419 protein-coding genes, 16 tRNA genes, 1 rRNA gene, 3 pseudogenes and 1 riboswitch are annotated in these 461,373 nt (G+C 54.0%); of the genes and pseudogenes, 334 read left to right on the top strand and 105 right to left on the bottom strand.

The features are described 5' to 3' along the window. The 23 genes from HRQ63_RS11250 to HRQ63_RS11360 form a co-directional block, all read left to right on the top strand. Nucleotides 1-123: ribosomal RNA gene (locus HRQ63_RS11250) — 23S ribosomal RNA — on the top strand; the annotation flags it as partial. A gap of 211 nt (nt 124-334) precedes the next feature. Beyond that, nucleotides 335-410: transfer RNA gene (locus tag HRQ63_RS11255), tRNA-Asn, on the top strand. Nucleotides 411-413: 3 nt separating this feature from the next. Beyond that, nucleotides 414-504 (top strand) — tRNA-Ser (locus HRQ63_RS11260). A gap of 16 nt (nt 505-520) precedes the next feature. Continuing rightward, a tRNA-Glu gene (locus tag HRQ63_RS11265) sits at nt 521-592 on the top strand. 84 nt (nt 593-676) lie between these two features. Next, nucleotides 677-752: transfer RNA gene (locus HRQ63_RS11270), tRNA-Val, on the top strand. Between the two features lie 19 nt (nt 753-771). Next, nucleotides 772-845, top strand: a tRNA-Met gene (locus HRQ63_RS11275). Between the two features lie 19 nt (nt 846-864). Next, nucleotides 865-940 (top strand) — tRNA-Asp (locus HRQ63_RS11280). A 52-nt stretch (nt 941-992) separates the two neighbouring features. Then, nucleotides 993-1,068: transfer RNA gene (locus HRQ63_RS11285), tRNA-Phe, on the top strand. Between the two features lie 35 nt (nt 1,069-1,103). Further along, nucleotides 1,104-1,179 (top strand) — tRNA-Thr (locus HRQ63_RS11290). A 12-nt stretch (nt 1,180-1,191) separates the two neighbouring features. Further along, a tRNA-Tyr gene (locus HRQ63_RS11295) sits at nt 1,192-1,276 on the top strand. A gap of 5 nt (nt 1,277-1,281) precedes the next feature. After that, nucleotides 1,282-1,355: transfer RNA gene (locus tag HRQ63_RS11300), tRNA-Trp, on the top strand. A 41-nt stretch (nt 1,356-1,396) separates the two neighbouring features. Further along, nucleotides 1,397-1,469, top strand: a tRNA-His gene (locus HRQ63_RS11305). Nucleotides 1,470-1,479: 10 nt separating this feature from the next. Further along, nucleotides 1,480-1,554, top strand: a tRNA-Gln gene (locus HRQ63_RS11310). 19 nt (nt 1,555-1,573) lie between these two features. Then, nucleotides 1,574-1,648 (top strand) — tRNA-Gly (locus tag HRQ63_RS11315). A gap of 10 nt (nt 1,649-1,658) precedes the next feature. Further along, nucleotides 1,659-1,732 (top strand) — tRNA-Cys (locus HRQ63_RS11320). A 30-nt stretch (nt 1,733-1,762) separates the two neighbouring features. Further along, nucleotides 1,763-1,839 (top strand) — tRNA-Arg (locus tag HRQ63_RS11325). A gap of 16 nt (nt 1,840-1,855) precedes the next feature. Next, nucleotides 1,856-1,936 (top strand) — tRNA-Leu (locus HRQ63_RS11330). Between the two features lie 112 nt (nt 1,937-2,048). Continuing rightward, nucleotides 2,049-2,708 carry a GntR family transcriptional regulator gene (locus tag HRQ63_RS11335; protein ID WP_172243530.1) on the top strand — a complete coding sequence of 220 codons (660 nt, stop codon included), beginning with the start codon at nt 2,049-2,051 and terminating at the stop codon, nt 2,706-2,708. Nucleotides 2,709-2,790: 82 nt separating this feature from the next. Next, complete coding sequence (locus HRQ63_RS11340; RefSeq protein WP_216673923.1) at nt 2,791-3,180, top strand: LytTR family DNA-binding domain-containing protein; 390 nt, start codon at nt 2,791-2,793, stop codon at nt 3,178-3,180. A 14-nt stretch (nt 3,181-3,194) separates the two neighbouring features. Further along, nucleotides 3,195-3,623, top strand: a complete 429-nt coding sequence (locus HRQ63_RS11345; RefSeq protein WP_172243533.1) for a DUF3021 family protein — start codon at nt 3,195-3,197, stop codon at nt 3,621-3,623. Between the two features lie 138 nt (nt 3,624-3,761). Next, nucleotides 3,762-5,072, top strand: coding sequence for an alpha/beta hydrolase family protein (locus HRQ63_RS11350; protein WP_172243536.1), 1,311 nt, complete (start codon nt 3,762-3,764; stop codon nt 5,070-5,072). Between the two features lie 76 nt (nt 5,073-5,148). Continuing rightward, nucleotides 5,149-6,210, top strand: coding sequence for a mannonate dehydratase (locus tag HRQ63_RS11355; protein WP_172243539.1), 1,062 nt, complete (start codon nt 5,149-5,151; stop codon nt 6,208-6,210). A 21-nt stretch (nt 6,211-6,231) separates the two neighbouring features. Then, complete coding sequence (locus HRQ63_RS11360; protein ID WP_172243542.1) at nt 6,232-7,095, top strand: SDR family oxidoreductase; 864 nt, start codon at nt 6,232-6,234, stop codon at nt 7,093-7,095. Between the two features lie 157 nt (nt 7,096-7,252). Here the strand turns inward: HRQ63_RS11360 and HRQ63_RS11365 are convergent, their stop codons facing one another. Then, a complete protein-coding gene (locus HRQ63_RS11365) occupies nt 7,253-8,155 on the bottom strand; it encodes an AraC family transcriptional regulator (protein ID WP_308809919.1) in 903 nt (300 codons plus the stop codon). A 183-nt stretch (nt 8,156-8,338) separates the two neighbouring features. On the opposite strand from HRQ63_RS11365, the gene HRQ63_RS11370 reads away from it, so the two are divergent. The 4 genes from HRQ63_RS11370 to HRQ63_RS11385 all read left to right on the top strand — a co-directional run bounded on the left by HRQ63_RS11370 (nt 8,339) and on the right by HRQ63_RS11385 (nt 12,641). After that, complete coding sequence (locus HRQ63_RS11370; RefSeq protein WP_172243545.1) at nt 8,339-9,526, top strand: Gfo/Idh/MocA family protein; 1,188 nt, start codon at nt 8,339-8,341, stop codon at nt 9,524-9,526. 71 nt (nt 9,527-9,597) lie between these two features. Further along, nucleotides 9,598-10,377 carry a sugar phosphate isomerase/epimerase family protein gene (locus HRQ63_RS11375; RefSeq protein WP_172243548.1) on the top strand — a complete coding sequence of 260 codons (780 nt, stop codon included), beginning with the start codon at nt 9,598-9,600 and terminating at the stop codon, nt 10,375-10,377. A gap of 73 nt (nt 10,378-10,450) precedes the next feature. Continuing rightward, a complete protein-coding gene (locus HRQ63_RS11380) occupies nt 10,451-11,566 on the top strand; it encodes a Gfo/Idh/MocA family protein (RefSeq protein WP_172243551.1) in 1,116 nt (371 codons plus the stop codon). Between the two features lie 52 nt (nt 11,567-11,618). After that, nucleotides 11,619-12,641 carry a Gfo/Idh/MocA family protein gene (locus HRQ63_RS11385; RefSeq protein WP_172243554.1) on the top strand — a complete coding sequence of 341 codons (1,023 nt, stop codon included), beginning with the start codon at nt 11,619-11,621 and terminating at the stop codon, nt 12,639-12,641. Between the two features lie 264 nt (nt 12,642-12,905). Here HRQ63_RS11385 and mprF read toward each other — a convergent pair whose 3' ends face one another. Next, complete coding sequence (gene mprF, locus HRQ63_RS11390; protein WP_172243557.1) at nt 12,906-15,731, bottom strand: bifunctional lysylphosphatidylglycerol flippase/synthetase MprF; 2,826 nt, start codon at nt 15,729-15,731, stop codon at nt 12,906-12,908. Between the two features lie 365 nt (nt 15,732-16,096). Between mprF and HRQ63_RS11395 the strand changes: the two genes are divergently transcribed. The 14 genes from HRQ63_RS11395 to HRQ63_RS11460 all read left to right on the top strand — a co-directional run bounded on the left by HRQ63_RS11395 (nt 16,097) and on the right by HRQ63_RS11460 (nt 30,234). Further along, nucleotides 16,097-16,411 carry a hypothetical protein gene (locus HRQ63_RS11395; RefSeq protein WP_172243560.1) on the top strand — a complete coding sequence of 105 codons (315 nt, stop codon included), beginning with the start codon at nt 16,097-16,099 and terminating at the stop codon, nt 16,409-16,411. Nucleotides 16,412-16,488: 77 nt separating this feature from the next. Continuing rightward, on the top strand, nt 16,489-17,160 hold the full coding sequence (locus HRQ63_RS11400) for a PspA/IM30 family protein (RefSeq protein ID WP_037291305.1): 672 nt from the start codon (nt 16,489-16,491) through the stop codon (nt 17,158-17,160). Between the two features lie 6 nt (nt 17,161-17,166). Further along, nucleotides 17,167-17,697 carry a PspC domain-containing protein gene (locus HRQ63_RS11405; RefSeq protein ID WP_172243563.1) on the top strand — a complete coding sequence of 177 codons (531 nt, stop codon included), beginning with the start codon at nt 17,167-17,169 and terminating at the stop codon, nt 17,695-17,697. Between the two features lies 1 nt (nt 17,698). Continuing rightward, nucleotides 17,699-18,421, top strand: a complete 723-nt coding sequence (locus HRQ63_RS11410) for a PspA/IM30 family protein (protein WP_037291299.1) — start codon at nt 17,699-17,701, stop codon at nt 18,419-18,421. 152 nt (nt 18,422-18,573) lie between these two features. After that, complete coding sequence (liaF, locus tag HRQ63_RS11415; protein WP_172243566.1) at nt 18,574-19,221, top strand: cell wall-active antibiotics response protein LiaF; 648 nt, start codon at nt 18,574-18,576, stop codon at nt 19,219-19,221. Between the two features lie 34 nt (nt 19,222-19,255). Beyond that, complete coding sequence (locus tag HRQ63_RS11420) at nt 19,256-20,323, top strand: sensor histidine kinase (RefSeq protein WP_172243569.1); 1,068 nt, start codon at nt 19,256-19,258, stop codon at nt 20,321-20,323. Nucleotides 20,324-20,325: 2 nt separating this feature from the next. Next, a complete protein-coding gene (locus HRQ63_RS11425; protein ID WP_172243572.1) occupies nt 20,326-20,976 on the top strand; it encodes a response regulator in 651 nt (216 codons plus the stop codon). 209 nt (nt 20,977-21,185) lie between these two features. Further along, a complete protein-coding gene (locus HRQ63_RS11430; RefSeq protein ID WP_172243575.1) occupies nt 21,186-22,961 on the top strand; it encodes a sugar-binding protein in 1,776 nt (591 codons plus the stop codon). 248 nt (nt 22,962-23,209) lie between these two features. Then, nucleotides 23,210-24,766, top strand: a complete 1,557-nt coding sequence (gene zwf, locus HRQ63_RS11435) for a glucose-6-phosphate dehydrogenase (protein ID WP_172243578.1) — start codon at nt 23,210-23,212, stop codon at nt 24,764-24,766. Between the two features lie 304 nt (nt 24,767-25,070). Further along, the gene (locus HRQ63_RS11440; RefSeq protein WP_172243581.1) at nt 25,071-26,258 is read left to right on the top strand and encodes an alpha/beta hydrolase family protein; all 1,188 of its coding nucleotides are present in this window, start codon (nt 25,071-25,073) and stop codon (nt 26,256-26,258) included. A 27-nt stretch (nt 26,259-26,285) separates the two neighbouring features. Next, on the top strand, nt 26,286-26,693 hold the full coding sequence (locus HRQ63_RS11445) for a MerR family transcriptional regulator (protein ID WP_172243584.1): 408 nt from the start codon (nt 26,286-26,288) through the stop codon (nt 26,691-26,693). 128 nt (nt 26,694-26,821) lie between these two features. Continuing rightward, nucleotides 26,822-28,405 carry a peptide chain release factor 3 gene (locus HRQ63_RS11450; protein WP_172243587.1) on the top strand — a complete coding sequence of 528 codons (1,584 nt, stop codon included), beginning with the start codon at nt 26,822-26,824 and terminating at the stop codon, nt 28,403-28,405. Between the two features lie 23 nt (nt 28,406-28,428). Beyond that, the gene (locus HRQ63_RS11455) at nt 28,429-29,103 is read left to right on the top strand and encodes a potassium channel family protein (protein ID WP_172243590.1); all 675 of its coding nucleotides are present in this window, start codon (nt 28,429-28,431) and stop codon (nt 29,101-29,103) included. A 336-nt stretch (nt 29,104-29,439) separates the two neighbouring features. Further along, nucleotides 29,440-30,234: a TrmH family RNA methyltransferase gene (locus HRQ63_RS11460; protein ID WP_172243593.1), complete on the top strand. Its 795-nt coding sequence runs from the start codon at nt 29,440-29,442 to the stop codon at nt 30,232-30,234. A gap of 108 nt (nt 30,235-30,342) precedes the next feature. Here the strand turns inward: HRQ63_RS11460 and HRQ63_RS11465 are convergent, their stop codons facing one another. The 5 genes from HRQ63_RS11465 to HRQ63_RS11485 form a co-directional block, all read right to left on the bottom strand. Beyond that, nucleotides 30,343-31,467, bottom strand: a complete 1,125-nt coding sequence (locus HRQ63_RS11465; protein WP_172243596.1) for an NADH-dependent flavin oxidoreductase — start codon at nt 31,465-31,467, stop codon at nt 30,343-30,345. Nucleotides 31,468-31,511: 44 nt separating this feature from the next. Next, nucleotides 31,512-32,942, bottom strand: a complete 1,431-nt coding sequence (locus HRQ63_RS11470) for an MDR family MFS transporter (RefSeq protein WP_172243599.1) — start codon at nt 32,940-32,942, stop codon at nt 31,512-31,514. A 227-nt stretch (nt 32,943-33,169) separates the two neighbouring features. After that, entirely contained in the window at nt 33,170-34,030 is an 861-nt protein-coding gene (locus HRQ63_RS11475) for a sugar phosphate isomerase/epimerase family protein (RefSeq protein ID WP_172243602.1), read from the bottom strand. A gap of 81 nt (nt 34,031-34,111) precedes the next feature. Then, the gene (locus tag HRQ63_RS11480; protein ID WP_172243605.1) at nt 34,112-35,008 is read right to left on the bottom strand and encodes a sugar phosphate isomerase/epimerase family protein; all 897 of its coding nucleotides are present in this window, start codon (nt 35,006-35,008) and stop codon (nt 34,112-34,114) included. A gap of 23 nt (nt 35,009-35,031) precedes the next feature. Further along, the gene (locus HRQ63_RS11485) at nt 35,032-36,093 is read right to left on the bottom strand and encodes a Gfo/Idh/MocA family protein (protein WP_172243608.1); all 1,062 of its coding nucleotides are present in this window, start codon (nt 36,091-36,093) and stop codon (nt 35,032-35,034) included. A gap of 113 nt (nt 36,094-36,206) precedes the next feature. Between HRQ63_RS11485 and HRQ63_RS11490 the strand changes: the two genes are divergently transcribed. Further along, a complete protein-coding gene (locus HRQ63_RS11490) occupies nt 36,207-37,067 on the top strand; it encodes a helix-turn-helix transcriptional regulator (protein ID WP_172243611.1) in 861 nt (286 codons plus the stop codon). Nucleotides 37,068-37,203: 136 nt separating this feature from the next. Continuing rightward, entirely contained in the window at nt 37,204-38,091 is an 888-nt protein-coding gene (locus HRQ63_RS11495; RefSeq protein WP_244966296.1) for a YutD family protein, read from the top strand. A gap of 339 nt (nt 38,092-38,430) precedes the next feature. On the opposite strand, the gene HRQ63_RS11500 is transcribed toward HRQ63_RS11495, so the two are convergent. Next, nucleotides 38,431-39,231, bottom strand: coding sequence for an NAD kinase (locus HRQ63_RS11500; RefSeq protein ID WP_037291271.1), 801 nt, complete (start codon nt 39,229-39,231; stop codon nt 38,431-38,433). Nucleotides 39,232-39,813: 582 nt separating this feature from the next. Between HRQ63_RS11500 and HRQ63_RS11505 the strand changes: the two genes are divergently transcribed. From HRQ63_RS11505 to HRQ63_RS11545, 10 genes are all read left to right on the top strand, one after another. Next, nucleotides 39,814-40,191 carry a globin domain-containing protein gene (locus tag HRQ63_RS11505; RefSeq protein WP_172245014.1) on the top strand — a complete coding sequence of 126 codons (378 nt, stop codon included), beginning with the start codon at nt 39,814-39,816 and terminating at the stop codon, nt 40,189-40,191. Between the two features lie 123 nt (nt 40,192-40,314). Continuing rightward, a complete protein-coding gene (locus HRQ63_RS11510) occupies nt 40,315-41,016 on the top strand; it encodes a DUF2225 domain-containing protein (RefSeq protein WP_172243614.1) in 702 nt (233 codons plus the stop codon). Between the two features lie 577 nt (nt 41,017-41,593). After that, nucleotides 41,594-41,896: a transposase gene (locus tag HRQ63_RS25730; RefSeq protein WP_229714165.1), complete on the top strand. Its 303-nt coding sequence runs from the start codon at nt 41,594-41,596 to the stop codon at nt 41,894-41,896. A gap of 11 nt (nt 41,897-41,907) precedes the next feature. Next, nucleotides 41,908-42,765 carry an IS3 family transposase gene (locus tag HRQ63_RS11515; protein ID WP_229714189.1) on the top strand — a complete coding sequence of 286 codons (858 nt, stop codon included), beginning with the start codon at nt 41,908-41,910 and terminating at the stop codon, nt 42,763-42,765. Between the two features lie 645 nt (nt 42,766-43,410). Beyond that, nucleotides 43,411-44,352 (top strand): AraC family transcriptional regulator, encoded by a 942-nt coding sequence (locus HRQ63_RS11520; protein WP_172243616.1) that lies wholly within the window; start codon nt 43,411-43,413, stop codon nt 44,350-44,352. Between the two features lie 90 nt (nt 44,353-44,442). Then, nucleotides 44,443-45,399 carry an ABC transporter permease gene (locus HRQ63_RS11525; RefSeq protein ID WP_172243618.1) on the top strand — a complete coding sequence of 319 codons (957 nt, stop codon included), beginning with the start codon at nt 44,443-44,445 and terminating at the stop codon, nt 45,397-45,399. 49 nt (nt 45,400-45,448) lie between these two features. After that, nucleotides 45,449-46,342, top strand: a complete 894-nt coding sequence (locus HRQ63_RS11530) for a carbohydrate ABC transporter permease (RefSeq protein ID WP_172243620.1) — start codon at nt 45,449-45,451, stop codon at nt 46,340-46,342. Nucleotides 46,343-46,367: 25 nt separating this feature from the next. Next, complete coding sequence (locus HRQ63_RS11535) at nt 46,368-48,029, top strand: extracellular solute-binding protein (RefSeq protein WP_172243622.1); 1,662 nt, start codon at nt 46,368-46,370, stop codon at nt 48,027-48,029. A gap of 152 nt (nt 48,030-48,181) precedes the next feature. Next, complete coding sequence (locus HRQ63_RS11540) at nt 48,182-49,159, top strand: N-acetylglucosamine kinase (RefSeq protein ID WP_172243624.1); 978 nt, start codon at nt 48,182-48,184, stop codon at nt 49,157-49,159. Continuing rightward, nucleotides 49,156-50,475 carry a 6-phospho-beta-glucosidase gene (locus HRQ63_RS11545; protein ID WP_172243626.1) on the top strand — a complete coding sequence of 440 codons (1,320 nt, stop codon included), beginning with the start codon at nt 49,156-49,158 and terminating at the stop codon, nt 50,473-50,475. Before HRQ63_RS11540 ends, HRQ63_RS11545 begins: the two co-directional genes overlap by 4 nt. A gap of 477 nt (nt 50,476-50,952) precedes the next feature. Here HRQ63_RS11545 and HRQ63_RS11550 read toward each other — a convergent pair whose 3' ends face one another. Continuing rightward, the gene (locus tag HRQ63_RS11550; protein ID WP_037291250.1) at nt 50,953-51,183 is read right to left on the bottom strand and encodes a hypothetical protein; all 231 of its coding nucleotides are present in this window, start codon (nt 51,181-51,183) and stop codon (nt 50,953-50,955) included. Between the two features lie 3 nt (nt 51,184-51,186). Further along, entirely contained in the window at nt 51,187-51,372 is a 186-nt protein-coding gene (locus HRQ63_RS11555; RefSeq protein ID WP_037291248.1) for a YycC family protein, read from the bottom strand. A gap of 159 nt (nt 51,373-51,531) precedes the next feature. Here HRQ63_RS11555 and HRQ63_RS11560 point away from each other — a divergent pair, with 159 nt between their 5' ends. The 3 genes from HRQ63_RS11560 (at nt 51,532) to trpS (ending at nt 55,624) form a co-directional block, all read left to right on the top strand. Continuing rightward, the gene (locus HRQ63_RS11560) at nt 51,532-53,334 is read left to right on the top strand and encodes a M3 family oligoendopeptidase (RefSeq protein ID WP_172243628.1); all 1,803 of its coding nucleotides are present in this window, start codon (nt 51,532-51,534) and stop codon (nt 53,332-53,334) included. A 299-nt stretch (nt 53,335-53,633) separates the two neighbouring features. Further along, nucleotides 53,634-54,041, top strand: a complete 408-nt coding sequence (locus tag HRQ63_RS11565) for an O-methyltransferase (protein WP_172243630.1) — start codon at nt 53,634-53,636, stop codon at nt 54,039-54,041. A 596-nt stretch (nt 54,042-54,637) separates the two neighbouring features. Next, the gene (gene trpS / locus HRQ63_RS11570; protein ID WP_172243633.1) at nt 54,638-55,624 is read left to right on the top strand and encodes a tryptophan--tRNA ligase; all 987 of its coding nucleotides are present in this window, start codon (nt 54,638-54,640) and stop codon (nt 55,622-55,624) included. Between the two features lie 129 nt (nt 55,625-55,753). On the opposite strand, the gene HRQ63_RS11575 is transcribed toward trpS, so the two are convergent. Continuing rightward, nucleotides 55,754-55,951 (bottom strand): hypothetical protein, encoded by a 198-nt coding sequence (locus HRQ63_RS11575; RefSeq protein WP_172243636.1) that lies wholly within the window; start codon nt 55,949-55,951, stop codon nt 55,754-55,756. A gap of 310 nt (nt 55,952-56,261) precedes the next feature. Between HRQ63_RS11575 and cyoE the strand changes: the two genes are divergently transcribed. Beyond that, a complete protein-coding gene (gene cyoE / locus HRQ63_RS11580) occupies nt 56,262-57,197 on the top strand; it encodes a heme o synthase (RefSeq protein WP_371873221.1) in 936 nt (311 codons plus the stop codon). Between the two features lie 198 nt (nt 57,198-57,395). On the opposite strand, the pseudogene HRQ63_RS11585 reads toward cyoE, so the two are convergent. Further along, nucleotides 57,396-57,725, bottom strand: a pseudogene (locus tag HRQ63_RS11585) (toprim domain-containing protein); the annotation flags it as partial. Nucleotides 57,726-57,895: 170 nt separating this feature from the next. Here HRQ63_RS11585 and HRQ63_RS11590 point away from each other — a divergent pair. The 18 genes from HRQ63_RS11590 to HRQ63_RS11675 all read left to right on the top strand — a co-directional run bounded on the left by HRQ63_RS11590 (nt 57,896) and on the right by HRQ63_RS11675 (nt 80,242). Next, on the top strand, nt 57,896-58,372 hold the full coding sequence (locus tag HRQ63_RS11590) for an ATPase (protein ID WP_229714166.1): 477 nt from the start codon (nt 57,896-57,898) through the stop codon (nt 58,370-58,372). Nucleotides 58,373-58,445: 73 nt separating this feature from the next. Beyond that, nucleotides 58,446-59,573 carry a transglutaminase domain-containing protein gene (locus HRQ63_RS11595; RefSeq protein ID WP_172243645.1) on the top strand — a complete coding sequence of 376 codons (1,128 nt, stop codon included), beginning with the start codon at nt 58,446-58,448 and terminating at the stop codon, nt 59,571-59,573. A 45-nt stretch (nt 59,574-59,618) separates the two neighbouring features. Further along, nucleotides 59,619-61,700 (top strand): peptidoglycan D,D-transpeptidase FtsI family protein, encoded by a 2,082-nt coding sequence (locus HRQ63_RS11600; RefSeq protein WP_172243648.1) that lies wholly within the window; start codon nt 59,619-59,621, stop codon nt 61,698-61,700. A 148-nt stretch (nt 61,701-61,848) separates the two neighbouring features. After that, complete coding sequence (locus tag HRQ63_RS11605) at nt 61,849-63,888, top strand: peptidoglycan D,D-transpeptidase FtsI family protein (protein ID WP_172243651.1); 2,040 nt, start codon at nt 61,849-61,851, stop codon at nt 63,886-63,888. 214 nt (nt 63,889-64,102) lie between these two features. Beyond that, nucleotides 64,103-65,053 carry a metal ABC transporter solute-binding protein, Zn/Mn family gene (locus HRQ63_RS11610; RefSeq protein ID WP_280529308.1) on the top strand — a complete coding sequence of 317 codons (951 nt, stop codon included), beginning with the start codon at nt 64,103-64,105 and terminating at the stop codon, nt 65,051-65,053. A 33-nt stretch (nt 65,054-65,086) separates the two neighbouring features. Next, nucleotides 65,087-65,860, top strand: coding sequence for a metal ABC transporter ATP-binding protein (locus HRQ63_RS11615; protein ID WP_172243654.1), 774 nt, complete (start codon nt 65,087-65,089; stop codon nt 65,858-65,860). 64 nt (nt 65,861-65,924) lie between these two features. Beyond that, nucleotides 65,925-66,869, top strand: coding sequence for a metal ABC transporter permease (locus tag HRQ63_RS11620; protein ID WP_172243657.1), 945 nt, complete (start codon nt 65,925-65,927; stop codon nt 66,867-66,869). After that, entirely contained in the window at nt 66,866-67,744 is an 879-nt protein-coding gene (locus HRQ63_RS11625; RefSeq protein WP_280529309.1) for a metal ABC transporter permease, read from the top strand. The genes HRQ63_RS11620 and HRQ63_RS11625 overlap by 4 nt, the downstream gene beginning before the upstream one ends. A gap of 676 nt (nt 67,745-68,420) precedes the next feature. Further along, complete coding sequence (locus HRQ63_RS11630) at nt 68,421-69,395, top strand: Gfo/Idh/MocA family protein (RefSeq protein ID WP_172243660.1); 975 nt, start codon at nt 68,421-68,423, stop codon at nt 69,393-69,395. Between the two features lie 165 nt (nt 69,396-69,560). Further along, entirely contained in the window at nt 69,561-70,391 is an 831-nt protein-coding gene (locus HRQ63_RS11635; protein ID WP_172243663.1) for an HAD family hydrolase, read from the top strand. Between the two features lie 50 nt (nt 70,392-70,441). After that, nucleotides 70,442-70,921 (top strand): DUF456 domain-containing protein, encoded by a 480-nt coding sequence (locus tag HRQ63_RS11640; protein WP_172245030.1) that lies wholly within the window; start codon nt 70,442-70,444, stop codon nt 70,919-70,921. A 45-nt stretch (nt 70,922-70,966) separates the two neighbouring features. Next, nucleotides 70,967-72,580: a putative polysaccharide biosynthesis protein gene (locus HRQ63_RS11645; protein ID WP_172243666.1), complete on the top strand. Its 1,614-nt coding sequence runs from the start codon at nt 70,967-70,969 to the stop codon at nt 72,578-72,580. 598 nt (nt 72,581-73,178) lie between these two features. After that, nucleotides 73,179-75,215, top strand: coding sequence for a methyl-accepting chemotaxis protein (locus HRQ63_RS11650; protein ID WP_172243669.1), 2,037 nt, complete (start codon nt 73,179-73,181; stop codon nt 75,213-75,215). A 52-nt stretch (nt 75,216-75,267) separates the two neighbouring features. Next, nucleotides 75,268-75,618 carry a thioredoxin family protein gene (locus HRQ63_RS11655; RefSeq protein WP_172243672.1) on the top strand — a complete coding sequence of 117 codons (351 nt, stop codon included), beginning with the start codon at nt 75,268-75,270 and terminating at the stop codon, nt 75,616-75,618. Nucleotides 75,619-75,973: 355 nt separating this feature from the next. Next, nucleotides 75,974-76,879, top strand: coding sequence for a COX15/CtaA family protein (locus HRQ63_RS11660; RefSeq protein ID WP_172243675.1), 906 nt, complete (start codon nt 75,974-75,976; stop codon nt 76,877-76,879). A gap of 340 nt (nt 76,880-77,219) precedes the next feature. Further along, a riboswitch (SAM riboswitch) is annotated at nt 77,220-77,358 on the top strand. Between the two features lie 219 nt (nt 77,359-77,577). Then, nucleotides 77,578-78,597 (top strand): methionine ABC transporter ATP-binding protein, encoded by a 1,020-nt coding sequence (locus HRQ63_RS11665; RefSeq protein ID WP_172243678.1) that lies wholly within the window; start codon nt 77,578-77,580, stop codon nt 78,595-78,597. After that, nucleotides 78,594-79,265: a methionine ABC transporter permease gene (locus HRQ63_RS11670; protein WP_037291206.1), complete on the top strand. Its 672-nt coding sequence runs from the start codon at nt 78,594-78,596 to the stop codon at nt 79,263-79,265. Before HRQ63_RS11665 ends, HRQ63_RS11670 begins: the two co-directional genes overlap by 4 nt. 122 nt (nt 79,266-79,387) lie before the next feature. Further along, on the top strand, nt 79,388-80,242 hold the full coding sequence (locus HRQ63_RS11675) for a MetQ/NlpA family ABC transporter substrate-binding protein (protein ID WP_172243681.1): 855 nt from the start codon (nt 79,388-79,390) through the stop codon (nt 80,240-80,242). Nucleotides 80,243-80,421: 179 nt separating this feature from the next. Here the strand turns inward: HRQ63_RS11675 and HRQ63_RS11680 are convergent, their stop codons facing one another. After that, complete coding sequence (locus tag HRQ63_RS11680) at nt 80,422-80,667, bottom strand: NifU family protein (protein ID WP_172243684.1); 246 nt, start codon at nt 80,665-80,667, stop codon at nt 80,422-80,424. 204 nt (nt 80,668-80,871) lie between these two features. Between HRQ63_RS11680 and HRQ63_RS11685 the strand changes: the two genes are divergently transcribed. The 4 genes from HRQ63_RS11685 to HRQ63_RS11700 all read left to right on the top strand — a co-directional run bounded on the left by HRQ63_RS11685 (nt 80,872) and on the right by HRQ63_RS11700 (nt 82,348). Beyond that, nucleotides 80,872-81,129 carry a YuzB family protein gene (locus tag HRQ63_RS11685; RefSeq protein ID WP_172243687.1) on the top strand — a complete coding sequence of 86 codons (258 nt, stop codon included), beginning with the start codon at nt 80,872-80,874 and terminating at the stop codon, nt 81,127-81,129. Between the two features lie 162 nt (nt 81,130-81,291). After that, on the top strand, nt 81,292-81,549 hold the full coding sequence (locus HRQ63_RS11690) for an RNA polymerase sigma factor (RefSeq protein ID WP_172243690.1): 258 nt from the start codon (nt 81,292-81,294) through the stop codon (nt 81,547-81,549). Nucleotides 81,550-81,616: 67 nt separating this feature from the next. After that, nucleotides 81,617-82,084 (top strand): hypothetical protein, encoded by a 468-nt coding sequence (locus HRQ63_RS11695; RefSeq protein ID WP_172243693.1) that lies wholly within the window; start codon nt 81,617-81,619, stop codon nt 82,082-82,084. 81 nt (nt 82,085-82,165) lie between these two features. Next, entirely contained in the window at nt 82,166-82,348 is a 183-nt protein-coding gene (locus tag HRQ63_RS11700; protein ID WP_172243696.1) for a hypothetical protein, read from the top strand. A gap of 314 nt (nt 82,349-82,662) precedes the next feature. Here the strand turns inward: HRQ63_RS11700 and HRQ63_RS11705 are convergent, their stop codons facing one another. Further along, nucleotides 82,663-83,727, bottom strand: coding sequence for an NAD(P)/FAD-dependent oxidoreductase (locus HRQ63_RS11705; RefSeq protein WP_172243699.1), 1,065 nt, complete (start codon nt 83,725-83,727; stop codon nt 82,663-82,665). Between the two features lie 161 nt (nt 83,728-83,888). Next, a complete protein-coding gene (gene mqnE, locus HRQ63_RS11710) occupies nt 83,889-84,995 on the bottom strand; it encodes an aminofutalosine synthase MqnE (RefSeq protein WP_172243702.1) in 1,107 nt (368 codons plus the stop codon). Nucleotides 84,996-85,417: 422 nt separating this feature from the next. On the opposite strand from mqnE, the gene HRQ63_RS11715 reads away from it, so the two are divergent. Both HRQ63_RS11715 and hprK read left to right on the top strand, forming a co-directional pair. Then, nucleotides 85,418-85,780, top strand: a complete 363-nt coding sequence (locus HRQ63_RS11715) for a HesB/IscA family protein (protein WP_172243705.1) — start codon at nt 85,418-85,420, stop codon at nt 85,778-85,780. Between the two features lie 235 nt (nt 85,781-86,015). Further along, nucleotides 86,016-86,933 carry an HPr(Ser) kinase/phosphatase gene (gene hprK, locus HRQ63_RS11720; RefSeq protein ID WP_172243708.1) on the top strand — a complete coding sequence of 306 codons (918 nt, stop codon included), beginning with the start codon at nt 86,016-86,018 and terminating at the stop codon, nt 86,931-86,933. A 920-nt stretch (nt 86,934-87,853) separates the two neighbouring features. Here hprK and HRQ63_RS11725 read toward each other — a convergent pair. The 7 genes from HRQ63_RS11725 to HRQ63_RS11755 form a co-directional block, all read right to left on the bottom strand. Beyond that, nucleotides 87,854-88,648: an ABC transporter ATP-binding protein gene (locus HRQ63_RS11725; protein WP_037291176.1), complete on the bottom strand. Its 795-nt coding sequence runs from the start codon at nt 88,646-88,648 to the stop codon at nt 87,854-87,856. Next, nucleotides 88,648-89,571, bottom strand: coding sequence for an ABC transporter permease (locus tag HRQ63_RS11730; RefSeq protein ID WP_172243711.1), 924 nt, complete (start codon nt 89,569-89,571; stop codon nt 88,648-88,650). Before HRQ63_RS11730 ends, HRQ63_RS11725 begins: the two co-directional genes overlap by 1 nt. 274 nt (nt 89,572-89,845) lie before the next feature. Then, nucleotides 89,846-90,883 (bottom strand): ABC transporter substrate-binding protein, encoded by a 1,038-nt coding sequence (locus HRQ63_RS11735; RefSeq protein ID WP_172243714.1) that lies wholly within the window; start codon nt 90,881-90,883, stop codon nt 89,846-89,848. 319 nt (nt 90,884-91,202) lie between these two features. Next, a complete protein-coding gene (locus HRQ63_RS11740) occupies nt 91,203-91,523 on the bottom strand; it encodes a hypothetical protein (RefSeq protein ID WP_172243717.1) in 321 nt (106 codons plus the stop codon). A gap of 97 nt (nt 91,524-91,620) precedes the next feature. Beyond that, a complete protein-coding gene (locus HRQ63_RS11745) occupies nt 91,621-92,310 on the bottom strand; it encodes a TraX family protein (RefSeq protein ID WP_172243720.1) in 690 nt (229 codons plus the stop codon). Nucleotides 92,311-92,334: 24 nt separating this feature from the next. Continuing rightward, the gene (locus tag HRQ63_RS11750) at nt 92,335-92,535 is read right to left on the bottom strand and encodes a hypothetical protein (RefSeq protein WP_172243723.1); all 201 of its coding nucleotides are present in this window, start codon (nt 92,533-92,535) and stop codon (nt 92,335-92,337) included. A 392-nt stretch (nt 92,536-92,927) separates the two neighbouring features. Beyond that, on the bottom strand, nt 92,928-93,929 hold the full coding sequence (locus tag HRQ63_RS11755) for an NAD(P)/FAD-dependent oxidoreductase (RefSeq protein ID WP_172243727.1): 1,002 nt from the start codon (nt 93,927-93,929) through the stop codon (nt 92,928-92,930). Nucleotides 93,930-94,378: 449 nt separating this feature from the next. Here HRQ63_RS11755 and HRQ63_RS11760 point away from each other — a divergent pair, with 449 nt between their 5' ends. Together HRQ63_RS11760 and HRQ63_RS26365 are read left to right on the top strand one after the other, a co-directional pair. Continuing rightward, the gene (locus HRQ63_RS11760) at nt 94,379-95,569 is read left to right on the top strand and encodes an NAD(P)/FAD-dependent oxidoreductase (RefSeq protein ID WP_172243730.1); all 1,191 of its coding nucleotides are present in this window, start codon (nt 94,379-94,381) and stop codon (nt 95,567-95,569) included. A gap of 246 nt (nt 95,570-95,815) precedes the next feature. Continuing rightward, nucleotides 95,816-95,944 (top strand): annotated as a pseudogene (locus HRQ63_RS26365) (HAMP domain-containing sensor histidine kinase); the annotation flags it as partial. A gap of 559 nt (nt 95,945-96,503) precedes the next feature. On the opposite strand, the gene hemQ reads toward HRQ63_RS26365, so the two are convergent. Continuing rightward, nucleotides 96,504-97,250: a hydrogen peroxide-dependent heme synthase gene (hemQ, locus tag HRQ63_RS11765; protein ID WP_172243733.1), complete on the bottom strand. Its 747-nt coding sequence runs from the start codon at nt 97,248-97,250 to the stop codon at nt 96,504-96,506. Nucleotides 97,251-97,660: 410 nt separating this feature from the next. On the opposite strand from hemQ, the gene HRQ63_RS11770 reads away from it, so the two are divergent. The 12 genes from HRQ63_RS11770 (at nt 97,661) to HRQ63_RS11825 (ending at nt 110,755) form a co-directional block, all read left to right on the top strand. Continuing rightward, the gene (locus HRQ63_RS11770) at nt 97,661-99,169 is read left to right on the top strand and encodes a replication initiation and membrane attachment family protein (protein ID WP_172243736.1); all 1,509 of its coding nucleotides are present in this window, start codon (nt 97,661-97,663) and stop codon (nt 99,167-99,169) included. A 53-nt stretch (nt 99,170-99,222) separates the two neighbouring features. Beyond that, a complete protein-coding gene (gene dnaI, locus HRQ63_RS11775; RefSeq protein WP_172243739.1) occupies nt 99,223-100,170 on the top strand; it encodes a primosomal protein DnaI in 948 nt (315 codons plus the stop codon). A gap of 213 nt (nt 100,171-100,383) precedes the next feature. After that, a complete protein-coding gene (trxA, locus tag HRQ63_RS11780; RefSeq protein ID WP_037291158.1) occupies nt 100,384-100,704 on the top strand; it encodes a thioredoxin in 321 nt (106 codons plus the stop codon). A 503-nt stretch (nt 100,705-101,207) separates the two neighbouring features. Then, the gene (gene uvrC / locus HRQ63_RS11785; RefSeq protein WP_172243742.1) at nt 101,208-103,304 is read left to right on the top strand and encodes an excinuclease ABC subunit UvrC; all 2,097 of its coding nucleotides are present in this window, start codon (nt 101,208-101,210) and stop codon (nt 103,302-103,304) included. Between the two features lie 291 nt (nt 103,305-103,595). Further along, a complete protein-coding gene (locus HRQ63_RS11790) occupies nt 103,596-104,252 on the top strand; it encodes an adenine nucleotide alpha hydrolase family protein (RefSeq protein ID WP_172243745.1) in 657 nt (218 codons plus the stop codon). A 34-nt stretch (nt 104,253-104,286) separates the two neighbouring features. Then, on the top strand, nt 104,287-107,151 hold the full coding sequence (locus HRQ63_RS11795; protein ID WP_172243748.1) for a Na+/H+ antiporter subunit A: 2,865 nt from the start codon (nt 104,287-104,289) through the stop codon (nt 107,149-107,151). 1 nt (nt 107,152) lies between these two features. Beyond that, entirely contained in the window at nt 107,153-107,500 is a 348-nt protein-coding gene (locus HRQ63_RS11800) for a Na(+)/H(+) antiporter subunit C (RefSeq protein WP_172243751.1), read from the top strand. Next, nucleotides 107,497-109,035, top strand: coding sequence for a Na+/H+ antiporter subunit D (locus HRQ63_RS11805; RefSeq protein ID WP_172243754.1), 1,539 nt, complete (start codon nt 107,497-107,499; stop codon nt 109,033-109,035). Before HRQ63_RS11800 ends, HRQ63_RS11805 begins: the two co-directional genes overlap by 4 nt. Before the next feature lie 6 nt (nt 109,036-109,041). After that, on the top strand, nt 109,042-109,521 hold the full coding sequence (locus HRQ63_RS11810) for a Na+/H+ antiporter subunit E (RefSeq protein WP_037291152.1): 480 nt from the start codon (nt 109,042-109,044) through the stop codon (nt 109,519-109,521). Further along, entirely contained in the window at nt 109,518-109,802 is a 285-nt protein-coding gene (locus HRQ63_RS11815; RefSeq protein WP_037291151.1) for a Na(+)/H(+) antiporter subunit F1, read from the top strand. Before HRQ63_RS11810 ends, HRQ63_RS11815 begins: the two co-directional genes overlap by 4 nt. Then, nucleotides 109,786-110,184, top strand: coding sequence for a monovalent cation/H(+) antiporter subunit G (mnhG, locus tag HRQ63_RS11820; protein WP_172243757.1), 399 nt, complete (start codon nt 109,786-109,788; stop codon nt 110,182-110,184). Before HRQ63_RS11815 ends, mnhG begins: the two co-directional genes overlap by 17 nt. Nucleotides 110,185-110,299: 115 nt before the next feature. Then, on the top strand, nt 110,300-110,755 hold the full coding sequence (locus HRQ63_RS11825; RefSeq protein WP_172243760.1) for a hypothetical protein: 456 nt from the start codon (nt 110,300-110,302) through the stop codon (nt 110,753-110,755). Between the two features lie 354 nt (nt 110,756-111,109). On the opposite strand, the gene HRQ63_RS11830 is transcribed toward HRQ63_RS11825, so the two are convergent. Next, nucleotides 111,110-113,056, bottom strand: coding sequence for a type II CAAX endopeptidase family protein (locus HRQ63_RS11830; RefSeq protein WP_172243763.1), 1,947 nt, complete (start codon nt 113,054-113,056; stop codon nt 111,110-111,112). A gap of 214 nt (nt 113,057-113,270) precedes the next feature. On the opposite strand from HRQ63_RS11830, the gene HRQ63_RS11835 reads away from it, so the two are divergent. The 7 genes from HRQ63_RS11835 to HRQ63_RS11865 all read left to right on the top strand — a co-directional run bounded on the left by HRQ63_RS11835 (nt 113,271) and on the right by HRQ63_RS11865 (nt 121,253). Beyond that, nucleotides 113,271-114,611 (top strand): TrkH family potassium uptake protein, encoded by a 1,341-nt coding sequence (locus HRQ63_RS11835; RefSeq protein ID WP_172243766.1) that lies wholly within the window; start codon nt 113,271-113,273, stop codon nt 114,609-114,611. A gap of 15 nt (nt 114,612-114,626) precedes the next feature. Then, entirely contained in the window at nt 114,627-115,301 is a 675-nt protein-coding gene (locus HRQ63_RS11840) for a potassium channel family protein (protein WP_172243769.1), read from the top strand. Nucleotides 115,302-115,914: 613 nt separating this feature from the next. Continuing rightward, the gene (locus tag HRQ63_RS11845; RefSeq protein ID WP_172243772.1) at nt 115,915-116,586 is read left to right on the top strand and encodes a succinate dehydrogenase cytochrome b558 subunit; all 672 of its coding nucleotides are present in this window, start codon (nt 115,915-115,917) and stop codon (nt 116,584-116,586) included. A 17-nt stretch (nt 116,587-116,603) separates the two neighbouring features. Then, the gene (gene sdhA, locus HRQ63_RS11850) at nt 116,604-118,346 is read left to right on the top strand and encodes a succinate dehydrogenase flavoprotein subunit (protein WP_172243775.1); all 1,743 of its coding nucleotides are present in this window, start codon (nt 116,604-116,606) and stop codon (nt 118,344-118,346) included. A gap of 426 nt (nt 118,347-118,772) precedes the next feature. Beyond that, nucleotides 118,773-119,561: a succinate dehydrogenase iron-sulfur subunit gene (gene sdhB / locus HRQ63_RS11855; protein WP_172243778.1), complete on the top strand. Its 789-nt coding sequence runs from the start codon at nt 118,773-118,775 to the stop codon at nt 119,559-119,561. A gap of 263 nt (nt 119,562-119,824) precedes the next feature. Further along, nucleotides 119,825-120,631: an AAC(3) family N-acetyltransferase gene (locus tag HRQ63_RS11860; RefSeq protein WP_172243781.1), complete on the top strand. Its 807-nt coding sequence runs from the start codon at nt 119,825-119,827 to the stop codon at nt 120,629-120,631. 28 nt (nt 120,632-120,659) lie between these two features. Further along, nucleotides 120,660-121,253, top strand: coding sequence for a GNAT family N-acetyltransferase (locus tag HRQ63_RS11865; protein ID WP_172243784.1), 594 nt, complete (start codon nt 120,660-120,662; stop codon nt 121,251-121,253). A gap of 830 nt (nt 121,254-122,083) precedes the next feature. On the opposite strand, the gene HRQ63_RS11870 is transcribed toward HRQ63_RS11865, so the two are convergent. From HRQ63_RS11870 to HRQ63_RS11900, 7 genes are all read right to left on the bottom strand, one after another. Continuing rightward, nucleotides 122,084-122,974, bottom strand: coding sequence for a carbohydrate ABC transporter permease (locus HRQ63_RS11870; protein WP_172243787.1), 891 nt, complete (start codon nt 122,972-122,974; stop codon nt 122,084-122,086). 27 nt (nt 122,975-123,001) lie between these two features. Beyond that, nucleotides 123,002-123,892 carry an ABC transporter permease gene (locus tag HRQ63_RS11875; RefSeq protein WP_172243790.1) on the bottom strand — a complete coding sequence of 297 codons (891 nt, stop codon included), beginning with the start codon at nt 123,890-123,892 and terminating at the stop codon, nt 123,002-123,004. Between the two features lie 221 nt (nt 123,893-124,113). Further along, on the bottom strand, nt 124,114-125,826 hold the full coding sequence (locus HRQ63_RS11880; RefSeq protein ID WP_172243792.1) for an extracellular solute-binding protein: 1,713 nt from the start codon (nt 125,824-125,826) through the stop codon (nt 124,114-124,116). A gap of 353 nt (nt 125,827-126,179) precedes the next feature. After that, the gene (locus tag HRQ63_RS11885) at nt 126,180-127,625 is read right to left on the bottom strand and encodes a response regulator (RefSeq protein WP_172243794.1); all 1,446 of its coding nucleotides are present in this window, start codon (nt 127,623-127,625) and stop codon (nt 126,180-126,182) included. Then, entirely contained in the window at nt 127,600-129,393 is a 1,794-nt protein-coding gene (locus HRQ63_RS11890) for a sensor histidine kinase (RefSeq protein WP_172243796.1), read from the bottom strand. Before HRQ63_RS11890 ends, HRQ63_RS11885 begins: the two co-directional genes overlap by 26 nt. Before the next feature lie 204 nt (nt 129,394-129,597). Beyond that, a complete protein-coding gene (locus HRQ63_RS11895; RefSeq protein WP_172243798.1) occupies nt 129,598-130,407 on the bottom strand; it encodes a histidinol-phosphatase in 810 nt (269 codons plus the stop codon). Nucleotides 130,408-130,446: 39 nt separating this feature from the next. Beyond that, on the bottom strand, nt 130,447-131,349 hold the full coding sequence (locus tag HRQ63_RS11900) for a LysR family transcriptional regulator (RefSeq protein WP_172243800.1): 903 nt from the start codon (nt 131,347-131,349) through the stop codon (nt 130,447-130,449). Nucleotides 131,350-131,885: 536 nt separating this feature from the next. Here HRQ63_RS11900 and HRQ63_RS11905 point away from each other — a divergent pair. From HRQ63_RS11905 to HRQ63_RS11945, 9 genes are all read left to right on the top strand, one after another. Next, nucleotides 131,886-132,344, top strand: coding sequence for a chemotaxis protein CheX (locus tag HRQ63_RS11905; protein ID WP_037291136.1), 459 nt, complete (start codon nt 131,886-131,888; stop codon nt 132,342-132,344). Between the two features lie 51 nt (nt 132,345-132,395). Continuing rightward, nucleotides 132,396-133,172 (top strand): SDR family NAD(P)-dependent oxidoreductase, encoded by a 777-nt coding sequence (locus HRQ63_RS11910; protein ID WP_172243802.1) that lies wholly within the window; start codon nt 132,396-132,398, stop codon nt 133,170-133,172. Nucleotides 133,173-133,369: 197 nt separating this feature from the next. Continuing rightward, nucleotides 133,370-133,666, top strand: coding sequence for a hypothetical protein (locus HRQ63_RS11915; protein ID WP_172243804.1), 297 nt, complete (start codon nt 133,370-133,372; stop codon nt 133,664-133,666). A gap of 181 nt (nt 133,667-133,847) precedes the next feature. Beyond that, a complete protein-coding gene (locus HRQ63_RS11920; protein ID WP_229714167.1) occupies nt 133,848-134,324 on the top strand; it encodes a MerR family transcriptional regulator in 477 nt (158 codons plus the stop codon). Next, nucleotides 134,321-135,556, top strand: a complete 1,236-nt coding sequence (locus tag HRQ63_RS11925; RefSeq protein ID WP_172243805.1) for an MFS transporter — start codon at nt 134,321-134,323, stop codon at nt 135,554-135,556. Before HRQ63_RS11920 ends, HRQ63_RS11925 begins: the two co-directional genes overlap by 4 nt. Nucleotides 135,557-135,589: 33 nt before the next feature. Continuing rightward, nucleotides 135,590-136,009: a universal stress protein gene (locus HRQ63_RS11930; RefSeq protein ID WP_172243806.1), complete on the top strand. Its 420-nt coding sequence runs from the start codon at nt 135,590-135,592 to the stop codon at nt 136,007-136,009. Nucleotides 136,010-136,435: 426 nt separating this feature from the next. After that, nucleotides 136,436-137,920, top strand: a complete 1,485-nt coding sequence (locus HRQ63_RS11935) for a DEAD/DEAH box helicase (protein WP_172243807.1) — start codon at nt 136,436-136,438, stop codon at nt 137,918-137,920. Between the two features lie 66 nt (nt 137,921-137,986). Then, a complete protein-coding gene (locus HRQ63_RS11940; RefSeq protein ID WP_172243808.1) occupies nt 137,987-138,748 on the top strand; it encodes an ABC transporter ATP-binding protein in 762 nt (253 codons plus the stop codon). Next, the gene (locus tag HRQ63_RS11945; protein WP_172243809.1) at nt 138,745-140,058 is read left to right on the top strand and encodes an ABC transporter permease; all 1,314 of its coding nucleotides are present in this window, start codon (nt 138,745-138,747) and stop codon (nt 140,056-140,058) included. Before HRQ63_RS11940 ends, HRQ63_RS11945 begins: the two co-directional genes overlap by 4 nt. 143 nt (nt 140,059-140,201) lie before the next feature. On the opposite strand, the gene HRQ63_RS11950 is transcribed toward HRQ63_RS11945, so the two are convergent. After that, nucleotides 140,202-141,365 carry an MFS transporter gene (locus HRQ63_RS11950; protein WP_172243810.1) on the bottom strand — a complete coding sequence of 388 codons (1,164 nt, stop codon included), beginning with the start codon at nt 141,363-141,365 and terminating at the stop codon, nt 140,202-140,204. Nucleotides 141,366-141,505: 140 nt separating this feature from the next. On the opposite strand from HRQ63_RS11950, the gene HRQ63_RS11955 reads away from it, so the two are divergent. Beyond that, a complete protein-coding gene (locus tag HRQ63_RS11955; protein WP_172243811.1) occupies nt 141,506-142,117 on the top strand; it encodes a TetR/AcrR family transcriptional regulator in 612 nt (203 codons plus the stop codon). A gap of 140 nt (nt 142,118-142,257) precedes the next feature. Here HRQ63_RS11955 and HRQ63_RS11960 read toward each other — a convergent pair whose 3' ends face one another. Beyond that, nucleotides 142,258-143,568 carry an aminotransferase class I/II-fold pyridoxal phosphate-dependent enzyme gene (locus HRQ63_RS11960; protein WP_172243812.1) on the bottom strand — a complete coding sequence of 437 codons (1,311 nt, stop codon included), beginning with the start codon at nt 143,566-143,568 and terminating at the stop codon, nt 142,258-142,260. 617 nt (nt 143,569-144,185) lie between these two features. Here HRQ63_RS11960 and HRQ63_RS11965 point away from each other — a divergent pair. Beyond that, the gene (locus HRQ63_RS11965; RefSeq protein WP_172243813.1) at nt 144,186-144,668 is read left to right on the top strand and encodes a YfbM family protein; all 483 of its coding nucleotides are present in this window, start codon (nt 144,186-144,188) and stop codon (nt 144,666-144,668) included. A gap of 43 nt (nt 144,669-144,711) precedes the next feature. Then, entirely contained in the window at nt 144,712-145,680 is a 969-nt protein-coding gene (locus HRQ63_RS11970) for an ADP-ribosylglycohydrolase family protein (RefSeq protein ID WP_172243814.1), read from the top strand. Nucleotides 145,681-145,891: 211 nt separating this feature from the next. On the opposite strand, the gene HRQ63_RS11975 is transcribed toward HRQ63_RS11970, so the two are convergent. The 4 genes from HRQ63_RS11975 to HRQ63_RS11990 all read right to left on the bottom strand — a co-directional run bounded on the left by HRQ63_RS11975 (nt 145,892) and on the right by HRQ63_RS11990 (nt 150,377). Continuing rightward, on the bottom strand, nt 145,892-146,170 hold the full coding sequence (locus HRQ63_RS11975; RefSeq protein WP_172243815.1) for a hypothetical protein: 279 nt from the start codon (nt 146,168-146,170) through the stop codon (nt 145,892-145,894). Beyond that, complete coding sequence (locus tag HRQ63_RS11980; RefSeq protein ID WP_172243816.1) at nt 146,167-147,282, bottom strand: undecaprenyldiphospho-muramoylpentapeptide beta-N-acetylglucosaminyltransferase; 1,116 nt, start codon at nt 147,280-147,282, stop codon at nt 146,167-146,169. Before HRQ63_RS11980 ends, HRQ63_RS11975 begins: the two co-directional genes overlap by 4 nt. A 576-nt stretch (nt 147,283-147,858) precedes the next feature. Beyond that, nucleotides 147,859-149,070, bottom strand: coding sequence for a PQQ-dependent sugar dehydrogenase (locus HRQ63_RS11985; protein WP_172243817.1), 1,212 nt, complete (start codon nt 149,068-149,070; stop codon nt 147,859-147,861). An 86-nt stretch (nt 149,071-149,156) separates the two neighbouring features. After that, nucleotides 149,157-150,377, bottom strand: coding sequence for a PQQ-dependent sugar dehydrogenase (locus HRQ63_RS11990; protein WP_229714168.1), 1,221 nt, complete (start codon nt 150,375-150,377; stop codon nt 149,157-149,159). A gap of 307 nt (nt 150,378-150,684) precedes the next feature. Here HRQ63_RS11990 and HRQ63_RS11995 point away from each other — a divergent pair, with 307 nt between their 5' ends. Continuing rightward, nucleotides 150,685-151,551, top strand: a complete 867-nt coding sequence (locus tag HRQ63_RS11995; RefSeq protein WP_172243818.1) for an MBL fold metallo-hydrolase — start codon at nt 150,685-150,687, stop codon at nt 151,549-151,551. A gap of 189 nt (nt 151,552-151,740) precedes the next feature. Here the strand turns inward: HRQ63_RS11995 and HRQ63_RS12000 are convergent, their stop codons facing one another. The 3 genes from HRQ63_RS12000 to HRQ63_RS26175 all read right to left on the bottom strand — a co-directional run bounded on the left by HRQ63_RS12000 (nt 151,741) and on the right by HRQ63_RS26175 (nt 155,562). After that, on the bottom strand, nt 151,741-154,140 hold the full coding sequence (locus HRQ63_RS12000; RefSeq protein ID WP_172243819.1) for an outer membrane protein assembly factor BamB family protein: 2,400 nt from the start codon (nt 154,138-154,140) through the stop codon (nt 151,741-151,743). Nucleotides 154,141-154,260: 120 nt separating this feature from the next. After that, on the bottom strand, nt 154,261-155,253 hold the full coding sequence (locus HRQ63_RS12005; RefSeq protein WP_172243821.1) for an N-acetylglucosamine kinase: 993 nt from the start codon (nt 155,251-155,253) through the stop codon (nt 154,261-154,263). A 177-nt stretch (nt 155,254-155,430) separates the two neighbouring features. Continuing rightward, complete coding sequence (locus HRQ63_RS26175; RefSeq protein ID WP_268239458.1) at nt 155,431-155,562, bottom strand: hypothetical protein; 132 nt, start codon at nt 155,560-155,562, stop codon at nt 155,431-155,433. A 151-nt stretch (nt 155,563-155,713) separates the two neighbouring features. Between HRQ63_RS26175 and HRQ63_RS12015 the strand changes: the two genes are divergently transcribed. Together HRQ63_RS12015 and HRQ63_RS12020 are read left to right on the top strand one after the other, a co-directional pair. After that, entirely contained in the window at nt 155,714-156,403 is a 690-nt protein-coding gene (locus HRQ63_RS12015; RefSeq protein ID WP_172243823.1) for a MarR family winged helix-turn-helix transcriptional regulator, read from the top strand. Between the two features lie 73 nt (nt 156,404-156,476). Next, nucleotides 156,477-157,262 (top strand): helix-turn-helix domain-containing protein, encoded by a 786-nt coding sequence (locus tag HRQ63_RS12020; RefSeq protein ID WP_172243825.1) that lies wholly within the window; start codon nt 156,477-156,479, stop codon nt 157,260-157,262. Between the two features lie 497 nt (nt 157,263-157,759). On the opposite strand, the gene HRQ63_RS12025 is transcribed toward HRQ63_RS12020, so the two are convergent. The 3 genes from HRQ63_RS12025 to HRQ63_RS12035 are packed head-to-tail and all read right to left on the bottom strand — an operon-like array spanning nt 157,760 to nt 161,051. After that, nucleotides 157,760-158,728, bottom strand: a complete 969-nt coding sequence (locus HRQ63_RS12025) for a DUF1861 family protein (protein WP_216673924.1) — start codon at nt 158,726-158,728, stop codon at nt 157,760-157,762. After that, nucleotides 158,728-159,876 carry a glycosyltransferase gene (locus HRQ63_RS12030; protein WP_172243827.1) on the bottom strand — a complete coding sequence of 383 codons (1,149 nt, stop codon included), beginning with the start codon at nt 159,874-159,876 and terminating at the stop codon, nt 158,728-158,730. Before HRQ63_RS12030 ends, HRQ63_RS12025 begins: the two co-directional genes overlap by 1 nt. Next, nucleotides 159,873-161,051, bottom strand: coding sequence for a glycosyltransferase family 4 protein (locus HRQ63_RS12035; protein ID WP_172243829.1), 1,179 nt, complete (start codon nt 161,049-161,051; stop codon nt 159,873-159,875). The genes HRQ63_RS12030 and HRQ63_RS12035 overlap by 4 nt, the downstream gene beginning before the upstream one ends. Nucleotides 161,052-161,358: 307 nt before the next feature. Here HRQ63_RS12035 and HRQ63_RS12040 point away from each other — a divergent pair, with 307 nt between their 5' ends. The 10 genes from HRQ63_RS12040 (at nt 161,359) to HRQ63_RS12085 (ending at nt 175,461) form a co-directional block, all read left to right on the top strand. Then, nucleotides 161,359-162,327 carry an SDR family NAD(P)-dependent oxidoreductase gene (locus HRQ63_RS12040; protein WP_229714169.1) on the top strand — a complete coding sequence of 323 codons (969 nt, stop codon included), beginning with the start codon at nt 161,359-161,361 and terminating at the stop codon, nt 162,325-162,327. A 357-nt stretch (nt 162,328-162,684) separates the two neighbouring features. Then, nucleotides 162,685-163,296, top strand: a complete 612-nt coding sequence (locus HRQ63_RS12045) for an ECF transporter S component (protein ID WP_172243831.1) — start codon at nt 162,685-162,687, stop codon at nt 163,294-163,296. A 44-nt stretch (nt 163,297-163,340) separates the two neighbouring features. After that, complete coding sequence (locus HRQ63_RS12050) at nt 163,341-165,077, top strand: ABC transporter ATP-binding protein (RefSeq protein ID WP_216673925.1); 1,737 nt, start codon at nt 163,341-163,343, stop codon at nt 165,075-165,077. Next, nucleotides 165,074-165,871, top strand: a complete 798-nt coding sequence (locus tag HRQ63_RS12055; RefSeq protein WP_172243833.1) for an energy-coupling factor transporter transmembrane component T family protein — start codon at nt 165,074-165,076, stop codon at nt 165,869-165,871. The genes HRQ63_RS12050 and HRQ63_RS12055 overlap by 4 nt, the downstream gene beginning before the upstream one ends. A gap of 513 nt (nt 165,872-166,384) precedes the next feature. Further along, the gene (locus HRQ63_RS12060; RefSeq protein ID WP_172243836.1) at nt 166,385-167,527 is read left to right on the top strand and encodes a glucose-1-phosphate adenylyltransferase; all 1,143 of its coding nucleotides are present in this window, start codon (nt 166,385-166,387) and stop codon (nt 167,525-167,527) included. 279 nt (nt 167,528-167,806) lie between these two features. Beyond that, nucleotides 167,807-168,910 carry a glucose-1-phosphate adenylyltransferase subunit GlgD gene (gene glgD, locus HRQ63_RS12065; RefSeq protein WP_172243839.1) on the top strand — a complete coding sequence of 368 codons (1,104 nt, stop codon included), beginning with the start codon at nt 167,807-167,809 and terminating at the stop codon, nt 168,908-168,910. Between the two features lie 271 nt (nt 168,911-169,181). After that, nucleotides 169,182-171,644, top strand: a complete 2,463-nt coding sequence (locus HRQ63_RS12070; RefSeq protein ID WP_172243842.1) for a glycogen/starch/alpha-glucan phosphorylase — start codon at nt 169,182-169,184, stop codon at nt 171,642-171,644. Between the two features lie 518 nt (nt 171,645-172,162). Continuing rightward, nucleotides 172,163-172,684 carry a GNAT family N-acetyltransferase gene (locus tag HRQ63_RS12075; protein WP_172243845.1) on the top strand — a complete coding sequence of 174 codons (522 nt, stop codon included), beginning with the start codon at nt 172,163-172,165 and terminating at the stop codon, nt 172,682-172,684. 21 nt (nt 172,685-172,705) lie between these two features. Continuing rightward, nucleotides 172,706-173,887, top strand: coding sequence for a GGDEF domain-containing protein (locus HRQ63_RS12080; RefSeq protein WP_172243848.1), 1,182 nt, complete (start codon nt 172,706-172,708; stop codon nt 173,885-173,887). A gap of 152 nt (nt 173,888-174,039) precedes the next feature. After that, a complete protein-coding gene (locus tag HRQ63_RS12085; protein WP_172243851.1) occupies nt 174,040-175,461 on the top strand; it encodes an MATE family efflux transporter in 1,422 nt (473 codons plus the stop codon). Between the two features lie 136 nt (nt 175,462-175,597). On the opposite strand, the gene HRQ63_RS12090 is transcribed toward HRQ63_RS12085, so the two are convergent. Together HRQ63_RS12090 and HRQ63_RS12095 are read right to left on the bottom strand one after the other, a co-directional pair. Beyond that, nucleotides 175,598-176,143, bottom strand: coding sequence for a hypothetical protein (locus HRQ63_RS12090; protein WP_172243854.1), 546 nt, complete (start codon nt 176,141-176,143; stop codon nt 175,598-175,600). A gap of 105 nt (nt 176,144-176,248) precedes the next feature. After that, nucleotides 176,249-177,706 carry an alpha-L-fucosidase gene (locus HRQ63_RS12095; RefSeq protein ID WP_172243857.1) on the bottom strand — a complete coding sequence of 486 codons (1,458 nt, stop codon included), beginning with the start codon at nt 177,704-177,706 and terminating at the stop codon, nt 176,249-176,251. 247 nt (nt 177,707-177,953) lie between these two features. Here HRQ63_RS12095 and HRQ63_RS12100 point away from each other — a divergent pair, with 247 nt between their 5' ends. The 8 genes from HRQ63_RS12100 (at nt 177,954) to HRQ63_RS12135 (ending at nt 186,187) form a co-directional block, all read left to right on the top strand. Continuing rightward, a complete protein-coding gene (locus tag HRQ63_RS12100; protein WP_172243860.1) occupies nt 177,954-178,787 on the top strand; it encodes an AraC family transcriptional regulator in 834 nt (277 codons plus the stop codon). A gap of 162 nt (nt 178,788-178,949) precedes the next feature. Continuing rightward, entirely contained in the window at nt 178,950-179,600 is a 651-nt protein-coding gene (locus HRQ63_RS12105; protein ID WP_172243863.1) for a ThuA domain-containing protein, read from the top strand. 32 nt (nt 179,601-179,632) lie between these two features. After that, the gene (locus HRQ63_RS12110) at nt 179,633-180,622 is read left to right on the top strand and encodes a Rossmann-fold NAD(P)-binding domain-containing protein (protein WP_172243866.1); all 990 of its coding nucleotides are present in this window, start codon (nt 179,633-179,635) and stop codon (nt 180,620-180,622) included. A 159-nt stretch (nt 180,623-180,781) separates the two neighbouring features. Further along, nucleotides 180,782-181,534 carry an SDR family NAD(P)-dependent oxidoreductase gene (locus HRQ63_RS12115; protein WP_172243868.1) on the top strand — a complete coding sequence of 251 codons (753 nt, stop codon included), beginning with the start codon at nt 180,782-180,784 and terminating at the stop codon, nt 181,532-181,534. Between the two features lie 146 nt (nt 181,535-181,680). Continuing rightward, entirely contained in the window at nt 181,681-182,382 is a 702-nt protein-coding gene (locus tag HRQ63_RS12120) for a response regulator transcription factor (protein WP_172243870.1), read from the top strand. Nucleotides 182,383-182,454: 72 nt separating this feature from the next. Continuing rightward, entirely contained in the window at nt 182,455-183,525 is a 1,071-nt protein-coding gene (locus HRQ63_RS12125; protein ID WP_229714170.1) for a sensor histidine kinase, read from the top strand. A gap of 187 nt (nt 183,526-183,712) precedes the next feature. Beyond that, nucleotides 183,713-184,252: a hypothetical protein gene (locus HRQ63_RS12130; RefSeq protein ID WP_172243873.1), complete on the top strand. Its 540-nt coding sequence runs from the start codon at nt 183,713-183,715 to the stop codon at nt 184,250-184,252. 9 nt (nt 184,253-184,261) lie between these two features. After that, nucleotides 184,262-186,187 carry a transglycosylase domain-containing protein gene (locus HRQ63_RS12135; RefSeq protein WP_229714171.1) on the top strand — a complete coding sequence of 642 codons (1,926 nt, stop codon included), beginning with the start codon at nt 184,262-184,264 and terminating at the stop codon, nt 186,185-186,187. A gap of 133 nt (nt 186,188-186,320) precedes the next feature. On the opposite strand, the gene manA is transcribed toward HRQ63_RS12135, so the two are convergent. Both manA and HRQ63_RS12145 read right to left on the bottom strand, forming a co-directional pair. Beyond that, on the bottom strand, nt 186,321-187,280 hold the full coding sequence (manA, locus tag HRQ63_RS12140; protein ID WP_172243875.1) for a mannose-6-phosphate isomerase, class I: 960 nt from the start codon (nt 187,278-187,280) through the stop codon (nt 186,321-186,323). 135 nt (nt 187,281-187,415) lie between these two features. Continuing rightward, nucleotides 187,416-188,318 (bottom strand): ROK family protein, encoded by a 903-nt coding sequence (locus HRQ63_RS12145; RefSeq protein ID WP_037291097.1) that lies wholly within the window; start codon nt 188,316-188,318, stop codon nt 187,416-187,418. Between the two features lie 129 nt (nt 188,319-188,447). Here HRQ63_RS12145 and HRQ63_RS12150 point away from each other — a divergent pair, with 129 nt between their 5' ends. Together HRQ63_RS12150 and HRQ63_RS12155 are read left to right on the top strand one after the other, a co-directional pair. Then, nucleotides 188,448-189,518, top strand: a complete 1,071-nt coding sequence (locus HRQ63_RS12150; protein WP_172243877.1) for a LacI family DNA-binding transcriptional regulator — start codon at nt 188,448-188,450, stop codon at nt 189,516-189,518. A 208-nt stretch (nt 189,519-189,726) separates the two neighbouring features. Beyond that, nucleotides 189,727-190,200 (top strand): copper amine oxidase N-terminal domain-containing protein, encoded by a 474-nt coding sequence (locus tag HRQ63_RS12155; protein WP_037291094.1) that lies wholly within the window; start codon nt 189,727-189,729, stop codon nt 190,198-190,200. Nucleotides 190,201-190,270: 70 nt separating this feature from the next. Here the strand turns inward: HRQ63_RS12155 and HRQ63_RS12160 are convergent, their stop codons facing one another. The 4 genes from HRQ63_RS12160 to HRQ63_RS12175 form a co-directional block, all read right to left on the bottom strand. After that, complete coding sequence (locus HRQ63_RS12160) at nt 190,271-190,747, bottom strand: hypothetical protein (protein WP_172243879.1); 477 nt, start codon at nt 190,745-190,747, stop codon at nt 190,271-190,273. A gap of 473 nt (nt 190,748-191,220) precedes the next feature. Beyond that, nucleotides 191,221-193,158, bottom strand: a complete 1,938-nt coding sequence (locus tag HRQ63_RS12165; RefSeq protein ID WP_172243881.1) for a beta-glucoside-specific PTS transporter subunit IIABC — start codon at nt 193,156-193,158, stop codon at nt 191,221-191,223. 329 nt (nt 193,159-193,487) lie between these two features. After that, nucleotides 193,488-194,318: a BglG family transcription antiterminator LicT gene (gene licT / locus HRQ63_RS12170; RefSeq protein WP_172243883.1), complete on the bottom strand. Its 831-nt coding sequence runs from the start codon at nt 194,316-194,318 to the stop codon at nt 193,488-193,490. A 307-nt stretch (nt 194,319-194,625) separates the two neighbouring features. Beyond that, a complete protein-coding gene (locus HRQ63_RS12175) occupies nt 194,626-196,245 on the bottom strand; it encodes a serine hydrolase domain-containing protein (protein WP_172243885.1) in 1,620 nt (539 codons plus the stop codon). 341 nt (nt 196,246-196,586) lie between these two features. Between HRQ63_RS12175 and HRQ63_RS12180 the strand changes: the two genes are divergently transcribed. The 9 genes from HRQ63_RS12180 (at nt 196,587) to HRQ63_RS12220 (ending at nt 206,277) form a co-directional block, all read left to right on the top strand. After that, nucleotides 196,587-196,868, top strand: coding sequence for a hypothetical protein (locus HRQ63_RS12180; RefSeq protein ID WP_172243887.1), 282 nt, complete (start codon nt 196,587-196,589; stop codon nt 196,866-196,868). 209 nt (nt 196,869-197,077) lie between these two features. Further along, the gene (locus HRQ63_RS12185) at nt 197,078-197,347 is read left to right on the top strand and encodes a hypothetical protein (protein ID WP_172243890.1); all 270 of its coding nucleotides are present in this window, start codon (nt 197,078-197,080) and stop codon (nt 197,345-197,347) included. A gap of 146 nt (nt 197,348-197,493) precedes the next feature. Next, complete coding sequence (locus HRQ63_RS12190) at nt 197,494-197,700, top strand: hypothetical protein (RefSeq protein ID WP_172243893.1); 207 nt, start codon at nt 197,494-197,496, stop codon at nt 197,698-197,700. Between the two features lie 168 nt (nt 197,701-197,868). Beyond that, nucleotides 197,869-198,843: an oxidoreductase gene (locus tag HRQ63_RS12195; RefSeq protein WP_172243904.1), complete on the top strand. Its 975-nt coding sequence runs from the start codon at nt 197,869-197,871 to the stop codon at nt 198,841-198,843. A gap of 117 nt (nt 198,844-198,960) precedes the next feature. After that, entirely contained in the window at nt 198,961-199,998 is a 1,038-nt protein-coding gene (locus tag HRQ63_RS12200) for a LacI family DNA-binding transcriptional regulator (protein ID WP_172243907.1), read from the top strand. Between the two features lie 500 nt (nt 199,999-200,498). Next, nucleotides 200,499-201,761: an ABC transporter substrate-binding protein gene (locus tag HRQ63_RS12205; protein ID WP_172243910.1), complete on the top strand. Its 1,263-nt coding sequence runs from the start codon at nt 200,499-200,501 to the stop codon at nt 201,759-201,761. 70 nt (nt 201,762-201,831) lie between these two features. Beyond that, nucleotides 201,832-202,719, top strand: coding sequence for a carbohydrate ABC transporter permease (locus tag HRQ63_RS12210; RefSeq protein WP_037291081.1), 888 nt, complete (start codon nt 201,832-201,834; stop codon nt 202,717-202,719). A gap of 3 nt (nt 202,720-202,722) precedes the next feature. Further along, nucleotides 202,723-203,562 (top strand): carbohydrate ABC transporter permease, encoded by an 840-nt coding sequence (locus HRQ63_RS12215; RefSeq protein ID WP_172243912.1) that lies wholly within the window; start codon nt 202,723-202,725, stop codon nt 203,560-203,562. Between the two features lie 33 nt (nt 203,563-203,595). Further along, nucleotides 203,596-206,277: a glycoside hydrolase family 2 protein gene (locus tag HRQ63_RS12220; RefSeq protein ID WP_172243914.1), complete on the top strand. Its 2,682-nt coding sequence runs from the start codon at nt 203,596-203,598 to the stop codon at nt 206,275-206,277. 98 nt (nt 206,278-206,375) lie between these two features. Here HRQ63_RS12220 and HRQ63_RS12225 read toward each other — a convergent pair whose 3' ends face one another. Then, on the bottom strand, nt 206,376-207,299 hold the full coding sequence (locus tag HRQ63_RS12225) for a LysR family transcriptional regulator (RefSeq protein ID WP_172243916.1): 924 nt from the start codon (nt 207,297-207,299) through the stop codon (nt 206,376-206,378). 126 nt (nt 207,300-207,425) lie between these two features. Here HRQ63_RS12225 and HRQ63_RS12230 point away from each other — a divergent pair, with 126 nt between their 5' ends. The 16 genes from HRQ63_RS12230 to HRQ63_RS12305 all read left to right on the top strand — a co-directional run bounded on the left by HRQ63_RS12230 (nt 207,426) and on the right by HRQ63_RS12305 (nt 230,244). Then, on the top strand, nt 207,426-208,220 hold the full coding sequence (locus tag HRQ63_RS12230) for an alpha/beta fold hydrolase (RefSeq protein WP_172243918.1): 795 nt from the start codon (nt 207,426-207,428) through the stop codon (nt 208,218-208,220). A gap of 173 nt (nt 208,221-208,393) precedes the next feature. Then, complete coding sequence (locus HRQ63_RS12235) at nt 208,394-210,130, top strand: SulP family inorganic anion transporter (RefSeq protein ID WP_172243920.1); 1,737 nt, start codon at nt 208,394-208,396, stop codon at nt 210,128-210,130. 87 nt (nt 210,131-210,217) lie between these two features. After that, the gene (locus HRQ63_RS12240; RefSeq protein WP_172243922.1) at nt 210,218-211,213 is read left to right on the top strand and encodes an SMI1/KNR4 family protein; all 996 of its coding nucleotides are present in this window, start codon (nt 210,218-210,220) and stop codon (nt 211,211-211,213) included. Between the two features lie 188 nt (nt 211,214-211,401). After that, nucleotides 211,402-213,138: a glycoside hydrolase family 13 protein gene (locus HRQ63_RS12245; protein ID WP_172243924.1), complete on the top strand. Its 1,737-nt coding sequence runs from the start codon at nt 211,402-211,404 to the stop codon at nt 213,136-213,138. Nucleotides 213,139-213,355: 217 nt separating this feature from the next. Continuing rightward, the gene (locus HRQ63_RS12250) at nt 213,356-214,876 is read left to right on the top strand and encodes a beta-N-acetylhexosaminidase (RefSeq protein ID WP_172243926.1); all 1,521 of its coding nucleotides are present in this window, start codon (nt 213,356-213,358) and stop codon (nt 214,874-214,876) included. 168 nt (nt 214,877-215,044) lie between these two features. After that, nucleotides 215,045-215,764: a response regulator transcription factor gene (locus tag HRQ63_RS12255; protein ID WP_172243929.1), complete on the top strand. Its 720-nt coding sequence runs from the start codon at nt 215,045-215,047 to the stop codon at nt 215,762-215,764. Further along, nucleotides 215,761-216,795 carry a sensor histidine kinase gene (locus HRQ63_RS12260; protein ID WP_172243932.1) on the top strand — a complete coding sequence of 345 codons (1,035 nt, stop codon included), beginning with the start codon at nt 215,761-215,763 and terminating at the stop codon, nt 216,793-216,795. Before HRQ63_RS12255 ends, HRQ63_RS12260 begins: the two co-directional genes overlap by 4 nt. 68 nt (nt 216,796-216,863) lie before the next feature. After that, a complete protein-coding gene (locus tag HRQ63_RS12265; protein ID WP_172243935.1) occupies nt 216,864-217,634 on the top strand; it encodes an ABC transporter ATP-binding protein in 771 nt (256 codons plus the stop codon). Further along, entirely contained in the window at nt 217,609-219,546 is a 1,938-nt protein-coding gene (locus tag HRQ63_RS12270) for an FtsX-like permease family protein (RefSeq protein ID WP_172243938.1), read from the top strand. Before HRQ63_RS12265 ends, HRQ63_RS12270 begins: the two co-directional genes overlap by 26 nt. Nucleotides 219,547-219,659: 113 nt before the next feature. Further along, complete coding sequence (locus tag HRQ63_RS12275) at nt 219,660-220,637, top strand: hypothetical protein (protein ID WP_172243941.1); 978 nt, start codon at nt 219,660-219,662, stop codon at nt 220,635-220,637. Between the two features lie 180 nt (nt 220,638-220,817). Continuing rightward, nucleotides 220,818-221,846, top strand: coding sequence for an ABC transporter substrate-binding protein (locus tag HRQ63_RS12280; protein ID WP_172243944.1), 1,029 nt, complete (start codon nt 220,818-220,820; stop codon nt 221,844-221,846). A gap of 199 nt (nt 221,847-222,045) precedes the next feature. Continuing rightward, a complete protein-coding gene (locus HRQ63_RS12285; RefSeq protein WP_172243947.1) occupies nt 222,046-223,770 on the top strand; it encodes a helix-turn-helix domain-containing protein in 1,725 nt (574 codons plus the stop codon). Nucleotides 223,771-224,062: 292 nt separating this feature from the next. Further along, nucleotides 224,063-225,043, top strand: coding sequence for an ABC transporter permease (locus tag HRQ63_RS12290; protein ID WP_172243950.1), 981 nt, complete (start codon nt 224,063-224,065; stop codon nt 225,041-225,043). Nucleotides 225,044-225,081: 38 nt separating this feature from the next. Then, nucleotides 225,082-225,960 carry a carbohydrate ABC transporter permease gene (locus tag HRQ63_RS12295; protein WP_172243953.1) on the top strand — a complete coding sequence of 293 codons (879 nt, stop codon included), beginning with the start codon at nt 225,082-225,084 and terminating at the stop codon, nt 225,958-225,960. A 34-nt stretch (nt 225,961-225,994) separates the two neighbouring features. Then, complete coding sequence (locus HRQ63_RS12300; RefSeq protein WP_229714172.1) at nt 225,995-227,512, top strand: extracellular solute-binding protein; 1,518 nt, start codon at nt 225,995-225,997, stop codon at nt 227,510-227,512. A gap of 233 nt (nt 227,513-227,745) precedes the next feature. Continuing rightward, on the top strand, nt 227,746-230,244 hold the full coding sequence (locus HRQ63_RS12305; protein WP_172243956.1) for an AraC family transcriptional regulator: 2,499 nt from the start codon (nt 227,746-227,748) through the stop codon (nt 230,242-230,244). Nucleotides 230,245-230,407: 163 nt separating this feature from the next. Here the strand turns inward: HRQ63_RS12305 and HRQ63_RS12310 are convergent, their stop codons facing one another. Continuing rightward, nucleotides 230,408-231,373, bottom strand: coding sequence for an ArsR/SmtB family transcription factor (locus HRQ63_RS12310; RefSeq protein WP_172243959.1), 966 nt, complete (start codon nt 231,371-231,373; stop codon nt 230,408-230,410). A gap of 409 nt (nt 231,374-231,782) precedes the next feature. On the opposite strand from HRQ63_RS12310, the gene HRQ63_RS12315 reads away from it, so the two are divergent. The 9 genes and pseudogenes from HRQ63_RS12315 (at nt 231,783) to HRQ63_RS25910 (ending at nt 242,591) form a co-directional block, all read left to right on the top strand. Then, on the top strand, nt 231,783-233,564 hold the full coding sequence (locus HRQ63_RS12315) for a glycoside hydrolase family 2 protein (RefSeq protein ID WP_172243962.1): 1,782 nt from the start codon (nt 231,783-231,785) through the stop codon (nt 233,562-233,564). 505 nt (nt 233,565-234,069) lie between these two features. Next, nucleotides 234,070-234,447 carry a hypothetical protein gene (locus HRQ63_RS12320; RefSeq protein ID WP_172243965.1) on the top strand — a complete coding sequence of 126 codons (378 nt, stop codon included), beginning with the start codon at nt 234,070-234,072 and terminating at the stop codon, nt 234,445-234,447. Between the two features lie 68 nt (nt 234,448-234,515). Then, entirely contained in the window at nt 234,516-236,576 is a 2,061-nt protein-coding gene (locus HRQ63_RS12325) for a hypothetical protein (protein WP_172243968.1), read from the top strand. A 29-nt stretch (nt 236,577-236,605) separates the two neighbouring features. After that, on the top strand, nt 236,606-237,463 hold the full coding sequence (locus HRQ63_RS12330) for an ABC transporter ATP-binding protein (RefSeq protein ID WP_172243971.1): 858 nt from the start codon (nt 236,606-236,608) through the stop codon (nt 237,461-237,463). Further along, nucleotides 237,460-238,104, top strand: coding sequence for a hypothetical protein (locus HRQ63_RS12335; protein ID WP_172243974.1), 645 nt, complete (start codon nt 237,460-237,462; stop codon nt 238,102-238,104). Before HRQ63_RS12330 ends, HRQ63_RS12335 begins: the two co-directional genes overlap by 4 nt. A gap of 269 nt (nt 238,105-238,373) precedes the next feature. Continuing rightward, entirely contained in the window at nt 238,374-238,790 is a 417-nt protein-coding gene (locus HRQ63_RS12340) for a tetratricopeptide repeat protein (protein ID WP_229714173.1), read from the top strand. A 29-nt stretch (nt 238,791-238,819) separates the two neighbouring features. Next, nucleotides 238,820-240,586 (top strand): amidase family protein, encoded by a 1,767-nt coding sequence (locus HRQ63_RS12345; protein ID WP_229714174.1) that lies wholly within the window; start codon nt 238,820-238,822, stop codon nt 240,584-240,586. A gap of 235 nt (nt 240,587-240,821) precedes the next feature. Beyond that, nucleotides 240,822-241,196 (top strand): annotated as a pseudogene (locus HRQ63_RS25905) (GNAT family N-acetyltransferase); the annotation flags it as partial. 567 nt (nt 241,197-241,763) lie between these two features. Continuing rightward, complete coding sequence (locus HRQ63_RS25910; protein WP_229714192.1) at nt 241,764-242,591, top strand: protein kinase domain-containing protein; 828 nt, start codon at nt 241,764-241,766, stop codon at nt 242,589-242,591. A gap of 104 nt (nt 242,592-242,695) precedes the next feature. Here the strand turns inward: HRQ63_RS25910 and HRQ63_RS12355 are convergent, their stop codons facing one another. Further along, nucleotides 242,696-243,130 (bottom strand): RrF2 family transcriptional regulator, encoded by a 435-nt coding sequence (locus tag HRQ63_RS12355; RefSeq protein WP_172243980.1) that lies wholly within the window; start codon nt 243,128-243,130, stop codon nt 242,696-242,698. 290 nt (nt 243,131-243,420) lie between these two features. On the opposite strand from HRQ63_RS12355, the gene HRQ63_RS12360 reads away from it, so the two are divergent. Then, complete coding sequence (locus HRQ63_RS12360) at nt 243,421-243,834, top strand: GNAT family N-acetyltransferase (RefSeq protein ID WP_172243983.1); 414 nt, start codon at nt 243,421-243,423, stop codon at nt 243,832-243,834. A gap of 316 nt (nt 243,835-244,150) precedes the next feature. On the opposite strand, the gene HRQ63_RS12365 is transcribed toward HRQ63_RS12360, so the two are convergent. Beyond that, nucleotides 244,151-245,362 (bottom strand): CynX/NimT family MFS transporter, encoded by a 1,212-nt coding sequence (locus tag HRQ63_RS12365; RefSeq protein ID WP_172243986.1) that lies wholly within the window; start codon nt 245,360-245,362, stop codon nt 244,151-244,153. A gap of 7 nt (nt 245,363-245,369) precedes the next feature. Next, nucleotides 245,370-246,083 carry a FadR/GntR family transcriptional regulator gene (locus tag HRQ63_RS12370; protein WP_172243989.1) on the bottom strand — a complete coding sequence of 238 codons (714 nt, stop codon included), beginning with the start codon at nt 246,081-246,083 and terminating at the stop codon, nt 245,370-245,372. 370 nt (nt 246,084-246,453) lie between these two features. Between HRQ63_RS12370 and HRQ63_RS12375 the strand changes: the two genes are divergently transcribed. Beyond that, nucleotides 246,454-247,419: a cation diffusion facilitator family transporter gene (locus HRQ63_RS12375; protein WP_172243992.1), complete on the top strand. Its 966-nt coding sequence runs from the start codon at nt 246,454-246,456 to the stop codon at nt 247,417-247,419. A 113-nt stretch (nt 247,420-247,532) separates the two neighbouring features. On the opposite strand, the gene HRQ63_RS12380 is transcribed toward HRQ63_RS12375, so the two are convergent. Further along, a complete protein-coding gene (locus HRQ63_RS12380; protein WP_172243995.1) occupies nt 247,533-248,495 on the bottom strand; it encodes a DMT family transporter in 963 nt (320 codons plus the stop codon). Nucleotides 248,496-248,632: 137 nt separating this feature from the next. On the opposite strand from HRQ63_RS12380, the gene HRQ63_RS12385 reads away from it, so the two are divergent. Then, on the top strand, nt 248,633-250,024 hold the full coding sequence (locus HRQ63_RS12385) for an aminotransferase-like domain-containing protein (RefSeq protein WP_172243998.1): 1,392 nt from the start codon (nt 248,633-248,635) through the stop codon (nt 250,022-250,024). 19 nt (nt 250,025-250,043) lie between these two features. Beyond that, nucleotides 250,044-252,089: a Na+/H+ antiporter gene (locus tag HRQ63_RS12390; RefSeq protein WP_172244001.1), complete on the top strand. Its 2,046-nt coding sequence runs from the start codon at nt 250,044-250,046 to the stop codon at nt 252,087-252,089. A 404-nt stretch (nt 252,090-252,493) separates the two neighbouring features. On the opposite strand, the gene cydC is transcribed toward HRQ63_RS12390, so the two are convergent. The 5 genes from cydC to HRQ63_RS12415 form a co-directional block, all read right to left on the bottom strand. Then, on the bottom strand, nt 252,494-254,257 hold the full coding sequence (gene cydC, locus HRQ63_RS12395) for a thiol reductant ABC exporter subunit CydC (protein ID WP_172244004.1): 1,764 nt from the start codon (nt 254,255-254,257) through the stop codon (nt 252,494-252,496). Further along, nucleotides 254,254-256,074, bottom strand: coding sequence for a thiol reductant ABC exporter subunit CydD (gene cydD, locus HRQ63_RS12400; protein ID WP_172245048.1), 1,821 nt, complete (start codon nt 256,072-256,074; stop codon nt 254,254-254,256). Before cydD ends, cydC begins: the two co-directional genes overlap by 4 nt. Nucleotides 256,075-256,149: 75 nt before the next feature. Then, the gene (locus HRQ63_RS12405; RefSeq protein WP_172244007.1) at nt 256,150-257,163 is read right to left on the bottom strand and encodes a cytochrome d ubiquinol oxidase subunit II; all 1,014 of its coding nucleotides are present in this window, start codon (nt 257,161-257,163) and stop codon (nt 256,150-256,152) included. Beyond that, nucleotides 257,160-258,530, bottom strand: coding sequence for a cytochrome ubiquinol oxidase subunit I (locus tag HRQ63_RS12410; protein WP_172244010.1), 1,371 nt, complete (start codon nt 258,528-258,530; stop codon nt 257,160-257,162). The genes HRQ63_RS12405 and HRQ63_RS12410 overlap by 4 nt, the downstream gene beginning before the upstream one ends. Before the next feature lie 872 nt (nt 258,531-259,402). Next, the gene (locus HRQ63_RS12415) at nt 259,403-261,415 is read right to left on the bottom strand and encodes a S9 family peptidase (protein WP_172244013.1); all 2,013 of its coding nucleotides are present in this window, start codon (nt 261,413-261,415) and stop codon (nt 259,403-259,405) included. Nucleotides 261,416-261,661: 246 nt separating this feature from the next. Between HRQ63_RS12415 and HRQ63_RS12420 the strand changes: the two genes are divergently transcribed. After that, on the top strand, nt 261,662-262,429 hold the full coding sequence (locus tag HRQ63_RS12420) for a hypothetical protein (RefSeq protein WP_172244016.1): 768 nt from the start codon (nt 261,662-261,664) through the stop codon (nt 262,427-262,429). 151 nt (nt 262,430-262,580) lie between these two features. Here HRQ63_RS12420 and HRQ63_RS12425 read toward each other — a convergent pair whose 3' ends face one another. The 6 genes from HRQ63_RS12425 to HRQ63_RS12450 all read right to left on the bottom strand — a co-directional run bounded on the left by HRQ63_RS12425 (nt 262,581) and on the right by HRQ63_RS12450 (nt 267,586). Next, a complete protein-coding gene (locus HRQ63_RS12425; protein ID WP_172244019.1) occupies nt 262,581-263,765 on the bottom strand; it encodes a phosphotransferase enzyme family protein in 1,185 nt (394 codons plus the stop codon). A gap of 81 nt (nt 263,766-263,846) precedes the next feature. Then, nucleotides 263,847-264,665, bottom strand: a complete 819-nt coding sequence (locus tag HRQ63_RS12430) for an AAC(3) family N-acetyltransferase (RefSeq protein ID WP_172244022.1) — start codon at nt 264,663-264,665, stop codon at nt 263,847-263,849. Beyond that, on the bottom strand, nt 264,662-265,228 hold the full coding sequence (locus tag HRQ63_RS12435) for a GNAT family N-acetyltransferase (RefSeq protein ID WP_229714175.1): 567 nt from the start codon (nt 265,226-265,228) through the stop codon (nt 264,662-264,664). Before HRQ63_RS12435 ends, HRQ63_RS12430 begins: the two co-directional genes overlap by 4 nt. Before the next feature lie 62 nt (nt 265,229-265,290). Beyond that, nucleotides 265,291-266,025 carry a GNAT family N-acetyltransferase gene (locus HRQ63_RS12440; protein WP_172244025.1) on the bottom strand — a complete coding sequence of 245 codons (735 nt, stop codon included), beginning with the start codon at nt 266,023-266,025 and terminating at the stop codon, nt 265,291-265,293. Between the two features lie 93 nt (nt 266,026-266,118). Further along, nucleotides 266,119-266,469: a GNAT family N-acetyltransferase gene (locus HRQ63_RS12445; RefSeq protein WP_172244028.1), complete on the bottom strand. Its 351-nt coding sequence runs from the start codon at nt 266,467-266,469 to the stop codon at nt 266,119-266,121. A 160-nt stretch (nt 266,470-266,629) separates the two neighbouring features. Then, nucleotides 266,630-267,586, bottom strand: a complete 957-nt coding sequence (locus tag HRQ63_RS12450) for a GNAT family N-acetyltransferase (protein WP_172244031.1) — start codon at nt 267,584-267,586, stop codon at nt 266,630-266,632. A 213-nt stretch (nt 267,587-267,799) separates the two neighbouring features. On the opposite strand from HRQ63_RS12450, the gene HRQ63_RS12455 reads away from it, so the two are divergent. From HRQ63_RS12455 to HRQ63_RS12480, 6 genes are all read left to right on the top strand, one after another. Beyond that, a complete protein-coding gene (locus tag HRQ63_RS12455) occupies nt 267,800-268,792 on the top strand; it encodes an AraC family transcriptional regulator (RefSeq protein WP_172244034.1) in 993 nt (330 codons plus the stop codon). Between the two features lie 97 nt (nt 268,793-268,889). Continuing rightward, nucleotides 268,890-269,333: a DUF6376 family protein gene (locus tag HRQ63_RS12460; protein WP_172244037.1), complete on the top strand. Its 444-nt coding sequence runs from the start codon at nt 268,890-268,892 to the stop codon at nt 269,331-269,333. A 303-nt stretch (nt 269,334-269,636) separates the two neighbouring features. Next, nucleotides 269,637-270,347 (top strand): type 1 glutamine amidotransferase, encoded by a 711-nt coding sequence (locus HRQ63_RS12465; RefSeq protein WP_172244040.1) that lies wholly within the window; start codon nt 269,637-269,639, stop codon nt 270,345-270,347. Between the two features lie 271 nt (nt 270,348-270,618). Beyond that, nucleotides 270,619-271,887 carry an MFS transporter gene (locus HRQ63_RS12470; protein ID WP_172244043.1) on the top strand — a complete coding sequence of 423 codons (1,269 nt, stop codon included), beginning with the start codon at nt 270,619-270,621 and terminating at the stop codon, nt 271,885-271,887. A 164-nt stretch (nt 271,888-272,051) separates the two neighbouring features. Further along, nucleotides 272,052-272,624 (top strand): imm11 family protein, encoded by a 573-nt coding sequence (locus HRQ63_RS12475; protein WP_172244046.1) that lies wholly within the window; start codon nt 272,052-272,054, stop codon nt 272,622-272,624. Nucleotides 272,625-272,821: 197 nt separating this feature from the next. Further along, the gene (locus tag HRQ63_RS12480; protein WP_172244049.1) at nt 272,822-273,622 is read left to right on the top strand and encodes a formate/nitrite transporter family protein; all 801 of its coding nucleotides are present in this window, start codon (nt 272,822-272,824) and stop codon (nt 273,620-273,622) included. A 311-nt stretch (nt 273,623-273,933) separates the two neighbouring features. Here the strand turns inward: HRQ63_RS12480 and HRQ63_RS12485 are convergent, their stop codons facing one another. Continuing rightward, entirely contained in the window at nt 273,934-276,258 is a 2,325-nt protein-coding gene (locus tag HRQ63_RS12485; protein WP_172244052.1) for a S8 family serine peptidase, read from the bottom strand. Between the two features lie 285 nt (nt 276,259-276,543). On the opposite strand from HRQ63_RS12485, the gene iolE reads away from it, so the two are divergent. Both iolE and iolG read left to right on the top strand, forming a co-directional pair. Then, nucleotides 276,544-277,443, top strand: coding sequence for a myo-inosose-2 dehydratase (gene iolE / locus HRQ63_RS12490; protein ID WP_172244055.1), 900 nt, complete (start codon nt 276,544-276,546; stop codon nt 277,441-277,443). Nucleotides 277,444-277,486: 43 nt separating this feature from the next. Continuing rightward, a complete protein-coding gene (gene iolG / locus HRQ63_RS12495) occupies nt 277,487-278,518 on the top strand; it encodes a bifunctional inositol 2-dehydrogenase/D-chiro-inositol 1-dehydrogenase (RefSeq protein ID WP_172244058.1) in 1,032 nt (343 codons plus the stop codon). Nucleotides 278,519-279,005: 487 nt separating this feature from the next. Here iolG and HRQ63_RS12500 read toward each other — a convergent pair whose 3' ends face one another. Next, nucleotides 279,006-279,755, bottom strand: coding sequence for a DeoR/GlpR family DNA-binding transcription regulator (locus HRQ63_RS12500; RefSeq protein ID WP_172244061.1), 750 nt, complete (start codon nt 279,753-279,755; stop codon nt 279,006-279,008). A gap of 202 nt (nt 279,756-279,957) precedes the next feature. Between HRQ63_RS12500 and iolA the strand changes: the two genes are divergently transcribed. The 4 genes from iolA (at nt 279,958) to iolD (ending at nt 285,322) form a co-directional block, all read left to right on the top strand. After that, nucleotides 279,958-281,433: a methylmalonate-semialdehyde dehydrogenase gene (iolA, locus tag HRQ63_RS12505; RefSeq protein ID WP_172245052.1), complete on the top strand. Its 1,476-nt coding sequence runs from the start codon at nt 279,958-279,960 to the stop codon at nt 281,431-281,433. An 85-nt stretch (nt 281,434-281,518) separates the two neighbouring features. Further along, a complete protein-coding gene (iolB, locus tag HRQ63_RS12510; RefSeq protein WP_172245054.1) occupies nt 281,519-282,301 on the top strand; it encodes a 5-deoxy-glucuronate isomerase in 783 nt (260 codons plus the stop codon). Between the two features lie 20 nt (nt 282,302-282,321). Beyond that, entirely contained in the window at nt 282,322-283,308 is a 987-nt protein-coding gene (iolC, locus tag HRQ63_RS12515; protein ID WP_172244064.1) for a 5-dehydro-2-deoxygluconokinase, read from the top strand. A gap of 100 nt (nt 283,309-283,408) precedes the next feature. Continuing rightward, on the top strand, nt 283,409-285,322 hold the full coding sequence (iolD, locus tag HRQ63_RS12520; RefSeq protein WP_172244067.1) for a 3D-(3,5/4)-trihydroxycyclohexane-1,2-dione acylhydrolase (decyclizing): 1,914 nt from the start codon (nt 283,409-283,411) through the stop codon (nt 285,320-285,322). 171 nt (nt 285,323-285,493) lie between these two features. On the opposite strand, the gene HRQ63_RS12525 is transcribed toward iolD, so the two are convergent. Then, nucleotides 285,494-286,246 carry a DeoR/GlpR family DNA-binding transcription regulator gene (locus HRQ63_RS12525; RefSeq protein WP_172244070.1) on the bottom strand — a complete coding sequence of 251 codons (753 nt, stop codon included), beginning with the start codon at nt 286,244-286,246 and terminating at the stop codon, nt 285,494-285,496. Nucleotides 286,247-286,388: 142 nt separating this feature from the next. On the opposite strand from HRQ63_RS12525, the gene HRQ63_RS12530 reads away from it, so the two are divergent. From HRQ63_RS12530 to HRQ63_RS12550, 5 genes are all read left to right on the top strand, one after another. Then, nucleotides 286,389-287,495 (top strand): leucine-rich repeat domain-containing protein, encoded by a 1,107-nt coding sequence (locus tag HRQ63_RS12530; RefSeq protein ID WP_229714193.1) that lies wholly within the window; start codon nt 286,389-286,391, stop codon nt 287,493-287,495. Further along, entirely contained in the window at nt 287,492-288,520 is a 1,029-nt protein-coding gene (locus HRQ63_RS12535; RefSeq protein WP_172244076.1) for a leucine-rich repeat domain-containing protein, read from the top strand. Before HRQ63_RS12530 ends, HRQ63_RS12535 begins: the two co-directional genes overlap by 4 nt. A 103-nt stretch (nt 288,521-288,623) precedes the next feature. Then, on the top strand, nt 288,624-288,968 hold the full coding sequence (locus HRQ63_RS12540) for a hypothetical protein (RefSeq protein WP_172244079.1): 345 nt from the start codon (nt 288,624-288,626) through the stop codon (nt 288,966-288,968). Then, a complete protein-coding gene (locus tag HRQ63_RS12545) occupies nt 288,911-289,960 on the top strand; it encodes an arsenic resistance protein (protein ID WP_172244082.1) in 1,050 nt (349 codons plus the stop codon). Before HRQ63_RS12540 ends, HRQ63_RS12545 begins: the two co-directional genes overlap by 58 nt. Further along, a complete protein-coding gene (locus HRQ63_RS12550) occupies nt 289,957-290,577 on the top strand; it encodes a hypothetical protein (RefSeq protein WP_172244085.1) in 621 nt (206 codons plus the stop codon). The genes HRQ63_RS12545 and HRQ63_RS12550 overlap by 4 nt, the downstream gene beginning before the upstream one ends. A gap of 103 nt (nt 290,578-290,680) precedes the next feature. Here HRQ63_RS12550 and HRQ63_RS26275 read toward each other — a convergent pair whose 3' ends face one another. Together HRQ63_RS26275 and ytxJ are read right to left on the bottom strand one after the other, a co-directional pair. Continuing rightward, nucleotides 290,681-291,202 carry an MGMT family protein gene (locus HRQ63_RS26275; RefSeq protein ID WP_308809920.1) on the bottom strand — a complete coding sequence of 174 codons (522 nt, stop codon included), beginning with the start codon at nt 291,200-291,202 and terminating at the stop codon, nt 290,681-290,683. 44 nt (nt 291,203-291,246) lie between these two features. Next, a complete protein-coding gene (gene ytxJ / locus HRQ63_RS12560) occupies nt 291,247-291,606 on the bottom strand; it encodes a bacillithiol system redox-active protein YtxJ (protein ID WP_172244088.1) in 360 nt (119 codons plus the stop codon). A gap of 307 nt (nt 291,607-291,913) precedes the next feature. On the opposite strand from ytxJ, the gene HRQ63_RS12565 reads away from it, so the two are divergent. The 12 genes from HRQ63_RS12565 to HRQ63_RS12620 all read left to right on the top strand — a co-directional run bounded on the left by HRQ63_RS12565 (nt 291,914) and on the right by HRQ63_RS12620 (nt 302,244). Further along, a complete protein-coding gene (locus HRQ63_RS12565; protein ID WP_172244091.1) occupies nt 291,914-292,801 on the top strand; it encodes an S-layer homology domain-containing protein in 888 nt (295 codons plus the stop codon). A gap of 82 nt (nt 292,802-292,883) precedes the next feature. Then, nucleotides 292,884-293,267 carry a cupin domain-containing protein gene (locus HRQ63_RS12570; protein WP_172244094.1) on the top strand — a complete coding sequence of 128 codons (384 nt, stop codon included), beginning with the start codon at nt 292,884-292,886 and terminating at the stop codon, nt 293,265-293,267. Between the two features lie 395 nt (nt 293,268-293,662). After that, nucleotides 293,663-294,820 carry a YhgE/Pip domain-containing protein gene (locus HRQ63_RS12575; protein ID WP_172244098.1) on the top strand — a complete coding sequence of 386 codons (1,158 nt, stop codon included), beginning with the start codon at nt 293,663-293,665 and terminating at the stop codon, nt 294,818-294,820. 88 nt (nt 294,821-294,908) lie between these two features. Continuing rightward, a complete protein-coding gene (locus HRQ63_RS12580; RefSeq protein ID WP_172244100.1) occupies nt 294,909-295,577 on the top strand; it encodes a TetR family transcriptional regulator in 669 nt (222 codons plus the stop codon). Continuing rightward, a complete protein-coding gene (locus tag HRQ63_RS12585) occupies nt 295,577-296,176 on the top strand; it encodes a restriction endonuclease (RefSeq protein WP_172245058.1) in 600 nt (199 codons plus the stop codon). Before HRQ63_RS12580 ends, HRQ63_RS12585 begins: the two co-directional genes overlap by 1 nt. A 269-nt stretch (nt 296,177-296,445) precedes the next feature. Beyond that, complete coding sequence (locus tag HRQ63_RS12590) at nt 296,446-297,627, top strand: ABC transporter ATP-binding protein (protein WP_172244102.1); 1,182 nt, start codon at nt 296,446-296,448, stop codon at nt 297,625-297,627. Beyond that, nucleotides 297,624-298,337 carry an ABC transporter permease gene (locus tag HRQ63_RS12595; RefSeq protein ID WP_172244105.1) on the top strand — a complete coding sequence of 238 codons (714 nt, stop codon included), beginning with the start codon at nt 297,624-297,626 and terminating at the stop codon, nt 298,335-298,337. The genes HRQ63_RS12590 and HRQ63_RS12595 overlap by 4 nt, the downstream gene beginning before the upstream one ends. Nucleotides 298,338-298,340: 3 nt before the next feature. Continuing rightward, a complete protein-coding gene (locus tag HRQ63_RS12600) occupies nt 298,341-299,744 on the top strand; it encodes a GldG family protein (RefSeq protein ID WP_172244108.1) in 1,404 nt (467 codons plus the stop codon). Continuing rightward, nucleotides 299,741-300,694 carry a DUF4340 domain-containing protein gene (locus HRQ63_RS12605; protein ID WP_172244111.1) on the top strand — a complete coding sequence of 318 codons (954 nt, stop codon included), beginning with the start codon at nt 299,741-299,743 and terminating at the stop codon, nt 300,692-300,694. The genes HRQ63_RS12600 and HRQ63_RS12605 overlap by 4 nt, the downstream gene beginning before the upstream one ends. A 197-nt stretch (nt 300,695-300,891) precedes the next feature. Then, nucleotides 300,892-301,635, top strand: coding sequence for a sulfite exporter TauE/SafE family protein (locus tag HRQ63_RS12610; RefSeq protein ID WP_172244114.1), 744 nt, complete (start codon nt 300,892-300,894; stop codon nt 301,633-301,635). 34 nt (nt 301,636-301,669) lie between these two features. Beyond that, nucleotides 301,670-301,933 carry a hypothetical protein gene (locus HRQ63_RS25735; protein WP_188525547.1) on the top strand — a complete coding sequence of 88 codons (264 nt, stop codon included), beginning with the start codon at nt 301,670-301,672 and terminating at the stop codon, nt 301,931-301,933. 149 nt (nt 301,934-302,082) lie between these two features. Continuing rightward, the gene (locus HRQ63_RS12620; protein WP_172244117.1) at nt 302,083-302,244 is read left to right on the top strand and encodes a hypothetical protein; all 162 of its coding nucleotides are present in this window, start codon (nt 302,083-302,085) and stop codon (nt 302,242-302,244) included. Between the two features lie 71 nt (nt 302,245-302,315). Here HRQ63_RS12620 and HRQ63_RS12625 read toward each other — a convergent pair whose 3' ends face one another. Continuing rightward, nucleotides 302,316-303,134: a class I SAM-dependent methyltransferase gene (locus HRQ63_RS12625; RefSeq protein WP_172244120.1), complete on the bottom strand. Its 819-nt coding sequence runs from the start codon at nt 303,132-303,134 to the stop codon at nt 302,316-302,318. 248 nt (nt 303,135-303,382) lie between these two features. Between HRQ63_RS12625 and HRQ63_RS12630 the strand changes: the two genes are divergently transcribed. The 24 genes from HRQ63_RS12630 (at nt 303,383) to HRQ63_RS12745 (ending at nt 324,719) form a co-directional block, all read left to right on the top strand. Beyond that, nucleotides 303,383-303,952, top strand: a complete 570-nt coding sequence (locus HRQ63_RS12630; protein WP_172244123.1) for a hypothetical protein — start codon at nt 303,383-303,385, stop codon at nt 303,950-303,952. Next, complete coding sequence (locus tag HRQ63_RS12635) at nt 303,949-304,383, top strand: hypothetical protein (protein ID WP_172244126.1); 435 nt, start codon at nt 303,949-303,951, stop codon at nt 304,381-304,383. Before HRQ63_RS12630 ends, HRQ63_RS12635 begins: the two co-directional genes overlap by 4 nt. A gap of 10 nt (nt 304,384-304,393) precedes the next feature. Beyond that, a complete protein-coding gene (locus tag HRQ63_RS12640; protein WP_172244129.1) occupies nt 304,394-304,936 on the top strand; it encodes an AAA family ATPase in 543 nt (180 codons plus the stop codon). Nucleotides 304,937-304,976: 40 nt separating this feature from the next. Next, the gene (locus HRQ63_RS12645; RefSeq protein ID WP_172244132.1) at nt 304,977-305,357 is read left to right on the top strand and encodes a hypothetical protein; all 381 of its coding nucleotides are present in this window, start codon (nt 304,977-304,979) and stop codon (nt 305,355-305,357) included. A gap of 27 nt (nt 305,358-305,384) precedes the next feature. Further along, entirely contained in the window at nt 305,385-305,789 is a 405-nt protein-coding gene (locus HRQ63_RS12650) for a hypothetical protein (RefSeq protein WP_172244135.1), read from the top strand. A 30-nt stretch (nt 305,790-305,819) separates the two neighbouring features. Continuing rightward, nucleotides 305,820-306,455 (top strand): class I SAM-dependent methyltransferase, encoded by a 636-nt coding sequence (locus HRQ63_RS12655; RefSeq protein ID WP_172244138.1) that lies wholly within the window; start codon nt 305,820-305,822, stop codon nt 306,453-306,455. A 51-nt stretch (nt 306,456-306,506) separates the two neighbouring features. After that, entirely contained in the window at nt 306,507-306,896 is a 390-nt protein-coding gene (locus HRQ63_RS12660) for a hypothetical protein (RefSeq protein ID WP_172244141.1), read from the top strand. A 55-nt stretch (nt 306,897-306,951) separates the two neighbouring features. Beyond that, entirely contained in the window at nt 306,952-307,689 is a 738-nt protein-coding gene (locus tag HRQ63_RS12665; protein WP_172244144.1) for a hypothetical protein, read from the top strand. 257 nt (nt 307,690-307,946) lie between these two features. Next, on the top strand, nt 307,947-309,650 hold the full coding sequence (locus HRQ63_RS12670) for a response regulator transcription factor (protein ID WP_172244147.1): 1,704 nt from the start codon (nt 307,947-307,949) through the stop codon (nt 309,648-309,650). A gap of 12 nt (nt 309,651-309,662) precedes the next feature. Beyond that, on the top strand, nt 309,663-311,468 hold the full coding sequence (locus tag HRQ63_RS12675) for a sensor histidine kinase (RefSeq protein ID WP_172244150.1): 1,806 nt from the start codon (nt 309,663-309,665) through the stop codon (nt 311,466-311,468). Nucleotides 311,469-311,971: 503 nt separating this feature from the next. Further along, nucleotides 311,972-313,288: an ABC transporter substrate-binding protein gene (locus tag HRQ63_RS12680; RefSeq protein ID WP_172244153.1), complete on the top strand. Its 1,317-nt coding sequence runs from the start codon at nt 311,972-311,974 to the stop codon at nt 313,286-313,288. 298 nt (nt 313,289-313,586) lie between these two features. Further along, complete coding sequence (locus tag HRQ63_RS12685; RefSeq protein ID WP_172244156.1) at nt 313,587-314,522, top strand: carbohydrate ABC transporter permease; 936 nt, start codon at nt 313,587-313,589, stop codon at nt 314,520-314,522. After that, on the top strand, nt 314,515-315,339 hold the full coding sequence (locus HRQ63_RS12690; protein WP_172244159.1) for a carbohydrate ABC transporter permease: 825 nt from the start codon (nt 314,515-314,517) through the stop codon (nt 315,337-315,339). The genes HRQ63_RS12685 and HRQ63_RS12690 overlap by 8 nt, the downstream gene beginning before the upstream one ends. Nucleotides 315,340-315,827: 488 nt before the next feature. Then, nucleotides 315,828-316,022: a hypothetical protein gene (locus HRQ63_RS12695; RefSeq protein WP_037290976.1), complete on the top strand. Its 195-nt coding sequence runs from the start codon at nt 315,828-315,830 to the stop codon at nt 316,020-316,022. Between the two features lie 13 nt (nt 316,023-316,035). Next, nucleotides 316,036-316,353: a spore coat protein gene (locus tag HRQ63_RS12700; protein ID WP_172244162.1), complete on the top strand. Its 318-nt coding sequence runs from the start codon at nt 316,036-316,038 to the stop codon at nt 316,351-316,353. Nucleotides 316,354-316,430: 77 nt separating this feature from the next. Then, nucleotides 316,431-317,075 (top strand): hypothetical protein, encoded by a 645-nt coding sequence (locus tag HRQ63_RS12705; RefSeq protein WP_172244165.1) that lies wholly within the window; start codon nt 316,431-316,433, stop codon nt 317,073-317,075. Between the two features lie 176 nt (nt 317,076-317,251). Further along, nucleotides 317,252-317,728: a hypothetical protein gene (locus HRQ63_RS12710; protein ID WP_229714176.1), complete on the top strand. Its 477-nt coding sequence runs from the start codon at nt 317,252-317,254 to the stop codon at nt 317,726-317,728. Then, on the top strand, nt 317,725-318,882 hold the full coding sequence (locus tag HRQ63_RS12715) for a CehA/McbA family metallohydrolase (protein WP_172244168.1): 1,158 nt from the start codon (nt 317,725-317,727) through the stop codon (nt 318,880-318,882). The genes HRQ63_RS12710 and HRQ63_RS12715 overlap by 4 nt, the downstream gene beginning before the upstream one ends. Continuing rightward, nucleotides 318,882-319,634, top strand: a complete 753-nt coding sequence (locus tag HRQ63_RS12720; protein ID WP_172244171.1) for a glycerophosphodiester phosphodiesterase — start codon at nt 318,882-318,884, stop codon at nt 319,632-319,634. The genes HRQ63_RS12715 and HRQ63_RS12720 overlap by 1 nt, the downstream gene beginning before the upstream one ends. Continuing rightward, complete coding sequence (locus HRQ63_RS12725; RefSeq protein ID WP_172244174.1) at nt 319,619-320,770, top strand: LacI family DNA-binding transcriptional regulator; 1,152 nt, start codon at nt 319,619-319,621, stop codon at nt 320,768-320,770. Before HRQ63_RS12720 ends, HRQ63_RS12725 begins: the two co-directional genes overlap by 16 nt. Continuing rightward, nucleotides 320,746-321,570 carry an ABC transporter permease gene (locus tag HRQ63_RS12730; RefSeq protein WP_172244177.1) on the top strand — a complete coding sequence of 275 codons (825 nt, stop codon included), beginning with the start codon at nt 320,746-320,748 and terminating at the stop codon, nt 321,568-321,570. Before HRQ63_RS12725 ends, HRQ63_RS12730 begins: the two co-directional genes overlap by 25 nt. Before the next feature lie 25 nt (nt 321,571-321,595). Continuing rightward, nucleotides 321,596-322,642 (top strand): ABC transporter ATP-binding protein, encoded by a 1,047-nt coding sequence (locus HRQ63_RS12735; RefSeq protein ID WP_172244180.1) that lies wholly within the window; start codon nt 321,596-321,598, stop codon nt 322,640-322,642. Between the two features lie 14 nt (nt 322,643-322,656). Further along, entirely contained in the window at nt 322,657-323,832 is a 1,176-nt protein-coding gene (locus tag HRQ63_RS12740; protein WP_172244183.1) for an extracellular solute-binding protein, read from the top strand. Nucleotides 323,833-323,879: 47 nt separating this feature from the next. Continuing rightward, complete coding sequence (locus HRQ63_RS12745; protein WP_172244186.1) at nt 323,880-324,719, top strand: ABC transporter permease; 840 nt, start codon at nt 323,880-323,882, stop codon at nt 324,717-324,719. Nucleotides 324,720-325,052: 333 nt separating this feature from the next. Here the strand turns inward: HRQ63_RS12745 and HRQ63_RS12750 are convergent, their stop codons facing one another. Beyond that, nucleotides 325,053-326,081, bottom strand: a complete 1,029-nt coding sequence (locus tag HRQ63_RS12750) for a helix-turn-helix transcriptional regulator (RefSeq protein ID WP_172244189.1) — start codon at nt 326,079-326,081, stop codon at nt 325,053-325,055. A 141-nt stretch (nt 326,082-326,222) separates the two neighbouring features. On the opposite strand from HRQ63_RS12750, the gene HRQ63_RS12755 reads away from it, so the two are divergent. Further along, a complete protein-coding gene (locus tag HRQ63_RS12755; RefSeq protein WP_172245062.1) occupies nt 326,223-326,711 on the top strand; it encodes a VOC family protein in 489 nt (162 codons plus the stop codon). Nucleotides 326,712-326,993: 282 nt separating this feature from the next. Here HRQ63_RS12755 and nagA read toward each other — a convergent pair whose 3' ends face one another. From nagA to HRQ63_RS12770, 3 genes are read right to left on the bottom strand one after another with little or no spacing between them, the layout of a single operon-like run. Further along, entirely contained in the window at nt 326,994-328,388 is a 1,395-nt protein-coding gene (gene nagA, locus HRQ63_RS12760; RefSeq protein WP_172244192.1) for an N-acetylglucosamine-6-phosphate deacetylase, read from the bottom strand. Further along, complete coding sequence (nagB, locus tag HRQ63_RS12765; protein WP_172244195.1) at nt 328,385-329,110, bottom strand: glucosamine-6-phosphate deaminase; 726 nt, start codon at nt 329,108-329,110, stop codon at nt 328,385-328,387. The genes nagA and nagB overlap by 4 nt, the downstream gene beginning before the upstream one ends. A gap of 2 nt (nt 329,111-329,112) precedes the next feature. Then, nucleotides 329,113-329,973 (bottom strand): MurR/RpiR family transcriptional regulator, encoded by an 861-nt coding sequence (locus HRQ63_RS12770; protein WP_172244198.1) that lies wholly within the window; start codon nt 329,971-329,973, stop codon nt 329,113-329,115. A gap of 223 nt (nt 329,974-330,196) precedes the next feature. Here HRQ63_RS12770 and HRQ63_RS12775 point away from each other — a divergent pair, with 223 nt between their 5' ends. The 8 genes from HRQ63_RS12775 (at nt 330,197) to HRQ63_RS12810 (ending at nt 344,278) form a co-directional block, all read left to right on the top strand. After that, a complete protein-coding gene (locus HRQ63_RS12775) occupies nt 330,197-330,793 on the top strand; it encodes a YdeI/OmpD-associated family protein (protein ID WP_172244201.1) in 597 nt (198 codons plus the stop codon). Nucleotides 330,794-330,949: 156 nt separating this feature from the next. After that, nucleotides 330,950-332,986 carry a glutaminase family protein gene (locus tag HRQ63_RS12780; protein WP_483407256.1) on the top strand — a complete coding sequence of 679 codons (2,037 nt, stop codon included), beginning with the start codon at nt 330,950-330,952 and terminating at the stop codon, nt 332,984-332,986. A 166-nt stretch (nt 332,987-333,152) separates the two neighbouring features. Next, nucleotides 333,153-335,186, top strand: coding sequence for a GxGYxYP domain-containing protein (locus HRQ63_RS12785; RefSeq protein ID WP_172244207.1), 2,034 nt, complete (start codon nt 333,153-333,155; stop codon nt 335,184-335,186). Nucleotides 335,187-335,790: 604 nt separating this feature from the next. After that, on the top strand, nt 335,791-336,966 hold the full coding sequence (locus tag HRQ63_RS12790) for a GntR family transcriptional regulator (RefSeq protein ID WP_172244210.1): 1,176 nt from the start codon (nt 335,791-335,793) through the stop codon (nt 336,964-336,966). A gap of 359 nt (nt 336,967-337,325) precedes the next feature. Continuing rightward, nucleotides 337,326-338,327: a carbohydrate ABC transporter permease gene (locus tag HRQ63_RS12795; RefSeq protein WP_188525548.1), complete on the top strand. Its 1,002-nt coding sequence runs from the start codon at nt 337,326-337,328 to the stop codon at nt 338,325-338,327. Between the two features lie 2 nt (nt 338,328-338,329). Then, complete coding sequence (locus HRQ63_RS12800) at nt 338,330-339,250, top strand: carbohydrate ABC transporter permease (RefSeq protein ID WP_229714177.1); 921 nt, start codon at nt 338,330-338,332, stop codon at nt 339,248-339,250. 144 nt (nt 339,251-339,394) lie between these two features. Next, nucleotides 339,395-340,810: an extracellular solute-binding protein gene (locus HRQ63_RS12805; protein WP_172244230.1), complete on the top strand. Its 1,416-nt coding sequence runs from the start codon at nt 339,395-339,397 to the stop codon at nt 340,808-340,810. A 357-nt stretch (nt 340,811-341,167) separates the two neighbouring features. After that, nucleotides 341,168-344,278, top strand: a complete 3,111-nt coding sequence (locus HRQ63_RS12810) for an alpha-mannosidase (protein ID WP_172244233.1) — start codon at nt 341,168-341,170, stop codon at nt 344,276-344,278. A 145-nt stretch (nt 344,279-344,423) separates the two neighbouring features. Here the strand turns inward: HRQ63_RS12810 and HRQ63_RS12815 are convergent, their stop codons facing one another. Continuing rightward, nucleotides 344,424-345,176 (bottom strand): alpha/beta hydrolase, encoded by a 753-nt coding sequence (locus HRQ63_RS12815; protein ID WP_172244236.1) that lies wholly within the window; start codon nt 345,174-345,176, stop codon nt 344,424-344,426. Nucleotides 345,177-345,379: 203 nt separating this feature from the next. On the opposite strand from HRQ63_RS12815, the gene HRQ63_RS12820 reads away from it, so the two are divergent. From HRQ63_RS12820 to HRQ63_RS12830, 3 genes are all read left to right on the top strand, one after another. After that, a complete protein-coding gene (locus HRQ63_RS12820) occupies nt 345,380-345,727 on the top strand; it encodes a DUF3817 domain-containing protein (RefSeq protein WP_172244239.1) in 348 nt (115 codons plus the stop codon). 299 nt (nt 345,728-346,026) lie between these two features. Continuing rightward, entirely contained in the window at nt 346,027-347,181 is a 1,155-nt protein-coding gene (locus HRQ63_RS12825) for a tyrosine-type recombinase/integrase (protein WP_172244242.1), read from the top strand. Between the two features lie 128 nt (nt 347,182-347,309). Then, the gene (locus HRQ63_RS12830; protein ID WP_172244245.1) at nt 347,310-347,792 is read left to right on the top strand and encodes a hypothetical protein; all 483 of its coding nucleotides are present in this window, start codon (nt 347,310-347,312) and stop codon (nt 347,790-347,792) included. A gap of 588 nt (nt 347,793-348,380) precedes the next feature. Here HRQ63_RS12830 and HRQ63_RS12835 read toward each other — a convergent pair. The 3 genes from HRQ63_RS12835 to HRQ63_RS12845 form a co-directional block, all read right to left on the bottom strand. Beyond that, nucleotides 348,381-348,788, bottom strand: coding sequence for a hypothetical protein (locus HRQ63_RS12835; protein ID WP_172244248.1), 408 nt, complete (start codon nt 348,786-348,788; stop codon nt 348,381-348,383). 503 nt (nt 348,789-349,291) lie between these two features. Then, nucleotides 349,292-349,801, bottom strand: coding sequence for a type II toxin-antitoxin system HicB family antitoxin (locus HRQ63_RS12840; protein WP_172244251.1), 510 nt, complete (start codon nt 349,799-349,801; stop codon nt 349,292-349,294). A gap of 22 nt (nt 349,802-349,823) precedes the next feature. Beyond that, nucleotides 349,824-350,081: a type II toxin-antitoxin system HicA family toxin gene (locus HRQ63_RS12845; RefSeq protein ID WP_172244254.1), complete on the bottom strand. Its 258-nt coding sequence runs from the start codon at nt 350,079-350,081 to the stop codon at nt 349,824-349,826. Nucleotides 350,082-350,575: 494 nt separating this feature from the next. Between HRQ63_RS12845 and HRQ63_RS12850 the strand changes: the two genes are divergently transcribed. From HRQ63_RS12850 to HRQ63_RS12955, 22 genes are all read left to right on the top strand, one after another. Beyond that, complete coding sequence (locus HRQ63_RS12850; protein ID WP_172244257.1) at nt 350,576-350,749, top strand: DUF2281 domain-containing protein; 174 nt, start codon at nt 350,576-350,578, stop codon at nt 350,747-350,749. A 12-nt stretch (nt 350,750-350,761) separates the two neighbouring features. Next, nucleotides 350,762-351,124, top strand: a complete 363-nt coding sequence (locus HRQ63_RS12855) for a type II toxin-antitoxin system death-on-curing family toxin (protein WP_216673927.1) — start codon at nt 350,762-350,764, stop codon at nt 351,122-351,124. Between the two features lie 734 nt (nt 351,125-351,858). Next, complete coding sequence (locus HRQ63_RS12860; protein ID WP_172244260.1) at nt 351,859-352,791, top strand: aminoglycoside phosphotransferase family protein; 933 nt, start codon at nt 351,859-351,861, stop codon at nt 352,789-352,791. Nucleotides 352,792-353,012: 221 nt separating this feature from the next. Beyond that, nucleotides 353,013-353,927: a phosphotransferase gene (locus HRQ63_RS12865; RefSeq protein ID WP_172244263.1), complete on the top strand. Its 915-nt coding sequence runs from the start codon at nt 353,013-353,015 to the stop codon at nt 353,925-353,927. Nucleotides 353,928-354,048: 121 nt separating this feature from the next. Further along, nucleotides 354,049-354,486: a DUF4362 domain-containing protein gene (locus HRQ63_RS12870; RefSeq protein ID WP_172244266.1), complete on the top strand. Its 438-nt coding sequence runs from the start codon at nt 354,049-354,051 to the stop codon at nt 354,484-354,486. A gap of 194 nt (nt 354,487-354,680) precedes the next feature. Further along, nucleotides 354,681-355,778: a hypothetical protein gene (locus HRQ63_RS12875; RefSeq protein WP_172244269.1), complete on the top strand. Its 1,098-nt coding sequence runs from the start codon at nt 354,681-354,683 to the stop codon at nt 355,776-355,778. Between the two features lie 187 nt (nt 355,779-355,965). Next, a complete protein-coding gene (locus tag HRQ63_RS12880) occupies nt 355,966-357,024 on the top strand; it encodes an ABC transporter substrate-binding protein (protein WP_172244272.1) in 1,059 nt (352 codons plus the stop codon). Nucleotide 357,025: 1 nt separating this feature from the next. After that, the gene (locus HRQ63_RS12885) at nt 357,026-357,799 is read left to right on the top strand and encodes a ferric iron reductase (protein WP_172244275.1); all 774 of its coding nucleotides are present in this window, start codon (nt 357,026-357,028) and stop codon (nt 357,797-357,799) included. 37 nt (nt 357,800-357,836) lie between these two features. Then, the gene (locus HRQ63_RS12890) at nt 357,837-359,564 is read left to right on the top strand and encodes a helix-turn-helix domain-containing protein (protein ID WP_172244278.1); all 1,728 of its coding nucleotides are present in this window, start codon (nt 357,837-357,839) and stop codon (nt 359,562-359,564) included. 166 nt (nt 359,565-359,730) lie between these two features. Then, nucleotides 359,731-359,916: a hypothetical protein gene (locus tag HRQ63_RS12895; protein ID WP_172244281.1), complete on the top strand. Its 186-nt coding sequence runs from the start codon at nt 359,731-359,733 to the stop codon at nt 359,914-359,916. Between the two features lie 23 nt (nt 359,917-359,939). After that, nucleotides 359,940-360,266: a hypothetical protein gene (locus HRQ63_RS12900; protein ID WP_172244284.1), complete on the top strand. Its 327-nt coding sequence runs from the start codon at nt 359,940-359,942 to the stop codon at nt 360,264-360,266. A gap of 58 nt (nt 360,267-360,324) precedes the next feature. After that, the gene (locus tag HRQ63_RS12905) at nt 360,325-360,864 is read left to right on the top strand and encodes a DUF4303 domain-containing protein (RefSeq protein ID WP_172244287.1); all 540 of its coding nucleotides are present in this window, start codon (nt 360,325-360,327) and stop codon (nt 360,862-360,864) included. 9 nt (nt 360,865-360,873) lie between these two features. Then, a complete protein-coding gene (locus tag HRQ63_RS25915) occupies nt 360,874-361,227 on the top strand; it encodes an SMI1/KNR4 family protein (protein ID WP_229714178.1) in 354 nt (117 codons plus the stop codon). A 283-nt stretch (nt 361,228-361,510) separates the two neighbouring features. Continuing rightward, a complete protein-coding gene (locus HRQ63_RS12915; RefSeq protein ID WP_172245068.1) occupies nt 361,511-362,371 on the top strand; it encodes an RCC1 domain-containing protein in 861 nt (286 codons plus the stop codon). A gap of 1 nt (nt 362,372) precedes the next feature. Then, nucleotides 362,373-363,041: an SDR family oxidoreductase gene (locus tag HRQ63_RS12920; RefSeq protein ID WP_172244289.1), complete on the top strand. Its 669-nt coding sequence runs from the start codon at nt 362,373-362,375 to the stop codon at nt 363,039-363,041. Nucleotides 363,042-363,148: 107 nt separating this feature from the next. Continuing rightward, nucleotides 363,149-363,454: a hypothetical protein gene (locus HRQ63_RS12925; protein ID WP_229714179.1), complete on the top strand. Its 306-nt coding sequence runs from the start codon at nt 363,149-363,151 to the stop codon at nt 363,452-363,454. 53 nt (nt 363,455-363,507) lie between these two features. Then, entirely contained in the window at nt 363,508-364,137 is a 630-nt protein-coding gene (locus HRQ63_RS12930) for a transglutaminase-like domain-containing protein (protein ID WP_172244293.1), read from the top strand. A 212-nt stretch (nt 364,138-364,349) separates the two neighbouring features. Then, nucleotides 364,350-364,718 carry a ribosomal-processing cysteine protease Prp gene (locus tag HRQ63_RS12935; RefSeq protein ID WP_172244295.1) on the top strand — a complete coding sequence of 123 codons (369 nt, stop codon included), beginning with the start codon at nt 364,350-364,352 and terminating at the stop codon, nt 364,716-364,718. A gap of 16 nt (nt 364,719-364,734) precedes the next feature. After that, a complete protein-coding gene (locus HRQ63_RS12940; RefSeq protein ID WP_172244297.1) occupies nt 364,735-365,568 on the top strand; it encodes an alpha/beta fold hydrolase in 834 nt (277 codons plus the stop codon). Nucleotides 365,569-365,607: 39 nt separating this feature from the next. Continuing rightward, nucleotides 365,608-366,246, top strand: a complete 639-nt coding sequence (locus tag HRQ63_RS12945; protein ID WP_216673928.1) for a dihydrofolate reductase family protein — start codon at nt 365,608-365,610, stop codon at nt 366,244-366,246. Nucleotides 366,247-366,331: 85 nt separating this feature from the next. Then, nucleotides 366,332-366,679, top strand: coding sequence for a hypothetical protein (locus HRQ63_RS12950; RefSeq protein WP_172244299.1), 348 nt, complete (start codon nt 366,332-366,334; stop codon nt 366,677-366,679). 36 nt (nt 366,680-366,715) lie between these two features. Beyond that, nucleotides 366,716-366,886: a hypothetical protein gene (locus HRQ63_RS12955; RefSeq protein ID WP_172244301.1), complete on the top strand. Its 171-nt coding sequence runs from the start codon at nt 366,716-366,718 to the stop codon at nt 366,884-366,886. Nucleotides 366,887-366,904: 18 nt separating this feature from the next. Here HRQ63_RS12955 and HRQ63_RS12960 read toward each other — a convergent pair whose 3' ends face one another. Together HRQ63_RS12960 and HRQ63_RS12965 are read right to left on the bottom strand one after the other, a co-directional pair. Then, a complete protein-coding gene (locus HRQ63_RS12960; RefSeq protein ID WP_172244303.1) occupies nt 366,905-367,666 on the bottom strand; it encodes an SDR family oxidoreductase in 762 nt (253 codons plus the stop codon). Beyond that, nucleotides 367,663-368,073, bottom strand: a complete 411-nt coding sequence (locus tag HRQ63_RS12965) for a MerR family transcriptional regulator (protein WP_172244305.1) — start codon at nt 368,071-368,073, stop codon at nt 367,663-367,665. The genes HRQ63_RS12960 and HRQ63_RS12965 overlap by 4 nt, the downstream gene beginning before the upstream one ends. Nucleotides 368,074-368,230: 157 nt before the next feature. On the opposite strand from HRQ63_RS12965, the gene HRQ63_RS12970 reads away from it, so the two are divergent. Together HRQ63_RS12970 and HRQ63_RS12975 are read left to right on the top strand one after the other, a co-directional pair. Continuing rightward, complete coding sequence (locus HRQ63_RS12970; RefSeq protein WP_172244307.1) at nt 368,231-368,689, top strand: DinB family protein; 459 nt, start codon at nt 368,231-368,233, stop codon at nt 368,687-368,689. A 322-nt stretch (nt 368,690-369,011) separates the two neighbouring features. Next, nucleotides 369,012-369,659 (top strand): FusB/FusC family EF-G-binding protein, encoded by a 648-nt coding sequence (locus HRQ63_RS12975; RefSeq protein ID WP_172244309.1) that lies wholly within the window; start codon nt 369,012-369,014, stop codon nt 369,657-369,659. A gap of 203 nt (nt 369,660-369,862) precedes the next feature. Here the strand turns inward: HRQ63_RS12975 and HRQ63_RS12980 are convergent, their stop codons facing one another. Then, nucleotides 369,863-370,906 carry a YheC/YheD family protein gene (locus HRQ63_RS12980; protein WP_172244311.1) on the bottom strand — a complete coding sequence of 348 codons (1,044 nt, stop codon included), beginning with the start codon at nt 370,904-370,906 and terminating at the stop codon, nt 369,863-369,865. Nucleotides 370,907-371,035: 129 nt separating this feature from the next. Between HRQ63_RS12980 and HRQ63_RS12985 the strand changes: the two genes are divergently transcribed. The 5 genes from HRQ63_RS12985 (at nt 371,036) to HRQ63_RS13005 (ending at nt 373,207) form a co-directional block, all read left to right on the top strand. Continuing rightward, nucleotides 371,036-371,242 carry a hypothetical protein gene (locus HRQ63_RS12985; protein WP_172244313.1) on the top strand — a complete coding sequence of 69 codons (207 nt, stop codon included), beginning with the start codon at nt 371,036-371,038 and terminating at the stop codon, nt 371,240-371,242. Between the two features lie 5 nt (nt 371,243-371,247). Continuing rightward, a complete protein-coding gene (locus HRQ63_RS12990) occupies nt 371,248-371,436 on the top strand; it encodes a hypothetical protein (RefSeq protein ID WP_172244315.1) in 189 nt (62 codons plus the stop codon). Between the two features lie 369 nt (nt 371,437-371,805). Next, a complete protein-coding gene (locus tag HRQ63_RS12995) occupies nt 371,806-372,276 on the top strand; it encodes a cupin domain-containing protein (RefSeq protein ID WP_172244317.1) in 471 nt (156 codons plus the stop codon). Continuing rightward, complete coding sequence (locus HRQ63_RS13000) at nt 372,273-372,632, top strand: hypothetical protein (RefSeq protein WP_172244319.1); 360 nt, start codon at nt 372,273-372,275, stop codon at nt 372,630-372,632. The genes HRQ63_RS12995 and HRQ63_RS13000 overlap by 4 nt, the downstream gene beginning before the upstream one ends. A gap of 29 nt (nt 372,633-372,661) precedes the next feature. Next, complete coding sequence (locus HRQ63_RS13005) at nt 372,662-373,207, top strand: AAA family ATPase (protein WP_172244321.1); 546 nt, start codon at nt 372,662-372,664, stop codon at nt 373,205-373,207. Between the two features lie 8 nt (nt 373,208-373,215). On the opposite strand, the gene HRQ63_RS13010 is transcribed toward HRQ63_RS13005, so the two are convergent. Continuing rightward, on the bottom strand, nt 373,216-373,692 hold the full coding sequence (locus tag HRQ63_RS13010; RefSeq protein WP_172244323.1) for a GNAT family N-acetyltransferase: 477 nt from the start codon (nt 373,690-373,692) through the stop codon (nt 373,216-373,218). A 95-nt stretch (nt 373,693-373,787) separates the two neighbouring features. On the opposite strand from HRQ63_RS13010, the gene HRQ63_RS13015 reads away from it, so the two are divergent. Next, nucleotides 373,788-374,450, top strand: coding sequence for a cysteine peptidase family C39 domain-containing protein (locus tag HRQ63_RS13015; RefSeq protein ID WP_172244325.1), 663 nt, complete (start codon nt 373,788-373,790; stop codon nt 374,448-374,450). A gap of 6 nt (nt 374,451-374,456) precedes the next feature. On the opposite strand, the gene HRQ63_RS13020 is transcribed toward HRQ63_RS13015, so the two are convergent. Further along, entirely contained in the window at nt 374,457-375,368 is a 912-nt protein-coding gene (locus tag HRQ63_RS13020; RefSeq protein ID WP_172244327.1) for a LysR family transcriptional regulator, read from the bottom strand. Between the two features lie 132 nt (nt 375,369-375,500). Between HRQ63_RS13020 and HRQ63_RS13025 the strand changes: the two genes are divergently transcribed. The 12 genes from HRQ63_RS13025 (at nt 375,501) to HRQ63_RS13080 (ending at nt 385,671) form a co-directional block, all read left to right on the top strand. Beyond that, nucleotides 375,501-376,367, top strand: a complete 867-nt coding sequence (locus HRQ63_RS13025; protein WP_172244329.1) for an alpha/beta fold hydrolase — start codon at nt 375,501-375,503, stop codon at nt 376,365-376,367. Nucleotides 376,368-376,387: 20 nt separating this feature from the next. Next, on the top strand, nt 376,388-377,053 hold the full coding sequence (locus HRQ63_RS13030) for a DUF3885 domain-containing protein (RefSeq protein WP_229714194.1): 666 nt from the start codon (nt 376,388-376,390) through the stop codon (nt 377,051-377,053). Nucleotides 377,054-377,128: 75 nt separating this feature from the next. Then, nucleotides 377,129-377,950, top strand: coding sequence for an SRPBCC domain-containing protein (locus tag HRQ63_RS13035; RefSeq protein WP_229714180.1), 822 nt, complete (start codon nt 377,129-377,131; stop codon nt 377,948-377,950). A gap of 145 nt (nt 377,951-378,095) precedes the next feature. Continuing rightward, a complete protein-coding gene (locus HRQ63_RS13040) occupies nt 378,096-378,437 on the top strand; it encodes a hypothetical protein (RefSeq protein WP_172244333.1) in 342 nt (113 codons plus the stop codon). Between the two features lie 348 nt (nt 378,438-378,785). Continuing rightward, a complete protein-coding gene (locus HRQ63_RS13045) occupies nt 378,786-380,993 on the top strand; it encodes an alpha-galactosidase (protein ID WP_172244335.1) in 2,208 nt (735 codons plus the stop codon). A 678-nt stretch (nt 380,994-381,671) separates the two neighbouring features. Continuing rightward, entirely contained in the window at nt 381,672-382,142 is a 471-nt protein-coding gene (locus HRQ63_RS13050; protein ID WP_172244337.1) for a hypothetical protein, read from the top strand. A 35-nt stretch (nt 382,143-382,177) separates the two neighbouring features. Next, on the top strand, nt 382,178-382,726 hold the full coding sequence (locus HRQ63_RS13055) for a GrpB family protein (protein ID WP_172244339.1): 549 nt from the start codon (nt 382,178-382,180) through the stop codon (nt 382,724-382,726). Between the two features lie 78 nt (nt 382,727-382,804). Further along, complete coding sequence (locus HRQ63_RS13060) at nt 382,805-383,077, top strand: hypothetical protein (RefSeq protein ID WP_172244341.1); 273 nt, start codon at nt 382,805-382,807, stop codon at nt 383,075-383,077. Between the two features lie 145 nt (nt 383,078-383,222). Further along, complete coding sequence (locus tag HRQ63_RS13065) at nt 383,223-383,975, top strand: hypothetical protein (protein ID WP_172244343.1); 753 nt, start codon at nt 383,223-383,225, stop codon at nt 383,973-383,975. Nucleotides 383,976-384,003: 28 nt separating this feature from the next. After that, nucleotides 384,004-384,360 (top strand): glyoxalase superfamily protein, encoded by a 357-nt coding sequence (locus HRQ63_RS13070; RefSeq protein ID WP_172244345.1) that lies wholly within the window; start codon nt 384,004-384,006, stop codon nt 384,358-384,360. Between the two features lie 41 nt (nt 384,361-384,401). Then, nucleotides 384,402-384,962: an ATP-binding protein gene (locus HRQ63_RS13075; RefSeq protein WP_172244347.1), complete on the top strand. Its 561-nt coding sequence runs from the start codon at nt 384,402-384,404 to the stop codon at nt 384,960-384,962. 220 nt (nt 384,963-385,182) lie between these two features. Continuing rightward, nucleotides 385,183-385,671 carry a cysteine hydrolase family protein gene (locus HRQ63_RS13080; protein WP_172244349.1) on the top strand — a complete coding sequence of 163 codons (489 nt, stop codon included), beginning with the start codon at nt 385,183-385,185 and terminating at the stop codon, nt 385,669-385,671. Between the two features lie 13 nt (nt 385,672-385,684). Here HRQ63_RS13080 and HRQ63_RS13085 read toward each other — a convergent pair whose 3' ends face one another. Beyond that, nucleotides 385,685-386,551: an AraC family transcriptional regulator gene (locus HRQ63_RS13085; RefSeq protein ID WP_172244351.1), complete on the bottom strand. Its 867-nt coding sequence runs from the start codon at nt 386,549-386,551 to the stop codon at nt 385,685-385,687. Between the two features lie 205 nt (nt 386,552-386,756). Here HRQ63_RS13085 and HRQ63_RS13090 point away from each other — a divergent pair, with 205 nt between their 5' ends. The 3 genes from HRQ63_RS13090 (at nt 386,757) to HRQ63_RS13100 (ending at nt 390,577) form a co-directional block, all read left to right on the top strand. Beyond that, nucleotides 386,757-389,471 (top strand): glycoside hydrolase family 78 protein, encoded by a 2,715-nt coding sequence (locus HRQ63_RS13090; RefSeq protein WP_172244353.1) that lies wholly within the window; start codon nt 386,757-386,759, stop codon nt 389,469-389,471. A gap of 139 nt (nt 389,472-389,610) precedes the next feature. Further along, a complete protein-coding gene (locus HRQ63_RS13095) occupies nt 389,611-390,036 on the top strand; it encodes a VOC family protein (RefSeq protein WP_172244355.1) in 426 nt (141 codons plus the stop codon). 4 nt (nt 390,037-390,040) lie between these two features. Then, nucleotides 390,041-390,577 (top strand): hypothetical protein, encoded by a 537-nt coding sequence (locus HRQ63_RS13100; RefSeq protein ID WP_172244357.1) that lies wholly within the window; start codon nt 390,041-390,043, stop codon nt 390,575-390,577. A 15-nt stretch (nt 390,578-390,592) separates the two neighbouring features. Here HRQ63_RS13100 and HRQ63_RS13105 read toward each other — a convergent pair whose 3' ends face one another. Further along, nucleotides 390,593-392,443, bottom strand: coding sequence for a helix-turn-helix domain-containing protein (locus HRQ63_RS13105; RefSeq protein WP_172244359.1), 1,851 nt, complete (start codon nt 392,441-392,443; stop codon nt 390,593-390,595). Between the two features lie 317 nt (nt 392,444-392,760). On the opposite strand from HRQ63_RS13105, the gene HRQ63_RS13110 reads away from it, so the two are divergent. The 8 genes from HRQ63_RS13110 to HRQ63_RS13145 all read left to right on the top strand — a co-directional run bounded on the left by HRQ63_RS13110 (nt 392,761) and on the right by HRQ63_RS13145 (nt 399,334). Continuing rightward, nucleotides 392,761-393,768 carry an ABC transporter substrate-binding protein gene (locus tag HRQ63_RS13110; RefSeq protein WP_172244361.1) on the top strand — a complete coding sequence of 336 codons (1,008 nt, stop codon included), beginning with the start codon at nt 392,761-392,763 and terminating at the stop codon, nt 393,766-393,768. A gap of 128 nt (nt 393,769-393,896) precedes the next feature. Further along, nucleotides 393,897-394,382, top strand: coding sequence for an 8-oxo-dGTP diphosphatase (locus tag HRQ63_RS13115; protein ID WP_172244363.1), 486 nt, complete (start codon nt 393,897-393,899; stop codon nt 394,380-394,382). A gap of 29 nt (nt 394,383-394,411) precedes the next feature. Further along, a complete protein-coding gene (locus HRQ63_RS13120) occupies nt 394,412-394,864 on the top strand; it encodes an NUDIX hydrolase (RefSeq protein ID WP_172244365.1) in 453 nt (150 codons plus the stop codon). Nucleotides 394,865-394,900: 36 nt separating this feature from the next. Further along, nucleotides 394,901-395,266 (top strand): hypothetical protein, encoded by a 366-nt coding sequence (locus HRQ63_RS13125; protein WP_172244367.1) that lies wholly within the window; start codon nt 394,901-394,903, stop codon nt 395,264-395,266. Nucleotides 395,267-395,325: 59 nt separating this feature from the next. Beyond that, nucleotides 395,326-396,270 carry a GNAT family N-acetyltransferase gene (locus HRQ63_RS13130; protein WP_172244369.1) on the top strand — a complete coding sequence of 315 codons (945 nt, stop codon included), beginning with the start codon at nt 395,326-395,328 and terminating at the stop codon, nt 396,268-396,270. A gap of 197 nt (nt 396,271-396,467) precedes the next feature. Continuing rightward, nucleotides 396,468-398,738, top strand: a complete 2,271-nt coding sequence (locus tag HRQ63_RS13135; RefSeq protein ID WP_172244371.1) for a 5'-nucleotidase C-terminal domain-containing protein — start codon at nt 396,468-396,470, stop codon at nt 398,736-398,738. Between the two features lie 153 nt (nt 398,739-398,891). Next, a complete protein-coding gene (locus HRQ63_RS13140) occupies nt 398,892-399,065 on the top strand; it encodes a hypothetical protein (RefSeq protein ID WP_172243527.1) in 174 nt (57 codons plus the stop codon). Beyond that, a complete protein-coding gene (locus tag HRQ63_RS13145; protein WP_037290876.1) occupies nt 399,020-399,334 on the top strand; it encodes a hypothetical protein in 315 nt (104 codons plus the stop codon). The genes HRQ63_RS13140 and HRQ63_RS13145 overlap by 46 nt, the downstream gene beginning before the upstream one ends. A gap of 179 nt (nt 399,335-399,513) precedes the next feature. Here the strand turns inward: HRQ63_RS13145 and HRQ63_RS13150 are convergent, their stop codons facing one another. Next, nucleotides 399,514-400,062 (bottom strand): shikimate kinase, encoded by a 549-nt coding sequence (locus HRQ63_RS13150; RefSeq protein ID WP_172244373.1) that lies wholly within the window; start codon nt 400,060-400,062, stop codon nt 399,514-399,516. Nucleotides 400,063-400,172: 110 nt separating this feature from the next. Here HRQ63_RS13150 and HRQ63_RS13155 point away from each other — a divergent pair, with 110 nt between their 5' ends. Beyond that, on the top strand, nt 400,173-400,346 hold the full coding sequence (locus tag HRQ63_RS13155; RefSeq protein WP_172244375.1) for a hypothetical protein: 174 nt from the start codon (nt 400,173-400,175) through the stop codon (nt 400,344-400,346). After that, nucleotides 400,347-400,736, top strand: a complete 390-nt coding sequence (locus HRQ63_RS13160) for a RidA family protein (protein WP_172244377.1) — start codon at nt 400,347-400,349, stop codon at nt 400,734-400,736. A gap of 17 nt (nt 400,737-400,753) precedes the next feature. On the opposite strand, the gene HRQ63_RS13165 is transcribed toward HRQ63_RS13160, so the two are convergent. Together HRQ63_RS13165 and HRQ63_RS13170 are read right to left on the bottom strand one after the other, a co-directional pair. Continuing rightward, on the bottom strand, nt 400,754-401,413 hold the full coding sequence (locus tag HRQ63_RS13165) for a hypothetical protein (protein WP_172244379.1): 660 nt from the start codon (nt 401,411-401,413) through the stop codon (nt 400,754-400,756). Between the two features lie 201 nt (nt 401,414-401,614). Then, the gene (locus HRQ63_RS13170) at nt 401,615-403,834 is read right to left on the bottom strand and encodes a bifunctional alpha,alpha-trehalose-phosphate synthase (UDP-forming)/trehalose-phosphatase (protein ID WP_172244381.1); all 2,220 of its coding nucleotides are present in this window, start codon (nt 403,832-403,834) and stop codon (nt 401,615-401,617) included. A gap of 248 nt (nt 403,835-404,082) precedes the next feature. On the opposite strand from HRQ63_RS13170, the gene HRQ63_RS13175 reads away from it, so the two are divergent. Further along, nucleotides 404,083-404,679 carry a hypothetical protein gene (locus HRQ63_RS13175; protein WP_172244383.1) on the top strand — a complete coding sequence of 199 codons (597 nt, stop codon included), beginning with the start codon at nt 404,083-404,085 and terminating at the stop codon, nt 404,677-404,679. A 26-nt stretch (nt 404,680-404,705) separates the two neighbouring features. Then, complete coding sequence (locus tag HRQ63_RS13180; RefSeq protein ID WP_172244385.1) at nt 404,706-405,209, top strand: GNAT family N-acetyltransferase; 504 nt, start codon at nt 404,706-404,708, stop codon at nt 405,207-405,209. A 265-nt stretch (nt 405,210-405,474) separates the two neighbouring features. On the opposite strand, the gene HRQ63_RS13185 is transcribed toward HRQ63_RS13180, so the two are convergent. Both HRQ63_RS13185 and HRQ63_RS13190 read right to left on the bottom strand, forming a co-directional pair. Beyond that, entirely contained in the window at nt 405,475-405,957 is a 483-nt protein-coding gene (locus HRQ63_RS13185; protein ID WP_172244387.1) for a nucleoside deaminase, read from the bottom strand. Continuing rightward, nucleotides 405,954-406,835, bottom strand: coding sequence for an EamA family transporter (locus HRQ63_RS13190; protein ID WP_172244389.1), 882 nt, complete (start codon nt 406,833-406,835; stop codon nt 405,954-405,956). The genes HRQ63_RS13185 and HRQ63_RS13190 overlap by 4 nt, the downstream gene beginning before the upstream one ends. 322 nt (nt 406,836-407,157) lie before the next feature. Between HRQ63_RS13190 and HRQ63_RS13195 the strand changes: the two genes are divergently transcribed. The 3 genes from HRQ63_RS13195 to HRQ63_RS13205 all read left to right on the top strand — a co-directional run bounded on the left by HRQ63_RS13195 (nt 407,158) and on the right by HRQ63_RS13205 (nt 408,404). Then, nucleotides 407,158-407,589: a hypothetical protein gene (locus tag HRQ63_RS13195; protein ID WP_172244391.1), complete on the top strand. Its 432-nt coding sequence runs from the start codon at nt 407,158-407,160 to the stop codon at nt 407,587-407,589. Nucleotides 407,590-407,629: 40 nt separating this feature from the next. Beyond that, on the top strand, nt 407,630-407,953 hold the full coding sequence (locus HRQ63_RS25920; RefSeq protein WP_229714181.1) for a DUF3024 domain-containing protein: 324 nt from the start codon (nt 407,630-407,632) through the stop codon (nt 407,951-407,953). Nucleotides 407,954-408,029: 76 nt separating this feature from the next. Continuing rightward, nucleotides 408,030-408,404, top strand: a complete 375-nt coding sequence (locus tag HRQ63_RS13205) for a hypothetical protein (protein ID WP_172244393.1) — start codon at nt 408,030-408,032, stop codon at nt 408,402-408,404. Nucleotides 408,405-408,697: 293 nt separating this feature from the next. Here HRQ63_RS13205 and HRQ63_RS13210 read toward each other — a convergent pair whose 3' ends face one another. Next, nucleotides 408,698-409,258: a GbsR/MarR family transcriptional regulator gene (locus tag HRQ63_RS13210; RefSeq protein WP_229714182.1), complete on the bottom strand. Its 561-nt coding sequence runs from the start codon at nt 409,256-409,258 to the stop codon at nt 408,698-408,700. Nucleotides 409,259-409,467: 209 nt separating this feature from the next. On the opposite strand from HRQ63_RS13210, the gene HRQ63_RS13215 reads away from it, so the two are divergent. The 15 genes from HRQ63_RS13215 (at nt 409,468) to HRQ63_RS13285 (ending at nt 424,382) form a co-directional block, all read left to right on the top strand. After that, nucleotides 409,468-410,346, top strand: coding sequence for a carbohydrate ABC transporter permease (locus tag HRQ63_RS13215; protein WP_172244395.1), 879 nt, complete (start codon nt 409,468-409,470; stop codon nt 410,344-410,346). Further along, nucleotides 410,343-411,266 (top strand): carbohydrate ABC transporter permease, encoded by a 924-nt coding sequence (locus tag HRQ63_RS13220; protein WP_172244397.1) that lies wholly within the window; start codon nt 410,343-410,345, stop codon nt 411,264-411,266. The genes HRQ63_RS13215 and HRQ63_RS13220 overlap by 4 nt, the downstream gene beginning before the upstream one ends. 134 nt (nt 411,267-411,400) lie before the next feature. Next, nucleotides 411,401-412,732 (top strand): ABC transporter substrate-binding protein, encoded by a 1,332-nt coding sequence (locus HRQ63_RS13225; RefSeq protein WP_172245078.1) that lies wholly within the window; start codon nt 411,401-411,403, stop codon nt 412,730-412,732. Nucleotides 412,733-412,840: 108 nt separating this feature from the next. Beyond that, nucleotides 412,841-413,614, top strand: coding sequence for an HAD family hydrolase (locus tag HRQ63_RS13230; protein WP_172244399.1), 774 nt, complete (start codon nt 412,841-412,843; stop codon nt 413,612-413,614). Next, nucleotides 413,611-413,946, top strand: coding sequence for a DMT family transporter (locus HRQ63_RS13235; RefSeq protein WP_308809922.1), 336 nt, complete (start codon nt 413,611-413,613; stop codon nt 413,944-413,946). Before HRQ63_RS13230 ends, HRQ63_RS13235 begins: the two co-directional genes overlap by 4 nt. 76 nt (nt 413,947-414,022) lie before the next feature. After that, the gene (locus HRQ63_RS13240) at nt 414,023-415,162 is read left to right on the top strand and encodes a metallophosphoesterase family protein (RefSeq protein ID WP_172244402.1); all 1,140 of its coding nucleotides are present in this window, start codon (nt 414,023-414,025) and stop codon (nt 415,160-415,162) included. A gap of 298 nt (nt 415,163-415,460) precedes the next feature. Beyond that, complete coding sequence (locus HRQ63_RS13245) at nt 415,461-416,453, top strand: bifunctional GNAT family N-acetyltransferase/NUDIX hydrolase (RefSeq protein ID WP_172244404.1); 993 nt, start codon at nt 415,461-415,463, stop codon at nt 416,451-416,453. Between the two features lie 52 nt (nt 416,454-416,505). Beyond that, nucleotides 416,506-416,853, top strand: a complete 348-nt coding sequence (locus tag HRQ63_RS13250) for a hypothetical protein (protein ID WP_172244406.1) — start codon at nt 416,506-416,508, stop codon at nt 416,851-416,853. Between the two features lie 2 nt (nt 416,854-416,855). Continuing rightward, nucleotides 416,856-417,662 carry a DUF429 domain-containing protein gene (locus HRQ63_RS13255; RefSeq protein WP_172244408.1) on the top strand — a complete coding sequence of 269 codons (807 nt, stop codon included), beginning with the start codon at nt 416,856-416,858 and terminating at the stop codon, nt 417,660-417,662. 139 nt (nt 417,663-417,801) lie between these two features. Continuing rightward, the gene (locus HRQ63_RS13260; protein WP_172244410.1) at nt 417,802-418,542 is read left to right on the top strand and encodes a class I SAM-dependent methyltransferase; all 741 of its coding nucleotides are present in this window, start codon (nt 417,802-417,804) and stop codon (nt 418,540-418,542) included. A gap of 70 nt (nt 418,543-418,612) precedes the next feature. Then, complete coding sequence (locus HRQ63_RS13265; protein ID WP_172244412.1) at nt 418,613-419,845, top strand: ATP-binding protein; 1,233 nt, start codon at nt 418,613-418,615, stop codon at nt 419,843-419,845. Nucleotides 419,846-419,850: 5 nt separating this feature from the next. Continuing rightward, nucleotides 419,851-420,858 (top strand): MBL fold metallo-hydrolase, encoded by a 1,008-nt coding sequence (locus tag HRQ63_RS13270; RefSeq protein ID WP_229714183.1) that lies wholly within the window; start codon nt 419,851-419,853, stop codon nt 420,856-420,858. A gap of 459 nt (nt 420,859-421,317) precedes the next feature. Then, nucleotides 421,318-423,045 (top strand): copper amine oxidase N-terminal domain-containing protein, encoded by a 1,728-nt coding sequence (locus HRQ63_RS13275; RefSeq protein ID WP_172244414.1) that lies wholly within the window; start codon nt 421,318-421,320, stop codon nt 423,043-423,045. A gap of 206 nt (nt 423,046-423,251) precedes the next feature. After that, complete coding sequence (locus HRQ63_RS13280; protein ID WP_172244416.1) at nt 423,252-423,404, top strand: hypothetical protein; 153 nt, start codon at nt 423,252-423,254, stop codon at nt 423,402-423,404. 207 nt (nt 423,405-423,611) lie between these two features. Further along, the gene (locus tag HRQ63_RS13285; protein ID WP_172244418.1) at nt 423,612-424,382 is read left to right on the top strand and encodes an enhanced serine sensitivity protein SseB C-terminal domain-containing protein; all 771 of its coding nucleotides are present in this window, start codon (nt 423,612-423,614) and stop codon (nt 424,380-424,382) included. Nucleotides 424,383-424,428: 46 nt separating this feature from the next. On the opposite strand, the gene HRQ63_RS13290 is transcribed toward HRQ63_RS13285, so the two are convergent. Then, nucleotides 424,429-424,986, bottom strand: coding sequence for a phosphatidylglycerophosphatase A family protein (locus tag HRQ63_RS13290; RefSeq protein ID WP_371873222.1), 558 nt, complete (start codon nt 424,984-424,986; stop codon nt 424,429-424,431). A gap of 245 nt (nt 424,987-425,231) precedes the next feature. Between HRQ63_RS13290 and rph the strand changes: the two genes are divergently transcribed. Next, nucleotides 425,232-425,990 (top strand): ribonuclease PH, encoded by a 759-nt coding sequence (gene rph / locus HRQ63_RS13295; protein WP_172244420.1) that lies wholly within the window; start codon nt 425,232-425,234, stop codon nt 425,988-425,990. Continuing rightward, nucleotides 425,987-426,622: an XTP/dITP diphosphatase gene (locus HRQ63_RS13300; protein ID WP_229714184.1), complete on the top strand. Its 636-nt coding sequence runs from the start codon at nt 425,987-425,989 to the stop codon at nt 426,620-426,622. Before rph ends, HRQ63_RS13300 begins: the two co-directional genes overlap by 4 nt. 560 nt (nt 426,623-427,182) lie before the next feature. Here the strand turns inward: HRQ63_RS13300 and HRQ63_RS13305 are convergent. Next, nucleotides 427,183-429,003, bottom strand: a complete 1,821-nt coding sequence (locus HRQ63_RS13305; RefSeq protein ID WP_172244422.1) for a flagellar assembly protein A — start codon at nt 429,001-429,003, stop codon at nt 427,183-427,185. Nucleotides 429,004-429,386: 383 nt separating this feature from the next. Between HRQ63_RS13305 and HRQ63_RS13310 the strand changes: the two genes are divergently transcribed. Further along, nucleotides 429,387-430,538, top strand: a complete 1,152-nt coding sequence (locus tag HRQ63_RS13310; protein ID WP_172244424.1) for a hypothetical protein — start codon at nt 429,387-429,389, stop codon at nt 430,536-430,538. Continuing rightward, nucleotides 430,535-431,614, top strand: coding sequence for a M23 family metallopeptidase (locus tag HRQ63_RS13315; RefSeq protein ID WP_172244426.1), 1,080 nt, complete (start codon nt 430,535-430,537; stop codon nt 431,612-431,614). The genes HRQ63_RS13310 and HRQ63_RS13315 overlap by 4 nt, the downstream gene beginning before the upstream one ends. A 133-nt stretch (nt 431,615-431,747) precedes the next feature. Here the strand turns inward: HRQ63_RS13315 and HRQ63_RS13320 are convergent, their stop codons facing one another. The 6 genes from HRQ63_RS13320 to HRQ63_RS13345 form a co-directional block, all read right to left on the bottom strand. Beyond that, nucleotides 431,748-433,310 (bottom strand): methyl-accepting chemotaxis protein, encoded by a 1,563-nt coding sequence (locus tag HRQ63_RS13320; protein ID WP_172244428.1) that lies wholly within the window; start codon nt 433,308-433,310, stop codon nt 431,748-431,750. A 173-nt stretch (nt 433,311-433,483) separates the two neighbouring features. Further along, on the bottom strand, nt 433,484-434,464 hold the full coding sequence (locus tag HRQ63_RS13325) for a Gfo/Idh/MocA family protein (protein ID WP_172244430.1): 981 nt from the start codon (nt 434,462-434,464) through the stop codon (nt 433,484-433,486). Nucleotides 434,465-434,521: 57 nt separating this feature from the next. After that, a complete protein-coding gene (locus HRQ63_RS13330; protein ID WP_172244432.1) occupies nt 434,522-435,610 on the bottom strand; it encodes a YsnF/AvaK domain-containing protein in 1,089 nt (362 codons plus the stop codon). Between the two features lie 139 nt (nt 435,611-435,749). Next, complete coding sequence (locus HRQ63_RS13335; RefSeq protein ID WP_172244434.1) at nt 435,750-436,865, bottom strand: YsnF/AvaK domain-containing protein; 1,116 nt, start codon at nt 436,863-436,865, stop codon at nt 435,750-435,752. Nucleotides 436,866-437,116: 251 nt separating this feature from the next. Next, entirely contained in the window at nt 437,117-438,727 is a 1,611-nt protein-coding gene (locus tag HRQ63_RS13340) for a gamma-glutamyltransferase family protein (protein ID WP_172244436.1), read from the bottom strand. Nucleotides 438,728-438,910: 183 nt separating this feature from the next. After that, nucleotides 438,911-440,005 (bottom strand): AI-2E family transporter, encoded by a 1,095-nt coding sequence (locus HRQ63_RS13345; protein WP_172244438.1) that lies wholly within the window; start codon nt 440,003-440,005, stop codon nt 438,911-438,913. Between the two features lie 389 nt (nt 440,006-440,394). Between HRQ63_RS13345 and HRQ63_RS13350 the strand changes: the two genes are divergently transcribed. The 14 genes from HRQ63_RS13350 to HRQ63_RS13415 all read left to right on the top strand — a co-directional run bounded on the left by HRQ63_RS13350 (nt 440,395) and on the right by HRQ63_RS13415 (nt 458,460). After that, a complete protein-coding gene (locus HRQ63_RS13350; protein WP_172244440.1) occupies nt 440,395-441,234 on the top strand; it encodes an amino acid ABC transporter substrate-binding protein in 840 nt (279 codons plus the stop codon). Nucleotides 441,235-441,437: 203 nt separating this feature from the next. Then, nucleotides 441,438-442,106, top strand: coding sequence for an amino acid ABC transporter permease (locus HRQ63_RS13355; protein WP_172244442.1), 669 nt, complete (start codon nt 441,438-441,440; stop codon nt 442,104-442,106). A gap of 24 nt (nt 442,107-442,130) precedes the next feature. Continuing rightward, nucleotides 442,131-442,880 carry an amino acid ABC transporter ATP-binding protein gene (locus tag HRQ63_RS13360; RefSeq protein WP_172244444.1) on the top strand — a complete coding sequence of 250 codons (750 nt, stop codon included), beginning with the start codon at nt 442,131-442,133 and terminating at the stop codon, nt 442,878-442,880. A 157-nt stretch (nt 442,881-443,037) separates the two neighbouring features. Continuing rightward, nucleotides 443,038-444,771 carry a methyl-accepting chemotaxis protein gene (locus tag HRQ63_RS13365; RefSeq protein WP_172244446.1) on the top strand — a complete coding sequence of 578 codons (1,734 nt, stop codon included), beginning with the start codon at nt 443,038-443,040 and terminating at the stop codon, nt 444,769-444,771. Between the two features lie 165 nt (nt 444,772-444,936). Then, entirely contained in the window at nt 444,937-446,706 is a 1,770-nt protein-coding gene (locus tag HRQ63_RS13370; protein ID WP_172244448.1) for a sensor histidine kinase, read from the top strand. A gap of 27 nt (nt 446,707-446,733) precedes the next feature. Further along, nucleotides 446,734-448,392 (top strand): response regulator transcription factor, encoded by a 1,659-nt coding sequence (locus tag HRQ63_RS13375; protein WP_172244450.1) that lies wholly within the window; start codon nt 446,734-446,736, stop codon nt 448,390-448,392. A 603-nt stretch (nt 448,393-448,995) separates the two neighbouring features. Then, entirely contained in the window at nt 448,996-450,684 is a 1,689-nt protein-coding gene (locus tag HRQ63_RS13380) for a type 2 periplasmic-binding domain-containing protein (protein WP_172244460.1), read from the top strand. A gap of 185 nt (nt 450,685-450,869) precedes the next feature. Next, nucleotides 450,870-451,760 carry an ABC transporter permease gene (locus HRQ63_RS13385; RefSeq protein ID WP_172244462.1) on the top strand — a complete coding sequence of 297 codons (891 nt, stop codon included), beginning with the start codon at nt 450,870-450,872 and terminating at the stop codon, nt 451,758-451,760. Nucleotides 451,761-451,811: 51 nt separating this feature from the next. Beyond that, nucleotides 451,812-452,690, top strand: coding sequence for a carbohydrate ABC transporter permease (locus tag HRQ63_RS13390; RefSeq protein ID WP_172244464.1), 879 nt, complete (start codon nt 451,812-451,814; stop codon nt 452,688-452,690). Between the two features lie 55 nt (nt 452,691-452,745). Next, entirely contained in the window at nt 452,746-453,087 is a 342-nt protein-coding gene (locus HRQ63_RS13395) for a hypothetical protein (protein WP_172244466.1), read from the top strand. 245 nt (nt 453,088-453,332) lie between these two features. Beyond that, nucleotides 453,333-455,399: a beta-galactosidase gene (locus HRQ63_RS13400; protein WP_443096431.1), complete on the top strand. Its 2,067-nt coding sequence runs from the start codon at nt 453,333-453,335 to the stop codon at nt 455,397-455,399. 290 nt (nt 455,400-455,689) lie between these two features. Beyond that, on the top strand, nt 455,690-456,616 hold the full coding sequence (locus HRQ63_RS13405; protein WP_172244468.1) for an NADP-dependent oxidoreductase: 927 nt from the start codon (nt 455,690-455,692) through the stop codon (nt 456,614-456,616). 348 nt (nt 456,617-456,964) lie between these two features. Further along, complete coding sequence (locus tag HRQ63_RS13410) at nt 456,965-457,207, top strand: hypothetical protein (RefSeq protein WP_172244470.1); 243 nt, start codon at nt 456,965-456,967, stop codon at nt 457,205-457,207. 380 nt (nt 457,208-457,587) lie between these two features. Further along, complete coding sequence (locus HRQ63_RS13415) at nt 457,588-458,460, top strand: CHAD domain-containing protein (protein WP_172244472.1); 873 nt, start codon at nt 457,588-457,590, stop codon at nt 458,458-458,460. Nucleotides 458,461-458,651: 191 nt separating this feature from the next. Here HRQ63_RS13415 and HRQ63_RS13420 read toward each other — a convergent pair whose 3' ends face one another. Then, nucleotides 458,652-459,311: an S-layer homology domain-containing protein gene (locus tag HRQ63_RS13420; RefSeq protein ID WP_216673930.1), complete on the bottom strand. Its 660-nt coding sequence runs from the start codon at nt 459,309-459,311 to the stop codon at nt 458,652-458,654. 214 nt (nt 459,312-459,525) lie between these two features. Continuing rightward, complete coding sequence (locus tag HRQ63_RS13425; protein ID WP_172244474.1) at nt 459,526-460,944, bottom strand: aldehyde dehydrogenase; 1,419 nt, start codon at nt 460,942-460,944, stop codon at nt 459,526-459,528. Nucleotides 460,945-461,373: the final 429 nt, after the last annotated feature.

Below are 461,373 nucleotides of genomic sequence, written 5' to 3' on the forward strand. Positions count from 1 at the left end.
TCAAGATGAGATTTCCCACTTAATTGGTAAGACCCCTTGAAGACGACGAGGTTGATAGGCTGGAGGTGGACGCGCAGCAATGTGTGGAGCTGACCAGTACTAATCGGTCGAGGGCTTATCCAACGTTTTCGTGAAGAAAACAACTTCGAACAGACGCGAAGAGATCGTTTCGGATCCGGTTTTCAAGGTGCAAGCCTTGTACGATAGCTTAGTATTCTAAGCTGTTTAGCGAAATATTTGAATCTGAGCGACTTTTGGATTCCCCATCTTGAGGATATTTTATCCGAAAGAAGGAACCAAGTCGGAGCGAAGAGGCAAATATAGAGCGTTTTGTTCCCTGATAGCTCAGTTGGTAGAGCACTCGACTGTTAATCGAGTTGTCACAGGTTCGAGTCCTGTTCGGGGAGCCATATGGAGAGGTGTCCGAGTGGCCGAAGGAGCACGATTGGAAATCGTGTAGGCGTCTAAAGCGTCTCGAGGGTTCGAATCCCTCTCTCTCCGCCATCAAGATTTACAGTAAGGCCCGTTGGTCAAGGGGTTAAGACACCTCCCTTTCACGGAGGTAACAGGGGTTCGAATCCCCTACGGGTCATTCTTCTTCTAAAGAAGAAAAAAGCATGAAAAAACATTTGACATAAGCCTGCTAACCTGATATAATAGTAAGCGTATGTGAAATGGAGGCTTAGCTCAGCTGGGAGAGCATCTGCCTTACAAGCAGAGGGTCGGGGGTTCGATCCCCTCAGCCTCCACCATATTGTTTTAACACTCTGACGCGGGGTGGAGCAGCTCGGTAGCTCGTCGGGCTCATAACCCGAAGGTCGCAGGTTCAAATCCTGCCCCCGCAATTGCTTCACCTTATGGCCTGGAACCGTGGTGTAGGGGTTAACATGCCTGCCTGTCACGCAGGAGATCGCGGGTTCAAATCCCGTCGGTTCCGCCATTTTCATTCTTCTGCAAGTGCTCTTGATTGGGGCTCTGAGGAAAAACTGCTAGGCTCGGTAGCTCAGTCGGTAGAGCAAAGGACTGAAAATCCTTGTGTCGGCGGTTCGATTCCGTCCCGAGCCACCATCAAAAACTTCATACTTTTCACAATCAATTAATAAGCCGGTGTAGCTCAATTGGTAGAGCAACTGACTTGTAATCAGTAGGTTGGGGGTTCAAGTCCTCTCGCCGGCACCATTTTTTGACTGTGGAGGCTTAGCGAAGTGGCCAAACGCAGCAGACTGTAAATCTGTTCTCTCTGAGTTCGGTGGTTCGAATCCATCAGCCTCCACCAGTTATAGGGGCATAGTTTAAAGGTAGAACAGCGGTCTCCAAAACCGTTAGTGTGGGTTCAATTCCTGCTGCCCCTGCCATAGAAATTCATAATTAACCCAAAGATTCATCTTGCAACATGGCGGTCGTGGCGAAGGGGTTAACGCATCGGACTGTGACTCCGACATTCGCGGGTTCAATTCCCGTCGATCGCCCTTTATTTTTTGGGGGTTAGCCAAGCGGTAAGGCAACGGACTTTGACTCCGTCACGCATAGGTTCAAATCCTATACCCCCAGCCATATAACTTCAAAGTTTTAAGCGGACGTGGCTCAGCGGTAGAGCATCGCCTTGCCAAGGCGAGGGTCGCGGGTTCGATTCCCGTCGTCCGCTCCATTTTTATTTCGGCGCCATAGCCAAGTGGTAAGGCACAGCTCTGCAAAAGCTCTACCCCCAGTTCGAATCTGGGTGGCGCCTCCAGTTTATTTTCTTGCTTCATTGAAATACTTTGCGCCCTTAGCTCAGCTGGATAGAGCGTTTGACTACGAATCAAAAGGCCAGGAGTTCGAATCTCTTAGGGCGCGCCATATTTACTTTGGATGTGCCGGTGTGGCGGAATGGCAGACGCGCTCGACTCAAAATCGAGTGGGGAGACCCGTGAAGGTTCGAGTCCTTTCACCGGTATAAGAGAAAGCGGCTTTGCAAGATTACTTTAACAGTGATCTTGCAAAGCCGTTTTTGTTTATGCAAAAATAAGCGAATGATACGAAGACAATGAACGGAAGGTGGATTCGGAATGTTAAGCGGTACGAACAGGCTGCCGGGCGAAAACGGGAAAGACTATGCTTATCGAGTAATCAGGCAAAATATTATGAATTTGACGCTGGAGCCGGGAAAAGCAATCAGCGAGATTGATCTGGCCGAGGCGCTTCAGCTTTCCCGCACGCCGGTGCGCGAAGTCATGTCCAGGCTTAAAGAAGAATATTTGGTTGACGTGATTCCGCAGGTCGGTACCTATATATCTAAGATTGTTCCTCAATTGATTGACGAAGCTGTGTTTATGCGCTTTTCTTTGGAAAAAGAAGTGCTGCTGCTGGCCTGCAAGCAGTTCTCGCAAGAAGATTTACTGGCTCTTCGACATAATGTGGAGAAGCAGGAAAGCCTGCAACAGCGTCAGGGTGCAGCTTCGCAGTTTCACGAACTGGATAACGAATTTCACGCGCTGCTATTCCGAGGATGCGGCAAAGAGCATGTCTGGGATTCGATCACTCGTTTAAGCACGCATTACAATCGCATGAGACTGATGTTTGAAATCGAACACGACTTTACCCGGGCTGTAGAGCAGCATCGAAGCCTGATCGAGCTTATAGCCGAGCAGAGAGTGGACGACATCGAATCAGCGGTATATCGTCATATCATCGAACCTATGAGCCGCTGGACAGAGCTACAGGTCTAATCAGTTTTCATTTCGGTTTTCGAGGGTGGTTTTTATTAAAATTTCGATTGAAGTTATCGGTCCGGAACAAGAAGAAGAGATTTTGATCCGTTGCCATGCGGTGGACGACGAGACCCACGAGCTGGTCAGCCAATTGAAAGCCCGGGAGCTCATCGTATTGGGTTATCGCGAAGACCGGATCAGCCGAATTAAATTAAGCGATCTTTACTATTTCGAAGCGGTCGACGGAAAAGTATTCGCATACGGTGAAAATAGCGTGCATGAGGTCAAACAAAAGCTGTACGAGCTGGAGGAGCTTTGCAAAGGTAACCCTTATTTTCGCGCTTCAAAGTCTACCCTTTTAAATATCGCCAAGATTGTTAGCGTGCATCCTTCGATCAGCGGTCGTTTTCAGGCCTTGTTGGAGAACGGAGAAAAGGTGGTCATATCGAGACAGTATGTACCCGTGCTTAAACAAAGGCTCGGGTTATGAAAAGGAGGACGTCCATGAAAGTTTCCGAGCTGACGAAAGAAATTCTGAGAAGTTTTTTAATCATCTTTGCCTCGATCATGATCATCATCACCGTGCTGCGGCAAATTTACGTACCCGATGCAAGCTTTGAATTACAGGCAATCTTTACGATTATGGCTTTTTCTTTTGTAGGGGCTTTGACCGGGATTATTTTATATACGCCTCATGCCGCGAGTGAAAGAAAAATGCGGATCCGGGTCATCGTCCATTTTTTCGTGCTTGAAGTGCTTCTGGTTTCTTTGGCACTTCTGCTTAATTTGGTTCAAAGCATGTTCGCGATCTTGTTGCTGGTTGTACAGATCGCGGTTGTATACCTCATCGTTCGTTTGTTATCTTATCGGAATGACCAAAAGGAAGCTCAACAGATCAACGACAGACTCCGAATGTTTAAAAATAAGCCATGACATAGAGTGAAGCAGAGCTTTCGGATGATTTTTTGCAACTTATCGTCTCTCAGCTACAGCTTATTGCTTATCCGTATACATCGCTTCCGCCGTTTTTTATGATGAATGCATAAAAAGCCGGAGGAGCTGGGAAGTCTTATGGAATTATTCATACTTGGAGTTGCACTAACGATCGAGCTGACCCTTGCCGTGTATGCCCTGATCACTCGAAATAACCGCAGCAGGATCAAAAGTTGGACAAGAATTTCCATGTTTTTAGGATTTGCTGTGCTGGTCGTAAGCAAGGTGATCGTGTGGCATGCCGCTTGGGGATTGTTTGCAGGCTTGCTGTTGATCTTGGCTGTAAAAGAAATCGTCATTCTGCTGCGTAAACGTATATCCGCTTACCCTCGCAACGTTTTTTCTGCACTGCTAAAATCCGTTCTATTAGCCTTTGCCGTGTTTGTTACGCTTATTCCTGTTTTGCTTTTTCCGCAGCACAGATCGCCTCAAGCGACCGGACCTTATCCCGTGAACACGGCTACCTATACGTACATCGACCTCGATCGTACCGAAGAATTCGCGGATGAAGAAAAGCAGCGGTCGGTTAACGTGGAATTCTGGTATCCCGAGCTTGCGAACGCGAACGATACATATCCGTTATTGGTTTTCTCGCACGGAGCCTTCGGTATTAAAACAAGCAATGATTCGACTTTCACCGAGCTCGCAAGTCACGGTTATGTGGTAGTTTCGATCGATCATCCCTACCACTCGTTTTATACCGTTTCCGATAGCGGAGAAGTCGTGACGATCAACCCGCAATATATGCGAGAAGTTAATGAAGCTAATCGAGAAGGCGCGTATTCGCTCGAAGAATTTTTCGAACTTACGCAAAAATGGATCAAATTACGAACCGACGATATGAATTTCGTGATCGATACGGTTTTGGAACAGGCCGAGCAAAAATCAGATCCGATCTACGGACGTATCGATACGCAAAAAATAGGGGTGTTCGGTCATTCCATGGGCGGTGCGGCAAGCGTAGGGTTAAGTCGCGAACGTTACGATATCGGTGCTGCGGTCAATATAGACGCTCCGTTTTTCAGCGAGATCCGATATGATCCGGCTGCCGATGATCTAGTCGCTAAGTCCGAACCTTATACGATTCCTCTTCTAAACGTGTATTCGGATGATGTGTGGGTACAGCTTGACAACAGTTCGGCGTATGTCGCGAATCGGATTTCGAATCCTGCTTTCGCAGATGCGTATACCGTTCATTTTGAAGGAGCCAAGCATTTAAGTCTGACCGATCTGCCGTTGTATTCGCCTTTCCTCGCTAATATGCTGCAGGGCGGCCGGGCGGATATCGATAAATATACAGTGATCGAGACTCAAAATGAATTGATCCTTCAGTTTTTCGATTACGCATTAAAACAACAAGGACCATTCGATCCTCGAAAGACTTATTGAACATGCAAATCTTGCATCGTTCATACTGGCATGCTAGTATGCCAGTATGAACATTAAAACAAAGGAGTGAGGCCGAATGGAAATGACGTTTCGTTGGTACGGCGAAGACGATCCGGTCAAGCTGGAGTATATCGCGCAGATTCCGGGCATGAAAGGGATTGTCAGTGCCATTTACGACGTGTCTGTCGGAGAGGTTTGGCCGCTGGACAAGATTCAGGCTTTGAAGGAACGAGTAGAAGGCGTAGGGCTTAAGCTGTCCGTGATTGAGAGCGTTCCCGTGCATGAGGATATCAAACTGGGTCTGCCGACGCGCGATCGGTATATCGAGAACTATGCGCAGACGCTGAGCAACCTGGGGCAGGCCGGGATTCCGGTGGTTTGCTATAATTTCATGCCGGTATTCGACTGGACGCGCTCCGATCTGGAATTCGAGCTGCCGGACGGTTCGACCACGCTGATCTACGAAGAAGAGATTATCCGCCGGATGGACCCGAAGCTCGGCGAGTTGGCTTTGCCCGGCTGGGATACGTCTTACGGGGAAGGCGGACTGGGTCATATCCTGGAGCAGTATGAGCAGGTCGGCGAAGAGCAGCTGTGGGAGCATCTGGCTTACTTTATCCAACGCGTTATTCCGGCCGCGGCCGAGAGCGGGATCAAAATGGCGATTCATCCGGATGATCCGCCTTGGCCGATCTTCGGTCTGCCGCGCATCATCACCAACAAAGAAAATTTGGAACGCTTCCTGAACCTGAACGACTCGCCGTATCACGGATTGACGTTATGCTCGGGCTCGCTCGGCTGCGATCCTAACAATGATTTTGTCGATATGGTCCGATACTTCGGCGGAGTGCGGGATCGGGTGCATTTTGCTCATCTGCGCAACGTGAAGATTACCGGGGAAAAGTCGTTCCGCGAATCGGGGCATCTGTCGGAATGGGGTTCGCTGGACTTTTACGAGATCGTCAAAGCCTATACCGATTACGGCTTCGACGGCCCGTTCCGTTCCGACCACGGGCGCATGATCTGGGGCGAAACCGGTCGTGCGGGGTATGGATTGTACGACAGGGCGTTGGGCGCGGTGTATATCAACGGACTTGCGGAAGCAACGAAAAAAGCCAAAGCGTCCGCGGATTTTTGATAGGACAAAGGAGGAGGAAGGATGGCAAAGCTGCCGTTTAACATCGATTTGAACGGAAAAGTAGCGGTCGTCACCGGAGGAACGGGCGTGCTGTGTTCGGGCTTCGCGGATGCGTTGGCGGAGTGCGGAGCATCCGTGGCCGTGTTGAGCCGTAACCAAGGCGAAGCGGAGGCCAAGGCAGCGGAAGTCATTGCGCGCGGGGGAAAGGCCATCGGCGTGGCAGCGGACGTTCTGGACAAAGCGGCGCTGAAACAGGCACACGAGCGTATACGGAGCGAGCTGGGTCCTTGCGATATTTTGATCAACGGAGCCGGCGGCAACCATCCGCAGGCGACGACGACCGGGGAGTACTGGATGCCTTCGGAGTCTGAGGATAAAAGCGGCGGCGCCGAGCGAAGCTTTTTCGATCTGGACACGGAAGGATTAAAGTTCGTCATGGACGTGAATTTCCTCGGTACGCTGCTGCCTTGTCAGGAGTTTGCTGCCGATATGGTCGGACGCGAGGGTTCGACGATCGTCAATATTTCTTCGATGAACGCGTACACGCCTCTGACCAAGATTCCGGCATACAGCGGTGCCAAAGCGGCGGTCAGCAACTTCACCCAGTGGTTGGCCGTCTATTTTTCCAAAGCGGGCATACGGGTCAACGCGATCGCGCCCGGCTTTTTCCTGACTGCGCAAAACGAGAAGCTGCTCAAAAACGAAGACGGTACCCTGACGGAGCGTTCGGCGAAAATTCTGAACAGCACGCCTATGGGGCGTTTCGGCGAAGCCCGCGAGCTGGTCGGGACGCTGCTGTACCTGGTGAGCGAGGAAGCGTCTGGATTCGTGAACGGCGTGGTCATCCCGGTAGACGGAGCTTTTTCCGCGTATTCGGGGGTATAAACGACCAAGACAAGAATGAGACAGAAGCAGCAAAGGAACCCGCGACCGTTATCGGTATCGCGGGTTCTTGGCGTGACGACAAACAGTGCCGGGGAAGGCGCGCGAACGAATTCTACTCGCATCTTTAGCGTTGACCAGGTACTCGCTGACTGCTGCTCTATCTCGTACTATTGCGATAAGCGCTGGGAGAGACTCCGGTCGCTTTTTTGAAGGTGCGGGAAAAGTGGGCGGCGTCCATGCCGACGCGTTCCGCGATCGAAGAAATTCCGGTATCGGTCGACGTCAGCAGTCTGCGAGCCAGCTGTATTCGTTTTTGCTGGACGTAATTCATCGGGGTGATGCCCATTTGTTTTTTAAAATAAGGAATAAAATAATTCGGATGCAGGTGGACCAGTTCGGCCAGCGTTTCGATCTCCAGCGTTTCGGCAAGCCGTTCGTCGACGTAGTGCAGCACGCGTGCCAGCTTTTCCCGTTCGCTGCCCTGCATGAATCGGTCCATGAAACCGGTATGTTCCCCTTTTTCCAGACAGTAGGCCAGAAGTTGAAGCAGGCAGGCTTTGACGCGCAGAGCGGCAAAAGGGCCGGGACGTTCGGATTGTTCGATCATTTCAACAAATAAGGCTTCGATCTTTGCGGGTTCGGTCACGTCCGTGATCTGGAAGGCAGAGCCTGCTTGAAAAAGCGGCCAATCGCCGATGCGGGCGTCGAAGTGGCAGAAATAGCGGGAATACGGATGCTCGGGCGGAGTAAAGCGCGTTTGGACGGCTCCTGCCGGCATAATGAACAACTGACCGGCATGCGGTTCGTAACGAACGCCGTCCAGCGTCACCGCGCCTTCGCCTTCCGTTACGTAATACAGGCGGTTGAACGACGGCTTTTCCTCGGGCGCGTTCCAACCGTAATACCCGGCGCGATAAAAAGCATGGGAAACGTGGACGGTCAGGTTTTCCATCAGACGGTCGGCCGTGTCGATATGAAAAGAAGACGGAGCCTGGCGCGGAGAAGCCGGCTTCGAATCGGGCATGTCGGAACGATGAACGTTCGCACGTTTTTTTTGCATGTTTGACCCTCGCTTTTCGTAAACGTTCTTTATTCGCAGTATACACCTATTTGGCGAAAACACCTTAGTTTTAGACAAAAAGTTCTTAATCCTATTCATGTCTTTCGGCAGGGAGGTGAGGTATTCTCTACATGTATGAAGCCCGGGCGCGTTATCGAAGCCCGCAAGCGACGGAGGGATACAATGGAGACGAATACAGGGAAAAAAGTACGTTTCGGTATCATCGGAATCGGCAATATGGGAAGCTCGCACGCCAAAAGCCTGATCGACAACATCGCGGGGGCGACGTTGACGGCGGTCAGCGACGTGCGTCAAGAACGCCTGGACTGGGCGGCGGGGGCGCTGCCGGAGCAGGTGAAGCGTTACGCCGATCCCAAAGAGCTGATGCGGTCGGGAGAAGTGGATGCCGTGCTGATCGCGACGCCGCACTACGATCACCCGACTTTAGCTATGGAAGCGTTTCAATACGGACTGCACGTGCTGATCGAAAAGCCGGCGGGCGTATACACGAAAGCCGTGCGGCAGATGAACGAAGCGGCCGCCAAAGCGGCGGAATCGGGTCTGGTATTCGGCATCATGTACAATCAACGCACGAATCCGCTGTACCGCAAGCTGCGGGATTTGATCCTATCCGGCGAACTGGGCGAGATCCGGCGGACGAATTGGATCATCACCAACTGGTACCGTTCGCAGAGCTATTACGATTCCGGCGGTTGGCGCGCGACTTGGGAAGGCGAAGGCGGCGGCGTGCTGCTGAATCAGGACCCGCATCAGCTTGATCTGTGGCAGTGGACGACGGGCATGATGCCGAAGCGGATACGCGCTTTTTGCAGCTTCGGGAAAACGCGCAATATCGAGGTGGAAGACGACGTGACCGCTTACGTGGAATACGAGAACGGGGCGACGGGCCTGTTCGTGACGACGGTGGGCGAAGCGCCGGGCACCAACCGGTTCGAGATTTCGGGCGACAACGGGAAGATCGTGGTCGAAGACGACAAGCTGACCTTTTGGAGATTGCGCACGCCGGAACCGGAATTCAACGCGACGTACAAAGGCGGATTCGGGCAGCCGGAATGCTGGAAATGCGAGATCCCGGTCGAAAACGGAAGCGGCGGGCAGCACGAAGGCATTTTGCGCAACTTCACGAATGCCGTTTTGCATCGGGAGCCGTTGATCGCGCCGGGCAAAGAAGGCATTCACGGACTAATGCTGTCGAACGCGATGCATCTGTCGAGCTGGACGGACGGTTGGGTAGAGCTTCCGATCGACGAAGAAGCCTATTTGGAAAAGCTGAATGAACGAATCAAGCAGTCGACGTTCGTGAAAAAGACGGGCACGGAAGCGACGCTCAACGTATCGGGAACGCATTGAGCGCTGACGCACGACTGACGCACCGGGCGGATAGTGTAAGCTGACAACGAAAACGGGGAGGCGGAAAAAAGATGAAAAGATCGACGATCGCGGCGCAGATGTATACGTTTCGCGAGCAGGCGAAAGACGAGAAGGGATTGGCGGACACGTTTTCCAAATTGAAAAAGATGGGTTATGACGCGGTTCAAGTATCGGGGATCGGGCCGATCGAACCGCGCAAGGTCAAAGAACTGGCGATCCAAAACGATCTGACCATCTGCGCGACGCATATTCCGTATGATCGGTTGAAAGATGACCTGGACGCGGTGATCGAGCAGCATAAGCTGTGGGATTGCAAGTATGTGGGCCTGGGCATGGCGCCGGAGACATTTCGCGAAAGCGCCGACAGCTATCGGGCGTTCGCGCGGGAAGCTTCGGAGATCGGACGTAAGTTGAAGCAGCAGGATCTGCAATTCGTTTACCACAATCACCAATTGGAGTTCGAAAAATACGACGGGCGCACGGCGATGGATATTCTGCTGGAAGAAAGCGATCCGGAAGCCTTCGGCTTCGAGCTGGACATGTACTGGGTGCAGGCGGGCGGCGGCGATCCGGCGCAGTGGGCGCACAAGGTGAAAGGGCGGATGCAGGTCGTGCACCTGAAAGACATGGAGATCGTGGACGGACAGGCCGTTTTCGCGGAAGTGGGTCACGGCAATATGAACATCCCGGCGATCATCGAAGCGTGTCGAGCAACAAATGTGGAATGGTACGTGGTGGAGCAGGACGTGTGCCGCCGCGATCCGTTCGAAAGCGCCAAAATGAGCCTGGACTATCTGCACGGGCTGCTTCAACGGGAGAAGACGCTGTAGGGCTTTGCAAGGCGATGTTGGGCAGAGGCGAAGCGCGGAAGCGTGAAAAGAAGATGGGAGGATGGATAGCGGCATGGGACGAAGCGACGGAATGAATTACGCGCCGAAGCACGAAGCGAAGCCTGTTGTAGGACCGGGAGAATTCATATTCGCGGCGGCGGCGCTCGATCACGGGCATATTTACGGGATGTGCAACGGACTGACGGAAGCGGGCGGTACGGTCAAGTGGGTGTACGATCCGGACGAAGCCAAGGTCGAGACGTTTATTTCGATGTTCCCGGGCGCAAAAGCAGCGGGTTCGCTGGAAGAGATCTTGGCCGATCCGGAAGTGAAATTGGTCGCTTCGGCGGCGATTCCGGCCAAGCGGGGACCGCTCGGCGTCCAAGTGATGGAGAGCGGCAAAGACTATTTCACGGATAAGGCGCCGTTCACCACGCTGGCGCAGCTTGACGAAGCGGAAGAGTGCGCGGCGCGCACGAGCCGCAAATACATGGTGTATTACAGCGAGCGGCTGCATGTGGAAAGCGCGGTGTACGCGGATCAATTGATTCGGCAGGGCGCGATCGGCCGGGTCGTGCAAGTCATGGGCACCGGGCCGCATCGGCTGAATGCGGCGGGGCGGCCGGATTGGTTTTTCCGGCGCGACGATTACGGCGGCATCCTGTGCGATATCGGCAGCCATCAGATCGAGCAGTTCCTGCATTATGCAGGCTGCAAAAGCGCGAAGGTGCTGCACAGTAAAGTGGGCAATTACCATAGCCCGGAGTATCCCGAACTGGAAGATTTCGGCGACGCGACGCTAGTCGGGGATAACGGAGCGACGCAGTATTTCCGCGTCGATTGGCTGACGCCCGCCGGACTCGGCACCTGGGGCGACGGCCGGACCGTGATCCTGGGCACGGAAGGGTATATCGAGCTGCGCAAGTATACGGACGTGGCGAGATCCGATTCGGGCGACCACGTGTTTTGGGTCGATCGGGAAGGCGAGCATTACGAGCAGGTATCCGGCAAGGTCGGCTGCCCGTTCTTCGGGCAGCTGATCCTGGACTGCCTGAATCGGACCGAGAACGCGATGACGCAGGAGCATGCTTTCACGGCGGCACGGCTTTGTCTGGAGGCGCAGGACCAGGCGCTTAATACGACGCCGGATACGCTGCGCAAGCCTGCGGCGGAAGGACGGGGTTTTTAAGCTTTAATGTCAAGAAGGGTAAAGCTTAAGTTCAAGACGGAAGGTGCGACTTATGGGGAAAATAGGTGCGGCCGTCATCGGCTGCGGAACGATCTTCGCTCAGCATGCTCGGGTTCTGAACGAGATGGAGGAAGCAGAGCTGCGTCTTGTCGTGGACAGCGACCCGGAGAAAGCTCGCCGGGAAGCCGAGATTTACGGCTGCGAAGCCGGAAGCGACTACAGTGACGTTTTGCGGCGTCCGGATATTCAAGTCGTGCATGTCTGCACGCCGCATCATCTGCATGCGCCGATGATCGAAGAGCTGCTCGCGGCGGGCAAGCATGTACTGACGGAGAAGCCCGTAGCGCATACGCCGGAAGCGGCAGCATCGGTTCGGGCTGCCGCGGCCAAAAGCAGCGCTCAACTGGGCGTCGTTTTTCAAAATCGGTACAACGAAAGTTCCAGGCTCATTCATGAACGGATTCAATCCGGTCAATTGGGTCGGCTGCTCTGCTTGAAAGGCATGGTGACCTGGTCCCGACCGCCGGAATATTATACGGATAGTTCCTGGCGCGGCCGTTGGGAGACGGAGGGCGGAGGAGTGCTGATCAACCAAACGATCCATACGTTGGATTTACTGCAGTGGTTCGCGGGCGGCGATGTGCGGCGCATTACGGGCAGCGTAACGACGGACGCATTGGGCGACGTGATCGAAGTAGAGGATACGGCGCATGCCTGCATCGATTTTTCCGGCGGCGCGCGGGCTTTATTTTACGGAACCAATGCGTATCTGACGAACAGTCCGGTCGAATTGGAATTGATTTTCGAACGAGGTACGCTTCTTCAACGCCGCGATTGCGTGTTCCTGCTGCAAGATGGCGAAGAGACTGAATTATGCCACCCTTCGCAGACGGCTACCGGCGCCAAATCGTATTGGGGAGTGAGTCATGGGCTGTTGATCCGGGACTTTTACCGACATATCCAGGAAGGACAGCACTTCTGGATTGATGCTGAGGAAGGCAGCCGGGCATTAAGTCTCGTTCATGGTATTTATGAGGCATCGCGCAGCAAGGGGACTGTGGTACCCGTGCGATAATACCAATGATGCATGAGCGATTGAACCCGGGGAGCATCTCTATGGGAATGTGCGCGAACAAATAAAAGCAGCGCTTTACAGGGAAGAATCCCGTAAAGCGCTGCTTTTTTTATTGTGCTTAAATGTCGGCGATTGCGGGAAAGTGGAAGCATGCCTGGGAAGAATTCGACAAAACCAACTCCGAGGCGTGCACGCTCTAGCCAAAAAACCACTTCGAACCCGTACGGGCTTGAAGTGGCTTTATGCAAGAAGGATTGTCAGATCTTAGTCTGTGCCTTCGCGATTGGAAGAAGGTGCCGACTTGCTTTCCGTTTGGCTGCCGCCCACCGGCATGGATTCGCCGATTTCCAACGTGTCCAGGTTGTGGTCGCGGCTTTTCGGTTTGCGGGATACCAGCACGACCAGATCGACGAGCAGAACCGGAAGCGAGACGGAGGCCGGGTAAGCCAAGTAGCGGGACTGCCATTCCGGGAAAAACTTTTCCTTATAACGGCGCAGTCCTTCGAATCCGTAGAAATGACCTCCGTAACGGAAGACCAGATTGGCCAGCTTCTCTTCGCGCAGCGAACTGCGGCTTTTGCCTACGCTTGAGAGCGGGGCCATCCCAAGATTGAATGTTTGATAACCTTGCTCCTGGGCCCACTCGATTAATCGCGCGAAAAGCAGGTCCATCGTTCCGTTCGGCGTATTCGGCAAATGACGCATCAGATCGACGGAAATGGTGCGTCCTCCGTCATAAGCCGGGGCCAGCGTCGCGAAGGCAACGATTCGGCCTTCCGGATCGCGAAGCAGCGCGAGCGGCGAACGTTGAATGTACGACTCGTCGAACCAACCGAGCGAGAAGCCTTTTTCCTTGCGGTCGCCCAGCCAGATCGTCGAGATTTCGCGCAATTCTTCAATCAATGCGGAATCGTAAGGAGACGAATCAACCGAGAAGATATAGCCGTCCCGCTCGAAGCGGTTTTTCGCCGTGCGGAATGCCGTCATCTTTTTGCCCGAGAACGTGAAAGTTTCCAGATTGATCAAGGCTTCCTCGCCGAGTTTGAAGAAACGGTAGCCCTTCTCATGGTAGATCGACAGATAATCCGGCGATGCTTGATAGAACACGACGGCCAAGGCATATCGATCCGAGAACGCTTGAAATTCCTCGATGGCATCGCCGATCAGTTTTTTCGGTCCGAGCGGATCGCCGAGAACGACGAGTTTATCGCGCGAACGGGAATACGGAATCAATACTTTTCCGTCCTGAGCCCAGTAGAACTGCTTGTCGCCGAGATAAAGCATGTGGGTAAGCAGGTTGCCTTCTTCTTTTTGCAAAAAGTCGTCCAAACGCTTCAATTCGTCCCCGCACGGCAGATCGGCTTCTTGGCGTTTCGGGCGAAGCAGCACTAGAATCGAGAACAAAATCCAGGCGCCGACGATTCCGCTGACCGCCATCGCGCCGTATTCGCTCGGCTGCATGATCCATTCCGGACGGAATCCGGCAGGCAGATTATGCAGGAAGCGGGGACGGGACGAAGTGCCGATCAGGTAATACAGTCCGGCCAATACTAACGTGAATCCGAACCAGATCCAGATTCTTTTGCGGGATAATGTGGCGCCGGAACGGTAAAAGCGGGCGCGGGAGATCCATAACAACAGTGCTACGGTCAACAGTACCAACGCTTCTTCGTAGTCGAAAGCTTTGAAGAAGGTAAAGATCGCGCCGGCGACGAGCAGAAGCGACGTCAACCGATGCGCGCGGCGCAAACGAAGCGAGATCCCGCTTGACAAGATAATCAGCATAAAGCCGATCACGACCGAGATTTGCTGCGACAGCTTCATGATCGGCGTCGACAGGAATCGGGCCATGAAGTGTACGCGATCCAGCAGGCCCGGCGTCGCCGCCGACAGCAGCAGGATCAGGCCGCAGACGAGCACCAGCTTGCCGAGCGCCCATATGCCCATATCGCTCAGGAATCCGAACTGTCCGGGCCAATTCCAGAAACGCTGCCAGTAAGCCGCCACGCCCGCGTTTTGCCGGTCGAGCTCTTCAGGGTCCGCCTTGGAAAGAGCGCCCGGCAAAGCATCCGATCCGGACTCGCCGGCCGCCGTTTCTTTCCGGATTGCTTTACGGCGGCCCGGAAGAAGTTCGAAGGCGGTCATGACCAGCGCCATCAGCCACGGAATAATGAAATAAAAGACGCGGAACAGCACGATGGTCGCAAGCGCCGTCTCCGGCTTGACGCCTGCCAATTGCAATCCGAGCAGCGCCGTGATGTCGAAGGCTCCGATTCCGCCCGGCGCGAAGCTGACGATGCCGGCGATGGCCGCTACGCTGTAAATGGCGAGCGCTTGGCCCAGCGGCATGCCGTGCAGGAATTTGGAGCAGATCAACCAGAAGGTCAGACCCGCGAAAAACCATTCCAATACGGAAGCCATGACCGAGCTTCCGATAATGCTCCACGGAAGCCGCGTCCCTTGGCCTTCCTTGTGGAAATGCTTGGCGAACAGCTTGGAGCGCTGCATGATCAAAAAGATCGGCAGATAAAGAGCCATGCCCCATACCGCGTAGATCAACCAACGATGCTCCGTCAGCATGGAGCCGATCGGCAGTATCCCGACAATGCCTGCCCATCCCAGCACGGAAAGGCCCGTCACCATCGTCGGGGACAAGAACACGATGGCCGGCGTGATCTGCCCCAGCGTAATGCCGCTGTTGCGGTACAGCAAAGCGCGAACGCCCGCACCGGTAAAGCCGGCAAATCCCAGGAAGTTATTGAAGGTATTGGAGATCCAACCATAGCGGAACGCGGCCCACTTGGTCACGTTCAGCCGAAAATGACGACAAATCAGGAAATCGTAAGTGCTCATGACGGATACCGCCACAAGCGAGAGCGCCAAGATCTGCACGATGTCCCAGGATGGCATGGATCGAATATCGAACAGGATCCGGGAGAAATTCAGTTTGCGAAGTTCGCCTTCGCTTTGAAAATAGACGAAGGCGATCACGGCGACCGGAATCAGCAGCCGAACGATCTTCATCCGATAAAGGAAAGCGAACAATCGCAGGATTTGCAGTCGTTCCAGTAAAGCTTTCGTACGATTCATGAATTCACCTACAATTTTAGAAGGAATTAAACTCATACAGTTATTTCCATCGGTATACGTTCAATAAATCTTAACATGAAAACCCCTTTTTTCGAACCGAACATCTTTGTAACCTTTTCTAAAGCACGGGAACAAAGAAGCTCTTCCTTAATATATCGACTGTACGCCGACTATACAATGAAGCTTCGCGCAGAAGGCTTCCCTGCCTTTTACCCCGTTCCGACTTTCTATACGCTCCAAGGTCCAGATAGACCCCCGCCTCAGGTCCAGGTTCAAAAACCGCCCGCAGGCCGTGTTGCGAAAAGGCGGGAACCTCTAGAATAAAGGCATAAGGAAATTGATTCAGGAAAGGCGGTGAAAAGTTAATGAGAAGCATGAAACTTAATATCCCGGCTATCGTACTTGTGGTACTGGGAGCGCTGATTCTGTTCGGAAAGTTCGGAAGCTTCGTAGGACTCTTGTTCGCAGCCGCGATCTTCGCGCTCGGTTATTACGGAGTCAAGACAGGGAAAACATTTCTGGGCTGGTCGCTGTTAATCGTCGGAGGATTGATGCTGCTGTCGAAATTGTCTTGGCTGATCGGCCCGCTGCTCGGGATCGCGTTGATCGCGGCAGGTATCTTCTGGATCGTCAGCAAGCGCAATGAACGCATGAACGGCCGACGCGGCTTCGGAGGCTAACCTCCGAAAACCGGATCGGAAGTTCCCGGAAACATCTTGCATCAACGCAAACCATGCGGAGGAGGGAGAAACGCCGAATGAGCATGTTCAAAAGAATGAGAGACATTACACTGGCCACTCTTAACGATAAGCTTGAAGAAAGCCAAGACCCGGTGCGGATCATTGATCAGTTCCTGGTGGAGACAAGACAGGAGATCGGCGAGGTACAGCGCTTGTACGATCAATGCGCGCACCACAGCAAGCAGCTCCGTCAGCAGGTCGACCATGCAACGTCCATGCGCGAGAAGCGCGAGGAGCAAGCCGTGCTGGCGCTTAAGGCGGACGAGGAATCGATCGCGAAGCTGGCCTTGCAGGAAAAAATGCTGTACGAGGAAAAGGAACGTCAGTATCTGGAACTGTGGGAGCAAAGCCAAGATACGCTCAAAGAACTGGGCGAGCAGCTCAATGTACTTAGAAACGAATATCAGACCGTTTATAACAAACGACAATATTACTACGCCCGGATGGAGACGCTTCGTTTGCAGCAGCGCCTGAACCGCCGCACCGGCGGTTACAACTCGGACGTACCGAAAATGTTCGACCGGCTGGACGACCAAATGTCCTCGATCGAATACGAAACTTACAGCCTGCGCGATATCCGGAAGCTGGGTCAGGAGGCCTCGAGACAGATCGGCGAAGTCGGCAATCTGCTTGAAGAGGAAATGGCCCGCCTGAAGGAAAAATTGAAACGGGGCGAAGGAAAGGAGTAAGCGAGGATGCAAAGATTGTACCGCTCGACCCAGGACCGAATGCTCACCGGACTCTGCGGCGGAATCGCGCACGAATTCGGCGTGAATCCCACGCTGCTCCGTATTCTGTTCCTTGTCGCCATCCCGCTGACCAGCGGAGCGATGCTGCCGATCTACTTTATCGCTTCGCTCGTGATTCCGAAGGAACCGACGCCGCCGTACTACCCGTACGGACCCGACGCGTACGGCCGCGATGCTTATCGCGACCCGTATCGTCCGGATAACGCCTATGAACGCGAGCCTCACGGTTCGCGCTTCAACGGACCTCATGACCCGCGTTCGCCGAGACCGCTGGGCCAGGAACGGGAGTTTGAACGTCCTTTTCCTCCGAATCGTCCGCAACCCGCTCGCGCCAATCTGCAAAAGCGCGATATGCCGGATTCCGGAATCGACGCCATGATGGAAGACATCGAAAAGAAAGCACTCAAAAAAGAAGTCGAAGAACTGAAAAGCAAGCTTTCCAAATACGAAAACGAGAACCAGAAAGGGGATTTATAAAATGGGAGTATTCAAAAGACTGCGCGATATGACGAAGGCATCGGTAAATGAAATGTTGGATAAGGTTGAAGATCCGGTAGTCATGCTCAACCAATACCTGCGCGACATGGAAGAGGAGATTCACCAGGCCGAAGTGACGGTAGCGAAGCAAATGGCGAACGAACGCCGCATGAAGCAGCGTCTGGAAGAAGCGTTCCGCATGTCCGATCAACGCGAATCGCAAGCGACGGCAGCGCTGACCAACAATCAGGAGGAAGCGGCACGCAAGCTGCTGGAAGAGAAAATCTACTTCGACCAAAGAATCACGGAGTACCAAGACCTGCACGGCCAAGCCGAAGTTCAAGTCTCTGACCTGATGCGTCAGCTGCACGAGATGAAAGACGAGTTCTACCAAATGCGCAACAAGCGCAACGAACTCGTTGCCCGCGCTCAAATGGCGAAAGCCAAAAAGCAAATGGCACAGGTCAATCCGGTCTACGCGATCGACAAAGGCAGCTCTTCGTCGGGCTTCCGCCGGATGGAAGAAAAAATCATGCAAATGGAAGCCGAAGCCGATGTTCTGCGCACGCCTTACGGCGGTGGCGGCCTGAACCGCACATCCGCTTACATCAGCCCTGTCGACGCGCAAAAGCAGCTTCAGGTCGATGAGCAACTGAACGCACTGAAGAACAAGCTGAACGGCGGCCAAAGCGCTCCTTCCCTGACAAAAGGCGACGAGCAGTAAGAACGGCAGCGGCGGCCGGAATAGCCACACAGCCGGCCGGAGTTGTGATAGAATAAAGCGAATGATAAGCAAAAGCGAAGAAGCCATGCGGTACGAATGCGTACCGTTATGGCTTTTGCTACGCTTGGGAACACGGCAGGAGGAGGAGCGACATGCAAACTCGGAAAAAAACATGGGCGATCGTATTGATCGTCGTAGGCGCAATCATGTTGCTTGGCAAGTGGGTTACCCCGCTCTCGATGGTCGCTCTCCTCGTGCTGTGTTACGGTATTTATACGATGAGAGCCAATCGGGTGTCGTTCGGTTATAAGTGTCTCGCCGTAGGCGCCGGGCTGCTGCTGCTCGACCATATCATTCTCGTGCTCGGCGGCATTCTGATCTCGGTCGGCGTCTTTTACGCCCGAGCCAGAGAACTGCATAGAGGCCGCGAATACGTACGGCGTCAGGAATTTGTTTCGCAGTTGAACCGCGAACGCGAGCCTTGGGTTCCCGAACCGATCAGTCTGTGGAACTTGTTCGGCGACGTCAACTGCGATTTCTCGCTGGCGCTGCCGACCGAGCCGGATACGGTGATTCATTTGCAGGGCGTGATCTGCGATGCCGACCTGACCTTCCCGGAGGAATACGGAGTAGAATTGGATATCTTCGTGGGTTATGGCAAAGTGAGTTTCGAAGGGAAAGCGCACAGCGGAATGTTGAACAAATTCGTCTGGCGTTCGCCGGGCTATGCGTATAGCGAGCAGAAGGTCAGAGTCGTTATGGCCTATGCCGCAGGCGATGTGAATATTCGGATTAATTAGCAGCTTCAGGCGAACGGGGAGACGGTGAGCAAGCATGGCGAATGAACCGAAGAAAATTCGAAAATCGAATACGATCGTGCGGGGAATCGGTTCGGGGATGCTGCTGTCGCTGATCGTGCTGCTGTCGGCGATGTACGTGTTGTACTCGTATGGACTGTTGAACGTACCGGACGCATGGCCGCTCAAGATCCGCGCGGGGTTAACCGTGCTTACCGTCTGCATTGCCGTCGGTGCGTTATATGGGCTTTATCGCGCCATGCAAAGCAAGATTCAGTTCGACCGGATTCAAGATACATTGCTGCTGTGGGAAAAAGGAAATCCTGCACGCACGGCCTGGCCGGCCGGCGGCGAGTTGGACGGTCTGGCGGAACAGTTGGACCGCGTCGGCAAAAAGTGGGAAGAGCAGGTCAGCTCGCTTCAGCGCTTGTCGACGCATAACGCGCAATTGGCGGAGCAGGCTCGGGTGTCGGCCATCGTGGAGGAGCGGCAGCGTCTTGCGCGCGAATTGCACGATGCGGTGTCGCAGCAGTTGTTCGCGATCTCGATGACGGCAACGGCGGTGGGGCGTACGTTCGAAAAAGATTTGGCGCGGGCAAGGCGCCAGGTTGAGCTGATCGAGGAAATGGCGTCGGTCGCGCAGTCGGAAATGCGGGCGCTTTTGCTGCATCTTCGTCCCGTTTATTTGGAAGGCAAACCGCTATATCAAGGATTGAGCGAGTTGGTGCGCGAGATTCAGGCGAAGGTTCCGATGGAGATCACGCTCGATATGGATGCCGGACTCGAATTGGTCAAAGGCATCGAAAACCATCTGTTCCGTATCGTGCAGGAAGCTTTATCGAACACGCTGCGCCACTCGAAAGCGGACAAGATGGAAATCATGATCGTCCGCCGGAGCGATGCATTGCGAATGTCGCTGAAGGATAACGGCGTAGGCTTCGAGCTGGACGAGAAAAAGCAGGCGTCTTACGGCTTGTCGCTGATGCAGGAACGGGTCAGCGAGATCGGCGGTTCGATTCGTTACATAACCGCACCCGGCAAAGGGACGCGTATCGAACTGAACGTGCCGTTGGTAGACGGAGGACAAAGAGGGAGCGAGGAATAGTCATGGAATTGGAACAACAGATTACCGTGCTGCTCGTCGACGACCATGAGATGGTCCGCATCGGGCTGGCTGCCGTGCTCGATACCGAAGACGGAATCGAGGTTGTCGGCGAGGCGAGCGGCGGCGAAGAAGGCGTACGGATGGCGCAGCAGTACAACCCGGATGTCGTGCTTATGGACCTCGTGATGGACGGCATGGACGGAATCGAAGCGACGCGCGAGGTATTGAAAAATTGTCCGGACTGCAAAGTGATCGTGCTGACGAGTTATTTGGATGACGAGAAAATGTATCCGGTCATCGAAGCCGGAGCGTTCAGTTATCTGCTGAAAACGTCTCGGGCAAACGAGGTGGCCGACGCGATTCGTGCGGCTGTCCGCGGACAGTCCGTGCTCGAATCGCAGGTCGCCGCCAAAATGATGGATCGTTTCCGTACTCCTCCGCCTGCCAGGGCGCTGCACGATGATCTCACGGATCGGGAAATGGAAGTGCTTCGTTACGTGGCTCAAGGCAAGTCGAATCAGGAAATCGCGGACGAACTGGTGATCGGCATCAAGACGGTCAAGTTCCATGTGACGAACCTGTTGTCCAAGCTGGAAGTGGAAGACCGGACGCAAGCCGCCATTTACGCGTATAAAAACGGATTGGCCCAATAAAAACCGAGCATTCGTTCACACCCGACATAGACCGCACGGAGCATAAATCCGATGCGGTTTTTTTATTGATGCATCGATGTTGGCTCGGAATATCGGTGTTTCGAATTTTTACTGAATAACACATTATGTCATTCTGATCGAACGGCAAGCTTTGCGGATTATAATTTGTAAGCGCTTAAATATAAAGATCCGAAAGGGGAGATTGTGTCATGTTCATCACGAAAAAGAGAAGGCACGTCCTAACCTGTCTGCTGATGTCTTCCGTTCTTGCTGTGCCTGCTGCCGTATCGTTCCCGTCTTCCGCCGTTCAAGCGTCGTCGCGCGTTGTCTCGATTGCCGATTACGGAGCTGTACCCGATGATGGAATCGATGATCTGAATGCGATTCGCCAAGCGGTAGCTGCCGCCAAGGCTTCGAACAAAAACGTGTACGTGCCGGCGGGAACTTTTTTCTATGACGATGCGATCGTTCTGGATGGAGTGGATATGGTTGGCGAAGGCGAAATCTCTGTGCTGCATAGCACGAACCAGCAGCGCCAGGCTGTTCAGTTGGCCGGAAACGGCAGCGGGTTGAGCCAGGTGAAGCTTACGACTGTTCCGGTGACTACGCGTTTATCCACGTCCGTGTCGGCACGGGTTCATATTATGCCTGGGGCGGCAGACTTTACGATTGCGGATACGTTCATCGTGGGTGGTTCGTCGGCGGGCATTATCGGATACGGCATAAACGGAGCGATTGTTCGCAACGATGTTCGCGATACGCTGGCTGACGGTATTCATATGACGGGCGGATCGGCAAACATTCGCATCGAGGAGAATACGGTGCGCGATACGGGAGACGACATGATCGCCGTCGTATCCTATGAGAAAAACGGGACTTGGGTCAACAATGTGAAGATCGCGAATAACGATGTAGCCGGTGGTCATGCGCGCGGCATCACGGTATCGGGCGGTACGAACATTTCCATCGAACGAAACAGGATTGCGGATACAGGCGGAGCGGGCGTATTCATCGCGTCGGAAGGCAGCTACCAGACGTACGAGGTGCGCAATCTTCAAGTCGTGCGCAACACGATCCTGCGCGACAGCCGCAATGCGGCCATTCCGGAAAAAGGAGGAATTCGCCTTCAGGCGACTTATAAAGAACCGAGTATCGTGAACGCGACTTTTGAGCAAAATACGATTACGGACTCGGCGGACAGCGGGATTCTGATTCTGGGTTCGGCGAGCATTCAGGCGTTCTTTGCCCGCAACGAGATCGTCAACCCGACCAATCACGGTATGCATATTTTGAAAACGGTGATCGGGCAGTTGAATTTTTCGGGCAACAAGGTTCAGGGAGCAGGCGGCTTCCCGTTCTATAATCAGTCTCAGGCGCAGGTGTTCAGCGATGTGACGAACTCGGCGCCGCCGGGAGGCGGGGAAGAGGACGATTATGTGGCAGCAAGAGGCACGCCGCGCATCGATGGGTTCGTCGATGACGTGTGGAGCAATGCGACGCCGCTTGCGCTCAACGTGGATGCGAACGGCACGACGGGGACGGTGAGAATCGCTTGGGATGACAACGCGCTGTATTACTTGTTCGAAATGACGGATGCGACCCCGAACGCGCTGGCCTCAGACGAGCATAACGATTCGGTCGAGGTGTGGGTAGACGAGTTGAACGCGAAGAACGGCACGCGGACCGTGGGGGATTATCAGCTGCGCGTCGGCTATGACGGAGCGCTTTCTTCGGCCGTGCGAGGATTTAATCTTTCCAACGTAACGAAGGCCGTGATGCAACGCGAGAGCGGCTATACGGCAGAGTTCGCGGTTCCTTATACGGCACTTGTTCCGCAGGCGGGCGACGTGATCGGATTCAACGCCAGCGCGAACGACGATTCCAACGGGGACGGGCGGCGCGATACGTATTTAAGCTGGGTGGACAAAAACCTTCCGTACTGGGCGGATACGCGAGTATACGGCGAAGTAACGCTGGAAAATTGAAAACGCTATCCTGAATTTTTCGCAAGGTCGGCTTGATTTAGCCGGCCTTTTTGTGTACCTTTTTGGTGTACGCAAATATTAATGAAACCTTCATCTTAGATCAACATAAATGATAATCAATACGATAGCATCAATTTGAGAGATATGATAGAATGACATCACATCTTTCTTTTTCCGCACTAACGCGGAGAATTGAGAGTCAGGCATAACAATTCGTTACTATACTAATACAGGAAGAATGGGGAGCTATGACGGACAATCAAAATCTTGAAGCATTGAAAGCACCGGGCGCGGTCTTTTTCATCTTCGGGGCTACCGGAGACCTGGCCCGTCGTAAGTTGTTCCCGGCCATTTTCAGCTTGTACCGGGAAGGCAAATTGGCGGAGGACTTTGCAGTAGTCGGAGTGGCTAGACGCCCCCGCACGAACGATGAGTTCCGCGACGACGTATTCCGCTCGATTCAGGAATTCGGACGGTACAAATCTTCCGACCAGGAGAAGTGGAACACGTTTGCGGAACACTTCGAATATAAATCCCTCGACATCAATAACGTGGCGGGATTCCAAGAACTCAAAGAACAGACGGAAGCGATCGAGTCCAAATTCTCGATTCCCGGCAACCGCCTTTTCTATCTGGCGCTTGCGCCGGAACTGTTCGGCAGCGTTTCGCTCAATCTGCGCGAAGGCGGCATGCTGGATAGCGAAGGTTGGCACCGTCTCGTGATCGAGAAGCCGTTCGGCTACGACCTCAAGTCGGCCGAGAAGCTGAACGAAGAACTGGGCCATGTGTTCCAGGAAGACGAGATCTACCGGATCGACCACTATCTCGGCAAAGAGATGGTGCAGAACATCGAGACGATTCGTTTCTCGAACATGTTCTTCGAGTCGCTCTGGAACAACAAATACATCGCGAACGTGCAAATCACGCTCGGCGAGACGGTCGGCGTCGAAGAGCGCGGCGGCTACTATGATCATGCGGGCGCGCTGCGCGATATGGGTCAAAACCATATTCTCCAGCTGCTTACCATGATCGCCATGGAACCGCCTAGCCGCCTGCTGGCCGAAGACATTCGCGACGAGAAGGTCAAAGTGCTGCGTTCGCTGCATCATTTCGCCGACTCCGACGAAGTCCGAGCCAATGTCGTGCGCGGCCAATATACGGCCGGACAAAGCAACGGCAAAGACCTTCCGGGCTACCGCGAAGAAGACAAAGTCGATCCGAACTCGAACACCGAGACGTTTTTCGCGGCTCGCGTATCCGTGGATAACTTCCGTTGGGCCGGCGTGCCGTTCTATATTCGGACAGGCAAGCGCCTGCCGGTGAAGACGACCGAAGTCGTGATCGAATTCAAAAAGATGCCGGGCAACATCTACCTCGGACAAAAGCATGATCTCCAGCCTAACCTGTTGGTGATCCGCGTCAATCCGATGGAAGGCATCTACTTCAAGATCAACGCGAAGAAACCGGGTTCGGAATCGGAAATCGCGCAAGTGGCGATGGAATTCTGCCAAAGCTGCCTGGTGGGCATCAACTCGCCGGAAGCTTACGAGCGCCTGATCCACGACGCGGCGAAAGGCGATTCCACGTACTTCACGCGTTGGGACGAAGTGGCTTCGGCTTGGGCTTTCGTGGACAAGATCGATGCGGCATGGAAAGAAAATCCGGCCGACGTCAGCACGTATCCGGCAGGAAGCTGGGGACCGGACGCGGCGCACGAACTGCTTGCGCGCGACGGGTTCCACTGGTGGCCGGTTAACGGACAAGAAGAAGACAATGTCATTTGGGTAGCGGCTTCGAGCAACTAATCCAAAGGCAACGATAGCCATAAACTGTAAAGCCGCTGCATCGTCGAACTTTCCGACGGTGCAGCGGCTTTTTTATTTTTTTTACGCAGACGAGGATATTCAAGCTTGACCTTGAAGGATACTTCAACCCTTATGCTGAGGATAGAATATTCAAAGCGAAGGAGAGCGTTCGATCATTAAAACAAGCACAAAGTGGAGAATAGTCGGCGGAGCGGCGGGAATTGCGGCAGCCGCTTATATCTATCGGTCGAAAAAGGAAGGTCTCAGCCCGAATCCGATGCGACGCTTGTTTCCGGTTTTCACGATGCCTGAACCGACGGGGACTTATGCGATCGGCACCTTCGAAGCGCATCTCACTGATGAGCGTCGCAATGAAACAAAGCGCGGTACGGCTCCGGAGGCAGAAGCAGTCCGTGAAATTCCGATTACGGTCTGGTATCCGGCGGAACTTCCAAGTCAACAAGACAATGAGGCGGAAAATTACCCGGATTCGCTGGGAGAGTGTATTTCGCTGGTGTTCGGCCTGCCGAAAGGATTGTTCCGACATGTGTCGCGGGTGAAAACGCATATGTTCAAAAATGCTAGAGTCGCGAAAGAGCGTTCGAGTTATCCGGTATTGTTGTTCTCTCCGGGGATTCGCTCGACGCGTTATCAGAGCCTCACTCTTGTCGAAGAGCTGGCTAGCCAAGGCTATATCGTCATCGGAATGGACCATCCGTATACATCGGCACGGGTGACCTTGAAGGATGGAAGCCGCGCTGAATACTTGCATGAACCGGAGTTTGCACAGTCGCGCGAATTGTATGATTATAATGTGAAAGAGGTCGCGGTACGCGCATTGGATGCTCGTTTTGTACGGGATACGTTGGAAGAATGGAATCAGCCGTCTTCGGGTCATGCCTTGTCGGGTCGGATGGATCTGAATCGGGTCGGGATTCTGGGCCATTCCTACGGCGGAGCGACTGCTGCGGAAACATTGGCGACGGATGAACGTTTTGCTGCCGCGCTCAGTCTGGAAGGCGGATTCTGGGGCAAGGTGTCGCATAAGCCGCTGGAGCGTCCGTTTATGTATCTGTTCACGGGCGGAACGGCGCAGAGCTTGAATCCGGACGCGTCGAAAAAAGAAGCCGTCTTTTTCGAGGAATGGCAAGAAGACGCGGATCGGGTGATGCGGGCGAGCCGAAGCGACGCGCTATTTGCGACGGTGGAGCCTTTTTACCACCAGAGCTTTACCGATATTTCGCTGGTGTCCCCGAAGCTGTTCGCCAAGCAAGTCTCGCCGGAGCGGACGATCGAGATTACGCGTTCGTATGCGACTGCTTTTTTTGATCGGTATCTAAAAGGGATGAAGTCCGATCTGCTTGGGCAGGATGTCGCGGCATTTCCCGAAGTTCGTTATCGGCCTGAATATACGCGCATGGGCGATACGGCGCTAACCGGCGGATATCTGGACGGGAATGCGACGCCGAATGCGGAAGCCGCATCACGATAGCAGCGACAAAGTGAAGGAGGGCGCCCGATGAAGAAGATGACCCGCGGACAGCTGGCCAAGCAGACGGGGCTGACAACGGCGGCGATACGCTTTTACGAGGATGAGGGTCTGCTGCCGCAGCCCGAACGGAGCGAAAGCGGATACCGGCTTTACGGCGATGAGTATCTGACGATGATCAAATTTATTCAGGATACGAAAGCGCTCGGTTACCCGCTATCCCGAATCGGCGATACGCTGCGCAAGCTGAGCGGCGGGCCGGAGCTGGCCGTGGACGCGATCCGGGAACTGGTGCGCGGGCAGATAATCGGGATTGAGCGCCAAGAGCGTCATTTGGCTGAAGTGAAGCTAAATCTGAGCCGCCTGTTGACCGAATACGACGACGAAGCGGTACGGGAATATATGCGTTCGTTTCGGCGGGAGCCGGAAGCAGATTAGACGGAGGCGCGCCTGCCTGAAAAGAATTGCGTTTCCATAAGGATTCGATGCAGATTCTCCCCTTGCCGAAGCGCTAATTATGGTACAATATAGGGATGAATACGTACGATACAGAAGGGAACGTGAACATGAGCCAAACCCAAGATAAAGTTTTGCGCGAGGAAGTCGAGAAACGCAGAACTTTTGCCATTATATCTCACCCGGATGCCGGGAAAACGACGCTGACGGAGAAGCTGCTGCTCTTCGGCGGCGCTATTCGTCTGGCCGGAACGGTCAAGGCCCGCAAAGCCAGCAAGCACGCGACGAGCGACTGGATGGAGATCGAGAAACAGCGGGGCATCTCGGTTACGTCGTCGGTCATGCAATTCGATTACAACGGCCACCGCATCAACATTCTGGATACGCCGGGTCACCAAGACTTCAGTGAAGACACGTACCGGACGCTGACGGCAGCCGACAGCGCGGTCATGCTGATCGACGTCGCGAAGGGCGTCGAGGCCCAGACGATCAAGCTGTTCCAAGTGTGCGCGAAGCGCGGCATTCCGATCTTTACTTTTATCAACAAACTCGACCGCGAAGGCCGCAGCCCGTTCGACCTGATGGAAGAACTCGAACAGGTACTGGGCATTCGCGCCGTTCCGATGAACTGGCCGATCGGCATGGGACGCGAGCTGAACGGCATTTACGACCGGATGAAAAATCAGGTCGAGCTGTTCCAGGGCGACGACCATTCGCAAATTAAAGTCCAAAAAGTCGAAGACTATCGCGATCCGGTCATCTCCGAGATGGCGGGCGAGTACCATGCGAACCAACTGGCGGAAGAACTGGAACTGCTGGACGTGGCGGGCGACCCGTTCGATTACGAAAAGGTCAAGCGCGGCGAGCTTACGCCTCTGTTCTTCGGCAGCGCGATCAACAACTTCGGCCTGCAAACGTTCTTGGAAAACTTCCTGGAGCTTGCGCCGAAACCGGCACCGCGCAAAAGCACGGAAGGCGAGATCGAACCGGTACGCGAGAAGTTCAGCGGCTACGTGTTCAAGATTCAAGCCAACATGAACCCGGCGCACCGCGACCGTATCGCGTTCCTGCGTATCGTGTCCGGCAAGTTCGAGCGCGGCATGAGCGTCAAGCACGTACGCGTCGGCAAAGACATCAAGCTGGCCCAACCTCAGCAGTTCTTGGCCCAAGACCGCGATATCGTCGAAACGGCGTACGCGGGCGATATTATCGGTTTGTTCGACCCGGGCATTTTCCGGATCGGCGATTCGCTCGTGGAAGGCCAGAACTTCGAATTCGAAGAATTGCCGACGTTCTCGCCGGAGATTTTCGCTAAAGTCACGGCCAAAAACGCGCTCAAGCACAAGCAGTACCAAAAAGGGATCGACCAACTGACCGAGGAAGGCACGATTCAAGTCTTCCGTACGGTCAGCTTCGACGATACGATTCTCGGCGTAGTCGGGCAGCTGCAATTCGAGGTCTTCGAGTATCGGATGAAAAACGAGTACGGCGTGGACGTTCAGCTTCAGCGCCAATCGTTCCAGTTTGCCCGTTGGATCGTCGCGCCGGAGATCGACCCTTCGAAATTCCGGATCAATTCGACGCTGGTAAAGGACAAGAAAGGCAACTACGTCGCGCTGTTCGAGAACGAATACGCGATGCGCACGGCCATCGACAAAAACCCGGACGCCCAGTTCCTGGAGATGGCACCCTGATTTTCAAGGAGGCCTGACGAAGGATGGGAAGAAGGAAGAAGCAGTACGCGATCATCGGAATGGGCCGCTTCGGTTCGAGTATCGCCAAGACGCTCAGTCAAATGGGCTTCGACGTGCTTGCGATCGACGCGAGCCAGGAGCGGACGCAGGAAATTTCGAATATGGTGACGCACGCGGTATCGGCGGACACGACGGATGAAGAAGCGCTGCAAGCGCTCGGTATTCGCAACTTCGACGTCGTAGTGGTGGCGATCGGGCAGGATATTCAAGCGAGCATCCTGACCACGTTGATTTTGAAAGAAATGAACGTGCCGACCATTATCGCCAAAGCGCAAAACGAGCTGCACGGCAAAGTACTGAGCAAGATCGGCGCGGACAAGGTCGTGTTCCCGGAGCGGGATATGGGGACGCGCGTCGCGCACAATCTGACGTCGCCGAACATTCTCGATTATATCGAACTGTCGGGCGATTACAGTATTTTCGAAATGCTGGTCCCTGCGAAAATGGTCGGGCGGAATCTGATCGAGCTGAATTTGCGGCAAAAGTACGGCTGCAACGTGATTGCCGTGCGCCGCGGCAGCAAGATGAATATTTCTCCCGATCCGCACGGACGGCTGTGGGAAGGCGACGTGCTGGTGATCGTGGGCGAGCGGGACGATCTGGTTCGCCTCGAAATCTCATTCGATAAGCACGGATGAGTGGAAACAGGTGCTGAAATCCTGTGCGATTATAAAGAAGCTTTAGAGCGCTGCGGGAGAAATTCGTTCAAGATGCTGTCTCACTCGGAAAACTGGAATGAAATTTCAATGGAAGTTTTCCGAATTCAAAGGCATCTTTCACTGAATTTCTCCCTCCGCTGGAAGCTGGCTTTAAAAGAGGGTTTTCTGCACCGTTAAAGGGTGTAGGGAAAAAGAATAAAGATTGCCTATCAGAAGCGCAAATAGTCATAAAAGCATAAAGCAGATAAAGGTATCGCTTCGGCGGTGCCTTTATCTTTTGGAAGATATCATTTTAAAGAAGCGGAGGTTGGAAGAATGGGACATGCGCAGATCGAATCGACGGCGAACGCTCGGGTGAAAGAATGGGCGAGTTTGCTGGAGAAAAAGCATCGCGATCGGCAGGGGAAGTATATCGTCGAAGGCGTGCATTTGGTGCAGGAGGCTCTGAGGTCGGCTGACGTAGAGTGCGTGGCTTATGATGCGGCGCTCGGAGTGCCTGCGGAGTTGAAGGAAGATGCGCAGGCCGCCGGGCAGGGAGAGTGGGTCGCGGTGTCGGCGGCGATCGTGGCGAAGTGTACGGAAGCGCGGACGCCTCAGCCGGTGTTTGCGGTGGTGCGGAAGTCGGCGGCGAAGATCGGGGACATTTTGCTTGCGGAGAATGCGCTTGTCGCGGTGTTGGACGGCGTGCAGGACCCGGGGAATGTAGGGACGATCATCCGGGCGGCGGACGCGGCGGGAGCTACTGGCGTGCTGATCGGGCGCGGGAGCGCGGATATTTATAACCCGAAGACGGTACGCTCGACGATGGGATCGCTGTTTCATCTGCCGATCGTGGAAGGCGATCTGACGGAACTGCTGCCGCAGGCGCGCGAAGCGTCGGCAAAGATCGTCAGTACGAGCCTTCAAGCGAAGCAGAACTGCTACGAGGCAGATTACCGCGGCGCGACCTGGTTCGTGTTCGGAAGCGAAGGCAGCGGCGTCTCGCCGGAGGTAGAGGCCTTCGTGGACGAAGCGATCATTATTCCGATGCCGGGGCAGGCAGAATCGCTCAACGTGGCGATGGCGGCTTCGGTGCTGCTGTTCGAGGCGGTGCGGCAGCGGTTGGCGTAGCTTCCCGTTTCCCGAATTCATGCATTCTCCTCAAATCTGCAAAAAAAGAAACTGCCGTTCTTCGCGAACGGCAGTTTTTTTGAATGATCCGGAAGATCAGGCTCTCATTCAGACAATAGGGAACCAACCCGGGGTACTGTTCATGATCGTTTTCCACATGGGGGCGGGAATAACCAAAGATTCTTGGTCGTCTTTAGTTAACGTAAGCACAATATCCGATTCCTTGCCTTCTTGTACCTTTTTCACCCAATCCGGATCGACAATGAGCTGTCTGCCGAGCGCAACCAGAGGAACCCCGATCTCGTAAGCGTTCAGCGCATCTTCCGCCGTGCGAATAGCGCCGACGCCGATCAGAGGCACTCTTCCGTCAAGCTTATCCAAGATGACGGCCATTCTCGAACGGTTTCGTTCCTTTCCGCTGCGGGGGTGCGACGAGTAATCCATTAGCGAAATATGGAGATAATCAAGTTCCCGCTGCGCGAGAGCCTCGATCAATTCAAGGGTATCCGGCATCGTAATGCCCGGCGACTCCGCTTCTTCGGGAGAGAACCGGTAGCCGACCGCGAAATTTTCTTTTCCGTGCTCGTCGACCACGCGGATTACTTCGTCCACGACAGCCAACGGAAAGGCCATGCGCTTCGTCAAACTTCCGCCCCACTGATCGTCGCGGTTATTGGTGTGCGGCGAAAAGAATTGTTGGAACAAATAGCCGTTTGCTCCGTGAATCTCGATGCCGTCATATCCCGCTTCAATGGCTCTTCGCGTCGCTTCTCCGAAGTCTTTAACGATCGAAACGATCTCCGTATGCGTCAAGGGCCGCGGAATCACGGAAGGGTTTTGAGCATTCGGCACATTTCCTGCACTAACGACGTCGCCTTCGGGGACCAGTTCCGCGGGGCATTCCCGTCCTCCGTGGTACAACTGCAAAATTGCTTTTGTACCTCGGCCTTGTATAGCGGACGCCAACCGCTGCAGACTGGGAATCATGTCGTCGCGATCGGCTGCGAATTCACCGTGAAACCCTTTGCCGTTGGGCGTAACATACACGCAGGCTGTAATGACCAGCCCGACTTGGCCGGAGCGACGTTCATAATAACGCAGCTCTTCTTCCGAAACCGAGCCGTCAGGGTGGGAAGACCAGTTTGTCATGGGAGCCATAACGATCCGATTCGGAATTTGAAGTCCGCTGCGAAACGTAAAAGGTTGGAACAAGGGATTGAAGATCGGATTCATTGTTTTTCCTCCTGAATTTAAAATGGGTAGGAATCTCTGACGGTTTAACTATTCGATACATGGACCCGTTTGATAAAGAACGAGCAGACGAAGCCGATTGCCGCGATAAAAATCGCGATCGTAAAGACGTTTGCAATCCCTGTCGCGGCAGCCAAAGATTCGATATTCGGTTCGTTTGCAGAGTCTTTGAGATATTCATTCATTCCCAGCGTCATGATGCTGACGGCAACCGCCGTTCCGATCGCTCCGGCTAACTGCTGAATCGTATTCATGATGGCACTGCCGTGCGAATAAAGCTGCGGCGGCAGTTGGTTGAGTCCGTTGGCCTGCGAAGGCATCCATACCATGGCGATCCCGATCATCAAAAAGGAGTGAAGGATCATAATCTGAAGCAAGGCGGTATTCACCGTAATTCCGGAGAGGAGCCATAATACGGCCACGATCATCGCCATCCCGATCGGAACGACCCACTTGGGACCGTATTTATCGAATATTTTTCCCATGATGGGCAGCATGACGGCATTGACGATTCCGCCCGGCAGCATAGCGAGTCCCGCTTCGAAAGCATTCAACCCGAGTCCTCGGATCAAAAACATCGGCAGCATGATAGTAGCGCTGAGCATGACCATCAAATTCAAAAAGATCATAATGGAGCCGACGGTGAACATTTTATATGTAAATGCCCTCAAGTCCATCATCGGCTCCCCCAAGCTCAACTGCCGTTTGACAAAAAAGAACAGCGAGCAAACGCCGACGACGATAGAAATAAGCACGGTAGGTGAATTCAGTCCGTTTTCATGTTCTCCCGCGCTGCTGAAGCCGAATACGATTCCGCCGAATCCGAGCGTTGAAAAGAACAGGGAAAGCAGATCCAACTTGGGCTTGGTCAAAGTCGAAAAATTTTTCAGATGTCGCAGTCCAATCAGCAAAGCGACGAGCAGGACGGGAAGAGTAATGATAAAAATCCAATTCCATCCCAATCTCTCGAGCAGCAGGCCCGAAATCGTAGGTCCGATCGCGGGGGCAACGACCAAGACCAATCCGATTAAGCCGTACGCTCCGCCCCTTTTTGCCGGAGGGATGATCATAAGCACTGTGCTGTACATCAGCGGAAGCATGACGGCGACCCCGGCGGCTTGAATGACGCGGGCAATCAGCAGCAAACTGAAGCCGGGAGAGAAAATAGCAATCAACGTACCCGCGATCGAAAGGGCCAGTGAAGCGGTGAAAAGCTGCCGCATCGTAAAACGCTGCAGCAGCAGACCCGTTACGGGAAGCAAGATTCCCAGCGTCAACAAGTATCCTGTCGTCAACCATTGTCCGGCTGCATTGGAGATCCGAAATAAGTCGATCAGATCGCTCAAAGCGATATTGAGTGCCGTTTCGTTGAACATTCCTACAAATCCGCTCAACAACAATGCGGCCATGATCGGAATGACTTTATAGTTTGGCTTGTTTTCTGCATGCTGCGACATTTCGCATCTCCATCCTGCTTTGAAATTTACGATTTTTATCAAGGACTTCAAGGATTAGTTTTATCTATGATTGTTCCAAAAAAATTTAAGGATCCCGCAAAACTCAGATGTACTCCTTTCTTTTAAAATGGACTACGGTTATCTATAATATCTTCGTAATATGTTCTTGTCAACGTCATAGCAAAAAACGACCTTATCCGAAAAGCATGGAAAAGGTCGCAAATCATTTAGCTCTCGTCCCAAATCCGTCGTACATTCTCAAAAGCAATCCGCGTCCCCGTCAAGCAGTCTTCCATGCCTTCATACTCGATCGAAAGGAAGCCGTCGTAGCCGGAAGATTTGACCAAACTGATGATCTCGACTAAATCCAGATCGCCTTGTCCGGCAATCGCGCCGCGCAGGTAACTGCCGCCGGCGCTGCGGAACCAGCCTTCGCCGGGGTTGCGGCGAGCCGGACGGATGTAGAAGTCTTTGATATGCACCATGGAGGCGTACGGCAGATTATTGGCAACGGCGGCGAGCGGGTTTTCGTCCACGCAGACGAAATTGCCGACATCGAGCGTGGTTTTGAAATTGTGACGGTCTACGGCATGAACTAACGTCTGCACGCGATCACTGGCCTGGATGTAATAGCCGTGATTTTCGACGCTTGTCGTGATGCCGTAGCCTGCCGCATGATCGGCAATCCGGCGGCAGGCCGCAGCAAGTCGTTCCAGGTCTTCATTAAAACGCAGGATAGAGGTGTCTTCGCGCGATGCCACGTCATGGCGCATCAGCTTGATGCCGAGCCGGGCCGCGCGATCGACTTCGGCGATGACGCGCTTGATCTCCGCTTCATAACTTTCCTCATTGTCGGTAATGAAGTTTGCGCCGATTGCGTAGTTGGACAGCATAAGCGACCGTTTTGCCGCACGTTCGACCAGGCGTTTCTCCAGATCTGGGTCTTCGATGAAGTCGAACCCGAGCCCCGGTACGATCTCGATATGCGCGGCGCCGAGTTCGGCGGCCCAGTCGAGCGCTTCTTCGATCGTCATTCGTCCTTGGTGCATGGCTTGATACAAACTATATGAACTGATGCCGAGTTTCATAAATCGACGTGCTCCCTTCTGATTGGAAAAGATACGCTTGTTTGGATCGGATATTGAGTTCAATAGGCGTCATCGAAGCGGCTAGCCGCGATACTTTTGGATAAAACGAACTGCTCCCGCAATGTCCGCGGCCGGATCGTGTCCGACTTCGCGTTCGATCGTCAGATAACCTGTGTATCCGATCTCCTGCAGCGCCCGGAAATAAGCGTCGAAGTCCACGTCGCCTTCACCGGGAGGAAGTTCGATAAAGTCCGCTTCCGCGCCTCCCGAGGCCATGTCGGCAATCGCGGAGTGGTCCATTTTCTCATAACCCAGATAGCCGTAGACCTGCTTGGGATCCACGATGCGCAGGCGGCGTCCGTCTTTCACATGCGTGTGCACGATATAATCTTTGAGCAGGTGCACGCCTTGTACCGGATCGTCGCCCGTAACCATGACCATGTTGGCCGGGTCGAAGTTGACGGAGACGCCGTTGGTGCCCAGCGTGTCGAGGAAGCTTTTCAGATGGGCGGCAGGTTCGGGACCCGTTTCGATGGCAAAATAAGCATTCAAGCTGCTGGCGTAACGACTTAATTCTTCGCAAGCTTGGTGCATGGCGGCGTAGATCGGACCGTTGCGGTCTTCCGGCACGATGCCGATATGCGTCGTGACGACGTTGGTACCGAGTTCGAGCGCCAAATCCAGAATGCGTTTGGACTTCTCGATTTTTTCCGGGTTGACCGAAGCATCCTGGAAGCCGTGACCCGCCAGATCGCCGCACAGCGCGGAGATTTCCAGTCCGATGCCGTCGATCAGGCTGCGCAGCTCGCGGCGTTTGGCGCCGATCAGCACGTCGGGGTCCATCTCGCCGGATACCGCATAGATTTGGACGCCGTCCGCGCCGACTTCTTTTGCTTTTTTGAGTCCTTCCGTCACGCCGATGCCGAAACTGTCGACGATCACGCCGATTTTATTGGTCAGGTGCAGGTTGGTTGTCATGGTAGTTCCTCCTTTTATAAAAGTTAATCCAGTCGAATCTCGCGGCCTTCGGCTGCGGATTGGTAGATCGCGTTCAAGATCCGAATCATCTCCACGCCGTCTTCCACCGGACACAGATTCTCGGCTTCGCTCCGGCAGAGCTGCACGAAATGGTTGATCTCGCGCTTGAAGCTGTCGACGAAGTCGAAGCCCGGCGTAGTGAGCTGCGGATCGACGTTCAAGATGGTATTGTGACGTTCGGTCGCGATCGCGAGCGCCGGCTCGATCTCCGCGCCGCCGCGTTCGCCGAATACCGCCACTTGAGCCGACTCTTTGCGGGCATGCAGGGAGAAGCTGACGTCGACCGCAAGCGAAGCGCCGTTTTCGAACCTGATCAGCGCGTTTGCCATGTCTTCGACCGTATTGACGGAAGGATCGAAATCGGCGGCTTGGTAGTAAGCGTAGTTCTCCACATTAGAGCGGTTGCCCAGCTTGCGGTAGGTATTCCCGCTGACGGAGACGACTTTCGGCTTGCCCATCAGGTACCAGCACAAATCGATCACATGAACGCCGATATCGATCAACGGGCCGCCGCCCGAACGTTCGACATCCGCGAACCAACCGCCCGGATTGCCGAGACGGCGGATCAGGCTGGCTTTCGCGTAATACAGCTCGCCCAGATCGCCCGCGTCGATAAAACGCTTCAGCACTTCGATATTGGCGGCGTGACGGCGGACGTAGCCGACTTGCAGGATGAGGCCTGTTTCTTCGACGGCTTTTTGCACGGCAAGGGCTTCGTCGACCGTTTTGCATAAAGGCTTTTCGCACAGTACATGCTTGCCGGCGTGCAGGGCGGCGATACTGATCTCGGCGTGCGAGTTGTTCCAAGTGCAGATGCTGACGGCATGGATGTTGGGATCCGCGAGCAGTTCTTTGTAATCGTCATAGATGCCGGGAATTTCATACTTGGAGGCGGTTTGACGGGCACGTTCCGGGTTCAGATCGCATACGGCGACCAGCTTGACCTGCGGATTGGCGGCATAAGCTTGAAGATGAGAGTCGGAGATGGAACCGCAGCCGATTAAACCGATGTGTACTTTTTCCATAATCAGGTTCATCCTTTCCTTGGCGTCCCAAGACGATATGTTATATTTGTTCATAGGCAAGTCCAATAATACGTTTAATTTAGCACAGCGGGTAAAAGGAGAGAATGTTCAGAATGTCAAAATATATGGACTATACGATCAGCCGCAGCCCGATTCGCGTACTGACTCCTTCGGTCGATCCGGCTCGTCTGCGCATCAAATCGGCAACCATCATGAACGCGGGACATTTGCCGGGAAGAACGATGTTCAGGGAGCGGGCGACGTTTCGTTATTGGGCGATCGTGCTGATCACCGGCGGAAGCGGGCAATACCGCGTCGACGGCGGGGAAATTCAAACGGTGCGGGCCGGATCGTGGTTTTTCTTGTATCCGGGTGCTGTGTTCGATTATGGACCGCATGCCGGCGAACAGTGGGACGAATATTATTTCACGGCTTCCGGCACGCGGATCGAGGAATGGCGCAATCATTGGCTGCCTGACGCGAGGCGGGTGCATGAATGGCGAATGAACGAAATGCTGCTGCAGCGGATGGAAAACATGCTCAGGCTGATCGACAGCGGCACCCCGGATAATTTGGATCGCGCGGCGCTGCATCTGGAAAGCTTTTTATACGAGCTGGTGTCGGGCGAGGACGGGGCGGAAGACGGGCGGAGAGAACGCTTGGCGCAGCGCATCATCGAGGATATTCAGACGCTGCTGCATCTGCCGCCGACGGTAGGAGAAATAGCGGCCCGGCATCATATTTCGGTCTCGACGCTGCGCCGGATCGTGCATGATTACACCGGGCATCCTTTTAACGAGTTCGTGCATCGGCTGCGTACCGCGGAAGCGCGAAACGTTTTATTGAATACCGACATGAGCGTTAAGGAGATCGGGGAACGACTGGGGTATAAAGACATGTTTTATTTTTCCCGCGTGTTCAAAAGGATCACCGGCGTGTCTCCGAGAGAGTATCGCAGCCGGATCGGACCTTAAGAAAAGCGCGCCGTAAAGGCGTTTATCCGCAAGTCGTTATTGGTTTTTTTTGCATGCACCGTTATAATGGGTGTAGCTTCTCTTGATAAACCATATAGAGAATTTGAACAGCGCGTGTTTCGGCAGGGAGGGGAATTTGTTGTTTCAAATCGGCGGTAAAGTCTACGAAGTCATGATCAATCACAAAAACGGCTGGAATGCGGAAGCGTTCCGCGGCCGCTACAGCGAGATTCTGGAGCGTTACGATTATATCATCGGAGATTGGGGCTATAATCAGCTGCGGCTTAAGGGCATGTACCACGACGGGCAGTCCAAGATCGCGAAAGAATCCCAGTTCTCTTTTACGACCGACTATATTACGGAGCATTGCAACTTCGGCTGCGCCTACTTCGTTCTTCGCAAGGTGAAGGACATGAAGGACGTCAAAGACCCGGAGGAAGCGGCCCAGTACCAGGATCTCGGCGAGATCAAGGAGCCGGTTCGCGAATATCGCGTGACGAACAAGAACAAGGATAAAGACAAGGATGCGGCCAAGGACAAAAGCGAGCATCCGGCGGCGAAAGACCGCAAGGAACATCGCGGACGCGGCGGCGACCGGGATTCCAAACATCCGCGCGGCGAACGCGCGCAAGATGCGAACGACAACGACACCAAAGAAAAATCGCAGGGACACCCGGGCAAGAAACAATCCAACCGGGGCGAGCGTCCGAACCGCGACCATCAAAACCGCGAGCGCGATAAGGATAAGACAAAAGGTTCCGGCGGCGAACAGCATCCGCGCAACCGCAAGCGCGAAGATCGGGGCGGGGAACAACGGTCAGCCGCGGAGAACCGTTCGGGCTCGGAAAAAAGTTCGAACGGCGAAGGTCGCCCGAATGCGGAAAACCGTCCGAACGGAGAAAATCGTTCGGGACTGCGTCTGGGCGGCGGCGAGCGTTCGAATCGCGAACAAACCGCTTCGGCTCAACCTCAACGGGTTCAACCGACAGCGGCCGATCCGGCAGCGAATCAGCGCACGGAGTAACGTTGAATAACGGATGATACGAAATCGCACAGTGCCGCACAGGAAAAAATCCGTTTTGTATACACGGTAGATCGCGGCACGCTAGTGTAAAAAAACGCAAAAAAGCGGCTCCCAAAAGGGGCCGCTTCTTTACTTATCAAAAAATCCAACGTAACTGGAAGCGAGAAGGCGGAGAGAAAAATTCAGTGAAAGACGCCTTTGAACTTGGAAAACTTCCACTAAAAATTTCAATCGACTTTTCCAAGTGAGACAGCGAATTGTGAAGCATTTCGAAGAAATGCACTTCGGAAGCCTATGCTGGCAATTTTTCTCGCAGTCTTCTCGCTTCCCACGCACACCCTACCCCAAGAAAGCTTCCCGCACCCGATTCCAGAACGGAAACGGACGATAGCGGGCAAAGCTGATCTTTTGGCTCGATACGCGGCAGCGAACCGACACCAAATCATCAATAGTGAGATAACGGTGGTCCATCGTAAGAATCAGGCGCTGTTCCTTACGCGAATAAATGTCGCAATGATGATGCTTCGGGAGCACGAGAGGCGAGCCCAGCGTACGGAAGACCCGATTGTTGATCGAAGCGATCTCGGCAATCTGAAGCGCTTCGAGCGTCGGGTGCATGATCGCTCCGCCGAGGCCCCGGTTGTAGGCCGTGCTGCCCGACGGAGTCGAAACGCAGATGCCATCGCCTCGGAACATCTCGAACACTTCGTCGTTGATATCGATCTGCACCACCATAGTCGCTTCGGCGCCTTTGATAGCAAATTCGTTTAACACGGTATGGATGGAGGTGCCGGATTTGCGTTCGATCTCAAGCTCCAATAGTGGATACTTGACGATCTTCGGCCCTAGTCCGCCTTCGCCTGCACCCGACATGAATTCGATAAGTTTGGGCAGGTCTTCCGCTTTCCAGTCGGCGTAAAATCCGAGATGTCCGGTATGGACGCCGACGAACGCGATCTCCGGAATCCGGTCGATGAACGAATGGAACGCATGCAGCATAGTCCCGTCGCCGCCGATGGAAATCACGATCTCCGGCGACTCGGAATCCATCTCGAACCCTTTTTCGGCTGCGAGTTTATGAAATTGTTGGCTGAGGTCGATCGACAGTTGGTCGCCGCGGTCCAGTACATAATATTTCAACGATTGAACGCTCCTTTGCTCGGAGTTTTGCTTTACGGTCTGCATGGGCTAACGATGCCTTTTACCGTTCATTTTAACATGTCAGGCGCAACAGGGCGCACAAAACTTTTTTTTGTAAATTTTATCCTTGATCTTAGAGAAAGCGGTTGCAAAATGGCTTTATTTTTTGATGATCTATGATAGAATAAAAAAACCAAACTTTACTGCTTATCTCGGTCTTTTGACGGATGACATGTTTTCGATATCGACATTTGTCCTTACATTTCATACGGACGGAGTGGTCACATGAGTATCGTAACGGCTATTATGGTATGTGCTTTTGTCTACGTGATCCGCATTTCTCTCGACCATCCGGGGGAAGAGGAATGGAGCGGGTATTAAAGTCTCGGGTAGTCGAAGCCACCGTGGATTCCGGGGGACGGATGCACGGGCACGATTCAAGCGTCGGGCGCGGACCTGACGCTTTTTTGTTTTTCCGTTCAAACTGCGTATAAAGACGGGGCTGAAACGGCCGTTGGTTTGCTATAATATAAAGGTATACAAATTGCCACTACGAACAAAAAGGGGAAGCGGGTAATGAGCATGGATTCCGGACTGACCATCTATCAGCAGCTCGGCGAATCAGACGGGCTGCGCAGCATCATTGAGACTTTTTACGGGAACGTCGTGCGCGAGCCGCTTTTGGCTCCGTTGTTCCCTGAAGATATGGGACCCGTCATGGAAAAGCAGCAGCAGTTCCTGACGCAATTTTTCGGCGGCCCGCCGCTTTTTTCCGAGCAGCACGGCCATCCGATGATGCGGGCACGGCATATGCGTTTTCCGGTGACGAATGAGCGTGCGGATGCCTGGTTGGCCTGCATGAATGCGTCGCTGCAGGAAAACGGCGTAGAGGACGAGCTTCGCGAATTCGTTATTGCCCGATTGAAAGGTCCGGCTTATCATTTCGTCAATACCCCTTAATCGGGAGTATGAAGCGCGGTCTGCATCACTGTGACGACTCATTCCAAGCGAAAATGGTGCACGACCCCTGCTGTTTCTGCCGCTCCGTCTCATTTATGAACTTAGAAAGAAGGGCTTGCGATTATGGAAATCGATCCGCTGTTTCAAATTACGACCGCCTGCGTGTGCTGTGAACAGACGTTTCAAACGAGCCGCGTGCGGCCGAGTTTCAAACAGACGATCCGGCGCGATTCGGACTTTTGCGCGCATTATAAAAATGAAAATCCGGACTTCTACGTCGTTCGCGTTTGCCCGCATTGCGGTTTTGCTTTCACCGAAAACTCGGCTGCCAAGCTGACGCCCGATCAACGGAAGCTGTTCGAAGAAAAGGTCGGAGCGACGGCGAAAAAGAAAAATTATGAAGGCAAGCGCACGTTGGAAGCCGCTTTGGAGACGTACAAGCTGGCGTTGATCTGCGCTCAGGTGATCCAGGACAAAGAACGGATCATCGCGAGCCTGCTGCATCATATCGCCTGGCTGTATCGCTATGCAGGCAACGAGGAACAGGAGATGCGTTTTATCGGATTTGCGCGCGATTCGTATGTTCGGGTATACGAGACGGAAGCCGCGGGTCCGAACGACGCGCGATTGATGTTTCTGATCGGCGAGCTGTGCCGCAGGTTGGAAGAATTCAATGAGGCCGTACGCTGGTTCTCGCGCGTCATTCATGATCAGCGGATTATGGACGCAGGCATGATCCGGGCTTCGCGCGAGCAGTGGGCGACGCTGCGCGAGGATATGTTGGCGCGTAAAATGGAGCTGCCGTCGGAGATGCAGCAGTCTTAGGTGTTGGTTTGGGCGCGGGGTTTCGACGGGGAGACGCTGCGGGGCGGTGAGGCCTGCGATCGCTGTTGCCCCCTGGCTTCCTTTGATTGGAGTAGGAAGGTGGGAAGCCGGGGGACAAAGGCGATGTTCCGCTTCCGCTCCACGGTCTTCGGCTCTCACCGCCCCTCCGCTCTGCTGCATCGCGAACGGGGCTTCAAAGCTTAAGAGCAAGACTGCTGCCTCTCCTACTTATGGGGAGAAGGGCGGGAGGGCAAGGCCGGCATGAATGTTGCCGGCCTTTTTGTAGTTTGCGGCGGGGACGGGCGCCGTCTTGTTGGGCGGCTGCATCCGGGTGAACAATAAGGGGATAGGGATAGAGATAGAGATAGAGATAGAGATAGAGATAGGGAATTCGAAGGCAATTGGGGCAAGTGCAGGTGCAAGGGCAAGGGAAGTGAAAAGCAAGTACAGGTGCGGTCTTTGGGCGAATCATTTTGAGCGGGTTTGAACTTTAACGGATTGTAGTGCATCTAGAATAAAAAGTGGACACACCCTTAAGGGACCCGAGATAATAAGGGCAAAGAAAGAGGTGGGATCCGTGACCCAACAACGTCAACATTACAACGAAGAGTTCAAGAAGAAAGCCGTCAAGTATGTGCAGGAGCAAACGAAGACGCTGCCCGAGATCGCCGAGGAGATGCAGATTCCGGTGGGTACGCTCAAGAACTGGATGACGCAATACCGGTCGTTCGAGAATGAACCCGTCGTCACTGCAAATGCCGAAAAGCTCCGCGAAATGGAAGCCAAGCTTAAAGCTTCCGAGCGAGAAAAGAAAGACTTGGAAGAGGAGCTCGCCATCCTAAAAAAGGCGCTTCACATCTTCAGCAAAGAAAAGAACTGAGATTTGCGTTCATCGAAGCTCATCGCTCCGAGTTTCGAATCGAGAAGATGTGCACCGTCCTTCAAGTCGCCCGGAGCGGTTTTTACGCGTGGCGTTCTCGCCGACAAAGTGCGCAGAAGCAGCGTAAAGGTCAGGTGCAGCAGCAGATCATCGTTCTTTTCCACGACCACTGCTCGCGATACGGCAGTCCCAAAATGACGAAGTTGCTTCACCGTCGTGGCGTTCGAATTTCGAGCCGAACCGTGAGTCTCTACATGCGCGAGCTCGGACTTCGTTCGTGCGTCAGTCGCAAGTTTCGAGTCCAAACGACCGATTCTGCCCACCCCTCGCCCATTGTGCCGAATGTGCTAAACCAGAATTTTGTGGCGAACGCGCCTAACGAAAAATGGGTGGCCGACGTGACGTATATTCCTTGTCGACAAGGCCGGTTATATCTGGCGAGTGTCATGGATTTGTACACGCGCGAAATCGTAGGTTGGTGTTTGCGTGACCGCATGACCCAAGATCTCGTTGTGGAGGCGTTACAAATCGCTTACCAGGCGAAGAAACCGAAGCCCGGACTCCTCCACCACTCGGACCGAGGGTCGCAATATGCCTCCAAAACGTACCGCAAGCAGCTTGAACGCTACGAGATGACCGCCAGTATGAGTCGAAAAGGAAACTGTTATGACAACGCCGTTATTGAGGCCTTTCACAGTGTATTAAAGAAAGAATTGGTGTACGTGACTCGGTTCCAAACGCATGCCCAAGCTTACGACGAGCTATACACGTATCTCGAATTTTTCTACAACCGCAAACGAATGCACAGCGCGCTGGACTATCTTTCTCCGGCTCAGTTTGCGGCACGCTGGCGTCAACATTCGGCTTGAACCGGTCACTTAAAGAGCTGTCCATTTTCTTGACATAGGTACATGCGATCCGTTAGCGGTTTCTGGATTGAGCTTTCAGCTTTTATTTATTTTCTTTTATTCGTTGCTCTTTTACGAGTGGTTATTTTGCTCATTCTTCGAGACGTGCGCCTTTTATCTAGGCGCGCGTCTTTTTTTCTTTTTCGAAAAGCACTGCCAATAAAATAACTCGCATGAAAAGCCGTCAACTTTACAGAGAGTCTGTTTTTTCTCCCTTCCCCAAGTCCCCATAAGGACTTGCAGGAAAAGGCTTAGGGCGCAGGAGGAGTTCGTTAAGGTAAAGACTTTCGGAGAAAGTCACTTCGGAAGCATAAGTTACTTTGTAGTCGGGAAGCTTCCATGTATGTACAATCCGGCTTCCCGAATGCAACACGCGACCTGAAGCCTTTCGAAGAAAGGCACATCGTAAGCATAAGCTAAAGAACTCCCCCGGAGCCCGCCCCCACCTTTTCCCGCATGTGACTTATGTTGACGCATAACCTTCGCCGCTCTAAGATAGTGCTGTACATCATCAAAAGAGGCTTTTTCAGAATAAATCAGTAAGATACAGCAAGTTTTGTTGAAAATACAGGAAAAAATCAGCAAATAGCGAAACGGAGGATTTCAATGACAGGGATCGGAAGCGAAGACAAAGCGAAAGAGAAAGTGGTGTTTTCACGGGAATATCCGATTCATCTTTCGGATACGATCGGCGTGACGACGCAGTATCAGAGGCTGCATTCGCACGACGCGCTGGAAATCAACATGATCAAAGCGGGCACGGGCTACTACATCATCAACGGCGTCACCCACGATTTTCAGCCGGGAGATATTGTGCTGATCGACTCCGCCGCGCTGCATTGTGCCTATGAGCGTGAAGGATTGGTCATGCAGGTCATCACGTTCGACGCGGCTTGGTTTATCGGCAACCAGCGTTCCGACCCCGGTGTTCTAAGTCCTTTCAAAGAAATGGGCGTTTATTTTACGCACATCCTCGACCGCGATAACCCTCATCTGCCTGCGCTCCGCGAGCTGCTGTTAGCCATTCAAGAAGAACATGTGGCGGCGCGGCCTTCCTACGTTTCCGTCGTTTACGCGTACATGCTGCAATTTTTCGTACAGGTCAACCGCTATTTCCGTCAAGAGAACGTTCAGCAGCATACGGGGAGCGTGTCCCATGCCCAGCTTGAGAAGATGCGCTTGGTTATTCGGGAAATGGAGGATCGTTACGCGCATGCCTGGACGTTGGAAGAACTCGCGGCGCTGGCATATTTAAGCCCTTCGCGCTTCAGCGATATTTTCCGGCGCACGGTCGGCGTGTCGCCGCTCATGTATCTGATTCAGATCCGCTTGGAGCATGCTTACCAGCTGCTGGAAACGTCTGATCTGAAGATCGTGGATATCGCCATGGAATGCGGGTTCCGCACGTTGTCCAACTTCAATCGGCTGTTCAAAAGACACGTCGGAACCGAACCTCGGCATATTCGCAGCAAGGCTCATGTATGCGGCAGTAAGATAGTACCGGTTTATGATCGTTTTGGCGGAGTAGAAGGGCGCTCGCCTGAGTAAGATTGAGTCAGGAAAAGTAACTTGAAAGGTGACTCCTACTTACACCTTGCATGAAAATCGTACAAGAAGCGTATCGGAAAGGAGGTTCGCATGCAAAACACCACCCATCGCGTGTCGATTGAAAAAACCAAAGCCAAGCCGTCGCTGCTCAAGCGTTTCGGCAGGCAGTGGGATCTTCAACTGATGGTGCTGCCGCCGCTGCTGTTCATCTTCGTATTCAGCTATATTCCGATGTACGGGGTGCTGATGGCGTTTCAGGACTACAGCTTGTTCGAAGGCTTCGCAGGCAGTCCTTGGGTCGGCTTCAAGCACTTCGAGATGTTCTTCGGCGCACCGGAGTTCTGGACGGTTATTCGCAACACGGTCGTCATCAGTCTGCTGAAGCTGCTTATCGGGTTCCCGGCTCCGATCATTTTGGCGCTGCTGCTGAACGAAGTGAGGAACCGGGTGTTCAAAAAGGTCGTGCAAACGATCAGCTACCTGCCGCACTTCCTGTCGTGGGTCATCGTGTCGGGCTTCGTGATGTCGATGCTGTCCACGGAAAACGGGAGCGTCAACATGCTGCTGCAAAACCTGAATCTGATCAAAGAACCCATCAATTTCCTTTCCCTGCCGGAGTATTTCTGGACGATTCTCGTCACGACGGGCGTTTGGAAAGAAATCGGCTTCGCCTCCATCGTGTACCTCGCGGCGATCGCGGGCGTCGATCCGCATATGCACGAAGCTGCGGCGATGGACGGTGCGGGCAAGCTGCGCCAGATTTTTTCCATCACGCTGCCCGCGATCATGCCTGTCGTCATCGTGTTCCTGATTCTGGCGATCGGCAACCTGCTCAGCGCCGGATTCGAAGACATCCTGCTGCTCGGCTCCAACCCCGTGCTGCGCGACGTGGGCGACGTACTCGATACATACGTGTACCGAACCGGTATTCAAAACAACCGTTACTCGTACGCGACGGCGGCCGGATTGTTCAAGTCCCTGCTCGGCGTGCTGCTGCTGGTAGGCGCGAACTACGCGGCGCGTAAGTCGGGCAACAGCCTTTGGTAGATTATAAGCCTACGCAGCCTGCGCTCAGCCCAAAAGGAGGCCCAAACTCATGAAACAATCCGCAGGTGACCGCACGCTTCTCTTTATCGTTTACGCGCTCCTCGCGCTCATGGCTTTCTTCTCGTTTTACCCGTTCTGGAACGCGGCCGTGATCTCGTTCAACAACGGAACCGACACGATGCGCGGCGGCATCACGTTTTGGCCCCGGTCGTTCACGCTGGAAAATTACGCCGTGGTGTTCGAGGACAGCCGACTCATTAACGGATTCGTCATCTCGGTGCTGCGCACGGTGATCGGCACGCTGCTGTCGATCGGCGCGACCGCGATTTTCGCCTACGGCATGAGCAAGTCCGAATTGATCGGGCGAAAAGGGTACATGGTTTTTTGCATCATTACGATGTATTTCAGCGGCGGATTGATTCCGACGTTCCTGCTGATCCGTTCGCTCGACCTGTTCAACAGCTTTTGGGTCATGGTCATTCCGGGGCTCATCAGCGTATGGAACATGATCATTTTCCGAACCTTTTTCAAAGGCATTCCGGCAGGGCTCGAAGAATCGGCGAAAATCGACGGCTGCTCCAACTGGGGCGTGCTATTCCGGATCGTGCTTCCGCTGTCGGGTCCGGTTATCGCGACGCTGTCCCTTTTTACCGCGGTGTATCACTGGAATGACTGGTTTACGCCGAGCATCTACATCAGCAACGCCGATCTGCTTCCGATTCAGACCAAGCTTCAGCAGATCCTGAATTCCAATATCATGAGCGAGCAGATGGCCCAGATGGATTCGGCGGCTCAAGGACGGATGGGGCGGATGAAAGCCGTCACAACCAAGTCGCTCTCGATGGCCACCATGATGGTCGCGACGATTCCCATTTTATGCGTGTATCCTTTCCTGCAAAAATATTTCGTTAAAGGCGTGCTGGTCGGTTCACTTAAGGAATAGGCAAAGCGACGAAGGGGGCAAAGTGATGAAAAACGGGAAAAAAGCTTTCGGTTTCGGGTCGGCGCTGCTGGCGTTGACGTTGGCAATGACGGGGTGCACGGGCGGAGGCGGTTCGTCAACCGTGTCCGGCGAGGCCAAAGGAGGAGAAGGCGGCACGGCGGAAGCGGCGGGCAATGCTTACGTGCTGGGCGAGCAGCCGTTGGAGTTTTCCTTCTACGGCCACTACGACTGGTACACGATGCCGAACTGGGGCGAAGACAAAGCGTCGGAGTGGATCGAAGCCAACAAAAAGGTCAACGTCGTGCCGATCAGCTCGGGCGGCAACGCCAAGCAAAAGCTGAGCACGATGATCGTGTCGGGCGAACTGCCGGACGTGATCTGGACGGAGCGCGGAGCCGACGTGGAATCGCTGCGCAAAGCCGGGGCGCTCGTGCCGTTCGACGACTACTTGGACAAATATCCGAATCTGAAAAAGTGGGCCGGCCAGGAAACGATCGACATGCTGCGTTCCGAAGACGGCAAGCTGTATCAATTCCCGAACTGGTACACGACGCAGCCGAACGGCAACGCGGGCTATCTGGTGAATAAAAAAATCTACAACGACCTCGGCGCGCCTTCTCTCGAAACGACGGACGATCTGTACGATTATCTGGTGCAGGTCAAAGACAAGTACCCGGACGTCGTGCCGCTCGAAGTCGGACAATCCGCGGGCGGCGTGGATATCATGACGTCGGCTTTTGCGGAAAATCGTCCGTACCAGTACAGCTCGCTCAGCATGAAGGCGATTCCGTCGGGCGATACGCTGACCTCCGTGTTCACGGACGACGTGTTCCGCGAGACGCTGGTGTACGCCAACCGCCTGTACCGCGAAAAGCTGATGAGCCAGGACGCGTTTACCCAACCGCTGGAGCAGGTGGAGCAGAAGATCATTACCGGCAAAGCGGCGGTCTACGTGGCATCGAGCCCGACCGAATTCGGCGCGATCGGCAACTCTATTTTGAGCGAAGAAGATCCGGAAGCGGGCTATATCATGGTCTGGCCGGTGCATAAAGAAGGCTTGGACAAAAACAAGATTTTCCCGGGCACGTACAACCAGCTCGGCTGGAACGTCAGCGTGATCACCAAGTCGGCGAAAGACCCGGAAGCGATCTTCGCGTTTCTCGATTGGCTCACCGGGCCGGAAGGCCAGCGGATCAGCATGTGGGGACCGGAAGGGCTGTATTGGGACGGCGTCGACGAAGAGGAAGCGCCGAAGTTCACGGAGGCGTTCACGACCGATACCAAAGGACGCGACGAGCTGATGAACTCCACGGTCAATCTGCAATGGGTCGGCAATACCGTATACGTGGACAATTCCAAAATGAAGTTCGAATCGACGCTGCCGGAGGACAAAAAAAGCTGGGAAACCAAATGGCAGTCCGAGATCACGTGGAAAACGCAGTACGATACGACGGAATTCGTCAACTTGAACCCGGCCGGCGACAGCAGCGAAGGCATCATCGAGCAGAGCGTCGGAGAGATCTACGAAAAAGCCAAAGCGCAGGCCATTCTGAATGCGGGCAGCGAAGAGGAAGTGCTGGCGATTCTGGATCAAGCGGAAAAAGACGCCCAGCAGGTCGGTTACGCGCAGCTGCTGGAGTATAAAACGCAGAAGTGGAAAGAGAATCTTGAAAAGCTCGGACGGTAAAGAGTGCATAAAAATCGCGCGGCAAACGAATGAAAAGCACAAAATGCCGGGAATCATCGCGGGGCCGGTTGGGAGCAACCGGTTCCCGATCGGCCCTGTCCGGCATGGATGCTTTGACGATTCACCGCTGCGAATCGGAGAGGAGCAAGCTTTTGAACTATTATCTGGGCGTTGACGGCGGAGGAAGCAAAACGCTGGTCGTCCTTTGCGATGAGTCGGGCCGCATCGTGGGACGGGCAGCAAGCGGCTGCGGGAATCATCAGTTGGGCGTCGAGCTTGCGCAGCGCAATATTCGGGCAGCCGTAGACGAAGCTTTGCAGCAAGCGGGTATCGGCAAAGATCAGGTGGCGCGGTCGGTGTTCGGATTGGCGGGAGCGGATCGCGAAGCGGATTTTCGGATTCTGAGGCCGATGATCGCGGAGCTGGATATGGGCGACCACGAGATCGTGTGCGACACGGTCATCGGTCTTCGGGCCGGGACGAGGCAGGCTCACGGCGTCGTCGTGATCTGCGGATCGGGAACGAACTGCTACGGAATCAATCGGCAGGGGGAAGAACTTCAGGTAGGCGGATTCGGTTACGCGTTCGGCGATTTCGGCGGCGGTTCGGATTTGGCGGTCGAGGTGTTCCGCTCGGTCATTCGCGCCTGGGAGGGACGGGAAGCGTCCACGCTGCTGTCGGAACCTGCGCTGCGGATGCTGGCGATGGCTTCGGAAGAAGAAATGTTCCACCATTACCTGGATCACGAGCGGCGTATTCCGAGGGATCTGGCAAAGCTGCTGTTCGAAGTAGCCGAACGCGACGAGACGGCGCAAACGATCCTGGCCAGGCAGGGCAGAGAGCTGGGTAAGGCCGCCGGAGCGGTGATTCGCAAACTCCGGATGGAAAACGATGTGTTCGATCTCGTGATGGCCGGAAGCATTTTGACGCGCGGCGACAGCCGGTACATCCTGCCTCATCTGGATGCGCAGATTCGGGAGTTGGCCCCGGGGTGCGAACCGACGATTCTGACGTTGGAGCCGGTCGCGGGTGCTTTGTTCATGGCGATCGGTCGGGAGGACGGCGTGGACGAAGAGGTGTACGACCGGATCTATCATCAATTAAGCGTAAAGGCGGCGAGCGTATCATGAGCAAAAAGTTGAAAATCGCGGTCATCGGAGGCGGTTCCTCGTATACGCCCGAACTGATCGAAGGATTTATTTTAAACTATGCGACCTTCCCCGTGACGGAGATCGTGTTGGTCGATATCGAACCGGGACTTCGCAAGCTCAGCATCGTCGGTAAACTGGCCCAGCGCATGGTCGCGAAATCCGGCCTGCCGATCGAGGTCAAGCTGACGCTGGACCGGCGCTCGGCGTTGGCCGATGCCGATTTCGTTTCCACGCAGATGCGGGTCGGGATGCTTCAAGCGCGCGGCCGGGACGAGAGTATTCCGCTCAAATACGGCATGATCGGGCAGGAAACGACCGGGCCCGGCGGCATGATGAAAGCGCTGCGTACCATCCCCGTGCTGCTGGACGTGGCGCGTGACATGGAAGAACTGTGCCCCGACGCTTGGCTGCTCAACTTCACCAATCCCGCGGGCATGGTAACGGAAGCGATCAACAAGCATTCGCGCATCAAAACGATCGGTTTGTGCAATTCCCCGATCGCCGCGTACAAATGGTTGTCGAAACTGTACGACGTACCGGCCGAGCGCATTTATTGCGAGTTCGCGGGACTTAACCATCTGCATTACATCAGCCGGATCGAGATCGACGGGCAATCGAAGCTGGAAGAATTGCTGGACAACCGGGACGGTTACTCCGCGAAAAACGTCCCGCAGTACGAGTGGAACGGCGCGCTGCTGCGCACGTTGAAGTCCGTCCCGTCGTATTACCTGAAATATTTCTACCTGCACCGCGAGCTTCTGGCCGAGCAGCAGGAGGCCGCGGCGAAAGGCGAGACCCGGGCGGAAACCGTACAGCGATTGGAAGACGAATTGTTCGAACTGTACGAAGACGTCAACTTGGCCGAAAAGCCGAAGCAGCTCGAACAGCGCGGCGGCGCTTACTACTCCGAAGCGGCCGTGAAGCTGATGAATTCCCTCTACAACGACAAAGGCGATATCCAGACGCTGAACATCGCCAACAACGGCAACCTCGACTTCCTGCCCGACGACGCCTGCATCGAAGTGAATTGCAAAGTATTGAAGACCGGCCCCGTGCCGATTCCGGTACAGATCGTTCCGGAAGCCGCCAAAGGCTTGATCCATGCGGTAAAAACGTACGAGCAGCTCGCGATTCAGGCAGCCGTAACCGGAAGCCGGGAGCTTGCGCTGACCGCGTTGGCACATCATCCGTTGGTGCCTTCGGTAAACGACGCGGAAAAGATGCTGGACGAGATGCTGGAGCGGAACAAGGATTACTTGGCACGATTTTTCCCGAACGAGGTAGCCTTGAGCTAACAAGTAGAGAAGCGGAAACGAACAAAAACATTTTCCGTTTACTAAGGTTTGTCGCATGGCCTTTTCGTCAACGTAGCAATGTTTACATGCAACAACTTACCGACTTGCTTTGGTTTACGTTTCCCGCCCTATCCCGATTTCCCAATTGTTAAAAACAAAAAAGACCTTCGAAGCGGAAACGGCTTCGAAGGTCTTTGCTTTTTCCTCTTAAACCCAAAAACACGGGCGTTAAGCCTCGTGTTTGCTCGCCCTTGAAAGTGCAACGCAGCTGGGAGGGAGAAGGCGGAGAGAGAAATTCAGTGAAAAACGCCTTTGAACCCGGAAAAATTCCTCTTTATATTCAATCAACTTTTCCGGGTGAGACAGCGTTTTAAAGCATTTCGAAGAAATGCACTTCGGAAGCTTATGCTGACAATTTCTCTCGGAGCCTTCTCCCTCCCCCGCTCCAAACTTTCAACCCGGGCGAAAGCAAAACGGTCACTTCACAACCGTGTCCGTCATCAAATAATCGTCATCGCAGTCCAGCACCGTCAACCGCCCGTGACAGCAAGGAAATACCGTCAGCCGTTTTTTCCCCGTTTGAATATCCGGAATCTCCGACGGTTTGATCGGCAGCAGAACGTTCTCCGCGCCACAAAACGGACACTTCGGAACGGTCAAATCGCCCATCATGCGGTCGTACGGCAGTGCTTTTTCAAAAGGAATCATCGATTACTTATTCCCTTCGGTATCGTCTTCAGGCTTGGCATTTGCCGCTTCGGCCGCTTCCTTTTTCGCCAGCTCGGCCATTCGTTGCATCAGGATATTTTGCGGCATATGCATCAAATGTTCGATCGGAACATTCAATTGTTTGGAAAGCTTGATCGCCGTGTCCGGCGAGATTTGCAGAGGTCTCATTTCTTGTTCCCTCCCGTGTTAGATTTGGCTTCATGAGACGTTTTCGCTATAGTTAATACTGTACCATGAGGCCCTGTTAAACACCATACAGCGCACATGAACGGAACGTGTCGGAATGTATGCTGCGACTATTTTCAAGACGAAAGGTGCGAATGGAAAATGAGCAACCGCTTGAGACAAACATGGGATTTGGAAAGTATTTTTCCGGGAGGATCAGCTTCGGGCGAATTTGATGATTTTCTGCAAAAACTGGCGGCAGACGTCGATACGCTTGCTGCGCAAATCGGAAGTTTGAGCCCGCCTGCGAGCGTGGAGCAGACCGAAGCTTTTGACTCCGTCTTCGAAAACGTTCAAAGTGCTTCGGCGCGTTTTCGTCAGGCGGGCGCTTTCGTGTCGTGTTTGAGCGCGCAGGATCAGAATGACCAGAAAGCAGGCCAACTGTCGGCACGCGTAGGTTCGATCCGCGCCCGTTGGCAAAGTGTCGTCGCTACGTTCGATAGTATCCTGCAAAACACGGAAGACGCGGTTTGGGAAGCTTGGATGACGCGGGACTCGGTTGCTCCGATCTCGTTCAACCTCAGCGAAAGCCGTTCCCAAGCCCGCGACAAAATGACGCCGGAACTGGAAAGTTTGGCGCTTTCGTTGTCGGTTGACGGATACCAGGGGTGGAGCAGCTTCTATAATACGATCGTTCGCCATGTACGCGTGAAGTTCGAAGAAAACGGCGAGACCCGTCTGCTGTCCGCGGCGCAAGCGGCGAATAAGCTGGGCTCTTCCGATCCGAAGCAGCGCGAAGAGACGGGACGCAATTGGGAGCAGGCTTGGACGGATGTAGAGGATTATTGCGCGGATACGCTGAACCATCTGGCCGGGTTCCGGTTGTCTTTATATGAAAAGCGCGGATGGGACAATGTGCTGCGCGAGCCGCTGGAAATCAACCGGATGTCGGATCAGACACTCGACACGATGTGGCAGGTGATCACGGCCAACAAGTCGATCTTCGTCGAGTATTTGAATCGTAAAGCGCGTCTGCTCGGCACGGAAAAGCTGGGCTGGCACGACGTCGATGCGCCGATCGGCGAGTCGGAATCGAAGATCCATTATGATGATGCCGCCGATCTGATCGTGGAACAATTCCGCAGCTTCAGCCCGCGCATGGCCGATTTTGCCCAGCGCGCGTTCGACAACCATTGGATCGAAGCGGAAGACCGTGCAGGCAAGCGTCCGGGCGGATTCTGCACAGCCCTTCCGCTGACCAAGCAGACCCGTATTTTCATGACTTATAGCGGCACGGCGTCCAACGTCTCCACGCTGGCTCATGAGCTGGGACATGGATATCATCAGCACGTCATGGACGAGCTGCCAACCTTCAGTCAACGTTACGCGATGAACGTGGCCGAGACGGCTTCGACCTTTGCCGAGATGATCGTCGCCGATTCGTTGGTTAAAAAGGCAGCGACGGAGGAAGAACGCATCGTGCTGCTCGAGGATAAGATTCAGCGCAGCGTTGCCTTCTTCATGAACATCCATGCGCGCTTCCTGTTCGAGACGCGCTTTTACGAGAAACGCCGTTCCGGCCTGCTGACGCCTCAAGACTTGAGCGCGCTGATGGTCGAAGCGCAGGAAGAAGCCTTCTGCGGCGCGCTGGACGACTACCACCCGCATTTCTGGGCATCCAAGCTTCACTTTTACAATACGGGAGTTCCGTTCTACAACTTCCCTTATACGTTCGGTTATTTGTTCAGTGCAGGGATCTATGCGCAAGCACAGCGCGAAGGACAAAGCTTTGCCGACAAATACGATGCGCTGCTGCTCGATACCGGCCGTATGACCGTAGAGGAATTGGCTTCGAAGCATTTGGGCGTCGATCTGACAAAACCGGACTTTTGGCAGGCTGCGGTGGATATGAGCGTGGCTGACGTCCGATCTTTCCTGGATATGACCGCATCGAAAGTTGGATAATCGGAAAATAAGATACTGAGAAGTTAATGAAATCAATTTGAAAATCCTGAAGTACACTTTGGATAGTTAAAAAGTGAAACTCGAAAAAAGGCGAGCAGAAGTCGAATCTGCTCGTCTTTTGTTTTTTTATGACTTAAAAATGGTGGTTATTTGCATTTAAATAGTTATATTTGCCCAATTCTTTCGGTCTGTATTGGAGGTGGGAATTCATCCATTTATAATGAGACTTAAGCGCTACATACCGGTATAAAAGGCTGAACATTGCACGTATTTAGGTGTTACTTATGAGGGGGACTAGCATGTTTGTCGTTAATGAATATTCGCTTCCCAGACAGCTTGATATCGTATTCAAGGAACTAAGCGAAGAATTGTCGGGACTTGAAGCGGGTACATTGTTCATCCAGATCCGCAATAATGTCGTCGGTAAATTCGGCATTCGCCATACGCCGCTTGCGGGACGCGACGGTCACGTCGAAGGTCCGGAGTGCGGATTGAACGAACAACAGATTCGTACTTTCCGCAATATGGCGATCGAGTCGCTCAATTACAAGAAAAACTGGACGCATGGCGAGATCAATTATGATTTTGCGATCCGCAAAGCCGCGATCGTGGTCGATGCCCAGTTCGAGTCGAACTACAATATGGCCAGCAGCATGATCCGCTATCCAAAGCCTGCTTACAAGGAAGCCCGTTCCGAGCTTTCTTGACCTGAACAGATTTGGGAAAGATGCGTACTTCCGGAAAGGGAGCCGGATGCGCATCGGCAATCCGGGCATGAACGCGAACGCCGAAGGGGATGAATGTCCGCTTCGGTAGGTTTGCGTCCATGCCCTGATACTCTGTACCAGATAAAGGTAAGGTTACGCTCGTCCGAAACGCACTAGAACCATGTGCATTTCGGCCAAACGTAAACCTGCTATTTGAGGGGTTACAGAGTACTGATAGATTGACAAAGACTTTCCGCGACTTGTATGATGGGGAACAAACAAGTCGAACAACGCAATGATGGGGACAAGTAAACAGGAGCGGGATTTTGCAGAAAGCTGGCGGTCGATGCAAGCCAGTGAAGACCGCCCTGGCGAATGGACCCCGGAGTGCCAGGCTGAACCGGACGTTTACGTTCCGAAATAGGCAGGCCGGACCTCGCTTCCCGTTATCGGAGCGGTTAAGATCGGTTGCAGCAGCTTTTCTCGACCGATGAATAAGGGTGGCACCACGGCTCACGTCCCTTGCGGACGGGGCCTTTTTGCGTTTTTCGGCTTTGATTCAAGCTTTAAATGAAGAAACGGAGGCATTCAATCTTATGAAAAAGGTATTATCCGGCATCCAGCCAAGCGGTCAACTGACGATCGGCAACTACATCGGCGCCATCAAAAATTTCGTTGCGCTTCAGCATGATCATGAATGTTTCTTCTCGGTGGTCGATTTGCATGCGATTACCGTTCCCCAAGATCCCGCGGCACTGCGCGAACAGTCGGAATCGGTTGCTACGCTGTATGCGGCGGCAGGCATCGATCCGGAAAAGTCGAACATCTTCATGCAGTCCCACGTGCGTCAGCATGCCGAGCTGGGCTGGTTGATGACGACGCTGACCGGGATAGGCGAATTGGAACGCATGACCCAGTTCAAAGACAAATCGGACGGCAAAAGCTCGGTCGGAGCCGGCCTGTTCGTCTATCCGTCGCTGATGGCGGCCGATATTTTGTTGTATCAGGCGGATCTTGTGCCGGTCGGCGAAGATCAGAAGCAGCATTTGGAGTTGACTCGCGATCTGGCCGGACGCTTCAACGCCCGGTACGGCGATTTCTTCACCGTGCCGGAGCCGTATATTCCGAAGGTCGGCGCACGCGTGATGGGTCTTGACGATGCTTCGAAAAAAATGAGCAAAAGCAACGCGAACGCGGGCAGCTACATCGCTCTGCTGGATCCGCCGGACGTGATTCGCAAAAAACTGAACCGCGCAACGACCGACTCGGGCGGCGAGGTTCGTTACGATCCTGCCGAAAAACCGGAAGTCAGCAATCTAATGGGCATCTACGCGGAGTGCACGGGAATGACGCTGGATCAAGTTCAAGCGCATTTCGAAGGCAAAATGTACGGCGCGTTCAAAAAAGAACTGGGCGAAGCCGTCGTTTCCGTTCTGGAACCTTTGCAGCAGCGTTATCATCAAATTCGCGAATCCGGGGAAATCACGCGTATTCTGGCCAAAGGCGCAGAGCGCGCGGAAGCCGTAGCGGAAGAAACCATGAAGGGCGTACGCGATCGCATGGGCTTTTTGCCGAAATCGTAATGCCGAAGAACTTCTATTATAAATGCAGGGATTGAAATCGGACGTAACGATAAAAAGCAGCTTTGCCGATAGTAATGGCAAAGCTGCTTTTCGATGTGCATGCGTGACGAGATTGGGATCGCTTTCAAATCATTGGGCGGAGTTCGGGGGAACATTGCCTGTTTTACGCTGAATGCGAACCTTCGTGATAAAGCCCCAACCGATATTCAAAACCGCGATCAGACCGACACCCAGTGCCAGCCAGGCGTTTTCGTTAATGAGGATCGCGCTCAGCGTAACCAAGGCCATCGAAGATACCGCAAACCATAGGGCAAGACCTTTATTCATCGGATAACCTCCGTTTTTCTTTTCAGTATACCTTATTTCGTTAACAAAAATCCAAAATTTCTTCCTGAAGCTGTACCCGTTTTCCGAAAAAATTCCACATCTTTTTTTGCGAAAGCCCTGAAAAACTCATGAAATTGTCAAATTATCGAACTTGTTTGAGGAATCGTTGGCAATCGGAAAGGCCTTTGATATGATAAATTTCATAGCGATACCTTTTCTCGGCTTAGTTGAAGTCGATTCTAGCCATTATCGTATACACCCTAATATGCCGCATGAATGGAAAAATGCGGATCGGAACGCAAAAGGAGGCATTAAACGCGTGAGCAAACCATTGAATTATGCAGCCTCGGAAGCCTCTCCCGTATCGGAATCCGCAGAGACGCGGGTGACCTGGAGAGACTTTTTAACGTTGGCAAAGCCGGGCATTCTCCGCTCGAACCTGTTCGTGACACTGGCCGGATTCTGGCTGGCTTCGAGATGGAACATCGACTGGCTGAACTTGCTCGCCACATTGGCCGGAACGATGCTGATCGTCGGCGCATCGGGCGTATTCAACAACTATCTCGACCGCGAGATGGATACCAAGATGGAGCGTACGAAGAACCGGGCGCTGCCGACCGGCAAGATTGCCCCGAGCGTCGTTCTGACGTACGGGATTGTGCTAGGCGTGCTCGGCCTGGCTATTCTGTTTGCATTCTGCGGAGTGCTGACCGGAATTTGCGGAGCGATCGGCATGTTCGCTTACGTCGTGCTCTACACGATGTGGTTGAAACGGACCTCCACGTGGAGCACGTCGCTCGGAGGAATCTCCGGCGCGATGCCGCCGGTTATCGGTTATGTGGCCGTAACGAATACGATCGACATGGGCGCGGTTCTGTTGTTCCTCTGGATGTTCCTGTGGCAGCCGCCGCATTTCTGGGCACTCGGCATTCGCCGCGTCGAAGAATATCGCGCAGCGGGCTTCCCGATTCTCCCGGTCGTCAAAGGCATTCGCCGCACGCAATGGCAAATGCTGCCTTATATCGTGCTGCTGCTGCCCGTGCCGATTCTGATGTACGCCTACGGCTACGTGGGCATGATCTTCACCGTAGCTTCGATCGCGATCACGGTACTGTGGTTGTTCTTCGCCGTTAAAGGACTGGCGAAGGGTCAAGATCCGGATGCTTGGGGCAAAAAAGTCTTCATGTATTCGATCTATTATATGATGGTTACCTTCTTGTTGATGATTATCGATACGGCACATTGAGCTGCGGTATCGGGCAAGCCGTCGTTCGTCTCCTTTTCGGGACGGGCGACGGCTTTGTTTTTGTCTATGCGGCAGCGCGGCGATAGGCGATAAACGGAAGATGCGGACGCCGATTCACTGCGAGCGCTTCGCGCGTCCGTCCAAGACGGCGCGCCGGCTCTCTTTTTCGGATTCGGACTGGGCACGCAGCATTTCTTCGGGATATAAAATAAACGCGTCCAAGTCCGTTTTTTCCAACTGCTGTACCACGTATTCGTCCGGCGTGCCTTCGACACCCGCGTAACCGCGTCTGGTGTAGATATGATCCGCATCCGGGAAAAGATCGGACAATAAGGCGCGAATTTTTCTGCCCGACGAGTCGTTGTCCAAAAAAAGATAAACCTCGTCGTCTTTGGCTTCCTTATATAAAGACTCCAGCCTTGCCGAATTCGGCGTGCCGAACGTGCAAAGGATTCGAACCTCATCGTCCAAAACACGACGCAGTTTGCTTCGATCGTTTTTGCCTTCCACGATCACGGTAATCGACATATGCGACTCGCCTCCTGGGATCCGTAACGGGATTTTTTAACTAAGTGTACTTGGGCGGGGCCTGGATTGCAAAAGAGGTCGCAACAATGCCGCGAAAGCTGACAGAGGGCCTTTTTTTCCTGTATAATTGAAAAGCGCGCAGAATGCCGGAAACGAGGGGGGCGGCCTGCATGCAAATGAACGCGAAGAACGGAGGAACTGTCCTGTTGAATACGGAAGTGTGGATCGAATTCGTCAGGCAAAATTGGCTGATTCTTCTGATTGCGCTGGTAGCCGTGCTGCTGGTTATAAACGTAGTCAAAACGATGATAAAATGGGCGATCGCGATCGTCATTGTCGTGGCGCTGATTGTATACAGTGGCGTATCGCTTGATCAAATTCAGAATACGGTAACCGGTGTAAAGGACGAAGCGGTGGCAAAGCTTCAAGGCGAAGCACTGAGAATGTTGAAAGACGAAGCGGCGGAGGCAACGTTCAAGCGTGGAGAAGACGGTTCTTTCGTCGTGCAGACGACAAGCCTGAAGCTTGAAGGCAAGCCGAATGCCAAGGCCGTCGAAGTGACGTACCGCGGCGTACCGCTCGGCCAATGGGAACGCGGGGAGCAAGTGAATGCGCTCATTCGCGCCGCGCAGGCCCGGAGCAAGTAAAAGGCATGAACGTATGGCCTGAAAAGCAGGGAAGTTCGCTAATAGCAGCGTCCAATATTCGGGAGGTGGGAAAATGCCGAGCATGGACGTGGTAAGTCTGGCGTTACTGGCGGTATTGATGTTGTCCGTTCTTCGCGGCGCTTTCCTGGGGACGCGCCGGACGGCAGCCGGACTCGGTTCGATGTTCAGTCGCCTGCTGCTCCGCGTACTAGGAATTCTGGCCGCTTTGTTTTTGGCTGGCTGGATCTCGCCTTATGCAAACGATTGGGCGGAACGCACGATAAACGCCATGCCTTCCGGAGAACTTCCGCAATGGAAGTCGGCCGGATACGCGCTGCTTGGATTTTTTACGAACTTTGCCTTGCTGCGCATCGCGCTTTTGTTCCTGCTGATCTATCCGGTTTGCGTACTGGCGTTGTCGCTGCTCGCGAGATGGCGGGTGCCGATGGAAGAAACGCCGAAGAAAAAAAGCAAACGACGCAAAAGCGGAGCTTTCGCGGATCGAATCGGCGGAGCCGGATTGGGCCTGATTGCCGGAGCATGGAGAAGCGTGCTGCTGCTCGCGTTATTGTTCGTCGTTTCCTCGATCTGGCCGGGCAGTCCGCTCAGCCGATACGCGGAGACGTCTCCGGCTTATCGCTATACGGCGCAAACGGTATTTCAACCGGCGGCGGGCGAATGGATCACCCGGAAGCTGCCCGTGCTCACGGCATCCGCAACGGCGGAGTTGGACGGCATTCTTCGGCAAAAGTACGATGCGATCGACCGGAATATTCCGGCGGACATCGCTCGGACAGCCAAGAAAGTCGCGGGATCGGGCAGCGATAGGGAGCAGGCGGAGAAGCTGTACGATTGGGTCGGAAGCCGGATTCAATACGATTACGACAAGGTCGATCATTATGAGAACAAAGGCATTTGGAACGAACAAACGCCGCGCGACACCTACGATGCGCGGCGCGGAGTCTGCATCGACTATGCACGTTTGTATGCCGTCATGGCCCGATCGGTCGGGCTGCAAGTCCGCGTGGTGACAGGGCTCGGCGCAGACGGGCAGGGAGGCTACGGATCCCACGCATGGAACGAAGTATACGACGCCGGAGAAGACCGCTGGATCGAACTCGATCCGACCTGGGCGTCCGGAGGAGACTGGTTCGACCGCGAGGATTTTGCCGATACCCATATCAAGCAGAGCGTGTTGTAAGCATGCTCTCGTCAGTTTCAGAAGGAACATCAAGAGGAGGCGCCCATGAAAGTCCAGGATAAAGAAAAAGAAAACGAAATGCGCCGTCAGCGAAGCTTCGGAATCCGGCTTAATTTATTTTTCTTCAGCGTATTCGCTATTTTCTCCGTTATCATTGTACGAACAGCGATGCTTCAGTTCGTCGAAGGGCCGGAACTGAAAGAAGAAGCGGTCAGCCGCGTGACTCGGGACATTCCGATGCAGCCGATTCGGGGAAATATATTGTCCCAGGAAGGCATTCCGATCGCTTATTCCAAGCCGACGCAGACTTTATACGCGACGCCGCTTAAAAATTACGCGAACAATAACGAGAAGGGCCTGGAAAACCGTCCGGAACTCAAAAAAGTAGTGAATCAGATCTTGGCCAAATTCCAGGAACTCAATCCTTCCGGCGAGCAGCCCACGCTTGAAGAAATGTTGAGCCGGGATCGCCTGGACTTGGAAAATATCAAGCACTACGGCTATACGCCGCGCAAGATCAAAACCGATTTGAACGAAGCGGAAATCGCTTATTTCAAAGAGCACAAAAACGAATTCAAAGGCGTTTTGACGCTTGACGTCGTCGAAGAGACGACTCGGGAATATGATCAAGATTCGGTGGCCGTCCAAACGGTCGGTTATTTGTCCAAGTTCAAAAGCGTGCGCGAAAACAAAAATTTCAGTTTCTATCAGGATATTTATAAAAATCAGGCATCTGCCGATCCTTCGCTTCAATACCAGGAAGAAGAAATCGTCGGTTATTACGGACTCGAACAGCAATACCAGGAATATCTGCGCGGAAAAAACGGATATAAACGGATCGAGATCACGCCGCAGAGCATGGCCAAAGAAGGCGGAACCGAAGAAATCGTTGCGCCGAAAAAAGGCAATGACGTCTGGATGAACATCAATAAATCCGTGCAGACTGCCACGGAAAAGGCGATTGCCGACCAAATTCAAGTGTTGCAACGTGAACATCCTTACGTGTCGACAGGCTTTGCCGTAGCGATGGAAGTCGACACGGGTAACGTAGTCGCGATGGCGAGCATGCCGGACTTCGATGCCAACGTATATAAAACAGGCAGTGTATCGGCCCAAGACTTCCAGCAGATTCAAAACTTGTATATCAACGGAACGATTCGAGCTAAAGCGCCTGACGATCAGCGCAATAAGGCAGAATCCGTCGTTTATATGGGCTCGACAATCAAACCGTTGTCGGTATTGATCGGCTTGCAGGAAGGATTGTTTTCGCCTTCCGAGGGGTATATGGACGTCGGTAATACAAAGCTCGGGGACTTTGACAAAAAAGGTATATCCAATGCCGGAAGACATTATCTCGGCTGGATCGGTCCTAGGGAAGCGATTGAAAAATCGTCCAATACGTTCATGATCGATATGGTAGGCAAAAGACTTTTAAACAAATACGGAGGCGCGACAGCCATAGACGTCTGGGACAAGCATATGAAAGAATTTGGTCTGGGCGTTGAAACGCAAATCGATTTGCCTGGAGAGCAATCGGGCTTGACCGATTATACCAATAAAAATGAAAGTGCATTAACGCGTATGGCTTATGCCTCTTTCGGTCAACAGGGAAAATACACAACGATGCAGCTCGCCCAATTCACGGTTATGCTCGCTAATCGCGGCGAAAGATTGGAACCGCACTTGGTCAACAAGATCACGGATTCCACAGGAGAGGTCGTCAAGAAATTTGATCGCAAGGTCCTCGACAAAGTTGATTTTAAGTCGGAATACTGGGATTTGATTCAAAAGGGCATGAATACGGAGTTGAAAGGAACCTTTGATGATTTCCCTTACGATTTTGCTCGTAAAACGGGTACCTCCACTCAGCAAATTCGTAACCAACAAATCGATAACGGCGTGTTCATCGCCTACGCTCCGCGCCAGAATCCTAAACTTGCCGTAGCGGTCGTCGTGCCGGAAGGCGGGTTCGGTTCGCAAAGCGCGGCGCCGATCGCGCGCAAAATCTTCGATGCGTACGATTACGAATTCGGTCTGGACGGCGTGCCGAAAAAAACGCAGCAGCAGTTGAACGAAGACGGAACGCCGATCGAAGAAACAGACGGCGCAGCCGTGCAAAATCCTTAGTTCAAGTCCGTAACGAAAACCGCGGTCGAAACGTTCAATTAGTAGTGATCATTACTAATCCGTGCAAGGGAAACAAATTCGGTACCGACGGAAAGACGCTCTGTCGATAGGGCGTCTTTTCCGTTAACGGTTCATCGAGGAGGCCAAGATGAAGATTTTATCAAAAGAAGAACGGGACGATCATCGCAAGCGCAAAAGTTTCGGCGTGCGGATGAGCCTGTTCTTTTTCGTAGTGTTTGTCGTCTTTGCGGTCATTATTATACGAACTGCGGCTTTGCAGTTCGTGGAAGCGCCGAAGATTCAGGCAGAAGCCGAAGAGCGTGCCAGCCAGGATATTCCGATGAAGCCGGTGCGCGGAACGATTTTTGCGGCGGGCGGGGAGAAGCTGGCTTATTCGGAACCGACGCAGACGCTGTACCTGACATTCGAACAGGATTTCAGCAAAGGCGAAGGATTGAAAAATCGGCCGAAGCTCGATGCCGCGCTGAAAGAAATTTTGGCTACTCTTAACGAAAAAGGCAATCCTGACGTTCCCAATCCGACGATGGAGGAGTTTGTCGACCAGGACCTATTAGATTTGGAAAACAAAAACAGCTACGGTTACTCGGCAAGACCGGCCAAAACCGGATTGAGCGACGATGAAATCGCGTACTTCAAAGAAAATAAACATAAGTACGCCGGAATTTTGTCGTTCGAAGTCGTAGAAGAAACGCTTCGACGTTACGACTCGGATACCGTGGCCGTCCAAACGATCGGGTACGTGAAAAAGTTCGACTCGGTCAGCGGCGAAAACAGCAAAATCGATTTTTATAAAGACATCGCCGCCGGACTCAAAACGCAAACCGATAAAGGCGAGATTTACAGCCGCACCGAAAACGTCGGTTATTTCGGATTGGAGCAGCAGTTTCAAACCCAGCTTCGCGGCAAAAACGGATATCGCAAAATCGGGGTCACGGCGCAAAACACGGCTCAAGGAACCGAGGAAGTCGTACCCCCGGTCAAAGGCAACAATGTTTGGACGACCATTAACAAGACGGTTCAAATGGATACGGAAGACGCGATGAGCAAGCAGTTGGCGAAGCTTCCCAATTCGATCTCCGCTTCGGCGGTCGCGATGGAAATCGATACCGGTAACGTGGTCGCCATGGCGAACATGCCCGATTTCGATCCCAATGTATACCGTACCGGATCGATCAGTACGGCGAATTACGATGCAATCGAGTATTATTACTTGAACGGAGCCATCCGCTCCAAGCCCACCAACGATACCGGCAAAAAAGCGGAATCCGTCGTCTATCTCGGTTCGACGATCAAGCCGTTAAGCGTATTGGTAGGCCTTCAAGAAGGATTGATTACGCTCAACACGGAATACAACGACGTCGGTATTGCAGAATACGGCAAAGGCAAAGACAAAATCCGTAACTCGGGCAGCCATGCTTACGGATTGTTGAATCCTGTTACTGCGATCATGCATTCGTCCAATACATTCATGGTTAAAAAGATCGGCGAAGCGCTGTATCTTCGCGACGGTATAGAATCACTGAACATTTGGGACAAACATATGAAAGAATTCGGTCTTGGCGTGCCGACAGGGATTGAGTTGCCGGGAGAGTGGGCAGGGGGAATCGATTATTTAAATGAAAAAGACGGAAGTACGTTGTCTCGGATGGCTTATGCATCTTTTGGTCAGAAAGGCAAATATACTACCATTCAGCTTGCTCAATATACGGCGATGTTGGCGAATCACGGTTCGCGCATCCAACCGCGCCTGGTTGATAAAATTACCGATTCCGACGGAGAAACGGTGGATACTCCGCCGACGAAAGTGCTCAATAAAGTCGATTTGCCCGAGCAATATTGGAATGCGGTCAACGACGGCATGAGAACAAAAGTGGATGACTCGTTCGGCGACTTTGCTTACAAAGATAATTTCGCTCGCAAAACAGGAACGTCGACGCAAGATTTGAACGGTAAGCAAGTAGACAACGGCGTATTCATCGCCTATGCTCCGCGCGACAATCCGAAACTTGCTGTTGCGGTCATGGTACCGGAAGGCGGTTTCGGTTCCGAAAGCGCGGCGCCGATCGCGAGAGCGATTTTCGATTCGTACGATAAAGTATACGGTCTGGACGGCACGCCGAAAGCGGAAGAAAACGCGGAAGGAGAAACGTCAGCGGACGGCGAATAACAGTTTGATAGGCAGCCTGCTTCCTTCGGGAAGCAGGTTTTTTTCGCATTTTTATCATTCGTATCATAGAAAACTTGCGTTTTGCCTTTTTTTATTTTAAAATTTGCCCTAAGGAAACATTGTTAGTGAAGACAAATAAAAAGTCTTGAATAAAACAATTTAGCATGTGGAAAAGTTTACACAGAAAAATCGGAGTTTTACGAAGGAGGAAAGCATGGACGACGGCAAAAGAAAAGTTAACGCATGGTGGGGAGTGCTTCCCTTGCTTCTGGGTATGCTGCTGCTGGCGGGATGCTCCGGCAGCGGAAACGCCCAAGGCATCAGCGAAGACGGTAAGCTGCTGGTCACGGCCACGACGGGCATGATCGGCGACGCGGCGAGAGAAATCGGCGGCGAGCACGTCGAAGTGACGACCTTGATGGGACCCGGCGTGGACCCTCACCTGTTCAAAGCGTCGCAGGGCGATATTCGCAAGCTGGACCGGGCGGCGGTCGTTTTTTACGGAGGACTGCATCTGGAAGGGAATATGGAGCGCGTCCTCGTCAAAATGGCTGCGCAGAAGACCGTCGTCGCGGTAACGGACGACATGCCGAGAGACCGCCTGATCGGCTCGGCAGACACAGGCGAGTTCGATCCGCACGTCTGGTTCGACGTCGATCTGTGGACCGTCGCGGCGGAGACGGTTCGGGATACCCTGATCGAGAAAGATCCGGCCAATGCCGAGGCTTATCGGGAGCAGGGCGAACGTTACTTAAACGAGCTGAAAGAACTGGACACCTATGTGCGCGAGCGTATGCTCGAGATTCCGGAGGAAGGTCGGGTACTCGTAACGGCTCATGATGCGTTCGGCTACTTCGGTCGGGCGTATGAAGTCGAAGTCGTCGGGTTGCAGGGCATCAGCACGGCAGCCGAGTTCGGCGCCAGGGACGTCAGCGCGCTGCGCGACTATCTGGTCGAACGCAATATCAAAGCGGTCTTCGTCGAATCCAGCCTTCCCGCGCGCTCCATGCAGGCGATCGTCGCCGGAGCGGCGCAGCAAGGCCACGACGTGACCATAGGCGGAGAACTGTTCTCCGACGCGATGGGCGAGCCAGGAACAGAGGAAGGCACGTATATCGGAATGATTCGGCATAATGCGGATACCATTGCGGAAGCGTTGAAATAAAATTCAAGCGGATCGAGACAAGGAGGAACGAACATGAAAAAGGAATCCACGGCGGTTGCACCGCTCACAGTGTCGGGCATTACGGTCGCTTATCAGCGAAAAGCGGTGGTCGAAGACGTGAGCTTCACGCTTCCGGAGGGCAAACTGGTCGCGCTGATCGGACCGAACGGCGCAGGCAAATCCACGCTGCTCAAAGCCGTGCTGGGCTTGGTGCCTTCGATCTCCGGTTCGGTGGCGATCTACGGGGATACGTATAAAAAAATGCGCAGCCGCGTCGGTTACGTTCCGCAGCGCGAATCGGTCGATTGGGATTTTCCGACGGATGCGCTCGATGTGGTCATGATGGGGCGTTACGGCCATCTGGGTTGGATCAAGCGCCCCGGGCGCAAAGAAAAAGACTTGGCGATGGGCACGCTCGATAAAGTCGGAATGGCGGATTTCGCCAGACGGCAGATCAGCCAGCTGTCCGGCGGCCAGCAGCAGCGGGTGTTTCTGGCTCGCGCGCTGGTGCAGGAAGCGGATCTGTATTTCATGGATGAACCGTTCGCAGGCGTCGATGCCGCGACGGAGAAGGCCATCATCGCGCTGCTCGGCGAATTGAAGCGGGCAGGCAAAACCGTTCTGGTCGTCCATCATGATCTGTCTACGGTCGAGGAATATTTTGATCATGTGCTTTTGTTGAATAAAAAACTGATCGCGGCCGGTCCGGTAGAGACGACGTTCACGCCGGAGCTGCTGCACGAAACGTACGGCGGCAAACTGGCGATCGTCAGCTCGAACGGCCGGGAAGCGTTGGTCAAACAATGACGGCGCGGCAAAAGAGTCCGATATCCGAAACAGGCAAACTTCGACGAGTAAGGGGGAAACAACGATGCTCGATTGGCTGATTTCGCTGTGGAGCGATCCGAACACGCGCTGGATTCTGATGGGCTGTACGCTGCTGGGATTGGGCAGCGGAGTCATTGGCAGCTTTACCTTTTTGCGCCGGGAAAGTTTGCTCGGCGATACGTTGGCGCACGCGGCGCTGCCGGGCGTCTGTATCGCCTTTATGCTGCATGAAGTAAAATCGGCGTCGCTTTTCCTCATAGGCGCGCTGGTCGCGGGCATCGCCGCCGTCTTCTGCGTCAGCGCGATCACGCGCTGGACGAAGATCAAATCCGACGCCGCGATGGGCATCGTGCTGACGTTCTTTTTCGGCGTCGGAACGGTCATGCTGACCCATATCCAACATAGCGGCAGCGGCAGCCAAAGCGGCCTGGACAAATATCTGTTCGGCCAAGCCGCCGCCATGGTGACGAGCGACGTTTATATCCTGATGGGGGTATCGGTACTATTGGTTGTAGCCGCTATGCTGCTCTTCAAAGAGTTCAAGCTGATCAGCTTCGATCCGGGCTTCGCCCGCGGCATCGGCCTGCCGGTCGGATTATTGGAACATGCGATGCTAATTCTGACCACGGTCGCCGTCGCGGCCGGAATCCAGGCCGTCGGCGTCGTACTCGTGGCGGCACTGCTGATCACGCCTGCCGCAGCTGCCCGTTACTGGACGGACCGCCTGCCGGTCATGCTGGCCTATGCCGGATTGTTCGGGGCGCTTAGCGGAGCTTCCGGCGCTGCGATCAGCACGCTCGGCGAAGGCATTCCGACCGGGCCCGTAACGGTGCTTGCGGCTACGTTGTTATTCGTGCTGTCGCTGCTGCTGGCTCCCGGACGCGGCCTCTTGTCCAAAGCGCTGCGGCACCGCAATCTCAAAGCCGACTATGCCCGCTCTGCCGAGCGAAGCGCATTGAACGCTGCCGAAGGAGGCTCGCAAAAATGATGGATTTTTGGATTATACTGACCGCCGTGCTGGTTGCGAGCGCCTGCTCGATTCTCGGCTGTTTCTTGATTCTTCGCCGCATGGCGTTGGTAGGCGACGCGATCAGCCACGCCGTGCTGCCGGGAATCGCGATCGCGTTCCTCATGAGCGGCACGCGCGACTCCATGTGGATGCTGCTCGGCGCGACGGCTTTCGGTCTGCTGACCGTGTTTTTGATCCAAACGCTGCAAACGTCCGGCCTGCAATCCGACGCGTCGATCGGCATCGTGTTCACGGCATTGTTCGCGGTCGGCGTGCTGCTGATCAGCTTGAACGCCCAACATATCGACCTTGATCTGGACTGCGTGCTGTTCGGCGAGATCGCCTACGTGCCTTGGGACACCTGGACGCTCGGCGGCACCGACATGGGGCCGAGGGCCGTCTGGATGTTGGGCATTACGCTAACGGTCATTTTGCTGCTGCTCGGACTCTTTTATAAACAATTCAAAATCTGCGCATTCGACCCGGCCATGGCCGTCGCCTGCGGAATTCCGGTCCTGCTGTTCCATTACCTGCTGATGGGCATGGTATCGATGACTGCCGTTTCTTCGTTCGAAAGCGTAGGCGCGATCCTCGTCGTAGGCATGCTGATCATCCCGGCCGCGACCGCCTACCTGCTGACCAATCGCCTCGGCGTCATGATCGGACTCAGCGTGGCCGTAGGCATCGTATCCGCTGTAGCCGGATATCTGATCTCGTACGCGCTCGATGCTTCCATCGCAGGCTGCATCGTATCCGTAGCCGGCATCCTGTTCATCCTGGCTCTGATCTTGGCTCCGAAAAACGGCCTGATCGCCCGCTTCGCCCGCAGACGCAACATCGCTCAAGTCGTGTAAGCGAAAAGGTTCGATTGTGTATGAATCGAAGTGGTCCTCGAAAGTCACTTCGGCGGGGGAAGCGAGAAGACTGCGAAAGAAATTGCCAGCATAGGCTTCCGAAGTGCATTTCTTCGAAATGCTTCACAATCCGCTGTCTCACTTGGAAAACTGGATTTAAATTTAAGTGGTTGTTTTCCAAGTTCAAAGGCGTTTTTCACTGAATTTTTCTCTCCGTCTTCTCGCTTCCAGCTACGTTAGGCTTTCTTGATACTCTTGCGCTCTTTCTTTTGAAAGAGCGCTTTTGCGTATCCAAAATGTATTAAAAATGTGATTCGATATTATGTTTGTAAATATCGATTTTTGAATATTCTCATTCATTACACCCACCCTACTATTTTTGTACGGGAAGCCCAGGCGGAGGGAGAAATTCAGTGAAATACAGGATTTCAAAGAAAACCTGCGGTAACATTCAGCGCTATGTTGACGCCTTTGAACTCGGAAAGATTCCACTAAAATTTTAATCGGCTTTTCCGAGTGAGACAGCGTCCTGAACGAATTCCTCCCGCAGCCGTCCAAGCTTCCCCAACGAATAGTGTTTCCCACCTTCAACGAGTGGATTTTTAAGGAAACCTCATGGTAATCTAGTAAGGAGAAGCGCCGGATCGGACGGCGGACAGAATAGGGGATGAAAGACATGACGCTGAGAATCGGAATCGTCGGCACGGGTTGGTTCGCGGGGAAACATGCGGATTTGCTTGCGGCGACGGAAGACGTGGAGATCGCGGGGATCGTCGGCAGCAGCAAAAACAAGGGGGACGTATTCGGTATCCGCTACGACGCGCCCGGATATGAAAGCGTATCCGACATGGCGGACGAGCAGGTGCTCGATGCGGTTTATATTTGCGTACCTCCTATGGCGCATGGGGAGATCGAGCGCGAATTGATCGGCCGGGGCATTCCTTTCCTCGTTGAAAAGCCTCTGGGCACGGATGCCGAGCTGCCGCAGGACGTTCTCGGCTTCATGCGCTTGAAATCACCGGATCTGATCACGTCCGTCGGCTACCATTTCCGTTATCAGGATAACGTGGAGCGTCTGCGCGAAGCGCTGCATCCGGGCCGGATCGGTATCGCGACGGGCATGTGGATGGGCGATATGCCGCAGGCCGAATGGTGGCGCAGACAGGAGAAATCCGGCGGCCAGTTTATCGAGCAGACGACGCATATCGTGGATCTGCTGCGCCATCTGGCGGGAGAAGTCGAAGAAGTCCATGCCGTATACGCGAGCCGTTTCCCGGAAGAAGAATGGGAGCAGACCAACGTGCACGACATCGGAACCGTCACGTTGAAGCTGAAAACGGGCGCCGTCGCGAATATTTCCAACACCTGCGTGCTGCCTCCGGGCGTCGGCAAAGCCGGGCTGTCCTTTTACACGCGCGAAGGGTTATGGGAGTGGACGTCGGGCCATTTGAAGGTGACGAAGGTGAATGAAGAAAGCGTGTTCGCGGAAGAAAGCGATCCTTACGAAAAGCAGACCAAAGCCTTCCTGCACGCGCTGCGCACCGGCGATACGTCCGGCATTCTGTCGGATTATGCGGACGCTTGCAAAACGCAGGAAGTGACGTTTGCCGCTCTGCAATCCGCGCTATCCGGCCGAAGCATCAAGCTGTAACGCAAACGCCGTCCCGGAATCGTTCCGAGCCTTCTTTCGGCAAGACCGAGAGAGGGCTTTTTTGTATGCCGATCATGACCCGGGCAAGCTGCCTCGCATACATTGGAGCAGACGGGGTAATATGATAGAATGGCGAGAGTGAACACGTTTGGAAAGGGGTAAAACATGACACGTTACGATTATAAGCTGCTTGCGCTCGATATGGACGGGACGCTGCTGAATGACGACCATCAGGTATCGGAGGAAACGGCCAAATGGATTCGTCGCGCGATCAAGGAAGGCTTCCACGTTTGCTTGTCGACCGGCCGGGCGGCGATGCACGCGCTGCCGTACGCGGTCGAACTCGGGCTTGAGACGCCTATGGTGACGGTCAACGGAAGCGAAGTATGGAAAGCGCCGCATGAATTGCATTTTCGCGCACTGATGGATGTGGAATTGATCCGCAAGATGCACGCGCTGGCGGAAGAGTACGGCGTCTGGTTCTGGGCCTACACGACGGAACGGCTGTACAATCGGGATCACTGGCCGGAAAATCTGGAAGAGCAGGAGTGGCTGAAGTTCGGCTATAACACGAAAGACCATGATGTGCTGCACCATATTCTGCTGCGGCTTCAGGATATGGGCGGCCTTCAGATCACCAATTCGTCGATGGACAACCTGGAAATCAACCCGGGCGGCATCTCCAAAGCCAGCGGGATTCAGCAGGTGTGCGATTTGCTCGGCATTACGATGGAGCAGGTTATCGCGGTCGGCGACAGTCTGAACGATATCGCCGCGATCCAAGCGGCAGGGCTCGGCGTCGCGATGGGCAATGCCCAGGAAGCGGTCAAGGAGCTTGCGGATATTACCGTAGCCGGCAACAACGAAGACGGCATCGTGCAGGTGATACGGGAATACATGCTGGACGGCATGCAATTCGACGACGCCGAAAACGAAGCAGCGGGGCCGAAAGCGGCTGCATCGTCCGCGCGTCCGGAGGACAATCCTTCGGCGTAAACGTTGAGCGTTTAAACGAAATATCATAGGAGGGCCTGCGAATGGTCGCATTGGACATTTTGGGTTGGGTACTGGTCGTCGCGCTGTTTATCGTCGGTATGGCGGGATTGATTTTTCCGATCCTGCCGGGCGCGGTCGCGATTTATTTCGCCTTTTTCGTGTATGGCTGGTTCTTTTCGTTCAGCGAGCTTACCGTCTGGTTCTGGATCATTCAGACCGTCATCTTCGTCGCGTTGATCGTGGCGGATTACGTGGTAAGCGCCTGGGGGACCAAAAAGTTCGGCGGCTCGAAGCTGTCGATTCAGCTCAGTACCGTGGGCTTGATTCTCGGACCTTTCGTCATTCCGGCATTCGGTCTGATCCTCGGCCCGTTTATCGGCGCGGTGATCGGGGAGCTGATTCACGGATCGAATTTCAAGCAATCGTTAAAAGCGGGCTGGGGCGCATTGGTCGGCCTGCTCAGCAGCACGCTCGTGAAAGGCATTTTACAGGTCGTCATGATCGTCGTCTTCATTATATGGATCGTATAGGAAAGCCGCTCGCGGCTTTTTACGGGGGAAAGAAGGGAACAGGTTTTGTCCAAAAAGGAATCGTTTATTAAAGGGACGCTCATCCTGGCGGCGGCAGCTCTCGTCGCCAGGGTGTTGGGTCTCGTTCAGCGCGTTCCGCTGGAGCATATGCTCGGAGACATCGGCAACGCGTCGTTCACCGCCGCCAACACCGTTTATTTGATGCTGCTGACCGTGGCGACGGCGGGTATTCCGAGTACGCTGAGCAAAATGATCTCGGAACGGTACGCGTTGGATCGGCCGGAGGAAGCGGGACGCATCTATTACGCGGCGCTGCTGTTCTCCGGGATGATGGGCGTCGTGATCACGCTTGCCGTGTACATTTTCGCGCCTTGGTATACCCGGATGATTCAACTGCCGGAAGCGGCTCCCGCCATTCGGGCGTTGGCGCCGGCGTTGATTCTGTTTCCGACCATCGCGATGATGCGCGGCTACTTCCAAGGGCGCAACATGATGGCCGTAGGCGGCGTATCGCAAATCGTCGAACAAATCGCGCGCGTATTCACGGCGATTCTGCTGGCTTACATTTTGCTGCAATTGGGCAAGCCCGGCCAGACGATCGCGGCCGGCGCTTCGTTCGGAGGCGTGCTCGGCAGTCTGGGCGCGTTCGCGATCATGCTGATGGCTTCGGTCAAATTGTCCAAAAACGAGCAAAAAAAAGGCAGAAAGCTCATCAACCGTCATGATCAAACGATTCCGCTCAGTCGGATCTACGGCGATATTTTCAAGCTGTCGATTCCGATCGTGTTGTCTGCGCTGGCCGTGCCGGCGATCAACTTTATCGATACGACCATCGTCAAGCCGCTGCTGGTCGGTCAGATCGGCGACGCGTTGGCAACCACGCAGCTCGGTATTCTCGGCAGCCGCGCGCAAAGCGTAGCCGGCATCCCGCCGATTCTCGCGATCGCGCTGAGCACGTCGCTCATTCCGATCATCTCGGCCGCGTTCGCCCGCAAAGACGAAACCCATTTGCAGCAGCAAATCACGCTGGCGATGCGGATCGCGACGCTGACCGGAATGCCGATGGTATTGGCTCTGGGCTTCGCCGCTTACTCGGTTAACGGTCTGCTGTTCAGTACGCTGTACGGTGCGGGAATCATCGCGGTGCTGACGCTGGGCACCATTTTCCAAATCACGATGATGGTCAGCAACTCGATGCTGCTCGGCATGAATTTGGCCCGGCGCTCGATGGTCCACGTCGGCATCGGGATCGTCGTCAAACTGATCGGCAGTCTGGCGTTGGCCCCGGTGTTCGGCATCTACGGAATCGTCGGCATGACCGGCGTCTGTTTCCTGGTCATCACGATGCTGAATCTGCGCACGCTGCGCGGGATCGTGTCATTCTCGGTCCTGGGCAAGCGTTGGCCTGCATTTATCGTGACTTGCATCATTATCTCGGCAGCAAGCTTCGGTCTGAGCGAAATGGGCAGCTGGATGACGGAGTTCATGCATCCGCGCGTAGCCTTCTTTATCGCTTGCGCTGCCGTCGGCGTGATCGTCCCTGCCATTTATCTGCTGCTGCTGGTTATCCTTCGGGTTATCCGTCGCGATGAGCTGGGTACTTACCCGCGCCTGCTGCAAAAGATTCTTCGCCCGTTGATGCGTCTGCAGCGTGCTTGATTTTTCCGATAAGAAGAAACAAAGAGCCTTTCCTTGACGGGAAGGCTCCAAAGTCCAAAGTGTCGAGAAAACCTAACGTAGCTGGAAGCGAGAAGACGAGAGAGAAATTCAGTGAAGGAGCGATAGCGTTCGCCTTTGAAATCGGGAAAATCCCGCTACAATTCAATACTTTTTCCTGATTTCAACACGCGACCGGAACGAATTTCTCTCGGAGTCTTCTCGTTTCCCGCACCAGCGTGACTTTTTCGACAGACCTCAGCCTTCCCTTGACGGGAAGGCTCTTTTGTTGCGCTTACAATTGAAACCAACCGATGCGCTTATTCATTTTTGCATAAGGGTATCCGATATAGGGAGTCGGGGGACAGGTACGAATTGCCTAAGAAATAACAAAAGTCGCAATCATGCATGTCCGGAGGAGAGCGTTTCAAATAAGGGTTTGTCAACTCTTAATCCGAGGAGTGCGTTTTCCTGAGACTTCGTACACGCTTTAAGTACGAAATCTTAGGGGAGCGTAATCTTACTTTTAGCGTTGACAAGATACTAACTTGCGGTCAACGGACAATGGGGGTCCCGAAGTACCGAAGAATGGAGAAAAATTATGTTCACACTGAAAACGAAAGTGCTTCTGGTCGTCGTGGCGGTCTGCATCCTGATCTCCGCGCCGCTTGCGTCGGTGGCCTTGTTCCATCTCAACAAAGAAGCGACGGAAGGCGTGCATGCGGAGCTTAGAGGCACGGTTCGCGAAGCGGCTTCCGAAGTCGACGGATGGATCGCGACACAGTCCAAAGTCGTCGAGACGCTGGGAAAAGTACTTCAGGATACGGTAACGCCGCTGCAAAATATTACGCTGGAACATCTTCAAGCCTACCAGCTTCCGAGTAACCAAGCGGATATCGCCACGATTTATTTCGGACTTGAGGACGGTACATACATCGACGGGGCCGGTTTTATTCCCGATGCTTCATTCGATGCGCGCAAACGTCCGTGGTACGAGGCGGCCAAAGCCGCGAATGCGCTGACGGTGAGTGATGCTTATGTCACCCAGGCCGGCGTGCAGTCGATCTATATCGCGGTGCCGCTGCAAAATTCGGCAGGCGTTTTCCAGGGCGCGATTTCCGAAAATATTGCCTTGACTTCGATTAAAAACAAAGTCGACGCGTTGAAAACGGAAGACTCCTTCACCTTCCTGATGGATGGGAGCGGAGCCGTATTGGCCCATCCCGACGAAGCGCTGCTCAATACGCCGTTGGTTGACCAAGCCGACTACAAGTCCGTTTTTTCAACGATGACAGGCAGTGACGGCGGGCTGGCCGAATATACGTATAAAGGCGACACCCAACTTCTTTATTTCGAAAAGCTGACGGACACGGGGTGGATCGTCGCCACATCCGTTTCCAAAGCAGCGGCTTTTGCCGAATACAACAAGCTGCAAAACTTCTTCCTGATCTTCACCGTAGGGCTGCTCTTGATTCTGGCGGTATTGGCTTATCTGCTGGCTTACCGGACCATTCGCCCGCTGATCGGCATGAAGGACAGCGCTTCGAAGCTGGCTTCCGGCGATATGACGGTACGCGTACCGGTCAAAGGAAAAGACGAAATCGCCCAACTGGGCAATTCGTTCAACGAAATGTCTTCTTCCCTGAACGGTCTGATCATGCAGGTCGATCAGTCGGCCCGCGAAGTTCAGGCGTCCTCGCAAGCGATGTCGCGCGATGCTTCGGGCAGTAACGATATCGCGCGTCAGGTGTCGCTCGTGATCGGCGAAATCGCCCGGGGAGCGGCCGATCAGGCGGAATCCATTCAAGCGGGGGCAGAACGCGTATCGGACATCAACAATACGATTCAGCAAATCTACGCGCAGACGGATCAGGCGCGCTCGGCCGCGGACGAGGCAAGCGAAGCCATGAGCAGCGGCGAGAAAGCCTTTGCCCGCCAGACCGAATTGTCCGAATCGGGGCGGGAATCGACGGATCGCGTGGAAGCGGCCAACCGCTTGCTGCTCGGCAAAATCGAAGAAATTTCGATCATTACCGAAAGCATCCAGACCATCTCCGCACAGACTAATCTGTTGGCGCTGAATGCTTCGATCGAAGCCGCGCGGGCAGGCGATCACGGCAAAGGCTTCGCGGTCGTCGCGTCGGAAGTTCGGCGCTTGGCGGAACAGGCTTCGGCTTCGGCCGTCGAGATCAAAGACCTGTTGGGCGAGTTGAACCAGGCCGGGCGGCAAAGTACGGAAGAGCTGGGGCTGTTCCGCAACAACAGCGATTCGCAAACGGAGTCGATGCGCGAGACGTCCGATTCGTTCGATCGCATTCGAGGTTCTGTGGATGTCATTGTGCGCGGCATCGCTTCGATCGGCGATTCCATGCAGATGCTGCAATCCGGAGCGAATCAAGTGTCGGACGTGATGTCGGGCCTTGCGGCGGTAGCCGAGCAAAGCGCGGCCTCGACCGAAGAAGCGGCGGCTTCGACGACGGAACAATCCGAGACGATCAGCGGGATTTCCGTCGCTTCCGAAGCATTGATGCGTCATGCGGACCGCTTGCTGCTGGAAATCAGCCGGTTCCATACCGAAAAAAATGCCGAAAAGGCGCTACCTGAGGAATCGGATGATTCTGCGGCCGGATTGATGTAAAATAGAGTATCGGTAACGATATCCGAACTTGAAACCGAAGGAGAGATCGAATATGGAACAAATTCGCACGAAAGCCGATTTTGATCGGGAAATCGCAGGCCCGGGCCTGACGGTAGCCGTATTCCGCGCCGATTGGTGCGGCGACTGCCACTTCATCGATCCGTTCATGCCGGAGGTTGAAGAACAGCGCAAAGACCAAGTGAAGCTGATTCAGATCGACGTGGAGGAAGTGGAAGAGGTCAGCCGCGAGCTGAACATTCTAGGCATCCCGAGCTTCGTCGCTTTCTCCGAAGGCAAAGAGCTGGTTCGCTTCGTGAATAAGGCGCGCAAATCGCGTGCCGAGATCGAGACTTTTCTGGATCGCGCTGCAGAGGTGCATAGTCAACTCGCTGCTCGTCAATAAGCGCTGACAGAACGGATCTTGCGGAGTCTTGCCGACTCTCGATTCGCGATTTGCGTTCGAGTCCATCGTCAACCTGCATCGGCTTGAGGCAAGTCGCAAGCCTGTTTTACAGCAAAGAATCCCGCTTCGGTTTTGTGCCGCAGCGGGATTCTTTGCGTGAATCTGTGAATAAAATCATACAAAAGACGCCTATTCGCCGATAAATATGTTTTTGATTTGAACATTTTTTGTCACAAACGAGATTCTTAACCCCGACGCATTTCCGGTATAATGAGAGGAAAAGGCATTTCGAAGTCCGCCGCGCGAGCGTCGGCAAGGATGCCGTCCACTACTTTTGAAATCGGCGGTGAGACTTTTGCAATATAAAGTGTTGAAATGGCTGAGCTACGCGTCTTGCGTGATCATGCTGCTCGTCTCGTTCAACGGCGTAGTCGTAACGAGAACAGGCTCAGGCTTGGAGTGTGGACGCGAATTCCCGCTCTGTCACGGCAAATTCGTTCCGGGCACGACCATCGGTTCGTTGATCGAGTACACGCACCGCTTGACGGCGGGAATCGCGGGGTTGCTGGCGTTAATCACGCTGATCGCGTTCCTGGTTTGGGCACGCAAACGCCGCGACTTCCAAATCTATGCGGCCATCATGGCTTTCTTTGTCGTCGTGCAAGCGATCATGGGCGCGCTGGCGGTCGTATTTTCCCAATCGCCTCCGATCATGGCGCTGCACTTCGGCTTCGCGTTGATCGCGTTCGCGAGCGCGCTGGTGCTGGCGCTATCCGTCCGAAGGGCCGGCAGCCTCGAACGGTATCAAGCGCCTCCGGCCGAGCATCGGGTAAGCAAGCGTACGCGCAACCTGACGATTTTCTCGGCAGCGTTCACCTATGCGGTCGTATACACGGGAGCGTTGGTCAGTCATACGGAGCTCGCGAAAATGTCGGTCGTCCTGCATATCGCTTCGGCCGTGCTGCTGCTGTTCGTCTTGATGGTCGGGCATATGGCGATCCGCAATTACGGCCATATCCGCGATATCCGCAAGCTCGGCATCATCGTCGTCGTATTGATGATCGCGCTGCCGCTTAGCGGCGTGCTCAACCTGGTCGCGCTCGGCAGCGAGTATTACATGTTCGCTCCGATGCTGCATACGTTGATCACGGATTTCTTGTTCGCGTTCCTCTGCTTCCTGAGCATTCGCACATGGGAACTCAGCCGGGTACCGGCAGGCGAAGAAGCATCCGTATCCGTGAAAAAGACAGTGCAAGCGTAAGGTTTGACATGTGTTTCGGACGTCTGTGCAGGGTGGATGAGCGGAGGCTCAAAAGCTTCGTTCGTCCGCTGCATTCGAACGCACATCGGAGTCGACGGAAGTTGGGGGCCTTGCGAAAGGCTCCTTTTCTTCTTCATGCGGAGGCGTTGCGGCCTTGTCCTCAATAGGCAGACAAGCATCCGTTGATGACGATCAGGGAAAAGCGGAAAAAAGGTTATGAAAATTTTCAGGCTAAACCTTTACAAACCGTGTCAAACTGAATATACTGAGTGAAGGATTTAGGTTTGACGCTTTGCACTTTTCGTAATACCAAGCTTTCCAATTAGATATCTCAGATTTTTTCTTATCGAGAGAGGCGGAGGGACAGGCCCGATGAAGCCCGGCAACCGATCCTGTACACGAACGTCGCAAGCAGACGTCGCGTCAGGGTGTCATGGTGCTAATTCCTACAGAATCAAAATGGTTCTGGCAGATGAGAAGGTGACTGTACGCATACGATGCGAGCCCTTTTTGTCTAACCAAAAAGGGCTCTTTTTGATTTCAACCAAAGATGAACGGAAAGACCGGGCGAACCGAAGCGGGGAAAAGAGCTTTCGACGTGCACGCGATTAACTGATGGCTTTAAAGCATCAACGCGGAGCACGGGAGGGGCATATCGGAAACAACCGCTTCGGTGGCCGAGTAGGAGGAACAACGCAGTGATTACCATCAAAAACCTGGTTAAAACATACGGAACAGGCACCAAAGCCACGACCGCGCTGAGCGGTATCGATCTCGAGATCGCCAAAGGCGAAATTTTCGGCATCATCGGCCATTCCGGCGCAGGCAAGAGCACGCTGATCCGATGCATCAATATGCTGGAGCGGCCGACGAGCGGCGAGATTTTGATCGGCAAGACCGACATGACGCGGCTCGGAAAAAACCAGCTTCAGCAGCAGCGCCGCCGCATCGGCATGATTTTTCAACACTTCAATCTGCTGTCTTCGGCCACGGTATACGAAAACATCGCTTTTCCGCTCCGGCTCGTTCGAACGCCGAAAGCGGAGGTTGATCGTAAAGTCAATGAGATGCTGGAGCTGGTCGGTCTGGCCGAACATGCGAAAAAGCACCCTGCGCAATTATCCGGCGGACAGAAGCAGCGCGTGGGCATTGCCCGGGCGCTCGCTACCGACCCCGACGTTCTGCTCTGCGACGAAGCGACATCGGCACTCGATCCGCAGACGACGGATTCCATCCTTCGTTTGCTGCTCGACATCAACCGCAAGCTGGGGCTGACCATTGTGCTGATCACGCACGAGATGCATGTCATCCAGAGCATATGCGACAAAGTGGCAGTCATTCAGGGCGGCGTGATCGTGGAAGAAGGACCGGTTATCGACGTGTTCTTGAAGCCCAAGCAGCCGGTCACGCGGGACTTCATCAATCGGGAATCGGAGAACGCGGAAGCGCTCGACGAAGCCATTCGCGCAACGAACGCCGCATCGTCGCGCACGGTCAAAGTAACGTTCATCGGAGAGCTGACCTACCAGTCGATCCTGTCGCAGACGGTCAAGGAGACGGGCGTGGACTTCGCGATTCTGCAGGGCACGATTTCGCGAATCAAGGAGACGCCTTACGGCCAATTGGTCGTCCGGTTCGAAGGCGATTCGGCCGATATTCGCCGAACGCTGGAACGATTGACGCAGCAGCGGCTTGAAGTGGAGGAACTCGAAGCATGAACAGGGAACTTGATTTTTCACAGGTGAATTGGGCGGAGTTTGGCAAAGCGACCAATGCAACGCTGCAAATGCTGGGCTACTCCAGCTTGTTTACATTAATTTTGGGTCTTCCCATTGGAATTATATTGTTCCTGACCGCACGTTCATCGTCGGTAGGAGCGCGCAGCGTTTACGCGGTCTTGGCTTTTGTCGTCAACCTGCTGCGTTCCGTACCGTTTATCATCCTGATTATCGCGCTGCTGCCGTTCACCAAGTTCATCGTGGACACGCAGATCGGGGTACGCGGGATGATCCCGCCGCTCGTGATCGGCGCCGCGCCGTTCTTCGCACGTCTGGTGGAAACCTCGCTGCGCGAGGTGGATCGGGGCGTGATCGAAGCCGCTCAAGCGATGGGGGCTTCGACAAGGCAGATCGTATTCCGGGTCATTTTGCCTGAATCCTTGCCGGGCCTGATCGCGGGCTTTACCATTACCATCATTACGCTGATTTCCTACACGGCCATGTCCGGTCTGGTGGGCGGCGGCGGTCTCGGTCAACTGGCGGTCAGCTACGGCTATAACCGTTACGAGACGGCGGTCATGTTGGTGGCGCTGGTCATTATCGTCATCATGGTCCAGATCATTCAGATGGTCGGCGATCGACTGGTCAAGCATTTTACCCGTAAGTAGTCTTGAAAAAGCAGCATCATCGTTCATCGGTATCCGGCCGTGCGGATCGCCACAGGCGACCGACACGGCTCCACATACAACATAGGCTGATCAAGCCATACACAAACAAAGGGGCGAACAACATGAAAAAATGGACTTTCGCAGTACTCACAATGGCACTCGTACTTCTGCTGGCCGCATGCGGCAACAGCAGCTCGACGTCGAACACGGCTGCGACCGGATCGACAGATACAGGCACGACGGAGACGGCAGCCGAACCGGTAACGCTTAAAGTCGGCGCTTCGCCAAATCCGCACGCACAAATTCTGGAGCACATCAAACCTGCGCTGGAAGCTGAAGGCGTAAACCTGGAAATCGTTGAATTCACGGACTACATCCTGCCGAACACCCAGCTGAACGAAAAAGAACTGGACGCGAATTTCTTCCAACACCAACCTTACCTGGATGACCAAAACTCCAAACAAGGCACGGATCTGGTAGGCGTAGCCAAAGTACACGTTGAACCGTTCGGCGCGTATTCCAAAAAGATCACTTCGATCGACGAATTGCAAGACGGTGCAACAGTCGCAATTCCGAATGACCCGACTAACGGCGGCCGCGCGCTGCTGCTGCTTGAAAAACAAGGTCTGATCAAGCTGAAAGCAGACGCCGGAATCACGGCAACCGTAGGCGATATCGAAGAAAATTCGAAAAACCTGGAATTCATCGAGATCGAAGCCGCGGCTCTTCCTCGCCAACTGGACGAAGTCGACTTGGCGCTGATCAACACGAACTATGCACTGGAAGCGGGCCTGGTACCGACTGAAGACGCTCTGTTCATCGAAGACGCGGATTCCCCGTATGCGAACCTGCTCGTTACCCGTCAAGACAACAAAGATTCCGACGCGATCAAAAAACTGGTTGCGGCTCTGACTTCCGACGACACGAAAAAGTTCATCGAAGACGAATACAAAGGTTCGATCGTTCCTGCGTTCTAAGAACCCGCGAACGTGATCGACATCTTGCATAACGAAGCCCTGTATCCCGCTTTGCGGGATACAGGGCTTTTTGCTTTTTTAAAAAAGTCCGGCAGCATGCCTAGGATATTTGAATCGGCTGAATGAGCATACGAAAAAACGGCGTCCGCCGAAGCGAACACCGTTTGATTTAAGCAGTCTTAGAAGACTTGAATAACTTCGTTAACGCCTTCGACTTCTTCGAACAGCGCGCGCTCGATACCGGCTTTCAGCGTGATTGTGGAACTTGGGCAGCTGCCGCAAGCGCCAACCAGCTTCAGCTTCACGATGCCGTCTTCAACGTCTACCAATTCAACGTCTCCGCCGTCGCGTTGCAGGAAAGGACGCAGCTTGTCCAGCACGTCGGATACCTCGTCATACATTTCAAGTTGTGCATTTTCACTCATTATAGTCAGCTCCTCTCAAATGTTTGAAGCGTACAGTCGGAACGGCTTAACCACTTCGGAGATCATTTTTGCAAAACGATGAAAGCATAAATCAAATTTTGCAAAAGTCTCTCTTGTATTATAATATAAATGGATCTAAATTTAAAGAACCATTACACGTTTACCGTCATGCGGCTGAGAATAAATAAGAATAGGTGAGAAAACATGATCAGACCCATTATCGAGTTCTGCGCCAGCAACATGCATCACGGCACGCAGGAACTTTTCAATAAGCTGGATACCAATCCCGAGTACGACGTGATCGAATACGGCTGCCTCGGCAACTGCACGGAATGCGACTACGGCCCCTACGCGATGGTGAACGGCGATGTCGTCGAAGCCGACACGATCGAAGCACTGGAAAAAGCGATCGACGCCAAAATGAACGAAGAAGATCCGTGGGCTTCGTTGGACTTGGATTGAGACACCGCTTCGATCAAGGGTATTACGGTTTGAACGAAGAAAAAGTTCCGTCAACGCGATTTTGCGTATGAACGGAACTTTTTTCTTATTTATTTTCTGAAAAAATGAACGAAAACTGCGCTGGAGACCAATACATAGAGAAAGAAGAGAGGAGGGTCAACGTTGAACCCGAACGATCACGTTCATCTGGTCAAATGCACATTGGAAGGAAGCGCTGAGGCTTATAGCGACTTGTACGAGCAAACATCAGGAGATGTTTACAAACTCATCCGCTTTCTGTTGAGAAATGCCGAGGATGCCAAAGACGTGACGCAGGAGACGTATTTGCAAGCTTACCGAAGTCTGCATCGTTTCGATCAAAGCCGAGAGTTTCGACGCTGGTACCTTGTCAACGCTACAAGTAAGGTTACGCCCGAATGAAACGCACCTAAAGCGTGTACCTTTCATTCGAACGTAATCCTCTGATTAAGAGTTGATAAGGTACTAGTTGACCGGCATAGCGCTGCGGCAAGTCAACGCGCATCGTCGACGTCGCGTATTGCAGTGGAAAAAAGTGGCCTCGGCGGCTCGTCAAGAAAAAGTGCGGGAAGAAGATTTCGCGGGCGCGCTTGTGGATCAGCTTAGCGACGGCGGATGGGCAGCTCGAATCGCCGCACTCGCTGCAGCTGTCATGTTAATCCTGCCCGTGGGGTCCTATGCCGGCTATCAGTATCTGGCGGACTCTATTTACGGAGCGTCGGGCAACGGTATCGCTTTCCGGGGAGATTTGTCGGAGTATGAGCATTTGGAGGACAAACTGAGATCCGCGCAAGCGCAGCTTTCCGCAACCGACTATGCTCGACTCGAAGAATTGATCCGTCAAGTCGCCGCGCTTCAAGCCTCCGTTGATGAAGCCGGGGGTCAAAATGCGATGAGCGCCGAACAGATTCAACAGTTGAAGAGCCTGGAGCAGTAGCTCGCAGAGATCAGTACCGAAAGCGCCGCGCCGAAAGATCCAGATCAAGTCGTCACCGAAGAAGAGTTCTGGAATCCGATTTTGATCGAAGCCCGAAAATCGTTTATGCCAAATGAGTATGAAGAAGTTGAACGTTTAATCGTGCTCATGCGTTCTTATGATTCCGGAGCCGAAGAAGCCACATCCATTCAAGCCGATCAAACCTTAGATGAATTAAATGCTTATTTAGAAAAAATCGGTCATGAAATCAAAGTTGGATTTTAACGAATAGAAAAAGAAAGATATCTTTTGTAAACAGAAAAGGTAGTTATCCCGCTAACAAAAAAGAAGCCGTACTCGGTCGGAGTACGGCTTCTTAAGGTGGTGAAATTCGTTCGATGTTTGAGAGATGCCCTGGCGCAGGGGAATTTCATGTAGAAGCGCCAGCGTTCGCCTTTGTTTTCAGGAAATCTCCATTATAGAATCGAATCCAATTTCCTGAAAGCAACACGCGATCGAAATGAAAGTTCCCCGCAGCTTTCGGCTCCTCCCGAACTTCGAGCAATCGGATTTTACCGGCTGCGAGAAGCCGATCCCCTCTAACCGAGGTTGTGCTTCGACATCCATAATACGCCGCTTTTCAACAGACGCGGCACGCGCCCCGTAATCGACGTATCGCCGATCACGTTCAAGCCGAAGCCGGCTTTTTGGCCGAGCGAGCCCAGCATGCCTTTGAGTTTGATCGGCTTGAGCTTAGGCGTCTCGTTTTTCCAGAATGCCAGCAGCACATGCGCGATCTGTTCGCCCTGCGCTTCGGCAGCTTGAGCGCTCGGCGCAAACTGGAGGCTGGCACAGTCGCCGCAGACGAAAATATCCGGGTGGTCGGGCACCTGCGAATATTCGTTGACCACGACGCGACCCGAACGGTCTTTGGTCACGTTAAGCTTTTGCACCACTTCGACGGGTTGAATTCCTGCGGTCCAGACCACGGCATCGGAATGCATCAGTTCGTCGCCGTTATAGAGAGCATCCTGTTCGACGCGGCTGATCGACACTTTATGGCAGACCTCGACGTCGTGCTTTTTGAACCATTCCTGCACGTAACGCGAAATCCGAGGCTGGTAAGAAGACAGTAGACGGTCGCCGCGGTCCAACAGCGTGATCCGAAGATCATGCCGGCTTTCGCGCAGCTCCGCCGCCAACTCGATGCCGCTCAGTCCGCCGCCTACGATATGCACGTGCGCCGACGGCTTCATGCTGCTCAGCTTGTCGTTGGTACGACGCGAAGCATGCAAAGACTGGATGCTGTACGTAAATTCTTCCGCGCCCGGAACGCCGTGATAGTTATCCGTGCAGCCCAGCGCAATAACAAGCTGGTCGTACGGAACCGGTTCGTCATTTTGCAGCAGAACCTGTTTGTTTTGAATATCGATCTCTTCCACCGTACCGAAATGCTTGGTCATGCGCGGATGGTCGGGGAACGAGATGCGCAGATGGTGGTCGGATACCGTTCCGGCCGCCAACGCGTAGTATTCCGTTTTCAGTCCCATGAAAGGCAAACGGTCGATCAAAGTCACATTCACGTCGGAAGGAAGCTTTTCGAGAAGTCCGTCCAAGATGGTCAGGCCGCCGTAGCCACCGCCGAGAATAACGAGATTTTTCATGTGCAGGTCTCCTTGTGAATGAAATAGTGGAAAAGACGGAGCCGGCAGCGGTTTTCGACGAATGAGGGCGGCCGACTTCGAATTTGATCCGGAATCTTGAGCGAACGTCTCTCCAAACTCCAGCTTGAACTCGGACGCTTACCGGTCTATGATCTGTACGATTATTCGTGAACCTCAATCTCGTTGTAGAACGTGTCGCGTTCCACCGGAATGCGGCCGGCTCCTTTGATGAGCCAAATCAATTCTTTGCGCGTCAATCCTTCCGGAGTAACGGCGCCCGCCGCGTGGCTGATCCGTTCTTTTACAATCGTGCCGTGAGCATCCGACGCGCCGAACGTAAGCGCCATCTGCGTAAGCTGCGTGCCGATGTTGATGAAGTACGCTTTGACGTGGTCGATGTTGTCGAGCATCAGACGGCTAATCGCGATCGTCTTCAAATCTTCATAGGCCGAGTTGCGGCGCATGATGCTGGCGTTGCGGTTTTTCGGCTGCATGGACAGCGGAATGAAGACCATGAATCCGTTAGTCTCGTCTTGAAGCTCGCGGATTTGGATCATATGGTTGATACGGTCTTCGTAACTTTCGATCGAACCGTACAGCATCGTCGTGTGCGTGCGCATACCCAGCTTGTGGGCCGTGCGGTGCACTTCGAGGTAGCGATCCACGTTAGCCTTGTTTACGCGCATTTTTTTACGATACTCGTCGGACAGAATTTCCGCGCCGCCGCCTGTCAAAGATTGAAGGCCTGCTGCTTGAAGCGCTTTGAGTACATCTTCAATGGACATGCCGCTGATGCGCGTAAAGAAGTCGATTTCCGCTGCGGTATAAGCTTTGATCGTGACTTCCGGGAAATGCTTGTTCAGCGCGGCCAGCGAATCCACGTAATACTGGAACGGTACATGGTTGTTGTGACCGCCTACGATATGGAATTCGCGTACGCCCGGCGTGATGTTTTCCTCGACGTAACGAACCATTTCGTCGCCGCTCAGCGTATACGAACCTTCTTCGCCCTGGTCTTTGCGGAAGTTGCAGAATGCGCAGTGGGCTTCGCAGACGTTGGTGAAGTACAAACTCATGTTTTCGATAAAATAGACTTTTTTGCCGTTCTTGCGCAGATTGGCCTCGTTCGCCAACTGGCCGATCGTCAAAATATCCTCGCTCTGATATAAATAAACACCGTCTTCCAAGCTCAAACGTTGTCCGTTGTGGACCTTTTCCGCGATTTCCGCCATGCGCTTATCCGTTGTCGGATTGATGATTGTGGACATTAGTGTGAACCTCCTCGTTGATCCCGAGGCGGCGCGGATCGCGCCGAACGGGCGGGTCCGGGTCGAACCGGAAAAATTGGACTACCGACAAAAGCAAAGCCGCTTTATGCGGCAGCTATCTGGCCAAAACGCAGCTGCGTTTTGAAAAAGGTGTGAAAAAAGTTACATCGAGCGGCCTGTCTTTGTCTAATATCGGCATTTTTGCCCCGCTCTTTTTGTCGAAATTTCGAAAATTTAAAAGGTCATTCCTTCCCATTATAAACCTAGTCGCGGAACGGGGCAATACGAGTTTAATATGTAAAAGTAACCATAATTGAATTTTGTGCATGAAACGGATTATCCGGAAGAAGGCCGCCTAAATGCTTGAGTCACGGGGTATAGAGGCGTATAATGCAGAGAGAAAGCGCAAAGGAGGAAAAACCATGATCGAAATCACGGAAGCGGCCGCTTCGCGCATTAAAGACATGCTGGAGCAGCAGGAGGCGCCGGGCATGTTTCTTCGACTGGGCGTAGCCAGCGGCGGTTGCAGCGGTTTTTCGTACGCGATGGGCTTTGACAATGAAGAGTCCGATGCGGACGACGTATATATGAACGTAGCGGATATCAAGGTAGTCGTATCCAAAGACGATCTGAAATATCTGAACGGTTTGCAAGTGGACTTCGAAGAATCCGGCATGAGCGGAGGCTTTACGATCTTCAATCCCAACGCTGTTGCGACTTGCGGCTGCGGATCTTCGTTCCGTACGCGGGAAGAAGACGAAGTGCTGGCGCAGCCTTGCGATTGATCGCTTGCAGTTGATTGGACAAAGCTTTCGGCTTGGATGCCATTTCCGGGCTGGAAGCTTTTTTTATAGGCCGGATTGCCGGCCGTTTATTTTGCTGCGCGGCATTTTGTGAATTGCGGCGCAATCTTCGACAACAACTGAGCAGCGGATTGTCCCGACCTTTCGAGACAAGCTGTTCGGGAAAGAACTCGCCCGGCGCACCGGGTTTATTTTACGATTTAAGGAGGAGTACCGCATGAAGTCGGTTTCCGTAGAAAGCATTGTCAAAGCGTTCAAGTTGGAGGTTTTGTCGGGAGCAGAGCGTCTGGATCGCGAAATCACCCGTTCCAAAGCCCACCGTCCCGGATTAGAATTCGTCGGCTACTTCGATTATTTTCCGATGAATCGGGTTCAGGTGCTGGGACGCAAAGAGATTACATATTTGCTCCAGCAAACGGTAGAGGAACGCAGGCTGCATATCGGCAATATCGTCAAATACCATCCGCCGTGCTTTATCGTGACGACGGGGCAGCAGGAAATTCCTTTTCTCGAAATGTACTGCGATCAGGAAGGCATTCCGCTGCTGCGTACGCAGGACAAGACGACGGAATTCATTACGAAGCTGGACGGTTATTTGTTAAAAGCGTTGGCGCCGGAGATGTCCATTCACGGCGTGTGCATCAACGTCTCGGGCATCGGGGTTCTTTTGCGGGGGCGTTCGGGGATCGGGAAAAGCGAAACGGCGCATACGCTGATCGGCCGCGGGCATCGTTTCGTGGCGGACGACGTGGTCGTGCTCAAAAAGCTCGGTCCGGCCACGCTGCTGGGGACGCATAATACGATCACCCGCGAGTTTTTGGCACTGCGGAGCATCGGATTGATTAACGTGGTGCGGCAGTACGGGCGAACGGCGTTCCAGGACGAGACGCGTATCGTCCTGGACATCGAGCTGACACCGTGGGACGATAAGGCGCTCAACAATGATCTGGAGGTCGCGGACCAGTTCACGGAATATTTGGGCGTCAAAATCCCGCACATCGAGATCCAGCTTCAGCCGGGGCGGGATACGTCGGGACTGATCGAGGCTGCGGCGAATAATTGGTATTTGAAGCAGTTGGGGTATAGTGCGGCGGAGGAGTTCATGGGGCGGTTGGAGGACGAGATGCCTTCTTGAGCGGGGCGACGAGCGGATTCTGCCTGGACGCTCAAGCTCGTTTTCCTTCGGAAAGCCGAAAGTCGCTTCCATGCAGAATCCGCTCGTCTGGCGGCGCGTCCTCCTGTGTGGGGAAAAGAGAAGAAAAGGGCTAAATCAAGGCATTTAAAGTCAAAAGATCGAAAAGCAATTTAGAAAAGCTGCCCTTCGCGGATGCGATATGGGCAGCTTTTTAGGTTTGTAGCGATCAGTTATACCGACTAAGTTGTATGCAGTGCAAGATTATGAGGCGGGAAAAGGGAGTTTAACAGGCCAAGTTGTAGAATATGCAGTGTTTTGGGTTGGATTAGCTTTTAAAAGGATGATATGGGGCCTGAATGTTGCAGATCTTGCAAGTTGGCGAAGAAAAATGTGCTTTTTGTGAGCAAAATGTTGCATATTCTACAGGGTGTTTGGATAGACTGTAATGAGTTTGATGGTGCTTGTTTAGCGCGTGTACGCAAACTCAACCACGTGCATCTTTTGCTGCCTTTTCGCCCTCGGCGGCGTCACTTTCCCTCGACGTGCCCCGGCACGCCTTCAGAAAAGTTCCTTGCAGAGAACGAAATTTCAGCAAAATCTGCTTTCGTCGGAGTTTTCGTACACGCCCTAATTTGAAGGTCACATTGCTTAAAAGGCCACGTGACCTTTTCAATATTGCCGTAAGAGTGAGCTGCGTTGTCGAATCGGCAATGTAGAGGGTTCGCCGGGTGTAAGTTTGTTTGATTTTTCGCTTTTACGTTGAGTTGTATTTAACGTAAGTCTGAAAACTGGTCGATTTGGAGCTGCACGTTGCTGAAAAAGCAATCTAAATCAGGGGGCACGGGCCGTATACGTACGCAGTTGAAAAGATGTTCGAGCGCTGGGGAAAATTGGGTTGCGATTGCCGCTTATTATGCCCCTTAGCCCAATAAAGTCCGATCATCCGCCATCTTTTTGCCGCTGATGCGTTCGAATTCGGTCATCAGGCGTTCGACGGTCAGGTGCTGTTTGTCGGCTTCGCCGATGTCGAGGATGATGCGGCCTTTGTCCATCATGACGAGGCGGTTGCCCAGGCGGATGGCTTGTTCCATGTTGTGCGTGACCATCAACGTCGTCAGGTTCATGTCGCGGACGATCTCGTCGGTCAGCGACGTGATCAGTTCGGCGCGCGACGGATCGAGTGCGGCGGTATGTTCGTCGAGCAGCAGGATCTGAGGGCGGGTGAACGTCGCCATCAGCAGACTGAGAGCTTGGCGTTCGCCGCCGGACAGCAGGCCGACTTTGGCGTTCAGGCGGTTTTCCAGGCCGATGCCGAGGCGGCTCAGTTCGGCTTGGAAGATTTTGCGCCGGGCGCTGCTGACGCCGAACGAGAAGCCGCGGCGTTTGCCGCGCAGATAAGCCATCGCCAGATTTTCTTCGATGGTCATGCGCGGCGCGGTGCCGGCCATCGGGTCTTGGAACACGCGGCCGATCCAGCGGCTGCGGCGGTGTTCGGGCAGCGCGGTGACGGAACGGTCGCCGATGACGATATCGCCCGTATCGGGCTTCATCACGCCGGAGATCATGTTCATCAGCGTCGATTTGCCTGCGCCGTTGCTGCCGATCACGGTGACGAAGTCGCCGGGATTCAGCTGCAGCTCGATGCCGATCAACGCGATTTTTTCATCGATCGTGCCGGAGTTGAACAGTTTGGATACGTTCGATACATGCAGCATCAGCGTTCGCCTCCCGGAGTGGTTTCGAGCGATTTGAGCAGCTCGGCCGAACGTTTTTTGGCAGCTCCGCGCTGTTTAAGCGCACTGCGTACTGTCGGGAATACGAGCGCAATGATGACGATAACAGCGGTGATCAGTTTCAGGTCGGACGTCTCGAAGCCTTTGATTTGAAGGGCCAGCGAGATGACGATCCGGTAGACAATAGAGCCCAGCACGACGGCCAGCGTGGCGCGGAAGACGGTTTTGGCGCCGAACAGCGCTTCGCCGATGATGACGGAAGCCAAGCCGATCACGATCATGCCGATCCCGGACGTCGCGTCCGCGAACGACGATTGCTGCGCGATCAGTGCGCCGGACAGGGCGACGAGACCGTTCGACAGGCTGATGCCCAGAATCGTCGTGTTGTCCGTGTTTGCGCCGAAGCTGCGAATCATGCGTTTGTTATCGCCGGTCGCGCGCAGCGACAAGCCCAGATCCGTTTTCATGAAAGCATCCAGAGCGAACTTGAAGAGCAGCACGACCACGATCATGAACGGAATCGGCGGAAATACGCTGAGCACGGTGTTTTCGCCCATGATCGACACGTTCGGCATGCCGAGGATCCGCAGATTGATCGAATAGAGTGCGATCATCATCAGAATCCCGGATAAGAGACCGTTGATTTTTCCTTTCGTATGAAGCAGCCCCGTACAAGCGCCGGCGAGCATGCCTGCCAGGATCGCGGTCAGCGACGCGAGCCAAGGCGACGCGCCGTGCGAGATCATGACGGCTGCGGTGGCTGCGCCTGTAGTGAAGCTTCCGTCAACCGTGAGATCGGGAAAGTCGAGAATGCGGAAGGTGATGTAGACGCCAAGCGCCATCAGGGCGTACAGCAGACCCAGATAGACGGCGCCGGGCAGCGAGCCGACGAAATTTTCGAACATAAGTGACGCCTCCTGTGTCAAAAGGGATCGCACATGGTCTCGACCGGATCTACGCTTCGCGCCCGATTGAATGTACAGGCATGAACGTGATCGTCGGGCGAGGCAACGTAACGGGTTAACGGATATTGAGGGAAAACAAAACGGGATGAAGCACACGCTCATCCCGTTTCTTTTCGCTTCATGCGTGCTGCGTTCGTTGATCATGAAGCGTGCGCCGTGACATTGCTTTACCGTCGGAACCTGATCGGTGCAGCAATGACGGCTGCGATGCGGTTTATTGAATGATATTGTTTTCCTGGTCCTGTACTTTGCCTTTCATCTCGTCGGTCACTTCGATGCCTTGAGCTTCGGCGGCTTTGAGGTTCAGGATCAAGTCCAGTTTTTCTTGCATGGCGACAGGGAGGTCGGCCGGTTTTTTGCCGTCTTTCAAAATTTGAACCGCCATTTCGCCTGCTTGGTAGCCGTGATCATAGTACTTGAAGCCGACGGTTGCGAATGCGCCTTTTTCTACCGTGTCGCGATCGCTGGAGAAGAACGGAAGCTTGTTGTCGTTCGCGATCTTGATGATCGTATCGACAGCGCTGACCACCGTATTGTCTAGCGTGATATAGAGGGCGTCCACTTTGCCTACGAGCGACTGGGCCGCCTGTTGGACTTCGGACGTGTTGGTCACGGCTGCTTTGACTAGCGTGATGCCGTGCGCGCCCAATTCTTCCTCTGCACGATCCGCCATGACGACGGCATTCGGTTCGCCTTCATTCAAAACGAGTCCCACCGTTTTTACGTTCGGCAGTTCTTCGGCGATGAAATCGGCCAACTGCTTGATCGCTTCAGGGTTGGTATCGGATGCACCCGTCACATTGGCGCCCGGCTGCTCCATGCTGGCTACGATCTTGGCGCTGACGGGGTCGGTTACGGCCGCGAACACGACCGGAGTTTCTTTGACCTGCGCGGCGACGGCTTGAGCGGAAGGCGTCGCAATAGCGAAGACGAGATCGTTATTGGCACCTGCCAACTTTTGCGCGATCGACAGGTTGTTCGTCGAATCGCCTTGGGCATTATTGTAATCCAGCGTCAGATTTTCGCCTTCGACGATGCCGGCATCTTTAAGCGCCGCGACAAAGCCTTCGCGAGTCGCGTCGAGCGACGGATGTTCCACGATCTGCGAGATCGCGATTTTGTACGTTTTGGCATCGGAATTACTTGCGCTGTCGCCGCCGTCAGTCCCTGTAGACGAGCTGTTTTGGCTGCAGCCGGCCAGAGCGGCGAGCGATAGTGTCAGAACAAGCGGAAGCCATTTCTTTTTCAACATATGTTAGAACCCCTCTCTCTGAATGATGCAAGTATGCCGCACGCGACGGAAACTGAAATGTCGGCGCGCGAGCGATACGAAACATAGTGCCGAGTCTGGATCATTTAATAAGAAACCGCGAAACCGCATTGTAGCTTTCGTGCGAGAAAGTGACAAAGCATGTAAGGACAAAAAACAAGCTGGCGAATGTTTTCCCCTATCTTACGTTGAGTTTTTACCGGCAGTCAATCCACAATCGCATCTTTTCTCAAATAAAAAAAGTTCGTTCCCGAAATCGACTTCGATTTCAACGGAACGAACCTCTTTTCGGCCATGCCGGTCAAATGCGACGCAAGCCGCCCGACATTCCTGCTCCATAACGGTCGACCATGCTGACAAGCAGCAGGACGGCCGCTACCCAATGACCGAACATGCCTACAACCGGGACGGATACGAGCAAACAAGTGACGATCCCTGCTGCCGATCCGTAAAACGATTGCCGGTGCTGCAACGACAACAAGAGGGTGACAGCGTGCAAAGCGAACATGACCACGGAAATGCCCCAACCGCTTCCCATGACTACCATACCGCCCAACAGTGGAAGACCGAGCATAAGCTCGAACAGGCCGCTGATTCCTTTGAACGTGCGTGCGAGCACCATATGATACTCCCCCAGATTCCTTATGTGTTTAAAAGACAAGACATGGTATACTACCCAGCTGCAGAGGAAGTGAATCATGAAGGCTTCATATCGGACCTTATCCGTACGTTAACCGCGATAAAAACTCATCCCATGTGAGGCCTTTCATCTGCCAGGAAACCAGCGCGATCAAGGCGAGGTGAGCCGGATAGAAGAATCGCCACAACCATCGCGGCAGGCGGACTTCCGTTTTCGCGTTCGGCACGGTTGCTTGAATGCCGGCGATGAAGAGCGTCGTCACGATGCTGAAAAATTGGATTTCTCCGCGGAAAAAGAACACGTAAAACAGATTCAAAGCCAAATGACCTCCGACCATTGCCCAGGCATTCGTCATGTAACGGTAAATCAACACCAGCAGAACCCCGTAGATCGCGTAATCGAAGCCCAACGCTTCCATCGGCCAATAAGCGAGGAGCAGCAGAAGCAGGGCAACCGTCCACCGCAGCCAAGTCCGGCCTTTGAAATAATCGATAGCCATGACGATCAACAGCGAGACGAACAATGTGCCGATAACATTGACGCCGGTCGTGGTAAAGGCAAACGAAAACGGAATCTGCGACAGAAGCGCAAGGCCGAACAATCTTGAAGCATAGCGTTTTTTGCTGCGCGTCCGGTGATATCCGACCACCAACAGGTAGCAGTAGATCGGGAAAGCGATCCGTCCGATAATACGCATCCAAAGCTGATCCTGGAAAAAAACGGCTCCCAAATGATCGATCAGCATCGTAATCATGGCAATCAACTGCATGTCGCCTTCACGCTCCTTGGTCCGCTATAAGAATTTGTCCTGAACGCTCCACCAAGTCAACGTCAAGCAGACGATAAGGAAGACGGTGAACGCAATAACGGGGCCGAAGCGCTTTTCTTTCCAAAATTTAATGCCGAGCATCACCATAAACGCGGCGATCATCAAAAGGATGACGACTTCCGCGATCGAGATGACCCAGTATAAACCGCTCGCGAATTTTTCCACGGGGGTTCCTCCTTGTCAATAAATAGAAACAGATGCCGATGCGCAAAAAAGCGCATCAAGTACCAAGACCGCGCACACTTCGTATCGAATGCGGTCGAAATACGAGTAAGAAATGAGATTTGTCACGTTTCGCTCTCATCATACCATGTTGAATACGTATCCGTACAAGCGATAACGCTGTGTATAAAGTTATCCCCAAATCCACAGCGTCATAACAGGCTTACAAGCTTGTTATACCCACATTATACACAAGTTGCACACAGAAAACGGGGGATAAGATAGGGTTTTCAACCCGGCAAAAAGCCCGTTATACCGGGCGCTGACGCGTCGGAGTGCATAACGGGCTTATATACGGGCAGTTTATGTCGATTCTGTGGATAATTTCGGAAATCTTAACGCTTCATGTTGCTGCTATGGCCCGGCGACAATTTCGCTTCCGGATCAAAGTAGACTTTGGCGTTATTCACGGCCGTCGGCGCTTCGCCGAATCCGACCGCGATCAGCTTCAGCTTGCCCGGGTAAGTCGTGACGTCCCCGGCGGCGAAGATGCCCGGAATGTTCGTTTCCATGCGGGTATCGACGACGATCGAATTGCTTTGGATCTCGATACCCCATTCGGAGATGGGGCCGAGCGAAGAGACAAATCCGAAGTTGACGATTACGTCGTCCACTTCGATTTCCTGCGTTTCGCCGGTTTTTACATGGGAAAGGACGACGCGCTCGATGCGTTCTTCGCCCACCAGCTCCGTGATTTCCGTCGGCGTCACGACATTCACTTTGGACGCCATCAGGTTCTCGACGCTGTGTTCGTGGGCGCGGAACTTGTCGCGACGGTGGATCAGCGTGACTTCCTCGGCGATCGGCTCCAACATAAGCGCCCAGTCGACCGCGGAGTCGCCGCCGCCGCTCAGCAGGACTTTGCGGCCCGCGAATTTGCTCAGGTCGCTGATGAAATAATGCAAGTTGACGCCTTCGAAGCGTTCGGCGCCTTCAAGCGTCAGGCGGCGCGGTTCAAATGCTCCTACGCCCGCCGTGATGATCACGGACTTGGCGTAGTGTACGCCTTTGTCGGTCGTGACTTTGAAGCGTCGTTCGTCTTCTTTGTCGACCGCGATTACTTTTTCTTCGAGACAGATTTCTTGCTCGAAATGATTCATTTGCTCAACAAGCTGGTTAACCAATTCCTGTGCGGTTATTTTCGGGAAACCGGCTACGTCGTAGATGTATTTTTCGGGATAAAGGGCAGCCAACTGTCCGCCAAGCTGAGGCATGCTCTCGATCAGCTTTACGGATGCTTGACGCATTCCCCCGTAAAAAGCAGCAAATAGTCCGGCCGGACCGCCGCCGATGATTAGTATATCAGCGATATTTTCGCCGTTGTGGATCTCTGTCACTTGATAAGCACCTCCGAAGGTATCAATCATCATGAATCTATCTCAATGATTTTGTTTCTCAATTCCCATCTATTATAAACTCGTTTTTTACCGGATTGCAAAGCGAATTCCCGGCTTTTTTCTTTGTCCGGACACTTGAGGCTGGCGGTTTTGGCTTACGCACCGTGCAAGTTCCGTGTCAATGCGTGCAAAAGGCACGGTATTTCCGGCTCTCTGACAACTATGAATATTTTTTGTCTGTTCTGCGTCCAAATTTCAAATTTTGTTTTGTAATATGCGCGGGAAAAGCGTACAATGTATGTGATAAAAGTCGCAGTCAAGATGCGGACGGGATAAGCAACCAATAGGGAGAGTTCTCTCCGTTTTTGTGTAAGATTTCACATGAGGCTCAAACCTTTTAGAGGTTATCCCATAAATGACTATCGAATCGAAAAGGGGTAAGGAAAACAATGAACAGCATTCCCAAAATCGTAATTCTGGGCGCCGGATACGCCGGTATCCTCACAGCTCAAAACCTGCAAAAGAAGCTCAAAAACAACGAAGCCGACGTTACGTTGGTTAACCGTCACGACTATCACTACTTCACGACGGAACTGCATATGCCGGCAGCCGGCACGCAGCCGGACACGAAGACTTACGAGAAAATCTCGAACCTGATCGACGAATTCAAGATCGATCTGGTGAAGTCGAACGTAACGGCAATCAAGCCGGAAGAGCGTCAAGTCGTGCTGGAAGACGGCACGCTGTCGTACGACTACCTGGTTATCGCCCTGGGCGGCGACCCGGAAACATTCGGCATCCCGGGCATGAAAGAACATGCCTTCTCGATCCGCAGCATCAACTCCGTGCGCGCGATCCGCGAGCACATCGAGACTCAATTCAAAGAATTCAAAAAAGACGGCGACGAAACCCGTCTGAACTTCGTGGTCGGCGGCGCCGGCTTCACGGGTATCGAATTCGTAGGCGAATTGGCGAACCGTTTGCCTGAACTGGCGAAACAATACGGCGTGGATCCTTCGAAGGTAGGTCTGTTCAACGTCGAAGCGGCTCCTTCCGCTCTGCCAGGTTTCGATCCTGAGCTGGTTACTTACGCAATGGATACGTTGACGAAAAAAGGCGTAACATTCCGTATCGGCGTACCGGTTAAAGCTTGCGACGAAAACGGCGTAACCGTAGGCGAAGGCGAGCGTATCGAAGCGAAAACAGTGGTATGGACCGGCGGTATCCGCGGTAACCACCTGATCGAAGACGCCGGATTCGAAGCCATGCGCGGACGCGTCAAAGTCGACGAGTTCCTCAAAGCTCCGGGTCACGAAAATGTCTTCATCATCGGCGACGGTTCGCTTATGATCGGACCTGAAGGCCGTCCGTACCCTCCGACTGCGCAAATCGCCATGCAACAAGGCGAGCGCGTTGCGAAAAACCTGATCGCGACCATTCGCGGTCAACAAACCGAGAAATTCGCATTCAGCAACAAAGGTACTGTCGCTTCCCTGGGTAAAGGCGAAGCCGTAGCCGTTGTCGCGGGCAAGAAAATTAAAGGCTGGCCGGCAGCTCAACTGAAAAAAGTGGTTGATGCTCGTTACCTGTTCATCATCGGCGGCATGGGTCTCGTGCTGAAAAAAGGCCGTTTCCTGTAAGCACACGTTGTTATGAGAAAGATTTCGCGTCGGGCAACCGACTGAAATATTTCGATAAAGCTTGATATAAAAGGCTGTCTTCGCCCCGTGCAAACGGGATGCGCGGACAGCCTTTTTTTGTATCGTCGCGATCTGAACGTCGTGTTTTGCTCCATGCTTGGACGAATCTTGGAAAATGCCCGTTATGCTGAGCAGCTATTTTCGAAAATGCGGGTATGAAGTGCTTCTGGCAGCGAAAAAGAAGCCGACACCCACTTCGGCTTGGGCTTATACCTCTGCCGACTGCTGTGCGAAAAACACGGCGGAGCCTTGAGCGTGGGCAATGCGCAGTCCGGTGGAGCCGAAGTAACAGCCAGATTCGGAAGTTATACGTAATTAGTTTTTATATAAGGCAGGTCAACGTCGAATAGTACCTGACTCTCGTGAAAGTTGACGATTCGCACACATTTCGGCTAAACGCCATTCCCGATTCGACAGCCGTCAGCAAGGGCGCATCGAATCCCGCGCACAGCGCCCCCGAGCGATTGCGCAGCCATCGCTCGCTCTATATACCCTTCCCGCCCCGGCAGCAGGCGGGAAAAAGCGAAGCGCCCCGGACGATTACAGTCCGGGGCGCTTCGGCTCTATCTTTAAGTATGCGTACGTGCCCAGCGTTCCTGCGGGAGGCGAAGTGTTCGAGTGCAGAGCCTGCTTATGCTTCCGATGCTAGTTTTCTTGCGAAAACTTTTAAGCGTTCGCCTCTGTCCTCGGGAAATTCCCATATAAAAATCCAATCCAAATTTCCCGAGGACAGGAAGCGACGAAACCGAACACTTCGCCGGACGCACGCTCCCCATTTTTCACAACGCACGCAGCAAAAAGAGCGCCCGCCAGCGCGAACCTACAGTCGCCCTAAGCAAACGCCCTTCCTGAACCTTTTTCCCGCCTGCCGCCGTTAAACCTTCAACATCTCCACGGCCTTGTCCCAATCCAACAAATTCCCGACGTAAAAAGCCCCGAATTCCCCGTACCGGGCGCTGACTTCGTCGAATCTCATTTCATAAATCAGCTTCTTGAACTGCAAAGCGTCGTCCGAGAACAGCGTAACGCCCCATTCCCAATCGTCAAAGCCGACCGAGCCGGAAATGATTTGCTTCACTTTGCCCGCATAGCCGCGTCCGATCATGCCGTGGCTGCGCATCATCGATTTGCGGTCGTCCATCGACAGCATGTACCAGTTGTCGTTCAGATCGCGCTTTTTGTTCATCGGATAGAAGCAGATATGGGCCGATTTCGGCAGTTCCGGTTTCAGGCGGGCGATGATCTGAGGATTCTGCATCGGATCTTCGCCTTCTTTGCTCAGGTAGTTGCTCAACTCCACGACGCTCACGTAGGAGTATTCCTTTTTCGTGAACTTGGCGAAGTCGGTCTTGTTGAATTCCGTCTCCAGTTTGTTCAAGTCGTCCAGCGTTTCGCGCAGGTACATGAACACGAAATCGGCTTTTTGCCCCACGATCGAATAAACTGCCGTACTGCCTTTTCCCGCTTCGGCCGTTACGGAGAACTCTTTCATGAACTCTTCCAAGTCTTCCATTGCTCCGGCACGTTCTTCCTGGTCGGCCGCTTTCCACAGCGTCCAGTCGATCGAACGGAAATCATGCAGGCAATACCAGCCTTCAAGCGTCAGCGTAGCTTCATTCATGAATCGTATCACTCCCAAATCAGATTGTATGTTGGAGATTTTCACAAACCGTGCTGCAAAAATCCATTTGTATAGATGCCGAATAGGCGCTTCCGGGAACTCCCATTTTCCATTGTATCGCAATTGAGAAGGGAAGGGCAATTCGCTCCGCAAAAAATCCCCTCTATTGAAAAGTACGGTCGATTGCCTACTCATCCGTAAGAAAATAAGCATTCCGAAGCCCGAACGCATCTGAATGAGCGGCTACTTCGTATTCCTCGAAATTTGGGTCCTTTCCGCCCTTTCATGCAGAAAGAATTGTGGTAAAATGGAGGGGCTCCGAAGAACCTGTCCACAGCCAAGGGCGCGTTCCGAGGAGCACATCTATTTTTACGCGCAATTTTGCAAGGACAAGAGGGGGACATCCGCCGATGCGCATGAAGAGTTTGTTACACTACACGGAACATCACCGTTATTATACGTATCGCGATTTCAGCCTAAGCAATCTGGACGAACGTATGTTGACCCTGATTTATCAGCCGATGGTCGGGACGTCAGCTATCGCTTTATACCGCCTGCTTACCCAGCACCTGCCTTCCGAGCAGACCGGGTACTCCAAACCGGAGCCGCAGCGCGGATTATTTTTGACACTCGGCATCGAACCGAACGATCGGGGACGTACGGTGATGGTCGAGAACGCATCGAAACTGGAGGCTGTGGGGCTGCTTCAGACGCATCGTCTGTACGTGCCGGAGCAGGACCAGTACATGTACGAATACGAGCTTCAGCAGCCGCTTCCGCCGTCCGACTTTTTCGCGACTCAGCATCTGACTTTGCTGCTGCGCGACCGGATCGGCAAGTTCGCGGTATTGGCGCTGCAGGAGCGTTTTTGGAGCGGGGAGCCGGAGGAGTTCGGAGAACTCGGGCGCGCCGCCAAAGAAAATATCTCGCAGCCGTTTTACGAGATTTTCGAGCTGAACACCCATGTCATCGACTATGAATTGGAGCAGGCGTTATCCGAAGCCACGCCTGCCCGGCGCCAAAGCAAAAACATGCCGGTCGAAGATCCGCTGTTCGATTATTCCGATGTGATCCTGCATTTCCCGCGCGGCGCGCGCAACCGTCAGTTCGTCGAAGGACTACGGCATAATCGGGAGCAGATGGGCATGATCAACCACGTGGCCCGCAAATTCGACCTGAACGTCGAAGATATCGTACGTTTGTTGGACGAAGAGGGCATTTTCTCGAACGACGGCGAACTGATGCTCGACAATCTTCAGAATCGCGCCAACCTGACTTTCCGGCAAACGGCAAAGCGCACCGAAGAACGCCAGGTTCGCGCCGCTCGCGTCATTCGCCCGGAAGAACCGGAAACCGCTAACGACATGCCCGTGGAACACGCCGTGGAGATGGAGTATTACCTCGAAGTTCCGGCGCAGTTCCAATCGAAATGCGATATCCATCAATATAATATGCTGCTTCGCAACGAGCCTTACACGGGGCTGCTGCGAAACTTTTTCCCGGGAACCGTTCCGGGTCCGTGGCTCGATATGTTCAGCAAGATCGATCTGAGCTACAAATTGCCCGGCGAAGTCATCAACGTGCTGATCCATTACCTCGTCACTTTGCTCGGCAAAGACGGCGACCAACGCATCAGCCGCAACTTCGTCGATTCGATCGCTTCCAATATGCTGCTGCGGCAGATCGATACGTACGAGAAAGCGGTCCGGTACATTCGCGATCAAAACAATCCGAAGCGCCAAGCCGCGCCGCAAAACGGTTCCCGGGCCCGCGCTCAAGGCAAAGCCGCCCGAGGCAAGCCGGAGCTGCCGATCGTGCAAAACACGCCGGTTCAAACTGCCGTCAGCGACGAGGAGTTTGCCGAATACGTGCGTTTGGCCGAGCAAAGAAAAGCGAGCAAAAACGCGCCGCGCAGCTAATAATATCTTGTCGACTGCTGCTTTTTAAAAATCAGAAAGGAGGTTAAAGGAAAATGGACTCGATCGGTGATGTACTCAAGCAAATGGGCGGATCGCGTATTCGACAGCGGACCGAAGATTTGAAAACGAAGATTTTGAACGAACCGGAAGTTCGCCAACTGAGGCTGCGTTATCCGGAGTTGGCCGAGCAGGAATTGACTCGCAATCTCAGTCGGCTATACGAATTCGTGAAGGAAAAAAAACATTGCGATAATTGCCCGGGGCTGGAGAATTGTCCGAATGATTTTCAAGGTCATTACACAAAGTTGAGCATCGACGATGTGAATGGTCAACTGCGGATTCGGGATTACAAAGCACCCTGCAACTTGCAGCTTGCGCATGAGCGCGATAAGCAAATCAGCAGCCGTATCCGCAGCTTTTACGTGGACGAGCGCGCTTTGCAGGAAGGCTATGACGACGTCGAGATCATGCGCAAAGATCCGGTACGTTCGTCGGCGGTGATGCAGGTTTTCGATTATATCGATCAAGCAAAAGCTTCCGGACTTCAGAAAAAAGGGCTGTATCTGCAAGGGCCGTTCGGTACGGGCAAGACATTCCTGATGTGCTATCTGCTGCATGAGTTGGCCAAGGAAGGCCATTCCGGCGTGATCGTCTACATGCCGGATTTCGTGGAAGACGTCAAATCCATGATCCAGGACGGGGAAAAGCTTCGAGATACGATCGAATTAATGAAAAATACGGATCTTTTGATCTTTGACGATATCGGCGCGGAAAATATGGGACCCTGGGTTCGTGACCATGTGCTCGGCTCCATATTGAATCATCGCATGAATCGAAAACCTACTTTCTACACCTCCAATTATTCCTTATCCGATTTGGGCAAACATTTGAGTTTCACCAATAAGGATGGAGAAGAAGCGTATAAGGGAGAACGTTTGATGAACCGTATTCAGCCTTTCGTGGAAACCATCCATGTGCTGGGCGAAAATAAACGGGGATGAAGCATGCCTTCCGGAGAGTGCTTTCTTCATGAAATCTTCACTTACAAAAGGTTAGATGTTTATAAAAACATACAATTATTTGTTTCGAGAACGGGAAATACGTGTTATAATTGACAGGTAGACAAGCGCAAGTTATCTTTAACTAGGCGATTTGCGGTGTACACACATACACCATATATAAATTTTGCAGCATACCTTAAGGAGGAATTTTCCGTGGCTATTGTAAATGTATCCGACCAAACATTCGGAACCGAAGTGGAAGCTGGCGAAGGAACCGTTCTGGTTGACTTCTGGGCACCATGGTGCGGACCTTGTAAAATGCTCGCTCCGATCCTTGACGAGCTGGACGGCGAAGTTGGCGCGAACGTGAAAATCGCGAAAGTCAACGTCGACGAAAACCCTGAAACGGCTTCCCGTTTCGGAGTTATGAGCATCCCGACGATGATCTTCTTCAAGGACGGACAACCGGTCGACAAACTGATCGGCGTAAACTCCAAAGAAGCGCTGAAAGGCGTACTGTCCAAACACGAGTAATCTCAACGTTATGCCCGATGCTGCTCCATTCGAGCCAATCGGACATAACTAAGCAGAACCCCCGGCAATCCGCCGGGGGTTTTTGTTGTCGTTTCTCTTTTCATTTCCTGCTCACTTTCGCGTTCATATCGAAGAGAGCGAGCAGGGAGAGCGCATGTTCGTCTTTTCGTGTCATGCAGACATTTTTGGCGTATAATAAAAGAAAGTCATTCCAAACCGTCGAGAAAGTTAAACGTGACTGGAAGCGAGAAGACGGAGAGAGAAATTCAGTGTAGGAGCGATAGCGTTCGCCTTTGAAATCGGGAAGCAACCTTATAAAACTTCGATCAGCTTCCTGATTTCAACACGCGACCTGAAGCATTTCGAAGAAATGCACTTCGGAAGCCTATGCTGGCAATTTCTCTCGCAGTCTTCTCGCACTTCCCGCTCCCACGTAACTTGATCGACAACCACTCACCCAGAGAAAGTCAGACATCGAAGCAAACAGGGAGGTCGAACACAGATTGGATACGCACCTCGAAACCATTCAGGAACAAGAAAAAGCATTGGCGCATATTCGGGATAAACTGGCGCTGCTGCCGGAACTTCCGGGCTGTTACCTGATGAAAAATAGAGAAGGCACCATCATTTACGTCGGCAAGGCCAAGATTTTGAAAAACCGCGTGCGTTCTTACTTTACGGGCAGTCACGAAGGCAAAACGCAGCGGCTCGTTATCGATATTCGCGACTTCGAATACATCGTCACGTCGAGCAACATGGAAGCGCTGATCCTGGAGTGCAACCTGATCAAGCTGCACCAACCGCGATATAACGTGCTGCTCAAGGACGACAAGACGTTTCCTTATATTAAAATCACCAATGAAAAGCACCCGAAGCTGGAAGTCACGCGGCGGGTGCTGAAAGACAAAGCGCGCTATTTCGGCCCTTATCCGAACGCTTACGCCGCCCAGCAAACCAAAAAGCTGCTCGACCGCATGTACCCGCTGCGCAAATGCGGCGTCATGCCGAAAGAAGTCTGCTTATATTACCATATGGGCCAATGCCTGGCGCCGTGCGTCAAAGACATCGAAAAAGAGCAGTACGACGGAATTCGCGACGAAATCGCCCGTTTTCTCGGCGGCAGCCACGAAGAAATCAAAAAGGAACTGCGCCGGAAAATGGAAGAAGCCGCCGAAGACCTGTACTTCGAGCGCGCCAAAGAATTGCGTGACCAGATTCTGAATATCGAAGCGGTCATGGAAAAGCAGAAGATCAACGCCACGGATAAAAAAGACCGCGACGTATTCGGCTATTCGGTCGACAAAGGCTGGATGTGCGTGCAGATCCTGTACATCCGCCAAGGCAAAATGATCGAGCGCCATGCGTCGAGCTTTCCGTTTTACGGCGAAGCCTACGCGGATTTCCTGTCTTACGTGACGCAGTACTACAGCGATAATCCTGCATTGCCGCAGGAGATTTTGCTTCCGGCGAATGAAGAAGGTGCCGCAGTCGCAATCGAAGGCGAAGTGCGGTCGCAGCAAGCCGCTTCGCGCGCCGATATCATGGCTGCGAACGAAGCCGCCGACGCGGACGGAGACGACGGCGATGATGAAGCGCAAAGCGAGCAGGGGTCGAATTCGCAGCAAGAAACCCGCTACGGCGAAGCGACCGCGGAAATGCCGCTGGTCGCGGAATCAGCGACGGAATACGCGGCAGATTCGAATAAAGGAGCGGAAAACGCGTCCGAATCCGGCGCTTCCGGATCAGGCGATTTGAACGGCGCCGCTGCGCTCCAGCAATGGCTGAACGTAAAGGCTCTGGTGCCAAAGCGCGGCTCGAAGCGCAAAATGGTCGAGATGGCCAGCGAAAATGCGCGCGTCTCGCTGGAAGAGAAGTTCCGCTTGATCGAGCGGAACGAAGAACGCACCAGCGGTGCGGCAGATCGTCTTGGCCATGCCTTGGGCTTCGACAGTCTGCACCGCGTGGAGGCGTTCGACAACTCGAATATCCAGGGCACGAACCCGGTATCCGCGATGGTCGTCTTCCTCGACGGCAAGCCGGCCAAGCAGGAGTACCGCAAATACAAAGTCCGTACGGTTAAAGGCGCGGACGATTACGCCACGATGCGCGAGGTCATTCGCCGCCGCTACGAGCGCGTGCTCAAAGAAAATCTGCCGATGCCGGACCTGGTCCTGGTCGACGGCGGCAAAGGCCAAATTTCCGTCGCGATCGACGTGCTGGAAAACGAATTGGGCCTCAGCGTTCCCGTTGCCGGCCTGGTCAAAGACTCCAAGCACCGGACGGCGCAGCTGATGAGCGGTGATCCGCCCGAAGTTGTGCCGTTGGCGCGGGATAGCGAAGAATTCTATCTGCTTCAGCGCATCCAGGACGAAGTTCACCGCTTCGCGATTTCGTTCCACCGCGAACAGCGCGCCAAGTCTATGGTGACGTCGAAGCTCGATTCGATTCCGGGCATCGGCGAGAAGCGCCGCCAAACGCTGCTCAAGCATTTCGGATCGCTCAAAAAAATCCGCGAAGCTTCGGTCGAGGATTTCCGCCCGCTGTCGATCGGAGACAAGTTGGCGCGCCAGATTCTCGATGCGTTGAAAGACGAAGCTTAACAAATTGATTTTCGGAAAATCAAACAAGACTCATTATTTACCGTTCATGCGCACTGAAACGAAGCGGATTGAACGTAGTTTTTCGGTATATTGCAGCCTTTACTTTCTTGAATGCTCCCGATATAATAGGGCATAACTGTATATGATTTACCCGGAGGAGCCTGCCAACAGCGGGCTCTTTCTGTGTTTTTTTAAGGGTTTGACTGCGGAGTTCAAATCGTGTTCGGCTTGATGCTGAACGTGAATTCCGCATTTTTCATGCCTACTTTTAGATAAACGGAGGGATCGGGTTTGGAAAAAGAGAGACATCAGGAAAGCATTTTGGTCTGCGTGCATTACGGCCCGCACGGCCAGCGGCTGATTCAGCGGGGAAGTCGATTGGCGTCGCTGCTCGGCGCGCCGCTGAGAGTCATGACAGTCGAACCTGCGCGCCAGGAAACGTACAGTTCCGAAAAAGAAAAATACTTATCCGGTTGGCGCAAGCAAACCGAAGAATCCGGCGGCGACTTTCTCGTTCGAAAATGCGGCAGCGGGCAAAAAACGGCTGACATTATTGCCGATGCGGCGAAGGAAGCAGGCGTAACCCAGATCATTATCGGTCGTGCAAGCCAGTCGTTCTGGCATGAGATTACGCACGGCGACTTCGTGGACGATCTGCTGGACCGAATAGGCGCGATCGATTTGCATATCGTGGCGGTCCAGCGCTATCCGGAACTGCTGGAAGAAACGCACGAAAAAGGATTTTACGCTTCGTTAGTACCGGAAGGCGGGAAGTACGTTCTGGCAGGAGATTACGATGAAGACGCGGGCGAAAACATGGACGGCGCCATCAAAGGCTTGTTTTTCCGGGAATTGGATACCGACTTCGATAGCGGCCTGTTCAAGATCGTGAAAAACGGGCAGGCCGAATATTTGAAAATCGTACAAGGGGAATGGATCAAAAAATGATCGATTCTGGATTGGAAAGGAGGGGCGCTTACACGTGCTGCATATTGCTATTCTGATTCCGTTTCTGTGGGCGGCTCTGATTCCGCTTATGCGCGTATTGCCACGTATTCATCCCGGTTGGGCTGTACTGCCCGCGCCTGGGGCTTTATTCATTTATTTTCTGAGCCGTATTCCGCAATCGGCGGCCGGCGAAAGTCTATTTACGACCGTGCCGTGGATGCCGGATCTCGGCATTGATCTGTCGCTCGTGTTGGATGGCTGGAGTTTGCTGTTCGCCCTGCTGATCACGGGCATCGGCACGCTTGTCGTGTGGTATTCGATGTTTTACATGGGCAAAAATTCGGAATCCATCCGTCAGTTCTATCTTTACCTATTGATGTTCATGGGTGCTATGCTGGGCGTCGTGCTTTCCGATAACCTGATGGTGCTGTATGCGTTCTGGGAACTGACAAGCATCGCGTCGTTCCTGTTGATTGCCTTCTGGTACCGCCGGGAGCGTTCCCGTTACGGCGCTTTGAAATCAATGTTGATTACCGTATTCGGCGGCCTTGCGATGTTTGCCGGTTTCAATCTGCTGTATCTGATGACCGGCACGTACAGTATCCGCGAGATTGCGGCGCAGGCTGCTTCTCTCCCGGAGCATTCGCTGTTCCTGCCGGCGATGATCTTGGTTCTGCTCGGCGCGTTCACCAAATCGGCCCAGTTCCCGTTCCATATCTGGCTGCCCGACGCGATGGAAGCGCCGACGCCCGTCAGCGCCTATCTGCATTCGGCCACGATGGTGAAGGCCGGCCTGTATCTGGTTGCTCGGATGAGCCCGGTATTCGCCGGAGATTCCGCATGGTTCTGGACGGTATCGCTCGTCGGATTGGTTACGCTGCTTTACGGGTCGTTTAAAGCCATCCGTCAAACGGATCTCAAAGCACTGCTCGCTTATTCCACGATCAGTCAGCTCGGTCTGATCATGAGCTTGCTCGGCGTAGGTTCGGCGGCCGCGTTTTTCGATGACCCGGCGCAGATTGCGTTGTTCGGGCTCGCGACGACGGCGGCAGTGTTCCATCTGATCAACCACGCCGTATTCAAAGGCTCGCTGTTTATGGTCGTGGGTATCGTTGACCATGAAACGGGAACTCGCGATCTTCGCAGATTGGGCGGCTTGATCAAGCTGATGCCTGTCACGTTCGCGGTTGCCTTGATCGGTTCGTTTTCGATGGCGGGTCTGCCTCCGTTCAGCGGATTTTTGAGCAAAGAAATGTTCTTTACCGCGATGGTGAATATTCGGGAATTCGACGCGGCAAATGTCGGCTCATGGATGCTGCTGCTTCCGATTATAGCCTGGATCGCCAGCGTATTCACGTTCGTCTACAGCATGATTTTGGTATTCAAGACGTTCGGCGGCAAGGCCATGAATAATAAGCTCGACAAGCTTCCGCACGAAGCCTCGGCGGGATTGCTGGCTTCGCCTGTATTGCTCGTTTCTCTGGCTTTCGTATTCGCATTCATTCCGAACGCGCTGGGCCGTACTTTGATCGATCCGGCGGTCGCGGCTGTTCGCGGAGGTGTCTTGAGCCCGGCGGATGCGCATGTATCGATTCATTTCTGGCATGGTTGGACGACGGAATTATGGATGACGATCGGAGTTGTCCTGCTCGGTTCGGCACTGTATATGACGTATGGCCGATTGAAGATGCTGGATCGCGAATGGAGCGGTCGTGACACGCTGAATCGGCTGTATAACGGTCTGCTGAACGTGCTGGAAAACGGCGGTCGGCGTTTTACGGATTTATACATGACCGGCTCGGTTCGCCTTTATTTGATTTATATTTTCCTATTCCTGATCGCGGCGGTCGGCGGAACGTTAATTTTCTCGCCCGGTATTTCGCTCGGAATGGAAAACTACGCACCGATCACGTTTTATGAAGTTGCGCTGGTAGTTGTCATGTTGGGCGCGGCGGCAGCCGTACCGTTTGCGAAATCGCGCGTTAACGCCATTTTGTTCACCGGCGCGGCCGGATACATGGTGACGGCGTTGTTCCTGATCTTCCGCGCGCCGGATCTTGCATTGACGCAGATGATCGTGGAGACGGTATCCGTTATTTTGTTCCTGCTCTGCTTCAAATTCTTGCCTAAGCTGAAACGAGAGAAGGAGAAGCACGTTTTCAAATGGACGAATCTGCTTGTAGCCGCAGGCGTCGGGATTACCGTGACGCTTGTCGCGATGGCTTCGATGGGCAGCAGCCCGTTCGAACCGATCTCGAATTACTTCTTGAACGAAAGCTACGAATCGGCAGGCGGCAAAAACGTCGTCAACGTTATACTTGTCGACTTCCGGGGCTTTGATACATTGTTCGAAATCATGGTGCTGGGCATCGCTTCGCTCGGCATTTACGGATTGATCAAGCTTGGCGTTCGCACGACCCCGGAACAAGGCGCGAAGTCGACAAAGCCAGCTTCACAGCCGCACGCAAGTTTCCCGCTTCGTTCCAACGACGTCATCTTGCGCACCATGTCGCGGGTAATCGTGCTGATCATCATTTCATTTTCGCTTTATCTGTTCTTCGCCGGGCATAACAATCCGGGCGGAGGGTTCATCGCGGCGCTCATGACGGCGGCGGCATTGATTTTGCTGGCAGTCTCGTTCGGCATGGATACGGTGCGCCGCGTCATTCGCATCGATTATCGAATCTTGACGGCCATCGGTTTGAGTATCGCGATTTTAACGGCAGCCGGTTCGTTCGTTTTCGGCGCTCCGTTTCTCAGCCATGCTTTCGGCCATTTCGAACTGCCGATTCTGGGCGATACGGAGCTGGCTACGGCGGTGCTGTTCGACCTCGGCGTGTACTTGGCCGTCGTCGGCGTCGTCATGAATATTATTTTCACGATAAAGGGGGAGGACTGAGATGGAATGGATCATGGCGGTAGCGATCGGCGCTTTATTCATGATCGGCGTCTACCTGATTTTGACCAAAAGCTTACTGCGCGTTATCTTGGGCACCTCGCTCTTGACGCACGGCGTCCATCTGCTGCTGCTGACGATGGCCGGCCTGAAGCGAGGTGCGGCGCCGATTCTCGGCAGCGGAAGCGAGTCGTATGTCGATCCCCTGCCGCAAGCCTTGATTTTGACGTCGATCGTGATCAGTTTTGGCGTGACCGCTTTATTTTTCGTTCTCGCTTACCGGGCTTACCAGACCAGAGGAACGGATGAAATCGACGGTATGGACGCTGAAGGCAAGGAGGCGGACTCTTGAACAATTTGCTTGTGCTGCCGGTTCTTTTGCCTATGGTCATCGCGGTATTTTTAATGTTTTTCCGTAAAAAAGTCGTTCTGCAGCGCGTAGTCGGTTTGGTCGGCGGTATCGCCAACGTTCTGATTGCGGGCGCCGTCGTGCTTCGGGTTCGATCCGAAGGGATTCAGACGCTGCAGCTCGGCGGCTGGGAGCCGCCTTACGGCATCGTATTCGTGGCTGATATGTTCGCGGCTTTGCTTGTTCTGGCGGCCTCGATCACGGGACTTGCGGTGCTGATCTATTCGTTTGCGAGCATCGGCCGCGAGAGGGAAGAGCATTACTACTATACGTTCTTCCATTTCCTGCTCGTCGGGGTATACGGTTCGTTCATGACGGGAGATATCTTTAACCTGTTCGTATTTTTCGAAGTCATGCTGATTTCGTCTTATGCACTGATTACTTTGGGCGGAGATAAAAAACAGCTTCGCGAAGCGCCGAAGTACTTGCTCGTCAATATTTTGTCGTCCACGCTGTTCGTCGCTTCGGTCGCGTATCTGTACGCAGCCGTCGGCACGCTGAATATGGCGCATTTGTCGCAGCGGATCACGGAAGCGGGACAAGGCGGCGTATTGAATGTGATCGCCGTCCTGTTCCTGATCGTTTTTTCGCTCAAGGCCGGCCTGTTTCTGTTCTTCTGGCTGCCTGGAGCCTACGGAGCGCCGCCGTTCGCTGTACGCGCCTCATTCGGGGCGCTGCTGACCAAAGTCGGTTTATACGCGATCGTCCGCACGTTTACGCTGATCTTCCCCGGTGATCCTTCGTTCACGCACGGCTGGATCGCGGGCATGGCTGCGGCAACGATGATTTTGGGCGGAATCGGTGCCGTCGCTTATCGCGATATTCCGCGCATTTTGAACTATAATGTGCTGATCGGCGTCGGATTCGTGGCGTTCGGCTTGTCGGCATCGACCCGCGATGCGTTGGACGGCGTCGTATTCTACATGCTGCACGATATTTTATCCAAAGGTTTGCTGTTCGTCCTCGGCGGCATGCTGATTGCGGCCGCCAAAACGGATCGGCTCGACGGGATGGGCGGATTGATCCGTCGCCGTCCGGGTCTTGGCTGGATGTTCTTTATTTTGGCGCTGGCTTTGACCGGAATTCCGCCGTTGAGCGGCTTTGCGGGCAAGGTGTTGATCGTGCGCGGCGGCCTCGAAGAAGGGATGCTGGCGCTGTCTCTGGTCGCTCTCGCTTCCAGTCTATTGACGCTGTACTCGTTGGTTAAAATTTTCCGGGAAGCCTTCTGGGGAACGGAACCGGAAGTGCAGCAGGAAGACGAAGCGGTTCGGCGGCAAAAAAGCAAAAAGACAAGCAAAGCGGCTAACATGAAAAGCACTTCCGGTGCAGCGTTGGCGAACGTCTCGGCCGTCGTGCTGCTCTTGTTCGTGATCGGTATCGGCCTGGCAAGCAACGGCGTCTATGCTTTCGCTTCGCAAGCGGGCGAAACGTTGGCGAATCCGATCCTTTACATTGAAGCCGTGCTGAAAGGAGAGTAGATCAATATGCCTTTTCAAATTTTGCTGAACCTGATGATCGCATTGGTGTGGATGGCGCTGAACGGCAATTGGTCGGCCTCCGGTTTTATTGTCGGCTATGTATTGGGAATCGGGGTCCTATATGTCGTGCGCAAGTTCCGTCCGGAACCTTTTTACATGACGAAGGTATGGGCGGTGCTTAAGCTGGTCATCCTGCTGCTTCGCGAACTGCTCGTTTCCAGCTTTGAGGTCATGGGTCATATTTTGCGGCCGAAGCTGGATATGCATCCGGGGATCTTCGAATATCGGACGGAATTAAGCTCGGATTGGGAAGTGACCATTCTGTCTTGTCTGATCTGTCTGACGCCGGGAACGTTGACGCTCGAAGTATCGGACGATAACCGGACATTGTACATCCATGCGCTCGATATTTCCGATGTCGGCGAAATGTCCGATAAGATTCGCGCAACGTTCGAAAAAGCGATTATGGAGGTGACCCGTTCATGACCACCGTATTTTTAAGCATCGCGCTCGCCGTTTTGGCACTCGCGGTTCTCGGCTGCGCGTATCGGCTGATCGTCGGTCCGAGCCGTTCCGACCGGATCGCGGCGCTGGATACGATCGGGATCAATCTGCTCGCCATGATCGCGGTATTTTGCATGCTGCTCGATACGCAGGCGCTGACGGAGATCATTCTCGTCATTGGGATTCTGACGTTTATCGGCACGACGGTCATGGCGAGATATATCGAAAGAGGGAGCGTGATCGAAGATGGCGACGATCGTTGAGTGGATCGCGATCGTATTGGCTTTGGCCGGTGCGGTGTTTTGCGCGATCAGCGCTTTCGGATTGATTCGTTTGCCGGACGTGTACCTGCGCTCGCACGCCGCTACCAAAAGCGCGGCATTAGGCGTGCTGTTCGTTCTCGTCGGCGCTTTTGTTTACTTTTGGGTCGTTGACGGGGACGTCAATATCAAGCTGCTGCTGGCGATCGTGTTCGTGTTCCTGACTTCTCCGGTAGCGGGGCATCTGAACGGCCGCGCGGCTTATCGTTCCGGCGTGAAGCTGTGGAAAGGCAGCGTTCGGGACGATTTTAAAGAGGTATTGGAGAAAAAAGGCGCGACGGCGCCGAAGTCCGTACAGCAGCCGGAACCGCCCCGAAAGCCTTAGAGCAAGTCATGCTTTCCTGCAAGTGAGCAACAGCCTTTGATCGTTTTGTTTGAGGCTGCCCCTAACCTTCATTCCTTTTCTAGCGTTTATGGGATAAGGGACAGGGGGAATCGAATTGCGAAACGAACATAAAGACCGGTCATACGCGCCGTTGCTGCTGGCTTCGGTCGCGGTCAGCATCATACTCAGTTGGTTCGGACTGGTGTTGGATTTCTGGCGGTGGTTAGAGCCGGAGTATCATACAGAGTCGCTTGAAACGGGTTTTGGAGCTTTCGTGGCGGTCGTGCTTCTCGGCGGTCTTGCGATCGTTATTCATTTGGTTCTGCACGGGCTGCTGCTGCCGTTTATCGCATCCAAAAAATATCGGCTTCCGTTGCCTAAAGAATTGGTGTCGCATCGCAGGGGATATGCGTTGATTTGCGCAGCGGCAGGATTAATCGGTGCTGCTGCCGTAGGATTTCGGACGCATCTTCCCTTGCTTGCCACGCTGCCTTTTGCGGGGAATGTGCTGGTGTATGCGTTTTGGATGACACTGATCGGAGCACGAACGCGCCGAATGATCGGAGAGTAAATCGGAGATCGCAAAAGCAAAAAGGCACGTAACGGATCTCCTATCCGTTACATGCCTTTTTTGCGTTGTTTTGCTGTAACGAATGGTAGCGACGCTTAGCCGTTAAAATGCGGACTGCTTGATTTTTAACGCTAAGGCTAAGGGTCGTCTCGGTCCGTTACGCTTGATGGCGTTCCGTTGTAACGCGTAGTGTAGACTTGGGCCGACATGCACGATACCGATCTATCCTGCCGATTCGTCCAATCCATAAAAAAAGACTGAAGCCCCGCGAACAGGGTTTCAGTCTTTTTAAGTCTTTTTTGCCGTTATCTGATGCGCGACAAGTCGATCCTGACGTTTGTCGGACGCGATCGTCTATTCGCGGGGTTTATCGTCTTCGCGTCGATCTCCCGGGAGCGGCGGATTCGACAGGTCCGATTCTCGGAACAAGCCGCTTCCCGGAGCGCGCTCCTCGGCCGGGGTTCGGTTCTGCGCGTCCGATTCAGGATACGACTCTGCCTTCGGTTTCGGAGCAAGCGGGGCCGAAGGCGGCGGTTGTACGACCGGAGGCTTCTCGATATGCGGCTCCCCAACAATAGGCTTTTCGGGAGTGGTTTCCGGCGAAACGGAACGCGGATTTTGCGTAATCTCCTCGCTGCGAGTGCCGTTTCCTCCGTCATCCGGTCGCGTCTTGTCTTTTCCGTATATCAGATAAATGACAAACGCGACGATCGCCGGCATCACGATCGACACGATTCCGACCGCGATATACGTAGGCGTGCCCATGAAGATCAGGCTGAGTCCCATGAGGATGCTGTCGAACACGACGTGCGCGAACATCGCCGTAATGTAGCCGTAACGCAGGAAGATAAAGCTGAACAGCAGGCCCAGGAACAGCAGCTCGATCGGCCGCGTGATGACCGGGTAGATCGGATACAGCGTATGGCCGAGCGCCCAGATCAGGGAAGTGATCACGCTGGCCGCGATGGTGCTGCGCACGATTTTCTTGACCATCGGGATACCGAACAGGCGATAGATGGCTTCCTCGGAAATCCCGGCCATCCAGGCGAGAATCGGGAACAGCCACGGGTACATCATGTTGTATGTGGACTGCGAATCGTCGGTGGTCGAGAAGACGCCGAGCGCATGCTCCAGGATAAAGAAGATGACGGCCTGTACGGCAAGCAAAATGATCGCCCACAGATAACCGGTCTTGAGCGATTCCCAGACATGGCGTCCGTAGTTTGGTTCGCCGCGTCTCGCCCACATGTTTTTGCCCTGGCTGCGCCACATGGCGTCGCCGGCCACGAAGCAGAAGTACAGGGAAGCCGCCATGAAGAAGCCCATGATGATCTGCAAAACAATCGTAACAATGAAGATAACATCCGAGTAACTGCTGCCTTCGAAGAAAGGACGCATGTTCCATACGGAGAAGACCGAAACGACATAGTAGAAGAGTGACAGAAAAATACCGCGCGTAAACGAAGCGTATTTTTTCAGCACGAAAGCGTAGACGATCGCCAACACGCCGAGTACGAACGTCAGCAGCATATAGCCGCCGTAGGTCATGATATTCGCCCAGCCCGTTTGTTCGTCGATATAGCCGGTGTACGAAGACGGAGGGCTGAAGCTCGAACGGATCGAAGCGACCTCGTCGCCTTCGAAAGTGACGTTGACGTTCAGAGCACTCTCGCCGATCTTGGCAGAAGAGGATGTGTAGCGCAGACCGTTTTCGTTATCCGTGGATAAACGCTCCAGTTCAAAAGTATCCAATCCCAATTCCTGTATAAGAGACTGAGCGAGCTGCTCTTTGTCTTCTTGCAGCAGCGTCTGATCTTCCAGCGTACCCGGCGGAATATCGGCTTCGGTCAGCTGCGCGGCGTAAGAAGAAGGCAGGCTGTTAAAAGCAACGACTTTGCCCGTTTGCCCGCCGACGTCGACAGATAGCGTTCGGGGGTCGCCGTTTGCTTCATAATGATAGACGACGCGGAACATTTCATAAGGGAAGTTGTTTACGTATGTATCATCGTACTCGGCTACCAAGCCTTCGCGCGACAAATAGCCGTATAGATCCGAATCGCTATGATAGCTGACGGAAGCGTCGCCGAGCGGATCGTCGATCGCCAGCTTCGAGGAAGCAAAGTCGGCCGCGATGGTTTGGGCTTGTTCCTCGCTGATCAAAGAATAAGGCTCCTGCTGCGTCATATTGCTTTGGAACAGCGTCGTGAAATTGAAAAGGAAATAGATGACCAAGGCGATCGCTGCGACCAGGCCGAGTTTCTTATAATTGACGTTCAAAATGCGTTGTTGCGGGTCAGTCATGATTGTCCTCCTTGCCGGATTTGGTATTCCTCTTTCTAAAATACCATATTCCGAAAGTCCGATACCACAAAGCGCATGAATTGCGGGCGTTTGCCGACTCAAATCGTTATTGTGGTTGCCGAGGGGGTGCGGATATAATAGAACGATATGAAATAGTACTTTGCCAAGCAGTGTTGACATGGTACTTGCGAGAGAAAGGGGAGACGCGCACAATATGGCCATGGCGGTTCCCAAAATGAGATTCGCTCCGCCGCAGATTTTGGCTATGGGTTATGCGGTTATGGTGTTGATCGGCACGCTGTTACTGATGCTGCCGATTTCCAATACGACGGGGCGGCCGTTGCCGTTGATCGATGCTTTTTTTACGGCAACTTCGGCAGTATGCGTGACGGGACTTGTGGTTGTGGACACAGGCACGTTTTTTAGCACATTCGGTCAAGTGGTCATTCTGGTTTTGATTCAGATCGGCGGACTCGGGTTCATGACGATGGCGACCTTGTTCGCGCTCGTTTTTCAGCGGCGGATTTCGCTGCGCGACCGTCTGCTGCTGCAAGAAGCAATGAACCAAGGGTCGGTTGAAGGGATTGTCAGGCTGATCCGCCGCGTGTTGTATTACTCGTTAGCGATCGAAGCAGCCGGAGCGTTATTGTTCGCTGCGCGCTTGGCCTTTGATATGCCGTTCGGCCGGGCGCTGTATTACGGGATTTTTCATTCTGTTTCCTTTTTCAACAATGCAGGCTTCGATATTTTCGGGGATTTTCGCAGTTTGACGGATTATGCGGATGACCCGATCATGAATCTGACGGCTATGGCGCTGATCGTACTCGGCGGTTTGGGTTTTATCGTATTGTCTGATTTGGCCGATTTCCGGAGTAAAAAAAAGTTGTCGATGCACTCGAAAGTAGTTCTGGCCACGACGGGGTTTCTGATTTTGCTCGGATTCGTCGTGATTTTGATCTTCGAGTGGAGCAATACCGGCACGTTGGGGCGCTTCGGTTGGAACGGAAAGTTTTGGAGCGCGATGCTTCAATCCGTCACGCCGCGAACCGCGGGCATCAACTCGGTCGATCTGACCGCTTTGCATCATTCGACGCAGTTCATGCTGCTGATTTTGATGTTTATCGGCGCTTCGCCGGGATCGACGGGCGGCGGCATCAAAACGACGACGTTCGCGGTTACGATCGGCGCGATGATCGCGATGATGCGCGGCCGGGAAGATGTCGTCTTTTTCCGTCAAAGATTGGCGCGCGAACGTATTCTTAAAGCGCTGACGATCATTTTGCTGGCGCTTGCTTTGGTTATTGCGGTGTCGATGATACTGTCAGCTACCGAAGACCACGATTTTATCGTGATTCTGTTCGAAACGACTTCCGCGTTCGGTACGGTCGGGCTTTCGCTTGGACTTACGCCCGAGCTGTCGACGTTCGGCAAAGTGATGATCGCGCTGACCATGTTCGCCGGACGGGTCGGTCTGTTGACGCTCGTCTACGCGCTTAAACCGAAGAAAAGCACGGAGAAATTCCGGTATCCCGAAGGCAAGATCATTATTGGTTAAGGCGGTGCATGTATAGTGGGTACACAACAATTCGTGGTAGTCGGTTTAGGGCGTTTCGGCATGAGCCTGGGCATGGAACTGATCGAGCTCGGTTACGAGGTCATGGGCGTCGATCGCAGCGAGGAAGTCGTGGAAGAGGTGGGAGACCGTTTCACGTACGCGTCGGTCGCCGACGCTACGGACGAGGAAATGCTGCGTTCGCTCGGCATCCGGAACTTCGACTGCGGAATCGTGGCCATCGGCGAAAATATGCAGACCAGCATCCTGGCCGCGATCCTGCTTAAAGAGCTGGGCGTGAAAAAAGTGGTTGCCAAAGCGATTACGGTGCTGCACGGTCGGGCGTTGGAAAAGATCGGCGTCGACCAAGTGATTTTCCCCGAACGCGACATGGGCATCCGGGTGGCGCATCAGCTTGTGACTCCGAACCTGTTGGATTATATCAAGCTGTCGGATGATTATTCGATCGTGGAGATGCTTGTGCCGAGCTGTCTCAACTCGCGTACGATTGCCGACCTGAATTCGCGCACGCGTTTCGGCTGCACCATCGTCGCCTTGCGGACGGAAGCGGGCGTGACGATTGCGCCGACGGCGCTGGATCAGATGCACCAAGGGGATATTATGGTGATCGCCGGTCCGAATGATCGGATCGAACAGTTTGAACGCGAAGTGGTGAACGTGGAAGAATCTTAAGCAGGCGGCGGGGAAACCGGCAGGCGTCCGCAAACTTCGGAACCCATTGAAGTTGCGGACCTGGCGCGATCTCCCCGTCTTCTTTTTTATCATTTTGAAAAAGATTGAATGCGAATGAAACGGCTCAAATTCCGGCCAGCGCAAGCAAGCAAAAATAAGCAGGCAAGCGAGGGGCTTTTTTGAAAAAAGTGTCGATTTGGTGAACACACTAATTTTGGAAGCGTTTCCTTGTGAATAAAGGCATGAACACTGCTGCAATGCGCTTCAGCACTCGATTCAAAGCAGTCAAGCCCGTTTAAATGGTTGTTGATAAGTTAACCTTTATGCACGCTTACATATACTATGCAGGAATTTTTTGTTTTCAAAAAGTCGCCATATCGGTTCCATTCTCTGAAATTTTGGAGTAACATAAAAGAGAAGCTGCTTTGTTCACAAAATTGTAAAGGGTTCATACCCCCGGCTTTTTTGCAGGCTTCTGCATGCGGGCCGGCAAAGCGGAAAATTTCGTTATGGGATTTATGAAAACGTTCTAAAACGGACATTTTTGCGGCATGAAGGACTTGATTCCGACGGGCAGCGGAATGTCGAATGATGAAAGGGGACGGTTCGGCAGATGAAAGGTTACTACGCCAGAAAGGTGCACTCGTTACTGGGGCTTGTTCCGCTCAGCTTATTCCTCATCGAGCACGCGATCACGAACTACGCGGCTTTTGATGGCGGGCAGGAAGGCTTCCGCGACGCGGTGCGCACACTCAACGATCTACCACTTGTTTTCTTCCTTGAACTGTTCGCGATCTGGCTTCCGCTGCTCTTTCACGGCGTGTACGGACTTTATATCGCGTATCAGGCGCAGCCTAACCTGGGACACTTCAAGACGGAGCGCAACTGGCGTTTCGTATTGCAGCGGGTGAGCGGCGTGATCGCTTTCGTCTTCATCATCTGGCACGTGTACACGACACGTTTTCAGATCACGTTGGGCAATACCACTCACGACGAACTCGGCGGCTTCATGCATAACATAGTCACGCAGCCAGGATTTTTCATCTTCTTCCTGGTCGGCGTTATCGCGACGACGTTCCACTTCGCCAATGGCGTATGGGCGTTCCTCGTCAGTTGGGGAATCACTGTCGGGCCTCGGGCTCAGCGTATTTCTTCCTACGCCTGCATGGGTCTGTTCCTGATCGTGACGACTCTGTTCATGCTGTCGCTGTTTGCATTCCGCGGCGAAGAATTCGCCGATACGGCCAGCGTCATTACCACGACACTCCAAACACTGATTGGTTAAGGGGGACTTAAGCAGACATGGCAAAATCCGGACTTATTATCGTCGGCGGCGGGCTCGCGGGCCTTATGGCGACCGTCAAAGCAGCCGAAGCCGGCGTTCCTGTACAGTTATTCTCCCTGGTTCCCGTTAAACGTTCGCACTCCGTGTGCGCGCAAGGCGGCATCAACGGAGCGGTTAATACGAAAGGCGAAGGCGATTCGCCTTGGATTCACTTCGACGACACGGTTTACGGCGGAGACTTCCTCGCCAATCAGCCTCCGGTCAAAGCCATGTGCGAAGCCGCTCCCGGCATTATCCACTTGATGGACCGGATGGGCGTCATGTTCAACCGTACGCCGGAAGGCCTGCTCGACTTCCGCCGCTTCGGCGGCACCAAGTTCCACCGCACGGCATTCGCGGGCGCGACCACGGGGCAGCAGCTCTTGTACGCGCTTGACGAACAAGTCCGCCGTTACGAAGCTGCGGGTCTCGTGACCAAATACGAGAACTGGGAATTCCTTGGCGCGGTACTGGACGACGAAGGTGTCTGCCGCGGCGTCAGCTCGCAGGATCTGAAGACGATGGAAATCAAGACGTTCGTAGCCGACGCGGTCATCCTGGCGACGGGCGGACCCGGCATCATTTTCGGCAAAACGACCAACTCGGTCATCAACACCGGTACCGCGGCCAGCGCCGTGTACCAGCAGGGCGTTCATTACGCGAACGGCGAATTCATTCAGATTCACCCGACGGCGATTCCGGGCGACGACAAACTGCGGCTGATGTCCGAATCGGCACGCGGCGAAGGCGGCCGGATCTGGACGTACAAAGACGGTAAGCCTTGGTACTTCCTGGAAGAGAAATATCCGTCGTACGGCAACCTCGTACCGCGCGATATCGCGACCCGGGAAATCTTCAACGTCTGCGTCGACCAGAAACTCGGCATTAACGGCGAGAACATGGTTTACCTGGATCTCTCGCATAAAGACCCGAAAGAACTCGACGTCAAACTCGGCGGCATCATCGAGATTTACGAGAAGTTCATGGGCGACGATCCGCGCAAGATTCCGATGAAAATCTTCCCGGCAGTCCATTATTCGATGGGCGGCATGTGGGTCGACTATAACCAAATGACGAATATCCCCGGTTTGTTCGCAGCCGGCGAATGCGAATATCAATACCACGGCGCGAACCGCCTCGGCGCGAACTCGCTCGTTTCCGCGATCTACGGCGGCATGGTGGCCGGACCGAAAGCGGTCGAGTACATCAAAGGCCTCAAAAAATCCGCAGCCGATCTGTCCAGCACGCTCTTCGAACGCGAGACGGCCAAGCATACGGCCCGCTACAACGAACTGATGGGCATGGACGGCACGGAAAACGCTTATGTGCTGCACCGCGAACTCGGCGAGTGGATGACCGACAATATGACGGTCGTTCGTTACAACGACAAGCTGGAGCAGACGATCGGCAAGATCAAGGAACTGAAGCAGCGCTACAAAAAGATCAACATGATCGACACGGCCAAATGGAACAACTCCAGCGTCGCGTTCACGCGCCAGTTCTGGAACATGCTTGAGCTGTCCGAAGCGATGACCAAAGGCGCTCTCCTACGCGACGAAAGCCGCGGCGCCCACTACAAGCCGGACTTCCCGATGCGCAACGACGAGGACTTCCTGAAGACCACGAAAGCCGAATGGACGGCGGACGGTCCGAAGATCACTTATGATCCTGTCGACGTCTCGCTGATCCCGCCTCGCGTTCGCGACTATTCGAAAGATTGAGGGTTGAAAGTCCTGTTCGGGAGAGAAGCTTAAGAACTGTGCTGCGGGAGAAATTCGTTCCGGTCGCGTGTTGAAATCGGGAAGCTGATCGAAGTTTTATGAGGTTGCTTCCCGATTTCAAAGGCGAACACTATCGTTCCTGCACTGAATTTCTCCCTCCGCACAGTCGCTTCGCTCCTTATAGGAGCTTTCTGGGTGATAGTTAATTATAAAGCGCTTCATAAGAAGCGCTAACGTCTAATACAGTGTAAAGCGCACTCATGAAAAGTGCGTTCTTCTCGAACTGGAACTTTTAAAAAATCACAGTGATCGCGTCATTGAACTATGACGCGGAACCTCTTTTAACCCGATAAAAAGATTGAACGGATAGGTCATGCTTTTGAAAGAACAAGACCTCGCCGTAAAATGAATGGGGGAGAACAGACGATGGCGGAAACAACAACTGCACCGAACGCAGCTCAGAATACAGCCAGACGAGTCAAATTCATCATTACCCGTCAGGACACGCCGGAGACCAAGCCTTACACCGAAGAGTTCGATCTCCCTTACCGTCCGGGGATGAACGTCATCAGCGCCTTGATGGAGATCCAGCGCAACCCGGTCAATGCGGGCGGCGGAGCGACAGCGCCTGTATGTTGGGAGTCGAACTGTCTCGAAGAAGTATGCGGCGCTTGTTCGATGGTCATCAACGGCAAACCGCGCCAAGCCTGCTCGGCGCTTGTCGATCAGTTGGAGCAGCCGGTTCGGATTGCACCGATGTCCACGTTCCCGGTCGTTCGCGACCTGGTCATTGACCGCAGCCGGATGTTTAACGCGTTGAAAAAAGTCAAAGCGTGGATTCCGATCGACGGTACGTACGATCTGGGCGCAGGCCCTCGCATGCCGGAGAAAAAGCGCCAGTGGGCATATGAATTGTCCAAGTGCATGACTTGCGGCGTCTGCCTGCAAGCCTGCCCGAACGTCAATGACAAGACCGATTTCATCGGTCCGGCCGCGCTGTCGCAGGTCCGTCTGTTCAATGCTCACCCGACGGGCGAGATGAACGCCGACGACCGTCTGGACATGCTGATGGAAGGATCGGACGGAATCGAAGGCTGCGGCAACTCGCAGAACTGCGTACGCGCTTGCCCGAAAGGCATTCCGCTGACGACATCCATCGCCGATCTGAACAAACAGACGACCAAGCGCATGTTCAAGCGTTGGTTCGCCCAGTAAGCTTTTGCGCGAAAGAAGCTTTTCGACTTGCATATCGATCCGAGCAGCCCGGCAACGAGCTGCTCGGATTTTTGCGTACGTTCGTTTGCGCCAAAAGCTTTTTGCGGGAACATTTCATGTTACACTTAAAGAACACTTTCCTGCGCGGCGGGGATGAAATTCAACGTGCAGTCCGCATGATTGAGAACGTGTTCGATTCGATGCGGATGCTCGGCTGCGCAAGTCCAACGATTTTTGCAATCCGAAGGAGCAGAGAAACAATAATGAAACAACTTATTACGGAAAGACCCCATACAAGGAGTTCGATTGCCGAACAAGCCCGAGTAATCGGCGTGCAGCCCGGCTCCGTGCTGTTGGTGCATTCCTCCCTCAAAGCTATAGGCGGATGGATCGCAGGCGGAGCGGAGGCCGTCGTGCTGGGTCTGGAAGATGCGATCGGCGAAGAAGGGACGCTCGTGATGCCGACGCAATCGTCCGAACTGACCGATCCGGCGATTTGGATGAATCCGCCGCTTGATCCGCGTTGGTGGGATTTGGTGAGGGACGAGATGCCTGTCTACGATCCGGACATGACACTGACTACGGGGATGGGAGCGATTCCCGAGACGTTTCGCAAACAGCGCGGGACGATTCGCAGCAGTCACCCGCATCTGTCTTTTGCCGCACGCGGACCTCAAGCTGCCGGAGTGACAGATAATCATTCGCTGGGCTACGGGCTGGGAGAGGGCTCGCCGCTCGCGCGCCTATACGAGCGGGATGCTTGGGTTCTGATGCTGGGGACCGGATACGGCACGAATACGTCTTTCCATCTGGCAGAGTATCGTGCGAACTATAGGGGGAAAAAAGAGCTGCGTCCCAAGGCGAAAGTGATAGGCGGAAACGGGCCGGAGTGGGTATCCTTCGGCGATATCAATTTCGATTCGGATGATTTTGAACGGATGGGAGCCGACTTCGAGACCGAACGGAGCACTTCCGTTTCGCGCGGAAAAATCGGCCAGGCGGAATGTCGTCTGATTCGCCAGCGCGTGCTGGTGGATTACGCCGTACGCTGGCTAGAGTTGTACCGCTAACGAATAATGATGAGGGGAGAACAAAGACATGGCGGACAAAGAGAGAATTTCCGGTAACCTGCCGAGCTGGTTGCCGATTCGAACGGAGCGTCTGGAATTGCGGATCTTGACGCATGAAGATATTCGCAAATGGAGCCGCACGGCTGACGATACCGAGGTGAACCGTTATCTGGCGTCAGCCGGACGGACTTTCGGTGTCGGCAACCCGGATCGCATGTACCGACAAATCGAAGAATCCTACCGCAGCTTGAGCGCGCTTCATCTGGGTATCTTTTTGCACGGCGGCGAAGAAATTATCGGCTTATGTTCGTTCCAACGTTGGGACGCCCGAGGCGGCAAAGCAGAACTGGGCTTCGCCCTGTCGCACGAATATTGGGGCAAAGGCTACGCCACCGAAGCCGCAGCCGCCCTGGCTGACTTCGGCTTTGAGCATCTGGAACTGGAGCGCATTCAAGCCCGCTGTTTCGTCAAAAACGCAGCTTCGCTGCGCGTCTTGGCGAAGATCGGCATGGAACGCCAACACCGCCCCGAATTCGGCTTCGGCGTCAAACGCCGCGACGACGAACTGGGTGTTGTCGTATTCACCCTAACGCCCGAAAAGCTCAAAGAGAACCAAGCCTGATTTCCCGATTAGCTTGAAGCTTTTTGAAACGGCAGAAACGCTTTTTTACCAAAAAACTGGATTTGTTACACAAATGAAATATAAGCGACATTTTTCTCTAACATGCATGGGGTATAAATAAGACATGACCCCCTTTTGAAATAGAAGTGATTGGACCCGGACAACCGTCCGGGTCACTTTTTTTGTGTCAGGGCTGCTTTCAAGCCTTAATTTTGCTGTCCTTCTAATCAATCTTTCACATACAAAAAAGCTGCCCCAAAGTCACTCTTACGACTGGGGCAGCTTCTTTTATGGAAGCATCTAATATCCATTGTTGCATATAAGCATAAATTTAAGCTCATCATCAATAAAAAGTCGCCATTCCTGCGAATAAGCAACAATTCCCCGCCGATTCCCACCAAATGCTCCAAACCGTCAAAAATTATTGCTTTTCCGCAACAATCGGTACTTAAACCGCCAATCCAGCTTATAAAGCCTAAAGTTACATGCAACAACCCAAATCACTTCATGCCATGACCGTCTTGATTCCAAAGTTGAAGGCGACGAACCACAGGTTCGATTCGCACGCAAACCAACTACTGAATGCGTTCAAAATGCCAAGTCAGTCAACAGCTATGTGACAACATCATCATCCGCCTTGCATTTATCTTTCTCTATTCCTATACCTAGGAATAGAGAAAGCCCTTCGCGACAGAAGTTACGCGGCGGAGGGAGAAATTCAGGTCAATACGCCTTTGAACGCGGAAAGCCAGAGGCTTTCCAAGTGAGACAGCGTCTTGACCGAATTTCTCCCGCAGCCCCCCAGCTTCTTTCCCGAACAGGACGTCCGGTTATTCCTTCACCGACCCTAACGTGATCCCGTGAATGAAATACCGCTGCAAAAACGGATACACCACCATGATCGGCAGCATCGCGATAAAGATCTTCGCCGCGTCCAGCGTCCGGTTGGACAGTTCCGATAACCGCCGGTACTGGTCTTCGCTCATCGTCGCCGGATCGACCGAGACGACCAACTGCTGAATATACGTTTGGAGCGGATAATACTGCTCCCGCGTCATAAAGATCAGGCCGTACAGGAACTCGTTCCAGTGATACACGATACTGAATAGCGTAATCGTCGCCAGCACCGGCACGGCAAGCGGCAGATAGATGCGGAATAACGAATACCACGGCCCCGCTCCGTCGACCAACGCCGCTTCATCCAGCTCTTTAGGCAAATTGCGGAAAAAGTTAACGGTCAAAATCACGTTAAACACCAGCGTCTGCGCGCCTCCTACCAATACGAGCGCCCAGACGCTGTTCAGCATGCCGAGACCTTTTACCGTCAGATACAGAGGGATCAAGCCGCCGTTGAACAGCATGCAGAACACCAGAATCCACATCAGCACGCCTCGGGCTTTGAACTGCCGATCGGTGCGCGAGAGCGGGTAGGCCATCAGCAGCACGACGACGAAATTCAACGCCGCGCCGAGCGCTACCCGCTGAATCGAGATCCAGAACGAGCCGAAAAATTGCGTGTCTTTTAAAATTTGCGTGTACGCGTTGAAATTGAATCCGACCGGCCATAACCACACTTGTCCCGCCGCCGCAGCAGAGTTGGAGCTGAGCGACAGGGCGAGGGTATACCAGATCGGTAAAATACAGGTTAACGTGATTCCGATCAGCACGACCAGAATCGCGATATCCGTCAGGCGCGAACCCCATGTTCGATCCCGGATCATAGACGTACCTCCTGCTCTGAAATAGCTTTAGAATATGCGATAGTTGATCAGCCGATAAGCCAGGAAATAAGAGACGCTGATCAAAATAAAACCAATCAGCGATTTGAGCAATCCGACCGCCGTCGCAAGTTCATACTGCAAGTTCAACAGACCCGTGCGATATACCCATGTATCGATAATATCTCCGGTAGAATACACGAGCGGATTATACAAGTTGAAAATCTGATCGAAGCCCGCGTTCAGCACGTTGCCGAGGCTGAGTACGGCGAGCAGCACGGCGGTCGTGCGGATACCGGGCAGGGTGATGTGCCACAGGCTTTTCCAACGTCCGGCTCCGTCCATGCCCGCGGCTTCGTATAGCGCCGGATTGATGCCCGTGAGCGCCGCCAGATAGATGATCGTGTTGAAGCCGAACTCTTTCCACACGTCGCTGCCGACGACGAGCCACGGGAACAGCTCTGCCTGAGCGAAAAACAAGGTAGGCTTGAAGCCGAACATTGCTCCCAGTTGATTCACCGGACCATTGTAGGAGAAGAGGTCGAGAATAATCCCGCCGAGAATAACCCAGGACAGAAAGTGCGGCAGATAGACGACGGTTTGAATCCAGCGCTTGACCACGAGCTTGCGCAGTTCGTTGAGCATGAGCGCGAACACCAACGGCACGACCAGATGCGCAATAATTTTCAGAACGGCGATGATCAGAGTGTTAAAAAAAACTTCCCGCGTATCTTTGAGCACGAACATGTAGCGAAAATGCTCCAGGCCCGCCCATTCGGAATGGAAAATGCCTTTGCCCGGATTGAAGTATTGAAAAGCGATCGCGATCCCGAACATCGGCACGATGCTGAACACGATCAGCCATAAGTAACCGGGAAGCAGCATGAGATAATAGTGCTTGTCGAAGCTTTTGATCCGCATGGACTCAACTCCTTTCTGAAACGAAAACGCCTGCCTCTGCCTGACCGAACAAGATGCAACGAAGAGGGCGGGCAGAACGTCAGTGCAGGCACGAACGGCATGAAAAACGGAACGGTTTTCGGCGCAAGATGAACATGAACGCGGACAAGCGGCTTCCGCTTTCGGATCTGCTCGATTCAGCGTGCCCGATAAGCCGCGCCGCATGTCCGGTTCGCATCAAGCTATTGTTGAATCGCTTCCGCCACTTCATTCGTGATCTGCTCGCCGCCTTGGCGCTTCCAGTCTTCGACGAACTGGTCAAAGCTCTCCACCGGAGCGACGCCCATGACGATCTTCAGGAACATTTCGTCTTCCATCTTTTTGAGGTTGACCCAACGGCTTTCCATCAGCGGCGTCTGCTCGTAGATCAGGCTGTTGATTCGCTCCATCTCCGTATCGACGATGGGGTTGCCGCCGACCATGATCGAGTAAGCGCGCGTCCAGGCGCCCCAATCGGCGTCCGGCGTCCAGGTTCCGATGCTCCAATCGTCATACGGCTCCTGCTTGATCTTGGTGATGTTCTCCAGATCGGACGGGAGCAGCTTGTACGGACGGTCGTTGACGTAATCTTCTTTCGTTTTGGTGCCGGCCAGCACTTCTTTGATCGCTTTGTTGGTGAATTCGATTTCGTCCGAAGGGGCGAACACGACGCGCAGCGGATAGAAGCCCGGACCGCCTTTGCTCGGGTCGAACGTGTTTTCCATCTCGTTTTTAAACAAATTGTTCAGCATTTTCATCGGGACTTCCGGGTTGGCGTAATCTTTGCGCACGACCACGAACTCGGTCGAAGGCGTCGCGGCGTGCGGACGGAAAGCGCCGTCGGCATCCAACGGAAGCGCATAGGCTTGCCAGTCGGCTTCCGGATCGTTTTTGACCGCGTTGGTCAGCGGACCGTAACCCATCCACCACGGAGCGAAAAAGATACCGGACTTGCCGTTGATGATCGGCTCGTCGGACGCTTCGCGCACCGCCATTTCCGGATCGATCAAGCCTTGCGCATACAGGTCGCGCAGGCCGGATAACGCTTCTTTGGTCTCCGGCAGGGTAGAGCCGTATACGGGCTTGCCGCTGCCGTCGTCGAGCCAATAGCCCGGGAAAGCGCCGTAAGCCGAGAAAATGGCGTCGAAGCCGTAGAGATTGTTTTTGGACTCCAGGAAGTTGGCGTACATCTTGCCGTCGCCGCTTTGCGGGCCGGAGATCCCGATCGTATCGGCGCTTCCGTTGCCGTCCGGGTCTTCTTCGACGAAAGCGCGCGCGACCGTCGCCAGCTCTTCCATGCTTTTCGGCGGTTCGAGCCCCAATTTGTCCAGCCAATCCTGGCGAATCCACATGATATGTATGCCGTCGGCATCGGCTTGCACGCCGGGGATCGCATACATCTTGCCGTCGAACGTGACCGACTTGAGGGCGGCGCCGTCCGTTTTATCGATAATGTCTTTGATTTCCGGAGACGCATACCGTTCATAGACTTGCGTCAGATCGGCCAATTGCCCGGCGGCGACCATTTGACGCAGTTCCACGGCATTGACGACCATCGCGTCGGGCAGATCGTTGCTGGCGATCGCCAAGCTGATCTTTTGCCGCATGTTGGCTGCCGAAGCGGTGAACGCATGCTCGACTTTGATATTCAAAGCTTCTTCGATCTGTCTCGTGTACTGATTGTCGAGCGGGGTGTCTCCTGCCGGCAAATCTTTATCCGTCGGGTCCACCTGCATGCCGATGCTGATCGTCATCGGTTCTTCGTAACTTCCGTACGGATCGGCGGGTTCGGTGCTTTGGGTTTGTTCTTCCTCGGTTGTCGGCTCCGTAGCCGTCTCCGAACCGCTGCTGCAAGCCCCAAGTGCCAACACTGCCGAGAGTGCGACCACGCAAGCTGCTTTGACCTTTCTTTTCATGACATTCCCCTCTTTTCTATAGGGCGTGTATGCAAACTCAACGACGTGCATCTTGACCTGCCTTTTCGTTCTCTGCTGGATTCGTACCTAAAGCGTGTACGATTCCAGCGACGCTTCGTCACAATTTCTTGACGTGCCCCGGCACGCCTTCGAAATTGTTCCTTGCATAGATCGAAAATTCAGATCAATCTGCTTTCCTCGGAGTTTGCGTACACGCCCTAGCAGATAGATGATTCAGCTATAATCTAACACGAAGAAACCGCTTTCATGGATAGAAAGCGGTCTGCGAAACGGTAAGGTAAATGTGCGAAGTTTTCGGCGCGATCCGGAGTTTCGGACAAATCACCCCCTGATCAGCGGACATTTGTCTCTTCGAACACATGCTGCTGCCGATATTCGCTCGGAAGCAGGCCGGTTTGCTCGCGGAAAATGCGGCTGAAATACTTTTCGTCGGCATATCCGGTACGCTCGGCTACCCATTGCACGGTTTTGCGCGTCTCGACCAGCAGCGAACAGGCCCGATTTATTCGCTGCTGCCGTACATACTCGTTGAACGTAACGCCCATGATATCGCGGAAGCATTGGCTGAAATAGCTGCGGCTCATATTGACCTCGTGCGCGATTCGTCCGGCTTGCAGCGGTTCGGACAGACGTTCCCGGACGAGGGCCGCGGCTTGGGTTACGCTGGCTTGCACCTCGCTCGAATAAGGCTGCACGCCGAGAGCGAACCGAAGCTGATCCCGCATTCGATGCAGCTCCTGTACGGTCTCGAACCACGAATCGGCCGCTTGCGGGATTACTAGGCGTTTACCCGTTGCCGCTTCACAGATCGCATTCCAGGCATAGGTCCAGCCGAGCACCTCCCCGTGCAGCCGTTGCGGAGACAATCGAAGTTCCGCCAAGTCGCTCAACAAAGCTTCGAATTCGCCCGTTTCATGTACCCAATCGGGTTTGAAGCCGCGTCTGCGCAGCTCCGCCAATGTCCGCTGCGCAAGTTCTCCCTCGGTGCTTCCCGCTGCGGTGTCGGCTTTTTGCTGCGTCTGACGGGACAGATCCAGATCGTACAGATGCAAATCCGGCTGTCTGGCATAAAACCATTCACCCGTCACGTAGTCCGCCAGCCGTGCGCTAATTTCGGCTTTGGTTTTTCCTTGAAGTCCATGCAGGCGAAGAATGGCGCTATTTTCCGGGCAACTCGGCGCCCCGTTCAGCAGAGCCTCCAGCTTCCGGGCTTCCGTCGGATCTTCGGCGAGCCACGCCGGCAATTCCGGAGCTGCCCAAAAATCGGGTTCGCGCAGAGCAGGGGATAGACGTTGCAGCATGGCTCGGATCTCTGCGTCGGATGAAGCAGGAGCCATCCACGCATATCCTTGGTCCGCGGAAGAGGAATGAACGACGGCAGAGCTTTCTTTGCGACGCTCGCTTGCGATCCGCGAACAAATTCGCTCCAGCACTTCTTCGAAACGTTCTTCCTCCAATTGGACTTTGGCAATATAATCGATCGCTCCCAGGCGAAGCGCTTCTTGAATATACGAAAAGTCCTGATGCAGCGTCAGCACGACAATAAACATGCGCGGATAGCGAACCCGTACTTCGCGCATCAGTTCCAATCCCGACATCACGGGCATCGCCAGATCGGTCAGCAGTACATCCGCTTCCTGCGTCTCCAGAAACTCCAACGCCTTTTCCCCGTTACGGGCTTCGCCTACTACTTGAAAGCCGAATTCCGCCCAAGGCATGGCCGAAATCAACCCGCGTCTTACCAGTTTGTCGTCATCCACGATCAGCACGTTCAGCATCTGTCGATCCCTCCTCATAGGGTAGTAATAGACGTACCGTTGTTCCCTGACCGGGCGTACTTTCCAAAAGCAGTTTGGCTCGACCTTCGTAATGCGAGCCGATCATGCGTTTCACGTAATTCATGCCGATCCCCATCCCGACTTTTTCGTGAGCGGAGGTCTGTTCATGCAGAAGGCGTTGGATTTCGGCTTCGGAGATTCCGCCGCCGTTGTCGCGAATCGCCAACTCGATAAAACCGTTTTCGCGGCGGACATCGACTTGGATATGCCCTTCGTCGTCGAGTCCGTGGTACAAGGCATTTTCCACAAGCGGTTGTAAAATGAAACGGGGAACCGGAACGTCCAGCACTTTGTCTTCGACCCGGATGCGTACGTCGAAATCGAAATCGTAGCGAATCTGCTGAAGAATCAAATACTGGCGCAGCGAGTCCACTTCTTCCCGGATCGTCGACACCTGGCCGAGCTTGCCGAGATTGTAGTAGAGCAGCCGGTTGAGGGAAACGAGCAGTTTGTCGATTTCTTTTTGCCCGTGAATGACTGCCAGCCAATGCGCCGTATCCAGCGTGTTCATCAGGAAGTGCGGGTTGATTTGATACAGCAGCTTTTCCACTTCCAGATCCGCGCGCCGCTTTTCTTTTTGCTCCACTTCATGGATGAGTGCGGCGATTTGGTGCTTCATATGATGAAACTGCTGCTGCAAATCCTGAAATTCGGGAATGCGCGTCGGCGGCGACGGTTTATCGAATCGGCTTCGCGCTACGTTGTGCATATCGCGGTTAAACTGATTCAACGGTTTGTATACCATTTTCCACAGCAACCCTGCCGTCGATAACCCCACTGCGAGAAAAAGGAGCAGCAGCATCGTCATGATCTGAAGCCAACGCCTTTTCTCCGCTTCGTAATCGCTTTTCGGAATCAGGGAAACGATGCTCCATCCTTGATTGCTTGTGCCTTTGAACCAATAATAATTGCCTTCCAACCCCGAATTCGGTATTGCTTGACCGCTTTCCCCTATAGAAGCGCTAGTCGGGCGAAAAGAGCTATTCTCGGCGAAAACGTCAGGCAGTTCGGTATACGCGATCCGTTGGTCGTTATCGAGAATCAAGTGCGAGGAGGTCTTGACGATATTATCGCTGTCGAGAATGTTCTGGGTCAGTTTGAAACCGGATTCAATATACACGTAGACTTGGCCGCGTCCCGGCAGGCTGACCTCCCGTAACGCAGACAGCACGTACTGATCGTTGAAACGGTCCTTGCTGACATGCGGCCCGTAATACGAAATCCCGTAATAGGCGGCGAGCAGCGGCAGTTTGTCCGGATCGAAATGATCCCGCGGTCCGGCATTGGCAAAACGCATCCGGTCTTCGTCGGCAAAATAATAAGCAACGAAACCGGTGGACGGGTTGGTAAACGTGATCAGGTTAAGCTCGCTTTGAATCTCTTCGATCAGCGAGGCCCGGTCGTACGCGCGTTCTGCTGATAGATACTGCTCCAGCAATTTGCCGACGCTGCCCGGATAGGCGAGCTGCTGCGAGACGTGATTCAAGTTGCTGATCGTATTTTCGAGCGAGAGCTGCATTTGATGCAGATTGCTTTGGACGCCCGAGTTCAGATTGTCGCTCAAAATGACGGAAATGGTGCGGTTGGACACGAATGTCGTAATGGCAAAAGGAATGACGATGCCCGATGCGAAAATGAGCAGGATGCGCTTCTTCAACGTAAGGCGTTCCGGCCGCGGCAGGCGCATGCGGCGGAGCCAGTTTTTCATGCCTTCACCTTCCTTGCCGTAGAATCACTCAAATTGTAACCGATACCACAGTGCCGCGCAATTTGAAAAAGCAGGCAAAAATCAAAAAAAGACCGCGTCGTCGCGCAAAGGCAACAACGGATCTTTCGGTATTCGCGGAGCGAAACGATTCGGTTCGTGAATAACGGATCGACGACATGCCGCACTGCGCGCTGCCGAGATCTTTTACAGCGGAACCGGCACCGGTTTGCGTTCTTTGACATAAATCCATTCCTTGAATCCGATATCCCGCAGCTTGTTCGCCACGGCATCGAAATCTTCGCCGACGCGGGAAGGCTTATGCGCATCCGAGCCGAACGAGATGGACACGCCGTAATGCAGCGCGCGCTCCAAAACGGCGTCGGACGGATACCAGCCGCCGCACAATTTGGTCCCGCCGGACGTATTGACTTCGATGGCAAGCCCCGACTCGCCGATCGTTCGGAGCGCCGAGTCGATCGCATCATCGGCCGGAATATCGACGAATGCCGGATAGTAGCCTTTCATCGCGTCGATATGGCCGAGAATCTGGAACATGCCGCTGCGCGCCGAAGCTTCGATCAGGCGGTAATATTCCTTTTTCGCCTCGATCATTTGCTCCGCCGGAATGCCTGCCCAGCGATTGCGGTCGAAGATGCTTTTGCCGCTGCTGACATGAACCGAGCCGATCACGTAGTCGAACGGATAGCGTTCAATCGCTTCGCGGTAAGGGCGCTCGTGGTCGATAAAATAATCCGATTCGATGCCGAGCAGCACGTCGATTTTGCCCGCGTATTCCTTTTTCAATTGGAGCACTTCATCGATGTAAGCCCCAAGTTCCAGCCGCGACATCGTAATCGACGGGGCGGGGTGGTCGAGCGGGCTGAACAGATGCGGCATATGGTCGGATATCCCGATGACGGAAAGACCTTCCTTGATAGCGGCCTCGATATAGTCGCGAATATCGCCGTCCGCATGTCCGCAGCGATAGTGATGGGTATGAAGATCGAACTTCATGGACGGAACCTCCTTTTTGCATGCAATCCAATAAGCGCGTTACTCGGAGCCGATAAATTGCGTTTCCGGCATGCCTTTCAGATCGGCGAGGAATTGGCGCATGGCCGAGTTGATGTATTTGCCCGAACGATAGATGACGCCGACCGGATGGCTGGTCTCGAACTCTTTGACCGGCAATCGGATCAGGGAGCCTTGGCGCACCTCTCTCGAGGTCGACAGCTTGGAGATCACGGCGGCGCCGAGGTTAAGTTCGACCATGCGCTTCACTTCTTCGCTGCTGGACAGCTCCATGGCGATCTGCGGCGCGATGCCGTGTTCCTTGAATACCTGCTCGACGAAGCGCCGTCCGACCGTATCCGGGGACAGCATGATAATCGGGACTTCTTTGAGGTCTTCCAGGCGAATTTTATCCTTGCGGGCCAATTCGTTCTGGGGAGAGACGACAAGTTCGAACGTATCGTAGTAAAGGACGGACGTCTCCAGATCGGGATTGCGTTCGATCAGATAGCCGATGCCGATATCGACGGAGCCGTTTTCGACCAGACTGTAGATTTGCGAAGAAGGCATCGACTGGATACTGGTCTGGATCAGCGGGAACTGGTTCTGGAAATAAGATAGCACGCGCGGCAAAATCTGAATGGCGATTGACGTCGTCGTGCCGAGCATGATGTGGCCCTGCGGCGTTTCTTCGAGATCGGTAATCTTTTGTTTCAATTCCTCGACGACGGCGAGAATGCGTTCGGCATGCTCGAGAAAGACCAATCCGCGATCGGTCAGCGTGACGGGCTGGCTGCGATCGACCAGAACGGCTTTGAATTCGTCTTCAAGGCTTTTGATCTGCGCGGAAACGGCGGGTTGTGTAAGATTGAGCAGTTCCCCGGCTTTGCGGAAACTCATCGTTTTCGAGATTGTGACGAGCGTCTCCAACTGACTCATATTCATAAAACTTCTCCTCCCACCGCGTATTGATTCCTTAAATTATAGGTGCAAAATGAAAAGAAAAGCAATGTGAAAACGAATAATATTAAGGAAGAAAAAAATCGGGATTTTTGTGCGCCCTGCACAATCGTTGAACGATCGGACAAACAGGCCGGCGGCGGAAAAAGAAAAAACCCCCTTCTTAAGTCGTGATTTTTTCGGAAATGGGTCTTTAGCTGTAAAAAAAAGGCCTTTCGTTGGCGATAAAAGAAGAAGCCGGATTTTTTCAGAATTCGACGCGGATCGAACAAACGAGCCTACTTTGTTCGGTGCGTTTTCGAATCTTTTTACGTCTCTCTTTATTGTCGAAAAAGGTCGATATGTTATATGTTTCGTCGGATGTTCATCTTAAAATATTCATTTAAAATGAGATGCTTTATTTTTCTGTCTCGCGTATAATTGGGATAACCTAGAATGGGACTAAAGGTTAATGAGTTGGAAGTCCCAATTATCCGATATACGTGATTCCAAAAACCTAAGCAGTAGGGAGCGAACAAGTTATGAAAGCGGAGGTAATCAACCCGTTTTTGGAATCGGCCAAGCTGGTGCTCCAGCAGGTCATTCAGATTTCCCCGTCGACGGGAACGCTTGCGGTCAAAAGCGTAAAACCGATCGACGACCATATCTGGATCCAAATCGGCATGACCGGACAACTGACAGGCAATATTATTTTCGGTTTGCACGAGCAGGTCGCGATGCGGATCGTATCCGCCATGATGGGCGGCTTCACGATTACGGAACTGGATGAGATGGGCCGAAGCGCGATTTCGGAGCTGGGCAACATGATTAGCGGCAATGCGGGGATTTTGCTGTCGAATCAAGGCGTAACCGTGGATATCACGCCTCCGAACGTGGTACACGGACAAGAATTTACGGGAACCATGCCGGATAAGGCACTGACCATTCCGCTGCTGATGGACGGGATCGGCGAGCTGGATATTCAAGTCCTGATCTCGTAAACTGAACAGGCGAGCTTATGAAAGTCCAGAAGCTCTGAAGGAGCATTCGCCTTGACGTTAACGAACAAAATTGTATGGATCACGGGCGCTTCGAGCGGGATCGGGGCGCTTATCGCGCGTTTGGTCTCGGAACGCGGAGGGATTCCGGTCCTGACCGCGCGTTCGGAAAACAAATTGTGCGAAGCCGCGAATGCCGTGCCCGGGAAGCACGGTATTGTGGTTCTTGACGTCGGCGCCGAGGAATCGGTGCAAGCTGCCGCGCAAAGCATCATCGCGGAGTACGGCCGAATCGATATTTTGGTCAACAACGCGGGCTACGGCTTGTTCGAGAGCGTCGAAGATATGGACATGCTGGATTACGAAGGCATTATGAACGTCAATTATTTCGGCGTTGTCCGTTGTACGAAGGCCGTGCTTCCGCATATGCGTCTTGCCGGAAGCGGACAGGTTCTGACGGTGGCTTCCATGGCCGGCAAATTCGCTACGGCGAAATCGGCCGGGTACGCAGCATCCAAGCACGCGGTATTGGGCTTTATGAATTCGCTGCGCCAGGAGCTGCGCGGGAGCGGGATTGCCGTATCTTCGATGAATCCGGGACCGATCGACACGCCGTTTTTCGAGACGGCCGATCCGGACGGCACGTATGTCCAAAGCGTCAATCGCTTCATTTTACCGCCTGAAAAGGTGGCTCGCGAGATTGTGCGCATGATGGAGACGCGCAAGGCCGAGATCGATCTTCCGCGATATTTCGGCTTGGCTGTCCGATTGTACGCGCTGATGCCGCGGACGGCGGACAAGCTGGCGGGTCGTTTTCTCAATTTAAAGTAAGTCGAAATCCGATGCACCCGTGCAGAGTCTTGCTCAATCGTTACGAATCCGGGGGGACGAATTGCGAGCCGGCTTGAGACGATGCCGCGGGAGCCCTGCGAAAAATTCTTTCTTTACGAAGAAGGACGTTTTCGCAGGGCTTTTTTTGTGTTAAAAAATAAGGGAAGAATAAGCACGGATGCAAGGGGGAGAACGGGATGGCCTGGATCGCTTCGCAAGCTTATTATCAAGTGCAGCGCGAAGTCAGCGAAGGACAGCAGCGTTGCAGCGTGTCAGACCGCCGGATTGACCTGTATCATGATCGGATCACCACGCATCGCCGGGAATTCGAACTGGGACACGTATTCGATATTTCTTACCGCCGAATAGGCGGAGGCATCGGAATGCTCTACCTGCACACGAGCATCGGCGTGTTTTCTTATACGGTAAATACCGATCCGATGCCGTTTATTGCCTGCTTTAAATCGATGCCGGGCGAAAAGGCTTCCGAATGAACCGATTTCATTGCAATATTAAATGTTTATTTTAGGCTGCATCCGCGCTTTTGCGTAGATGCAGCCTTTACTTTTTATCAGTAAAGTCGTTTGAAGATCAAATCTAACGTTGACGTTAACGTTATTATGATGTAATATACATATGTAAAAGTTGTTATATTAAAAAGGAGGGCGTTACATCGTGTTCAAAATCGACGAAGTCGCCCGGGAGACGGGACTTACCAAACGGACGATTCGCTATTACGAAGAAATCGGACTGATGCCCGCCCCGGAACGCAGCGAGGGCGGAACGCGTCAGTATACGCAAGCGCATATCGAGCATTTGCAGCGCGTCATCTCGGCACGCGACGTACTGGGGTTTTCGCTGCAAGAGATTCAGGAATATATGGGCTATGCGCAGGCATTGACGGGACAGCGCGAACTGTATCCGCAGATCCGCGAGCCCGAGCGTCAATTGGAGAAGCTGCGCGAAATGGACGGTACGTTGGAAGCCCAGCTTCGCGCCCTGGACGAGAAAGTCGGTAAAATTTTGGCGATGAAGCAGGAGCTGGAACAGTTCCGTAATCGCGTAAACGCCGGGATTGCCAGACTGGAACACGAACATCTGCAAAACGAACATCAACCTGAAACCAAAATCACGGAGGGGAAAAACTCATGAAAAGCGAAACGCCGATACATGCCAACACACTGCCTCCCGAGGGAAAATCCCTGAAGGAAGGCGGTTTTTTATCGCAGCCGAAAGCGGTCTGGGCCGTCATGTTTGCCTGCATTATCTCGTTTATGGGCATCGGACTGGTCGATCCGATCCTGCCGGCGATTGCCACGCAATTGGACGCATCGCCGAGCCAAGTGTCGCTGCTGTTCACCAGTTATAACTTCGTCACCGGCGTCGCGATGCTGATCACGGGGTTCGTTTCGAGCCGGATCGGGGTTAAAAAGACGCTGCTCAGCGGCATTTTACTCACCGTCGTATTCGCGGCGTTGGCCGGTTCGTCGGATACCATCGCTCAGATCGTCGGTTTCCGCGGCGGTTGGGGACTTGGGAACGCGTTGTTCATCGCAACGGCACTATCGGCGATTGTGGGACTTTCAACGTCGGGCACGGCGAAAGCGATTATTTTATATGAAGCCGCACTGGGCCTCGGGATCGCGGTCGGCCCGCTGCTGGGCGGAGAGCTTGGCTCGATTTCGTGGAGAGGACCTTTCTTCGGCGTCAGCGTGTTGATGGCTCTTGCCTTTGTGGCCGTCACTGTGCTGCTGCCGAAGATTCCGAAACCGAAAACGACCAGCAAATTATCCGATCCGTTTAAAGCGCTGGCGTTTCCGTCACTGATGACGCTCGGCATCGTGGCTTTCCTGTACAACTTCGGCTTTTTCACCTTGATGGCGTATTCGCCTTACGTGATGGAACTGGACGAGCACGGACTGGGGTACGTGTTCTTCGGTTGGGGTCTGCTGCTCGCGATTACTTCCGTATTCGTGGCTCCGCGCATTCAAAGCCGTTTCGGTACCGTTCGTTCAATGGCGGTGATGCTGACGCTGTTCGCGATCGACCTGCTGGCGATGGCGATCGGCACGGTGATGGGCAGTCCGACTACCGTTATCGTCTGCGTCATCGTTGCCGGTGCGTTCCTCGGTATCAATAATACGCTGATCACCACGGCGGTCATGGAGTCGGCTCCGGTCGAACGTTCCACCGCATCCGCGGCTTACAGCTTCGTTCGGTTTATGGGCGGCGCGGTGTCTCCGTTCCTGGCCGGCAAACTGGCGGAATGGTTCAGCGCGGAAATGCCGTTTTACTTCGGTGCGGCGATGGTGGTTATCGGGGTTGTCGCATTGCTGCTGAGACGTCGCCATCTGTCGCATATCGATGCGGCGATCAGTCATTAAGACTCAACCTTTTACAGAGAGGAAGCGGGAAAAATGAAGCATATCGTAGCAGCCATAGACGGTTCGGCAGGTTCGGTACGGGCTTTGGAAGAAGCGATTAAGCTGGGGATGTCTTTGGCTGAATCTCCGAAAGTGACGGCATTGCATATTGATTCGTTCGTGTCGATGAATGAGCCGCCGTTCGGCGTCGACCCGGACGAGCGGATCGAGGCAGAGGGATTGGCACTGTTGCAGTCGGCCGGGGAGAAGCTTGCGGCTTCGGGGCTTGCTTACGGGACAGCCGTGCGAAAAGGAGATGCGGCGCGCGGGATTTGCGAGTTCGCCCGCAGCGAGAGCGCGGATCTGATCGTGATCGGCACGCGCGGGCATGGCCTGGCGGCCGAACTGCTGCTGGGCAGCGTAAGCCACAAAGTCATTCAGCACGCGCCGTGTCCGGTGATGACGATTCGATAAGCAGGACAGGCGGGATGTAACTCTGTAAGGAAAGTTGTAAAAAGTACAAGATTATCTTTTTAAAAGTGCCAATCTGCGAGCCTAAGTTGCAGAATATGCATCATTTTTCGAAATAAGAGGTTTGCAAGGGCGCATTATTGCTGATTTTGTTGCAAAAACTACAACTTGAGCCTACTCAGTATCGTTTTACGCATAAAATGTTGTACAAACTGCAAGATTGCAAGATTGCAAGTCTGTAGCTTGATCAAGCATCCTTTCCCTTCAATAGGCGAAAGGGTGCTTTTTGGCGTTGCAGTCTGGTATGCTTAGAACAGTATGAGAATCTTGTATTTCTATTTGCATTTGGGAGCCCCTATAATAAAAGAAGTTATCTCAATCTTAGGCATTCACGCCACGAACGATTACATCTAAAGGTGGAACAAAGAAATGACAAAAGAAATCGAACAATTCACGCAGCTCGGGATCGGCGAAGCGCTGACGGCTGCATTGCTTGAATACGGAATCGACAAGCCGAGTCCGATCCAGGCGGAAGCGATTCCGCCTATCCTGGAAGGGCGCGACGTACTGGCCCAATCCCAGACGGGGACGGGCAAAACGCTCAGTTATCTGCTGCCTTTGCTTCAAAAGATCGATGCGGAGAAAAAAGAAAGCCAAGTGCTCGTCATCGCGCCGACGCAGGAATTGGCGATGCAAATCGTGCGCGAAGGCGAAAAGTACGGCGCTCCGCTCGGCATCGGCACGATCGGTCTGATCGGCGGCGCTTCGGCCGCTCGGCAGATCGAAAAGCTGCGCCAGCGTCCGCATCTGGTCGTCGGCACGCCGGGACGCCTGCGCGAGCTGTTGTCCACGCGCAAGCTGAAGCTGCATGAAGTGCGCACCATCGTGCTCGACGAAGCCGATCAAATTTTCCAAATGGGCGGAGCCGACGATGTGCGCGGACTGCTCAAGGGAGCGCTTCGCGATCGTCAGCTGATCTTCCTGTCCGCGACGCTGGGGCAAGACGTTCGCGGATTGGCGGATCGCGAGATGCGCGATCCGGTCGATGTCGGCATCGAACCGGAACAAAAGCTGGCGAAGTTGACGCAGCATCTGTATTTCGTGTGCCAAGAACGCGATCGGATCGATACGCTGCGCCGCGTCGTGCGGCATTACAATCCGCAGCGCGTCATCGTATTCGTCAACCAGACGGAAACGATCGCCGAAGTGGAAGCCAAGCTGAACCACCTGGGACTTGAAGCGCGCACGCTGTACGGCGATTCGGACAAAGTCACTCGGGCGACGGTGCTGTCGCAGTTCCGCTCCGGCAAGTTCCGATTGCTCGTCGCAACCGACGTTGCCGCGCGCGGCTTGGACATTCCGGGACTGGAACTGGTCGTGCATCTCGATCCGGCAGCGGATTCGGAGCATTACGTTCACCGTGCGGGCCGCACCGGTCGCATGGGACGCAAAGGCTTGTCCGTGTCGATCGTGACCGACCGCCAAGCATTCATCATGCGCAAATTCTCGCGCGAGCTGGATACGCAAATCGTAGAGCGCGCGTTGTACGAAGGTGCCGTGCTGTCGCCGGAAGAAGCGGACGAGCGCCGTTCGGGGGCGTCCCGCCGGACTCCGAAAAAACCGGCTAATCCTTCGTCGAACGGACGGAACATATCGGTTAAAGGCAGCGCCGCTGTGAACGAGTCAGGTCAAAATCGTACTTCGAGCTTTGACAGCGGTACTTCGGATAGCGCTCACGGGGAGGCGCCGAAACGTTCGGCCGCTCCAGGAACCGGTAGCCGCGCAAATACGGGCAAGCCTTCCGCTCCGGCTGGTCGCGGACCCAAGAGCGGCAAAAAGCAGCCGAACAAAGACAAAGGCGCACCGAAATGGCTGAAAGATAAACGGTCCGCGCAGGACCCTTCTCAACAATAAGATCGGATGAATGGCGAGGCTCGCGCGAGTTCGAGCATTAGATAGACGCAGAAGAGGTGAAGGAGTATGAGTGAACAAGCCATCCTGAAGGTAGGAAGGCTGACCGGCGGTTATAGCGTGAACAAGCCGGTCCTGCACGATGTCGATTTTGAAGTCGCTCCGGGCGAGATGGTCGGCTTGATCGGTCTGAACGGCGCGGGCAAAAGTACGACGATGAAGCACATTCTGGGCCTGATGTCCCCGCGGGAAGGCGAGGTTCGAATCGGCGGCTCGCTGCTTAAAGACGACCCGGGGAGTTATCGCGCTTCGCTCGCTTTCGTGCCCGAGTCTCCGGTATTGTACGAGGAATTGACGGTACGCGAGCATCTGGAGTTTACGGCTCGCGCGTATGGCGTCGATCATGCCGTATTCGAAGAACGGGCGGAACGGCTGCTGAAGCTTTTTTACATGAAGGACAAGGAGCATAGCCTTTCTTCGCATCTCTCCAAAGGGATGAAGCAGAAGGTCATGATCATGTGCGCCTTCATCGCGCGTCCGCCGCTGTACGTGATCGACGAGCCGTTCCTCGGCCTCGATCCGCTCGGCATCCGCGATCTGCTGGAATACATGGTCGAGGTCAACCGCGAAGGGGCTTCGATTCTGCTCAGCTCGCATATCTTGTCCACGATCGAGAACTACTGCAATCGCTTCGTGATTTTGCATAAAGGCCGCATTATCGTGCAGGGAACGTTGGAAGATATTCGAGCGGCAGCAAACATGCCCGGCGCTTCTCTCGAAGACATGTTCGACCGATTGGTTCGGGCCGAGGGCGCGGGAGGCATTCAATGACCGGCCGCACGGAAAACGGCGAAAACGGACGTCCGATCGTGTCCGGCCTTCCGTGGGCGCCCGGAACGATCGCTCCGATGACGGCCGAAGGCATGACGGCGATGCGGGGAAAAAGGCGTTCGGTTTTCCTGGGCCGCATCCTGCCTTACATGCCGTATATCATTCAAAGCGGACTTGCCGTATCGGTCCTGCTGTTGTTGATCCTGTTCTCGGCGTGGTACACGTCGATCCTGCAGGATATGCCGGCAGGCTTTCCGATCCAATGGATTCTGCCTATCCTGATTTTCCCGCTGGCGGCTTGGAGCAGCTTCCGGACCTATCTGCAATCGGCGGATACGGTCTTCCTGCTGCCGCTTGAAACGCAAATGAAGGCGTACTTTGCCCCGGCTTGGCGCGCAGGCGTTACGGGCAAGCTGCTTCTGGCATGGCTCGTGCTGCTCGTGGCTTGGCCGATCTATATCCGCGTGCTGCCGGACGATCATGCGAATTTGTGGGCGAGTTTGCTGCTGGTACTCGGGTTGAAACTGCTGTTCGCCTACGGTGCTTGGCAGGAACATCGGATGGTTTCCGCCCGTCAATCCGACGTCTATCGGCTGCTGCGCTGGGTGTTATCCGTCGCAATCGTATTCGCTTGGTTTTGGCTGCCGCTATTTTGGTCCGTTATCGCAATCGTCGTCCTCGCGGCGCTCTATGCGCTTGCGCTGCGTTTCCCGCCCAAGCATCGCGTACCTTGGGAACGTCTGATCGCGGTCGAAAAAGCACAAGCAGGCCGCGCGATGCGGATGCTCGGCTGGTTCGTGGACGTGCCCACGCAGGACCCTCGCGTCTATCGTCGCAGTCTGTTGTCGGGCGTGGGACGGTCGATCCCGTGGAAACCGGAGGAAGCGTATCGCTTCCTGCTGACGCGTTCGTTTATTCGCGGCGATATGCTCGGAATGGCGGCTCGATTGGCGGTCGTCGGGTTCGTTCTCCAACTGCTCGCCCGAGAATCCTGGTTGGGCGTTGCTTTGCTGCTGCTGTTCACCTTCATGATCGGGATGCAGCTTAACGGACTGCGCCGCACTCATGCGGATTCGCTCTGGCTCGGGCTTTACCCGATTCCCGAGGATTCGCGCGTACGCGCCGGCCTGCATCTCATGATTCGCGTTCTGTTCATTGCTTCGGCGTTCATGTGGCTGCCGTTCCTGCTTACGCTGCCGTCCGATCCGCTGCTTGCGGTCGGAGCACTGGCTGCGGCTTGGGTACTGTGCTTCCTGCTGCACAATTCCGCCGGGCGGAAGTGGCGCAAGCTGGAGGGGGAAGACGAGTAATAGATCCGAGCAACCTGAAAATCCGGACAGCTGGCTGTCCGGATTTTTTGTGTGCAAAGAAAACGATGATATCGACAGCCTGAACTTCATTGTCGAATGAAGCTGCGGCTATAATCGGAGGAGTAACCGATCAACATCCCCGATTATCGGAATCCGTGTTTTTTGGCACTTCCTGCAACAAATAAAGCGACCAGCGATAAAGCTAACATGACCCAGCTGAACGATGCAGCTCCCCATTGGTTCAAAAGAACGCCTCCTACCATTCCTCCAAGGGCAATAGCCAGATTCCAAACGGTTGTATTGATCGGCATGACGAGATCCACGCCTTGTTCGCCCGCAGCTTGAGCAAGCGCGGTCTGGAGCAGGGTAGCGGCACCGCCGAACGTAAGACCCCACAAGGCAACAGAACCGAAGACGACGATCATGTGCCCGCTCCACAAACCTAATATAAGAGAAATCAAGGAAAATCCTGCGAGGCTCGCGAGAACCAGCATGCGCAAGCGCCGATCAATAAACATGCCCGTAATCCAAATGCCCACCAATGCCATCAGACCGAATATAAGCAGGATGAGCCCGACCTGGGATTCCAAACCGACATCGGCGAGAAAAGGAGCGATGTATGTATACAAAATATTATGAGACAACATCCAAGCCAAAACGACAGTCAAAATGGGAATGATGCCTGGGGTGAACAGGACTTGCTTGACGGAGACGCGCTTATCCGCCGGCTGCCCCGGATAATCCGGTACTTTCCAAAGTATCCAGAAAATCAGTATAAAGGCCAGCAGCGACATCAGCCAGAACACCGAGCGCCAGCCCATGAATGAACCCAGCAGCGTACCTGCCGGAACACCGAACGATAAAGCAATCGGCGTTCCGATCATAGCCACGGCCATCCCTCTTCCTTTCAGATGCTCAGGTACCATGCGTAATGCGTAACCGCCGATCTGACCCCAGGAAACACCCGCAGCGACGCCGGCGAAGAAACGGGCGAAAAGCGTCAGCGCATAGTTTGACGAAAGAGCAGTAACGGTGTTAAAGATCAGAAAACCGAAAATAGACAGAAGCAAAAGCGGACGCCGGCGCCAGCTCTTTGTCAGTACGGCTACGGGTATGGCGGCAACCAGCGACCCGACCGCATAAAAAGTGACCAGTTGTCCCGCGCTCGACTCGGAAATTCGCAGCCCTTCTTTGATTTGCGGCAGCAATCCCGCAGGAAGCGTTTCGGTCATAATGGCTATAAAACCCGCCATAGCCAGGGCAAGCAAACCGAACCACGGAAAACGACGAGCAGATAGATGCGACATTCGTACAGCTCCTTTGAGATCATATCGAATAATTAATCGACTTTTGGATCGATCATTCCTTATATTATTCAGAGCAGCCGCTCTTGTCAATGATTTATGGATCGATTAGTATATAATTAAGAAAAGGGAGGGAATCTCTAATGGCAAGAACGGGACGTCCGCGCATTTTCGATCGGGATGAAGCTGTATTACAGGCGATGCTTCTTTTTTGGGAGCAAGGATTCGAGGCTACTTCATTGCTTCAGCTTCGAGCAGTCATGGGGGATATTTCGGCAGCCAGCTTTTATGCGGCTTTTGAATCCAAAGAAGCGCTGTACAAAGAAGTCGTGGAACGATATATGAATACGTTCGGACGCGTGACGAAAAGTTTTTCGGATCTTGCGCTTTCGCCGAAAGAAGCGATTGAAACTACATTGAGAAGTACCGCGAAAATGCAAACAGACAGCGCGCATCCGTCCGGTTGTTTAATCGTGCTGTCGGCTACTACGTGTTCTTCCAAAAATAATCATATCCGCGACATTGCCGCCGAGAAAAGAAAGCTGACTCGCAATCGCCTGCAGGATTGCATCCGGCGTGCCGTGGATATAGGCGAACTCCCTGCTTCCACGGATATAGACATGCTAACCACCGTATTCGATACTTTTATGCAAGGCATCTCTACACAGGCTCGGGACGGCGTTCCTTTTGAAACGATCGATCAGGCAATCACGAAATTCATGGAAATCTGGAATCTTGTTCGACAGTCGGCCTGACCTGATTCGGGAACGTCCTAAGGCGTACTTTGTTTTCTTCGCAAGTCCATAAAGCAAAAAAAAGGCTGTTGAGAAATTCTCAACAGCCTTGTGGGGCATAAATCCGAATATTCAATTTGAACGCTTAACGTCAAAGATTTTTACTCGCTTTTAGCCGCTTGCAGTTCTTTCGCGCCTTTATACACGAGACTGAACAAATCTTCCAAGTTCTCTTCCGCGATACAGGAGAAAGCAATACGCAGGTCGGTCTCGCCCAGCGCGATCGTGCCGACGCCGTATTCGCGCAGCAGATGCTGGCGAAGCTGTTCGGCTGGAATGCCTTCGTTCAGCTTCAGGCACATGAAGTAACCGGAGTTGAACGGGTAATAGGTCCAGACGCCTTCGTATTTGCCGCCGTCGAGCAGGTCTTTGACCTTATTGGCGCGGCCTTTCATGATCAGGAATTTCTCATGCTTCTGCGCTTCGAACTCCGACGCTTTCAGCGCTTCCAACACGAACGTCTGCGACGGGTGCGGTCCGCTGGAGATCGTCGCGCGGATGATGCCCATCGTCTTCTGCTCCAGACCGGCCAGTATATCGGCGTTATCCGAAGCGAAGGTGATAAAGCCTACGCGGAAGCCCCAGACAAACTCTTCTTTCGTCGCGCCGTCGATCTTGACCGGCAGAATGCGCGGGTGCAGGCCGGCAAGCTTGCCGAACAGCGACTCGTGCAGCGAATCCTCGAAAAACAGCCCGAAGTAAGCATCATCGCTCACGACAACGAGGTTGATGCCGGCGTCCGCCGCTTCCAGCAGAACCTTGATGATCTGGTCGCCTTCTTCGACGCTCGGCGTGTAGCCGGTCGGATTGTTCGGGAAGTTGAGCGGCACGATCGCTTTGCCCGCTTCTTTTTGCTCCAGCAGCGCTTTGCGGAACGCTTCGGCATTGAATTTCATGTCCGCGGTGAACAGTTCGTAATTGACGATCTTCGCGCCGCGACGGATGCCGAAAGTCAATTCGTAGTTCTCCCAGTTTTTGTCCGGATAAACGACCGCGTCACCCGCATCGGCAAACAAATCGGCTACGATGCTGAGACCGTGCGTCAGCGCATTGGTCGCGATCGGATTGCCGAACGATTTGCCTTCGAGCGAAGGGTTCTCGCGAATCATTTTCTCGCGCCATGCGGATCGAAGCTCAGGCTTGCCCGCAGGAGGAGCGTAGCCGTACAGGTCCTTTGGATTGTAAGCCGACAGTTTATCCTGAATCACGTTCAAGTGCATCGGTCCGCCGTTCTCGGTCGCGATGCCGATCGTGGCGTTATATTTCTTGGCGTGCGCCGTCGCCTCGGCGGACTGGCTCAAAATGCCTTCCTTCGGGAAATAGATCTCCCGGCCGAGTCCCGACAACATGTCGTGGACATGCGCGTTTCCCGCTTTGATCTTCTCGTTCCATTGTTCAGCCATTGGGTTCATTGCGCGTCTTCATCCTTCCAAACAGAATTGCGTCAATTATAGCATCCTCACATTGTGACGTCACGGAAAATACCCGGATTTTTTAAGGGTTTTCAATCGGATGGCCACTTTTTTTGCCGAAATCGTTTCATCTTGTCCTTCTCTTGCGAACGGTTGACATTTCCGAATGATTTTGATTCCATGTCAACTATTTGTGCGGAAAGGGACGGGATGCGAGAATGAGGGTTTAATCGGAAAAGGATCAGCCGTTTAGGTTCCGATCGAGCCCTTTGGCGAAGTCTGCGATGGACGGACACGATTCAAGCGAATCGCTTAGCGTGTACAAAAACATGTACAATAAGGATTGAAGTTCAAACTTACATAAGATGCACGAGATCCGGACGGTTATTTGTTTAAAGGTGGCAAGGAATAACTCGACCTTAGCCGCTCCTGGCACGGATTGCATGATTTGATCTGTGAAGGCGCATTGACAGGGAAGGGGCCTTTGTTCAATGCGTTAATGGGCGGGGGTCCTCTGGAACATGCGGAAGAGTTAGTGCGTTCGCTGACCGCGCGGTTCAACCCTCGGCGAAGGGATGTTGCTGTATTCATTTCAGATCACAAGGAGGTTGTTCAAGATGGGGATGATCGGTTATTTGAAAAGGGTACCGGCGGAGCTGTTGGCCGCGTTGATCCAAAAAACGGCGACGTTGGACGAGTACGTATTCGGTGACGAAGCCGGAGACGAATTGGATCTCGACAAAGCTTGGCACGGCCTGCATTATCTGCTGTGCGGGGATGCTTTCGGAGGAGAAGAACCGCTCTACAACGCGCTTATGGGCGGCCAGCCGATTAACGAAGAAGAAACGGAAGACATTATCGTTCGTTATCTGACGCCTGATCAAGTGCGCGAAGTTTCTCGAGCGCTGGAAGCCCTCGACGACGATGCGTTGAAAAAAGGCTTCGCGCCCGACGATATGAACGAAGCGGGCGTTTATCCGGCGCCGGATTGGAACGACGCGGGCGAGTTGGATTATTTGCTGGACTATTACGGGCCGATGAAAGCCTACTACCGCCAAGCGGCGGAAAACGGCGAAGGCATGTTAATCTACGTCTCGTAAGCAACTTGAGCCGAACAAGGAAGTTTCGGGAACAGGAGGAGAAATGAGCTATTCGAATAAAGGAAACGTAACGCCCGGTCGCTTGCACGGCGCGCTGCTGGGACTAACCGTAGCCGATGCGCTGGGCGTTCCGGTCGAGTTTCGATCAAGAAGCGCTTTGGATCGTGACCCGGTCACGGACATGTTCGGCTATGGTACCTATAACCAGCCGCCGGGCACGTGGTCGGACGACAGCACGATGACCTGGTGCACGGTGGAAAGCCTGGCTTTGCAGGGCGAGTGCGATACCGAAGACATGGCAGGGCGCTTTGTACGTTGGCTGACGCACGGGTATATGACGCCGTACAATGAGCTATTCGATATCGGCAACGCGACGCGCGAAGCGCTGGAACGCTACCGGACCGAAGCTGTCTGGGCCAAATTCGCGGGACTCACGCATGAACATTCCAACGGCAACGGCTCGCTAATGCGCATTTTGCCGATGGCTTTTTATGCACGGAATCTGGAAACCGCGGAACGCGAACGTCTCGTGAACGAAGTCTCGTCCATCACGCACAGACACCCTCGCTCTCTGCTGGCCTGCCAGATCTATGTGGAAATGGCGATTCAGCTATTGGAAGGACAGTCTGCGGAACAAGCTTATCAAGCAACCGCCGCAGCGATCAATGAACGCCACGCCGGACACGCCGAGCTGGCAGCATTCGAGCGCGTGCTGAACGGCGAATTAGCCGCGTTGAAAAGAGACGGAATCCGCTCAAGCGGCTACGTCGTCGATACGCTGGAAGCCGCCGTATGGTGCCTGCTTACCACCGACAGCTACCGCGAAGCCGCCTTGACAGCCGTCAATCTGGGCGAAGACACCGATACCACCGCAGCCGTAGTCGGCGGCCTTGCGGGCATCTTGTACGGCGAATCTTCCATCCCGCCCGAATGGCTATCCCGGATCGCAAAGCTGGACGAACTGCGCGAGCTGGTGTCCAAGTTTGAGGCGGTATTGCTGAAGCAAACTTAGGGACAGGATCAGGGCATAGAGAAGAACGAAAATCGCCCAATATGCAGACTTGCTTTTAAACAGACTTGATAGCTCGCGGCACATCCAGTTACGTCATAGTCATTCCTGCGTATAAGCAATAATTCTGCCCTTAAAAGCCTAAAACGCCCTTTTCAATCGCGAATTGTTGCTTTTTAGCAACAATGATCTCGATTCCAAGCTCGATCCCTAATTATTCTTGCTTTTTCGCAACAATCGAACAATATGCACCCAAAGCGCTTGATCGATCTTGAAAAAATTCAAAAAAGCTGTCCCAAGATATACTTTGGGACAGCCTTTTTTTAGGTTTTTTTCCCTTCCCCAAACTGATCGCGAACGTGCGCACCAGCGGAGGGAGAAATTCAGTGAAAGACGCCTTTGAACGAGGAAAGCTGAAAGCTTTCTTCGTGAGACAGCGGCTTGAACGAATTTCTCCCGAAGCGCCGCCACGCACCCGCAGCGCATCATTCACCCCGCCACCTTCGCGATCTCCCGGAGCAACAGCTTCAACGGATCTCCTTCCTCTGCCGTCCGCATCCGCGCAATATACCGATTCCGCTTACTGTACAATTCCTCAAGCTTGATCACAAAGCGCTCGTCGTCCCAATGCTCTTCGTCGATCGTCTCGGCATAACCGGCGCGGACAAAAGAGTCGGCGTTCAAAATCTGATCGCCGCGGCTTTGTTTCCGTCCAAGCGGACATAGCAGCATCGGTTTTCCAAGTGCCAGATATTCGAAGATCGCGTTAGACCCGGCTCGGCTGAATACGATATCGGCTGCCGCCAAAATATCGGCCATGCCTTCGTTCGCGTATTCGAACTGCCGATATCCGTTCCGGTCCGCCAGCGAATCGTCGAGCCCCTTTTTCCCGCAAAGATGCACGATATCGAAGCGCTCCAACAGCGTATCCAAATTCCGCCGCAAATTCGCATTCAGCGCACGCGAGCCCAGACTTCCGCCGGCGGCTAGCAGTACAGGCTTTTCTCCGTCGAATCCAAGCAGCTCCAGACCGCGGGAGGCTTCGCCCTCTTTCAATTCGGGACGCACGACAGAGCCGATTTGCACCGCTTTGCCGCTTTTGACCGCGGAAGCCGTTTCCGGGAAAGTGGTACACAGCGCGGCCGCGAACGGAAGGGCAAGTTTGTTTGCCAAGCCGGGGGAGTAGTCGGATTCATGAATCAGCGCAGGCACGCGGTTCATCCATGCGCCAAGCACGACCGGAACCGAGACGAACCCGCCTTTGGAAAAGACGACGGACGGCTTCAATCGACGAATCAATCGGCCGGATTGACCGACTCCTTTTAAAATGCGGAACGGATCGGAGAAATTTTGCAGCGAAAAATAACGGCGCAGCTTACCCGTCGCGATCGCATGGTAGGAAACGCCGGGCAGCCCTTCGACTAATTCTTTTTCGATGCCTGTCTCCGATCCGATATAATCGATCGCCCAACCTTGCTGTCGCAGTTCGGGAATAAGCGCCAAGTTGACCGCGACGTGTCCGGCCGAACCGCCTCCGGTCAGCACGATTCGTTTGGAAGTTTCAGCGGCCTGGGCGGATGTATAAGGTTGTGAATGAGAAATCATAATTTGAAAATCTCCTTTGATGGAAACGGTGAATTCGGCGGACAAGGCAAATAGCTGCCACCGCACGTAAGCTCTATTGTACGACCGGAACGCGGAAAAACCAAGAGGCCGAGCAGAAAACGAAATGCGCGAAAACCCGCTGCATACACGTGCTTGCAGCGGGTATCGTTCGAATAAAGATACGGTCGGATTCGAAAGAAAGCTTCCGCCGAACGCGTCCGGCACCTAGATTCGCGGAGAACGGATGCGTAAGGCTGCCAAAAGCTGCAATACTTTGCGCAAAATGTTGCGGCTCGCCATCATTTTCGGCCATAGCAGCGGTTTAGACGAAAAAATGTTGCGAACGTCCATCATTTTGCGTCAGTTTCCTACCAATCGTCGGAAAAAGCGTAAAATTGATGGATGTCTGCAACATTTCAGTTTGAATCTGCTCGTCTAACGAAAAATGCGGGAAATCCGCAACATTTTCTTTCCGCTGCGATCAATCGACACTTTTTGCCGAATCGTTTACTGTCTGATTTACTTGTTTGTCGCTTTTGGCCAACGTTTCGACGATTTCAGGCTGCCGTTCGCGTTTTATTTCAAAATCAGCAGCCGATCGTCGTCCGCGCCCGGCGTACCGCCCGACGTGTTGTTGGTCAGGACGTAGATTTTGCCGTCATGCACCGCGACATCGCGGATACGACCTTCGCCCGTTAATACATCGGTCATCGTTTTGGCGATCGGGTCGAATTGTTTCAGGCTTTGACCGGCCAAGGTCGCGACCAAAATCTTGTTATCCGGCGTTGCGGCGATCCCGGAAGGCGCGATGGCCTGCGGGCCGGCGACGTAATAAGGCGAAATGAGTCCCGGTGCGGTCTGGGTCCCCTGAATGGTCGGCCAGCCGTAGTTGCCGCCCGGCGTGATGACGTTGATTTCGTCCAATCCCGTCGTGTCCGTGCCGCCGCCCGGGATCGGAGCGCCGCTCGGGCCGTGATCGGAGGCATACAGCGTGCCGCTGGATGTCCACGCTAACCCTTGAGAATTGCGCAGTCCGTAGGCGTATACATAGGAATTTTTAAACGGATTGTCTTTCGGAACCATGCCGCTCGTCGTCATGCGCAGCACCTTGCCGCCGTAACTGGAGAGGTCCTGCGACAGCTCGCGTTGGTTCGCGTCTCCGGAAGTGCTGTAGAGCATGCCGTCGGGTCCGATCGCGAGACGTCCGCCTTCGTGAATCCGTCCGCCCGGGATGCCGGACAGCAGCTCTTTTTGTTCGCGCCAAACGCCGTTTACCAGCTTGACTTTGACGATGCGGTTCAGCGCTTTTCCTTTTTCCTCGTAGGCATGATAGACGTACGCGTATTTGTTTTTCGCAAAATTGTCGTCGAGCACGAATCCGGTCAGTCCGGCTTCGCCGACGACGCGCAGCGTCTTTTTGGTACGAAGCTCCTGAACCGTTTGCTTGCCGTTTTTCACTTCGACGATGCCGCCGCCGCGCTGCGTAATGTAGACCGTGTCTCCGGCAAACTGCATCGACCACGGCACTTTCAGCTTCGTGGCCGCGACATCGTATCCGCCCTGCAGCGAGTCGGTCAGCGAAGCCGCGGCGATGCGTACCGGAACGGCTTCGGCAGCGGATGCCGTCGATCCTCCCGATCCGGCAGCCAGCAGTTTGGGGCCTTCCCAAGACGATTCGGTCTGTTGAACGGCGGTTTGTTCGTCTTCGCGCTGCTCTGACGCATAGATCGAGATCGGTACGGCCAAAAGTAACGCGACGGTTATTGCTTTTGTTTTCGAGGTTGGCATGGTGATTCCCCTCCTTCTTTTTCCATTTTTACCCGGTCAGTCCAACCTTAATCGGTTTCGGAGCAGAAAGGAGTTTTTTTTATACACTATCGGAGAATAAGCAGTTTATCATCGTCTTCGGCAGGCGAACCGCGCCCGTCCGTATTGTTGGTCAGAATATAGATTTCGCCTTCCTTCACGGCCACGTCCCGAATACGTCCGACGCCGCTCAGAATTTCCGTCATTTCGCCGGAAGCCGGATCGAACGCCGTCAGGCTTTCTCCCCGCAAGTTCGCAACCAGCAGTTTGCCGTCCGGCGTCGCCGCGATGCCCGAAGGCGCGATCGCCGTTTCCCCGGTGTGATACAGAGGAGGAGTGAATCCGTCTCCCGTTTCGTCGCCCATGACGTCCGGCCAGCCGTAATTCGCACCCGCCCGAATTTCGTTCATTTCGTCATGTCCGCCGGGATTGCCGCTCGGACCGTGCTCGGAAGCGTACATCGTGCCGTCTTCGAGCCAGGCGATGCCCTGCGAGTTGCGGTGGCCGTACGAGTAAACGTAAGAGCCTGCGATCGGATTATCTTCCGGGATTTCGCCTTCCGCGGTCATGCGCAAAATTTTCCCGGCAACGCTACCGACATTCTGCGACGAACTCTCGTCCTGCGCGTCCCCGGTCGTGACGTACAGCATGCCGTCCGGCCCTATCGCGATCCGTCCGCCGTCATGCACGCGCGCGCCCGGTATATCGTCCAGCAGCACGGCCGTTTCGCTCCAGCTCGCGCCGTCCGCGGCTTCTTCGATCCGGATCACCCGATTGCGAATACCGTCGCCTTCTCCGTACGTGTGATACGCATACGCGATGCGCGACTGTTCAAAATCGCGATCCAAAGCGAAACCCAGCAGTCCGCCTTCTCCTTCTTCCAATACTTCCGGGTTCAACGCGATCGGCTGCTCGACCTGTTCGCCGTTTTCAAGCTTGACGATCGAACCGCCGCGCAGCGTCATATAAACGGTGTCGCCGTCGAATTGAATCTCCCACGGCGTATCCAAGTTGTCCGTTACCGTCTCTACTTCTCCCGTCAGCCCGTCCGTGATGCCGGATTCATCGCTTATCGCGGCATTTTCTTCAGCGTCCGCGTCCGTCGATTCTTCGGCAGGCGTTTCTTTGAGCGTATCGTCAACGGATTCATTTCCGGCATTCGGCGTTTGTACAGGAGACTGGGCATCCGGCACGGCTCCCGCAGGAGCGCCGGTTTGACCGGAGCAGGCGGCAAGAGAGAACGCAAGCAGCGGCGCGGCCAGCATTTTTCTATTCCAGATTGTCGTCAAAGAGTCTTCCTCCTTTTGGATATTCGGATATGGTGCTTTCTGTTCGAGCTGAGAAGGCACGTCTTAGGTGTTTTTTACCCGACAAAGGCGTTACCAACCGACTATCCTTTTTTAAAAGGGTTCACTGTGTCGAGACAGTCTGACGCGACTTTCGAAGGCGGCCTGAATCTTTTTTCAAAAGGATTTTTCAGCAATTTTTTCCGGGGATCATTGGTGTTGCGGCTTGGCAATGGTAAAATAAAGCCGAGCGTTTTTTAAACAGAACGCTGAAGTTTTTCTTCAAATTGCTTGTTGGAGGTTGAACGTAATGCCTGAATTTGAACGTATCAGTGAACATATTTATATGATGCATGCCGAGCATGATACGGATCGTCCGATGTTGGCCGCAGTGGTCGGACATAGCCGGACGCTGTTGATCGACGGAGGCAACTCTTCGGCGCACGCGGCTGCTTTTCGTGACTACTTGGAAAAAGAAGGCGTGCGCCCGCCCGACGTGATGGTGCTGACGCATCATCACTGGGACCACTCTTTCGGTCTGGCCGAGTGGAGTCTGCCGACGATCGCCCAGAAAAAGACGGCCGAAATTCTGCGCGGGTTCGCGGAATTGGAATGGAACGCCGATACGGTAGGCCGATTGGTTGCCGAAAGCGTGATCAGCGAGCGTACGAAAAACGATATGCTGGCCGAATACGGAGGAGACTTGACCCGGATCCGCGTCGAAGAACCGAATATCGTGTTCGAACGCTTTATCGACGTGCATCTGGGCGGGCTGACGTGCGAAATTCGTTACGTGGGCGGCGATCATGCGGAAGATTCGTGCGTCGTATACGTGAAGGAAGAAGGGACGCTGTTCCTCGGCGACGCGCTCGCGCAGTCCGTCTACGGCGGTCCGATGAAATATACGACGGGCAAGTTCCTTGCGCTGCTCGATACCGTGTTCGCCTACGGCGCGAATGTGCTGGTCGAGTCGCACGGACGTCCGGTTTCGCGCGAGGAATTTTACGGCGACGTGCGCCGGTACGAGCTGCTGGCCCGTCAGGTGCTTCGGCACGGACGGAACCCGGAAGCGGTCGAAACCGATTTGCGCAGCGAACTGGGCTTAGCCGAGAACGAGGCGCTGCCGGAAGATTTGGCCGAAGCGATTGGATATTTCATGAATGGGTTGGAGAAATAAAATCGAATGATCGTATGGGAAAAGGCCGTGCCGGATCGCGTTATCGCGACGCCGGGCACGGCTTTTTTGCTGCGTATAGGCGTACGCGGGAACCCGGCGCGCCGTGAGGCGCCGGGCTCCGCGTGAGCGAACGGAGGGGCGTGCGGTTTCAAGCGTTCGAACTCGATTCCTGCCCACGTTGCTTGGCGCTCAACGGGGCTGAGCGGGATACCAAGCCGCGTTTTCCGCTGCGCGAACAGCAGGAGTGACTGCCGCCGCGCCCCGACCGGAAGCAACGGCTTCGTCCAGCACTGCCGTCAACTTCTCGACATCCAATACGGCCAAAGCGCGCGATGCCGATCCGATATACAGCTTGCCGTCCTTTTCGTTCAGCAGAGATTGGAGGGAAAGACGCTCCTGCGTTTCGGGAAAGCCGAAGCGCAGTCCGTCGATCCGACCGAGCTGCCTTCCCGTCTTTTTGTCGAACGCCAGCAGATCCCTATCGTAAGGAATCAGCAGGTAATCGCCGATCCGGGCGAAAGGACCGACGCCGAATCGGAATTCCAAGTTGGGATATATCCCGTTGGTTCGGGCTTCCCATAGAGTAACGCCGGTCTTCAAATCAACCGCGGCCGGAATCCGGTTAATGACGGCGTACAGGGTATCGCCGTCTACCAAGCCGCTTTGCATCAGATCCGAACGGGTCCACAGCACGTCACCGGAAGAGGCCTCGATCAACGAAGTCTCATAATCGCGGACGTACGGATTGCGAAGGTTTCGCGTATCGGTTTCGCGTTGAACCAGCAGGTAGCCGCCTAGGTCTTCCACTTCGTCGTTTTCTTCCGCAGCGTAACGGGCTAACGTTTGACCGCTGATCGTATCGATCTTCCGCCAGCCTTCGCCGTCGAATTTGATCCAGCGCGTCCCGTCGGTTTCGGTTAACGCCGGCGAGGCGTCGGGATCATAAACAAGCGACTCGCCTGCATCGATCCGACCTTTATCCGAAGCGACGTTCCAAATATTTTCTCCGGTAAGCGGGTCAAGAGCTTGTAAAGTCCCGCCTTGGGACAGCAGCACATAAGGCTCGTCCGAGCCGCGATTGACCAGATCGTAAGGAGGGCTGACCTGCTTTTTCCATCTTTTTTTGCCTGTTTGTTCATCGAGGGCGATCAGTACGCCGTCGTCACCGCGTTTGGTCGCATCACTCAGCAGCAGGATCGAATCGCCTGCGGCATAGGCGGACGGCCTAACCAGGCCCGGCCAGTCGTACGTCCACAGCACTTTGCCGTCGCTTAGGCGTAAATGAGCCAACGTTCCTTCGTTTTGCCCGTCGCCCGTTGCGCCGTAGCCGTTAATCGTTACGCCGTCACCTGTCGAATCCGGCAAGAAACCGAATCCGGAATGGCCGGCGTCGTATTTCCAGCGAATGCTGCCGTCTTTCCGATCCATGGCATACAGCAGGGAACTGTAGTGAAAGCCGCTGAACCCTTCGTCATCGCTGTACGCAAGCAGGGTACCGTCGTTGGCGTAAACCGAATACGCGTAGTTTGTATCCACCCGGGTGCGCCAATCGAAATCGACGGACAACGAAGGAAGAATCGGCAGTTTTTGATACAACGTATCGAAATCCGCCTCCTCCAGCCAGGCGGATTGGAGAAGCTGTTGATCGTATGAGGTCAACGGCAGAACCCAGTTCAGTCCGACCAAGCGGCCTTGCTCGGAGATATGCACCAGCAGATGCGCGCCCGGAAGCTCGTACCGCCATTCCGTGCCGCCGTTTGTCCAATGATACCGACCGTCTTCGCCCACACCATCGGGGTACCGCATCGGCGCGTCCATGACGGAAAAAGGTTCGCCCAGCAGGCTGCGCACCGTTTCCGATTCAAGGCCCGCCTGCAGTTGTCCGTCCAACGCGGCACGGATCGCGTCGATCGATAAATCGGAATCGGCAGCGAGCAAGCCTCCTTCGAGAGCGGCGGACTCCATGACGTCGTTCGCATTCAACCACAGCAGCATTGCACGGGAATCGTTTTCGCCGCTAGTTCGGCCGAAATCAGGCGAGACGCCGTACCAATCGCCGAAGCGCAGCATCGAGATCAACGGAGCGCCGTCATAGCTCCATGTCGCTTCGCTGTCAGGCGATGCATGAAGCTTGGCTGTCGGAGAAGGGGACAATCGCACGGCAGGCAAGGTTTCGATTCGATCGGATTCGGATTCGGCGTACCAGGTCGGAACCCAGCCGCTGTCTCCGTTTTGTTTGACGCGCAGCCAATCGCCTTCGCGTTCTAACACCTTTACCTCGCTGTCTTCCGCCCAATAATCGTAAGCGATCAGATTGCGCCAGTTTGCGGCCGCGGCCGGTCGATGACGAAGAATAGGGGCGGATGCTTGCAGATCGGCTGTTTCGATCACGGTTGGGGTTTGAAGAGTTGCAGGGTCTGCCGATGCCGCATTCGAACTGTCGGGTGTTGTTGTAGAATCGGGAGCGGCGGCTTGGGCGAAATGGCCCGAGTTTCGGTCGCCCGGAATCGGTGAAACGATCAGCAGTCCGGCGACGAGCAGGGCGACCGTAAAGCGCCGGAACTTTTTTTCGGGATGTATGATGTGCATGAGGCAACCTCCGCATCGAATAGGAATGTATGTGCAAACCGCGAATATGGTGAAAGTTGACGAGTTTGCGCATTCTATCCGGAATGATCGACTCCAAAGCCGAACTGGTTCGTATCGAAATCAGAGACGGGCGTGCGGACTGCTTTCCAGCGCTTCGGCCATGCTGTCTCCGAAAGACAATCCCAGCGATTCGTAAGCAATCAGCACCGCGCCCGCGGCCGGCGTCAAACGAGGCTCCGTCCAGACAAAACGCCGGCCGGGCTGCGCGCACGCCAACTCTTGCAGGCCGTTCAGGAAATAATCGCTGCCGGCTACGCTGCCGGTTTGCGAGATCGGAATATCCGGTCCCGCGAAAAAGGAGGCGAGCAGATCGGCTCCGACGCCGATTTGCCGCAAGGCATCTTCGCATACGCGTACGGCAATCGGCGAACCGGCTTCGGCTTCCCGGGTGACGATAGGCGCGAACAATCCGAACAAGCGGTCTCGCCGCTCGCGATCCAGGCTGAAGCTCCGGCTGGCGGCCTCGGTCAAATCGCGCAGGCTGGGCGTACGGAAAAAGCGCAGCATATCGCGGACAAGCACGCCGTCATCGGGAGTTTCCCGTCCCGCAAGCACGTCGTAGACGGCCTGATAAGCCAGAAAGCGCGCGGCGCTGGCCGCATAGTGGCCGAAATCGTAATTCCGCAGCCATTTCCCGTGCTCGGTATGGGCCAACAGAATCGACCCCGTGCCGGAAGCGACCAAAATGCCCGAACCGCCCGCCAGCGCGCCTCGATGTGCAATAACGGCATCGTTCACGACTCGGCTCGGGCAGGAAAGCCCAAAACCTGCGGCCAGCCGTTCTGCCCAAGATTTGTCTGATTCATTGTCGAGACCTACAATTCCTATAGCCAGAAAAACAACATCTTCCGGCTCGCAAGCGGCTTCTTGGATCGCTTCGCGCATTAGAGCCGCGAGCGGTTCCGTCTCCGTACGCTTGCGAGGGAGTTCGTCCGTTTCTTTTTTGATAAACGCCCGTACTCGTCCGGCAAGATCGGCGATCATGATCCGTACATTCGTTCCGCCCATATCGACACCCGCAACGACGGAGTCGGCATTGATTTTTTCCAGCATGAAAAGCCTCCTCAAAGATGGATGAATATACGTTTTAATGATTCGAATTGTAACTGCTCGCTCTGGATTCATCAAATTTCAACCGTTAATCTCGTTTGGCTGAACCCGTCTGCATGAACGAATTTGAATGTTGATCTTTTGCATGCATTTCGAAAAAGCCGGGATGGTGCAGAATGCTTACCATTCGCTTCGCGCTAAAATCAAGCCGGCAAGCGGCACGCCCTGTTCCTCGACGAAAACAGTAAAGCGAATATCGCGGCAGGATTGAAGCTGTTGCTCGGTTGTAACGTCCAGCAGTCGGAATTGCATGACATGACCTTCTTTCTGATATAATGGGAATGGATGTTTGGAAGAGCTGTCGGACTGATCGATATTCGAATGGGTTCGAAATGAAGTTATTATATCTCAGTATCGTTTATACAGGGAGAGTCGTATTTCGCTGATGAAGGAGGTCTGCGTCGTGAAAGAAGTGCTTCGAGAAGTCGAGGCGATTGCGCGCTGTTCGGAAGCGATCAGCAGCATCGAATTCAAGCATCTTAAGCTGTCGCGCGGGCTGCATTTGTATTTGACGTTCGTTTGCGAGAATCCAGGCGAACCTGCCGGAACGGTGCCTGATCGCCTGAAAGTCAAGCGCGCCGCGGCTTCGCGCGCGCTGCGAAAGCTGGAAGACGAAGGGCTGATCGTGCTGCGGGAAGCTCCGAACCTGCGCAAAGACAAGCGAGTCTATCCGACAGAAACGGGCAAGTCGGCTTACTTGTTCATTCAAGACGAAGGCGAATATTCGGATGAGTCTTCGCTGCGCGGACTATCCCCGGAGGAGACGGCTCAACTTCTGGATATGCTGTATCGGGTCAGGCTTAACGTGGAAAAAGATTGGCGCTTTGTCCAAAAAGGCGGTCGTCGTCCCTATATTCACGATTACTATAATCGCTTGATTGCTGCCGAAGCCCGGGAACAAGAGCTTGATGAACAGCTTTGCGATGCAAGGCCGGCGCAGGAAAGCAAAGAGTCGAACGAGACCTTTTCCGATCCGAAAGCGAATACGGAAACGGCCCGCCAAGTCTCGCTCTGGACCTATGAGGAGAGTGCGGAGCAGGACGCGAAACGGAATTCGGAAAACAAATCGTTCGCAGACCGGGAAGTCGAGTGATTTTGCATCCTTTATGTACGCCTACCGCGGATATACATCCCACCATTTTATATACAGAAAGGAGCGGGTGCCGTTGTTGAACGTGCCGCCGTCCTCTTTTATCCTGACGCCCTATGTTGCGAAAATCGCTTGCGAACCGGGCTGGAAATGGCAAAAACGTGAGCAGCCGCTTCAGAACTATGACCTGTTCTACGTATGGAGCGGGGAGGGGAGGCTGCTGCTGAACGACGAACCGCACGAGATCGGGAAAGGGAGCTGCTTCCTGTTCCGGCCGGGCGATCATACCAGCGCGACGCATAATCCGCAGAAGCCGCTTGTGCTGACTTATATCCACTTTAACATCGAAGGCGAAACATCCGAGATTCCGCGTGCTTATCGCGTGCTCGGAGAAACGGTCGACTTCGAATATTTGTTGTCCCGTTATGTTCGTCTGTTCCTGAGCGAGACGTACGGGGCGGACGAAGAAGCCAAGCTGCTGCTGAAGCAAATGATGATCCAATTGCTGCGCGGCGACCGCGAAGAACCGGCGGAACGCCGCGGCAGCAATCATTTGTACGAGGTGGTGCAGGAGGCGGCCAATTACGTTCGTCAGCATCCGAGCCTGGCTCACCGGGTGGAGGATCTGGCAGCGCGTGCCGGGTTGTCGCCGAGATATTTTTCCGCCAAGTTCAAGGAGTTGGTCGGAGCATCCGTGCAATCGTACATCATTCGCATGCGGATCGAGCGCGCGCAGCATCTGCTCGGCCATGCCGGAATGAACGTGACGGAGGTCGCCGAAGCGCTCGGGTATCGCGATATCTTTTTCTTCAGCCGTCAATTCAAGCAATATACGGGCAAAAGTCCTTCGGAAATTCGCTGAAACCCTATACGAATTCGTTTAAAATTTTTCATTTCGCCTGCCCGCCTGTTTGAGAATTGACGCAGTCGGGTAAACACTCGTTAGCTTTCATTCCCGAGACGCCAGAGCGCCGGGGTGGGGAAGGAGGAGTCGAGATGTTTAACAAAAGACGGATTCGCAGCGGAGCAGGACGCACCGGGGGCAGTGCCATCTTCCGCAATCGTCTGCGCCGGGTAAAAGCCGCGGAACAAAGCGAGCTGTGGTTCTAAGACGCCGATTTACTCAATCTTACGCTAATTCATGAACGACGATATAAGCGGTAACCGGGTTCGGCTAGGTTAGCCTTTTGCCCGTGACGCGTTTCTTTTTTCGTACAAGGAACGCGCCGGAATGTTACATATTTCTTGGTACGCGAAGGCTCTAACCTTGCAGCGTGCATTTCGAAAAAGACCGCCGGAGCGATCCGGCGGTCTTTTTCGCGCGTCGCGAGTCCGAAAGAAGGTTCGCTTGCGACAGCCTCATGACGAAGTCGTCTCCGGCGATACGGCGGGAAGGCGTTCGTATTCAAGGAAAGGGTCGGGAATATCCAGGCTGTATGCTTCGGTGTCGCTCGCTCCGACATAAAGAACCGCGCGACCGTTCATCTCTCGCGTCAACCCTCCGCTGAATATGACGTCGATCAGATCGCTGCGTTTGGCGGGGCCCGGAGGAAAATCGCTGCGGACAGCAATAATTTTGATCTCCGTCTTTTCAAGGCTCCACGGGTCCAATCCAAAAGTCATGGCGTAATAATGCAGCAGCCCGTTTTCGTCCCTGTACGAGATATGGCCGAGTACGCCCAGAATGCCGTTGCTGAGCATATGCACCTCGTTCGCGCCGCCCCATTCTTCTTTAATGAATTGATCCCGGAATAAGTGGGCATGCAGGAAGATCGTTTCGGACAGCTCGTCGAAAGACTCGATAATGTTGAAGCCGATTACGGCGATGCTTCCTTCCACGCCGAAGGGTCTGGAGAAAAAGCCGACCTTGCCGTTCGTCAGCGGAGTCAGGCGGATATCTTTCATGTTCCAAGGTCCGGATTTGACATGAACCAGTTCATGCAGGACATAACCGTGATAAAGCACGGTTCGCCAACCTTCGATATGATGATCGGGTTCCTGCGAAAACTGAAGCTGCACACCGCCCATGATCCATTCGTTGTTGAGCCGGGTCAGGAACGGGTCTTGAAGCCGGAAACGGGGCAGGTTCAGCTTGGGGGTCCAAACGCCGTTTTCCGACGTGAAGAAAATGATCTCCGAATCCTCCGAACTTCGTTCCTCGACGCGACCTGCCAGATACCATTCCCCTTCATTCCAAAATGGAGCGGTTATATTGTACACATCTTTTCCTTCGACGCCGTGGAAGATTAATTTGCGGGCATTCGTATGGGCGGGCGTGTATTCTTTAAGGAGTTCCGTGCAGCTTTTGGGCGTCCATTTGGTTTTCATTATCCGCTACCCGCTTCCTTGGATACGCTGTTTCTTGCGGCGTGCCGAATAGGCAGCATGACTGCGCGGGCCATACAGTAAGAGACGATGTTCTCTGAACCTTGATTGAGGTTCAGGCCTTTCGAATGAATGCCGTCGTAACAGCCGCCCGTATCCGCGTCGATGAGCGTCTGCTGTATCGAATTGCCGCCGTGAAACCACTCGAAGCAGCGCACGGCCAGTTCGTAATAAAAATGAACCTTGAACACGCGGTAAGCTTCAAGGCAAGCGAACATCATCTCGCAGGCTTCGATCGGCTGCTCGTCGTACAGCGCGGAGGTCTTTCCGCGCTCGTACCAGCCGTGGCTGCCGATCGGTCTGAAAAAACCTTCGGAAACGAAGGTTTTCTGCGTCAGGAATTCCAGGCTTTCCTTCGCGATCGCCGCGTATGCCCCATTTTCGGGCGACAGGCCGGATACTTTCAACAAAGCCCAGGGGAGCATGGCATTTCCGTAAGTCAGCGAGTCTTCGTACCAATGCCAATCCTCCTGCCGATACCTCTCGTAATTGAGACGAAGGCGTTCGGCCGAGGCATGGACCAGCGCTTCGATTCTGGCTTGCGGAAGGAATGCCGGATCAAACGCTTCGGAACGGGCATGAGGAAGCGTGTATTCGAGTGCCCGCGGAGCTTCCAGAACCGCGGTCAATCCGATCAAAGCATAAGAGAGCGCTCTCGGCGAACTTAGCGTTTCCAGATGCGGGAGCGCGCGATCCAACATGTATTTGCAGGTGTTTTGCAGATTGTCCGGTAATTTGTTGTGGGCGATCACGCAGCCCAGCGCCCAGACGCAGCGCCCTTGGCAATCGTCGGAACCGACGGTTTCCGAGAATGAACGGTCGTAATTCATGAAGTTCCGAAAGCTTCCGTCCGGATTTTGTGCATGGTACAAGAAAGAAAGGTACGTATGAGCCAGATTGAGAACGGACTCGTCCTGCCGTTTCGCGTAGGATAAGACGCACGCGATCAGCGCCCGCGCATTGTCGTCCGACGTATATCCTTTGGAACGGTCGGGGACGCCGAACTTGGTATGCTGGAAGACGCCTGTGTCATCCGTCAGTCGCTGCAAATAAGAGAATGGGAGCACGAAATGTTCGGCGAGGTCTTTCAAACGGCACTTCCTTTAAGCAAGCAGGTACGTAAAAGCGACGCGTATTCCCCCGCGATTTCGTTCCAGCGCATTTTTTGGCCCAATATCAGCGTGCGGCGTTCCATGTCGGCCTTCAACGCCGGTTGGTCGAGCACACTTAGAATCTGATGCTTCAACGAAGCGGAGTCTCTGAATTCCGCCAGAAGTCCGCGTCCGTCCGCCAACATTTCCTGCGCATAGCGGTACGGCGTGGAGATAACGACTCTTCCGTAACCGATTCCGTAAGCCAAAGTTCCGCTGACCGCCTGATCCTTGCCGAGATAAGGCGTCAGATAGATGTCCGACATAACGAGCGACTGGACGACTTCCTTTTGAGACAGGTGCTTATCCACGAACAGAACGTTGCCGTCCAGTTCCAATTCGTGCACCCGTTTCCGGAGAGTTTCGCGGTAAGTTTCTCCTTCGAGGCGTTTGATGCCCGGGTGCGTTCGACCCCAAACGATATACAGCGCCTCCGGATGGGATTCGACTACGCCTTTCATGGCTTCGATGGCGTATTCGATGCCTTTGCCCGGGCCGAGAAATCCGAACGTTGACAGAATCTGGCGGTCGGCGTAGCCGAACCGTTCTTTTAACTCTTCCCGGCTTTCGGTCGAAACGGTCGGAACGCCGTGATGATGCATCTCGATTTTAGAGGGGGAAATGCCGTACACATCGATCAGATCGTCGATTTTGTTGCGGGCCATGGTGATGACTTTGAAGCTGAGCGCCGCCAATTCTTTCATGATCCGGCGTTGTTCCGGAGAAGGAGCCGCCAGCACGGTGTGGAAAATGACAATGAACGGAATCTTTAGGGTCGAGGCAAAGTCGAGAACGTACCGGCCGTTTTCTCCGCCGTAGATGCCGAATTCGTGCTGAATGATTACCACGTCCGTATCGGTTCGGTTCAGCTCCGCCGCGGCTTCGGCATAATGGCGCTGCTTGTTTTGATTGATTCTGCCGATCACTCGATGACCGTAACGATACGATCGGCCTTCTTCGACGGAGACCATGGAAGTTTGGGCGAAATCTTCAAACTTTTCAAGCTGATCCATCATATCCTGCGAAAATACGGCCAATCCGCATTCGCGCGGAAGGCTGGTGCCGATGAATGCGACTTTGATCCGAGCGTCTGAAACTATCTTTTCGATATTCATAATATCTCCTTTTTATTACATATTTTGGATATTTATGAGCGTAAAAAAAGAATAAAGGTTCCTTTATTCTTGCGAAAATGAATGAAACTATGAAAGGGATGACGGCAACGGGATAGGAGCAAGCATGCCGGGGAAAAGGAATCGATGCTGTGAGCAGGAAGTCGAAAGAGGTCAGAAAGAGAAGAGCGCGTCCGATCGAATGATTCTGGGACAACCGTAACACCGATTCGGAATTATGTAAAGTAAGTTAGCTTTATATGTTAGAAAATATAACAAATTCTAAGCATGTCGGAGGAGCGGTTCAAGAGTGAAAAAAAGAATGATGAAAGATGCGGAACGCCGAACGGCGATTGTGACGGGAGCTTCCAGCGGCTTCGGCATGCATATTGCCGTTCAGTTGGCGCTCAGCGGCGTACGCGTAGCTGCCTGCATGAGACGGCCGGAATCCGCAGAAAAGCTGAGAGCTGCCGTTCGGGAAGCCGATATGGCCGCTGAAGCGACAGGCGATCCGGGTTCGCTTTTCGAGAATGACGATCCGGCGAGTGCGCTAGGGCCGATCGGATCCGGCGCGGTATCCGGCTTGATTTTTCCGGTTCGGTTGGACGTTTGCGACGATGCTCGGGCGGCGGAAGCGGTCCTGCAGATTCGAGAACATTTCGGACGCATCGATATTCTGGTCAATAATGCAGGCATGGCGATGGGCGGATTCGTCGGCGAAGTGCCGATGGAGGGCTGGCGCGAGCAGTTTGCCGTGAATGTGTTCGGCTTGATCGCGATGACGGGGGCGGTCATTCCGCATATGCGCGAAGCGCGCAGCGGCTGCATCATTCAGATGAGCAGCGTGAGCGGCGCGATCGGCCTGCCGGGGTACGGCCCTTACGTATCGTCGAAGTTCGCGATCGAAGGTTTCAGCGAATCGTTGGCGTTGGAGACCGCGCCTTACGGGATTCGCACGTATGTGCTGGAGCCTGCTTCGTACAAGACGGATATCTGGGAAAAAGGCTTCGCGGGCATTCACAAGGCGGACGGATCGCCCAACGAAGCTGCACTCAATCGGATGCTGGACATGTCGCGCGCCAGTGCGGAAGGCGGCGGCGATCCAAGAATCGTGGCGAAGCTGGCGGCGGATTTGGCACTCGGAAAAAAAGGGCGCGGGCGCTTCCGTTACGTGCTTCCGCGCGGTGCGGCTTTGCTTGTCGCGTTGAAAAAAAGACTGCCGTTCCGGCTGGTACAGGCGGTCATGCTGCGCATTTTGCATCGGGGCATGAAGAAATGAGTACCCGAAAATTCGTGGTTGCGTCCGCGAACGAAACGGTGTAGGGTAAAAGGCAACTGCATAACGATACGGGGGTCCGGGGTAGCCGGGCTGAGACTGAAGCCGCACCATCCGCTTCTGACCGTTAATCTGATCTGGGTCATGCCAGCGTAGAGAATTCGTATCCGTCCGTGAAACTAACGGCTTTCTGCGCATTTTTTATGCCGGAAAGCCGTTTTTTGTCGTTCGCGGCTGCCGATCATATCGGTCGAACCATCGTTCGTTAGCGCAGGGAAACAAACGGCTTTCGCCGGTCCGCCAGCCCCAACTGATCGGACCGCGAAAGCCGTATTTCAAAAAGCGGGGAGAACGATGAAAATGAGTGGAAAAGGTTCGCCTGCGGCTTCGCGCCGCAAAGGATTGACGCTGACCGACGTGTTGGTAACGGTGGTGGTATCGCTGGTGCTGGGCGTCGTTTATCACGTATGGGCCTCGGTATCGAGCATCGCCGGCTTGCTGTTCGTTCAGTCCGACGAGCTGGTTTACGGCATGTGGTTCGCCGCTTCGACTTTGGCGTTTCTGTTGATTCGCAAGCCGGGCGTCGCCCTGATCGCGGAAATCGCGGCGGCGCATCTGGAAATCGCGTTCGGCAGCGCCTACGGCATCCAACTTCTGCTGTACAGCGTGGTGCAAGGCCTGGCCGCCGAGCTGGTATTCGCGGCGTTCCGTTATCGGAACACAAGCGCGGGCGTTGCGGGTCTGGCGGGCGTTGCGGCTGCGGCAGGGTCGCTGCTTGCGGATATCTACTACGGCTATGTCGCGGAATACGCCACTTGGCTGATCGTGCTCAAGTACTCGCTGCGCGCCGTCAGCGCGTTCGTGATCGCCGGACTGCTGATGTACGGTCTGGCGAAGCTGCTGGAAAAAGCGGGCGTCACCCAATCGCTCCGTCCGGTCGACCGGAAAGAATACGACGCGTTGGACGGGTGAACGCGCATTCGGGAAAGCAATATCAGGCAAAGGAGGTCATCGTTTTGGAAAACCGGATCGAATCGCCGCCTCGCGCTTCCGACGCCCCGTCGATCGCGGCCGGCGTCGAAAACCTGCGGTTGAAATTTCCCGGCTCGCACGATCTGTTATTTCGCGATTTGTCGCTGCAAATCGGTCAGGGAGAAAAGGTGCTGCTGCTCGGACCGAGCGGCTGCGGCAAATCGACGCTGCTTCAAGTATTGGGCGGCATTATTCCGAGAGTGACCGAGGTTCCGATGAAAGCGGACAAGTTGACGGTCCCCGAATCGATCGGAATCGTTTTTCAGGACCCGGACACCCAGTTTTGCATGCCTTACGTCGACGAAGAGCTGGCTTTCGTGTTGGAAAACCTGGCCGTGCCCCGGGAAAACATGCGTGGACGCATCGAGGCGGCGCTGCATGAAGTCGGGTTGGACCTGTCCGACGCGCATGTCCCGATCGCTTCATTGTCGCAGGGAATGAAGCAGCGTCTGGCGCTGGCGTCCGTGCTGCTGCTGGAGCCGGATACGCTGCTGCTTGACGAGCCGTCCGCGCTGCTCGATCCGGAAGGGCGGCGCACGATTTGGGAAGCGGTCCGCCGGGTATGCCGTCAGAAGACCGTTATCATTGTCGAGCATCGAATCGAGGAAGTGCAGGATTGGGTAGACCGGGTGCTGCTGTTCGCCGATGACGGCAGCCTTCTCGCCGACGGCGCGGCCGACTTGATTTTCGGCCGTTACCGTGCCGACCTGCTGCGGTACGGGATCTGGTATCCGGAAGCATGGAGCGAAGCTTACGGAGACGGCGAACGGAGCGTCAAAGAAGCCTTGCCGGTCAACGGAGAGTTAAAACCTTCCGGTAGATCCTGCGAACCGACGGCACTCGCAGCGCTGCCGGGCGCCGGCATTTCTTCCGCGAACCTCGAAGCGCCGGAATCGGAATCATGGAATACGCCTGCCGCGGCCTCCGAACCCCTGCTGCGGCTTGAGAATTTCCGCGTGCTGCGCGGCGGAAAAACCGTCTGCGCGGCCGAATCGGCCGCCGTGCATCCCGGCGACCTGATCGCGCTGACCGGCCCCAACGGCGCCGGCAAAAGCTCGCTGCTGCTGGGGCTGATGGGCCTGCTGCCGCACGAAGGTTCGTGCGAATACGCGGGCAGCCGCCCTTCCGGGCGCCGGGAACTGCGCGATGCCGCGGCGAAGCACGCCGCCTTCGTGTTCCAAAACCCCGAGTTCCAGTTCGTGACGAACCGGGTGCTCGACGAAGTGGCTTTCACGCTGCGAAGCGAAGCGGAAGCCCTACTTCGCGCGTCTCGGACCGGCGCTTTTGCCGGATGGATCGAACGGCGCCGCCGAGCGCGTCCCGACGCGGAGACCGAAGCCGCAACGGTCAGGCGGTCCCAAGCGTGCCTGGATCGCTTCGGCCTAGGCGATTATGCCGAACGCCATCCTTATTTGCTGTCGCTCGGACAAAAGCGCCGTCTCAGCGTCGCGTCGGCGATCGTGTCGGACAAGCCGATTCTGCTGCTCGACGAGCCGACGTTCGGACAGGACGCCCGAAACGCGTTCGCGATTCTCGACTTGTGCGAGCGGCTTCGCGCTTCGGGTCATGCCGTATTGATGATTACGCACGAGATGGAGATCGCCGAACGGCTGGCGACCGGGATCTGGACTGTCGAGAACGGCAAACTCTCGTCGGTTCGGGCGACGGGACGTTCGCGCGACGACGCGATCCGATTGTCGGAAAGGGGCGGCGCGCGATGAAATTTTTCGAGCCTTCCCGGGAGACTTGGCTGCATCGCGCCAATCCCGCGCTGAAGCTTCCGCTGTTCGTCGTGCTGTTCGTGCTCACCGTGCTCACGCATCGGATCGACGCTTCTTTTTATCTGGCCTGCGCTTTTCTGCTGCTGCTGTTTTGCGCGTCGGGTTATCCGCCGTGGAAAACGGCGCTGCTCGCGTCCGGCTTCGCGCTGGCGTTCGCTTCCGCTTCGCTGACCATGATCCTGTTCGGAAAAGGCAGCGAAATCTGGTGGTCGCTGGGACCGGTCTCGATTTCCGAAGAAAGCTTTTACCGCGGCTTGCACGTCGGATTCCGTTCGATCGCGTTCGGCAGCCAAGGCCTGCTGCTCGTGTTGACCACTTCGTCTACGGGATTGTTTTACGCGTTGATGCAGCGCCTCAAACTCAGTCCCAAATACGCGTACAGTTTCATGGCGTCGATTCGGCTGATGCCGATGGCGCTGGAAGAACTGCGGATCCGCCGCGACGCTTTGGCGGTGCGCGGCACGGGGCGAGGTTCGTTTTCCCTGATGCGCCTGCCGGAGCTGTACGCGCTGCCGCTGCTCGCCCAAAGCATTCGCCGCGCCCAACGTACGGCTTTGGCGATGGAAGTCAAGCGTTTCGATACGGGCAAAACGCGGACGTATTTTTATGCTTCGCCGATCACTTGGAACGATTTCGCCGCTTTCCTGCTTTTGGCCGGAACCGCGGCCGCCGCGCTGCTTCTGGCAAACGGGCTGCCGGTTTTCGGACTCGGCGATATGAGGATGGACCCCTGACGGGATTCGTCCTTTTTCGCTTTGCGAGCGATTTCACCCGAACAAATTCTCATGAGAGAAACGACGACGTCGTACGCGATATTGAATAGACGTAAAAGGTTGCCGCAATCGAAACGATTCGATTAATAAATCCTTAAAATTAAAGTTTGTTTACGAGTGAAAACGTCTCGAAATTTCATGGAATTCTTTGATAGATAACTTTTGTTTTTTCAAATATATGGTATCATCAGGACAAAAGATCGCCTTGTTTGCGAGACTTTGCGTCTTTTTGGTCGGCTGCATGCTTATCTTGCCGCCTTAATTCTTTTTTCTTCAGAATTCCCGGCAATCGACGATTCCAAATCCTCTGCCGGGGTTAAAGATATTTATGTGGTTTTTTCCTGTCTCGCTTGTTTGAATGCCCGTTTTCGATCCTGGCAAGTCGCAACGGTCCCGCTTCGGGACGCCCACACATCCGCGGAGATCGATCCGCCATGAGTACAACCGTATATATTGCCGAGGAGGTTCGTCTGAATGAAGAAAAAAGAAATGATTGCCATGCTGCTCGCCGGCGGACAGGGAAAGAGATTAAAAGGACTCACGAAATCGTTGGCTAAGCCCGCCGTCTATTTCGGCGGAACTTACCGTATCATTGATTTCCCATTGAGCAACTGCACCAATTCCGGCATCGACACCGTGGGCGTATTGACCCAGTACGAGCCGCTCGTGCTGCATTCTTACATAGGCGTCGGAAGCGATTGGGACATGGATCGTAAAAACGGCGGCGTATTCGTTCTGCCTCCTCACGAACGCGAGGACGGAAGCAGTTGGTACCGCGGAACGGCGGACGCCATTTCCAGAAACCTTAAATTTATCGACCAATATGACCCGGAGCATCTGCTGGTGCTTTCCGGCGATCACGTTTATAAAATGGATTACACCAAACTCCTGGATTACCATAAAGAAAAAGAGGCGGACTGCACGATTTCCGTCATCAACGTCACGCTCGAAGAAGCGCCGAGCTTCGGCATGATCAATACCCACGAAGATTTGAAAATTTACGAATTCGACGAAAAGCCGAAGCAGCCGAAAAGCACGCTGGCGTCGATGGGCGTTTACATTTTCAAATGGGACGTGCTGCGCAAATATCTCACGGAAGACATCGACAAACCGGATTCCGAGTCCTCGCACGACTTCGGCAAAGACATCGTTCCGAAGATGCTCGCCGACGAACTTGCGCTTTACGCGTATCCGTTCGAAGGGTACTGGCGCGACGTAGGCACGATCCCGAGTTTGTGGGAAGCGAACATGGACCTGCTCAAAGACGATCCGGAACTTAACCTGAACGATCCGGACTGGCGGATCTATACCCGCAACCCGAACGAACCGGCCCAATATATTTCTCCCGATGCCAAGCTGACAAACTGCATGGTTAACGAAGGCTGCTCCGTCTACGGCGAAGTCGACCGTTCCGTCCTGTTCTACGGCGTCGAAGTCGGCGAAGGCAGCGTCATCTCCGAATCGGTCATCATGCCGGAAGTCAAAATCGGCAAAAACGTCCGCATTCATCGCGCCATCGTCGACCAAGGCAAAGTCATTCCCGACAACACCGTCATCGGCGAAGACCGCGAAGACCCGAACGAAATCTTATTGATTAACGGCGATTCGCCATTCTGATCCTAACAGGATCAAAAGCGTGAACTCATCGCCGAAACGGCGATTCGCCATTACTATCCATTCCGAACGAATCGAATCGAAACATAAATAACTCAGGTTGAGAAGCTCCTGTTCGCGTCGAAGCAGCGTAGGGAGAAATTCAGTGAAAGACGCCTTTGAGCTTGGAAAGCCGCAGGCTTTCCAAGCGAGACAGCGTCTTGAACGAATTTCTCCCGCAGCGCCTCCCGCGACCGAAAACTCCTCAACCGCCCAACACAGCATACAAGGGACGGTGGAACCATGAAACTCATGGGTGTAATCAATTTGGACCACGAGTTGGACCAATTAAACGAGCTGACGTATTTCCGCGCGGGCGCGGCCGTTCCTTTCGCGGGACGCTATCGGCTGATCGACTTCGCGCTTTCCAACATGATGAACGCGGGCGTTCCCGATATCGCGTTGTTCGTACGCCGCAAATACCGCTCGCTGCTCGACCATCTGGGCGAAGGCGGCCCGTGGGATCTTAACCGCAAACGCGGGGGATTGTTCGTCCTGCCTCCGGACTGGCACGACCCGACCGACATCTCGGCGGGCGACCTCCAGCACATGCACAATAACCGAGACTTTTTCGCGCGCAGCACGGGCGAATACGTCGTGCACTCGGGCAGCCAACATTTGTCGAAAGTGGATTTCTGCGATCTGGCCGCCCAGCATAAAGCTTCGGGCGCCGACGTCACGATCGTGTACAAACACGTCGACCTGCTTGAACCCGAGCATGATTCCTGTTTCCGCGTAGAGGTAGAGGAAGACGGCACGGTCAGCGGCATCCATAACGAAAAAGGGCATCACAACATTTATATCGATTTGTTCATCATGGAAAAAAACTTGTTCTTGCAGCAGATGGAATACTGTATCGCGCACGGCGACAGCTACTTTTTCCGGGACGCCATTCTGCGTAACCCGAGCGGCCTGAAAATCGCGGGTTACGAGTACAAAGGGTACCATGCCGTGATCAATTCGATCGAAAGCTACTATAAGAACAGTTTGGAGCTGCTCGATCCGGAAAAATACAAGCAGCTGTTTTCTCCGGACATGCCGATCCAAACCAAAATCAAGTACGAAGCGCCGACCAAGTATCTCGAAGGGGCCGAAGTGCGCAACTCCCTGGTTGCCAACGGCTGCCGTATCGCGGGCGAAGTCGAAGGCAGCGTCCTGTTCCGCGGCGTCAAAGTCGAGAAGGGCGCCAAGGTCATCAACTCGATCATCATGCAGAAATGCGTGATCGAAGCCGGAGCCATCGTCGAGAACGTGATTTTGGACAAAGACGTGCAGGTGACGGAAAATCGCACGCTTGTCGGCGATTCGCGCAGGCCTTTCGTCATCGCGAAGCGGAGTTTGTTGTAAAAACCATACCGAAAGACGCAGTCGTCTGTAAAAGTTCGACATGCTTCGCCAGAAAAAGGGTTTAAAAAAATCCGTTTTCAGCCGATATATAATCAAAACCACGGGTCTTCTGTACCGGGTTCTCCAAAGAGCCCGGTTGTGGAAGGCCTTTTTGTATCCTGATATAATTTGATGGACACCCTGACGACTAAGTCGTTTTTAGAGAAAAACCATACTTTTTATTCGTCCGCCGCCGGAACATTTTTCAGCGAAACGGGAAAGGGGCTTACCCATGTTCACCGATAAAGAGAGTTTCAAACAAGAATTCAAACAGCGCCTGATCGGCACAAGCGGCCGTCAGATGCATGAAGTTACGGAAGACGACGTTTATGCCGCGCTCGGCAGCATGGTCCGCGAACAGATCGGTCAGGAATGGGCCGTAACCAATCGCGCGTACATGGAGCAGGGAGAGCGTCAAGTTTACTATTTCTCCATGGAGTTTCTGATGGGTCGCCTGCTCGGCAACAACCTGCTGAATCTGAACGTGTTGGAAACGGTACGCGAAGGTCTCGGCGAGCTGGGTTGGGATTTGGAAGACATCGAAGAGTACGAAGCCGACGCGGGACTCGGCAACGGCGGTCTCGGCCGTCTGGCCGCCTGCTTCTTGGATTCCTTGGCCTCTCTGGGCTACGCCGGTCACGGCAACGGCATCCGTTATAAATACGGCCTGTTCGAACAGAAGATCATCGACGGCCACCAAGTCGAACTGCCTGACTACTGGCTGCAAAAAGGCAACGTATGGGAAGTCCGCCGCGACGATAAACGAGTGAACGTTCGCTTCTGGGGCAACGTCGAAGTCGTGGAAAAGGAAGACGGAAACTACACGTACGAAACGAAAAACGGCGAAGAAGTCTGGGCGGTGCCTTATGACATGCCGGTCGTGGGCTACGAGAGCGCGGCCGTGAACACGCTGCGCCTGTGGAGCGCGGAATCTGCGGCCGATCCGGCCCGCGGCTTCGGCGGCCCGAACGGCAACTATTACAATTTCCTCGACTATAAGCGTTCGGTTGAGACGGTATCGGAATTCCTGTATCCGGACGATTCCCAATACGAAGGCAAGCTGCTTCGCCTGAAGCAGGAATACTTCCTGTCTTCGGCCGGCGTTCAGAGCGTGCTGCGCACGTTCGACAAGCTCCGTCTGCCGTACGACCGCCTGCCGGAAAAAGTCGCGATTCATATCAATGATACGCATCCGACGCTGGTCATTCCGGAACTGATGCGCATCCTATTGGACGAAAAAAGTTTCGGCTGGCAGGAAGCGTGGGACATCGTGTCCCGCGTCGTATCTTACACGAACCACACGATCTTGAGCGAAGCGCTCGAAACATGGCCGGAACAAATGGTTCGCGACCTGCTGCCGCGCCTATATATGATTATCGAAGAGATCAACAGACGCTTCTGCGCGGATCTGCTTGAAGAGACTCCGAAAGACCAGAAGCGCGTTTCCCGCATGGCGATCATCGCGGACGGACAGATCAAGATGGCGCATCTGGCCATCCACGGAAGCCATAGCATCAACGGGGTAGCCGCACTGCATACGGACATTCTCAAGAATCGCGAGATGAAAGAGTTTTACGAATTGTACCCGGAGCGTTTCAACAATAAAACCAACGGCATCACGCACCGCCGTTGGCTGATGCACGCCAACCCGGATCTGGCCGGCTTGATCGAAGGCGCGATCGGTTCCGATTGGAAAACGCAGCCGAGTCGCTTGAACGATCTGCTGGGCCATGCCGGAGATGCCGTGTTCCAGGAAAAGATTCGCGCGGTGAAGCACAAAAACAAAGAACGCCTGGCTTCCTACATCTACAAAAAGCACGGCGTGGCCGTAGACACGAACTCGATTTTCGACGTCCAGGTCAAACGCCTTCATGCTTACAAGCGTCAGCTGCTGAACGCCCTGCATATCATGGACCTGTATAACCGGATCAAAGAACAGCCGTCGCTCGACGTAACGCCGCGCACGTTCATTTTCGGCGCCAAAGCGGCTCCGGGCTACTACATGGCGAAGCAGATCATCAAGCTGATCAACAATATTGCGGCAACGGTCAACAACGATCCGCAAACGAAAGACCGGCTGAACGTGTTCTTCCTGGAAAACTACTCGGTATCGCTGGCGGAAAAAATCATTCCGGCGGCCGACGTCAGCGAGCAGATCTCGACCGCGGGCAAAGAAGCTTCCGGCACGGGCAACATGAAGCTGATGATGAACGGCGCATTGACGGTCGGCACGCTCGACGGCGCGAACGTCGAGATGTACGAGTCGCTGGGCGACGAAGGCATGTATCTGTTCGGTTTGCGCATCGAAGAAGTCGAGAAGTATTACCGCGAAGGCGGCTACTCGGCGCAAGATATCTACAACAGCGATGCCCGCGTGAAAAAGGTGCTGGACCAATTGATTCAACCGGGGCCTTTCTGCCATCACGGCCAAAGCTTCGACTCGATCTTCAACTCCTTGATCGGCCACAACGACGAGTACTTCGTGCTGAAAGACTTCGCCAGTTATGCCGATGCTCAAGAACAAATCGGCCTCGACTATCGGAACACCAAGCTGTGGACCGAAAAGTCGATCCTGAACATCGCCAAATCCGGCCGTTTCGCCGGAGACCGCACGATCAACGAATACGCGACCGAAATTTGGGGCATCAAGCCGGTCAACATCGGCAGCCGCAGCGGCATCCAAGGCGCCCGTTAATTTTCGGAAGCTCCGAACGTCAAATTTATGATGCCTTGCTAGTTAAAGAAGTTCGGGCGCGGGGAAAATTACAATTCTATGCTTCAGAAGCGAGTTTCTCCCTCCCCTATGCTCATGTACAAGCCGAACTTTCCGAATACGTCGAGCCGCCCCTTCGGGGGCGGCTTCTTTATGTGTAACGATCTTTCTTTTTATCCTACCCGGAAGCTATAGGCGAAGGCAGAAATTCAGTGAAAGACGCCTTTGAACGCGGAAAGCCGAAGGCTTTTTGCGTGAGACAGCGTCTTGAACGAATTTCTGCCGCAGCCGTCCAAGCTTCCCCTCCCCTCACTCTTTGGAAATAACTTGCTTTTACTAGCAGGAATTCGAAAAAATCCGCCGAATCCTATATCTTTGACTCTTTTTAACGTTTTGAACTCGGAAAACCGACTTCAGTCTTGATTGCATAATCCCGGCCGCAAGGGGCGGCGTGGAAACGTCCCCGTTGCTTGAAAATTTTTGCAGAGGAGCGACCGCCGATGAAGATCAGATTCGCCAGACCCGAAGATGCCGCAGGCATCGTGCAGGTTCATGTCGATAGTTGGAAGACTACGTATAAAGGCATCATTGCGGACGCTTACCTGGACAGCCTGTCCGTCGAGCAGCGTTGGACGCATTGGGAAAAACGGCTGAAAGATCCGGAGCATGGCGAAGGCGTAATGGTAGCCGAAAATGAACGAGGGCAGATTTGCGGATTTCTGGATTACGGCGTGGACCGCGAAACCGGACGTGTTCACGAAGCGGAGCTATACGCCGTCTACCTGCTGCAAAGCGAACAACGCAAAGGCATCGGCCGCAAAATGTTTCAAAGCATGTTGAATGAACTGAAGGCGCGCGAATATGGTTCATTGATGGTCTGGGTGTTGGAACAAAATCCGGCCGTACATTTTTATAAACGCCTTGGCGGTGAAGAAGCGGAACGCAAAGAGATTCGAATCGGCGAAGAGACCTTTACCGAAATTGCTTTGCATTGGCGGGATATTGCCCGGTTAACGATTTGAAGGGAAGAGTGAGAACCCATCATGAGCTTTCATCTGGACCCGCAAACCGTTTACGTTTCTCTGATTTGCGGACATGTATTAACCATCGTGCTTTTGAGCGCCTATCGCAGAAGCGAAAGTAGGGACACTTCGATCTCGATCTTTTTCACCGCGAAACTTCTTCAGGCCGGTGCTTGGTCGTTGATGCTTTTCAAAGAAAGCCTTGGCGACCTGACCGTGATTTCTTTGACCAATACGCTTTTGTTTCTGGGCACGGCTTTCGAGTCGGCGGCATTGCTCCGTTTGCAAGGAGCATTGACGCCGCGTTTTCGAAAGATGGGCATTTTCGTCACGTTAACCGCGATTTTGACCTTCAACGGAATCCTCTTTTTCTATAATCATGAAGTGCTTCGCATCGCGGCTGCTTCGATTTTCTCCGCTCTGTTGATTGCTCCGCCAGCGCTCCGGCTCCTTATTCAGCGACAAGCTCCGGCATTGCGAAAATTGATGGGAAGTTTGTACGCGTTTTTGGCTGCAGCATTTCTGATTCGCGCGAGCGCGGCTTTGTTCGCCGAGGGACCGGCCGCGCTGCTGGCTGCCGGGGTCAGTCATAATCTGTTCTCGATCTCGGCTTATATGACCATGATGCTCGCCAACACCGGTTTCGTGCTGCTCGCCAAGCAGAAATCGGACGAGGAGCTATTCCGTTTGGCCAGCGTCGACGATTTGACCCAGATTTGGAATCGCCGCACGTTCATTTATAAAGCCGAAGCAGTTCTCGATCAGTATGCCAAGCGTCGTCTTCCAGTGTCTTTTTTATTGTTCGATATCGACGGGTTCAAAAGCATCAACGATACGTACGGGCATGATATCGGCGATCGCGTGCTGCGGGAAATGAGCGCCGTCGTTTCCCGGCAGCTCGGGCCGGATGATTTGTTCGGACGCTACGGCGGCGACGAATTCGCGATTCTGCTGCCGAGCGCTTCTCGAGCCGAATCGACGTTGTTGGCGGAACGGATTCGCGCGGCTGCAGAAGGGGCCTATACGCTGAGCATCGGCGCGCTGACGTTTGTCCCCGAGCATCGTTCCGATCTGGATCGTATCTATAAATGCTGCGATATGGCCTTGTACGAAGCCAAACGTGCGGGACGCAATCGTATTCAACGTGCCGAACGCCATTTCGAAGCACCGGAGACGCGAGAGTACGATTATGTTCGGATTTGAATATCGAAAGCTGAATATGCAAAAAAGGAAACTTTGAGAACAAGTCATATAATTTTCAGGAAATTTCAAGAAAAATGATGCTTTTTCAACTTCGCCGTGCTAAGATACGTTTTGTTTTGAAATAAACAAACGTATCGAAGGAGGGTGAAGAGATGAAAACGAAGAACGGAACCGCTGCTGCCAAGCTTCCGCTGGAGCGCGAGTTCAATCTGTTCCGTTTAACCTGGCCGATATTCCTGGAAGTCTTTTTATTTATGTTAATGGGGATCACGGATACGATGATGCTCAGCGGCGTGTCGGATGACGCGGTGGCGGCGGTAGGCGCGGCCAACCAGGTCATCTCGATCGCCATCCTCATACTTGAGGTCGTCGGTAACGGTGCCGCTATCGTTATCGCGCAATATCTGGGGGCCCGCAACCATTACGAAGCCGCCAAAATTTCCGGTCTGTCCCTGACGCTGAATCTGATGCTGGGCGTAACGATGAGCGCGATCTTCCTCATCTTCGGACATCATCTGATGGTGGCGCTCAACCTGCACGGCGATATTCTCGTCTACGCCAAGTCGTATATGCACATCGTCGGCGGCGCGATCTTCCTGCAGGCCCTGATCAACATGCTGTCGGCGACGATCCGCACGTACGGACAAACAAAGCTGACCATGTTCGTCGCGCTCGGCATGAACATTTTGAGCGTGGCTGGCGGATACGTCATGATTTTCGGCCATCTCGGCTTCCCGGCGATGGGCGTCGAAGGGGCCGCAATTTCGACCGTGATCAGCCGCGCCGTTGCAGCCGTCGTTCTGTTTTGGATGCTGTATCAGGTCATGGAAGTACGTATTCAATTCAAGTTCTATCTGAATCTGACCCGCGAATATATCATGAAAATTCTGCGTATCGGCGTGCCGTCCGCGCTTGAGCAGATTACGTATCAGTCGTGTCAGATGATTTTCTTCTTCTATGCGACGTTCCTCGGCGCCCAGGCGCTGGCTGCCCGTCAATACGCGACGAACATCTCGATGTTCATCTATCTGTTTGCCGTTGCCGTTGCAATCGGCACAGGGATTATCGTCGGCCGATTGGTCGGCGCGAACCGCAAGGAAGACGCGTATCACCAAGTGTGGAGCAGCGTGAAGCGCGCGATCGTCATTACGGTAATCGTCGATCTCGTCGTGATCGTGCTGCGCCATCCGCTCGTCGGCATCTTCACGGACGACGCGGAGATCATCCGCATGGCGACGCAGGTGCTCGTGCTCAGCATCGTGCTGGAGACGGCGCGTACGTTCAACATGATCGTGATCGGATCGCTGCGCGCGGCGGGCGACGCCAAATTCCCCGTGTACGTCGGTCTCGTTACGATGGTGGGAATCAGCTTGCCGCTCGGTTACCTCTTCGTGTTCCAATTGAACATGGGACTGCCGGGGATCTGGCTGGCAATCGCCGTGGACGAATGGATTCGCGTCGGCGTGATGTATATGCGTTGGAAAAGCCGAGTGTGGAAAAAACATTCGCTGGTCCAGCCTAACGAGCCTGAGCCGAGCGAAGGCTTGACGCCTCCGCCTGCCCCTTCGGTGTAAATCGGGCTTCGTTCCCGAACGAACACGATGTCTTTCAATGATCGGTCGAAAAAGCGGCCGTCCCGTATTTTGCATGTGCAGAAAAAAAGCCCGTTTTTCCGTCCGGTTTTCTCCGGCGGCAAGCGGGCTTTTTCGTTTATTCGGCAGCTTTTTTTCGCAGCGCCCGCGTCACGAGCTCTCGGATCCCGTTCTCGCTTTTGTCCGATTTTTCGGCGATCTCCCGGATCCGTTCGTCGGAAAACTCGGGTTTTCCGAACATATCGGACGTGAAATCCACATAGCTGCCGATCGCTTCTTCGACGCTCAGGAAGCGCAGATGCACGACTTTTTGCGCCCGGATATCCAGAAATTTTTCGCAAAAAAACAGTACCGACCGTTCAAGCGCTTCCCGTTCCAGATACCTCGACGGCGGAATGATTTGGATCATGGCCGGCAGAAGGCCGCGTTCGTCTTTCGGCAGTCCCGGATAAGGCAGCTCGCGCCTCCGCAGCTTTCCGTACTCGAGCTGGGCGTACAGGTAACGGCATTCTATTTCATTCGAAGCCAGCAGTCTGCGCAGCTCGGCCGCTTCTTTTTCCTCGCGCGGATCGCCGCTCGGAAGTTCCGGCGCTTCGATCGGGAAGAGTTCCGCTTCCATAATATCCCGCAGCCGCTGCTTCGAACCAACTTCGATCCAGGCCAACGCTTCGCCGGATTCGGCATGTTCAAACCCCCGCAGAAAAGCTTTTCTCCATTATCCGCAAAACAAGCCGAGCATTCAATGCCGATTTCCCGTATTGAAAATTCGTTAATCCAGCTCGATTTTGAACACGACCGGCACGGAGCTTGCGATCGATTCCGTTTGCAGGATCAAAGCTTCGGACGTTCGCTCCCAGTTTACTTTTTCCTTAAACCCGAGAACGCCGATCTTCCGAATCAAGCCGGCAAAATGATGGGAGTCCGACTTCAAAGAGCGAATTGCGACGCGGCCGTTTTCCGGATAAACCAGGACTGTCGCATACAGCGTCGAACCTTTTAACGTAAAGCGAATGTCTTCCGACGTATACCGTTTGGTTTCTCCGTCCGTGAATTGGCCTTCGACGATCTGCGTGGGACCTTCGCCGGAGATTCGCCAATAGGTGCTATCGTAGATCGCTTCGCCGTTGGCATGCAGCCAGGCGCCGATGTCCAGCAAAATTTGCCGGTCTTCTTCCGGGATGCTGCCGTCCGCTTTCGGACCGACGTTCAGCAGCAGATTCCCGTTTTTACTCACGATATCGACCAGGTCCCTAATGATTTCGACGGAAGCTTTGTAGTCGTTGCCTTCCGTGTAGCACCAGGAGTTTTTGGCGACGGCGGTGTCGGTCTGCCAGTAGTAAGGCTTGAGTTCGGCAAATTGCCCGCGCTCCACGTCGGGAACGGCCGAGCCGAACATATAAGCGTCGTGCTTGTAATTGATCGCGACCGGAGTTCCCCACTCTTCGCCTTTGTTGTAATAGTACGCCGCGAACGTTTTGAGGTAAGGCTTGAACGCGGAGTGTTGAATCCACCAATCGAAATACATGACCTTCGGTTGGTACACGTCCACGATTTCACAGGTACGGATCAGCCAGTCTTCCAAAAATTCTTCGCTCGGAGCAGGACTGAACAGGTCGTGATGGTCCGGTTCGGGAGCGGCGGGCCAGTAAAAATCTCCGATTTCCAAAGGTTCGCGGATATCCGATTCGAATTCTTTGCCGTGCGACATGAAGAACCAATGCTCCGCCCGATGGGAAGAAGCGCACAGTACCAACTCTTTTTCGTCGAACGCCTGCTTCATTTCGCCGAGCAGGTCGCGTTTGGGTCCTCGATCGAAAGCATTGTAGGTCGACACTTCGCTTTTGTACATTTGAAATCCGTCATGGTGTTCCGCGACCGGCATGACGTATCGGGCGCCGGCCTGCTTGAACAGATTCGCCCACTCGGAAGCATCGAATTTGTCGGCCGTGAACATCGGGATGAAGTCTTTATAGCCGAAGTCCGCGTGTTTTCCGTACGTTTCGATATGATGGTTGTAGGCTTTGGAATCTTGAATATACATATTGCGGGAATACCATTCGCTGTCGTAAGCCGGCACGGAATACAAGCCCCAGTGAATGAAAATCCCGAATTTGGCCTGCTTGTACCACTGAGGGACTTCAAATCGGCTCAACGATTCCCAATCGTCTTTGAAGCTGCCGCGTTCGATCGTTTGCCGAATTTGTTTCAAGTAAGAACTTCTATCCATTTTGCCCACATGTCCTTCCCGTTTTCGAATTGACTTCGGTGACTCTAGTAGCTTGTCAACTCTTAATCAGAGGTTATGTTTGACTGAAATGTACACGCTTTAGGCGCGTTTCAGTCGAATATAACCTTACTTTTAGCGTTGACAAGGTACTCCGTACGTCCCAGTATACGGAAGCGGATCATGCGTTAGAATGTAGATTAGTAACTCCGACCTGTACAAAAATAGCAGGAGAGGCCGTGGAAAAAAGATGGACAATCGCACGCTGCTTTCGAATGTTCTTGCCAATCTGGAAGTCGAATTGATTACCGCCGATCATAATTTGTGCGCGCCCGATTGGAGAGATTTGAATTATACGCCCGATTACAGCAAATTTTATTTCATCTGCGAAGGCGAAGGCTGGCTGCAAATCGGAGGCAAGGATTACTATCCGCAGCCGGGAGAACTTTTTCTGATGCCGGAAGGGGTCGAGCAGTCTTATTCGTTTATCAGCGAACGCCCTTTTCGTAAATATTGGTGCCATTTCACGGCTCAGGTGGGGGGCATCAACTTGTTCAAGCTGCTGGATTTGAATCCGCGATGCACGCCGCAGCAGCCCGAGCTTTTGACGAAGGTGTTCAACGAAATCGTGAATCATTCCGGTTCCGATGCGGTATATGCCAAACTGCTCGCCAAAAGCAAACTGATGGAGCTTATCGCCTGTTATCTGATGAATTTGAAGCTCGATGCGGACAGCGTGTCTTTTAAACAAACGCCTACGGTAAACAAGCTGGCCGAAGTGTTGGATTACATCGACGAGCATATCGCGCAAAACATGACGGTCGAAGAACTCGCCGGGATCGTCTACATGCATCCCAATTCGTTTATCCGCCTGTTCAAACAATATGCGGGAATGCCTCCGATTCAGTACATCACGCATAAAAAGATCGAAAAAGCCAAGCAGTCGCTCGCGCTCACCGCGCTTTCCGTCACGGAAATTTCGGAGCAGCTGGGATTCAATGATATGTTTTATTTTTCCAAACAATTCAAAAAGCATGCAGGCGCAACGCCGACCGATTACAGAAGACAGACTCGTCGTCCGTAACGCGCATTCGCGATCCGAAAAACCGAATTTCGGAAAAGCTGTCCGTATAGCTGGCGGCTTTTTTATTATAAATCTTCGGGGGTATGCGTAGACAACGGGCCGGTTTACGTTTAATGAGTGGAGTACAGGTCGAACGACTATGCAAAAAAGGGGGACAAGGCAATGAAAGTATGGGCAATCTGCGGAGATCACTGGCATCCGGCGAATACGGTTCGGCAAGGACTGAATAAGCTGGAAAACGGCGAATTTCAATTTACGATCACCGAGCAGCTCGAAGAGTTCGATGCCGAACGATTGAAGGATTATCCGATCGTCATGGTGTGTCGGGCGAACAGCCAATCGGATGAGGAAAAAGAATTCTGGATGAACGAGGCGGTTCAACAAGCGTTCGAACATTATGTCGAGCGCGGCGGTTCGCTGCTTGCGGTCCATGCCGGAACGGCGGGGTATAAAGAGCCGGGAGTATTTCGGCGTCTGATCGGCGGTGCGTTCGTGCATCACCCGGAAGCGTGCACGGTCACGATCCATCCGGACAAGCAGCATCCGATCGCCGAAGGCGTCGAGGAATTTTCGGTGCATGACGAGCATTATTTCATGGAATGGGAAGATCCGATCGCGGATCTGATCATGACCACGGTATCGGAGCACGGGGCGCAGCCGGGCGGTTGGACGCGCACGTACGGAAAAGGCCGCGTCTGCGTGTTGACTCCGGGACACGAAGCAGAGGTATGGACGCATCCGAGTTACCAAAAGCTGCTGCGCAATGCGCTGTACTGGTGCGCGCAGAAGGATGCGGCGGAAAACAACGCGTAATTACTATCAAGTGGGTAAAGGAGGAACGTGCCATGGATCGAATTGCATGGATTCTGAATTTGCGCGAGCCGTTCGGCGCGGCGCTGGGACGCGAGCTGGTGTCGCGAGGTTGGAAAGTGATTGGCGGCGATCCCGGTGAAAAAGAAAAGCCGAATAGCGAAGCGCAGCGCGTAAGCGGCCTCGCAGAGGGCGAAAAGATCGGAGAAAATCCCGACGTCCCCACAGGAAGCGGATCTTCGGGATTCGAGGACTTTGAAGGTTCGATGGCATTCGGACCTGAAACAAACGGACGGTCGGTCGTGAAAAAAAGCGAAGCGCAATCCGAACATTCGAAGCGTGATGCGTTAACGGATCGCGGTGAGCCGCTTTCTGCCGACAATCCGCTGCCGGAACACGGAAAATTGAAAGCTTTTCCGTTAGATCCCGATCAACCGGGGGAACTGGAACGCGCGGTGCAGGCGACCGCCGAACTTGCGACGCATATCGATTTGCTTATATTGAACACGGACGAATCGTCGGAGACGGGAGGGCGCCCGATCATCCCGGCCGACGCAGCGGCATTCCGCGAAGAAGAAACAGGCTTCTCGATGCCCGAGACCGTGGAAAGCCGTCTGTATGATTACGAGACTTATGCTTTGACGCCGCTTCGCATCGTTGAAAAGCTGCTTCCGCTTATGGAGGCAGAGGACCGCTTGAAACGAATCTGCTTCATTTCATCGCATGAAGGCAGCATCTCGGCGGGCGGAGCTTCCGTTCCGATAAGCCGCGCAATGGCGCGAACCGCCCTCCATATGCAGGCGAAGCTGTTGTTTAACGATCTTCGGAGAAGCGGTTATACCTTCCGTCTGTACGATCCCGGCCTGTCCCGATCTTCCGTTCCGTCGTCCGATGAGCTGATGGGCTCCATACCGGGTAAAGTAGCAGAATCAGCCCGCTTTGCCGCAGGCTTTTTCACCAACCCGCATGCCGACGAAGAGCGTCTGGTGCTGACCGGCAGCCGGGGCGAAGAATGGCCGTTCTGATACTTTGAACGCATTAAATTTAAGGTTTGCGTCTATCGGAAACACGCACGGTTCAAGCGGGTTTTTGAGGGGCGTAACCTAACATCTTAAGCGGTCATGGTACTAGTACCTTTAGTGTCGACAAGGTCCTGATCGCTTATCCATAAGGAGGCACATCTCATGAATACAACCCGATATGCTGTTGTGACCGGTGCCGACCGCGGACTCGGCTTCGCGCTGACCGAAGGATTGCTTGAGCGCGGCTGGCGCGTATTCGCGGGCAGCTATCTTCCGGACTGGCCCCAACTGGCCGAATTGCAATCGCGATATCCGGATCTGCTGGTCAACCTGCCGCTCGACGTCTCTTCCGATTCTTCGATCCTGTCCGCTGCCGCGGCCGTGGAAGAGCGTACGCGCAGCATCGATCTGCTGATCAACAACGCGGGCGTCATCACCGACCGAAATGACGATTCGATCCGTACGACTCAGGATTATGACGAAATGATCCGCCTGTATCAAGTCAATGCGCTCGGCCCGATCCAAGTCAGCGAAGCTTTCCTGCCGCTGCTTGAACAAGGCGAACTCAAACGGTTATGCTACGTCTCTTCCGAAGCCGGCAGCATCGCCAAAGCCGAACGCACCGCCTGGTTCGGCTACTGCATGTCCAAAGCCGCGCTGAACCGCGGCGTTCATCTGCTGTTCGACCGCCTGCGCCCGGAAGGTTATACGTTCCGCCTGTATCACCCGGGCTGGCTGCGTACCTACATGTCCGGCATCCGTAACGAACAAGCCGAATTGGAACCGTCCGAATCGGCGGAGCCCGCATTAAACTACTTCCTCGGCAGCACGCTGCCCTGGGACGAAAAACCCCACGCGATCGATGAGGACGATTTGGTCATGCGCGATTATCAGGGCAGGGAATGGCCCTTCTAAAAGCTTTTAAATCCTAAGCGGCGCCGTTCCCCACCCGAATAAGACTTTCCCCCGAAAGCGTGCCTCCCGCACGCTTTTTCCGCGTCCCGCCGTTTTTCTCCCGTAATCTGGTAGTATGAAGAAGAGAGAAAGCGAGGCGAAAGACAATGGCGACTGAAACGGTGCTGCTCGTCGACGACGAGAAAGAAATTTTGCAGCTGCTCAGTATTTATTTCGGCAACGAAGGCTATCGGCTGTTGACCGCATCCGACGGCGAACAGGCATTGGAGACACTGGGTCGGGAAAACGTGGATCTGGTCGTGCTCGACGTCATGATGCCGATCCTGGACGGCATTCAGACCTGCATCAAAATCCGCGAGCGCTACAATATGCCCGTGATTATGCTGTCTGCGAAAGGCCAGGACATGGACAAGATCACAGGACTCAGCATCGGCGCGGACGATTATGTCGCCAAGCCGTTCAATCCGCTGGAAGTGCTTGCGCGAGCGAAATCCCAACTGCGCCGATACAACCGCTTGGGTGCAAAAAAAGCAACCGGCGCGCACGAGATCGCAGCGGATGAGCTGACGGTCGATACGGCGAGCCACCGCGTAACTGTGGAGGGAACCGAAATTCATTTGACGCCGCGCGAGTTCGCTATTCTGGAGATGCTGGCGCGTAATCCGGGTCAGGTATTCAGCACCGAGCAGATCTATGCGAAAGTGTGGAACGAGCCTTTTATGGAGTCGGCCAACACGGTGATGGTGCATGTGCGCAAAATCCGGGAAAAGATCGAACGCGATCCCAAAAAGCCGCAGTATATCCAGACAGTATGGGGCGTGGGGTACAAGTTCATCCCGACGGATTGAATGGGTAGCGGAATGCGGAAAGGACGAACGTTTATGCCTTCAAAAATCATACATAGCGTAAGATGGCGATTCATGTACGCTTTCTTGCTCAGCGCCTTGGGCACGGCCGCGCTGCTGCTCATCGGCTATCAATCGGTCAATCTGATCGTGCGCCTTGACTACTCCCCGATCAATTCGCCGGACAAGCGTCTGCTGAACTGGGTGATCGAAAGCGTAGGCTCGGGTCCGATTATGGCCGTGGTGGGCGTAGCGGCGTTCGTGCTGTTATTTTTCTTTTTTTCCAGACGAATCATCAGCGGGTTACAGGAGATCACGCAGGGCATCGAACGAATGGCGGAAGGGGATTTGTCGCATCGGCTAGAGGTCACTTCGTCGGATGAATTCGGTCAGGTAGCTAAAGGACTGAATACGATGGCAGAGCGTCTGGAGCAGTCGATCGCGGAGGAGCGGGCAGCGGCCAAAGCCAAAAACGAGCTGATCACGGGCGTCTCGCACGATTTGCGCACGCCGCTCACGTCGATTCTGGGCTTTTTGGAGTACGTGGAAAAAGATCGGTATCAGGACGAGACGGAGATGCGTTATTACGTGAACATTGCCTATGAAAAAGCGCTCATGCTCAAGAAGCTGATCGACGATTTGTTCGAGTATACCCGTCTGAGCGGAAGCCTGCCGGTTGAATTCGTGCCGTTGAATCTGGGGCGTTTGGTTCGTCAGGCGGCGGAGGAAGCGATGCCGATGCTGGAAGCTGCGGGGATGAGCTACGAGGTGACCGGAACGGAAGACGAGCTTCGAGTTAACGCGTCGCCGATCGAGCTGGTGCGGGTGTTTGAGAATTTGCTCAGCAACGCCGCGCGGTACGGTAGCGATGGAGAGCTTGTCGAGCTGGATGTATCGCGTGAAGGAACCCTGGCTCGGGTGACGGTCAGTAATTTCGGCGAACCGATCCCTGAGCGGGATTTGCCGTATGTGTTTGATCGTTTTTACCGGGTTGACGCTTCGCGTTCGCAGCATACGGGCGGCAGCGGCTTGGGGCTGGCGATTACCCGGACGATTGTGGAACTGCACGGCGGTACGATTGAGGTGTTCAGCAGTTCGGAACGGACGGATTTTGTGCTGAAATTGCCGTTAGCGGAGATTGAATAGAATAGGCGAATGTGTAAAAAACCGTCCTTGCATGAAAGGGACGGTTTTTTGGCGTTGAGCCGAACATCAGGAAATCTTAAGAAATCACAGAACTATTCGTTAAGATGCGGTTGATAGGCTATATGGGAAATGATTGATCGTAATCATAAAAATTCGTATGGAGAACGTAGGAAGGGCGGCGAATCGAATGGGGATCGAACGAGTGATAAACAAAGTCAGAGTATATGGGAGCGCAACCGCGACGGTACGGGCGCGATACGCAGCGATTGCCGCGAGCTGTTTATTGTTGGCCGGGATGATGACGGTGGCGGCTCAGCAGGCGGCCGGTTGGATGATTCGCACGATGCCCCATTCGGCGCATTTTGCGGCACGCGCGCTGCGCTGGGGCGTGAATCATATCGGGATGAGACCGATGTTAGCGCTTGGTTTTCTGGGAGTAGGCGCATTGTTATTTTGGCTGCGTGCAGGGAAATTGGACGGCGATCTGCGTGAATTGTCGCGTGCGGCGCGAGAATTGGCGGACGGCGTGCCGATGCGTCCGGCTCAAGTGTTGTCGAGCGGGGAACTGCGGGAGCTCGCGCAGCAACTGCAGCGGGCGGATCGACGAATGCGCGAGTTGGAAGGAATAGAGACGGCGGTGGTTCCTGTCGAGGAAGTCAAAGCCTATGATTCTGTTCAAGAGCATACGCATACGTCCAATCGTCCGCGCTTCGGCAGGCGATTGTGAGGGGGGCGCATGGCGAAGATTGAGCAAGTACTCGAATCCATTGGGGCGATGCGGCAAGGGAGAACGGGACGTTTTTCTCGGGGAGTGCGTCGGGGGCTGTACGGTATATTTGATTTGACGGCAATGACGGCCGTATTGGCATTAGTAGTATTGATTTATATACGTTTCTATGGGGAATGGGTGATAGATCATCGGGCCGATGCGCTTCAGGCGGCTTCTTCTGCCGTGATTGAGGACCGAACAGGAACTGCGGTTTGGCGTGCTTCCCTGCCGGAAGGCGGTTATCGGGAAGTTGCATCCGCTGCGGAGATTCCTTTGTTAGTTAAGCAAGCTTTTATCGGGACAGAAGATCGACGCTATGCGCTGCATGAGGGGATCGATTATACGGGGATCGTCAGAGCGGCAGCTGTCAATGTTCGCAGCGGAGGCACGGCTGAGGGCGGCAGCAGCATCACCCAGCAGCTTGCCCGCAACGTTTATCTGACATTGGATCAAACCTGGATGCGCAAGCTGAACGAGGCTTCGATTGCGCTGGCTTTGGAACGTCATTATGTCAAGGACGAAATCCTAACGATGTATCTGAACGAAATCTATATGGGACGAGGACAATACGGAATCAAGGCGGCGTCCCGCCGTTACTTCGGCACGGCGGAACTTAATCGGTTGGAGTTGTGGCAGATCGCGATCCTAGCCGGAATTCCGAAGGCGCCTTCCGCTTACAATCCGGTCGACGATCCCGAGCGGGCGGCAGGAAGAGCCAAGGTCGTGCTTGGCCTGATGGCTGAGCAGGGTGTGATTACCGCCGCGGAAGCGGACGCGGCGGCGGTACGGGCGGCGGCGTACGAAGCGCCGCAGCAGTCTGTGGTAGACGCGGCGGGCACGGCCGCGTATGCCGCTGCCGCGCTGCGCGAAGCCGCGCGGAAGACCGGTCTGCCGGAAGAGCAGCTGCGCGGCGGCGGATACCGCATCGAGACCGGTCTGGACGCTGCCGCGCAGGCAGCGTTGACGGGCGTCTTCGCGGAAGACGCTTATTTCCCGCCGGATATGGGCGGGCAGCAAACGGAAGCGGCCATGGTGGTCGTCGACCATCGCGACGGGGAGGTTCGGGCGCTTGCAGGCGGCCGAAACGGGGACGGCGCGGGGCTGAACCGCGCCGTCGATATGAAGCGCCAGCCCGGATCGGCTTTCAAGCCGATCATCGCTTACGGGCCTGCGCTGGAATCCGGCAGGTTCTCGCCGGATTCGGTGCTGCCGGACGTGCTGCAGACGTACGGCGGGTATTCGCCGCGTAACGTCGGCGGGGTGTATCGCGGAAGTCTGACCATGACCGAAGCGCTGACGCGTTCGATCAATAGTCCGGCGGTCTGGTTGCTGAATCAGACCGGAATTTCGCAAGCGATCGAGTTTGCTGCTCGTCTAGGCATCGAACTTGGGTCGGAGGACGAACATTTGGCGATTGCCCTTGGCGGTCTGCACGAAGGGGTCTCGCCCCTTCAGCTTGCCCAGGCGTACAGCGTTATTGCAAACGGAGGCACGTTTCGTTCCGCGCACTTCGTTCGCTCCGTCACGGACGCGCAAGGGCAAGAGATTTACCGCTTCGATCCGGAAGCGGAGAGCAGACCCGCGATGTCTGCTTGGACTTCGGCAGCGCTTGCCTTCATGCTGCGTAACGCTGTTGCCGAAGGAACGGGCCAAGCGGCCCGAATTCCAAACCGCATAGTTGGCGGGAAGACCGGAACGGTCGCTCTGGCAATGAAAGAAGTCTCGCAAGCCGCCAATCGGGACGTCTGGTTTGCAGGCTTCACGCCGGAGTGGACGGCTGCGGTATGGATGGGATTCGATCGAACGGACTCCGGGCATTATCTGACCGTACCGGGTTCGGCGGCCGCCGGATTATTTTCCGCGGCGATGGGCAAGATGTTGGCCGGGCGATGAACGTAACGTTTGATATTCGGGCATCAAGCCACTGCATCGCGGTGTCGAAATCTTTTTAGCGTACGCAAAGTATATAAAAACCGCTCTCCGGCATCGTAATGCCGAAAAGCGGTTTTACTATCTCACGCGAACATTACTCCCACGAAGAAATCGTCGTCAACGTGCCTTCAATCGTATAAGCCCCGAATCCGGCACGGAGGATGAAGTGATCGCCTTTTTTCAGCGCATATTCGCCGTCTCCGCCTTTCAGCGTGCCTTCGCCGTCCAGAATGCTCACGATCATGTAACGTTCGCGGCCTTCGAATTTCGCCGTGCCGTCCACTTCCCATTTTTCCACGGTGAAAAAGGAGTTCGATACGAACTTCGTAATCGTCGCGCCGTCCACGTGGTCCGTCTCGTACGCGCCGCCCGTGTAGGATTGCGGCACGGTCGTGACTTCGATCGCTTTTTCCAGATGCAGCTCGCGGCCTTGGCCGTTGGCGTCTTTGCGGTCGTAATCGTAGACGCGGTAGGTGGTGTCGGAGCTTTGCTGGGTTTCCAGAACCACGATGCCCGCGCCCAAGGCGTGGATCGTTCCGCTAGGCACGTAGAAGAAATCGCCGGGCTTGACTTCGATCTTCGTCAGCAGCGTATCCCATTGTCCGGCTTCGATCATCGAACGCAGTTCCTCATGGGACTGGGCATTGTGGCCGTAGACGATGGAGGCACCCGGCTCGGCATCGACGATGTACCAGCATTCCGTTTTGCCCAGCTCGCCGTTCTCGAATTCGCGCGCGTAAGCGTCGTCCGGGTGCACCTGCACCGACAAATCGTCGGAAGCGTCGAGAATTTTGGTCAGCAGCGGGAAGACGTCGGACTCGGAATCGCCGAACAGCTCGGGATGATCGGTCCACAGATCGCCCAGTTTGGTTCCTGCGTAAGGTCCGTTATGTACGATGCTTTGACCGTTCGGATGTCCCGATACCGCCCAGCATTCGCCGGTCTTGTCATTGGGAATATCGTAGCCGAACAGGGTGTTCAGCTTGGTGCCGCCCCAGATTCGTTCCTGGAAAACGGGAGTGAGGAAAAGAGGTTCGCGTACGGTTTCTGGCATGGGTTTTCGCTCCTTTTTAATCGATGGTTGTGTGTCTATATGGCTTTCGTTATTACCCGGCGTGCCTATGTTCAGACGCTATATGAGCAGAGCGGACGTACTTTTTGCATTCATCTATACGTCGTTTATGTCTCTTTAGTACGCCTGATGCACCAACGACGCCGCGCCGATCAATCCGGCATTTTGGCTCAACGCTGCCGGAACGATCGCCGTGCGGCGGCCTGACGGGCTGAGCGCGTGCTGCGAGACGTAGCCGCGAATCGCGTCGAACAACGGCTCGCCGATCTGCGATACGCCGCCGCCGATCACGAGCAGCTCGGGATCGAGCGTGTTGATCAGCGAAACGCAGCCCATGCCGAGACGCTTGTAGGTGACATCGATCAGTTCGCGCATTTGGGCATCGCCGTCCGCGGCCAGGTCGAACGCTTCTTTCGTGCCGACCGGACGTCCCAGCAGTTCGGAAGCCTGGCGCGCGATTGCCGTGCCGGAAGCGATCTGTTCCCAATAGCCTTCGGTTCCCGCCGCACCCGGTTCGACCATGATGAAGCCGACATCGCCCGCGTTGCCGGATGCGCCCGTAATTAGCCGCCCGTGCATGTAGATGCCGGCGCCGATTCCCGTGCTCACGGTGATGAAAATAAAGTTGTCCGCTTCTTGCGCCGCACCGAGCCATTTTTCGGCCAAAGTCGCCGCCGTCGCATCATTCTGAAAATGGATCGGCCATGCGCCGAAGTGTTTGCGAAGCTCGTCGACGACGCCGAAGCCGTGCCAGGAAGGCAGGTTGGGCGGGCTGTCCAGACGTCCGTTTTTGGCGTCGAGCGGTCCCGGTGCGCCGACGCCGATGCCTTTGACGTCTGCCGGAGCAATGTTCTGCTGCTCCAACAGGCCGTTAACGGCCTGAGCGGTTTCCTCGATCAGCTGCGAAGGGGTTTTGGCAGGGTCTGTTTTCAACGATTGCTGCGCCAGAACGGTTCCGGTCTCGTCTACGAGTCCGATAGCGATCTTGGTACCGCCGATGTCGATTCCGATAGCGATCATGATAGTCCTCCTCGATTATACGCTTTAACTTGACAAAACTTGACGAAATTAAATTCTGTAAAGTAACATGGAACCAGCATAGCATAATTCAGCGCGGGCGAATAGCGTTTTCATTCAAGGAGGAAAAGGATGGCCAGACCGAAAAAAGTGTCCATGCAGGATATCGCGGATCAGCTGGGGATTTCGAAAAATGCGGTATCGTTGGCTTTGTCGGGAAAAAGCGGCGTCAGCGAGCAAGTGCGGTTGATCGTCCGGCATAAAGCGGAGGAGATGGGGTACGTTCCTCCGGGTGCCGCGGCCAAGCCGGAAGCGTCGAGCCGGAACATTTTACTGCTCGTGCCGGAACGGGTCGTCAGCCATGAGGATAGCGAACATTTTCGTTTTTTCCATGATATGCTGTGGATTCTGGAGGAAACGGTTCGCGCGCACGGCTGCAGCGCGGTAATCGTTCGGATTGATCGCCAAATGGAAGAGCGCCTGGAACTGCCGAGCTTATACGGAGAACTGGAGCATATCGGCGTCATTTTGTTCGGGATCATCGCCAAGCCGTATGCGCATATGGTTTGGGAAACGGGCGTGCCGCTGGTCATGCTGGATTCGTATTATCGGGACATGAACTGCGCCGCTGCCGTTTCGGCCAACACGGAAGGTGCGGAGTCGGTAGTACGGTTGTTGATCGAACGCGGGCACCGGCAGATCGGGTTTATCGGTCCGGCCAATCTGACGACGAGCCATGAAGAGCGTTGGTTCGGGTATTGGCGGGCGATGCGTGAAGCGGGGCTGCCGATCGATGAGCGAATGACTCTGCTGGAGGCGGATGATTTTGACGAGGTGAAAAACGAACAGCAAATCGGTGCATTTTTGGCGAGGCTCGTCGCGACGGATGCGCTGCCGACCGCCTTTTTCTGCGGCAACGATCGGATCGCTCTGCTGCTGATCCGAAGACTGCGCGCGATCGGCATATCGGTACCGGAGCAGATGAAGGTGGCCGGATTCGACGGATTGGAGCAGGCCTGCGCCCCGGATTCCGGCCTGTACGTCACGATTCGCGCGGACAAAAAACAAATGTGCAGGTCGGCGGTTCGGCTGCTGCTGGACGGTTACGGCGAGAAGCGGCACGCGGTGAGATGGACGACGGCAGGGCAGCTGATCCCTGTATCGAATGAAGCCGGCATCGACGTGCGCAATTTTACGTTTTGACCGATTTGAGCCGCAAAATCAGGGATAGTTTGCGGTCGCAATCCAAAAAAGGCGCTTAAAGCCGAGCCGCTCAACCGTCTGCTTACAAAAATTTTCCCGTGTAGTGTCAGAACTGCAACTAAATCATGCGAGGAAAGGTTTATATATAAGGGTAGGGTGTTTTTCCACCGCATCTTAATAATCGCATTTATAGAGGAGGACTTTTCCCATGAAAAAAATCCTGATTGCTTCGCTGCTCGGCTCCGCCGTTCTGGGCGCATCCGCGGCTCAAGCCGCTCCGGCCACGACTCCCGCAGCGACGATGACTCCGGCATCCGAACCTGCCGCGATGATCTACGGCAACGACGGTCTGGTAACGCCAAGCGCGTACCCGTTCTTTATCAAGAGCACGCTGTATGCGACGGCTGACGTCATCAAGCAGCTCGACATCGACGGCTTGATGATCTCGTGGGATCAAAAAACCAAGACGTACACGTACACGCGCGGCGACAACGTAGTCAAAGTGATGGCCGACAGCAACATCGCATGGGTGAACGGTAAAGAAGTGAAGCTGCAAGGCTCGCCGACGTTCAAACGCGGCGTACTGCGCGTTCCGGTCGGCATCATCGTCCGCGGCGTAGGCGAATCCATCAAATGGGATAAAGCCAACGAAACGCTGTGGGTCGGCGATTCGATCAAGTAAGGCGAGAAAAGATCGGGCAGCGTGAACGAAAATCGTGAACGCGAACCGAAAAGACCGCTTTCCGCTGCCCTTAGGGGCGCGGTGAGCGGTCTTTTTTTGTCTTCTTGTTACGGTTGTCGTTCCATAGAGCGGCCCCGATTCCGAAAATCATACCGGAGACGGCGAATTGCATCAAGTAAGTCCGTCCCATCACTGCATCCGGAATCAAAGAAAAAGGATCTCCCCAAATCTTTAGAGACGCGAATGCGGGAAGCAGGCCGATAAGCATACATACCGCGGCAAGCATGATACTTTTCAACAGACGGGAGATGACTCTGGAACAGATCGCCCAAACGACGTGGTATAAAGGCAGCGCCAAAAATCCGAAAGGAATCAAGCCGCTCATCCATGCGAATGCCCAATCGAATTCCTCTTGCCCGCTTGAGACCCAGCCAAAAGCCAACACTCCGCCACCGTAAGAAGCGGCTGCGAGCAGGATTCGTTTGAAGGCCGTGCGATCCAGGTCGGCTATTTCCTTGCGACGTACATGATCGAGATTTCCGTTCATGACAGAGGACTCCTTCCCGTTGATCCGTATGCTGCGTTTCATCTGAATAGACGCATGCAGGGCAAAAGGAGTTTCGGATAAACGGATTTCGGTTTGCGAAACCGATAGCACGTCGGAAAAATTTTAACGGATCGAGACGACGCTTAGCGCATAATTTAAGCGATTTGAAAATTCTAACGGAACCAGGTGGCGCTTAGAATGAAAATAGGCGGGTTTTGCACGGAAAAAAAGCCCTAAAAAACGGCTAAAGGATATACGATCCGTTAAAGTCGTAAAAGCCGTTCATTCGGGCTTGTAAAGGATATGCGATCCGTTAGACGCAAAAGTCAGGCTAGACGAAATCCTAATGCAGTCCAATGCGGTCCGAACCGCATCGGAAAAAGCCGCACAAATAAAAACTCCTGATTGTTCCCCGACGAATCGGGCGAACAATCAGGAGTATAAAGAAAATCAAATCAGCTCACCGTGCAAGATCAGTCGCCCAGCGCTTCAAGCTTTGGAGTCGCGACATCAAGCTTCAGAAGCGGTTGACCCGCTTCGATCGAGCCGCTGTGCAGAGCCGTGAAGCCTTCGAATTCTTTCGTGTTGGTCACGATCATCGGCGTCGTCAGGTCGTAACCTGCCGCGCGAATGGCGTTCATGTTGAAGGTAATCAGCGGTTGACCCGCGGTTACGGCTTGTCCTTCTTCAACGAGGACGTTGAAGTGTTGGCCTTTCAGACGAACGGTGTTCAGACCAATGTGGATCAGAAGTTCCGTGCCGTCTACCGTTTGCATGCCTACAGCGTGCTTGGTCACGGCCAGGGAGTTCACGATGCCGTCAGCCGGAGCTGTAACAACGCCTGCGCTGGGAACAACGGCAATGCCTTTGCCCATGTATTCGCCGGCGAATGTAGCGTCGTCCACGTCGGCCAGAGCTTTAACCGTACCCGTCAGGTGGCTGGACAGTTCAGTATTGCGGATTTCGACGATTGCAGGTGTTGCGACTGCTACAGGAGCAGCTTCTTCCGATGCGGCAGGAGCGACAGCGTCCGCTGCTTCGGCCGTTTCGGATGCAGGGACAGGAATATCTTTGAAGCCCATTACGAAAGTAACGGCGGCGCCGACGGCGAAGGCTACAGCCATACCGATCATGCCGTAAACGAATGTCGGGCCGATCATGGCCGGGATACCCGGAAGACCCGCGCCGCCCGCCATGACGTAAATTTTAACTTGGAACAATCCGTAGATCGCGCCGCCTACGGCGCCGCCGATCAGGCCGGAAACGAAAGGTTTTTTCAGACGCATGTTCACGCCGTACATCGCGGGTTCGGTAATGCCCATCATGGCGGAGAAGCTTGTCGACAACGACAGGGCTTTGAACTGCGGATTACGGGAGCGCAGGAATACGCCGAATGTAGCGCCTGCTTGGCCCAGGTTGGCCGCGAACATGATCGGCAGAATATAGTCGAAGCCTTGTTCGGACAGCGACAGGATCGCGATCGGGACGAGGGCCCAGTGCATGCCCGTCATGATGATCAGCGACATCGTGCCGCCGAGGACGAGACCGCCGAAGATGCCGGTATTGTCGATCAACCAAGTAATGCCGCCGGCCAAGCTTTGGCCGACGATGCTGCCTACGGGGCCGAACGCCACCAAGGTTGCCGGTACGATCACGAGCAGCGTAAGCATCGGAACGAACAGAAGTTTAAGCGCGCTCGGAATGACTTTGTCCAGGAATTTCTCGACGTAAGAGGAAGCCCAGATCGCGAGCAGGATCGGAATGACGGATGACGAATACGTCACGACGGTAACGGGAATTCCCAGGAAGCTCAAGTCTCCGCCGCTGCCGAACAGCGCGGTCAGTTCCGGGTGAAGGACAGCACCGGCTATCGCGGCCGCCAAGAACATGCTGCTGCCGAATTTCTTCGCTGCGCTGAACGCGATCAGGATCGGCAGGAAGAAGAATGTGCCGTCGCCGATCACTTTCAGGATTTGGTACGTGCTGCCGTCGGCTGCCATCCATCCGAACGCATCGGATACGGATAACAGCGCTTTGATCATGCCTGCGCCGGCGAGAGCGGGCAGCAGAGGGGTGAAGATCCCGGAGATGATATCCAGCAAAGCCGAGAACGGATTGCTTTTCTTTTTAGGGGCATCGTCGTCTTGAGCGGCTCCGCCGCCGAATGCTCCGATTTTATTGATTTGTTCGTATACCTTCGGTACATCGTTGCCGATGATGACCTGGAACTGCGTGCCTGCGATGTTGGTACCCATAACGCCCGGCGTATTTTCGAGTGCCGCGCGGTCGGCTTTATTGTTGTCGCGCAGTTCGAAACGCAGGCGCGTCATGCAGTGGGTCATCGTTTTGACGTTGGATTCTCCGCCGATTTTTTCGAGGACGGATTTGGCTGTTTGTTCGTGCTTGCTCATGTTCAGCCTTCCTTTCTTGGTTACAAGATAAATGCTGCTAATACCTTGTCAACGCTAGCGGTAAGGTTACGTTCACCTGAAACACACCTAAAGCGTGTGTGTTTCAGATGAACGTAACCCTCTGATTAAGAGTTGACAAGCTTTGGGGCGGGGTAAACGCTATCAGCGTTACCCCGGACAAAACGAAAAACCCGGGCGCCCGAACGCAGGTACGGCAAACAGCCGGCTGACGATCGGTAACGGCCCGGGTTTTGCCTTTTCAGTAACAATCCCGAGTGCTGGTATCATTGCCAAGTGCAGCGCAAGCGGCAATGATACAGGGTATGCAATTAAGATTTCGCGATCCGGTCGATATGAATCGTCAGGTACAGCATTTCTTCCTTGTTCAGCCGGTAATCGTAATGTTCGGCGATGTACGCTTCGATCAACTCCGTGCAAGGATAAGCTTCCGGACAATTTTCCTTGACGATCTCGTAAAGGCTGTCGTAATTGTTGCCGGAATGGTCGCCGCTAATCAGTCTTTGCGCGAAGAACTTCAAGTGGGTCACGAAGCGATAGTAGCTGATCGAATCTTCGTTGTATTCCAGTCCGAAGTGCTTGCGCACGAGATCGAGAATGTCCTGGATGATCTTGGTGATGTCCATCAGAACGGGCATTTCTTCGCCGAGCTGCGCATTGACCAGATGCAGCGCGATGAATCCGGCTTCGTCATCCGGCAGTTCGACGCCCAGACGGTCTTTGATCAGCTTGAGCGCGGAACGTCCTACCTGGTATTCGGCCTTGTACAGGCTTTTAACCTCAAGGAGCAATCCGTTCTTGATATCGAGTCCGCGCTGATGGCGCTCTACCGCAAAGTGGATATGGTCCGTCAGGGAGAGATAGATCGTATCCCCGAATTCCTTATCCAGCATAAGGGCTGCCAGCTTGCGGATATCCTCGGTTAGTTGAACGTATTCCATCGGAATCTGTTCCAAGAGTTCCTTGAGCTTCCGGGACGAATCGTTGCTTTCCGGACGGAAAATCTTTTCGATCTTATCCGTGTCGACTTCGTCTCCCGGCTTTTTTTGAAAGGCGAGTCCCCGGCCCATCACGACGATTTCCGTCTCGTTCTCGTCCAGCGACGTGATGACGTTGTTGTTGAGCACCCTCAGAATTTGCATTGCGTTCACCTCTTGTTCATTGAAGCTGCTTCATAAAGGATTATATCATTGTGCACAATGGAAACAAAAAGGCAAAACCCAAAACACGTTAGGCACATGTTTTGGGTTTTGCCTTTTCAGTAACAATCCCACAACCACAATAACACCGTTTTCAACAGTTGGCAAGGGGAAAAGCGTACGCTTTCAAAAAAAGTTGACAGGTCAGGGAAACGAACGAAAGCGATCGGATTTCGATCGCTTTCGTACCAGGTAGGGCTTTTCATCTAGAGCGATGCAGATCATTAAACAGAGGAAGCGCCGTTTGCGTTCAATGTACATTTTCTCTGCTGAACGCATTTTCCTTCCCGGAAACAAAGGCACTTCTCGCTTGTGTATTCGTCTCCGTAAATGCTGGCTTGGAGGTATTCGATGCTTGCTCGGTTTTTTTTGCCGTAATCGCGGCCGCAATCATCAGAATCAACTTCAGGCCTCCGGTAACAAAGAGCAGCCACGGCAGAACCGTCAGTCCCCAACCGATGCCGGGAGCCCAGGTGACGACCACGTTCCACGGCGCAAGTCCGGAAACGAAATGCAGGATCGCCAGCGGGAACGCGACGTTGCAAACGAGCAGCAGAACGATATTCAGCGTGGTTTTCCAAGCGACGGGCCGGAAAGCTTTGCGCCAACGGAACAAGCTGCGCACCGAGAACAAGAACAGCAAAATCACCGCGACAACGATGCCGTCCGCGATCGCGTACAGCTTGAAAAAATCGGGCAGGCTTTCCAACGAAGGGGTCCGGCCGTGCACGATATCGTCGATGCCGGGCAAAACGCCGGCGTAGCTGACGATCAACGGATCGGAGCTGTTGGCCAGAACGAACATGCCGTAGTCGCCGTGAATGCGCATTTCGGTATACGTATTTTCCGTCGATCCGTTATGCCAGAGATAATCGCCGTTATTGATCCAGCCCATCCCGTAAAAAGAGCCGTCTCCCATGTCCGCTCCTTGTTCGTGCATGCGCCGGATGCCTTCCGCAGACAGCAGCCGCACGCTATCGGCCGCGCCGTCGTTCATTTGCATCATCAGATACTTGGACATGTCTTCGGCGTTCGAGACCAGATAGCCGGACGGCGTCGTGGCCGAATGCTGCATCAATCGCGTAGGCACGGAGAGTCCGAACAGCAACTGATGACCGGAAGGGGGACGCAGATCGGAATTTTCGGATAAGGCGACATTAGCCCGTTCGGGCGATCCGAAGCTGTTGCTCATGCCAAGCGGCTGCAAAATTTGTTCATCCACATAGTTCCCGTAAGCTTCTCCCGAGACTTGCTGGACAATCGCGCCGAGGATATTGTAGTTCAAGTTGGAATACTGGTAGACCGACCCCGCAGGCTCCGTCGGGGCGACGTTTTTCAGATTGCGGATATGCTGCATCAACGTCGTATCCCCCTGTGCCAAAAAGGCAACGCCGTCATACGTCGACAACCCGCTCGTTTGGTGCAAGAGGTCGGCTACGGTGATCTTGTCGGAAGCACGGACATCGGCAAGAGCGAAGTCCGGGAGGTAATCGGTAACGGGGGCGTCGAGTCGGACTTTGCCCGTTTCGACCAATTGCATGATCGCAAGCGCCGTAAAAGACTTCGTGAGCGATCCGATCACCAGCGGCGTCTGAGGCGTCATGGGTCCGGCTCCGGGACCTGCGCTGCCATAGCCTTGCATATAAGCAATCTCTCCGTCATGGACAATGCCGACAGCAAGGCCGGGAATATGTAGGCGTTCCATCGCGGCTTCGGCATACGTATCGATTTGCTCGGGCGTCCAGGCCGCAATGACGGCAGAATCCTCCGCCCGGGGAGTCGTCGCAGCGGCAGAAGCAGCAGGCACCCCGATGAACGAACCGAGCAATATCCCGGCCATTGCGGTTTTTATTCTTTTGGCAATATTCATGGTTCGCATACTTCCTTTCGCATTTTCGGTTAAAGTGAAACGCGCGTCTTCAAGACTGTTCTTATTGTAACGAACGCTTTCGATCTTCAAATCGGCCGCCGGCCTGAAATTCGAATCGGTCTCGCGTCAACATTCAACCTGGACCTGCGGATAGGTTGTCCGAGCGATTCGTGGTTTGCCCGCAAACGAAAAACTAGGGGAGATCGATGATGACCTGCCCGCCGAAAGAACGATTATTATTAAAAAAGCCAACTTTTTTAATGTTCTGAACGTTGTTATTTAGGAAAAGACTCGTACCCTGTTTGTCGGGAATCGATTAAGCGAGCGAAGGAGGTAATGGATTGAATATCGGTTTTTCTTACGGAGCAGGTTTTATCGGCATGATCCTATCGATCGCGATGATCATTCTTCCCTACGTGGTCTACTATTTCATCATCAGGGCGGCTATCAACAAATCCAATATCACCGACGAAATTTATGCGCTGCGCCGGGATTTGAATGAATTGGAGAACCGGCAAGCCGAACGCTTCAAAACGCTGGACAATCATTTTCAACAGCAAAACCAGCTGCTTCGCGAACAAAACGAAATGATGCTGCGCGCGGAGCGGGATCGCTCCCAATAATCGGGGCATCGCTTGAATCCCGTATACCGGTTGGGTATGCGGGATTTTGTTATATCGATCAGGGTAAGTAACATGTAGGTTGATCGAAGACAAGGAGGATGTCCGCGATGAGCATTTATACGTCCATAAACGCGCTGATCGAAAAGTTGGATCGTTCGATCTTCGCTTCCGACGAAGTACCCGATTCGAAATAAGGAGGAACGTCTAAGATGGATTGGATTTGGGCACTCGGATTTCTTTTGCTTATGCTGGCAATCTTGGCCGGTATCGTCTACGCGATCGTCTCTTCGATCGTGGAGAGCCGGATCGAACGATTGGTGCTTACGCAGCTCAACCATATGGATCGTAAGCAAAACGACCGCTTCGAGCTTCTTGACCGCCAGCTTCAGGAATTGAACGGTTCGATGCGCAGGCAGGAGGAACGATTGAAAAAGCTTGAACTTTCGGTAGTCGAACAAGCGCAGAAGAGCAATCCGTAATTTCTCATACGAAAAGAGGATCAGCAATTAACGCCTACTTTTTTCGCGATCGGGATAAGCCGTTACTGCTAGCTCTTTTCCGGGTATAAAAAGGGTACGCAATGCGGACGCGCCGTCCGAATCCGGAACCCGAGGAGGCGACACAAGTGTTTTGGCTGATCGGAGCTTTTTTGCTGCTGTGTCCACTGGCGATTGCACGTCCCGACCGATTGCTTCATCCGCTGCGGGATCCTGCCGGCGGAGAACTGTTCGAACCGACGAGATTTCAATCCCAAGCTTTTCGCGCACTCGGATTTTTCCTGCTGCTCGTATCGTTGTCGTTGGGGATCCTGCTGTTTTTCACGGGAAACTGATCGGCAGGCATAGAATGCGCGCAGACTCATACTTCAAACCCGAGGCGTTCCTTAACGGAAGCGCCTCTTTTCGACGAACGAGAGAACGAACGCCTATTTGAAAAACGTCTTCGATTCAGGCAAACTGAACATACAAAAGAAACGGCCAAACCAAGGAGGAAATCAAAGATGCAGGCGAACGGACAATGGACCATCAAAGATATGCCGAATATGAACGGAAAACGCGTGATCATCACGGGAGGAAGCGGCGGACTGGGGCTGGAGACGGCTTACGGGTTCGCGGAAAAAGGCGCGGAGATCATCCTGGCCGTGCGTAATCTGGAAAAAGGACATCAGGCGGCAGGCGGGTTGCTCAAAAAGTTCCCGCAAGCGAGCGTAGAGGTTATGCGTCTCGACCTGGCCGATCTGTCCAGCATCGAAGGATTCGCCGCGCGCGTCATCGCCAAATATGCTTCGCTTCACGTCCTCGTGAACAACGCCGGCGTGATGATTCCTCCTTTCGGCAAAACCAAAGACGGCTTCGAGCTTCAGTTCGGCAGCAATCACTTGGGACATTTCGCGTTGACCGGCCGTTTGCTGCCTCTGCTGCTGAAGACGCCGCAATCGCGCGTCGTGACGTTGAGCAGTATCGCGGCCAAGAGCGGATATATCTATTTCAATAATCTGGACGGCCGAATCGGCTATAGCGCCATGAAATTCTACGGTCAGAGCAAGCTGGCCAACCTGTTGTTTGCCCGTGAGCTTCAAAAGCATTTGTCCGCGATCGGAGCGAGCACGATCAGCGTGGCCTGCCATCCCGGCGTATCGAATACGAACCTGATCTCGCGCGGCTCCGGCAAGCAGGCGGGACGCGCCGCGGCATTCTTGTGGGGGTTGATGAGCCAATCCGCCGCGATGGGCGCGCTGCCGACTTTGTATGCGGCAACCGCCCCGGGTCTGTACGGCGGCGAATACATCGGACCGACCGGCAAAGGCGGGCGCAAAGGTTATCCGGGCTTCGATCTGTCCGTCGATCACAAAATGAACGAAGAGACGATGGCGAAGCTGTGGCGCGTATCGGAAAAATTGACGGGCGTGACGTACGACTTCCATGTCCGGCGAGAGGAAAAGGAAGACTGGTCGAAGTTGGGCATTCGGATGTAAAAATTTCTCGATCTTTTAAAGAGGTAATCGAGTCGGAACCGGTTTTTGTTTTTGTTGAAAAAAGTTGAATTCCTCGATATGATAGATATACGACAGAATCGCGAGGAGTTAGGACCTTTGAAAAAAATCACGCTGCAAATGATCGCGGATCAGGTAGGCGTCTCCAAAGCGCTCGTCTCCAAAGCGCTATCCAACGATCCTGCCGTCAACGACCAGACCCGCGAAACGATCTGGCGGACGGCGGGGGAGATGGGCTACCGGATCGAGAAGTTGAAAAAAGCGACCGCGTTCTCCAAAACGGGCAATATCGCCGTTTTGATGCCGCAAGCTTACTTGAGCGATATCGAGTACTGGGGCAAAGTCATTCGCGGCATCGACAAGTCGCTATCGGAGCACGGCTACAGCATGATTTTGTCGGGCATTGATATCGCACTGGCGCCCCAAGAATCGCTTCCTTCCAGCATTGTCGACGGCAAAGCCGACGGCGCGCTGCTCATGGGCCATATGCCGGAAGAGTACGTATCGGCGTTGTCCGCAAGGTCGTTTCCGACCGTGCTGGTCGATTCCAGCTTGCCGAACCCGCCGTTCGATCACGTGTTGGCCAACAACTACGCGGGCGCTTACTCGGCGGCCGAAGCGCTACTTGCCGCCGGTCATCGGAAGTTGGCTTTCGTCGGCGATCCGGAAACGGCTTGGAGCTTCCGCGAACGGGCCCGAGGCTTTGAGGAAGGGGTAGCCGATTTCAATGCGAGAGCCGGAGAAACCGCTTCGGTATCGGAAATTCGCGGCATCGGCGTAAGCGGCAAAGGCAATTACACGTCTCCCGAATTCGCGGACCGATTGAAATCAGCGCTGCGAACAGAAGGCGTCGATGCCTTATTCTGCGCCAACGACATGCTGGCCCTGGAAGCGATCCGCCAGCTCAGGGAACACGGCCTGGACTGCCCGGACGACATCTCGGTCATCGGCTTCGACGACTTGTCTTTGTCCGGCTATATGCAGCCGGCCCTTACGACGGTACGCGTTCCGAAAGAACGCATCGGCATCCGCGCAGCCGAACTGTTGATCCGCCGCCTCCGTCAACCTTCCGGTGCCGCCGAACAGGTTCTTCTAGCCACGACGCTGATCGAACGTTCTTCGGTCAAAACGATTTAGCGTTTGCATAAGCTGCCGAGAAAGAAACGTAGGCGCAGGAAACGGGAAGACTCCGAGAGAAATTCGTTCCGGTCGCGTGTTGAAATCGAGAAAAGGATTAAATTTTCAGCGGCATTTTCTCGATTTCAAAGGCGAACATTTCATTCCTGCACTGAATTTCTCTCTCCGTCTTCTCGTTTCAAGCTACGTTAAACTTTCTTGACACCTTGAAGCTCTCTGTGTAAGAGGGCTTCTTTTTTTTGCGAAAAAAAGAACTCGCATAGCGAAAAAAGTACAGCGGAGGGAGAAATTCAGTGAAAGACGCCTTTGAACCCGGGAAGCTTCCTTATTAAAATCCAATTCAACTTTCCGGGTGAGACAGCGTTTTGAACTGAATTTCTTCCGCATCTTCCTTTCAATAGAATCATATTGTTTCTTAAACTTATTTAAAATAATTGAAATAAGTTTAAGTGTATGTTAATGTTTTGTTGAAAGCGATCTCATACACGGGAGGAACAGAAATGAACAGAAAGTGGATGCTCGGAGCGATAGCGGGGGTATTGGCTGTTTCCATGGCCGGATGCGGCGGTCAAAACCAACCGGCCGCTTCCGACGGAGGCGGCGAAGACTCGATCAGCGGAACGATCACGTATTTGACCAACCGCACCGATCTGATCGGCAACGTTTACGACGATTACGCCAAGCGGTTCAACGAAAAATATCCGGATGCCCATGTAGAATTCGAAGCGACGATCGATTACGACAAAACGGCGAAAATGCGGCTTTCTTCGGGCGATTTCCCGGACGTCATGAATATTCCGACGATCGCCAACACCGAGCTGCCGAATTACTACGCGCCATTGGACGATCTCGGCTTGACCGACAGCATACGCTTCCCCGATTACAAATCGGACGGCGGCGTCTTGTACGGCATGCCTTCGGGCGTCGACGTAGTCGGCGTCGTCTACAACAAGCAGGCGTTCGAAAAGGCGGGCATCGACAAGGTGCCGACCACGCTGGACGAGTTTTACGCGGCGAGCGAAAAGCTGAAAGCGGCCGGGACCGTTCCTTTGGCTTCCAACTTCAAAGACCAATGGCCGGTCTACCCGTTCGCGGCCGAGACGCCCGTCGCCCTGTCCGGCAACGTCGACTTGTCCAACGACCGCGTAAATACGGACGCTCCGTATACGCTGGACGGTCCTTACGGACAATCGATGAATATTTTGCGCACGATGCACGAAAAAGGCTATTTGGAAGCGGACATCAATTCGACGAATTGGGAGCAGTCCAAAAAAGACGTCGCTTCCGGAAAATTCGCCATGTTTTATCTGGGCGAATGGATCATCCCGCAGCTGATCGACGGCGGCATGGCTTCCGAAGACATCGGTTTTTTCCCGTTCCCCTACGACAATGAAGCGGGCAGCCGCAACGTCGTGCTGAGTCCGGCGTCGGGCGCTTACGGCATCAACAAAAACAGCGAGCATCTCGCCACCGCCAAAGCGTTCGTCAAATGGATGATCGAAGAATCCGGCGCCGACGCGGACATGCTTCCGATTCTTAAAGACGGAAAAGCGCAGATCGCCCAGATGGAAGAGTTCGACAGCTACAAGCCGACCTATCTGGAAGGCAAAGTCGATACGGCCGAAGCGTTAGCGATCGTGAACAAAGCGCAGATCGTGAAAGAAGCGATCGTCCAGGAGTTCGTGCTGGCGGACGATCCGCAGGAGACGTTCGACAAGTACAACAAAATGTGGGCCAAAGCCAAATCCGAAGTCGCGAAATAAACGTCGGCGCGCGCTTCGGCCGAATGCGGCCGAGCCGCGCGCACCATGCGAAAAATAAGGAGTGAAAACGATGGGCGGCCTGTCTTATCCGGCTCAGAAAAAAATCGTGCTGGCCTTGTTCCTGCTGGTTCCGCTGACGCTGCTGGGCATGTTTACGTATTATCCCGCCGCCAGGTTGGTGTATTTGAGTTTCACCGACTGGGACGGCCTCGGTTCCGGAATGTCTTTTCTCGGCTTGGACAATTACAGGGAAGTGTTCACCAACCCCGATCTGTTCGGCGTGTTCCTTCACCAGATCCCTTACGCGGTCGGCGGCATTTTGCAAAATATTGTCGCGATCGGGTTTGCCGTCATTTTGAACTCGACACTCAAAGGCCGCAACGCGTTCCGCGTGCTGCTTTTTATCCCGTATATCATGAACGGCGTCGCCGTGGCGTTCATGTTCCAGTACGTGTTCGACACGACGGGCGGATCGCTCAACGCGCTGCTCGGCGCGATCGGACTGGAAAGCCTTCAGCAAAGCTGGCTCGGCAATGCCGCCATCGTCAACTGGGCATTGGCCGGGGTTAGCGTATGGCGATATCTCGGCTATACGATGATCATCTATCTGGGCGCGCTCCAATCGCTGCCTTCCGACATGTACGAGGCGGCGCGGATCGACGGCGCGAACCGTTTCCAGTCGCTGTGGCATCTGACGCTGCCGAGCCTGTCGCGCATCATCCAACTCAATATGTTCCTGACGCTGAGCGGCGCGCTGGCGGTATTCGACCTGCCGTTCGTGCTGACCAAAGGCGGACCGGCGGGCGCGAGCGAAACTTTCCTGCTCAAAACGACCGAGACCGCGTTCCAATTCAACAATTACGGACTGGCTTCCGCGATGAGCGTCGTGCTGCTGCTGTTGACCGTACTGATCCTGTTGGGGCAAAACGCCGCGCTGGGACGCAAAGGGAGGGATTGACCGATGAATGCCGCCGCCAAAAAGAAGATCGATCCGATCCAAGCGGTCAAATATCTGCTGCTTGTCGCCGCGTCGTTCGTGGTGCTGTTTCCGCCGTACGTGGTGATCGTCAACGCGTTCAAACGGGAAAACGAAAACTCGAGCCCGTTCGCGCTGCCCGAAAGTTTTTTCAACTTCGACAACTTCCGAATCGTATACGAACGGGCGGATATCGGGCATGCGTTCCTGAACACGCTGATCATCGTCGCCGTCTCGCTGCTGGGCAATATCGTGTTCGGCACCATGGTGTCGTACGCGCTGGGACGCCTCGATTTCAAAGGAAAAGGCATCGTGTTGGCGCTGTTCCTGTTCGCGTCCATCATTCCGAACATCACTACGCAGGTCGTGTTGTTTTCCATGATCCAGTCGCTCGGGCTGTTCAATTCGCTGTATGCGCCGATCGTGCTGTTCGTGGGAGCCGACGTGCTTCAGATCTATATTTACCTGCAATTTATCCGCAATATCCCGTACGAGCTGGACGAAAGCGCGATGATCGACGGAGCGAGCCTGTTCCGCATTTACCGCTCGATCGTGTTCCCGCTGTTGGCCCCGGCTACGGTGACGCTGGTCATTTTGAAAACGATCAATATCTACAACGAGCTGTATATTCCTTATCTGTACATGCCCAAGCAAAACCTGGTCGTCGTCTCCACGGCGATCATGCGGTTTGCGGGCAACAACCAAGCGCAGTGGGGCTATATTTGCGCAACCATTCTGATCATCATGATTCCGACCGTAGTGCTGTATCTCTTTTTGCAGAAATACATCTTCGCCGGGGTTACGAGCGGAGCGGTTAAAGGATAAACCTGAACAGACAGAATTCATCGGAGGGAAAACATGCGTGAAATCATACTGAACGGCGAGTGGGAGGTCAAAGGCTTCTGGCCCTGGGTCCCGCTCAAAGGAACAAGCATGGAGATCGGGAGCGAGCTGATGGGCGTGACGGAATGGCTGCCCGCTTCCGTGCCCGGCGGCGTGCATAAAGACCTGCATGCGGCGGGATGGATCGACCATCCGTACCGAGACATGAACAGCCTGAACTGCGAGTGGGTCGAAAACCGGTGGTGGGTATACAAGACCGTGTTCCAAGTGCCGGACGAGCCGGGAAAAAAAATCGAGCTGGTATGCAAAGGGTTGGATTACGAGGCGATCGTGATGTTGGACGGGCAAACGCTCGGCGAGCACGCCAATATGTTCGCGCCCGCCGCGTTCGACGTGACCGAAGCGCTTCGGGGACGGCAAACGGCGGAACTGCGGATCGTGCTGCGGCACAGTCCGGACGAGATGGGGCAGATCGGCAAAACGTCCGAGACGTTTACCCAGAAAAGCCGCTTCAATTACAAATGGGACTTTTCGACGAGACTGGTCCATATCGGATTGTGGGACGAGGTGAGTCTGCGCGTGCACGAGCCTTTTTCCTTCGAAGCGATCGGACTGTTCACCGACGCGGACGAAAAAGGCGGCCGCATCGCGATCGAAGCTTCGATCTGCCGCAAACGCCCCGATCATGCGAGCGAAGCCGAGAAGCAGGAATGCGGCGCAGCAGACTCCGGCGGCGAATACGGAACATGCGAGCTGGAAGCGCGGATCTTGTCGCCGTCGGGAGAAGTCGTCACAACGCTGCGGCAGCCTTTCAAGCAAAAAAGCTGCTCGCTTGCCGTCGATATTCCGCAGCCGCTGCTGTGGTTCCCGAACGGGTACGGGGAGCAGCCGCTGTATACGGTGCGACTTCGTCTGTCGGACGGGGACAAGGTGCTGGACGAACAGACGCATCGCACGGGCATCCGTCGGCTGGAGTATCGCCGCAACGAAGGCGCGCCGGACGATTCGCTGCCGTATACGTTCGTCGTGAACGGAGTTCCGATCTATATTCGCGGCGCGAACCTGACTCCGCTGGATCATCTGTACGGCAACGTGCAGGACGAAAAATATGTCTGGATGGCCGAAGCCGCCGCGCGCGCCAACATGAACATGCTGCGCGTCTGGGGCGGAGGATTGATCGAAAAAGAAATCCTGTACGAATCGTGCGACCGTCTGGGGCTGCTGGTCTGGCAGGAATTTATCCAATCCAGTTCCGGCATCGACAACGAACCTTCGAAAAAGCCGGAGTTTCTGAAGCGGCTGACCGAGACGGCGGAGCACGCGCTCCGTACGAAACGCAATCACGTCTCGCTGGCCGTCTGGAGCGGAGGCAACGAGCTGATGAGCGAACCCGATCGTCCTTCCACGTTTGCGGATCCCAATCTGGCGATGCTGCGCGAATTGGTCGCCGAGCACGATCCGGGGCGATTGTTCCTGCCGACGTCGGCTTCCGGTCCGGTGCAGTACATCACGCGGGAAAAAGGGGTCAGCCACGACGTGCACGGCCATTGGAAATACGAAGGCAATCCGGCGCATTATTCGCTGTACGGCGAAGCGGATCATCTGTTTCACAGCGAATTCGGCGTGGACGGCGTCAGTTCGCCGCGAACGCTGCGCAAATACCTGAGCGAGCCTCATTTGAAGCCGGTCTCGATGCGCGACGATCCCGTCTGGAGGCATCACGGGGAATGGTGGGACACATACGATCGCGATACCGAAATGTTCGGCGAATTCCGCGATTTGAGCGAGTTTTCCCGCGCCAGCCAATGGATGCAGGCCGAAGGATTGCGTTTTATTCTCGAAGCGAACCGGAGACGGCAGTTCAAGAACAGCGGCAGTCTGGTCTGGCAGTTGAACGAGCCGTGGCCGAATGCCAGCTGCACCAATCTGATCGATTACGGCCTGGAACCGAAGATGGCGTACTACTGGACGAAAAACGCGTTCGCGCCTAACCATGCCGCGCTTCATTACCGCACGCTGGATTATTCGGTCGGGGAAACGTTCGAAGGCGAGGTGTTCTTTTTCCACGGATCGGAACGCTCTTTGTTTATCGTTCATACGGAGCTGCTGGATACGAACGGCGCGGTACTGGCTTCCTGGAAACATCAAGCGGCAAAAAGCAGGGCGAACGTTACGGAATCGGGGCCGCTACGTTTTGAAGTTCCCGATACGGCCGACGATTTGTTTTACGTGCGGCTGCGCGCGGAAGACACGGAAGCGAAGATCGATACCGCGCAGGCGGATAATCTGTATGTCTTTTCCGTCCGCCGGCTGCATCCGTACCGTTCGGCGCTAGGTTCGGCCGGAGCGAAGCTGGACGCGGAAGCGCTCGGGGAATGGCAGGAAATCGCGCGGAATCCAAATGACCAACAGTCGGAAACGGATCTGCCGACTCTGCGCCGGAGTTACCGCATAGTCAATACCGGGACGACGGTTGCTCTGCACGTGCATCCGCAGGAAATGACGGAGGCGTATCGGCTGCTGGCGGACGACGCTTATTTCTCTCTTTTTCCGGGGGAAGAAAAGATCGTGACCGTGGACTGCGCCGCGTTAATCCCGGATGTTTTTGGCGCGAAAAACGACCAAGCACAGGCCGATGCACCCAGGTCTCCGAATCCGCGTGTGGCTTTCGTGCATTTCGGCGATCCGGATCGTTAAAACGGACAGATCAGGCAATCTGATTCCGAGCATTGCAGCAAAAAGACGTCGATACGGACAGGAGCGATTCCGTTGTCCGTATTCGGCGTCTTTTTGCGTTACAATCGGAGCAGAGTTGAGGTAGCGGAAGCCTTCGAGAAGTATTCGACGATTTCTCGATAAAAAACTTTGGAAGGCGTGTTTAATACCCGTTTTTTGTGACGAACGATCCCGTGAACGAAGGTTATTTTTCTAGGCATCGGCAGCGAAACGACGATGCCTTGCGCGAGTTCTTGCGCTATCGAGATTTTAGGCACGAGAGCAACGCCGAGCCCGCAAGTCACGACCTGCCGCACGAGTTCCGTACTTGCAAATCCGTTCGAATGAATGCCGGAAGGCAGCCCCATTTCGCTTAACAGTTTGAGTCCTTCCGTATGATAGACGCATCGGGAACCGAAACCGATCACTTGAATTCCCGAAATATGGTCCCATCCTTGGTGTTCGATCAAATCGGCCAGGGGTTTGGAGGCGACAACGATCATTTCTTCGTCGATCAGCGGTTCGAAAATCAAGTCGTCTTGTTTGGGGTCCATCGGCACGATTCCGAAATCAAGGGCATGGGACTGAACCTGATCCACGATGTCTGCTTGAAATCCCGTTTCAAGCAGCAGATTGATATCGGTATATTCCGTGAAAAAATCATGCATGAAACCGGACATCCGCGTCACCAAAAAAGACTCCAACGCCCCTAAACGCATCGTACCTCGAGGCAGATCCAAATTTTCCAAAGCTTCTTCGAGCGAATGGCCCAACTGCACGAATTGGCGTGCATAAAGCGCAAACTGTTCGCCCGCTTCGGTTGGTTTTACGCCGCGCGGAAGCCGGTGAAAAAGTTTTTGATTGCAGTTTTGCTCCAATAACTGGATCTGCGAAGTCACTGTCGATTGCACATAACCCAACTTTTCTGCGGCACGGCTGAAATTCCCTTCTTCCAGTACGGCCAAAAAAGTAAGCAGCGAACGTCCTTCCAAAGTCTCCAACATGATTTTTCCTCCCAGGTATCGAAAAAACGAATGGATTCTATCGATTCTTTTCGTTTTTAAAATGGATAAACCGATGATAGCATGAGGGGGTTCATAAGCCAATAACTTCTTCAAGGGGGAAACATCATGCTGCATACAGCCAACGGTCATTATGTTAAGGTCGAAGAAAACGTCACTCTTTACGTGGAAGATGTAGGAGAAGGCCAACCTGTCGTATTCGTGCACGGAATGCCCGTCAACCATCGGATCTACGAGTATCAACAATCGGTACTGCCTCGACAAGGTATCCGTTTTATCGGCATCGATCTGCGGGGATACGGCCGTTCCGACCATCCGCTGCATGGATACACGTATGATCGGATGGCAGATGATATCAAGGCGGTGATCGACCAACTCGACCTTAAGGACGTTACGCTGGCCGGCTTCTCGATGGGAGGCGGCGTTGTCACGCGGTATATGGGCAGGCATCAGGGATATAAAGTTTCCAAATTGATGCTGTTCGGAGCCGCGACGTTGAGCAAACTTCCCGAAGAAGCGGTAAACGGATTGATCGCCGGACTTCTATCCGATCGGCCGCAAACGTTGACGAGTATGTTTAAAGGATTTTTCCACACCCAGCCTTCCCAAGGGATCGAAAACTGGCTATGGCAGATGGGGATGAAGGCCAACGTTCATGCCACGATCGAAACGGTGAAAGCGATCGGCAGCGAGGACCTTCGTTCCGACCTTGAAACGATACGCGTGCCTACACTGATGCTGCACGGGGTTCACGACCAAGTATGTCCGTTCCCGGCTGCCGAAGAAGCACACGGAATCGTAGCGACGTCGAAGCTTGTTCGTTTCGAAAACAGCGGACATGCTCCTTTCTATGAAGAAAAAGAAAAATTCAATCAAGAAGTCATCGATTTCGTGCAGTCGTAAAAAACGTTCCGATCAGGCAAAGCCGATATCCCAAGCTCCGGAATCCGGTCTTTTGCAGCCGGCGAGTCGAAGTGCAGGCTTGGCTCGTTGATCTTTTTCATATTCCCGCTCCGACTGCTGTGTTACGTTAGAAGGCGTCGGTTCACGAGAAAAAAGAAAAGAAGGTCTGCGCCATGTTCAAGGGTCGGGGAAGGTTCGAAGGGTACGGAAAAGGCGATTTGAGACGGGATCTGATCGCGGGCTGCATCGTCGGGATCATCGCGATTCCGCTCGGCATGGCGTTCGCGATCGCGTCGGGCGTCAAGCCGGAGACGGGCATTTACACGACGATTATCGCCGGGGTGCTGATCTCGCTGCTGGGCGGTTCGAAGTTCCAGATCGGCGGGCCGACGGGGGCTTTTATTCCGATCCTGCTCGGCATCGTGCTTCAGTATGGTTATGACAAACTGCTGGTTGCCGGATTCATGGCGGGCATTCTGCTCGTCTTGATGGGCGTGCTCAAACTGGGGGCTTTGATCAAGTTCATTCCGAAGCCCGTGACGGTCGGATTCACGGCAGGGATCGCGGTGACCATTTTTGCGGGACAGATCGGGAACTTCTTGGGCCTGAGCGGCTTGGAAAGGCATGAGAGCTTCCTGCTTAATATGAAGGAACTGGCCGTTCATATCGATACCTTGAACGTTTACGCGGTGGTCGTGGCGGGAGTATGTTTGGCATCGCTGTTGCTCGTGCCTCGTTTCCTGCCTAAAGTACCGCCGTCCCTGGTAGGGCTGCTGCTGTCGACGCTCGTCGCCGTTTTGTTCATGAATGGAAAAGTGGCGACGATCGGCTCGGCTTACGGCAATATTCCGGCGTCGCTGCCTTCGTTTCGACTGCCCGAATTATCATGGGAAAACATGCGTCTGATGATTGGTCCCGCCGTGGTGATCGCGCTGCTCGGCGGCATCGAATCGCTGCTGTCCGCCGTCGTGGCCGACGGCATGGGCGGTTCCCGGCATAACAGCAACCGCGAGCTGATCGGGCAGGGGATCGCGAACATGGCGGTTCCGCTGTTCGGCGGGATTCCGGCAACCGGCGCGATCGCGCGCACGGCCACCAATATCAAAAACGGAGCCGTCTCGCCGCTGTCCGGGATCATTCACGGCTTGGTCGTGCTGCTTGTACTGGTCTTGCTCGCGCCGTATGCTTCAGCTATTCCGCTCGCCGCAATGGCCCCGATCCTAATGATCGTGGCCTGGAATATGAGCGAGCGCAAACCGTTCGCCAAGCTGTTCAAACTTCGCAATAGCGATTCCGTCGTCTTGGTCGTCACCTTCGTACTGACCGTGTTCACGACATTGACGACTGCGGTTGAGGCAGGTCTGGGCTTGGCCGTATTGCTGTTCGTGAAACGGATGGCAGGCGAGCAGCGGCTCGACAAAGTGCTGCCGGATCGCGACGGCCGCCGCGGCAAAGTGTCCGCAAGCCGCGTCACGGCCGAAAGCGACTGTCCGCAGCTCGGGATTTTCAATGTGCGCGGCGCGTTGTTTTTCGGGGTGAAAAATCCGTTCGAGACGTCCGGGTTCATGGCCTCCCATGACCCTTCGCAAACCTTGCTGCTCCGTATGGGCGGCGTGCCGCTGATCGATGCTTCCGGCGAAGCTTCGCTGCAAGGTCTGTTGAAGCGGGTTCGGGCTTCTGGAGGCACATTGCTGCTCTCCGGTCTTCAACCCCAGCCGCGACGGATGTTGGAAAAGACGGGTCTGCTTGCCGATTTGGGCGTGGAAGCCTGCTTCGCGCATACCGGAGAAGCGATCGACGCCGCGTTATCCCGCCATGTCGGAGCAGCAGGGTGCGCGGGCTGCCGCGCCGCCGCATTCCGCGAATGCGCGGCGTTAAGCGGGAAATCCGATAAAGAAAATGCTTCGTAGAATCTCTCTCGAATAGTCAGGCTTGCCGGGCGTCTTATTTTGCCCGGCAGGCCTTTTTTAGCGTACACTGAATAGGGTTGGAAAGAAATGACGAATGGAGGAATGGACGTGTCGCAGCATACGCATTTTCAGGGCTTTGATCTTACTGATTTTTGGGATGAATATGATGGATATACCAGTGCCGAGGAAGTTACGGATGAGCGGATCGCAGAAACAGAACGCCTGCTCGGTTACAAGCTGCCTCTGTCTTATGTCGAACTGATTCGCACAAAAAACGGCGGCAGCCCGGTTAACGTTTGTTTTCCCATGGATGAAGACGAAGGCTATATCGCGATTAGCGCGATCTGCGGCATCGGAGGAGAATGGGGAATCGATTCGGATTCGCTCGGCAGTCGCCATATGATCGATAATTGGGGATACCCGGACATCGGCATCGTATTCGGCGAATGCCCTTCGGCCGGACATGACGCGATTATGTTCGATTACAGTCAATGCGGACCGCAGGGCGAGCCGCGGATCATTCATGTCGACGTGGAAGTCGGAGAAGGGGAAGAGCCGGTGCGTACTTTTTTGGCTTCGGATTTTGAGACCTTTATTCGCGGGCTTGTTCATGAAGACGTCTATGATACTTCGGAGGAAGACAAGCAGTTCGATCTGGAAAAAGCACGCCATGCTCCGTTTACGCCGCTGCTTCAGCAGTTGTGCGTCTCGGCGGATTCGATCTTTCCGCAAGCGGAACAGACCCTTAGACGATTGGCAGAGTCGATCATTGAGGAGAAAGGATTTTTTGCTCTGCATGCCGATCTCCGGTCGCATCTGATGTATGACTTGGAATTTCTTTTGTACGTGAATGCGGAAGGAGCCGTTGAACGAGACGCTTATCTGGCCGCGTATGACAAAATGCTGGTATTCGGTCCGGGAGGAGCTTTTTCCACGGGCGGTTATGCTCCGGGCTTCGTGTCCGATTGGCTGGATGAACGGATAAAAAGCGGAAAGATCGTCGAGGTGACTGCCGATCGCAAGCTTGCTTTTGCAAAGGGATATTACCAGGGGATTCTTCGGCAGGCGGCAGAATATAGTTAAATCTTATAGCTTCGGGTAAGGCGTACTTCCAATCGTGAAAAGTACGCCTTTTTTTGTTGGTTATTTTTGGAATATTTTCATTCAAGAAAAGATCATAGTTACTTACGTTTTTTGGGTAATAGAATATACATAGTCGGCAACCCTAGCTTCGCTTTGCCGAATTCGCGCTTTTCACAAGGAGGCTCAACATGTCGAAACAACTAGACGCAGCCCGTTCATCCAAGCAGCTTCAAACGGACATGCACTGGAAAGAAAATATCGTTTACGAAATTTACGTGCGAAGCTTCAACGACAGCAACGGCGACGGCATCGGCGACCTGCGCGGCGTTTTGGAAAAGATCGATTATATCGCCGACCTCGGCGTCACCGCGGTCTGGTTGTCGCCGATCTTCGATTCCCCGAACCGGGATTACGGCTACGACGTGATCGACTACCGCAATATCCATCCCGAATACGGCACGATGGAAGACTTCGACGAGCTGCTGCAAGCTTTCCACGAGCGCGATATTCGCTTGATCATGGAGATCGTCCCGAATCATACTTCCAGCGACCACCCTTGGTTCCGCGAAGCGCTGAAAGGAAAAGATAATCCGTACCGCGATTATTATATTTGGCGTCCCGGCAGCGAAGACGGAGGACCTCCGAACAACTGGACATCTTTCCTCGGCGATTCCTCCTGGAAATATCACGAAGAAACGGGCGAATATTATTTGCATACGTACGCCTGGCACCAGCCCGATCTGAACTGGGAAAATCCGAAAGTGCGCGAGGAAATTTGCGGCGCGATGGATTTTTGGCTGGAAAAAGGCACGGACGGCTTCCGGATCGATACCGCGAACGTATTGTCCAAGGATATGCGATTCCCCGATACCGACGAGACGGAGCGCATCCAGGGCAGCGGCGAACCTTTTTACAAAAACGGTCCGCATATCCATGGATATCTGCGCGAAATGCGGGAAAAGGTCTTTTCCCGTTACCCGATCTTCACGATGGGCGAGTCGTCGCAGGTCGAATTGGAAGACGTCGAAAAATACACGCTGCCGGAGCGCCGCGAACTGGATCTGATCCTGATGATCGAAGCGTCCAAAATCTGCGACGAGTCGAACGATATGTGGCAGTCCAAGCCGTGGGAGCTGCGCCATATGAAAGACATCATGCGCAAATGGCTCAAAGACCTGCACGACGAAGCCTGGATCGGCATGTATCTCAGCAATCACGACCATGTGCGGATGGTTTCGTACCTGGGCGACGACGAAGAGCACCGCGAACAATCGGCCAAGATGTTGTCCGTGTTCCTGATGACGCTGCGCGGCACGCCGAACTTGCTGCAGGGCGAAGAGCTGGGGATGACCAACGCGCACTTTTTCAGCACTATCGACGATATCAAGGAGCAGCAGGCGCTGGCCTACTATAAGCTGATGGTCGACGAACGAGGCGAAGACCCGGAAACGATCTTGCGCCGCGTGCTGAAAAAGAACCGCGACCACAGCCGCACCCCGATGCAGTGGACCGACGAAGGCGGAGCCGGATTCACGACCGGCAAGCCTTGGCAGCGGATCAACCCGAACAAGTCGGAAATCAACGCTGCGCAGCAGGAAAACGATCCGGATTCCGTGCTGAACCTGTACCGCCGGATGATCCGCCTGCGCCGCGACCACCCCGTGCTGACGCTCGGAACCTACGAACCGGTGCTGGACGACCACGAACATATTTATGCGTACCTGCGCGAAAATGACGAAGAAAGCTGGCTGGTCGTGCTCAATTTCTCCCGTACCGCGACGCAGGTCGAACTTCCTTTCGATCTTCGCGACCGGTTAACCGAAGCCGACTGCGCCGTCTGCTCCGACGAATCCAAGCTGCAAGACCTTTCCCGAGGTTCAGCCGACTTGGACGCCTACGCGTATTTCGTTTTCAAACTCAACTAATCCTTATTTCACTCACCACCTAAACTTTTCCTTTCGCATGAGCCGTCCCGAGATCGGGACGGCTCAACGCATTTCAAAGGTTTTGAATTTTTCCCGCAGCCTTTCAGCTTTCCTTATGAACAGGACTTCCGTCCCAAAACCTGTTTTTGGAAAATTCCCGATCAAGCGCTATACTAACGGAAAAGAGTCATCCATTCCCAGATTAAGAGGTGAACCCATGAACAATATGCAGGCTTACGAAAGCGTTACAGTCCCAGGAACCAGGCGGCACCTGAAAACAGAAGAAGGCCGTTGGAGACCCGAAGCGAATTCCGCTTTATTGGTATTTCGACAAGAAACCGCGGCGGCCGACGAAGGTCAGCTGCACGGGGTATTGGAAGCGGCAGAGACGGTGCGGGCCGCATTCGCCGCGCTTGGCGTTTTTGCCGCTCCGGCAAGACTCGGCCTGCCGCGCGAAGCAAAATCGGGCGATCTGCTGATCGAACTGGGAACGGTCCCGGGAACGGCGAATCCGGAAGCGTACCGTTTAGAGATCAGGGAATACGTTCGGCTGGTCGCTTCCGACGCCCGGTCAGCTTTGCATGGGCTGCGTACCGTTCATCAGCTGTTGTCCTCGACGAAATGCGAATTGGCGTACGGCGCGATCGAGGATGAACCGATTATGGGAGAGCGTGCGCTGCATTTGGATATCGGGCGCAAGTTTTATACGCAGGAATGGATTTTGGAACGGATTCGGGAAATGTCCGTGCTGAAACTGAATACGCTGCAGCTGCATTTTTCCGAGAATGAAGGCTTTACGTTCGAGAGCGAGCGTCATCCGGAGGCGATGTCGGAACGTTACCTGACCAAAGCGCAGATCGCGGAAATCATCGAAGAAGCGCGCACGCACCGCATTACGCTGATTCCTTCGCTCGATTCGCCGGGACATCTCGGTTGGGCGCTGCGCGATCGTCCGGAATGGCTGCTCAAAAACAAAGCCGGAGAAATAGCGAAAGGCGCGCTCGATATCACCAATCATGAAGCCGTCGCTTTCGTCATGGACCTGATCGACGAATACGCCGAGCTGTTCGCGGACAGTCCGTACTTCCATATCGGCGGCGACGAATTTATCGACTTCGGCAAGTTCGACGATTATCCGCAGCTCGGCGGATATGCGCGCGAAAAGCTGGGCATCGAAGGCGGAACGGGCGTGGACGCTTATGTGGCGTACTTGAACGACGTCGCGCGGCGCTTGGAAGACAAAGGCTTCGCCGTGCGCGTTTGGAACGACGGTTTGTACCGCGACGACCTGGAGCAGAAGGTGACCCTCAAACCCTCCGTGCAGATTGCGTACTGGACCAAATGGGACCGGAAAATGGCGCCCGCGCAGACGTTTCTGGACAAAGGGCATGAGCTGATCAATTTCAACGACGCTTTCTTCTATTATGTGCTGGGCGAAAACGCGGGGTATATGTATCCGACGGGAGAAAAGGTCTACGAAGGCTGGAGTCCGGGCGTGCTGCCGAGAATCGCCGAAGGACAGCCGCAGGAATGGACGATGCCGTATCCGGAAGGACTGCTGGGATGTTCGTTCTCGGTCTGGTCCGACAAACCGAATATGCAGACCGCGGAAGCGGTAGCGTCGGGAATCCGCGAGCCGCTGCGCGCGATGGCGGAAAAAGCCTGGACGGGCGAGAAGCGGTACGCGACCTACGAGGAATTCGCCGAAGCTTGCCGGGCCGCGGGGTTGGAAGGCTGACGCCGCAAGGTTGACGAACGGAGCCAAAGCGACGAGTTTCCGAAGCATCGGAACGATTCGTCGCTTTTTGCGTGGAAAAAGCAAGCCGGCGTCGTCTATACGGGGAAAAGCGCGAAATCCGCCGGTACCGCCGCGTTTCGCCAAACCAGCATAAGAGGAGAATCGAACATGTATACCATTTTGATCGTCGAAGACGATCCCAAGATCGCGGAGCTGCTTCGCGCGAATATCGAAAAATACGGCTACTTTGCAAAAGTGGCGGACGACTTTGAACGGATCGTCGAGACGTTTCGCGAGTCCGGCGCCCAACTGGTGCTGCTCGACGTGAATCTGCCCAAATACGACGGCTTTTACTGGTGTCGGCAGATTCGGTCGGAATCCGTTTGTCCCATTTTGTTCATCTCCGCGCGGGACGGACAGATGGACCAGGTGATGGCGCTGGAAAACGGGGCGGACGATTATATCACCAAGCCGTTTCATTACGAGATCGTTCTCGCGAAAATCCGCAGCCATCTGCGCCGGGCTTACGGCGAATACGCGGCCGGGCCGGAAGAGAAAAAGGTGGAGGCGGGCGGACTTCTTTTGTATCCCGAACGTCTGTCGCTGGTGTGCGGGGAGCGGTCGGCCGAGCTGAGCCAGAAGGAAACGCTGCTGATCGACGCGCTGATGCGCCGGGAAGGCCGGGTGGTCGGCCGCGACCGCCTGCTGGGGCTGATGTGGGAAGATCATCATTTCATCGACGACAACACGCTGAACGTCTACGTCGCCCGGATGCGCAAAAAGCTGAAAGAATTGGACGCGACGGCCAGCATCGAAGTGGTTCGGGGAGCCGGATATGTATTAAGCGTGCCTGACTCCGAAAAGAACGAAGCGGGCCGCGAGCCATGAAGCTGTTTTGGCGCGAGCATATTCCGCTCATCTCTTTTTTCGTGCTGCAAGCGCTGCTCGTTTCGCTGCTTTATTGGCTCAGCGGGGAAAACCGTCCGCTTTCCGTCATGCTGTACGGCCTTCTGCTGAGCACGGCGGCGCTGGCCGGTTACCTGGCTTATCGCTGTATCGCGCTGCGGCGCATGTACCGGCGCCTCGCCGATCCTTCCGTGCCGCGCGGCGAGCGGTTGGAGACGCTCGGCGAAGCGCCGCTGGCCGAAGCGGTCGCGGGGCTGATCCGCGTCTATGACCGCGAATACGAGGAAGAGCTTGCGGCGCGCCGCAGCGCGATGGAACGGCACGCGACGTTCATCGGACGCTGGGTGCATCAGATGAAGACGCCGCTGTCCGTGCTGCAATTGTCCGCGCAGGAGATCGAAGACGAAGATTTGGCGGATAGCGTCCGCGAGGAGTTGGATCGGCTGCGTCAGGGTCTGGAGACGGTGATCTACACGTCCCGCCTGGAACGGTTCGAACAGGATTTGGCCGTGGAACGGGTTGTTCTGGCCGTGCCCGTTCACGAAGCGCTGGCCGAACAGCGCCGATTGTTCATCAAGCGCCGCATCTCGCCCGTTATCGAGATCGACGAAGAAACCGAAGTCTACACCGACCGCAAATGGCTGCGGTTTATTTTGGGACAAATTTTGACCAATGCGGTGCATTATACCGAAGGTATTGGCAAAAAAGTGCGGATTCGCGCTTACCGCCGGGGAGCGGATCAGGTTCTCGAGATCTCGGACGAAGGGATCGGCATCGCGCCGGAGGATGTGAATCGGGTATTCAATCCTTATTTTACCGGGCAGAGAGGACGGCAGTACAAAGAATCGACGGGGATGGGGCTTTATCTGGTGAGCGAGATTTGCCGGAATCTGGACCACGGCGTCGAGCTGGAATCGCAGCCGGGAACCGGAACGGCGGTGCGGATCGTGTTCCGCGAAGCGGCTGCCGCTTTTTCCGAACATAACCTTAACGAACATGTAAGGCGGCGTTAAGAAGAATCGATGGTTGTCCCCGAGCGCGTTCGCTTAGACTGGGAAGCAAAGGGAAAGGGGAGAAACGCATGAACATTTTGGAAGCACGGAACCTGAACAAAGTCTATCCCGGCAAAGTATCCACCCAAGCGCTGACGGATATCCATCTGACGATCGCGCAGGGCGAATTCGTCGGGATCATGGGACCTTCCGGCAGCGGCAAAACGACGCTGCTCAACATGGTTTCCACCATCGATACGCCGAGCTCCGGCACGGTCAAGATCAACGGGCAGGACCCGTACGCGATGAAACGCAACGAGCTGGCGAAATTCCGGCGCCGCGAATTGGGGTTCGTTTTTCAGGACTTCAACCTGCTCGATACGCTCACCGTAGCGGAAAACATCGTGCTGCCGCTGACGCTCGACAACGTGAAACTGAAAGAAATGGACGAACGCCTGCACCGGATCGCGAACCGGCTCGGCATCGCGGATATATTGAACAGCCGCACTTACGAGATTTCGGGCGGGCAGCGGCAGCGCACCGCGATCGCCCGGGCGGTGATCGCCAACCCGTCGATCCTGCTCGCGGACGAACCGACGGGCGCGCTGGACTCCAACGCTTCGAGGATCGTCATGGAATCGCTGGAAAGCCTGAACGGGCGCGAACGGACGACGGTCATGCTGGTTACCCACGACCCTCAGGCGGCGAGCTACTGCCACCGGATCGTGTTCATCAAGGACGGACGATTGGCGGCGGAGATCCACCGGGGAGAAAGCCGGCAGGCCTTTTTCCAAAAAATCATCGATACCTTATCTTTCTGGGGAGGGAACGCGCATGAACTTTCCTCGATTCGCGTATAACAACGTCAAGCGGAACGCGCGGGCTTATTTCGCTTACTTCCTCAGCAGCGCGTTCATGGTGATGATCTTTTTCTCGTTCGCGGTGTTTATTTTCCATCCGCAGATCGTATCGGGCGAAATCCACCGGATGGCGAAAGCGGGCATGCAGGCGGCGGAATACGTTATTTTCGTGTTCGCGTTTTTCTTCGTGCTGTATTCGATCAGCGTGTTCCTGAAGTCGCGCAACAAAGAATTCGGGCTGCTGCTCATGCTCGGCGCCAAGCCTTCGCAGTTGAATCGGCTCGTGTTTTTGGAAAACATGATCATCGGCGCGGGAGCGATCGTCAGCGGGATCGGCGCGGGCCTGCTGCTGTCCAAGCTGTTCCTGCTGCTGGCGTCGCAAATCGCCGGCACGGAGACGCTGCCGTTCTATTGGCCGCTCAAAGCGATGCTGCTGACGGCGGGCGCGTTCGCGCTGCTGTTCCTCGCGATCTCGGTGCTGACGCTGCTGTTCGTGCGCAAGCATCGCGTATTGGAACTGATCAAAGGAAATGCCAAGCCGAAAAGCGAGCCGCAAGCATCGATCTGGCTCGTGCTGCTCGGCATCGCGCTGCTTGCTGCCGGATATTTCGCGCTGCGCACGGATGAAGTGAATCCCGCTTCGATTTTCGTCGCGGCCGGCACCGGTATCGCGGGAACCTACTTTTTCTATTCGCAGCTTTCGGTCGCATGCATGCGTATGCTCAAGCGCAGTCGCGCTTTCGTTTGGAAAGGAACCAATTTGCTATGGATCTCGGAGCTGGCGTACAAAATCAAGGATAATGCCCGAATGCTGTTCCTCGTCACGGTAGTCACATCGGTGGCGTCGATGAGCGCCGGTTTCGCGGTGGCGCTCTCGCAGCAGGCGAAAGAGTCGTACGCGAACGACCCTTACGGGCTTAAAGTCAGTTATTACCGCGACGCGGAGCATAGGGAGGAAGAGGAACGAATCATCGCGGATACGCTGCGGGGCGCAGGCCTGGAGTACGAGATCACGGAAATCGCGAAAGTGAATGCCGTACTGGAAAACGACCCGGACGAACGGAGCCTTTATGCCGTATCCGCCGACAATTACAGCCAAGTCGTATCCGACTGGCAGACGCCTGTTTACCCGAACGGCTCGGAGTCGTCCGCTTTGCTGTTGATGCCGGACGGCTTCGTCTGGAAAAACGCTCCGGATAACGGAACACGGTGGAAATTCGAAGGCGTTGATACGCCGCTCGCGATCGAAACGGCAGCGGGCGGACCGGTATTCAGCGAAGCCCAGTGGTTGCCCCTGCTGGTTGTGCCAGACGAAGCGTACCGGGAAATGGAAGCTGCTGAAAAAGCGTTCAAAACGATCGAGGCGTATTATCGGATTCCCGCTTGGGACGCCGCCTCTTTTGATCCGAACGGCCAGGAAGCCCGGATCGGCGACGAACTCGTACGCCTGAGTCAAGGGCGGGAAGGCGGACAAAAGCCGTTCGAAAGCTTGGTTTCGAGCCGCGGCGCTTCTTATTTGAGCGGCTTGCAGTTCATGTCGGTATTCAGTTTTATCGGCGCTTTCGTCGCATTGATGTTCTCGCTGTCGTCGGCCAGCTTCCTGTACTTCAAACTGCACGCCGAATTGTCGAGGGACGCGGACATGTACCGGTCTTTGTCCAAAACAGGGCTCAGCATCGGCGAGATGAAGCGATCGGCCACGCTGCAAATCGCCATTCTCTTTTTCGTGCCGATCTTGGTATCCGCGATCCAGACTTTCGTGGTGTTGGACCCGATCTTGACGATGATCAGCGTACGCGGAATCATCAAGCCCGTGCTGATGACGTCTTCGGCTTTCCTGATCGCCCAAGCGGTATACTTCCTGCTGGTCAGAAGCCGATATTTGAGCCGGTTGAAACGGGTGATGGTGTAACTTTTTGTTCCGGCCGCCATACTTGCATCCTGTTCATACTCCGTTTGCGGGTACACAATAGAAGACAATAAACCTTGCCTGCCAAAAGGCGCCCGCGAACGGAGGAAAAGAAAATGAAGAACAAGCAAGCGACGGGTCTGCGTCGAATTATGGCATTTCCGGTGACGGATCTGACCGAAAAACTGCAAGGTTGGAATATGGTGTCCGTACAGCTCGGATATGACGATCGGACTTATGTGCTGTTGATCGACGAAGTGCCGGAGCGCGATCGAGGCGCGTTCATCCAGACCGAATTGAAGCGGAGTCCGACGTATAAAGTGTTGATCGTCGATCTTCGTTTGCCCGCAGAAAAAGGGGATGGCGAAGCCCGCGTGCGGGAGATCCTGATCGAAGGCGAGACGTTCCATTACAGCTACGTCCAGCCTCTTGGCGAAGAACTGCTGTTGGTCGGCGCCCGCAGTTATTATTACGGTCGGGACGACTATGATTTAAACGCCGCCGTGTTCAGTCATGAAGGCCGGCCGCTGCGGCGCTTTTTGCTGGGCGACGGCATTCAGGACGTGCAGACGACGCCGGGCAGGTTGATCTGGACGAGCTTTTTCGACGAGGGCGTATTCGGGAATTATGGTTGGGAACGGCCGGTCGGGGAAAGCGGCCTGATCGCCTGGGATCGCAGCGGCATTCGCGTATTCACGAACAGCGAAGCGGATATTGCGGACTGTTATGCGCTGAACGTCGTGTCGGACGAACAAGTCTGGTTTTACTATTATACGGACTTCAAACTGTGCGCCTTGTCGGGTCCGGCGGATCGGCCGAAGGCATCGTTCCTCGACCCGAAGCGGTCCGGTTCGGCGTCGGTCGTGACGGACGGTTATCGTTTTCTGATGGACAACGGATACCGGGAACGCGACCGCTACACGCTGATGCGGCAGGAGAAACCCGGGCAGTTGGTTCCGCGGGAAGAAATTATTTTCATCAAAGAAAACGGGGAACAGCTTCGAAACGGAATCGCCGATGCGCGCGGCGCAAAAATGCTGCTGTTCGAAGAAGCCAAGCTGTACGCCTTTTCGCTTGGCGAGCTGGACGGCTAAGGAAGGTTCGAAAGCTTTCCGGCGAAAATCGATTTTGGCCTTTGCATTCGTGTCCGATCGTGCGCGCATTCCCCATTTGTGCAAAAAGATTCTCCCTGATGTGCATTGTCTCTCGTAAACGGGAAAGATAAAATGGGTGACAGGCTAATGAGAATGAAACTCAATTGGGGGATGCACATCATGAAAAAGAGACAATCGGCAACGATCAAAACAGGAGCGCTGGCGCTGATTTTGGCTTTCGGGGCGGCGCTTGCGGGCTGCGGGGCCGATACGGATACGAAAACCGCGGCAGCGGACGATACGGCGGCCGCGCAAACGGCGGCGACGGATCCGCAAAACAATTCCGCCGAAAGCGATACGCAAGCGGCGGAAGGCGAGACGCGCGTCGTGAAAGGCGAATTCGGAGACGTGACCATTCCGGCCCATCCGCAGCGCGTGGCGGGCATTTATATGGAAGACTACATGGTTGCGCTCGGCGTTACGCCCGTCGTGCAGTGGTACCATCCGAGTTGGGGCATTCAGGATTATCTGAACCTGGACGTGCCGCAGTTCGATATTACGGGAAGCCCGGAAGCTTTGCTCGCGCAGCAGCCGGATCTGATCATGGTCGACGGCGGCGCGGATCAAGCGGCTTACGAGACCTATTCCAAGATCGCGCCGACGTACCGTCTGCCGGAAAGCATGCTGCAGGACTCGAAGCAGATACTGCTCGCCGTGGCGGACGCGCTGGGCATGCCGGAAAAAGGCGAAGAGGTATTGGCGGCTTACGAGAAGACCGTGGCGGACGACAAAGCCAAGCTGCGGGAAAAGGTAGGCGACGAGACGGTGGCGGTGGTGCGCTTGAACGGCGGCGAGAAAACGATGGCGCTGTTCGGCATCAAAAACCGGTATACCGGCTCTCTCTTCAGCGAACTGGGCCTGACTCCGCATCCGTTGGTCGGCGAGATGGAGGACTTCCAGCAGGTGGTCTCCGAAGAAGGATTGGCCGATCTCGACGCGGACCACATCTTTATTTTCCCGGCCAGCGGCGATTGGGAGTCGGACGAAAACAAAGAAGCCGAGAAGATCCTGGACCGTCCCGTTTGGCAGTCGCTCAAAGCCGTGCAGAGCGGTCACGTCTACAAGGTGGAGCGCTCCTACTGGCAGTCCGGCGGCATCCGGGCCAACCTGCTGAAATTCGAAGACGTGATGAAGCATCTGGCTCCGTAAGCAGGAAAAAGCGACAGTACCCGGATACGGGTAAAAGTTAACAGGCAAACAAGCCGTCGGGGCGATTCCGGCGGCTTGTTTGCTGCGCGGCAAACGAAAATGATCTTCTTTGCCGCTGCCGATTGCCGTACGGGGCGGAAAGGCGTATACTGACGCATAGGCAAATGAGAACGATTATCATCGAAAGGCGGACTGGCGAATGAAGCATGTGCCTTGCACCTATATGCTGACGGACATCCGATACGAAGAAATTCCGTCCGGCGAATCGGCAAACGATTTTGCGCAAGCGAGGCCGGAAGGCAGCGGTCCGAGCGCGCCGGCCGCGGCGGAAAGCGAACAAGCGGAGCTGTGGATCGTGACCGGAGGAAGCGGAACGATCGAGCTGGAAGGACGGTCGTGGGCATTGCGGCGGGGCAGCGTGCTGCTGGGCGCTTTGTCCGGAAGGCGGGCCGAAAATGAGCGCGATGCCGGACAAGGCAAGCCTGCCGATCTTGCAGCGCCGGGAAAAAGCGCCCGCCTGACGCTGTACCGGCTGAGCTTCCGCGCGCTGAACGCGTTCGGCACGGCGCTGCCGCCGGGTCCGGAGATTCCGGCGGTCGGCATGATCCAGATCGCGCCGTTCTCGTTCTGCGCGGAGCGGGCGCGACGGCTGCACGAACGCCGGGGAGAGCAGGGCGCGGCGGCGGCGCTGGAACGGCAGATCGCGTTTCAGGAACTGCTGCTGGCCGTTTTGCGCCGGCACGGCGAGATTTCCTCGGACGGCGGCGAAGAAGGCGGATCGGCAGGCGGCGTCATCCCGGCGGCCGCAAGCGGCCGGGAAGCGGTCAAGCGTTCCGCGGAACGCATGGAAAACGAATACCGCGAGCCGTTGACGGTCGAAGCGTTGGCCGCTTCGGCGGGCATCGACCGCTGGGCTTATACGCAGCTGTTCAAAGAAATCACCGGCAAGCTGCCGCTCGATTACTTGAACGAAGTGCGCATCAAGCAGGCCAAGCATCTGCTGCTCGCCACCGAAGACCGGCTGGGCGAGATCGCCCATCGCACCGGCTTCAGCAGCGAATATTATTTCAGCCGCCGCTTCAAGCAGGCGGCCGGCGTGTCGCCCGGCCGTTACCGGCGCCTGCGCCGCCGGGAAGTGCGCGTCTTCGCGCCGTATCTCGAAGACTCCCTGCTCGCGCTCGGCATTTTGCCCGTCGCGCAGTACAGCCACCGCGCCTGGGGCGTGCAGGAATACCTGCCGCTCGGCGGGGTGCCCGCGTTCGACGTCGCGGACGGCACGCGCGAAGACCTCTCGCGCCTCAAGCCCGAACTGCTGCTGTTCGACGACGGCTTCGACCGCTGGAGCCTTGACCGCTTGTCCGGGGTCGCGCCCCGCCTGCTGTTGGAGCAGCCGGGCGAAGCCTGGGCGGACAAGCTGCGCGGGACGGCCGCGCTGTTCGGCCGCGAAGCCGCGGCCGAAGAAGCGCTTCGCCGCTACCGCGAAGAGACGCGCGAATGCCGCGCGTCCCTGGCCGCCGCGCCGGGCGGCGCCGCTTCGCGCGGCACCGTGATCTGCCTGCGTGTGACGGCGCGGCGGATCAGGGTTTATGGTGAGCGGTCCGGCTACACGGGACCGGTGCTGTACGGCGCGCTCGGCTTGCGTCCGCCGGAAGCGCTGCGGCGGCAGCCGGAGAGCCAGCGCAGCCTGCTGCTGCGCCCGGAAGAGCTGGCGGCTCTGAACGCCGACCATCTGTTCGTCGTGTTCGACAAATCCGAGAACGAAGCGCCCGGCGACGAACGTCGGCTGCTCGAGCATCCGAGCTGGCGGAATCTGCCCGCCGTCCGGGGCGGTCGCGTTTACGAAACGGACTTTTTCGCCTGGATGAACTACGGGGTGCTCGCGCACGGCCGCAAAATCGCGGACGTGATGAACGTGCTGCGCTGAAGACTGCCACAATGTCCGTTTTCCGCGCCGCTGCGGTATTTCCGCCGCGGCGCAAAAAAAGTCAATGCCCGGAAATTCGCGCTTTTCGCTGCGGAAATCCGGGCTTTTTTCGCGTTTCTCTTTTCCTGAATCCTTGATGCCGCCGTCTTCCCGCCGCTTTTCGCTTCCCCTCGCCCGCACTTCGCAAAAAGCGTCGATTGCCGGAAATCCTGCGCTTCCGTATGCTGTCGTTAACCGCCGCGAAGGCTCGAAAGCGCAGGGCGGAAAACCAGACGACGGAGGTGGAAAGGACATGGCATCCCGAACCGAAGCAGCCGGCGGAAGCAAAATCGAAACCGCATACAAAGAAAGTCCGGCCGCGAAGCGCAGACGCAGCGTATGGAACGGCGTCAAGCGAGACCGTTACCTGTATCTGCTGGCGCTGCCGGGCATCGTCTTTTTCCTGTTATTCAAGTACGTGCCCATGTGGGGAATCCTGATCTCGTTCCAAAATTATTCGCCTTATCAGGGCATGTGGGCCAGTCAGTGGGTGGGCTTCGAGCATTACATACGTTTCTTTTCGAATCCCGATTTCCTTATTCTGTTCCGCAACACGATGGCGATCAACCTGCTGTCGCTGATCTTCTTTTTCCCGCTGCCGATTCTGCTCTCGGTCATGATGAACGAGCTGCGCGGCACCAAATTCAAAAAGACGATTCAATCGATCGTGTATCTGCCGCACTTCCTGTCGTGGGTCATCATCGTCGGCATTACGTTCCTGCTGCTGTCGACGGGCGAAGGCATCATCAACCAACTGTTGGCCGCCGCCGGATTCGGCAAGATCGACTTTCTCACTAACCCGAATTACTTCTGGGGGCTGCTGACGGTTCAATCCATTTGGAAAGACGCCGGTTGGGGCACGGTACTGTTCCTGGCGGCGATGGCCAGCATCGATCCGCAGCTCAACGAAGCCGCCAAAATCGACGGAGCCGGACGCTTCCGCCAGATCTGGCATATCACGCTGCCGGGCATCCGTTCGGTCATCATCATTCTGCTGATCCTGCGCATCGGGCATATCATGGACGTCGGCTTCGAGCAGGTGTTCCTGATGATGAACGGCGCGGTATCCGAAGTCGCCGACGTGTTCGACACGTACGTGTACCGGCTCGGCATCAAGCAGGGCCAGCTCAGCTTCAGCACGGCGGTCGGGGTGTTCAAGTCGATCGTAGGCCTGATTCTCGTCATCGGAGCCAACAAGCTGGCGAAAAAGTTCGGCGAAGACGGCGTGTATTGAGCGTTTGCCGGGCTTGAAGCGAAAGGAGGAAACGAAGAATGGTCGAACATAAAGGGGACCGGACGTTCAACGCCGTCAATATGCTGCTTCTGACGGTAATCGGATTGGTTACGCTGTTCCCGATGTATTACGTGCTGGTCGTATCGTTTACCGATCCGTCGGAATTTATCCGCAACAAAGCCACTCTTTTTCCGCAAAAATGGAGTCTGGATTCTTATAAATACCTGCTGTCGACCGACGCGTTCATCCGGGCGATCGGCAACAGCGCGTTTCTGGCGACGGTCGGCACGGCGCTCAGCCTGCTGGTCACGTCCTGCTTGTCTTACGCGCTGTCGCGCAGACGCTTGCAAGGCCGACGGTTTATCCTGCTGCTGATTTTGCTGACGACGCTGTTCAATCCGGGCATCATCCCGCCGTACCTGCTGATTCGCGACCTGCATTTGATCAACAGCATCTGGTCGCTCATTTTGCCGGTGCTGACGAGCGGATGGTACGTGCTGCTGATGAAAGGCTTTTTCGACAGCATCCCGCCGAGTCTCGAAGAAGCGGCGCGGATCGACGGCTCCAACGATATCGGCGTCTGGTGGCGCATTATTTTGCCGCTGTCGCTGCCGTCTCTCGCCGCGTTCGGATTGTTTTACGCGGTCGCGTATTGGAATACTTTTTTCACGGCGCTGCTGTACATCAATGATTTCGACAAGCAACCGCTTCAAGTGCTGCTGCAAAATATGCTGATCGACTCGTCGACGGCATCCGGCGGGACGGCCGCGGCCGAGATGACCGCCGAGCAGCAGATTCCGTCGGAAACGCTCAAGATGGCGGCGGTTGTCATCGCGACGGTGCCGATCCTGATGGTTTATCCGTTTTTGCAAAAACACTTCGCCAAAGGCGCCATGGTCGGTTCGGTCAAGGAATAGCGGAGTCATTATCGATAAAAGGGGAGATTGAAGCATGAACCGAAAAAGAACGGGCATGAGAGCAATTCTTGCGGCGGTCGCGGCATTGGCGGTACTTACGACGGCGTGCGGCAGCAGCAATTCCGCATCGGGCGTGCCCGAAGACGGAAGTCCGCTGCCGGTCAGCATCATGTCGATGTATTTTACGCCCGAACCGCCCGGACCGGACAACGTCGTGGTGCAGGAGTTCGAAAAGCGCACCAATACCGATCTGAACATCACTTGGGTGTCGCCCAACAGTTACGGGGACAAAGTGAACGTGACGTTGGCTTCGGGCGATATGCCGGACCTGATGCTGGTTGACGACGCGTTCTCGGCGCAGCTTCGCACCATGGTGCAGCAGGGCGCGTTTTGGGACTTGACGCCTTATATCGACGATTATCCGAATCTCAAAAAATTCCCGGAAGAATCCTGGATCAACACGAAGCAGGCCGACGGCAAAAACTACGGCATCCCGCGCGTGCGTCCGGTCGACGGCGGATCGTTCCTGTTCCTGCGCAAAGACTGGCTGGACAATCTGAACATGGACGTCCCGCAGACGACCGACGAGCTGTACGAAACGCTGCGCGCGTTCACCGAGGATGATCCCGACGGCAACGGCCAGAATGACACCATCGGATTCACGGGCCTGGTCACGCAAAGCAATATGGGCACCTACTCCGGCATCGTCAGCGCGTTTACCCAAAATAACGGAGATTGGAAAGACGTGGACGGCAAGCTGGTCAACGTCAATCTGATGCCGGAAATGCGCGAAGCGCTGGAGTGGCTGAGCAATGCTTACGCGGACGGCCTGATCTCGGAAGACTTGGCCGTACTGAAAGAAAGCCAGACCAAAGACCAACTGAACGCGGGCCGCGCGGGCGCTTCGCAAAATACGGTGGAAGCGGCTTGGGAACCGACGGAAGCCCAGCGCAAAAGCAACCCGGACGCGGATTTTCTGCCGCTGGTGTCGATGAACGGCTACGTGAACAAAGACGGCGGATTTTTCGGGATGTTCGTGATTCCGAAAAGCGTACCGGAAGACAAAATGAAAAAATTGCTCGAGCTGATGGATTACGGCGCTTCGGAAGAAGGCGGGACGCTGGCGAGCTACGGCCTGGAAGGCGTGCATTACGACGAGGAAAACGGGATCAAAACGGTGACCGAACAAGCCAAAGCGGATATCGTCGCTTCGCAGGCGCTCGGACAGGTCTTTATCCAATACGACCCTTATCTTCGCGCTTACCGCAGCGGCATGCCGCAGGACGTTTTCGAGCGCAACAAGCAGATTATCGACGAACGCGCGAAGATCAGCATGCCGGACAAAGCGATCGGCCTGTATTCGGAAACGAACGTGTCGGCCGGACCGGAGCTGGGCAAAGACATTCAGGACATCAAAACCAAGATCGTGCTCGGCAAGCTGCCTTTGTCGGCTTGGGACGAGTTCGTCGAGAAGCTGAAAACGAATCCGGATCTGCAAAAAATCACCGAGGAGCTGAACGAGGCGTACGCGCAGCGGCAGACGGCTTCATAAAAAAACGCTGATTTTGGCTCGATACGAAGAAAAGGCCGGCATGGCGACGCTTCAGGTGTCGACGGTAAGCCGGCCCATTGCCGGAATAAAAGAAAATTCCGTGTTCGCATGGCTTCCGGTTCGGCGTCGCGCCGATTCGGAAGCTGTTGCGGTTTGCAAAGGACTTCCCTTAAAATGGTAGACGACGAGAGAGCGAATAATCGAACCGGCAAACCGGAAAAGGGGCGAAAAAAATGGGGAGCATCCGGGAATGGGCCAAAAAGCTGCCGGGCGGAAGAAGCCGCGAAGGGCGAGGACGCTTTTATCGCTACAGCCTGATTTTGGCGTTGTGCATGGCGAGCATCCCGACGGCCGTGATTGCTCTTTCTTCTTACGCATTGGGCACGGCGCACGTCGAACGCGAGGTGATGAACAGCCACCGGACGCTGGTCGAGCGCTCGGCGGCCCGCCTGGACGATCTGTTCACGCAGCTGGAGCTGTCGGCGAGCCAGTGGTCGCTCGATCCCCGGCTGGACGCGGATCTGAAACGGGCCAATTTGATGCTGGAATACAACCGGACGAACGAGCTGTACAGTTTTCTCGGACTCATGAAAGCCACCTATCCGCGCTTGGAAGACGCGCGCTTATTGCTGAACCGCAGCGAACCTCTGTTATTGTCGGAATGGGGCGGCGTGCGGACGATTCCTTTCGGGGAAGAAAGTAAGCGATTTCAAAGTTTGGTCGAAGAAAAACGGGACATTTATTGGGTCGAAAATTTTCGTTGGACCGCGTCGGACGCCGACTCGATCGTGCTGGTACGCAAGCTGCCGGGCTACGGACCGTCTTACGGCGCGCTGCTGCTGAGTCTCGACCGGAAAAAGCTGGACGGCTTCGTGCGCGAAGCTTCGTTCGACGAAAAAGGCGCTTCGTATCTGTATGCCGAAAACGGGCGGCCGATTATCCGCGTATCGGAAGGAATGCCGGAAAATCAACAGTTCGAGCAAACGCTGCGTCAGCAGTTGAACGATCGGATCGATGCGGGAACAAGCGGAAGCGATTCGTATTTGTTCAAATGGCAGGGGCAGACGTATTCGGCTTCGTACAGCACGCTGGAACGCGCCGGAACGGTCTGGACCTACGCGACCGTCTCGCCGCTGGAAGCGTTGACCCGCCCGGTGGTCGTGCTGTCGCGTTCGCTGCTGGGCGTCAGCCTGGCGGGAATGGGGCTTGCGCTCGTGTTGGCCTGGTTCGCTTCGCGCCGCTTGCATCGTCCGATCCGGCAGTTGGCGGAAGCGCTCGGGGAAGGAGAAGGTTCGGGCCGATCCTTCGACCCGGAGACCGCAGGCAGCGGGAAAGGCAAATCGGTCTTTATGCCCGGGCCGCAGCCGTATCGTTCGCCGAACGGACGGCCTTACGACGAGCTGCGTTCGATCGAAGATAGTTGGAAAGGGTTGGCCGACGCAAAACGGGAAGCCGAGCGGAGGCTGGAACAAACGTATCCCGAGCTGCGAGCCGGCTTTTTGCTGCAGTTGATGCAGGGTCATTACCGTTCGCTCGGCGAAAGCGATTTGCTGTCCCGGCTGGAGCGTTTCGGTTGGCGAATCGAAAAAGGCGAGCGGCTGGCCGTGTTTTTGCTGCGGGTCGGCGTATTATCGCCGCCGGAATCGCAATTTCGCGAAGAAGACGAACTGCTCATGACGTTCGCTGCCGCGAACGTGGCGCGCGAATTTATCGATCAACGCCGCGAACGGGCGGAAATCGTCAATTTCCATGACGGCAGCGTGGCCGTGCTGGTTCCCGTCGCGGTGGATACGGCGGTTTCCTCCGAAACCGTCCGGCCGTCGGCAGCAGGCATTGAGTCAGCGGCGGTGATGGGTGATAACGCAGCCGCCGGGGAGCGCGCGAGCATGAAACAAACCGCGCAAGAAATGGCCGATACGCTGCGAAGCGTGCTGCGGCTGCGGACGATCTTGTGTACCGGGGAAGCGGCGGGCATTCTGGACGTGCCGGAACTGCTGCAAGCTTTGCGGAGCGCGCTGCGCGGCATACCGGCGACCGAATCCTGCCGCGTCCTGCATTTCGATGAACTGCTGCCCGGTCCGGGCGGCGGGAGTACCTACCCGTTCGCGTTGGAGAAAGAGCTGCTGCAAGAAGTGCGGTTGGGCCGAACCGACGAAGCCGGAAGGCTGATCCGCGAATTCCTCGTGAGATTGTCGGAACGCGCGTCCGCCGAGTCGGAACTGAACGAAGGCGCGCTCCAGCTGCTCGGCAGCCTGCTGCATACGATGCTGGAAAACGGCGTTCGGCTGGAGGCCGCGGGTCTGTACGAGCGGCTGCTCGAACTGCGCAAACCGGAAGCGGTCGCGGATTTTCTGTGCTCGCGGGTGCTGGAACATTACGGCAGGGAATTGGAGGAGCGCCAAGGCGTCGAAGCCGATCGCTTGGCGGAAAAGGTACGGGAGGAGCTGGAGAGAGACTACACGGCGGACTTTTCGCTCGAACGCTGCGCCGAACGCTTCGGCGTCAGTCCGTACACGCTGAGCCGGTCGTTCAAGCAGACGTACGGTCAGACCTTCGTCGATTACGTCATGAATCTTCGTTTGGAGAAAGCCCGCGAACTGCTGCGTACCACCGATCTCAAAGTCAACGAGGTCGCCGAAGCGGTCGGCTACCAGCCTTCGTACTTTATCCGTCTCTTCCGCAAGCAGGAAGGAATGACGCCGGGGCAGTACCGGTCGGAAAAAAGCGGATGATGGCTTGCGTCGATCGCGGACGCCGTTAAGCCTGCCCGAAAATTCGTAACGAAAAATATCCGTTCCCGTTCCGGTCGCGCAAAGCGAGCCGTTCGGGGAACGGATATTTTTTTCGAATTGTAGTCGCACTCTACCGACCTGCCGACCGGACCCGCCCGACTTTTTAACTCCGAACTTCTCGGCTGCTGTCCGAAAACTTTACCGAAATCTCGATATCCCGGTCGTAGTTGCCGAAGCCGCGCCCGAACAAACTGACGCCGCCGGCATTGGCGGCGTCTGCCCGGCTCTCGATCCGCAGCGGGATCTCGCGGCCCCCCGACAGGGAAGTGTTCGACAAGCTGCCCGGTGCCGAAATGCCGAGATCGGCCGCGGTGACGTCCGACAGCTTGAGTCCGTCCATGAACGTGCCGTCTTCGCGAACGGACAGCGTCTTCAGCAGGCCGTACTGGCTGCTTTGCTCGTCCCACCATTCCGGCGTGTACAGTCCGCGCGTGCCGCCGAAATTACCGGGACAGATCCACGTTCCGACATGCACGCCGCCGAGGCGGAACGAAATATCCGAAGGCCAGTTTGCATTGTAGCCGGGAGCTTCCGAACCGAGTTCCAGCGTGATCGAGATTTCGCGCACGCTCTGCGTGCCGACCAGATAATTCGGTATCCGGTATTCCACATAGCCGGACCCGAACCAGAGGTGCCGGGCTCCGACATGCTGCGGGTCGGCAAAGTAGCGCGGGTCGTCCATCATGCCGATCAGGCGTTTTTCCGAAGCCAGGCCGCAGGTCGGTCGGACTTCGTGATCGGCGTATTGGCCGACCGGAATCGAGACGGAATAAGCGCTGCGCTGCTCTTCCGAAGGCCGGGAACGGAAATTCAGGATAAGGCTGTCTACGGCCAGGCTGCACAGCTTGCGGCGCCCGCGCGTTCCGGTGACGCTTTCCGACGTGAGCAGTCCCGCGTTTTCCATCTTTTGCACATGCTTGGTCACGATCGCCGACGACAGCTCCAGCACTTCGGCCAGCTCGCCGACGCTCATCGGACGCTCGCCCAGCAGCTCGATCATGCGCACGCGGGTTTCGGAGGCGAAGCATTCGAGGAGAGGCATGTTGTTGAGGGTGACGGGAATATTCATCGTTTTCTCCTTTTCAACGGGAAGATTCTGTTTGGGCAAGCATGGGCGGCTCCGGGGAGTTCTTGTTTCGGTCGCGTGTTGAAATCGGGAAACTGGATTAGATTGGAATAAGGACGTTTCCCGATTTCAAAGGCGAACATTTCATTCCTACACAAGAACTCCCCTCCGCCTTAAGCTTGCGCGAACAACCTCCCCTTTCAAAATCGAACAACTCGATAGGCAAAGGGGAAGAGAAAAGAAAAGACCTAATAACTAAAAGCTAAAAATAAGATATGAACAGATTATATAACTTAAAAGTTAACTTATCAACTTATAGTTGACTTGAATAATCGGATCGGGCATACTGTTTTCGAAGGATGTAAGCGTTATTTTTATAACTCAAAAGTTAATGAAAAAAGGAGAGATAAAAATGGGCACGATTCAGGGAACGGAGAAGGCGATTTATCGAGCAGAGCATCCGAGACCGCAGTTTGTTCGGGAGGCTTGGGTGAATTTGAACGGGGAGTGGGAATTTGCGTTCGACGACGACAATGCCGGAGCGGGGCAGGGTTGGGCTCAGGGGGACAAAGCGTTCGAGCAGAAGATTCAGGTTCCGTTTGCTTTTCAAAGTAAACTGAGCGGGATCGGGGATCCTGATTTTCATGATAACGTCTGGTATCGCCGGGAGTTCGAGGTGCCGGAGAATTTTGCGGGGAAAAACGTGCTGCTGCACTTCGGGGCGGTGGATTACGAAGCGAAGGTCTGGGTGAACGGGGTATTCGTGGTGCGGCATGAGGGCGGGCATACGCCGTTCAAGGCCGATGTCACGCATGCGTTGAAAAGCGACGGCACGCCGAATACGCTCGTGGTTCAGGCGTTGGACGAGAGTTTGAATTTGGAACTTCCGCGCGGCAAACAGTTTTGGAAAAAGGACTCGGCGAGCATTTTCTATACGCGCACGACGGGCATTTGGCAGACGGTATGGATGGAAGCGGTAGCGCCGATTTATCTGGAAAAAGTCAAAATCACGCCGGACATGGACAAACGCTGCGTGGAGATCGTGCCTTATATCGGAAATTTCGCGCCGGGGAAAAATTTGCGTCTGCGCGTTTCGGTTTCTTTTGACGGACAACCGGTCACGGAGCAGACGTATACGATATCGAGCCGCACCGTGCGCCACGCGATCGGACTGCCCAACTTCAACTTTCATGAACGCGAGACCTGGTGGTCGCCGGAGAATCCGAGTTTGTACGATATTTCGTTTACCCTGATCGAAAATGATGCGGAGACGGACCAGGTGAACAGTTACTTCGGGATGCGCAAAATTTCGATCGACGGGGGCAAGCTGTGTTTGAACAACGGCCCGTACAAAATGAAGCTGGTACTCGATCAGGGCTATTTCCCGGACGGCAACCTGACTCCGCCGAGCGACGAAGACATCCGGCGGGACGTCGAGCTGACGAAAGAAATGGGCTTCAACGGCGCGCGCAAACACCAGAAGCTCGAAGATCCGCGTTACCTGTACTGGTGCGACGTGCTCGGGCTGCTGGTATGGAGCGAAGCGGCCAACGCGTATACCTATTCGGACGAATACGTGGAACGCTTCAACCGGGAATGGATCGAATCGATCGACCGCGATTACAATCACCCGTCGATCGTCGTCTGGGTACCGCTCAACGAAAGCTGGGGCGTGCCGGATCTGGCTCGGGACCGGGTTCAGCAGCACCATTCCGAATCGCTCGTTTACCTGAGCAAATCGCTCGACCCTACGCGTCCCGTGATCTCGAACGACGGATGGGAGCATACGACGAGCGACCTGGTCACCATTCACGATTACGAGTGGCAGCGCGAAGTGCTTGAACAACGCTACGACGATGCGGAAAAAGCGCTCGGCCTCATGCCCGGCGGCCATCCGATCATGGCTTACGGCTATGCGTACCGCGGCGAGCCGATCCTGGTCACGGAATTCGGCGGCATCGCGTACAAAAAAAGCGACTGGGAAGGCTGGGGTTACTCCGGCGCGTCCAGCGACGACGATTTCGAGCAGCGCCTTCGCGACGTGATCGATCCGCTGCTCAAGTCGGAGTTGGTGCAGGGTTACTGCTATACGCAGCTTACCGACGTCGAACAGGAGATCAACGGGCTGCTAACCTACGATCGGGTACCGAAAATTCCGCTCGAAACCGTTCGCAAGATCAACGAAGGACGTTGAAGAATAGCAAGCGATTGACTCTGCAATTCCCGCAATCGGAAGCGTTCGCGCTTATCGGAGGCGGGTTTATTTTATTGATTCATTAGTCCTGATTTAGTAGGAAATAAATATTATTTTTTATATTTAAATATATTATTGTTGTAAAATATTTTTTTTGTATTATTATTGTAATTGTGGATGGATGAAATATAATTATGAAATCCATTGTTCACTATAAGTAACGCGTATACATAAAAGAAAGTTTTTATTTTGTTTGTTTTAGAGTTTTTGACTCTATCACAATAAAAAAGCCGTTAAGCTCAGTCTGTTAAGAGACCGAATGAGCTTAACGGCGGTGGCCTATCCCTCTATGAAGCGAAAGGAATAAGTATTCTTAATTTTAAAACAGAGGATACCCTTTTGCAAATAGAGAATAGAGGCAATTGACAGAGGAAGGAGGAAGCTTTTTCTTTATGTTTAGTCTTATTTTTAGATAATTCAAATACTTAACAAAATGGAGGAAAAAATGAATATTAAAAAAATCGCATTTTCTGGAGTGGCTGCTGCGATGATTCTGGGAAGCGCTGTTGCTTCTGCTGCTGGAACTAGCTCTGCTACAATTGGATACTATGATACTGGAGCTAACGGTTCTGCGATTAACATGCTGGGCGCGGTTTCTCTTCAAGGTTATAATAGCGCCAGCTCCGACAATACACTGTGGGTCAATTTGAAACGGCGAGATGGTGGCATTGATAACGTAGTTACCAATACGCATTTGAATAAAAGTCAGAGTACCAACTGGAATTATCAAACGGGTGCACAAAGTTATCAGTATTATATTAACCTGGACCCTAACGGAACTCTGTATGATAGCTGCATTGGTAGTGGCTCAGCCACGAACTGATAGTCGAATAAAGGAAGGACGCAAGAAGAGGGCATCTATGCCCTCTTCTTTTATAAAAGGAGAATGACATGTTAAGAAAATTGGGCAAAAGTTTGTGGGTTGAGATTGTTTTAATTAAAAGAAGCCTTTTTATCTTGCTTTTTATGTTGAGTGCCTTGGCAATCCTTTTTTCAATTATGTGGCAGAGACTTGACCATCAGGATGTGGGCGGGGCCTTAACGGCAACAGCAGCAATTGTCCAGATCGGGATTTTCGCTTTTTTGGTTTTAGGATTTATTCTAAGTGTACGAGAGAAAAGAGTTTCATCAGATGAAGTATTCCAAGTCATCCATTCAGCGCCTGGCATCAAACTTATAAGTAAAGGAAGTCTTTTATTTATTTTAGGCTTATTTTTTATTGTCATCGCATGGATTAGTGAAGTTGTACTGCTGTTTATGCAAAACATTGACCCTGTGTTTTATTGGAAATCTTTATTGTATTTTGTTCTTTATTACTGGATTCCGTTCTTTTTATCGGGATTGATCGGATTACTATTAGGAACTTTTATGCGAAGTCGATTAGTATACATATTGCTTGTTGTTATCGGAATTTTTATTGGCCCGCTAAATATGCTTATTCTTGAGAATGTGATGGTCGTATTCAATTGGGATCTGACCCGAGTCTTATCCATCCTTAATCTGGGACAGTCTGATATTGCAGCCGCATTCGACCCTTTGTATGGCTATCCTCTTGAATTTTCCAGGTGGATGGTTAAGCTGGTCTGGTTACTTCTGTTGGTTGGTGTACTGATCGTCGTTGCGTCTTGGAGCAATAATCATCGTTTTACTCAGAAAGCTGTTATTTCTGCATCCATAAGTTGGCTTCTTGCCAGTACAGCTTGCATAGCAGCTTCGTTTCCAGATCAAGTCCCGGTTACAGTAATGACTACTGAAAATTCCTATATCAAAGAGGAACAGCAAGCTACGCCTATCGCTGAAGATATTTTTGCAATGAATCCTGAATTTAAAATTACATCTTACGAGGCGGACGTTAGCACTTTTCGTAAACTGAAGGTGTCGGCTACTATTAATATCGAATTAAACGCTCCACTGGACAGACTTGATTTTACTCTTTATCGGAATTTTAAAGTCACAAGCGTCCAGAACCAAACAGGCGAAAAAATCGATTTCAAACAAGAAGGCGATCATGTGAGTGTTTTATTAAAAGAAGAATATCCAGCCGGAAGTACAGAGAAATTTCAATTTGCCTACTCTGGAATCAGTTCTCCTTATTTCTATGCAAACGAACAGGCTGTACTCCTTCCGGGCTATTTTCCATGGCTTCCTGTAGAAGGAAAGTACCCAGTTGCCGTAATGAGGGAGAACGGCTTTCTCAGACACACACCACCTCCAGCAAGAGATTCGGTTCCTTACACTCTTCATTATTCCGGTCCTGGAAAGACTTATAGCAATTTGCAGCAAGGTAATGGCGCTACGTACACCGGTACATCTTCTTCAGGACTCACCTTGATTAGTGGGATGATTGGTGAAACAACGGAAAAAGATAAAAAACTGGTTTATCCGCTTGCATTAGCTGGCGGTGTGAAGGCAGCAGCGCCGGCTTTCGTAAATCGTTTTGACCAAATGTTGAGCCGTATTGAAGAAGACTTGGATCTTGCAGTAACTTCTAAAGGCAAAGACGATTCTATTTTATTTCTTCCTATTCCCTTAGAATCCAATAAGTATTGGGAAACGATCTGGCATTCAGATCATCAATGGATTGTGTCCGTGCATAACGGTTACGAGGGGAAGTGGGTTTTTGAACAGCAGGCAGCCAGTCCTTCTGCAGTCATATTGTCATTGCTGAGGACCAAAGAAACGATAAAAAAAGAAACATTTTTAGACGGATTTTGTGCAACTTATAGTTATTGGTATAGCAAACGTTATAGTGAGCAGCCAGAGAATACCCTTCAATTTCTAATTAATGATTATCAAAACTCAAACTGGTCGGTAGAAGTTGCAACGTTAGAGAACGTTCGGAACTTTATTGACAATTCATCGGAACAAGAAGTACAAAGATTTTTTGGTACTTGGTTAGAGATGCTGGAAACGAATACAGGAGACTACAAGGATTTAAACGATATGTTGTGAATGAAATATAGATAATAAGGAGCGCTTTTATGCAAAACTTAGAATTAAAACAAATTTCGAAAGTTTTCAGTAAAAATAAGGTTCTGGATGATATTACTCTAACCATTCCGCCAGGAAGTTTTGGGCTTTTGGGTCCAAACGGAGCAGGCAAAACAACCTTAATGCGTATCTTGGCTACGTTGATCGAACCTTCTTCAGGAAAAATTGAATATGGTACAGTCGATTGGCGGCAGAAAGGGAATGCAAGACAACTAATCGGTTATTTGCCGCAAAAATTTTCGATGTACAAACATATTAAGGTTAAAGAAGCGCTTAAGCATATTGCTGATCTAAAAAATCTTCCGACTTTAACTGAACAGTCTTTGAAAGAAATATTGAATAAAGTAAATTTGCATGAGCAAGCAGATAAAAAGATTGGCACTCTGTCTGGCGGAATGATCCGCAGATTTGGCATAGCACAGGCTATTATCGGGGAGCCTCGTATTATTATTGTAGATGAACCAACAGCGGGGCTCGATCCGGAAGAACGGATTCGGTTTCGTAAAGTTCTACGTAATCTATCCCAGAACTCTACAGTGTTAATCTCAACGCATATTGTTGAAGATATTGAAGCGACTTGTAGTGCAGCAGCTTTTTTGGTTGACGGACAATTGGTTAGATCGGGTAGCATATCGGAGATAGCGCGTATAGCGGAAGGAAAGGTATGGGAGTTGGAGGTGGGAGCAGGAGTTTTCTATGAAGATCAGTGGGAAGTGATGTCAAGTCGAGCGGTTGGCGACAAGAAGATTCTCCGTATTTTTTCGGAAACGCAGCCGCCTAATGCAATTTCTGTTCCGCCGTCCTTGCAGGAAGGTTATCTATATATCACAAGGAATAACAGCAGATGAGAACAATTCAACGAACATTATTTGACTGGAGAGCTATGGGTTGGAATGCCTATATTCCTTTAGTCACAGGTTTAGTTGTATTGGCCTACAGTTTATTGGCTAAAGGAGAAGAAAGGTCCATTCTTTCTATGATGGAGATTCTTCTTCCTGCGTTCAGTGCTTGGTGGAGCATCTTTATTTTTCAAGACATATTGGATGAACCCGGCGGAGAGACCTTGTTCAGTTATCCTCAATCAAGATGGGCAATCGGATTGAAGCGCGTTCTTATATTTTTTATGCTTTATGTACTTCTTATCACCTTGATTCTCTTGGTCTACTCTTTGATTTTGAAGCATTCCTTTTGGGGAGTGACAGAGCTACAACTTATCGTTCAATCTTTATTCTTCTCGGCATTAGGTTATTTTCTGGTCGTTTTATTAAAAAGTTGCAGTTGGGCTATGCTGGTGACGGCTGCCTATGTAAGCTTTCAAGTCTTGACTCGTGGTTCTGTGTTTCCTTGGAGTAACCTCTACTTTTTTCATATTCACAGGCCGTCGGGACCGGAAGTATTGAGTAAGTTGGTTGTGATTCTGGTCGTTGGATTAATTCTTCTATTTAGTGCGCAGCTTGCAATCAATCGTTTGGAAAAATTTAATGAATGATAAATATATGTAATCCCTGTTTCGCTTGTATTCAAACTTCCTGAACTTTGGGATAGTGGATGCGGGCGATTTTTTGTCTTTCCAATTCAAACTATTGCGATTCCGGTCGTGTTAACATAATGAGAATAAGAGGTCACGCACATACATTATGAATACTGGCAGGAATGGGGGATCCTCGGTTGAGTACAAAAGCGATTCTAATAGATGAACATCTTGCAGTAGCTTTGGTACTCCGCCGCAATGGTCAAGGCGAAGAAGCCAGGCTGTAGATGCTTGAGCTGCTGGCCGCGTTCGGCGAATCGGCCAAACTGCTATGTGAGCTGGCTTCGACGCATGACAATTTGGGGCTGGAGCGACAAGCGGTTCCGTATTATGTCCGCAGTCTGGAATTGGGGCTCGGCGCACCGGATCGAGCGGAGGCGCTGTTGGGATTGGGAAGCACCTACCGTGCGTTGGGCGAATACGAACAAGCGGAAAATGTGCTGCGCGCCGCCGCTGCCGAATACACCGAGCATCGCGAGCTGCGCGTGTTTCTGGCGATGGCGCTGCATAACCTGGGCAAGCATGCCGAAGCGATGGAGCTTTTATTGAAAGAAATTGCCGATCATTCGAGTCATATAGGGGTACAGAGTTATCAGAAGGCTATTGCTTTTTACGCGGATCGTCTGGATAAGGTCTGGGATTAAATAGAGAGTGAACAGGAGGTCGCCGATCCATGCAGGAAAAATCGAAACCGTCCGCTTCGGGCGAAGCCGGAGCTGCCGAAAATAATAAACGTCCCGATCCCCGCGGCATTCCGGTCGAAAACGAAGTGGTGAAGCCTCAAGTCGATGTCGCCCATCCCGAAAGTCAGGATCTGGCCTCCATTTTGGAAGCGGCTTCGGGATGGAAAGCTTCGAAAACGCCGCTGCCGCAGCGCGAATCGAAGCCGTTGGAACTGAAGCTGCGGATGAAAAAAGGCGAGAACGAAGACGTGCCGACCGCTTCGGAAAACGCCAACCGCAACGCGCTCAGCCATAATGCGGCGCACGATCGGGAAGAAATCAAGGATGAAGACCTGCTGGAGCTGACCATCGAGCAGTTCAAAGAAAAATTGCAAAGCGGCAACTGGACGTGCGTGCAGCTGACCGAAGCGTATCTCGACCGGATCAAGCGGCTGGACGGCAAACTGAACGCAGTATTGGAGATCAACCCGGATGCCGTGGCGCTTGCCAAGCAGTTGGACGACAACTTCGACGAACTGGGCTCTTTGCCGCTGTACGGCGTGCCGATCCTGCTCAAAGACAATATCGATACCGCGGATCGCATGACGACGGCAGCCGGCTCCTTGGCTCTGGCAGGCCGCCGTGTCAAGCAGGATGCTTTCGCGGTAGCCAAGCTGAGAGACGCGGGCGCGATATTGCTGGGCAAAGTCAATATGACGGAATGGGCCAACTACATGTCGCGGGAAATGCCGTCCGGTTACAGCTCGCGAGGCGGGCAAACGCATAATCCGTACGGCGATTATCCGGTCGGCGGATCGAGCAGCGGAAGCGCCGCCGCAGTATCCGCCAACTTTTGTCTCGGCGCGATCGGTTCGGAAACGTCGGGCTCGATCGTCAATCCGTCCGCGTATCAATCGGTCGTGGGCATCAAGCCGACGGTAGGCCTGATCAGCCGAAGCGGGGTGGTTCCGCTGACGTTGACGCAAGACACGCTGGGCCCGATCGCCCGCACGGTGCTCGATGCCGCGCTGATTCTGGAAGCGATGGCGTTCGGCGACGAAGCGGATGCCTGCACGCTGCTGCCGCAGCGTCCGATCTCGTTTCTTCCCGGCCGCGACGTGCTGCCTGTCCGGCTAAAAGTCGGCGTGGCCAAGCAGCTTTCGGACGAACTCGACGAAGAAACGGCAGCCGTATTCGAACAGGCGCTGAGCGGTTTGAAAGCTGCGGGAATCGAAATCGTGCGCGATTTGGACATGCCGGCTTATAACGACGAATGGAACGGAACGGTGATGCGCCGGGAATTCAAAAGCGCGATCGACGCTTTTCTCGCCGCGCAGCCCGAAGGTACGGTACCTGCGCACCTCGGCGAAATCATTGCTTTTAACCGGGAACACGAAAGCGAATGCTTGCGTTACGGTCAGGATTTGCTGGAAGAGTCCGAGCGGGACGGCGGCAGCCTGGAAGACGAGGCGTATCGAACGAGCAAAGAACTCGGCGTTCGCCGTGCGGGCGAGGAAGGGATAGACCTGGCGTTGAGGCAGTACGAGGTGCACGCGTTGGCCTTCGTCGATTCTTCGGGGGCCGATCTGGCTGCGCGCGCGGGCTATCCGTTAGTGTCCGTACCTGCCGGTTACACCGCGTCGGGTCGTCCCGTCGGTCTTTTATTATCGGGAACCGCGATGTCCGATCCTCTGTTGATCGAAATCGCGTACCGCTTCGAACGCGCGGCGAAGAAGCGGAAAACGCCGGAGATTTCACTGTCGGAAGCATCCCCGTGACGGTGCCTGAAAACGATCAGGATGAAGTCCGACCATTCAGCAGGATATCCGCTTTTCGCGGCGAAGCTTCTTTTACGCACAATATCGGAAGTTCGGAGACAAAAGGCCGGGCGGCAGCGAGCCTTGACTGTCGAAGCTGCAAGCTTATTTGTACAGGGGAGGGGACAAGATGGAGAGAGAAAAAGAAGCCGTCGAGCATGAAGCGATACCGGAAGCGTTGATCCGCACGCCCCGTATGCAGATTCGAAGGTTTGCGCAAAGCGAATGGATGCGCCTGCTGGCTTACTTGCAGGATGACGGCATTGCGGACAGTTTCCCGGAAGGCGCTTATACGGAACGGCGACTTCGCGACATGACGGCTGATCCGCATCTGTACGCGTTAGTTTCGGAAGAAGACGATGAAGTGATGGGGCACGCTTTCTGCCGACCGGGCGTCCAGCCGCTGACGGGAGAGCTGGGAATAGGCGTTCGTTCGGATTACCGCAGACACGGCTATGCCGGCGAAGCGTTCCGCGCGCTGCTGGCTCATTCGTTCGGGGAACTCGGCCTGCATCGGCTCACCGTGACCTGCCCGCCGGAAAATCTGGCTTTACGCGCGCTGCTGGAGAAGACGGGCATGCGGATGGAAGGCTTTTTCCGTCAAAGCTTACCGACCGCGGACGGAGAATGGAAAGACGAATGCGTGTACGCGCTGCTTCGGGATGAATGGCGGGTACAGGAACGTTTGCTGGAAATGAAAGAAGAAGAGTTGACGGCGGTCGAGACTGAAAACGAGGCGGCTTTCGAAACACGAATAGCCGCATCGACAGCGGCTCCGGAGACCCCCGATATCGCTTTGGCGAATCACGAAACGCGGCAGCAGGAGGAAGAACGGACAAAAGCGGAAACGGTTGTTTTGACGAAAAGCCATGAGGCTTCGCAGACTGCCGATACTGTGGTTCAGGACAGCGCTGCCGATGCGAATGAGCCCGAACTTCAGCCTGCGCAGCCCGAGTTCGATCCGAATGTTCCGCAGGTGACGTTCGCGACGGGAGAAGCGGGAGGACCCGGTCCGTTCGCTCCGGTCCTGCCGCCGCTTGGCGGAAGCGTGGAGCCTGCAGCTTCCGCAGAGGCGGTTACGGTATTGGGTACGGTAGTGGGTGTGCAGCGTGCGGTCGAGCCGGATCCGCTGGGCGGGTTGATCGAGCAGCGAATTGACGGCGTTCCCTTTTTGCTTCGGCGTCCGCATGATTTCAATTGGTTGGCGCCGTTCGGTGTTGTTTTCCGGGTCTGGGATCGACAAGATTCCGGCAATATCGCTTTCGGATTGAAAATTGAAGATCAGCAGGTATTTATCAAATATGCCGGAGCGGCGACTGCCGATTATGAAGGACATCCCGTCGATGCGGTTCGTCGTTTGCGGGAAGCGGCCAACGTGTACGAAATTCTGGAACATCCGACGCTGGTGCGTCTGCTCGACCATTTCGAAACGGAAGACGGTTACGCGATGCTGTTCGAGTGGACGGAAGGCGAACTGCTGCGCCGCGACGATGCTCCGTCCTCCCCGATTTCGAGATTCCGCAGACTTCCGATCGAGGAGCGGATCGACGCCGTAGAGCGTATTCTGGATTTTCATGCCCATGTGGAGGCTTTCGGTTATGTGGCAATCGACTTTTATGACGGCAGCCTGATTTATGATTTCGAACGCAAACGGATCACGATCTGCGATATCGACTTTTACAGTCCGGCACCGTATACGAACGAAATGGGCCGGATGTGGGGTTCTTCGCGGTTTATGTCGCCGGAAGAGCACGAGCGGGGGGCGGCCATCGACTCGCGGACGAATGTGTATGGACTCGGTGCGATGGCATTCTGTCTGCTCGGCAGCGAAACGGATCGTTCCCGCGAACGGTGGGAAGCCGGGGAAGCGTTGTTCGAACTTGCGGCGCGTGCCGTCTCGCTGGATCGGTCCGAGCGGTGGGAGACGGTGGCGGAATTGCTGGAGGCATGGAGAGCGGCGCGATAACATTTTTCAAACGGGAGTCGAAAGAATAAACCCAAAAAAGATCCGGTCTGCCGTCTGAGAGCGGGACCGGATCTTTTTGATGGAACACTATGTCGTGAAAAGCATCATCGATCTTCTTGCGATACGGCTCCGTGCTCGGCGAGATGGGCGGCCATTTTGTCGGCAAGTTCGCCGATCGTGGTCGCCCGCAGATGATCGTCCATCTTGCGTTCGGATTCCCGCATGACCGACTCCACGAGGCAGCCGGGACCGTTGGATTCGCAGCCTTTGAACAGCGGCGTATTGCCTTCGATCGCTTGAATGATATCGAGGAAAGAAATATCGTCTTTATTGCGGCGCAGGCAGTATCCGCCTTGCGCGCCGGAGTAAGAATCGACCAGTCCGGCTTTTGCCAGCTTGGTCAGGATTTTCGAGAGATAGGTAGGCGAGACGTTCTGTCTAGCCGCCAGTTCCTGCACGCCGATCTTGACTCCCGGTTTGCGCGCAGCCAGATCGAGCATCGTATGCAGCGCATAATTGGTGCCTTTGGAATAATTCATCGCTAACCATCCTTATATGAAATGATCGCCCGCCGGACGCTCCGCCCATGCCGGTTTCTTGATTCCTTCCATTGTCGCAAGCCTTGGGAGCGGCGTCAATGTTAATAGGAAAGAAAAAGAAGGAAATGCGTTTGTGCGGGGGATTCTTTGTTGTTATGATTGAAGCGGATTAGAGCATGCAAAGGAAGCGCCGCCGAATTTGAACATGGTCCTGTCGTCCTGCAAGAAATAAACGGAATAAGCATAGGCGATTTCCGAGTCGAATCGAATTGAAACGGGAGGCATCCATCATGAAGATCCGTTATCTGACCACCCTCGATAGCATCAGCGAATCCGATTTGGCCGAGGGCTTTTTCGAAGGTTGGCCGGACCCGCCGAGCTATCCGAATTTTATTCGTCTGCTGCACGGTTCGTCTCATGTGGTACTTGCCGTGGAGGAAAGCAGCGGCAAAGTGGTCGGCTTTATCAACGCGCTGTCCGACGGCGTGCTGAGCGCCTATATTCCGCTGCTCGAAGTCATTCCCATGTATCAAGGCAACGGCATCGGTCAGGAATTGGTCCGCCGCATGCTGGAACTGTTGAACGGACATTACATGATCGATCTGATGTGCGACGCCGAGCTTGGAGGTTTCTACGAAAAAATCGGCATGCACCCGTCCGGCGGAATGATTCTGAGAAACTATAAAAATCAATCAGGCATGTAAGACGAAGCCGTTGTTACCCATAGCAGTCATCCAAAAAAGCTCGCCCGCGAATATCTTTTCGCAGGCGAGCCTTTTTTTATTCGATGAAGCCAATAACTTCATCCATATTCTTTAATCATTCCCTTCCCCTTAACCCAAGGAGGAAAGTTCTTTTCGCCGCGAAGCGTAGGGCGGAGGGGGAAGTTCAGTGAAAGACGCCTTTGAACTCGGAAAATTCCTTATTCAATCCATCCATTTTCCGAGTGAGACAGCGACTTGAACGAACTTCCCCCGCAGCCGCCCCCAGCTTCCCCAAGCGAACAGGACTTCCCCTCACTCACTCATGCACAAACTTTCCTCCTCGCCCTGCAACCAGCCCGGTCAACAGATAAGCCGCCGTAATCCCGAACATCACGTAATACGGCACAGTCCATCCGCCCGTGGCATCATGCAGCGCCCCGTACAGCAGAGGCCCGCAACCTGCGAGCAGATAACCGACCGATTGCGCCATCCCCGAAATATCGGCCGCTTCGGAAGCATTTGTGGTGCGAAGCGAGAAGAACATCATGATCAAGCTGAACGAGAATCCGCCCGCGATGCTGAAGAACACGATCGCGACAATAATGATCGGCAGCGAACCGTTCGCGAACAAAAAGCCCAGAATTCCGACGATATAACAAGCCGAGGTCATAATGATAAGTATGCGCTGATCCTTCATTTTCGAAGCCGCGATCGGCGCAATGAAGTTGATCGGAATCATCAGCATCTGGAACAGCGAAAGCATGTATCCGGCCACGACCGGATCCAGATTTTGCGCGTGCATCATATTCGGCATCCAGGCGACCATGATGTAGTAGATCGACGACTGCATGCCCATGTTCACGGTAATCATCCAAGCCAGCGGCGAACGCCAGATGCTGCGCTTCGGCACGTCCGGAGCGTTCGCGTTGGACGCGCGCGTATTGCGGGCGAGCTGCGGAAGCCAAGCGATCAGGCCGATCGCCGACAAGATCGTCCAGATCAACAGCGAACCGCGCCAACCCATGCCCGTATTCGAGATCGGCACGCTGAGCGCGGCGGCTGCCGAAGCGAAGATCCCCATCATGATCGAATACAAGCCGGTCATGACGCCGACTTTTTGCGGGAATTCCCGTTTGATGATGCTTGGCAGCAGCACGTTGAACACCGCGACGGCCAGGCCGATCAGGAACGTGCCCGCCATTAGCGATACGGCGCCGCCGAAGGGGCGGAACAGGCTGCCGATCACGATCAGGACGAGCGATACGAAGATCATGCGCTCCGCGCCGTACTTTCGCGCCCATTTCGCGACGAACGGGGACAGCAAAGCGAAGGCCAGCAGCGGCAGCGTAGTCAAAAAGCCCGCCGTCGTGCTCGACAGCGACAGCGCGCCGCGGATGGTATCGATGATCGGACTTAGCGAAGTAATATGCGTGCGCAGATTGGCCGCGACCAGCAGGATGCCGATCAGCAGCAGATAGTAGACGCGGTTCGACGCGTCTTCCGTGCGCGGGAATTCATTTTTTTTCATGTTCAGATTATTCTCCGTTTCCAGATAAATTCAAAGAGTTCGAGCCGTCCGTTTCCTCGTGAGGAGACTTGAATAGCGCGATATAACGGTCGACGGCACGCACCGCGGCTTCCGCATCGCGATTCCGGATCGCGGCAATCAGCGCAGGGTGACCGACTTCGGAATGACGCTCCGGGATAAAGCGGTTAAAGAAGAACGAGATTTGCAGTTTCTCGAACAAATTCTCGTACAGGTCGATCAGCAGTTGATTATGCGAAGCCATCACGATCGTCCGATGCAGCATCCAATCCGCTTCCCGGTAGGCTTCGTGATCATTGCGTTCGATCGTTTCGAAGCACTGCTTCGCATACTGTTCCATCTGCCGAAGCTGTTCGTCCGTACGCCGCAAGCAGGCAAGCGCCGCGGCTTCCCGATCCAGAGCATGTTGGACTTCCAGCGCTTCGATCACCGACGAGCGGCTCATGCGCTTATGAAGAATGGCACTGAGTTCGCTGGTGGCGGTGACAAAAGTTCCGTCGCCTTGGCGCGTCTCCAGCAATCCCACCTGAACGAGTCCCCGGATGGCTTCGCGCAGCGTATTCCGGCTGACGCCAAGCTTTTCCATCAGGTCGGCTTCGCGCGGAATGCGGCTGCCAATCCCCCATTCGCCGTCCGTGATCAGCCGTTCCAGTCTTGCGTAGACTTGGCCGGACAGCGTTTGTTTTTCCAATTTCTCGAACATGGATACTCCTTTCTAAAGGTAGGATGATTGGTTCTTTCACTTGAGCAAGTATATAAGTTTTGACGTATGTTGTAAAGACGCAGAAAACCAAGAAAAGGATTCCCAAACAGCTCCCGATAACGTATAATTAACAATCTTGACGTCTTTTCGAGACAGGTTACAGGTACGTTGACCGCGCTCGACGGGAAGCCTGCGTTCAACTTATGGAAATCGCGATCTATACAAATTCAAAGTGTTCGGAGCGGAATCATGAAGAGATCAAACGAGGAACCAACAGAATATCGCGTTTTTTGCAAAAGTTCGAGTAGATACAACGGATCGAACTTTTTTTGTTTCCTTAAGGCAAGAAAAGTGACGGAGGGAAGAAGTTATGGAGCAGGAGAAAAATCAGTCGATCTTCGCGGCGTGGATCAGTCTGATCAGTAATGTGCTGCTCACGATCATCAAGGTTGTCGTGGGATTGCTGTTCAAAAGTCCGGTATTGATCGCCGACGGCGTGCATAACGCAGGGGATGTGATCGCATCGGCGGCGGCGCTGGGTTCGATGCGGATATCGAGCCGCCCGCCGGACGAGGACCACCCGTACGGACATGGTAAAGCAGAAGTGATCGGGGCAAGCGTCGTCGCGACCATTTTACTGTTGGCGGCTTTGTATGTCGGGTATCATTCGGCCATGGCTCTGTTCGAACCGATGCCGGAAGCCCATATCGTGGCGTTGATCGCCGCCGTCGTATCGTTGATCTGGAAGCTGTGGCTGTACGTGTATACCATCGGAATCGGTCGTCGCGTCAATAGCAAGGGGCTGATCGCGACGGCACAGGATCATTTAGCGGACGTATATGCGTCAGGCGCGGCAGTGATCGGGATCGGGCTGGGTTTGCTCGGAGAATCGTTGAACATGCCGATGCTTGCTTACGCCGACCCGATCGCGGGGATCATCGTGGCGGTGCTCGTGCTGAAGCTGGCTGCGGATATGGCGCGCGAGTCGATCGATATTTTAATGGAAAAAGCAATCGGGACCGAAGAGCTTGAGGCGCTTGAAAGCATCGTTCGCGGCGTAGAAGAAGTCAAGCGGATTGACCGCATTCGGGCTCGCGAACATGGTCAATATATCATTATCGATCTGCGGGTCGGCGTGGACGGACAGATGACGATTCAGCAGGGGCATGACGTCATTCGCAAGATCAAAAAGGCCATTCTTTCGACCCATCCCAATGTCAGCGAAGTGATGATTCATTTGAATCCGTGGTACCCCGGCGCTCCCGAAGCGGATAAAACCGAAGTTTCGCTCAGTATCGACGGTTCGGGTACAGGCACGACCAAGCTGGAAGATTGAACAAAAAGCTGTACGGCTTTCGCTGAAGGGGTTATCCCGCCGCGAATCGCCGAACAGCTTTTTTATCATATACATTCCGCATTGCTTTTAGCGTTGACAAGGTGCTTTATGCCTTAGTCTCCGTTGGAAGCATGCGGGTTCGCACTTTTTGGAACGCTGGACGAAGCTTTCGACTTGCGTCCGGCCAACGCGGCTCCGATTACGCCAGCGACAATAGCCGCCGCCCCGAGCAAAGCAGCCAGCCCGACTTGTTCGCCGAGAATCAACGCTCCCGCAGCCAAGGCTACGACGGCGGAAAGGCTGCCGAAGACGCTCATGCGCGAAGCTTCGATCCGGGAAAGCGCGTAGTTGGACAGGTACGAAGTCACCAGCGAAGACAGAACGCCCAGGTACAGCATCGCAATCAAGAAAGAAGGCGAGGACAGCGGCGCAAGCAGCTCCGGCAATGTCCCGCTTGCGGCATGACGGATAAGCGCCGACAGTCCGAAGCCGACGAAGCCGAGCAGATTCATGAAATAAGTCAATTCTTTGGGCGTGTAGCTTTGGCTAAGGCGGCGCGTGAGCACATTGTACCCGGCTTGCGAGAAAGCAGAGCACACGATGAGCAAAATACCTCCGATACTGGCCGTGAACGCCGCGCCTTCGCGTCCGGCAAACAAACAAGCAACGCCGACAACCGACAGTAAAGTGAACAACGTTTGCGCTTTGCCTGTACGTTCGCGAAGAACAAGAGACGCCAAGAGCAGCGTGAATACGGGAACCGCCCCCTGAATCATCCCGGCCTCGGCCGAAGTGGCATGAAGCAGGCCGAACGTTTGAAAGCTGAAAAAGGCAATCGGGTATAAAGCGGTCAAAGGAATCAGTTTTAAAGCACCGCTTCGAATTTTTCGCACGCCGCTTCGTCCCGGAAAAGCAAACAGCGTAGCAGCAATGAAAGCAAACAGAAAACGATAAGCCAAAATATCCAGAGGATCTTCGGTTTGCAGAGCGATTTTCACGAATAAAAAGGAGAAGCCGATAATAAGAGCACTACCGATCGCGGCCGCATAGGCACGTTTAACTGAGGGATTGGGCATGATTTTTTTAACCTCCGAGCTTTCAAGTCTTATGACGCGGCCGCATCTGTAATCTTTATTTTAAAGACGGCAATCCCATGTTACAATGTACATATTCATGATCTGTACCGGTACAGATTGGAAGGAGGAAGCCGCGGATGTACAAATACATGGAGCTGCTGAACGAGTTGGAACGGATGATCGCCGGATCGCTCGCGGAAGGAGACAAGATGCCTTCGATCCGAACCTTGTCCGAACGTTATGCGTGCAGCAAAAGCACCGTGATCCGCGCGCTGTCCGAGCTGGAACGTTCTCATCTGATTTATGCGTCGGCGAAGAGCGGATACTATGTATTGGGCAGCGCGCAGAAGGAGGAACGGCCGAGCGGGACCATCGACTTTGTTCGTTCTGCGCCCGACCCGGACATTTTCCCGTATCTGGATTTTCAACAATGCTTGAACAAAGCAATCGACACATACCGCAACGAGCTGTTTATTTACGGAACGCCGAAAGGGCTTCCTTCGCTGATCAAGGAAATGCAGCGCCATTTGGCGGATTATCAGGTGTTTGCGGAGCCGGAGCGAATATTCATTACGTCGGGTGTCCAGCAGGCGCTGACTTTGCTTGCGGGCATGCCGTTCCCGGATGGGCGGAAGACCGTGTTGGTCGAGCAGCCGAGCTACCCGTTGTTCACGGATTATTTGGAGGCGCATCGTATTCCGGCTGTCGGGATCAGGCGGGACGCGGACGGGATTGATCTCGACGAGCTGGAACGGATTTTTCGGGGCGGCGGGATCAAATTCTTTTATACGATTCCCCGTTTCCATAATCCGCTCGGCTGCTCATATACGCGACGGCAGAAGGAAGCGATCGCGGAATTGGCTGCGCGGTACGGCGTGTATATCGTCGAAGACGACTATATGGCCGATCTGGAACAGGATGCAAAGTCGGATCCGCTATATGCGTACGATCGGGCCGAGCGAACCGTTTATTTAAAAAGCTACTCGAAGATCCTGTTCCCCGGTCTGAGAGTAGGCGTCGCGGTGCTGCCGAGCGAATTGGCGGAAGCGTTCGGGCGTTATAAAAAGCTGCTCGATATCGACAGCTCGATGCTGTCGCAGGCCGCTTTGGAATTGTATTTGAAAAGCGGCATGTTCGCGCGGCATAGGGAAAAAATCCGTAACCGATATAGTCGACGCTCGGAACTGCTGGGTGAAGCTGTTCGACGGGCGAAAAAGGCGTACCCTGATGCTTTTACAGGTCCGCTTCCGGCCGCGGGCGGCATTCATACGCATCTTCTGCCGCGGGCTCCCGCTGCTTTGTCTTCGGCCGTGGAAAAATTGCGCAGCCGCTGTATCCATGCAGAAAGCGCAAAGGGGCACTATCTATCCGGATTTCGTGCCGAAGCGATGTTGAAGCTGAATGTCTCCGGCGTGCGCGACGAGGAGATTGCTTCCGGTGTCGACGCCGTTGCCGAGGAGTTGGCGAAGGCCGTGCATCGGGTATTGCCGAATTCAAAGATCAAGTTCGACAGGAGTAAACAGGATTGAAAAAAGGAGCGAATGCCGCATGGAGCTTTTTATCAGTATTTTGGTCATGCTCGCGATCATCGGGATCTCGAACGTAATCAACCGATTTCTTCCGTTCGTTCCCGTACCGATCATCCAGATCGGTCTCGGCGTTACGGCCGAACTGCTTCCGCCGCATATCCATGTGCCGCTGGAGCCGGAATTATTCCTTGTTTTGTTTATCGCGCCGCTGTTGTTTAACGACGGACGGATTATTCCGCGAGGCGAATTGTGGAACTTGAGGGCGCCGATTTTGCTGCTGGCGCTGGGACTCGTCTTCGTCACCGTCGTCGTATTCGGCTATTTGATTCATTGGGTCATCCCGAGCATTCCTTTGGCCGCGGCGTTTGCTTTGGCGGCGATCCTGTCGCCGACGGATGCCGTGGCGGTCGGTTCGATCGCCGGACGAATCAAGCTGCCGAAAGACATCATGCGCCTGCTGGAAGGCGAAGCGTTGGTCAATGACGCATCCGGTCTCGTCGCGTTCAAGTTCGCCGTGGCTGCCGCGGTAACGGGCGCGTTCTCGATCTATCAAGCTTCGTTCAGTTTCCTGTTGATCGCGATCGGCGGTCTGCTGGTCGGAGCCGTGCTGTCTTTCGTCATTATCCGAATCCGCGTATTTCTGCGCCGTTTCGGCATGGAAGACGAGACCCTGCATGTATTGATTCAGCTCGTAACGCCGTTCGTGCTGTACTTGGTCGCCGAGCATCTCGGATTGTCCGGCATCTTGGCCGCCGTCTCGGGCGGCGTCGTGCACGCGATCGAGCGCGATCGCGCCGAGTCGGTGCGCGTCAAGCTGCAAGTCGTATCGACCAGCACATGGGCGGTCTTCCTGTACGTCTTGAACGGTCTGGTATTCGTACTTCTGGGCCTGCAGCTTCCGGAAGTGCTCGGAACGGTATTCGAAGATCCGGCAATCAGCAGCTTCGGCGCGCTGTGGCATGTGACCTGGATATCGGTCGGGCTGATCGTGCTGCGGTTCCTGTGGATCTATGCGTATTGGTTTTTTACAAGTCGGGGCGGCGGCGGACTCGGACGTACCGGCAAGTCGCTGTTTCAAGCGGCGCTGCAAACGGCTTTGTCCGGCGTGCGCGGAGCCGTTACGCTTGCGGGCGCGTTTTCGATTCCGCTCGTCTTGAACGGAGGCTTGGCTTTCCCGGAACGCAACCTGATCTTGTTCCTGGCGGCCGGCGTCATCTTGTTCACGCTGCTGGCGGCCAGCATCCTGCTTCCGCTGCTGTCGGGTAAAGAAGCGGCCGAAGCGCCGAAAGCCGAACAGCCGCTCAAGCGTCGTATCCTGAGCGCGATCGCGCAGCGGATCGGGCAGGACGAACTGGACGAAGGACGTTCGGGCGTCGCCGCGACGGAAATTCAAGATTTCACGAAGTATTTGCAGCGGATGGAAGAAGCGACGACCGCTTACGCTTCCGATCCCGAAGCGCCGCGGCGCGAAGCCGACCTGATGTACGCGGGTATCCGCGCGCAGCGCCGCGAACTCAGTAAAATGGTACAGGACGGCGATCTCGGCCAGGAAGAAGCGACTCCGATTTTCGAGCATCTGGCAAGGATCGAAGAAAGCATTCCGGGTCGCTTGGAAGCGCGGGTTACCGCTCCGGCCGCCGATATCGGCCGCTTTGCGGCTGCATTGTTCGCCCGCGGCCGCCGCGGCGAGTTGACGGATAAGCGCGCGTACTGCTCGCTCCAGACCGCTAAGACCCGCATGGCTCAAGCCGCGATCGAAGCGATCAACAAGCGCACGAACGACTCCAACCGCGCCGAAGCCAAGCGTTTGACCGACGGTTACAATCAATTGATCGGCCGTCTGGCCAAAGCGGATTTCGGCCTGATCGAGGAAGAAACTGCGGAAGAACGAGAGGAACGCGAAGAGCGGATGCAAGAGCGTTTGGCCGCGATTCAAGAACAGCGCGACCATGTGCAGCGCCTGTTCGAAAAAGGCGAGATCTCCCGCGAACTGGCGGGCCGCCTGCGTCAGTTTATCCGTTACTTGGAGACGGACGTGCCGGAGGAAGAGAATTTCGGACACTAAAAAAGAAGCCCGAACTTTCCGCAAAGGAAGGTTCGGGCTTCTGGTCTTGAATCGTGCAACATCACGGTCGAGTTCATAAACCGTGTCTCTGATTAAAAATGAAACAGTAGGCAATCGGTCTGGAGCAAGCCGAAGTGTGCGGTTTCGCTGCCGCTGTCACGTTCGGTAAACTTTAACGGATCGAGACGACGCTTAAAAACTGTTTTTGAGGATTTGAAAATTCTAACGGATTCACGTGACGCTTAGAGCAGGAATTGGCTTGATTTTGACGGAAAAACAGCGAAAAAGGCGACTAACGGACATGCGATCCGTTAAATTTGCGAAAGGGGTTGATTTCGGCTTGTAACGGATATGCGATCCGTTAGCCGAGCCGTTCGTTTGTCTCGTTCTTGTAATGCTCGCTCTCAACCGGATCGACGAGCTCCACTTTCCCTCTCGCGGTCCGTAAAATCTTCCCCGACCATCTGCTGCTCCAACTGCTTCATCTCGTAGAAGTAGCCTTTGCGCTCCAACAAATCGTCGTACGTCCCCGTCTCCACGATCGTTCCGCGGTCCAACACGATGATCTGATCCATCTGCTCCAATCCCGCCAAGCGGTGGCTGACCATCACCAGGGTATCGTCCTTCGAGCGTTCCAATAGCAGATTCAACACCCGGCGTTCCGTTACGTAATCGAGCGATGAGGTCGGTTCGTCCAGCAGCCAGAGTCGACCGGATTTGAGCAGCGCGCGGGCGATCGCCAGCCGCTGCTTTTCGCCGTCGGACAGATTTTCGCCTTTTTCCAGCACGAGGTCATCCAGCTTCTTGCTTGGCAAATCGACTTGTTTCAGCATCGCACGCAATTCTCGATCATCACGCGATTCGTCTTCGAGCAGCAAGTTCTCCCGAATCGTTCCCCGGAAAAAGTGTCCTTCTTGCAAGACGACGTTGCTTTTGCGCCACAGGTCTTCGTCGTTCAGATCCGCTGCGGACATTCCGTTCAACAGCACCTGACCTTGCGTCGGATCATGCAGCTTAAGCAGCAGTTCCAGCACGCTTGTTTTCCCCGAACCGCTTGGTCCGACGATTGCGGTTTTCGATCCGGCATCCAGCTTCAGCGAGACTTCGCTTAATACGGGCCGCCAGTCTTCCGCATAGCGGAAGGTGACGTTTTGCAGCTCAACCGAAATCGCTTGGCCTCTGTCCAGCATACCCGACGGCTCGACTTTTTCTTGTTCTTCCCCGTCGAAAGTCTCGGCCAGCCGCTTCGCCGCGAATTCGCTGTCCCGTTTATAAGCAGGCAATGTCGCCATCGCAGCCGATTCGTCGAACACGGTCATGGAAGCCATGATCAACATCGCGAGGAACACGCCAGCCATCGATCCTTGCACGATCAGATACGCCCCGAGCACCAACACGCCCCAGGATACGAAAAACGTAATAAAGCTATGCAGCGATTGCCCGCGCAGAAGTCGCAGCGCATCTTCCTGCTGGGCTGCCGTCAATGCGTCGGAAGTGTCCAGCAGTTTCTGTTCGCGCTGCTTCAGCCGACCGTACACTTTCAGATCGATAAAGCCTTGCAGCATCTCGGTCGTCTCGGCGGACAACTCGGCCCGCTGCTTGCGAACCCGACCGTCGGCTTTACGTTGGCTTCCGCGCACGATAGCCGGTACGACGAACGCCGTGATGACCATGCCGACGACAAGCAGCAAAGCAATCCAGATCGAGAAAAAGGAAGCGAAGATCACGGTAGCGAGAAACACCGACACGACGATGATCGGCGGATACGCCACGCGCAGGAAGTAAAATTGCAAGCTTTCGACGTCCCCGACAATCCGCGCCAACAGATCCCCGCTCCGCTGCCGATTCAGGATTCGCGGCGTCATGGGAACCAGTTTGCCGAAGAAAGCGGTACGTAGACGGCTAAGCAGGGAAAAAGTCGCCCGGTGCGAGAAAAGCCGCTCTCCGTAGCGGCTTGCCGCGCGTGCCAGCCCGAGGATTTTGACCAGCGACGTTAAAATAATCAAGGTGTACAGCGGCGGAACGAAGACGGTTTTCGAGATCAGATAGCCGCTGGTCGAGAACAGGACAACGCCGAAGATTCCTGCCAAAAAACCGCCCAGAATCGACAGTAAAATGTCTTTGCGTTCGTTAAGCATGGCTTTGATAAAAATAGAGCGTTCGTTCATGAGCCGACCCCCTGACGTCCGATGTTCACCATCTCGGCATATTGCGGCAGCGTATCCAGCAGTTCTTCATGCGTGCCGCCGCCGATCAGCGTGCCTTGCTCCATGAACAGGATGACGTCCGCGTGACGGATCGTATGCAGGCGGTGGGCGATGGTGATGACGGTCGCTTTGCGCGACAGTTCATTCATGGCACGCAGCAAGATGCGTTCCGTATGCAGATCCAGACCCGTCGTCGGTTCGTCAAAAAGGAGTACCGTAGGCCGCTTCAGGAACGCACGGGCCAACGCCAAACGCTGCTTTTCGCCGCCGGACAATCCTCTTCCGCCTTCGCCGACGAGCGTATCGTAACCCTGCTCCAGTTCGGCCGCGAGCGCAGCGAGTCCGGCGGATTCGGCGGCATGAACGATCTCTTCCCGCGAGACGTCGCGGTCTGCGCCGATCGCGATATTTTCGGCAAACGTGCCCGAGAAAATATGCGGATGCTGCGTGATATAGCTGACCTGGCGGAACCATTCGTCCTCGCCTGCTCCTGCGGCAAGCGACTGACCGTTCACCGTGACCTTGCCGGATGAAGGAGGCAGCAGGCCCGCGATCAGATGCAGCAGCGTCGTTTTGCCGGAGCCGCTTTTGCCTACGATCGCGATCTGCTTGCCGGGGTGGATCGTCAGTGATCCGGCGTTCAGAACGAAGGTATCCGCGCCGTAGTCGAAACCAAGTTCATGGAGTTCGATAACGGGAGGTGCGGCGGACAAAGAGGTTTTGGCGCTTCGCCCGGCGGATAACGAAACAACGTTGCTTTGGGGCAGTTTAATATCCGTTGGAGCTTGAGCATCGGCAGAACGCTCCGCGTGTACCGACGCATTTAGCGGAGATGAAGCGTCTGCGGTCAGCGCGGCTTCGATGTTGCGGATCGCGCCGAGACTCGTTCGGCCACCGTGAAATGCCGTGCCCATATTTTTCAGCATGTTATAAAATTCCGGCGTCAACAGCAGAATCAGAAACGCCGTATGGAACTGCATCGTTTGGAATACAACCAGCTGCAAAGCCAGTTCCAGCGCCACGATCCCGATCCCCAGCATCACGATCGTTTCCAGCGCGAACGTATTGGTGAACGCGACGCGCAAAATACTCATTGTCGCGTCGCGGTAGGATAAACTGCTGCGCTGGATTTCTTTTTCCTGGCGCTTGGCCCGTCCGAACAGCTTCAACGTTACCAATCCCTGCAAAGAGTCAAGGAAGGTTCCGGAAAACCGGGCGAGCTGCTCGAACTTTTCTTCCGACTTATGCTTGGTCTGAATGCCGACCAGCGCCATGAATAACGGAATGAAAGGCGCCGTGAACAGCAGGATCAGGCCCGACGGCACATGCAGGATGAACACGGCAACGAGAATCAGCAGCGGAATGATCGAAGCTTCGGCCATTTTCGGCGCGTATTGGCTAAAATAACTATCGGCTTCGTCGACGGCGTCCAAGGTCACGCTGACTTTGCCGCCTGTTTGGCCTTGACGGGCGGTCAGCAGCGGATTAGCGGCAAGCAAGCGCAGCAGGCGTGCCCGCAGATCGCGCTTGGCATCCGCGGCAATGCGCAGTCCGATGCGTCCGTTGGCGTAGGCCAGCCAGGCGCGCACGGCCATCACGGCCAGCAGAGCGGCGAACACCGCGATCATCGAAGCCAGCGGAGCGTTTTCCACAAAAATACGCTGCACCGATTCCGCCAGTAAAACCGCTTGTCCGATCGTCGCCGCGCCGAGTGCCAGCGAGAGGATTCGGAGCATGGAAGTTCGCTTTTTCTGTGCGGCCATCAGTTCTGCCAGCATGCCGCTTTTGCGGTTCGACCTTCTTTTTTCGCTCCTTTTCACGGTAGATGCCCTCCTTTAACTTTGACGAGCGACTTATTTTTTGCCTTTTACGTAATCCGCATCGAACAGGAACAGTCGGAAGACCAAGGCCAGCGACGGGATTAACAGCAGCAGACCCGCAATGAACACGACGACGAGCGCGATGCCCATCGCTTCTTGCGTAGCCCCGCCTTGGATGGTGATGTACGGGTCAAGAATGTACGGATAATGTCCGATCCCGTAAGCGAAAAAGGCGGTCAGGAATTGCAGCATCAGGCAGATGAAGGCCCAGCCGTAACGGCGACCTTTGTAGAGCAGCCACAGCACGATGAGGAAAAAGACAACCGACAGTCCGAGCAGCCACCACAGATCCATCATGTTTTGGAAATGGCGGTTGTTGTGCTGACTCAGGTACAGGACAGCCGTGAACGCGGCGATGATTGTCGGCGTGCTCCAGAACAACGCGTAGCCGCGCATCAGGTCGAGCGCAGGCTTGTCCTCGGCGCGGGAAGCGTAGAAGGCCAGAAACGACGCACTGATGAACAACACGGAAGTGACGGCCAGCGCCACGATGCTCCAAGCGAGCGGACTCGTGAACAGTTCCAAATATTGCAGCGTCACGACGCCGCCTTGTTCTACGATAAAGCCGCCTTCGGACAGTACCAGCGCGACCGAGAGCGAAGCCGGAATCAGCAAGCCGGTCGCGCCGTACAGGAACAGGAAAACGATGTTTTTCTTCGACCCGTAATTCTCGAACGCATAGAACGAACCGCGGATTGCCAGCAGAATGATCGCGATGCTTCCGGGAACGAGCAGGGCGGAGCCGTAATAGTGTGCCGCATCCGGGAAAAATCCGATCAAACCGACGAAGAAGAACACGAAGAACACGTTGGTAATCTCCCAAACCGGCGACAGATAGCGGGAGATCAGACGGTTGATCAAGTGGTCTTTGCCGGTGATCCGGGCGTAAAAGGCGAAGAACCCGGCGCCGAAATCGATCGAAGCGACAATCAGGTAGCCGTACAAGAAGATCCAAAGGACGGAGATCCCGAGAATTTCGTAACTCACGCCCGATCACCTGCTTCCTTGGCTTGCAGCGCTTGTTCTTTGGCTTTCGCGGCTTTTTCGAATTCGACTTCGGCCGGGTTATCGCGGAACAGTCGGCGCAGCACGATCACGCACATGGTGCCGAGCAGAATGTAGAGCAGCAGGAATACGAAAAAGAGATACACGATGCTCGGCGAAGTGGTTGCCGCTTCTTCGACCCGCATATAACCGCGGATCATCCACGGCTGCCGGCCGACTTCCGCGTAGAACCAGCCCAGCTCGACCCCGAGGAAAGCCAGCGGCGCGCCGAGTACGATAATGCGCAGCATCCAGCGGTTCAACTCGTTGCGCTTTTTCCAGAACAGAAGCAAGAAGAAGATGGCGGACATCGCAAGCAGAGCAAAGCCGACTCCGACCATGGCGTCGAACAGATAGTGAACGAGCAGGGGCGGTTGTTCGTCGACCGGGAATTCGTTCAGGCCCGTCACTTCCGCGTTAAAGTCGCTGAAAGCCAGGAAACTGAGCGCTTTCGGGATATGCAGCGCGCCCATGATCTCGCGTTCCGCATTCAGCCAGCCGAGGAAGATCAGGTCCGCGCCTTTTTCCGTCTCGAAATGCCATTCGGCGGCGGCCAGCTTTTCCGGTTGATGCTCCGCCAGGAATTTCGCCGAGACGTCGCCCGCGAGCGCCGTCAGGAAGCTGAATAGAAGCAGGACGGTCATCATGAGCTTGAGCCCTTTTTTCGCGTATTCGGTCACGCCCTTTTTCAGCATCGAGAACGCGGCGACGGCAGCGAGCAGGGCGGCACCGGTCATGTAAGCCGACGCCAGCACGTGGAAGACTTTGGACGGCGTCGCTTCGTTGAACATCGCTTGCAGCGGATGCACGGCCGTGAATTGACCCGCCTCCAGGATGAAGCCTTCCGGCTGGTTCATGAATCCGTTGACCGACGTGATAAAGAACGCCGACATCGCGGCTCCCAGCACGACGGGAACGGTCAGCAGCCAATGCAGATAAGGGTTGCGGAACCGATCCCAGGTGTACAAATAGATGCCGAGGAAGATCGCTTCGAAGAAGAAGGCGAACACTTCCATAAATAGCGGCAGCGCGATCACGTTGCCCGCAAGCTGCATAAAATTCGGCCAGACGAGCGCTAATTGCAGGGCGATCGCCGTGCCGGTCACGACCCCGACGGCGACGGAGATTACAAATCCCCTTGTCCATCTTTTTGCCATCAAGGTATAATGATTATCTTTTTTGCGGATACCCACGAATTCGGCGATGGATACCATCATCGGAATCGCGACCCCGATCGTGGCGAAAATAACGTGGAACGACAGCGTTAGCCCCGTGACCAATCTGCTCCACAACACCGTATCGACGACCATGCGGTAAATCTCCTTCCCGTTTTCCGTATTTCATTTTTATCAAGTGAATTGAGTCCAGTATATCGGGGCTTTTTGACGAAACGGTGATCGGAAAGGGCCATTTCAAAAAAGGGTCATAGATTTGCGGCAATTTTGTGAAAAAACGCACAAAAACCCTTTCGAGCCATTGTGTGCGAGTAAAAGATGTGGTATTTAAAACTTTTAATTTTATCAATTTTAAGTGAGGGGTGACTGTGAGGTTTGTCACTGTTTTGTGGTTGGGAGCCGCAGCGATCCCATTTCGACCTGCGCTTCGTTGTTCATTCCCCCTGTGATTGAATAAGAGATAAAGAGGTAGGGGGAATGAACAAAGGCGCTTCGGTTCGAAATGGGATCGCTGCTGGGGGGTGGGGGTAGAGGGAAGTTGCGAAAAGCTAACAAAATAAATAATTATCGATAAAAATCACTAACGTACATATCGAATGAATATCTATACGAAAAGCCCAGTCCGCGATCACGGACTGGGCTTTCTGAAGTAGGTTGAAGCAGCTTATCAAATCTAACGGATCGCATGTCCTTTAAAAGCATGGATGGGGCTGTTTGAAGATTTTAACGGATCGTATGTCCGTTAAACGCGACTTTGCCCGCTTTTTTGACTCAAAAACGATCAAATTTCATTTTAAGTGTCGTCTGGTTCCGTTAGAATTTGCAGACGTCTCAAATGGCTTCTAAGTGTCGTCTCGATCCGTTAAAATTTCGCGACTCCGACCGATTCTGTGCTTTTTGAGTCGCTCGGTTAGCGGTTTTGCATAACTTTTTGCGGTCCGGAAGCTGCGGTTACAATGTTCTCGATCGATGGCTGCGTCTCGCTGAACGCGGACGTGTTTTTGTCTTTACAAATACTCGTCCATCCACCCCGCAATATGCGACAACCGCGCCACTCTCAGCGACGGGTGTCCGCCTCGCGACAGATCATGGCTGGCGCCAGGGAAACGAACCAACCGAGTTTTCCGCCCAAGCCGTTTCAACGCGATGTAATACTGCTCGCCTTGCTCGATCGGGCAGCGGAGATCTTGTTCGCCGTGCAGGATCAGGATCGGCGTGCGGACCTGCTGCACGTACGCGATCGGGGAGTGTTTCCACAGCAGCTCGGTATCCTGCCAAGCGTCGCCGCCGATCTGGTCTTCCGTGAAATAAGGCCCGATATCGCTGACGCCGTAGAACGATACCCAGTTGGAGATCGAGCGCTGCGTGACAGCGGCTTTGAAACGGTCGGTGTGGCCGACGATCCAGTTGGTCATGAAGCCGCCGTAGCTGCCGCCCGTCACGCCGAGGCGCGACTCGTCGATGAACGCATACTTTTCTAGCGCATGGTCGACGGTTTCCATCAGGTCCCGATAATCGCCTCCGCCGTAGTCCCCGCGGCAAGCGTTGACGAACTCCTGTCCGTAACCGTGGCCGCCGCGCGGGTTGGAGAAGATGACGGCGTAGCCTTTGGAAGCCAGCAGTTGGAATTCGTGCATGAAGGTGTTGCCGTACATCATATGCGGGCCGCCGTGGATCTCGAGGATGGTCGGCACTTTTTTCAAAGAAGAATCGTCAAAGCCTACCGGCTTCATGATCCACGCCTGCACCTTCCAGCCGTCTTTCGTCTCGACCCAGAACGATTCCGGCGCGCTCAGTTCATGTTCGCTCAACCATTCGCTGTTCGAGTCGGTCAATCGCGTTTCTTCCTTTGTCCCCGGAGAGAAACGATACAGATCGCCCGGATTCAACGGATCGGAGATCGCCACGACGAATCCGCCCGCGTGGTCCGGGGTCAATTGATACACGTCGCGATCGCCGTCCAGCAGCACTTCATGACCGGAGCCGTCCGCCGCAAAACGGGCCAGGCCGGCGTTTCCGTGATGCGTGAACAGCGCGTATACGGAGCTTCCGTCTTCGGAGAAGAGCGGTTCGGGCGCGCCGAGACCGGAACGCATATCGCCGACCACCACGTTTCCGACATACAGGTCTCGGTCGTTCACCAACGAAGTGATATCGCCGCCTTCGACCGGAATACTGTACAACCGGTTCAGCGTCGCGTTATGGTACGACCGGTCGCTGCCGAAGAAAGCGATTTTCGAGCCGTCCGGGGAAAAGGCAGGCTGCCCGATACTCCACTTCGAATCCGTCAGCTTGCGGCGATTGCCGCCGTCCGCGTCCGCCACGTACAGATCGCTCACCAGCAGCAGATCCGGATCGGACTCGTCGCCGTTCTCCGGAATATAAGCGGAAAACGCGATCTTGGAGCTATCCGGCGACCAGACAAAACCGCCCGCGTCGAAATCGCCGGATGTCACCGCTTCGGCTTCGCCGCTCACCGCATCCACGACGAACAAATGCGTCCGTTTGCCGTTCCACAGCCCCGATCCGTCTCCTCTATAGCGCAGGCGGTCGATCACGATTTCTTTGAGCGGCTTATCTTTGGAATCTTTGTCGTTCGACTTGTCCGCTTCCTCTTCGGAATCGTTTTCGCCGACTTGCGACGCAACAAGCAGTTTCGAGCTGTCCGGCGACCATCTGAACGCTCCGACGCCGTTCGGCAGATTCGTCAGCACGCTGGCTTCGCCGCCCGATGCCGGGAGCAGCCAGATTTGACGCTTGTCGCCGTCTTTGCGCGTGAACGCCAAATGAACGCCGTCCGGCGACCACGCCGGGGAAGCGTCCTGCTCGCCCGAAGTCAGCAAAATATCCCGGCTGCCGTCGGCGAGAAGGGCGCGAATGCGGGTGACGTAACCGTCGCGTGCCTCGTTAACCGTTCGCTGCGTATACGCGATACGTCCGTCCGCTTTCGATACGTCAGGTGCGCCCACCCAAGTAAAACGATACAAATCTTCCGCGAGCAGTCCGCGTTTTTCACTCATTGCTTACGCCTCCTATGTATCAAGCTGTGATTTCGTATTCTTTTATGATACGGGATGTACGGATAATCGGCAAACGTAACAAGCAAAGGAAGTAAGCAAAAAATAAGGGGGCTTTTTTATTTTCGGAAACGTCTCTTTTGCGACCTCCGATTCATTGGCTCATGGTTAAATATGCCGTAGAATCGATATTAATCGATAAAGAAGACAACAAATGCATGCTTTTCGGAAGGATGACACAAACAGCAGATGAAGGCGACGGATGAAATTTTGCGAGTATGGAAGCGATTCGACGATTTCCCGATGGAGACTTTGACGAAAGCTTGGCTGCACGCCAGCGGAGATCGTTTTAAGCCGAGAAGCGTCGACTTGATGCGGGAGCAGCGCGAGCAATACGGGACGTCCGGCAACTGTTTCGATCTCGCGCTGTGGCTGATCGACGAGCTGCGAAGCGAGGGGATCGTTTGCTATCCGGTCGGCGAAAAGCTCGGAACCGAAGACGCGCACGGCGCGGTGATCGCGCTGGACAAGGAAGGCAACAGATATCTGTGCGATCTCGGCGATCAATGGATTCAGCCTATTTTGGTCGATCCCGGCGCGGAAGGGTATACGGAAGCGGAGCTGCCCGGCTTTTTCCCGGGCGCGCGCATTGCGGTCTTCTCGGACGGCGTTCATGCGAAGATTCGCTATATCCGCCCGAACGGCAAAGAAAGTCGTGCCGTGTTCGATCTGAAGCCTGCCGGGGAAGCCGAGTTTCGGGAAGCGGCGGCACATTCGCAGAGTCTCTTGTCGCTGCCGTTAGTCGAAAGACGGATGAAAATGTGCACGACCGGCCGCATCGTGCACTGGGAATACGAACGGGGCGAGGCGAAGATCAGCAGTGATCGCGGTTTGTTTAGGGAAAGCGAGCCATACGGCGAAGATACTTGGGCTAGGCGCATTTCCCGACGCTCGGGCATAGACGAGACCGTGGTTCGCATGGCGCTGGACGTGTACGAGGCGGAAGGCTTAATTTAAAACGGGTTGAAAAAGGACGGGATGCGGCGATGAAGCCGCGTTTCCCGTCCTTTTTGCGTGAGGAGTCGCGCGGCTGTTCGCCGCGTCTTGCATGCGACGTTTCAGAACCGCGCAAACCAACGATGCGAATCGGCTAAGGCACTGCTTTCCGCTATAAAGCCGAAGCCGTATCCGCCGCTTTGCCCAGCGGATGGCGGCGGAATTCTTCCGCAAACCCGGCGAGCCAGTCTTCGCCGAAGTCCAGCGCCCCGTCGCATAGCGGCGCAATCTCTGCATCCAGCCCCATTGTCCAGAAGCGGCGGACGAGCCTGAAGAGCTCCACCGCCGCTTCGTCGGCGGCCGAGAAAGATCTAACGGATCGATAGCCTTCCAAAAAGGCTTGCCACAGTGGTTCGATCCGCTCGGACTGCTGCCGTTTGCGGTTTTTGACTTGGGCCAAATCCCAGGCCCGCCAGCCCGGCGCGGCAAATTCGAAGTCGAAATGCGTGAAGCGGTCGACCTGACGCAGCGCATTGTTGTTGCCGTGCATATCGCCGTGGCACAGGCCGAAATCCAATCCGCCGGAGACGGCTTCGGAGGCAGCCGCTTCAAGCCCCTGCGCGTAGCGGCGCAGGAAAGGCGCCTCCGGATGATCCTCGCCGATCTGGGCGAGGATCATCCGGAGCGGAGCGCGGAGCAGCACCTCCGCGTCCGCCGGCGCGCGCGGCGGCAGGGGCTCGGCGGCGCGTGCCTCGCCGCTGAACGCGCGCGCTGCGCGCTCCGGCGGCTCCGAAGCAGCCGCCTCGGCCGCGCCGTTTGCCGCGCGCCCGGCGCCGCGGACGGCGTCAAAGTCGCCCGCCGCCGTCCGCGGCGATACCCGGTCCATCGCCGCGTGCAGCTCGGCGGCGGACCTCCCGAACGCGATGCAGGAAGCTTCGTCCTGCATGAGGTCTTCCGCGCCTTCGGCTTCGCGGAACAAAGCCGCGAAGCGAACGCCCTCCGGCGCAGGCAGCGCCGAAAACAACCGGCCGCCCGCAAGCCGCACGGCAGGCGACGCTTCCGCTGCCGTGCCGAGCAGCTCCGCTTGCAGCCGTTCGAGCAGCTCCAGCTCGAACGCAATATCGCTTTCGCGCGATTCGGCGCGATAGATACGCAGCATGTACGCGCCGCCGTCCTGCGTGCGGACGCGGTATGTATCGTTCAGGCCGCGCAGCCAGTAGCGGCATTCGGTCCACTTGCCGAGAGCGTAAAGATCGGACAAACGGCGTTCTATATAAGTCGATCGCAAAATAGAGCGGCTGGCGATCGGTTCTTCGTCGGTTTTTGCATGTTCAAAATGAGGCTTCGAAAGATTCATGGCTGCAACGCTCCTTTTTATGCGGTTGATCAGTTCGTTTGATGGCACAGACAGGGGCAATCAAAGACCGATGCCGCCGCGTTAACGCCGATTCCGGTTCATCCAATCCAACGCATAATCGACCATTTCCCGCTGCGGCATAAGAAAGCTCGCAGCGTTGCCGATCCGTCCTTCGCGAACCCGAGCGGTATCGGCTCGAAAATCGTCGAAGATCCGGCCGAAATCGTCCGAGTCATTATTGATATCCGTATAGGTCGTCCAACGTTCTTTGCCGTCGATCCGCATTTTGACGCCCCATATTTTCGGTTTGACGAAGGTATTGTTTTGGTTGTACTCCGCCAAATGCAGCGATGTATTCGAATCGGTCGGCGCGCCGAGCAGCAGGATCTGCGCGCCGCGTTCGTACAGCCGTCCGAGCGGAGAAGTCCCGCTTAGCGCGTAATGAAGCGGGTGATGTCCGGCGATCGCTTCCGCGTCCGCTCCCCGAGCGGCAAAAGACATATGGGGATGATCGCTGCGGCGCACGCCTTTTTGCTTGCGGAAAGTCTCCGCGATAAAACCCATATGCGCCGTCGGCGTCAGATCGGGATCGTAGAGCGGCATGCCGTCTTTGATGATCTTAATTTCGTCTGTCGTTAAACTTCCGTCGTGCTCGTCCGGCTCGCAAAGCTGCTCGGTCTGCGTCGGCATGATCAGGTTTCCGGCATCGCCGATCGCGTCTTCGAGCGCTAAAATGACCGATACCGCTCCGCCTACAATCGGGCCAATAGAGCGGAGCGAGGTATGGGCGATGACGGTCATGCCCGGAGCGATGCCTAGTTCGACCAGATCGCTTGCGATCGTCTGCCGGGTATGCAGGTTGCGGTTACTTTCATGCTTCTGCTGCCCGTATCCGGTCATAGCGGTCGCACCATATGAATATCGAACGGTTCTTTCATCAACATTTCCGGATCGGGCTCGATCGCGTTTTCGCTGCCCAAGCTGCGGTAAAATCCGACAGCCGAGCGGCTTTCGGTCGATGAGACATATAACGACTTCGCGCCGCGCGCGGAAGCTTCCCCACTCAGAAGCTGCATCAATCGCGTGCCGATTCCCCGCCTGCGGTAAGCTCGGCCGACGTACATCAGATCAATCGGCAGCGTATCGTTTTGCGATCCGATTCTTCGATGTCCCAGCAAGCCGAAGCCCGCCAGGCGATCACCGTCGTAACCGCCGATCGCCGCGCCTCCGTTTTCCAACTCGGAGCAAAAGCGAAGCTGAAGCTCTTCAAGCTGTGCAGCGTTCCAACCCGGACATTCTTGCCCAACTTCGATCCAGGTTTCTTGTCCGTTTTCAATCCGGCAGATTTGCCCGATCCATTCCGAACGGTCGATGTGAGCGAGATCCTTAACATCGTCAAGGCCCATCTTGCGAAAAACGATAGCAGGGTGCTTCGGAGCTACCTCGTTTGTTCTTGTTTTCATGCTTGATTCCTCCTAAGCTGCAAGCGTACGCCTCCAGAATCGTTGGATGCGCAGATTGCCTTTTAATCTTCGTCCGGTTTGATGACGTCCCAGGTCGCGAACGGCGAGAAACCGGAAGCTTGGGCCAAGCGAATAGAAGACACATTATCGGGCTGGCAGCGATATTGGGGTTCGCAGCCCAGTCGTAAAGCCTGCGCGCCGATTGCCCGTACCGTCTGCTTTCCGAAGCCTTGACCTCGGAACTGCGGCAGCGTGATCACGCCCAGGTCCGCGAAGGAGGTTCCTCTCCACGGATACATGCTGGCGGCCGATACCAGTCGGTCTTCGACGAAGCAGCCGAACGCGAGCCAATGATCCAGCTCGACGAACGCTTCGTCCATATCGTCTTCCGGGGCCTCCGAGACGAAATCTTCAAAAGCGTCGGCATCTTCGGACGTCAACTGTCGAACCGCAGCCGGGAAGCTTTCGTTATGCAGAAGCTTTTGTTGCTCATTCGAAAAGTAAAATAGATGGTCCGCGCCGTTCAACTCGATGCCTGCAAGCTGCATCGCTTCGAAAATCGTCTGTTTATCGGCTTCGCTGCCTGGATTCAATCCGGTTCGCCGCGCCATTTCCGGCAGCATGGAGAGAAAGCCTCCCGAGCCGATCGGATCAAGCAGCATGACGCTTCGGGACGGGGGAAGCTCTCGATCGACGACGATGCGGTATTGTCCGGGGTGCGGACGATCGCGGTCGGTCAGCCAATACTTGTTCACCTTATCGGAAAAAACAGGGAATGAAGAGTAAGGTTCAAGCATGGGAATCGCTCCTTTTTTCTTGTCGGTTATGAATCGTGAATCTGCTAAACCGACGATTGTCCGCTTTCGAACGCTACAGCGCGAGCAGCTCGTTCATCTGTTCCTCCTTGCATAATGCTTGTACGCGCCCTCTTCCAGCTTAACCTCGCCCAGGTCCTCGAAGCCGCATTTTTGCAGTACGCGGTTGGACGCGATATTGTCGGGCTTGGCGAGACCGTGAATGACGTTCGTATCGGTGTTGGCAAACAGCCAATCGGTAAGGGCGGTAACGGCCTGCGTCATGTAGCCTTTTCCCAGGCAATCTGCGGATAACCCGTACACGATTTCGCGATTGGGAACAGGGAGCTCGTCTTTGAGTTCCGTGCAGCACCAGCCGACGAATCGTCCGCTAGAGCGTTTTCCAAAAAGGCCCGGTTGCCCGGGATCTCGTAATCGCGCAGCCAAAGGCGGCGGGTCTTCCGATCGACTTCCCAATCCGGCAAAAACTCGCGAATATGCGGTTCTGCCGTTATGGCGCAAAAATCGTCCAAATCTTCGGGCAGAAATTCGCGCAGCGGGGCGCGTCTTCGAGATTCGAATACGCGCCCGCGTTCAATTTTGTTTTTTAAAGCTCGGTCGCGTAGCGGTGTTCTTCGGTCTCGATCTCGAAGCCTGCCGATTTGTAGACGCTCAGCGCGTTTTCGTTCATCGCTTCCACGTCGAGTTCGGCATCTTCGCAGCTTTTGGCATGGATTTCATGCAGCGCCCGCGCCAACAGAGCCGAAGCCAGTCCTCGTCTGCGATACGGTTCGCGAACCAGCACCTCTTCGATCTCGCCGGTCTCGTTGTCGGAAATCCAGTACATAAGGCTTGCGACCGGGCGGTTTTCCGCAAAAATTTGCAGCATCCGCCATTGGTCGCGCGCGACGATTTCGTTCAGCCGCTCCGCGCCGATCGGCGTTTCCGGCCAGATCTCCAGATCGAGCGCCAGATAGTCCGCTGCCTGTTCGGCGCTTAGCGCATCGAACGTTTTCCATTCGAATCCTGCAGGCAGTTCCGGCTGCGGCAGCGTGCTTTCATTGAAGTTGCTCAGGTCGCGACACATGCGGTATTGTTTTTTCAACAGGAAAAATTCCGGGCGCTGCGCAAAATGCGCCGTGTTCTCCGCTTCTTCCGCAAAGTTGCCGAATCCGAAAATCGTTCCGTGCGAAGTCGGAAGCTCGGCTTTCAACTCCAGCGCCCGCGCATGCAGCACATCGTACATGTCGTTGAACAGGGCGGCATCGTTCACGTGCCCCGGCAGCGTTTTGATATTGAAAAAGATGCGGTGTTTGGCGGACAGGTCCGCATGATCCGGCACGACGCTGAACGTTTCGACCTGGCCTTTGGCGATCATGACGTCTCCGTCGAAAGCGCAGTACACGTTACGCCAATTTTCTTGTTCGCCTACCCACCAGAAGACGACGCGTCGTCCTTCCGCTGCTTGGTTATACAAGGCACCGAGTGCCGGGAAGTCGCTTTCGCTAAAGTTACGGATAAGGAACGTAGAATTCGAATCGTTTCGATTGACGGGAGTATGCATAATAAAAGCCTACCTTTCCGGCAGTAATCTGCCTGTTTCCAGTATGCGGCAAGCAGGGGAGGGAGAAATGAACCGATCTTGCGCATCTTGCGGTCGAAAAGCTTCGGGAGACGGAATGCTTTCGGCTGACGGTGCCTCCTTTTTTTGTTAGGATAGAAGCACAATGATGGAGTTCGGGAAAAACCGGGCCGGAGACGGAAGAGAGAAAACAGGATGAACGAAAGATCGCAGCAGCACCCGGAAATGAAAAAAGAAATCGAGGGACGCGCCGCCGAGCGGACTTTGATCGGCGGGAGCGATACGATCGGCACGATCGAACGCGTGCTGGAGGAGGTCGAGCGCAGACTGGCGGACAAGATCGTGCTGGACGAATTGGCTGAGCATGTCCATTTGTCCAAATTCCATCTGCACCGCTTGATGCGCGCCGCGACGGGCCTGCCGCTGATGGAATACATTCGTGCCCGCAAACTGTCCGCAAGCGCGCACGATTTGTTCGAGCAGCGAAGCGGGGGAACGGTGTTGGACACGGCGCTGGCCTACGGATTCGACCATGAGCAATCGTATATTCGCGCTTTTAAAAGGCAGTTCGGGGTGACGCCCGCGCAATTTCGCCGAGGCACCGAGGAGATCCGGTTGGTCGAGCGATACGATACGTCCGTGCTCAAAGAAATCCGGGAAGGCGTCGTATTCGAGCCGACCTTCGTGATGAAGCCGCGCAGTCTGTATGCCGGGCGAAGAGCGACGATCCCGATCGCGGAAAATTTCGAACGCTACACGGCGAACGCGCACGGCGTTTCTTTTTTCTACGGCGAGCACGGCAAAATCCCGCGTAAGCTGAAGCCGAGCGTCTATATCGGATTGACCTTGTATCCGCCCGAATGCTCGCCGAAAGCGACGGATTATTTGACCTCCGCCGAGGTTTCTTCATTGGAAGGATTGGAGCGCGACTGGGATACCGCGGTGATTCCGGCAGGCAAATACGCGGTGTTCAAATACATCGGACGCTTCCATCCCGAGAATCTGACCATTCACCAGCTCAACGATATTTGGAACTACATGGACGAATGGATCATGCGCTCCCCGTACGAGCAGGCACACGGCCACCATTTCGAATATATCGACGCGGCGCTTGCGAGAGCAGACTACTGCGAAGCGGATTTGTATCTGCCGATTCGGGACCGCGAAGTGCCGCAATCGGAATCATGAAAGATTTTTCATCCGTTTATAAGGGGGAAATCCGAAACCTGAGGGCACCGGGCGGAGTATGTAACGCACAAACTTTCAAGAGGAGCGTGCATAACGCATGAAAAAAATCATTCTGGCCCTGACCCTGTTTGCCGTCCCGCTTGCCGGTTGTTCGGCGGTCGAAGAAGTGGGTCGCTCCGTCAACTATACAAGCGACGCGGTCGCATATATTAATGACGCTTCGCAATGGGCGCAAGAACTGCCGCAAATGGCCCAAGACGCCGCAACCGACCCGCAAGCTCAAGAACAATTGAAGCAGGAACTGGACCAGGTCCAGCAGCGCGCTTCCGAATTCGCCCAAACCGAAGTTCCCGAATTCGCGCAGGACATCCACCAGCAGTTGACCGGGTATAACGAAACGCTGAACACGCAGATCGACGATATTCAGCAGCGGATCGAAGCCGGGGAATTTACGCCGGAGATGCTGCAAAATTCCCAGGTCATGCAGACGATTCAGGATATCCGCGGGTTGATGGATCAGGTGCAGCAGTTGGGGCAATAAAAGATAAGTTGAACGACATCAAAACCACTTATGAGCTTCCTCCGATTTCATCCTTGAATCCTCTTACTCAACCCTGCCTTCTCAACGACAGAAAGCTCCGACTTGTTCGGAGCTTTCTGCCGTTGAGAAGCCCGTTTTGCATCGCAGCCGCCCCACGCTTCCCCGCAAATAAGAGCCTCTCGATTCCGCACAACCCGCAGCTGTTTGCACGAAACCACCATTAATTTGCAACCTTCCCGAATCCCTTGTCGGCGTCAGGTTCGACTCTCTATAATGAGCAGAAAACAGAAGGAGCGGTAGCCGATGAACGTGATTCTGCTCAAACATTTCGATTTCGACGATCCTGCCGTCTTTACCGATTGGGCGAAATCGGAAGGCCATCGCCTGACGATCTTGAACCCGACGCAGCAGCAGCTCGATCCGTCGCTTCTGGACGACACGGGTCTGCTCATCATCGGAGGTTCGCCGACCAGCGCGTATGAAGATGATCAATACCCTTGGCTTGCGCCGGAAAAAGCCTTTGTCAAAAACGCAATCGACCGCGAGATCAAAGTTTTCGGCATTTGCTTCGGCGCGCAAATGCTGGCCGGGCTGCTCGGCGGCCGTGCCTATCCGCACTCGTTGAAGGAAATCGGCTGGCATACCATTCAACGCAATGATGAAGCGCATCCTGCATTGGCCGCGTTGCCGGACAGTTTCCGCTCGCTGCAATGGCATGGGGACACCTTTGACTTGCCGCCGGGTGCGACTTTGCTTGCAGGTTCCGAATATTGTGCGAATCAGGCTTACGCATGGGGAGATCATGTACTTGCGGTACAGTTTCACCTGGAGACGTCGTCGCCTTGCATCCATACGATGTTAGATGTCTGGGAGAGCGATCTAAAGCCGGATATCCCTTCGATTCAGCGTTCGGCGGACATTGTGCAGGAGAGTGAACGAACGGTGGAATCTTTTGCTATGCTGCATGGAATTCTGAATGCTTTCGCGGATATGAGTCCCGTTCAGAAAATTTAAATTTTATTGCAACATTTTTCTTGAAAACCTCTGTACCAACCAGTAATTTTCGGTATAATCTTTCATGAGAAGAGGTCGATCCGGAGATCCCGAATCGACCTCTTTTTGTATCTGGTTAGAGTAAAAGGGCTCGCAGAAGGATCGATTTAATTTGGATATAAATCGTTTTCGGAAAACTGGGCGAGATCAAGATCCGCATCGTGCCGTTTGACGGTCGGTTTTTTATTGCGATGTTACAGGTTCAAGAAGCTGAAGGAGGACTGAACGACGTTTGAAAAAGCTGGTCTGGATGGGGAGCCTGTTTTATCTCCTCATGGGTTTCATCAAAGTTACTGTCGCTTCGATTATTACGGTACTGCTGCCGCTGTATGACCGTGTGTACACGGATGCGGGCGCGCTGATCTTTATCGAATTCGGCGCTTCGATCTTCGGCATGCTGATCCAGCCGTGGCTGGCGAATCGCATGTCCAAAAAGACGATGCTGCATATCGGAGCCTGGGGCGTGGCGGCTTCGTATCTGCTGATCGCGTTCCTGCCGCCGTGGCCGCTGCTATTGGTAGGGTTCGCGCTCGCCGGCTTCTTGGGCGGAATTATCGAGTCGGTCATCGCCGCCGTTATTTTGGAAGGCCTGCAATCGAATGCGGCGATCGCGATGAGCCGACTGGAAGTGGCTTTCGGCGTAGGGTCGTTGATTCTTCCATTGGTGATCGGCATGCTGATCGTGAGCGGGTTCTGGAATTATGCGCTGTTCGGCATTGCCGCGTACTGCGTATTCCTGTCGTTGTTCGTCCGTTTCGTTCGCTTCGGAGATGCCGAGCCGTTGTTCAAACCTGCTTTTAAAGCCGAAGTGCCGAATGCAGTTCCGTCAGGCGCGGCTTCATCCGGTCCGGTGGGCGCAGTTGTGGCTGCCGCTGCAACCAATCACCCGTCCGCAAGCAAGAAACGCATTCTTCGGGCACCGGGCGCGCTGATGCTGCCAGCCTTCATCTTGTTGTTCTTTTTCTACGGAGCAACGGATATCGGCCTGGTCAATTATCTGCCGTCGCTGATGTTGGAGACCGGCATGGCCGATGCGGCTACGGCTCCGATCAGCGTGACCGTGTTCTGGGCCGCGATGATCGCGGGTCGGATGTTCGCGGGGTACGAAGCGGAGAAGCTGGGATATCGCAAGTATCTGTTTATCCATTGGGGCGGCATGATCGTGCTGCTGTCGCTGTTCGCGATCAATCGTAACGCGGTCATCGGCTATGCGCTGATCGTCTTGCTGGGGCTGACGTTGTCCGGTCTGTACGTGGTAACGCTTGTCTACGCCAAGACGCTGATGCCGCGCAATATCGCGCGCAACACCAGCATTTTGATGGCGGGCTGCGCGGTCGGCGGGGGATTGTTCTCCGTCACGGCGGGACGCATGCTGGATGCGCTGCCGCCTTCCTACGTGCAGTGGATGATGGCGGGTATCGCGCTTCTAAGCCTGTTGACGTATATCGTGTACGCGAAGGAGCGTCAGGCGAAGCCGGCTTCGGAACTTGCGCAGGCATAAGATTTTTTTTGAACGAATGAGCGTCAAGCCGTTTTGGTACGCGAAAGCTTTTGCGGCATATTGCAAGCCACTTTGTCATTCGAGACAAAGTGGCTTTTTTTAAGATGCCCCTATCTTTTATAATGAACGGATACTTCCATAACCAGAAAGGAGCGATTCGGCACGTGAACTATTATTTTCTGGAATCCCAACTGCCGAAAAGCGGATTCGTGGACGGCAGCGTAACTTTCGTGCCCGAATTGGAGACTTATTACAGCCAGATACGCACCCGTTTACCTATCGATACGGTCGCCGAAGTGCTGCTGCATTCGAGCATCCGCAATCTCAAAAACGACTACTTTCATACCACCGACGGAGCCAAGGTCATATCGGACGCGTTCAAGATTTTATTGGAGCGGCAAAAAACGGACATTCAATTCATTCCGGCAGCCCTGCGCTATCACAACGGCCGTCCGGTCGAACGGGCCTACTGGATCGCGCACCTTCCGGACGAAGTCGATTGCTTCGACTACGAGCGCTCGGATTACGGCCGCAAAGCGGTCATCGCCGCATCCGTGCACGAGCCGCCGCGCAAGCTGATCAAAGTTCTTTTCAAAGCTTATCTGGATACCGAAAAAGTGGACGGCCGCGAGTTTTTCATGCTGGCGCACGTTCTCGCATTGAAGCCGATCATTTCAGAAGAATTCTATCAGGTATGCAAAAAGAATAAATTGAGCCTGAATGTCACGCCATTATAATTTCGACTGTTCAAATTCAAAATAATTCTTCTTCCCCATACCCGCCGCCGCTTCTCTCCGTTACAATGAGGAGATGATTCAAAGGCAAACGGACGTGTTAAGCATAAATCAATCGCATCAGCGGAACATTTTCCCAATTCCGGTCCGTGGCAGCTCGGCTGCAGTACTACAAAACTCAGGCTAAAGCGGAGGTAGACATGGAAACAGAAGCGCTAAAAAACGTTGAATTACTGGCACTCAAAAAGCACAAAATCTACAAGCAAAGCGTCATCCGCTACATCCTGCGTTCGGTCCTGGCAAGCATGTTTATCGGCTTCGGCGTTATCGTCGCATTCCGGGCAGGCAGCTTTTTCTATCTCGCCGATTCGCCGCTGACCTATCCGATGGCAGCGCTCACGTTCGGCGCGGCGATCATCCTGATCTCTTACGGCGGCGGCGATTTGTTCACGGGCAACACGTTCTATTATACGTACGCGGCGCTGCGCAAAAAGCTCAAATGGACGGAAGTCGTCAAGCTTTGGATCACGAGCTACGCCGGCAACATGATCGGAGCGGCCTTTTTCGCGGGATTCATTTTCCTGACCGGATTGTTCGCTTCGCCCGACATCAACGGCTTCCTGCTCAACGTGGTGCAGCACAAGATGGAAGCGCCGACGAGCCAGCTTTTCTTCCGCGCGATTTTGTGTAACTGGCTGGTCTGCATGGCGTTCTTCGTCCCGATGTTCATGAAGGAAAACGGCGCGAAGATGTTCGCCATGATGCTGTTCGTGTTCTGCTTCTTCATCTCGGGCTACGAGCACAGCATCGCCAATATGTGTACGTTCGCGATCGCGCTGGTGGTCGACCATCCCGCGGAAATTTCGATGGCGGGCGTCGTGCACAACCTGGTTCCGGTCACGCTCGGCAATCTGGTCGGCGGCGTAGGACTGATGGGCTTTATGTATTACGTGGTCAACAAGCCGTTTTTGGATGAAGAAGATAAGCTTAATCAGAAATAATCGGTTGGGAAAAAAGCAAGAACGGGAAAGTCGCCGAGGCGCTTTCCCGTTCTTTTTGCATGCGGAAAAAACGGACTGCGGCGCACGGACAACATAAGACTTTCCGAATGCCGCCGCCAGATTGTTTTTTTGCTCGAGGCTGCGTAAAAAAAAGGACGATCCCCGGGCGTTGAACGCTGTTCGGGATCGTCTTTTTTTTGGCGAACTTGCGGTGAAGATATCGCTTGCCATGGACAGTGCCGCTTATTCCATTCGTTCACGTTAAGCCGTAAGCGTCATTCAATAAGCTCGGCGCGCTCGGCCGGAGCGGATCAGCTCAGGCTTCCGTTGCCTTTTTCCGTCAGGTTCTTGATGAACTGAAGGGCTTCGGCGCGGGTGAGGGAGGCGTTTCCTTTGAACGAAGCGACCGTTTTGCTTGTTTTGCTGCTGCCGCTGGCGATGCCGGCGGAAAGCAGGTATTGGATCGCCTGGTTTCCTTTAAGGTTTCGGCCGTTGGCGGATGCCAGCATTTCGGCGACTTGAACGCGCGTGATGGTCTGGCTGCGCGATGCTTTGGACGCATTGCCTTTCGTCGGCAGGCCGAGCTGTTTCGCGCGAGCGTAGTACGTGTTCGACCAGGTGCCCGTCGTCGAGTTTTTCACGTTCGGCTCGAAAGCGCGGATCAGCATGGCCAGGAATTCGGATTCCGTCACCGTTGCGCCAGGCTTGAATTGTCCGTCGGCGTAGCCTTTGACCAGGCCGCGTTCAAAAGCCCAAGCCACCGTGTCACGGCCCCAGAACGTCGAAGGGACATCCTGGAACGGAATGGAGACCGAAACCGGAGTCGTCGGCGCCACGGTCGAAGGAACCGAAGGCGACGGGTTCGGCGTCGTTGCGGCAGGAGCCGGAGTCGGCGACTTGGCCGGAACGGCTGCCGGGACAGACGGCGAGGCGACCGGCGCAGCCGCAGGTGCTGCGGCTGCCGGAGCTGCCGCTCCGCCGCCACCTCCTCCACCCGAAGGAATCGGCGCTGCGCCACCGCCGCCTGAAGGAATCTGCGCGCTGCCGCCGGAAGGAGCCGGAGTCGGTACGAACGGAGCGCTGATCACTTCGGGAACGGTCGGAGCAGGCGTCGGTTGAACCGGTTGTTGTTGCGTCGGCGCCGCGGTCACGGGCGTTTCGCCGGTGCTCGGCGATCCGGATACGGAGGCCGCGAGCGTACGTCCCGATACCGGCACGCCTTGCGATTCGTTGCCTGCGGTATCGACCGTCGTGAGGCGGAAATCGTACGCCGTATCCGGCGCAAGGTTCAGCGCTTGATACGTGCTTTGCGTTACGGTCGTGAACGTCGGTTCGCTGCCGCTATAGACGCGAACTTCTTTGAAGTCGCGATCCGTCGGCTGCGTCCAGCTCAGCGTCAGGCTGTCCGTAGCTGCCGCCGACACGACGGCATTGCCGACTTCGGCCGGAGCGGACGAATCGATCTGCGGCTTGAACGTCACCACGCCGCTGCCGTACAGGTTGTCGCGTCCCGGAGTTCCGCGGTCGAGGGCATAGCCGTTCAATATCTCGCGCAGCTGAGAAGCGTTTGCCGAAGGGTTTTTCTCTTTGAGCAGAGCCAATTCGCCGGCTACGTGCGGAGCAGCCTGCGACGTGCCGCTCATATATTTATAGGACACGCCTAAAGCGATCGGGAATGTGGAGCGGATCACCTCTCCTGGAGCCGAGACGTCCACGCGCGGGCCGGCCGACGAAAATTCCGAATGGTTCAGGTTTTGATCGACGGACGCGACTGAAATGACGCTGTCGTATCTGGCCGGATACCCGACCGTATTTTGATCTTGGTTATCCGCCGTTCCGCTGTTGCCCGCGGAAGCGACGACCAAAATTCCTTTATTGTAGGCTTTGTCGACCATGTCGTGAAGGGATTGGGCATCCGTGTCCCCGCCGAGCGACAGATTGATGATGTCCATGTTGTTTTGAATCGCCCAATCAAGTCCTTCGAGCAGATCGACCAGCGTTCCTTTGCCGTCGGCGCCCAATGTTTTGACGGCATAAAGCGAAGCTCCCGGCGCCATGCCGACCACGTTGCCTTGACCGCTGTCTGCCGCGATGATGCCCGCCACGTGCGTTCCGTGACCGTTATCGTCGGCATAATTGGCGTTCGTGCCGTCTCCTACCGTCGAAATTCCGCCTGCGATTTTTAGCTCGGGATGCTCGGAAATGCCGGAGTCGACTACGGCGATTTTGACGCCATTGCCGGTAAAACCCTGATCCCACATCGTATTCGGCGCGACTTGTTGGTAATTCCAGTTGCCTGCTTCCTTGGCGGTTGCCGGAGGCGTATAGCTTGTCGTTTCGAAATCGGTCGTTTGGAACGAAATATTGCGTTCGACATAGTCGATATCCGGATTGTCCACGAGATCCCGCAGATCTTCCGAGCTTACGGTAGCCGCCACGGCCGGAACCGTTTTGAACTCGTGCTGTACTTCTTCGCTTTGTTCGATGGCGGCTTCTTTGCCGTCGGCGTTCTTATATACAATGACGACTTCCTGATCCGCTCCCTCGGCGAAAGCGGTCGGAGCCGTCCCCGCAGGCGCCAGCAAAGGTAAAGCGAGCAGGGAAGAAAGGGCGATCGATAGATGTTTTTTATTCATGATGAAGGGTCCTCCCTAATCTGAAATGCCTAAAATTTAAGTTCTTTTTATGTATCGGCGCCAATAATCGACAAACTTATAGCGAAAGTCGGTTTTGCGCAAAAAAGTTTTGGAAAACGTAATCGGAATACCGTAAGCCCGATCGGAAGATTTATCTGCGTAATCGTAGAAACAAGTTGACTGAAAGCGCTTTTAACTTTAATGTATAATCAAACCTTATCAAAAGTTAATCAATACATCATAGAAACAACATAAATCTACCCTCTATTAAAAAGGAGAAGAGATATGAACGAACAGCCTATTCGCTGGGGGATTGCGCCGATCGGTTGGCGAAATGACGATATGCCGGAGATCGGAGCGGGAAATACGCTGTCGCATCTGCTCAGCGATATCGTCGTCGCAGGATTCGAAGGAACGGAGGTCGGCGGTTTTTTTCCGGATGCTCAAGCGTTGAACAAAGAGCTTGCGCTGCGTAATCTGCGGATTGCCGGACAGTGGTTCAGCAGTTATATCATTCGCGACGGGATTGAACTTGTTATCGAGCCGTTTCGTAAGCAGTGTCAATATTTGAAGGAAGTGAAGGCCGATGTCATCGTCGTATCCGAGCAGACGGGAAGCATTCAAGGAACGGAGCAGAACGTGTTTGCGGAAAAGCCTAACTTCAACGAAGCCGAATGGGAGCAGTTGTGTGCCGGACTGAATGAACTGGGAGCTGTCGCAAAAGAATACGGGCTGCGCCTCGTTTATCATCATCATATGGGGACGGGCGTTCAGACGGCGGAAGAGGTCGATCGGCTGATGGACGGCACCGATCCGGCGCAGGTGGCTTTGTTGTATGATACCGGGCATATTTTCGTATCCGACGGGGATTATATGATGCTGCTGCGCAAGCATATCGGCCGGATCGGTCACGTGCATTTTAAAGATGCGCGCCGGGCGGTGCTGGACGATTGCCGCGAGAGCGGAAAGTCGTTTATGCAGTCGTTTTTGAGCGGCATGTTCACGGTGCCGGGAGACGGCTGTATTGATTTTCGGGAAGTTTATGATCTGCTGCTGGAACACGGCTATTACGGCTGGATCGTGATCGAAGCGGAACAAGATCCCGATGTTGCGCATCCGCTGGAATATGCCTTGATCGCGCGGCGCTACATAGACGGGCAATTGCTGAACCGTTTGCAGGTCTGACTCGAAAAGAACACATATCGATCAATATCGGGAGGAACGGAACATGACATTGAAAATCGGGGTTATCGGAACGGGCGCAATCGGACGGGATCATATTCGGCGCATTACGTCCAATCTGTCCGGGGGACGGATTACGGCCGTGACGGACGTGAACGAAGCGGCGGCGAACGCGGTCGTGGAGCAGTACGGATTGGACGCGGTCGTCTATCCGGACGACCAATCGCTGTTAGCTGAAGGAGACATCGACGCTGTACTGGTCACAAGCTGGGGTCCTGCCCATGAACAAAGCGTGCTGGCGGCGATCGAAGCGGGCAAGTACGTTTTTTGCGAAAAACCGCTTGCGACGACTGCCGAAGGCTGCCGCCGGATCATGGACGCGGAGATCAAGCATGGAAAACGGCTGGTGCAAGTAGGCTTCATGCGTCGTTACGACAGCGGTTATGTGCAGCTCAAACAGGCGATCGACGAGCATGTGATCGGCGAGCCGCTGATGATCCGATGCGCGCACCGCAACCCGGAATCCGGTCCGAACTATACGAGCGACATGGCGATTACCGATACGCTGATTCACGAAATCGACGTGCTGCATTGGCTGCTTGGCGACGACTACAAATCGGTTCAGGTCTCCTATCCGAGAAAAACGCGTCATGCTCTGAGCCATATGCGCGATCCTCAAGTCGTGCTGCTCGAGACGAACGGCGGCGTGCTGATCACGGCGGAAATCTTCGTCAATTGCCGGTACGGCTACGATATCCAGTGCGAAGTGATCGGCGAAGACGGAATCGTGAAGCTGCCGGAGCCGTCTTCGATCTCGCTGCGCAAAGAAGCGATGTTCGGCACGCGCATTCTGATGGATTGGAAAGATCGTTTTATCGAGGCTTACGATCGCGAGATTCAGGATTTCATCGACTCGGTCGGGCGCGGCGAGCTGCAAGGTCCGACCGCTTGGGACGGATATATCGCGGCGGTGACGGCGGATGCCTGCGTAAAAGCGCAGGAGAGCGGGCAACGCGAAGAGATCGAGCTCGACGAGAAACCGGCGCTGTATGAAGGGCAGGCCGTCGGTCAGGCTTGATGGTTTCGGGCAAGTGCGGAAAGCGTGAAGGCGATTAGCAACTCGACGCGATTAGCAACCCGACAACAAAAAACCTTGTTCCCTAAATAAGCCGGGAACAAGGTTTTTTTCTTGCTTAAGGCACGGATGCGCGGATGGAAAACCCTGACGGCGCCAAAATCGGGCGCTGCTAGGAACTTGTCGTCGACGGATCGATTTTTAACGGATCGAGGCAGCGCTTAGAGGAGAATTGGAGCCGATCGAAAATCCTAACGGATTCAGATGACGCTTAGAGCAGAATTCGGCTTGATTCCGGCTAAAAAAGAAGCGAAATCGACAGCCAACGGACATGCGATCCGTTAAAATCGCAAAAGGGGGTTTTCGGCGTCTCTAAAGGATATACAATCCGTTAGCCGAGCCGCCGAGCCGCCGAGCCGCCGAGCCGCCGAGCCGCCGAGCCGCCGAGCCGCCGAGCCGCCGAGCAGCGGAGCAGCCGAATCGTTCTCCGTCACACCTGTCGCAGCACGATTCCGTTGCTGCGGCACGACTGCACGTAATCCGCGGGCAAGTCGTTCGAAGTCACCAATACGTCCAGGTCCGAAAAAGCGGCGTACGTCAGCAGCGTCGATCGTCCGAACTTGTCCGAATCGGCCAGCAAAATCAGCTTTTCCGCTCGTTTGGCGATCGACTTTTTAATCTCGTATTCCAGCAGGTCCGAGTTGGTCAGGCCGTGCGCGAGACTGACGCCGGTCGCGGACATGAACGCTTTGTTGACGTTGTATTTTTCCAGAGCCCGCATATCGTCGACGCCGACGAAAGAGCGCGTGCTGCGTTTATACGTGCTGCCCACTACGAGCAGATGAACGTTCGGCATCGCGGCGGCCGCATTGATCACGTCGAGACTGTTGGTCAAAATGGTCAGATGCCGATCCGTGTCCAAAACGTTCATGATCGTGCAGGTGGTCGTCCCGGAATCGATAAAGATCAGATCGTTGTCCTCGACGTATTCTGCCGCCGCCCGCCCGATTTCGGCTTTTTCGTCTCGACGCTCGACATTGCGGTTTTCGAACGAGATCAGCTTTTCCGCCGATACCACGCCCCCGTACACTTTCTCGATCGAGCCTTTTTGCAGGATCTGATTGATGTCGCGGCGAATCGTATTTTTAGACACGTCGAAGGTTAGACAAAGTTCGTCCAACGTGACGTTCTTGCGGCTGTGAATATACGTTTCGATATCCCGGAGTCGTCTCGTCTTCATGGGCATTCTCCTGTGTGGTTGATACGCAGAATTATAAAGTTGTTGCTCAAGTTAATCAACAGTTAATTATATTTTGATGATTTTCATCCGGACTTGACGGAAAGAAGAGGGTTGTATATCATGAAAATATAATCAAAACATAACCAAAAGTGACAGCGGTTTTGGTGCATAAACCAGGAGCGACTGCGAGAGGAGCCGAATGATGAGCGCGATTCCGACAACGGCAAGAAAATTGAAGAACTACGTCGGCGGTCAATGGACAGAGAGCAAAACGACGCAATATGAGAACGTTTACAATCCGGCGACGAAGGAACTGATTTGCCAAGTGCCGCTTTCGACGAGAGAAGACCTCGAACATGCGGCGGAAGTTGCCCAAGCCGCTTTCGAGAAATGGAAAAAAGTTGCCGTTCCGCGCCGCGCCCGCATTCTTTTCAATTATCAGCAGCTTCTGAGCACGCACAAAGACGAATTGGCCCGACTGATCACGATCGAGAACGGCAAAAGCCTAAGCGAAGCGATCGGCGAAGTGCAGCGCGGCATCGAGAACGTCGAGTTCGCGGCCGGGACGCCGTCCCTGATGATGGGCGATTCGCTCGCTACCATCGCGACGGACGTGGAAGCGGCCAACTATCGCTATCCGCTCGGCGTGGTCGGCGGCATCGCTCCGTTCAATTTCCCGATGATGGTGCCGTGCTGGATGTTCCCGATGGCGATCTCGCTCGGCAACGCTTTTATCCTCAAGCCGTCCGAACGCACGCCGCTGCTGACCGAACGTTTGGCCGAACTGTTTACCGAAGCGGGACTGCCGGACGGCGTGTTTAATATCGTGTACGGCGCGCATGACGTGGTCAACGGCATTTTGGAGCATCCGGAGGTCAAAGCCGTATCGTTCGTCGGGTCCAAGCCGGTCGGCGAATACGTATTCAAAAAAGGCAGCGAAAACCTCAAACGCGTGCAGGCGCTCACCGGAGCGAAAAACCATACGATCGTGCTGAACGACGCGAATATCGACGACACGATCACCAACGTCGTGTCCGCGGCTTTCGGTTCGGCGGGCGAACGGTGCATGGCCTGCGCGGTGCTGACGGTCGAAGAAGGCATCGCGGACGAATTCATCGCCCGGCTCAAAGAAAAAACGCTCGGCGTCAAAATGGGCAACGGGCTGGACGACGGCGTGTTCCTCGGACCCGTCATTCGCGAAGAAAACAAGCAGCGTACGCTGTCTTATATCGAAAAAGGCATCCAGGAAGGCGCGACGCTGCTGACGGACGGACGCGATCGGATGTCGGACGACGGTTACTTTATCGGTCCGACGATCTTCGAAGGCGTGACGCCGGAGATGACGATCTGGAAAGACGAGATTTTCGCGCCCGTGCTGTCCGTGATCCGCGTCAAAAACCTGAAAGAAGCGGTCGATATCGCCAACAAATCGGAGTTCGCCAACGGCGCGTGCTTGTTCACGGGCAACGCCCATGCGATCCGTTACTTCCGCGAAAACATCGACGCCGGCATGCTGGGAATCAACCTGGGCGTTCCCGCCCCGATGGCGTTCTTCCCGTTCTCGGGCTGGAAATCGTCGTTTTACGGCACGCTGCACGCCAACGGCAAAGACAGCGTCGACTTTTATACCCGCAAAAAAGTCGTGACGGCGCGCTACACCGAGCCAAACTTCGAATAAAGACGACACGGCCGACGGAACATTTTTCGATTCAAAAGGAGGAGTAGGCGTGGTCAGTCATTTGCAGCGCAAGCCGCTGAACGAAATGCGCGGGGAAGCGAAGATTTTGCAGGAAGTGATGAAAAGGGACTCCAGGTTGCGGTACGTCGGCTTTCGGTTGATCGAGCTTGCGCCGGGCGCTTCCTACGAGGAGGCGCTGACCGAAGACGAATGCTGCATCGTGGCGTTGACCGGACGGATCGACGTGACGCAGGGCGAGCATGTTTTTGCGAACATCGGTACGCGAGAGAGCGTGTTCGATCGAAAAGCCACGGACAGCGTGTTCGTCTCGGGCGGCCGTTCGTTCAAGGTACAAGGACGGTCGGAAGCCAAAGTGGCGCTGTGCTACTCGCCTTCGGTCAAGCCGCTGCCGACCAAGCTGATCAAAGCCGAAGACGTCGGAACCGAAGAACGCGGCAAGTATCAAAACAAGCGCACCGTGCACAACATTTTGCCGGATTCCGATTCCTCCGCCAGCAGTCTGCTCGTGGTCGAAGTGTACACGGAAGGCGGCAACTTCTCCAGTTATCCGCCGCATAAGCATGACCGGGACAATCTGCCGCAGGAGTCGTTTTTGGAAGAGACGTATTATCATGAACTCGATCCTCAGCAGGGCTTCGTGTTCCAACGGGTGTATACGGACGACCGCAGCCTGGACGAAACGATGGCGGTGGAACACGGCGACGTCGTGATCGTGCCCGTAGGGTATCACCCGGTAGGCGTGCCCGACGGATATTCGTCCTACTATTTGAATGTCATGGCCGGTCCGCAGCGAGTTTGGAAGTTCCATAACGATCCGGATCATGAGTGGATTCTGAACCGCAAATAAGCCAAAGGAGCTGTGAATCCATGACCAACGAAACAAGCGGCGAAAAATTCGATCTGATCGCGATCGGCCGGGCGTGCATCGACCTGAACGCGACGGAATACAACCGGCCGATGGAGGAAACGATGACGTTTACCAAATACGTCGGCGGCTCCCCGGCCAATATCGCGATCGGTTCGGCCAAGCTTGGGTTGAAAACGGGCTTTATCGGAAAGATCGCGGACGATCAGCACGGACGTTTCATCCGCGGCTATATGGAAAAAGCGGGAATCGACGTGTCTGGCATGGTCGTCGATCAAGAGGGGCATAAGACGGGGCTCGCGTTTACGGAAATCAAAAGTCCCGACGAATGCAGCATCCTGATGTACCGCGACGACGTGGCCGACCTTTACTTGCAGCCTGAAGAGGTGGACGAAGAGTATATCCGGCGTGCGAACAAACTGGTCGTATCGGGTACGGCTTTGGCGCAAAGCCCTTCGCGCGAAGCGGTGCTCAAAGCCGTGCATCTGGCGAAAAAGAACGGCGTGGAGATTGTGTTCGAGCTGGACTACCGCCCGTATACGTGGAAGTCGGCGGAAGAGACGGCCGTCTATTATTCGCTCGTCGCGCAGCAGGCGGATATCGTGATCGGCACGCGCGACGAATACGACATCATGGAGAACGCGGTCGGCGGCTCCAACGAACGGACGACGGAAGCGCTGTTCAAGCATGCTCCGCGCATCGCGGTCATCAAGCACGGCGTGGAGGGCTCTTACGCGTACACGCGCGAAGGCGGAACGTACCGCGCGCAAGCCTACAAAACGAAAGTGCTCAAAACGTTCGGCGCGGGCGACTCGTACGCTTCGGCTTTCCTGTATGCGCTCGTTCAGGGCAAAGACCTGGAAACGGCGCTCAAGTACGGCAGCGCTTCGGCGTCCATCGTCGTCAGCCGGCACAGTTCGTCGGACGCGATGCCGGCCGTGGACGAGATCGAAGCGTTGATCGCCGACCAGCCGGTTCTTCATTCTTGACCTTTTCCAGCCGCGCGGCCTCGATCTGCGAGTATGTCCCCGGAGGCGGCGCACCCGTACCTTGTCAAATACATCAATATCTTAAAAGGTGGATGTCCATATGGGCCATACGATCCGATTGACTACAGCGCAGGCGCTGATCAAGTTTTTGAACCAACAATACATCTGCGTCGACGGGGTCGAAACGCCTTTCGTCGAAGGCATCTTTACGGTGTTCGGGCACGGCAACGTGCTCGGCATCGGGCAGGCGCTTGAGCAGGACCCGGGGCATTTGAAAGTGTTCCAGGGCAAAAACGAGCAGGGGATGGCGCATTCCGCGATCGCGTATGCGAAAGAGAAGCTGCGCCGCAGCATTTACGCGGTAACGGCTTCGTCAGGTCCGGGATCGGCCAATCTGGTGACGGCCGCGGCGACGGCGCTGGCGAACAATCTTCCGGTGCTGCTGCTGCCTGCGGATACGTTCGCTTCGCGCCAACCCGATCCGGTGCTTCAGCAGTTCGAGCAGGAGTACAGTTTCGCCGTGACGACCAATGATGCGCTGAAGCCGGTGTCCCGTTATTGGGATCGCATCACTCGCCCGGAGCAGTTGATGAGCAGTCTGCTTCGAGCATTCGAAGTGCTGACCGATCCGGCCCGCAGCGGTCCGGCGACGATCTGCATTTGCCAGGATACCGAAGGGGAAGCGTTCGATTATGACGAGGGCTTTTTCCGTAAAAGAGTGCATTACATGGATCGCCTTCAGCCGAGCGTCCGGGAGTTGGATGCGGCCGAGGAACTGATTCGAGCAAGCAAAAAGCCGCTGCTGCTGGTGGGCGGCGGGGCCAAGTATTCCGGTGCTCGCGAAGAACTGATCGCTTTTTCGCAGGCGTATCATATTCCCTTGGTCGAGACGCATGCGGGGAAATCGACGGTCGAGTATACGTTTGCCAACCATTTGGGCGGAACGGGCGTGCTGGGAACGTCGGCGGCGAATGCGGCGGCGCGCGAAGCGGATCTGGTGATCGGCATCGGCACGCGATATACGGATTTTACGACTTCATCGAAAACGGCGTTTGATTTCGAGAAGACACGGTTCCTGAATATCAACGTCAGCCGGATGCAGGGGTATAAGTTGGAAGGCGTACCCGTCGTGGCCGATGCAAAAGTCGCAATCACTGCGCTGCATGAACGTTTGGACGGTTATCAAAGTCAGTTCGGTTCGCGCGTTTCCGAGTTGAAGGCTGCCTGGGATGCCGAGCGGGATCGTTTGGGCAGCGTGCGCTTCGGGCGGGAAGGCTTCGATCCGGAGATCAAAGGCCACTTTTCCCAGGAGGTCTTGAACGAATACGCGGATGCGCTCGGCACGGAACTGCCGCAGACGGCGGCGCTGATCGCGATCAACGAAGCCGTGGACAAAGAAAGCGTGGTCGTCTGCTCGGCGGGTTCGCTTCCGGGCGATCTTCAGCGGTTGTGGAATGTGGAAGCGCCGAACACGTACCATTTGGAATACGGTTATTCGTGCATGGGCTACGAGGTCGCGGGCGCGTTGGGCATCCGTCTCGCCAAGCCGGACCGCGAAGTGTACGCGATGGTCGGCGACGGGAGTTTCTTGATGCTGCATTCGGAGCTGGTAACGGCGCTTCAGACCGGCAACAAGATCAATCTCATGCTGTTCGACAACTCCGGTTTCGGCTGCATCAACAATCTTCAGATGGGCAACGGCGGCGGCAGCTTCCACTGCGAATTCCGCAACCATGAAGGAAACGTTATGAATATCGATTACGCGAAGATCGCGGAGGGGTACGGAGCGAAAGTGTATCGCGCCAACACGGTCGAGGAAGTGAAAGCGGCGGTTGAAGATGCGAAGCGGCAGACCGTCTCGACGCTGATCGAAATGAAAGTTTTGCCGAAAACGATGAGCGAAGGGTACGACAATTGGTGGAACGTCGGCGTCGCGGAAGTGTCGGAGAATCAAGCGGTGCAAGCGGCGTACGAACGTAGGGCGGAGATGCTGAAGACGGCGAAGCAGTATTGATAAAAAGCGTAGAGTGCGGATCGTTTATGGATAAACGCACCAACCAAGCGGACGGACACTTTCCTAGGCAGGAAAGTGTCCGTCCGCTTTTTTTTGCGTATGCAAATGCGTGATCCTCCATGTTTGAAGCCGGAGAAAGAGCATTTCGTCAGATCGGAAAACAAACGCCGATCAAGGCGTCACGATCTTCACTTGATGTTCTTCGGCGTATTTGACGTACTCTTCGCTCGGCGTGCTGTTCGTGACCAGCACGTCGATATCGCTGAGCGAACAGTAGGTCGTCAGCGCGTACTTGTCGAATTTGCTGTCGTCGATCAAAAGAAACACGTTCAAGCTTTTTTGCACAACGGTGCTTTTGATATCCGTTTCCAGCGGCGAGGAGTTGGTCACGCCGTTGGTCAGCGAGACGCCAGTGGAAGCGACAAATGCTTTGTTGATATTGTATTTTTTCAGCAGCTCGATGCTTTGAAATCCGACGAAAGAGTCGGTTTTGCGCTCGAACATGCCTCCCGTCGAAAAGATGCTCAGTCCCGGATACGGCTTGGCCTGATGGATGAAGTCGAAGTTGTTGGTTACGACCGTGATTTGTTTTTGGCTGATAAAAGGGAGCATTTCGATCGTCGTCGTGCCGGAGTCGATGAAGATGACGTCTCCCTCTTCCACATGCTGCGCCGCAAGGCGGCCGATTTCCTGCTTTTTGGTCAAGTTGCGGTCTTTGCGTTCGTCGAAAACGACCAGCGTGGAATGGTTGACCGATACGCCGCCGTATACTTTGCGAAACACGCCGGAATCGACCAGGTCTTTCACGTCGCGGCGAATGGTATTCATCGACACGTCGAAGTGCCGAACCAGCTCTTCCAGCGAGACGGACTCGTGTTCGAACACGTATTCTTTCAATTGATTGATACGTTGGGATTTAATCATTGATGATTCTCCTAAGCACGAAATTTGTGAAGTGTTGATCAACTTCTTTGTTTCTTATTCTATATGTAAATCATTCAAACCAAAAGGAAAACGAAATCTTCGTTTCTACCGTTCTTTTTTCAAAGGGGGAATCGACGTGCATATGTTGATTTATAATGATCCGTCCGGCGAAGCTTACCGTAAACTGATCGACTACATGACGGCTCGCACCGTCACGTTTTCGCTGAAAGGTCCTCGCATACGAAGATTTCCGGAGCCGGACGAGCCGCCGATCCCGGAATGGCCGCTGCTCGAAGAGATCCGGCCTTACTTCGTCGAGGAGCGGGTGGAGCCTTGCGAGTATGGCCACGATGATGAGCACGGCGTTTATCGCGACTATTCGTATGATGATATCTTTTGGCATTATCGCTGCTGCGCGGAGACGGCGGATTTTTTGAAAAAGACGACCAATCATCTGTTCGGTTGGAATCATCCGGCGCTGCCGGAAGATTTGTGCTTTTGGAACGAGAAGCGAATGTATGTGATGGGCGCGACTTCGCATGAAGATATCGCCACGATCCATACCGTTCCCGGGGAGGTCGAGAAGCTGTATCATGAAATCCCGGGCGTTTTTATTATCGAATACAGTGCTTTCCGAGATCCGCTTCATATGTTGGAACTGACCCGCCATCATCGGCATGACCGATTGGAGCTAATGGGGCCGGGAGCCGCTGAAGCGCTGGGTCGGGTCGATGAACTTCCGTGGCTCCGCGTGCTGGAAGTACATGACGAGACTTTGGAAAAGCTGCCGGAAAGTTTGTTCGCGGTAGAGAAATTAAGATATTTAACGTTATGCACACGAAACTTGCATAGCCTTCCTGCGAATATCGCCCGTTTGCAAAATCTGCGTTCTCTCGAAATTACCAATGTTCCCTTGCTCCCGGAGGGTGTTGCCCACACTCAAAAATCCACGGCAGGCTCGAAAGATTGGAAACTGCTGCCGAAAGAACAATTGGCGTTGACGTCGCTGCCGCCGGAGATCGGTCTGTTGAAAAGGCTGCGTTCGTTGACGATCAACTATACGGGACTGCGGGAACTTCCCGAATCTTTCGCGGGACTTCGTAATCTGCGCAGGCTGGACCTGTCGGACAATTTGCTGGAAAACGAGAATCCCGATATATTAAAAAAGTTACCGAAGTTGAAGTCTGCATATACGGCGCGCGACAGCGGAAGTTATAGCGGTCCGCACAGTCAGGGGTATTTCGAATGAACATTTACAACAACCCTTCGGGGGATGCTTATTATCGGTTGATCGATTACGCGATGGCCCATTGCGAGACGTTTTCGTTTATGGATACCCGACCGCCGGGAGGAGACGAATACGATATACCGCCGGATTTTCCGCTGCCGATCGCGGAAGAGTTGAATCCTTATATCATTTGGGAAAAAAGGACGGAGACAGGCATCGGAACCGAAGATCGTTTCTATTCCTTTGATCAAACGACTTACGTATGCCTATGCTGTCCGCAAGCCGCGACGATCGTCAAAAAATATGCGGACAATCTGCTTGGCTGGCTTGGCAAGGATATGGCCGAGGATCTTTGTTTCCAAACGGCCGACGGCGAAGACTGGCTCTGGACGGTGACGCACGAACAATACCGCGAGCTGCGAGTAACGCCGCAAGAAGCCGAAGCATTAAAAGAACCGCTGCGCGGAACCATGCTGACAGATCGGCACAATCCGCTGCCGCCCGAAAAGCTGTTCGAGCTGGCGAAGTATCACGAGTCGGATCGGTTTGTGTATACGGGATCGGGCAGCATGCAGGTGCTGCCTCGTTTGCACGAAATCCCCAGCTTGCGCATCATCGACCTGTTCGACGCGCATATCACCGAGCTGCCGGACAGTCTGTTCGATCTGCCGCAGCTGGAGGAATTGAAGATTTGGACAGGGAACCTGCACGGCATTCCGGCTTCGATCGGGCGGGCGAAAAGCTTGAAGCATATTACGATCTATAACGGATCTCACCCGGAACCGGGTAACGAACCGGAATGGAAAGCTCCTTCGAAAGAAGAGTTGAAGCTGACGACCCTGCCGCCGGAGATCGGACAGTTGGAACAGCTTCGGACGCTTGACCTTACCTGCACCGGACTGACGGATCTGCCGGACGAGCTTGCCAATTTGCGACAGCTCGAGTATTTGGTTTTGGCCAATCATCGCATGGAGCAGAAACCGTCCGTGTTGAAAAAATTAAGGCAGGCCAAAAACATCACGTTCTGCCGGGACGGATTTTTCTGAAATTTCGCCATGAAGGCAAACATGCACCAAAGGAGCCGACCTATGGAATTTTCGCTGAACAAACTGCTGCGCGTTCAGTACATCCGATCTCAGGAAGAAATGATTGCCGAATACGGAGGAACCCGTATGTCGGATGGTCGCCGAAGACGGGAGCCGTGCGTACGAACGACGCTTCCGCGAGGAATTCGGCGACCTGCTGCAAGCGCGGTTGATGCCGGGGCAAGCGAACCTGAAGGGGTACGACGAAATGTACCGCGCTTATACGCATGCCCGGCCTTATTTGTTCGACGTGCGCATCTTCGACGAACGTCTTCGGACCGCGGCTTTTCGCGTGCTGGAACGTTTGCGGGCGGCAAAGCATGATCAAAACGACGAAGCGGAGCGCGTAATATGGAAAAAAGAGAAAAGCTGGAGCGAAACCAGATCGCGGTGTATGCGGCGGCGCTGATTGTCGGGATCGCGGCAGGTCTGCTCAGCGAACCGTTCGGAAAAGGGATCGAAGCTTGGATTTCTCCGCTGCTTGCCGTGCTGCTCTACGGGATGTTCACGATGATCCCGTTTTTGGAACTGCGTCGGGCGCTGGCGAACGGACGGTTTATCGCCGCGCTGCTGCTGACGAATTTCGTCTTCGTTCCTTCGGTCGTATGGGGGCTGTTGAAGCTGTTCCCGCAGCCGGAAGCCGTTACGGTCGGCGTATGCCTCGTGCTGCTGACGCCCTGCATCGATTACGTAATCGTGTTCGCCGCGATGGGAAAAGGCGACGGGAAATCGATGGCCGCGGCGACGCCCGTGCTGTTTATCGCGCAGATCATCATGCTGCCGATCTATTTGCGTCTGTTCGCGGGCGGACAAGCGGCGGCTTTGATGGAGGTCGGTCCTTTCGTCGAAGCTTTCTTGACGCTGATCGCGCTTCCGCTGGCCGCAGCGGTGCTGACGCAGCTTTGGGCCAAGACCGGGGCCGCGCATGTCGGCGCCGGCCAGGCCGGCGCAAGCGAATCCGCAGCGCGGCAAAGCGGCAGCGCCAATATCGGAACCCGCGTGCTGGAAGCGGCTGCTTGGATTCCGGTGCCTTTGATGGCCTTGGTGCTGATCGCCGTCTCGGCATCGCAGATCGGCCGGATCGCAAGCGACCCGCTGCCGGTCCTGCGCGTGCTGCCGATCTATGTGCTGTTCCTGCTGTTGATGCCGCCGCTGGCGCGGCTCGCGGGACGGCTGCTGCGTCTGGACGCCGGACACGGCCGCGCGCTGATATTCAGTTCGTTCACCCGGAACTCGCTGGTCGTGCTGCCGCTGGCGCTTGCGCTTCCCGGCGAAGCGGCGGACGTCGCCGCCGCGGTGATCGTCGCGCAGACGCTGACCGAGTTGGTCGGCGAACTCGCTTATGTTCGGGCGGTGCCGAAGCTGTTATGGAGAGATAAGGGAAGGAGCGTCGACACATGAAATGGCGAGCGGAATGGAACCCGAAGCCGATATCGTCGTCCGAGCTGAAAGACATCGAGCAAGAAATTATGCGAATCGAAGAAAAATTGGCGAACGCAGAAACGGAAGCTGCCGAAGAAAGCGTACGGGCGTTCAACGCGATCCGCGGGCGAAACGAGCCTGTTTCAGTTTTCCGGGATTACGGCGGCGCCATGTCGCGGACGGAACTTGCGCTTCGGATGTCGCAGCCGGAGCCTGTTCGCAGCGAAAACGTCACCCGTGCGGAGTTGATCGAGCTGATTCGCCGGGTTCAAGACCCGGAATACGCGGCAGATGCGCTAATCGATCGAGAAGCGGAAAAAGCGGAGGTGTCCGGATTTGCAGGCGGTTCGGGCGAAAACGAGGCCGATTTGGCGCAGGTTTCGGCGGAAGACCGGACGGCGTTCCTGCAGGAGTTTTATCTGGAACGGCTGACCGCAAACGTCTGCATGCCGGACGTATCCGATCTGATCTTCTGGGGCGATCTGGAGGCGGAAGAGATCGCGGACCGGGTGCTCGCTTATGCGCCGACCGAGCTGCCGCCTTCGCATGGAAGATCAGCAATGCGGAACAGGATCGGCATTCCGCAAGGCCGTTAATCTTCATAACAAAAGCCGCTTTTCGCAAGCGGCTTTTCTCTGTTGCTTTCAGATGTTGTTACAGCGAACCTTGTTTATCGCGGATCGCCGGAAATCAAAGGTTTTATCCGCCGTTGCCGCCCGCCTCGTGCCGATAGCGTTCCAGATCGATCCGGCCGCCGAGTCCGAACTCCACGCCTTCGGCTCGAAGCCGTTCCTGCTGCTCGCCCCCGCCGCCGTTTTCGTCCAACGCGATCTCGCCGCGGATATTGACGACCCGGTGCCAGGGCAGCCCGTATTTTCGGCTCATGGAATGCAGGATGCGCACGACCTGCCTCGCGCCGCGCGGACTTCCGGCGGCAGCCGCGACTTGCCCGTAGCTCATGACGCGGCCCGGCGGAATTTCGCGGATCGTCTCGACCACGGCCCGGGTGAACGGAGCCAGGGACGAGAGTTCTTTTTCCGGATCGAAGCTGCTCGCCGCCGATTCGGTTTCGTCGCCGATTTCCGAATCGGCTTCGATCGCTTCGGGATTTGCCGCAGGATTTTCGCGCGGGGACTTCGTTCGGGCGTCCGCTTCGGCCGCCGCCAAGTCTTTCAAAAACTCCGCGTCGAATTCGGCGCGGAGGCGTTCTTCTTCGTTCATGCCGTCGGTTCCTTTCTTCGTCGGCGGATCGGATGCGGTCCCGCTCAGTCTTTCGCGATCCGTTCGTTGACCTGCTGTTCGATCCGTTCGAAAGTGATATCCCAATGGGAAGCGTGCCACAGCGTCTGCCCGTCCCGGATCAGCAGCGCTTGCGGCGATTCGTGTTTGATGCCGAGCTTCGCTTCGATATCGTTCGAGACGGGGCGCGATTCGATCACTTTGACCAGCGCGCAAACGATGGGTCGTTTCGGTTTGCGGGTGTAGACCTTGAATTCCTTGAACGCGGCGCCGCTGATCGGACAAGCGGTGCTGTGCTTGAGCAGCAGTACCGCGCGTTCGCCCGATTGCTCGAGCAGCGTCTCCCACTGTTCGATCGATTCGATTTCCTGATAGTTCGGTTTCATGGCGTAAAGCTCCTCTCGGTGATAAGCGGCAGCGCACGGGATTCGGACGCTTGCGATCGGCCTCGGCCGGCGCGGGCGCCGTTAAGGCACGGACTGCTTTCATTATACCCGTTTTGCGCGCAAGACGAATAACGCCCGGAAGAGCGGCCGCGAAAGGCCGATTCGGTTCTTTTTGAGGAAAAGTGTTTTCCGGCGCCATGCGCGGGCCGAACGGATGGTATGATAGGGGCAGACGTCGAATCGGCCTGACGAAGCGCCATGCACGTAAACGGGCCGTGACCGAATATTCGCCGGGGAGGAAATCATCATGGGAAATACGATTCGGATGCGCGTTTTGACCGCGTCGGTCGCGGCAGGCCTGCTGCTGGGCGCGACGCCGACGCATGCTTTTTCGGATATCGCGGACGCCGATCAGGCGGCCATCGTCAAATCGCTTCAGGACAAAGGACTGATTCAGGGCGTCAGCGCCGACAAATTCGCGCCGAACAACAAGCTGACGAACGCGCAGGCCGTGCAGTTGATCGTGGATTCGATCGGGCTCGATTCGGCCAAAAAGAAATCGGACGCGCCGCCTTGGTTTTTTTCGGTTCCGCGAAACGCTTGGTACACGCCCGCATTGAAAACCGCGCTCGAGCGGGGCGTCGTCATCGACGGGACTTGGAACTCGAACGCCAACCCGACGCGTCAGCAGTTTGCCAAGTTGCTGTATCTGGGACTGCTGCAAAAAGGCAATTACGCCAACGTGAAAAAGTATACTTCGATCGCCGACGCGAAGCAGATATCCGCCAAAAACCGGGTCGCGGTCGAGTATCTGCTGCTCACCAAGATCGCGTCGCTAGACAAAAGCAAAAACTTTCGGCCGACTGCGGCGATTACCCGAATGGAAGCCGCCGAGATGATCTATTACGCCGAGCGGATGGTCAACAAAAGCTACGCTTCCTCCGGCACCGCTACGGTCATTTACAAGGTGGAGAACGTTGACGCGCAATTCAACAAAGTAACGCTTACCCGCACGAATCTGCCGGGCAGCGGTTACGGGCTGAAGATTCAAAGCGTCGAATTCGTGTCGGACACGGAAGCCGTGATCACGTACATGCCGACGAACCCGCCGTCCGGCGGTTCGGGAACCGCGTATCCGGCCAGCGCGGTCGCGTACGTGCCGACCGTTTACGATATTACGGTGAAAGCGCAGTAAAAGAATCGCGCGTTAGTTTTTTCGCAAGCTGGTTCGGCATCGGCTAAAAACAAGCAGCGAGTCCCGTTCAGGAGGAGAAAATTTGCGTATTTACGATTTCGGCAAAGATCAAGGGAAAGCAGTCGAACGTTTCGGCAGCGAACGGTTGACCGTTACCGGATTGCTCGGAGACTCCGGAAACGTTCATCTGATCTGCATGCATATCGGTTCCGCCGGCACGGTGGGACGGCACGATGCCGTCTCGCAGCAGCTGTTCATGGTCGTATCCGGCGAAGGATGGGTGAGCGGAGCGGACGGCGAACGGATCCCGATTCGCGCCGGACAAGCCGCTTTTTGGGAAAACGGCGAATCTCACGCTTCCGGCAGCGACGGCGGCATGACGGTCATGGTCGCGGAAGGCGAGAAGCTCGATCTGCGTCTGCGAGAAGAGGTTCGGCCGACAGGCGTTCCGGGATCGCAGGACTGATGAATCGCGCGACAGAAAAGCGAACTTCGAAGGGCAAAGGAGAATCAGGATGCTTTGCCTCGGCTTGAAGGGCTTTTACGAAACGGAGCAGCCTCATTAGAGTGGCTTTAATGCGTTTTTGGAGTGCTTTTCGTATAGAGGGCAATGAAATGAAAAAAATGAATCTTACCGAAAACATTTGCAAAAAAGCTCGGAGAAAAACGTTCTCCGAGCTTTTTTTATGCCTGGAAATGCCGGAATGAAGCGGGTTGGAGCCGATTATTTAAAATTGAAAATAATTCTTGACCTTTGTCTGTTTTTTCATATATAATTCGAAAGCAAAGTTTAAAACAAGCGTTTTAAACGATAGTTTAACGGGTCGCGAGAAGCGCGGCCAAGAAAAGGAGAACAATCGAATGGGTCAGATTTTTAAGGCGTTCCTCAAGCTGCCGACGACGAAAGTGGGCATCATAACGGCCGTCTTGTTCCAATTGATCTTTACCGTGGTCTGGATGACGGGCTATCAGGGAATGAACGATCGGGTCGATCGTTTGAACGTCGCGATCGTGAACGAAGACCAGGCGATGGGAGGCGCGATCGTAGAGAATCTTCAATCGAATCTGCCCGTAGGCGTGAAAACGGGCATGACGCTGGCCGAGGCGCAGGACATGCTTCAAGAGCGCCAGGTGCAGATGATCGTGCAAATTCCGTCGGACTTCGCGTCCAAAGCGCAATCGCAGGAAGCGGCTTCGATCCATTATTTCGTCAACGAGTCGAATCCGGTGATGATCAAAAACATGATGACGTCGATCGCGGACGGAATCACGTCGAGCGTGAACAAGCAGGCGGTCACGAACGGCATGGCGGGCATCTTGTCGAGCCAGGCCAAGCTGCCGCAAGAAGCGGCTCAAACCGCGGCTTCGGTCATGTCCGAGCGCGTCGTGTCCGACGTCCAGTCGGTTAACGTCGTGCAGGGCATGAACAACCAGATGGTGCCGATGATGATGGTCTTGGCTTCTTACGTCGGCGCGATGATCATGGGACAAAACTTCCAGGTCTCGTCGAAAGCGCTCGGCGCCCGTTTCGGACGCTGGCAGCGGATGGCGGTTCGCCTGATCGTGACGGCCGCTTCGTCGGTGGTCGTGTCGCTGGTCGGCACGTCGCTCGTCGCGGCGTTCGGCGGCCAGATGGCTCACGGCTTCCTGGCGCTGTGGGGCTTCCAGGCCCTGTTCCTGCTGACGTTCATGTTCGTGGCGCAGATGTTCCTGTTCCTGTTCGATATGGCGGGCATGCTGTTCAACATTCTGGTGCTGTCGGTGCAGCTGGTATCGTCCGGCGCGATGATGCCGCGCGAGCTGCTGCCGGAATTCTATCAGTCGATCGGCAGCATCTTCCCGGCGACTTACGCGGTCGAAGGATTGATGAATACGCTGTTCGGCGGAACCGGCACTTCGGGCGACGTCGTCGCGCTGCTGCTGATCATCGCGGTCGCGCTGCTGCTGATCGTGGGTTCGACGGCGCTGCGTCGCGACAAGGCTCCCGTGCCTCCGATTGTGGCGGCCGCGGAAGCATGATGGTATGATAAACGCATAAGCGCACGCAAGGTACTGCAGAGCCGCCGCGAAAGCGGCGGCTCTTTTTTAGCGGGGAGAGGAAAAGGGCATGGGCAAGGAAGAAGAGCACGTGAAAACGAGAATCGTGAAAGCGGCTAAAAAACTGATGGCGGAAAAAGGCTTCGAGTCGACGACCGTGCGGGAAATCTGCGCGGAGGCGGATGCGAATCTGTCGCTGGTATCTTATTACTACGGCGGCAAAGAGCATGTGTTCGAAGCGGTGCTCGACGCTTTTATCCCGATCGCGCAGGCGAGCGAAACATTGGGCCGAAGAAATCTCGATCCGGTGGAAGGCATCTGCACGCTGGTACGGGAAATCGTGCTCTACCGCGGTTCGGATCCCGGGATTTCGCGCATCATCCATCAGGAAATGGTTCGCCAAACGCCGCGCACGCCGCTCGTTCAACAGCGCATCATGCCCGCCTGGAAGCTGATCCGCGGTTTTCTGGAAGAAGGGCGCAAGCAAGGCGATTTCCATTTCCGTTCGCTCGACATGACGATGGTTCAGGTGCTCGGCAGCGTGCTGTTCGGCGACAACCGCAGCGGCCTGGTGCCGATCATGGTCGAACGGTTCCCCGATACGGATACCCAGGTGTCCGACGTGCTGGCTTTCGTGCTGGGGGGTATCGGATACCGGGGAGAAGCGCGCTTCTCGGGCGACCCGATCGTGCCGGGGCTGGTGCCCCGGGCCCGCGAAAGAAAGGATGACCGCCCATGATGGCTTCGGCTTCCTTTTCGCGGATATCCGGCTTGGAAAGCGAGCTGTGGCCGTGGCTGCTGCTCGGAGCGGCGCTGCTTCTCGTCGTGGTCGTTTGGCGTCTGCTGGCGCTTCGGCGCCGCCGGATTCGCAGGCAGCTCGACCCGCGCCGGATTACGATCAAAGACATCGACGGCATGCTGGACGGCTCGGACTTCGAACGTTATCTGCATCGGTTGTTCACGGAACTGGGCTACGAGGACGTATATAAAACGAGCACGAGCGGCGACTTCGGCGCCGATCTCGTGTTTGCCGACCGATACGGCGAACGAACGGTGCTTCAGGCTAAGCGGTACTCGCCGACCAATCCGGTAGGCTTGTCCGCCGTTCAGGAGGTCTACGGTTCCATGCGCGTCTACGGCGCGCAGCGCGCGGTAGTCCTGACTTCGGGCCGCTACACGGCGGCCTGCCGCAAGCTTGCCGCTTACAACGGCGTCGTCTTGTTGGACCGCGAGGATCTGGAAGACATCATCGCTTACTTCAAAGGCAAACAACCGGAAGCGGCGATGGAGACGATCGAGCGCGAACCGGAAGATCCTCCGCATCCGCTGCAAACTTGAAACGTTCGCGTTTGCCGCGAACTTGAATGTCAGGTATCCCCGATTTCCGCCCGCAAGCGGAGATCGGGGATTTTTGCATGGGAGAGGGTTGCGCTTGCGGCTCGCTCCGGAACCGCGCATGTCCATCTCTTGTTCACAATTCGGACACATTATTTTAATCCCCGGCTAAACTTCGTTTAAGCCTCGTTTATGTTTTCCGGCCTATAGTTAGAACAGTTTTGCCGACTGCTTAAGGCAGCTACATATGAACGAAGAAGGGATGAAGAAGCGTGCTCGAAGTGAAGCAGGTGAGCAAAAGATACGACGGCGGCCGCGGGGTGCAGAACATCGATTTTTCGATGCGGCGCGGCGAGATCGTCGGATTTCTCGGTCCGAACGGCGCGGGGAAAACGACGACCATGCGCATGATTACCGGGTATTTGTATCCGACGGAAGGCATTATCACGGTAGACGGATTGTCGGTGCATGACCAAGCGAGGAAAGCGCGTTCGAGGATCGGTTATCTGCCGGAAACGCCGCCGTTGTATCCGGATCTGACGGTCGATTCGTATTTGAAATTCGTGGCGAAGCTGCGCGGCGTGCCGGCAAGGGAACAAAAGCTTCGCGTGGCGGAGATGGTATCGCGGCTGGGGTTGAACGGACGCGAAAAGCAGTCGGTCCGGCATTTGTCCAAAGGCTACAAACAGCGTCTCGGACTGGCGCAGGCGATCATCCATAAGCCGGATCTGCTGGTGCTCGACGAGCCGACGTCCGGACTGGACCCGAGTCAGATCATCGAGATCCGCAGTCTGATCCGGGAGTTGGGCGAAAATCATACGGTGCTGCTCAGCACGCATATTTTGCAGGAAGTCGGAGCATTATGCGATCGGGTGCTGATTATCAACCGCGGCGAGCTGGTGATGGACGGAGCGACGGACGAGATCGGAGCACGCATGGAGAACCGGTTTGCCGTCACGCTTGAAGTGGGCGGCGAACGCGAACGCATCGAGATGGTGCTCGGTCAGTGGGCCGAAGCTCGCGGCATCGCGGCCGAAATTCGGACGGGGCCGCTGGAACCGGAGAAGAGTCTTACCGTATCCTCCGCAATCGTCGAATCGGACACCGACCGCTTGGCGGCAAGCTCGGAAGCACCGGATCCGGATTGCGTTTCCGAAAACGGAGAGCCGAAAGCAGCGTCCGACGATCCGGAAAGTTCGACGCTTGAAAAGACGGGCCTTCAAAGCGCCGAGGGCTTCGTATCATCCGATAGGCAAACGTACAGCAGCGTCCGCGCTTTGCTGACCGCAGCCGATCAACAGGATTTCCGCGTCGAATTGTTCCGCTTGCTGGCCGATGCGGATCTGCCGATTCTGGAGCTGCATAAAGAGAATCTGACGCTGGAAGACGTATTCCTGAAACTGACGTCCGAACCGGCAGGTTTGCCGGGGAAAAGCGGAGGTGAGCGCAAGTGAACCGCATTTTAGCCATTTCCGGCAAAGAGCTTCGACTGTACTTTTTAACCCCGACCTCGTATTTCGCTTTCGCGATCTACATCCTGATGTCCAGCTTCATGTTCTACGTCGATTTCGTCACGTATCAGCCGAGCATCATCGACTACCGATTGATTCTGGGCGATATGCTGTTCATGCTGCTGATCGTCATTCCGATTCTGACCATGCGGCTGGTATCGGAAGAATTTCGCCAAGGCACGGACGAGCTGCTGCTGACTTCCCCGGCAAGCGTAACCGAAGTCGTCCTGGGCAAATATTTGGCTTCGCTGGGCGTATTGATGCTGCTGCTTGCATGTAATTTGGTCTACCCGGCCGTGATGTCGCTGTTCGGGAATCTGAATATGACGACGCTGTGGTTATCGGTGCTCGGCGTGTTCCTGATGGGTGCGTCGATGATGGCGATCGGTTTGTTCGCTTCGTCGCTGTCCCAGCATCAGATGGTGTCTGCCGTGGCGGGCTTTGTTTTGCTGCTGCTGTTCTGGTTGGCGGGATCGATGACTTCGCAAAACGAAACGTTATCCGCGTGGATCGAACCTTTTTCGCTGCCGGACCGCATTTCGAACCTGACCAAAGGCGTCATCAACGGCCCCGACGTGATCTTCTATGTCTCGCTTGCGGTGCTGTTCGTCGTGCTCAGTATCCAGGTGATCGAACGGAAACGGTGGAGGTAGATCATGAATAAAAAATCCAAACGCATTTTGCACCATACGAACACGCTTGTTGTGGCGCTGGCTTCGATCGGTTTGTTCGTGCTGTTGACCCTTTTCCTGACCAAAGCTTCCGGTTTCCAACTCGATCTTACCGCGAATAAGCAATACACGTTATCTGACCAGACGACCACGGTACTGGGCAAACTGCCGGATAACATCAAAGTCGAAGTATTCACCAACAACGAATCCGACGGCGAACTGGTCACCCGCGAGATTACCGATCTGGTCGGGGAATATGCGAAAAAAAGCAGCAAGCTTGACGTGCATACGTACAGCCTCGTGCAGCAGCCGGAGCTTGCGCGTCAGTACAACTTGTCTTCGAGTTCGATCGTGCTGACGTACGGCGAGAAAACACAGACGATCGCGTTCCAGGAAATGTTCGGCTCGGGCGACAGCAGCTCCTACACGTTCCTCGGCGAGTCGAAGCTGACCGGCGCGCTTAATGCGCTGATCGCGACCGATACGCATAAAGCGTACGTATTGGCCGGACACGGCGAGTTCCCGCTGTCGCGTCTGACCCAGTTGACCGCAGGACTGAAAGCCGATAATACCGAAGTGGAAGAACTCCAGCTGTACCAAGCCGGAGCTATCCCGGACGATGCGGACCTGCTGATGATCGTGGCGCCGGAAAGTGATCTGAGCGATAAAGAACTGAAGCTGATCGAGACGTATCTGGACGACAAAGGCAAGCTGTTCCTGTCGCTGGGCTTCAATCCGGACATGAAAAGCGATTGGAAAAATATCGACGCGCTGATGAAAAAGTACGGCGTGACCGACCAGCACGCGATCGCGGTCGATAAAACGAACACGCAGCTCTACGATCCGCTCACGGTCGTGCCGAGCTATGAAAACCATGCCATTACCGAAAAGCTGCGCGAAAGCAAAATCTACCCGATGACCTATCTGTCCGTTGCGCTGAACGCGACCGCCGAAGCCCCGGAAGGCATGACCGTATCCCCGCTGCTCAGCACTTCCGCCGAAAGCTACGGGGAAACGGATTTGGCCGGACTGCTGCAATCGACCAGCGAGTATGCGGAAGGCAAAGATTTGAACGGACCGCTGTATCTGGGCTATGCGGTAGACGATGCCGACGGCAAGCCGAAAGTCGTGCTGCTCGGAACGTCCTTCTTCCTGACCGACGATCAGATCGCGGAACAGGGCAACAAGGACTTCGCGCTGAACAGCATCAATTACCTGAGCGGCAATGTCAGCGATCTGACGATCCGGGCGCGCGAACAGCAGCAGTACGAGACGGCTTACCTCACAGCACCGCAGGCGCATTATATCCTGATCGGTACGATGATCGTGTTCCCGCTGCTCTTTGTTCTGGCGGGCGTGCTGCTTTGGTGGAGACGGAGGCGCGTATGAAAAAGTATATGCCGACCCTGATTCTCGTCCTTGTATTCCTCGGCGGTCTGGGCTATGCGTTATCGCAAAACTTTTTCGGCGAGGAAGAAGCCGCGCCTGCCGCCAAGCTGACCGCGATCGACACCTCGAAGGTGGCAGGCATCCGAATCGCGAACGGCGACCTGACCTATCAGCTTGTCAAAAACGGCGACGAATGGAGCTTTACCGAACCCGACAACTACCCGGTCAATCCATACGCCGTCGATTCATGGTTGAATACATTATCGGCAGCCGAACAAGGGAGTGTTGTGGAGGAATCGCCGGAAGACGTGAGCGGATACGGACTTGACGTTACGAAAAAAGGAATCACGCTGACGGAAAGCGACGGCACGGTCGCCACTATTGCAATCGGCGATACGCTTCCGACCGGAAACGCGGACTATGCGCAAATCGACGGCGGCACGGTCGCGCAAGTCGATGCAAACACCGCATCTTCGCTGCTGCCGAGCATCACGACTTTGGTCGATACGACGCCGTTCGAATGGGACGATGCCGATCTAAAAGAACTGGCGTACAAGCGCGGTTCGGCGGCATGGACGTTGTCCAATTCTTCTTCCGATGCCGCTTCTCCGACTTGGACGCTGGACGGCAAGCCGATCGAAGGCACCGACGCCGCAACCGTATCCGGCTCGCTCAAATACATCGCAAGCGACCGCCTGCCCGTAAAAACTTCAACCCTGGCTTCGGCAAAAAATGATTTCACGCTAAAGTTAGTCACAATCGCAGACGGCAAAGAAACCACACGAACCTACACCGGCAAAAAAGATCCCGACATCGATACCTTGGTCTGGGTCGTCCCGGAAGGCAGCAAATGGGCTTACGCCGTCAAACCGGAAGATTTGAAAACGGCCGAGACGCCTGCCGTTACGTCGACCTCCGAATCCGACACGTCGGAGACCGACGGGAAATAAGCTTTATTCTCTCGTCCAGACAACCCAAAGAAGCTTTCGGTGCCGAACCGAAGGCTTCTTTTTTTCGACAAATGTGCTATTCCCGGCGAACCGAAAGGCGTCTTGAACGAATTTCTCCCGCAGCCGATCGTGCTTCTCCCCCGATAAATACGCTATGATGGTATATCGGGTAAATCGTTTCGGGAAGAAGGAACGCCATGAATGAATTCGGCATGCTCGCGTTTGCGATGTTAATCATTCTCGCTGCGAGCTTTATTCAAAGTCTGACCAGCTTCGGCTTTGCTTTGATCGCTTTGCCGCTGCTGAGCCTGTTTTTGCCTTTGCATCAAGCGGTTCCGATCATCGTCATTTTCAGCTTGTTCGTATGTTTGCTTGTCGTCATTCCGAATCGCCGCGACATCAACGTCAAGCAAATATGGCTGTTGATTGCGGCTGGGATGGTCGCGGCACCGTTCGGCACGTATTTGCTGATTGCAGTCGAGGCTTACGTTTTGAAAACGATCACGGGGCTGCTGATTTCGTTATTTGCCGCGCTCATGCTGCTTGGAAGATCGCTGCCGATCCGCAAAGAGCGAACGGCTTTCCTGACCGCGGGACTGTTGAGCGGGTTGTTGAACGGAAGCATATCGGTCAGTGGGCCTCCGCTGGCATTGATTTTGTCCAATCAGGGAATGAGCAAGCAGGCGTTTCGTGCGAATCTTGCGCTGAACGGCGTCGTGCTTAATCTGGTCAGTATCGTATCGTTTGCGGCGGGCGGTTTATTGGATCGGGAAACAGGCAACTTTTTGTTATGGACCATTCCGGCGATGTTGGTCGGGGCTTGGCTTGGCGCGAGAGCGGTTCATCGTTTTGACGAGCGCTTGTTCAAGAAAGTATCGCTTTGGCTGATTCTCGTTTCGGGGATTTGGACGACCTTAAGCGGCTTAGGATGGGTCGGTTGAAGAAAAGGAATCGGAGAAAAAGGAGGAGTCCCGCATGACGCAGATGACCAAGCGCGCACTCGCCGCATCGCTCAAAAAGCTGCTGTCGCAAAAGACGCTCGACAAGATCATGGTGATCAAAGACATTTATGATCTGATCGATTGTTTCTATACGCATGAAGCTTCCCGGGCGCTGGACGGCAAGAAGTTGACTGAACTAAAACAGCCTCTGCTGCTGAAATCGGCGGAACAAGGAGCTTTGAAAAAGGCTTCGGGAACCGTGGTCGGGGAGCTGTTGGCGAAATACGGGATTGTGTGAGGGCTTGACTTGTAATTGAAAGGTAAATAGCGAAGACCGATTTTGCGAAAAGGGAGAATGAAGCCTTTGAGCAGAATCGGTCTTTTTTGTCCAACGAAACATCGATTTGGAGCGTCTATAAGAGGTACGCCGTCGAAAGGAGGATGGAATTGAATCGTATTTTAAAAAGAGGACTTGGAATCTTGTTGATTTTGGGTATTGTGATTCTGATCAGCATGCAGTTTGTGACCAGCACCAAATCGGGAACCTACCAGCAGATCGACGGGCAAACAGGCGAGGTGAAGACGCTGGATTCGGATGGAGCCGAGTAGCTGCCGGGTCGGCTTGTCCCCAATCAAACCGGCTTCCGGATCTTCGGAAACCGGTTTTTCGCCTTGCGAAGTTACTTCACGCCAAGCCGCATTCGGTAGCTGAACAACACTTCTTTTTCTTCCCCTGCAAAAAAGGCATCCGCTACTCGTCCGAATTCTTCCGCGGCGGCTTTTACGTCTTTCGCGCCGCGCTTGATCGCTCCCTGCGTACCGCCTTGGCTGAGCGCAATGCGGGTATATCGCTGCGCATCGCAGATCTCCCGATTATGGAACACGATTTCGCGAGCGTACCGGAACCGACCGGAGTCGCGGATCTGCCGCAAATGCTCGTCCTTCGGCCATTTGTGCGCTTGTTCGGTCTCGTGCGACAGCTCTCGAACACGACGATCCGCGAGGGCAGACAACTGCTCGTAAGCCGCTTCGACGTCCGCGTTCAACACCGGAGGCCAATCGCAATCGTAAGCAGCGAATATGCCGCCCGGACGCAGCACGCGCGCGAATTCGGACAACGTAGGCTGCGGATTCATCCAGTGGAAAGACTGCGAACACGTGATCAGATCGGCCCAGCCGTCTTCAAGCTTCAAGTCGTCCGAAAAGCCTTCGCGGAACGTCAATTCTTCGGGACTGCCCGCCGCAAGGTACTTGGCTTCGGCAACTTTCCGCATATCGGTGCTCGGTTCGATCCCGACAATTTCTTGCGCGCGGCCCAGCCAAAGAAACGTGGAAAGCCCGGTGCCGCAGCCCACATCGACCACGTGACGCGGCGTTCCTTCGAGATAAGTTTCCAAAAGACGAATAACCTCTTGCGGAGCGGCAGGACGGTTGCGGTCATACAGCTCGCCGAACCCGGCAAATCGCTCCACGTTATTTTTACGGATATGTTCCAGCATGTGCGTTCCACTCCTTTTTTAATTGGATAAATTCGATGTTCGCATAGACTTTCTTTTCAAGCCCTATTATCACATAATTTGTAACCGGGATCACTTTTCGCGACAGATTCGAAGTTGGAGCCGGAATATAAAAAGAGGAAATGCGGAAGAAACAGGGAAGTTTTTATAAGGTAGAGAAAGAATCGTTCATGAAAAGAAGCCGAAACCTGTCGCGAAGGCACGCATAGTCGGAAGGCGAGGTCGAAAAGATGCTTATTTTTGTCATACAGGGTGCGATCACGCTATTCGTGGTCGGGATGATCGTCGGCGTTCTTGGCGAACGGGTCAAGCATCCAGTCTCGATCGCGGTCAACTTGTTCGTCATCGGGCTGTTATTTGCGCTGGGGTCGCTCATGAATGTCGAACCCGGTCGACCTTCGGGAAACGGAAATCTTGCCTGGTTTTTGGTGATCCCGCTCGCAGCGTTAGGTCTGGTGCTGCTGTATCAATTATATGCGGCGCGCTTGCTCAGACGTTTTACGCCGCTCGCGCTCGCTTTCGTCTTGCTCGGGCTGCTTGCGCATCAAGCGGCGGGATTCGATCTTCAGCATGCGCGTTATCGCCATTTGCAGGAAAAGGCGGCGCTTATTCAACGTCAAACGACGGCGTCCGAAGGCGGATACCCCGTTTCTTTGGAATGGGACTCCATGCATATGAACGGACACTTTTTTCATCTCAATACGTATCTGTTGTTCGTCGGATGGATCGCGATCGTCGCGGTGGTCGGGCTTCTTGTCGAAACGCTGCTGCGTCGCAGGAAAGGAGGAGCGCTAAGTTGAAATACTTCGCCAAAATGAATGTGTTCGCGCTGCTTGCATGTATTCCGCTCGTTGTTTTCGCGCAGCTCGAAGTTAACGTTTACCGAATTTCAAGGGTCACGGGACTTGATCTCGACATCATCGTCAAAGCGCCTTGGATTGCCTTTTTGATCGCGGCGGTATTGGGGCTTATCTTGTTTCCTTTTTATATTCGCAAGCATCTCGGTCGACATAGCGTGGACGGATGGCTGTTGATCTTATGGATTCCGTACTTTTTCTTGTTTGCCGGAACAATCGGACGACTGCTGCCTGTCATGCATGCGGGCGAAGATCCGGGACCCGGAACGGGCATGCTGCTGCTCATGGTTATGTTTTTCTATCCGATCTACGTGCTGATGACCTTGATGTTCGCGCAGTTCAAATGGGATTTCGGAGTCGAAGCCGATCAATAAGGAGGAGACTATGAATCCATACCGCCATATCCATATTTTCGGCGCATCCGGTTCGGGAGCCACGACGTTGGGCCGGGCACTGGGGGAGCGTTTGCCGCATGCCGTCTTGGACGGGGACGATTATTTCTGGGCGCATAAATTCGATGAAACAAGGCCGCCCGAAGAGCGCGTGAAGCTTCTGAAAGCGAACCTGAAGCGGCATGATCGATGGATACTCAGCGGAGCGGTCTGCGGTTGGGGCGATGCGTTCAAGCCGGAATTCGATCTTGTCGTATTTCTGTACGTGCCCGAAGCGGAGCGGTTGAATCGATTGAAGGCTCGGGAATATCATCGCTATGGCGAACAGTCGCTGCCCGGAGGTCAAATGCATGAAGAGTCGATTGCTTTTCTGGACTGGGCGGCGCTGTATGACCATGCTGGAGAGGAAGTGCGCAGCTTGCAGCTTCACGAACGCTGGATGAAGGATTTGAAATGCCCCATTTTGAAGATTGAAGGCGTACATAGCGTGGAAGAACGGGTCGAGTTGGTGCTGAGCAAGCTGTTGCGATCTTAAGCGGCACCGGAGAGTCCGGACGGAATCGAGGGGATCATCGTTGAAGTTGGAAGCTTTCGAAGAGCATCATGCAGAAGCGCTGAAACGTCTCCGGAAGGAGATCGAAGCTCCGAGCGAAGACCGGGACGTGCTGAAGCAGCTTTGCGTGCAAGTGTACGTTCATGCCCGACCTGAGGATGCACTTGCGATCTGGACGGCCAAAAGGCTGGATTTCGATGCGGGCGTCGCGATCGAATCGGAACTGCTGATCGGTGCCGGGTTGGACGAGACGATCGAATACGTGCTGGAACACGAAGATTTGAGCGAAGGTTCCTCGGCATCGGCGCTGCTGGCGCACTTGAAAAAGTCGGAGCCGTCCTGGCTGACGCCGCGCGAGGAGCTGCTGAGCTTTTACCGAAACGACTATGGAACCAACGCGTAAAGGAGCAAGTGAAAGGAGGCTGTCCTGATGTGGGTTCCTTATGAGCAAAAGCGCGGTTATCCGCATGATTTTCGCGTAAGCTATCGATTTTTCCCGGCGGTTGAAGGAGGAAGAAAGACGTTGCCGGTTCAGGGTTACCGCTGCGATTTTTCCTATGCGGGAGACGATATTTCGCAGTCGGGCATCTATGCGATCCATCCCGAGTTCGAAGACGCGAACGGCGCGGTGCTGCTCGAGGCCGAATCTTGCGTTCCCGCTCAAGGTACGGCTCGGATGTGGGTCTTGTTTCCGGCCATGCGTCGTGAAGTTCATGCGCGGCGGATCACGACGGGCATGCAAGGTTTTTTTATGGAAGGCCCGAGGCGCGTCGGAGCGGTGCAAGTGATCGAGATGAACGGACTGTTGGAAAACGCGCAAAAGGTGATCGATTGAGGATACCTAACTGCCAAGCGAGAGGGGGATATGATGAACACGCCGGATAAAAAATACTGGAACACCACGTATACCGAGCTTCCTTTTCACGTCGATCATGACGATTGGCTGGAAAAATACGCCGTATGGCTCGATCCGTCAAAAGGCAAAATCGTCGATCTGGGCTGCGGGCTGGGGCATAACGCCAAAGCGCTGCGTGCGCAAGGATTCGACGTGCTGGCCTGCGATCTGTCGGAAAAAGCGCTGGAGCAGCTTGGGCGGGAGGAGCCGGACATGCCGACGCTCCAATTGGATATGGCGGACGGCCTGCCTTTTGCCAACGAGTCGCTGCAAGCCGTAGTGGCCGATTTGAGCCTGCATTATTTTTCGAGAAGCGAGACCTTGCGGATTATCGGCGATATTCATCGTGCGCTGCAACCGGGAGGACTGCTGCTGTGCCGAGTGCATGCCGTGGCTGAACTTGCTGTGAAGCACGGGGCGGCGGCGACGCAGGATGATCCTTTTTTATATCGAAGCGAAGGGATTTTGCGACGTTTTTTCGATGAAAGCGAGCTGCGGCAATTTTTCTCGGATCAGAATTGGGAGACGTTGGAGCTAAGCGAACAAGCGATGGAACGATACGGGCGGCTTAAAAGCTTTTGGGAAGTGGGGCTGAAGAAGCTCTGAACGGGAGGTTTAACATGAAGAGGAAAGTTCGCGACAGAAAAAAACGTAAGGTTGGGCCTGATTTTGGTTCTGTTGGCGGGCAGTCTGGCCTTGAACTTTATGTTGTTTACCGAATATCGGGAGGGGAAACTGGCTGTCGCGGACGGGATCAACCGGACGATGTCTATCGTTCAAAGCGCGGACTCGCAGCTTAACGCCGCGATTTATACGATCGCAGACGGAGGGGGAGCGTCGGAAAGTCTATATGCGATCGGCATTGTGCAAACGAGGCTGGCCGAGCTGCGCAGCATGAAACTGGATTTGTCGGCTTTGGCTAGCTTGGGTCAACAAACGAGTAAATCCGCTTACGACGTGAATGAACTCTCCGAACAATGGAAGCTTACAATGGAGCAGCGCATTCAGGAAGACCCGGATACGTTCGTACATAAAGAGTTGAAGTGACGTTAAATGAAAAGGGTTGGGCAGTAGATCCAAAAACAGAGGGGAAGTAAAGAAAATGGACGATCGATCCGCTTACGGTTACGACCGCAGCAGACAGACTTACGCGCAGGTGCCGGGATATTGGGACTTTTTAAAATACCACTTGCTGCTAATGGCTTTACCTACAGTCATCGCATTGATTTTGCTGTACGGGCAGCTGTCTTATTTTGTCGTGATGATGATTTACGGATTCCAAACGATGGCCGGCGGGGGAAGCGAGATTACAGGCGAGCAGTGGGGGACCGTGCTGGTCGGGTTTTTCCAACTGCTTGCTTTCGGCGCTGTTGCGGGGATTATGATTCGAGTCGTATCCGCGGGATTATTTTTCCTTCCGACGTTGGCGCGCAGCGGAAGGTTGAATCTGGGGACGATTATGAGAACGGGGCTGCGCTACTTTTTCCCGACCTTGTTCGTCATGATCGCGGTGGGGCTGATCGTGGGCATCGCCAGTTCGATCCTGTCGTTTATCCCGATTATTAATATTTTATCGACGCTGATCGTTTTTTACGTGCAGGCTTTAACGAGTATCTATTATGATTATTGGTTCTCTTACAACGAAGCCGCCGGGCGTCCGGTATACGGCGGGCCGACGGATCGACTCAAAGCGCTGTACGGCAAAGACGGAACGTTCTGGCTGTACGCGCTCTTTCTTGCCCTGTCGTATATCGTGCTCGCATCGGTGTTCGTCAAGCCGTTTATTCAGATGAAAATTACGGAACGAATGGGGATGTTGGAATCTTCGCGAAATTGGTAAACAGAGAAAAAGACGCTTTTTTCGCCGGACGCCGGTATATTCGCGATCGAAAACGTAATCGATAATGTCTTTGGAGCATGGACTGTACAAAGGGAGAATTTCTCTTTGGGCAGTCCTTTTCGTTTAGCTGGAGGTGAACCGATTGTTTGTGATACGATGTTGTAAACGTTACCAGATAACATGGCACGTCGACCGGTTCTTGCGAGGTTGAACGGATACGGTTAAAGCGGTCGACGCATAGAGAAGGGGGCTCATGAATGGAACGGATTTGCAAAATTCTGATCGTGGACGACGAGGTACTGGTTCGTCAGGGCATCAAGCATTATCTGGATTGGGAAGCGCACGGATTCCGAATCGTGGGCGAAGCGTCCAACGGACGTGAAGGGTTGGAAGCGATCGAGCGTCTTCAGCCTCATATCGTGCTCACCGATATCGTGATGCCGGTTATGGAAGGCGAAGAGTTCACCCGCTTGATCAAAAAGAACCATCCGGGCATCGAGGTCGTCGTGCTCAGCAGTTACGGCGAGTTCGATTACGTGCGTTCGACTTTCCAAAACGGCGTTGCCGATTATATTTTAAAACCGAAGCTGGAGACGCAGGAACTGCTGCGCGTCCTGCAAAATACGGCCAAACGGATTCCGTCTATCCGGTATACGGGGGAAGGGCTCGGCCAGGGGCCGGACGCCGAAACGCTGCTGGAGAAGCTGGCGTCCGGTTACGAGGCCGACGAAGTCGCTCCGCCCGACGTGCTGGGGGAACTGTTCCCGCACGAATCCTTCGTGCTGGTCGGACGCCTGCGTCCGGCCCGCCGCAAAGCCGTCGGCGCGGCCGCAAGCACCGACGAATCCGGGCAGCCGCTCGCGGAGCGGCTGCGGCAGGCGCTGACGCCGGACGCGCCTCTCGCGGCGCCTTACGGACCGGTGCGCGTATACGCAATGCCTGTAGCGGCCTCCGGCGCCGCGACCGGCAGCGAAGCCGCGCTGATCGGCCTGCAAGCCGGCTGCCGCGAAGCACTGGTCGCCGCGCTGCAGCGGCACGCGTCGGCCGAGGCAGAGTTCGCCGCTTCGCAGGCGAGTCCGGCCGCTTCGCCGCCGGAAGGCGGGGCGAACGAGTCCGGCCGCGCGGAGATTTCGCGAGGAGAAGCATTGCGCCCCGCCTTTTGGGCGGCCGGCGAAGCTTTTGCTTCGCTGCGCGAACTGAGCGCTTCTTATCGCAACATGCGGGAGCTGTTGGAACTGCGCTTCTTTTTCCCGGACCGCGTTTTGATGCTGCCGGAAGAGCTGCCGCTTGCGAGCGAACCTTTGCCTGCTTTTGATCTGCGCAGGTTTACGGAAGAGATCAAGCGCGAGCACTTTAACGAAGCGTTTCGCGATTTGCGGCAGTATGCGGCCAAGATGGCAGACGATCATCGTTCCACGGCCGTCGGGCTAAAATCGTTTCTGGGCAATATCGTCTTCAACCTGATCACGCTGCTCGGCAACATGGAGTATGACGCCTCCGATTTGGACGAAGCCAAATACGGTTTTTTCCGGGAGATCGAAGATGCGGAAGACGCGCCGTCCGCCGTGCGGCTGCTGGAGCATTTCATACGGCGCGCCGAGGCGAAGGTGGCCGAACGCACCGATCAGCCGGGCGGAGCCAACATGAAGAAGCTGCTCGCCTATATCGACGAACATTATGCCGAAGCGTTGAGCCTGACGGGGCTCGGCAAGCATTTTCATTTCAATCCGTCGTATCTGTCCAGCTACTTTACCGCGCACAACAAAGAAGGCTTCAGCGAATACTTGAACAAGATTCGAGTCGCGAAAGCGGAAGAATTGTTGCGGGACGGCGGATTGAGCATTTCCGAAATCAGCGGCCAGGTCGGTTATTCGGACCCCGGTTATTTTACCAAAGTATTCAAAAAGCAGACCGGTTTCTCGCCGAGTCAATACCGCAGACAGCATCCGGCAGGTCGCTAAGGAGGCACGTTCATGAAAGCATACTGGCGCCGATTCCATGCGCAGCGGCTGTTCGTCAAGCTGTTCCTGGTCATGGTCGTCAGCACGGTGACCGTAAGCCTGGTCACTTCGCTCGTTACCATCCGCATGTCGGAGCGGCTGTTCACCGAGACGTTCGGGATCACCAACTCCAAGGTGCTGAACCAAATTCGTACCGGCATGGAATCTTTTAATGACTCCGTAGTCAATGCTTCGGCTTACGCGGCGCAAAACGGGACGATCAAAACGTATTTGAGCGGGGGAGAATCGGATTCGACCCGTATGGCGGGGACGTATTTCGGGATGAACCAACAGATGAGAAGAGTAAAGTCCAACGTCGACGCGTACAGCGTCGGCGTAACGGCGGTCGGCGTGAACGGTCGGAACTATTCGACGGACCGCAATTACTGGCCCGTGCCCGAGGATCGGCTGATCGGCCATCCGCTGTCCCAGCGCACGGAGGCCGAGCCGAAGCGGTTGATTTATCAATACGACATGGAACGCGGCGAAGACGGCAAAGCCGTTCCGTATATCGTCGCTTCCAAAGCGCTGATGGAGCGCACGACCGGTTTTATCTACGGGGATTTGTATATTTCGATTCGCGAAGACGAATTCCGGCGCTTCTACGGCAATTTCACGAGCGCGGGCAACGACGTCATCATATTGGATGCTTCCGGCCGGATCGTGTCCAGCAATCGCACCGAACAGATAGGGACCGTATCGACGCAGCTGTTGGAATACGCCGAGCCTTCCGCGGAGAACGAAGAGGTGGTCAGGCGGAACGCCGACGTATTCGGTCGCAGTTCCATTTTGTTGTCCAGCTATATCCCGGAATACGACTTTTATCTGGTCAATCTGATCGATCGCGATTATGCCGCAGGCAAGATCGTCAACTTGCGCGATCTGGTGCTGGTGGGCGGCTTGATCGTCGGAGCGGCGCTGCTGCTCGTGTTCATTATCACTCGCCGCCAGACGCGTTCGCTGACCGTGCTCGTTCGTCAAATGTCGACCGTCACTGAAAAAGACTTCGGCAACTACGTTCGCGTAACCGAATCGGCAGGCTATGAAGTCCAGGAACTGAGCCGGGCTTACAATTATATGTTGGACGAGCTGAATAACTACATCGCAAGGCTTCTGGAAACGCAAAAAGAACGGCGCAACGCGGAGCTGGCGGCGCTGCAGCGGCAGATCAATCCGCACTTTTTGTACAATACGCTCGCCTCGATCAAAATCTTGGTGCAAAAAGGCGACAAGGAAGCGGCCGCGGAGACGATCAACGCGCTGATTTCCTTGCTGCAAAACACCATCAGCAACGTCAGCGAGACGATCACGATCGAGCAGGAATTGGAAAACATGCGCAACTACGTGTTCATTAACCATGCCCGTTACGGCGACCGGATTCGGGTCAACGTCTTCGCCGCGCCCGACTGCATGCACTACCGGGTACCGAAACTCATCATCCAACCGTTTATCGAAAATGCCTTTTTCCACGCGTTCAATGAGAAGCAAAACGGCATGATCTATGTGCTCGTCTCCCAAGCGGACGGCCAATTGGTCTGCGAAGTCAGCGACAACGGCGACGGCATGGAAGACGTGGGCGAGTGGAGCAAAGCGGAAGGCGGAACCTTGCTGCCGAACCGGAAAAGCAAAAGGCAGCTGTTCACGGGCATCGGCGTCCGCAACGTGCACAATCGGATCACGCTGCTGTACGGCGAAGAATACGGCGTGTCGATCGACAGCCGCAAAGGCGAAGGCACCAAAATCAAAATCACCCTTCCTCTGATCACGGAGGAATCATAAAAAAGAGAGCCTATGCTCTCCAACGTGTCGAGAAAGCCCAACGTAGCTGGAAGTCAGCAGGCGGAGAGGAAAATTCAGTGAAGGAATGGAATGTTCGCCTTTGAAAGCGGGAAAATTCAACTGGAAATTTAATCTTTTTCCCGATTTCAACACGCGACCGGAACGAATTTTTCTCGGAGCCTGATGACTTTTTCCGCACACGTAACTTTCTCGACAGCCCGAAGAGAGCCTATGCTCTCTTTTTCTAATTTTGCGACATGATCATGAAACAAATCACCAACAGAGCAAAACTTTAAATTTTACGTAAACCTAAATTTTTTACCAATGATAACGCTATCATTTTTCGGGAGACACAATGATTTCCCTATTCCGTGCAAAGATATTCCTAACCGACGACCTCTTTTCGATGCTAAGATTATTCTCGTAAAGCAACCGCTTACATCATCGATTTTCACAGATTAAGAGGGTCATATTACTATCACCTACGGGGAGATGAGAAAAAGATGAAAAATTGGAAAAAGATTTTGCTGCCTTTGGCGGCATCCGCATTGATGCTTTCGGCTTGCTCGGGCGGCGGAGGCGGCGACGCTACCACGGCTGGCAGCGGAGGAAGCGGCGACACGGAGAAAAAAGAAATCACCATTTGGGCCTGGGATCCTAACTTCAACATCGCGGCACTGAACCTGGCCAAAGAAAAATATGCGAAAGACCATCCGGACGTTACGATCAACATCGTCGAAAACGCGCAGGCGGACATCGTTCAAAAGCTGAACACCGGCCTGAACTCGGGCACGACCAAAGGTCTGCCTAACGTCGTCCTGATCGAAGACTACCGCGCGCAGAACTTCCTGCAATCGTATCCGGATGCTTTCCGAGATATGTCCGACAAGATCAAAGCCGAAGACTTCGCCGACTACAAAGCAGGCCCGACAAGCTTCGACGGCAAACAATACGGCATTCCGTTCGACTCCGGCGTAACCGGCTTCTACGTACGTACGGACTACCTGGAACAAGCCGGTTACACGGTTGAAGACGTAACGAACATCGATTGGGACCAATTCATCGAAATCGGCAAAAAAGTCAAAGAAGCAACAGGCAAAGCGATGCTGACTCAAGATCCGAACGATCTCGGCACGCTGCGCGTCATGCTGCAATCGGCCGGCTCGTGGTACCTGAAAGAAGACGGCGTGACTCCGAACATCGCAGGCAACGCGGCTTTCAAAGAAGCGCTTGAAACCTATAAAGCAATGTTCGACGCCGATATCGTGAAGCTGAACTCCGACTGGAGCCAATTCGTGGCAGCGTTCAACAGCGGCGACGTGGCTTCCGTTCCTACAGGCAACTGGATCACGCCTTCGGTCAAAGCCGAAGCTTCGCAATCCGGCAAATGGGCAGTCGTTCCGATTCCTCGCCTGAAAGACACGGCGAATTCCATCAACGCGTCCAACTCCGGCGGCAGCTCGTGGTACGTGATGAACGTTGACGGTCAAGACGCGGCAGCCGACTTCATGGCAGCGACTTTCGGCTCGGATGCCGAACTGTATCAAGACCTGCTCAGCAAAATCGGCGTACTGGGCACGCTCAAAGCAGCTTCCGGCGGCGAAGCTTACGAGCAGCCTGACGAGTTCTTCGGCGGTCAAAAGATCTACTCCGACTTCGCGAAATGGACAACGGAAGTTCCTAAAGTTAACTTCGGTCTGCACACTTACGCAATCGAAGACATCCTGTCCGCAGAAGTTCAGAACTACCTGAACGGAAGCAAAGACGTGGACGCAGTCATGAACGATACGCAAGCACAGGCTGAAGCTCAACTGAAATAAGGAAGAGCAGGCAGACGGTAAGGAGAGAACGCGAACGCAACGATCGAATGCGATGCGCCGCGTTTCTCCCTTATCGGTTTCGGCGCCCGGCAGACTTTCGCTATTTCGTTCCCACCCCTTTGCGGAGACGAAATTTTGCCGGGCCTTTCTTATTTGGAACTTACTCTTATGCAATCCAAAGCAAGCGGCGAACTCCCGCCTGCGCGTTATGTATTCAAGCCGGGTTTGAATACATAACGCGAGCGCGGGGGCTTCTTCCGCCATATCTTGTTATGTCAACTTCAAGGAGGAATGCCGGATGAAGACCGCAAATACCGCAGCCGGTTCGGGCAAAAACAGCAATACGTTTCAATCAAGCCGCAGTCGTCGTTTCAAGAGCGGACTGGTCGGTTGGCTCTTCGTGGCCGCAGCCGTAATTCTGATCGCTGCCTTTTACTTCTATCCGATGATCCAAGCTCTGATCCTGTCGTTCCAGACGGGCACAGGCATCAATATGAAATTTAACGGCCTCGGTAACTACCAGCGGCTGTTTACGGATAAAATGTTCCTGACTGCCGTCGCCAACACCTTTATCTATCTGTTGTTCCAGGTTCCGATCATGATCATTCTGGCCATGTTCTTCTCGGTACTGCTGAACGACCGCAATCTGAAATTCAAAGGATTTTTCCGTACCGCGATCTTCCTGCCGGCGATCACGTCGCTCGTCGCGTACTCGATCGTCTTCAAGTACCTGTTCGCGCCGGACGGCCTGGTCAATGCCATGCTAATGAATATCCATATTATCAACGCGCCGATTCAATGGATTTCCGATCCGTTCTGGGCGAAAGTCACGATCATTATCGCGATCACGTGGCGCTGGACGGGTTACAACATGATCTTCTATCTGTCGGGTCTGCAAAATATCGATCAGTCGATCTATGAAGCGGCCCGGATCGACGGCGCTTCGGCGATCCGTCAGTTCTTCAGCATCACGATTCCGCTGCTGAAGCCGATCATCCTGTTCACGTCGATCACGTCCACGATCGGTACGCTCCAGTTGTTCGACGAAGTCATGAACATCACCAAAGGCGGTCCGGGTAATGCCACAACCACCATTTCGCAGTACATCTACAATCTGTCGTTCGAATATTCGGCCGATTTCGGCTATGCGGCAACCGTGTCGTATTCCATCGTAATCATGATTATTATTCTGTCGTTCATCCAATTCAAAGTGGCAGGTGATCGAAATGCTTAAGGCGAAAAGAGCCTCCATGTATCTGTTCCTCAGCCTCGCGGCGTTCGTGTCGATCTTCCCGTTCTTCTGGATGATCGTCAGCGCCACGAACAAATCGGTAGACGTTACGCAGGGACGTCTGATTCCGGGTTCGCATCTGCTCGATAACCTGCGCAACTTGACGTCTAGCGTCGATATCTGGAATGCCATGGGCAACTCGGCCAAGATCTCGATCACGACGACGATTCTGGCGATGCTGATCGCGTCGCTGGCCGGTTACGGCTTCGAAATCTACCGCAGCAAAGCGAAAGACATCGTCTTTTCGATCCTGCTGCTCTCCATGATGATCCCGTTCGCGGCATTGATGGTACCTCTGTACCGGATGTTCGGTAAAATCACGAATTTCTTCCCGACGTTCGGGATCGATACGCCTGCGGCGGTCGTCATCCCGACGTTCACGACGGCGTTCCTGATCTTCTTCTTCCGGCAAAGTACCAAAATGTTCCCGCGTGAGCTGCTCGAAGCAGGTCGGATGGACGGATTGAGCGAGCTTGGACTGTTCTTCCGGATCTATCTGCCGACGATGAAAACGACGTACGCGGCAGCCGCGATCATCACGTTCATGTCGAGCTGGAACAACTACATGTGGCCGCTCGTTATTCTGCAATCGCCTGAGAATCAAACGATCCCGCTGTTGATCTCGAACCTGGGTTCGGGCTACGCGCCGGATTACGGCATGATCATGATGGCGATCGTCATCTCGACGGTTCCTACGGCGCTGGTGTTCTTCTTGATGCAGAAGCACTTTGTGGCGGGAATGGTCGGGTCGGTAAAATAACCCTTTTAAAGTCGCATTCCTTGAGAAAACATGGGCGGGCGTGCGGTGTGGAGTCGTTTCGGTCGCGTGTTGAAAATGGGAAACTTTGATTGGACTCTAATAGTGAGTTTTCCCATTTTCAAAGGCGAACGCCAGCGTATGCTTCCGAAGTGCTTTTCTTCGAAAAGCTTTAGCTCCTACACGACTCCACCCCTCCCTTCCTATTGTTTTCAAGGGGACATCAAAAAAGTTCTTTCACCTTTGGATGAAGGTGGGAGGACTTTTTTGCTTTTGGATAGCAAAATATACTGATGAAAAGAAACCTTTAAAAGAAGGTATGTAGGTTCAAATTATTGCGCAAACGTTATATTTATCCGAAAATGATCTGCTTCAAACGGAAAACCAGAACTGGAAAAGTTTAATTTTATTTTTGTTTATTTTGCAATCAGGCGGGTACAAAATCAGAGACGGAAAACAAGGCAAGTAAACCAATTTGGAGGTGCGTCGAGATGGCAACGAAGGAATTGGCTCTGCACGAGAAACTCGAAATCCACGAATTGTTGATTCTCAAAACGTCATGCGTGACGAAGGCGGTCGCGATGTCGGGATTGGTGCAGGACGAGAAATTGAAAGCACTGATCGAAGAAGACATCGAGAATTCGGCGCAGGCGGTCGACGAACTGAAAGCACTTCTAATCAGCTGAGGAGGGATTACACATGGCTACCCCGAAATCGATGACGAAAGAAACGCTGGTCAAAGCGGTAACTCCGATGGACGATATGGCTATTGCGACGGATATGCTGTTGTCCGCCAAAACGGCGGTGCGCTCGTATGCGGTGGCGCTCACCGAAGCGGCTTCGCCGAAGGTGCGCAAAGTGCTGAAATCCCAACTGGACACGGCGATCAAGACGCATCAGAAAATCGCCGATTACATGATCGAGAACGAAATGTACCATCCGTACGATATCGACGAGCAGGTCGAGCACGATATGAAGAAATCGGAAATCGCGCGGAACTTGGTGGAAAATAATTAAAAGGGCAAACCGGAAATCCGTTCTCTTCGCAGAGAGCGGATTTTTTTGTGTAAAATGGAATGAGAGGGTTAACGTTAATGAGGAAAGGAAGCGGCAAGCGAATGGGCTGCGATATTACGCTTTTTTGCGAAGGCTACATCAAAGAAAAATGGATCAATATCGATCGCTGGTACCGGAAAGATGATTGGCCGGAGATTATGGTGACGGATACCGAAGGCTTTGATTATGTCGATCTAATCGATGGGAGTCGGGATTACGGGTTGTTTTACCTGCTGGCAGGGGTACGCGGAAGCGAGGCATATAACAGTTATCCGCCGATTTCTCCACCGAAAGGTCTGCCGGAGGAGCGTGATGCGCTGCTGAAAAAAGAATATAACTATGGTAATGTGCCGGACAATATGAATTTTCATCATGCTTCCTACTTGACGCTGCGAGAGTTGAAGGAGAGCGGATACGGCGGTTTGATGCGGCTCAAAGGCTGGGTGGATGAAGCTGATTTTGATGACACGATGAGCCGGGTGCTGCGCGGCGATCGTTGCCAGTCGCATTTCGTGGACATCAAAGAAGGCGAGTACAGACGCCAAGGCAAAGTCTACAAAGAGTGGGACGGCTATATCAATCTCAACCTGACTGATATGATCGAAAAGATGGAGCAGTTGAAAAAAGAACGGCGAATCGCAAGCGACGATGAGGTACGGATCGTGTTTTGGTTTGACAATTAAACGACAAAGGCGGTTCTTCTTTAAATAGAAGAACCGCCTTTTCTATCTTTACAGAAGATTAACATGATGCTGATACGGGGCTGATTCTTCGGCTTTAACATGGGGGATGTGATGTGGGAACGGTCCCACAAAGAGGCGTCTCATCCATAACAAATCACGGAAGGCGGAAAGGCAAGGTGAACGCATTGAAGCTGCTGGATACGCAAGGACGCGTAACGCCGGAGGATTCACGGACGCATATTCGCATTCCTTTTGAACTGAATACAAGCTGCAGCCGATTGAATTTCCGTTTTGAATATGCGCCGAAGGTGCTGGAAGATCGGGAACAAGCGGTGAAGCTGCTGCAGGATAGTTATGAAATCTACATATTGCCCGAGCAAAGAGAACAAGCGAACGCGCGGGCGGAACGGCATCTGCCCTTGAAAAATCTAATTACGCTTTCGCTCGATGATGCGCAAGGTTATCGCGGGGCTTGCCATCGTCATGATCCTTTGCAGGAACTTTTTGTGTCGCAGCATGAGGCTTCTCCAGGATTAATGGCGGGCGAGGTTGCTGCGGGATCGTGGAACGTGACGCTGAGCTTGCACTGCATCGTGACCGATATCTGCGATTACCGTTTGCAAATCTGGACGCCAGAGGAGGCCGACGCATGAAGTGGATCGCTTGCGAACTGCACACCCATACGCTGCATAGCGACGGGCGGCAGACGCTTCAGGAATTGGCGGAAGGTGCGGCCCAGTTGGGCTTCGACGCCATTGCGCTAACGGATCATAATACGATGTCCGGGCTGGTCGGCAAGGAAGAGGTAGAGCGGGAGTATGGATTAATCATTGTACCGGGGATGGAATGGACGACCTTTTACGGGCATATGGTGACGATCGGCCTGAGCGAATATGCGGACTGGCGAGAGGCGATGCAGCAGGATATCGACCGGGGGATTGAGAGCGTACATCGCCTTGGAGGGATTGCGGGACTTGCTCATCCCTTCCGAGTCGGAAGCCCGGCTTGTACCGGATGCTTTTGGGAATATGAGATCGGGGACTGGAACGCGGTGGATTACATCGAAGTCTGGTCCGGCACCTTCCCGTCGATCCAGACCGACAATCATCGGGCGTACCGGTTATGGACGGACAAGCTGAACGAAGGCTACCGCATCGCAGCGACTTCGGGTCGAGACTGGCATGTTCAGAGCGATACGGATGAGCCGATCTCGGTCACGTATTTGGAAGTCGGAGATGCGGCCTGCGCGAAGCAAGACGGATCGGACATTCAGGCGGATATCGAAAAAGGCGCATCCGAGAGCGAACAGGAAAGCTTTGCGATCCCGGAGGTTGCATTGATTCAAGCGCTGCGCGAAGGACGCGCTTCGGTCACGATCGGTCCGCTGTTGTCGATGGTGTTGGAGGCCGCAGGCGAGTCGTATCGAATCGGTTCCGTGCTGCCTGTAACGAAGATGAACGAATCCGATGAAAAAATGACTGCGACGATCACTGCGAAGTTATCGGTCGATTTCTCGGTTCGTCCCGGTCAATGGTCGCTAGCTGAACAAACCTTCAAGCTGAAGCTATGCTCAAACCTGGGCGAAGAAATAGCGGTGAATGTAATCGATTCGACTCAACAGTCCAACGATACAGGCACGCTTCATCCGAAGTTCGAAACGTCGATCGAGCTTCCCGTGCTTCCGACCGACCTTTTCCGCAAATGGCTGCGCGCCGAGCTTTGGGGAACCGTGCAGGGCGCACATACGCGAATCGCTTTTACCAATGCCGTTTACTTCGAATCCACGGCTGAAGGAGGTGCTGACTAATGAATGTTTTTCCGTTAATCACGGCTCATACGGGCTGCATGGGACACGCCGCCCATTCGCTGGAATCGCTTTGCGCGGCATTGAAAGTGGGGGCCGACGTATACGAGGACGACATTCGCGTGACCCGAGACGGAGTTCCGGTACTGGCGCATGACGACGAGATTGCGCTGCCAGGCGGAAAACGCGGAAGTTTGGCGGCAATGACGCTGGAAGAGCTTAACGAAGCATTGAATCCGCCGATTCTTGAATTAGCGGATATCCTGAACTGGATTCGTACGGCAGGACGCACCATGAATCTCGATATCAAAACGGATGATGCGCTGAAACCGACGGCAGCTCTGGTCAAACGAATGGAAATGACGGATCGGGTGTTCCTCAGCGGGTGCGGACATGAACGTGCCGATCTGGCTGAACGCTCCGGTATTGCGCTTCGCAAGCTGCTCAATATCAACGTCGACAGCTTCCGAAGCCTGAGCTATGCAGAAGCCGTGCAGCAGGCTTGCCAAGAAGCGAGCCGGACCCGCTGCTTCGGATTGAATCTTCCGCATCAGGCGGTCAAGCCGGAACTTTTGGAAGCGGCAAAACAAGCCGATCTGGCCGTGTATGTCTGGACCGTTTCCGAGACGGAAGACATGCGGCGGTTTGCGGAGTGGGGCGTCGATTCCATTACGACCCGCGACCCGGAGAAGCTGATCGCGGTGCGAGACGAGAAGAACGGCGCAGAGGAGAGAACGGAGTGGACACAAAGCTGAGTTACAGTTTGCGGGAGCTCGCGCAGTTGGCCGGCGTATCGAAATCGACCGCTTCACGGGTTATTTCCGGCAACGGCTACGCGAGTCCCGACGTCCGGGAGCGCGTGCTGAAAGCGGCGGAGGAACTGCGCTATAAGCCTAACGCGGTGGCCCGGGCCATGGTTGCCAAGCGCACCTACAATATCGGGGTGATCGTGTTCCGCGACAAACTTCCGATCGTGTCGCATACGTTATACGGCAAGATCGTGGACGAAATATTGATGGCGGCGGAAAATCTCGGCTACTCGATTTTTCTCAAAACCGATCGGGAAATGTCACTGCGTTCCATGGACTATATGCTGGAACAGCGTGTCGACGGATTGATCTTGATCAGCCGTCTGCGCAAGAACGTGATCGATTACGTGAAAAAGTTCAACATCCCTTACATTATGGTCAACGGTTCGACGGAAGATCCCGACGTCGTGCATCTGGTGAGCAATGACGAAGCAGGCGGAGAGCGGGCGGCCGAGCATCTGTACGATCAGGGACATCGCGGATTCTTTATCGTCGCGGGTCCGGTGGAACATCGAAGCCACTCGCTGCGGTTGTCGGGCTTTTTGAACAAGTTGGGCAGACTGGACGACAGAAAAAGAACGATTGCCGAAGAGGATAGACAAAGCGGTCAAGGCAGCGACGGGATCGTGGATGAAACTTCGACAAAAGCCGAGGACGCTAGCCGGATCTCGATCGTGACAGTCGCGGAGTCGCCGGACTCCGGCTTCGACTCGGGCGTGCGTCTGATGGAAGAACGATACGAAGAGTTCCGTTCCGGCGGTTACACCGCATTGTTCGCCACCAACGATATGCTTGCGCTGGGCGCCATGAAGGTGCTGTTGGAAAATGGCGTACATGTGCCGGAAGACGTGTCCGTCATGGGTTACGACAACACGGATCTCGGCGGCATGTACCATCCGGCGCTTACGACCGTCAGCGTGGACGCGGCCGGGCTAGGTCGGGACGCCGTTGCGATTTTGGATCGGATGATCGGCGGGCAAGAGAATGTGCCGCGCCTGATCGAATACGAAAGCGAAGTGATCGCCCGTCGATCAACGAGAGGAGAGGGGAACGGCACATGCTCTGGTATTGGAAACACGTAGGAATGCGGCGGATCGTCGAATTCGTTTTGCTGACGGTCCTCGCGATCTTTTTCGCAGGCCCGCTGGTCAATCTGCTCGTACTCGCGTTCAGCGAGAAATGGAATTACCCGGACGTCCTGCCTCAGGTCTGGGGGTTCAAGTGGTGGGAATTCGTACTGGCAAAGGATGATATCGTCTCGTCGATCTCGTTGTCCTTCCTGATCGCCACGCTGGTCACCATCCTGTCCATTGTCGTCTGTATTCCGGCCGCTTATGCCTTTGCCCGAATCCAATTTCCGCTCAAGAAAATATTCCTGTTCTCGTTTCTGTTGACCAATGCGTTTCCGAAAATGGGGCTGTACGTCTCGATCGCGGTGCTGTTTTACAAGATCGGATTGATGAATACGCTGCTCGGCGTCGTGCTGATCCACATGATCAACGTCCTGATGTTCATGACCTGGATTCCGACGGCCGCGTTCCGCAGCATCCATCGCGCTCAGGAAGAATCGGCCCGCGACGTCGGCGCAAGTCCGTTCAAAGTGTTCCGCAGCGTCACGCTGCCGATGGCAATGCCGGGCATCGTGGTTGCTTCGATCTTCACTTTTCTGAACTCGCTCGACGAAGCGCAGGGGACTTTCTTGGTCGGCATTCCCGATTACAAAACGATGCCGATCGTCATGTACTCGATTATCTCCGATTTCCCGAGCAGCGCGGGCGCCGTCTTTTCAATCATTTTGACGCTGCCGACGATCATTCTTCTTGTTGCAGCGCAGCGTCTGGTCAGTGCGGACGTGCTGGCAAGCGGTTTTCAGATGAAATAATAGAAACGACTAAAGGAGGTTCATCATGCAGTTATCCATACGGGAGCTGGCCAAGCGTTACAAAACGGGCGACGGCGTCAGCGGCATCAACATTGAGATCGAGAAGGGGGAACTGGTCACCTTGCTCGGGCCTTCGGGCTGCGGAAAAACGACCGTTTTGCGCAGCATCGGCGGATTTCTCGAACCGGATTCCGGCGATATTCTGATCGAAGGACAGAGCGTCATCCAGCTTCCGCCGGAAAAACGCCCGACTTCGATGGTGTTCCAAAGCTATAATCTGTGGTCGCATATGTCCGTCTACGATAATCTCGCCTTCGGCTTGAAGATCCGCAAAATGCCGAAAGCCGAAATTCGCGCAGCCGTGGACGAAGCGCTCAAGCTGGTCCGCCTGTCCGGATTCGAGAAAAAATATCCGGCAGAGCTGTCGGGCGGCCAGCAGCAGCGCGTAGCCTTGGCGCGGTCGCTGCTGCTCAAACCGGCGGTGCTGCTGCTGGACGAGCCGTTCTCGGCGCTGGACGCCAAGCTGCGGCACGAGATGCGCGAAGAACTGCGGGAGATCCAGATGAAAACCGGCCTGACCATGGTCTTCGTCACGCATGATCAGGAAGAAGCGCTGTCGCTGTCGGATCGCATCATCGTCATGAATCACGGGCGCATCGAACAAATTGCCAAACCGCAAGAGATTTACGATGCCCCCGCTTCTCTATATGTCGCAAGCTTTATCGGCAAGATGAATTTCCTGGAGGGGGTGGCGGAAGAGGGGAGTATCAGGATCGGAAAGCTTCGTTTGCCGAACGACAAGGATCTGCGCGGCCGGATCACGGCAGCCGTTCGTCCGGAAGACGTGCAGCTCGGGGAACAAATCGTGGGCGATAACATTCTGCCGGGCAAGATCAAGCAGGTGATGATTTTGGGGCATTACGCCGAAGTTACGGTGGAGTTGGCCGAGTTCGGCATCATTCGCGCTTTTCAAAGCAAGGAAGTCGTGCAGCATATGCAGTCGGGTCAAGAAGTCGGCGTCTGTATCTCGAAAGCGGCCGGATTCCCGGTCGAACAAGCGAAAGCCATTTGAGGAGGATGAAATTCATGCGGTTGAAAAAGAAGTCCTGGTTGACGTTGTTGTCTGTTGCGGGTGTATCGATGTCTTTGCTGGCAGGTTGCGGAAACGGAAGCGGCGGCGAAAATGCGACTGCGGCGGCGGAAGGCAGCGGTGCGGCAGCATCGGGCGAGCCGACTTCGTTTAACTTCTACTTCACAGGCTCCCAGAACGTCAAAGATCTGTGGGATTCGCTGGAGCCGATGTTCGAAGAACAGCATCCGGAGATCGACGTGAAGATGGTCTATATTCCGTCGGGTACAGGCGCGGAACCGACCTACGATCGCATCATGGCAGCCAAACAAGCCGGCAAAGGCTCGGGCGGCATCGATTTGTACGAAGACAGCATCACGACCGTCGCGCAGGGAACGAAAGACGGCGTCTGGACGCAGCTCAGCGACTCCGATATTCCGAACTTGAGCAAAGTCGACGCGAACGTGATGAAAGACGTCGACAACTACGCGATTCCGTACCGTTCTTCCGCCGTCGTGCTCGCTTACGACAGCAGCAAGATCAGCAATCCGCCGACGACGCTGGACGAGCTGATCGACTGGATCAAAGCCAACCCGGAACAATTCGCCTACAACGATCCGTCGACGGGCGGTTCGGGTAGCTCGTTCGTGCAAACAATCGTGTACAAGGATCTGCCGGAAGAAGACATCCACAACTCCGATCCGTCCGTCATGGAGAAGTGGGAAGCCGGCTTCAACACGCTCAAAGAAATCGGTCCTTTCACGTACGGCGAAGGCATCTATCCGAAAAAGAACCAGGGCACGCTCGATCTGCTCATGAACGGCGAAGTATCGCTGATTCCGGCTTGGTCGGACATGGTGCTCCAGCAGTTGAACGAAGGACTGCTGCCGGATACGATCAAAATGCAGCAAATTACCCCTGGCTTCAACGGCGGACCGACTTATCTGATGGTCAACCAAGAGTCCGACAAGAAAGAAGCCGTCAACACCTTCCTCGATTTCGTTCTGTCGCCGGAAGCGCAAGCCGTTGTCGTGGATAAAATGAACGGCTTCCCGGGGATCGAGCTGTCGAATATGTCGCAGGACATGCAGGATAAATTCGCAGGCGTATCCGAAGGCTTCCGTACGTTCAACATCGGGGATCTGGGTACGGAAATCAACAAACGCTGGCAGAGCGACGTCGCCGCGCAATGAGTACGAAAACCGCGATCAATCCAAGAGGAAAAGGGGCCTCGCGAACGATGAGCAAAGAGTTCAAGCAGTCGATCCTGGGCCTGGCGATGGTGCTCCCCTCCTTCGCCATCCTCCTGATCGTCGTCATTATCCCGATCGTTCAATCGTTCGTCATGAGCCTGAGCAACGGCGAGGGCGGATACGATCTGAGCCGGTACGCGTACCTGTTCACCGACAAAGGGATGCGCAGCAACATTATCTTCACGCTGCGCATCACCGCGATTACCTGCGTACTGGTGCTGCTGGTCAGCTACTCGCTGGCGATCTATATGCGTTTCAATCAAGGCCCGGTGGTCGATCTGATCCGCAAAACGTATATGATCCCGCTGTTTATCCCCGGCGTTATCGCGACGTACGGCCTGATCAACCTGCTGGGCAACCACGGCTGGATGGCACGAATGCTGGAAGTGATCGGAGTGGAGCTGCCGCGGATCATCTTTGACGAAAAAGGGATCATTATCGCGAACCTTTGGTTCAATATCCCGTTTACGACGATGCTGCTCAGCTCCGCGCTGTCCGCGATCCCGTCTTCGGTAATTGAGAGTGCGAAAGACGTCGGCGTGGGGCGGTTCACGCTGTTTACGAAGTTCATTTTGCCGCTGTCGTATAAAACGTTCATGGTTGCCGTGACCTTCGTGTTCATGGGCGTGATCGGCTCGTTCACCGCTCCGTTCCTGATCGGCGCCAACTCCCCGCAGATGCTGGGCGTGTCGATGCAGCAGGTATTCAGCGTGTTTCAGGAAAGAGAGCAAGCCGCGGCAATCGCGTTCTTCTCGTTCCTGTTGTGCTCGGTGCTGGGGGCGTTCTATATTCGCTCGATGACGGTGGAGGAGAAGGGGAAAGTTTGAGGGAGCGCCGGGAGGTTGTGTTTCGGTCGCGTGTGCGAGGGAAGCGGAAAGACTCCGAGAGAAATTCGTTAGCGAACGCTTACGAAGTGGCTTTCTACGAAAGCCTCTAGGTCGCGTGTTGAAATTAAGAAACGGATTAAATTTTAGCAGAAGTTTCTCAATTTCAAAGGCGAACATTTCATTCCTTCACTAAATTTCTCTCTCCGTCTTCCCGCTTCCAGTTACGTTAGAATTTTTTGATACATTAAACGTGCTCTTTTATGGAGCGCGTTTTTTTGATGTTCTTTTCAATGAAAAGAAAGGGCAAGTTTGTTTTTGTTTGGTTGAGAGATTTTATAATTGCTCGATTAATCGTAGATAGTAATCTCGAAGTTGGTTGCGCAGGTCATCGGGTTCGAGAATGCGGATCGTAGAGCCGAAGTCGGCCAAGAAGGCGAGCATGAAATCCGTTTCCTGCGGTTCGTAGGTGCCGGACAGTAAGGCGTCGACTGATGGGTCGTCCGGGATGTCGAGCTTCATCGACGGATATAAGCTGCGTCGTAGTCGGGTGACGGAATCGGGAGAGACGGAACAGCGAAAAGGGATGGCTTCGGGTGACGGTTGGCGCAGGGTATGAGCATCGCGCAGATCGAAAGGAAGTAGGTCCGGGGTCTGTTCGTCTGTCGTTGATTCGGTAGATAGCACGCGATCGCAGCGGAAAACGCGGTATTCCTTTTTGTCCAGATCGTAGGCGCGGCAGTACCAGTAGCCGCGTGCGGCGTAGACGGCGAAAGGCTGGATGCGGCGAAAAGGCGGAAGAGCGTCGATCGAGTCGGCTGTTTGTTCGCATTCGGGATTTAGCTCGCTTTTTGCTGCATTCGTGCGGGGTGCTGGGGTTCTTGCTTTTGCCGAATAACGGATCTTCAGCACCTCTCCCCGTACCGCCGATTGCAGCAGTTCCTCCAAATACTCGCCGGGCTCGGCCGATTCGTCAGGGTAGAAAGCGATCCGGTGCTCGAAACGTTCGATCTGTTCGCGCTGCTGCTCCGATACGACATCCAGAAATTTCGCGTGGATCGAAGCGAACGAAACGCGAAACGGATCGCCGGAAAGACTGCGCAGCGCCTGCATGGCAAAGTACAGCGAAAGCACTTCGTCATTTGTAAAAGAAACAGGCGGAAGCGAGGCGGTGTCGAGCACACGATAGCCGCCGAGCCGGCCGTGTTCCGCGAACAGCGGCAGGCCCAGTTCTTCGAGCGATTGAATGCTGCGTACGGCGGTGCTGCGGGAAATCTCGAATTCGTCCATCAGCTCGCGCAAAGTGAAACGTCGTTTGCGGTAGGCGTAACGCTGCATGGCGTTGAGGCGTTCGGCTTTTTTCATATGAACCTCCTTCAGGGACGGCATCATTGCAGGTAAAAAATATGGAGTATTAAGCAAAGTATGCGAAAAATAGGTGTCATAAATTGAAACCTTTTACCGATATGATGCCAGTGTAACGCATATTCGAAGGAGGAACAAATGATGAATACGAACGAAAACCAAGATCAAGCGAAAAAGGCGGCAGAGGTTCAGGCAGAGGTAATTCCTTTTCTTTCGCTCCATGGGCAGGCCGCGGAAGCGATCGAATTTTACGAACGAAAGCTGGGCGCGGCAGTGCTGCTCAAGGTCAGCTATGCGGATATGGCGAAGCGGGATGAAGGTTTCAAGTATGCGGCAGGCCAAGACGAGTGGATCACGCATTCCGTGCTGCAAATCGGCGCCAATAAGATTATGATCACGGAAGAAGAGATGGATACGACGAGAGCATGGAGAGCAGGGAACGACTTTTCGCTTTGTCTTCAATCTCGCGATCATGACACGATTGTCGAGTTTTATAAGCAGTTAACCTCGGATGAACGGACGACGGTATTGGTTCCGTTAACCGCCAATTCGTTTAGCAGCGGTTACGGCATCGTGCGTGATCCTTTCGGCGTGGTATTTCAGTTTACGGTGACGCAGCATCAATTTTGAACAATCGCATTGAAAAGCAAAATAACGGGCGCAGGAAGACTTTAGCGTCCGTTATTTTTATTTGAATACCTGCAAAAATCCATTTATTTCAGATCCGTCGGATATATTTTTCGAAATAACTGCGAATATCCATTTAATTAAGACTAAAGGTGACAAGGTAGTCGGTTTAGTCCGAAATAACTGGATATATGTCTTTATTTCATACGTAACGATAATTTTTATCGAAATAACTGGATTTATGCTGTTATTTATTTGACGATTGCTTTTTGCTGGATACTGCCACTACCCGATCTTTCGCCCTTCGGCCCATACGCCGCGCAGTTCCAGCGCGGCGTCCATCAGGACGAAGTCCGCCCGTTTGCCCGGCTGTATGGAGCCGGTTGTCTCGTAGATGCCGGCCTGGCGGGCCGGGGCGCCGCTGGCCGCATCGGAGGCGCGTTCGACGCTGAGGCCGACTTGCCCGATCAGGAAGCGGAAGCCTTCCGCCATCGTGAGACGGCTGCCTGCGAGCGCGCCGCCCTGCGTGAGGGCGACGCCGTCTTTGACGACCACGGGCAGGTCGCCGAGGAAATAATCCCCGTCGCCGAGACCCGCAGCGGACATGGCATCGGTGACGAGGACGAGATTGCCGTCCGTTTTCACTTTCGCCAGCAGCTTGACCGCGCCGGGATGCACATGAATCCCGTCCGCGATCACTTCGGCGACGATACCGTCGCAGCCGAGCACGGCTCCGGCCGTTCCCGGCTTGCGATGATGCAGCGGCGTCATCGCGTTGAACGTATGCACGGCATGGTTCAAGCCGGCCTCCACGGCGGCCAGCACTTCTTCATAGCTGGCGTCGGTGTGGCCCAGCGCCGCCGTAATGCCGTTCGCGCGCAACCACGCGATCGTCTCGAGCGCGCCTTCGCGCTCCGGTGCCAGCGTGAGCTGGCGAATCAAGCCCGGGAAGCGGGCTTCCCAGTCTTCCAGCCAATCCGTGCGCGGCTCGGAGATATGCTCCGGGTTCTGCGCGCCCGGCCATTGCGGGCTGATAAACGGCCCTTCCAAATGCACGCCCTCGATGCTCGCGCCAGGCATCTCGCCTTTCGAACGATAAGCCCAGACGGCTTCCAGCACACCGTCGATCATGTCGCGCGTCGCCGTCATGGTCGTCGCCAGCATCGACGTGGAACCGTGCGAGCCGTGGAACTTGGCGATAGTTTCCAGCACGCCGGGCTTTCCGGCGTCCATGAAGTCTTCGCCCATTCCCCCGTGGACATGAATGTCCACGAAGCCCGGCAGCAGCCAGCCGCCGTGCGCGTCGATCACGCGAACGTTTCCGGCATCGACCGCCGAACTGCCGCTTGGCGTCCCGGCTTTTGCCGCCTTGACCGCCGAGCTCCCGCTTTCTGCATGTCGCTGCGCAGAATCGGCTGCCGCCGCGATGTCGGCTGCATCTCTCTGCGCAGAATCCGCTATGCCCCCGGACGCCGCTTGCCCCTGGCCGCTGCCGCTATACGCTCCGCCCGCTTCTTCGCCGTTTTCCCCGCCTGACGGCGACACCGATACGATCCATCCGTCGATCGCTTCGCAGATCCCGTTTTCGATCACGCCCTGCGGCGTCACGATCCGCGCGTTGACGAAGCGGATCACGCCTTTTTTCTCCGCAAACTGTCGATCCGGCAGAACTCCGCTCATTTCGCCCACGCTCCTGCCGCTTCATCCATCAGCACGACCAGATTCGGATGCAGTTGAAGCAGCGAAGCCGGACACTGCGTCGTAATCGGTCCGGTTAACGCTTGCTGCGCAATCTTCGCTTTGGACGCGCCGCGCACGACAAGCATGATCTGCCGCGCTTTCATGATGCCCGCGACGCCCATCGTGATCGCCTGCTTCGGCACGTCCTGCTCCGAATCGAAAAAGCGCGCGTTCGCTTCGATTGTCTGCCGCTGAAGCATCGCCGCATGCGTACCCGCGATCAGCGAATCGTCCGGCTCGTTGAATCCGATATGCCCGTTATGGCCTAAGCCCAGCAGCTGCAAATCGATCCCCGCGTCTTCGAGCATCGCGTCGTAATAATCGCATTCCTGCTCCAGATCGACCGCGAGCCCGTTCGGCACATGCGTGTTCGCCGGGTCGATATCGACGAGATCGAACAAATGCGTATTCATGAAACAGCGGTAGCTGGCCGGATGGCTGCCCGACAACCCGACATACTCGTCGAGATTGTAAGAGCTGGCTTTGGCAAAGCTCACGCTTCCGCTTCGGTGCAGTTTGACCAGCTCTTCGTAAATGCCGATCGGCGTGCTTCCGGTTGCGAGCCCCAGCGCGGCTTTCGGTTTGATTTGCAGCAGGCTTGCGATCAGGCCGGCACCGGCGCGGTTCAGGTCTTCTTCGGTACGGAACGTCAATAAATTCATGGTTAAGCACCTCCGGAGGGTTTGAGATACTGGCGGACATTATGATAGGACTGTTCGAGCATCGGCACGTATTCTTCGAAGCCTTCGCTGAGAATTCCAGTAAACAAAATGTCGATGACATGCAGCTGCGCGATCCGCGAAGCCATAGCGCCGCGCCGCACGCCTTCTTCCGACGACGAGGTGAACAGCGGAATATCCGCGAGTCCCGGCAGGGGACTGGTCCCGTATCGGGTGAGCGACAACGTCAGCGCGCCGGCGTCTTTCGCACATTGCAGCGCGGCGATCGTTTCCGTCGTTTCGCCCGAGTAGGAGATCGCCAGCGCCACGTCGCCTTCGTTCAGCGTCGAAGCCGACGTGATCTGCATATGGGAATCCGCGAACGCGGTACAGCTTTTTCCGAGCCGGATCAGTTTCTGGTAAAAGTCCTGCGCGACGATCGACGATGTGCCCATCCCGTACAGATCGATGCGCCGTGCGGAACTCAGTGCCGTAACGGCGCGTTCCAACGCTTCGGGATCCAGCAGCCGTGTCGTATCCGTAATCGAGGAGAGATGGTTCGCCTCGATCGCCCGGACGATTTCCTTCAGCGGCCGTCCCGCGACGATATCCTGGTACGTCCCGGCTTCGGCCGGACGCGACAGCTCGCCGATCAGGCGCATTTTAAAATCGGGAAATCCTTTGAACCGCAGCGACTTGCAAAACCGGGTGACCGTAGCCGGGCTTGTGCCGCATTCCGCAGCCAATTCCGTAATGCCCAGACGCTGCACATGCTCGGGATTTTCCGAAACATATTCGGCGAGACGCTTTTCTTGAGGAGAAAAGTGCTCGATTTGTTCCCGTAAAAGCGAGAGGAGAGCAGACATGGAGAACCTCCTTTTTTGAATTGTCCAAGTCGCATATGAAAAATGTTTTCTTTTAAATTAATTAATTGCGAAAATTATTTTCTTCATAGCCTCAGAATAATCCAAAAAGCCGATCAGGGCAAGTCCCGTTGTCATTTTCTTCGTTCTTTTTATAAGGTGTATTGCAGGGGCGGCATGTATAATGAAGGTATCATTCATCCGGTAAAACATGGAGGAACCTACAATGACCCAACATCCAAGCAACCCCAAAGTCGATGCTTTCATGGAACGGTCCGAGCAGTGGAAAGCGGAATTCGTCAAATTGAGAAGCCTCGCCCTGGCAAGCGGAGCGGTCGAGGAGTTGAAATGGGGCCAGCCCTGCTACACGATCGAAGGCCGCAATGTGTTCCTGATCCACGGTTTCAAAGAATACTGCGCGATCTTGTTCATGAAAGGCGCGCTGATGCAGGACGACGAAGGCTTGCTGGTTCAGCAGACGCAAAAGGTGCAGGCCGCGCGCCAGCTTCGTTTTGCGAGCGCCGACGAGATTGAAGCCAAGTGCGAGCAGATCGCGGCTTACCTGAGCGACGCGATCGAGGTGGAAAAAGCCGGACTCAAAGTCGAAATGAAGCCTGTGGAACAATATTCAGCTCCTCAAGAGCTTGAAGAAAGATTCGAGAGCGACCCGATCCTGAAAGAAGCCTTCGAAGCCCTCACCCCCGGCCGCCAAAGAGCTTACCTGATGCATTTCATCGAACCCAAACAATCCAAAACCCGCGAAGCACGGATCGACAAACACGCGCCGCGGATCTTGGAAGGCAAAGGATTGACCGATCGCTGATCCAGCCATTTTGCTATCACTTGATACTTATGAGCGCTTGTTCATGCTATTCCTCTCTGATCTTTGGCTTCCAGGCAGCTCCTCTTACTAATAGGATTTCCTTTCCCGTCTAACCATTGCACTCTAAACTTAAATACTTTATATTAATTATGTTAAATAAAGCATTTATATAAGGAGTGTGCATGCATGAGTGCTATTCGTCCTTCCGCAGTTCCGCTTGTCACGGTTGATCCTTATTTCAGCGTATGGTCGTTCGCAGATCGGTTGACCGATGACCATACCCGTCATTGGACGGGGCAGCGTCACGGGATGACCGGTTTGATCTCGATCGACGGTACGGTTTTTCGCTTTATCGGCCTCGCCGAATCCAACGCTGAGCGGTATTATCCCGAGCCTCCTGCAATGGAGCAGACTCTGATTCGCGTAACGCCGCTGAGTACGATTTACGAATTCGAAGCCGCCGGAGTGCGGTTGACGGTTCGTTTTACCTCTCCGTTACTGCTTGATGATTTGGATGTGCTATCGCGTCCGGCTTCGTATATTCATTTGGAAACGCAATCAACGGATGGCGAGGGGCATGAAGTCACCCTTTATCTCGATACGACCGGTGAATGGTGCGTCGATCAACTGCAGCAAAAAGTGCTGGGCAACCCTGTCGATATTGACGGATTGATTTCTTTGCGACTCGGTCACGAAACCCAGCAGCCGTTAAACCGTTCCGGCGACGATCATCGGATCGATTGGGGCTATTTGTACCTGAATGCGGAAAATGGCGAAGGAACGGAAGGCATGCTCGGCACAGCCGCTCTTCGTAAGTCTTTTATTCGCGGGGAAGAGTTGAAGCCGGAAGATTTATCGACGACTCCGCACAGTGTAAGGGACGATCAGCCCGTGGCGGCGCTTCGATTCGCGCTCGGTTCGGTTGGCGTGTCGCCGGTTAGCCGTCTGGCTGTGTTGGCTTATGACGACGTGTATGCGATGCAATATTTCGGCGACAACCTGCAAGCGTATTGGAAAAGAAACGGGCAAAGCGCGGAAGAGATGATCGAAGCGGCGTTCGCGGAGTACGGTGCGCTTGCCGAACGCTGCGATGCTTTTGACCGGAGGTTGTTGGAAGACGGCGAACAGTCGGGCGGGCAGCGGTATGCGGAGCTGCTGGCTTTGTCTTACCGTCAAGCGATCGCGGCGCACAAGCTGGTGACGGATATCGACGGCGAGCTGCTGTTCCTGTCCAAAGAATGCTACAGTAACGGCTGTCTGGCCACGGTGGATGTCAGCTACCCGTCCATTCCGCTGTTCCTGTTATACTGCCCGGCATTGGTTGAAGCGATGATCCGGCCGATCGTGAAATATGCCAGAAGCGGCGATTGGCCGTTCGATTTTGCGCCGCACGATATCGGGCAGTATCCGCTCGGTAACGGTCAGGTCTACGGCGAAAACAAGCTGGAATACCAAATGCCTGTCGAAGAGTCCGGCAATATGCTCGTGATGGCGGCTTCCGCCTGCTTGGCAGGAGCGAATCGCGAGTATCTGTTGGGACAAATGGATCTGTGGGAATCTTGGGTTCGCTACTTGGTCGAATACGGCCTGGACCCCGAGAATCAATTGTGCACCGACGATTTTGCCGGGCATCTGGCGCGTAACGCCAATCTGTCGGTCAAAGCGGTGATGGGCGTCGCCAGCTTCTCGATTTTGAAAAGAATGCAGGGCGACGCGGCGGAAGCAAACCGGTATTCGGACAAAGCGCGGGATATGGCGAAACGGTGGAGCGAACTTGCGGACGACGGAGATCATACCGTATTGGCTTTCGGACAACCGGGAACATGGAGTTTGAAATACAATCTGATCTGGGACGTATTGTACGGTACGGAACTGTTCGACCCGGCCATTTTCCCGCGTGAAATTGCTTGGTACAAAAACAAACAAAATGCTTACGGTACGCCTCTGGACAATCGTGCCGCTTATACTAAGGCGGATTGGCTCGTATGGGCGGCCTCTTTGGCGGATGATCAACAGGACTTCGCGAAACTGATTTCGCCGATCCGGGATATGTTGAACGACACGATAGATCGGGTGCCGTTTTCCGACTGGACCGATACCGTGACCGCTCGTCAGATCGGGTTCCAACATCGCAGTGTGCTCGGGGGGATCTTTATGAAGTTGCTAAAAGACCGAGGTAGTATGAAGGTTTGAGTGTGTACGCGACATAAGCCAATCGAGCAGCTCGCATCAACAAACCGTTTTTCCTTTTTGGAAAAGCGGTTTTTTGCTATCAAAATATATTGATTATAAATGACATATATGATATGTTTTGTTTGCCTTAAAAATCCTTACCATTCGATTCACAAGGAGGAGAAGCATGAACAGGAAGCATGGTTGGAAAAGGAAAAACGGGTCGGTGTTTGTAGCATTGACGCTGCTCGCAGCATCGTTGGCACTGCCCGGCGTACCCCGAGCCGAAGCGGCCGGGCTCGATTGGCCGTCGGATCAACTGCTCCCGTCGTTTTCGGCACCTGCTGCAACTCTCGATGTAATGGATGTGGTAACCGAGTACAAGTACGATGCAATGGGACCGGATATTCGGCATGAGACCGGTCGCCCGGATGTAAACGGTTGGCTGGCTCAGACTTCGATTGACGCGCCGAACAAATATATGGTGCATGGTCCGTATGCCACCGATGTGGCGGTTGGCCGACATACCGCGTTTTTCGATCTGATCATCGACAACAACACCGCCAATAACGACGTGATGGTCACGCTCGACGTGCGCGATCACGACACCGGGCAAGTGCTGGCAACCCGGGATCTGCGTCGTCAGGATTGGAGTTATGCGTCCGACTATGAACGTTTCCAACTTGATTTCGTGAATCCGACGGCGGGTCATGCGCTGGAATTCCGGGTGTTCTGGCACGGCGCTTCTTACATCAAAGTCGGATCGGTCGGAACGGAATCGCTCGACCGCGGAGAAGAAGCGGCGCTGTTTACGTCCCTCAAAGGCATTGTGAACCGCGAACAGCCTAGAATTTACTCGTATGATAACCCCGTCAAAGGCGAAGAAGGGAAATATAACTGGCTGAACTCGCTGAATCTGGGACATCAGGACGTGGCGGACAACTGGACGCTGCTGACCAAATATCGCAATGAAATCGAAGGCATCGTCGTTTATGATGACAATGTGCCGGACACGCTCAATTTGGCGACGACCATTGCTTCGCTTGAAAAAGGGATCGTCGCGCCGCCGAGTCTGGTCAGCAAGCTGACGGCCGCGCCGTACAATCTGCCGATCCTCGACGACTTGCGCGGCGATTATGCCAACAAGCTGGCCGTGTATCAAGATTTGTACGATAATTATTGGCCGGATCTGCCGCACACCGTGATCGTGGGGCTGAATCCCGATCTGAAAGGCTTCCTGCGCGATTACGCTTCGGCTGTCGGCACGGCGACTGTCTGGCTCGACCCTGCTGTACCTGCTGAGAAAGCATTGCTGCAAGACTTCTTCGGCGACATGCCTTACGGCAGCGGGATCTATATGGGCTGGTGGCCGGCCGAGCAGTTGGGCGTAGAAACGGCGTCCGAATACGGAATCTCGACGATCGCGAGCGACTTCTCTTCCAACCTGACCGTTTTCGGCGGCACGGATCGCAACGTCGACGTGAAGCCGGTTCCGGCCAAGCCGCAGCTCGATGACAAAATCTATGTTTCGCTGATCCTGAGCGACGGCGACAATCTGCAATACATGGAGCATCGTTTTAAAAAGATTTGGGATTCTGCAAACCGCGGCGATATTCCGCTCGGCTGGACCGTCTCGCCCGCCATGCTCGACGCCATGCCGGGGGTACTTGATTATCTCTACGATACCGCCACGGTTAACGATGCCTTGATCGCCGGTCCGAGCGGCGTCGGCTACACCTATCCGAACTACTGGAACAACCAAACGTATCTGGACGAATACACGGCGTTATCCGGCGATTACATGGAACGCGCCGGGCTGAAAGTCGTCACCATCTGGAACACGATCACCGGATCGACGAACCCAAACGTCGGCGAAAGCTTCGCGCAAAATGCGCCGAACCTGCTGGGCATGACCGCGCAGGGCGGAGGCAACGGCAATATCAACGTCTTCGACGGTACGCTGCCGAACCAGGTATTGAATGCGAACTATTGTTACTCCTACGATACGCTGGAGCTCGAGATCAACAACGCGATCGCCGGCTGGGACGGAACCGCTCCTCGCTTCGTGAGCATCCAGGCCAATCCGTGGGACGTCGATTATCAAGACTTTGTCGACGTCGTGGATCACTTCAGTTCCAACCCGGACATCGTATTTGTTCGTCCGGACAACTATTTCCAACTGATGAGGGAGGACCTCGGCCTGCCGATCGATCCTTCTTAAGTTTCAGAGCGGCTGGAAAACCGATCGTTCACTAAAACGACATTTTTGGGAATCCTATTCGGCGGGCAAGCTGAGGGGCGGCGGGAGAAATTCGGTCAAGCCGCTGCTTCACTCGGAAAACTGGATTGGATTTGAATCAGGAAGTTTTCCGAGTTCAAAGGCGTCTTTCCCTGAATTTCTCCCTCTGCCCGGCGCTTTGCTGGGGCGAAAGGCTTCCTAATGCCTTTTGGCTTGGCAAGCCCGGAATGTCCGATTCATGGCCCTCTCTGTTATGCAGCTGCGCTAAATAAAAAGACTCCGGCAAGCCGGAGAACATAAAAAAAGATCGTTGTCGAAGTCTTGATTTTCGATAACCGGAGGGTGCGCGCCAAGCGGCACCCTCTTTCTTTTCTCGACCCGGAAGGCTAGGGATGGGGGAGGGAATTCAGTGAAAGATGCCTTTGAACTCGGAAAGCTACTGCCTGAATCTTCCCGCAACTTTCCGAGTGAGACAGCGCCTTGAACGAATTTCCTCCCTATCCCTCTTGCCTTCCCCCACACCTTTTAATATATTTGTTATAATAAAAATCATTAACCCATGCGTTAGCAGAAAGGAGTCATAGGGATGAATCAGGAGAGAGAACCGCTTTATATTCAGATACAGAATCATTTCAAGGAGCGTATTACATCCCGCGAGCTGGTCGAGGACCAGAAGATTCCGACGGAAAAAGAATTAATGGACGAGTTCGGCGTCAGTCGGATCACTGTGGTGAACGCGCTCGTCGAACTGGCGAAGGACGGATGGATTTATCGGATACCGGGGAGAGGGACGTATATCAAAGGCATTCCGGAATCGCAGATCGCCGATAAAGCAGTTGCCGCGTTTGCGGCCGAGCCGCCGGTTCGCGCCGGGGGAATGCGAATCGGATTGGTTTTTCCTACGCTGGAAGACTACTTCGCGGTCCGGTTGATCCGGGGCGTTACCGATGAGCTTCAAGCCCAGGGCTACTCGCTGCATATTATGCTGACCAATAACTCCAAAGAGAAAGAAAAAGAAGTGATCCGGGAACTGAAAACGACAGTCGACGGGCTGATTATTTTCCCTGTGGACGCGGAAGTATATAACGAAGAGATCATCTCGCTCAAAATGCAAAACTACCCGTTCGTATTGATCGATCGCCATCTGCCGGGTGTGGAAACGAATGTCGTCGCTTCGGACAGTCCGCGCGCTTCCGCGCTGGCGGTGGATCATCTGTGGGAGTTGGGACACCGGAATATCGCGATCTGTACCGACTCGCCGATGATGACCGTGTCCGTAGATGAACGGATTCAAGGTTATTTCGATGCGCTCAAGCAAAAAGGAGCCATGATCAACCCGGCTCTCATTCTCAATGATTTCGAGTTGGACATGGATCAGATCAATCGTCCTGACGCTCCGGCAAAAGAGATCGACGCCACCCATCCGCTGTATCGGTTTATGCAAAATCGCATGGCAACCGCCTACATCGCGCTCAACTGCTCCCTCGGTGTACAAATGCTGTCGATTGCACGCAAAGTCGGCCTGCGAGTTCCCGAAGACATTTCCATCGTCACCTTCGACAATCCTACGCCTTTGTTCGAAGAATTGAGCCTGCTCACCCATATCGATCAATCCGAATATAAAATGGGCTCCGAAGCCGTCAAGCTCCTGATGCAAGCTATCGAAAATGCCAAACGAAACCAAAAAGAATTCCGGAAAATCACTCTCGATCCCCGCCTGGTCACCTGCAAAACGACAGGCCCGGCTCCTTCCGCCGAATAAAAAATGAGGATGCAGCTCCAACTGAGCATGTTTTCTAGGGCGTGCCAAGGTACATGAAGGAACAATCACAAGGCACTGCCGAAACTTTACACGCTTTAACTACAATTCCGGTAAGGACGAAAAAGCAATAAAAGCTTCACCTAATCCAAACTTCCATACATCCAAAAGACCCAAGAGTGCCCGCAACGCGGCACTCTTTTTTCTTTTCCCTACCCAGAAGGCTAGGGATGGTAGAGCGAATTTCCTCCACCATCCCCTCGCCTTCTATTTTGATATTTGACCAATTTAATATAATGAATATAATTAATGATGTAATCTTCGGATAAAATGGTCTGACAACCTAAAGGAGGATCGAATGTATGATAAGCAATGAGGGTAAAGCGGTAGAGCCGGATGGAGGTCAGCTTGCGGTCACGGGGGGATTGCGCAAGTTTCCCCGAAAATCTGCAGTAAAGCGAAGAGACGGCTTGATCGCGGCGATCATTTTAACGCCTATGATTCTGTGGTGGCTGGTGCTGTCGGGTTTTCCGACGCTGTTTGGTTTTGTGCTTGGCTTTTTTGAATGGATCGGCATATCGGACAGTCCCAAGTTTGTCTGGTTCGACAATTACGTTCGCTTTTTCCGAGACCCGCTGTATTATCAGGCGCTATGGCGCTCGATCTGGCTCGGCGGCCTAGTTACGTCGATTACGCTGCTCGCGGGCTTCGGCGCGTCGCTGCTGATGAATATGCCGCTGTTCGGCAAAGGCATCTATCGTTCGGTCTGGTATATCCCGGCCGTGACCTCAACTGTCGCGACGACGCAGATCTTCAACATTTTGCTCGATACGAATAACGGCGTCATCAATAATATTCTGATCTCGATGGGCAAGCCGCCGATCGTCTGGCAATATTCCGTGTTTTGGGGCGTGTTCTGGATCGTGGTCTACTCGGTCTGGAAAGGGGTCGGCGGAGCGGCATTGATTTGGCTGGCGGGACTGCAATCGGTCGATACGGCGCTGTATGAAGCGGCCGATATCGACGGAGCAGGGCGCTTTGCCAAATTAATGCATGTGACGTTGCCCGGATTGAAACCGATTGCAACATATATTGTCATCACGAATCTGATTAGCGCGATCCAGATTTACGAACAGGTGCTGTTTATGACTAACGGCGGACCGTATGGACAGACCGAAGTGCTCGTGTTCCGGATTTACCGCGATGCGTTCTGGGACTTTAACCTGGGTATGGCAGGCGCATCTTCGCTAATCATGGCGGCGATTGTACTGACGGCGACCGTTTTTTATTACCGTTGGTCGACCGTATCGGATCGCAGCATCACTACCCGCAGAAGCCGTAAGATCCGCAAAGGAGGTCTATGATCATGCAGGAATTTTCGAAAAAGTTGGCCGTGCAGTTTAAGCCCAAATATCTGTTTGCGCATCTCGTGTTGTTCGGTGTCGGATTGGTGCTGTTGTACCCGCTGATCTTTATGGTCACGGTCGGCTTTTTTACGGAAGAAGAGTTTATGACGACGGTGCTCGGCCTGCTGCCGTTCGCCAAACAGCCGACTTGGGAAAATTTCCTTGTGCTGTTCAACGGTTCGGCCGACGCGGCGATCCAGCAGTATTTCCTCAATTCGACCATTCGGACCGTGTATGCGACGTTTTGGGCGCTGCTGACCGCATTGCTGGCCGGATATGTGTTTGCGCGGTTGAAGTTTCGGGGCAAAGAAGTCATCTTTCTAACGCTGCTGGCGACCCAGATGATTCCCGCTACCGTGGCGCTGATCCCGACTTATCTTCAATTCGCCAGATGGCCTTTTGCAGGCGGCAACAACATTTTCACAGGCGGTACGGGCATTCTCGACACGTGGTGGGTGTACCTGATCGGCGGTCCGAGCATCAATATCATGGGCGCTTTTCTGGTCAAGCAGTCGATGGAAAAAGTGCCGTACGAGCTCGACGAAGCGGCAAAAGTGGACGGGGCAGGAACGCTGCGCATCATTTTTCGAATCCTGCTGCCGCTGCAAATGCCGATCATGGCATTTATCGCAATCACGACGGCGCTGGCGACCTGGAACGATTTTATTACGCCGTTTTTCTATACGTCTTCCGATCATTTGCAAACGCTTCCTGCGGCGATCACCCGGTTATCTTCAGCGGCCGCAAGTCCGGGAACCGTACCCAACTGGCCGTTAATCATCACTTTGAGCTTGGGAACGACGCTTCCGGCATTGTTGTTATTCTTCTTTTTCCAAAAATATATTGTTCAAGGACTTGCGAATACGGGCATCAAAGGATAAATAGTCTCGAAACCAATTTGATATATTGAATATATTTAAATGGCGTGATATAGTGAAGGCGTAAAAAAGCCAGTGCGTTACATCGTTGGCGTTGACCATCAAGCAAGCCAAGACGATGTGCGATTTTGATATGGAGGGGTTCATGTGAAAATCAAAAAGATTGCGGCTTTAACAGGAACGGCTTTGTTGGCGGCGGCGTTGTCGGCGTGCGGCGGCGGAGGAGCGGCTACGACAGAAAACGGCACAGGCGCTGAGAAAGCAGGCGGCGAAGTCTCGTCCACGCCGGGCATGACCACAATCAAAGTGCTTAACGAAGGGGCGGTATCGATCGGAGTAGGCAAGCTGGACGATCTGTTTGCGGCAAAAGAAAAAGAATACACGGACACCGGAGTCAGCCTCGATTATACGCCGGGTTCGCCTGTCGAGACATTCCCGCTTCAGTATCAGAAAATCATGAGCGAGCAGTTGAAAAGCAAAAAGATCGAAGTGGTGACCGAGGATTGGGGCTGGGGCGAGCCGTTGATCCAAAAGCAAACCGCAGGATTCTTGGCCAAAAATATCCCGGATATCATCGTAGGCGAAACACAAATGCCGGGATTTGCGCAGCAGGGGCTGCTGGAGCCTTTCCCCGACGAGATGGCCGACGAGATTCGCGAAACGGTATCGCCCGCGGCATGGAAGCCGATGGAGGTCGACGGCAAAATTTACGGACTCGCCGCCCAGCCGGGCGTCAGCAATCTGTTCTGGAATAAAAAGTTGGTCGAACAGGCCGGGATCGATCCGAATAAGACAATCACGACGTGGCAGGAACTGCGCGATAACGTCAAAAAGGTCACCGAAGCCGGTGCAGGTAAATTCTACGGCGGCGGCGTGTACGCAGCGCCGAATTTCGGCGGTTATCTGCGCTATGGAGCGCTGATCGCGATCAACGGCGGCTCATTCGCGGACGATAGCGGTCAGCCTGCTTTTAACTCGCCGCAAAACGCCGAAACGGTCGCGCTGCTTAAAGACTTGAACGCTGCGCATCCGCCGGGTCTCATGGTCAACAATAATGAAGGCTCGTATTTCGACGCTTGGAACAAAGGCCAAATCGCATATCTGATCGACGGCCCTTGGCGGGTGCAGGAATCGAAGACTGCCGGGCTTGATCTCGGCATGGCTCCGATTCCGCTTTCGCCGAACGGCAAAGCAGCCAATGTCACGATCGGCGCAGCGTTCCATTCCGTGCCGAAAGACGCCAAAAACAAAGAAGCGGCTTTTGAATATATTAAAGTCATGTACGGCGAACAAATCCAGCAGCTCGTGGCCGATTCCAACACGCGCTCCCCGATCCTGAAATCGATCGGCGAGTCGCAAAAGTACCAAGACAAACACCCGGAAATGTATCTGCATTACCAGGCGATGTCCGGCGACGTGACGGGCTTGCCTACGTTTACCAAAGACAACTCGAAAGCGTGGCAGCTCTGGGGCGACGCGGTCGTCAAAAGTATCATGACGGACGGCGATATCCAGTCTTTGCTCGACGAAGCGCAGCAGCGTGCCCTGAATGTGACAAAGTAAAACAGGACGGCTCTGTTTGACGAGGAGCAAGTCTTGTTCGGCGGCGCGTGCGCGGGGGGCTGCGGGAGAAATTCGATTCATACGCTGTCTCACTCGGAAAACTGGATTGGATTTAAATAAGAATGTTTTCCGAGTTCAAAGGCGTCTGAATCTGAATTTCTCCCTCCGCCTGCGTGTGGCCGGGAATAAGACTTTCCTCCCAAAGGCTGCCTGTTTGGGGGTTGAAGATTTAAAAAGAACGGGGAATCTTTAATCTGCATGCAGGATCGTGCATCTCGAAAACGAAGTTTTACTATTCGCCTGAAACAGGTGAAAGCGTTCCTGCTACTTGTTTACTTAATGATTGGAGCTGAAAAGATGCCTTATGAAAATACCCGAATCATGCTGGATCGGGCGAAGCGTACGCTGAATCGGCTGCGCGAAGCGATCTATGAGCCGGTCGGCTCGCTAAATACGACCGCCTGGGTGACCAAAGAGCCTGTGTCTTACGAACAACGAACGTCCGGCGTGCAGATCCAACCAGAGCCGGGCGACAAGTGGGGTGAGCTTTGGGATTGTGCGTGGTTTCATTTTGAAGGCCGCGTGCCCGACTATGAGCTTGGACCGCTGCGCCAAGCGGTGCTGCTGATCGACGTTAACGGCGAATTGTGTTTGGTCGACGAAGAAGGCTCGCCGCGCCAAGGACTGACGAATATCAACTCCGGGTTCGAGACGGCGCTGGGGCTTCCGGGCAAGAGGGTGGTTCGGCTCGGCAGCGACGCCTCCGGCCAGTCGATCGATCTCTGGGCCGACGCGGGCTGCAACGATCTGTTCGGAGGCTTCAGCGGCGGCACGATGAAGGAAGCACGGATTGCGATCTGCCATGAAGAGACGCGCCGGCTGTATTACGATTTCGAAGTGCTGATCGAGCTTGCGGAGCAGACGGAAGAAAAAAGCGCCCGCCGCGCCCGGGTTCTGCAAGCGCTGTACGAAGCGTCGCTCAAGCTGTCGGTCATCGACGAAAACAGCGTGCGGCAGGCGAGCGAACGGGTGCGTCCGGAACTTGAGAAAAAAGGCGGCGATCCGACGCTCACGATCAGCGCCGTCGGTCACGCGCATATCGATCTCGCCTGGCTGTGGCCGATCCGCGAAACGATCCGCAAAGGCGCGAGAACTTTTTCTACCGTGCTGCGCAATATGGAGAAGTACCCGGATTACGTATTCGGCGCCAGCCAACCGCAGCTGTATCAATGGATGAAAGAATATTATCCGAAGCTGTACGGGCAGATCGGGGAGCGAGTGCGCGAAGGACGCTGGGAGCTGCAGGGGGCGATGTGGGTCGAGCCGGACACCAATATCTCGGGCGGCGAAGCGCTGGTGCGGCAGATCCTGTACGGCAAACGCTTTTTCAAAAAGGAGTACGGTCAGGACATTACCACGTTGTGGCTCCCGGACGTGTTCGGATACAGCGCCAGTCTTCCGCAGCTGCTGCGCAAATCCGGCGTCGATTACATGATGACCCAAAAGCTGTCGTGGAGCGTGTACAACACGCATCCGCACCACAGCTTCCACTGGGAAGGCATCGACGGCAGCCGGGTGCTGACGCATCTGCCGCCGGAAGACACGTACAACGGCCCGGCCGCCCCGCGTTCGCTGGCGAAGATCGAACAGGCTTACCTCGACAAAAACGTGTCCGAGCACGCGCTGATGCTGTTCGGGATCGGCGACGGCGGCGGAGGACCGGGCGAAGAGCATCTGGAGCGGCTGAAGCGCGAACATAATCTGCTCGGGTTGCCGCCGGTCGTACAGGAGCCTTCGTTGGACTTTTTCCGGAAGCTAGAACGCGAGCAGGATCGCTTCGAGACGTACCGCGGCGAGCTGTATCTGGAAAAGCATCAGGGCACGCTGACCTCGCAGGCCCGCAACAAACGCTACAATCGTCGGATGGAAAAAGCGCTGCGACAGCTGGAATTCACGGCTTCGTTGGCTTTGAGTCTCGGCGGTACGGCGGACGATTATCCGACGGAAGCGTTGGAGCGGATTTGGAAAGAAACGCTGCTGTATCAGTTCCACGACATTTTGCCAGGGTCGTCGATTACGCGGGTGTTCGACGAGTCGTTGGCGCGCTATGCGGTGCTGCTGGACGAGACGACGACGCTGCTTCAGCAAGCGCAGGCGAGGGTCGCCGAACTTGCGGGAGTCGCGGACGACGAAGGCTTGGCGTTCAACTCGCTTCCGTGGGAACGGGAAGAGGTCGTGGAACGGGAAGGCCGTCGTTACTTGGTAACCGTGCCGCCGATGGGCTTCGCGTCATTGAAGAGAGCAGAGCGGTTGGACGGGGAAAAGCTGGCCGCCTACAATGCCGGGCTGATCGCCGAAGAACGGCTATTGGCCAACCGACATCTGCGCGCGGAGTTCAACGAACAAGGCGGGCTTGTCTCGTTGGTGCAGGCCGATACGGGACGCGAAGCGATCGCGTCGGGCTTAGAGGGCAACGTGCTGACGGTGTATCATGACGACGGCGATGCTTGGGACTTCGCGCGCGATTACCGCGACACGGTCGCCGGAGTGTTCGAGTTGATCAGAAGCCGCGCGTCCGTCGAAGGAACAAGCGCGGTGCTGGAGCAGCAGTATGCGTTCGGGCAATCGACGCTGACGCAGCGGATACTGCTGGACACGGGCGCGGACACGCTGCGTTTCGAGAGCAAGGTCGACTGGCAGGAATCCGGCAAAATGCTGCGCGCGTCGTTCCCGGTTCAGGTGACGGCGGATCAGGTCAACTGCGAGATTCAATTCGGTTATTTGAAACGTCCGACGACCCGCAACAACGCGATTGAATTCGCCCGGGACGAGATCTGCGCGCATCAATACATCGACTTGTCGCAGCCGGATTACGGCGTATCGCTGCTGAGCGACAGCAAGTACGGCTACAGCGCGGAAGGAAATATGCTCGATATCAACCTGCTGCGCAGCCCCGGCTATCCCGACCCGGTCGCGGACCGCGCGGAGCATGAATTCGTTTACGCGCTGTACCCGCATGCCGGAGACTTCGTGCAAGCGCGGACGTATCGGAAAGGATATGAATTGAACACCCCGTTGACGGTAGGAGGCGCTTCGGCCGAAGGCGGTACTTTTGCAGCGTTCGTCGATGAGGGACAAGTCTCGGATCAAGCGGCTAATGGGGTCGCGGGTCATTCGCTGATCACGGTCGATCATCCTCATATCATGGTGGAAGCCGTCAAAAAAGCCGAGGATTCGGATCATCTGATCGTGCGCTTGTACGAGACTGCCGGAACGCGCGCGGAAGCCGTTGTGACAATCGGACATCCGTGCCAAGAAATCGTGGAGACGGATCTGATGGAGCAGGTGCTGGAGGAGGAGAGCGTGCAGGTCAGCAAAAGCGGCAACGGCAGCCTGACAGATACGACGTTAATTTTCGGAGCTTTTGAGATTAAGACTTTGCGTATTTTGAAAAAGACTTCACTCTAAGTAAATAGGCGAAGGGGAAAATTCAGTGAAAGACGCCTTTGAACTCGGAAATCTTCACCTGCAAACTTCATCCAGCTTTCCGAGTGAGACAGCGGCTTGAACGAATTTTCCCCGCAGCCTTTAGCTTTCTTTTACGAACAGGATTCTAATCACACTCTCCCCACTGCAAGGTTTGAAGAAAGCGATACACATCTTCGAATACCTCAGCCTGCTCCGCTCCCAACGTCAAAATATGCCCGGATTCCGGATACACCGTGTAACTTTTGCACGGGTTCGGCACGTTCTCGTAGATCACCTTCGCACTATCCAGATACAACTGCTGATCCAATCCTCCCTGCATGACCGCCACTGGCGCTTCGATATCCTTGAGCTGCCTGCCCGTTTCCGAGATCATGTCCTGAAGTACGGAAAGTTGCTCGCGCGGCAAAGACTCAAGCGCTTCGACTTCGGCCTGTACCGTATCCGGCATTTTGCCTTCGAAAGTCTTGTACTGCCTGGCATAACCGACGATGCGCTCGAACAACTCCTCGGCGCTTTTGCCCTGGATCGGCGCGCACATCGACACGACTCCGGCAACCGGATATTCCGCGCCGAGCCGCAAAGCGAACACGCCTCCCAGCGATACGCCCGCTACCGCGATTTGCGTATGACCTTCCGCGATCAGCAGACGGTAACCTTCCTCGGCATCGCGCCACCAGTTTTCCGGCGACAGCTCCAGCAGTTCTTCGGCTGCACCGCCGTGTCCCGTGTACAGCGGAGCATGGCAGGTGTAGCCTTTTTCATGCAGATAACGGCCTAACTTGCGTACGTCCGCCGTGTTTCCGGTAAAGCCGTGCAGCAGCAAAACAGCTCGTTTTCCGGCTCGGTAAGTAAAAGGCTGCGGCGGGATCATTTTCATGGGATTCACTCCGATTCGAAGGTGGTGGATGCTTGATGGTCTCTCCTTATATCTAACCATACATATGTAATGCTTTAAAGTTGAGAAGTATACGAAAGTTCCGTTAGAATAGGGAAGATACGACCATTTAGGGACGCTTGCGCAAGCGAATCGGTGCGTTTACCGCCGTTTACGCAAACGCCTTCAAATTCGAGGAGGGTGTCATGTTAAAGACTGTATTGGGGAGATTCAAAGTGATCGGGGTGCTGGAAGGGATTTCGTTCCTACTGCTGCTTCTGGTCGCGATGCCGCTGAAGTACGCAGCGGGCATCGATATGGCCGTGACGATCGTCGGAGCAGCGCATGGGGCATTATTCGTCTTGTACATTTTGGCGGCTTTCCATGCGTTTATCGCGTTAAAATGGAGCATGAAAAAGCTGTTCTGGGCGCTTGTCGCTTCAGTACTTCCAATCGGCACGTTCGTGTTCGAAGCGCATTTGAACAAAGAGATCAAAGCGGGACGGATGTACGGTTCGACGCAGGAAGCGAATCAAGCCAGAAGGGCCGGATAAGGCGCATTTTAGTCAAGCAGCCGTTGATTCTGGACAAAAGATTGAGAATCGTTTTATCATAATCGATATAGGCAGAATGGGCATCGAAAGAATCGGGCCTCAGGATGGACTTCCATCTTGAGGTCCTTTTTTTGCGTAAAAACCAGATTTCCAAAAATTCCAGATGATGATAAACTTTGAGGAGGCAAGCCGGCACCATGTCAACGCTAAAAGTAAGGTTATGTTTGACTGAAACGCACCTAAAGCGTGTGCATTTCAGCCAAACATAATCCTATGATTAAGAGTTGACAAGCTGCTAGATGAAGATCGAGTTGGCGTATCGGGATGAGAAGGCGATCGGAGTGAAGCTGGAACGCTATGGGCCTGAGAAGTTGAAAGGGGTTCGTTCCGTGCCGGGCAGAAAATTTATTCCGGATGAAAAGGTCTGGACGATTCCGTATACGGTTTCGGGCTTGGGAGCTTTGTTGGATGCCTATGCAAAAGATTTTTTCACATGCGATGAACGTTTGGAAAAGCAGGATTCGTATTTACGCGAGCAGGTGGACAATCATAATAAGCTGCGGCAGCAGGAGATGACACCTGTTCCCTTGGAGGAGCCGCAGGTATGGAGTTCTGATCGGAAGAAAGATTTGCAAGACGCGCTTCGAGCAAGAGGGTATAGCGGGAAAACGGTCAAAGCTTATACGCTTCAGGTACAGCGTTTTTTCAATGAAGTGCTGCTTAATGAGAAGGAAATTAATGACGCTGTCGTGCAAAAGTACTCATTAAAACTGCTGGAAAAAGACCTTTCGCATGCTTATGTGAATCAGGCAATCAGTGCTTTGAAGTTTTATTTCCGACATGTGTTGAAACGTCCCAACTCTAACGGTTATGTGCGTCCTAAAAAAGAAAGTAAACTACCGGATGTATTATCGCTCGGTGAAGTGGCGCGTCTATTAAAAAGCGTGAAAAACCTAAAGCATCGGGCGATGCTGATCGTGACGTATACGTCGGGGCTGCGTGTCGGCGAAGTGGTAAGGCTGCGGCCGGAGGACTGTGATCGGGAGCGAAACGTCGTGAAGGTCCGTCAAGGAAAAGGCCGGAAAGATCGCCAGACGTTATTGTCCGAAACAGCGAATGCGGTACTGGATCAGTATATCCAACAGGAAAAGCCGGACGGTTGGTTGTTTCCGGGACAAAAGGAAGGGCGGCATTTGACGGAACGCTCCGCGCAGAAAGTGTTTGAAAAAGCGCTGATTCAAGCGGAGATTCAAAAAGAAGTCAGCATCCATTCGTTGAGGCATTCGTTTGCAACGCATTTGTTGGAGAACGGGATTGATCTTCGTTATATTCAAGAGCTGCTTGGGCATCAGAGCGTGCGGACTACAGAAAGGTATACGCATGTGAGTAGAAGAGATATTGGGCGGATTCAAAGTCCTTTGGATCGGCTGGGCGGGATGGAGCAAGAAGATTGAGCTCGTAAATAACACGGTATGGGTGTGTATTGGGAAGTTCGGGAATAGCACGGTAGGAATGTGTATCATGAAGTTCGTAAATATTTCTTGTACGAAGTGTAGACGAAATTCTAAAACCGAGGATCATTATGAAAACAATAAAAGCATTATCAAGATACTATTATATAGGATTAGTGATTGGCTACTTCACTAAGAAAAATGTCCTTGATTGGACAGATCGGACGATTGAAGGAAACAAGCAATTTCCATACGAACTGATTGAGATTTCCTTGTCTAGTCACAAACCGTCGGTAGATATAGCATCAAAACTTAAACAGATTTATGGAGAAGAGATCCTACAAGAACCCCTTTATCAGCTTTTAGGAGAACTCGTAAATGATTTTGAAATGGGTAGAATTGCAGAAGAAGAATTATTTACTTATCTATCTGGCTTACATTATCAAGAAAGTGAGATCGTTTTAGATGAAGATCTATCAGATTCGTTAAATCGATTAGACGACGCTTATTATTTAGCCTCGGAAGGAATATATGGAGATGTAAAGACTGTTTGTGAAGAAGGAATAGATGAACTAAACAAATATAAAGAATATATAGGGCGAATTAAAGAATAGCAGAACTTCGTCTAACATAATATTCACGCTGCGGGCATCCGCCCTTGATCCGGCATGCGCCGGATACTCGACATACGTCGAGTCGTGAATACAGGAACGTTATGTGCAACCTGAAAGTCTGAGAAACGATAAGCCATATTGAAACACAAAAGCTCTGAATAGCATATCGATTTTTTTGTTTGGATTTTAAAAAGGAAAGAAACCTCAAAGCTAAAAAGATAATTCCATGAGAGGTCAAGATTCAAAATAATAAGCACAAAGTCACTTTAGATAAATAAGAAGAAAATATAAATACTCTATTGGTAAAAAAAGTTAAAAATATAGTGAAGAGATGGAAAGAAAATATATAATATAAGAAAGAAATAAAAGAACTTAAGAATATTCACAAGGATTCAGGTAGCATACAACACAGTATTCATACTATGCCCATAAATTATCGACTAGCTCTAAATTATAGAGTAAATAGTGAGGATATAGCAGAGTTACATACTACCTGAATATGAAATTATTAGAAGTGAACAACATTTGTACGATGCGAGTATAAGGAAAGGTAAAATACAGTATTTATTAATTTTTTATTTTTAAATATCAGTCTAAATTATCTTCGTCAATTATAGGCGCTATTATTAAAGGTTGGTCCATCATTCTATCTGTTAAGAATGCGGTTAAATAACTTATTTCATTAGCTAAGGGACTTAAAATAACTGAAATATGTTTTCTGAAATCTGATTCTTTTATGGGCTCTTTCAATCTGAATTCTAACTCATAATCTAAATTGATATCATAAATGGCTTGAGGCTCAAAATATAAATGCGCATTAAACTTAATTCTCAACAACTCTTCTGTATTTTCTAAAATTGTATATTTATATTTGGAAATTTGAGAAATCTCAACCTCTTCTTTTTTTCTTGATTCAAATAAGTTTTCCAACTTAAGGTTTAAAAGAACGAATTTTTTTCCTTTAATTTTTCTCAGTATATCCATTTTATCATTCATATTGATTTTCCCTTCAAACTAAATTGTCTGATTTTTTTCATTAAATAAGACTTACAGATAACGTTCCTGTATTCACGACTCGACGTATATTAGGTGTCCGGTGAATGCCGGACCAAGGACGTATGCCCGCAGCGTGAATATTATGTTATATGTCGTAAAATTGACGGGCTTCTCTGCTTTCTCCCGCAAACTTACATCCAGTCTGCTTCCGTATGGAAGCGCACCTTATCTTTTAATCAAATCGCATTCCCTTACATTGATCAGTTTCCGCATGGAAACGTTTCTCATCCGCTCTGCGCTTGTTCTCCCAAGTCCAGATTCGTACAGAATCGGTTGCTTATTGTCTTTGCTCTTCATTTATCCTTGTATTTCCGTCGAAGTTCATCTTCTTATAACGTTCCTGTATTCACGACTTGGCGTATGCTGAGTGTCCAGCGACTGACGGATCCAGGGCGAATGCCCGCAGCGTGAATATTATATTATAAGTAAAATTAAAACAGCTCTCAGAATATTTCAGAGTCGTGCATAGAAAGAGTGCTAACCAAAGAATTTCTTTTGAATTTATTGCGATCAAAAGCATCCCATTGTTTGGAAATAGCCTGAAAAGCTACGTCTTTTTGATTTTGTATATGATGCTCAAAAATTGATTTTAAACCTTGATCATATCCCATACCAAATGAGATGTAAGATTGTATTAACTGATTAATGCTGACGTCCTCTTCTTGAGATTTTTCAGCTAGTTTTTTATGAATGTATTTTGGAATTCTAAGTGATAGTTTCCCACTATACTCATTAAACGGTTTATACTCTCCATCAAATTCTGGTATAGAACGCCCTAATTCTTGTGCTGTTTCAATCCATGCTTTTATTGCATCTTGAACATTTTCTAATGCTTCTACAGGTGTTTCACCATCACTCATGCAACCTGGCAAACTTGGGACAGTGGCGAGAAAACCGCCACCATCCTCTAACGTAAGTGCTTGAATTTCAATTTTGTAATTTGGGAAAGCCATGTATATATTTCCCTCCTAAAAATTAATTATTAAGTTCATCAATAACAGCTTCAAGTGCTTTAATAGCTTTTTTTACGTAAATTATTTTTAAAGGTCTTTCTTTCGGTATTGTTAATATTTCAAATAGGTCTGGATGACTATAAGTATAATGACTAGATCCAGAGCGCGGCGTCCTCCTTTCGAACCTCCCAAATTTTTGAAGAAGCTTATCCAAATCTTCAAAACGTACATTTTTGGGGTTGTTTTTAATTTCAAAGTAAAGATCTTGATAATGCCCCATTGAATTGCCTCCATCGTTATTCCGTCTTATGGAGAAACTTTTTAGTATCAAATACGGTATCACTTAAATGAATAATATCGTATTTGATACTAGTATTCAAGCAATCTATTCTTGCAAATAGCTCATTGAAATTAGAATATATATCTAAATAAAAGTATGTATATAACACAATAAAAGTATTTAAATAAAAAATTAACAAAGGTAAAAATTATAATTTAAAAATATAAAGAGAAATCGTAGGATTAACAGAGAAAAGGCTCAATCAAGAGTAATAAAATTCTTAAGATTGCAGGCAGCATATAACATAATATTCACGCTGCGGACATTCGTCCTTGGTCTGACATTCGCCAGACACCCCACATGCGTCGGGTCGTGAATGCAGGAACGTTATACGTAATACCTGAAAAACATATTTAAAAACTAGACCAGACAAAGAGTTAATTGATTTAACATTTTGCGTTATGCTGTGAAGTAAGAATAGGAGGGGATTGATCATGAGCCTGGAACAAAAATTGATTAACGACTTTTTATCTTTACCCCAAGAAAAACAAATGGAAGTCATTGATTTTGTAAAGTTTCTAAAGACGAAAAATGCATCTCAAACCGAATCTATGATGGACGACATCATCAACGAGAATTTAGAAGCGCTTAAAGAACTCGCCAAATGAGATCGATTACGATTGACCAATTTGATGATCTATCATCAAAAGATCATGAAAGTAACGGGTGGAGCAGATGGAGTCAGAGATCAAGGATTGCTAGAAAGTGCATTGGGTAAAGCTGAACAGACTTTCGATGGTGAAGAATTGTACTCAGAGCTAATAAGGAAAGTTTCTGTCGTGATTTTCTCCTTAATCAAAAACCATGGATTCGTGGATGGAAATAAACGTGTTGGAGTAGCCGTTATGCTACTTTTACTTCAATTAAATGGATATTCTATTCAATATAGTCAAGATGAACTCGTTCAATTAGGATTGGGAACAGCAGAAGGCAAATTAAATGAAAAAGATATTGAGGAATGGATAATAAGGCATCGACAATGAAGCTCGGTGTCTTATTCTATATCTTCTCGAATATTCAAGGAAGACCGGTACTACGTATAACCTAATATTCACGCTGCGGACATTCGTCTTTGATCCGGCATGCATTGGGCCGTAAATACATGAACGTCATATGAAATCCTCAAGTTCAAATATTTCTATGTAAACCTATTTGTTGTAAGATGGAAGTAATCCATTATGGAAGCGAGGCCATAGCTTGATACCTCCTTATGTTATAGATCTCTAGGTACGTTACTCTGTACCTTAACAGGTAAATATAAAAGTAAGTACCGGGGATCTTATTGTTCGATAACGATGAAGTTGAAGCATGGGAATTGGAACAGTTTAACAAGTATTTGGATGCTCAAATCAGGTACAAAAGAGATTTCGACCCTCGAATCAAGAGACTCAACGAGTTTCGAAATCACAGAAGAACGAAGTATTTTTATAATCACGAAGTTAAATCGATTCGAAAGCTCACTCAAAGAAGATTTAGAATGAAGTTCAAGAACAATATTGGCAATGAAGTCTATTTTAAGCCTGTACCTCATGATTATCGAACCAATGGATGGTTGTCTTTTTAAGAAGGGAAGGAGAGAAGAAATTCTCTCTTTCCTTTTTTTGAGAAATTGTTTACAACTCAGGCAGTGGGGATCAGATAAGACTATATTCACGCTGAGTGGCTAAGGGGTCCGGCATTCATACTGTCTTGAAAAATATAAGGGAGGTACTTGCTCATGATATCCAATACAGACGTAAAATTAAAAGTACTAAAAAGATACAACATTAATGAAAAAGATTTGATAGGTTCTGGAATGGAAGCGGAAGTCTACGGTTATGGCGAAGATAAAGTATTAAAAATATACCAGGGTACATCCAATTACAAAAAACAAGGAATTTTAAAACGTTTCTACGATTCTATTCAATCTAATGATATTAGTTTTGAATTCCCCTATATTTACAATATCATTGATGAAGATGATATAGTCGTCACGATTGAAAAACGAATCATCGGGGAGAATATGGAGAATGTGTTATCGCGAATGAATGATGAACAATTAGAAACCGTAATGAAAAATTACCTTTCGGCAAATTTAGAAATGCAAGCAGTGAAACCGGATCCGAATTTCGAAGGATATAAGTTATTTGACGATCATGGAATTCCTGCATCGCAACAGAAGGACTGGCATGATGTATTGAAACAATATCTTGTAAAAAAACAGAAAGAGTTGCAGGGACATTTTTCGGAAGACGTTATGAACTACGAAGAAAAATTACGAATAATACTGGAGATTTTATCGTTTGAATATCAAGGGCATCATTCGTTGATTCATGGTGACTTTTATCCCGGAAATGTACTTATTAATGAAGAAGGTAAAATTACCGGCTTGATCGATTTTGGATTGATGACGATGTATGGAGATTACTTATTTGATGTTGCTACAGGTTGGGTGTTTTTTGATATGTACAACGAATTGAAGGCAAATATTTTGGAAAGATACTTAGATTTAATTATGAGTACTCTAGGTGAAGAAGTAAGAGAAAAACTCTATTTTTATGTATTGGTATTCAGTATGATTTCTGCGAATTTCTATTCCGAAGATTGTAGCGATGGTCATTACCAATGGTGCGTAAAAAATTTAAATAATGAAATGTACTGGAGTTTTTGAAAAACGTTATATAGAGGCTGCAAAAGCTTTGCTAGAAAAAATCGACGAAATGATACTCAAACAATCAAAAGATTCGTATTCACAATATCCTATTGATTAATAAAATATACAAGCGGCGGTAATGATGTAACAAAGGCAGGAAATAGCAAGAATCATTAGTGCGATAGCGTATGGTGCAAGGTCAAGCGAATGGAATTTTGGTTTTATGGAGGTAAGCAGGTATGGGCGGTTCGAATCAATGGGATGCAGAATGGGAAGTGTCGGAAGAATTAGCGCATCAATTAATAAGCAATCAGTTTCCGCAGTTGGCTTCAAAACGCATACAAAAGCTAGGCCACGGCTGGGACAATACGGTTTATCTCGTCGGGACCGAATACGTATTCCGATTTCCGAGAAGAGAAGTTGCGATTCATTCGTTAACGATAGAGAAAAACATACTGCCCAAGCTTAAAGACTATTGTTCGATTGAATATTCGCTGCCTTTATTTTTTGGGGAGGGTAAATATGGTTATCCGGCACCCTTTTTGGGCTACTCTTATTTATCCGGCGAATTTCCGATCGGATTGACGGACGAGCAGCGTGCTGTTTCGGCAACCACCCTTGCTGTATTTCTAAAAAACTTACATGCATTCCCCGTGCGGATCGCCGAAGAAAACGGAGTTCGACATGATCATCGAAATCTGACCGATATTGCGCTGCGCAAAGAAAAGATGCATCAATTCCTTTCGAACATTTCCTCTCATTTAAGCGAAGAAGAGTACTTCGCTTTAGCGAATTATCTAAAACAGCTTTCAATTAAAAAAGTGAAGCCAAAGCATACATTCCTTCATGGCGATCTTCATTTCAAAAATATGCTGGTGGATAAGAACGGAAAGATTTCAGGCATTATCGACTGGGGAGACATTAACATCGGCCATCCGGCTTGCGACTTGAATGTTGTATACAGCTTTTTACCTCCGAATGCGCGCCCAACCTTTTTCGACGTATATGGGGAAGTCGATGAAGAAACGAAGCTGTTAGCACGCTTGATGGCCATATATATCCCCATTTTGATCATGATGCAGGCGATTGATCTTAATGATCTAAGGTCGATCGATGAAGCAAAGGCAACCATAAAACGTGCGCTCGCTGACTAAGATGTGGAATCCGAATTAAAAGAACTATGGGAAGAGAGCGGAGAGTGTCAGAAATGGGAACGTACAATAAAAGATTTGGAAACCAGAATCGAAGAGCTAAAATGAATGTGGAGGAGAACTAATGAAAAACGGTGTACTGGTTTTTGCATCAGTTTTAATTATTTCTTTAGCCGGATGTAGTATGTCAAAGCCTTATGATGTTGAAGCAGCTATTAGGCAGGGAGAGATTGTAGATTTGCACGGACAAGTATCGAATGCTCAAAGGATAGAAGAATTTAATCAGAACATTTTGCAAAACGTTAAAGATAAAATCAGAATTACTCGATTCACGGTTGAAGGAGATCCAATATTCTATGATATTCAATTCGATGGTAAAGAAATTAAATTCAGATCTGACCATTCGAAAGATAAACATGGAACAGGTAAAAGACAATCTACAGCGTGTGAGTCATTTTTGACCAGAGAGACCCGGAATGGTATTGAATATAGTTTTGATGGATGCTCTGGAAAGAATGAAGATATAGGGAATAGTTTTAAACTTGAAGTCATTACTGAATAAAATGAATGTATTCTGCTGCTATTGGTCGGGCATTTGCCGTACACTCGATGCGCTGACCGCCGAGCATGTGTTAACCAATACTTCTCTGAAAAAGGCCTCCTTTTGGAAAAGGAAGGTTTTTTAGGTTCGACTTTACCGGAATCGTTTAAACAGATGGAATCGGAAAAAGGTTGGCTAGAAAAGGAGGCGTTTGTTTGAGCAGAGGACATTCGAAGAAATGGAAAAAGTGGTCATTGGCGGTATTGGCCGTTTCGACTGCGACGGGCGGAACTTATACGCTGCCGCATACCTTTGCTGTCGAAAAAGACGGACAAACGAGTCAATCGGTTCGACAGGTTTCGGCTTCGGCCGCGAGCGTGCAGGCGGAAGTCGTTGCGCCCGTCATCGCGGTCGATCCGAAAAAAGATTCGATCTCGGCTTCCCGCAAAGCTTTGATCAAGCTGGGAATGATGAATCTAAGCACGGCAGCGGCTTCCGACTTCTACTCGTCGGAGAGCCTGCTGCTACAGTTGAAGCAAGCCCGGCATCGGGCCAATAAGGTTGCTCTCGATCCGAAAGCGTCTGCGGATCAAATATACTACGCCTCGCGCAGACTGGAGGAGTCGATCGACCGGTATAACAAAGGCACGGTCAGCAGCGCGGAGGTGCTCGGTAAAATATTGAAGTACGAGAAAGCGTTCGTTTTGAACGGCGAAAACGAACATGCGTTAAACGAGATTGAACGATTTGCTTTAAAAGGAATCAAAGAAGCACAGGCCAAGCTTGCAGCCGACTCGACAGAGGCGGGCGTACAGGCCGCTTACAAGCATTTTTTGTCCGTCGATGCGGATGCCAATGACCGGGAACCGATTGAATTGCAGAAAAGTATCGACTTTTTGCAGCGCTATCAAGAAAATTACGCCGCTAAAATAGAAGATGCCGGGTCCAGCGCAAAAGAAGTCATGCTGCAGCGGGAAATTTACGAGCAAGCCGCAAAAGCGATGCAGTCCGCGATCGGCGCCAAAGTAAGAAAAAACGAGATGACCGTCGCATCCGCGAACGTGATCAACGCCTACTGGGCTTTCTTGGAAGGCATGCGCCTATCGGATGATCTGAAGCAAGCCCGTCCGCTGCTGGATTCGCCGATCGGCAAAGAGGAAGGACAATATACCGCTTCGTCGCTCCGCACGCTCGAATACGGGATCAACAAAGCGGAGTCTTCGCTGAAACAATCGGAAATAGGGGAAGAGTTGGAACAGGCTCGGGAAAAGCTGGCCGTTGCGGTCACAACGTTCAAAGCAAGCCGAAATTGATTTTCTTGGGAAAAAAGCGCAGCGTACCGACGATTTTTGAATCGTTCGTACACTGCGATTTTTTTGTTTGTCGCATTAGTCCGACCCGTATGTCGCAAAAGTACATGGCGCCGCCAAGCCCAAATCCTTTATACTCCCCTATATATCCGATAATGAAAATCATTATCATACATAAGGGGGATTCACCATGAATCAAGCACCAAAAAGGCAAGCGGCTGGAAGCACAAGCTGCGCTGCTCACAAATCACGATTTCTGATGGGCTGCATGTTGGCCTTTGTTCTGATCCTGACGGCTTGCGGCGGCGGAGCAGGCGCGAATAATAGCAACCAGGCTGCGGCAACGCCGGCACCGACCGAGACGCCTGCGCCTACAACCACGGCACCGACCACGGAATCCGGCGGGTCTTACCCGGTCACGATCACCCATATGAAGGGCGAACTGACGCTTGAATCCAAGCCGAAAACCATCGCTGTGCTCGACGTGAAGTTTTTGGATCAGATGCTGGCGGTCGGCGAGAAACCGGCAGGCAGCGTCATCGCGGGCGGCAACACTGATTACCCGGAATATTTGGGCGATCAACCGAGCGGCGTACAGGTACTCGGCACGCGCGACGAACCCAACTTGGAAGCGATCACGGCGTTGAACCCTGACCTGATCATCATGACCGATTTTCAAGAAAAACAGTACGAGAGCGTGAGCAAAATCGCGCCTACGCTCGTGCTTGATTTCTACGAAGACTGGCGCGACACGCTGTCTACGATCGCGCAGATTACGGATAAGCAGGACGAAGCGGAAAAGGTGCGCACGGCTTATGAAGAAAAAGCAGCCGGACTCAAAGCGCAGCTGACCGAGAAATTGGGCGATGAGACGGTAGCCGTCATTCGTCCGAGAAAAGAAGGCATTCGCGTGCACGGCATCGAGCACCGCATCGGTCAAATTTTGTATCAGGATCTGGGTTTGAACATGCCGGAATTCGCGAAACAAATCGGCGAAGACGGCTCGATCGAAGTCTCCATGGAAAAAGTACCCGAGATCGACGCGGATCGTTACTTCGTGCTGTCGGATGAACTGTTCGCCGCGGAAGCGGAAGCCATGGCTAACAATGCGGTATGGAAATCTCTCGACGCGGTAAAAGAAGGCCGCACTTACGACGTGAACTCCACGCTCTGGATTGCTTATTACGGCCCGCTTGCGATCAATCTGATCATCGACCAAGCTTCGGAAGCACTGCTCGGAGCGAATTAATATGGACCGTTACCTCTCAAGCGAGTTGTGGAAACAAACAGCGGAGAAGCATTCGATCTTGCTGGGCGAGCCGCCTGAACAGAGTGTCCGCACCATTGCGTTAAGCGTACTGTACGAAGAAGAGGCATGCGCAGTCTACGTCGAATGGTTCCGGGAATACATCGATGCGCCGGACAAACGTGTCGCGGCTTCCATGCTCGCCAAGCGGATCGGCTACTTGTGGACCGCTCCGCTGGTGAAGGCCATGACTTTTCATCAGCAGCGGGTTTCGTTCGATCTGCGCAGCAGCTTTTTGTATCATCCCGTGCTTGCAGACCCGTCGATGACCCGGTTTCCTTTTCTGGCGGTTCATGCTCTTCAATCGGAATCACTCCTGAACAATCGAAGTTCGAAAAGGGAAAAAGCAGTCGAAGAGATGTTCGCGTCTCAACTCTCTCCGCTGCTGCAGATGCTTTCAACCGTGTCTTCGCTGCCTATGAGCATTTTATGGGAAAATATCATGGTGCGAATCGGGCCGTTATATGCACCGGATGCAGACAACGTCGAGCAGCCAAATCCGCATGTCCAAGCCGACTTTTCCTATCTGACCCAAGAAGCGCCCGGCACGGCATTTGATCAGAGAAAGAACCCGTTTACCCGATTCACCACCTGCGAGAACGATATACGGGTAGCCAAAAGCGAACGGATCACCTGCTGCTTTTACTACCGAATGTCCGACGAGTATTGCAGAAAATGCCCGAAAATTGACACTGAGAATAAATCTCAACTAAAATGACAACAGTAATCATCTTACCTTGTCAGGAGTTGAGAACATGCCGCCGCAACAACAAAGCAGCCTATGGAGCGATACGACGATCAAGATGTTGGACGGGTATAGCGGTACGTTACAGACAGGCCATGCGCTGACTTTTGACGAAACGAAATCGACCTCGAATATGCTGCTGCTGGCGGTAGGCGGGGAAGGGGAGCTTACAATGAACGGCGAAGTTTGCCGCATTGGAGCTTCTTTTGCTTGCCATGTGGTAAAAGGCGCTTCCTTTACGCTGACGTCCGGATCGGATGATCTTTATTATATCGTGATTACCTATAAAGCTTCTTCCTTGGAAGGCGTGTCTCATGACCTGCCCTCGTACCGCAAACACCCGCTGCAAATCTCCTTCATCCAAAGCACGATGCTGCAAACCGAATGGGTGCAGACCGCGGAAAAGATCATCTCTAAATGGCGCCGCGGCGAAGGGTTGGAATGTTTCCACGCCAATGCGCTGCTGCAAGGGATGATCTACGAGCTGATTATGGAATACGAATGCGGTCAAGGCGGGGCGGAGTTCGATCTGGTCGAAGTGGTCGCATCTTATATCGCCTCGCATTATCGTCAGGACTTGGAGCTGAAAGACCTGGCAGCCCTCGCCGGATGCAGCGTCAGGCAGCTGCAGCGGCGCTTTAAGCAGGAAAAGCAGGTGGGGCCGATGGAGTACGTGATTCAGCTGCGGATGGAAAATGCTTCTCGGATGCTGCACCATACGGAGGCTTCGATCGGGGAAATCGCGGAGCGCATCGGGTACAGCGATACGTATTATTTCAGCCGGGCTTTTAAAAAGGTTTACGGCGTTCCTCCGCTGCATTACCGGCTTGCCAAAGTGTCCAAAACGGACGCGGACTATGCAGCGGCTTTGCTTGGAAATCGAACGGCCTCTTCCTACGATTCTCCGCAAGGCCCGGTGATCTGCCATATGCGGGGCGAGTATACCGTTACGCAATCGCCGCAGCGCATCGCCGTGCTCGATATCCAATACGCGGATCATCTGCTGGCACTGGGATCGCCCCCGGTCGGAAGCGTGGGTTCGGGGAGCCGATCCGTCCAATTTCCGCAGTATATCCGGGCAGGACTTCAAGATACGGAGCTGCTGGGAACCTATGAATACCCGGATCTGACTGCCGTGGAAAAAGGATCGCCGGACCTCATCATCTGCACCGAAGTTCATGATCCTTATGTCGAACGGTTAAGCCGGATCGCTCCCGTGTTAATGTTCAAGCGCAACGAGAATTGGCAGACCATTCTGCGATTGTTCGGCGAACTGACAGGCAAACGGGCAGAGGCCCAGCGCATCCTTGCGGATTATGAGCGTCGAACGGCTTTGCTGTCCGAGGAATTGGCGCCTGTACTTGCCGGGAAAAGCGTGGCATTGATCCGTCCGCTCGATTCTCTGGTTCGGGTGCATTCGGCCGCTCATCGCACGGGTGCGGTGTTGTATCGGGATCTGGGCCTGACCGCGCCTTTATTCGTGGCAGACGCTTCGGATACGGCATACCACATTTCGGTGGATCGACTTCCCGCCGTGCAGGCCAGCCATTACTTTTTGCTGAGCAACGAAATGCTTCAAGACGGCAGAACGGTGACTGAGCAGCGCGTCCGAGGCATGTTGGATAAGACTGAGTCGCAACAGATTCATCCGGTCGATGCCGCCACATGGATCGGTTGTTACGGGCCGACGGGGATTAACGGCATCGTGGATCAGATCGAACAGGCTCTATTGGTTTGAGTGAAAGGCATCGGGCATACGCTCGGTGCCTTATTTGGTGTTTTTATAGGATTTCCTAAATTTCCAAATGATGATAAGGTGATAAAAGCAAGGCATAACGCGTTCTATAGGGTATAAGCTTCGCACCCGTATCGCGGAGTCGAATAGCCGAGAGGAGCTGATGAAGTTGAAAAAGATGCTGTCGAATTTGATCTCATCGTTTTTGATGGGCCTGTTTATTTATTATGCACTGACGCAAACCATAACTTGGGGTGCGGTATTGGCTTGTCTGGCTGCTGTAGGATTCGTCGCGCTCGGATACCTTGCTGCGTACGCTTTTAAAAGAAACCGGAAAAACGCCGTAAAATCATAAAGTCGTGAAAGTTGAGAAAATAGATGTTTGAATCCTACGATTTTAAACCAGGCATAGTCACATATGATCCGTTTAAGCTAAGCCCTTTCGACTCCACCGATCAAGATTGGATTAACGAAGATTTGGTTCAAGTGAGCTATCCGCAAGGTTATGTACTGGATGTTGGATGGTATAAAGGCATAAGTAGATTCGTGATCTGGATCATAAAAGATAACAACTGGGAGCAGCCGGTACATAAAAAGAACTATCGAACGATACAAGAACTATACGAGGGCATGGAAAAAGCGATCGCGACGATGAACAAATTGCTGAACGAATCTTTTATTGATGAATCCAAAAAATCGAAATGAACAAGAGGTAGCTTTCCATGAAAGTACATATTCAAACGAACAAAGAAGGAGCCTGCCGATGACTGATTTTCTGACTCGATTCGAAACGCATTTCAAAGCCAACTTCCTACAGGACCTCACCGATACGCTCGCTCAAGCTCAAGGCGAAAAAGTCTACGTCTGCGCGTTCGGAACCGACAGCGACTTCGGTACCTTATTCCTCGCGGTCAACACGGAAGAATCGTTGGCTCGCCATATCGCGGACATGAAGCAAAAAGACTTATGCGGCACGGAAGCGGACGAAATCTACTATCGCTGGGGCTGCTCGGAGTATCAATATGGAGGGAATACGCACCTAAACGGAATTAGTAACATCCTGCAGGAGATCGACAATGCTTATGATTACAAAGACCGGATCATCGAGATCATCGTTCAAGTCGTACGCGATACGGACGAGGCAGTGTTCCGGCAATACGGACAATCCAAAACCGACATCGTCTTTTTCGTGTCCATGACGGATGACGACGAGGCGGAGCAGTTGGAGAACGAAACGGTCGTGCAGATGACGGAAGCCGAGCTTGCCGCAAGTTTCTTGAAGCGGTATGAACAAGAAGAGTAGGCGTACATCATGACTCTTTCACTTGCCGAATTCAAAGGGCGTATCGACGCGATTTCCGAGGCTATCCGATCTCTGGGCGGCGAAGTTCAAGAACTCGTTATCCGCCCGCCCGCTACCGAACAAGAAATCGAACGTGTCGAACATCAATTAGGCCTATCTCTGCCGAGCAGCTTCAAACAGGCTCTGCTGCACATTGCCGGAGAGTTCAGCTTCTGTTGGTTTATGCCCGACGATTATAAATTCCCCGAACCGTACCATAATATTTTTAGCGGGCAAATCCATTGGAATCTTCTGCAGCTGCCGCAGATCGACGAGGGGAAAAAGGGAATGCATCGAGCGTGTTTTCCCCAATCCCGAGGATGAGTACGACAAAGTGTGGCATGACAAGCTGGCCTTTATGGAAGTAGGAAACGGCGATTATGCAGCATTCGACGTAAAAAGCAGCGACGATCCTCCTGTCGTGTACTTGAGTCATGCCGACGGTCAAGGACACGGGTACATACTGGCGCATCATTTCATGGAATTGTTGGAAAAAGGTTCGCGGATTGCTTTTGTCGGAGGGGAAGATTGGCAGTGGCTGGCGTTCACGGAATCGAAAGATAGCGGGATCGACGTACAGGGCACGGCTGCTGCGGAATGGCGCGAGCTGATCGGATTGAATCCGATTCCTGTTCCTGTTCAACAGCCGCTCGCTGCCGCCCGTCGACACAGTCTTGCTCTTCGTCCCGACGGAACCGTCTTCGCCGCGGGCGACAACCGTCAGGGCGAGTGCGGAGTCGACGGCTGGCGGAACATCGTTGCCGTGGCTGCTGCCAACGTGCATAAAGCTAACAATACGGGAAGCTCGCACAGCGTCGGCTTGCGATCGGACGGAACGGCGGCAGCCGCAGGCTGGAACCGGCAAGGTCAATGCGAAGTCGGCGAATGGCGGGACATCGTCGCGATCGCTGCCGGTTGGCGTCGCACGATCGGCTTGACCGCGCAAGGCACTGTCGTTGCAGCCGGGCGAAACGACGAAGGACAATGCGAAGTCAGCGACTGGCACGATATTGTAGCGATTGCTGCAGGCGATTGGCATACGCTGGGTCTGCAATCGGACGGAACGGTGAGAAGGTCGGGCAATCGTCAATACGGTCTGGACGAATCCGATCGCTGGCGCGATATTGTAGTTATCGCCGCCGGATATTTGCATAGCGTAGGGGTGAAGGCAAACGGAACGGCAGTCGCGGCGGGTTCTGACCGGCAGGGTCAATGTCAGGTGGGGTCATGGCAGTATTTATCGATCGTCTCGGCAGGCAGCTATCACACCGTAGGCTTGAGAAAAGACGGAACGGTTATCGCCGCAGGTTCCAACGAATACGGACAGTGCGACGTCGGCGATTGGCGTGACATCGTAGCCGTCGCCGCAGGCTGCACGCACACGCTGGGCCTGCAATCCGACGGCATGCTGCTCGCTGCAGGCAGCAACGAATCGGGTCAATGCGAGGTATGCGAAAGGACGGAATAAAATGAGCGACAAGCAGAATTCGAACGTCTTTATCATCGGGATTACGGGGAAAATCGGCAGCTTATTGGCACAAATCCTTCTGGAAAAAGGCGATACGGTGCGCGGACTCGTGCGGCGCGCAGATCAGCAGACCGAACTTGCGGCGCGCGGAATCCAGACGGAGATCGGCGATATTGCAAGTCTGCCTGCCGATCAATTGGCGACTTCATTCGGTAGTGTCGACGTCATCATATTCAGTGCAGGTTCCAACGGCGGCAGTCGGGAAGTGACCAAGGCGATTGATGACGACGGCGTGGCAAGAACGATCGAAGCGGCGGGGAAGGCAGGCATCCAACGTTTGATCTTGGTGTCCGTGCTTCCGGAATCCTGGCGCGAACGCAATCTGAGCGAGGATGAGGAATATTATTTTGCCGCGAAAAAGAAAGCCGATATTCGGCTGAGCCGCAGCGATTTGGATTGGATCATTCTTCGACCGTCCCTATTGGTTGACGATCCCGGCGTCGGCACCGTTTCGATGGGACCGGCTGAATTCCACGGACAAATCGCTCGGGAGGACGTGGCCGCGACCTTAGCCGAACTGCTGCATGAACCTCGGATCGGGCGGCAGATTTTGGAGTTGAACGAAGGTTCGACATCGATTCGCGAGGCCGTTGCGGCCAATATTCGATAAAAAGAAAATTAGTGCAGTCTTGCATGTCTGCAGAAAGGTCATGATTTATGCTATTTATTCATAAAAAATTGCTTCTACGGTTAGCCGCTCCTTATCAGGAGTCTTCTATGCAAATCTGTTACGCCAAAGCACAAAGCCTGTCCGCCACGACGAATCAGGCCATCTTATTAATGAATGAAGAGAAGATCGTTATTCTTTTTCTGAACTTTCTCGTCACTAAGGTTGTACATAAGGTTGAATTTGCGACTTCCGATCTGTTGGATTCCAAACTTAGCTTCGAACAAGGGCTATCCGTCTCGTGGTCATTTAATGTTCAAGGCCAGCGCTGGCGGTTCCAGATCATGAAGCAGATTCTGCCGCTCGGTACGATGCAGGGCGATTTCCTTGAATTTTTGCGAGGCGCGCTGAGGTAGATCCATTAAGCTTTGATCCATAACCATCCCCGCGAAAAGGAGTTTTGCAAACTATGCACGCAATCAAGCTGCAATCGACGCTTTCAACGGATGCCTATCTTCAGCCTTCCGATTATGCGGATTTTCATGATCGCGGCATTCAGCAACGCATTCGAACCTTCGATCAAACTACGGAACTTGAACGGATTCAAGCCGCTTACGAGTTTGTACGCGATGAAATTTCCCATTCCATGGACATTCGCAGCCTTGAAGTCACACGCCGGGCTTCCGAGGTGCTGCGGCAAGGTCACGGCATTTGTTACGCCAAATCGCATCTGCTAGCCGCGTTGTTAAGAGGAATGGGCATTCCGGCAGGGATGTGTTATCAACGTCTGACGTGGGACGATACGGTTGAAGGCGGTTATGCTATTCATGCGCTGAATACCGTTTATTTGCGTGAAAAAGATCAGTGGATCAGACTCGACGCGCGCGGGAATAAAGAAGGCGTAGACGCCCGGTTTTCCATAGAAACCGAACAGCTGGCGTATCACGCGCGGGCGGAACTTGGCGAAGTCGATTACGAGACCAACTTCCATGAGCCGCCCCCCGCGATTATTGAAGCTTTGGAGAACCATTCGGACTGTATGCGGATGTGCGCTGCGGGCTTGCCGACGGAGTTGAAGGAACACGTACAGGCCGAATAAGAACGGAATTTTAAGATAAGAGCATTTAACGTATGGAAGCAGCCTTGAGGAGTTTGAGATCGGGGCTGTTTTTTTATATCGACTTGAGGGAGGTAACTTGTTGCGATCGTCGACCGCTGCAGCAATGGGGCAGACATTCGTCGACGTCTTGTTCGGGTTTGCTCGATCAGGGTATTGGATATTAATGGAGTCAAACAAAAAGGAGCAGAGTTATGAATTCGTGGGACGAAGACAACCCTAACCCGTTCGTCATCCGGTTTTATTACAATCGCAAGATGACGTTGTGCGGTTTTATCGCTCAAGGCATTATTCATTCCGCCCCGTACGGTCAAGATATTGTCGCTGCCGGAGTATCCACGTTGGTCATCAATACGGTGCATAGTCTGCAAGAACTGACCAAGGACAAGGCGGAAGCCGCCATGACGCAGAATTATACAAGATGCCTTCTGCTGGATCTGCAGCAAAGAAACCGGGGAAGCCGCGAAGCGGCAGTCTTGCTGCAGTCATTCGAAATGGGCATATACAGCATTCGAAACAGCTATGGGGAAGAACATATCACGATCGAACAAATTCAGCGCTGACAAGGAGGCAATATCGATGAGCGAGAAAATGATCCAGTCGAAAAACGCCGAAATTTTCACGGAAACCTTCGGTGATCCGAGTCATCCGGCCTTGCTGCTGATCATGGGTGCGCAGTCTTCGATGATTTGGTGGGAAGAGAAGTTTTGCCTTCAACTAGCCGATCAAGGACTGTTTATTATTCGTTACGATAACCGCGACGTAGGCCGTTCGACGACGTATGAACCGGGGCAACCGGGGTACGGGCTGGAAGAGATGGCAGGCGACGCAATCGGCGTGTTGGATGCTTACGGCATCGAGCGGTCGCATATTATGGGCATGTCGCTCGGCGGGATGCTGGCACAGATGATCGCTTTGCGTGATCCGGAGCGTGTTCAGAGTCTGATCCTGCTCGCAGCCTCCAACTTTGCCGAGCACCTTCCGCCGATGGAAGAGAAGGTCGCGACCTTTTTTGCCGATATGGGAGCCGTGGATCTGACGGATCGGGAGTCTTTTATTCGTTTTACGATAGATCGTTCGAGAGTGTTGGTGGGGTCGAAACATGCTTTTGACGAGGAAAAAGCGGATACGCTGGCGAAGTTGGATTTCGACCGGGCGAACCGTCCAAGCAGCATGACCAATCATGCGCTGTTGGCCGGCGGAGAATCGGACATGGCGCGAACGAGCGAAATCGCGGTGCCGGTATTGGTCATCCACGGCGAAGAAGATCCGATTATTCCTTATGCGCATGGCGAGCATCTGGCGAACGTTCTTCCGCATGCGGAGCTGCTGAAGCTTGCCGGAAGCGGGCATGAGCTGCATGAGGAGGATTGGGCTACTGTGATTGAAGCGATCGCTGCACATGTGAAGTAGACGAGCGGTGAGATCAGGCGGAAAAGGACGAGTGAGGACATGGGCTGCTTGACGTTTGTACTTTCGTTTATCGTATCGATGGTTGTCTATGCCATTCCCGAAAGGATCGTGCAGGCCATGACAAAAGTGATCTTCGGCATGACGATGTCGCTCGACGGATTCATTAGCGATGCGGACGGCAATATCTCTATGCTGTATCCGAATCATCAGGAGTTTGGCAAGTCCGAGATTATGCAGGAAGCCGTTCGGGACACCGGGGCCGTCATAATGGGGCGTCGGACCTTCGAGCTGGCGGGCGACCCGGATCATTATGCGGCGGATTACGAGTTTCAAGTACCGATCTTTATCGTAACGCATACCGCTCCGGACAAAAGGCCGAAAGAAAACGAGCGCCTTAGCTTTACCTTCGTGGACGAGATCGGAAAAGCCGTTCAATCGGCGAAGCAAGCTGCAGGAGATAGGGACGTTACTGTAGTCGGCGGAGTGAGCATAGGGCAGCAGTTATTAAAGGCCGGACTGGTGGACGAGCTGCAAATCGGGATCATGCCGCTGCTGCTTGGGGACGGACAAAAGTTGTTTGACGGGCTCGGGGAGCTGCCGGTTACGCTTGAGAAAACGAGAGTGATCGAAACGGGGGCGCGCACGGATATCTTTTTTGCAGTCAACAGAAAAAAGTAGAGAGATCGGGGAGTCGGCATGTTAGATTCGTTATTTGATTTTTATAGAAAAATTTTAGTTTTATACAGAAAAAAGGTGAGTAGATTTGCTGATTCATAATCAGTCTGGTAGAAGGTATCCAGTACATTTTGAAAAACTGAAATTAATAGAGATTCGACAAGAGATGAATAGTTGGGAAGAAAATTTTGACTGGACTTCATATTTTAAAGCAGACGATCATTCAAACATTCAGGTTTACAAGATGACAATCCAAAATCAGACTCGAATCGAGGGCGCTATCGCTTTAGAAATCCGAGAAGATCATATTTATATTCACCTGATCGAAAGTGCACCGCATAATCGTAAGGGGAAGATTTTCGACTTAGTAGGTGAACATCTTATTGCATTTGCTTGTTGGCAACGGAATACTGGTTATAGACGAAAATGCTGCTGATAAATTAATTATGATATACTTAAACGAGAGGTGATTATGATGATCCAAAAGAATCCTCGTGAAAATTTGGATACTGTAGCACGTAAAGTGAGTAATGGGCATTATGTAGAGCCACGCAACCCGGACGATTTAAGTGTTCAGAAGAAATTAATCAGCAATGCTATCGAAAAAATAAAATTAGAACGTACATTAAAGGCCCGCTCTTAAAGCGAGCCTTTTACGTTTCTATTCCTCCAACCGCTCCTTCATTGTTTCATACATCTTCGCCGTATACACATCCACTTCATCCCGCGACATCCGCAGTCTTGCCACCGACGTTCCGTATCCGATCTCTTCCAGTCCTTTTTCCAACCCTTCGAAGATCCCGTCCGCGAACGCATCCAGCGGCTCGCCGTGCGTATGCTGTCCGGCTCCGCCCAGGTCCGTATTGACCGCCGGAGGCGCAATCTCAATGACTTCAATCGAAGTATCCGAGAGCTGATGGCGCAGGCTCATGGTGAAGGAATGCAGCGCAGCCTTTGTCGCCGAATAGATTGGAGCTACCACCAGCGGCGTAAAGGCCAGGCCGGAAGTAACGTTAACAATCGCAGAAGCTTCTTTTTGCGCGAAAAACGGAGCAAACATCAGCGAAAGATGCACCGGCGCGTCCAGATTGGTGTGAATCTCCCGGCTGACATCGCTCCAATTGATAGTATCGGCCTTGAGCAGGTTCAAAGGCTGTTGAATGCCTGCGTTGTTCACCAGCACGTTGAGATCCGGGTAATTCGTCGTCGCCCAGCTGAACAGATCGATCCGGCCGGACTCCGTGGAAATATCACCGACATAGGTGATCAGGCCGGGAACTTTATCTTGTGCCTCTGTCAAGATTTCTTTTCGCCGTCCGCAGACGATGACCGTATTGCCCGATGCCGCAAAACGTTCCGCAAAAGCCAACCCGATCCCCGAACCGCCGCCCGTGATCAGAATCGTATTTCCTGTCAGTTTCATAAGTGAACCTCTTTTCTATGAATGGAATCGTCGTTGCTTTTCCAACCGTCCACGCGCTCTTCATAACGTTCGATCTTGATCGTAATGCCGTCCAGCGCCTCATGCATGTCCTCGATCTCATGCAGCACCGCTTGCCGGTGTTTGAGCATCATATCGAGTCGAAGCTCTGTCGTTTGCTCGCCTTCGACGACCCAAGCGACATATTGGCGGATCGAGGATAGCGGCATATGGGTGCGTTTGAGGTTCAGGATTACCTTGAGCAGCGTCATATGAAATCCCGAAAACAATCGCCTGCCCGCTTCGTCGCGCTGCAAATGCGGAAGCAGTCCTTTTTTCTCGTAATATCTCAGCGTCGATTCCGGAACGGCGAAATGCTCCGCCGCTTCGCTGATCGATTTGTTTTCCATGATGAAGGCCTCCGAAGTTAAACTGTTTATGTCGACAAGGACATAATAATTGTTAAACCGTAGTTCAAGTCAAGCAACTTTTTTGAAGGAAATCGATGCCGCAAAGCGAAAATGAACGAATGAAGCAAAATTTTTGTTCGAAAAGAGGCGAAGTAACATGCAGACGACTGAAAAGTTGTTCCGGCATTCAGGTTGGGCGAACCGTGAGATTTTAAAAGCTTTGCGCGGCACGGAAATAAGCGGAAAGGCATTGAAGCTGTTCGCGCATGTCCTGCTTGCCGAACGGGTATGGCTGACGAGACTGCGAGGCGTCGATAGTTCGGGTCTACCGATTTGGACGGAACTGGATCTTGCTCAGTGCGCCGAACTTGTCGAGCAGAATGAAGAACGTTTCCGCGCTTTTCTTGCCGATCCGATCTTGTCCGACCCCGACCGCGTTGTCGCTTACGCTAACAGCCAAGGGACACCGTTCGAAAACTCGGTCGGAGATATTTTGGCGCATGTGACGCTGCACGGTCAGTACCATAGAGGACAGATTAATTTGCTGCTGCGGGAAAACGGCTTCGAGCCCGTGAGTCTGGATTATATTTTGTTTGCGAGGAGCAATCAAAACTGACGCTGCTTCGGCCTGCCGGTCTGTCTGCGCCGCATTGCCCGAAAGCTTCAGTCCTGCTATACTTCCGATATATCATTCGTACTGGGGGTTATACCGTGGCAAATTGGACCGCACCGGCTTGCTCGTTTGCTAGAAAGGCCTTACGCAGAGCCTGAGATAGGGGCGGACTTTGTGTAGGGCGACGAGATCAATCGTAATCGTCCCCGAATGCGGGCTTGGAAGGTTCCGAAGAACCGCAAGTCTTTTTTCAAGCAGCATGAATCTTTAACTCCGCAGGCTTTGCACCTTATCTTTTTCCAAATCATATAAGGGGCTGAGAGCTATGCAAAATCAAACACCGTTCATTCACAACCATCAACTGAACGTGATCAAAAAACAAGCCAATTTCCTGTTGAAAACACTCCGCAGCGTAGCGGACCGCAAAGTGCTGGCTACGGTTCGAGACACCGCCGTCGGCAAAGCGATGGACGCGTTCGAGGAACTGACTGCCGAGCAGAAAAAATTGCTGGAGCGGCTGGCAGACCAAGAAGAAGCCCAACATGTCCAGGACTACCTGGATTCGTTGGAGCCGTATCTGGTGCCTTTTCCCGAAGTGACTGCCAAGCAAGCGCAGAAGCTGTTCCCGAAAGTGAAAAAGCTTAAACTCCCCGATCTTGAACGGCTGGATTACGCGCACACGACGTATCTAAGATGGGTCGATCATGCGACGAACCGCTTGTTTATCGTGTACGAGAATCAGGATCAGTTTGTCGGAATCGAAGGACGGATCACGCCGACGAATAAAAAAGGGTTCTGCATGTTCTGCAACCGCCATCAGGAGCTGGGTTTTTTCAACGTGAAACTCAAAGGCAGCTCGCCGGAAAATCTTTCTTCGATCGGCCAATATATTTGCATGGATGACGAAGCCTGCAATCATAGCATCACGGACACAGCGCCGCTGGAGAAGTTTTTGTCTTCGGCGGGGAAATGAAGGGAATGAAAACGAGGCCGCTCTTCGGAGCGGCCTTAATAGTTGTCGAGAAAGTTACGCAGGTGCGGGAAGCGAGAAGACTGCGAGAAAAATTGCCAGCATAGGCTTCCGAAGTGCATTTCTTCGAAATGCTTCACAATTCGCTGTCTCACTGGGAAAACTCGGATGAAATTTTACCGGCTACGTTGGAGTTTCTCGACAGGTTAAAGGCTGCTCTTCGGAGCGGCCTTTTTCAATAGGTACAGCGTATACGCCATCGCCGGGAGCGCCATTTGGAGCTGGTGGTACAGCGTGCCGGGCAAGCCGATTCCGGCTTCGAACAGCCAGATCCGGTTGCGTTCGTCGGTACCGAGATCGAGCGCGATTTCGTGAAAGCCGCCGCCGGTCGCTTCTTCCAAATAATTTGCCATTTTCAAACTATAGTCGTCGATCATCTGCTGCATGGGGCCGTTTTCTTCTTCGTTGTACTGGTTTTGCAAAAAAGCGCCCCATGTACTTGTCCCCCGATACGTATGCTTGGAGTTGGTGATCGAAATATGCGGATTCAGCGATAAACTGATAGAACGGAAAGCTATAACCCAACGGTTTTTTCCGTTTTTCGATAAGTGAACGCGAAGATGGAAAGGGTGGCCTTGAGGCGTGACGCTATGAATCAACTTTTGGGCAAAATAACGTTTGCTTTTAAGCATCTCGCTCAAACGCGAAAGGTCGTCTTTTGTAAAATAATGCAGATATTGTTGGTCGAACAGCTCGATCCCGTCGTTTTTCAACTCTGCCGTCAGGATCTTTTGTCCCGCAAAGCCTCCGTTTGTTTTGAAAATAACCTTTTGATGTTTCTGCATAAAAGTGAATAGATCTTCCGCTTCGCGTACGGTCATATACGGAATCAGGCTTTGTTTGAGCTGTTTGTCTTTTTGAATGATTCGGTATACTTTGCTTTTGGTCATGGAGCGGCCTTTGATCGTGTGTCCCATAGGAATATGACCGATTTTGCGATAGGCTTCCTCGAAGCGGGGAACTTCTCGCCTGCGGGTGTAATCGTAAATCGCGTCCGGATAAGGAAACTCGTCGCTGATCCATTCGTCGTTTTCGAGCTTTGTCCCGGTAATGGAATGGTCGCCGATGTCCGAAATGCGAAAATAATAAAAATCCGCGCCGTAATAAGCTGCAGCTACCGCGCACGCACGAAAGAAGTCGACATCCATACTCCAATCCAGCATCATGCCGATCAGCGGTTTTTGATTCATGGAGTTCTGCCCTCCTTCATTCTCGATGGTATAATTGACTTATGGCCATTTTACCCTGTTTAAAGACTTCTTAAAAACAAGATTTGCAACGCGGAAGTTCAATATGCTGTCGAAAAGGAGAGATGACCGATGAATGATCAACACCTTGCCGAACTATTGAACCGATACGATCTGGACCGACCGGAGACCGCTTTTTTGCGACATAACGAAAACCGTGCATACCGGGTAACGGCTGCGTCGGGCACGAACTATCTGCTCCGTATCCATGATCCGTTCGTCGAAGGAATGAAAGGCGTGCAGCATACCCGGGCCGGAATTGCGACGTCTCGCTCCTGAGCTGGATGGGCGGTCGCGATCTGGTCAAAGAAGACATGGACAACGACGAAACGGTGCGCAAACTCGGGAAGCAGCTCGCGGAATTGCATGCTCTTTTCCGGGAATACGAACCTGTCGGCATGGATGCGCGAACGCATGCCGAAGCTGTGCGAAGAGCATTGCGTGCCGTTTTTGAACGGGGAGAGGTTGCTTGAGCGGATCGGGTTTTGAGCAGGGGGAACGGGCAACTTTGCTGTGGTAAAATGAAATTAAATCTTTTCGAAAATGAATTCAAAGAGGAACGAACATGAAGTAGCCCCTATTCGTGCTTTGTCCGATTCAGAAGCTAATAAGGAATTTTTTCGAACAGAGCCCGGTAAATTCGTCTATCACACAACCCGCCCCGAGTTTGTTATTCAAATTCGCAGAGATCCTTGGATGAGAGTGAGACGTCGGGATTTTACCGAAAGAACATAATGGGCTTCTTGGGTTGGATATCTTAAAAGAAAGCGGCTTTATTATCGATTTAAGCAAATTGGAATTACGCTTGCCTTAGTGCGGTGCAAAGAAGGAGGTACGTAAAAATGAAATCCGTGTCTTCCGAACAAGCGGAATTATTGGGAATCAAAGCCGTGCATCACGAAATGGATAACGGAGAAAAGCGTTTCCGACTGGTCGGTTCTGACGGCAGTTCCTATATTCGTACGGAAAGCGCGGCGGACGGGGCTTGGCAGAATAGCCATTTTCATGAGCGGATGCAGGAAATTTATATTGTGGAAAAAGGCTGGATCGCTTATGCAGAGTTAACAGATGAGCAGGAGCTTATGCTGCGGCTGCTTACAAAGGGAGAGAGCTTACACGTTCCCCCCAAGCGTCCTCACAATATCTACATGCCGCCGGATTCGGTTACACATGTAGTGAAATTCGGTGGCGATCCGCAGATCGATCCAGATTGGTTTGCCGCAACAGCGTTGGACCGGCTTACTCTAAACTTAAGTGAAAGGGAATTGCGGGAACGCCTGGAGGCAAAGCGGGAAGAAGGAGCGCGTCAATGAATAGATCCATCGAATACGGACTGACAAGTACAGCAACCGACGAGAAGGCTTTAACGGCTAAAATGAAATCTTTTTTCGAACCGTTGAATCGGGTCATGGTCAAGACGAAAAGCAAAGGGCTGCTGGAAGCGCGTTTGCCCTATGTCGAGCTGTATCCCAACGTGGACGAAGAGGGCAAACGGAAATTCGACAATCCGGAGATCGGCTGGGTGCTGTTTGCGAATATGAAGGATGTGCATCCGCCGTATCAGGTTCCTCTAGAGGAGCAGCAGCGCTATGTAAAAGAACTGCTTGAAGCCGGAGGATTTCCGTATATCACGCTGCGCGAATATGCGGATGACGAAGAACGACTGTGACTGTAAGCGACGAAAAGGAGGACAACGGCATGACGACGCAGCAGCCTTGCATCATCCTCGTAACGGGCATCATGGCAAGCGGAAAATCGACGGTCGGACAGCTGCTGGCCGAACGTTTCGAAAAATCGGTGCATGTGCGAGGGGATTTGTTTCGACGATTGATCGTGAACGACCGCAAGGACATGAGCCCGGATGCGGAGACGGATGAGCTCGATCAGCTTCGACTGCGATACCGGTTGGCGGTTCAGGCGGCGGAAACCTATCTGGCCGAAGGATTCAATGTCGTCATTCAGGATGTTGTCGTAGGACCGATTCTGCATGAGTTCGTCTCGTATGTAAAGGCAAGCCCGTTTCACGTTGTGGTACTGTGTCCCGAGGCCGAGACCGTTGCAAGACGGGAAGCCGCTCGGGCAAAGACCGGATACGGAGCGTGGACGGTCGAAGCGCTGGACAATTTGCTGCGTAACGAGACGCCGCGCGTCGGCCTATGGCTTGATTCTTCGCACCAAACCCCCGAAGAGACGGTCGAGGAAATTTGGCGAAGATTCCGTGAAGAAGCCGTTGTCCTTCCTTAACCGTTCGTCTATAGCTTCAGTACCGTCACCGGTTCATTGTCGCACACCTCGCCGTTATCGCGGAAACCGAAACTTTCGTACAGCTTTTTCGCGGCAATGTTGTCGGCTTCGTATTGAATCCAGCAGTACGCGGCGGGCCCGGCAGGGTAAGTGCGAATGAACTCCAAAATCTTAATCATGGCTTCCCGTCCGTAGCCTTTTCCTTGGTATTTCCGATCGATCATCAGGCGTAAAATGCAGTAGCTGTCATGCGCGATCGACGGAATTTCGTAGCCGGTAATGCCGTACGTGATCATCACGAAGCCGACAGGTTGTTCGTCCGCATAGATAGCCAGAGGAAAAGGCGTGCCGCCGTTCGTCAACAGGACATAACAGGAAGCGACGCTGGACAGATTGGACGCGACGAAACGATTTTGATCCTCGGCAACCTCCAGATTGAAGATGAGACGGCGATTTTCCAACGTAATTTTGCGAAGAGAAATCATTATGATTAGCTCCTTTCAATATAGGATGGGTAACGCTTACATACGTGCAACTTGTCTATTGTAACGATCGGCTGCATAAAGGAGGTTACAAGAATATGAACAATCAACCCGAACCGCGAGCAAGCGAGGAAAGAGACATTCATCTAAAACAGAAACGGGTGGACGCTTGGGACGTGGCTTTGGCGGCGACCGGGGTGGCGACAGCCGTACTGCTTCCCTATTATCACGCGCTGCCCAAAAAAGATGCGATTCACGCGACGAATACACCGGAAAGCTATCTGATCGACACGCCGAACCGGACCGATCTTCAGCCGAAAACGGAATGTGCCGCTTTTTCCAGTGCTTACGTGCTGCGTCATCTGGGCGTCGAGGCAGACGGGCAAGAGTTATACAAAGGCTTTCCGCGCAAGCTGCTGGACGGTACGGTCGATCCGCGGGGCATATTGGTCCTTTTCCGGCGTATGGGCTACAAAGCTTCGTTCTATCGGGGCAATATCGAAACGCTCAAAAAACGGGTCAGCCTCGGCGTTCCTGTGATCGCGTTCATCAAAGTTTTTCCGGATAAAAGGTATGCGCATTTCGCGCCCGTCGTCGGGTATGACCGCGAGCATCTGTACTTGGCCGAGTCGTTGAAGCATAAGACCAACTCCAGGGAGAGCGGCTATAACCGAAAGCTGCCGATCTCCGAGCTGGAAAAGCTGTGGCGGACGAATCCTTTTTACAAACAATCGTATATCGTGGTCGAAGGGAAGGCGTAAAGGCGTTCAATCCGGCGAAGAGACGATCGGAGACCGATAGAAATCCATGAGCGCGGTTCGAAATCCTTGGGCGGTCGGACCGTGCTCCCGGTTGCGGTGAGCGATCAGGCCGTGCGTGAATTTCATTTCGGGAGCAAACGACAAGACTTGAAGTTTGCCCGTCTGAATCTCGTTGCGGATCGCGATCTCCGGAACCAGTGCAAAGCCTTTGCCGCAGCTTACATATTGTTTGATCATCTCCAGGCTGGGCAGCTCCAACGCGTCTTTTACCGTAATCCCGGCTTGTTTCAGCACATCCGCGGCCGACGTATGGTAGAGGCACGAGGTGCCGTTGCTGATAAACAGTTGATCGCCGAGCGCCTGCGCTCCCGCCTCCTGCACCTGCCGGGTGACGGGTTCCGATGCGGCAAACACAATCGTCTCCTCCAGGATCGGTTCGAACAGCAGTTCATGCCGATTCGGATTTTGCGGCACGATGCCGAAATCCAGTTCGTGATTCAACACGCCGCTCAAGATATCTGGATACGCCCCGTGTTCGACCCGCACGTTCACGTTCGGCATGCGGCTTGCATAGTCTTGAATAAAAGGAAGCATTCGCGTCAGGAAAAAAGATTCCTGCGCCCTGATCCGTATCGTGCCGGACGGCTCGGTCAATTCGTGCATCTGCTCGTCCAAGGAGCGAATCAAATGGACGTATCGATACGCGTACTGCGCGAATACTTTTCCCGCCTCGGTCAGTTCCATGCCTCTCGGATAACGATGCACCAATTTTTGCCCGACGATCTTCTCCAACTGCTGAATATGCGTCGTGATCGTCGATTGCACGTAACCTAGACGCTCGGCGGCCCGGCTGAAGCTTTTTTCCTCCGCCAAAGCGATAAAAGCCAGAAAAAGTCGTCCTTCCAACGCATCGATCATGACTGCCTCAACCTTTCGTATTTCATTTTGGAATAATAGGGATTCGAACTATTCGTTAGTCAAATAGATGATTGTATTATACGATTTCCTTAGTTATTTGCGCGACTAAAAAATAGCAAAGGGAGATGTAATATGACGAAGATTCATTATCGGCAGCAAAAAGTGGGAGAGGTTGATGTTTTTTATCGCGAAGCCGGTCCGAAAGACGGTCCGATTCTTTTATTGCTGCACGGCTTTCCGTCGTCGAGTCATATGTTTCGTGACCTGATTCCGAAGATGGCCGAACGTTATCGCGTCATCGCGCCGGATCTGGCCGGGTTCGGACAAACGAAAACGCCGCCGCGCGGACAGTTCGAGTTCACGTTCGACAATTTGTTCAAAGTCGTTGAAGGGTTTGCCGAGGCGCTGGCTTTGAATAAGTATGTCCTGTACGTATTCGATTATGGCGCGCCTGTCGGATACCGTCTGGCCGTTGCTCATCCCGAACGTGTACAGGCGATCGTAAGTCAGAACGGAAACGCGTATATGGAGGGTTTCAGCGAAGCTTGGGGACCTTGGGAGAACTATTGGCATTCGCCGACGCCGGAGAATCGGGAAGCATGCCGGGATTCCCTGGCGCCGGAGACGATTCGCGACTTTCAGTATTTGCACGGAGCGGATGCCGATCTTGTATCGCCGGACGGATATTCGCTGGATATCGCCTATATGTCACGTCCGGAAGCCCAAGAGATTCAATTGGACCTGATTTTGGATTATCGGACCAACGTGAAGCTTTATCCTGAATTCCAAGCGTATTTCCGGCAGCATCAACCTCCGCTCCTGGCGGTGTGGGGCAAAAACGATCCGGCTTTCCTTCCTGCCGGAGCCGAGGCGTACAAGCGGGATCTTCCGGCTGCGGAAGTTCATCTGCTGGATGCCGGACATTTTGCGCTCGAGACGCATACGGATGAAATCGCGGCGTTTATGCTAAGGTTTTTGGAGCATGCGGAAAAGGATTGACCGAGGAGGTAAGGTAGGTGATGTTGAACGGTTTTATGGATAAGCAATTTCCGGGCTTGCTTTTGCGCAAGCCCCTTTTCTACTCCTGGGACATCGGAATCCGCTTCGAGCTTGGCGATCCTGAATTGGACATGTCGCAAAAAGAACGTTACTTGCGCGAAGCCGGCGACCGGGCGATACATCTGTATAACCTGCTACATCGGGAAGACGACGAACTGTTGGTAGTGACGAACGCGCATTTCCTTGATCGGCCTCGCCGCCATGAGCGAAAGTTGAATGTGTACCGTCGCCGGGTTAAGGATCATCGCGTGTTGAGAAAGCTCAGTCAGATCACGATTCCGTACATTTATGCCGAAGCAGAAAAGGATGAAAATATCGAGACGCATCGGTTTGTATTGGAATGCCGGGGACGGGATCTACGATCCGAGCATCTGATTCGATCATTATGCAATACGGATATGGGAGTAAAGCCGTCGATTGAGCATGAGGTATATGTTATCAACCAAACGACCGGGACGATCTTTCATGTCTACGACGATCGGGGCTGCGATGTGATCGCGACTTCGGCGGATGCGCTGCGCGAGGTGTATGAGGCTTGCAACGATTGGATTCTGGACTACGACCGTCAGCGAATCGAAAAGTCTTTCGAAAATACAACGACCCATGATTCACGGGACGGCTTTTGAGCGTAATTTTGATCATAAGCTACCAACTGAATGCGAACGGCCGGCTCAGGCTTTTCGCTTCCGAGAGGAGTGCCCATGAAAAAGTCGTCGTTGTCGTTTGCGCTGAGAGGAATTTCGCTGCTGTTGGGCATTGTCGGCATATTACTCGTGCTGCGAAGCACGGAGCTTGGGTTGGCCAAAGCGGATTCGTTGACGAGCAGTCAGGATGAGTACGGTTCGGGCACGAGGTTTTGGTTGGTCCAGCAGAGCGGGATTGCCGCTTACCGGACGCTCGGAGCTATTTTGGCGGGCGTGGGATTGTTTCAGGCCTTGCGTCCTTTAAGTCGGTTGGAAATGCAAAGGATTACGGTCGCTGCCGAGCAGGAACCGGGTGTACATGTTGCCGACTCTTTGCCGACATCCGGGTTTGAGCAAGGAGGAGCAAGCAGGGTACAAGGTCCGCGTACGGACACGGCTTCCCGCACGATTCAAGCTTCGCCGCAAAAACTGTATTGGGCATTCGTCGATCCGGACGTGCTGGTTCGCTGGCTGCCGCCGGAAGGGATGCGGGGGAAGATCGAGCGCTTCGAACCGCAGGCGGGCGGCGCTTACCGGATGGTTCTGACCCATGAGGGGGCTTCGGGATCGTTCGAAGGAAAATCTTCGCGGGATCGCGATATCGTCGAAGGCCGCTTTTTGGAGCTCGTGCCCGGCGAAAAGGTCGTGCAGGCGGTCGCGTTCGATTCGCCGGATCCGTCTTTTGCCGGAGAAATGCGGATCATCTGGAAGCTTGAACCCGACGGTGACCGGACGAAGGTAACGGTCGTCTGCGAACAGGTCCCGGCAGGCATCGCGAAAAAAGAACACGAGCAGGCACTGGCCTCGACGCTTCGGAATCTGGATCGGATCGTCAGCTAGGAAGTTTGACGTCATCGACGACCGAAGGAGCAAAAGCGTACACGGAATCCGCTGGCGGACAATCCGGAAGAACGGGGCAACGAGGCGGCGGGCTATCGCTTGAACGACAGAACCCGGCGGGAGACCCGCGGAAAAGAGGCGGTTTATGACAAACGGTCAGAAAGCTTGGATATGGCGTATCGTCGCGTTGGTTATCGCCGGCGCGGGAGTGTTCCTGCTGCTGGGCAGCGTGGATATGGGCATCGAACAGGCGACCGCGAAGTCGGGCGCGAAATGGGAAAAAGGAGAGTACGTATCTCCGACCGAGATCGCTGCTTTGATGGGCGGACACGTATTGACGTATATGGCGATCGGAGGAATTCTGCTGGGCGTCGGCCTGAACCGCGCTCTCAAGCCTGCGGGAACGACGGGAGAAGCGCGCGCCGAACACGGTCCCGTTCGAAAATCCGGGCAGCGATCGCTTCAAGAACCGTCCGAACGCCGATGAGATTAAGCGAAAGCCGAAGCGAAGAAGCTTCGGCTTTTTGTTTTCCAAAATATTCATCTGGCTTTATGACATGCGAATCAGGCATCCTGACATATGGATTCTGCCTGCCGTTTCCCTATAATGGAAATATGGAGTTGCGGGGACAAGACTGGCATAGTAACAGGAATCGCGGATAAACGTACGCTGCCGCATTTGAATGAAAACGCGACTTGCGGCAATCTCGGCCGATTCGTTCGTTACGTAAGACCGGGCTTTCGTTCCTGTTAGATCCGGTCCGAAAACGGCTTCCCGTTTTTCGTCGCCCGCCTGCAATCGATTTGACACCAGTCCGAAACGGAGGATTTTCCCTTGCCTATTTTCTTTGATTCCGAACACCAAACGTTCCATCTGCAATCAGCGGCATCCAGTTACGTGATCGAGCTTGTCGAGTCGGCGCATCCTGCACATGTCTACTGGGGGCCCAAGTTGTCTCAGGAAACGTTCGATAAACATATCTTTTCGATCGAGCGCTGCTCGTTCCACCCGAACCTGAGCGCGGATGCGATGCAATTCTCGCTCGATACGCTGCCGCAGGAATATCCGTCGTACGGCAGCGGCGATTTCCGCGAGCCCGCGTTCGAAGCCCGTTATGCGGACGGAACGACGATCAGCCGCCTTGCCTATGAGCGTCATGAGATCGTATCCGGCAAGCCCGCGCTTGAAGGCCTTCCGGCGACTTACGTGGAAAGCGACGAGGAAGCGGACACGCTGCACCTGCATTTGCGCGACGAATTGACAGGACTGCGCGTAGTGCTGAGCTATAGCGTATTCAATAAGCTGGACGCCATTACCCGCTCCGTTCGTTTTATCAACGAAGGGCAAGAAGTCATCGCTCTGGGTCGCGCACTCAGCGCCAGCGTAGACTTTAACCATAGCGACTTCGAATTCTTGCAGCTCTCCGGCGCATGGATTCGCGAGCGTCATATCCATAAACGCGATCTGGTTCCGGGCATCCACCGCATCGACAGCAAACGCGGATCGAGCAGCCATAACCAGAACCCGTTTATCGCGCTGCTTGCGAAAGATTCGGGCGAAGACTTCGGCGAAGTCTACGGATTGAGTCTGGTCTACAGCGGAGGTTTCCTGGGACAAGTCGAAGTCGATTCGTATGGAACGACGCGCGCGCAGCTCGGTATCCAGCCGTTCGATTTCGAGTGGAGACTCGAAGCGGGCGAAGTCTTCCAAGCGCCGGAAGCGGTCATGGTTCGTTCTTCGGAAGGTTTGGGCGGCATGTCGCGTACTTACCATAAACTGTATCGTACCCGTTTGAGCCGCGGCGAATTCCGCGACAAAGCGCGTCCGATTCTCGTCAACAACTGGGAAGCGACGTATTTCGATTTCAATGCGGAAAAGATCAAGGAGATCGCGGCGTCGGGCAAAGAGCTGGGGATCGAATTGTTCGTGCTCGACGACGGCTGGTTCGGCAAACGCGACAGCGACGACAGCTCGCTCGGCGATTGGTTCGAAGATTCGCGCAAGCTGCCGGAAGGACTGTCCAAGCTTGCCGGCGACATTACCGCGACCGGCATGGAATTCGGATTGTGGTTCGAACCGGAGATGGTGTCCCCGAACAGCGAACTGTACCGGAATCATCCGGAATGGTGCCTGCACGTGCCGAACCGCAGCCGGACGGAAGCGCGCCGTCAGCTGATCCTCGACTTGTCGCGTCCGGACGTCTGCGACTATATCGTGGATTCGGTATCCAAAGTGCTGGAATCGGCCCCGATCACGTACGTGAAGTGGGACATGAACCGCAACATGACCGAGATCGGTTCGGAATTGCTGGCGGCCAACCGCCAGCGCGAAACGGCTCACCGTTATATGCTCGGCTTGTACAGCGTGCTGGAACGCATCGTGTCGCGCTTCCCGCATATCCTTTTCGAAAGCTGCTCCGGCGGCGGCGGACGCTTCGATCCGGGCATGCTGTATTACATGCCTCAGACCTGGACGAGCGACGACAGCGACGCGGTCGAGCGTCTCAAGATCCAATACGGTACCAGCATCGTCTACCCGGCGAGCAGCATGGGCGCGCACGTATCGGCGGTTCCGAACCATCAGGTCGGCCGCATCACGCCGCTCGAAATGCGCGGACATGTCGCCATGAGCGGCAACTTCGGCTACGAATTGGATCTGACGAAGTTCACGGAAGAAGAGAAAACGGAAGTTAAAGCGCAGGTTCAACAATACAAAGAACTGCGCAACCTGATCCAGTTCGGCAACTTCTATCGGATCAAAAACCCGTTCGAAAGCAACGACACCGCTTGGGCTTACGTGTCCGAAGACCGTTCCGAAGCTTTCGCCGCCTACTTCCGCGTACTCGGCGAACCCAACGCGCCGCTGCGCCGCCTGAAACTCAAAGGTCTTGATCCGCTGAAACGCTATACCGTCGAAGGCCGTCTGGGCACAGGCGAAAGCGGCCAAGCCTACGGCGGCGACGAACTCATGAACTTCGGCCTGCCGCTTCCGATGCTCAACGGCGACTTCCAAAGCGTACTCTATGTGATCAAAGAAGCCTAAAAGTTAAAACATGCAAAAAGAAGCTGCTGTCTGTGTCATACAGGCAGCAGCTTTTTAAGTTGTGCTTTTTTGACTTTGATCGATTCGGCTTCGTCTGCCGGAACGGATTATGCCTTTTTGAGCACATCGGTTTTTCTCAAAAGAAGATGGGTCAGAAACGCGAATACAAGTATCGCAAGGTATTTATAATCATTAAACAGAAAATAGATCATTACGGCAGATGCTAAATACATGATGCCCAAGAAAAGAAAATTGGGAATAAAGACGTTTATGGCGTACAGTACGGCTCCTAGGATAAGCCCTGAAATAAGAATTTGAATGAATAATAAAACCATGATTATTCCTCCTAAATGATTAATAATTTCCTTGAAGTTTATAGTTAATGATAACTAAAAAGGATAGTGTTAAGCGTTTGCTAGTTATTTAACCAAATGTATCCTTTTTTTGAACTTTGATTATTTGCCTCCCTACTCCCCCCTCAAATTATGCTCCATCACCAACAAATTATTCTTCATTTCTTTCATCCGCTTGGAATCTTCAATCCTCATCTATCCGGTTCAATACATAATAGATAATTTTTCCTGATAAATCCGCAGCCAACTTTGAAGAGCTTATCCCCGTCTATTTAATTCGTGTACGCAAACTACGGCGAAAGTAGATTTAGAGAGGAGAAATATAATGCCTTATCATCAATTTATTGCAGGTAAAAAGGAAGACGCGAATCACGAATGGTTGAGTTGGGAGCAAGGCCATGTATGGAGAGGCGGGGTTGTAATCTCGCCGCAGGCGGTCATCGACGATGATCTGTTTGACTATATGTATGATACGTTTCGGTGGCTGCGGGCACAGTTTCCGAACGGCAAATGGGAACATGGACTCGACAATTACGGGTATTCGTTGATTCAGCATCCGGAAGACATTCGAAAACTTCAAGAAATCGCGATCGCTTGGAAAAGCCTTTTCGGCGCAGGACCTGAAGAAATCGGACTGACAGGTAATTACGGTTGGGATGGCGCGGATCCGGAGAATGGTTTTTACGAAAAGTTGAAGTTCTCCAAACATGAACTGATCCGGCAAATGGATAATCTTATCGAGGTGACCGAAAAAGCGTTGGAGACCGGAATTTGCGTGATTCATTTTGGCATCTGAAGGGAAAACGATGCGATGAAAAGGGGGACGAATCGATGAAAGAAGCCGTAATCGTAATGCCTTACGACGGTAAATGGCAAACGGAATTCGTTGAAATCGCCAAGCGACTGCGCGATGCGATCGGAGACCAAGCGCTGCGTATCGACCATATCGGTTCGACGGCTGTTCCCGGACTTGACGCGAAGCCGGTGATCGATATTCAAATCTCGGTCAAGGTTCTGGAGCCGATGACGTATCGTTCCGCGCTCGAAGCGGCCGGATATCGCCACCGCGCGGATAATCCGGATCTGACCAAGCGTTACTTTCGCGAAAAGGTAGGGATGCGCCGGACCCATATCCATGTACGCGAAGCCGGGAGTTGGTCGGAGCAATTTGCTTTGTTATTCCGAGATTTCCTAAGGCAAAGCGAGGAATGGCGACGCGTATACGCGGCAGAAAAACACGCCTTGGCCGAGCGTTATTCCGCGCCGCATGAGCGCGACTTTTACGTCGACGGCAAAGACCCGATCATTTGGAAAATCATGCAGGAAGCAAGCCGCTGGAGCAAGGACACCGGGTGGAGACCGGCAGCAAGCGATTTCTGAATAAAATTCCCTCTTTTTTGGATGAATAAGGAACTTATTCCTCTTATAAACGTAGTCACTTAGAGAGGGGGAGATAATATGGAAGGAATCTTGCTGCTTGTGTTGTTCGCCGTCAACATTCCGTTGGTCCACCTGCTATCCCGTATTTTGTTTCGCGATCGTAACGACATGGATCAGGCTATTCAAGATACGTACACGCCAAGTTGGTATGCGGCATGGAAAGGTCGTTATTGGGAGCATAAAATGAACGAAGCCCAAGTCAAACTCATGCTGATGATCTCCGTAGCGATGATTATAGGCGAATACGTGTTGATCATGCGTTTCTTCGATTGGTTGGGAATCAGTGGATAAAAAGATAGACGATCGCTATGGCGGTCGTCGTTTTGCTGTTTGCCGGATTTCGTGCGTTTCCGATTTGACTTGCCTGTCACTGCCCTCTAGCATAGAAGATAGAAAACGCTCGCTACGAATACATACCGCGCTTGGGAGGGTTACAATGATTAATCATATGACGATGCTGGGATTCCGGATGCAGGAGGAAGAAGATTTTTTGCAGCTTGCGAATTATGCGTACGAGCACGGAACATTAATGCAGACGCAGAAAGGCGCTTACGTTCGGTTGGAGGCCGGCGGCGGAGCGGAGTTATGGCTTCAGCTTAACAGCGAAGGCGTCGCGATCGGCATGCACCCGCATTTTACCGGAGCCGGACTGATGGAGATCGGGATCGAAGCCGAAGTGATGCGCGAGGACGCCAATGAGCTGGACGGGACGTTCTATGCTTGGGCGGGACCGGGCAAGCCGGGAGAAAGATTATATTCGTTCGTGTTCGATCTGCCGGACCGTGATACCTACGGACCGCTGACCCAGCCGCTGCTTCAGCATGTGCAGCTGGCGGCTTTCGCGCATGAGCTGAACTTATTTGCGAATGAAGTGGAGTACGAACATTACCAGCTCAGCCAATCGTTGACCGCGCAGATTGTCCCGGCCCATCATTTCGTATCGACAGGATTGAATGATCAGGGCGGCGAAGCGGTATCGACAGCCGTGTTCAGCGGAACGGTATTGCGTGCAGGTTGGGTCAAAAACGAACTGAGCGGATCGTATTTTCAATGGGTGCTCGTGCGGACGCTGGGCGGGGATATCGACGTCGTCGCGGACGAACGGCTGATCGGCGAACGGGAAGTACGGGAAGGCGAGATTTTGAGCGGGACGTTTTGGTTGAGCGGGCGATTGGTCGAGAAGCCGTAAACGCTAAATTGAACAGGAGGGATAACGAATGGAACTGATCGGAACAACGCCGATTTTAAGAATCTTCGATGAGGAAAAGGCTAAAGAATTCTACGTGGGTTATCTGGGTTTCAAAGTGGACTGGGAACATCGCTTCGAAGCGGACATGCCGCTGTATCTCCAGGTGTCCCGCGGGCCGGTCGAGCTGCACTTATCCGAGCATCACGGGGACTGTACGCCGGGCGCGGCAGTGCGGATCGGCGTGAAGGATTTGCCTGAGCTGCATCGGGAATTGACGGCGAAGCCCTATCGTTTTTCGCGTCCGGGAATCGAAGATCAGCCGTGGGGGGCGAAGGAAGTGTCGGTGACCGACCCGTTCGGCAATCGCATCGTTTTTTACGAATAACGCAAAGCCTGACAGAACAGTAGGAAAGGAAGGCATGACGGATGGTACGCTTATTGATTATGACGATCGGCAAAACCCATAGCGGGAAAACGACATTCGCTCGAAAATTGGAGCAGCGTCTCTCGAATTCGGTAGTGATCGATCAGGACAATCATTCCGGTTTTATCAACACCTATTACCGCAAGATCGTGCCTACCTCCGGCGAAAATACGCTTAAGCATAAGGTTACGCAAGCGATCGTGGAGCATGCGGTGAAGCAGACCGATTTGCATCTGATTCTATGCAATGCTAACCGGGGCCGTACGGAGCGCACGCAAATTTTGGAAAGCTTTCGAAAACAGGGATTTACTGCGGTGATGGTTTATTTCGATCTGCCGGATGCATTGCTGATGGAGCGGGTTCGAAACAGCACGCGCAGCAAAGTAATATTCCGCAGTGCAGCCAGCTTCGAAGAAGTGCTGCTGCGACAGCAAAAACAGTCGGGTGATCCGAATCTGTCAGCGCCGTCGGAACATGAAGCGGATCATGTGCTGACCGTGACGGATTCGGCGGAGCTTGAGGCAGTGTTGGACCGAATTGTGGATTTGGCTTCGCAGATGTAAAGAAAGCCGTCGGAACATGTCAAACAATTAGTTGGGAACGGTTACTTAGGATGCAGCGAACGATATCCATTAATACCTTGAAAAAGACCGGTACGGAAATTCGATTCGATGACGCGATGGTCGAGGAAATCATGCGGGTCATGTCGAAAAGTAAACGAGAAGTGCTTCGGATCTTGAATCGGAGTTTCTAACCACATTCCTATCCAAGGAGGTTATGTCCATGAAAATCGCTTTCCTGATCATCGACGTTCAACATCAACATGTCAGAGACGTCCCGCAAAGCAAAATCGACAACGCCTGCGAGCATATCAATTACGTATCGGGCGTGCTGCGCGCGGCCGGGCATCCGATCATCCATATCCGCGATATCGAAGGCATGACCGAAGAGACGGCAGATCGTTACGAAATTATCGAGGAAATCGTCGTCGATCCGTCCGATCTGGCGGTGAACAAAGAATATTCGAACGCGTTTTGGAAAACGGAACTGGAAGAAGTGCTGGTGCAGCAGGGCGTCGAAAAGCTTGTTTTGGCAGGGTATGCGGCGGAGCACTGCGTGCTGTTCACTTATAACGGAGCGATCGAGCGCGGCTATAGTCCGGTTCTGCTGCAAAACGGTCTGCTCAGCCGCCACGAAGATACGATTGCCGCCGCTTCCCGCGACCGCAATTTGATCTCGTATCCGGCAGTAGAGTGGCTGGCTCAGAGCTAAGCAGAGCGGTCGCTCACCGGCTTTTCCGATACCCGAGCGGCGTCTCTCCCGTCTTGCGTTTGAATAACCGATAAAAAAACTTCATATCGCTATATCCCACAGCCGCCGCGATCTCGGGAATGCTGCGGTGCGAGGAAGTCAACAGCACGCAGGCCGCTTCCACGCGCGTGTTTTGCAAAAAGGTCGAGAAGTTCATGCCCGTCTGCTGATTGAACAAACGGCTGAATTGGCGTTCGCCGAGTCCGACCTGCGCCGCCAATTCGGGCAGCGTCAGATTGTCCGCATACCGTTCTTCGATATACCGCACGACGTGTTCGACGGAAGGGCGGGAAAGGGTAATATCCGTCGATCCGGACATGGCAGCCTCGCTTTGCGCTTGCCGGTGCAGCGTCACCAGCATGCGTACGATTAACGCGGTCATCACGGCTTCGCAGCCCGGAAGCCGTGCGGCATACTCCCGAAACAACTCTTTGAACCATCCTCGGAACTCTCCCGGATCGCGTAACCGCAGCCAAGGATGTTGAGGTTCGCGGAAAAAGGCAAGCATCTCGGCAGCGTCCGGGAAAAAGCTTTCCAGCTGCTCCACGTACTTCGTCGGAAACAAGCAGTTGTATACGATCAGTTCCCGTCCGCGTCCCGGTGCCGACGGACGGAACACATGCGACGTTCCGACGGGAATAAAAAAGACATCGCCTTGCGATACGCGCAGGCTTTCTTCGCCGATATAATGCACGCCCGAGCCTTCCGCGATGTACGCCAGTTCGATAAAATCGTGCGTATGCTCGGAAAGATCGAAATTTTCGGATGCCCGGTTTACATAGATCGGCAATCCGTCATCAAAGTAGCTGCTCCCCAGCATTCGGTCCACGATGCGCTTCATTTCTTTTCCCTCCTCTTTTTGCCTTGTAAAAGGTTTCTGCCTCCATGCGTCGATCCTACTCTTTTTTCGCTGCAATTGTCCATATCCACCTATCATTTTGTCTGAATCGGCCCCATTATTCTTTCTCTTATTTGACTACAATGAACCTGAAGATTGATGAATCAGTCCAAACAACCGAATTCAAACAACGGGAGGAATCTGGGTTATGCGTTCAACGATGGTAACGGAGCTGCGCTGCGAATATTTGAAAAATCCGCTGGGACTGACGGTTAGCCGTCCTCGCTTCGGCTGGAAACTGAAAACCGACCGCCGCGGCGCGCGTCAGATAGCATATCGCGTGCAGGTCGCGAAAAGCGTCGGGCCCGCGGATTGGGAGACGGCGGAGAGCCGCGATCTTCTGGCGTGGGACAGCGGCCGCGTAGAATCGGACGAAAGCGTCCATGTCGAATACGCGGGGGAGGAAACGGAATCCGCGCAGCGGTATCTATACCGGGTGCAGGTCTGGGACGATCAGGGAGAAGTTTCGCCGTGGAGCGATACCGCCTATTGGGAGACCGGCCTGCTAAGCGCGGAAGACTGGAGCGCCGATTGGATCACGCCGGCTTCCGGCGAGATCGATCCGCAGGCAAGCGAGACCTATCTGCTGCGCCGTACGTTCCGATTGAGCGAGAAAAAAGTGGAACGGGCGACGATTTTCGCGACGGCGCTGGGCATCTACGAACTGGAGCTTGACGGTCGCCGCGTCGGAGACAGCTTGTACGCGCCGGGCTGGACCAGCTACGATCAGCGGCTTCAGGTGCAGGCTTACGACGTGACGCAGCAGTTGAACGGCGCAGCGGAAAAAAGCGACAGTCACGCGATCGGCGCGGCGCTTGCGGACGGCTGGTATATCGGGCGTTACGGCTGGACCGAGCGCGGCAAGCTGTACGGCGACCGCCGCGCGCTGCTGCTGGAGCTGCATATCGGCTACGAGGACGGCACCAAGCAGATCGTCGCGAGCCGAAGCGGGACGGACGGCTGGAAAGCTTTGACCGGTCCGAGCCTCGCGGCCAACCTGTACGACGGCGAGACGTACGACGCGCGGCTGGAACAGGCAGGTTGGAGCACGCATGCTTACGACGATGCCGAGTGGAAAAACGTCGAGACGCTGGAGCACCCGAAACATATCCTGATCGGCGAGCAGAGCGAACGGATCAAAGTCACCGAACGCCTCAAGCCTGTCTCCGTCATCCGTACGCCCGCGGGCGAAACGGTACTGGATCTGGGACAAAACATGGTCGGCCGCGTGGCGTTTTCGATCAAAGCTCCCGCCGGAACGACGGTGAAGCTGCATCACGCCGAGGTGCTCGATCAGGCGGGAAACTTCTATACGGGCAACCTGCGTTCGGCGCGGCAGGAGGTCGTCTATACGTGCCGCGGCGGAGAAACGGAAACGTATCGCTCGTCTTTCTCGTTCCAGGGTTTCCGCTACGTGCGTCTTGAAGGGTTCCCCGAGCCGATCGATCCCGACGATTTCGCCGGTGAGGTCATTCATACGGAGATGCAGCCTTCCGGCTTTTTCGAGTGTTCGAATCCGCTGCTCAACCGTCTTCAGCAAAATATCGTCTGGGGGCAGCGCGGCAATTTCCTCGACGTGCCGACCGACTGCCCGCAGCGCGACGAGCGGCTGGGCTGGACGGGCGACGCGCAGGTGTTTATCCGCACGGCCGCGTTCAATTACGGCGTCGCGCCGTTTTTCGCCAAATGGCTCAAAGATCTGGCGGCGGACCAGCGCGAAGACGGTGGGGTTCCGTCCGTCATTCCGTCCATCATGGAGGAATCGCATCATTCGTCGTCGGCCTGGGGAGACGCGGCAGTCATTTGTCCGTGGACGATCTATCTGTGCTACGGCGACAAACGAATATTGGAAGAGCAATACGACAGCATGACAGGGTGGGTCGAATATATCCGGGCACAGGGCGATCAGGAGCTGCTGTGGAACACCGGATTCCATTATGGAGACTGGCTCGGACTCGACGCGAAAGAAAACAGCTACGTCGGAGCGACCCCTAGCGATCTGATCGCCACCGCCTTTTTCGCGTATTCGACTTCGTTGGTCGCCAAGACCGCGGCCGTTCTGGGGAAAAGCGACGATGCGCGCAAATACGAAGACCTGCACGGCCGCATCGTTCAAGCTTTTTCCGACGAATTCATTACGCCTAACGGCCGTCTGGCCGGACATACGCAGACTTCGTACGTGCTGGCGCTGATGTTCGATCTCGTTCAAGGCGAGACGAAGCGGCGGGTGGCGGATGCGTTGGCCGAATCGGTACGCGGGGAAAAGATGCACCTCACCACCGGATTCGTCGGAACGCCGTATCTGTGCCATGTACTGTCGGAAAACGGCTACCACGATATCGCGGTGCAGCTGGCGCAGCAGGAAGAGTATCCGTCTTGGCTGTATTCGATCCATCAGGGCGCGACGACGATCTGGGAGCACTGGGACGGCATCAAGCCGGACGGTTCGTTTTGGAGCGACGCCATGAATTCGTACAACCACTACGCGTACGGCGCGATCGGCGATTGGCTGTACCGGGCGGTCGCGGGGTTGGATCTGGACGAACAAGTACCGGGCTACAAACGTATCGTGCTGCGTCCGAATCCGGATTCCAGCCTGACCCATGCACGCGCGCAGTACGATTCGCCGTACGGCAAAATCGTCAGCGGCTGGACCAAGCGGGAAAACGGCGAAGTGTCGTACGAGATCGAACTGCCGCCGAACACGACAGCCGAACTGCGACTAACCGATACCGAAGGAAAAAAGGTCAAAGTGGATGAACGCGATCCGGCGGAAGTGTTGGGAGCAGAGCCGATCGTAAACGAGAATGGAACCCTTGTACTTGGTCTCGGGTCGGGCCGATATACGGTGAAGGTCAGCTGATTTTTCTAAGTGAAGAAAGCTGCCGCATACGAAGCGGCAGCTTTCTTTTTTATGCGGTTGAGAAGAAGAACTCAAAAGACGGAAGTGGTACAATAGGACAAAACAGCGGGCGTGTTCCGTTTTGCAGGAGGAAACCATCATGATCCAATCCATCGTACATATCGCGCTCGTCGTGAACGATTATGATGAAGCGATCGAGTTTTACACGAAAAAGCTGCATTTTAGGCTGGTGGAAGACATCTACCAGCCGGAGCAGGACAAGCGCTGGGTCGTCGTCGCGCCTCCGGGATCGGCGGGCACGACGCTGCTGCTGGCCCGCGCGTCCAAGCCCGAGCAGGAGCCGTTTGTCGGGAATCAGGCGGGCGGACGGGTATTCCTGTTTTTGAACACGGACGACTTCTGGCGCGATTATCGGGAGATGGTCGCGAACGGGATCGAATTTGTCCGCGAACCGAAAGAAGACTCTTACGGAACCGTGGCGGTATTCAAAGACCTGTACGGAAATCTGTGGGATCTGCTGCAATTGAACGACGATCATCCCATTATGCTTCGTATGAAGGAGTGAACTTATGCTAACCTTGGAACAACAGCTCGATAACCTTGCCGATTTGGGTATGACATTCAAAGAAACCAAAGAAAAAGTGCTGGAACTGACGGGAATCAACGGATCTGCTTATTACGAAGAAGAGCCGTATACGCGCTTGTTGGCCGAACTCGGCATGTTTAGTTTATCCGCGAATATTTGGACGTTTGATCTCGAAAGCGCGGAAGGGTCGGATGTCTACGAAGAATATATCACGCGCATGATCGGATTGTCGGAAGGCCGCATCCGCATTTCGGACCTGCAAGGCAAATTTGATCCGACCGAAAGCACGACGAACATTTCTTTCGTGCATGAAGGGAACCGGCATGAAATCTCCGCGATGAATCAAGGCGATTGGTTTGATATCTTCGTGCTCGGAAGCGTGCAAAATATCGTGCAAGGGACCGATCGTCGATTCATTCATCACGTGCAGGACCAGACGGTTACCGTCGTTTTTTGCAACGACGCGGCGCAGCAAGAATTGCGGAAGCTGACGAACGGGGCTTACGGGTCTTTGATCTGATCCGATATAAAAAGCTCAAAACGGCGAAAACGGTCGATCCAGCATCTGCGTCAACTCTTCGGCTTGAAGCAGCGACGAGAGCGGATCGGATTGGAAATAGCGATTCCACGGCAGGTCGACGATCCGGTGCCGCCGCGCGACGGCTTCGCGATTCCACTGCGGCGCCGAAGTCAGATTATGCGAAGCGTCATAGTTCATGACCAGCACCCATTCGCCCAAATTGGCTTCCAATTCGGATTCGCCGACGCGAGCGTAGTCCTGCCCGCTGCCGGCGAGCATACGTCCTAAGGAAGAAGGCGAAGACAGATTCAGTCGGTCATAAACGGCACGCCCTCCGCGATAAGCCGCGTTTCCGATCAACGTAACCTGCGCGTCGCACCAATACGGATCGGCCAACGTGAACGTAGCGGGCTTCGCGAAACGCGCGGCCAATCGGCTTCGCAGATTATACGTACGCAGCCGAGCCTGGCGTATCCAGGCTTCGGCTTCTTTTTTGCGTCCGATCCATTGACCCAGCCGATGCATTTCGTTTTCCATTCCGCCGCAATGATCGGATTCGAAGACAAGCGTAGGCGCAATTCTGGCGTAAGAAGCATAAGCTTCCCGATTCCAGGTCAAGATCAGATCCGGCTCCAGTTCGATAATGCGCGCATACGAAATTTCATTATGTCTCCCGATATCCGCAGGAGCCGCGTTCCAATACGCATCAAGCAGCCCGGCGTTGTCCGTGAGCGTGGAAGGCGCACCGATCGGCTGCTCGCCCAGTGCCAGCAGATGCCCGATGCTCCAGTCGGTGACGATGCGCCGAGGGCGGTCGGGAATTTCGATATTGCCCATGACGGTACTGACGGTCCGGGTCGGTCCCGGAATAATAACATCTGGAGCGCCGATCGGGGGAGAGGAATGTTTCGTTCGGACTTCGGCTGCGGGAAGACAAGCCGCCTCGTGTCCGATATTTTCGGCTGCTTGCAGATCGCTCAGCAAGCGGGCCGACGCCGACGCGGACGTCGAATCGGATTCGCCGAGCCGATGTACCGAGGCATCCGACCTGCGATACTGCTCCGGCGAGAGGCCGAAGCTTTGCTTGAATTGACGGCTGAAGGAATAGGCGTTGGCATACCCGACTTGTTCGGCGATTTGCTGCAAGTTCGCGGATGTGCTTTTCAAGTCTTTTTTCGCCTGACGCATTCGGATCCCGATCAATACTTGAAGCGGCGAGCGCTCGAAGCGTTCGCGGAACAGTTGGGAAAGCCTTCGGGTTCCGCAGCCTGCCGTTTCCGCAAGTTCGGCGAGCGTAACGGTTCGCGACAGATGCCCGATCATGTATCGCAGGGCCCGCAGAACGCGTCGGTCTTCGGGATTTGCCGTTTTATTTTTCTCCGATTCCTGCTGCTGCTTAAGAAAAATATGTACCGATTCATACAAATGCGACCTCAATCGAAGCTGGTCCAACGTTTTCAGTCCGTGCCATTGCGCCAACAAAAGATCGAACGAACGCTTCAACTCCAGCAGATCCGAAGGCGCGAATGCCAGATCCGCCGACTCCTTCGAATATTCGTTCATGCAGTTCGTGCCGGGAAACGTATAGTCGAATAGATACAGCTCCGTCTCGTGCTCGGCGATGAGCGCAAGCTCCGAACGGCAAGATATATGGATCGCATACGCTCCGTCGAAGGAGTAGGCCGTTTCCTTGCCGAGCGTCAGATGCCCTTTTCCGCTTGAGACAAGCACGAACGCGGCCGAGGAAGATCCGCCGAAGCGAAACCTTTCGTCCGCTTCCAATCTTTTGAACCTGACATCCAACAATCTGGCCGGCAATCCGTTCCAATCCCGAATCAAACGATCCGCCGAAGGCGTGTTCCGCATAGGTAGTCCCCCTTTTCTGTGCAGCGTTTTTTGGGGCGCGCAGGCCAACTCAACGACGTGCATCTTTTGCCGCCGGCGAAGTTTGCGGATACGCCCATAATCTGCCGAGTCTTTTTTTACTATCTGTTCATTTTAATTGATAACAATTCTCAACTCAATAGATAAGTGTAAATTGCCGAATCGGGTATGCCGTATTGCTTTTTTGGATATTGTCCGGTGCAGTCGAGGAATTTATACTGGGACAAGTTAATGAAAACGATTCTCAATAGAGTGTCGGATACCTACAGGCAAAGAGCGAAAGGGGATCAAACAAAAAAATGAGACAAAGAAGCAAATGGGGGCTTTTATTCGTTATTATGCTGGTATCGGCTATGATGTTGGCAGCTTGCTCGGGCGGCGGCAATCAGGAGGCGCAGGCTTCGACGGAAGCGGCGACGGCAGCAGACCCGGCGGAAACAAACGGGAATACGGTTTCCGAAGAAGGCGGCATGCGCAAAGCGGAAACGGTCGTCGGCGAAGTGGAACTGCCTGCCAATCCGCAGCGAATCGTCGCCGATTGGAACGTCGGCCATCTGCTCGCGCTGGATATCACGCCGATCGCGATCCCGCATACGCTGCTCGAATACGGTAAATTTCTGCGCGAATCGATTCCCGATACCGTGGCCGATCTCGGCGACCATAACGCGATATCCTTGGAGCAGCTAACGGCCGTACAGCCGGATTTGATCATCACGTTCTCGGCCGACAAATACGAAGCCTACAGCAAAGTCGCTCCGACGCTGGTGTTCGATACGTCGCAGTACGAGACTATGCAGGACCAAATCACCGCGCTGGGCGAATATTTGAACCGGCAAGACGAAGCCGCTGCTTGGAACGCCGACTTCGAAAAACGGCTTCAAGCGGCTCGGGAAAAGGTTCAAGCCGCGGTGTCTCCCGAAGATACGTTCACGCTGGTCGATTATAACTGGGAAGGCGGCGTGCTGGTGCTCGGGAATTCGGAAAACCGCGGCGGAAGTGCTTTGTACAAGCTGTTAGGCTTGAACGCGGACGAAGACGTGCAAAGCCAAATTATCGATAAAGGCGAAGAAAGCTCCGTGATCAGTTGGGAAGTCTTCGACGAATACGTCGGCACTTATTTACTGGAACTGACGGATGAAGGCGCCGAACCGCAGCGGCTGCAAAAAGTTTGGTCGCAGCTCGACGCGGTCAAAAACGATCGCCGCATCGAACTGGATCTGCGAAAATACTTCACGGCCGATCCGTTCACCGCTATTCTTCAAGCCGAAGACATGGCTGATCTGATCGTCGCCAAAGCCGAACAGTGATCGGCTCGTTGCGGCGGATATGACTAAAAGGCAGACTTTCGCCGCGCGGCGAAGGTCTGTTTTTTTACGCCGTCAGAAGTGGTACGATGGGAATAAAAGTAACTGCAATGGAAAGAAGGATCGGAATCATGTCTGCGGTACAAACCGAGTTGAAAGTTGCTCTGTATACGATGTGTCTGGTACGAGATGGGGATCGCTTGCTGCTGATGAACCGCCCGGCCGAGAAAGGCTTTCCGGGCTGGATCGCGCCGGGCGGCAAAGTGGATTTCCCCGAAAGCTTGACCGAAGGCGCGGCGCGCGAAGTGTTGGAAGAGACCGGCTTGACCGTGCGCAATCTGATTTACAAAGGGCTGGACGAATTTGTCGATCCCGAGCGGAATTTCCGGTACATGGTGTTCAACTACGTGGCGGAAGAATTTGAAGGCGAGCTGCTGGAAAACCCTCCCGAAGGCGAGTTGAAATGGATTCCGATCAACGAAGCGGCAACCTATCCGATGCAGGATTGGTTCAAGCGTCGTTTGTCGTTCTTTTTCGAGGAAGGGACATTCGAAGTCTATGCTATTTACGATCAGGAGACGGATACGACGTTGAAAGAGACGGTGAAACGAACATAAGCATCGAAAACGGGGAAAAGGGTGGGACAATGGGATACATCATGGAACTGCGCGAACTTGTCGGCAGCAGACCGTTAATCATGGCCGGCGCGTGCGTGATCGTTGAGCTGAACGGAGCCATTTTGCTGCAAAAAAGAACGGACAACGGCTTCTGGGGACTCCCGGGCGGAGCGCTCGAACCCGGCGAGACGCTGGAACAGGTAGCGCGCCGCGAGCTGTTTGAAGAAACGGGACTCACGGCCGGGAAGTTGGAGCTGCTGGAGATTTTTTCGGGCGAAGAACTGTATTACCGTTATCCGAACGGGGATGAAGTACATAACGTGATCGCGGCTTATTGCTGTCGGGACGCTCAAGGACAAGCTTACGCGGACGGGGAAGAAGGCTCGGAGCTGCGATTTTTCCCCGTTGACCAACTGCCGCCCGTGCATGAATGGAATCCGGCCGATCGCCCTGCTCTGAATACGTACCTGAGCAGGATATAAAGCATCGAAGAATACGCAAAATAGGGAGGACTGCCCATGAATCCGCACGAGAATAAACGTCTTCAGCTTGCTTTGACGGTGTTATATCCTGTGCTGATCGGAGTGTTCTTCATATGGATGCAATCCGCATTCTGGCTGCTGGCGGTCGTGACGATGCTGGTCTACTGCGCGCTGTGGAAAAATATCGGCTTCGTGATGCTGTCGAATGGGCTGCTGCTCGCATTATCGATTGGCTTGTGGGTGACGGAGGTCGATTATATGCAGATGGGCAGCGTGCGGGAGACTCGGTCCTGGCTGCCGTTTGCCTACATCTTGTACGGCGCGTTCTGCTTGATCCCGTCCATGCTGCTGGTTCCTTTGCGAAATCTGCTGATCAAAAAAGATCGGCAGCGCCATTTATAATCGAAGGAGAGGAGTATCTTGTCAACTCTTACCTTTAGCGTTGACAATGTAACAATACGATGGGATATACGTTACAAGGATTTATCGGTCCGGCCCCTGTGCTGAAAACGTTGGGCATCCGCTTCCGGACGGCGAAGGTCGTTTCTTTATCGGGTGAACTGGCGCTTGTTGCGTTGGACGATGCTTTGCAAGACGAGATCAATCAGGACTCGGATCAGTTGATAGAACCGTGGGATATTTTTACGGAAAAGATCGAGTCGGCAGGCCGCGAATTGTCCCGACACGGAATCGTGGCTTACGTGGAAGCCGATTATTTCGGAGGTACGGGCGATCAATCTTGCGTGGTATGGGAAAAGGGACAAGAATTACTGCGGGAAACACGATCGGCAAAGGCCATCAATCATGCGTTAAAGCTGCTCGGTGTCGTCTGTTCGGAAGATGCTGTCGATGAGTTCGATACGGTTCATCTCGGGCGGCATCGTAGCGTAGAAAGTTGGGCGGAAGATCAGGAGCATGCGCGGCCGACTTTGCAGATCAGTCCGGTTAGGGAGAATCAAGAACGATTGGCTGAAGCCGCAGACTACTTTTGGAGCCGTTGGGGCGACGAATCGACGTTCGACTTTTACCGGGATTGCATGGAACGTTCTTGCGATACCGATGCCGATCTGCCGCGATTTTATCTGTTGACAGAAGGTGAAAAAGGTTCGATCGCCGGAGGTTATGCCCTGCTGCGCAGCGACTTGAACAGCAGGCAGGATCTGTGTCCGTGGCTGGCTTGCCTGTATGTCGAACCTCGTTGGCGGAGCCTGCGTTTGGGTAGTATGCTGCTTGACCATGCGGCTGGCGAGGCACAAGCCAAAGGCTACGACAGCCTGTATCTGTGTACCGATCTTGAAGGGTATTACGAGCGGTACGGCTGGAGCTGCATTGGAAAAGGGTACGGGATCGACGGTGCGGAAACGAAGATTTATCGGCTGCGACCGGTCAAAAACGGGATACAATGAGGCATTCGGCCCAATCCTGAACAAAGGAGTTTTCCGATTATCCTTTCATTCAAAGGATGTGACAGGAAAACTCCTTTTCTTGTTAGGTATATCTGCCTTTTTTACAAACTTAGCGTTTACATTTCACAATTGTTTCACTAGTATTAAATCTGATGCCATATTTCTTTACACCATACATAACAGGGGGAGTTTGTTACATGCGCGAATTTTCGAAAAAACGTTTCGCGGGAGGAGCCTTAACCTTCTTTTTGGGAGCTTCGATATGGTTTGCTCCTTTTGCTTCCGCTCGCGCCGAAGCAGAAGAACCGGTTAAATCCGCGGAGTCGGCTAGTGAAACCCAAATTACGCTGCTCGGCACATCAGATATTCACGGCCGATTCATGCCTTGGGATTACGCGTTGGACGGACCCAATCCGACCGGAAGCATGACGCAGCTGTACACGATCGTCAAAAAAGTCCGCGCGGAAAATCCGAATACGATTTTGCTGGACGCCGGCGATATGATTCAGGACAACTCGGCCGAACTGTTCAACGACCAACCTCAATCTCCGATGATGGTGGCGATGAACGAAATGAACTATGACGCCTGGGTCATGGGCAACCATGAATTCAACTTCGGCTTGGACGTGTTGGAGAAAATCTCTTCCCAGTTCAACGGGCAGCCCCTCGTCGGCAATATTTTCAAAGAAAACGGCGACCGCTACATGCCTGCGTATACGATTATCGAAAAAGACGGAATCAAAGTCGGCGTGATCGGAATGAACACGCCGATGATTACCGAGTTCGAGAAAGGCACCGACCATCTGGACGGCGTGATCGTGAAAGACCCTGTCGAAGAAACGAAAAAAGCGGTCGCCGAGTTGAAAGGCAAAGTAGACGTGATGGTCGGGCTTATGCATATGGGTTTGGATAACGAGAACGGGAATCCGGGAACCGGAGTCACCGATATCGCCAACGCCAACCCGGAGCTTGCAGCGATCTTCGCCGGGCATATGCATACGTTGATCGAGTCCCAGACGGTAAACGGCGTGCTGATCTCCGAGCCGAACAAATACGGATCGCATATCTCGCGAATCGACCTGACTTTCGAGAAAAAGGGCGACCGCGTCGTGTTGAAAAGCAAAGAAGCGCAAGCCCTGGCCGTAAAAGCGGCAGACGGCAGTTACGAGGTGTCGGACGCGGAGTTGGAAAAAACGCTGCATCCGTTCCATGAGTTCGCCCGCGCGGACGCCAATATCGAAGTCGCGGAATTGAAAGGAACCGATCTGGTGCCTGACGACGAGATCAAAGGCATTCCTGCCGTACAGGTTCAAGAAACGCCGTTATCCGATTTCTTCACCGAAGTCATGATCCACTACAGCGATGCGGACGTGGTCGCGCACCAGATCGATAACGACAAAGCCAAGTTGGACATCGGGCCGATCAAGAAAAAAGACATCGCGTTCAACTACCAATACACGTTCGGCGAAGTTACGGTGTATGAAGTCACGGGACAGGATCTCAAAGACTATATGGAATGGTCGGCAGGCTACTTCAACTCGGCGCGTCCCGGAGACGTGACGGTCAGCTTCGATCCGAAACGACGGGCTTCCAAGTACAGCACCAACGATTTCTTCGGAGGCGTTACTTACGAGATCGATCTTACCCGGCCTTACGGCAGCCGGATCGTCAATCTCAAGTACAAGAACGGCGATGCGGTCGAAAAACAAGACACGCTCAAGCTCGGCATGAACGCTTACCGGATGGAAGCATTGATCGCGAAAGGCGGACCGCTGGAAGGGCGCGAATTCAAGCAGCTTTGGTCTTCCAAAGACGCTTCGGCGTTCGGGGAGATTCAAGGCACGATCCGCAATCTGTCTATCGCTTACCTCCAAGAAGAAAAGAACGGCGTATACGAGCCGACGCTTCAAAACAACTGGAAAATCACCGGCGTCGACTTCGATGCGCCGGAGCGCGCGGATGTCGTGGAACTGATTAATGAAGGCATCCTGTCCGTTCCGACTGCCGAAGACGGCAAATACACCAATATTGCGTCGATCAATATCCGGGATGCCGTTACTCAAGAAGAAGTCAAAGCGTTATCCGCCAAAGCAAACGTGGATGCGGCTCAATTTTCCGGCGTGAAAAACAAAGGCGAATTTTACCGGGAATTAAACGCGGCCCGCAAACCGGCGGCAGGCGAGACAAAACCGCTGCCGGAAAAACCCGTGGTTCCTGCGCAGCCTAGACCGCAGCCGGTACCGTCCAAGCCGGCAGCCGGGAAAGACACTACCGTTCAACGGGCCAAAGTTACCGCAGATTACTTGAATGTTCGGACTGCTCCTTCCTCCAAGGCCAATATCATCAAAGCCGTACCGAAAGGCACGATGCTTGAAGTGATCGGCCAAGAGAAATCCGGCTGGCTGAAAGTCAAACTGGATGGACGGACCGCTTACGTGTACGCGAAATACGTGAGTTTGTCGAAATAATCAGCCGTTCAAGCACGTCGGATCAAGAAGACCCTCTGCTCAGGCAAAGGGTCTTCTTTTGCGTTGACCGCATCGACTCAAGCCGAAGATGCCATTATTTTCTCGCGATGGTATGATCGTATTTAGAAGTCCTATCCAAAAGGAGGAATTCCTATGCCTTGGCCCATGGTTCACCTGGCCGTCGCAGCGGTCATCATGCCCGAACCTTCCGCCGAGCTGCTGCTGGGAAGCCTGGCGCCGGATGCCGTACATGTACGCAGGAGCAAAGGAGGTTTAGCCCAATGGATTCGTCGAATGACCTCGATACGGAAGAACCCGCATTTTTGAAAATCGATAAAGCCTATACGCCGTTCCTGCTTAAAGCCATCGAAGCCGTGAAGCGCACGAATTGGGTGAACAGCTACGACTTGAACCGCGTTCATATCTCCATGCGCAAAGACCGTTATCAAGGCCGGGATTGCATCGTCGTGCGTTTCTATGCGGCGGACCTGACGAATGCCAATTGGATGGAGGTTACGTCTGCCGATATCGGAGGGGCGCACGTCTACATGGAAGCAGCCGGACGAGCAGTTTTACATATTGCAATCGAACATTGACCAAGGTTTTTAGATAAAAGGGGATTTATGTGCGTTTGGGCGCGATTGCTGGCTGATCGAGAAAAACCGCCCGAACGGTCGAACAAGCTGATTATTCGGAACGAACCGCGCGATAAGGATAGCGGCAACACAAAAAAAGCGGCACTGCGCGTAAAATTGCGCGGTTCCGCTCTTTTGGATCAAGCTTCGTTTTCCCAACTTGCCCGAATCTGTTCGACCATAATCGTTGCAATCTGTTCGGGGGTCAGCGTATCGACAGCCACGGTCCGATGATTATCGGCGTAAATCCGTTTCCGGCTGTTGAACAGTTCTTCGATCTCTTCCAGCGAACGGCTTTGCAGAATCGGACGGGTATCGATCAAGTCTTCAAAACGTTCTTTCCACGATTCCCAGGTCAAATCCAGATGGTACACGATGCCGTTGTCGAGGCAGGCGCTGCGGATCTCGTCTTGCATAAATGACCCGCCGCCGAGCGAGACGACCTTCTCGCGCGATTCGCGGCACAGTTCGACGATGTAGTCTTTTTCCATCTGCCGAAAAGCGGGTTCGCCCATCGACTTGAAAATTTCCGTGACAGGCATGCCGTGTTTGCGTTCGATCTCTTGGTCGGCATCAAGGAAATCGCGGTCGAGTTTTTCTGCCAGCAGTTGGCCGATCGTCGTTTTGCCTGCGCCCATGAAGCCGATCAGGATGATGTTTTTTTGATTGAGCGGAATGTTGTTGTTCATGATCAGTATCACCGTACTCCTTTGCCGCTTTACATGAAATAAGTATACTCATTATAAATTGTAGATCGTTGGCGAGCAAGGAGTAACAAGTAGAGTGGAGGTAAGCTTTTATGGCCAAAGAAATCGAAGCGCGTCTGAAAAGTCTGGGGATCGAACTGCCGGAAGGAAGCCTGCCTGCTGCGGCTTATGCCAATGCGGTTACCGTGAATGGTCTGATGTTCGGGGCGGTATCGGTACGCGATAATTTGCCGATTATCGTGAATTCGATTTTCGAGGTGGAGTAGATGGAACGCAAAAGATACGAAACAGGTTCCCCTTGGGAGCCGATAGTGGGCTATAGCCGGGCAGTACGTGTAGGGAATATCGTGGAAGTCGCGGGAACGACCGCGATGAAGGACGGGCAGGTGGTCGGCGTCGGCGATCCTTACGTGCAGACGGCGGAAATTCTCAAAACGATCGAGGAAGCGTTGACGCATGTCGGAGCCAAACTGGAACATGTCGTGCGCACCCGCATGTTCGTGACCGACATCTCGCAATGGGAAGAAATCGGCCGCGCCCACGGCGAAGTCTTCCGCGATATTCGGCCCGTGGCGACGATGGTCGAGGTCAAAGCGCTGATCGATCCAGATCTATTGGTGGAGATCGAGGTTCAGGCGATTGTGCCGGAGGACTGAGCATTTGCCGCATGGGTTCATTCCAAATCATACTTGTCAAAAATCTGCGTCATTAATCGATGGTGCGTCGGGTCGCCCGAGGTTCGATCCGTCTTGTTCATATTAAAAGTTCCGTTGCTCATGTTAATGACGCTGTAGCCGCCCTGCCCGTTATCGGACAAGAATACGATATACCGTTCTCCGTACTGAAGTTCCCGATAGTTAGCGATCGAGAAAAGGGCTTTGGAACCCTGCATGTTGTTGGCAAAAGCGATCGGTTCATAGAAGCTGACTTGTCCGTTTTGAACAACCTCCCCGGGATCTTTCAGTACGGTCTCGACCGCAAATTCGGTGAGGGTCGCGAAATCCTGCATGACTCCGTCTTCATAACGGCTTGTCGTATTTTCGCGTTCTTCAAAAGGAAGAACGAGCGTGCCGACCGCGATAATATCCGAGTGCTCCTCTAAAGCGTCGAGTTCGGCGAAGCCGATATAGCTGGCATCACGATTGAATTTCGGAAATCCGTACTGGACGATTTGCTTTTCTTTGATCAATGGGTCAGGTACAGAGGTCGCGGATTCGATGTTCGTTGATTGAAAAGGTAGGCTTCCTGTTACGAAGTACCGCACTCCGACAATCGCGAATACGCACGCAATCAACCCGGATAAGATTGCGTACGCAGCTTTTTTTCGATTCATGATGCAGTTCTCCTTTCTGCAAAGGTACATACAACATCCATTGAAATAATTCCTTTTTATTCTAATATTTAATTAATATGGAATCCAGTCGTGGCTTTAATATTTTATGCCCCTTCAGTATGAAGTCGAATAGAAAAAAGGAGTTCGCGCCATATGCGGCGCGAACTCCTTTTCACGTTTTAAACGATAATTACATTTATTTTAACGCTTTGCCTGCTCTTCCGCGACTTCGCCGGATACTTGCGTGAAGCGTCCCAACAGTGCGCGGATATCGCTCGAAGATTTCAGGCGGTACCGGGCCGCCGTCACTTCTTTGCCGATCTTCACGGAATACGCGTCTTCCGGCAGCGCCGCGAACATGTCTTCGTCCGTCCGGTCGTCGCCGGCGCCGAACACGAAGTCGAAATGTCCTTGACTGAGAACCAGATGCGCACCGTGGCCTTTGTTGACGCGCGTGTCTTTCACTTCGATGACTTTGTTGCCGTCCAATACGCCGACGGTCATCGATTGGGTGATCGACATCAGCGCTTCTTTGAGCTCATTGCGCTTCACGGCCGCGATATCCGGTTCGGACTGACGGTAGTGCCAAGCGATCGAGTAATCTTTTTCTTCGATCAGCGAGCCCGGCGTCCGGTCGGTGTAAGTCTCCATGATCGGACGGATCGATTCTTTCCACTCGTTGTCGATATTGAGCGTCATCGTCCATTCGCCGCCCGCCGGACGGAACCATAGGCCGTGCGCGGCGACGATGCTGAGGTTCAGATCGCCCAACCACTTTTCCGCCGTGAAGCGGTCGCGTCCGGTGATGATGACGACCGTGTTTTTCGGATCTTCGGTCAGCGTGGTCAACAGCTGCTTGAGTTCGCGGTCCGGACGCGCTTGATCCGGCGTCGGCTTGAAGCCGACGAGCGTGCCGTCGTAATCCAGGAACAGCACGCGCTTCTCCGCGGTCCGATACGCCAAGTCGAGTTCCGATGAAGCGGAGGTCAGGCGGTCCAGCGGTTCGGTATGGATCTTCTCCTCCGGCGAACCTTGCAGCGTGTTCAAGAATTCTTCCGCCCAGAACTTGACGTTGTAGCGGGAGATGCGGCGATGCATGTTTTTGTTGCGATCCATTTTGTCGTCTTCCGGCATCTCGAGCGCCATCTTGATCCCTGCGGCGATCGCTTCGTGATCGTTCGTGTTGACGATCACGGCTTCGCCGAGTTCGCTGGCGGCGCCGGCCGTTTCGCTCATGACGAGCATGCCTTTGTAGTCGTTGCGCGCCGCGACGTATTCTTTGGCGACCAGGTTCATGCCGTCGCGCAGCGGGGTGACGAGCAGCACGTCGCTGTGGCGATAGAAGGCGATGAGGTCATCTTGGGATACGGTGCGGAAAAAGAACCAGACCGGCATCCAGTTGAATGTACCGTATTCGCCGTTCACTTCGCTGACGAGCTCCTCGATCTCCCGCTTCAGATTGTCGTATTTTTCGATGCCGACGCGGGACGGGGCGATGATCAGGTTGAGACGTACCTTTTCCCGATATTCCGGATAATTGGCCAAAAAGGCTTTGAACGCTTTGATGCGGTCCGGAATGCCTTTGGTATAATCCAGACGGTCGACGGAAATAATGTTGCGCACGTCTTTCGTGCTTTTGATGAAGTCCATCGTTTCCTGCGACGCGTTTTCCCGGGTAGGCGTCTTCGCGAAGTAATCGTAGTCGATCCCCATCGGGAAAGCGTCGACTTGCACGATGTGCGACTCCAGCTGCATTTTATACAGACTGTGCTCGTGTCCCAGCAAACGGCGCACGCTGCTCAGGAAGTGGCGCACGTAATCGTACGTATGGAAGCCGATGAGATTCGCGCCCATCAATCCTTCGAGAATCTCGGTACGCCAGACCATTTGACGGTAAATTTCGTAGGAAGGGAACGGAATATGCAGGAAAAAGCCGATTTTGACATCAGGGTGCTTTTCCCGGATCATCTGCGGCAGCAGCATCAGTTGATAATCGTGAATCCAGATCGTGTCGCCTTCGTTGATCAGCGGATCGACGGATTCGAAGAACTTGCGGTTGACGCGTTTATACGCTTCCCACGTCTCGGCTTTGTATTCGACGGCGCTCGTGAAGTAGTGGAAAAGAGGCCAGATCGTTTCGTTGCAGAAGCCGTGGTAGTATTCTTCGACGTCGTCGGATGTGAGCGGCACGGACAGACATTTATAGTCTTTTTTCAGCGTGGACGCGATCGAAGACAATTCTTCCTCGCTCAGATCGTCCTGCGCGACGCCCGGCCAACCCGCCCAAACGGTATCGCCTTGTTCATGATAACTTTTAAGTCCGGTAGCCAGACCGCCTATGCTTTCTTTGTAGTCCAGGCCGGATTCGTTCTTGGAGACGGTGACGGGAAGACGGTTGGATACGAAAATCGTTTTACTCATAGGATGGACCAGCTCTCCTTCTCGGATAATAAATGTGGGATAAATAAACGCGTTGAAAAAATGAGTGAAAGAAATGCGTGGTTTTCAACAATTCCTCAGTTATTACCCGAAATGGGCCGTCGAGACGCAAATGCGTAAAGGATAGATCGAATAAGTGTCGCCATTGTGGAGTCTATAGAACTTTTTTCCAAAAACTTGCGTCTATAAAGAAGACTCTGCTTATCGATCGATTCGAAGGAGGGAAAAGGATGCGAAAAGCATGGAAACTTGCAATCGCTCTCACGCTTTTGTCGATGACGCTGTCGGTCGCTTTTCCGGTGCAAAAAGCCGCGGCTTGCAGCTGCTTGTTACCGGAAAACGCGGCGGAAGCCAAAGAAAGATCGGCTGCGACGTTTACGGGGACGGTCCAAAGCATCGGGGAATTCAAAAGCGATCGGAAAGAGGCTTATTATGCCGCAACCTTGAGCGTGAACGAGAGCTGGAAAGGCATGGACGAACCGGAAACGGTCGTATACACGAGCTGGAGCAGCTGCCAGTTCGATTTTGAGAAAGGGAAAACGTATCTGTTGTATCCGTATGAACATGACGGTCGATACGAAGTCACCAACTGCGGTCGATCCGGCGAAGTGATGCAGGCGAACGCGGATGTCATGAAGGATTTGCAGGAGCTTGGAGCAGGTATGAAATTCGAAGCTCCGCCGGATCGCGCGAACGCTGAAGAATCAGCCGCGGCGGAACCTGAACGCACAAGAGGGCTTTCCTGGCTTCCCGTCACGCTCGGAGGCGTCGCGCTGATCGTGATCGTCGTCGGAGGATGGATTGCCATTCGCGGCCGCAAAAATTAACAACAAGTATCATGAGGAGGATCAGCATGAAACGATTATCGACCGAATACCGGATTCGCGCTGCGGAAGAACAGGATATTCCTTTTTTATGGGACATGCTGTTCGAATCGCTGTACGTCAAAAAAGGCGAAAAGCCGTTCGAGCGCAGCATTCTGGAAGAGCCGTCCATGCGCAAGTATGTGGAGGGATGGGGACGCGAAGGCGACTTCGGCGTGATCGCCGAAACCCTGGACGGCGTGCCGCTCGGATCGGCGACGGCGCGGATTTTTCCGGAAAGCGACCGGGGTTACGGTTACGTGGCGCCGGACGTGCCGGAGTTGGGCATGGCGCTTACGGAAGCCAGCCGGGGAAAAGGAATCGGCAGCGCCTTGATGAGCTATTTGCTGGAAGGACTGCGGGAGCGAGGCGTGAAGCGGGCGTCGCTCAGCGTAGATCCGGATAACGCGGCTGCCGTAAAGCTGTATCGGCGTTTCGGATTCCGGGAAGCCGGGCGGGAAGGAACTTCGATGACGATGGTCGCGAATTTATGATCCGCAAACGAAAAATCCCTCCCCGCAGCGAGCGGCTTTTTGCCGCATCGTCTGCTTAGGGCGTGTCTTCAAACCTGCCAACGTGCATCTTTTACCGCCTTTTCGCGCTGCCTCGCGTCACTTTCCCTTGACGTGCCCCGGCACGCCTTCAGAAAAGTTCCTTATTCAGAACGAAAATTCGGCAAAATCTGCTTCCGTCGAGGTTTGAAGACACACCCTAGGAGAAATTTCAGTCTATCGCGTATCGTCGGCATGAAGCGAATGACTACTTGTTCCTGCGATACGCTTCAATCTGCAGAGCTTTGATCGAATCGGACAATTCTGGCGCGGGTCCGTCTACTTGCGCATCGCGAATCACATCCGGAATCGCTAAATTACGGACCGGCGACGGAGCGGCGCCGAGTTCCCGCATCCATTCCGACAATTGGGCCGAAGAACTCGCGTAAACGATCCTTCCTAATCCGACCCAGGCATGAGCCGCGGCGCACATGGGACAATGTTCGCCGGAGGTGTAGACGGTCGCTTGAGCGCGTTCGTCCGGCGTCATGTGTTCGGCGGCCCAACGCGCCAAAGCGAACTCCGGGTGCTGCGTCGGATCGCCGCCGGATACCCGGTTGTAGTCTTCTTTGCGCACGCGGCCTTCTTGGTCGACCAGCAAAGATCCGAAAGGATCGTTGCCGTCGGTCAATGCTTCCCGCGCAAGTTCCGCGCAGCGTTTCAAATGCTCCATGTCCTTTTCCGAAATCATGATCCCGTCTCCTCCTTCGGTTTAAAGCTTCCAAGCACGATACTGCATAAAATTGCGATGATCCCTAACCATTGATACCCGTTTACCGATTCGCCCAACACGATCGAAGACATCAAAACGGCGATGGGAAGTTCGGATGACGTCATGATCGAGCCCGTTCCCGGACCGATATGAGGCATTCCGATCGAATACAGCAGCGGCGGGAGCAGCACGCCGAAGATTCCGAGCACCAGGCCGTAAGGACTCAATGCGATAAGCACATCCGAGTCGAGCAAAAAGGTCGGCGGAAAGCAGGCAAACACGGTAATCGTGGCTCCGGTCGAAAGAAAGGCGCTTTTTAACACCGGCGAAGCGCTTTTCCCTACGGAACCGCTAAGCAGCAGGAACAAAGCAAAAGTCGAAGCCGCTAACAAGCCCCATAGCGCTCCCTGCCAAGGTACGGAGATTCCTTCTTGAGCAAACACGTCGGCCGCCAGCAGCGAGCCGAACATCAGGACCCCGATCAGGATGAGCTTGCGCGGGGTCGGCTTTTTCTTGAAGAACAACCATTCGTACAAGCTCCCGATCCAGATGAACTGAAACAGCAGCACGATCGCCAGCGAAGCGTTCAGCGTCTGCAGCGACATATAGTAAAAGATCCCCGTCAGGCCGAAAGGAATGCCGGACAACAAAAGCTTGAAGATGGTTTTCGGGTCAAGGCGTTTGTTTTTGATGAAGATCACGCCGATCCAACTTAACGCCGCCCCGAAAAAATACTGCGCTCCCGTGACTTCAGGCGAAGAAAAACCGGCACTGTAAGCCAACTTCACAAACGTGGAAAGAATACCGTAACAACAGCCGCCCAGAAAAACGATCAACGAATACTGCCAAGTTTTCATCAAAATCCTCCTTGAAATGAATGCAAAAAAGCCACACGAACGCCCAAAGGCATTCGTGTGGCGAAAATAGGGAAGCCTCCCTAGAAAAATCCACGACCGTTCAATTTTAGTATATCGTTTGCTTGCGGTATTCATTATAAAATCGAAGAATGGAAATTGTCAACGTCCGTAACCTTGTCACAAATCGGTGAACGTGCGCGAATCGTGCCGAGCGAAGTGGTATCCTGAAATATGAAGAAGAATTCGATAGTTAAAACGGAGGGTTTGCCATGACGCGATATGTGAACGAAAGTGATCGGCAATCGATCGAAAGAAGTCTGCGATGAGCGGCGCGCCGTTGATTCTCAGTCTTCGTCCGGGTCCGTTTGCGCGCTTGATCGAAGGGAACAAGCGGCACGAATTCCGGCGGCGTTTTCCGGATGAAGCGACCTCGGCCTTTTTGTATCTGGCTGCGCCGGTCTCGGCTGTCGCGGCTTACGCCGAATTCGGCCGTCCGATCATCGGAACGCCGGAAGAACTGGCCGCGATCGCGGAAAAAGACGAAGCCGGTTCCTATGCGGGTACGCTCGATTATTTCAAAGGCGTGTCGAAAGGATACGCGCTCCCGTTGCTGTCGCTGCGCGAGATCGAACCGATGCCGCTTACCGAACTTCGCGACACCTTCGGCTTCCGGCCGCCGCTTTCTTATCGTCGCGTAGAAGCCGGGTCTGCACTTGAGCATGAGTTGAACAAGAAGTTGGAGAACCAACCTTAAGCATACAGAGCAGAAACTGGAGAAGAGGGGCTTGCCGGTAATGGATGACTTTACGAAAAGACGGATCGAAAAGGTTATGCGGCATTATATGGAGAGTACCGCCGAAGAACAATTGCGCAATCGTCGGAGCATCGGCTATGCGCTCGAAGGCGACGAATTGACGCTGGTCGAACAGCGCCCCTCGAAAGACGGCGCGCGCTGGATCGAGCTGCCCGTCGCGCAATTCCGTTTGGACGCCGGAGGCTGGCGCGTGTACGGATTGGACAGCGGCGGACGCTGGCATCTCGTATCCGAGATCGCGGCAAGCGAGAATTTCGAGGCGCAGCTCGGTCGGGTAACCGCGAACGAATTGGGAATTTTTTAAGGAAAACCTTAAGGTTAATAGTTGACCGGTCGTATAGAAAAGAAGATTAAATTCAAGCAGAAAAGAGGACGATGTCATGAAGCACGCGGAAGAATTTCAAGAATTATGGGAAAGCCTGGTTCCCGACGGCGGCCAAGCGGCGACCGTTCAGGGGGAATTGATCCGTTCGGTCGGCCGTTTGCGCGACGAGGCCGAACGTAACGGAAATGCCAACTGGGATGAAGGATACGAGTTGTTTTGCGACTTTATCGAAATCACGTTCCGCCCCTTGAGAATGGCCGATCCGCATGCCAGAGAACGGATCGAAGTGATTCTTAACCGAATGCGGCAGCCGAATATCGCTTATCTGGATTATGCGTTGTTCGACGAATTGGAGGATTATGCCGTCGACTGGTGCAAAAGCCATCCTGAACCGATCCCGAAACCGAATGATCCGAGGCAATATCGCTAATTTTGATTATCACAACAAACCCAGGTAATAACGGCTTCCACTGGTTCGGAATACATACGGATATGCCGTTATTTGAGAAATTTGCGATAGATGCTTCGAATAAATGCGTATATACATTTATTCGGAGCGAAGCAGCAATGAACAGAAAAGGTAAGGTTTAAATAGATATACGCATTTACTTTACTCTGTAAAATAGCGAATAGAGCAAGCCGGGCAGAGGCCCGGCTTTTTCATGTCCCAAAAAGCTCTTATTCAAAATGAAGCGCTTCAACTTCCCATAACGAATAGGATTTTTACTTGCCCTCCGTAAAAAACTCATCCCCGCCTTGCAGCCGATCCACGAACCCTTGCAGCCATACGTAATACTGTTCCGCATGCCGCATCTTATGCAAATCCCGCAGCGCTTCCTCCCGTTCTTCAGCCAAAGTTTCCGCCGACAGCACGATTTCTGATAACTCGGGAGCCACTTCGCGAATGCTGCCCAACATCACATCCACTTCGCGCTGCAGCTTAGCCCCGAAGAAATTTCGGAAGGTGCGGAAAAAGTCGGTCTCGGCGACATACTGATCTTTGCGATCGCGTTTCTCGTCGAGTTTGTAAATCATCTGCGACTCGGTTAATGAACGCACGGCATAGCTCATATTGCTTTTGCTCATGTTCATGTAATCTTTCATTTCTTCCAGCGTCATCGGCCGATCTTCGAAATACATGATGCCGTAGAGCTGACCGAACGTATGGTTCACGCCGTACAGATCCATAGTTGTCGCGATAGATTCGATTACTTTCTTTCGCAGCTCACTTCGCTGTGGCGATACGGAAGCCGTGGGTATCGTCTCAATCCATTCCTTTTCCACAATGTCACCCCTGAACCGAAATTAGAACCGCTTAAGGCCGATTTATGCGTGCTCAACTTTTACAAGACTACCTGACGATTTTACATTAAGATAATCTGCGTTTTTCAATTCGATTGTACAATCATGTTTGTACGGATCGCAAGTGCAGACATCGAAACGCCAAAATCAAGCAGTCATCAAAAAAAATTGAACATAGAGGAGTTGGAGTTTTGCGTTTGAAAACGTTCAGAGAAGGGGAAGCGGTTCTTTTCACGCTGCCGGCTCTCGTGCCGCTGCTGGTGTTCTGGTTCGGCCCTCTCGGTTATATCGTCTATCTGAGCTTTACCGAGTGGGACTTTATGAGTCCGGAGAAATTGTTCGTCGGTCTGGAAAACTATACATATCTGCTGACGCATGCCGATTTCTATCAAGCTCTGAAAATTACGTTGTTGTTCGGCTTGGGTACGGTAATCCCGATTATCGTAGGCGGCTTGGCGCTCGCGCTGCTGATGAACAGTAAGCTGCGCTCCACCGGATTGTTCCGGGCCATGATGTTCTCGCCTTGGGTCACGCCGACCGTTGCCGTCTCGATTGCTTGGTCATGGATCTTCGAGCCGGAAGTAGGCCTGGCCAATCTGGTGCTCGGCTGGATCGGTATCTCGCCCGTAGGTTGGTTGCAGGATTCGACTTGGGCGCTGGTGGCCGTCATGATCGTGACCGTCTGGAAGTCGATCGGTTGGTCGATGGTGTTCTATCTGGTCGCGCTGCGCAATCTGCCGCAGGATCTGATGGAAGCCGCCGCGATAGACGGAGCAAACGCTTGGGACAAGTTCCGTGGCATCACGCTGCCGCTGATCTCGCCGACCACGCTGTTCCTGTCGATCATCCTGACGATTCAATCGCTGCAAGCCTATGACCAGATCAACGTCATGACGCAGGGCGGTCCGGCCGGATCGACGCGCACGCTGCTCTATATGTATTATCAATCGGCTTTCGAGTCGTTTAACGTCGGTGAAGCTTCGGCGATCGCCGTTATCATCATTCTGATCTGCGTGCTGTTGTCGGGACTGTCGTTCCTGCTCAGCCGACGCCTGGTGCACTACTCATGAACATAACCGAATCAAGAAAAGTAGAGCAAGAACGGGAACTTCATCGGGGAAGCCAGCGCGAACGCAGCAGCAAGTTCGTTCCCGTCGGCGAGCGCCTCGGCCGCACGATCCGCTACGCCCTGTTGGCGCTGATCAGCTTGGCAATGGCCTTTCCTTTTTATTGGATGGTGACGAGCGGCTTGAAAACGAACGACGAGATCTGGCAGTTCCCGCCGACCTTCTGGCCGGAATCGATCAACTGGAGCAATTACGCGGACGCTTGGAATTCGGCGCCTTTTGCCCGGTACATGTTCAACAGCATCTTCGTGGCGGTCTGCATCTGCGCGATTCAAGTGGTTAACGCCAGTATGATGGCCTACGCGTTGACCCATATGAAATTCCGCCTCAAAGGACCTTTTACCGCGATGGTACTGGTTGGCTACATGATTCCGACTACCGCCGTCTATCTGCCGAGTTACATGATCCTGAACGAATTGCACTTGCTGGATTCGTACGCCGGATTGATTATCTCCAACAGCGTCAGCGTGTTCTCGATCTTCCTGCTGCGTCAGGCGTTCATGCAGGTTTCGCACGAGTTGGTCGAAGCCGGACAGTTGGACGGCGCGTCGCACTTCCGAATCCTGTGGACGATTATGTCGCCGCTGATTCGTTCGTCGTTCGCGGTCATGATCCTGATTACCTTCATCGAACAGTACAATAACTATTTCTGGCCGATGCTGATTACCAAAGACCCGGATCTGAGACTCGTTTCGGCCGGACTCCGTGGATTCTTCGTCGAAGGCGGCGCTTACGGTTTGGCTTGGCCGCAGATTATGGCTGCCAGCGCATTCACCATCGCACCGTTATTGGTCCTGTTCGCCTTTGCGCAGAAGACGATTATGCAGAGCGTCAATATGTCGGCCGGCGTCAACAAGAGCTGATCGGCGCGATTTATGGCTTCACCCAACCACATCCCACACCCATTGGAGGAGAACAAAGAATGAAACAAGGTCTGAACGCGGCACGCTTTGCGACGAAAAAACCGGGCGTTAAAAAATGGAGCTGGAAGGGCGGCATGTCCATGCTGCTCGCGGCAAGCTTCGCGCTGCTCGCGGCAAGCTTCGCGCTGCTCGCAGCTTGCGGCTCATCGACAGGCGAAACGCCAACGGCTGCGGCAAGCCCGACACCTGCTGCGGCAGAATCGGCCAAGCCGGTCGAGATCGAATTCTGGTATGGCCTGGGCGGCAATCTGGGCGATAACATGAAGGCGAAGATCGAGGCGTTCAACGCTTCGCAGGACGAAGTAATCGTGAAGGGCATCGCTCAAGCGGATTACACGGAAACGGAGCAAAAGCTGCAAGCGGCCATTGCTTCGAACAACGTACCCGCAGCCGTACTCAGCTCGAACATCGACTGGGCACGCAAAGGCTACTATGCGGAATTGGATGATATGATCGCAGCCGACAGCAATTTCAAGGCGGAAGACTTTGTTCAAACGTTCCTCGACCAAGGCAAAGTGGACGGCAAACAATATTTCCTGCCGATGTACGGAACAACGCAAGTGATGTACTACCGTAAAGACGCGTTGGAAGCGGCAGGAATTGATCCGGCGAGCTTGAAGACATGGGAAGCTTTGGCCGACGCTGCGGCGAAGATGACGAAGAAGGAAGGCGACAAGACGACCTTCTACGGCTGGGAACCGATGTGGGGCGAAGGCAACATGATCGACGCGACGCTGAGCCGCGGCGGCAGCGTGCTGAGCGAAGACGGCAAGACGGTTACGATCGACTCTCCGGAATGGATCGAGACTTGGGAACATTTCCGCAAATGGATTCACGAAGATCAGATCATGCGTATTCACTCCGGCGGCCAGGGCTGGGAGTATTGGTACAAAACGATTGACGACGTGATGAAAAACAAAGCGGCCGGTTACACGGGTTCCAGCGGCGACCAGGGCGACCTGGACTTCAGCGTCGTAGCGGCAATGGAGCAGCCGGGCTGGGAAGGCGTCGGCGAAGGCAAACCGGTCGCAAACGCGATTCAAGCCGGTATCGTAGCCAAAGCAAGCCCTGAACAGCAGCAAGCCGCTTTCAAATGGTTCACGTACTTCATGCAGCCGGAAAACACGGCGGACTGGTCGATGAACACGGGCTACATCGCGGTTCGTCAGTCGGCGCTCGAAGATCCGGCATTCAAGGCATTCAGCGAAAAGAACCCGCAAATCAGCGTTCCGCTGCAGCAAGCTTCGCACGCGTCGGTTCCGTTCCAGGACCCGACCGGAGGCAAGATCACGGATGCGCTGAAAGTAGCGGCTGACCAGGTTCAGATCAACAATGTACCTGCCGAACAAGCACTGAAAGAAGCACAAGCAAAAGCGCAAAGCGAACTGGATCGTATCTCGAAGTAAAGGTACGCTACCCGAACTTGCATCGAACAAACCGACCGCAGGAGGGGCGCAAGCTGCGCCGTCCTGCGGTTTTTTTACACCTACTATAGGAGTACGGGAGGGCGCGACATGGCAGAGTGGAAGCTTGAGGGGGAGCGCGACGTGCTGCGCGCGGACGCGATTTTGTTTGATAAAGACGGCACGCTGCTCGATTTTACGCATATGTGGGGATTTTGGGCGGATGTGGTGATCGATAGGTTCCGCGGGTTGTTGGCTGAACGCGGGTTAGTCATTTTGCAGGAAGATATTCCGGGCATCTGGGGGACGCAGCATGACTCGACAGGTTGGACGACCGGTTATGACAAGCGCGGGCCGCTGGCGATGGGCACCATGGATGAGATGTACGCGATTCTCGTCTGGCATGGCTATCGGGCCGGATTGTCTTGGGCCGAATCGAAAATGATCGTGCGGGACTGCTTGCGGCATGCCGATGACGAGATGGAATTGGTGCGTCCTGCACGGCTGCTGCCAGGCGTACAAGCCTTTTTGGATCGCTGCCGGTTGCAGGGAATCCCGATAGCCGTCGTCACCGCGGACGATACGGACAGTGCGCGATTGCACTTGCGTTGGCTCGGCATCGAAGATTATTTCAACGTCGTGATCGGCACGGATATGGCGGAGCGGGGCAAGCCGTATCCGGATTTGTGCCTGCTTGCGTGCGAGCGTCTGGGCGTTCCGCCGGAACGGACGATCGTGATCGGAGATACGGACGGAGACATGGAAATGGCGCGAGCGGCGGGGGCCGCGCTGAAGATCGGCATCGGCGAGCCGGGCGTACTGAAGCTGGCGGATTTGACTGTGCCTTCGTTCGAATGGCTGCTCGAAGGCGCGGTGAAGCCGTGAATCAGAATTCGTCGATCGGATGGGGGCTGCTCGCCGCAGCTATTGCGCTGGAGCTGAGCGGTACCATCTTGATGAAAGCTTCCGACGGATTTTCCAGACTGTGGCCTTCCATACTTATGTTTGTCTGCTACGGTGCGAGCTTCACGCTGCTGAATTTCTCGGTAAAACATATTCCGCTGGGCGTGGCTTATGCGATCTGGTCAGGTGTAGGCATCACCTTGATCGGGGTGGTTGGGCATTACTTTTTCGGAGAGCGATTGAAATTGACTTCGTTGGTCTGGATAGGATTTATTCTGATCGGAATCGTCGGGCTGAAGTGGAGCGAATCTTAAGTCAATGACAGAAAGCCAAGTGGAGGGAATCGATATGAATCCAAAAGAACAACAGGGTGCAGGAAGTGTTCAACGAATGTTAGCTACCTTTCAGGTGATCACGGATACGCATGTTCGGGACGAGGCAGGTCATATCCACAACCGGCATTTTGAAGAAGCTTTGCAGGATATTTCTTCGTACTGCGAAAAAAGCCTGGGGATTATGCATGCCGGAGACGTGACGGATCGCGGATTGGCAGGCGAATATGCCGAGTTCCGTCGAATTTGGAACGGACGTCCGGCAGGGCTGCCTGAATTATACGTGACGCTCGGCAATCATGATATCGGGGCTGTGTTGTGGGAAGAAAGCGGAACGCCTGTCGATCTGAGTACTCTACCCGACTTTGAGGTGGAGGATGCGTTGGACGGTCGTTTCCCGGATCGGGCAAAGGCGGTAGACGGGCAAGCTGTTTCCGAAAACAATGCGATCGACGTAGGCGAAGTGGAAGCGGTAAACAGTGAACATAGGGCCGCACAACCGCTAAACGCGGCGGAATCTCTGGCTGTAGCAGCCGCCGAGATGGGATTGGATCTGGCGGGCATGGCCGAGCGTCTTGGCGGTTCCGATGCGACTTCGGGCCGAGCGAGAGAGCTGTGGAAGCGTCGTATGCGCCGTTTTGCCGACGGGACAGGGGAAGCAGCCCCTTACCACGATCATTGGCTCGGCGGGTATCACTTTATTTTCTTGGGCAGCGAGAGCCCGCATCCGAAGGATTGCGATCTGTCCGAAGCCCAATTGACCTGGTTACAGGAACGATTGGCTGAAGAGGCTGCGTCGGATCGCCCGATCTTCATCTTCTTGCATCAGCCGGTTCGCGATACCGTGGCCGGTTCCATGAGCGAGCAGGGATGGTATGGAGTAAATCAGGATGCCGCCTTGAAGGAAGTGCTGTCCGGTTATCCGCAAGCCATTCTGTTCACCGGACACACGCACTGGCAGTTGGAAGCCAAGCGGACGATGTACGATGGACAAGGCGTGATGCCGTCCATGTTCAACGCCTCATCAGTCGCTTACCTCTGGACGGACCAAGACGAGCATCTGACCGGAAGCGAAGGCTTGCAGGTCGAGATTTACGAGGATCGGGTTGCGGTTCGCGGTCGGGATTTCGTGAAGCGTTCCTGGATCGCCGATGCGGAATACACGGTGAACCTTCCGGCTTCCGTATCCCAACCTTAATCTGTATCGTGAATATTATGAAGCATCTGCCGAAATTATTCGGTAGGTGCTTTTTTTCCCTGCTTAAAAAGAGGTCGGCAGATATAATAGAGAGAAATTGGCAGATGCGTGTTGAAAGGGTAAGCGTACCTTACGATAACTCAGCCTTTCTGCGCGCTTATCATGAACTCGACGTGCCGGATGCAGAGTTCATTTTGCGGATTTTTCATCGGGTAGGCATGTAGAGACATATTTTGAAAGAATCGAGACGCTTATAGGATTAGATCTGATCGATCATTCGAACCAAGGAGCGATTTTAATGTCCGCGCAAAAAGAAGCCAAACAGGTCATAACCGTATCTCCCGCACAATCTTTTCAACTGGGGGAATTGCGTCGAATCGCGGTTGAAGCGTTCGCCGAAGACTTTCGCCGTTACGGAATGATGCCGGAGGGCATTGAGACTATTCAATGGCACGAAAAAGGAATTGCCGACGGAAGTTATCTTGTGATCGAAGCGCAGAAAAAAGTCGCGGGCGGAGCCCGGGTATTCGACTTCGGCGATGGAACGTTCCGATTGGGCTCGCTGTTTATCGATCCTGCGCTGCATGGACGGGGCATCGGCAAACAGGCAATGGAGGCTATTGAGCGTTATTATCCGCAGGCTCGGACGTGGTCGCTTGATACGCCTGCCGGAAGCACGCGCAATCACCGATTTTATGCCCATGCCGGATATGTAAAAGTAGGAGAAAGCTATCCCGTGCAGGACTCGGGCTTTTGTCTGTTCGATTACGCGAAGCCGGAACTCCTCGTCGAGATTCGGGATGCGGAACTGTTCGCTGACCGTAACCTCGATCAGGCCGCGGACGAACATCGCTTTGCCCTGCGACAAGCGGCTCGGGCCGTGCTGACGGACGGAGCAGGTCGGATGGCGCTGATGCATGTCGCCAAAGACGGCTACCATAAACTGCCGGGCGGCGGAATCGAACCCGACGAAGACGTTTACTCGGCGCTGCGCCGCGAAATGCGCGAAGAATCCGGTGCGGAGATCGAAATGACGGGAACGATCGGCATGACGGCCGAGTATATCGCGGAATATAAGCTGAAGCAGTTTTCGTACGCCTATTCGGCCGTGCTTGTCGGTTCGCCGGGCGAGTCCGCCTTTACCGAAGAAGAGCAGGCGGGCGGATTCGCGGCGATGTGGGTAAAGCCGGAGGAAGCGCTGCGTCTGATGGAGAATGATCAACCCGGAAGTTACTCGGGGCATTTTATCCGTTGCCGTGATCTGGCGATTCTTCGTGCTTACCTGAACTGATTCGAAGCGGGCCGGATGGTGGTCGTATGCTGAAAAAAAGGAGCGTTCACGCATGAATAAATTCGCGACAATCGCGATCGGCGGCATATTGCTGCTCGCAGGAATCCTATTGTACCTGGGCGTTCATATCGCAGCGGTGCTGCATATGCCCAATGTTCACGGTTGGCAGACCCCGCCAGGTCATTATGGAAGCGCAGTTAAGGACAGCGGAGGATACTGGATGTTTGGGCTGGCCATCATTCTGATCGGCTTGGGGGTGCTGGTGCTCGTCACCGCCCTATTCGATCGGTTCAACGGTATTTGGCGAAGCAATATGAACGATATCCGCCGACGCGATCAAGAATTCGATACACGCCGCGCAGAATCCGAGCGGCAGATCGTGGAAGGAGATCCGAAGTGAGCATGTCCCCGTACTCACACGCAGCGTATCGCGGAATCGGCATTGACGGCTGTCTTGGAGGATGGGCAGTCGTCGTGCTCGAAGCGTTACCCGAAGCAGGACGTCTGCAAATTTGCCGCGCGGCCGTGTATCCGACGCTGTCGGCATTATGGGAAGACCTGTCGCCGAATCCGTTATCCGACCGTATCCTGATCGATATCCCGATCGGACTGGCCGAAGGCGCAGACGGAGTTCAGAACCGCGTTGCGGACCGGAATTGTGACCGGGACTGCCGAAAGCTGCTGCCCAAGCGCCGCAAGTCCAGCGTGTTTCCGGTTCCGGCGCGTCAAGCTTTGCGCGCGGAAGATCCGTCGTCCGCCAACGCGGAAGCGACGGGACGCAAGCTGAGCCGGCAAACGATCAATATTTTGCCCAAAATCCGGGAAACGGACGACTTTTTAGCCGCAAGATTGAAAAAAGGGCTACCCGTATCCGGATTTATCGAAGAGTCGCACCCTGAGCTTGTTTTTCTAAGATTGAACGAGAGTGCTGACGAAGCGCCTTTATACGGGAAAAAAGAAGCCGAAGGACAGCGCGAGCGGTCGGGCATCTTGCACGGAGCCGGATTGCCGCATGCGGAAACGGAGAAGCTGTTCGCTCTTTTTGCGAGAAAGCAGGCGGCCAAAGACGATCTGCTCGATGCGGCGGCGTTGGCGGTTGCGGCGTATCGCGTCGTATCGGGACGCTCGGCGGTCAAGTACGTCACCGAAGGCGAGCGTCGGCAGTTCGATTACGAAGGCAGGTTGGAAATGAACATCGCGTACGTTTGAGGCCGCATTTTTCGGCAAAAGTCAGGCGGGATTTCCGAATGCCGGAAATCACCGTCTTCTTTTTTGTGTACATATAACATGGGGTGCGCGGACGTGCGCGAATCCGCGCCGAATGAACGCAAACAAGGAGGAGAAGCATATGGCCGCATGGTACGAAGAAAGCTTCGGCGAAGATTATTTGAGGGTATACAACTACCGGGACGAGCAGGGAGCGGCGCACGAGGTGCACGAGATGATCTCCTGGCTGAAGCTCGAACCGGGCACGAAGGTGTTGGATCTCTGCTGCGGGATGGGACGTCATTCGCTGTCGCTGGCGGAAAAAGGCTACGAAGTCACCGGTATGGATCTGTCGGACGTGCTGCTGGACGAAGCGAAAAAAACGGACGGCTCGGAAAACGTGAATTGGGTTCAGGGAGACATGCGCGAGCTGCCTTTGGCGGACGAAGAGTTCGGGGCGGTCGTCAACCTGTTCACGTCGTTCGGGTACTTCAAGGAGGACGCCGAGCACGTCCGCGTATTGAAAGAAATCCGCCGCGTGCTGCGTCCGGGCGGACGATTCATCGTCGATTTCATGAATCCGCCCCATGTGAAGCGTCATTTGAAGCCGTACAGCGAGCGCGAAGAAGACGGACTCAAGATCGAAGAACGCCGCACGATCGAAGACGGATTCGTCAAAAAGCATATCACGATCATCCCGCAAAACGGCGACGGCGGAGAGAAGCGCGAATACGACGAACGGGTGAAATTGTACACGCTCGAACGATTCACGGACATGCTTGCGGAAGCAGGATTGGAGCTGGAGGAAGTACGCGGAAGCTATGACGAAAAGAAGTACGAGCCGGACTCGCCGAGAATGATTTTTGTCGGAAAAAGGTTATAAGCAGGCAAGGTGAGGGTATATAGACCTATCACACAGGCTGATACTCGAAAGCCTTTAGAGGTGCTTATTCATGACAAACGAACAACATTGGCAGCAGAAAATAGAATGGTTCGAAACGCAATACGCCAATTGCTTAACCGATCAGGAACAGCTGCGGCTGCTGCTGGACCAAGAAATAGAAGCTCGAAAAAAGGCGGAACAGGAGTCGAAAAACAAAGCGAATTTTGTCGCGTTCCTCAGCCACGAAATCCGTAACCCGGCCAACGGCATCATCGCGATGAGCGATCTGTTGGAAGGCACGGAACTGACTCAGGAGCAGCGAAGCTATCTGGATATCCTTCAGACCAGCAACGAATCGTTGATGGAACTGATTAACGGGATTCTGGACATGAGTCGTCTGGAAGCGGGGAAAATGCTCATCGCCAACAATCCGTTCGATTTGATCAATACGATCGAGGATTTGATGTACATGCTCGCCCCGCAGGCTTTTCGAAAAGGCGTGGAAGTCGTGCTTGACGTCGAATCGGAAATCCCGCTGTTCGTCGTCGGCGATTCCTTGAAACTGCGTCAAGTCTTTCTTAATATCGTGCAGAACGCGATCAAATTCACGCACGAAGGACAGGTCATGTTCGAATTGAGAAAGCTGCCTTCGCTGCACGAAGATCGCATCAATGTCGGTTTCGCCGTGCGGGATACCGGAATCGGCATGACCGAAGAGCAGGCGGCCCGAATTTTCGACGTCTACTCGCAGGTGCATGAAGCGTCGAATCATCATTACGGAGGAAGCGGACTCGGGCTGGCGATCACGAAAAATCTGATCGAGCTGCTGGGCGGAAGAATCGAAGTATCCAGCCGAAAAGGCGAAGGAACTTCGATCGAGATCACGATGTCGTTCGAACGTTACACGGATATTCCTTCGATCCCGTTCGAAGACGACGTGCTGTCCGGGATGCGTTTTCTATTGATCGAACAGGAACCGATGTCACGCAGCATCATCGCTTCGATGCTGGAAGGATGGGGCGCCTCGGTGGAATGCGCGGAGGAAGCGGATGCCGATCAAACCGCGCGCGTTCGGGAGAACGAATTCGATATCGTGCTTGCCGATCGCACCACGATCAGCGAAGACGAGGATTTCCGTCTGCTTTCGAATATCAAAGGCGTGAACGTGTTTTTGCTTGCGCGTCTCGGCGAAAAGGTGGAGGATGAAGAAAGAAGCCGCTTCCGTTCGATCATCACGAAGCCGATTCGAAAACTGCATCTTCTGAACGCCATCCTGGCCATGGATAAGAACGTTCAGGGTTGAAAGGAATGACGCAAAGCCAAATGAGCAAATCACGAATAACCGCGTACGGCGAATTTACCCGCGTGCGGATGGAAATGGCTTTTCCGCTGCGTTGGGAAAACAGTTACGTGCTGCAAGGCGAAGACGGCTGGACCGTCGTCGATCCGGGTCCGCGCTCGCCTGAGAACGAAGCAGCCTGGGACGGAGCATTGAACGAACTGGGCATTCGCGCGACAGATATCTCTTCGATCGTGCTGACCCATCATCACCCGGATCATTACGGATTGTCCGGTTGGCTTCAGCAGCGAAGCGAAGCGCAAGTCTGGATGTCGAAAGCGGCTAGCGAAGCGGCGTGGCGCAATTGGGGCAGTGCGCAGCAAGAGTCCGGCACGAACGGGTTTGTCGAAGCATCGATTGCGTTATGTCGCTTGCATGGCATGGAGCCTGAACGGTTGGCGCAACTGCCTGCGCATTTAGAAGGATTTTTGCCGCAAGTCGATCCGCAGCCGGAAATTTCCGTGATCGAACCCGGATTGCCGATCCGCTTCGGCGGAAGACTGTGGCATCCGATCGAGACAGGAGGTCATGCGGAGGGGCATTTGTCTTTTTACGAGGAGGCGACAGGGGTGATTCTATGCGGAGACGCGGTGCTGCCGCGTATCTCGCCGAATATCTCGTACAGTCCCGGAGGCGACGAACATCCGCTGCGTTCCTATCTGAATGGATTACGTACGCTCGGAGCGTTGAAAGTTACCCGAGCTTTTCCCGGACATCGCGATCCGTTCGAAAACTTCCCGGAGCGGACAGTGCAATTGCTGGAGCATCACGAGCAGCGGCTGGCTCGTATGGAGGAGTTGCTGCAAGGCGGGCCGCGAAGCGCTTATGAAATCTGCATTTCGCTGTTCGGCGACTCGCTCGGCATCCATCAGCTGCGCTTTGCGTTGTCGGAGACGATCGCGCATCTGGTCGAACTGGAAGACCGGGGGAGAGCGACGAGACACGGAGAACGGGAAGTGCGTTTCGGCTTGAAATGAATCAATCGCATAACCGGCAAAGAAAGCTTTCGAAGCCCGATCGGGTTTCGAAAGCTTTTTGCTTTGCTTGCCATCGGATAAGACTCAGGGCTTTTTTCATGCATCCAAGGTCCGTGAAAAATAAAAATCGAAATATCGCGCTTCGCTTGGTTAGTTCTTAAGAACCCTGTTTATATTAATAGAGTCGACAACTAGATTTACATCAAACAGATTTTGGGAAACCTAAATTAATTGATCAAATGGATAAAAATTCAATTCCGTATCATGTTCGAGCCTGCCGAATACGGCCGAAGGATCAGGCTCGAAAAACAATTTTCAAAAAAATTTAAAATCATGTGATCCAAACTTCCGAACCCTGCGTTTCACCCAATGTAAGCGAGAGACGCAAGAACAGACAACAAAACAGAAGAAGACCCAGCCACACCAACAAGATACAAACACACAACTGGAGGGATTAAGATGTTTAAAATGTTCAATGTGAAGAATCTCGATTCGAAGAAGTTCAATGCCAAGAAGATCATGGTACCGGTACTCGGCCTGGCTTTGGTTGTTCCGACAGTGGCGGGGGCCGCTCCGGTAAACGCAGCAAGCGCGGCACCGACGAACATCTCGGCAACGGCAGCTACGATGACGACGATGAAAGCATCGACGACGACGCCGGCGGTCGAACTGAGATCGGCACTTGACCATCTGCTCTCCGAACATTATCAACTCGCAGTCGATTCGATGATCAAAGCTTACGAAGGTTCGCCTGACGCGGCAGCCGCGTTCGCAGCACTGAATCAAAACGCCAACGATATGCTGCCGGCGATCGAATCGCTGTACGGCAAAGAAGGCGCAGCCGAATTCGGCCGCATCTTCAGCGCCCACAACAAAGCGACCGACGATCTGGTAAAAGCGCAAAAAGCCGGCAATACGGCAGGCGTTCAATCGGCCGAAGCCAACATCGAGAAATTCGTCAAAGAATTCTCGGCCTTCCTCGGAACGGCAACGGGCGGCAAACTGCCGCAGGCGACGGCGGAGAAAGTCATTCGCCTCCATGAAGATCAAGTTCAACAAGCTTTCGATAAATATGTAGCAGGCGATTTCACGGGCGCTTACACGGCTTACCGTACAGGCCTGAACACGATGTTCACGATCAGTGAAGCGCTCTCGACGGCAATCGTGACGCAAATGCCGGAGAAATTCGAGAACACCAAGTCCGACACGCCTGCAGGCGATCTGAGATCGGCGCTGAACTACTTGTTCGCGGAACACTTCGCTCTGGCCACGCTGCAAATGCAGGAGCAATACGACGGCATGACTGCGAGCAGCAATGCGTTGGTAACGGCTGAAGCCGGCAATACCAAAGACTTCAAAGCGGCAATCGCTTCGGTCTACGGCAATGCGGGAGCGGATCAGTTCGAGAAACTTTGGACGACTGACCACATCAACGTGCAAGCGCAGTACGTAGCGGCAGTGAAGAGCGGAGACCAAGCCGCAATCACGGCAGCCAAAGCCCAAATCACGAAATTCACCAAAGAAATGGCGGCATTCCTGAGCGCGGCGACCGAAAAACGCATTCCTGAAGCCGGAGCGCTCGAAGGTTTGACGGCTCACGAAAACCAAGTTCAGCAAGTACTGGACCAATACGCGGCTAAAAACTACACCGGTTCGTACAAAACCGAGCGCGAAGGCTATGCCCTGATGTTCGACGTGGGCAAACTGCTGAGCGGCGCGATCGTTGACCAGTTCAACGCGAAATTCCAAGAACCGGCAGCACCGGCTCCGACCACTCCTGCACCGACGACGCCTGCTAACCCTAGCATGATGACCGTCAAAATGCAGATCGGAAGCCCGAACCTGACGCTGAACGGCAAAACGACCAAAATGGATACGATGCCGCGCGTTTGGAACAATACCACTTATGTACCGCTGCGCTTCCTGAGCGAAGGCATCGGCGCCCAAGTAAAATGGAATAAAAAAGCGAACGAAGTTACGGTCATGGCCGGCAACGACACGCTGAAATTCTGGTTGGGCAAAGACTTCATGGAAGTCAACGGTAAGAGACAAGCCGTAGGCGCCAAAGTATTCGCGGACGAAAACGGCCGTACGGTCGTACCGCTTCGCTTCATCACGGGCCTGCTGGGCTGGGACTTCAACGTCAACAGCAGCAACTGGATGATCACGCTGACGAAATCGATGTAATCCGTTTCCCCGAAACAGAGCCAAAACAAGAATAACGCCACAAAAAGCTATAATTCGCCGCGATGCCTGCTTGTTTTGCAGGCATCGCGGTTTTATGTCGTTTCCGTATTTTTCAGCGTCTTCCATTCCTTTTGACGCTGTTCGTTACGGCTGGTACGCTAACGATAGAAACGATTCATATCCATCAGAAGAAAGGGGCGATCTCGATGCTCGAGAAGAAATCCGACCTTTATGAAGACTGGTATGATTATGACGATTATTACGACGATGTACTTCGCGGATACGTAGGGCCTAGAGATGACGGATTCGAAGAAGTCAGCAACCGGGAGGACGAAGAGGCCGAAAAAAATTCGGTTTGAAGTCGAAGTACTTCAGGACTCCAGACTTGATTAAAGCAGGACGTAAGGAGGAATTCCCGCATTCTGGGGGTTCCTCCTTTTTGATTTAGGCAACAAACGGGTATAAATATCCAATGAAACGTTTTTCACCCTTTTTTTGGCGAAAATGTGACAGGAGATGCAGCCTGGATTTGAATCAAGCGATCGGGCACGAAAAGGAGGAGAATTATGGGTTTCAAACCTCAAAACGAACTGGAGCGAGTTCTCTCTGCCGCGGTGGAAGATCCCTCGCGAAGAAGGGAGTTTTACGAGGAGCTTCAGCGCTCGGAGCTGTACACTCTGCATATGGGCGGTGACGTATCGGCGGAACAAGGGGTTCTGCAGGAGAAAACGACCGTAAGATTACCCAGTGTGGAGATCGAAGGGAAATCTTATTTGCCGGTGTTCAGTTCTTTGCCGATGCTTCAGCGCTTTATTGACCGGGAAATGCGTTATCTGTCCATCAACGCGATCGACTTATTCGGGTTGGTGCGGGGATCGGACGTCTGGTTGAATCCCGGCGGGGAATTCGCCAAAGAATTTCCGGCTTCCGAGATCGACTCGATTCTGGACGGCAGCATTTTCGCGGCTCCGCAAAGCTATACCGTCGATCAGGAGACTCGAGTCATGCTCGGACGCCCGACCCAAGAACCGGATGAATTGCTAAATGAGTTGGCAGAGGTTTTTTGCGCGCTGCCGAATGTGAAGTTGGCTTATAATGTCCATTATTACAATCCGGAGACCGGCGATCCGCCGCATACGTTGATTGCGGTGGAGGCAGACGGGGATTGGAACGAAGTGGTTCGGGCTGCCGGAGGCCGGGCTTCTTCGGCCCGGGTGCCCGATCCGCCTGTCGACTTTCTTCGGCTCGACGGAACGAGCGGCCTTGAAACGTATTTTGAATCCGACTGTACGCCTTTTTATCGAAAGCGCAGACGCAAAGGCTTGTTTGCCAAATAGAAAAAGAAGCCGGATCAGGTTCATCCGGCTTCTTTGCGTCGGCCGTTTAGTCGTCGCCCGGTTCCTTCGGCAGTTCGATCTCGACTTCCCGTTCGCTTTGCTTGTTGTGGGCAATGCGGCTGCTGGCAGCCGAAGCAATCGCTCCGACGATGTCATCCAGGAAAGTATGCACGGGACCGAGGCTTTTGTCGTTCAATCGTTCCAGCACGCCCGGTTTTAACTTATCCACGTAACCGAAATTGGTCAACCCGATACTGCCGTAGACATTCACGATGGAGAGGGCCAAAATTTCATCGACACCGTACAGGCCTTCGTCGTTTTTGATCATCTCTTGCAGCGGAGAAAGCAGCTTGCCTTCTTCCGCGAGCACGTCGAGCTGGATGCCGGTCAGCACGGCGTTTTGGACTTCGCGTTTTTCAAGCACTTTTTCCACATTATGCACGCATTCTTCCATCGTCAGGTCGGGATAATATTTTTTCTGCAAAAAGAGAACGAGTTCGGCGATTTCTTCGATCTTGATGCCGCGTTTTTCCAGCCAACTTCTTGTCGCTTCGGCGACTTTTCGGCTGTTGAGCGAGTAAGCCTGACGTTCGAGCATGCCCATTTTTTCTTCTTTCGGAGTGGGGCTTTCTGGAGTTTGCATAAGATTCACCTCAGGTTCATGAAATATAGCTAACAACTAACATCTGTACATATTCGGTGTCCCTGAATCAAAATTCTCGCAAAAAAGCGAATGGCCGTGCGTTTGGAGTCCCAGTTTGCTAAAATGAGGGGAACAAAGCGCCAAGTATGAGGTTGACGAGGTACTAAGCGGTCAACGTCATATTGCGGATACGGGAGGACAACGAAGTGAGTAGGAATGACAGAAAGCCGGACGAGATTCGCCCGGTCAAGCTTGAGATCAATACGAACAAATATGCCGAAGGTTCGGTGATGATCGAAGTCGGCGATACGAAAGTCATTTGCAATGCGACCGTCGAGGAAAAGGTTCCTCCTTTTATGAAAGGACAAGGACGCGGTTGGGTAACGGCCGAGTATTCGATGCTGCCTCGTGCCACGCATACGCGCAACGTCCGCGAATCGGCTAAAGGCAAGCTTGGCGGGCGCACGATGGAGATCCAGCGCCTCATCGCCCGTGCCTTGCGTTCGGTCGTCGATCTGCAAGCGCTCGGCGAGCGGACGATCACCGTCGACTGCGACGTTATCCAGGCCGATGGTGGTACGCGCACGACGTCGATTACCGGAGCATTCGTCGCGATGTGCCTGGCCGTGAACAAGCTGGAAGAGCAAGGCAAACTCAAGCGCTACCCGATTACCGACTTCCTGGCTTCGGTTAGCGTAGGCGTCGTCGAAGACGAGGCGCTGCTGGATCTGCGTTACGACGAAGACAGCACCGCCGCGGTCGATATGAACGTGGTCATGACCGGATCGGGCGAATTCGTCGAGCTGCAAGGCACGGGCGAGGATCGTCCGTTCAGCCGCGCTGAATTGAATCAAATGCTGGAATTGGGCGAGATCGGCGTGAAGCAAATGATCGCTGTTCAGAAGCAGGTTCTGGGTGCAGGCGCGTTGAAGATCGGCAACCATGAGATCGGGGGATTGGCATGATCGAAGGAATGAGCGGCGACAACAAGCAGATCGTCGTGGTGGCGACCCGCAATATGGGGAAGGTCCGGGAATTCCGGCATGCCCTGGCTCCGTTCGGCAAAGAGGTCCACAGCCTGCACGAATATCCGGACGCTCCGGAAGTGGTGGAGGACGGCAGTACCTTTTCGGAAAATGCGTTCAAAAAGGCCAAGGAAATCGGAGATTTCCTGAACCTGCCCGTGTTAGCGGACGATTCCGGTCTGTGCGTCGACCTGCTGGACGACGCGCCCGGCATCTATTCTGCTCGCTACGCCGGCGAACACGGTGATGATTCGGCTAACAACGCCAAGCTTCTTAATGAGCTGATGCGTTTGCGCCAAGGCGATGACACCGAACAGCCGCTGCTCAGCGCGGCACGGTTCGTCTGCGCCCTCGTCCTGTACGACCCGGCCACAGGCCGCAGTCTCGAATCCGAAGGCGAAGTCGAAGGCTGGATCACGTCCGAGACCGCCGGAGCCGGCGGCTTCGGCTACGATCCGCTCTTCTACGTCCCGCAATTCGAGCGCACCATGGCCGAACTCAGCGTCGAAGAAAAACAAAGCATCAGCCACCGCGGCGCGGCTCTGACCCGCCTAATCGCGAAGCTGCATTGATTCGCGCGACTTTGAATGGTCGCCGGAAGGTCCTATTCGCTTCGGAAGCTGGAGGGGCGGCGGAGGGAGAAATTCGGTCGAGACGCTGTCTCGCGAAGAGAGCTTTCAGCTCTCCTCGCTCAAAGGCGTCTCTCCCTGAATTTCTCCCTCCGCCCCCGGCGCTTCGCTCGGGGATAGGGCCGTCCCGACAGATTAAAGTCGGGCTCGTCCATGAGGGGTTTTTTAAAAAGATTTTAAAAGAAAGAGCCTGCGAAATTTTTCTTCGCAGGCTCTTTCTTTTTGCTTTTAATTTTCACTTCAATGCGCAGCGAAAAGTGAAAATGGTTTTTGGCGCAGCCAAAAACTTAGGATCTTAGGGGACAGTGTTCTAAAAAGGAAGCTTACAAGCGGAGGGGGAAATTCAGTGAAAGACGCCTTTGAACCCGGAAAGATTCCGCTAAAAATTCCAATCGACTTTTCCGGGTGAGACAGCGTCTTGAACGAATTTCCCCCGCAGCGCAGCCTCAGCTTCTTTCACGAACAGTGTTTTCCGTCATCATCCAGTTAACGCTTCCAAATTTTCAATTCGAGATCGCGATTTCACCCTCGATACAGCCGAATGTACAGTCTTGGATCGGAGACAGAATCTCGCGGTGCAGGCCGCCGGCGGAGATTTTGCCTTCGAACATGCGATGTACGTATATCGCTTGCTTGGCGCGGAGAATGCAAGGAGCGCCTCCGGCGCTGCCGACGGTTCGGGCATCGATGCGGTCCTCGGATTCCAGGCAGGAGCCGCGGCAGACGGAGGAAGGATGAGCGAACTTGATAGAGCCGGTGGCATAAAGATCGCTTTGCAGGACGCCTTCCTTATGGATCAGGATATTGCCGTTGGACTTGATCGTGCTGGTCTGGCAGCGGGACAATTCGATTTGAGAGTCGCCTTTTTGCATATCGTTCACGAAGGAGTTTTCCCGATCCAGATTGGCCTGAAGGCGAATCAACATCTCTTCGCTGAGGGATTCGATCATTTGCGTAGGAGAAAGCATCAGATTGAGCGTGTCGGCGAACTCGTTCGAAGCCCCGCCTGTTCCCCGCTGTACCGTAACCAGTACCTGAAGCAGTTCCCGGATCTCCGGTTGAATCTCTTTGAACTTGCTTTTAAGCAGAAGCAGGGCTACTTGGCCGAAGCGTGCGGATTGTCCGCGCTTGCCTACTTCGGCGTATAACGTGCGAGTGGCTTGGAGCAGCATGCCGACTTCGTCTTTCAACTTTTGCGACAGATGGTACAGCCGATTGAAGGACAGTCCGAAGCTTCCCGAGTACAGACGACTGCCGATAATGCTGCCTTGCACGATAATGCTGCCTGCCGCCGTAATGGTGGAATTATACACGCCGCCGGATACGTATACGTTTCCGAGCGATTCCACGATCATATTGTCGGTGATATTTCCATGTACGGCCACATCGCCGGAGAAGATGATATGCCCGGTTTTCAAATCGACGTCGCCTGACACCACATAAGCGTCCGAGACGTCCAGATAATGCACCGCGCCTTCGGCGATACAAGGACGGCCCGCCTTGAGCGCAACAAAGGTACCGTTCTCCCGTGCTTCGACATGCTGCCGGGCACGCAGGTCGATCTCCCGGATAGGCAAAGGCTGGATGGTTTCTCCGTACACGTCGAAACCTGGCACTCCCGGTTCGGAAGGTTGAAGCCGCGCGAGCAGGTCGCCCGCTTGCACGGAAGGGATGCGAAGATGATTGCGGTAATCCAGCGAACCGCCCACTTCTTCGAAAGCATTTTCGATTTTTTGCTCGAAAAGCAAGTCAAGCCGAGCGTCCTTACCAGGTAACGGCGCTTGCCCGAAAGCAAAACGAACCGCCTGGCCATTAGCTTCCTGAAGCGCTTCCACGATAGCGGAAACATTCAGGTTTTTACGAATTCCCAGCGCTCCGACTTCGGCCATGATCTCTGCAATTTCCAGCTTGCGCACGATCTTTTCCGGATCGGGAACACATTTCGGCGCCAGCGATGAAGCTGCGGCGCAGTCTTCAAGCTTCCAAGAATGCTCGGCTTCCGCAAGTACGCGTACGGAAGCCTCCATCCGGTCCGGTGAGACTTCGATTTTGTACAAAGGTTCCGCGGGACGTTCCCACTCGATACGATCGCTTGAACGAACCGGTAAAGCTTCTGTCAGTTCCGTTCCGTTCAGCCATAGGCGAAGCGGCGGAAGCGGAATCAGGACTGCGAACGCGCCGTCTCCGTGCGGATCGGTAACGTGCAATCTGCCTTCGCGAATCGAGATGCTTCCGTCTGAAATAACGGAATCCCGATCCGAAAGCAAAAAGCCGTCAACGAATCCGGTATCTTCTTTTTCTGGCACAGAGCATGATTCCGGCATACGAAAAGACCTCCTCTGGATGATGGTTAGGCGGCATGACGGCGAATACCTTGTCTGATGAAAACCATATGATCGAAGCCGGACCGGGTACTCGTTCGGAGGATCGGGACAAAGATCGCGTATCGGATATAAACTATGAATATTTCAGGCGCATAGCTAACGTAGTAGGTCTGCAGGTATGATTTATTGTAAAAAAAACGGGAATAAAACGGAGTCAACAAAAATATAAGTCTTTTTCACTGAATAGAATAATACCTTTGGTCCTATTTTTCAATAACCTTTTCCAAATCGACCGATTTATTGCATCCCCGGACTTTTTCAGTTACATTGGGCGCAACGATTCATTTCATAAACTTAATAAGGAAGGGAAAGGTGGGAACAGCATGCGAAGAACGGTTAAAATCGCGGTCACAGGCACGCTTATGCTCGCGCTTGCTGCAGGTGTCGCATTAGCGGATTCGGCAGCGTGGACCCGAGCGGGAAAGGAAGCAGGGCGGCAGGTCGCGGAGCGAGGACTCAGGCTGGAAATGCCGGGGCGCGCGGAAAAGCAGCAAGCTGCATCTTCAATCGATCCGGCGACAAACCGAGTGGAGAAGCGTGCAGGAACGGCAGCGGCCGAGGCACAGACGGGAACGTTCGCGGCCAAGTTGGCTCTCGACGGGCTAAACGATACGCTGACTTTCCGTTACGTAAAATCGGGGGATCAAATCAACGTTCTGCCTTCGCCGGATCTGGGGTACGAGCTGCTTGCGCTGCCGGACGGCCGGGTGCTGGTGGAGGTTGCGGCGTCCATTTACAGGCTTGATCCGGAGAAGCGCACATTATCCGTTTTTTTAAAAGGGCAAACGGGTACAACCCGCAAAACGGCCGTGTCCGGCGGTTCGGCGAAGATGGCAGTGTGGGGACAGCGAGCTTCGCTTAGTCCCGACGGAACCCGACTGCTCTACTGGACGACTCGCAATATTACGGCTACCCGGAATGAAGACGGCGAGAATTGGATCAAGGACTTGCGTACGGGTGCGGAAAAAAAGATCTATGGAGCGGGATACACGGTGCTGGGGTGGGATGCCCGAAACCGATTCTACCTGGACCTGGGCGATCGCGGGATCGTGCAGGTGGACAGCGAAAGCGGGGCTTCGGCCAAGCTGGTCCCGGGCTTCTCCGTCTCGGCCGTATCCGGCAGTCACCTTCTTGCGCAGACGACGGACGGTTCATTGAATGTACGCAATTTGTCGACGGGGAAACAGCAGGCGTTCCGAGGCGGCGGGCTCAATCATCTTCGTTCTATAGCGGCTTCCGATGCGGGACCCTGGTTTGCCTTGGTGAATGCGCCGGATCGTTCGAGCCGGGTATCGACCCTGATCCTGCTCAACGCCGAAACGCTGAAAAGCCATGCGTTCGAGGAGCCGGCGGGCAGTTCGATCATCGGCGTTTCCTGGCAGGATAAACAGACGCTGCTCGTCCAGACGCGTAACCGGACGACAGCGGGAGAATCGACCTACGTCATCGATATCGCCAAGGAGGTAGGCCGATGAAACTTGATCGCGGGAAAAAGAAGAGCGGAGCGCAAAACCGCATCGGGCGGAAAATCGGACTGACCGCCGGCCTTTTGCTGGTGCTCGGAGCCGCAGCATCCGCGTCGGCAGCCGATTACGGGGCGAGATTCCTGCAGCAATACGGAGTCAAAGCGTCAGTCGCTCCCGCCATGACTCCGGCCAGAAGCGACGCGGACGGTTTGTTCGAGCGTTACTCGCCGGTCGAGAGCAAGACGAACCAGCCGCGCAACGTGGTCAGCGGAACCAATCCGCATAACGGGGCGGATCTGGCGATGGCGTCGGGAGATCGGGTGTATGCCGTTTTGCCGGGAAAAGTGACCGAGGTCAAGCACGATACCTCCGCTCAGCTCGGCAGCGTGATTATCGATCACGATACGGACGGAGACGGAGCGCCGGACGGGGTCTATATGCAGTACGTTCATATCGATCCGGCCGGTTCGGGCGCGTCCGGGATTCGGGTCGGTGATTACGTGACGGAGACGACCGTGATCGGCACGGTCGATCGGGCCAAGCGCTATAATCCGCATTTGCATATTCAACAGGTGAGCCGGGGACGAAGCGGAGCGGCGGATATCCAGACGATGCCGATGTATTTGTTCTATCGACATACTTCATTGGAGACCTGGAATGCCGGTTCGGATCTCGACTATGTATCGGCAGACTGGCAGGACGGCAATATGCTGTATCTGACCGCATATGCCGGAACGGATAATCCGCAGACCAATCAATATGATCGCAATCGCCCGGCGGAGATCCAACTGCATTACAAGATCGGTTCAAGCGGCAAATGGAAAATGTCGGCGACCAAATTCAGCCTCTACGATGCGAACACGCTGCGTTACCGGATCGATCTGAAAAAAGCGACCGGAGCGGTCAAAGGACAAAAGGTCTACGTTTACGCGGCCGCGATTCGTGCCAGCGATCCGACGTTTCCGAATTCCGCCGCGTATCGTCACGGCTTGTGGCCGCAGTTTTACAAGCAGCCGGACCGTGTATTGTATGCGGCATCTTCGGCCAAAGCGGATGCGGCTTCGCGGGCGTTCACGATCGAGTAATCGAAAATGGAAAAAAGCCGTTCCGGTACCGCAAATACGCGGTTAGGAGCGGCTTTTGGCATAGGCTAAACAAAGTTAATCAAAGTACCCCGGTCAAAGCGTCGATTCGACCTGATCATTCGGCTTCGGCTTATCAGCCTGCGATAGGCGCTTCGCCGTTTGATTGATCTTCTTCGGCCTGACTTTTTTTCTTGCGGCTTTTCGTTTCGGGAGCCGCGTCGACTTCTTGGTTCCCGATCTTCAATGCAGTGAGCTCTTGGAGATTGCCGATCAGCTTTTCCAAGTGGTTGAAGCTGTCGGTCATCTGGCCCGTAATATATTTTTGCTCGCCCATGCCGGCCAAAATCTCTTCCATCGCGGCATTGGTCTGCTGCGTAACGGCCGAGATGGCGACCGCTTGCCCCGAGACTTCCGAAGAAGCGGTTTTCATTTTTTCGGAACGGTGTTCGACTTCGCCGGCTTGGTCCAGCAGCTTGTGCGTGTTTTCGTTGATTTCGGTCAAGGCCTGTTCGGAACGCTGCGCGGCTCCCAAGCTGTTTTCCGCCGCTTCGCGCCCGCGCAAGACCTGATTCATCAGGCGCTCGGTGCCGTGCTGCAATTCGCCGAGAATGCCGCCGATCTGTTCGGCCGACTCGCGGGAATGCTCGGCAAGTTTTCGCACTTCGTCGGATACGACCGCGAAGCCGCGTCCCGCGTCGCCTGCACGGGCTGCTTCGATCGCCGCGTTCAACGCCAGAAGATTGGTCTGGCTGGCGATCTCGGAGATGGTCGACAGGATCTGGGCAATCTGTTGGTTTTGAGCGCGGAACGATTCCATATCATGCGCGGTATCGTTCATGACGGAGTAGACCTGATCGATATGCGAGCGCAGTTCGGTCATCCGGCCGGAACCTTCCTGGGTCACGTTGGCGGTATGCTCGGACAGATCGCGCATCATGGAAGAGTTTCGAACGACGCCTTCGATTTCCTGATCGCTCGCGGACATTTTGTCCGAAATATCGGATACGCTGTCGGCCTGGCTCTCGGCACCCTGCGCGACCTGGGCAAAGGCATTGGTGATCTCTCCGGTAATCAGTTCGTTCAACGTCACGTTTTCTTTCGATTTGCGGGCGAATTTGCTCAGTTCGTCGACGGAAGATTTGACTTGGGACAATACCCGGTCGATTTGAGCGGCGTCGGCTTTGCTTTTTTCGCGCTGCGCGGCCAAATCGGCAAACAGCTTTTCGTTCAAATAACCGATCGAAACGGCAATGGCGGCAAAGATCGCGAACAAGGCTACCGTGAACACCAAGGTGACGATGCGGCCTTCGGGCATGAATACGTCAGCGCCGCGCAGCCAGGAAATCAGCATTGCCGCAGCAGTAAGGACCGAATAAAGCAGCACGTAACGGTAGCGCGGGTAAAGCAGCAGCAGCACGACCGGCACAAGAGCCGCCAGGACATTGATCGTGTCGACCAAAACGGCGGCATAAGCGGCGAAGAAAAACAGCGCTACCGCGTAAGGCAGGATATGTAGCGCTTTTTTACGAAGCGTGAAAAAGGTGAAAACGGCAGCGAAAAGCGCGATCGCTCCCGCCGCGATTTGCGAAGGCAGGGATAAATTGAGGCTGGCCGCTCCCAGCAGCAGGAAAAGAGCCCACAAGATCCACATGATGATTTTGTTTCGTTGATACATGACACGTTCGAAATTGCTCAAGTGCTCACTTCCCCGTTTATATGATAGATTGCACAGTGCATAAGACCTATCTTAATTATCGTCAAAAAGCCCCTAAGCGTGTAGGGGCTTTTTTCGAAAAAACGAGAAGTCGACTTTGTGATGTAAACGAAAACAATATCGATAAGAACGTTTGAAGTCGATTTATTGTTCTGCTATTCGAAGGGATACCGCAGGTTCCAACGGCTTCGCGTCTCGTCCATCGTCGACATGACGCCGATCGACCAACCGAGCGTGGAGGGCGTTTCGCCGAGGCGTATCCATTCGTTGAAATCCGCCACTTCGTAATGCAGCGCTTCGTTTCGTTTTCCGGCTTCGATCGTGTCCCACTTTCCGTCGGAATAAGAGACGAAGGCTCGCACCGCGCGCGTGAAGTCTTTCAGAAGAATCGTGCCGCCTTCGCAAACGATCGTCGCCAGATGCCCGGTATCGGCAAGAAAGCTAAGCGAAACGGAAGCCGATTCGCCGAGACCGCCGTGCAGCATGATCGTGGATTCTTCGTCTACGCCGGTATCGGCTTTCCGCACATCGGTCAGCAGCCGGTCGGGGCCGCCCGGCATGAACATTTTGACCAGCGACAGCGCGTACGTGCCCATGTCGAGCAGGGCGCCGCCGGCCAGGTCCGGATTGAAAAAGCGATTTTGCGGATCGTATTCCTTGGCGTCGCCGAACGCGACATGGATGCTTTTGATTTTTCCGAGAGAACCTTCCGCCAATACATCCAGCAGCTTTCTGTAGAGGGGCATATGATAAACCGTCATCGCTTCGGCAAGAATCAAACCGCGCTCCCGGGCGAACGAGACGGCTTCCGCAAGCTGCGCGCCGTTGACCGTGATCGCTTTTTCGCAAAAAACGTGTTTGCCTTTTTCCAGGCATCGCATGATGAATTCATGATGCGTGCTGTGCGGGGTCGCGATATACACGACGTCGACCGCTTCGTCGTCAAGCAGTTCTTCCAAGCTTCCGTAAGCTTTTCCGATCTGATGCTTGCGGGCGAATTGTTCGGCTTTTTCGGGTTTTCGCGCGCCGATCGCTTCGATGTTTCCGCAAACGGAGCGTATCGCTTCCGCGAAGTCGTCCGCGATTTGCCCGGGGCCGAAAATCGCCCATTTCGGCAGGGATGTAGAAGGAGTCATGAGCGTTCCAGCCTTTCTTGAGACGCAAATTTTTCGTCGGTGGTTTGATGTTCCGTTTTAGCGCCGGGTGCGCTCGCTTCTCGGAGGCAGCGGCGGCGTTTCTTCGCTTAACGAAGCGCGGCCCGTCCGTTCGACGCGGGCTTCTTCGCGCTTGACTGTGTCTTCGATATGCCGCGTTTCCTCGACGTTGCGCGTGCTGACGTCGATTTCTTCGGTAACGACGTTATGTTTGTTGATCTCGATGCGTTCTTCGCTGACCGGAATCCGGATCGTTTCGTTTTCACCCACCGGCGCATCCGATTCGACGTCGTCGACGGAACGGCGTTCGATCACCACTTCTTCATGGGTAACGGGCACGGTAATCGTTTTTTCTTCGCGGACGATTTCTTTGCGAACCTCGACTTCGCCGGTACGGACTTGATGCTTATCGATTTCCAACTGCTCGGCGCGCAGCTCCAGCGTGTTTCCTTCCGAAGAAGAAGGCGTTGCCGAACCCTGCGCGGACGAATGCTTTTTGTCCAGCGCGCCCGGTTCGAACGAAATCGGCCGCGAATCGGCCGAAGCCGTCAAAGCGTCCGTATTCGGTTCCGGATGCTCTTCATGCCGCGGAGCCTCCGCCTTTAGATTGTCGCTTGGGCGGTCTTGGGCGCCGAACGAAGTATGATTCAGCGCGTAATGGCTGCTGAATATATGTTCGACTTCTTCGCGGTTCCGGCCGGCGGCGTCGACGATCACCAACAAACGTCCTCCGCCGACGTGTTCATGGTAGGTGTGCGCGTCCGTTTCGGGAATGCCTAAGCCGATCAATCCGCCGACCAATCCGCCTCCCGTCGCGCCGACGGCGATGCCCGCCAACGCGGTGGCGATCGGACCGGCCGCGAGCAGCGGACCGATTCCGGGAATGGCCAACGCGCCGAGACCGGCCAACAGACCGCCGACTCCGCCCAGGATTCCTCCGGCCGCCGCGCCTCCGGCTGCGCCTTCCGGAGCTTTCGTATCGGTTTTTTCGCTAAGCGCTTCGGCTTCTTCCCGGTTTTTGGAGATCACGGAGATATCGTCCCGCTCGTAGCCGTGCCTTTTCAATTCCTCGATCGCCCCCGAAGCTTCGCGTTCCGTCAAAAATACGCCTACTACTTTGTCCGTCATGCCGTGTTCCTCCTCGTTTTTGAAAGTGCGCAGCTTTATCCATACAGGAACAAGCCCGGGCATTCTGCCGGGCTTGTTCGCGAGCGAAACATGTATCGGTACGGCTCGGGCAAGAATGATCGGTTTCCGCCGACGCGGATTACAATCTTCTCGAAGACGCTTTTTCTTTCAGCGTTTCGCTGCCTTCGCGCATGTCGGGATGTCCGTCTTTTTCGATCCGCGCTTCTTCGCGGCGGAGCGTATCGCTGACATGCTCCGTCTCGTGCACGTCGCGCTTGTGCACTTCGACTTCGCCGGTAACGACGTTGCGTTTGTTTACTTCGACTTGTTCTTCGCTGACCGGAACGCGAATCGTTTCGTCCAGGCCTACCGGCTGGTCGGTCGGCACGTCGCCTACGGAACGGCGCTCGATCACGACCTCTTCATGGCTGACCGGAACGTCCATTTCTTTGCGCTCTTCCACGATGTCTTTATGCACTTCGACTTCGCCGCTGCGTACCGTGTTTTTGTTCACGTCGAGCTGCTCTTCGCGAAGTTGAAGTTTGCGTGCCTCGTCGTCGCGGTCCATCACGTCGCGGTCGCGATTCAGCGTATCGCGCTCCAGATCCGCCGGAGCGGCCAAACCGCGATCGCCTACCGGCGTGTTGTCCATGCGGTTGGCGTCCAGATTCGTTGCGCCCATGGCCGGCGTATTGCCGTACAGCGTATCTTCGTTCGCCATTTCGCTCGTCGCCGTCCGGTCCGAAGCGGCATATTCGTCATCGTAACGTCTATTGGCCGAATTGTTGTCGCGGAAAATGCGGTATACTTCGCTCCGGTTCGATTCGTCCGTGTCCACGATAACGAGGATTTTGCCTTCGTCCACCGCAGTATCGTATTCTTGTGCTTCGTTTTCCGGAATGCCGAGGCCGATCAATCCGCCTACGATACCGCCGCCGGCCGCGCCTACCGCAGCGCCTGCAAGCGTCGCCGCCAGCGGTCCCGCCGCCAGGATCGGCCCGATGCCCGGAATCGCCAATGCCCCGAGTCCTGCCAGAAGGCCGCCGATGCCGCCCAGTACGCCGCCCGTCGCCGCTCCTCCGGCCGCGCCTTCCGGCGCCATCGTGCCGGTCTCGTCTTCAAGCTTGCGCATGTCTTTTTTGTCGCGGGTGATGATCGAGATATCGTCCGCGTTGTAACCGGTTCTTTTCAAGCTCTGAATCGCGCTGGAAGCTTCTTGCTCCGAATGGAATACGCCTACGATTTTTTTACTCATGATCATGATGCCTCCTCGTTGTGGGTAGTGATTTTTGAGTTTAAATTTCGTCGTCGTTCTTTTCTTCGCCGTCGTGCTTCATAGATTCGCATGTTTACTGCTACGCTTCATAATTAAACCTCCCGGCAAAATATAAACCCCTCATTCACAAAATAAAAGAAAAGTCAATCATTTTGTTGCGAGGCGTTTCAAAAGCAAAAAAGCGGCTTATCGCGAAGCCGCTTCTGCCGATCCCGTTTTCGGTTTGACGGCTACCAAGCCGCGATCGAACCGTCGGTCCGGGTCTCCGTTCCGCCGCAAAGGACGCCGCTCGCGGGATCGCGCCAGATGATTTGTCCGCGTCCGAACACTCCTTTGTCCGTCGCGACTTTGATTTCGTGTCCTTTGCGCATGAGCGCTTGCGCCAGATGGATCGGGAAGTCCGGCTCGACTTGAACGCTTTTCCCGTTCTCCCACATCCAACGCGGGGAATCGAGGGCGGCCTGAGGATTCAGATCGAAATCGATCGTATTCATCACGAGCTGGACATGGCCTTGAGGCTGCATGAAGCCGCCCATGACGCCGAACGGACCGACGGCTTCGCCTCCGCGGGTCAGGAACCCGGGGATGATCGTATGATAGCTTCGTTTGCCGGGAGCGAGCGCGTTGTCGTGCCGAGGGTCCATGGAGAAGCTATGTCCCCGATTTTGCAGCGCGATGCCGGTTCCGGGCACGACGATGCCCGAGCCGAAGCCCATGTAGTTGCTTTGGATGAACGAGACCATGTTGCCTTCGCCGTCGGCCGCGGCGAGATAGACGGTTCCGTCCGAAGGCGGCGTTCCCGGACCGGGAAGAGCGGCCTCGTCGGAAATGAGCTTCCGGCGTTCTTCCGCATATTCGCGGGACAATAACCCTTCGACGGACATTCGCATATGCTTGGAATCCGCGATATAAGCTTCTCCGTCGGCAAAAGCCAGCTTCATCGCTTCCAACTGGCGATGCAGCGTCGGGACGCTGTCTTTTTCTCCGGCAGCAAAGCCGTCCAGAATGTTCAGCGCCATCAAAGCGATCATTCCTTGGCCGTTCGGCGGCATCTCCCAGACCTCGTAATCCCGATAGCGCGCAGAGACGGGCTTGACCCATTCCGGCCGATAGACAGCCAGATCTTCGGAAGTCAAAAATCCGCCGTACTCGCTGAGATGATCGGCGATCTTGGCAGCTAATTCGCCGCGATAGAACGATTCGGCATCGGTCCGTCCGATTTCCCGAAGCGAAGCGGCATGATGGGGAGAACTCCACATTTCTCCGGCTTTGGGAGCATGGCCGTTCGGCGCGAAGGTGCGGAACCATTCCGCGTGGACTTCGCCGCTGAGCCGGCTGCCGAAGATCCGATAGGCCCGATTCCAGAAATAAGCCAGACTCGCAGGAACCGGGTACCCTTCTTCGGCATAGCGCACGGCAGGCGCAAGCGTTTGTTCAAAGGGCAGGCGCCCGAACCGGCGGGAGAGCTCGGCCCAAGCAGAAGGAGCACCCGGGACGGTAATGGGCACGACGCCGTATTTCGGCATTTCCTCGATTCCCCGCTCTTTGAGCGCATCGATGGACAAAGATGCGGGAGCCGGACCGCTTGCGTTCAGGCCGTGCAGCTCGCCGTTGGTCCAGACCAGCGCGAAGGCATCGCCCCCGATCCCGTTGAAAGCAGGCTCCAATACCGTGAGCGCGGCGGCCGTGGCGACCGCGGCATCGATGGCGTTGCCGCCTGCTTTCAGAATGTCCAATCCGGCTTGCGCGGCCAAAGGCTGGGAGGTAGCGACCATGCCTTTGCGGGCATAGGCAGGAAGACGGCGGGAGGGGTAGGGTTGGTATAACGGATCAAAGTTCATCGGATCGATCATCTCCTGTCGTTGAGCGTTTAGGCGTTCGCGGCGGATTCGTTACTCCTTTTGCTGCCCAGATCGGGATTAGTATAGCATAAGGGTTTCGACACGAGTAAAAGCCGCTCTCATCGGATAGAAGAGAGCGGCTTTTAGGGGCGAAAACTGGCTTTTGACTGCCTGGTTGCCGAATTAGCCGATAGTGCCTTTGATCTTACTTTTCAAATACATTTGATAAATATGGCGGATGCCGATCTTGACCACCATGTAGATCGGGATGCAAATCAGCATGCCCAGGATGCCCATGATGTCGCCGCCGACGAGCAGCAGGACGATGACGGTCAGCGGGTGCATGTCCAGCTGTTTGCCGAACACGAGCGGTTCCAGCAGGTTGTTCTGGATCAACTGCGCCACGACGACGATCACGATCGACCAGATGGCCATGCTCGGCGATTCGATCAGGCCGACGATGCCGACAGGGACTCCGGCGAGGAACGCTCCGATGAACGGAATGAAGTTCAAGAAGAACGAGATGATGACCAGAAGCAGCGAATACGGCAGGCCGATGATCAGGAAGCCGATATAGAGCAGCACGCAGAGCATCAGGTTGACGATAACCCGTCCGGCGATGAAGCCGTTCAGCGCGTCGTCCATTTCGCCCAGCATTACTTTTCCGTCGTCCTTCTGTTCGTTCGGGAAGATCTTCAGCAGATAACCCGGCAGCTTATAATCGTCGCGCAGCAGGAAGTAGAGCAGGATCGGGAAGGTCGCGATAACCAGCACGAAGCTCGAAACGAACGAGAACATGTTCGTGATGTTGTCCGACAGCCATGTCAGCGAAGCATCCAGCACTCCCGACAAGCGGTCGAGCAATTCTTGGTTCTGGGCCGAGTCGGCCGGAATGAATCGGCTGACGGTCGGGTTGTTTTGCAGCTGCTGCAGTTGGTAGACCGCGTCCTGCGCAAGCTGGGGCGCATTGGTGACGAAGCTTTCAACCTGATCGCGCAGCGTAGGCCATACCCACAGCGAAGCGCCTACGATAAGCAGGATAAACACCACGAAGATCAACATTACGGACCAGGAGCGTTTCCACTTTTTGCGTTCCAGGAAGCGCACGAGAGGACGCAGCGGATAGTAGAAAAAAGCAGCGATCAGTAACGGGACCACAAGGGAGCTGACCAATGATACGACCGGCGTGAACAGGAACTTGACCAGCGTACCCAAGAATATAATCAGCAGAATAAGGGCAACCCCTGCCCCTATGACGAAAAAGCGATTCTTGAACATATGCGTCCTCCTACTGATATGAATGTGCCCGCAGCTTCGATGAGCGGCACTGCCGCAAAAACGTTCGGCCGGGCGGTTTGCGAAGATTGGGCAATGAACTATGTATGATCTACGGCCCAAGCAAGCAAATGCACTTCTATGTATATTAAACGAAAAACGACATGTTTACGCCGCTTGCGCCGAGACTCGGCGGATCGGACAAAAAACGCGCGTTTCGATCGTCTTTTTTTAAAGCCGATAATTTTAATTGGAATTAACCGAAAATCTATTGACTTTCTGTTGAACAGGTCGTAAAATTCAATCTTGCACGACCTAAATGTTTGCCAGCGGGTTGCGCCCTGCTGGAAATGTTGTCCAAATCATCTTAGACCCAATCGGAGGAACCCATTATGAAAAAAGCGACCATGCTCGGCCTTGTTGCGATTCTGATGACCCTGATGCTCGCCGCTTGCGGCAGCAATAACGGAAGCAATACGGCCGCTACGAATAACGCGGGCACGTCGGAAGAAAGCGCGACTGCCGCAGCGAACTCTTTGGAAAAGATCAAATCCGCCGGCAAGATCGTGATCGGCACGGAAGGCACGTATCCGCCGTTCACTTACCATGACGCAAGCGGCGAGTTGACCGGGTTCGACGTCGAAATCGCTCGCGAAGTAGCCAAGCGCCTCGGCGTCGAAGCCCAGTTCGAAGAAGCGCCGTGGGACAGTCTGCTCGCCGGTATCGACGCGGGACGCTTCGACTCCGTATTCAACGAAGTTTCGATCCGCGACGACCGTAAAGAAAAGTATGACTTCTCCGATCCGTATATCTCTTCCGGCGCGGTGCTGATCGTGCGCGAAGACAACACGGATATCAAATCGCTGGCTGATCTGAAAGGCAAAAAATCCGCTCAATCGCTGACCAGCAACCTGGCGGATATCGCAAGAGAAAACGGCGCGGAAATCGTGGCGATCGAAGGCTTCCAGCAAGCGATCGACCTGCTGAATTCCAACCGTGCGGATGCGACGATCAACGATAACCTGTCGTTCCTCGATTTGAAAAAGCAAAAACCGGATCTGGCGCTGAAAGTCGTTGCCGAAGCGGAAGACGCTTCCCAAAGCGGCGGCGTATTCGCGAAAAACCAGCCGGAACTGGTCGAAGCCGTGAACAAAGCGCTGGCCGATATGCATAGCGACGGCACGTACGCGACGATCTCCGAGAAATACTTCGGCGAAGACGTATCGAAGTAACTTACGCTGCACTACTGATACGGAAGAAGCCGCTCGCGGTTTCAACGGAAGCGGGGCTGTCCCGGATTCGCGAAGCGGGTCCCGGAGCAGCCTCGTTTTGTTTGTTCAGGGCAGGCGTTTGCGTGTAAAAGTGAAGTACGAACGTTTTGTCCGACTTCATAGTGAAAAAGAATGCCGATCGCGGCGGAAGGGGTACAAGAAGCATGGATGATCGTAAAATTCAGATCGTGATCGATTCCTTATGGCCGATGATCAAGGCTGCGCTGCAATACACGATTACGCTCGCGCTGATCTCGTTCGTTTTGGGGCTGATCCTAGCGGTATTGGTGGCCTTGGTGCGGGTGTGGAAAATCCCCGTGCTCAACCAAATCGCGATTTTTTATGTATGGGTTATTCGGGGAACGCCGCTGCTGGTACAGTTGTTTATTATTTTTTACGGGCTGCCGAGCATCGGAATCAAGTTCGATCCGTTCCCGGCCGCGATAATCGCTTTTACGCTTAATATGGGCGCCTACAATTCCGAAATCGTCCGCGCCGCCATCCAGTCGATCTCGAAGGGCCAGTGGGAAGCCGCCTTTTCGCTCGGCATGACGCGCGTTCAGGCCCTCTGGCGGATTATTCTTCCGCAGGCCGCGCGCGTATCCGTGCCGCCGCTGTCGAACTCTTTTATCAGCCTGGTCAAAGACACGTCGCTCGCGTATACGGTAACGGTCGTCGAGCTGTTTCAGGTTTCGAAACAGATCACGGCAACTACTTACGAGCCGCTGCTGCTGTATATGGAAGCGGCCGTGATCTATCTCGCCATCTGTACGATCTTGAACGCCCTGCAAAATGTGATGGAGAAACGCTTATCCCGTTTCTCCACCCAATAACCGACCGGAAAGGAGTCACGTTCCATGATCGAAATTCGCAATTTGCATAAATCGTTCGGATCGCTGCAAGTGCTTAACGGCATTGATTTATCGTTGGAAAAAGGAAAAGTGCTCGTGATCATCGGTCCTTCCGGCTCGGGGAAAACGACGCTGCTGCGCTGCTTGAACCTGTTGGAGACGCCGGATGCCGGGTCGCTCAAGCTGGGCGAAGCGAGCATCGAATTCGACGGGCGCCGCAAGATTGACAAGCAGCAGGTGCTGAAGCTGCGTCAGAGCACCGGAATGGTGTTCCAATCGTATAATCTGTTCCCGCATAAGACGGCACTGGAGAATGTGATGGAAGCTCAGATCGTCGTTCAAAAGCGCGATAAGAATGCGGCGCGCAAGCGTTCCTTGGAGCTGCTGGCGAAGGTAGGCTTAAGCGGCAAGGAAGATTCATACCCGCACCAACTCTCCGGAGGCCAGCAGCAGCGCGTCGGCATCGCACGCGCGCTGGCTACCGATCCCGAAGTGATGCTGTTCGACGAACCGACCTCCGCGCTCGATCCCGAGCTGGTCGGCGAGGTGCTGAAAGTCATGAAAGAATTGGCTGCCGAGGGAATGACCATGGTCGTGGTAACGCACGAGATGAAGTTTGCCGAGGAAGCGGCGGATACGGTCGTCCTGATGGACGGCGGCGTCATTTTGGAGCAAGGACCGCCGCAGAAGGTGCTTCAGAACCCGTCCAGCGAGCGCGCTTCCCAATTTTTGAACCTGCTGACGGCCAAAGAATGAACCCAGCACGAATCAGACTGACGAAAGCCGCCGAGACAGCGATCGGCGGCTTTTATTTTCATTTATATACATATAGCTATTAAAAGATCGGGTTTTTTGTCGAAAAAAAGATATGGCGCCGAATAAGGCGATGAAACGGAAGAAACGGGGGAAGCGCATGAGAAACAAATTCAGACTGACTTTTTTTGCGAAAAACATGATCATGATCGCGTTCGGTATTTTGCTGGTAGGCGGTTTGTTAACAGGGATCACCGTCAAGCTGCAGCAGAAGATGGCGCTTGATAGTCTTCGCAGTCAATACCTGGACGTAACGGATTACGTAAGGGCTCAAATCGGCAATCCGCTGATCGCGGAAGCAGTCGCTGATCCGGCTCCGGATAACGAAACAGGGAAAAAACTGACTCCGATGCTTGATCAAGTATCGGATTTGAACTCCAATGTTGCGCAAGCTTATGTGTTCGGCGTGGATCTGGAGAACGGAACGCAGACCGTCGTGGCTTCGCCGACCCATCTGACGGCGGACGGCATGGTGCCGGGTACGCGTTACGAAAATCCTCCGGAGATGCTCAAAGCCATGCAGGCGATCATCGAGAGCAAGCAAGCGACGACCACCAATGCTTTTACCGACGACTACGGAACTTGGATCACGATGCTTCAGCCGATCCTGGACGACTCGGGCAGTCTGATCGCCGTGATGGGGCTGGATATCAATGCGCTGGATATTGCCCAAAATACAAAGGACATTTTGCTGACTTCGCTGCTTGCCATGGCGCTTTGCTTCATCGGCGTGCTTGTATTTCAATATTTCGTGATGCGCCGCATGATGAAGCCGATCCGCGAATTGTTCGGAGCGATCGGCCAAATGAACGACGGCGACCTGAACGTGCAGCTGCATACGAATCGAAAAGACGACTTCGGCGATTTGAACCGCAAGTTTTCCGAGATGGCGCTTGAGATCAAAACCATTATTTCGGGCGTCCAAAGCCGTGCGCGGCAAGCCGCCGACTCTTCGGCCGCATTGCAGGAAGAAGTCGAGAAAAACGTGCGTATTCAAAACGGCGTGACGGAAAGCGCGGAGCGCATGAGCGTCGGAGCCCGCACGCAGGAAAGTTCGGCCGAGGAAACGTCGAGAGTCATGGAAGAGATGTCGCGTGCCATTCAGGAGATCGCGCAAACGGCTTATCAGGTATCCGAAGCGGCTTCCGAGATGAAAACGGAAGCGGCGGCGGGCGGAGAGTCGATTGATCGCGTCGGCGAACAGATGTCGGCCATCAGCACGTCGGTCGGGCGTTCCTCGGAGCGAATTCGCGAGCTTCAGGAGCGTTCGCGCGAGATCGAAGGCATTGCGGGGTTGATCTCCGGCATTGCTTCGCAAACGAATCTGCTGGCGCTCAACGCTGCGATCGAGGCGGCAAGAGCCGGCGATCACGGCAAAGGCTTCGCGGTCGTCGCGGAAGAGGTGCGCAAACTTGCCGACCAGTCAGCGACTTCGGCGAACCAAATCTCGGGCATTCTCGGCTTGATGATTCGGGAAACGGATGAAGCGGTCGTGTTGATGCAAGAAGGGATGCACGAGGTAGAGACCGGCCTTACGCTGTCGCAGCGTTCGGGCGAAGCTTTCCGACGGATCGAAGTAGCGATCGGCAACGTATCCACGCAGACGGAAGACATGTCGGCCGTTACGGAGCAGATGTCGGCCAGCTCCGAAGAAGTAGCCGCTTCGGTGAACGAACTGGCGGGAATCGCCAAAGAATCGTCGGGCGGCGCGATTGAAGTGACGCAGGCCTCGCAGCTGCAGCGCGAATCGCTGGATATCGTGTCCGCTTCTTCGGAAGAAGTGAACGGTATCGCGTTGGAACTCAGCAAATTGATTGCCAAATTCAAGATTTAATCGGTTCTTTTCCGTGTAAAGGCTGCCCCGAACGCCACATCGATGGCAGGGACAGCCTTTTTTCGTTATGAAAACAACCGAAATGTTGCGAGAATGCTCTTGCCGACTTTATTGTTAACGCTTACAATTAGTAAGCTTGCAAACACCGAAAGGGAGGAAACTCCGATGCCTCGCGCCAATCTTTTTGCGAAAATGATGCTGATTCTGACTCTCATGTGGATTCCGGTTGCGCTCCTGTACGGATATTCGAACAAAACGACAACCGACGTGCTGCGTGCGGAACTCGGCGAATCGAACCGGAACCAGTTGGCCTTTTTCCAAAGTCAGGTTAATACCAATATCGAAATGCTCGCTTCCTGGCCGAATCTGCTGATTCATGATCCGGACATCGAAAGCTTCCGCAAACTATATACGAACGGCGGTTATTTCAATCTGGACGAAATCAATCTGGTCAAGCGTATTCAGAACAAGCTGAGCATCCAGGAAAGTTCGTCGAATTGGAAAAGCCGCCTGCATCTCTATTCGCCGTCGCTGCGCCGCGTCGTGTCGGAAAATGATGCCCGCGCTTACGATCCGGCCCTGCTTCAAGCCATGATCAAGCCGGGCTGGCAGGTGACTCGGGCGAAAGAGGGCAACGAAGAGATTTTCTTGTTCTCCTGGTTCACGGTCGCGCCTTACGGCATCGCCGATCCCGCGTTGAAAGCCGAAACGATCGTGGAGCTCGAATTCGACAGCCGCAATATCCAGAACATGCTCGATAAGTTCAAAGACGACGGTCGGCATGATCCTTTTTATTATCGAGAGGACATGGGCGTGATTTACAACCGGACATCGGATCATGACTTGACGGGGAAAATGATGCAGAAGCTTAACGTATCGCCGCTGCCGGAAAGCGATAATCTCACTGTCAATATCGACGGGGAACCCTATATGGTAAGCATCGTGCTGTCCAAAGAAACCGGCTGGTACTTGATCGATTACATGCCGATGGCCGATATGCTGGCGCCGATCCGAAAATCCAATCTGCTATTCTATTTCTCGATCCTCACGCTGCTCGTCATGGGCTCGGTGGCGGCGTATCTGCTTTACGTGCAGGTACAGATCCCGATCCGCCAGTTGATTCGGGGTTTCCAGCGTCTTCAGCAAGAAGATTATTCGGTGCGCATCAAGCCAAAGGGCCGCAACGAGTTCAGTTTTCTGTCGGAGCGCTTCAATCAGATGGTGGACAAAATACAGAACCTTTTCGAACACGTATACCTGGAGCAGCTGCATGTCAAAGAAGCGAGGCTGAAGCAGCTGCAATCGCAGATCAATCCGCATTTCTTCTATAATTGCCTATCGTTCGTGACCAGTATGGCGAAGCTCGGACGGATGGACGCGGTCGTGGCGATGTCGCACAGCCTGTCGAGGTACTACCGGTACACGACGCGGCAAGAGCGGGAATTGGTTCCTTTGAAAGAAGAAGTGGAATTCGTGCGTCACTATCTGGAGATTCAGAAGATGCGCATGAGCCGTCTCGATTACGTGATCGAATTGCCGGAAGATTTATTGGATCTGTACGTATCGCCGCTCATTCTTCAACCGCTCGTGGAAAATGCCGTCATTCACGGAATCGAACCGCATGCGGAATCCGGGTTGATTCGGATTTCCGGAGAGTTGGGCGAAGACGGAACCGTGATCATTCGCGTCGAAGACAACGGCGGCGGACTGGACGAAGTCGGGCGCGAAAAGCTGAAGCGGCGCCTGGCCGAGCCGATGAGCGAAGAAACGGGCTGCGGATTATGGAACGTCAACCAGCGGCTGCAATTGCGAAGCGCTAAGGAAGCCGGGGTTCGAACCGAAGATTCGCCGCTTGGCGGTTTGACGGTGATGTTGGTCTGGAACGAGCATCCGAAGGATGACCGCGATGAAGAGACGCTGCGGCATTCGATATAACTTTTCAAAAAGAAAGGAGTACTGAACATGATCGAAGTGCTGCTTGTCGACGACGAGACTTATGTGACGGAAAGTTTGGAGCTGACGATTCCTTGGGAGGAGATCGGGGTGAGTACGGTACGCCGCGCCGCTTCGGGAGCGGAGGCGCTGGCGATTATGGAAGAGGAAGCGATTGACTTGGTCGTGACCGATATTCGGATGCCGGGCATGGACGGGCTTCAACTGATCGAAGAGATCGGTCGGCGTTGGCCGGGGGTACGCTGCATTTTGCTGACCGGACACAGTGATTTTACGTATGCGAAAAAGGCGCTTCAGCTTCGGGCCAGCGATTACGTGCTGAAGCCGGTGGACGACGACGAGTTCGTCGCGGCCGTCTCTGAAGCTTTGGATTCGCTGCGGGAAGAGTGGGACGAGTTCGATAAGGTTCACCGTTTGCTGTACAGCCGGAAGTCCGATTATAAAGTGCTGCGCGAGAATCTGCTGCATGAGCTGCTGCTGGGGCGGGAACTGAGCCGGCAAGCGCTCAGCGAACAGCTTCGTGCGTACGAGCTGCCGCTGCAAGCCGGACAACCGACGCTGATGCTGTTGGCTCGTTTGGAAGGACGCTTCGCCGCGATGGACGAGTCTTCGCTGGAATTGATGGACTTTGCTGCTGGCAATATCGCGGAAGAGGTTCTGCGCGGCCAGCCGCTTTGGTACGGGAGCGGCCCGCACGGTTGTCTGGTGCTGCTGCTTCAGCCGGGCGAATCCGGCGATGAGCCGGGATTGGAACAAACCGCGCGCGGTCTCGACCGCCGTCTGGAGAAGCTGCAAGAGCATGTTCGGCTTTATTTAAAAGGGGAGATCTCGCTCTCGGTATCCACGGTATTCGAACTTGGCGGCAGCGATCCCGGAGCGGCTTACCGGCGCACGCTCGGCTCGCTGTATGCGGCCGGAAACAGCGGACGGACCGTATATGTCGATCCGCAAGCCGCGGCTGCGGGAGCTTCGGTATCCGATGCGGTCTCGCCCGCAAGCGAAGACCGGGGCAGCGTCACCGAATTGATGTACACGCCGCCTACGCTGCTGCATCTGCTGGAATCCCGTCAATGGGACGAAGTGCGAACCAAAATCTCCACCGTCTTCGATGCCGCCGAACGAGCCGGGCTGGCCGGACCGCCGATGTACGAGATTTATTTATGGATGACCAACGCGTTCTTGTTTATTTCACACCGCGAAGGCCAACCCGTAGGCGATTTGGGCGGCGAAGAAGGCTTCGACCCCGTACTGGCGCGCGGTCTGGTCCAGCAGCCGCAGCGCCTGCGGACTTGGGGACTGCGCTTGCTCGACGGCTTGGCCGAACAAACCTCGGCCGGAGCCGGCGACGGCCGCAGCAAAGTCGTCAGCCGCGTCCGCCAACTGGTCGGCACCGGGTTGGACGGCGACCTCTCCGTCAAAACACTGGCCGATCAAGTGTATCTGCATCCCGTATATCTGTCGAAAATCTACAAAGCCGAAACCGGCGAAGCGCTGGGCGATTATATCATCCGCATGCGCATGGAACGCGCCGCCCATCTGCTGAAAAACTCGGGGAAGAAAATTTATGAGATTACGAGCGAGTTGGGTTACCAGAATCCGCAGTATTTCAGCAAGATGTTCAAAAAGCAATACGGCATGACGCCGAATGAATTTCGGGAGTTAAGCTGAAACGGACACGGTATTCAGGATAGAAAATCTTGTATACCATGTCCAACTGTTTCAGCGCCAGGATATCCGAGGTTTCCCCATAAGTTGAAACGGCGGCGAAGAAAAGGAGGGCACATCCTTTTCTTCGCCGCCCATTGTTTCAACGACGGTCTTGCCTTCAAACATGCAAACAACAACCTTCAACTTCGCATGTTCTCTTCCGTCCCGCTTCTAACGGATCGACATGATGCTTAAAGCCAAAAATCAAAGGTTCCATATTTTTAACGGATCGAGACAACACTTAGCAGGATAAAAAGTCGATTTTCCCACTGGTTTTATTGCATTTCGGCTTCTAAGTGTCTCCACGATCCGTTACGTTCGCAAAAGCGAGCAAAAAAGACGGGTAACGGATATGCGATCCGTTACAACCGCCTCTCGAAAATTTGCGCGGAAGTTGCTTTCTTTTGAGTGGCTGCTGCACTCGCTCCGAACTTGGTAAACCGCAACAATCATTTCTCACCTTGCTTGCCAAAGGTGCAGGAATGTTGCAATCGCGACATAGGCCGCCCCGCGATCCGCCCCTATAATAAAGAGGCAAGGTAGACGAAACAAGGGGGAAACAACATGAAAGCGATATCCCGCAAAAAATGGCTGCCGCTTCTGGCTGCCGGCGCGATGCTGGCTACGACACTCGCAGGCTGCTCCGGCGGAGGCAAAGCAGATGAAAGCGCGGCAAGCACGGCGCCGAGCGCTGAAAACGTATACAAAGAAAAATACGATCCGCCCGTCACGATCTCGACCGCTTGGGGCGTCGATCCGACCCTGACGTTCAAAAACGGCGAAACGATCGAAAACAGCGTCGCGACCAAATGGGCCAAAGACCAATTCGGCATCGACATCAAGTCGCTCTGGTCCGTCACCGACACCAACGGCGCGTTCGGCACCAAGCTGCGTCTCGCCATGTCCTCCGGACAAGAAATGCCGGACATCCTGACGATCGGCACCGCCGACAACCAAATCGCGCAGGACCTGATCGATTCCGGCATGTACGAAGAAGTCGGACCGTTGTTCGACAAGTACGCGTCCGACACCTGGAAATCCGCGATGGATCAAGATCCTAACGTCTGGAACGCCTACATGCGCGACGGCAAAAAGATGGGGATTCCGGTACTCGATTACGCCTACAACCACGACTACCTGCTCTGGATTCGTCAGGACTGGCTGGACAAGCTGAACCTGAAAGCTCCGAAAACGATCGACGAGATGGAAAAAGTCATGGACGCGTTCAAAAACCAAAATCCGGACGGATTGTCCCCGGATCAAGTCGTTCCGCTCAGCATCGGCTTCAAAACGTCGATGAACACGTGGATGGGCGATCCTTCCTGGATCTTCGGCGCGTACGGTACGCTGCCTCAGCAGTGGAACGTCGGCGCGGACGGCAAACTGGTCTACGGTTCGACTGAGCCGGGCATGAAGGAAGGCCTGCAAAAGCTGAGCGATTGGCTGAAAAAAGGCTACATTCCTCAGGAAGCCGCGCTGTGGGACGAAAACAAAACGGCGGAACCTGCGGTCGCGGGTACGGCGGGCATCATTCCGGGACCGTACTGGATGAGCGGCTGGCCGCTCAAAGATACGGTGCAAAACGCGCCTGACGCGGTCTGGGCACCGATCGAAATCCCGGCCGGACCGGACGGCAAAGCGATGAGACACGGCACGCAGTTCACCAACGGCGTGACGCTGATCAAAAAAGGCATGGAACATCCTGAAGCGTTCTTCACGTACCAAAACTATTTGTTCGACAACTACGCCAACCCGGAACCGGGCAGCCAATACGACAACGGATTGTTCGCGGGGTACGATTACCAGCTTGATGCCGACGGCAAACAGCTTCCGATCGAAGAGATCGACGGCGGTTACGTGAACGTCGTGCGCTACCTGCTCGTCCGCGACGGCGCCCGTATTCCGGACGCGCAGATGAAAGCCCTGCAAAGCCTGGCCGAAGGCAACGAGCCGAAGACCAAGCTGGAAAAAGACGTGGCGGTCAACTACGGCAAAGAAACGCCGGCTGCCGCCCAAGTCATCTTGAAGCAGGATGACATCTCCTACAAAAACATGTTCACCGGTCCGACGACCGAAACGATGAAGAGCAAAATGGACTATCTCAACAAGATGGAAAACCAAACGTTCAACGAAATCATCTACGGCAAAAAAACGACGGACGCTTTCGACGAATTCGTAAGCACATGGAAAGCAGGCGGCGGCGACCAGATCACGACGGAAGTCAATGCTTGGTACGACCAAGTCAAACAATAAGCTTCGATCCGCGATCGTTCGGCTCGCATGGTTTTGAAAAACTCGAGCCGAACGCGGCGCGGAACCGTCAATAAACATCAAAGCGTTCTGCGGCAGCCGCGGAAATCGAAGGCGGCAGGGGGAGATCTTCCCTGCGGCCTTTGCTTTCCCATGCCCTTTTTCAGCAGTCGAAGGAGGAGAAGCGTTTGAAAACATTAAAAAAAACCTGGCCGTTCCACGTGATGCTGCTGCCGGCGATGATCTTCCTGATCATCTTCAGCTACATCCCGATGGGCGGGATCGTGATGGCGTTCCAGGATTACAAGCCCTGGCTGGGGATCAGCGGTTCCGAATGGGTCGGACTGGACAACTTCCGTTATTTGTTCGAGCGCGAAGACAGCGTTCAGGTCATCTGGAATACGCTGTTTATCGCCGTTTTGAAATTAGTCTTCAACCTGATCGTTCCGTTCTTGTTCGCCATTCTGCTGAATGAAATTCGCAAAACGGCGCTTCAGCGCGGCATTCAGACGCTCGTTTATCTGCCTCATTTTCTATCGTGGGTCATCCTCGGCGGCATCCTGATCGACCTTCTGGCAACGGGCGGTCTGGTCAACCGGGTTCTCGGCGTTTTCGGACTCGGCCCGTACTTCTTCCTCGGCGACAACGATTGGTTCCGCTTCACGGTCATCGTGTCGGATATTTGGAAAGAATTCGGCTACAGCACGATCATCTTCCTCGCCGCGCTCGCGGGCATCGACCCGTCGCAGTACGAAGCGGCCGAGATCGACGGCGCGACCCGCTTGAAGCAGACGCTGCACATTACCGTTCCTTCGCTGATCCCGATCTTAATGGTCGTCGGCACGCTCGCGCTCGGCAACGTGCTCAACGCGGGCTTCGACCAAATCTTCAACCTGTACAATCCGCTGGTATACGAAAAAGGCGACATCATCGACACCTTCGTGTACCGTACCGCCATTCTCAACGGGGAAATGGGCTTCGGTACCGCGATCGGATTGTTCAAATCGGTCATAAGCATGGTCTTGATCCTGATCTCGTACCGTCTGGCCTACAAATGGGCCGGGTATCGCATTTTCTAATCCGGATGCCGCGCAGCCGCGCGGCCGTCCTCCGGGGAAAGAGGGAACTCTATGTATCATAAAACGACAGGCTATCGCATATTCAACGTCTTCAATACGATTTTTCTGATCTTCCTTGCCGTCTTGTGCATCATTCCGCTCGTGCACGTGCTGGCCGTATCGTTCAGCAGCAAAGCGGCGGCCGACGCCAATCTGGTCAGTCTGTGGCCGGTCGGTTTCTCGCTCGAAGCTTATAAAAAAACGGCCGCCAATCCGCTGTTCCTGCACTCGTTATGGGTATCGGTCATGCGTACCGTCGTCGGCACGGCGATCACGCTGCTGATCACCTTCCTGGCTTCCTACGCGTTGTCCAAAGAAAACAACGTGTTCAAAGGCCGCAATATCTACTCGTGGATTTTCGTGTTCAGCATGATCTTCAACGGCGGATTGGTTCCGTTCTACATCGTCATCCAAAAAATCGGACTGATCAACTCGTTCTGGGTATTGGTTCTGCCGGGCGCGGTCAACACGTTCCTCGTCATTCTGATGCTGAATTTCTTCCGCGGCATTCCCAAAGAGTTGGAAGAAGCGGCACTGATGGACGGAGCCGGACATTTCCGCACCTTGTTCCGCATCTTCCTGCCGATCTCGCTGCCTTCGATCGCCACGGTCGCGCTGTTCAGCATGGTTTTCCACTGGAACTCCTGGTTCGACGGCCTGCTGTACCTGAACAACGCCAAAGACTTCCCGCTGGCGACGTTCCTGCAAACGGTCATCATCCAGCAGGACATGAGCTCCATGAGCGTGAATCCGAAAGAAATGGAACTCATTTCGCAAACGACCGTCAAAGCCGCCCAGATCTTTATCGGCAGCGCGCCGATCCTGATCGTGTATCCGTTTTTGCAAAAATATTTCGTTAAAGGCATGACGGTGGGCTCGGTGAAAGGCTGACCGATCGTCGCTCGGGATTCCGCGCTTGCCTTCGCAAAAGGAGAGCGCGGGGTTCATGCGTACGGGGGCGCTGCGGGGTGAAGGGTCTGCGGTCGCTGTCTCACTGGCGTTCAAAGGCGATCCTCGATCCCTTCACCCCTCCGCTGGTACGCACGCGCGCGCTGCTTTTGCAAAGGACGCGCCGGAAACCCTTGGACTCGGTTTAGCCCTGCCCCTCGCCTCTAAGGGAGGGGTAGGGCTGTTGTTCGCCAGAGACAGGCGAACAACAGCTGGTTTTGCAATAACTATTGAAGATGAATCAGGGATGATGTTAAAGGTAAAGGATATTGTTAGAAATAAAGCGAACCTTATAAACTCGAATGATTTTGTGATTTTGCCCTTGTTCTTTTGTTCTTGACCTTCTACACCCCCACCCCGGCGGTTGCCCAAGCGGAGGACAAAGGGAGGCGAAGAAGCGCCAGCGCTCGCCTTAAAGACTTTCCGGAGGAAAGTCACATCGGAAGCATACGCTAAAATGGATTCCCTACCCCCAGCAATGTTTTACACAATCAAGGGGAATCCATTTTCAACAGCGATCGAAGCCCCCTTTGTCCGCAGCGCCAACCAACCGCCATCCCCACCATCTTAAGGAGAGTGACAACATTGACGTATGTTTACCCGCCCGTGAGCGAAAAGGTGCCTCATATGCTGCATGGAGCCGACTATAATCCGGAGCAGTGGCTCCGTTATCCGGAAGTGTTGGAAGAAGATATTCGTTTGATGAAATTAGCGAAGTGCAATGTCATGTCCGTCGGCATTTTCTCGTGGGCGATGCTTGAACCGGAAGAAGGCGTGTTCACGTTCGAATGGATGGATCAGGTGCTGGACCGCTTCGCGGCGAACGGCATCTATGCGCTGCTGGCGACGCCGAGCGCGGCGCGTCCGGCTTGGCTCGCGCAAAAGTATCCCGAAGTGCTGCGTACCGAGCAGAACCGCGTCCGTAATCTGTTCGGCTTCCGGCACAACCATTGTCCGACGTCGCCCGCGTACCGCGAGAAGACGGGGATCATCAACCGCAAGTTAGCGGAGCGGTATTCGGATCATCCGGCGGTTATCGGGTGGCATATTTCCAACGAATTCGGCGGCGACTGCCATTGCGAATTGTGCCAAGCGGAGTTCCGCAAATTCGTGCAAAACAAGTACGGTACGCTGGACGAACTGAACCATGCGTGGTGGACGACGTTCTGGAGCCATACGGTAACGGACTGGTCGCAGGTCGAATCGCCGGCGCCGCACGGCGAGACGCAGGTGCATGCGATGAATCTGGACTGGCGCCGGTTCATCACGCAGCGCACGGTCGATTTTATCAATCACGAGACGGCGCCGCTGCGCGAGATCAATCCCGATCTTCCGGTAACGACCAACTTTATGGAGTTTTACGCAGGATTGGATTACTGGAAGTTCGCCGACGCGCTCGATTTCGTGTCGTGGGACAGTTATCCGACGTGGCATGACGCCGACGACGATTCCAATCAAGCAGCTAAGATTGCCATGATGCACGATATCGTGCGCTCGATCAAAGGCGGCCGTCCTTTCCTGCTGATGGAGAGCACGCCGAGCTTGACCAACTGGCAGGACGTGAGCAAGCTCAAGCGTCCGGGCATGCACCTGCTGTCGTCGCTGCAAGCGGTCGCGCACGGTTCGGACAGCGTGCAGTATTTTCAATGGCGCAAAAGCCGGGGATCAAGCGAAAAGCTGCACGGCGCGGTCGTCGATCATGTCGGCCACGAACATACCCGCGTGTTCTCGGACGTGACGGACGTGGGCCGGGCGCTCGAAGGCATGGACCGGATCGTCGGCACGTCCGTGCCTGCGGAAGCCGCCGTGATCTTCGATTGGGAAAATCGCTGGGCGGTCAACGATTCGCAAGGCCCGCGCAACAAAGGCGTCAACTATGAAGAAACCGCGCAAAAGCATCACGAAGCGCTGTGGAAGCTCGGCGTGCCGACGGACGTGATCAGCATGGATGTCGATTTTTCCAAGTATAAGTTGATCGTGGCTCCGATGCTGTACATGGTACGCGAAGGTGTAGGGGAGAGGTTGGAAAAGTTCGTCGAAAACGGCGGCACTTTAGTGGTCACGTATTGGTCGGGCATCGTGAACGAGACCGACCTGTGCTTCTTGGGCGGATTCCCTGGGCCATTGCGCAAAGTGCTGGGCATTTGGTCCGAAGAGTTGGAAGGCCTGCATGACCGGGATCGGAACGCTTTGCGTTTGAACGGTTCTGGATCATTGGGGCTGTCGGGCGAGTACGAGATTTCCGAAATCTGCGATCTGATTCATCTGGAAGGCGCGGAAAGTCTGGGCGAGTATGCTTCCGATTTCTATGCGGGGCGCCCGGCGCTGACCGTGAATCAATTCGGCGAAGGCGAAGCTTACTATATCGCGGCTCGAACCGACGGATCGTTCCATGATGATTTCTATGCCGGGGTGGTTCAAAAAGCAGGCGTCGCCCGCGCGCTCGATACGAGCTTGCCGCAAGGAACTTCGGTCAACCTGCGCACGAACGGCGAAGCCGATTTCGTGTTCGTGCAAAACTATCGTCCCGAAGCGGTCACGTTCCCTCTGGATCAGCGGATCTACCGCGATCTCGAGACGGGCGAGCAGGTAGGCGGCGAACTTGAGCTTCAACCTTACGACGTCGTGGTACTGGAACGCCGCCGAAACTAGCAGTTTGACCAACTTTGAATCATCGCGAAGACCAAGACGGGTGCGCTCAGGATCGATGCGCATCCGTCTTTTTTGGCATGGTCCGGCTTTGCGTACAGATCTACCGATTCGGCTTTGGGCGCGGTCCTTAAGGCTCCCGTTTGCGGCTTGACAGCGCTGAAACAAGCCTATTCGAACTCTTTTTATACGTCGAAAGCATGAAATCGGGCAAGGAGAAGGGTCTGTTCGGAACGGCTTGGGTAATAGCATTGGAAGCAAGGCCAACCTGCTACAGAAAGGTGAGGATGTATTTGAAAGCAATCGTAATTGAGGAGTTTGGCGGACCTGACAAGCTGCATGAACAGAGCGTGCCCGAACCTAAGATCGATGCGAACCAGATCCTGATCAAGCTGTATGCGACATCGGTGAATCCGGTCGACACGAAAATTCGGGAAGGCGCGATGGGAGAAGCTGCCGGCGAGTTTCCCCTGATTCTCGGCGGAGACGTCGCGGGGATCGTAAAAGAAGTCGGCGATAACGTGAGCCGCTTCAAACCGCGAGATCCGGTATTTGCCCGTCCGCGGGTATTCGGAACCTACGCGCAGTATGTAGCCGTGGATGCGGACGTCGTCGTGAAAAAACCGGAAAACCTAAGTTACGAAGAAGCGGCCGCGGTTCCTTTGGCGGGTCTGACGGCGTGGCAGGCGCTGGTGGATCACGGAAAAGTGAAAGCAGGCGATAAAGTGCTGATCCACGCGGGGGCGGGAGGAGTCGGCACCATGGCGATCCAGATTGCCAAGCATTTAGGCGCGACAGTCGCATCGACGGCAAGCGCGGAGAACGAAGAACTTCTGAAATCGCTCGGCGTAGACCGTTTTATCAATTATAAAAAAGAAGACTTTTCCGAGGTGCTCTCGGATTACGATATGGTACTCGACACGATGGGCGGCGATATTCAGCATAAAAGCTTCAAGGTGCTGAAGCCCGGCGGCCATCTGGTCTCGATTTTGGAAAAGCCCGACGAAAGCCTGGCCAAAGACCTCGGCATCCATACGGCGCACTTCATGATGGAGCCGAAAGGGGAACAGTTGGAGAAGCTGGCCGAGCTGATCAAAAAAGGCGAGCTGAAGCCGGTCATCGATTCGACCTATTGGTTGAACGAGCAGGGCGTGCGCGATGCGCATGCCAAAAGCGAAAGCCATCATGCGAAAGGCAAGATCGTCATTCGCGAAAAATAACGGCGCAACGTCCTCGACTTGACGGCGTTTTTATCAAAAAGCACGGTTTCCTTCCGCGGGGGCGGTTAAGGAAGCCGTGCTTTTGGTTATAATAACAGCAACCGAAACCGAGAAAGCGAGGCGAATGAAATAAGCTTTATTCAATGGATAACGGCCGATCGTCCCATTCCCGAAGTCGAACCGACCGGTTACCGGCTCGCGACCGTACGCGAAATGATGGACCTCGGCATCCCCGCCGGACATCTTCCGTGGGAAGAGATGAACCCCGATAAGACTGTTATGTATGCCCCCGACCCTCATGCAATCAACGATTTTTCTTTGAAAAAAAGCCCGATTTTCCCCAGAAGTTTGCAGCCGCTCACCCGTCGCACGCATATTTACAGCCTTGAAGCGGAATACGATTTCTCGGCTACGCTATGGACCTACATATCCGGGCTGGAACCGGGCACGCAGATCGAAATCTGGAATCTTTGGGACGGCTACGACTTCCGGAGCGAACCGATCGCGGCCCGGCATTTGTCCCGCTCCGCTCTTAACCTTTCCGATCTTGAATGGCCGATCAACGAAAATGTATGCCTGAGTATCCGTTGACTTCGTCCGCACTCGGCAGCGACGAAAAGCCCTCCTCAGAGGGCCGATGCGTCAATGCGGTTTGGCTTTCCCCGAACGTCGCCCGTTCATCAACCGATCCGCTCGTACCTTCCGCTGGCTTTTTCGCAAACAACCGTTTTTTCCGTCCGAATGCCGCGACCGATACATGCACGGCGAACGCGGCGTCGATTTCCGCCATCGCGATAGCGCCGTGGCGCCAACCCTTTGCCCGGGGTCGAGCCTCGGCTGATGACCCGATTTGATTAACCGAAGTTTATGAAGGAATATCGTCGCGTCCCAATCTTTTTCGGGTAATGATACAGATAGACAGCGGGAAAAGAAAGCAGAGGGAGTTTATCGAAAAGGAGTCGGATCGACCTATGGGAAACGAACGGGAGCAAAGCGAAGCGGTAGCGACGGCGGAGTTGGCCGAGCAATGGCATGAAGCGCTGCAAGAACTCTATACGGAATTCCGCAAACGCAGCCGGGACGCGTTAAAGGACTACGACGAAGAAGATGTGCACCAAGCACGGGTCAGCGCGCGCAAGCTGCTGACGCTATTACAAGTGCTTGATCCCGACGGAGAGACCGGTTTATATCCGTTGATCAAAAAAGCGCAAAAGCGCTTCGGCCGGGTACGCGACGCGGACGTGCTGATCGGCGAGTTCAAAGCGCTCCGCAAAGAAGCCGAGTCGGAAGACCGCAACGACGAAGCCAAGCTGTTCAAGCGAATGGCGAAGCTGGAAAAAGGCGAACGCAAAGATCAACGCAAAAAGCTGAGCCGCAAACTGCCCAAAATCGTCAACAACAAGTTGGACAAAAAGTGGAAGACGTTCCTGAAAGACGACCTGCCGGAACTGGCCGCTCAAGCCGACGTCCGCCGCAGCGTGCGCGAATTGAAAGACGATTACCGCAAACGCCGCCACATCTACCAAGTCACATCCGATCGCGAAGGCCTGTACAGCGAACAAGCGTTGGAAACCCTGCATCAGGTGCGCATTGCCGCCAAACGCAGCCGTTACACCGCGGAAGCCGCTTCTTTCGCTTTGGATGCCAAACACGCCGAAGACGCGGAACGCTTCAAGCAGGTCCAAAAACAACTCGGCGAAGTCAACGACCGTCATGTCCACATCCAAATCGCCGAAGACTACGGCCCCGAAGCCTTGGATGTCGACCAAGAACACTGGAACCTGTTCCGCAAACGCCTGGACGATCAATTGAAAGCGTCCTTGGAAGCCGTAGGCGAACTATAAGCCGAACGAAAGGATACGCTTGAACTGAAAAAGGCTCCCCGAAGGAGCCTTTTTGTGCTGCCTTTCCTACCCAAAACCCAGAGCGAGCTAATGGGCGAAGGGAGAAATTCAGTAAAGGACGCCTTTGAGCTTGAAAAGCCGCAGGCTTTCCAAGCGAGACAGCGTCCTGAACGAATTTCTCCCGCAGCCCCCTAAGCGAGCTTTCCCCGGAGGAACTCGATTGCGTCATACAACATCACCGCCGCCTCCGCGCGCGTAATCTCGTCTTTCGGATGGAATTCTCCGTTCGCGTCCAACTTCGCGATCCCGCGAACAAGCGCCCGTTGAATCGAACCTTGATAGTCGACGGTCAAATCCGCTTCGTCGGCAATCTCGCGCGGCTTGATATTGATCAAAGGCAGATTGCCTGCCTTCTCCATCGCCTGCATCAGATAATGCGTATAGGCTTCTTTGGTCATGGAAGCGGAAGGATCGATCGATTCGGGAAGCTCCACGCCGTTGAAGTGCGCATTGACGAAAGCATCGGCGTACCATGCCTCGTCGTCGGCGGCCGGGAACAGATCATGTGCCGTAGGCACTTTGCCGGCTTCGAACGTGATCGCGGCAAGGCTTAGTTGAAGACCGCTTGCAATGAATTGAACGCCCTGCGCGTTAGTCAGTACGGCTTCCGGATTGAAAGACACGGAACTCACTCCTTTGACCCGTCCGTCTTTTTTGAGCGCTTCGATTTTCTCCTGTCCGGTTACGCCGTTCAGATCGCCGAATCCGGTACTTGCCGCGAAGAGCTGACCGCCGAGCGACAGGGACAAGACGGATGCGGCGAGTACGGAAGAGATTGCTTTTTTATTCATTTCGATGACCTCCTTGGATGTGGCGGAACGGGGCGCAAGATACAGGCTGCGAATATTCCGCTTCGATTGTGATTCTTACTGCTCCAGACGTACGGGTTTTGGAAAAGGTTGCAGCTCGGCGTCGGGCAGATGAACATAAAAAGCCGCCTTCCCGACCGATGGATCGGGAAAGCGGCTTGATTGAGCCGAGGCTTCGGTTCTTTTATTCAAACTGTTATTTCAGCATCTTTTTGATCAGAGCCATCTGTTCTTCGCCGTAAGGAGGGAAGATCAGCGTCGTTCCGCTTTCCGCGGAGGCGCGTTTGAGGATGCTCTTTTGATGGGAGAACGTGCGCAGGCTGTGAACGCCGTGATACGAGCCGGTGCCGGAAGCTCCGGTACCGCCGAACGGCAGGTTCGGGTTCGAGACATGCAGCAGCGTGTCGTTGATGCAGCCGCCGCCGAACGGGATTTTTTCCAGCACGCGGTCCTGTACCTGCTCGTCGGTCGTGAACAGATAGAGCGACAGCGGACGCGGATGCTTGTTGACCAGACGGATCGCTTCTTCGATGTCTTCGTAAGTCAGGACGGGAAGGATCGGTCCGAACAGCTCTTCCTGCATGCTTGCCGCGTCCCACGAATCGATATCCAGCAGCGTCGGTTCGATGAACTTGGTGTCGCGATCGCCGTTTCCGCCGAATACGATGCTGTCCTTGTCTTTTTCCAAGATCTCGGTCAGACGGTCGAAGTGGCGTTCGTTGACGATCCGGCCGAAGTCCGGGCTGCTCCACATGTCTTCGCCGAGGAATTCGCGAATCGCGTTTTTCAAGGCGATCAGCAGCTGGATTTTTTTGCTTTCATGGACAAGCACGTAATCCGGCGCGATGCAGGTCTGACCGGCGTTGACCAGCTTGCCCCAAATGATGCGTTTGGCCGCCATGCGGATATCCGCATGCTTGTCGACGATCGCCGGGCTTTTGCCGCCCAGTTCCAGCGTGTACGGGATCAGCTGCTTGGCCGCCGCTTCGCCCACGATGCGGCCCACTTCGGTGCTGCCCGTGAAGAAGATGTAATCGAACGGCGAGTTGATCAGCGCGGTCACCGTATCTTTGCCGCCGTCCAGCACGCGCACGTAATGCTCTTCGAACACGTCGCCGATCAGTTGTTTCACGACGCGCGACACGTTAGGCGTGCTGTCGGACATTTTGATCACGGCGCAGTTGCCTGTCGCGATCGCGCCGACCAGCGGTTCGAGCACGAGCTGGAACGGGTAGTTGAACGGCCCGATGATCAGCACGGTGCCGTGCGGTTCGTTGATCACGAAGCTGCTGGCTCCTGCGAGCGAGAGCGGGGTCGCTACGCGCTGCGGTTTGGACCACCGGTAGAGTTCTTTCGAAATTTCGGAAATGCTGTTCAGCACAAATCCGATTTCGGTCGAATACGCTTCGAAAGCGGGTTTGCCCAGATCGGCCTGCAGCGCTTCGAGCAAGGCCGGCTCGTAACGTTGGATCGCCGCCTTCAGCTTGTCCAAGCGACGGATGCGGAATTTATAACTGCGCGTGCGGTCAGTGTCGTAAAAAGCGCGGTGCTCCTCGAGCATCTGCGCGACTTCCTCGGCGCTCCATTCTTTTTCAAACGTGTCCTTTGCGATCATACGTATTGACCTCCTTGGAAAATGGAATGCGAACATGAGATTCGGACAAGATTCTGCGGCGTACATGCCATAATTCACCAATAAACATTCTAATCAAAAATATAGGGCCTAGGCAGGTGTAAAGTCAAACTTGCCCTTCTAAGCGTGACCCGGAGTAGGATGATGTTCTTGATCAGCTCGATATGCGAAAAGATCGGCTGCAGCGAACAAATTGCCAGGAAAGAACCTCAGTAACTCTATTACCCAAAATGAGCGTACGCGCGAACAGAAATCCGATAAACGATACGTTTTATCCCATTTTGCATGCTTATAATTTTGACTACGCTTTCATTTTTTGTTACGGTAAAAGAACGATGATGGATTGTGACCGCATGCTGGGCAAAACCTGATCGGGTCGGCAGAACGAGAAACCTCTCTTCTGCGGACGCC

It is taken from the genome of Saccharibacillus endophyticus, from assembly GCF_013185185.1.
Taxonomy (GTDB): domain Bacteria; phylum Bacillota; class Bacilli; order Paenibacillales; family Paenibacillaceae; genus Saccharibacillus; species Saccharibacillus endophyticus.

Coding starts and splice junctions, on each gene's coding strand:
- HRQ63_RS11335 (WP_172243530.1), top strand. CDS start 2,049: ATGTTAAGCGGTACGAACAGGCTGCCGGGCGAAAACGGGAAAGACTAT.
- HRQ63_RS11345 (WP_172243533.1), top strand. CDS start 3,195: ATGAAAGTTTCCGAGCTGACGAAAGAAATTCTGAGAAGTTTTTTAATC.
- HRQ63_RS11350 (WP_172243536.1), top strand. CDS start 3,762: ATGGAATTATTCATACTTGGAGTTGCACTAACGATCGAGCTGACCCTT.
- HRQ63_RS11355 (WP_172243539.1), top strand. CDS start 5,149: ATGGAAATGACGTTTCGTTGGTACGGCGAAGACGATCCGGTCAAGCTG.
- HRQ63_RS11360 (WP_172243542.1), top strand. CDS start 6,232: ATGGCAAAGCTGCCGTTTAACATCGATTTGAACGGAAAAGTAGCGGTC.
- HRQ63_RS11365 (WP_308809919.1), bottom strand. CDS start 8,155: ATGCAAAAAAAACGTGCGAACGTTCATCGTTCCGACATGCCCGATTCG.
- HRQ63_RS11370 (WP_172243545.1), top strand. CDS start 8,339: ATGGAGACGAATACAGGGAAAAAAGTACGTTTCGGTATCATCGGAATC.
- HRQ63_RS11375 (WP_172243548.1), top strand. CDS start 9,598: ATGAAAAGATCGACGATCGCGGCGCAGATGTATACGTTTCGCGAGCAG.
- HRQ63_RS11380 (WP_172243551.1), top strand. CDS start 10,451: ATGGGACGAAGCGACGGAATGAATTACGCGCCGAAGCACGAAGCGAAG.
- HRQ63_RS11385 (WP_172243554.1), top strand. CDS start 11,619: ATGGGGAAAATAGGTGCGGCCGTCATCGGCTGCGGAACGATCTTCGCT.
- mprF (WP_172243557.1), bottom strand. CDS start 15,731: ATGAATCGTACGAAAGCTTTACTGGAACGACTGCAAATCCTGCGATTG.
- HRQ63_RS11395 (WP_172243560.1), top strand. CDS start 16,097: ATGAGAAGCATGAAACTTAATATCCCGGCTATCGTACTTGTGGTACTG.
- HRQ63_RS11400 (WP_037291305.1), top strand. CDS start 16,489: ATGAGCATGTTCAAAAGAATGAGAGACATTACACTGGCCACTCTTAAC.
- HRQ63_RS11405 (WP_172243563.1), top strand. CDS start 17,167: ATGCAAAGATTGTACCGCTCGACCCAGGACCGAATGCTCACCGGACTC.
- HRQ63_RS11410 (WP_037291299.1), top strand. CDS start 17,699: ATGGGAGTATTCAAAAGACTGCGCGATATGACGAAGGCATCGGTAAAT.
- liaF (WP_172243566.1), top strand. CDS start 18,574: ATGCAAACTCGGAAAAAAACATGGGCGATCGTATTGATCGTCGTAGGC.
- HRQ63_RS11420 (WP_172243569.1), top strand. CDS start 19,256: ATGGCGAATGAACCGAAGAAAATTCGAAAATCGAATACGATCGTGCGG.
- HRQ63_RS11425 (WP_172243572.1), top strand. CDS start 20,326: ATGGAATTGGAACAACAGATTACCGTGCTGCTCGTCGACGACCATGAG.
- HRQ63_RS11430 (WP_172243575.1), top strand. CDS start 21,186: ATGTTCATCACGAAAAAGAGAAGGCACGTCCTAACCTGTCTGCTGATG.
- zwf (WP_172243578.1), top strand. CDS start 23,210: ATGACGGACAATCAAAATCTTGAAGCATTGAAAGCACCGGGCGCGGTC.
- HRQ63_RS11440 (WP_172243581.1), top strand. CDS start 25,071: ATGCCTGAACCGACGGGGACTTATGCGATCGGCACCTTCGAAGCGCAT.
- HRQ63_RS11445 (WP_172243584.1), top strand. CDS start 26,286: ATGAAGAAGATGACCCGCGGACAGCTGGCCAAGCAGACGGGGCTGACA.
- HRQ63_RS11450 (WP_172243587.1), top strand. CDS start 26,822: ATGAGCCAAACCCAAGATAAAGTTTTGCGCGAGGAAGTCGAGAAACGC.
- HRQ63_RS11455 (WP_172243590.1), top strand. CDS start 28,429: ATGGGAAGAAGGAAGAAGCAGTACGCGATCATCGGAATGGGCCGCTTC.
- HRQ63_RS11460 (WP_172243593.1), top strand. CDS start 29,440: ATGGGACATGCGCAGATCGAATCGACGGCGAACGCTCGGGTGAAAGAA.
- HRQ63_RS11465 (WP_172243596.1), bottom strand. CDS start 31,467: ATGAATCCGATCTTCAATCCCTTGTTCCAACCTTTTACGTTTCGCAGC.
- HRQ63_RS11470 (WP_172243599.1), bottom strand. CDS start 32,942: ATGTCGCAGCATGCAGAAAACAAGCCAAACTATAAAGTCATTCCGATC.
- HRQ63_RS11475 (WP_172243602.1), bottom strand. CDS start 34,030: ATGAAACTCGGCATCAGTTCATATAGTTTGTATCAAGCCATGCACCAA.
- HRQ63_RS11480 (WP_172243605.1), bottom strand. CDS start 35,008: ATGACAACCAACCTGCACCTGACCAATAAAATCGGCGTGATCGTCGAC.
- HRQ63_RS11485 (WP_172243608.1), bottom strand. CDS start 36,093: ATGGAAAAAGTACACATCGGTTTAATCGGCTGCGGTTCCATCTCCGAC.
- HRQ63_RS11490 (WP_172243611.1), top strand. CDS start 36,207: ATGTCAAAATATATGGACTATACGATCAGCCGCAGCCCGATTCGCGTA.
- HRQ63_RS11505 (WP_172245014.1), top strand. CDS start 39,814: ATGGATTCCGGACTGACCATCTATCAGCAGCTCGGCGAATCAGACGGG.
- HRQ63_RS11510 (WP_172243614.1), top strand. CDS start 40,315: ATGGAAATCGATCCGCTGTTTCAAATTACGACCGCCTGCGTGTGCTGT.
- HRQ63_RS11520 (WP_172243616.1), top strand. CDS start 43,411: ATGACAGGGATCGGAAGCGAAGACAAAGCGAAAGAGAAAGTGGTGTTT.
- HRQ63_RS11525 (WP_172243618.1), top strand. CDS start 44,443: ATGCAAAACACCACCCATCGCGTGTCGATTGAAAAAACCAAAGCCAAG.
- HRQ63_RS11530 (WP_172243620.1), top strand. CDS start 45,449: ATGAAACAATCCGCAGGTGACCGCACGCTTCTCTTTATCGTTTACGCG.
- HRQ63_RS11535 (WP_172243622.1), top strand. CDS start 46,368: ATGAAAAACGGGAAAAAAGCTTTCGGTTTCGGGTCGGCGCTGCTGGCG.
- HRQ63_RS11545 (WP_172243626.1), top strand. CDS start 49,156: ATGAGCAAAAAGTTGAAAATCGCGGTCATCGGAGGCGGTTCCTCGTAT.
- HRQ63_RS11550 (WP_037291250.1), bottom strand. CDS start 51,183: ATGATTCCTTTTGAAAAAGCACTGCCGTACGACCGCATGATGGGCGAT.
- HRQ63_RS11555 (WP_037291248.1), bottom strand. CDS start 51,372: ATGAGACCTCTGCAAATCTCGCCGGACACGGCGATCAAGCTTTCCAAA.
- HRQ63_RS11560 (WP_172243628.1), top strand. CDS start 51,532: ATGAGCAACCGCTTGAGACAAACATGGGATTTGGAAAGTATTTTTCCG.
- HRQ63_RS11565 (WP_172243630.1), top strand. CDS start 53,634: ATGTTTGTCGTTAATGAATATTCGCTTCCCAGACAGCTTGATATCGTA.
- trpS (WP_172243633.1), top strand. CDS start 54,638: ATGAAAAAGGTATTATCCGGCATCCAGCCAAGCGGTCAACTGACGATC.
- HRQ63_RS11575 (WP_172243636.1), bottom strand. CDS start 55,951: ATGAATAAAGGTCTTGCCCTATGGTTTGCGGTATCTTCGATGGCCTTG.
- HRQ63_RS11590 (WP_229714166.1), top strand. CDS start 57,896: ATGCAAATGAACGCGAAGAACGGAGGAACTGTCCTGTTGAATACGGAA.
- HRQ63_RS11595 (WP_172243645.1), top strand. CDS start 58,446: ATGCCGAGCATGGACGTGGTAAGTCTGGCGTTACTGGCGGTATTGATG.
- HRQ63_RS11600 (WP_172243648.1), top strand. CDS start 59,619: ATGAAAGTCCAGGATAAAGAAAAAGAAAACGAAATGCGCCGTCAGCGA.
- HRQ63_RS11605 (WP_172243651.1), top strand. CDS start 61,849: ATGAAGATTTTATCAAAAGAAGAACGGGACGATCATCGCAAGCGCAAA.
- HRQ63_RS11610 (WP_280529308.1), top strand. CDS start 64,103: ATGGACGACGGCAAAAGAAAAGTTAACGCATGGTGGGGAGTGCTTCCC.
- HRQ63_RS11615 (WP_172243654.1), top strand. CDS start 65,087: ATGAAAAAGGAATCCACGGCGGTTGCACCGCTCACAGTGTCGGGCATT.
- HRQ63_RS11620 (WP_172243657.1), top strand. CDS start 65,925: ATGCTCGATTGGCTGATTTCGCTGTGGAGCGATCCGAACACGCGCTGG.
- HRQ63_RS11625 (WP_280529309.1), top strand. CDS start 66,866: ATGATGGATTTTTGGATTATACTGACCGCCGTGCTGGTTGCGAGCGCC.
- HRQ63_RS11630 (WP_172243660.1), top strand. CDS start 68,421: ATGACGCTGAGAATCGGAATCGTCGGCACGGGTTGGTTCGCGGGGAAA.
- HRQ63_RS11635 (WP_172243663.1), top strand. CDS start 69,561: ATGACACGTTACGATTATAAGCTGCTTGCGCTCGATATGGACGGGACG.
- HRQ63_RS11650 (WP_172243669.1), top strand. CDS start 73,179: ATGTTCACACTGAAAACGAAAGTGCTTCTGGTCGTCGTGGCGGTCTGC.
- HRQ63_RS11655 (WP_172243672.1), top strand. CDS start 75,268: ATGGAACAAATTCGCACGAAAGCCGATTTTGATCGGGAAATCGCAGGC.
- HRQ63_RS11670 (WP_037291206.1), top strand. CDS start 78,594: ATGAACAGGGAACTTGATTTTTCACAGGTGAATTGGGCGGAGTTTGGC.
- HRQ63_RS11675 (WP_172243681.1), top strand. CDS start 79,388: ATGAAAAAATGGACTTTCGCAGTACTCACAATGGCACTCGTACTTCTG.
- HRQ63_RS11680 (WP_172243684.1), bottom strand. CDS start 80,667: ATGAGTGAAAATGCACAACTTGAAATGTATGACGAGGTATCCGACGTG.
- HRQ63_RS11685 (WP_172243687.1), top strand. CDS start 80,872: ATGATCAGACCCATTATCGAGTTCTGCGCCAGCAACATGCATCACGGC.
- HRQ63_RS11705 (WP_172243699.1), bottom strand. CDS start 83,727: ATGAAAAATCTCGTTATTCTCGGCGGTGGCTACGGCGGCCTGACCATC.
- mqnE (WP_172243702.1), bottom strand. CDS start 84,995: ATGTCCACAATCATCAATCCGACAACGGATAAGCGCATGGCGGAAATC.
- HRQ63_RS11715 (WP_172243705.1), top strand. CDS start 85,418: ATGATCGAAATCACGGAAGCGGCCGCTTCGCGCATTAAAGACATGCTG.
- hprK (WP_172243708.1), top strand. CDS start 86,016: ATGAAGTCGGTTTCCGTAGAAAGCATTGTCAAAGCGTTCAAGTTGGAG.
- HRQ63_RS11725 (WP_037291176.1), bottom strand. CDS start 88,648: ATGCTGCATGTATCGAACGTATCCAAACTGTTCAACTCCGGCACGATC.
- HRQ63_RS11730 (WP_172243711.1), bottom strand. CDS start 89,571: ATGTTCGAAAATTTCGTCGGCTCGCTGCCCGGCGCCGTCTATCTGGGT.
- HRQ63_RS11735 (WP_172243714.1), bottom strand. CDS start 90,883: ATGTTGAAAAAGAAATGGCTTCCGCTTGTTCTGACACTATCGCTCGCC.
- HRQ63_RS11740 (WP_172243717.1), bottom strand. CDS start 91,523: ATGGTGCTCGCACGCACGTTCAAAGGAATCAGCGGCCTGTTCGAGCTT.
- HRQ63_RS11745 (WP_172243720.1), bottom strand. CDS start 92,310: ATGCAGTTGATTGCCATGATTACGATGCTGATCGATCATTTGGGAGCC.
- HRQ63_RS11760 (WP_172243730.1), top strand. CDS start 94,379: ATGAACAGCATTCCCAAAATCGTAATTCTGGGCGCCGGATACGCCGGT.
- hemQ (WP_172243733.1), bottom strand. CDS start 97,250: ATGAATGAAGCTACGCTGACGCTTGAAGGCTGGTATTGCCTGCATGAT.
- HRQ63_RS11770 (WP_172243736.1), top strand. CDS start 97,661: ATGCGCATGAAGAGTTTGTTACACTACACGGAACATCACCGTTATTAT.
- dnaI (WP_172243739.1), top strand. CDS start 99,223: ATGGACTCGATCGGTGATGTACTCAAGCAAATGGGCGGATCGCGTATT.
- HRQ63_RS11800 (WP_172243751.1), top strand. CDS start 107,153: ATGGAATGGATCATGGCGGTAGCGATCGGCGCTTTATTCATGATCGGC.
- HRQ63_RS11810 (WP_037291152.1), top strand. CDS start 109,042: ATGCCTTTTCAAATTTTGCTGAACCTGATGATCGCATTGGTGTGGATG.
- HRQ63_RS11815 (WP_037291151.1), top strand. CDS start 109,518: ATGACCACCGTATTTTTAAGCATCGCGCTCGCCGTTTTGGCACTCGCG.
- mnhG (WP_172243757.1), top strand. CDS start 109,786: ATGGCGACGATCGTTGAGTGGATCGCGATCGTATTGGCTTTGGCCGGT.
- HRQ63_RS11830 (WP_172243763.1), bottom strand. CDS start 113,056: ATGACTGACCCGCAACAACGCATTTTGAACGTCAATTATAAGAAACTC.
- HRQ63_RS11835 (WP_172243766.1), top strand. CDS start 113,271: ATGGCCATGGCGGTTCCCAAAATGAGATTCGCTCCGCCGCAGATTTTG.
- HRQ63_RS11845 (WP_172243772.1), top strand. CDS start 115,915: ATGAAAGGTTACTACGCCAGAAAGGTGCACTCGTTACTGGGGCTTGTT.
- sdhA (WP_172243775.1), top strand. CDS start 116,604: ATGGCAAAATCCGGACTTATTATCGTCGGCGGCGGGCTCGCGGGCCTT.
- sdhB (WP_172243778.1), top strand. CDS start 118,773: ATGGCGGAAACAACAACTGCACCGAACGCAGCTCAGAATACAGCCAGA.
- HRQ63_RS11860 (WP_172243781.1), top strand. CDS start 119,825: ATGAAACAACTTATTACGGAAAGACCCCATACAAGGAGTTCGATTGCC.
- HRQ63_RS11865 (WP_172243784.1), top strand. CDS start 120,660: ATGGCGGACAAAGAGAGAATTTCCGGTAACCTGCCGAGCTGGTTGCCG.
- HRQ63_RS11870 (WP_172243787.1), bottom strand. CDS start 122,974: ATGATCCGGGATCGAACATGGGGTTCGCGCCTGACGGATATCGCGATT.
- HRQ63_RS11875 (WP_172243790.1), bottom strand. CDS start 123,892: ATGCGGATCAAAAGCTTCGACAAGCACTATTATCTCATGCTGCTTCCC.
- HRQ63_RS11880 (WP_172243792.1), bottom strand. CDS start 125,826: ATGAAAAGAAAGGTCAAAGCAGCTTGCGTGGTCGCACTCTCGGCAGTG.
- HRQ63_RS11885 (WP_172243794.1), bottom strand. CDS start 127,625: ATGCTGAACGTGCTGATCGTGGATGACGACAAACTGGTAAGACGCGGG.
- HRQ63_RS11890 (WP_172243796.1), bottom strand. CDS start 129,393: ATGAAAAACTGGCTCCGCCGCATGCGCCTGCCGCGGCCGGAACGCCTT.
- HRQ63_RS11895 (WP_172243798.1), bottom strand. CDS start 130,407: ATGAAGTTCGATCTTCATACCCATCACTATCGCTGCGGACATGCGGAC.
- HRQ63_RS11900 (WP_172243800.1), bottom strand. CDS start 131,349: ATGAATATGAGTCAGTTGGAGACGCTCGTCACAATCTCGAAAACGATG.
- HRQ63_RS11905 (WP_037291136.1), top strand. CDS start 131,886: ATGAAAGCGGAGGTAATCAACCCGTTTTTGGAATCGGCCAAGCTGGTG.
- HRQ63_RS11915 (WP_172243804.1), top strand. CDS start 133,370: ATGGCCTGGATCGCTTCGCAAGCTTATTATCAAGTGCAGCGCGAAGTC.
- HRQ63_RS11925 (WP_172243805.1), top strand. CDS start 134,321: ATGAAAAGCGAAACGCCGATACATGCCAACACACTGCCTCCCGAGGGA.
- HRQ63_RS11930 (WP_172243806.1), top strand. CDS start 135,590: ATGAAGCATATCGTAGCAGCCATAGACGGTTCGGCAGGTTCGGTACGG.
- HRQ63_RS11935 (WP_172243807.1), top strand. CDS start 136,436: ATGACAAAAGAAATCGAACAATTCACGCAGCTCGGGATCGGCGAAGCG.
- HRQ63_RS11940 (WP_172243808.1), top strand. CDS start 137,987: ATGAGTGAACAAGCCATCCTGAAGGTAGGAAGGCTGACCGGCGGTTAT.
- HRQ63_RS11945 (WP_172243809.1), top strand. CDS start 138,745: ATGACCGGCCGCACGGAAAACGGCGAAAACGGACGTCCGATCGTGTCC.
- HRQ63_RS11950 (WP_172243810.1), bottom strand. CDS start 141,365: ATGTCGCATCTATCTGCTCGTCGTTTTCCGTGGTTCGGTTTGCTTGCC.
- HRQ63_RS11955 (WP_172243811.1), top strand. CDS start 141,506: ATGGCAAGAACGGGACGTCCGCGCATTTTCGATCGGGATGAAGCTGTA.
- HRQ63_RS11960 (WP_172243812.1), bottom strand. CDS start 143,568: ATGAACCCAATGGCTGAACAATGGAACGAGAAGATCAAAGCGGGAAAC.
- HRQ63_RS11965 (WP_172243813.1), top strand. CDS start 144,186: ATGGGGATGATCGGTTATTTGAAAAGGGTACCGGCGGAGCTGTTGGCC.
- HRQ63_RS11970 (WP_172243814.1), top strand. CDS start 144,712: ATGAGCTATTCGAATAAAGGAAACGTAACGCCCGGTCGCTTGCACGGC.
- HRQ63_RS11980 (WP_172243816.1), bottom strand. CDS start 147,282: ATGATTTCTCATTCACAACCTTATACATCCGCCCAGGCCGCTGAAACT.
- HRQ63_RS11985 (WP_172243817.1), bottom strand. CDS start 149,070: ATGCCAACCTCGAAAACAAAAGCAATAACCGTCGCGTTACTTTTGGCC.
- HRQ63_RS11995 (WP_172243818.1), top strand. CDS start 150,685: ATGCCTGAATTTGAACGTATCAGTGAACATATTTATATGATGCATGCC.
- HRQ63_RS12000 (WP_172243819.1), bottom strand. CDS start 154,140: ATGCACATCATACATCCCGAAAAAAAGTTCCGGCGCTTTACGGTCGCC.
- HRQ63_RS12005 (WP_172243821.1), bottom strand. CDS start 155,253: ATGCTGGAAAAAATCAATGCCGACTCCGTCGTTGCGGGTGTCGATATG.
- HRQ63_RS26175 (WP_268239458.1), bottom strand. CDS start 155,562: ATGCAATTCCGACTGCTGGACGTTACAACCGAGCAACAGCTTCAATCC.
- HRQ63_RS12025 (WP_216673924.1), bottom strand. CDS start 158,728: ATGAAAACCAAATGGACGCCCAAAAGCTGCACGGAACTCCTTAAAGAA.
- HRQ63_RS12035 (WP_172243829.1), bottom strand. CDS start 161,051: ATGAATATCGAAAAGATAGTTTCAGACGCTCGGATCAAAGTCGCATTC.
- HRQ63_RS12045 (WP_172243831.1), top strand. CDS start 162,685: ATGAGTGGAAAAGGTTCGCCTGCGGCTTCGCGCCGCAAAGGATTGACG.
- HRQ63_RS12055 (WP_172243833.1), top strand. CDS start 165,074: ATGAAATTTTTCGAGCCTTCCCGGGAGACTTGGCTGCATCGCGCCAAT.
- HRQ63_RS12060 (WP_172243836.1), top strand. CDS start 166,385: ATGAAGAAAAAAGAAATGATTGCCATGCTGCTCGCCGGCGGACAGGGA.
- glgD (WP_172243839.1), top strand. CDS start 167,807: ATGAAACTCATGGGTGTAATCAATTTGGACCACGAGTTGGACCAATTA.
- HRQ63_RS12070 (WP_172243842.1), top strand. CDS start 169,182: ATGTTCACCGATAAAGAGAGTTTCAAACAAGAATTCAAACAGCGCCTG.
- HRQ63_RS12075 (WP_172243845.1), top strand. CDS start 172,163: ATGAAGATCAGATTCGCCAGACCCGAAGATGCCGCAGGCATCGTGCAG.
- HRQ63_RS12080 (WP_172243848.1), top strand. CDS start 172,706: ATGAGCTTTCATCTGGACCCGCAAACCGTTTACGTTTCTCTGATTTGC.
- HRQ63_RS12085 (WP_172243851.1), top strand. CDS start 174,040: ATGAAAACGAAGAACGGAACCGCTGCTGCCAAGCTTCCGCTGGAGCGC.
- HRQ63_RS12095 (WP_172243857.1), bottom strand. CDS start 177,706: ATGGATAGAAGTTCTTACTTGAAACAAATTCGGCAAACGATCGAACGC.
- HRQ63_RS12100 (WP_172243860.1), top strand. CDS start 177,954: ATGGACAATCGCACGCTGCTTTCGAATGTTCTTGCCAATCTGGAAGTC.
- HRQ63_RS12105 (WP_172243863.1), top strand. CDS start 178,950: ATGAAAGTATGGGCAATCTGCGGAGATCACTGGCATCCGGCGAATACG.
- HRQ63_RS12110 (WP_172243866.1), top strand. CDS start 179,633: ATGGATCGAATTGCATGGATTCTGAATTTGCGCGAGCCGTTCGGCGCG.
- HRQ63_RS12115 (WP_172243868.1), top strand. CDS start 180,782: ATGAATACAACCCGATATGCTGTTGTGACCGGTGCCGACCGCGGACTC.
- HRQ63_RS12120 (WP_172243870.1), top strand. CDS start 181,681: ATGGCGACTGAAACGGTGCTGCTCGTCGACGACGAGAAAGAAATTTTG.
- HRQ63_RS12125 (WP_229714170.1), top strand. CDS start 182,455: ATGTACGCTTTCTTGCTCAGCGCCTTGGGCACGGCCGCGCTGCTGCTC.
- HRQ63_RS12130 (WP_172243873.1), top strand. CDS start 183,713: ATGGGGATCGAACGAGTGATAAACAAAGTCAGAGTATATGGGAGCGCA.
- HRQ63_RS12135 (WP_229714171.1), top strand. CDS start 184,262: ATGGCGAAGATTGAGCAAGTACTCGAATCCATTGGGGCGATGCGGCAA.
- manA (WP_172243875.1), bottom strand. CDS start 187,280: ATGCCAGAAACCGTACGCGAACCTCTTTTCCTCACTCCCGTTTTCCAG.
- HRQ63_RS12145 (WP_037291097.1), bottom strand. CDS start 188,318: ATGATCGCTATCGGAATCGACATCGGCGGTACCAAGATCGCTATCGGA.
- HRQ63_RS12150 (WP_172243877.1), top strand. CDS start 188,448: ATGGCCAGACCGAAAAAAGTGTCCATGCAGGATATCGCGGATCAGCTG.
- HRQ63_RS12155 (WP_037291094.1), top strand. CDS start 189,727: ATGAAAAAAATCCTGATTGCTTCGCTGCTCGGCTCCGCCGTTCTGGGC.
- HRQ63_RS12160 (WP_172243879.1), bottom strand. CDS start 190,747: ATGAACGGAAATCTCGATCATGTACGTCGCAAGGAAATAGCCGACCTG.
- HRQ63_RS12165 (WP_172243881.1), bottom strand. CDS start 193,158: ATGAGCAAGCACGAACAAACAGCCAAATCCGTCCTCGAAAAAATCGGC.
- licT (WP_172243883.1), bottom strand. CDS start 194,318: ATGCAAATTCTGAGGGTGCTCAACAACAACGTCATCACGTCGCTGGAC.
- HRQ63_RS12175 (WP_172243885.1), bottom strand. CDS start 196,245: ATGAATATTGCCAAAAGAATAAAAACCGCAATGGCCGGGATATTGCTC.
- HRQ63_RS12185 (WP_172243890.1), top strand. CDS start 197,078: ATGGATTGGATTTGGGCACTCGGATTTCTTTTGCTTATGCTGGCAATC.
- HRQ63_RS12195 (WP_172243904.1), top strand. CDS start 197,869: ATGCAGGCGAACGGACAATGGACCATCAAAGATATGCCGAATATGAAC.
- HRQ63_RS12205 (WP_172243910.1), top strand. CDS start 200,499: ATGAACAGAAAGTGGATGCTCGGAGCGATAGCGGGGGTATTGGCTGTT.
- HRQ63_RS12210 (WP_037291081.1), top strand. CDS start 201,832: ATGGGCGGCCTGTCTTATCCGGCTCAGAAAAAAATCGTGCTGGCCTTG.
- HRQ63_RS12215 (WP_172243912.1), top strand. CDS start 202,723: ATGAATGCCGCCGCCAAAAAGAAGATCGATCCGATCCAAGCGGTCAAA.
- HRQ63_RS12220 (WP_172243914.1), top strand. CDS start 203,596: ATGCGTGAAATCATACTGAACGGCGAGTGGGAGGTCAAAGGCTTCTGG.
- HRQ63_RS12225 (WP_172243916.1), bottom strand. CDS start 207,299: ATGTTGGAGACTTTGGAAGGACGTTCGCTGCTTACTTTTTTGGCCGTA.
- HRQ63_RS12230 (WP_172243918.1), top strand. CDS start 207,426: ATGCTGCATACAGCCAACGGTCATTATGTTAAGGTCGAAGAAAACGTC.
- HRQ63_RS12235 (WP_172243920.1), top strand. CDS start 208,394: ATGTTCAAGGGTCGGGGAAGGTTCGAAGGGTACGGAAAAGGCGATTTG.
- HRQ63_RS12240 (WP_172243922.1), top strand. CDS start 210,218: ATGACGAATGGAGGAATGGACGTGTCGCAGCATACGCATTTTCAGGGC.
- HRQ63_RS12245 (WP_172243924.1), top strand. CDS start 211,402: ATGTCGAAACAACTAGACGCAGCCCGTTCATCCAAGCAGCTTCAAACG.
- HRQ63_RS12250 (WP_172243926.1), top strand. CDS start 213,356: ATGAACAATATGCAGGCTTACGAAAGCGTTACAGTCCCAGGAACCAGG.
- HRQ63_RS12255 (WP_172243929.1), top strand. CDS start 215,045: ATGTATACCATTTTGATCGTCGAAGACGATCCCAAGATCGCGGAGCTG.
- HRQ63_RS12260 (WP_172243932.1), top strand. CDS start 215,761: ATGAAGCTGTTTTGGCGCGAGCATATTCCGCTCATCTCTTTTTTCGTG.
- HRQ63_RS12265 (WP_172243935.1), top strand. CDS start 216,864: ATGAACATTTTGGAAGCACGGAACCTGAACAAAGTCTATCCCGGCAAA.
- HRQ63_RS12270 (WP_172243938.1), top strand. CDS start 217,609: ATGAACTTTCCTCGATTCGCGTATAACAACGTCAAGCGGAACGCGCGG.
- HRQ63_RS12275 (WP_172243941.1), top strand. CDS start 219,660: ATGAAGAACAAGCAAGCGACGGGTCTGCGTCGAATTATGGCATTTCCG.
- HRQ63_RS12280 (WP_172243944.1), top strand. CDS start 220,818: ATGAAAAAGAGACAATCGGCAACGATCAAAACAGGAGCGCTGGCGCTG.
- HRQ63_RS12285 (WP_172243947.1), top strand. CDS start 222,046: ATGAAGCATGTGCCTTGCACCTATATGCTGACGGACATCCGATACGAA.
- HRQ63_RS12290 (WP_172243950.1), top strand. CDS start 224,063: ATGGCATCCCGAACCGAAGCAGCCGGCGGAAGCAAAATCGAAACCGCA.
- HRQ63_RS12295 (WP_172243953.1), top strand. CDS start 225,082: ATGGTCGAACATAAAGGGGACCGGACGTTCAACGCCGTCAATATGCTG.
- HRQ63_RS12300 (WP_229714172.1), top strand. CDS start 225,995: ATGAACCGAAAAAGAACGGGCATGAGAGCAATTCTTGCGGCGGTCGCG.
- HRQ63_RS12305 (WP_172243956.1), top strand. CDS start 227,746: ATGGGGAGCATCCGGGAATGGGCCAAAAAGCTGCCGGGCGGAAGAAGC.
- HRQ63_RS12310 (WP_172243959.1), bottom strand. CDS start 231,373: ATGAATATTCCCGTCACCCTCAACAACATGCCTCTCCTCGAATGCTTC.
- HRQ63_RS12315 (WP_172243962.1), top strand. CDS start 231,783: ATGGGCACGATTCAGGGAACGGAGAAGGCGATTTATCGAGCAGAGCAT.
- HRQ63_RS12320 (WP_172243965.1), top strand. CDS start 234,070: ATGAATATTAAAAAAATCGCATTTTCTGGAGTGGCTGCTGCGATGATT.
- HRQ63_RS12325 (WP_172243968.1), top strand. CDS start 234,516: ATGTTAAGAAAATTGGGCAAAAGTTTGTGGGTTGAGATTGTTTTAATT.
- HRQ63_RS12330 (WP_172243971.1), top strand. CDS start 236,606: ATGCAAAACTTAGAATTAAAACAAATTTCGAAAGTTTTCAGTAAAAAT.
- HRQ63_RS12335 (WP_172243974.1), top strand. CDS start 237,460: ATGAGAACAATTCAACGAACATTATTTGACTGGAGAGCTATGGGTTGG.
- HRQ63_RS12340 (WP_229714173.1), top strand. CDS start 238,374: ATGCTTGAGCTGCTGGCCGCGTTCGGCGAATCGGCCAAACTGCTATGT.
- HRQ63_RS12345 (WP_229714174.1), top strand. CDS start 238,820: ATGCAGGAAAAATCGAAACCGTCCGCTTCGGGCGAAGCCGGAGCTGCC.
- HRQ63_RS12355 (WP_172243980.1), bottom strand. CDS start 243,130: ATGAATTATTCCAAAGGCACCAATTATGCGCTGCATACGATGCTCGAT.
- HRQ63_RS12360 (WP_172243983.1), top strand. CDS start 243,421: ATGAAGATCCGTTATCTGACCACCCTCGATAGCATCAGCGAATCCGAT.
- HRQ63_RS12365 (WP_172243986.1), bottom strand. CDS start 245,362: ATGAAAAAAAATGAATTCCCGCGCACGGAAGACGCGTCGAACCGCGTC.
- HRQ63_RS12370 (WP_172243989.1), bottom strand. CDS start 246,083: ATGTTCGAGAAATTGGAAAAACAAACGCTGTCCGGCCAAGTCTACGCA.
- HRQ63_RS12375 (WP_172243992.1), top strand. CDS start 246,454: ATGGAGCAGGAGAAAAATCAGTCGATCTTCGCGGCGTGGATCAGTCTG.
- HRQ63_RS12380 (WP_172243995.1), bottom strand. CDS start 248,495: ATGCCCAATCCCTCAGTTAAACGTGCCTATGCGGCCGCGATCGGTAGT.
- HRQ63_RS12385 (WP_172243998.1), top strand. CDS start 248,633: ATGTACAAATACATGGAGCTGCTGAACGAGTTGGAACGGATGATCGCC.
- HRQ63_RS12390 (WP_172244001.1), top strand. CDS start 250,044: ATGGAGCTTTTTATCAGTATTTTGGTCATGCTCGCGATCATCGGGATC.
- cydC (WP_172244004.1), bottom strand. CDS start 254,257: ATGAACGAACGCTCTATTTTTATCAAAGCCATGCTTAACGAACGCAAA.
- cydD (WP_172245048.1), bottom strand. CDS start 256,074: ATGCTGGCAGAACTGATGGCCGCACAGAAAAAGCGAACTTCCATGCTC.
- HRQ63_RS12410 (WP_172244010.1), bottom strand. CDS start 258,530: ATGGTCGTCGATACGGTGTTGTGGAGCAGATTGGTCACGGGGCTAACG.
- HRQ63_RS12415 (WP_172244013.1), bottom strand. CDS start 261,415: ATGAGTGAAAAACGCGGACTGCTCGCGGAAGATTTGTATCGTTTTACT.
- HRQ63_RS12420 (WP_172244016.1), top strand. CDS start 261,662: ATGAAGGCGACGGATGAAATTTTGCGAGTATGGAAGCGATTCGACGAT.
- HRQ63_RS12425 (WP_172244019.1), bottom strand. CDS start 263,765: ATGAATCTTTCGAAGCCTCATTTTGAACATGCAAAAACCGACGAAGAA.
- HRQ63_RS12430 (WP_172244022.1), bottom strand. CDS start 264,665: ATGACCGGATACGGGCAGCAGAAGCATGAAAGTAACCGCAACCTGCAT.
- HRQ63_RS12435 (WP_229714175.1), bottom strand. CDS start 265,228: ATGAAAACAAGAACAAACGAGGTAGCTCCGAAGCACCCTGCTATCGTT.
- HRQ63_RS12440 (WP_172244025.1), bottom strand. CDS start 266,025: ATGCTTGAACCTTACTCTTCATTCCCTGTTTTTTCCGATAAGGTGAAC.
- HRQ63_RS12450 (WP_172244031.1), bottom strand. CDS start 267,586: ATGCATACTCCCGTCAATCGAAACGATTCGAATTCTACGTTCCTTATC.
- HRQ63_RS12455 (WP_172244034.1), top strand. CDS start 267,800: ATGAACGAAAGATCGCAGCAGCACCCGGAAATGAAAAAAGAAATCGAG.
- HRQ63_RS12460 (WP_172244037.1), top strand. CDS start 268,890: ATGAAAAAAATCATTCTGGCCCTGACCCTGTTTGCCGTCCCGCTTGCC.
- HRQ63_RS12465 (WP_172244040.1), top strand. CDS start 269,637: ATGAACGTGATTCTGCTCAAACATTTCGATTTCGACGATCCTGCCGTC.
- HRQ63_RS12480 (WP_172244049.1), top strand. CDS start 272,822: ATGGAAACAGAAGCGCTAAAAAACGTTGAATTACTGGCACTCAAAAAG.
- HRQ63_RS12485 (WP_172244052.1), bottom strand. CDS start 276,258: ATGAATAAAAAACATCTATCGATCGCCCTTTCTTCCCTGCTCGCTTTA.
- iolE (WP_172244055.1), top strand. CDS start 276,544: ATGAACGAACAGCCTATTCGCTGGGGGATTGCGCCGATCGGTTGGCGA.
- iolG (WP_172244058.1), top strand. CDS start 277,487: ATGACATTGAAAATCGGGGTTATCGGAACGGGCGCAATCGGACGGGAT.
- HRQ63_RS12500 (WP_172244061.1), bottom strand. CDS start 279,755: ATGAAGACGAGACGACTCCGGGATATCGAAACGTATATTCACAGCCGC.
- iolA (WP_172245052.1), top strand. CDS start 279,958: ATGAGCGCGATTCCGACAACGGCAAGAAAATTGAAGAACTACGTCGGC.
- iolB (WP_172245054.1), top strand. CDS start 281,519: ATGCGCGGGGAAGCGAAGATTTTGCAGGAAGTGATGAAAAGGGACTCC.
- iolC (WP_172244064.1), top strand. CDS start 282,322: ATGACCAACGAAACAAGCGGCGAAAAATTCGATCTGATCGCGATCGGC.
- iolD (WP_172244067.1), top strand. CDS start 283,409: ATGGGCCATACGATCCGATTGACTACAGCGCAGGCGCTGATCAAGTTT.
- HRQ63_RS12525 (WP_172244070.1), bottom strand. CDS start 286,246: ATGATTAAATCCCAACGTATCAATCAATTGAAAGAATACGTGTTCGAA.
- HRQ63_RS12530 (WP_229714193.1), top strand. CDS start 286,389: ATGTTGATTTATAATGATCCGTCCGGCGAAGCTTACCGTAAACTGATC.
- HRQ63_RS12535 (WP_172244076.1), top strand. CDS start 287,492: ATGAACATTTACAACAACCCTTCGGGGGATGCTTATTATCGGTTGATC.
- HRQ63_RS12545 (WP_172244082.1), top strand. CDS start 288,911: ATGGAAAAAAGAGAAAAGCTGGAGCGAAACCAGATCGCGGTGTATGCG.
- HRQ63_RS12550 (WP_172244085.1), top strand. CDS start 289,957: ATGAAATGGCGAGCGGAATGGAACCCGAAGCCGATATCGTCGTCCGAG.
- HRQ63_RS26275 (WP_308809920.1), bottom strand. CDS start 291,202: ATGAACGAAGAAGAACGCCTCCGCGCCGAATTCGACGCGGAGTTTTTG.
- ytxJ (WP_172244088.1), bottom strand. CDS start 291,606: ATGAAACCGAACTATCAGGAAATCGAATCGATCGAACAGTGGGAGACG.
- HRQ63_RS12565 (WP_172244091.1), top strand. CDS start 291,914: ATGGGAAATACGATTCGGATGCGCGTTTTGACCGCGTCGGTCGCGGCA.
- HRQ63_RS12575 (WP_172244098.1), top strand. CDS start 293,663: ATGGGTCAGATTTTTAAGGCGTTCCTCAAGCTGCCGACGACGAAAGTG.
- HRQ63_RS12580 (WP_172244100.1), top strand. CDS start 294,909: ATGGGCAAGGAAGAAGAGCACGTGAAAACGAGAATCGTGAAAGCGGCT.
- HRQ63_RS12585 (WP_172245058.1), top strand. CDS start 295,577: ATGGCTTCGGCTTCCTTTTCGCGGATATCCGGCTTGGAAAGCGAGCTG.
- HRQ63_RS12600 (WP_172244108.1), top strand. CDS start 298,341: ATGAATAAAAAATCCAAACGCATTTTGCACCATACGAACACGCTTGTT.
- HRQ63_RS12605 (WP_172244111.1), top strand. CDS start 299,741: ATGAAAAAGTATATGCCGACCCTGATTCTCGTCCTTGTATTCCTCGGC.
- HRQ63_RS12610 (WP_172244114.1), top strand. CDS start 300,892: ATGAATGAATTCGGCATGCTCGCGTTTGCGATGTTAATCATTCTCGCT.
- HRQ63_RS25735 (WP_188525547.1), top strand. CDS start 301,670: ATGACGCAGATGACCAAGCGCGCACTCGCCGCATCGCTCAAAAAGCTG.
- HRQ63_RS12625 (WP_172244120.1), bottom strand. CDS start 303,134: ATGCTGGAACATATCCGTAAAAATAACGTGGAGCGATTTGCCGGGTTC.
- HRQ63_RS12630 (WP_172244123.1), top strand. CDS start 303,383: ATGCTTATTTTTGTCATACAGGGTGCGATCACGCTATTCGTGGTCGGG.
- HRQ63_RS12640 (WP_172244129.1), top strand. CDS start 304,394: ATGAATCCATACCGCCATATCCATATTTTCGGCGCATCCGGTTCGGGA.
- HRQ63_RS12650 (WP_172244135.1), top strand. CDS start 305,385: ATGTGGGTTCCTTATGAGCAAAAGCGCGGTTATCCGCATGATTTTCGC.
- HRQ63_RS12655 (WP_172244138.1), top strand. CDS start 305,820: ATGATGAACACGCCGGATAAAAAATACTGGAACACCACGTATACCGAG.
- HRQ63_RS12665 (WP_172244144.1), top strand. CDS start 306,952: ATGGACGATCGATCCGCTTACGGTTACGACCGCAGCAGACAGACTTAC.
- HRQ63_RS12670 (WP_172244147.1), top strand. CDS start 307,947: ATGGAACGGATTTGCAAAATTCTGATCGTGGACGACGAGGTACTGGTT.
- HRQ63_RS12675 (WP_172244150.1), top strand. CDS start 309,663: ATGAAAGCATACTGGCGCCGATTCCATGCGCAGCGGCTGTTCGTCAAG.
- HRQ63_RS12680 (WP_172244153.1), top strand. CDS start 311,972: ATGAAAAATTGGAAAAAGATTTTGCTGCCTTTGGCGGCATCCGCATTG.
- HRQ63_RS12685 (WP_172244156.1), top strand. CDS start 313,587: ATGAAGACCGCAAATACCGCAGCCGGTTCGGGCAAAAACAGCAATACG.
- HRQ63_RS12690 (WP_172244159.1), top strand. CDS start 314,515: ATGCTTAAGGCGAAAAGAGCCTCCATGTATCTGTTCCTCAGCCTCGCG.
- HRQ63_RS12695 (WP_037290976.1), top strand. CDS start 315,828: ATGGCAACGAAGGAATTGGCTCTGCACGAGAAACTCGAAATCCACGAA.
- HRQ63_RS12700 (WP_172244162.1), top strand. CDS start 316,036: ATGGCTACCCCGAAATCGATGACGAAAGAAACGCTGGTCAAAGCGGTA.
- HRQ63_RS12705 (WP_172244165.1), top strand. CDS start 316,431: ATGAGGAAAGGAAGCGGCAAGCGAATGGGCTGCGATATTACGCTTTTT.
- HRQ63_RS12715 (WP_172244168.1), top strand. CDS start 317,725: ATGAAGTGGATCGCTTGCGAACTGCACACCCATACGCTGCATAGCGAC.
- HRQ63_RS12720 (WP_172244171.1), top strand. CDS start 318,882: ATGAATGTTTTTCCGTTAATCACGGCTCATACGGGCTGCATGGGACAC.
- HRQ63_RS12730 (WP_172244177.1), top strand. CDS start 320,746: ATGCTCTGGTATTGGAAACACGTAGGAATGCGGCGGATCGTCGAATTC.
- HRQ63_RS12735 (WP_172244180.1), top strand. CDS start 321,596: ATGCAGTTATCCATACGGGAGCTGGCCAAGCGTTACAAAACGGGCGAC.
- HRQ63_RS12740 (WP_172244183.1), top strand. CDS start 322,657: ATGCGGTTGAAAAAGAAGTCCTGGTTGACGTTGTTGTCTGTTGCGGGT.
- HRQ63_RS12745 (WP_172244186.1), top strand. CDS start 323,880: ATGAGCAAAGAGTTCAAGCAGTCGATCCTGGGCCTGGCGATGGTGCTC.
- HRQ63_RS12750 (WP_172244189.1), bottom strand. CDS start 326,081: ATGAAAAAAGCCGAACGCCTCAACGCCATGCAGCGTTACGCCTACCGC.
- HRQ63_RS12755 (WP_172245062.1), top strand. CDS start 326,223: ATGAATACGAACGAAAACCAAGATCAAGCGAAAAAGGCGGCAGAGGTT.
- nagA (WP_172244192.1), bottom strand. CDS start 328,388: ATGAGCGGAGTTCTGCCGGATCGACAGTTTGCGGAGAAAAAAGGCGTG.
- nagB (WP_172244195.1), bottom strand. CDS start 329,110: ATGAATTTATTGACGTTCCGTACCGAAGAAGACCTGAACCGCGCCGGT.
- HRQ63_RS12770 (WP_172244198.1), bottom strand. CDS start 329,973: ATGTCTGCTCTCCTCTCGCTTTTACGGGAACAAATCGAGCACTTTTCT.
- HRQ63_RS12775 (WP_172244201.1), top strand. CDS start 330,197: ATGACCCAACATCCAAGCAACCCCAAAGTCGATGCTTTCATGGAACGG.
- HRQ63_RS12785 (WP_172244207.1), top strand. CDS start 333,153: ATGAACAGGAAGCATGGTTGGAAAAGGAAAAACGGGTCGGTGTTTGTA.
- HRQ63_RS12790 (WP_172244210.1), top strand. CDS start 335,791: ATGAATCAGGAGAGAGAACCGCTTTATATTCAGATACAGAATCATTTC.
- HRQ63_RS12795 (WP_188525548.1), top strand. CDS start 337,326: ATGATAAGCAATGAGGGTAAAGCGGTAGAGCCGGATGGAGGTCAGCTT.
- HRQ63_RS12800 (WP_229714177.1), top strand. CDS start 338,330: ATGCAGGAATTTTCGAAAAAGTTGGCCGTGCAGTTTAAGCCCAAATAT.
- HRQ63_RS12810 (WP_172244233.1), top strand. CDS start 341,168: ATGCCTTATGAAAATACCCGAATCATGCTGGATCGGGCGAAGCGTACG.
- HRQ63_RS12815 (WP_172244236.1), bottom strand. CDS start 345,176: ATGAAAATGATCCCGCCGCAGCCTTTTACTTACCGAGCCGGAAAACGA.
- HRQ63_RS12820 (WP_172244239.1), top strand. CDS start 345,380: ATGTTAAAGACTGTATTGGGGAGATTCAAAGTGATCGGGGTGCTGGAA.
- HRQ63_RS12825 (WP_172244242.1), top strand. CDS start 346,027: ATGAAGATCGAGTTGGCGTATCGGGATGAGAAGGCGATCGGAGTGAAG.
- HRQ63_RS12830 (WP_172244245.1), top strand. CDS start 347,310: ATGAAAACAATAAAAGCATTATCAAGATACTATTATATAGGATTAGTG.
- HRQ63_RS12835 (WP_172244248.1), bottom strand. CDS start 348,788: ATGAATGATAAAATGGATATACTGAGAAAAATTAAAGGAAAAAAATTC.
- HRQ63_RS12840 (WP_172244251.1), bottom strand. CDS start 349,801: ATGGCTTTCCCAAATTACAAAATTGAAATTCAAGCACTTACGTTAGAG.
- HRQ63_RS12845 (WP_172244254.1), bottom strand. CDS start 350,081: ATGGGGCATTATCAAGATCTTTACTTTGAAATTAAAAACAACCCCAAA.
- HRQ63_RS12850 (WP_172244257.1), top strand. CDS start 350,576: ATGAGCCTGGAACAAAAATTGATTAACGACTTTTTATCTTTACCCCAA.
- HRQ63_RS12860 (WP_172244260.1), top strand. CDS start 351,859: ATGATATCCAATACAGACGTAAAATTAAAAGTACTAAAAAGATACAAC.
- HRQ63_RS12865 (WP_172244263.1), top strand. CDS start 353,013: ATGGGCGGTTCGAATCAATGGGATGCAGAATGGGAAGTGTCGGAAGAA.
- HRQ63_RS12870 (WP_172244266.1), top strand. CDS start 354,049: ATGAAAAACGGTGTACTGGTTTTTGCATCAGTTTTAATTATTTCTTTA.
- HRQ63_RS12880 (WP_172244272.1), top strand. CDS start 355,966: ATGAATCAAGCACCAAAAAGGCAAGCGGCTGGAAGCACAAGCTGCGCT.
- HRQ63_RS12885 (WP_172244275.1), top strand. CDS start 357,026: ATGGACCGTTACCTCTCAAGCGAGTTGTGGAAACAAACAGCGGAGAAG.
- HRQ63_RS12890 (WP_172244278.1), top strand. CDS start 357,837: ATGCCGCCGCAACAACAAAGCAGCCTATGGAGCGATACGACGATCAAG.
- HRQ63_RS12900 (WP_172244284.1), top strand. CDS start 359,940: ATGTTTGAATCCTACGATTTTAAACCAGGCATAGTCACATATGATCCG.
- HRQ63_RS12905 (WP_172244287.1), top strand. CDS start 360,325: ATGACTGATTTTCTGACTCGATTCGAAACGCATTTCAAAGCCAACTTC.
- HRQ63_RS25915 (WP_229714178.1), top strand. CDS start 360,874: ATGACTCTTTCACTTGCCGAATTCAAAGGGCGTATCGACGCGATTTCC.
- HRQ63_RS12920 (WP_172244289.1), top strand. CDS start 362,373: ATGAGCGACAAGCAGAATTCGAACGTCTTTATCATCGGGATTACGGGG.
- HRQ63_RS12925 (WP_229714179.1), top strand. CDS start 363,149: ATGCAAATCTGTTACGCCAAAGCACAAAGCCTGTCCGCCACGACGAAT.
- HRQ63_RS12930 (WP_172244293.1), top strand. CDS start 363,508: ATGCACGCAATCAAGCTGCAATCGACGCTTTCAACGGATGCCTATCTT.
- HRQ63_RS12935 (WP_172244295.1), top strand. CDS start 364,350: ATGAATTCGTGGGACGAAGACAACCCTAACCCGTTCGTCATCCGGTTT.
- HRQ63_RS12940 (WP_172244297.1), top strand. CDS start 364,735: ATGAGCGAGAAAATGATCCAGTCGAAAAACGCCGAAATTTTCACGGAA.
- HRQ63_RS12945 (WP_216673928.1), top strand. CDS start 365,608: ATGGGCTGCTTGACGTTTGTACTTTCGTTTATCGTATCGATGGTTGTC.
- HRQ63_RS12955 (WP_172244301.1), top strand. CDS start 366,716: ATGATGATCCAAAAGAATCCTCGTGAAAATTTGGATACTGTAGCACGT.
- HRQ63_RS12960 (WP_172244303.1), bottom strand. CDS start 367,666: ATGAAACTGACAGGAAATACGATTCTGATCACGGGCGGCGGTTCGGGG.
- HRQ63_RS12965 (WP_172244305.1), bottom strand. CDS start 368,073: ATGGAAAACAAATCGATCAGCGAAGCGGCGGAGCATTTCGCCGTTCCG.
- HRQ63_RS12970 (WP_172244307.1), top strand. CDS start 368,231: ATGCAGACGACTGAAAAGTTGTTCCGGCATTCAGGTTGGGCGAACCGT.
- HRQ63_RS12975 (WP_172244309.1), top strand. CDS start 369,012: ATGCAAAATCAAACACCGTTCATTCACAACCATCAACTGAACGTGATC.
- HRQ63_RS12980 (WP_172244311.1), bottom strand. CDS start 370,906: ATGAATCAAAAACCGCTGATCGGCATGATGCTGGATTGGAGTATGGAT.
- HRQ63_RS12985 (WP_172244313.1), top strand. CDS start 371,036: ATGAATGATCAACACCTTGCCGAACTATTGAACCGATACGATCTGGAC.
- HRQ63_RS12990 (WP_172244315.1), top strand. CDS start 371,248: ATGGGCGGTCGCGATCTGGTCAAAGAAGACATGGACAACGACGAAACG.
- HRQ63_RS12995 (WP_172244317.1), top strand. CDS start 371,806: ATGAAATCCGTGTCTTCCGAACAAGCGGAATTATTGGGAATCAAAGCC.
- HRQ63_RS13000 (WP_172244319.1), top strand. CDS start 372,273: ATGAATAGATCCATCGAATACGGACTGACAAGTACAGCAACCGACGAG.
- HRQ63_RS13005 (WP_172244321.1), top strand. CDS start 372,662: ATGACGACGCAGCAGCCTTGCATCATCCTCGTAACGGGCATCATGGCA.
- HRQ63_RS13010 (WP_172244323.1), bottom strand. CDS start 373,692: ATGATTTCTCTTCGCAAAATTACGTTGGAAAATCGCCGTCTCATCTTC.
- HRQ63_RS13015 (WP_172244325.1), top strand. CDS start 373,788: ATGAACAATCAACCCGAACCGCGAGCAAGCGAGGAAAGAGACATTCAT.
- HRQ63_RS13020 (WP_172244327.1), bottom strand. CDS start 375,368: ATGATCGATGCGTTGGAAGGACGACTTTTTCTGGCTTTTATCGCTTTG.
- HRQ63_RS13025 (WP_172244329.1), top strand. CDS start 375,501: ATGACGAAGATTCATTATCGGCAGCAAAAAGTGGGAGAGGTTGATGTT.
- HRQ63_RS13030 (WP_229714194.1), top strand. CDS start 376,388: ATGTTGAACGGTTTTATGGATAAGCAATTTCCGGGCTTGCTTTTGCGC.
- HRQ63_RS13035 (WP_229714180.1), top strand. CDS start 377,129: ATGAAAAAGTCGTCGTTGTCGTTTGCGCTGAGAGGAATTTCGCTGCTG.
- HRQ63_RS13040 (WP_172244333.1), top strand. CDS start 378,096: ATGACAAACGGTCAGAAAGCTTGGATATGGCGTATCGTCGCGTTGGTT.
- HRQ63_RS13050 (WP_172244337.1), top strand. CDS start 381,672: ATGCCTTATCATCAATTTATTGCAGGTAAAAAGGAAGACGCGAATCAC.
- HRQ63_RS13055 (WP_172244339.1), top strand. CDS start 382,178: ATGAAAGAAGCCGTAATCGTAATGCCTTACGACGGTAAATGGCAAACG.
- HRQ63_RS13060 (WP_172244341.1), top strand. CDS start 382,805: ATGGAAGGAATCTTGCTGCTTGTGTTGTTCGCCGTCAACATTCCGTTG.
- HRQ63_RS13065 (WP_172244343.1), top strand. CDS start 383,223: ATGATTAATCATATGACGATGCTGGGATTCCGGATGCAGGAGGAAGAA.
- HRQ63_RS13070 (WP_172244345.1), top strand. CDS start 384,004: ATGGAACTGATCGGAACAACGCCGATTTTAAGAATCTTCGATGAGGAA.
- HRQ63_RS13075 (WP_172244347.1), top strand. CDS start 384,402: ATGGTACGCTTATTGATTATGACGATCGGCAAAACCCATAGCGGGAAA.
- HRQ63_RS13080 (WP_172244349.1), top strand. CDS start 385,183: ATGAAAATCGCTTTCCTGATCATCGACGTTCAACATCAACATGTCAGA.
- HRQ63_RS13085 (WP_172244351.1), bottom strand. CDS start 386,551: ATGAAGCGCATCGTGGACCGAATGCTGGGGAGCAGCTACTTTGATGAC.
- HRQ63_RS13090 (WP_172244353.1), top strand. CDS start 386,757: ATGCGTTCAACGATGGTAACGGAGCTGCGCTGCGAATATTTGAAAAAT.
- HRQ63_RS13095 (WP_172244355.1), top strand. CDS start 389,611: ATGATCCAATCCATCGTACATATCGCGCTCGTCGTGAACGATTATGAT.
- HRQ63_RS13100 (WP_172244357.1), top strand. CDS start 390,041: ATGCTAACCTTGGAACAACAGCTCGATAACCTTGCCGATTTGGGTATG.
- HRQ63_RS13105 (WP_172244359.1), bottom strand. CDS start 392,443: ATGCGGAACACGCCTTCGGCGGATCGTTTGATTCGGGATTGGAACGGA.
- HRQ63_RS13110 (WP_172244361.1), top strand. CDS start 392,761: ATGAGACAAAGAAGCAAATGGGGGCTTTTATTCGTTATTATGCTGGTA.
- HRQ63_RS13115 (WP_172244363.1), top strand. CDS start 393,897: ATGTCTGCGGTACAAACCGAGTTGAAAGTTGCTCTGTATACGATGTGT.
- HRQ63_RS13120 (WP_172244365.1), top strand. CDS start 394,412: ATGGGATACATCATGGAACTGCGCGAACTTGTCGGCAGCAGACCGTTA.
- HRQ63_RS13125 (WP_172244367.1), top strand. CDS start 394,901: ATGAATCCGCACGAGAATAAACGTCTTCAGCTTGCTTTGACGGTGTTA.
- HRQ63_RS13130 (WP_172244369.1), top strand. CDS start 395,326: ATGGGATATACGTTACAAGGATTTATCGGTCCGGCCCCTGTGCTGAAA.
- HRQ63_RS13135 (WP_172244371.1), top strand. CDS start 396,468: ATGCGCGAATTTTCGAAAAAACGTTTCGCGGGAGGAGCCTTAACCTTC.
- HRQ63_RS13140 (WP_172243527.1), top strand. CDS start 398,892: ATGCCTTGGCCCATGGTTCACCTGGCCGTCGCAGCGGTCATCATGCCC.
- HRQ63_RS13145 (WP_037290876.1), top strand. CDS start 399,020: ATGGATTCGTCGAATGACCTCGATACGGAAGAACCCGCATTTTTGAAA.
- HRQ63_RS13150 (WP_172244373.1), bottom strand. CDS start 400,062: ATGAACAACAACATTCCGCTCAATCAAAAAAACATCATCCTGATCGGC.
- HRQ63_RS13155 (WP_172244375.1), top strand. CDS start 400,173: ATGGCCAAAGAAATCGAAGCGCGTCTGAAAAGTCTGGGGATCGAACTG.
- HRQ63_RS13160 (WP_172244377.1), top strand. CDS start 400,347: ATGGAACGCAAAAGATACGAAACAGGTTCCCCTTGGGAGCCGATAGTG.
- HRQ63_RS13165 (WP_172244379.1), bottom strand. CDS start 401,413: ATGAATCGAAAAAAAGCTGCGTACGCAATCTTATCCGGGTTGATTGCG.
- HRQ63_RS13170 (WP_172244381.1), bottom strand. CDS start 403,834: ATGAGTAAAACGATTTTCGTATCCAACCGTCTTCCCGTCACCGTCTCC.
- HRQ63_RS13175 (WP_172244383.1), top strand. CDS start 404,083: ATGCGAAAAGCATGGAAACTTGCAATCGCTCTCACGCTTTTGTCGATG.
- HRQ63_RS13180 (WP_172244385.1), top strand. CDS start 404,706: ATGAAACGATTATCGACCGAATACCGGATTCGCGCTGCGGAAGAACAG.
- HRQ63_RS13185 (WP_172244387.1), bottom strand. CDS start 405,957: ATGATTTCGGAAAAGGACATGGAGCATTTGAAACGCTGCGCGGAACTT.
- HRQ63_RS13190 (WP_172244389.1), bottom strand. CDS start 406,835: ATGAAAACTTGGCAGTATTCGTTGATCGTTTTTCTGGGCGGCTGTTGT.
- HRQ63_RS13195 (WP_172244391.1), top strand. CDS start 407,158: ATGAGCGGCGCGCCGTTGATTCTCAGTCTTCGTCCGGGTCCGTTTGCG.
- HRQ63_RS25920 (WP_229714181.1), top strand. CDS start 407,630: ATGGATGACTTTACGAAAAGACGGATCGAAAAGGTTATGCGGCATTAT.
- HRQ63_RS13205 (WP_172244393.1), top strand. CDS start 408,030: ATGAAGCACGCGGAAGAATTTCAAGAATTATGGGAAAGCCTGGTTCCC.
- HRQ63_RS13220 (WP_172244397.1), top strand. CDS start 410,343: ATGAACATAACCGAATCAAGAAAAGTAGAGCAAGAACGGGAACTTCAT.
- HRQ63_RS13225 (WP_172245078.1), top strand. CDS start 411,401: ATGTCCATGCTGCTCGCGGCAAGCTTCGCGCTGCTCGCGGCAAGCTTC.
- HRQ63_RS13230 (WP_172244399.1), top strand. CDS start 412,841: ATGGCAGAGTGGAAGCTTGAGGGGGAGCGCGACGTGCTGCGCGCGGAC.
- HRQ63_RS13240 (WP_172244402.1), top strand. CDS start 414,023: ATGTTAGCTACCTTTCAGGTGATCACGGATACGCATGTTCGGGACGAG.
- HRQ63_RS13245 (WP_172244404.1), top strand. CDS start 415,461: ATGTCCGCGCAAAAAGAAGCCAAACAGGTCATAACCGTATCTCCCGCA.
- HRQ63_RS13250 (WP_172244406.1), top strand. CDS start 416,506: ATGAATAAATTCGCGACAATCGCGATCGGCGGCATATTGCTGCTCGCA.
- HRQ63_RS13255 (WP_172244408.1), top strand. CDS start 416,856: ATGTCCCCGTACTCACACGCAGCGTATCGCGGAATCGGCATTGACGGC.
- HRQ63_RS13260 (WP_172244410.1), top strand. CDS start 417,802: ATGGCCGCATGGTACGAAGAAAGCTTCGGCGAAGATTATTTGAGGGTA.
- HRQ63_RS13265 (WP_172244412.1), top strand. CDS start 418,613: ATGACAAACGAACAACATTGGCAGCAGAAAATAGAATGGTTCGAAACG.
- HRQ63_RS13270 (WP_229714183.1), top strand. CDS start 419,851: ATGACGCAAAGCCAAATGAGCAAATCACGAATAACCGCGTACGGCGAA.
- HRQ63_RS13275 (WP_172244414.1), top strand. CDS start 421,318: ATGTTTAAAATGTTCAATGTGAAGAATCTCGATTCGAAGAAGTTCAAT.
- HRQ63_RS13280 (WP_172244416.1), top strand. CDS start 423,252: ATGCTCGAGAAGAAATCCGACCTTTATGAAGACTGGTATGATTATGAC.
- HRQ63_RS13285 (WP_172244418.1), top strand. CDS start 423,612: ATGGGTTTCAAACCTCAAAACGAACTGGAGCGAGTTCTCTCTGCCGCG.
- HRQ63_RS13290 (WP_371873222.1), bottom strand. CDS start 424,986: ATGGGCATGCTCGAACGTCAGGCTTACTCGCTCAACAGCCGAAAAGTC.
- HRQ63_RS13300 (WP_229714184.1), top strand. CDS start 425,987: ATGATCGAAGGAATGAGCGGCGACAACAAGCAGATCGTCGTGGTGGCG.
- HRQ63_RS13305 (WP_172244422.1), bottom strand. CDS start 429,003: ATGCCGGAATCATGCTCTGTGCCAGAAAAAGAAGATACCGGATTCGTT.
- HRQ63_RS13310 (WP_172244424.1), top strand. CDS start 429,387: ATGCGAAGAACGGTTAAAATCGCGGTCACAGGCACGCTTATGCTCGCG.
- HRQ63_RS13315 (WP_172244426.1), top strand. CDS start 430,535: ATGAAACTTGATCGCGGGAAAAAGAAGAGCGGAGCGCAAAACCGCATC.
- HRQ63_RS13325 (WP_172244430.1), bottom strand. CDS start 434,464: ATGACTCCTTCTACATCCCTGCCGAAATGGGCGATTTTCGGCCCCGGG.
- HRQ63_RS13330 (WP_172244432.1), bottom strand. CDS start 435,610: ATGACGGACAAAGTAGTAGGCGTATTTTTGACGGAACGCGAAGCTTCG.
- HRQ63_RS13335 (WP_172244434.1), bottom strand. CDS start 436,865: ATGAGTAAAAAAATCGTAGGCGTATTCCATTCGGAGCAAGAAGCTTCC.
- HRQ63_RS13340 (WP_172244436.1), bottom strand. CDS start 438,727: ATGAACTTTGATCCGTTATACCAACCCTACCCCTCCCGCCGTCTTCCT.
- HRQ63_RS13345 (WP_172244438.1), bottom strand. CDS start 440,005: ATGTTCAAGAATCGCTTTTTCGTCATAGGGGCAGGGGTTGCCCTTATT.
- HRQ63_RS13350 (WP_172244440.1), top strand. CDS start 440,395: ATGAAAAAAGCGACCATGCTCGGCCTTGTTGCGATTCTGATGACCCTG.
- HRQ63_RS13355 (WP_172244442.1), top strand. CDS start 441,438: ATGGATGATCGTAAAATTCAGATCGTGATCGATTCCTTATGGCCGATG.
- HRQ63_RS13360 (WP_172244444.1), top strand. CDS start 442,131: ATGATCGAAATTCGCAATTTGCATAAATCGTTCGGATCGCTGCAAGTG.
- HRQ63_RS13365 (WP_172244446.1), top strand. CDS start 443,038: ATGAGAAACAAATTCAGACTGACTTTTTTTGCGAAAAACATGATCATG.
- HRQ63_RS13370 (WP_172244448.1), top strand. CDS start 444,937: ATGCCTCGCGCCAATCTTTTTGCGAAAATGATGCTGATTCTGACTCTC.
- HRQ63_RS13375 (WP_172244450.1), top strand. CDS start 446,734: ATGATCGAAGTGCTGCTTGTCGACGACGAGACTTATGTGACGGAAAGT.
- HRQ63_RS13380 (WP_172244460.1), top strand. CDS start 448,996: ATGAAAGCGATATCCCGCAAAAAATGGCTGCCGCTTCTGGCTGCCGGC.
- HRQ63_RS13390 (WP_172244464.1), top strand. CDS start 451,812: ATGTATCATAAAACGACAGGCTATCGCATATTCAACGTCTTCAATACG.
- HRQ63_RS13395 (WP_172244466.1), top strand. CDS start 452,746: ATGCGTACGGGGGCGCTGCGGGGTGAAGGGTCTGCGGTCGCTGTCTCA.
- HRQ63_RS13415 (WP_172244472.1), top strand. CDS start 457,588: ATGGGAAACGAACGGGAGCAAAGCGAAGCGGTAGCGACGGCGGAGTTG.
- HRQ63_RS13420 (WP_216673930.1), bottom strand. CDS start 459,311: ATGAATAAAAAAGCAATCTCTTCCGTACTCGCCGCATCCGTCTTGTCC.
- HRQ63_RS13425 (WP_172244474.1), bottom strand. CDS start 460,944: ATGATCGCAAAGGACACGTTTGAAAAAGAATGGAGCGCCGAGGAAGTC.